The organism is Ruegeria sp. SCP11 (genome assembly GCF_040329455.1).
GTDB classification, from domain to species: domain Bacteria; phylum Pseudomonadota; class Alphaproteobacteria; order Rhodobacterales; family Rhodobacteraceae; genus Ruegeria; species Ruegeria atlantica_E.
The window spans coordinates 1-348462 of sequence record NZ_JBDZYG010000004.1 but is presented as its reverse complement, the minus strand read 5'-3'; the positions used below and the strand labels follow the sequence as shown (position 1 = coordinate 348462).

General features: G+C 57.2%; 332 protein-coding genes, 6 tRNA genes, 2 pseudogenes and 1 riboswitch. Of the genes and pseudogenes, 171 read left to right on the top strand and 169 right to left on the bottom strand.

Going from position 1 to position 348462, the window contains the following annotated elements; all coding sequences use genetic code 11:
* Position 1: 1 nt before the first annotated feature.
* Positions 2-78: transfer RNA gene (locus tag ABLN94_RS08855), tRNA-Asp, on the bottom strand.
* Positions 79-626: 548 nt separating this feature from the next.
* On the opposite strand from ABLN94_RS08855, the gene ABLN94_RS08850 reads away from it, so the two are divergent.
* Positions 627-701, top strand: a tRNA-Val gene (locus tag ABLN94_RS08850).
* Between the two features lie 202 nt (positions 702-903).
* Here the strand turns inward: ABLN94_RS08850 and lon are convergent.
* Positions 904-3312: an endopeptidase La gene (gene lon, locus ABLN94_RS08845; RefSeq protein WP_352991654.1), complete on the bottom strand. Its 2409-nt coding sequence runs from the start codon at positions 3310-3312 to the stop codon at positions 904-906.
* Positions 3313-3652: 340 nt separating this feature from the next.
* Here lon and ABLN94_RS08840 point away from each other — a divergent pair, with 340 nt between their 5' ends.
* Positions 3653-4519, top strand: coding sequence for a hypothetical protein (locus ABLN94_RS08840; protein WP_352991653.1), 867 nt, complete (start codon positions 3653-3655; stop codon positions 4517-4519).
* On the opposite strand, the gene tgt is transcribed toward ABLN94_RS08840, so the two are convergent.
* A complete protein-coding gene (tgt, locus tag ABLN94_RS08835) occupies positions 4516-5646 on the bottom strand; it encodes a tRNA guanosine(34) transglycosylase Tgt (protein WP_352991651.1) in 1131 nt (376 codons plus the stop codon). The genes ABLN94_RS08840 and tgt overlap by 4 nt on opposite strands.
* Before the next feature lie 64 nt (positions 5647-5710).
* Positions 5711-6622: a nucleoside hydrolase gene (locus tag ABLN94_RS08830; RefSeq protein ID WP_352991649.1), complete on the bottom strand. Its 912-nt coding sequence runs from the start codon at positions 6620-6622 to the stop codon at positions 5711-5713.
* Between the two features lie 175 nt (positions 6623-6797).
* On the opposite strand from ABLN94_RS08830, the gene ABLN94_RS08825 reads away from it, so the two are divergent.
* The 3 genes from ABLN94_RS08825 (at position 6798) to ABLN94_RS08815 (ending at position 8424) form a co-directional block, all read left to right on the top strand.
* Positions 6798-7688, top strand: a complete 891-nt coding sequence (locus ABLN94_RS08825; protein WP_352991647.1) for an SPFH domain-containing protein — start codon at positions 6798-6800, stop codon at positions 7686-7688.
* Complete coding sequence (locus tag ABLN94_RS08820; protein WP_170487415.1) at positions 7688-7966, top strand: NfeD family protein; 279 nt, start codon at positions 7688-7690, stop codon at positions 7964-7966. The genes ABLN94_RS08825 and ABLN94_RS08820 overlap by 1 nt, the downstream gene beginning before the upstream one ends.
* Positions 7967-8061: 95 nt before the next feature.
* Complete coding sequence (locus ABLN94_RS08815; RefSeq protein ID WP_170487414.1) at positions 8062-8424, top strand: SUF system Fe-S cluster assembly protein; 363 nt, start codon at positions 8062-8064, stop codon at positions 8422-8424.
* A gap of 227 nt (positions 8425-8651) precedes the next feature.
* Here ABLN94_RS08815 and ABLN94_RS08810 read toward each other — a convergent pair whose 3' ends face one another.
* Entirely contained in the window at positions 8652-8987 is a 336-nt protein-coding gene (locus tag ABLN94_RS08810) for a hypothetical protein (RefSeq protein ID WP_352991646.1), read from the bottom strand.
* A gap of 177 nt (positions 8988-9164) precedes the next feature.
* On the opposite strand from ABLN94_RS08810, the gene ABLN94_RS08805 reads away from it, so the two are divergent.
* Positions 9165-9530 carry a HesB/IscA family protein gene (locus tag ABLN94_RS08805; RefSeq protein WP_352991644.1) on the top strand — a complete coding sequence of 122 codons (366 nt, stop codon included), beginning with the start codon at positions 9165-9167 and terminating at the stop codon, positions 9528-9530.
* Here ABLN94_RS08805 and ABLN94_RS08800 read toward each other — a convergent pair.
* The gene (locus ABLN94_RS08800; RefSeq protein WP_352991642.1) at positions 9527-10438 is read right to left on the bottom strand and encodes an isopenicillin N synthase family dioxygenase; all 912 of its coding nucleotides are present in this window, start codon (positions 10436-10438) and stop codon (positions 9527-9529) included. The genes ABLN94_RS08805 and ABLN94_RS08800 overlap by 4 nt on opposite strands.
* A 122-nt stretch (positions 10439-10560) precedes the next feature.
* Between ABLN94_RS08800 and tpiA the strand changes: the two genes are divergently transcribed.
* Complete coding sequence (gene tpiA / locus ABLN94_RS08795) at positions 10561-11310, top strand: triose-phosphate isomerase (protein ID WP_352991640.1); 750 nt, start codon at positions 10561-10563, stop codon at positions 11308-11310.
* An 8-nt stretch (positions 11311-11318) separates the two neighbouring features.
* On the opposite strand, the gene ABLN94_RS08790 is transcribed toward tpiA, so the two are convergent.
* From ABLN94_RS08790 to ABLN94_RS08765, 6 genes are all read right to left on the bottom strand, one after another.
* Entirely contained in the window at positions 11319-11630 is a 312-nt protein-coding gene (locus ABLN94_RS08790; protein ID WP_352991639.1) for a DMT family transporter, read from the bottom strand.
* A 162-nt stretch (positions 11631-11792) separates the two neighbouring features.
* Positions 11793-13169 carry a TRAP transporter large permease gene (locus tag ABLN94_RS08785; protein ID WP_170487403.1) on the bottom strand — a complete coding sequence of 459 codons (1377 nt, stop codon included), beginning with the start codon at positions 13167-13169 and terminating at the stop codon, positions 11793-11795.
* Positions 13169-13846, bottom strand: coding sequence for a TRAP transporter small permease (locus tag ABLN94_RS08780; RefSeq protein ID WP_170487401.1), 678 nt, complete (start codon positions 13844-13846; stop codon positions 13169-13171). The genes ABLN94_RS08785 and ABLN94_RS08780 overlap by 1 nt, the downstream gene beginning before the upstream one ends.
* A gap of 113 nt (positions 13847-13959) precedes the next feature.
* Positions 13960-14961 carry a DctP family TRAP transporter solute-binding subunit gene (locus ABLN94_RS08775; protein ID WP_170487399.1) on the bottom strand — a complete coding sequence of 334 codons (1002 nt, stop codon included), beginning with the start codon at positions 14959-14961 and terminating at the stop codon, positions 13960-13962.
* 372 nt (positions 14962-15333) lie between these two features.
* Positions 15334-16563, bottom strand: coding sequence for a sigma-54-dependent transcriptional regulator (locus ABLN94_RS08770; RefSeq protein WP_352991637.1), 1230 nt, complete (start codon positions 16561-16563; stop codon positions 15334-15336).
* Positions 16560-18293 carry a sensor histidine kinase gene (locus ABLN94_RS08765; protein ID WP_352991635.1) on the bottom strand — a complete coding sequence of 578 codons (1734 nt, stop codon included), beginning with the start codon at positions 18291-18293 and terminating at the stop codon, positions 16560-16562. Before ABLN94_RS08765 ends, ABLN94_RS08770 begins: the two co-directional genes overlap by 4 nt.
* Positions 18294-18340: 47 nt before the next feature.
* On the opposite strand from ABLN94_RS08765, the gene ABLN94_RS08760 reads away from it, so the two are divergent.
* On the top strand, positions 18341-19513 hold the full coding sequence (locus tag ABLN94_RS08760) for a cytochrome P450 (protein ID WP_352991679.1): 1173 nt from the start codon (positions 18341-18343) through the stop codon (positions 19511-19513).
* 6 nt (positions 19514-19519) lie between these two features.
* Here ABLN94_RS08760 and ABLN94_RS08755 read toward each other — a convergent pair whose 3' ends face one another.
* Positions 19520-19999 carry an Lrp/AsnC family transcriptional regulator gene (locus ABLN94_RS08755; RefSeq protein WP_170329947.1) on the bottom strand — a complete coding sequence of 160 codons (480 nt, stop codon included), beginning with the start codon at positions 19997-19999 and terminating at the stop codon, positions 19520-19522.
* 140 nt (positions 20000-20139) lie between these two features.
* Between ABLN94_RS08755 and cobA the strand changes: the two genes are divergently transcribed.
* The 7 genes from cobA to infC all read left to right on the top strand — a co-directional run bounded on the left by cobA (position 20140) and on the right by infC (position 25765).
* Entirely contained in the window at positions 20140-20916 is a 777-nt protein-coding gene (gene cobA / locus ABLN94_RS08750) for a uroporphyrinogen-III C-methyltransferase (protein ID WP_417750513.1), read from the top strand.
* Positions 20916-21230, top strand: coding sequence for a DUF2849 domain-containing protein (locus ABLN94_RS08745; RefSeq protein ID WP_352991633.1), 315 nt, complete (start codon positions 20916-20918; stop codon positions 21228-21230). Before cobA ends, ABLN94_RS08745 begins: the two co-directional genes overlap by 1 nt.
* 66 nt (positions 21231-21296) lie before the next feature.
* Entirely contained in the window at positions 21297-22961 is a 1665-nt protein-coding gene (locus ABLN94_RS08740; RefSeq protein ID WP_352991631.1) for a nitrite/sulfite reductase, read from the top strand.
* On the top strand, positions 22951-23712 hold the full coding sequence (locus ABLN94_RS08735; RefSeq protein ID WP_352991630.1) for a phosphoadenylyl-sulfate reductase: 762 nt from the start codon (positions 22951-22953) through the stop codon (positions 23710-23712). The genes ABLN94_RS08740 and ABLN94_RS08735 overlap by 11 nt, the downstream gene beginning before the upstream one ends.
* On the top strand, positions 23709-24116 hold the full coding sequence (locus ABLN94_RS08730) for a DUF934 domain-containing protein (RefSeq protein ID WP_352991629.1): 408 nt from the start codon (positions 23709-23711) through the stop codon (positions 24114-24116). Before ABLN94_RS08735 ends, ABLN94_RS08730 begins: the two co-directional genes overlap by 4 nt.
* 107 nt (positions 24117-24223) lie before the next feature.
* Positions 24224-25057: a ferredoxin--NADP reductase gene (locus ABLN94_RS08725; protein WP_352991628.1), complete on the top strand. Its 834-nt coding sequence runs from the start codon at positions 24224-24226 to the stop codon at positions 25055-25057.
* Between the two features lie 117 nt (positions 25058-25174).
* Positions 25175-25765, top strand: coding sequence for a translation initiation factor IF-3 (infC, locus tag ABLN94_RS08720; RefSeq protein ID WP_425328919.1), 591 nt, complete (start codon positions 25175-25177; stop codon positions 25763-25765).
* A 69-nt stretch (positions 25766-25834) separates the two neighbouring features.
* On the opposite strand, the gene ABLN94_RS08715 is transcribed toward infC, so the two are convergent.
* Both ABLN94_RS08715 and ABLN94_RS08710 read right to left on the bottom strand, forming a co-directional pair.
* Positions 25835-27151: an aspartate aminotransferase family protein gene (locus ABLN94_RS08715; RefSeq protein WP_352991626.1), complete on the bottom strand. Its 1317-nt coding sequence runs from the start codon at positions 27149-27151 to the stop codon at positions 25835-25837.
* Positions 27148-27927: a 3-keto-5-aminohexanoate cleavage protein gene (locus ABLN94_RS08710; RefSeq protein WP_352991625.1), complete on the bottom strand. Its 780-nt coding sequence runs from the start codon at positions 27925-27927 to the stop codon at positions 27148-27150. Before ABLN94_RS08710 ends, ABLN94_RS08715 begins: the two co-directional genes overlap by 4 nt.
* Positions 27928-28070: 143 nt before the next feature.
* Between ABLN94_RS08710 and ABLN94_RS08705 the strand changes: the two genes are divergently transcribed.
* Positions 28071-28916: a MurR/RpiR family transcriptional regulator gene (locus tag ABLN94_RS08705; protein ID WP_352991623.1), complete on the top strand. Its 846-nt coding sequence runs from the start codon at positions 28071-28073 to the stop codon at positions 28914-28916.
* A 41-nt stretch (positions 28917-28957) separates the two neighbouring features.
* Here the strand turns inward: ABLN94_RS08705 and ABLN94_RS08700 are convergent, their stop codons facing one another.
* The 5 genes from ABLN94_RS08700 to ABLN94_RS08680 all read right to left on the bottom strand — a co-directional run bounded on the left by ABLN94_RS08700 (position 28958) and on the right by ABLN94_RS08680 (position 34874).
* Positions 28958-29749, bottom strand: coding sequence for an FAD binding domain-containing protein (locus ABLN94_RS08700; RefSeq protein WP_352991621.1), 792 nt, complete (start codon positions 29747-29749; stop codon positions 28958-28960).
* A gap of 94 nt (positions 29750-29843) precedes the next feature.
* Entirely contained in the window at positions 29844-32204 is a 2361-nt protein-coding gene (locus ABLN94_RS08695; RefSeq protein ID WP_352991620.1) for a xanthine dehydrogenase family protein molybdopterin-binding subunit, read from the bottom strand.
* 80 nt (positions 32205-32284) lie between these two features.
* Positions 32285-32770 carry a (2Fe-2S)-binding protein gene (locus ABLN94_RS08690; RefSeq protein ID WP_352991618.1) on the bottom strand — a complete coding sequence of 162 codons (486 nt, stop codon included), beginning with the start codon at positions 32768-32770 and terminating at the stop codon, positions 32285-32287.
* A 140-nt stretch (positions 32771-32910) separates the two neighbouring features.
* Complete coding sequence (locus ABLN94_RS08685) at positions 32911-33909, bottom strand: molybdopterin-binding protein (protein ID WP_352991616.1); 999 nt, start codon at positions 33907-33909, stop codon at positions 32911-32913.
* A complete protein-coding gene (locus ABLN94_RS08680; RefSeq protein ID WP_352991614.1) occupies positions 33906-34874 on the bottom strand; it encodes an XdhC family protein in 969 nt (322 codons plus the stop codon). Before ABLN94_RS08680 ends, ABLN94_RS08685 begins: the two co-directional genes overlap by 4 nt.
* 233 nt (positions 34875-35107) lie before the next feature.
* On the opposite strand from ABLN94_RS08680, the gene ABLN94_RS08675 reads away from it, so the two are divergent.
* Entirely contained in the window at positions 35108-35608 is a 501-nt protein-coding gene (locus ABLN94_RS08675) for a hypothetical protein (protein WP_170487368.1), read from the top strand.
* Positions 35609-35611: 3 nt separating this feature from the next.
* Here ABLN94_RS08675 and ABLN94_RS08670 read toward each other — a convergent pair whose 3' ends face one another.
* Together ABLN94_RS08670 and ABLN94_RS08665 are read right to left on the bottom strand one after the other, a co-directional pair.
* A complete protein-coding gene (locus tag ABLN94_RS08670) occupies positions 35612-36868 on the bottom strand; it encodes a vWA domain-containing protein (protein ID WP_352991613.1) in 1257 nt (418 codons plus the stop codon).
* A complete protein-coding gene (locus ABLN94_RS08665) occupies positions 36868-37776 on the bottom strand; it encodes an AAA family ATPase (protein ID WP_352991612.1) in 909 nt (302 codons plus the stop codon). The genes ABLN94_RS08670 and ABLN94_RS08665 overlap by 1 nt, the downstream gene beginning before the upstream one ends.
* A 136-nt stretch (positions 37777-37912) precedes the next feature.
* Here ABLN94_RS08665 and pyrC point away from each other — a divergent pair, with 136 nt between their 5' ends.
* Positions 37913-38950 (top strand): dihydroorotase, encoded by a 1038-nt coding sequence (pyrC, locus tag ABLN94_RS08660; protein ID WP_352991611.1) that lies wholly within the window; start codon positions 37913-37915, stop codon positions 38948-38950.
* Here the strand turns inward: pyrC and ABLN94_RS08655 are convergent.
* Entirely contained in the window at positions 38947-40242 is a 1296-nt protein-coding gene (locus tag ABLN94_RS08655) for an MmgE/PrpD family protein (protein WP_352991610.1), read from the bottom strand. The genes pyrC and ABLN94_RS08655 overlap by 4 nt on opposite strands.
* A gap of 37 nt (positions 40243-40279) precedes the next feature.
* Positions 40280-40726 carry a type II toxin-antitoxin system RatA family toxin gene (locus ABLN94_RS08650; protein ID WP_352991609.1) on the bottom strand — a complete coding sequence of 149 codons (447 nt, stop codon included), beginning with the start codon at positions 40724-40726 and terminating at the stop codon, positions 40280-40282.
* Positions 40727-40798: 72 nt separating this feature from the next.
* On the opposite strand from ABLN94_RS08650, the gene hpt reads away from it, so the two are divergent.
* Entirely contained in the window at positions 40799-41341 is a 543-nt protein-coding gene (hpt, locus tag ABLN94_RS08645; RefSeq protein ID WP_170487356.1) for a hypoxanthine phosphoribosyltransferase, read from the top strand.
* On the opposite strand, the gene ABLN94_RS08640 is transcribed toward hpt, so the two are convergent.
* Both ABLN94_RS08640 and lipA read right to left on the bottom strand, forming a co-directional pair.
* Positions 41328-42485, bottom strand: a complete 1158-nt coding sequence (locus tag ABLN94_RS08640) for an amidohydrolase (RefSeq protein ID WP_352991608.1) — start codon at positions 42483-42485, stop codon at positions 41328-41330. The two genes, hpt and ABLN94_RS08640, sit on opposite strands and share 14 nt — an antisense overlap.
* Positions 42482-43432, bottom strand: coding sequence for a lipoyl synthase (lipA, locus tag ABLN94_RS08635; protein WP_170487352.1), 951 nt, complete (start codon positions 43430-43432; stop codon positions 42482-42484). The genes ABLN94_RS08640 and lipA overlap by 4 nt, the downstream gene beginning before the upstream one ends.
* A 263-nt stretch (positions 43433-43695) precedes the next feature.
* Here lipA and ABLN94_RS08630 point away from each other — a divergent pair, with 263 nt between their 5' ends.
* Positions 43696-44244, top strand: a complete 549-nt coding sequence (locus tag ABLN94_RS08630) for a peroxiredoxin (RefSeq protein WP_352991606.1) — start codon at positions 43696-43698, stop codon at positions 44242-44244.
* Between the two features lie 54 nt (positions 44245-44298).
* On the opposite strand, the gene ABLN94_RS08625 is transcribed toward ABLN94_RS08630, so the two are convergent.
* Positions 44299-45222 (bottom strand): hydrogen peroxide-inducible genes activator, encoded by a 924-nt coding sequence (locus ABLN94_RS08625; protein ID WP_352991605.1) that lies wholly within the window; start codon positions 45220-45222, stop codon positions 44299-44301.
* A gap of 44 nt (positions 45223-45266) precedes the next feature.
* Positions 45267-46376, bottom strand: coding sequence for a DUF6456 domain-containing protein (locus ABLN94_RS08620; RefSeq protein WP_352991603.1), 1110 nt, complete (start codon positions 46374-46376; stop codon positions 45267-45269).
* 241 nt (positions 46377-46617) lie between these two features.
* Between ABLN94_RS08620 and ABLN94_RS08615 the strand changes: the two genes are divergently transcribed.
* The gene (locus ABLN94_RS08615; protein WP_352991601.1) at positions 46618-46917 is read left to right on the top strand and encodes a DUF6477 family protein; all 300 of its coding nucleotides are present in this window, start codon (positions 46618-46620) and stop codon (positions 46915-46917) included.
* On the opposite strand, the gene ABLN94_RS08610 is transcribed toward ABLN94_RS08615, so the two are convergent.
* A complete protein-coding gene (locus tag ABLN94_RS08610) occupies positions 46918-48462 on the bottom strand; it encodes a trimethylamine methyltransferase family protein (RefSeq protein WP_170487342.1) in 1545 nt (514 codons plus the stop codon). It lies immediately after the preceding gene.
* 155 nt (positions 48463-48617) lie between these two features.
* On the opposite strand from ABLN94_RS08610, the gene ABLN94_RS08605 reads away from it, so the two are divergent.
* Complete coding sequence (locus tag ABLN94_RS08605) at positions 48618-49319, top strand: DUF2270 domain-containing protein (RefSeq protein WP_352991599.1); 702 nt, start codon at positions 48618-48620, stop codon at positions 49317-49319.
* An 8-nt stretch (positions 49320-49327) separates the two neighbouring features.
* Here the strand turns inward: ABLN94_RS08605 and ABLN94_RS08600 are convergent, their stop codons facing one another.
* Positions 49328-49765: a GNAT family N-acetyltransferase gene (locus ABLN94_RS08600; protein ID WP_352991597.1), complete on the bottom strand. Its 438-nt coding sequence runs from the start codon at positions 49763-49765 to the stop codon at positions 49328-49330.
* An 81-nt stretch (positions 49766-49846) separates the two neighbouring features.
* On the opposite strand from ABLN94_RS08600, the gene guaA reads away from it, so the two are divergent.
* The 9 genes from guaA to ABLN94_RS08555 all read left to right on the top strand — a co-directional run bounded on the left by guaA (position 49847) and on the right by ABLN94_RS08555 (position 59128).
* The gene (gene guaA, locus ABLN94_RS08595) at positions 49847-51406 is read left to right on the top strand and encodes a glutamine-hydrolyzing GMP synthase (protein WP_352991595.1); all 1560 of its coding nucleotides are present in this window, start codon (positions 49847-49849) and stop codon (positions 51404-51406) included.
* Positions 51407-51503: 97 nt separating this feature from the next.
* The gene (locus tag ABLN94_RS08590; protein WP_352991594.1) at positions 51504-52406 is read left to right on the top strand and encodes a DMT family transporter; all 903 of its coding nucleotides are present in this window, start codon (positions 51504-51506) and stop codon (positions 52404-52406) included.
* A 123-nt stretch (positions 52407-52529) separates the two neighbouring features.
* Positions 52530-53663: an OmpP1/FadL family transporter gene (locus ABLN94_RS08585; protein WP_352991592.1), complete on the top strand. Its 1134-nt coding sequence runs from the start codon at positions 52530-52532 to the stop codon at positions 53661-53663.
* Positions 53664-53764: 101 nt separating this feature from the next.
* Complete coding sequence (locus ABLN94_RS08580) at positions 53765-54661, top strand: DMT family transporter (RefSeq protein ID WP_352991590.1); 897 nt, start codon at positions 53765-53767, stop codon at positions 54659-54661.
* 48 nt (positions 54662-54709) lie between these two features.
* On the top strand, positions 54710-55582 hold the full coding sequence (locus ABLN94_RS08575; RefSeq protein ID WP_352991677.1) for an ATPase: 873 nt from the start codon (positions 54710-54712) through the stop codon (positions 55580-55582).
* Between the two features lie 39 nt (positions 55583-55621).
* Positions 55622-56560 (top strand): homoserine O-acetyltransferase MetA, encoded by a 939-nt coding sequence (gene metA, locus ABLN94_RS08570; RefSeq protein WP_352991588.1) that lies wholly within the window; start codon positions 55622-55624, stop codon positions 56558-56560.
* 4 nt (positions 56561-56564) lie between these two features.
* Positions 56565-57515 carry an alpha/beta fold hydrolase gene (locus ABLN94_RS08565; protein WP_352991586.1) on the top strand — a complete coding sequence of 317 codons (951 nt, stop codon included), beginning with the start codon at positions 56565-56567 and terminating at the stop codon, positions 57513-57515.
* A 49-nt stretch (positions 57516-57564) separates the two neighbouring features.
* Positions 57565-58434: a polyphosphate kinase 2 gene (ppk2, locus tag ABLN94_RS08560; protein WP_352991585.1), complete on the top strand. Its 870-nt coding sequence runs from the start codon at positions 57565-57567 to the stop codon at positions 58432-58434.
* Positions 58435-58513: 79 nt separating this feature from the next.
* Positions 58514-59128 carry a TetR/AcrR family transcriptional regulator gene (locus tag ABLN94_RS08555; protein ID WP_352991583.1) on the top strand — a complete coding sequence of 205 codons (615 nt, stop codon included), beginning with the start codon at positions 58514-58516 and terminating at the stop codon, positions 59126-59128.
* Positions 59129-59131: 3 nt separating this feature from the next.
* Here the strand turns inward: ABLN94_RS08555 and ABLN94_RS08550 are convergent, their stop codons facing one another.
* The 9 genes and pseudogenes from ABLN94_RS08550 to ABLN94_RS08510 all read right to left on the bottom strand — a co-directional run bounded on the left by ABLN94_RS08550 (position 59132) and on the right by ABLN94_RS08510 (position 69115).
* Entirely contained in the window at positions 59132-60190 is a 1059-nt protein-coding gene (locus ABLN94_RS08550; RefSeq protein WP_352991581.1) for an adenylate/guanylate cyclase domain-containing protein, read from the bottom strand.
* The gene (locus ABLN94_RS08545; protein WP_352991580.1) at positions 60187-60588 is read right to left on the bottom strand and encodes a group I truncated hemoglobin; all 402 of its coding nucleotides are present in this window, start codon (positions 60586-60588) and stop codon (positions 60187-60189) included. The genes ABLN94_RS08550 and ABLN94_RS08545 overlap by 4 nt, the downstream gene beginning before the upstream one ends.
* A gap of 285 nt (positions 60589-60873) precedes the next feature.
* Positions 60874-62094, bottom strand: coding sequence for an aminopeptidase P family protein (locus ABLN94_RS08540; RefSeq protein WP_352991578.1), 1221 nt, complete (start codon positions 62092-62094; stop codon positions 60874-60876).
* A gap of 160 nt (positions 62095-62254) precedes the next feature.
* Positions 62255-63466 (bottom strand): ABC transporter permease, encoded by a 1212-nt coding sequence (locus ABLN94_RS08535; protein ID WP_352991576.1) that lies wholly within the window; start codon positions 63464-63466, stop codon positions 62255-62257.
* A gap of 5 nt (positions 63467-63471) precedes the next feature.
* The gene (locus tag ABLN94_RS08530) at positions 63472-64749 is read right to left on the bottom strand and encodes an ABC transporter permease (RefSeq protein WP_352991574.1); all 1278 of its coding nucleotides are present in this window, start codon (positions 64747-64749) and stop codon (positions 63472-63474) included.
* Positions 64750-64819: 70 nt separating this feature from the next.
* On the bottom strand, positions 64820-65911 hold the full coding sequence (locus ABLN94_RS08525; protein WP_170487312.1) for an extracellular solute-binding protein: 1092 nt from the start codon (positions 65909-65911) through the stop codon (positions 64820-64822).
* Positions 65912-66023: 112 nt separating this feature from the next.
* A complete protein-coding gene (locus ABLN94_RS08520; protein ID WP_352991572.1) occupies positions 66024-67115 on the bottom strand; it encodes an ABC transporter ATP-binding protein in 1092 nt (363 codons plus the stop codon).
* A 149-nt stretch (positions 67116-67264) separates the two neighbouring features.
* Complete coding sequence (locus tag ABLN94_RS08515) at positions 67265-67507, bottom strand: hypothetical protein (RefSeq protein ID WP_352991569.1); 243 nt, start codon at positions 67505-67507, stop codon at positions 67265-67267.
* Positions 67508-68161: 654 nt separating this feature from the next.
* A pseudogene (locus ABLN94_RS08510) lies at positions 68162-69115 on the bottom strand (pyridoxal-phosphate dependent enzyme).
* Between the two features lie 176 nt (positions 69116-69291).
* Here ABLN94_RS08510 and ABLN94_RS08505 point away from each other — a divergent pair.
* Both ABLN94_RS08505 and argE read left to right on the top strand, forming a co-directional pair.
* Positions 69292-70476 carry a M24 family metallopeptidase gene (locus ABLN94_RS08505; protein ID WP_352991566.1) on the top strand — a complete coding sequence of 395 codons (1185 nt, stop codon included), beginning with the start codon at positions 69292-69294 and terminating at the stop codon, positions 70474-70476.
* The gene (gene argE / locus ABLN94_RS08500) at positions 70434-71630 is read left to right on the top strand and encodes an acetylornithine deacetylase (RefSeq protein ID WP_417750512.1); all 1197 of its coding nucleotides are present in this window, start codon (positions 70434-70436) and stop codon (positions 71628-71630) included. The genes ABLN94_RS08505 and argE overlap by 43 nt, the downstream gene beginning before the upstream one ends.
* Here argE and ABLN94_RS08495 read toward each other — a convergent pair.
* Together ABLN94_RS08495 and ABLN94_RS08490 are read right to left on the bottom strand one after the other, a co-directional pair.
* Entirely contained in the window at positions 71627-72493 is an 867-nt protein-coding gene (locus tag ABLN94_RS08495) for an urea carboxylase-associated family protein (protein ID WP_352991563.1), read from the bottom strand. The genes argE and ABLN94_RS08495 overlap by 4 nt on opposite strands.
* A 185-nt stretch (positions 72494-72678) precedes the next feature.
* Positions 72679-72822, bottom strand: coding sequence for a hypothetical protein (locus ABLN94_RS08490; RefSeq protein ID WP_352991561.1), 144 nt, complete (start codon positions 72820-72822; stop codon positions 72679-72681).
* A 344-nt stretch (positions 72823-73166) separates the two neighbouring features.
* Here ABLN94_RS08490 and ABLN94_RS08485 point away from each other — a divergent pair, with 344 nt between their 5' ends.
* Genes ABLN94_RS08485 through ABLN94_RS08470 form a run of 4 tightly spaced genes read left to right on the top strand, consistent with a single transcriptional unit; the run spans position 73167 to position 78213 of the window.
* Positions 73167-74417 carry a sarcosine oxidase subunit beta family protein gene (locus tag ABLN94_RS08485; RefSeq protein ID WP_352991559.1) on the top strand — a complete coding sequence of 417 codons (1251 nt, stop codon included), beginning with the start codon at positions 73167-73169 and terminating at the stop codon, positions 74415-74417.
* A 13-nt stretch (positions 74418-74430) separates the two neighbouring features.
* Entirely contained in the window at positions 74431-74718 is a 288-nt protein-coding gene (locus ABLN94_RS08480; RefSeq protein WP_352991556.1) for a sarcosine oxidase subunit delta, read from the top strand.
* Positions 74715-77660 (top strand): sarcosine oxidase subunit alpha family protein, encoded by a 2946-nt coding sequence (locus ABLN94_RS08475; protein WP_352991553.1) that lies wholly within the window; start codon positions 74715-74717, stop codon positions 77658-77660. Before ABLN94_RS08480 ends, ABLN94_RS08475 begins: the two co-directional genes overlap by 4 nt.
* Entirely contained in the window at positions 77653-78213 is a 561-nt protein-coding gene (locus tag ABLN94_RS08470) for a sarcosine oxidase subunit gamma (RefSeq protein WP_352991550.1), read from the top strand. The genes ABLN94_RS08475 and ABLN94_RS08470 overlap by 8 nt, the downstream gene beginning before the upstream one ends.
* An 8-nt stretch (positions 78214-78221) precedes the next feature.
* Here ABLN94_RS08470 and ABLN94_RS08465 read toward each other — a convergent pair whose 3' ends face one another.
* From ABLN94_RS08465 to ABLN94_RS08450, 4 genes are read right to left on the bottom strand one after another with little or no spacing between them, the layout of a single operon-like run.
* Positions 78222-79226: a GlxA family transcriptional regulator gene (locus ABLN94_RS08465; RefSeq protein WP_352991547.1), complete on the bottom strand. Its 1005-nt coding sequence runs from the start codon at positions 79224-79226 to the stop codon at positions 78222-78224.
* A 43-nt stretch (positions 79227-79269) separates the two neighbouring features.
* Positions 79270-79518, bottom strand: a complete 249-nt coding sequence (locus ABLN94_RS08460) for a hypothetical protein (protein WP_170487290.1) — start codon at positions 79516-79518, stop codon at positions 79270-79272.
* Between the two features lie 3 nt (positions 79519-79521).
* The gene (locus ABLN94_RS08455; protein WP_352991544.1) at positions 79522-80199 is read right to left on the bottom strand and encodes an alpha/beta fold hydrolase; all 678 of its coding nucleotides are present in this window, start codon (positions 80197-80199) and stop codon (positions 79522-79524) included.
* Complete coding sequence (locus ABLN94_RS08450; protein WP_352991542.1) at positions 80184-80363, bottom strand: hypothetical protein; 180 nt, start codon at positions 80361-80363, stop codon at positions 80184-80186. Before ABLN94_RS08450 ends, ABLN94_RS08455 begins: the two co-directional genes overlap by 16 nt.
* 106 nt (positions 80364-80469) lie before the next feature.
* Here ABLN94_RS08450 and ABLN94_RS08445 point away from each other — a divergent pair, with 106 nt between their 5' ends.
* Positions 80470-81339, top strand: coding sequence for a LysR family transcriptional regulator (locus ABLN94_RS08445; RefSeq protein ID WP_352991540.1), 870 nt, complete (start codon positions 80470-80472; stop codon positions 81337-81339).
* Between the two features lie 27 nt (positions 81340-81366).
* Here the strand turns inward: ABLN94_RS08445 and ABLN94_RS08440 are convergent, their stop codons facing one another.
* Positions 81367-81960, bottom strand: coding sequence for a YrbL family protein (locus tag ABLN94_RS08440; protein WP_352991537.1), 594 nt, complete (start codon positions 81958-81960; stop codon positions 81367-81369).
* Positions 81961-82579: 619 nt separating this feature from the next.
* Between ABLN94_RS08440 and ABLN94_RS08435 the strand changes: the two genes are divergently transcribed.
* Positions 82580-82798 carry a hypothetical protein gene (locus ABLN94_RS08435; protein WP_352991534.1) on the top strand — a complete coding sequence of 73 codons (219 nt, stop codon included), beginning with the start codon at positions 82580-82582 and terminating at the stop codon, positions 82796-82798.
* Positions 82799-82826: 28 nt separating this feature from the next.
* Here the strand turns inward: ABLN94_RS08435 and ABLN94_RS08430 are convergent, their stop codons facing one another.
* From ABLN94_RS08430 to ABLN94_RS08410, 5 genes are read right to left on the bottom strand one after another with little or no spacing between them, the layout of a single operon-like run.
* Positions 82827-83891 carry a ferredoxin--NADP reductase gene (locus tag ABLN94_RS08430; protein ID WP_352991531.1) on the bottom strand — a complete coding sequence of 355 codons (1065 nt, stop codon included), beginning with the start codon at positions 83889-83891 and terminating at the stop codon, positions 82827-82829.
* Positions 83892-83902: 11 nt separating this feature from the next.
* Positions 83903-84376 (bottom strand): hypothetical protein, encoded by a 474-nt coding sequence (locus ABLN94_RS08425; RefSeq protein WP_352991528.1) that lies wholly within the window; start codon positions 84374-84376, stop codon positions 83903-83905.
* Positions 84377-84394: 18 nt separating this feature from the next.
* Positions 84395-85546, bottom strand: coding sequence for an aromatic ring-hydroxylating oxygenase subunit alpha (locus ABLN94_RS08420; RefSeq protein ID WP_352991525.1), 1152 nt, complete (start codon positions 85544-85546; stop codon positions 84395-84397).
* 9 nt (positions 85547-85555) lie between these two features.
* Positions 85556-85819 (bottom strand): hypothetical protein, encoded by a 264-nt coding sequence (locus ABLN94_RS08415; RefSeq protein ID WP_352991522.1) that lies wholly within the window; start codon positions 85817-85819, stop codon positions 85556-85558.
* Positions 85816-86406: a TetR/AcrR family transcriptional regulator gene (locus ABLN94_RS08410; protein ID WP_352991519.1), complete on the bottom strand. Its 591-nt coding sequence runs from the start codon at positions 86404-86406 to the stop codon at positions 85816-85818. Before ABLN94_RS08410 ends, ABLN94_RS08415 begins: the two co-directional genes overlap by 4 nt.
* 295 nt (positions 86407-86701) lie before the next feature.
* On the opposite strand from ABLN94_RS08410, the gene aspT reads away from it, so the two are divergent.
* Positions 86702-88402 carry an aspartate-alanine antiporter gene (gene aspT / locus ABLN94_RS08405; protein WP_352991516.1) on the top strand — a complete coding sequence of 567 codons (1701 nt, stop codon included), beginning with the start codon at positions 86702-86704 and terminating at the stop codon, positions 88400-88402.
* Between the two features lies 1 nt (position 88403).
* Here aspT and ABLN94_RS08400 read toward each other — a convergent pair whose 3' ends face one another.
* The 3 genes from ABLN94_RS08400 to ABLN94_RS08390 form a co-directional block, all read right to left on the bottom strand.
* A complete protein-coding gene (locus ABLN94_RS08400; RefSeq protein ID WP_352991513.1) occupies positions 88404-90077 on the bottom strand; it encodes an aspartate:alanine exchanger family transporter in 1674 nt (557 codons plus the stop codon).
* Between the two features lie 26 nt (positions 90078-90103).
* The gene (locus ABLN94_RS08395; protein ID WP_352991510.1) at positions 90104-91735 is read right to left on the bottom strand and encodes a bifunctional aspartate transaminase/aspartate 4-decarboxylase; all 1632 of its coding nucleotides are present in this window, start codon (positions 91733-91735) and stop codon (positions 90104-90106) included.
* Positions 91736-91893: 158 nt separating this feature from the next.
* A complete protein-coding gene (locus ABLN94_RS08390; RefSeq protein WP_352991507.1) occupies positions 91894-92808 on the bottom strand; it encodes a LysR family transcriptional regulator in 915 nt (304 codons plus the stop codon).
* 119 nt (positions 92809-92927) lie between these two features.
* Between ABLN94_RS08390 and ABLN94_RS08385 the strand changes: the two genes are divergently transcribed.
* The 3 genes from ABLN94_RS08385 to ABLN94_RS08375 all read left to right on the top strand — a co-directional run bounded on the left by ABLN94_RS08385 (position 92928) and on the right by ABLN94_RS08375 (position 94582).
* On the top strand, positions 92928-93851 hold the full coding sequence (locus ABLN94_RS08385; RefSeq protein ID WP_352991504.1) for an SDR family NAD(P)-dependent oxidoreductase: 924 nt from the start codon (positions 92928-92930) through the stop codon (positions 93849-93851).
* 23 nt (positions 93852-93874) lie between these two features.
* Positions 93875-94249, top strand: coding sequence for a DUF4345 family protein (locus ABLN94_RS08380; protein ID WP_352991501.1), 375 nt, complete (start codon positions 93875-93877; stop codon positions 94247-94249).
* Positions 94250-94372: 123 nt separating this feature from the next.
* On the top strand, positions 94373-94582 hold the full coding sequence (locus ABLN94_RS08375; protein WP_352991499.1) for a hypothetical protein: 210 nt from the start codon (positions 94373-94375) through the stop codon (positions 94580-94582).
* Positions 94583-94592: 10 nt separating this feature from the next.
* Here the strand turns inward: ABLN94_RS08375 and ABLN94_RS08370 are convergent, their stop codons facing one another.
* The 11 genes from ABLN94_RS08370 to pyrH form a co-directional block, all read right to left on the bottom strand.
* A complete protein-coding gene (locus tag ABLN94_RS08370) occupies positions 94593-95534 on the bottom strand; it encodes a glutaminase (RefSeq protein WP_352991497.1) in 942 nt (313 codons plus the stop codon).
* Positions 95518-96945: an alanine/glycine:cation symporter family protein gene (locus tag ABLN94_RS08365; protein WP_352991494.1), complete on the bottom strand. Its 1428-nt coding sequence runs from the start codon at positions 96943-96945 to the stop codon at positions 95518-95520. The genes ABLN94_RS08370 and ABLN94_RS08365 overlap by 17 nt, the downstream gene beginning before the upstream one ends.
* Before the next feature lie 347 nt (positions 96946-97292).
* A tRNA-Ser gene (locus ABLN94_RS08360) sits at positions 97293-97382 on the bottom strand.
* 90 nt (positions 97383-97472) lie between these two features.
* Positions 97473-99908, bottom strand: coding sequence for a DUF3772 domain-containing protein (locus tag ABLN94_RS08355; protein WP_352991491.1), 2436 nt, complete (start codon positions 99906-99908; stop codon positions 97473-97475).
* Positions 99908-100942 (bottom strand): cysteine synthase A, encoded by a 1035-nt coding sequence (locus tag ABLN94_RS08350; RefSeq protein ID WP_170505072.1) that lies wholly within the window; start codon positions 100940-100942, stop codon positions 99908-99910. Before ABLN94_RS08350 ends, ABLN94_RS08355 begins: the two co-directional genes overlap by 1 nt.
* Before the next feature lie 69 nt (positions 100943-101011).
* On the bottom strand, positions 101012-102127 hold the full coding sequence (locus tag ABLN94_RS08345) for an NUDIX domain-containing protein (RefSeq protein WP_352991487.1): 1116 nt from the start codon (positions 102125-102127) through the stop codon (positions 101012-101014).
* A 30-nt stretch (positions 102128-102157) separates the two neighbouring features.
* Positions 102158-102598 (bottom strand): TrgA family protein, encoded by a 441-nt coding sequence (locus ABLN94_RS08340; protein WP_352991484.1) that lies wholly within the window; start codon positions 102596-102598, stop codon positions 102158-102160.
* Positions 102599-102614: 16 nt separating this feature from the next.
* Entirely contained in the window at positions 102615-103823 is a 1209-nt protein-coding gene (locus ABLN94_RS08335) for a cyclopropane-fatty-acyl-phospholipid synthase family protein (protein WP_352991481.1), read from the bottom strand.
* Between the two features lie 69 nt (positions 103824-103892).
* Positions 103893-105317 (bottom strand): cryptochrome/photolyase family protein, encoded by a 1425-nt coding sequence (locus ABLN94_RS08330; protein WP_352991478.1) that lies wholly within the window; start codon positions 105315-105317, stop codon positions 103893-103895.
* Positions 105318-105365: 48 nt separating this feature from the next.
* Complete coding sequence (locus ABLN94_RS08325; protein ID WP_352991475.1) at positions 105366-106592, bottom strand: aminotransferase class V-fold PLP-dependent enzyme; 1227 nt, start codon at positions 106590-106592, stop codon at positions 105366-105368.
* A gap of 240 nt (positions 106593-106832) precedes the next feature.
* Positions 106833-107585: a UMP kinase gene (pyrH, locus tag ABLN94_RS08320; protein WP_170487241.1), complete on the bottom strand. Its 753-nt coding sequence runs from the start codon at positions 107583-107585 to the stop codon at positions 106833-106835.
* Between the two features lie 96 nt (positions 107586-107681).
* Here pyrH and miaA point away from each other — a divergent pair, with 96 nt between their 5' ends.
* Both miaA and ABLN94_RS08310 read left to right on the top strand, forming a co-directional pair.
* On the top strand, positions 107682-108575 hold the full coding sequence (gene miaA / locus ABLN94_RS08315) for a tRNA (adenosine(37)-N6)-dimethylallyltransferase MiaA (RefSeq protein WP_352991471.1): 894 nt from the start codon (positions 107682-107684) through the stop codon (positions 108573-108575).
* A 309-nt stretch (positions 108576-108884) separates the two neighbouring features.
* On the top strand, positions 108885-110555 hold the full coding sequence (locus ABLN94_RS08310; RefSeq protein WP_352991468.1) for an ABC transporter substrate-binding protein: 1671 nt from the start codon (positions 108885-108887) through the stop codon (positions 110553-110555).
* Between the two features lie 6 nt (positions 110556-110561).
* On the opposite strand, the gene ABLN94_RS08305 is transcribed toward ABLN94_RS08310, so the two are convergent.
* A complete protein-coding gene (locus tag ABLN94_RS08305) occupies positions 110562-110693 on the bottom strand; it encodes a hypothetical protein (protein WP_352991465.1) in 132 nt (43 codons plus the stop codon).
* Between ABLN94_RS08305 and ABLN94_RS08300 the strand changes: the two genes are divergently transcribed.
* The 3 genes from ABLN94_RS08300 to ABLN94_RS08290 all read left to right on the top strand — a co-directional run bounded on the left by ABLN94_RS08300 (position 110692) and on the right by ABLN94_RS08290 (position 115395).
* Positions 110692-111738 carry an ABC transporter permease gene (locus ABLN94_RS08300; RefSeq protein WP_352991462.1) on the top strand — a complete coding sequence of 349 codons (1047 nt, stop codon included), beginning with the start codon at positions 110692-110694 and terminating at the stop codon, positions 111736-111738. The genes ABLN94_RS08305 and ABLN94_RS08300 overlap by 2 nt on opposite strands.
* A gap of 13 nt (positions 111739-111751) precedes the next feature.
* Entirely contained in the window at positions 111752-113215 is a 1464-nt protein-coding gene (locus ABLN94_RS08295; RefSeq protein WP_352991459.1) for an ABC transporter permease, read from the top strand.
* A gap of 92 nt (positions 113216-113307) precedes the next feature.
* Entirely contained in the window at positions 113308-115395 is a 2088-nt protein-coding gene (locus tag ABLN94_RS08290) for an ABC transporter ATP-binding protein (RefSeq protein WP_352991457.1), read from the top strand.
* A gap of 230 nt (positions 115396-115625) precedes the next feature.
* Here ABLN94_RS08290 and ABLN94_RS08285 read toward each other — a convergent pair whose 3' ends face one another.
* Positions 115626-116204, bottom strand: coding sequence for a lytic transglycosylase domain-containing protein (locus tag ABLN94_RS08285; RefSeq protein ID WP_352991455.1), 579 nt, complete (start codon positions 116202-116204; stop codon positions 115626-115628).
* A gap of 208 nt (positions 116205-116412) precedes the next feature.
* Here ABLN94_RS08285 and ssb point away from each other — a divergent pair, with 208 nt between their 5' ends.
* Together ssb and ABLN94_RS08275 are read left to right on the top strand one after the other, a co-directional pair.
* On the top strand, positions 116413-116916 hold the full coding sequence (ssb, locus tag ABLN94_RS08280) for a single-stranded DNA-binding protein (RefSeq protein WP_170487227.1): 504 nt from the start codon (positions 116413-116415) through the stop codon (positions 116914-116916).
* Between the two features lie 18 nt (positions 116917-116934).
* Entirely contained in the window at positions 116935-118005 is a 1071-nt protein-coding gene (locus ABLN94_RS08275) for a site-2 protease family protein (protein WP_352991452.1), read from the top strand.
* Here ABLN94_RS08275 and aroB read toward each other — a convergent pair whose 3' ends face one another.
* On the bottom strand, positions 118006-119118 hold the full coding sequence (aroB, locus tag ABLN94_RS08270; protein ID WP_352991450.1) for a 3-dehydroquinate synthase: 1113 nt from the start codon (positions 119116-119118) through the stop codon (positions 118006-118008).
* Positions 119118-119705: a shikimate kinase gene (locus ABLN94_RS08265; protein ID WP_352991448.1), complete on the bottom strand. Its 588-nt coding sequence runs from the start codon at positions 119703-119705 to the stop codon at positions 119118-119120. Before ABLN94_RS08265 ends, aroB begins: the two co-directional genes overlap by 1 nt.
* Positions 119706-119784: 79 nt before the next feature.
* Between ABLN94_RS08265 and ABLN94_RS08260 the strand changes: the two genes are divergently transcribed.
* The 4 genes from ABLN94_RS08260 (at position 119785) to ABLN94_RS08245 (ending at position 123774) form a co-directional block, all read left to right on the top strand.
* Positions 119785-119934 (top strand): hypothetical protein, encoded by a 150-nt coding sequence (locus tag ABLN94_RS08260; RefSeq protein WP_352991446.1) that lies wholly within the window; start codon positions 119785-119787, stop codon positions 119932-119934.
* Entirely contained in the window at positions 119924-121447 is a 1524-nt protein-coding gene (locus ABLN94_RS08255; protein ID WP_352991444.1) for a hypothetical protein, read from the top strand. Before ABLN94_RS08260 ends, ABLN94_RS08255 begins: the two co-directional genes overlap by 11 nt.
* 2 nt (positions 121448-121449) lie before the next feature.
* A complete protein-coding gene (locus ABLN94_RS08250; protein WP_352991441.1) occupies positions 121450-122403 on the top strand; it encodes a site-specific tyrosine recombinase XerD in 954 nt (317 codons plus the stop codon).
* 63 nt (positions 122404-122466) lie between these two features.
* The gene (locus ABLN94_RS08245; RefSeq protein ID WP_352991439.1) at positions 122467-123774 is read left to right on the top strand and encodes an HlyC/CorC family transporter; all 1308 of its coding nucleotides are present in this window, start codon (positions 122467-122469) and stop codon (positions 123772-123774) included.
* Positions 123775-123817: 43 nt separating this feature from the next.
* Here ABLN94_RS08245 and ABLN94_RS08240 read toward each other — a convergent pair whose 3' ends face one another.
* A complete protein-coding gene (locus ABLN94_RS08240; RefSeq protein ID WP_352991436.1) occupies positions 123818-125386 on the bottom strand; it encodes an ABC transporter substrate-binding protein in 1569 nt (522 codons plus the stop codon).
* Positions 125387-125581: 195 nt separating this feature from the next.
* Here ABLN94_RS08240 and ABLN94_RS08235 point away from each other — a divergent pair, with 195 nt between their 5' ends.
* The 5 genes from ABLN94_RS08235 (at position 125582) to ABLN94_RS08215 (ending at position 133043) form a co-directional block, all read left to right on the top strand.
* A complete protein-coding gene (locus ABLN94_RS08235; protein ID WP_352991434.1) occupies positions 125582-127999 on the top strand; it encodes a GcvT family protein in 2418 nt (805 codons plus the stop codon).
* 31 nt (positions 128000-128030) lie between these two features.
* Entirely contained in the window at positions 128031-128630 is a 600-nt protein-coding gene (locus ABLN94_RS08230; RefSeq protein ID WP_352991431.1) for a nucleotidyltransferase family protein, read from the top strand.
* A gap of 752 nt (positions 128631-129382) precedes the next feature.
* Positions 129383-130819, top strand: coding sequence for a DegQ family serine endoprotease (locus tag ABLN94_RS08225; protein WP_352991428.1), 1437 nt, complete (start codon positions 129383-129385; stop codon positions 130817-130819).
* A gap of 180 nt (positions 130820-130999) precedes the next feature.
* Positions 131000-131680, top strand: a complete 681-nt coding sequence (locus ABLN94_RS08220; RefSeq protein WP_170487206.1) for a response regulator transcription factor — start codon at positions 131000-131002, stop codon at positions 131678-131680.
* A complete protein-coding gene (locus ABLN94_RS08215) occupies positions 131673-133043 on the top strand; it encodes a sensor histidine kinase (protein WP_352991425.1) in 1371 nt (456 codons plus the stop codon). Before ABLN94_RS08220 ends, ABLN94_RS08215 begins: the two co-directional genes overlap by 8 nt.
* Here the strand turns inward: ABLN94_RS08215 and ABLN94_RS08210 are convergent.
* The 3 genes from ABLN94_RS08210 to ABLN94_RS08200 are packed head-to-tail and all read right to left on the bottom strand — an operon-like array spanning position 133040 to position 135780.
* Positions 133040-133507: a CYTH domain-containing protein gene (locus ABLN94_RS08210; RefSeq protein ID WP_352991422.1), complete on the bottom strand. Its 468-nt coding sequence runs from the start codon at positions 133505-133507 to the stop codon at positions 133040-133042. The genes ABLN94_RS08215 and ABLN94_RS08210 overlap by 4 nt on opposite strands.
* The gene (locus ABLN94_RS08205; RefSeq protein WP_352991419.1) at positions 133504-134259 is read right to left on the bottom strand and encodes a ParA family protein; all 756 of its coding nucleotides are present in this window, start codon (positions 134257-134259) and stop codon (positions 133504-133506) included. Before ABLN94_RS08205 ends, ABLN94_RS08210 begins: the two co-directional genes overlap by 4 nt.
* 3 nt (positions 134260-134262) lie before the next feature.
* Entirely contained in the window at positions 134263-135780 is a 1518-nt protein-coding gene (locus ABLN94_RS08200) for a CHAD domain-containing protein (RefSeq protein WP_352991673.1), read from the bottom strand.
* Positions 135781-136083: 303 nt separating this feature from the next.
* Here ABLN94_RS08200 and ABLN94_RS08195 point away from each other — a divergent pair, with 303 nt between their 5' ends.
* The gene (locus ABLN94_RS08195) at positions 136084-136431 is read left to right on the top strand and encodes a TfoX/Sxy family protein (RefSeq protein WP_352991416.1); all 348 of its coding nucleotides are present in this window, start codon (positions 136084-136086) and stop codon (positions 136429-136431) included.
* Positions 136432-136483: 52 nt separating this feature from the next.
* Here ABLN94_RS08195 and ndk read toward each other — a convergent pair whose 3' ends face one another.
* Positions 136484-136906: a nucleoside-diphosphate kinase gene (gene ndk / locus ABLN94_RS08190; protein WP_008757405.1), complete on the bottom strand. Its 423-nt coding sequence runs from the start codon at positions 136904-136906 to the stop codon at positions 136484-136486.
* A 102-nt stretch (positions 136907-137008) separates the two neighbouring features.
* Positions 137009-138211 carry a multidrug effflux MFS transporter gene (locus tag ABLN94_RS08185; RefSeq protein WP_352991413.1) on the bottom strand — a complete coding sequence of 401 codons (1203 nt, stop codon included), beginning with the start codon at positions 138209-138211 and terminating at the stop codon, positions 137009-137011.
* Positions 138212-138319: 108 nt separating this feature from the next.
* On the opposite strand from ABLN94_RS08185, the gene ABLN94_RS08180 reads away from it, so the two are divergent.
* From ABLN94_RS08180 to ABLN94_RS08155, 6 genes are all read left to right on the top strand, one after another.
* Entirely contained in the window at positions 138320-140173 is a 1854-nt protein-coding gene (locus tag ABLN94_RS08180; RefSeq protein ID WP_352991410.1) for an ABC-F family ATP-binding cassette domain-containing protein, read from the top strand.
* Complete coding sequence (locus ABLN94_RS08175) at positions 140170-140793, top strand: MarC family protein (RefSeq protein WP_170487189.1); 624 nt, start codon at positions 140170-140172, stop codon at positions 140791-140793. Before ABLN94_RS08180 ends, ABLN94_RS08175 begins: the two co-directional genes overlap by 4 nt.
* Before the next feature lie 39 nt (positions 140794-140832).
* Positions 140833-141414 (top strand): retropepsin-like aspartic protease family protein, encoded by a 582-nt coding sequence (locus ABLN94_RS08170; RefSeq protein ID WP_352991406.1) that lies wholly within the window; start codon positions 140833-140835, stop codon positions 141412-141414.
* 58 nt (positions 141415-141472) lie between these two features.
* Positions 141473-142093, top strand: a complete 621-nt coding sequence (locus ABLN94_RS08165) for an ImuA family protein (RefSeq protein ID WP_352991403.1) — start codon at positions 141473-141475, stop codon at positions 142091-142093.
* Between the two features lie 141 nt (positions 142094-142234).
* A complete protein-coding gene (locus ABLN94_RS08160; RefSeq protein WP_352991401.1) occupies positions 142235-142831 on the top strand; it encodes a YceI family protein in 597 nt (198 codons plus the stop codon).
* Between the two features lie 70 nt (positions 142832-142901).
* Positions 142902-144122, top strand: a complete 1221-nt coding sequence (locus ABLN94_RS08155) for an MFS transporter (RefSeq protein ID WP_170487181.1) — start codon at positions 142902-142904, stop codon at positions 144120-144122.
* Positions 144123-144149: 27 nt separating this feature from the next.
* Here ABLN94_RS08155 and ABLN94_RS08150 read toward each other — a convergent pair whose 3' ends face one another.
* Both ABLN94_RS08150 and ABLN94_RS08145 read right to left on the bottom strand, forming a co-directional pair.
* A complete protein-coding gene (locus ABLN94_RS08150; protein WP_352991399.1) occupies positions 144150-145823 on the bottom strand; it encodes a flotillin family protein in 1674 nt (557 codons plus the stop codon).
* Between the two features lie 33 nt (positions 145824-145856).
* On the bottom strand, positions 145857-146573 hold the full coding sequence (locus ABLN94_RS08145) for an OB-fold-containig protein (protein ID WP_352991397.1): 717 nt from the start codon (positions 146571-146573) through the stop codon (positions 145857-145859).
* A gap of 256 nt (positions 146574-146829) precedes the next feature.
* Here ABLN94_RS08145 and metG point away from each other — a divergent pair, with 256 nt between their 5' ends.
* The 3 genes from metG to ABLN94_RS08130 all read left to right on the top strand — a co-directional run bounded on the left by metG (position 146830) and on the right by ABLN94_RS08130 (position 153108).
* The gene (metG, locus tag ABLN94_RS08140) at positions 146830-148548 is read left to right on the top strand and encodes a methionine--tRNA ligase (RefSeq protein ID WP_352991394.1); all 1719 of its coding nucleotides are present in this window, start codon (positions 146830-146832) and stop codon (positions 148546-148548) included.
* Between the two features lie 252 nt (positions 148549-148800).
* The gene (locus ABLN94_RS08135) at positions 148801-149967 is read left to right on the top strand and encodes an efflux RND transporter periplasmic adaptor subunit (protein WP_352991391.1); all 1167 of its coding nucleotides are present in this window, start codon (positions 148801-148803) and stop codon (positions 149965-149967) included.
* Between the two features lie 3 nt (positions 149968-149970).
* A complete protein-coding gene (locus ABLN94_RS08130; RefSeq protein ID WP_352991388.1) occupies positions 149971-153108 on the top strand; it encodes an efflux RND transporter permease subunit in 3138 nt (1045 codons plus the stop codon).
* 34 nt (positions 153109-153142) lie between these two features.
* Here ABLN94_RS08130 and glpD read toward each other — a convergent pair whose 3' ends face one another.
* Positions 153143-154729 carry a glycerol-3-phosphate dehydrogenase gene (gene glpD, locus ABLN94_RS08125; protein WP_352991386.1) on the bottom strand — a complete coding sequence of 529 codons (1587 nt, stop codon included), beginning with the start codon at positions 154727-154729 and terminating at the stop codon, positions 153143-153145.
* Positions 154730-154916: 187 nt separating this feature from the next.
* Between glpD and ABLN94_RS08120 the strand changes: the two genes are divergently transcribed.
* The 4 genes from ABLN94_RS08120 (at position 154917) to ABLN94_RS08105 (ending at position 159102) form a co-directional block, all read left to right on the top strand.
* Positions 154917-155678, top strand: coding sequence for a DeoR/GlpR family DNA-binding transcription regulator (locus ABLN94_RS08120; RefSeq protein ID WP_352991383.1), 762 nt, complete (start codon positions 154917-154919; stop codon positions 155676-155678).
* A 320-nt stretch (positions 155679-155998) separates the two neighbouring features.
* Positions 155999-156361, top strand: a complete 363-nt coding sequence (locus ABLN94_RS08115) for a DUF3302 domain-containing protein (RefSeq protein ID WP_170487167.1) — start codon at positions 155999-156001, stop codon at positions 156359-156361.
* Between the two features lie 21 nt (positions 156362-156382).
* Positions 156383-157528 carry an HlyD family secretion protein gene (locus tag ABLN94_RS08110; RefSeq protein WP_352991381.1) on the top strand — a complete coding sequence of 382 codons (1146 nt, stop codon included), beginning with the start codon at positions 156383-156385 and terminating at the stop codon, positions 157526-157528.
* 11 nt (positions 157529-157539) lie between these two features.
* The gene (locus ABLN94_RS08105) at positions 157540-159102 is read left to right on the top strand and encodes an efflux transporter outer membrane subunit (RefSeq protein WP_352991379.1); all 1563 of its coding nucleotides are present in this window, start codon (positions 157540-157542) and stop codon (positions 159100-159102) included.
* Positions 159103-159105: 3 nt separating this feature from the next.
* On the opposite strand, the gene mprF is transcribed toward ABLN94_RS08105, so the two are convergent.
* Together mprF and ABLN94_RS08095 are read right to left on the bottom strand one after the other, a co-directional pair.
* A complete protein-coding gene (gene mprF, locus ABLN94_RS08100; RefSeq protein WP_352991376.1) occupies positions 159106-161715 on the bottom strand; it encodes a bifunctional lysylphosphatidylglycerol flippase/synthetase MprF in 2610 nt (869 codons plus the stop codon).
* A gap of 102 nt (positions 161716-161817) precedes the next feature.
* Positions 161818-162246, bottom strand: a complete 429-nt coding sequence (locus tag ABLN94_RS08095; RefSeq protein ID WP_352991375.1) for an Lrp/AsnC family transcriptional regulator — start codon at positions 162244-162246, stop codon at positions 161818-161820.
* Between the two features lie 86 nt (positions 162247-162332).
* On the opposite strand from ABLN94_RS08095, the gene rocF reads away from it, so the two are divergent.
* From rocF to ABLN94_RS08080, 3 genes are read left to right on the top strand one after another with little or no spacing between them, the layout of a single operon-like run.
* Positions 162333-163253, top strand: coding sequence for an arginase (rocF, locus tag ABLN94_RS08090; RefSeq protein ID WP_352991373.1), 921 nt, complete (start codon positions 162333-162335; stop codon positions 163251-163253).
* Complete coding sequence (ctlX, locus tag ABLN94_RS08085; protein WP_352991370.1) at positions 163253-164173, top strand: citrulline utilization hydrolase CtlX; 921 nt, start codon at positions 163253-163255, stop codon at positions 164171-164173. Before rocF ends, ctlX begins: the two co-directional genes overlap by 1 nt.
* 9 nt (positions 164174-164182) lie before the next feature.
* A complete protein-coding gene (locus ABLN94_RS08080) occupies positions 164183-165223 on the top strand; it encodes an ornithine cyclodeaminase (protein ID WP_352991367.1) in 1041 nt (346 codons plus the stop codon).
* Between the two features lie 53 nt (positions 165224-165276).
* On the opposite strand, the gene ABLN94_RS08075 is transcribed toward ABLN94_RS08080, so the two are convergent.
* The 3 genes from ABLN94_RS08075 to dctP all read right to left on the bottom strand — a co-directional run bounded on the left by ABLN94_RS08075 (position 165277) and on the right by dctP (position 168395).
* Positions 165277-166680, bottom strand: a complete 1404-nt coding sequence (locus tag ABLN94_RS08075; RefSeq protein WP_352991364.1) for a TRAP transporter large permease — start codon at positions 166678-166680, stop codon at positions 165277-165279.
* 3 nt (positions 166681-166683) lie between these two features.
* Positions 166684-167313, bottom strand: a complete 630-nt coding sequence (locus ABLN94_RS08070; protein WP_352991361.1) for a TRAP transporter small permease subunit — start codon at positions 167311-167313, stop codon at positions 166684-166686.
* A gap of 65 nt (positions 167314-167378) precedes the next feature.
* Positions 167379-168395 (bottom strand): TRAP transporter substrate-binding protein DctP, encoded by a 1017-nt coding sequence (dctP, locus tag ABLN94_RS08065; RefSeq protein WP_352991672.1) that lies wholly within the window; start codon positions 168393-168395, stop codon positions 167379-167381.
* 418 nt (positions 168396-168813) lie between these two features.
* Here dctP and acs point away from each other — a divergent pair, with 418 nt between their 5' ends.
* The 8 genes from acs (at position 168814) to ABLN94_RS08025 (ending at position 178230) form a co-directional block, all read left to right on the top strand.
* Positions 168814-170778, top strand: coding sequence for an acetate--CoA ligase (acs, locus tag ABLN94_RS08060; RefSeq protein ID WP_352991359.1), 1965 nt, complete (start codon positions 168814-168816; stop codon positions 170776-170778).
* Positions 170779-170785: 7 nt separating this feature from the next.
* Complete coding sequence (locus ABLN94_RS08055) at positions 170786-171469, top strand: adenylate kinase (RefSeq protein WP_352991671.1); 684 nt, start codon at positions 170786-170788, stop codon at positions 171467-171469.
* 186 nt (positions 171470-171655) lie between these two features.
* Positions 171656-171940: a DUF4212 domain-containing protein gene (locus tag ABLN94_RS08050; RefSeq protein ID WP_170381418.1), complete on the top strand. Its 285-nt coding sequence runs from the start codon at positions 171656-171658 to the stop codon at positions 171938-171940.
* A 5-nt stretch (positions 171941-171945) separates the two neighbouring features.
* Entirely contained in the window at positions 171946-173730 is a 1785-nt protein-coding gene (locus ABLN94_RS08045; RefSeq protein WP_352991355.1) for a sodium:solute symporter family protein, read from the top strand.
* 109 nt (positions 173731-173839) lie between these two features.
* Positions 173840-175663, top strand: coding sequence for a DUF294 nucleotidyltransferase-like domain-containing protein (locus ABLN94_RS08040; RefSeq protein WP_352991353.1), 1824 nt, complete (start codon positions 173840-173842; stop codon positions 175661-175663).
* 45 nt (positions 175664-175708) lie between these two features.
* A complete protein-coding gene (locus ABLN94_RS08035) occupies positions 175709-176227 on the top strand; it encodes a hypothetical protein (RefSeq protein WP_352991351.1) in 519 nt (172 codons plus the stop codon).
* A 1-nt stretch (position 176228) separates the two neighbouring features.
* Positions 176229-177641 carry a 3'-5' exonuclease gene (locus ABLN94_RS08030; protein ID WP_352991348.1) on the top strand — a complete coding sequence of 471 codons (1413 nt, stop codon included), beginning with the start codon at positions 176229-176231 and terminating at the stop codon, positions 177639-177641.
* 88 nt (positions 177642-177729) lie between these two features.
* Positions 177730-178230 carry a flavin reductase family protein gene (locus tag ABLN94_RS08025; protein ID WP_352991345.1) on the top strand — a complete coding sequence of 167 codons (501 nt, stop codon included), beginning with the start codon at positions 177730-177732 and terminating at the stop codon, positions 178228-178230.
* A gap of 3 nt (positions 178231-178233) precedes the next feature.
* Here the strand turns inward: ABLN94_RS08025 and ABLN94_RS08020 are convergent, their stop codons facing one another.
* From ABLN94_RS08020 to ABLN94_RS08010, 3 genes are read right to left on the bottom strand one after another with little or no spacing between them, the layout of a single operon-like run.
* Positions 178234-178713, bottom strand: coding sequence for a DUF6505 family protein (locus tag ABLN94_RS08020; protein ID WP_352991669.1), 480 nt, complete (start codon positions 178711-178713; stop codon positions 178234-178236).
* Positions 178713-179405 (bottom strand): biotin/lipoate--protein ligase family protein, encoded by a 693-nt coding sequence (locus ABLN94_RS08015; RefSeq protein WP_352991342.1) that lies wholly within the window; start codon positions 179403-179405, stop codon positions 178713-178715. Before ABLN94_RS08015 ends, ABLN94_RS08020 begins: the two co-directional genes overlap by 1 nt.
* Positions 179402-180463: an Mrp/NBP35 family ATP-binding protein gene (locus ABLN94_RS08010; RefSeq protein WP_352991340.1), complete on the bottom strand. Its 1062-nt coding sequence runs from the start codon at positions 180461-180463 to the stop codon at positions 179402-179404. The genes ABLN94_RS08015 and ABLN94_RS08010 overlap by 4 nt, the downstream gene beginning before the upstream one ends.
* 108 nt (positions 180464-180571) lie before the next feature.
* Here ABLN94_RS08010 and ABLN94_RS08005 point away from each other — a divergent pair, with 108 nt between their 5' ends.
* Positions 180572-181300, top strand: a complete 729-nt coding sequence (locus ABLN94_RS08005; RefSeq protein WP_352991337.1) for a c-type cytochrome — start codon at positions 180572-180574, stop codon at positions 181298-181300.
* On the opposite strand, the gene ABLN94_RS08000 is transcribed toward ABLN94_RS08005, so the two are convergent.
* Positions 181294-183249, bottom strand: a complete 1956-nt coding sequence (locus tag ABLN94_RS08000; protein WP_352991334.1) for a 4Fe-4S binding protein — start codon at positions 183247-183249, stop codon at positions 181294-181296. The two genes, ABLN94_RS08005 and ABLN94_RS08000, sit on opposite strands and share 7 nt — an antisense overlap.
* Before the next feature lie 248 nt (positions 183250-183497).
* Between ABLN94_RS08000 and ABLN94_RS07995 the strand changes: the two genes are divergently transcribed.
* From ABLN94_RS07995 to ABLN94_RS07950, 10 genes are all read left to right on the top strand, one after another.
* The gene (locus ABLN94_RS07995) at positions 183498-184052 is read left to right on the top strand and encodes a DUF3305 domain-containing protein (protein WP_170487123.1); all 555 of its coding nucleotides are present in this window, start codon (positions 183498-183500) and stop codon (positions 184050-184052) included.
* Positions 184049-184621: a DUF3306 domain-containing protein gene (locus ABLN94_RS07990; protein ID WP_352991331.1), complete on the top strand. Its 573-nt coding sequence runs from the start codon at positions 184049-184051 to the stop codon at positions 184619-184621. The genes ABLN94_RS07995 and ABLN94_RS07990 overlap by 4 nt, the downstream gene beginning before the upstream one ends.
* Before the next feature lie 4 nt (positions 184622-184625).
* The gene (locus tag ABLN94_RS07985) at positions 184626-185237 is read left to right on the top strand and encodes a TorD/DmsD family molecular chaperone (protein ID WP_352991329.1); all 612 of its coding nucleotides are present in this window, start codon (positions 184626-184628) and stop codon (positions 185235-185237) included.
* Between the two features lie 58 nt (positions 185238-185295).
* A complete protein-coding gene (locus ABLN94_RS07980; protein ID WP_170487117.1) occupies positions 185296-185484 on the top strand; it encodes a ubiquinol-cytochrome c reductase iron-sulfur subunit N-terminal domain-containing protein in 189 nt (62 codons plus the stop codon).
* A gap of 132 nt (positions 185485-185616) precedes the next feature.
* Positions 185617-188511, top strand: a complete 2895-nt coding sequence (locus ABLN94_RS07975; RefSeq protein ID WP_352991326.1) for a formate dehydrogenase subunit alpha — start codon at positions 185617-185619, stop codon at positions 188509-188511.
* Positions 188512-188522: 11 nt separating this feature from the next.
* A complete protein-coding gene (gene fdh3B / locus ABLN94_RS07970; RefSeq protein ID WP_170487114.1) occupies positions 188523-189116 on the top strand; it encodes a formate dehydrogenase FDH3 subunit beta in 594 nt (197 codons plus the stop codon).
* A gap of 73 nt (positions 189117-189189) precedes the next feature.
* Positions 189190-190398: a formate dehydrogenase subunit gamma gene (locus ABLN94_RS07965; protein ID WP_352991323.1), complete on the top strand. Its 1209-nt coding sequence runs from the start codon at positions 189190-189192 to the stop codon at positions 190396-190398.
* Entirely contained in the window at positions 190399-191676 is a 1278-nt protein-coding gene (locus ABLN94_RS07960) for a c-type cytochrome (RefSeq protein WP_352991321.1), read from the top strand.
* Positions 191673-191798 carry a hypothetical protein gene (locus tag ABLN94_RS07955; RefSeq protein ID WP_280636837.1) on the top strand — a complete coding sequence of 42 codons (126 nt, stop codon included), beginning with the start codon at positions 191673-191675 and terminating at the stop codon, positions 191796-191798. Before ABLN94_RS07960 ends, ABLN94_RS07955 begins: the two co-directional genes overlap by 4 nt.
* Positions 191799-192671, top strand: a complete 873-nt coding sequence (locus tag ABLN94_RS07950) for a helix-turn-helix transcriptional regulator (RefSeq protein ID WP_352991318.1) — start codon at positions 191799-191801, stop codon at positions 192669-192671.
* A gap of 4 nt (positions 192672-192675) precedes the next feature.
* Here the strand turns inward: ABLN94_RS07950 and ABLN94_RS07945 are convergent, their stop codons facing one another.
* The 9 genes from ABLN94_RS07945 to ABLN94_RS07905 all read right to left on the bottom strand — a co-directional run bounded on the left by ABLN94_RS07945 (position 192676) and on the right by ABLN94_RS07905 (position 201564).
* The gene (locus ABLN94_RS07945) at positions 192676-193491 is read right to left on the bottom strand and encodes a substrate-binding domain-containing protein (RefSeq protein WP_352991316.1); all 816 of its coding nucleotides are present in this window, start codon (positions 193489-193491) and stop codon (positions 192676-192678) included.
* An 18-nt stretch (positions 193492-193509) separates the two neighbouring features.
* Positions 193510-194244, bottom strand: a complete 735-nt coding sequence (locus ABLN94_RS07940) for an ATP-binding cassette domain-containing protein (protein ID WP_352991314.1) — start codon at positions 194242-194244, stop codon at positions 193510-193512.
* Complete coding sequence (locus ABLN94_RS07935) at positions 194237-194950, bottom strand: ABC transporter permease (RefSeq protein ID WP_352991311.1); 714 nt, start codon at positions 194948-194950, stop codon at positions 194237-194239. The genes ABLN94_RS07940 and ABLN94_RS07935 overlap by 8 nt, the downstream gene beginning before the upstream one ends.
* A gap of 153 nt (positions 194951-195103) precedes the next feature.
* Entirely contained in the window at positions 195104-196093 is a 990-nt protein-coding gene (locus tag ABLN94_RS07930) for an ABC transporter substrate-binding protein (RefSeq protein ID WP_352991309.1), read from the bottom strand.
* Between the two features lie 56 nt (positions 196094-196149).
* Complete coding sequence (locus tag ABLN94_RS07925; protein ID WP_352991306.1) at positions 196150-196995, bottom strand: ABC transporter permease; 846 nt, start codon at positions 196993-196995, stop codon at positions 196150-196152.
* Positions 196992-197921 carry an ABC transporter permease gene (locus ABLN94_RS07920; protein WP_352991303.1) on the bottom strand — a complete coding sequence of 310 codons (930 nt, stop codon included), beginning with the start codon at positions 197919-197921 and terminating at the stop codon, positions 196992-196994. The genes ABLN94_RS07925 and ABLN94_RS07920 overlap by 4 nt, the downstream gene beginning before the upstream one ends.
* On the bottom strand, positions 197914-198711 hold the full coding sequence (locus ABLN94_RS07915) for an ABC transporter ATP-binding protein (protein WP_352991300.1): 798 nt from the start codon (positions 198709-198711) through the stop codon (positions 197914-197916). Before ABLN94_RS07915 ends, ABLN94_RS07920 begins: the two co-directional genes overlap by 8 nt.
* A gap of 55 nt (positions 198712-198766) precedes the next feature.
* Positions 198767-200221: a dihydropyrimidinase gene (gene hydA, locus ABLN94_RS07910; protein WP_352991298.1), complete on the bottom strand. Its 1455-nt coding sequence runs from the start codon at positions 200219-200221 to the stop codon at positions 198767-198769.
* 92 nt (positions 200222-200313) lie between these two features.
* A complete protein-coding gene (locus tag ABLN94_RS07905) occupies positions 200314-201564 on the bottom strand; it encodes a Zn-dependent hydrolase (protein ID WP_352991295.1) in 1251 nt (416 codons plus the stop codon).
* 171 nt (positions 201565-201735) lie between these two features.
* Here ABLN94_RS07905 and ABLN94_RS07900 point away from each other — a divergent pair, with 171 nt between their 5' ends.
* Positions 201736-202344 (top strand): TetR family transcriptional regulator C-terminal domain-containing protein, encoded by a 609-nt coding sequence (locus ABLN94_RS07900; protein WP_352991292.1) that lies wholly within the window; start codon positions 201736-201738, stop codon positions 202342-202344.
* A 45-nt stretch (positions 202345-202389) separates the two neighbouring features.
* Here ABLN94_RS07900 and preA read toward each other — a convergent pair whose 3' ends face one another.
* Both preA and ABLN94_RS07890 read right to left on the bottom strand, forming a co-directional pair.
* Complete coding sequence (preA, locus tag ABLN94_RS07895) at positions 202390-203694, bottom strand: NAD-dependent dihydropyrimidine dehydrogenase subunit PreA (protein WP_352991289.1); 1305 nt, start codon at positions 203692-203694, stop codon at positions 202390-202392.
* 45 nt (positions 203695-203739) lie between these two features.
* The gene (locus ABLN94_RS07890) at positions 203740-205074 is read right to left on the bottom strand and encodes an NAD(P)-dependent oxidoreductase (protein ID WP_352991287.1); all 1335 of its coding nucleotides are present in this window, start codon (positions 205072-205074) and stop codon (positions 203740-203742) included.
* Positions 205075-205392: 318 nt separating this feature from the next.
* On the opposite strand from ABLN94_RS07890, the gene ABLN94_RS07885 reads away from it, so the two are divergent.
* From ABLN94_RS07885 to ABLN94_RS07875, 3 genes are all read left to right on the top strand, one after another.
* The gene (locus tag ABLN94_RS07885; RefSeq protein ID WP_352991284.1) at positions 205393-206388 is read left to right on the top strand and encodes a hypothetical protein; all 996 of its coding nucleotides are present in this window, start codon (positions 205393-205395) and stop codon (positions 206386-206388) included.
* Positions 206389-206460: 72 nt separating this feature from the next.
* Positions 206461-207753, top strand: coding sequence for an O-acetylhomoserine aminocarboxypropyltransferase/cysteine synthase family protein (locus ABLN94_RS07880; protein WP_352991281.1), 1293 nt, complete (start codon positions 206461-206463; stop codon positions 207751-207753).
* 3 nt (positions 207754-207756) lie between these two features.
* A complete protein-coding gene (locus tag ABLN94_RS07875) occupies positions 207757-208467 on the top strand; it encodes a GNAT family N-acetyltransferase (protein WP_352991279.1) in 711 nt (236 codons plus the stop codon).
* On the opposite strand, the gene ABLN94_RS07870 is transcribed toward ABLN94_RS07875, so the two are convergent.
* The gene (locus tag ABLN94_RS07870) at positions 208464-209159 is read right to left on the bottom strand and encodes an SIMPL domain-containing protein (RefSeq protein ID WP_352991276.1); all 696 of its coding nucleotides are present in this window, start codon (positions 209157-209159) and stop codon (positions 208464-208466) included. The two genes, ABLN94_RS07875 and ABLN94_RS07870, sit on opposite strands and share 4 nt — an antisense overlap.
* 209 nt (positions 209160-209368) lie before the next feature.
* Between ABLN94_RS07870 and ABLN94_RS07865 the strand changes: the two genes are divergently transcribed.
* The gene (locus ABLN94_RS07865) at positions 209369-211231 is read left to right on the top strand and encodes a hypothetical protein (RefSeq protein WP_352991273.1); all 1863 of its coding nucleotides are present in this window, start codon (positions 209369-209371) and stop codon (positions 211229-211231) included.
* A 44-nt stretch (positions 211232-211275) separates the two neighbouring features.
* Here ABLN94_RS07865 and hppD read toward each other — a convergent pair whose 3' ends face one another.
* On the bottom strand, positions 211276-212373 hold the full coding sequence (gene hppD / locus ABLN94_RS07860) for a 4-hydroxyphenylpyruvate dioxygenase (protein ID WP_352991271.1): 1098 nt from the start codon (positions 212371-212373) through the stop codon (positions 211276-211278).
* 145 nt (positions 212374-212518) lie between these two features.
* On the opposite strand from hppD, the gene ABLN94_RS07855 reads away from it, so the two are divergent.
* Both ABLN94_RS07855 and ABLN94_RS07850 read left to right on the top strand, forming a co-directional pair.
* Complete coding sequence (locus ABLN94_RS07855; protein ID WP_352991268.1) at positions 212519-212974, top strand: Lrp/AsnC family transcriptional regulator; 456 nt, start codon at positions 212519-212521, stop codon at positions 212972-212974.
* A 19-nt stretch (positions 212975-212993) separates the two neighbouring features.
* Entirely contained in the window at positions 212994-214874 is a 1881-nt protein-coding gene (locus ABLN94_RS07850) for a monovalent cation:proton antiporter-2 (CPA2) family protein (protein WP_352991265.1), read from the top strand.
* 28 nt (positions 214875-214902) lie between these two features.
* On the opposite strand, the gene cobT is transcribed toward ABLN94_RS07850, so the two are convergent.
* Complete coding sequence (gene cobT / locus ABLN94_RS07845) at positions 214903-215916, bottom strand: nicotinate-nucleotide--dimethylbenzimidazole phosphoribosyltransferase (RefSeq protein ID WP_352991262.1); 1014 nt, start codon at positions 215914-215916, stop codon at positions 214903-214905.
* Positions 215917-215995: 79 nt separating this feature from the next.
* On the opposite strand from cobT, the gene cobS reads away from it, so the two are divergent.
* Entirely contained in the window at positions 215996-216760 is a 765-nt protein-coding gene (gene cobS / locus ABLN94_RS07840; RefSeq protein WP_352991259.1) for an adenosylcobinamide-GDP ribazoletransferase, read from the top strand.
* Here cobS and ABLN94_RS07835 read toward each other — a convergent pair.
* The 6 genes from ABLN94_RS07835 to ABLN94_RS07810 form a co-directional block, all read right to left on the bottom strand.
* Positions 216757-217527: an ion channel gene (locus ABLN94_RS07835; RefSeq protein ID WP_352991256.1), complete on the bottom strand. Its 771-nt coding sequence runs from the start codon at positions 217525-217527 to the stop codon at positions 216757-216759. The genes cobS and ABLN94_RS07835 overlap by 4 nt on opposite strands.
* A gap of 113 nt (positions 217528-217640) precedes the next feature.
* The gene (locus ABLN94_RS07830) at positions 217641-218150 is read right to left on the bottom strand and encodes a CarD family transcriptional regulator (RefSeq protein ID WP_170487060.1); all 510 of its coding nucleotides are present in this window, start codon (positions 218148-218150) and stop codon (positions 217641-217643) included.
* Positions 218151-218433: 283 nt separating this feature from the next.
* Positions 218434-218772: a ferredoxin FdxA gene (gene fdxA, locus ABLN94_RS07825; RefSeq protein ID WP_170348381.1), complete on the bottom strand. Its 339-nt coding sequence runs from the start codon at positions 218770-218772 to the stop codon at positions 218434-218436.
* A 66-nt stretch (positions 218773-218838) separates the two neighbouring features.
* A complete protein-coding gene (locus tag ABLN94_RS07820) occupies positions 218839-219204 on the bottom strand; it encodes an RNA-binding S4 domain-containing protein (RefSeq protein ID WP_352991251.1) in 366 nt (121 codons plus the stop codon).
* A gap of 6 nt (positions 219205-219210) precedes the next feature.
* Positions 219211-222018: a helicase-related protein gene (locus ABLN94_RS07815; RefSeq protein ID WP_352991249.1), complete on the bottom strand. Its 2808-nt coding sequence runs from the start codon at positions 222016-222018 to the stop codon at positions 219211-219213.
* A 22-nt stretch (positions 222019-222040) separates the two neighbouring features.
* Positions 222041-222649 carry a tetratricopeptide repeat protein gene (locus ABLN94_RS07810; protein ID WP_352991246.1) on the bottom strand — a complete coding sequence of 203 codons (609 nt, stop codon included), beginning with the start codon at positions 222647-222649 and terminating at the stop codon, positions 222041-222043.
* A 30-nt stretch (positions 222650-222679) separates the two neighbouring features.
* Between ABLN94_RS07810 and ABLN94_RS07805 the strand changes: the two genes are divergently transcribed.
* The 3 genes from ABLN94_RS07805 (at position 222680) to ABLN94_RS07795 (ending at position 225850) form a co-directional block, all read left to right on the top strand.
* Positions 222680-222970: an SCP2 sterol-binding domain-containing protein gene (locus tag ABLN94_RS07805; RefSeq protein WP_352991243.1), complete on the top strand. Its 291-nt coding sequence runs from the start codon at positions 222680-222682 to the stop codon at positions 222968-222970.
* Positions 222970-223947 (top strand): alpha/beta hydrolase, encoded by a 978-nt coding sequence (locus ABLN94_RS07800; RefSeq protein WP_352991240.1) that lies wholly within the window; start codon positions 222970-222972, stop codon positions 223945-223947. The genes ABLN94_RS07805 and ABLN94_RS07800 overlap by 1 nt, the downstream gene beginning before the upstream one ends.
* A gap of 82 nt (positions 223948-224029) precedes the next feature.
* A complete protein-coding gene (locus tag ABLN94_RS07795; RefSeq protein ID WP_352991238.1) occupies positions 224030-225850 on the top strand; it encodes a M3 family oligoendopeptidase in 1821 nt (606 codons plus the stop codon).
* 9 nt (positions 225851-225859) lie between these two features.
* Here ABLN94_RS07795 and ABLN94_RS07790 read toward each other — a convergent pair whose 3' ends face one another.
* Genes ABLN94_RS07790 through ABLN94_RS07780 form a run of 3 tightly spaced genes read right to left on the bottom strand, consistent with a single transcriptional unit; the run spans position 225860 to position 228050 of the window.
* Complete coding sequence (locus ABLN94_RS07790; protein WP_352991236.1) at positions 225860-226735, bottom strand: DMT family transporter; 876 nt, start codon at positions 226733-226735, stop codon at positions 225860-225862.
* A gap of 13 nt (positions 226736-226748) precedes the next feature.
* Positions 226749-227018: a DksA/TraR family C4-type zinc finger protein gene (locus ABLN94_RS07785; protein ID WP_352991233.1), complete on the bottom strand. Its 270-nt coding sequence runs from the start codon at positions 227016-227018 to the stop codon at positions 226749-226751.
* Positions 227019-227075: 57 nt separating this feature from the next.
* The gene (locus tag ABLN94_RS07780) at positions 227076-228050 is read right to left on the bottom strand and encodes a Gfo/Idh/MocA family protein (protein ID WP_352991667.1); all 975 of its coding nucleotides are present in this window, start codon (positions 228048-228050) and stop codon (positions 227076-227078) included.
* A 147-nt stretch (positions 228051-228197) separates the two neighbouring features.
* On the opposite strand from ABLN94_RS07780, the gene ABLN94_RS07775 reads away from it, so the two are divergent.
* A complete protein-coding gene (locus ABLN94_RS07775) occupies positions 228198-229376 on the top strand; it encodes a dipeptidase (RefSeq protein ID WP_417750511.1) in 1179 nt (392 codons plus the stop codon).
* A 206-nt stretch (positions 229377-229582) separates the two neighbouring features.
* Complete coding sequence (locus ABLN94_RS07770; protein WP_352991227.1) at positions 229583-230662, top strand: fasciclin domain-containing protein; 1080 nt, start codon at positions 229583-229585, stop codon at positions 230660-230662.
* A gap of 54 nt (positions 230663-230716) precedes the next feature.
* Here the strand turns inward: ABLN94_RS07770 and rpoH are convergent, their stop codons facing one another.
* A complete protein-coding gene (gene rpoH / locus ABLN94_RS07765; RefSeq protein WP_170421709.1) occupies positions 230717-231613 on the bottom strand; it encodes an RNA polymerase sigma factor RpoH in 897 nt (298 codons plus the stop codon).
* A gap of 145 nt (positions 231614-231758) precedes the next feature.
* Positions 231759-232793 (bottom strand): RluA family pseudouridine synthase, encoded by a 1035-nt coding sequence (locus ABLN94_RS07760; protein WP_352991223.1) that lies wholly within the window; start codon positions 232791-232793, stop codon positions 231759-231761.
* Here ABLN94_RS07760 and ABLN94_RS07755 point away from each other — a divergent pair.
* The 3 genes from ABLN94_RS07755 (at position 232792) to ABLN94_RS07745 (ending at position 235898) form a co-directional block, all read left to right on the top strand.
* The gene (locus tag ABLN94_RS07755; RefSeq protein ID WP_352991220.1) at positions 232792-233094 is read left to right on the top strand and encodes a DUF6476 family protein; all 303 of its coding nucleotides are present in this window, start codon (positions 232792-232794) and stop codon (positions 233092-233094) included. The genes ABLN94_RS07760 and ABLN94_RS07755 overlap by 2 nt on opposite strands.
* A gap of 316 nt (positions 233095-233410) precedes the next feature.
* The gene (locus tag ABLN94_RS07750) at positions 233411-234889 is read left to right on the top strand and encodes a glycosyltransferase family 2 protein (RefSeq protein WP_352991217.1); all 1479 of its coding nucleotides are present in this window, start codon (positions 233411-233413) and stop codon (positions 234887-234889) included.
* Positions 234879-235898 (top strand): glycosyltransferase family 2 protein, encoded by a 1020-nt coding sequence (locus ABLN94_RS07745; protein WP_352991215.1) that lies wholly within the window; start codon positions 234879-234881, stop codon positions 235896-235898. The genes ABLN94_RS07750 and ABLN94_RS07745 overlap by 11 nt, the downstream gene beginning before the upstream one ends.
* A gap of 894 nt (positions 235899-236792) precedes the next feature.
* On the opposite strand, the gene ABLN94_RS07740 is transcribed toward ABLN94_RS07745, so the two are convergent.
* Positions 236793-236879: transfer RNA gene (locus ABLN94_RS07740), tRNA-Leu, on the bottom strand.
* A gap of 140 nt (positions 236880-237019) precedes the next feature.
* On the opposite strand from ABLN94_RS07740, the gene ABLN94_RS07735 reads away from it, so the two are divergent.
* Positions 237020-237679 (top strand): DsbA family oxidoreductase, encoded by a 660-nt coding sequence (locus ABLN94_RS07735; RefSeq protein ID WP_352991213.1) that lies wholly within the window; start codon positions 237020-237022, stop codon positions 237677-237679.
* Between the two features lie 39 nt (positions 237680-237718).
* Entirely contained in the window at positions 237719-238375 is a 657-nt protein-coding gene (lipB, locus tag ABLN94_RS07730) for a lipoyl(octanoyl) transferase LipB (RefSeq protein WP_352991210.1), read from the top strand.
* A 287-nt stretch (positions 238376-238662) separates the two neighbouring features.
* On the opposite strand, the gene ABLN94_RS07725 is transcribed toward lipB, so the two are convergent.
* On the bottom strand, positions 238663-239601 hold the full coding sequence (locus ABLN94_RS07725) for a cation diffusion facilitator family transporter (RefSeq protein WP_352991207.1): 939 nt from the start codon (positions 239599-239601) through the stop codon (positions 238663-238665).
* A 79-nt stretch (positions 239602-239680) separates the two neighbouring features.
* Between ABLN94_RS07725 and ABLN94_RS07720 the strand changes: the two genes are divergently transcribed.
* On the top strand, positions 239681-240106 hold the full coding sequence (locus tag ABLN94_RS07720; protein WP_352991205.1) for a MerR family transcriptional regulator: 426 nt from the start codon (positions 239681-239683) through the stop codon (positions 240104-240106).
* Here ABLN94_RS07720 and ABLN94_RS07715 read toward each other — a convergent pair whose 3' ends face one another.
* Positions 240107-240526 carry an HIT family protein gene (locus ABLN94_RS07715; protein ID WP_352991202.1) on the bottom strand — a complete coding sequence of 140 codons (420 nt, stop codon included), beginning with the start codon at positions 240524-240526 and terminating at the stop codon, positions 240107-240109.
* Between the two features lie 304 nt (positions 240527-240830).
* Here ABLN94_RS07715 and ctaD point away from each other — a divergent pair, with 304 nt between their 5' ends.
* The 3 genes from ctaD (at position 240831) to ABLN94_RS07700 (ending at position 243768) form a co-directional block, all read left to right on the top strand.
* Positions 240831-242489 carry a cytochrome c oxidase subunit I gene (gene ctaD / locus ABLN94_RS07710; RefSeq protein ID WP_352991199.1) on the top strand — a complete coding sequence of 553 codons (1659 nt, stop codon included), beginning with the start codon at positions 240831-240833 and terminating at the stop codon, positions 242487-242489.
* Between the two features lie 143 nt (positions 242490-242632).
* On the top strand, positions 242633-243232 hold the full coding sequence (locus ABLN94_RS07705) for a 2-hydroxychromene-2-carboxylate isomerase (RefSeq protein WP_352991197.1): 600 nt from the start codon (positions 242633-242635) through the stop codon (positions 243230-243232).
* A gap of 44 nt (positions 243233-243276) precedes the next feature.
* Positions 243277-243768, top strand: a complete 492-nt coding sequence (locus ABLN94_RS07700) for a DUF2244 domain-containing protein (RefSeq protein WP_352991194.1) — start codon at positions 243277-243279, stop codon at positions 243766-243768.
* A 25-nt stretch (positions 243769-243793) separates the two neighbouring features.
* On the opposite strand, the gene ABLN94_RS07695 is transcribed toward ABLN94_RS07700, so the two are convergent.
* The gene (locus ABLN94_RS07695) at positions 243794-244273 is read right to left on the bottom strand and encodes a GatB/YqeY domain-containing protein (protein WP_352991191.1); all 480 of its coding nucleotides are present in this window, start codon (positions 244271-244273) and stop codon (positions 243794-243796) included.
* A gap of 184 nt (positions 244274-244457) precedes the next feature.
* Here ABLN94_RS07695 and carA point away from each other — a divergent pair, with 184 nt between their 5' ends.
* Complete coding sequence (carA, locus tag ABLN94_RS07690; protein ID WP_352991188.1) at positions 244458-245624, top strand: glutamine-hydrolyzing carbamoyl-phosphate synthase small subunit; 1167 nt, start codon at positions 244458-244460, stop codon at positions 245622-245624.
* 84 nt (positions 245625-245708) lie between these two features.
* Complete coding sequence (locus tag ABLN94_RS07685; protein WP_352991185.1) at positions 245709-247586, top strand: glycosyltransferase; 1878 nt, start codon at positions 245709-245711, stop codon at positions 247584-247586.
* On the opposite strand, the gene ABLN94_RS07680 is transcribed toward ABLN94_RS07685, so the two are convergent.
* Positions 247587-248234: a GntR family transcriptional regulator gene (locus ABLN94_RS07680; protein WP_170487005.1), complete on the bottom strand. Its 648-nt coding sequence runs from the start codon at positions 248232-248234 to the stop codon at positions 247587-247589.
* Between the two features lie 100 nt (positions 248235-248334).
* Here ABLN94_RS07680 and ABLN94_RS07675 point away from each other — a divergent pair, with 100 nt between their 5' ends.
* The 3 genes from ABLN94_RS07675 to ABLN94_RS07665 all read left to right on the top strand — a co-directional run bounded on the left by ABLN94_RS07675 (position 248335) and on the right by ABLN94_RS07665 (position 250588).
* A complete protein-coding gene (locus ABLN94_RS07675) occupies positions 248335-248979 on the top strand; it encodes a pyrimidine 5'-nucleotidase (protein ID WP_352991182.1) in 645 nt (214 codons plus the stop codon).
* An 87-nt stretch (positions 248980-249066) separates the two neighbouring features.
* The gene (locus ABLN94_RS07670; RefSeq protein WP_352991179.1) at positions 249067-249315 is read left to right on the top strand and encodes a hypothetical protein; all 249 of its coding nucleotides are present in this window, start codon (positions 249067-249069) and stop codon (positions 249313-249315) included.
* A 76-nt stretch (positions 249316-249391) separates the two neighbouring features.
* Positions 249392-250588, top strand: a complete 1197-nt coding sequence (locus ABLN94_RS07665; RefSeq protein WP_352991177.1) for a UbiH/UbiF family hydroxylase — start codon at positions 249392-249394, stop codon at positions 250586-250588.
* A 10-nt stretch (positions 250589-250598) separates the two neighbouring features.
* Here ABLN94_RS07665 and ABLN94_RS07660 read toward each other — a convergent pair whose 3' ends face one another.
* The gene (locus tag ABLN94_RS07660; protein WP_352991174.1) at positions 250599-251726 is read right to left on the bottom strand and encodes an aminotransferase class V-fold PLP-dependent enzyme; all 1128 of its coding nucleotides are present in this window, start codon (positions 251724-251726) and stop codon (positions 250599-250601) included.
* 230 nt (positions 251727-251956) lie between these two features.
* Here ABLN94_RS07660 and ABLN94_RS07655 point away from each other — a divergent pair, with 230 nt between their 5' ends.
* Complete coding sequence (locus ABLN94_RS07655) at positions 251957-252658, top strand: GntR family transcriptional regulator (RefSeq protein ID WP_170486995.1); 702 nt, start codon at positions 251957-251959, stop codon at positions 252656-252658.
* A gap of 6 nt (positions 252659-252664) precedes the next feature.
* Here ABLN94_RS07655 and ABLN94_RS07650 read toward each other — a convergent pair whose 3' ends face one another.
* Positions 252665-253123, bottom strand: coding sequence for an Lrp/AsnC family transcriptional regulator (locus ABLN94_RS07650; protein ID WP_352991170.1), 459 nt, complete (start codon positions 253121-253123; stop codon positions 252665-252667).
* Positions 253120-253575, bottom strand: coding sequence for an Lrp/AsnC family transcriptional regulator (locus tag ABLN94_RS07645; RefSeq protein WP_170486991.1), 456 nt, complete (start codon positions 253573-253575; stop codon positions 253120-253122). Before ABLN94_RS07645 ends, ABLN94_RS07650 begins: the two co-directional genes overlap by 4 nt.
* 125 nt (positions 253576-253700) lie before the next feature.
* Here ABLN94_RS07645 and ilvC point away from each other — a divergent pair.
* Positions 253701-254729, top strand: a pseudogene (ilvC, locus tag ABLN94_RS07640) (ketol-acid reductoisomerase); the annotation flags it as partial.
* A 134-nt stretch (positions 254730-254863) separates the two neighbouring features.
* The gene (locus ABLN94_RS07635; protein WP_352991166.1) at positions 254864-255766 is read left to right on the top strand and encodes a DMT family transporter; all 903 of its coding nucleotides are present in this window, start codon (positions 254864-254866) and stop codon (positions 255764-255766) included.
* Here ABLN94_RS07635 and glmM read toward each other — a convergent pair.
* From glmM to ABLN94_RS07590, 9 genes are all read right to left on the bottom strand, one after another.
* Entirely contained in the window at positions 255763-257106 is a 1344-nt protein-coding gene (gene glmM, locus ABLN94_RS07630) for a phosphoglucosamine mutase (RefSeq protein WP_352991163.1), read from the bottom strand. The two genes, ABLN94_RS07635 and glmM, sit on opposite strands and share 4 nt — an antisense overlap.
* Before the next feature lie 35 nt (positions 257107-257141).
* Positions 257142-258140, bottom strand: a complete 999-nt coding sequence (folP, locus tag ABLN94_RS07625) for a dihydropteroate synthase (RefSeq protein WP_352991160.1) — start codon at positions 258138-258140, stop codon at positions 257142-257144.
* Complete coding sequence (locus ABLN94_RS07620) at positions 258137-259057, bottom strand: dihydroneopterin aldolase (RefSeq protein WP_352991157.1); 921 nt, start codon at positions 259055-259057, stop codon at positions 258137-258139. The genes folP and ABLN94_RS07620 overlap by 4 nt, the downstream gene beginning before the upstream one ends.
* A 101-nt stretch (positions 259058-259158) precedes the next feature.
* Positions 259159-260532, bottom strand: coding sequence for a multicopper oxidase family protein (locus tag ABLN94_RS07615; protein ID WP_352991154.1), 1374 nt, complete (start codon positions 260530-260532; stop codon positions 259159-259161).
* Between the two features lie 73 nt (positions 260533-260605).
* Positions 260606-261247, bottom strand: coding sequence for a cell wall hydrolase (locus ABLN94_RS07610; RefSeq protein WP_352991152.1), 642 nt, complete (start codon positions 261245-261247; stop codon positions 260606-260608).
* Between the two features lie 186 nt (positions 261248-261433).
* Positions 261434-263974 carry a putative PEP-binding protein gene (locus ABLN94_RS07605; RefSeq protein WP_417750510.1) on the bottom strand — a complete coding sequence of 847 codons (2541 nt, stop codon included), beginning with the start codon at positions 263972-263974 and terminating at the stop codon, positions 261434-261436.
* Between the two features lie 64 nt (positions 263975-264038).
* On the bottom strand, positions 264039-266285 hold the full coding sequence (glyS, locus tag ABLN94_RS07600; RefSeq protein ID WP_352991148.1) for a glycine--tRNA ligase subunit beta: 2247 nt from the start codon (positions 266283-266285) through the stop codon (positions 264039-264041).
* 9 nt (positions 266286-266294) lie between these two features.
* Positions 266295-267509, bottom strand: coding sequence for a sodium/glutamate symporter (gene gltS, locus ABLN94_RS07595; RefSeq protein WP_352991146.1), 1215 nt, complete (start codon positions 267507-267509; stop codon positions 266295-266297).
* A gap of 7 nt (positions 267510-267516) precedes the next feature.
* On the bottom strand, positions 267517-268038 hold the full coding sequence (locus ABLN94_RS07590) for a DUF6446 family protein (protein ID WP_352991143.1): 522 nt from the start codon (positions 268036-268038) through the stop codon (positions 267517-267519).
* 91 nt (positions 268039-268129) lie between these two features.
* Here ABLN94_RS07590 and ABLN94_RS07585 point away from each other — a divergent pair, with 91 nt between their 5' ends.
* Positions 268130-268762 carry a MarC family protein gene (locus ABLN94_RS07585; protein WP_352991141.1) on the top strand — a complete coding sequence of 211 codons (633 nt, stop codon included), beginning with the start codon at positions 268130-268132 and terminating at the stop codon, positions 268760-268762.
* An 8-nt stretch (positions 268763-268770) separates the two neighbouring features.
* Here ABLN94_RS07585 and ABLN94_RS07580 read toward each other — a convergent pair whose 3' ends face one another.
* On the bottom strand, positions 268771-269700 hold the full coding sequence (locus tag ABLN94_RS07580) for a glycine--tRNA ligase subunit alpha (protein WP_352991138.1): 930 nt from the start codon (positions 269698-269700) through the stop codon (positions 268771-268773).
* A 205-nt stretch (positions 269701-269905) separates the two neighbouring features.
* On the opposite strand from ABLN94_RS07580, the gene ABLN94_RS07575 reads away from it, so the two are divergent.
* Positions 269906-271645: a serine protease gene (locus ABLN94_RS07575; protein ID WP_352991135.1), complete on the top strand. Its 1740-nt coding sequence runs from the start codon at positions 269906-269908 to the stop codon at positions 271643-271645.
* 45 nt (positions 271646-271690) lie between these two features.
* On the opposite strand, the gene ABLN94_RS07570 is transcribed toward ABLN94_RS07575, so the two are convergent.
* Together ABLN94_RS07570 and ABLN94_RS07565 are read right to left on the bottom strand one after the other, a co-directional pair.
* On the bottom strand, positions 271691-273268 hold the full coding sequence (locus tag ABLN94_RS07570) for a thiamine pyrophosphate-binding protein (RefSeq protein WP_352991132.1): 1578 nt from the start codon (positions 273266-273268) through the stop codon (positions 271691-271693).
* Positions 273268-274716, bottom strand: coding sequence for a TrkH family potassium uptake protein (locus ABLN94_RS07565; protein WP_352991129.1), 1449 nt, complete (start codon positions 274714-274716; stop codon positions 273268-273270). The genes ABLN94_RS07570 and ABLN94_RS07565 overlap by 1 nt, the downstream gene beginning before the upstream one ends.
* A 162-nt stretch (positions 274717-274878) precedes the next feature.
* Between ABLN94_RS07565 and ABLN94_RS07560 the strand changes: the two genes are divergently transcribed.
* Positions 274879-275571, top strand: a complete 693-nt coding sequence (locus tag ABLN94_RS07560; RefSeq protein WP_352991126.1) for a hypothetical protein — start codon at positions 274879-274881, stop codon at positions 275569-275571.
* A 322-nt stretch (positions 275572-275893) separates the two neighbouring features.
* Here ABLN94_RS07560 and folE2 read toward each other — a convergent pair whose 3' ends face one another.
* Together folE2 and metZ are read right to left on the bottom strand one after the other, a co-directional pair.
* Positions 275894-276997, bottom strand: coding sequence for a GTP cyclohydrolase FolE2 (folE2, locus tag ABLN94_RS07555; protein WP_352991123.1), 1104 nt, complete (start codon positions 276995-276997; stop codon positions 275894-275896).
* 168 nt (positions 276998-277165) lie between these two features.
* Complete coding sequence (gene metZ / locus ABLN94_RS07550) at positions 277166-278356, bottom strand: O-succinylhomoserine sulfhydrylase (RefSeq protein WP_352991121.1); 1191 nt, start codon at positions 278354-278356, stop codon at positions 277166-277168.
* 65 nt (positions 278357-278421) lie between these two features.
* Positions 278422-278499, bottom strand: a riboswitch (SAM riboswitch).
* Positions 278500-278903: 404 nt separating this feature from the next.
* Between metZ and ABLN94_RS07545 the strand changes: the two genes are divergently transcribed.
* Together ABLN94_RS07545 and ABLN94_RS07540 are read left to right on the top strand one after the other, a co-directional pair.
* Positions 278904-279593 (top strand): glutathione S-transferase N-terminal domain-containing protein, encoded by a 690-nt coding sequence (locus ABLN94_RS07545; RefSeq protein ID WP_352991119.1) that lies wholly within the window; start codon positions 278904-278906, stop codon positions 279591-279593.
* Between the two features lie 54 nt (positions 279594-279647).
* Positions 279648-280316 (top strand): imm11 family protein, encoded by a 669-nt coding sequence (locus ABLN94_RS07540; protein WP_352991117.1) that lies wholly within the window; start codon positions 279648-279650, stop codon positions 280314-280316.
* A 13-nt stretch (positions 280317-280329) separates the two neighbouring features.
* Here ABLN94_RS07540 and ABLN94_RS07535 read toward each other — a convergent pair whose 3' ends face one another.
* On the bottom strand, positions 280330-280707 hold the full coding sequence (locus tag ABLN94_RS07535) for an OB-fold nucleic acid binding domain-containing protein (RefSeq protein ID WP_352991115.1): 378 nt from the start codon (positions 280705-280707) through the stop codon (positions 280330-280332).
* 127 nt (positions 280708-280834) lie between these two features.
* On the opposite strand from ABLN94_RS07535, the gene ABLN94_RS07530 reads away from it, so the two are divergent.
* The gene (locus ABLN94_RS07530) at positions 280835-281158 is read left to right on the top strand and encodes a 2Fe-2S iron-sulfur cluster-binding protein (RefSeq protein ID WP_352991113.1); all 324 of its coding nucleotides are present in this window, start codon (positions 280835-280837) and stop codon (positions 281156-281158) included.
* The gene (locus tag ABLN94_RS07525) at positions 281158-281928 is read left to right on the top strand and encodes an FG-GAP repeat domain-containing protein (protein WP_417750509.1); all 771 of its coding nucleotides are present in this window, start codon (positions 281158-281160) and stop codon (positions 281926-281928) included. The genes ABLN94_RS07530 and ABLN94_RS07525 overlap by 1 nt, the downstream gene beginning before the upstream one ends.
* Before the next feature lie 92 nt (positions 281929-282020).
* Here ABLN94_RS07525 and purD read toward each other — a convergent pair whose 3' ends face one another.
* Positions 282021-283283, bottom strand: coding sequence for a phosphoribosylamine--glycine ligase (gene purD / locus ABLN94_RS07520; protein ID WP_352991111.1), 1263 nt, complete (start codon positions 283281-283283; stop codon positions 282021-282023).
* A gap of 75 nt (positions 283284-283358) precedes the next feature.
* Between purD and xseA the strand changes: the two genes are divergently transcribed.
* Positions 283359-284852 (top strand): exodeoxyribonuclease VII large subunit, encoded by a 1494-nt coding sequence (gene xseA / locus ABLN94_RS07515; RefSeq protein WP_352991108.1) that lies wholly within the window; start codon positions 283359-283361, stop codon positions 284850-284852.
* 7 nt (positions 284853-284859) lie between these two features.
* Here xseA and ABLN94_RS07510 read toward each other — a convergent pair whose 3' ends face one another.
* Positions 284860-285255, bottom strand: coding sequence for a hypothetical protein (locus ABLN94_RS07510; RefSeq protein WP_352991105.1), 396 nt, complete (start codon positions 285253-285255; stop codon positions 284860-284862).
* Positions 285256-285381: 126 nt separating this feature from the next.
* Here ABLN94_RS07510 and ABLN94_RS07505 point away from each other — a divergent pair, with 126 nt between their 5' ends.
* The 5 genes from ABLN94_RS07505 (at position 285382) to ABLN94_RS07485 (ending at position 289676) form a co-directional block, all read left to right on the top strand.
* Complete coding sequence (locus ABLN94_RS07505) at positions 285382-286020, top strand: lysoplasmalogenase (RefSeq protein ID WP_352991102.1); 639 nt, start codon at positions 285382-285384, stop codon at positions 286018-286020.
* Positions 286021-286078: 58 nt separating this feature from the next.
* On the top strand, positions 286079-287239 hold the full coding sequence (gene ftsY, locus ABLN94_RS07500; protein WP_352991099.1) for a signal recognition particle-docking protein FtsY: 1161 nt from the start codon (positions 286079-286081) through the stop codon (positions 287237-287239).
* An 85-nt stretch (positions 287240-287324) separates the two neighbouring features.
* On the top strand, positions 287325-288227 hold the full coding sequence (locus ABLN94_RS07495; protein WP_352991096.1) for an EamA family transporter: 903 nt from the start codon (positions 287325-287327) through the stop codon (positions 288225-288227).
* A 16-nt stretch (positions 288228-288243) separates the two neighbouring features.
* Positions 288244-288849: an inner membrane-spanning protein YciB gene (locus ABLN94_RS07490; protein ID WP_352991094.1), complete on the top strand. Its 606-nt coding sequence runs from the start codon at positions 288244-288246 to the stop codon at positions 288847-288849.
* A 158-nt stretch (positions 288850-289007) separates the two neighbouring features.
* Positions 289008-289676 carry a Crp/Fnr family transcriptional regulator gene (locus tag ABLN94_RS07485; RefSeq protein WP_170486935.1) on the top strand — a complete coding sequence of 223 codons (669 nt, stop codon included), beginning with the start codon at positions 289008-289010 and terminating at the stop codon, positions 289674-289676.
* A 212-nt stretch (positions 289677-289888) separates the two neighbouring features.
* Here ABLN94_RS07485 and ABLN94_RS07480 read toward each other — a convergent pair whose 3' ends face one another.
* From ABLN94_RS07480 to rpiA, 6 genes are all read right to left on the bottom strand, one after another.
* Positions 289889-291325, bottom strand: a complete 1437-nt coding sequence (locus ABLN94_RS07480; protein WP_352991663.1) for a DegQ family serine endoprotease — start codon at positions 291323-291325, stop codon at positions 289889-289891.
* A 185-nt stretch (positions 291326-291510) separates the two neighbouring features.
* The gene (locus tag ABLN94_RS07475; RefSeq protein ID WP_352991091.1) at positions 291511-291705 is read right to left on the bottom strand and encodes a DUF2065 domain-containing protein; all 195 of its coding nucleotides are present in this window, start codon (positions 291703-291705) and stop codon (positions 291511-291513) included.
* Positions 291705-292598 (bottom strand): protease modulator HflC, encoded by an 894-nt coding sequence (hflC, locus tag ABLN94_RS07470; protein ID WP_352991089.1) that lies wholly within the window; start codon positions 292596-292598, stop codon positions 291705-291707. Before hflC ends, ABLN94_RS07475 begins: the two co-directional genes overlap by 1 nt.
* Entirely contained in the window at positions 292598-293740 is a 1143-nt protein-coding gene (gene hflK / locus ABLN94_RS07465; RefSeq protein WP_170486926.1) for an FtsH protease activity modulator HflK, read from the bottom strand. The genes hflC and hflK overlap by 1 nt, the downstream gene beginning before the upstream one ends.
* A gap of 72 nt (positions 293741-293812) precedes the next feature.
* Positions 293813-295171: a glutathione-disulfide reductase gene (gene gor, locus ABLN94_RS07460; protein ID WP_352991087.1), complete on the bottom strand. Its 1359-nt coding sequence runs from the start codon at positions 295169-295171 to the stop codon at positions 293813-293815.
* A 179-nt stretch (positions 295172-295350) separates the two neighbouring features.
* Positions 295351-296136 (bottom strand): ribose-5-phosphate isomerase RpiA, encoded by a 786-nt coding sequence (rpiA, locus tag ABLN94_RS07455; RefSeq protein ID WP_352991084.1) that lies wholly within the window; start codon positions 296134-296136, stop codon positions 295351-295353.
* 167 nt (positions 296137-296303) lie between these two features.
* Here rpiA and ABLN94_RS07450 point away from each other — a divergent pair, with 167 nt between their 5' ends.
* The 4 genes from ABLN94_RS07450 to ABLN94_RS07435 are packed head-to-tail and all read left to right on the top strand — an operon-like array spanning position 296304 to position 299767.
* Positions 296304-297005, top strand: coding sequence for a glutathione S-transferase family protein (locus ABLN94_RS07450; RefSeq protein ID WP_352991081.1), 702 nt, complete (start codon positions 296304-296306; stop codon positions 297003-297005).
* A 1-nt stretch (position 297006) separates the two neighbouring features.
* Positions 297007-298380, top strand: coding sequence for an L-serine ammonia-lyase (locus ABLN94_RS07445; RefSeq protein WP_352991079.1), 1374 nt, complete (start codon positions 297007-297009; stop codon positions 298378-298380).
* Between the two features lie 21 nt (positions 298381-298401).
* Complete coding sequence (locus tag ABLN94_RS07440) at positions 298402-298812, top strand: GFA family protein (protein ID WP_352991077.1); 411 nt, start codon at positions 298402-298404, stop codon at positions 298810-298812.
* A gap of 40 nt (positions 298813-298852) precedes the next feature.
* On the top strand, positions 298853-299767 hold the full coding sequence (locus tag ABLN94_RS07435; protein WP_352991075.1) for a DMT family transporter: 915 nt from the start codon (positions 298853-298855) through the stop codon (positions 299765-299767).
* On the opposite strand, the gene ABLN94_RS07430 is transcribed toward ABLN94_RS07435, so the two are convergent.
* Positions 299712-300419 carry a thiamine diphosphokinase gene (locus ABLN94_RS07430; RefSeq protein WP_352991072.1) on the bottom strand — a complete coding sequence of 236 codons (708 nt, stop codon included), beginning with the start codon at positions 300417-300419 and terminating at the stop codon, positions 299712-299714. The genes ABLN94_RS07435 and ABLN94_RS07430 overlap by 56 nt on opposite strands.
* 123 nt (positions 300420-300542) lie before the next feature.
* Between ABLN94_RS07430 and ABLN94_RS07425 the strand changes: the two genes are divergently transcribed.
* Together ABLN94_RS07425 and ABLN94_RS07420 are read left to right on the top strand one after the other, a co-directional pair.
* Positions 300543-302135 (top strand): hypothetical protein, encoded by a 1593-nt coding sequence (locus tag ABLN94_RS07425; protein WP_352991070.1) that lies wholly within the window; start codon positions 300543-300545, stop codon positions 302133-302135.
* Between the two features lie 185 nt (positions 302136-302320).
* Positions 302321-302881: a GNAT family N-acetyltransferase gene (locus ABLN94_RS07420; RefSeq protein ID WP_352991068.1), complete on the top strand. Its 561-nt coding sequence runs from the start codon at positions 302321-302323 to the stop codon at positions 302879-302881.
* A gap of 316 nt (positions 302882-303197) precedes the next feature.
* Here the strand turns inward: ABLN94_RS07420 and ABLN94_RS07415 are convergent, their stop codons facing one another.
* The 5 genes from ABLN94_RS07415 to nthA form a co-directional block, all read right to left on the bottom strand.
* Entirely contained in the window at positions 303198-303440 is a 243-nt protein-coding gene (locus ABLN94_RS07415) for a DUF2842 domain-containing protein (RefSeq protein ID WP_170486906.1), read from the bottom strand.
* A complete protein-coding gene (locus ABLN94_RS07410; RefSeq protein WP_352991065.1) occupies positions 303440-304735 on the bottom strand; it encodes an adenylosuccinate synthase in 1296 nt (431 codons plus the stop codon). Before ABLN94_RS07410 ends, ABLN94_RS07415 begins: the two co-directional genes overlap by 1 nt.
* A 128-nt stretch (positions 304736-304863) precedes the next feature.
* A complete protein-coding gene (locus tag ABLN94_RS07405; RefSeq protein WP_352991062.1) occupies positions 304864-305202 on the bottom strand; it encodes a nitrile hydratase accessory protein in 339 nt (112 codons plus the stop codon).
* Positions 305199-305876 (bottom strand): nitrile hydratase subunit beta, encoded by a 678-nt coding sequence (nthB, locus tag ABLN94_RS07400; protein ID WP_352991059.1) that lies wholly within the window; start codon positions 305874-305876, stop codon positions 305199-305201. The genes ABLN94_RS07405 and nthB overlap by 4 nt, the downstream gene beginning before the upstream one ends.
* A complete protein-coding gene (gene nthA / locus ABLN94_RS07395) occupies positions 305873-306487 on the bottom strand; it encodes a nitrile hydratase subunit alpha (protein WP_352991057.1) in 615 nt (204 codons plus the stop codon). Before nthA ends, nthB begins: the two co-directional genes overlap by 4 nt.
* 150 nt (positions 306488-306637) lie before the next feature.
* On the opposite strand from nthA, the gene secG reads away from it, so the two are divergent.
* From secG to ABLN94_RS07345, 10 genes are all read left to right on the top strand, one after another.
* A complete protein-coding gene (gene secG / locus ABLN94_RS07390; RefSeq protein ID WP_170487687.1) occupies positions 306638-307003 on the top strand; it encodes a preprotein translocase subunit SecG in 366 nt (121 codons plus the stop codon).
* A gap of 159 nt (positions 307004-307162) precedes the next feature.
* Positions 307163-308806, top strand: coding sequence for a CTP synthase (locus ABLN94_RS07385; RefSeq protein ID WP_170486896.1), 1644 nt, complete (start codon positions 307163-307165; stop codon positions 308804-308806).
* A 103-nt stretch (positions 308807-308909) separates the two neighbouring features.
* Positions 308910-309683, top strand: a complete 774-nt coding sequence (locus ABLN94_RS07380) for an isocitrate lyase/PEP mutase family protein (protein WP_352991054.1) — start codon at positions 308910-308912, stop codon at positions 309681-309683.
* Positions 309684-309773: 90 nt separating this feature from the next.
* Positions 309774-310223 (top strand): TerB family tellurite resistance protein, encoded by a 450-nt coding sequence (locus ABLN94_RS07375; protein WP_170486892.1) that lies wholly within the window; start codon positions 309774-309776, stop codon positions 310221-310223.
* 20 nt (positions 310224-310243) lie between these two features.
* A complete protein-coding gene (locus tag ABLN94_RS07370) occupies positions 310244-310681 on the top strand; it encodes a TerB family tellurite resistance protein (RefSeq protein WP_170486890.1) in 438 nt (145 codons plus the stop codon).
* Positions 310678-311403 (top strand): phosphate/phosphite/phosphonate ABC transporter substrate-binding protein, encoded by a 726-nt coding sequence (locus ABLN94_RS07365; protein WP_417750508.1) that lies wholly within the window; start codon positions 310678-310680, stop codon positions 311401-311403. The genes ABLN94_RS07370 and ABLN94_RS07365 overlap by 4 nt, the downstream gene beginning before the upstream one ends.
* A 150-nt stretch (positions 311404-311553) precedes the next feature.
* Positions 311554-312330, top strand: a complete 777-nt coding sequence (locus ABLN94_RS07360) for an ABC transporter ATP-binding protein (RefSeq protein WP_352991660.1) — start codon at positions 311554-311556, stop codon at positions 312328-312330.
* Positions 312331-312368: 38 nt separating this feature from the next.
* On the top strand, positions 312369-313082 hold the full coding sequence (locus tag ABLN94_RS07355; protein ID WP_170486883.1) for a transporter substrate-binding domain-containing protein: 714 nt from the start codon (positions 312369-312371) through the stop codon (positions 313080-313082).
* Between the two features lie 73 nt (positions 313083-313155).
* Entirely contained in the window at positions 313156-314043 is an 888-nt protein-coding gene (locus ABLN94_RS07350) for an ABC transporter permease (RefSeq protein ID WP_352991658.1), read from the top strand.
* Entirely contained in the window at positions 314040-314846 is an 807-nt protein-coding gene (locus ABLN94_RS07345) for an ABC transporter permease (RefSeq protein WP_352991050.1), read from the top strand. The genes ABLN94_RS07350 and ABLN94_RS07345 overlap by 4 nt, the downstream gene beginning before the upstream one ends.
* Before the next feature lie 102 nt (positions 314847-314948).
* Here the strand turns inward: ABLN94_RS07345 and ABLN94_RS07340 are convergent.
* Both ABLN94_RS07340 and ABLN94_RS07335 read right to left on the bottom strand, forming a co-directional pair.
* A tRNA-His gene (locus ABLN94_RS07340) sits at positions 314949-315025 on the bottom strand.
* Positions 315026-315072: 47 nt separating this feature from the next.
* On the bottom strand, positions 315073-315555 hold the full coding sequence (locus tag ABLN94_RS07335; RefSeq protein WP_352991047.1) for a GNAT family N-acetyltransferase: 483 nt from the start codon (positions 315553-315555) through the stop codon (positions 315073-315075).
* A gap of 77 nt (positions 315556-315632) precedes the next feature.
* On the opposite strand from ABLN94_RS07335, the gene ABLN94_RS07330 reads away from it, so the two are divergent.
* Entirely contained in the window at positions 315633-315821 is a 189-nt protein-coding gene (locus ABLN94_RS07330) for a DUF6324 family protein (protein WP_068334412.1), read from the top strand.
* Here the strand turns inward: ABLN94_RS07330 and ABLN94_RS07325 are convergent.
* The gene (locus ABLN94_RS07325) at positions 315811-316257 is read right to left on the bottom strand and encodes an MmcB family DNA repair protein (RefSeq protein ID WP_352991044.1); all 447 of its coding nucleotides are present in this window, start codon (positions 316255-316257) and stop codon (positions 315811-315813) included. The genes ABLN94_RS07330 and ABLN94_RS07325 overlap by 11 nt on opposite strands.
* 114 nt (positions 316258-316371) lie before the next feature.
* Here ABLN94_RS07325 and ABLN94_RS07320 point away from each other — a divergent pair, with 114 nt between their 5' ends.
* Positions 316372-316692, top strand: a complete 321-nt coding sequence (locus ABLN94_RS07320) for an ArsR/SmtB family transcription factor (protein ID WP_352991041.1) — start codon at positions 316372-316374, stop codon at positions 316690-316692.
* Positions 316689-317114: an SRPBCC family protein gene (locus tag ABLN94_RS07315; RefSeq protein ID WP_352991039.1), complete on the top strand. Its 426-nt coding sequence runs from the start codon at positions 316689-316691 to the stop codon at positions 317112-317114. Before ABLN94_RS07320 ends, ABLN94_RS07315 begins: the two co-directional genes overlap by 4 nt.
* A gap of 829 nt (positions 317115-317943) precedes the next feature.
* Here the strand turns inward: ABLN94_RS07315 and ABLN94_RS07310 are convergent.
* From ABLN94_RS07310 to ribB, 4 genes are read right to left on the bottom strand one after another with little or no spacing between them, the layout of a single operon-like run.
* A complete protein-coding gene (locus tag ABLN94_RS07310; protein WP_352991037.1) occupies positions 317944-318249 on the bottom strand; it encodes a hypothetical protein in 306 nt (101 codons plus the stop codon).
* 59 nt (positions 318250-318308) lie between these two features.
* Positions 318309-318791 carry a transcription antitermination factor NusB gene (gene nusB / locus ABLN94_RS07305; RefSeq protein ID WP_170486867.1) on the bottom strand — a complete coding sequence of 161 codons (483 nt, stop codon included), beginning with the start codon at positions 318789-318791 and terminating at the stop codon, positions 318309-318311.
* On the bottom strand, positions 318788-319339 hold the full coding sequence (locus tag ABLN94_RS07300) for a 6,7-dimethyl-8-ribityllumazine synthase (RefSeq protein WP_352991034.1): 552 nt from the start codon (positions 319337-319339) through the stop codon (positions 318788-318790). Before ABLN94_RS07300 ends, nusB begins: the two co-directional genes overlap by 4 nt.
* Positions 319340-319341: 2 nt before the next feature.
* On the bottom strand, positions 319342-320463 hold the full coding sequence (gene ribB / locus ABLN94_RS07295) for a 3,4-dihydroxy-2-butanone-4-phosphate synthase (protein ID WP_352991031.1): 1122 nt from the start codon (positions 320461-320463) through the stop codon (positions 319342-319344).
* 266 nt (positions 320464-320729) lie between these two features.
* Between ribB and ABLN94_RS07290 the strand changes: the two genes are divergently transcribed.
* A complete protein-coding gene (locus ABLN94_RS07290) occupies positions 320730-321842 on the top strand; it encodes a phosphatase PAP2 family protein (protein ID WP_352991028.1) in 1113 nt (370 codons plus the stop codon).
* Here the strand turns inward: ABLN94_RS07290 and ABLN94_RS07285 are convergent.
* Positions 321797-322399, bottom strand: coding sequence for a riboflavin synthase (locus ABLN94_RS07285; protein ID WP_352991025.1), 603 nt, complete (start codon positions 322397-322399; stop codon positions 321797-321799). The genes ABLN94_RS07290 and ABLN94_RS07285 overlap by 46 nt on opposite strands.
* A 138-nt stretch (positions 322400-322537) precedes the next feature.
* On the opposite strand from ABLN94_RS07285, the gene ABLN94_RS07280 reads away from it, so the two are divergent.
* The 3 genes from ABLN94_RS07280 (at position 322538) to ABLN94_RS07270 (ending at position 327056) form a co-directional block, all read left to right on the top strand.
* Positions 322538-323836, top strand: coding sequence for a capsule biosynthesis protein (locus ABLN94_RS07280; RefSeq protein WP_352991022.1), 1299 nt, complete (start codon positions 322538-322540; stop codon positions 323834-323836).
* Between the two features lie 92 nt (positions 323837-323928).
* Positions 323929-325059, top strand: a complete 1131-nt coding sequence (locus ABLN94_RS07275; protein ID WP_352991019.1) for a polysaccharide biosynthesis/export family protein — start codon at positions 323929-323931, stop codon at positions 325057-325059.
* A complete protein-coding gene (locus tag ABLN94_RS07270) occupies positions 325059-327056 on the top strand; it encodes a capsular polysaccharide biosynthesis protein (RefSeq protein ID WP_352991016.1) in 1998 nt (665 codons plus the stop codon). The genes ABLN94_RS07275 and ABLN94_RS07270 overlap by 1 nt, the downstream gene beginning before the upstream one ends.
* Here the strand turns inward: ABLN94_RS07270 and ribD are convergent.
* From ribD to ABLN94_RS07240, 6 genes are all read right to left on the bottom strand, one after another.
* Complete coding sequence (gene ribD / locus ABLN94_RS07265) at positions 327053-328153, bottom strand: bifunctional diaminohydroxyphosphoribosylaminopyrimidine deaminase/5-amino-6-(5-phosphoribosylamino)uracil reductase RibD (RefSeq protein ID WP_352991013.1); 1101 nt, start codon at positions 328151-328153, stop codon at positions 327053-327055. The two genes, ABLN94_RS07270 and ribD, sit on opposite strands and share 4 nt — an antisense overlap.
* Positions 328150-328620, bottom strand: a complete 471-nt coding sequence (gene nrdR / locus ABLN94_RS07260; RefSeq protein ID WP_170324479.1) for a transcriptional regulator NrdR — start codon at positions 328618-328620, stop codon at positions 328150-328152. The genes ribD and nrdR overlap by 4 nt, the downstream gene beginning before the upstream one ends.
* Before the next feature lie 121 nt (positions 328621-328741).
* Entirely contained in the window at positions 328742-329155 is a 414-nt protein-coding gene (locus ABLN94_RS07255; protein WP_352991010.1) for a secondary thiamine-phosphate synthase enzyme YjbQ, read from the bottom strand.
* Positions 329156-329169: 14 nt separating this feature from the next.
* Positions 329170-329559: a hypothetical protein gene (locus ABLN94_RS07250; protein WP_352991008.1), complete on the bottom strand. Its 390-nt coding sequence runs from the start codon at positions 329557-329559 to the stop codon at positions 329170-329172.
* 90 nt (positions 329560-329649) lie between these two features.
* The gene (locus ABLN94_RS07245; protein WP_352991656.1) at positions 329650-330141 is read right to left on the bottom strand and encodes a DUF4166 domain-containing protein; all 492 of its coding nucleotides are present in this window, start codon (positions 330139-330141) and stop codon (positions 329650-329652) included.
* A 57-nt stretch (positions 330142-330198) separates the two neighbouring features.
* Entirely contained in the window at positions 330199-330873 is a 675-nt protein-coding gene (locus tag ABLN94_RS07240; RefSeq protein WP_352991005.1) for a thiol-disulfide oxidoreductase DCC family protein, read from the bottom strand.
* 84 nt (positions 330874-330957) lie between these two features.
* Between ABLN94_RS07240 and ABLN94_RS07235 the strand changes: the two genes are divergently transcribed.
* Positions 330958-331977: a helix-turn-helix domain-containing protein gene (locus ABLN94_RS07235; RefSeq protein ID WP_352991002.1), complete on the top strand. Its 1020-nt coding sequence runs from the start codon at positions 330958-330960 to the stop codon at positions 331975-331977.
* A gap of 182 nt (positions 331978-332159) precedes the next feature.
* Here the strand turns inward: ABLN94_RS07235 and rpoD are convergent, their stop codons facing one another.
* From rpoD to ABLN94_RS07215, 4 genes are all read right to left on the bottom strand, one after another.
* The gene (gene rpoD, locus ABLN94_RS07230; RefSeq protein ID WP_170486845.1) at positions 332160-334148 is read right to left on the bottom strand and encodes an RNA polymerase sigma factor RpoD; all 1989 of its coding nucleotides are present in this window, start codon (positions 334146-334148) and stop codon (positions 332160-332162) included.
* Between the two features lie 114 nt (positions 334149-334262).
* A complete protein-coding gene (gene dnaG, locus ABLN94_RS07225) occupies positions 334263-336212 on the bottom strand; it encodes a DNA primase (protein WP_352990998.1) in 1950 nt (649 codons plus the stop codon).
* A gap of 80 nt (positions 336213-336292) precedes the next feature.
* A complete protein-coding gene (locus tag ABLN94_RS07220; RefSeq protein WP_170486841.1) occupies positions 336293-336589 on the bottom strand; it encodes a hypothetical protein in 297 nt (98 codons plus the stop codon).
* Positions 336590-336736: 147 nt separating this feature from the next.
* Entirely contained in the window at positions 336737-338167 is a 1431-nt protein-coding gene (locus ABLN94_RS07215; RefSeq protein ID WP_170486839.1) for a Glu/Leu/Phe/Val family dehydrogenase, read from the bottom strand.
* Between the two features lie 329 nt (positions 338168-338496).
* Here ABLN94_RS07215 and ABLN94_RS07210 point away from each other — a divergent pair, with 329 nt between their 5' ends.
* Genes ABLN94_RS07210 through ABLN94_RS07200 form a run of 3 tightly spaced genes read left to right on the top strand, consistent with a single transcriptional unit; the run spans position 338497 to position 341556 of the window.
* On the top strand, positions 338497-340392 hold the full coding sequence (locus tag ABLN94_RS07210) for a Tad domain-containing protein (RefSeq protein WP_352990995.1): 1896 nt from the start codon (positions 338497-338499) through the stop codon (positions 340390-340392).
* On the top strand, positions 340389-340922 hold the full coding sequence (locus ABLN94_RS07205; protein WP_352990992.1) for a TadE/TadG family type IV pilus assembly protein: 534 nt from the start codon (positions 340389-340391) through the stop codon (positions 340920-340922). Before ABLN94_RS07210 ends, ABLN94_RS07205 begins: the two co-directional genes overlap by 4 nt.
* Before the next feature lies 1 nt (position 340923).
* Positions 340924-341556 carry a TadE/TadG family type IV pilus assembly protein gene (locus ABLN94_RS07200; protein ID WP_352990989.1) on the top strand — a complete coding sequence of 211 codons (633 nt, stop codon included), beginning with the start codon at positions 340924-340926 and terminating at the stop codon, positions 341554-341556.
* Here the strand turns inward: ABLN94_RS07200 and ABLN94_RS07195 are convergent.
* Positions 341504-341983, bottom strand: a complete 480-nt coding sequence (locus ABLN94_RS07195; protein ID WP_352990986.1) for a hypothetical protein — start codon at positions 341981-341983, stop codon at positions 341504-341506. The two genes, ABLN94_RS07200 and ABLN94_RS07195, sit on opposite strands and share 53 nt — an antisense overlap.
* Positions 341984-342130: 147 nt before the next feature.
* Here ABLN94_RS07195 and ABLN94_RS07190 point away from each other — a divergent pair, with 147 nt between their 5' ends.
* Positions 342131-343042, top strand: a complete 912-nt coding sequence (locus tag ABLN94_RS07190) for a pirin family protein (RefSeq protein ID WP_352990983.1) — start codon at positions 342131-342133, stop codon at positions 343040-343042.
* Between the two features lie 5 nt (positions 343043-343047).
* Here ABLN94_RS07190 and ABLN94_RS07185 read toward each other — a convergent pair whose 3' ends face one another.
* Entirely contained in the window at positions 343048-343635 is a 588-nt protein-coding gene (locus ABLN94_RS07185; RefSeq protein WP_170486829.1) for a TetR/AcrR family transcriptional regulator, read from the bottom strand.
* 100 nt (positions 343636-343735) lie between these two features.
* On the opposite strand from ABLN94_RS07185, the gene ABLN94_RS07180 reads away from it, so the two are divergent.
* The 5 genes from ABLN94_RS07180 to ABLN94_RS07160 all read left to right on the top strand — a co-directional run bounded on the left by ABLN94_RS07180 (position 343736) and on the right by ABLN94_RS07160 (position 348462).
* On the top strand, positions 343736-343984 hold the full coding sequence (locus tag ABLN94_RS07180) for a hypothetical protein (protein ID WP_170486827.1): 249 nt from the start codon (positions 343736-343738) through the stop codon (positions 343982-343984).
* 128 nt (positions 343985-344112) lie between these two features.
* Positions 344113-345399, top strand: a complete 1287-nt coding sequence (locus tag ABLN94_RS07175; RefSeq protein ID WP_352990979.1) for a homoserine dehydrogenase — start codon at positions 344113-344115, stop codon at positions 345397-345399.
* A gap of 69 nt (positions 345400-345468) precedes the next feature.
* Entirely contained in the window at positions 345469-346452 is a 984-nt protein-coding gene (gene glpX, locus ABLN94_RS07170) for a class II fructose-bisphosphatase (protein ID WP_170486823.1), read from the top strand.
* Positions 346453-346546: 94 nt separating this feature from the next.
* Positions 346547-348289, top strand: coding sequence for a single-stranded-DNA-specific exonuclease RecJ (recJ, locus tag ABLN94_RS07165; RefSeq protein WP_352990975.1), 1743 nt, complete (start codon positions 346547-346549; stop codon positions 348287-348289).
* A 98-nt stretch (positions 348290-348387) separates the two neighbouring features.
* Positions 348388-348462 (top strand) — tRNA-Glu (locus ABLN94_RS07160).

Sequence of the window (348462 nt, the reverse complement as noted above, 5' to 3'; positions counted from 1 at the left end):
ATGGCGCGGTTGACGGGGCTCGAACCCGCGACCCCCGGCGTGACAGGCCGGTACTCTAACCAACTGAGCTACAACCGCCCGCTGCCCGTTCGTTGCTGAACGTTTGGGTGTATTATGGCTACGGTCGGGCAGCGTCAAGCGGCGTTTTGAAGTTTTTTCCAAGAACGCAAAAAAGTTTTTGAAACCTGATCGGTCTTAACGGTCAGAACTGCCACCTATGCACGCGTATCGTCAGGACGAACGCTTGCCGAATGTTTTGGGCACATACTTTTTGAACGGTCTGGCTCGCACGAATCCTGAGGCACAACTGCTCAAGATTGAAATATGACCCAAGCAACTTGTTTTCGCTCAGCAAGAATAACCGCGACAACATCTTGTCTCTTTCAGCTTGGCAAGAAACAGGGCCTTGGTTGAAGTATCCCGAGGCAAATTCACTTTCACGTTGCACGCAGGGACGGCGATCATAACGAATCTGACTCGTAGTGACTTCACCCAGTGCAACGCGCCCAAGTTCCTCAAGCCGTAGTGCTGGACTGCCCGTTTTTTTTCGATCTTATCGAAGTCAAAATTTTACGGCTCGAGTGCTCTTGCAAGCCCTTGGAACTCTCTGTATTACGCGTGCTCACGGGTGATTAGCTCAGTGGTAGAGCGCTTCGTTCACATCGAAGATGTCAGGAGTTCAAATCTCTTATCACCCACCATTCTCCCTCTTGCTCACATTCCGATTGCCTCAGAATAGTTCGGTGTCCGAAACACTTCGGCACAGCCGACTGCTTGAAGTTGAAAAAATGGTTGGTCATTGCTGGAATAGTAGTTCCAGAGACACTTTATCAGGACAGTCGCCACCACCCTTGTAAGTACCCCAAAAAGAAAAAGGCGGGGTCTCCCCCGCCTCTGATCTGTTCAGTGTGCTGTTGCCGATGGGCCGGCACTTTCGGCAGCCTTGGCCGCAGCGGCAGCGGCCTCTTCCGCGGCCTCATCCCATTCAACAGGCTCTGGTTCGCTGACCAGAGCGTGTTTCAGCACTTCCGAGACATGCGTGACCGGGATGATCTCCAACCCTTCCTTCACGTTGTCCGGAATCTCTGCCAGATCCTTTTCATTCTCTTCCGGGATCAGAACGGTCTTGATGCCACCGCGCAGCGCCGCCAGCAGTTTTTCCTTCAAACCACCAATGGGCATTGCGTTACCACGCAACGAGACCTCACCAGTCATGGCGATATCCTTGCGCACCGGGATACCGGTCAGCACGGACACGATCGAAGTTACCATCGCCAGACCGGCACTCGGCCCATCCTTTGGCGTAGCCCCATCCGGGACGTGGACGTGGATATCCAGCGTGTCGAATTTCGGCGGCTTCACCCCGATCTGAGGCGAGATTGACCGTACATAAGACGACGCCGCGTCGATGGATTCCTTCATCACGTCGCCCAGCTTACCGGTGGTCTTCATCCGCCCCTTGCCGGGCAGTTTCAGAGCTTCGATATGCAGCAGATCACCACCGACCGAGGTCCAGGCCAGACCGGTGACAACACCGACCTGATCGTCCTGTTCGGCCAGACCGTAACGGAACTTGGGCACACCCAGGAATTCATCCAGATTATCAGGTGTTACAGTGACGTCTTCTGCCTCTTTCTTGATGATCTTGGTCAGCGATTTCCGCGCCACCTTGGCGATTTCACGTTCGAGGTTCCGCACACCCGCCTCACGGGTGTAGGTGCGGATGATCTTCTGCAGCGCCTCATCGGTGAGTTCAAATTCCTTGGCCTTCAGACCGTGGTTCTTGACTTGCTTGCTGATCAAGTGCTGCTTGGCGATCTCGCTCTTTTCCTCTTCGGTGTAACCGGCCAGAGGGATGATCTCCATCCGGTCTAGCAGAGGCCCAGGCATGTTGTAGCTGTTGGACGTGGTCAGGAACATCACGTTCGACAGGTCATATTCCACCTCAAGATAGTGGTCCATGAACGTGTTGTTCTGTTCAGGGTCCAGCACCTCAAGCATCGCCGAGGCCGGATCACCACGGAAGTCCTGACCCATCTTGTCGATCTCGTCGAGCAAGATAAGCGGGTTCGTGGTCTTCGCCTTTTTCAGCGCCTGAATGATCTTACCCGGCATCGAGCCAATGTAAGTCCGACGGTGGCCCCTGATCTCAGATTCGTCACGCACACCACCCAGCGAGATGCGAATGAACTCGCGTCCCGTGGCTTTGGCAACAGATTTACCCAAGCTGGTCTTACCCACACCTGGAGGACCAACAAGGCACAGGATCGGGCCTTTCAGCTTTTTCGAACGCTGCTGAACCGCCAGATACTCAACGATCCGCTCCTTGACCTTTTCAAGGCCATAGTGATCGTCATCCAGAATTTCCTGCGCACGAGCCAGATCCTTTTTGACACGGGATTTGGTGCCCCACGGCAGTGACAGAATCCAGTCCAGATAGTTGCGCACAACGGTGGCCTCGGCCGACATCGGGCTCATGTTGCGCAGCTTTTTCAGCTCGCCTTCGGCCTTTTCGCGCGCCTCTTTCGACAGCTTGGTCTCGGCGATCTTGGCTTCCAGCTCGGCGACTTCGTTCGATCCGTCCTCACCATCGCCAAGCTCCTTCTGAATGGCCTTCATTTGCTCATTCAGATAGTACTCGCGCTGCGTCTTCTCCATCTGAGATTTGACGCGGGTCTTGATCTTTTTCTCAACCTGCAGAACCGACATTTCGCCCTGCATCAGGCCATAGACCTTCTCAAGCCGCTCACTGACCGAGAGCGTCTCCAGCAGTTCCTGCTTTTGTTCGACTTCGATGCCCAAATGGCCCGACACAAGGTCGGCCAGCTTGGCAGGTTCGGTGGTTTCACCAACCGCGGTCAGGGCTTCTTCGGGGATGTTCTTGCGCACCTTGGCATAGCGCTCGAATTCATCCGCAACCGTACGCAACAACGCTTCGGTCGTGGTGACGTCGCCCGGAATTTCGGTCAGATATTCGGCACGAGCTTCGAAAAACTCTTCGTTTTCGAGAAACTCGGTGATTTGCACGCGCGCCTGCCCTTCGACCAGCACCTTGACGGTGCCATCGGGCAGCTTCAGCAATTGAAGAACGTTCGCGAGTACACCGGAGCGGTAAATGCCGTCCTCAACCGGGTCATCGTCACCCGGATCAATCTGACTGGATAGAAGAATCTGCTTGTCGTCCTGCATCACTTCTTCCAGCGCGCGGACGGATTTTTCCCGACCCACGAAGAGCGGCACGATCATATGCGGAAATACCACGATATCGCGCAGCGGCAGGACGGGGTATGAGGAATTCAGAGGCTCTTGCATGCTCAATCCTTATCATTGGCAAAACGGCTCCGGTCCCTTCTTGAGGCAACTCTTGGCCGTCTCCTGTCTTGGACGATAAAGGTGGGGCCTCATCGCCCTTTTTCAACCTTACCGCCGTGTATCACGGTTCAGAATGACTGTTGTGTCCGACGAGGGCAAGGCGGCAATCAGCAAGCTTTTGCAAATTTCACGAAAATCAATTCGAGATCACTTCTCATCCCCAAAAATTTCCCTACAAATCAACAGGCTGACAAAATCTGAACACAAAACCGCCGTGCCCGATCCTCGATCAACCTTTAGTTGCCAACACTACTGACCGTACATTCAAACCGAGTTCACTATGCTAACCCGAGTAATACTCCAATACCGCCGTTTCGTTTTATGCAGCATCCTTTTTACCGTTTTCTTCTGCCTCGGCATCCTACTTGGATACGCGGAGTGGCCAGAGGACGTTCGAGGCCCTCTGGCTCCAGTTGCTTATTTAATCGCGGTGATCCTTTGTGTTGGCACTCCAATCGTTCTGTTCTCCGTCCTTGCAACCTTTATGCTTCCATTGGTGGAGATTTGGCTGGTGTCTTTGATTGTATTGATGCTGTTCTTCACCCCAATGCGCGCCCTTTTGCCAACAGACACCATTCCCGGATGGGTAGATTGCATAGCGTTGGGCGCCCTAAGCATCCTGACTTATCTCGCGGTGTACGGTTCCTGGTTCGGTGGAATTCTGAAGAAAGACATGAAAAAGCACACAAAGACTTTCTACTTAGCTGGAGACCCCGAGGACATCTGGAACGCTTTTTTCCCGAACCCCGAAAATCCAAACCGATATTATTGGCCGAACACACAGTTTCTTCCGCCACCGAATGGCAGCAAAGCCAATTTTATCATGACACTCCCTCGACGCGGTGACCTTGAGAACATGACGCAGGAAGTTTTTATCGAATACGCACAACCCTTTTCAGAGTTTCGATTCAGTACCCTCTCTCTGCCAGGCTGCTCGGATCCAAATCAGATTGTTGAGGTCAAAATCACGCCAAATGGGAAGAAGTGCCAAGTAGAATACACCCGCCAACTAGTTGACGTGCCTATTGGAAAGAGGCTTTTTCTGTATTTGACCAACGACTTTCGCGACACTGTACACAGTATGAAACGCCGCTTTGCCGGAAGGCGCGACGGCTCGCTTCAAGGGCGACAAATGTTGCGCGATTAAAGAGGCTCGATATCTCCCTGCGCCCGCAGCGCATGAAACTGCGACTGCCACGCTTCAAACGACCCAGCAGAGATTGCGTCACGCATTCCCTGCATGATTTCCTGAAAGTAATGAAGGTTGTGCCAGGTCAGCAGCATGCCCGAGATCATCTCGTTGGACCGGAACACGTGATGCAGATAAGCGCGGGAGTAATTCGAACAGGCCGGGCACGAGCATTGTTCATCCAGTGGCCGCGGATCATCAGCGTGGCGGGCATTCTTGATGTTCACAACGCCATATCGCGTGAACACTTGCCCGGTGCGCCCAGACCGTGACGGCAGCACACAATCCATCATGTCGATCCCGCGTGCTACCGCGCCAACGATGTCGTCCGGTTTGCCGACCCCCATCAGATAGCGCGGCTTGTCGGCTGGCAGAAAATCCGGCGCATAGTCGAGGCAACCAAACATGGCCTCCTGCCCCTCACCTACGGCCAGACCGCCGACGGCGTATCCTTCGAACCCGATTTGTTTGAGAGCCTCGGCGCTTTCTTCACGCAAATCCTGTTCCAGCCCGCCTTGCATGATCCCAAACAGAGCATGGCCAGGACGATCTCCGAACGCTTCACGCGACCGATCAGCCCAACGCATAGACAGGCGCATCGACTCGGCGATGCGATCCCGGTCGGCAGGCAAGGCCGGGCATTCGTCAAAACACATGACGATATCGGACCCCAGCAAACGCTGGATATCCATCGACCGTTCAGGTGTCAGTTCATGCTTAGAACCGTCGACATGGGATTTGAAGGTCACGCCCTTCTCAGTCAGCTTGCGCAGCCCTGCCAGCGACATGACCTGAAACCCGCCAGAGTCCGTCAGAATGGGACGGTCCCAATTCATGAACTTATGCAGGCCGCCCAGACGGTCGATACGCTCCGCCGTAGGGCGCAGCATCAGGTGATATGTGTTGCCCAGCAGGATATCCGCCCCGGTCGCACGCACGCTTTCGGGCATCATCGCCTTGACCGTCGCCGCGGTGCCCACGGGCATAAAGGCCGGAGTACGCACTTCGCCCCGAGGCGTATTGATCACGCCGGTTCTGGCCTTGCCATCAGTGGCTTTCAGGTCAAAGGAAAAACGCTCGGTCATGGGGTCGCCTCGGGGTCGCTGAACCGGGTGGGATGTGCCTGAACTGTCCGACCAATGCAACCCGTCAGGGCAGCGTCGCGACACGCTCGGTAAATAGATGCACGACCCCTGCACCGTCCACGTCCCGGCACACACGGACAGGCGGTCGGGAAGGAATCGGACGAGTCGCGCCGGTTTCCGGCCCTTCGGTCACAACCTGCAGACCGGTCTCTACCGTTTCGAACATGGGCTCATGCGTGCAGGCAATCACCGCAGTCGAGTCGTGAAGGCCGCAGCCCTCAAGCCCGCCGACCTCTTTGTAAAATTTCAGGTAGAACCGAGAGATATCTCTCAGAAATCCGCCCATATCTAAAGATTGATCGGCCAAGGCGTCGAAATCTGCAGTTTCGTAAAGGGTTTTGAGTGTCACGTCTAAACCTACCAGCACGGTCTCAGGTGGAGCGGCGAAGATCACATCCGCTGCTTTTGCGTCATGATAGATGTTGGCCTCCGCATGCGGCGTGATATTACCAGGGCAATAAACCGCGCCTCCCATTATCACCAAACGCTTGATATTGGTCGCAAATGCGGGGTCCAGCTGCATCGCTTGGGCAATATTGGTCAAAGGGCCGACCGCACAAACGACCAACTCTCCCTTATGCCGGCGCGCCATATCGACGAGAAATTCAGCAGCCGACTTCGGGTGATTTGCCCCAATCTCGGGAATGTCGGTTATGTCGCCGAAGCCCTCAGGGCCATGAACGTGCTCAGACGGAGCGTGAGTGTCTTGCCCAATTGCGCACGCGGCGCCTTCGGCCACCGGAGCATCCAACCCAAGCATATGCAGCAAGAACCGTGCATTGCGGCTGGACTGATGCACATGCGTGTTTCCGAACACCGTGGTCAGACCAATCAGGTCAATCTCGGGCGCTGCAGCGGCATAAGCAATTGCCATGGCATCGTCGATGCCGGGATCAGTGTCGATGATAAGTTTCATCCCAGTCCGATATCGCAAACATCGCGGGATGCAAAGCGGCCACATTCCGAATTTTCCGCCCCTCATCCAATGCATCTGAGATTTGCTTCCACGCCCAACCCCTTCATACCAGAGTTGAAAATCGAAGACTCAACTGCCACATGTATACCATAGTGCACAATAAAAGAGGACAGATATGAGCGAAGACCAGATTATTGGATTGCTGACGTCGAACATTATCTACGTGCTGGCGGCTGTTTTGATCATTACCGTCATCTTCAAGGGTATTAAAATCGTACCCCAATCCGAGAAGTATGTGGTCGAACGGTTCGGACGCTTGCACTCAGTGCTTGGCCCCGGCATTAACTTTATCGTTCCTTTTCTAGATGTTGCGCGCCACAAGATATCTATTCTAGAGCGCCAACTACCCAACGCGACCCAAGACGCGATCACCAAAGACAACGTTCTAGTGCAGATCGACACCTCGGTGTTTTATCGCATTTTGGAACCTGAAAAGACCGTGTATCGTATTCGTGACGTAGACGGAGCAATTGCGACGACTGTGGCCGGTATCGTACGCGCGGAAATCGGTAAAATGGATCTGGATGAAGTACAGTCCAACCGCGCGCAACTGATCACCCGCATTCAGGAAAGCGTGGAAACCGCCGTGGATGACTGGGGTATTGAAGTAACCCGCGCCGAGATTCTCGATGTGAACCTCGATCAGGCCACCCGTGACGCGATGCTACAACAGTTGAACGCCGAACGCGCCCGTCGTGCGCAGGTAACCGAGGCCGAGGGGCAAAAACGCGCCGTTGAACTGAACGCTGACGCTGAGCTTTATGCGGCCGAGCAAACCGCAAAAGCGCGCCGCATTCAGGCTGAGGCCGAAGCTTATGCAACCGGTGTGGTCGCCAAGGCAATTCAGGATAACGGCATTGAGGCAGCGCAATATCAGGTTGCCCTGAAACAGGTCGAAGCGCTGAATGCACTGGGTAACGGCACCGGATCGCAGACCATCGTTGTACCTGCCAACGCCCTTGAGGCATTTGGTAACGCCTTTAACATGCTGAAAGGAGGCAAATAATGGCCGACCCCTTCTGGCTAACCTGGTGGATCTGGCTTGCCGGAGCGCTTGCCCTAGGCATCCTTGAGATTGTCCTTCCCGGATTTATCTTTCTGGGCTTTGCCATCGGGGCTGCCGTCACGGGGCTGTTGTTGGTCATCCCAGGCGTCACGCCATCTCTACCGATCCTGCTGCTAATCTTCGCGGTGCTGTCACTGGTTTCCTGGCTGTTGTTGCGACGCATTTTTGCCCTACCCCATGGACAGGTCAAAACGTTTCGACATGACATAAACGACTAAACGGTTCTGGCGCCCCTTCGGGGCGTCATTGCGCCTCTGGACGCTGCCGCTGGCTTTCCCTATATAAATGCTCAGGTAACAAACCCGAGGCACGTATGACTCATCCGAGCGAACAGTTTGAAGGCTCCCCGCTGATTGCACCTTCGAGCATTGAGCATCCCCTATATGACGCTGTGGTGGACGCCTGCCGCACGGTGTTTGATCCTGAAATACCCGTGAACATCTACGATCTGGGTCTGGTGTATACGATCGACATCACCGCCGAAAACGCGGTCAAGGTTATCATGACGCTGACGGCACCGGGATGCCCCGTTGCAGGCGAAATGCCCGGCTGGATTGTCGAAGCAATCGAGCCCGTAGCTGGCGTTAAGGAAGTGGATGTAGAGCTGACTTGGGAGCCACCTTGGGGCATGGAAATGATGTCCGATGAAGCGCGCCTTGAACTGGGCTTTATGTAAAAGCCTGGAACTAAGCCACTGTCGTAAAAGATTTATTTTTCTGTCACACAAGCGTAGAAAAACCGTTACCAAGACCGAGAATAGTCCCGGCGTGCTTGCGCTTGCATCCTAGCCAGCACAGTGCGGGCTGGATAATCTCTTGTGTCCCCCAAAACATACCAGCCTGACGAACTGAATAAGAGACCGCTCTTGCCCGAGAGCGGTCTTTTTCATGCCACCGGGGTCGGTTATTGCACACCACAATTGGATTTAATTTCGGCCGCCCGCTCATCCAGGGCTTTGACGTAATCACCTGACAACATGGACAACCTTTTGTTTTCGGTGCCTGTCACCAATCCCAGCAATGCCCCGGCTGGTGTCAAGGCCGCGACACTTTCCAGCTGCTGATCCTGTGCATGTTTCTTTTCGGCCGCAATTGCCCTTAGGTCACCCTCGGCGGTGGAGCAATTGACGGGATGCCTTTTTAACGTGGCTTCAGCAGACGCCACGCCCGCCGTCATCGAAAGAACTGCAGCAACTGCCGTCAAGAATATGATTCTGCTCATAAAACTGCGCTTTTTCATCCCACCTCACCAAAAAAATCCGCCGGAATATTTGTGTGCTCAGCTAAGGTCAGCTTGTTTCAAAAGGCAAGATTTTTCGCCGAAAGCCTGAAATGTTAGGTAAGTATGCCTGCTATGTCTTGAGCCATTGCCCAGTCGGCACTAAATTAATGTCTACGCGCGAAAACGGAGATCACTATGTTCGGCATTCCCGGCAAACAAGCCGTGACCATGACGCCCAAGGCCGTGGAACAGATTGCCCGCCTCATGGAAGCTGGCGGTCACGCAGGCCTGCGGATCGGCATCAAGAAAGGTGGCTGTGCCGGCATGGAATATACCATGGACTATGTCGATCAGCCCGACGCGAATGACGAAATCGTCGAACAGGACGGCGCGCGCGTCATGATCGCGCCCATGGCCCAAATGTTCCTGTTCGGAACCGAAATTGACTATGAGGTCTCGCTACTGGAGTCCGGCTTCAAATTCCGTAATCCAAATGTCGTCGATGCGTGCGGATGTGGTGAGTCAATCAAGTTCGATGAAAGGCTATCCCCACAATCCTAAGACGCCTGCAAGTGTAGGTAAGTTTCGTTAAAGCGGCGCGTCAAATGATCGCCCGCAGTGATGGTGTGCCCTGAATTCGGGGGTGCCACGTTGGTGTCATAGGACGGGTTAAAGAAAAGCGGTACCGACACACGCTCTTGCGAACCTCCAACTACGCGGTGCAATGTGGCTTTGACCTTTCCAGCGGTCCAGAACTCAAGCATCTCACCAAAATTGATGACGAACCGGCCTGGCTCGGCGTTGACATGCGCCCAACTGCCGTCCGGCATGCGCACCTCAAGCCCCGCAGTCCCATCTGTCGCCAGCAAAGTCAGGCAGCCATAATCTGTATGAGCGCCTATCCCGAAATCATGTTCACCCGCCCAATCGGGGCGCCGCGGATAGTAGTTGCCGCGTAAAAGCGCCATCGGTGTATCGAATGCGATATCGAAACTATCGGCCTCCTGCCCAAGCGCCACTGCGATAGCGCGAAGTACTCGCATCGCCACCGCGCACGCATCTGTGTAATAGGTCTGAACGATTTCCCTGAATGCCGACGGGGTGAGCGGCCAGAGATTCGGAGCATAAACACTTAGGCCCGCATTGATATAGCGGCTGTTCGCAGGCAGCTCATATCCGCAATCGAACACTTCTTTGAAATCAGGATTTGCTCCCGGGTCGACCTGCTCGGATAGCGGTGCTCCCCATCCACGATTTGCCCCGGTTCGCGCCATGTTGACCTGTTTTTTATGTGCCTCAGGTAGACAAAAGAAATCGCGATAGACCGAGATGACTTCACGTACACGCTCTCTGCTAAGCCCCGTGTTCGACACGGTCAGGAATCCAACCTCACTTACCGCGCGCAAAAGCTTGGCCAGCTCGGCAGCGTCACGTTGGTCCAACTTCTCAAGATCAAGATCTTCGATCATGCACTCGTTCCTGTTTTCCGGCCGCCCTCAAGTTTTAAAACTTGCTCTGCAACCGCAATTGTCAGTTTCGACTGGCGGTGTTATCCGGTTCATTAAATATGAACAATCAGGGAGTTTGGAATATGCGGCGCAAGCTGGCGGCTGGTAATTGGAAGATGAACGGAACCACGGCAGCGCTGAGCGAACTAGAGGCTCTGGCCCGCGCCTATCCTACTCCATCGATTGATGTATTGATCTGCCCGCCAGCCACGTTGCTGCATCGCGCGGCGGAGGTCGTTCGCGATACCGAAGTCACCGTTGGCGGTCAGAATTGCCATGCCGCAACCGCAGGTGCGCACACGGGTGACATCAGTGCAGATATGCTGGTCGATGCCGGAGCGAGCGCCGTTATTCTGGGCCATTCCGAGCGCCGCGAAGATCACGGCGAACAGAACGAAGACGTCCGCGCCAAGGCGCGTGCGGCGATGGATGCCGGACTGAAGGCGATCATCTGCGTTGGCGAAAGCTTGGAACAGCGCGAAGCTGCCAACACGCTGGATATCATCGGCGGCCAGATGTCGGGTTCAATCCCGGATCAGTCGACCGGCGAGAATCTGATCGTCGCCTACGAACCTATTTGGGCCATTGGCACCGGCAAGGTACCTACGCTGAATGAAATCGGAGAGGTTCACGATTTCATTCGTAACCGGCTCGAACGGCGTTTTGGTGAAGGCGTCGGCCGGTCTGTGCGCCTGCTTTACGGCGGCTCGGTCAAACCGTCCAACGCTGAAGATATTTTTGGCGTCTCAAACGTCGATGGCGCGTTGGTCGGCGGCGCCAGCCTGAAGGCACAGGATTTCTCAGGCATTATAGACGCGCTGCTAAAAGCCTGAGCTAAAGCTCAGGCCAGTTTCATTGTCACCAGACCTGTAACGATCAGGACCGCCGCGATGATACGCGCGGCGTTCACCGTTTCACCCAGCAACATAGTGCCAACTAGGAATGCCCCGACTGCGCCGATGCCGGTCCAGATGACGTATGCCGTCCCTAAAGGCAGCGTGCGCATCGCCATCGCCAGCAATCCAAATGACCCGATCATGGAAACCCCCATAATCACGGTCGGCCAAAAGCGAGTGAAACCGGCAGATTGCTTCATGGCGACGGCCCAAACAATTTCCAGCAGGCCAGCGAACAGTAAGAATATCCAAGACATTAGGACACCTCGAACAAATTCGGGTCGTCCCGAATGATCACCCATTGTGGGGAGGTCGTCCTCTAGCGTCGATGTGGGAATACCAGGCACGACTTCAAGTGGCCTGCAAAGAAAAAGGCCGGGCAGATTGCACTGCCCGGCCCGAACGAAGGTTCACCCTCGCTAGTTCGTCACGATTTCCGGCCCCATGAAGGTGTTGGGCAGGAAGGTCGAGATCCACGGTATGTACGTCACCATGATCAGGAAGACGAAGAGTACCGCCAGGAACGGCAGTGCCGCCTTCACCACCTTCATCATCGGCATACCTGCCACGCCCGAAGTCACGAAGAGGTTCAGACCGACCGGAGGCGTGATCATCCCGATCTCCATATTGACCACCATAATGATGCCCAGATGGATCGGGTCGATACCCAACTCAATCGCAATTGGGAACACCAGTGGTGCCACAATCACCAGCAGGCCCGACGGCTCCATGAACTGACCGCCGATCAGCAGGATCACGTTGACCACGATCAGGAAGGTCACAGGACCAAGCCCAGCCGACAGCATTGCGTTGGCGATATGTTGCGGCACCTGCTCGTCGGTCAGTACGTGCTTCAAGATCAGCGCGTTTGCGATCACGAACAGCAGCGTCACGGTCAGCTTACCGGCTTCGAACAGAGTGTGCTTGGTATCCGAGTGAAAGAACGCTGTGATCAAAGCGTATGGCTTTTTCATCAACGGCAGGTTCTTCGTGCCCTCTTCGGTGCTGAGTGGCCCCATGTCCTTGTAGACAAAGCTGGCGATGAAGAAGGCGTAGACGGCAGCCACCGCAGCAGCCTCGGTCGGGGTGAAAATCCCGCCGTAGATACCGCCCAGGATGATGACGATCAGGAACAGACCCCAACCGGCCTCGCGCGCCGAGGTAAAGACCTCTCCCCAGCCCTTCCATTCACCTTTGGGCAGGTTCTTGACCTTGGCCATGACGTAGATGGTTACCATCAACATCAGACCAGCCATCAGGCCCGGAATGACACCTGCCAGGAACATGCGTCCGACCGAGACTTCAACGGCTGCGGCATACACCACCATCACGATTGACGGCGGGATCAGAATGCCCAGAGTACCCGCGTTACAAATCACACCGGCGGCGAATTCCTTGGAATATCCCACCTGGCGCATCCCGGCGATGACGATGGAACCGATGGCCACAACAGTTGCCGGAGACGACCCGGACAGTGCCGCAAAAAGCATACAGGCAAACACACCCGCGATCGCCAGACCACCGGGCAAATGCCCAACGCAAGCAATCGAGAACCGGATGATCCGCCGCGCCACGCCACCCGTTGTCATGAAGGACGACGCGAGGATGAAGAACGGGATTGCGAGCAAGGTAAAGTGCCCCTCGAACGCCTCGAACAAAGTGCCTGCGACCGAAGCCAGAGAACTGTCGGAATAGATCAGCAGGAACAGGGTCGAACTGAGGCCCAGAGCCACCGCAATCGGAACACCGATCAGCAGCAGGCCGATGACCATAGAGAAAAGAAGTACTACGTCCATCAGTCATGCTCCCCCTGCTGAGCGCGAACTTCTTCGATTTCGTCCTCAACCTCGTGGCTGGCGACAATGCGATCCGTCTCACCGCGCCAGATTTGAACGGCTACCTGCGCAAAGCGGATCACCAGCAGCAGCATCGACAGCGGCAGAACAAAGTAAGGGACGACCTTGGGCAATTTCTCGTATGACTCGCCATAGTTGATCATCTCTTCCAGGAAACGCAGTGGCGCCACCATGGGGATGTCGTCTACCTCGTAGAAACTCTGACTGCGGGCGTCAAAATTGAACCCTGTCGGGAACCAGCGACCGGATGTGGGTGGAAGATCGGCAAACACGGCCCAATAGTCATAGGCGCCTTTAAGCATCAGCAGCGAAAACACCAAACAGCAACCGACGGCGATCAGCGCCAGTATCCGGCGCGGCGCCGGAGCCAGCATGTTCAAAATCGCGTCGACACCCAGATGAGCGTGCTTTTTCACCGCGTAGGACGCGCCCAGCAGCACCAACCACCCGAAGGTGAACACTGTCAGTTCAAGCGCCCACAGAATGTTGGAATTAAATACGAACCGCGCAATCACGTTGGCAAAGGTCACAGCCGTCATAAGGCCTAGCAACAACGCAATCAGGGTTTCTTCGATATGGTCGACCAGCCCGCCTTGGCCGGGTTTCGCACCAGACATCTTTCTGTCCCCGCATTTTTTGTGATGAGAGAGATTAGGGGCGGGCCTTATTCAGCCCGCCCGGCCAGCACGTCGATAACTCCCCAGTCCAGGACGCGCGGCCAGCCCCGGATTTAGAACCCGGCGTTGATGGCCTGAGCGGCGTCGATCTTGTCCTGACCCACGTCACCGGCGAACTTGTCCCAAACTGGCTTCATTGCATCGACCCAGGCCTGACGCTGTTCCGGGTTCAGTTCACGAATGATGCCGCCTGCATCAGTGATCGAGGCTTTGGCCGCTTCGTTCACCGCAAAGGCTTCTTGGTTCCGGGTTGCGGTGACTTCGTCCAGAATGGTCATGAACTGATCACGCACTTCAGGATCCAGGCTGTCCAGCCAGTCGACCGATGTCACGACCAGATAGTCGATGATGCCGTGGTTCGTCTCGGTGATGCCATCCTGAACTTCGAAGAACTTCTTGCCGTAAATGTTCGACCATGTGTTTTCCTGCCCGTCCACAACGCCCTGTTGCAGCGCACCGTAGACTTCCGAGAACGCCATCTTCTGCGGGCTACCACCGATGGCTTCCATCTGCGCCACCAGCACGTCCGAAGACTGCACGCGGAACTTCAGACCTTCAGCATCCGACGGATCGACCAGCGGCTTGTTCGCCGACATCTGCTTCATACCGTTATGCCAGAAGGCCAGCCCCTGCAGGCCACGGCGCTGCATGCTGTCTTTCATCGCCTGACCATCGGCCGAGGCCTGGAACGCGTCCACTGCGTCAATATTCTTGAACATGAACGGCAGGTCGAACAGGCGGAACTGCTTGGTGAACTTTTCGAACTTCGACAGCGATGGTGCGGCCAGTTGCACGTCGCCCTGCAGCATCGCTTCCAGAACCTTATCGTCGTTATAGAGCGTGGAGTTCGGATAGACCTCCATGCACATAACGCCGTTCATCTCTTCATTCACGCGCTGTTCCAGCAGCGAGGCGGCGATGCCCTTCGGGTGCTTGTCGCTGTTCGTCACATGCGCGAACTTCACGACGATCTCGCCATCGTCACAGGCCGCCATGCCTGCGGTTGCGGTTACTGTCAGCGCCAAGGCCGTCGCGGCCGTTGTAAGGAATTTCATCTGTTTTTTCCTCCCAGACTTCCTCAATCTTCCAATCGGCACCCATTCGGCACCGTACGCCGGGAAGTGAACCGAATCGATGATCGTGGCTCAACGATTTGTTGCATCCTTAAAAGTTTTACTTTTTTCCCCATTAAAACAGCGTATTAAAATGCACCTCCAAAGGGTACGTTTCGCAACGGAGTGGCGCTTGTGCGAAAATCCGCACATACATTGCACCCGTTGTGCGGATTTCCGCACTCTTCGCGAATCATCGTCGTAGAATCAGTCCGCCACCCAAACGCACTGTACGCAGCCTGCGCCAGCAGGCTGCCCGGCCCAACGCCTTTAACCGCATGATAATGCGGTCAAAGGGGGCGGGAGAATTTGCCTTCACCTGCGATAATCCTCTGGGCGAATCTGATATCGGGCCAATTTGTCATAGAAGGTCTTGCGCGGCAGCTTCAGCGCCTTGGCGGCATCCGACGCCTTTCCGTTGTGCCTCCCCAGAGCTGCGATCAGCAGAGACCGTTCCACCCTCGCCATTTGCTCGCTCAATCCCAGATCGGTTGCCTGCGCCACCTCTTCCGGCATACCCAGAACAAACCGCATTGCCGCCGACATAAGTGAACGCGCGTTCCCTGGCCAATCACTGGCCATCAGCGATGCAAGATGTTCTGAAGAAATTTCAGGCTCGGCAATACCTGCTTGCTCTGCCGCCTGCGCGACGTAGTGCTGGAACATTACCGGAATATCTTCGGGGCGTTCGGCCAGAGATGGAATGCGCACTCGCATCACGTCTAGCCGATAAAACAGGTCCGCATTAAACCGACCTTCTTCTGACATGGTGGACAGGTCCGCCGTGGTGCCCGCGAGAATGCGTGCGCCGACACCCCGTTCGACCAACTCGAGCGCCGCATATTGTGTGGCCTCTGGCATGGCCGATATTTCGTCCAGAAACAAAGATCCTCCGGCGGCGTCTTCGCAAACCTGAACCAGAGCGTCGGGCGTCAAACCCGATGAGGGCCTTTTTACAAACGGACCTTGTGCATGAGGCGACATCAGATGCACAACTTCGGCCACTTTTGAAATCCCGCTGCCTGCAGGCCCCGTAACCAGAACCTCTGCCCCGGTAGGCGCAACCGAGCGAACTCGCTCTCGCAATGCCTCGGCCTGAGGCGACAAGCCGGAGAGCAAGCGTGCAGCCGGATCTCCGCGTTCCAACTCGTGTTTCAAAGCCCGTTGCTCCAGAACCTGCGTCCGGGCCGAAAAAGCTTTTCCCAAGACCTCAAGCAAATCCGCAGCAGCACATGGCTTCTCAAGGAAATCAAATGCACCCTGCCCCATAGCCCTCACGGCCATAGGAATGTCACCCTCCCCCGTCAACAGAATGACCGGCAGCTCTGGATCAACCTCATGCGCATAGTTGAGAAGATGAAAACCGTCTCGGCCCGGCATACGGATATCCGAGACAATCACCCCGGGAAAATCGGCGCGTATGTGATCCTTCGCAGCAACAAAAGAGCCAGCCGGGACTGGATTGTAGTCCGCCAGTTCCAGCGTTTGCGCCAGCGCCTCGCGCACGGCGGCATCATCATCGACCAAAAGAACCTTACGCGTCATACCTCTTCATCTTCCCGGTAAAATTCAAGCTCAACGGTAAACACTGCACCCGTTTGCGCGTTGGCACCACGGATATTTCCGCCGAAACTCTGGACCAACCCATATGAGATCGACAAGCCAAGCCCCATCCCCTCGGATGACCCCACCGCCTTGGTCGAATAAAAAGGCTCGAACAGCTTTTCAGTATTCTCAATGCCCGGCCCTATGTCCCGCACTGTAACCGCCAATTTTTCACCGGCTTCTATTGCAATGTGAACAAACCGGTCATCCTGCTGGCTCATCGCGTCAGCGGCGTTGTTGATCAGGTTAACAAAGACCTGCACCAAACGCACTTCTCCGCCCCATGCGAATACAGGGCTGTCGGGCGGAACCCAATCCAGCGTGACGCCCTCGGCCTTCAATCGTGACTCCGTCAGTTCGACGGCAGTGTCGATCACCTGAACCAGATCCACTTTGCCCATCGGTTCGTTTTCGTTGCGAGCAAACGAGCGCAGATTCTTGATGATACGTGCCATCCGCGCAGCCATATCCGAAATGCGTGTCAGATTCTCCGAGGCCTTTTCCGCGCGCCCCTTAGTCAGGAACGCGGCCCCGTTGTCGGCGAATTGCCGTATCGCCATAAGAGGTTGGTTCAATTCGTGACTGATACCCGCTGACATCTGACCTAACGCGCTGAGTTTTCCGGCCTGAATCAGTTCTTCCTGAGCATGTTTGAGGGCCGTCTCGGCCTCTTGCCGTTCTCGCACCTCACGGCGCAAGGCCGTGTTTGCAGCCGTCAAGTCGCGAGTACGTTGGGCAACACGGCTTTCCAAAACCGTGTTGGCCTCAGCCAAGGCACGTCTTCGTTCAGTCGCCAGATACAGCAATGCACCGAACGCCAAACAAATCGCGGCGACGGTTGCAGCTTGCAATCCGGCCAGACGTCGAGCCGGAGCAACGTCCACCAGCACTTCGGCGGTCATGTCGATCACTGGCAGATCAAGCATCAGATGTAGCGCACGGTCCGGCAGATAGCGACCCCAGTTGAGCTTCCACAATTCGTGCGGGCCAACCCAACTCGAAGCGAAGTCAACCTCTCCACCCTGTGGCGGTGTCAGCCCGCTTTGCCCTTCTGCGCGCTGCCAGAACAAAAGGTCGGACCGGTTCGAAATAAAGACAACGCCTTCTGCATCGACGAAGAAAACCGCCTCGGTACTGCCGCGCCATGTTTGCTCGACATCCTGTACGTCGGCGACAACCATCAGAGCGCCCTCTACCTGTCCCTCTTCGTTAAAAGCAGGGGCCGCATAGGAATAAATCCGATTGCCACTGACCGGCTCAACACCGTGTGCGCTACCCAACGCGCCGTGTAGAGCACGCTGAAAAGCGGGATGACCCGCAATATTGGCCTCCGTCACAGGTAGCGCGGACGCCAGCACCTGACCGGTCCGGTCCAGATACATCATGTTGACTGCCGCCGTCTTGTCCGCCATGTCCAACAGCAAGGACCGAGCAGCGCGACGCTCCTGAGGGGTATCTAGCGCGTGCAGGACAGGATGTTTGGCCATCAGTACGGCCAGTTCCTGATAGACCTGCATCTGCGTACTCAATCGGTCAGCCGCCAGCTCCAGATCCGCCTCGGCTTTTTCGCTCAGTTGAGACAGTGCCTGACGATAGCCATAAGACCAGACCCCGGCGGACAACAGCCCGACGGCACAAAGAAATCCCAAGATTACCCAAACCCTTTGCATGACATAGGATCTTGCATTCGACGCGCCGCATGGCAAGTCTGCCGCGCATGAAGACGGTGTTCCAATCCCCGGTCGAACCGGGATTCGTGCAAAATCCTTACCCGTTCTATGACAAGGCACGTGCGCACGGGGACCTTGTTTATTGGGATGATTACAAGAAAGTTGCGGCGGTTTCACACCGGGCAGTGCAAGCTCTGCTGAAAGATCGCCGCTTTGGCCGAGAGGTTCCCCCCGAACTGCAATGCCCCGGCCCTGCCCACCTGGCACCTTGGTTGAGTGTTGAAGCGCATTCTTTGCTGGACGCGGAGCCGCCCCGTCACACGCGCTTGCGGGCGCTTGTTATGCGGGCGTTTACATCGCGTGCAATAGCTGCACTGGAACCCTCTATTCTCGACCTCAGCCACGCCCTGATCGATCGGTTCCCCGATGCGCCTTTTGATCTGCTGGACTCGTTTTGCACACAGGTTCCCGTGGTCACGATCTGCCGCCTGCTTGGTGTACCAGAGGAAAGGTCACCCGATTTGCTGCGCTGGTCGCACGCTATGGTGGCGATGTATCAAGCCAGTCGCACACGCCAGACTGAGGACGCAGCCGCATCCGCTGCGAAGCAGTTCACTCGTTTTCTGAGGGGCTACATCGAACAGCGCCGGGCCGATCCACGGGACGACCTGATCACCCGCTTAATCGCCGCAGAGGAAGATGGTGAGAAGCTCTCGCACGATGAGTTGGTAGCCACCTGCATCCTGCTGTTGAACGCTGGGCACGAGGCTACAGTCCATTCGCTTGGAAACGGAGTGAAAACGTTACTGCAACTGCGACTTGATCCGCGAACGTGTGTCCCAGACGGGACGGTCGAGGAAATCCTGCGGTATGATCCGCCGCTACATATGTTCACGCGCTATGCCTATGAGGAAGTCGAGATATTCGGCCACAGTTTCAAACGCGGTGATGAAGTTGCACTTTTACTTGGGGCCGCGAACCGAGACCCGTCAGTCTGGACTGATCCGAGCCGCTTTGATCCGACCCGTCCAGTCGTCACCAATACCAGTTTCGGTGGTGGTCTTCATTTCTGCGTCGGTGCTCCGCTCGCGCGGTTGGAGATGCGTATCGCCCTAGGAGCGCTGTTCGAACGCTGCCCGAACCTGAGCCTGAATTCAGAACCGGAATTTTCCAATTCCTACCACTTTCATGGCCTAACCAAGCTGATGGTTCAGGTCTGACCTACCTTAGCTTTCGATCAGTGCGTTCAGCGGCAGCATTGTGGTGGATTTGATCTCCTCCATCGACAGCAGCGCAGTCACGTTGTGCACACGCACCTCAGAAATCAGAGTCTGGTAGAACTCGTCATAGGCGCGCGCATTCTTGACCCGGACTTTGAGAATATAATCAATGTCACCGGCCAACCGGTGCGCTTCTTGCACTTCGGGACGGTCGCGCAGCGCTTTAAGGAACCGGCGCTGCCAGTCAGCTTCATGCTCCGAGGTGCGAATCAGAACAAAGAACGTGGCTTCGAATCCCAGCGCCTCAGCGTCCAGCAAAACGGTCTGCTGACCAATAACTCCAGCGCCTTTTAGCTTGCGGATTCGATTCCAGACCGGGGTCTTGGAACTGCCAACACGGGCTGCTATTTCGTCCAGCGATTGGCTGGCGTCGCGCTGTAGCTCGACCAGAATTTTCCGATCCGTGTCATCAATCCGCACTGACATTCCAATTTTCCCTTCGTTTCGAAACCTCCGTCCCACTTGGAGGCCCTGACAGAACGTTCGTTCTTATTTATGCGCCCATATGGCGCAATACCGGGAATATTTCCTATATTGCAGGTCAAGTCAAACCAACGGAACGGAACATGCAGCTTACGCATTCATATGATGGCACAGGACACGTCGACTTTGTCGGCGCGGGTCCCGGCGATCCAGAATTGCTCACGCTCAAGGCGCTGAACGCCTTCGAGCGCGCTGACGTCGTTCTGCATGACCGCCTGATCAGCGCCGAGGTTCTGGAACTGGCCGGCAAGTCCGCTGTTCTGGTCGATGTCGGCAAGGCCGGTTTTGGCCCCTCCTGGAAGCAAGAGGACATCGACGCCCTTTTGATCGAGTACGCTCTGAAAGGTCAGCGCGTCGTTCGTCTGAAGTCCGGCGACCCCACCGTGTTTGGTCGCTTGGATGAAGAGATCGAAGCGGTCGAGGCCGCAGGCATCGCATGGCAGATCGTTCCGGGCATCACAGCGGCCTCTGCTGCCGTTGCAGGGATTGGCCAAAGCCTGACCCGCCGCGGCCGCAACTCCTCGGTCCGATTTCTGACCGGCCACGACATGAAAGGCTTTGCCGATCACGACTGGACCGCGCTGGCACGTACTGGCTCGGTTGCGGCGATCTATATGGGCAAGAAGTCCGCCCGTTTCATTCAGGGCCGCCTGATCATGCACGGCGCCGACCGTGAGACACCGGTGACTCTGGTCGAAAACGCTTCGCGCCCCGATCAACGCATTCTGGCCACCACGCTGGACCAGTTGCCCAATGACCTGACTGCCGCCGAAATGGACGGCCCCACCCTGACCTTTTACGGCCTCGCCCCGCGCCAAGCGGCCAAGGCCCTGACCGAATTCAAGAAGGAGCACGCCTGATGGCCCGCGCTTTTACCCCTAAAGTGGTCACCGCCAACGATTTGTTGGAAGGCGACGTCATCTATCTGACCGAAGACGACCGCTGGTCGCGTGAACTCTCCGAGGCCGAACTGATCACGGACGAAGCCCACGCACAGGTTCGTCTGCTGGATGCCGACCGTCAGGCTAACAAGATCGTAGGCGCCTATTTGGCCGACGCGGTCGCTGGCGACAACGGCCCCGAACCCACCCATTTCCGCGAAGAGTTCCGACGCACCGGACCTTCGAACTATGCCCACGGCAAGCAGGAAACAGCAACGCAGCCCCGGGCCTAACCCTCGGCCCTCTCTCTCCCCATAAAGGCCCCAAGGTTTCGGGGCTGCAACTAAGGACAGCTAGACATGTATCGCTACTCCGAGTTCGACACAGCATTCCTGGCAGAGCGCAACAAACAGTTCCGCGCACAGGTCGAGCGCCGTATTGACGGCTCGCTGACCGAGGATGAATTCAAGCCTCTGCGCTTGATGAATGGCCTGTATCTGCAATTGCACGCATATATGCTGCGCGTCGCCATTCCTTATGGCACGCTGTCCAGCGCACAGATGCGTCAGCTGGCGCTGCTGGCCGAGAAGTGGGACAAGGGTTATGGCCATTTCACCACCCGTCAGAACATTCAGTACAACTGGCCGAAACTGCAAGACGTGCCGGATATGCTGGACGCGCTGGCCGAAGTTGGCATGCACGCCATTCAAACCTCGGGTAACACCATCCGTAACGTAACCGCCGACCACTTCGCCGGTGCTGCCGCGGATGAGATCGCCGACCCGCGTCCCTATGCAGAACTGCTGCGCCAGTGGTCCACCGACCACCCTGAGTTCCAGTTCATGCCGCGTAAGTTCAAGATCGCCATCACCGGCTCGGAAAACGACCGCGCCGTGATCAAGGCGCATGACATCGGTCTGCAACTGGTCGAGCGTGACGGCGTTCTGGGTGCCCGCGTGATCGTTGGTGGCGGTTTGGGCCGCACCCCGATGATCGGCAAAGAACTGTCCGAATTCGTCGACTTTGACGACCTGCTGGCTTATCTGGAAGCCACCGTTTCCGTGTGGAATCAGATCGGTCGCCGCGACAACAAGTACAAGGCGCGTATCAAGATCACCGTGCACGAGAACGGCATCGACACCATCCGCGCCAAGGTAAACGAGCGCTTCCTGAAAGTCCGCCCGCAGTTCAAGGGCGCCGACATGAACCTGCTGGAAGAGATCAAGGGCCACTTTGCCGCCCCGGCCTTCCGTGAGGGTTCGGTTGCCTCGTTTGAGAGCGCCTACACCAACGATCCGGTCTTCCGTTCGTGGGTCGACACCAACATCGCGCCGCACAAGAACGCAGACCACGCAATTGTCACGATCTCGATCAAAAAGCACGGTGCGACGCCAGGTGATGCGACTGCCGAGCAGATGCGCGTGATGGCCGATCTGGCCGAAGAGTTCGCATATGACGAACTGCGCATCAGCCATGAGCAGAACGTGATCCTTCCGCATGTCCACAAGTCGGACCTGCCCGCGATCCACGCCAAGCTGAAGGAATACGAACTGGCGACCGCCAATATCGGCCTGATCAGCGATATCATCGCCTGCCCTGGCATGGACTACTGCGCGCTGGCTACGGCTCGCTCGATCCCCGTGGCTCAGGAAATCGCCACCCGTTTTGAAGACCTGAAACTTGAGCATGACATCGGTCACCTGAAGATCAAGATCTCGGGCTGCATCAATGCATGTGGTCACCACCACGTGGGCCATATCGGCATCCTGGGTCTGGATCGTGCTGGTGTCGAGAACTACCAGATCACTCTGGGTGGCGATGGCACCGAAAACGCGGCCATTGGTGACCGCACCGGTCCGGGCTTTGCCTACGACGAAATCGTGCCCGCCGTGGAGCGCATCGTGGACACATATCTGGACCAACGCGAAAGCAGCGAGGAAACATTCCTGCAGACCTATCGCCGGGTAGGCATGGCGCCGTTCAAGGCGGCGCTCTACCCCGAGGCGCAGGCCAATGCCGCTTGACCTGATCCAAACGGAACTGGGCAAAGACCGAAGCGAACTGACCGAAAGGGTCGAGGCGCTGAACGCCCAGTTCCGTCACCACAGCGCTCATGACGTAATGCATGGTGCGATCCAGGAGATCGACGAGCTTGCTCTGGTCTCAAGCTTTGGTGCAGAATCGGTTGTTTTGCTGCACATGGCAGCGGTGGTCGACAAGATGACCCCGGTGTTGTTCGTGGACACTCAGTTGCTGTTCACCGAAACGCTGGAATACCAGCAGGAGGTCAGCGAGCGTCTCGGCCTGAAGAACGTCCACGTTATCCGTGCCGAGGACGAGGACTTGCAGCGCGACGACCCCTATGGAGCGCTGCGTCTGCGAGACATGGATGCGTGCTGCAACCTGCGCAAGACCTTCCCGCTGCAGCGGGCCTTGATGGGGTATGACGGTTGGATCACCGGGCGCAAACGGTTCCAGTCGGGCAGCCGCGCCGCGCTTGACTTCTTCGAGGTCGAGGACGGCACAGGTCGGATCAAGGTCAACCCGTTGGCCCATTGGGCGCCCGAAGATGTGCGCGCCTATATGGACGAAAACAACCTGCCCCGGCATCCGCTGGTGGCGAAAGGATACCCCTCGATCGGCTGTGCGCCCTGCACCTCGCCGGTCAAAGAGGGCGAAGACCCCCGCGCCGGACGCTGGCGCGACCAGAACAAGGAAGAATGCGGCATACATTTTGTTGATGGCAAGATGGTGCGCGCCGGAGAGAAAACATGAACGTAATCGTATCTGATGAGGGGTTCGCCCCTGACGACTGGACCGACGGCTTTGTCACGCTGGAAGACGCGGCCAATGATGTGGTCGCGCTGGATGTGACATCGGACACGGACCCGGATGAACTCATTGACCGTCTGGGCAACGCTCAGATGGTGCGCGTGGACTTTCCGTCCTCGGCTGATGGGCGCGGCTTCACAATTGCTCGCGTTCTGCGCCTGAAAGGTTATACCGGCCGTCTGCGCGCCAAGGGCCACGTTCTGGCCGACCAATACGCCATGGCTCGCCGCAGTGGATTTGACGAGGTCGAGATCGACGACGAACTGGCTACCCGTCAGCCCGAAGACCAATGGTTGGCACGCGCCAACTGGAATGACCACAGCTACCAGGCCCGCCTGCGCGGCTAAAACCGCCATCGCCAGCTTGTGAAGAAACGGGGGCAATCTGTCCCCTTTTCTTGCCTTGTAACAATGTTTAAACGGAGATGCCGGTCACGCTGACCGACAGTGAAACCATGACAGAGATGAAGCCCGTGACCGAAGCAACCGCCGTGAAGGCCCCCGTCCTGCCGGACGCTCAGACCGTGACCGATGTTAAACATTGGACCGACAGCCTGTTCTCGTTCAAGGTGTCGCGCCCTGCCTCGCTGCGGTTCCGCTCTGGTGAGTTTGTGATGATCGGTCTGCTCGGCGACAACGGCAAACCGCTGCTGCGCGCCTATTCGATCGCTTCGCCTTCGTGGGACGAAGAGCTGGAGTTCTACTCGATCAAAGTGCAGGACGGCCCGCTGACCTCGAAACTGCAACACATCAAACCGGGCGATCAGATCATCCTGCGGCCCAAGCCTGTTGGCACGCTGGTGCATGACGCTCTGCTGCCCGGCAAGCGCCTGTGGTTCTTCGCCACCGGCACCGGCTTTGCGCCCTTTGCCTCACTACTTCGCGAACCTCAGACCTATGAGGACTACGACGAGATCATTATCACCCATACCTGCCGCGAAGTGGCTGAGTTGGAGTATGGTCGTCAACTGATCGAAAGCATCCGTAAGGACGAAATGCTGGCCGAGCTGATGGGCGAAGGCTTTGCCGACAAGATCCGCTACTACCCGACCACCACACGGGAAGAGAGCCCCAAGATGGGTCGCATCACCAACCTGTTGAAAGACGGCACCGTGTTTGCCGATCTGGGTATCGAAGGTGGTATCAACCCGGATACAGACCGCGCCATGGTTTGCGGTTCGCTGGCTTTCAACCTGGACATTAAGGAAATCCTAGAAGAGTTCGGCCTGCGTGAAGGCGCCAACTCTGAGCCCAAGGAATTCGTCATCGAAAAGGCCTTTGTAGGCTGATCCATCCGCGCGGGCCGCTGGAAACACCGCGGCCCGTGCAGAAACCCGCTGCAAAACCTGTGAATTTCAGTCCTTTCGACGCGGATGGCGCTTGAATCGGGGCGCGGGGCGGTCTAAATTTCGGGCTCGAAATTCTGCAATCATCAAAGGAATGAACCCATAGCTCGCAGACCACACAACGCGCCGCCGCAGAGAGATACCGGACCGCGCGTCAATGAAAAGATCCGTGCCCCCGAAATTCGCCTGATTGGCGCAGATGGTGAAAATGTCGGGGTGGTTCATCCCGCCAAAGCCATGCAACTTGCAGCTGACGCTGGCCTCGACCTGGTCGAGATTTCGCCCAATGCGAACCCTCCGGTCTGCAAGATCATGGACTTCGGTAAGTTCAAGTACGAACAGCAAAAACGCGAAAGCGAAGCCCGCAAGAAACAAAAAGTCATCGAGGTGAAGGAGGTCAAATTTCGGCCCAACACCGACACGCATGACTATGACGTCAAGATGAAGAACGTCTTCAAGTTCTTGGAAAAGGGCGACAAAGTCAAAGTCACACTGCGCTTCCGTGGCCGCGAGATGGCACACCAGAATCTGGGTCGTGAGCTGTTGGAACGTGTGGCCGAGGACATCAAGGATTTGGGCAAGGTCGAGAACATGCCCAAGATGGAAGGCCGTCAGATGATCATGATGATCGGCCCTCTGCCGCAGAAATAAATTTCTGGCCGATCAGGAACATAAAAGCCTCCTCAATTTGAGGAGGCTTTTTCATTTACGGATGGTTCGCTAGATCACCGCTGAAATCGCCTTGCTCAGCTTCCCGACCAACTCGTCAATCTGAGCGTCTTCGATGATGAAGGGCGGTGCCAGCAGAATGTGATCGCCCAACCGACCGTCGCGTGTACCGGCCATAGGGTAACAGATCAACCCTTCGGCTAACGCAGCCTTCTTGATCTTGCCAGCTACACCGAGCGCAGGGTCGAAGGGCGCTTTGCTGTCCCGATCCGCGACCAGTTCAATGCCCCGGAACAAGCCACGGCCCCGAATATCTCCGACATTCGGATGCTGTCCCAATGCGGCCTCAAGCGCCGATTGCAGCTTTTCCCCCATAACACCCGCCCGCGCGGGCAAATCACGTTCGGTCAGTTCGCGAACAACGGCCAGTGCTGCCGCCGTGGCGACCGGATGCCCGATATAGGTGTGACCATGCTGGAAGAACCCTGACCCGTCGCGGATCGCATCGTATATCTGGCCAGTACACAGCATCGCCCCGATTGGTTGATATCCGGCCCCCAAACCTTTGGCGATACACAGAATATCCGGCGCCACGCCATCATGATCGCAGGCGAACAGATGCCCTGTCCGCCCCATGCCGCACATCACCTCATCCAAAATCAACAGCACACCATAATGATCGCAGATTTCACGGATGCGCTTGAAGTACCCCTCAACCGAAGGCACCGCACCCAATGTTGCACCCACGACCGGCTCGGCGATGAAAGCCATCACGTTTTCCGGACCAAGCGCCAAAATCTCAGCCTCCAACTCATTGGCCACGAGTTGTCCGTAGTCATAGCTGCTCTCTCCGTCCGGCTTCTCGGCGTATTCATAGCAGGGCGCAATATGGGTCATGTCGATCAGCATCGGCGCGAACTGCGCGCGCCGCCACGCATTCCCACCAGCGGATAATGCACCCAAGGTATTGCCGTGGTAGCTCTGTCGCCGTGCGATCACGTGCCGACGATCCGGCTGGCCAATCTCCAGAAAATACTGTCGAGCCAGCTTGATCGCCGCCTCGGTCGCCTCGGACCCGCCCGAGACAAAATACACCCGGTCCAGATCCCCCGGCGCATGTTCGATCAACAGGTCTGCCAGTGCCTCGGCTGGTTCCGAAGTCATGAAGCCGGTATGCGCAAAGGCAATCTGCTCAACCTGCTCTTGCACAGCCTTGATCACGGCTGGATTGGAATGACCCAGGCACGACACCGCCGCGTCCCCACAATCCAGGTAACGGCGGCCCTGCGCGTCAATCAGGTAGCACCCGTCTCCGCCCGCTGCGACAGGCAGGTCGGATTTCGTGTGGCGTGGAAATACGTGACTCATTTGACTGCCCTTTCCAACATGGCAACAAGCGCCGACACCGACGCGGCATTATCTTTCCAGAGGGTCCCGCTCTCATCGGTCAGACTGTTTTCGAATCCGACCCGAACATCTCCGCCCTGTTGGGCCGCATATGTCAGGCAGGCGTGTTCCTGAGTTCCAAAGGCGCAAACCATCCACGGCGAAGCCCCAGTTGGGAACACATCTAGATCCTGGGGCGAGGATTGCTGACCTGACGTATATCGCCCCAACACCAACAGACTCTCAGTCTGCCCGCCCCGCACGATCCCGGCCTTTTGCCACTGCGCCAGCAACGCGGCGTCTTCAGTATCATACAGGATGTGCTGCACCCGCGTTCCTTGGTCAGAGCACAGACCATAGACCTTATCGGCCAACTCTGACGCACGCGCGATTTCGCGCACTGAGATGGACGCCCACTCCGGACGCACCTGTTCCAAACATGCAAACTGAGCGGGAACATCATACACGCCCGCCGCTTCGGTCGTAATTTGTAACTCCAGACCGGGTACGGCCTGCCGTAACTCCGCCAGTGTTTCCAGATATTGGCCGGAGTCGAGAGAGTGCTGCCCTTCTGGGTCACGAATATGCAAATGCAGCCCATTGGCCCCGGACTCAAAACAGGCCCGTGCGGTCTCCACGATCTGTTCCATGGAAACAGGAAGCCTCGGATGGTCCGAAGGCCCCCGCCGCGCGCCGTTCGGAGCGACCAGGATATAGGGCCACCCGGGGGTTTGGTTTTCTGATCGCGAGTCTGACATGCACATTCCTCAGGTTATTCTTGCAGCATCTAATCCGTCGCTCTGCGTTTTTTACTTGCTATCTTCAAAACATTTGTTTTTTTACAGCGATGGAAAACACGCCAAGCCAGATCACAAACCACCTGCGTCAGGATATCGGCAGGATGCCTTCAGCCCTGCAAGCGGCGGCCAAGTACATTGTCGATCATCCCGGAGATTTCGGCCTCGACCCAATCCGCACCACCGCTAACAAAATCGGGGTCAGTTCGAACGTACTGGTTCGATTGGCGCAGCGTTTAGGTTTTGACAGTTTCGAAGCTTTTCGCTCCCCCTTCCGCGACGCATTGGTGACCGACCGGGAAAGCGAACTGGGGCAGGATTGGCTGACCACCCTGCGGACCGAGGACGCCTTCAGCAATACGCAAGCCAAGCTGGCACAGAACGAACAGAACGTTGTCGCCCGATCTTTGCGCTTGATGAAACCTGAAAAAGTTCGCGAGTCTATCGCGTACATGACCCATTCCAGAAGGTGTTTTGTGACTGCGACGCGGGCCAGTTATGCGTTGGCCTACTACTTTTCGTATACAGGACGTATGGCCCATCCGGGTATCCAATTGGTGCCGCGCCACTTTGGATCTGCTACTGACGATCTGCTGGATGCCGACCATCAGGATTGTCTGCTCGCCATCACTGTTCACCCTTACTCCGCGGACACCATTCAGTCGATGCGGTTCGCAAAACAAAGAGGCTTGCGCCTTATTCTCATCTCGGACAGCGACGTTATTGCGCCCGGAGTTGAGCCTGACATTGCTTTCACTGTTAGCACGCGTGCCCTACACCCGTTTTCCTGCTTTACCGGCGCAATGGCCGTTCTCGAATGCCTGTTAGGCCACCTTTTCGACGCGGGGGGCGACGCGGCCCGACAGCGCATAGACGCCTATCAAAAAGCGAGAGAGGACACCGGAGCTTATTGGCAGCCTTCCAAGCCGCCTAGGCTTCGTCGTACGTGAAAAGCCCCGACGCGCGGCCGGGGCTTTAACTACATGGTGGCTTACATGCAGGCGGCAACAGCGCGTTTTGTCATGACCCCAACAAGATGCGCACGGTATTCTTTGCTGCCATGCAGGTCCGCGATCATGTTGGCTGGATTGATCCGAAGATTCATCAGCGCGTCCGCCCGGAACTCTTTGTTCAATGCATCTTCCGCCTCGGACCAACGGAAAACCCCGTCCTCGCTTGCGCCTGTGACGGCAACACGGACACCATCCTCAAACCGTGCCAGAAAAACCCCGACCAGCGCAAAACGCGACGCTGGCTGCAAGAACTTCTGATAGCTGGCCGCCTGTGGCACCGGGAAACGGACCGAGGTGATGATCTCTCCTTCATCGAGCGCAGTCGAGAACATACCGTCAAAGAAGTCATCCGATGCAATCTGTCGGTTGTTGGTGACGACGGTCGCGCCGGACCCCAAAACCCCCGCAGGATAGCAAGCCGCCGGATCGTTATTGGCGATCGATCCGCCAAGGGTGCCCCGGTTGCGCACCGCTGGGTCACCAATCTGCCCGGCCAACGCTGCCAGCGCCGGATAGCTACCCGCAGCCTCGGACGCGACTGTCGCATGGGTCGTGGCCCCACCAATCGACACCGAGCCATCATCATTGACGCATACGCCCTGCATCTCGGCAATCCCGCTCAGTGAGACCAATGCCGAAGGCGCCGCCAATCGCTGCTTCAGCGTCGGGATCAGCGTCTGTCCACCCCCCAATGCCTGAGCATCCTCTGCCGCCAACGCAGCAACCGCATCGGCAATGGTCGAGGGCTTCTCAAACTCGAAATTGTACATTTCGTTTTCCTTTCCGAAAGGCGCAGATCCGCCCTTCATCTGGCTGTAAATATCTTGGGGGTCCGGGAGCTGCCCCCCGGTCCGCCCTCTCCACTCAGCTATTCATCGCAGCCCAAACGCGCGACGGGCTCATCGGCATGTCGATGTGATCGACCGCCTTGCCACCCGAGTTCAGCGCATCCAACACAGCGTTTACCACAGCAGGCGGAGACCCAATTGCACCGGCCTCACCACAGCCCTTCACACCCAGAGGGTTATGCGTGCAGGGTGTCTGGCTGGAATGGTCGACCTCGTAGAACGGAACGTCATCGGCCCGCGGCATCGCGTAATCCATATAGGAGGCGCTCAGCAGCTGGCCATATTCGTCATAAGCGCAGTTCTCCAACAGAGCCTGACCGATGCCCTGACCGATCCCGCCATGCACCTGACCGTCAACGATCATCGGATTGACTATGTTGCCAAAGTCATCCGCTGCTGTGAACTTTTCGATGCTGACCTGACCAGTTTCCGGGTCCACTTCGACCTCACAGGCATAGGCTCCTGCCGGGAAGGTAAAGTTGGCCGGGTCATAAAAGGCGGTCTCTTCCAGCCCAGGTTCGACTTCCAGCGGATAATTGTGCGGGACATAAGCGGTCAAGGTCACATCGCCCCAAGCCACCGACTTGTCGGTGCCTGCCACGCTGAATTGGCCGTCCTTCAACTCAATATCCGCCTCGGACGCTTCCAAGAGGTGCGCCGCGATCCGCTTGGCCTTCTCGATCACCTTCTCGGTCGCTTTGACCATGGCCGAGCCACAAACCGCTAAAGACCGAGAGCCATAGGTGCCCATTCCGAACGGAATCTTGGATGTATCGCCATGCACGATCTCAACCATCGACTCGTCGATACCGACCATGTCGGCCACGACCTGCGGGAAGGCGGTCTCATGCCCCTGCCCGTGGCTATGCGCGCCGACCATGACACTGATCGAACCGGTGGCGTTTACCCGAACGGTTGCCGCATCGTATAGACCCGCGCGGGCCCCCAACATGCCGACGATGTTCGAAGGGGCAATACCACAAGCCTCAATATAGCAATTGATGCCCAGACCGCGCAGCTTGCCTTTGGCCTCGCTTTCGGCACGCCGCGCTGCAAAGCCTGCCAGATCGGCGGCAGCCTCCAGCTTGTCCATTGTCCCATTGTAATTTCCAGTGTCGTAAGTCAGCGCCACAGGTGTGTCATAGGGGAACTCGGTGATGAAGTTCTGACGACGCAGCGCTATGGGATCGACACCCAACTCGCGCGCGGCCTTGTCTACCACTCGCTCCAACTGGAACGTCGCCTCGGGGCGACCGGCGCCGCGATAGGCGTCCACCGGCACCGTGTTGGTGAACATCGCCTTAACGTTCACCTGAATGACCGGCGTCTTGTAGTTACCCGCCATCAGTGTGCCATGCAGCCAGGTCGGAACCGAGCTGGAGAAGGTTGAAAGATACGCGCCCAGGTTGGCGTAAGTGTTGGTGCGCAGACCGATGAAGTTGTTGTCCGCGTCCAGCGCCAGTTCGATGGTGCTGACATGGTCTCGACCATGGGCATCCGACATGAACGCCTCGGTCCGGCTAGACGACCACTTGACCGGACGGCCACAGGCCTTGGCAGCGAAGGTACAGAATGCCTCTTCCGCATAGTGAAAGATCTTAGTGCCAAATCCGCCGCCCACATCCGGAGCGACCACGCGGACTTTGTGCTCGGGCAACCCCAGCACGAACGCGCACATCAACAACCGGATCACATGCGGGTTCTGCGATGTAGTATAGAGAGTATACTCATCCGTCCCGCGCTTGTACTCGGCCACGGCGACGCGTGGTTCCATCGGGTTGGCGACCAAGCGGTTGTTTACCAGATCCAGCGTGGTCACATGAGCCGCATTGGCGAACACCTCGTTGACCTTGGCGTCGTCGGTTTCGCCCAGCTGCCAGTCATAGCAGATGTTGTTTTTTAAATCGTCATGAACCAGCGTCGCGCCATCCTGCGCAGCGGCTTTCATATCCATGACGGCAGGCAGTTCCTCAATATCGAGATCTATCGCCTCGGCAGCGTCGCGGGCCTGCTCCAAACTGTCGGCCACAACAGCTGCGATGGGATCACCCACATGGCGGACCTTGCCTTGTGCCAAAATGGGGTGCGGCGGTTCCTGCATAGGCGCACCGTGCTTGTCGGTGACTTCCCAACCGCAAGGCATCCCTCCCACGCCTTCGAAATCTTTACCGGTGAACACTTTCACCACACCAGGCATGCCTTCAGCCGCCGAAGTGTCCACGGATTTGATCCGGCCATGCGCGATGTCGGATCGCAGAAAATGCACATATGCCTGGCCATGTACGTTAATATCGTCGGTGTAATTGCCCGCTCCGGTCAGAAAGCGTACGTCTTCACGCCGCTTGGAACTGGCTCCGATGCCACTGTCTTTGGGCATTGCTTGTTCTCCTCCCATAAACGGATGCTGGTGCACCCTTTGTCATCCCACGGGCGTCTCCTCTTACGCCCGCAGTGGCATCATTCAGCAGCGATGCTACTGACGTCCTGACCGGATGCGGCCATGATCGCTTTGACAATGTTGTGATACCCGGTGCAGCGGCACAGGTTGCCTTCGAGGTACTTACGAATCTCGGCCTCGGTCGGGCGCGGATTATCCTTCAGCAGCGCTGCTGCGCTCATCACCATGCCCGGCGTGCAGAACCCGCATTGCAGACCGTGATGATCCTGAAACGCCTGCTGGATCGCGTTCAGCGAACCATCCGCGTTCGCCTGACCTTCGATCGTGCCGACCTCGGCCCCATCAGCCTCTAGCGCCAGCATGTTGCAGGATTTGACCGCCTCACCGTTCACGTGCACCACGCACGCGCCGCATTGCGCGGTATCGCAGCCCACATGGGTTCCGGTCAGTGACAGGTGATCACGCAGAAAGCTGGACAGCAGCGTCCGGCCCTCGACATCACCGCTCACGGATTTTCCGTTCACGGTCATTGAGACCTGTGTCATATGTTCCTCCCAAAATGAAACTCTCCCTGCGCAGAGTTAAACACGGGAAAATTTGTTTGAGAACAAAAATATTTAGCGAGTGAATTGGTCAGGTCACTTGGTCAGTCTTCATAGGTATAACGTTGGCTCAGGAAGGCAAATTATCGCCGCGATGCTCTGGGCTGCGGTCGGGTCGGGATTTCCTTGAGCAGCCCGCCGACGCCCATCCCGGCAATATCTGCAGCGCCGGTTCTGATCCCACACGCAACACGCGACAGCACCCAGTCTGCCCCATTCAGTGCGGGAGACCGCGCACATCCTGGCAACCCGATCACCGGTTTCTGCCCCAGCGACCCTATGAACAGCAAATTGCCCGGATCGACCGGCATGCCGAAACGGCCCACCTGTCCGCCCGCGGCACGCACCGCCTCGGGGGCGACGTCCATTTCGTCTGAAGTGGCCGAGCCAGTGAGGATCATCACTACATCCCCTTTCGTTTCGGCAACTGCGGTCGCAAGTGCTTCGGTCTGGTGAGGGACGATGCGCACGTCGGGCATCTCCATTCCCAAGGCCTCGACACGGCCACGGATTGCTGCGATGCCCTTCTCATTTGGCGGCCCGCCAGGAATATCAGTCACAACCAACCCGGCCTTGCGATAGATAGGTGTAGCTAGACGAACAGCCCCTTGCGCCAGTCGGGAGGCTTCAAGAACATCACCACCCGGAACGGCGTAGGAAATGACCTTGATCGTAGCGACCATACTACCCGCACCCATCTGCTGATATTGCGGCACGGTGGCGACGGTAATCATCGGATTGACCAGATTGAACGCCTCCAACGCGGCGACGTCCAGAACGGCGACGCCCGGCCCGTCCGCCAGCAAGTTCACACGACCGGTTACCGGCTTCGTCACCCGCAACGCAGCAGCGGAGGGATCAGGAACCAGAGCCTCGGCCAGCATCTCGGCTGCTTTGTCTTCGTGGCAATCGCCCGGCTCAAGCCGGGCAACCGTGACGGAGCTGTATCCTGCTGCGGCCAGTTGCTCCTGATGCTCGGCGGTAAGGCTGATGCCCTTGCGCAACTTTTTGTCACCGGCCTGCACAGAATGCGCGAGGATGGATCCTGCTGCCTGATCAACGGGAACCGAGCCGAACTTCACGCCTTACCTCGCAACACCGCTGTCATTTGCGCCAGAATAGCCACTGCAATTTCTGACGGGCCCGCTGCACCGATATCAAGGCCTATCGGGCCGTGGATGCGCGCGATTTGGGCCTCAGTAAAGCCTGCCTCTTTCATCCGGGCCACCCGCTTGGCATGGGTGCGCGTTGAGCCCAACGCGCCGATATAAAACACCCCGGCCTGCAAAGCGGATTGCAGTGCCGGATCATCCAGTTTGGGGTCATGGGTCAACAGAACCACGGCAGTGCGCGAATCCATTCCAAGCTTAGCCACGGCCTCGTCCGGCCAGTCGGTCAGGATCGTCTCACCGGGAAAGCGCTCGTTTGAAGCAAACGCCTCACGCGGGTCCACGATGGCAGGGTCATATCCGGCGATCCGCGCCATCGGAACCAGCGCCTGCGCGATATGCACCGCACCAACAATGATCAACCGTAGCGGAGGGTTATGGACCGCAACGAAGGTCTGGCCGTCCTCTTCGAACCCCGAACGGTCCATGCGCAGCCTCTCCGGATAGGCATTGCGGCGCAAGGCCCGGTGGCCGGTTTCGATATTCACTTCATAAGCGACAGGTTCACGCCGGGCGCGAGCTTGGACCAGTTCGCGCAACATGGGTTCAGTCAGTACCTTACCCACCGGCTCAACAAGAACACGGATCGTGCCGCCACAAGCTAAACCCACAGCAAAAGCGTCCTCGTCGCTGACGCCGAACTCCAGCAGGCGCGCTTCGCCTTCATCGATCGCCTCCAGTGCCTCGACCACGACCGCGCCCTCGACGCAACCGCCCGAGACAGAACCCTCGATGCGACCATCCCCTCCGATAACCAGCTGAGCACCAACCCGGCGTGGGGCGCTACCCCATGTCTCAACCACCGTGGCCAATGCGGTCGGTTTGCCGTCGCTATACCAACGCAGTGCTGTTTCCGGGCTGTCGTCGAATCTGTCCATGGAACCCTCCGGGCGCATTCTGCCCCAACATAAGCAGGTTTGGCGGGATGAAAAGGAACCTCTGCTCTCAACAGCTGGCGCAGGTGTGAAAAAACGATGTGTCGGCTCGATTTAGCCCGGACTTTCGCAGTTTACGCAAAGGATTGATTGTCCATGAACCTGATTCTAGCCTACATGCGCAACTGGTGCATTCTGGTATGCGCATATTACTTTTTCATAAGGGAGACAGAACTTTGAAACGCATTTTTTCACTTGGAATGGCAATCGGCCTGCTGGCATCAACGGCAGTGAGCGCGGATACGTTCTTGCGTTATGGAGAAGTCGAAGGATGGAAAGTCTTCATCGATCAGGATAAGAAATCCTGCCTGATTGAGGCTGTGGACAGCGCCGAAAATGTGGTTCAGATGGGCCTGACCGAGGATCGCGGTGTCGGCTATGTGGGCGTCTTCACCAAAGCCAAGACAGACATCAAACGCGGCGAGAAGGAAGCCGTGGCGATCCTGTTGGGCGACAACATCTATCTGGGCGAAGCCACCGGCATGAAAGGCAACATCACCAAAGGCTATTCCGGCGGGTACGTTCTGTCAGATGACCCTCAGTTCGCGGACGATATCGCCAAGCAGAAAGTTATGGTCGTGTTCCCCGAGAAGGAATTTGCCTTCACCGTCGATCTGACCGGCACCTACAAAGCCATGGAAATGGCGCGCAAATGTAATGAAGAACAGCTGAGCTAATATTCACCCCGAAAGCGCGGTCATCAGCCGCGCTTTCTCACCCACATCGTCGGGTTTCGAGATAACGGCAGCCAGATCCTCGAGAGACGCAATCGAGTGCCCCGCGCGGAAACTGTCGACATGCGGCAGCATCGCAGCAACGCCTTGCGCCTTGGGCGCGAAGCCATCCCAACGCAACAACGGGTTGAGCCAGATCAGACGGCGCGCCGACAGGCGCAGCCGCTCCATTTCTTTCCCCAGCGCCTCGGGGTCACCCCGGTCCAGCCCGTCCGAAATCAGCAGCACCACCGCTCCCTGCCCCATGACCCGGCGAGACCAGTCGCGGTTAAAAGCGTGCAGGCATTCGCCAATCCGCGTGCCACCCTCCCAGTCCTGCGCCTCGGCCCCAGCAGCGGCGAGCGCCGCGTCCACGTCGCGCTGCTGCAAGTGCCTAGTGATGTTGGTCAAGCGTGTGCCGAAGGTAAATGCATGCACCTTGGCCCAACCGGCCCCTTTGGCATTAGAAACAGTGTGCAAAAAGTGCAGAATGATCCGGCTGTACTGGCTCATTGACCCCGAGATATCGCAGAGCACCACAAGATTAGGCCAGCGCGGTCTAGGTTTGAGCCGTGCAATATCGCGCATCTCACCGCCCTGACGCATCGCGGCACGCAAGGTGCGAGCACGGTCGATCCGGTGACCCAGATGGCTGGCTTGCCCCCGGCGGGAGTCGATGGGTTTCACCGGCAGTGTCAATCGTGCCAGCGCACGCTTCGCCTGCGCGATTTCGGCTGTGCTCATCTGCTCAAAATCCAGGCTTCGCAAGCGTTCTTCGGAGGATGCCGTCTGCGAGGCATCAATCTCCAACTCTGTCTCATCTTCTTGCTCCACTGCTTCGGGTAAATCGCGCTCCACCCCGTCCAGCAAAGCCTCTGCCGCGCGTTTTTCGGCAGCATCGACTTTGCGCTCCTCCTGCACACCCCGGATTGCGGGCAGCATCATGGACATCATATGCTCGAGATACCGCGGGTCGCGCCAATAGAGACGAAAGACTTGCGCGAAAACAGTACGATGTTCCGGGCGGCTCACGAAACAGGCATGCAAGGTCCAGTAGAAATCCCGCTTTTCCGTAAACCCGGCCGCCTGTACGGCTCGGATCGCGTCAACGACCCGCACGGTTCCGATTGGAAGACCTGCCTTCCGCAATGCACGCGCAAAATGTGTGATGTTCTGCGCCAGCTTCGGGTCATCGGGGATATGCAGCGGGAGTTGTTCCGCCATCAGGCCGGTTCCAGATCCGCCTTCGCCTCGTCTAGAATCCGCTTTGCCTCGGACCCCTGAAGTTTCTGAATGTCGTCCTGGTATTTCAGGATCGCTCCCAGAGTATCTCCAATCACCTCGGGGCTGAGGTTGATCACGTCCAGCGCCAGTAGGCATTTGGCCCAGTCAATGGTCTCGGCCACGCCGGGCTTTTTGAACAGGTCCTCGGTGCGCAGGCGTTGAACGAAAGCAACCACCTCGCGGCTGAGCGCCTCGGCCGCTTCAGGGGCACGGGCGTGTAGGATTTCGATCTCGCGGTCGAAATCCGGGTAATCTACCCAGTGATACAAACAGCGGCGTTTCAGCGCGTCATGCACCTCACGCGTGCGGTTCGAGGTGACTATTACGACGGGCGGCTCGGCGGCTTGGACCGTACCCAATTCGGGGATGGTAACCTGAAAATCGCTTAAGGCTTCCAGCAGGAATGCCTCAAACGGTTCATCTGTGCGGTCCAATTCGTCGATCAGCAGAACAGGTGCACCGTTTTCGTCCGGGCGCATCGCTTGCAGCAGTGGGCGTTCGATCAGGTAATCGTCCGAGAACAGTTCATCCTGCAATGCACCTCGGTCGGCCCCGCCGGATGCTTCTGCGGTTCGGATCGCTACCATCTGCGCAGGGAAATTCCATTCATACACGGCCGATGATGCGTCCAGCCCTTCGTAGCATTGCAGCCGGATCAGGCGTCGGTTCAGCCCTGCCGCCAGTGCTTTGGCAATCTCGGTCTTGCCGACCCCGGCCTCTCCTTCCAGAAACAACGGTCGTCCCAATTTCAACGACAGGAACACGACGGTCGCCAGAGCCCGGCCGCAGACATAGCCCTGCGCGCCCAGCATTTTTTGAACGGCGTCAATAGAATCTGGCTGTGTCATGTATACCTCTCTCCCTCGCCACAACAGGTCACGGCAACGCGCGTGCGTCAAGACTGCTGTCTTTCCGGGACTTACGGCGTTCTGATCCGTTGACAAGGTCTTTCCCGCGCGCGGCCTGTGTGCTAGCGGAGGCGCCATGACCGATAGCATCACGATCCGCCGCCCCGACGACTGGCACTTGCACCTGCGCGATGGCGCGATGTTGCAAGCCGTCCTGCCCGAAACTGCGCGCCATTTCGGTCGCGCAATCATCATGCCAAACCTCGTGCCACCCGTTGTGCGCGGTGATCAGGCCGCGGCCTATCGCGACCGCATCATGGCCGCCCTGCCCAACGGTATGACGTTCGAGCCGCTGATGACGCTGTATCTGACCGAAGACACCGATGCCGAGGACGTGGCCGCCGCCCATGCCAGCGGGTTGGTCAAAGCGGTGAAGCTCTACCCCGCGGGGGCGACGACCAACTCAGCCTCGGGTGTGCAGGACTTCAACAATGTGCGCCGGGTGATGGATAAAATGGCCGAGATCGGCCTGCCTCTGTGCGTCCATGGCGAAGTCACCGACCCCGAGATCGACATCTTCGACCGTGAGGCTGTGTTCATCGACCGCGTGTTGGATCCAATCCGCAAGGCTACTCCGGGCCTGCGTGTGGTGATGGAGCATATAACGACGCGGGACGGCGTGGACTATGTAAAAGCCAACGAAACCGATCTGGGCGCGACCATCACAGCGCATCACCTGATCATCAACCGCAACCACATCCTGGTTGGCGGGATCAAACCGCACTACTACTGCCTGCCTGTCGCCAAACGCGAGGAACACCGTCTGGCGCTGCTGGCCGCTGCGACCTCGGGCGATGCGCGTTATTTCCTCGGCACAGACAGCGCGCCGCATACCGATGACAACAAGGAAATGGCCTGCGGTTGCGCCGGGTGTTTCACCGCGACGAACACTATGTCTCTGGTGGCCGAGATGTTCGACCGCGAAGGCGCCTTGGACAAGCTGGAAGGGTTCGTGTCACTGAATGGGCCGGCGTTCTATCGTCTGCCGGTGAACGAAGAAACGATCACTCTGACCAAGGGCGCCCCCGTCGAATACCCAAACAAGATTGAAACCGGCGACGGACCAGTGACGGTGTTCGAGCCCGGATTCCCGCTCCACTGGCGTGTGGTTTAGTCCGCCAGTACCTTAGCCAGATCGCGGGCGCGGCCACCGGTGCGCAGCATCGACCAGATCGCGTCCGCCTCTTCACTTCCGATCAGCTTGTTGGCCTTTCCGCGCACACGGTCCTCGCGGTCCGATAAGGTCATGGGTGCCAACAAGTCATGCGTCGCCTCTAGCCGCGCGCCGTCTCGGCGCAGCAAGGTCAGATGAGCCTGCGTTTCTGACAAAGTATCGTCAACCTCAACCGCGACTCGGTCCCGCAACGACTTCAGACGCACATCGGCGCAAACCTTTTCCGAGTAACTGTCGGGTAGCGCCGTGTCATAGCCAAGCGCCTGCATGGCGATCACAGTCCGATACGAAAACTTGGCGCCCAGCCCCGTTGTAGGAGACATCTGGTTACACACGCTCATCCAGCGAGGATTGGTTTTCACTTTGATCTCGGCCACTTCGGGTTCCGCAATATCCAGATTACGCGCCGCCTCAAGCGCGGCGTGCAGACCATGGCAACAGGCATGGAACTTGTGGCTGACGTTTTCGAACAGCCATTTCTCACCCAATCCGTCCAATGCTGTTTGAGCGTCTCCTTCACCCTTGTGGGTCGCACCAAAACCGTACTGCCCTTCCAGCGCACCTCTATTGGGCTCAAACCCTTTGGCGACCAACAAAGCGGCCTCAACACCAGCAGAGGCCGCAAGACCTGCATTATACGGTTTTCCCATCGTCCCGAACTGTGCCTTGAGCCCCGCTGCGCGGGTTGCTGTCAGACCCAGAACTTTGCACATCTGATCCGTGTCAAATCCGAGAATACGCCCCGCTGCCACTGCAGCTCCAAACGCACCAGCTGTCGCAGTTTGATGGAATCCACCTTGGTAATGGCTGCGGCCCAGCCACAGGCCGACACGGATCGAGGTCTCCATGCCCACCAGAGCTGCTTCAAGGAAATCGACCAATATGCGATCGTCCCATTCGCTCAGCGCCAAAGCAGCAGGCAGAACCGCAACCGACGGATGTCCGATATAGGCAAAATGCGTGTCGTCATAGTCCAGTGCATGAGACACCGTGCCGTTGACCAATGCCGCCCCACGCAACGGGGCAGCCCCGCCACCAAACAGATGGGCCTGCGCCGCACCGTCCTCGCTCAATACAAGGTCGCGAACAGTTTGTGAGACTGGCTCGTCAACTCCGGCCCGCCCCACGGCGATCCAATCCAGAACGGACAGAGAAGTAACGACCCGCGTTTGCAAAGTCGTCTCGACAGATCCTGCAGCGAACGCGGCCAAAGATGTGGAAAATTCGCTCATGGGCGCAGTCTAACGCCCGGCAATCACGGGTAAAGGCCTAGGTATACAATTCCTTGGCACGGGTCTCGAACGCCTGCACGATCCGGTGCATGGCCTCGTTGAAGACAACGCCGATGATGCCCTGCAGGATTGCGTTCTTGAATTCGAAGTCCACGTGGAAGGACACGTTGCAGCCTCCGTCGGGTGCGTCCTCAAAGTGCCAGTCGGATTTCATGTATTTGAACGGGCCGTCCAGATATTCGGTATCGATCTTCATTTGATCGGGGAACAATGTCACCCGGCTGCCGAATCGCTCGCGGAACACTTTGAACGATATTACCAGGTCCGCCTCCATCACCTGCGCCTCTCCTGCGGCATAGCTTCGGCGGATACGGGCCGCAGCACACCAGGGCAGAAACTCGGGGTATTTCGCCACGTCCGCAATCAGGTCGTACATCTGCTGAGCCGAATAAGGCAGGTGGCGGGTTTCCGAATGAGTAGGCATGGTGTCCGGTATTAACAGGTGACAATGGCGCGTGATTTCGTATGTTGCGCGCCAAAGATCAAGGGGGCAGCGATGAGCGAACGTGCATATGTGATAGATGAGATGATCTCGGCCAAGGCCATCGCCGCCCGGATCGAAGAGCTTTGCCGCGAGATCAGCACCGAGTTCGCTGACACCGACAAGCTGGTTGTCGTCGGCCTGCTACGCGGCAGTTTCGTGTTCATCGCCGATCTGGTGCGCGAGTTGGACTTGCCGATCGAAGTAGATTTTCTTGAGGCGTCTTCCTACGGCGACTCGATGGAAAGCAGCCGGGAAGTGCGTATTCTTAAAGACTTGCGAGGCGCGATTGAAGGGCGGGACGTTCTGGTCGTCGAGGATATCGTCGACACCGGCCACACGCTGAACCACGTGACCAAGCTGCTGCAAAGCCGCAAACCCGCGCGGCTAAAATCCATCGCCCTGCTGGACAAACCCAGCCGACGCGAGGTTGATTTCCGGTCCGACTGGATCGGGTTCGAGATTCCGGACGAGTTTGTCGTGGGCTACGGCATCGATTACGCGCAGCGTAACCGTAACCTGCCCTTTATCGGCAAAGTTCGCTTTACCGAGGAGTGAGCGGCCCCAACACCTGTTGAATGGCGGCTAGGAAAATCCCGGTACCAACCGGGATCAGCGCATCAGGGAAATCAAAGTCCGGGTTGTGCAGTTGCGGCTGATTGATGCCCGACCCAAGCCAGAACATCGCCGCTTTGGACCCTTTGCCGAACTGTCCAAAATCTTCCGAAAACTTTTGCGGGCTCGTCGTCAGTTCGCAGAGCACGCCGGTATCCGCGCAGGATCGGTTCAGAATGTCGACGGCTTCAGGCGCGTTCACGCAAGCTTCGAATACATCCTCATAGGTGATCTCGTACCCAAGTCCCTGATCGCGCGCAGCCTGCGCTACCAGCGCTTCAGCCTCGGCCATCAGATGCTGCATCCGTTCATCTGCCACCGTGCGCAAGGTCACCCATAACTCAGCGCGGCCGGGAGCCACACCAAAGGTCGGCTCTCCAAGGCTGACATGCGTTACTGTGGTTAAGGCAAATTCTGCGTTCAGGAGACCACCTTGCCCGAGCGTTGCAAAACTCGGCATCAAAGCGGACAAAGCTCCTGCCGGAGACACCCCATCCTGCGGCGCTGCCGCGTGCGAGGTCTTACCGGTCAGAACAATCTTCATCCCGCGCGAGGCGCAATTGGCAGAACCCTCGCAAAGTTGCACCTCTCCCAGCGTCAGCCCCGGCAGGTTGTGCAAGGAAAAAACATAGTCGGGGGCGATTTCCGAGAACTTTGGATCAGACCGATAGGCAACAGCGCCCTGCCCGGTTTCCTCGGCCGCTTGGAACACCAGAATAACCCGGCCCGTTTCGGGGCGATTTTGGCTGAGATGATCGGCGACACCTAAAACTGTCACCATATGCCCGTCATGCCCGCACAAATGCGCCTTGCCGGGAACGCGCGAGGCATAGGCTACATCCGACAGCTCCTGAATAGGCAGCCCGTCCAGTTCGCATCGAATGGCAACAGTCGGACCAACCCGGCCGCTGTCATATACGCCCGCCACACCATGCCCGCCAATGCCGGTCAAAACTTGATCCGCACCACGGGCACGCAATTCGCCTGCAACGCGAGCCGCTGTTTCCTTCTCTTGACCGGAGAGTTCAGGTGATTGATGCAATTCGTGACGCAGGCGCGTCAACTGAGCAACCGTCTCAGGTGTCACCCTTGCTCCAACTTTTTCTGACGAGCATCGCGCAAACGCGCAAAGTCGTCACCCGCATGGTAAGAAGACCGGGTCAGAGGCGTCGCGGACACCATCAGGAAACCTTTTCCGTAGGCGGCTTTCTCGTAGGACGCGAACTCCTCGGGCGTGACAAATCGATCAACCCCGTGGTGCTTCGGCGTCGGCTGCAGGTACTGACCGATAGTCAGGAAGTCGATATCGGCCGCGCGCATATCATCCATGACCTGACGAACTTGCTGTTCGTCTTCACCCAGACCGACCATAATGCCCGACTTGGTAAAGATTGAAGGGTCCAGTTCCTTGACCCGCTGCAACAGTCGCAGCGAGTGGAAATAGCGCGCACCGGGACGAACCTCGGGGTACAGACCGGGGACGGTTTCGAGGTTGTGGTTGAACACATCCGGCTTCGCCTCGACCACAACTTCCAGAACCGAAGGATCACATTTCAGGAAGTCTGGTGTCAGAATTTCGATCGTCGTCTTGGGCGAGCGATGACGTACCGCGCGGATGGTCTGCGCAAAATGCTCGGCGCCACCGTCTGTTAGGTCATCGCGGTCCACAGACGTAATGACCACATGGTTCAGCCCAAGCTTTTGCACTGCGTGCGCCACCCGGCCGGGTTCAAACGCGTCCAAATCATCCGGGCGACCGGTGGCGATATTGCAGAAGGTACAGCCGCGGGTACAAATCTCACCCATGATCATCATGGTGGCGTGACCCTGACTCCAGCATTCGCCGACGTTCGGGCAACCAGCTTCCTCGCAGACCGTAACCAGATTGTTCTCACGCATGATCTTGTGCGTGTCGGCATAGCCTTTGCCACCGGGCGCCTTTACGCGAATCCACTTGGGCTTTTTCGGCTGCGCATTGTCCTGGCGATGCGCCTTTTCGGGATGACGTTGCTCGGGGATCTTGAGATCACGCACAGTTTGCTTTCCTGACTTTGGGTCAATTTGCTTTGGCATAATATAATGTGCTGGGTTTAGCTACACCACCCGTGCATAGCTGCCATAACAGCGCACCATGCTTGCGCGGAAAAATGGCAAAGCCGCAAATTAAAAAACAATTAAAAACATTACGTTTTCACACTCTCAACCAAATTCGCATCTGCAGCACAAATCACGTTGAAGACATTTTAGAACTGTTTTAAATCACGCGCAGTTCAATAATGAATCACAGGAACATGATTATGAAATCCGGTACCAAACTGCCTGACGTAACCTTTCACACCCGTGTCCGTGACGAGGCTGTCGAAGGCCCCAACCCGTTCCGCTGGGAAGACAAGACAACCGCAGATTACTTTGCCGGAAAGCGCGTGATCCTGTTCTCTCTGCCCGGTGCATTCACCCCCACATGCTCGACCTATCAGCTGCCCGGCTTTGAAAATGGCTATGGCGAGTTCAAGGATAAGGGCATCGACGAGATTTACTGCATGTCGGTGAATGACAGCTTTGTCATGAACAAGTGGGCACAGGATCAGGGGCTGAAAAACGTCAAGGTTATTCCGGATGGTTCTGGCGAGTTCACCCGCAAGATGGGCATGCTGGTCGACAAAGATAATCTGGGCTTCGGCATGCGCTCGTGGCGCTATGCGGCCATCGTCAATGACGGTGTGGTTGAAGCATGGTTCGAAGAACCCGGCCTGATGGATAACTGCCCAGAAGACCCCTATGGTGTTTCTTCTCCTGAAAATCTGAAAAAGCACCTGGACGAAGCGAAAGAGCCGGCTCTGGCCTAAGCTCTTCCAAGCCTTCGAATATCAAAGACCCGCCGCTGGCGGGTCTTTTCATTTTCATGCGCGTGTTGCGGTAACTATTTCTTCTCCAACTTGGCGGATTACTTCGGCCAACCTGTCAAACCAGTCCTCGCCCCCGGTTGATACTCGCCGCACCAATCCAACCGTCCTCGCCGGTTGAGGCGTACTGAAACGCAGCAACTGCAACCGCGGAACAGCCTCGGATTCAGCGCGAGCAGCCAACTCAGGCATCAGCGTCAGACCGAAGCCTTCGGCCACAAGTCGAGAAAGGGTCGCCAGCGACGACGCCCCCATATTGATCAGCCCGCTGCTGCGGTCCTGACCGCAGACCTCAAGCGCCTGATCCGTCAAACAATGACCGTCATCCAACAACATCAACTGTGCGGTTTGCAGATCTAGCGGGCGCAGCACCTCGGGGTCGGAGGTCATGCCTTTCAGGCGGGCAGCGCTGCCAGCAAGCAGAAACCGGTCTTGAAATAGTGGAAGTTCGAGTAACTCATTGCCTCCGACCGGCAGGGCCACGACTCCGGCGTCGATTTCGCCAGCACGCAACATGGTCAATAAACGCTCTGTTCTGGCCTCTCGCACCTGCACCCGCAACGACACGTCCGAGGTTCGCAATCCAGCCAGCACACCTGGCAGCAGATAGGGCGCAATCGTAGGGATTATTCCAATCGACAGCGACCTGTGCCCGCCCGAGCGATCCCGGGCGAACTGATCCAGACGGTCCGCGGCACCCAGCACCTGGCGCGCGTGATCCAGCACATCGCGCCCGAGCGGTGTCAGCAGAATGTCTCTTGCCTGACGCTCGAACAGCGGACCGCCCAGATTTTCTTCGAGAGCCTTGATTTGAACCGACAAGGCGGGCTGAGACACGTGACATACCTGCGCAGCTCGACCAAAATTGCGCTGTTCCGCGACCGCTCTAAAATACTGAAGTTGTCTGAGGGTAAAATTCATAGCCCCTGACTATCACTTGATCACGCTTTCGCAACTAAAACATATCACCCGATCAAGCGGCTTCTTTCCGACTGGCTTTCATAGTGCCGTTTCAGCCGTTGCAGCGCGATCCTCAGCACGATCTTGCCCGAACGCGCCGACCACCCCATGCGCTTTTCAGCAAGTTCAAGCCCTTCTAGATAACAGCAACACCGCAACGTCACATCACTCAACCCCGGTCCAAGATCCGACAATGCTTGCGCAACCCGGTCACGCGCATCCGTTGAGCCTCGCCCACCATGTGCTTCGCTGCCGAAACTGCCACGCCCGCCGGCAGTCAAGAAATGGTCCCAGTTTTGCGTGACTTGTGGGCCAATCTGCGCCAACTCAAAATCCTCGCGAAGACGTTCCCCTGCCGCCACAAGCGTCTCATCCAAAAACGGCTTTCCGTCTCGGTCCCGCCTGCGCGCCAGAGCGATCAGAGGGCTTTCCGCCGCACTGTAGCGAATACGTTTTGGACGATCATTCTTGTTCGCACCGCCCTGCCCCTGAACCATCTGCGCTTGAAACGGTGTCTGCGCCTCGGCCATTCCGAATTCGTTGCGAGCCCGCGCCTTGTTTTCGGCTTCGGCAACCAAACGGCTGAGAGCGGTCCGACCGGAGGATGAAATCCGATACCGTGAAATTCGCCCCGGATTATCACAAGATATCCAATCTTTCAGGGCAAGAGCTTGGGCAATCCTGCACTCCACCACAGCAGTTCTGGTTGTTCCGCCATCGCCCGCGTCGCGCACCACAACGGCTTTGTCCATCTCTTCCGCAACTGCCAGCACCGCGCCCGTCTCACACAACCGACGCAGAATTCGCAGGGCCTCGCGGTTGAACTCTTCGTTTTTTGCAGCCGCGTTTTCTTCCTGCGTCGCGTCAAAAGTGTTTTCCGTGGCAGTCGACGGATCAGCAAAATGCGTCTCGGCCAAGGATTGCAACGCAGCATCCACCAAGGGATCGTCCCTACGCGTTTCTATCCGCCTGATTTGCCTTAGAATGCTCGAAGCATGGCATCCCGCGGATCGCGCAATATCGCGGATCGACTGCCCGGTCTCTGTGTGGGCTAGATATCTCTGCGCCCCCTCAGGTACCCAGGCCGGAATGGTGAAAGCCATGTTATTTTCCATAGTTTCTTGACCTCGTCGACAAAACAATCTGTTCCCAATCGCCCCCGATGAATTTGTTAACCAATTCTAACTAGAGTTGCTTTCGTTACTGGTTCGTTAACCTGCGAGGACAAGAACCAGATTTGATTCAAAAACATAAACACTCATGAAGCCAGAGTTCGGCGAGAACTCAATCGAGGCAACACCCGCTTAGGTTGTGCAACACATTCGGGGACATTCACTCACACAAAGGACCCCCGAAATGCAGGATCTGATGACCATGATTACAACCCTACGCCGTCCTCGCCTGCTGGCTCGGGCCGCAAAACATGGAGCGCAGGACTATGATCGGGATCGACATTTGCAGCGCATTCTAGGGTACGGATCCCTACCCTCAACGGGCGCGGCGTTGGTTCGACTGATGGAGATGGAGCGAGAGGTTAACGCGCAGCGTGTGGAAGAAGACGCTGCCTATTCACTGGTCCGTCATCTGGACCTGCTTATCGCATTGTTGGGCGAGGCGCAGCTGTTTCAGGCCAGCCGCGCCTCGCAATATCAGTGATTAGCTGAACGCATCCGGCATGGATGCTTTCTTTTTCTCAATATATTCATTGAGCGCGGCATTGATTGCCGGGTCGAGTTGCGGTTGCTGGTAGTTGGCCAGCAGATGCTCGACCCGTGCCGTTGCCAACTGACGCGTGTCGCGCCCGCCTTCGTCTTCCCATGTTTCGTAGGGCTTGTAGTCCAGCACTTCGCTTTTCCAGAACGCGTCCTTAAAGTTGGCCTGTGTATGTGCGCAGCCCAGATAGTGGCCGCCGGGGCCAACTTCGCGGATCGCATCCATGGCTTGAGCATTGTCATCATAGGCGATGCCTTTGGCCAATCCGTGCAGAACGCCCAGTTGATCGGCATCCATGACGAATTTCTCAAAGTCTGCGACCAGACCACCTTCCAGCCATCCGCAGGAATGCAGCATGAAATTCACACCGGCCATCAGTCCCATGTTCAGCGAGTTCGCGGTCTCATAAGCCGCCTGCGCATCAGGCAGTTTCGAACCGCAGAACGAGCCTGCCGAACGGAACGGAAGGTTCAAACGCCGCGCCAGCTGACCCGCGCCGTAAGTGACCATGGACGCCTCGGGCGTACCAAAGGTCGGCGCGCCAGAGTTCATGTCGATCGACGACACGAAAGCACCGAAGATAGCAGGTGCACCGGGACGAACGATCTGGCTGTAAGCAACACCGGCGAGAACTTCGGCCAGAACCTGTGTAAGTGTGCCTGCAACCGAAACCGGCGCCATCGCACCACCCACGATGAAGGGCGAGATGATGCAGGCTTGGTTATTCTTGGCATAAACTTCGAGCGACCCCATCATCACGTCGTCGAAAGTCATCGGCGAGTTGATGTTCGTCAGCGAGGTCATGACAGTGTTTTCCTGAACGAACTCTTTACCAAACAGGATTTCACACATTTCAACCGAATCTTGTGCACGGCTGGGGTCGGTGACCGAACCCATGAACGGCTTATCCGACAGGGTCATGTGAGCCATCAACATATCCAGGTGACGTTTGTTGACCGGGACATCCGTCGGTTCACACACTGTGCCGCCCGAGTGGTGCAGCCACTTGGACATATAGGCCAGTTTCACGAACTTGTTGAAATCGTCCATTGTTGCATATCGACGACCACCCTGAGCATCGCGCACGAACGGAGGGCCGTAGACCGGGGCAAGAACCAGATTGCGACCACCGATAACAACCGATTTCTCGGGGTTGCGAGCATGCTGGGTGAACTGGCTGGGCGCAGTTTTGATCAGCTCACGCGCCAAACCACGCGGAATGCGGACGCGCTCGCCATCTATGTCGGCTCCGGCGTCTTTCCAGCGTTCCAAAGCCGCAGGATTGTCAACAAAGTTGACGCCGACTTCGGCCAGAATGGTTTCCGCGTTGGTTTCGATGATTTCCAACGCCTCTTCGTTGAGAACCTCGAAGTTCGGAATATTCCGTTCGATGTATTTCGCGGTTTCGATGCGAACTGCGGTACGTTCGGCCCGGCGGGCAGCGCCACCGCCACCTCTTGCCCTGCGCCGGGTGTTTGCCTCTGCCATGAGAAAATCCCGTGTGGTTGGTTAGATTGACCATTTTGTTACAGGAGCGCCCAGGGTGTCAGCATATGGTTTACGGCGCTCTGGGGGTAAAAGCGACATGTACAAGTCAACTCTAAGACTTTGACCGTTTTGCCTTGTCCGGGCATGATAGCACAATGACGACTGAAAATCAGGCGACGCCGCGGCCCGAGTTTGAACGGAAAACCCTTGATGCGGCCGAAATAGGTGCTGTCGCACACTTGTACCGAGGTGAAGTATACCGCAGCACCATCTGGCGTACTCGGTTGGACACAACAACAAACTGGGCCGTTGTGACATTGGGCGTTGCGCTGTCGATTTCCTTCTCTTCTCCCGAAGCTTCACCTTTACCATTAGTACTTGTCGGCGTTCTGATCATCCTGTTCCTGATACTCGAGGCGCGTCGCTATAGATATTTCAACGTATGGCGCGCACGGGCCAGGTGGCTGGAAACACATTTTTATGCGCCCCTGCTGTATGACGGTGATCTTCATATGGAGGAGAACTGGCAGAAGGTACTGGCAGAAGACTATCTACATCCGCGCTACCACGTCAGTTTGATGATCGCGATCGGTCGCAGAATTCGCAGAAACTACCTATGGATTTTGCTGATTCAGAGCCTTGCTTTCGGCGTTAAGCTCTCGGTCCACCCAACGCCGGTTGAGAATTTCGCACAAGCCGTCGATCGGGCTGACGTCGGCCCCATCCCCGGTGAGGCTTTGATTGTCATCGGAGTTTTCTACATTCTGTGCTGGTCAGTGATTGCGATCTGGAGCTACCGGGCGGACGGACAGCGCGCGTCGAGCCGTGGAAGCGAAAAGTCTGAATCAATGGGGTAAATACCGGGTTATAGGTATTTGGACATGGCGACCGAATTTCCGGCGACCTCTGTTTCGCACCACCCCAGATGAGCGTAGATCGCGCGTGTGTCCTGCATCAGGCGGTGCGTCCGCAATATCAAGTGAGTACAGCCGTTCCGACGGGCTGCGTCCTCAGCGATTTTCAGTAATTTCCCTGCGATCCCCTGCCCTTGCGCTTGCTGCGCTACTGCTAGGTTGATCACTTTAAGCGCGTCGTTTGATTGAGAATAGATGATCACACCACCCAGCCCGACCTCAGTCCAGGCCAGAACCACTTGATGGTCCGCAATTTCCTGCTCAACACCCGCAGTCACGTCAGGCAGATCGGATATAGTTTCACGTGCCTTTGCATATGCCGCCGCTATACAATCGGTGATCGCCTCGACATCTTCCTGTGTCGCATTCACGAAACGAATAGCGGCCATTGATCCGATCTCCCTCTACAACTGGCTTAAAACGCCCTCATAACGCTTGCACATAGCTGCCGCGCGACCTAAGAGCCAGTCATGAGCCAGACATCCCACGACCGCCTTCTTATCATAGACTTCGGCAGCCAGGTGACGCAGCTGATCGCACGCCGCCTGCGCGAGTTGAATGTCTATTGCGAAATCCACCCCTACCAGAATGTTACGATGGACTTTGTGCGTGAGATGGCGCCCAAAGCCGTGATCTTCTCGGGCGGACCGGACAGCGTAACGCGCGAGGGATCTCCTCGCGCACCGCAAGAGATTTTCGACTATGGCGTGCCTATCTTGGGCATTTGCTACGGCCAGCAGGTAATGATGCATCAACTGGGCGGCAAAGTCGAAAGCGGCCAAGGCACCGCCGAATTCGGTCGTGCCTTTGTCACACCGAAAGGTCAGCTGGACATTCTGGGCGGCTGGTTTGCCGAGGGCGACGAGCAAGTCTGGATGAGCCATGGCGACCACGTCAGCGAAATCGCACCGGGGTTTGAGGTTTTCGGAACCTCGCCCAATGCGCCTTTCGCGATCACCGCGGACACTGACCGTCACTTCTATGCGGTCCAGTTCCACCCCGAGGTGCATCACACACCTAAGGGCGCGAAGCTGTATGAAAATTTCGTGAAACTGGCCGGGTTCAGCGGCGATTGGACCATGGGTGCCTATCGCGACGAGATGATCCGCAAGATCCGCGAACAAGTTGGCGACAAAAAAGTTATCTGCGGCTTGTCCGGCGGCGTCGACAGCTCGGTCGCGGCAATCCTGATTCACGAAGCGATTGGTGATCAGCTGACCTGTGTTTTCGTTGACCATGGCCTGTTGCGCAAGAACGAGGCCGAGGAAGTCGTCAGCATGTTCCGCGACAACTACAACATTCAACTGATCCATGCGGATGAAAGCGACCTGTTCTTGGGCGAGTTGGACGGCCAGTCCGATCCCGAGACCAAGCGCAAGATTATCGGTAAGTTGTTCATCGACGTGTTCCAGAAACATGCCGACACCATCGAAGGAGCCGAATTCCTGGCACAAGGCACGCTGTACCCTGACGTAATCGAGTCGGTTTCGTTCTCAGGCGGCCCGTCAGTGACGATCAAATCGCACCACAACGTAGGTGGCCTGCCCGAGAAGATGGGGTTGAAACTGGTCGAACCCCTGCGTGAACTGTTCAAAGACGAAGTACGCGCACTGGGCCGTGAACTGGGTCTGCCGCAAAGCTTTATCGGTCGTCACCCCTTCCCGGGACCGGGTCTGGCGATCCGCTGTCCAGGTGAGATTACCCGCGAGAAGCTGAGCATCCTGCGCGAAGCGGACGCTATCTATATCGACCAGATTCGCAAACACGGCCTCTATGATGACATTTGGCAGGCTTTTGTAGCGATTCTCCCCGTCCGCACGGTTGGCGTGATGGGCGATGGCCGCACTTACGATTACGCCTGCGCGCTTCGTGCCGTAACGTCAGTCGATGGCATGACCGCTGACTACTACCCGTTCAGCCACGAATTCCTTGGGGAAACCGCCACGAGGATCATTAACGAGGTCAAGGGTATCAACAGATGCACATACGACATCACCTCGAAACCACCGGGAACGATCGAGTGGGAATGACTTCAAAGCCGGGCTTCGCCCCGGCTTTTTTTGTTTAAGTCCTGCCAGAAACCCATAGGTTTCAAATTGGAATTCAGCGAATCCCGCAGGCAGGTGCATGGAAAGCAAAAAACCGCAGATCGGCAAGGCCGCGCTTTGGATGACGGGGGCAATCGCGTCCTTTTCGTCAATGGCCATAGCTGGTCGCGAATTGAGCGTCACGCATGATACTTTCGAAATCATGTTCTATCGCAGTCTCGTCGGCATCTGCGTCGTCGCGTTGATTCTGACGCTGACGCGAAAATGGAATCAAGTTTCAACTGACAGATTGGGTCTGCACGGCATCCGAAACCTGATGCACTTCACCGGTCAGAACCTTTGGTTTTATGCGGTCTCGGTCATTCCTCTGGCTCAGGTTTTCGCGCTGGAGTTTACGCAACCAATCTGGGTGATTCTGTTGTCTCCGCTGTTGCTGGGAGAACGGCTGACCCCTGTCCGCGTACTATCCGCCCTGATTGGATTTGCCGGTATTCTGATCGTCACCCGCCCTGGTGCCGTCCCACTGAGTGCAGGCCTACTAACCGCCGCTCTGTCTGCTGTTTTCTTTGCTCTGACAACCATTTCAACAAAGAGCCTGACGCGATTTGCCAGCATCGGCTGCATTATGTTCTGGCTGACAGTCATGCAGGCCGTCCTTGGATTGATCGCCGCCGGGATTGATGGGCAGATAACCTTACCGACGCTCAGTTCGGCACCCTTCCTCTTACTTGTGGGGTTAGCGGGTTTGCTGGCCCACTACTGCATCACGAACGCGCTTGCCATCGCCCCGGCCACTGTTGTGGTTCCGTTCGATTTTGCGCGCCTGCCAACAATCGCTGTGGTGGGAGCGATTCTGTATCACGAACCCATAGATCTCTGGACCCTTTTGGGAGCAGCTGTGATCTTCACCGGTATTTTTCTGAACGTTCAGGCAGAGAATCGTAACAGTTTGGCAACAGAATCCCGGCACTCTCGCCAGTAGTAACGCACCGTCACCAGTTGACGGTTAAACAAGGCTTAAGAAAGTATCGAGCACCACAAGGCAGGTCGATCTCCACCACTCGACAATTGGATCAGACCTGAAGAAACCTTAAGGGAGGACACAATGAAAAAAGCGCTTCTACAGGCGTGCGCGGTATGCGTTGGGGCGACAGGAGCTTATGCTGGCGGTCTTGATCGCAGCGGACAGGGCGTCAACATCCTGTTTGAAGAGGGATCAGTTGTACAATTCCGTCTCGGCTATACCAATCCGGACGTCAGCGGCAGTCAGGGCGGTGTCGATTCCGGCAATGTGGCCAAAGATTTCTTCACTCCGCATCTGGCCTATAAACATTCTTTTTCGGACAGGGTGGATTTCGCGCTGATCTATGATGAGCCGTTCGGCGCGGATATCGAGTATCCATCCAACTACCCGTTGTCGATCAACCCGGCAGCGGCGGTTGGTGGACGTACGGACGTTTTGCGTGCCGAAGCAGATGTAGACGCAATCACCGCACTAATACGCTATAAATTCGACGGCGGCTTCAGCGCAATCGGCGGTCTGCGTGGACAGCGTTTGAAAGCCAACGTGGCGGTACCCGCCGCTGCGGGCTACGAAGTCGACACAGACTCAGATATTGCATTTGGATATGTAGTCGGCGTTGCGTGGGAGAAGCCAGAAATTGCTGCACGGGTGTCTCTGACTTACAACTCAAAGATCACGCATGACATTTCCGAAACTGAATCGTTCAACTTCGTACCGCCGGTATTCCCGCCCACTGCGATACTTATCACAGATGAAACCGAAACCGAGATCGAGTCACCTCAATCCATCAACCTAGACTTCCAAACTGGTGTAGCCCCCAAAACACTGCTGTTTGGTTCAATCCGATGGGTAGACTGGCCGCAAACTGTATTTGCGCCGCCAAACTATGTCGACATTGTCGGTGATAACCTCGTCGACTACGCAGATGACACTTTTACCTATTCACTGGGTCTCGGGTATCAGTTCTCGGATCAGTTCTCTGGGGCAGTAACGGCCGGGTATGAAACCTCTACCGGCTCTGAAGTTACAAACCTGGGCCCGACAGATGGATTCTGGAGCCTTGGACTCGGCGGAACATACTCCCTGGAACGCGCACAGATTTCCGGCGGTGTCCGGTACACAGATATTGGTGATGCCACGACCACCACAGGCGGAGAATTCAGCGGCAACAGCGCGTGGAGTGTCGGATTCCAGATCACTTATTCTCTGGGCTGATCAGCGTAGGAAAAAAACGTCAAACCCCGCCCTCTCGGGCGGGGTTTTTCTTTGCGCAAGTTCCGGGTCGAAAGGAATTGTCCCTGCTGCGAAAACGAGCCATGGCAAAACAAAAACATCTATCTCCAAAAGCATGGGCCGAGCTTCTTTTGCTCGGCGTGATTTGGGGTGCTTCGTTCGTATCGATCCGGATTGCTCTGGACACAATTCCGGTTATGACCTCGGTCTTCCATCGCGTATTTTGGGCCATGCTGGCGCTTTGGTTCGTCGTTTTCTTTCGAAAGCTGCCTGTGCCACGCAGTCCCCGTGTATGGTTCGCGTTTGGTGTCATGGGCCTGCTGAATAACGCGATACCGTTTTCCTTGATGGCCTGGGGACAGCTTTACATCGAGACCGGCCTGACCTCGATCCTGAATGCGATGACGGCCATTTTCGGCGTCGTTACCGCCGCACTCTTTTTCCGGGATGAGCGTTTGACCCGCTCAAGGGTAGTAGGAGTCGGGCTTGGTTTTCTAGGTGTCTCGATTGCAATTGGGATTCGGAACTTCGCCAGTTTCGACCTTCAGAGCGCGGCGCAACTGGCCATTATCGCCGGAACAATTTCATACGCTTTGGCCGGTGCCTGGGCGCGCGTGACACTGTCGGATCTGTCTCCAGTCGTTGCGGCGGCTGGTATGCTAACTGGTTCGACCGTATTGATCCTGCCCGTCACCCTGATGGTCGACGGTGTGCCCCGCCTGGACCTGCCCCTGATTACATGGACTGCGATCGGCTATTATGCGCTGATCGCAACGACTGGGGCATATCTTCTGTATTACCGGGTTCTTGCCATGGCCGGAGCGGGAAACCTGATGCTTGTCACGCTGATCATCCCTCCTGTCGCTATCGCTTTGGGTGCCGTCCTGAGGGATGAGGCCCTACCCCCTCAAGCCTTTCTGGGCTTCGCAATCCTCGCGCTGGGGCTGCTGATCCTTAACCGCTCGGGCACGCGCGATTGACGCCGCGCGCCACCCGTTTTAGCTAGGTCGGAAAAAGGGATGGCGGACATGATCTACAGCTCGGCAAAAGACTGGCGCGATGCGCCGCGAAAGAAGGTGCTGTTTTTCGGCATGTCTGGGTTGGGCAAGACCTTTGTCTCGAACGTGCTGCGGGATTCCGGCGATTGGTTCCACTACTCGATCGATTACCGCATCGGCACCCGGTATATGGGCGAATACATCGCAGACAACGCCAAGGCCGAGGCGATGAAGGTCCCTTTTCTGCGCGAGCTGCTGTTGTCGGATTCGATCTTTATCGGGTCGAACATCTCATTCGAAAACCTGACCCCTGTTGCCGCCTATCTGGGCAAACCGGGAAACCCCGAACTGGGTGGTCTGGATCTGCCCGAGTACCGCCGCAGGCAAGAGCAATTCCGTCAGGCTGAAATCTATGCACTGCTCGACACTGAGTATTTTATCGACCGCGCTCAGCGTCTGTATCAATACCCGCATTTCATCTGCGACACCGGCGGGTCGATCTGCGAATGGGTCGATCCGAACGACCCCACCGATCACGTGCTGTCCGAACTATCCAGTCGGACGCTGATGATCTGGATCAAAGGGGATGAGGATCACACTGCCGAACTGGTCCGCCGTTTCGACAAGGCGCCCAAGCCGATGTCCTATCAGCCAGAATTCCTGATCCGTGTTTGGGATGAATATCTGAAACAGCGTGACTGCCGCGCCGAAGATGTAGACCCCAACGCCTTTATCCGCTGGACCTATGCCCAGGCGCTGGCCCATCGCCAGCCACGCTATCAGGCGATGGCCGACAATTGGGGTGTCACGGTCACTGCGGACGACATGCACAAGATTCGTGACGCCAGTGATTTCGATGAGTTGATCGAACGTACCCTTGAGACCCGCGCCAACCGCGCTTAATTACCGCCTCTACACAGTAACTCCAAAGGCTTGCACCTAATGCCGATCAAGATCCCCTCCGACCTGCCCGCATTTGACGTCCTCACGAAAGAGGGCGTCTCGGTCATGGCCGAGGATCAGGCAATGCGTCAGGACATCCGTCCACTGCGGATAGGGTTGCTGAATCTCATGCCCAAGAAGATTCAAACTGAGAACCAGTTTGCGCGTCTCATCGGCGCGACTCCGTTGCAGATCGACCTCTCTCTCATCCGCATGACCGAGCATCGCACCAAAAACACGGCCGCCGAGCATATGGCTGAGTTCTACCGCCCTTTCCAGGAAGTACGGGACGAGAAATTCGACGGTCTGATCGTAACTGGAGCTCCGATCGAGCATCTGGACTTTGATGACGTCACCTACTGGGACGAGCTTCGCGAAGTGTTCGAATGGACCCAGACCAACGTGCATTCCACCTTTGGCGTCTGCTGGGGTGGCATGGCGATGATCAACCACTTCCACGGCGTCAAAAAGTACATGCTGGACGCCAAGGCATTTGGCTGCTTCCGTCACGCGAACCTAGACCCGGCCTCGCCATTCCTGCGCGGGTTTTCGGATGATTGCGTGATCCCCGTTAGTCGCTGGACCGAGATGAAGCAGGATGAGATTGACGCTGCCGTTGGGTTGAAGACTTTGTTGGGCAGCGAAGATGTCGGCCCCTGCCTGGTGGAAGATCCAGAGCACAGGGCGCTCTATATCTTCAATCATTTCGAGTATGACAGCGATACGCTGAAGCAGGAATACGACCGTGACGTAGCGAACGGCACCCCGATCAACGTACCGATAAACTACTATCCCGATAACGACCCGAGCCAGACACCGCAAAACCGTTGGCGCAGCCATGCGCATCTGCTCTATGGCAACTGGATCAGTGAAATTTACGGGACCACGCCCTATGACATATGCCGGATCGGTGTGGATCAAACCGATCTGAGGGCCTGACTGGATGATGCGCGTCGGCATCATGGCCCTGACCCTACTGGTCATGCTGTGGGCCGTGGCCATCTGGCGCGCCGCTCGGAACGAAGCCCGCGCCGAGGCTGCCTATCCACCCGAAGGCCAGATCGTAGACGTTGACGGGATCCCTGTTCATGCCGTGGTGATGGGCGAAGGTCCGGACGTTGTGCTTATCCACGGTTCCAGCGGCAACACGCGTGATATGACCTTTGCGCTGGCACCGATCCTGGCCGCTAACTATCGTGTTATCGTGTTCGACCGGCCTGGGCTGGGTTATAGCGCCAGCTTCAACCCCGATGGGGAAACGATTGAAGAGCAAGCAGATATCCTGCAAAAAGCCGCAGCTTTGCTAGGGGCGGAAAAGCCCATAGTTGCCGGGCAAAGCTATGGCGGGTCTGTGTCGCTTGCCTGGGCCGTGACGCGGCCGGACAACATCTCCGGCCTAGTCCTAATCGCACCCGCTGCCATCCCGTGGGAGACGCCCTTAGACGGGTTCAACAAACTAGCAGCCACCCCCACCGGGAACGCAACTGCCCTGCCCCTGATCACCGCATTTGTGCCGGAATGGTACGTTGAAAAGGCGCTGGATCGGGTGTTTGCGCCACAAACGGCGCCCGAAGGCTATGCAGATCACTTTGGGCCCGGGCTCACCATGCGCCGCTCCTCAATGCACGCCAACGCCAAACAGCGCGCTAACCTGCTGGAAGAGGTCCGCGCCTTGCAACCCCGGTACGGTGAGATCGATGTTCCGACCGAGATCGTGCACGGTACGGCTGATGACACTGTTGGGCTGGGGTGGCATTCACACAAGTTGGTTGAACAAATCCCAGGGGCGGAACTGATAGAATTGCCTGGGGTCGGGCATATGCCGCAAGTTGTCTCCGCCCCCGAGGTTGCCGCAGCCATCGACCGCGCCGCACAACGTGCGGGTTTGCGTTAAACACCTAGCTAAGACATAGTAAGTTATGAATTTTATGGCGAGGTAACCCATGACCCGTTCCGAAAAAGGTTCCATCGAAAAGTATTTCAAAAAAGACGCCCCGAAAGAGGTGCGCTCGGCCATCGAGAAGTCGGGCAAGGACGATATTCTGAACCCAACCTACCCTTACGAAGAGCGGATGAAGCGTAAGGATTATGAAAAAGAAATAGAAAGGCTGCAAATCGAATTGGTCAAGATGCAGTCCTGGGTCAAGGAAACTGATCAGCGGGTGGCCCTTATTTTCGAAGGTCGGGATGCGGCGGGAAAAGGCGGTACGATCAAGCGATTCCGGGAGAATCTGAACCCACGCGGTGCGCGGAACGTGGCGCTCAGCAAACCATCGGATACGGAAAGCAGCCAGTGGTACTTTCAACGCTATATAACCCATTTACCTGCCGCTGGCGAAATCGTGTTTTTTGACCGCAGCTGGTACAATCGCGGCGTTGTAGAGAACGTTTTCGGCTTTTGCACAACGGAGGAACGTGAGCGGTTTTTCCGTCAGGTTCTACCGCTGGAAACCGGTCTTGTGAATGACGGCATCAACCTGTTCAAGTTTTGGCTGAATGTCGGCCGGGCCGAACAGCTAAACCGCTTTCTGGCACGTGAAACTGATCCGCTAAAGCAATGGAAACTCAGCCCAATTGACGTGGCTGGGCTGAACAAATGGGATGAGTACAGCCAGTCGATCGCGGAAACACTGACGCGTAGCCATTCCGATCACTGTCCGTGGACCATTGTGCGGTCTGACGACAAGAAACGCGCGCGGTTGGCTGCCATTCGTACGGTACTGCACGCGCTGGATTATGACGAAAAGGATGAAGACGCCATCGGCCCGAACGATCCGAAAATCTGCGGGGGGCCGGAAATATGGGATGCATGACTGACAGTGGACGAAGACCAAGGTGCAGATTATGTCATGACTCTCCAATGCTTAAACGATAAAGGCACCTGAAACAGGGATGACAAAACGCGGGTATCACCACGGAAACCTGAAACAGGCCCTGATCGAGGCAGCCCTGTCGCTGATCGAAGAAAAAGGCCCGACCGGCTTCACCCTGTCTGAGGCAGCGAAAACCGCTGGCGTCACTCCTGCCGCGGTCTACCGGCATTTCCAGGGGCGTGAGGATTTGATCGCTGAGGCAGCCCGGCAGGGCTTTGAGATGTTCGCTGACCTGATGCAGTATGCCTATGACAAAGGGCAACCCTCGGCGTTGGCTGCATTTGAGGCAACGGGCCGGGCCTATCTGGCTTTTGCCCGTAAACACCCAGGCCACTACATCGCCATGTTCGAAAGTGGGATATCCATCAACCGGACTCCCGAATTGGCTCTGGCAGCGAACCGAGCGAAGGGTGTGCTAGAGAAAGCCGCAGCCGACCTATCGCAACACATCCCCCCCGAGAAACGCCCACCCGCATCTATGTTCAGTGCTCATATCTGGGCCATGAGTCACGGTGTCGTTGAACTGTTCGCCCGCAACACCGGTGCGAGTTCACCTTTCCCACCTGAGGATTTGCTGGAAACCGGTATCGGTATCTATCTGCGTGGATTGGGGTTGGTTCCTCAGGACGATTGATACTTAGAACCTAGAGACCGGCTGCGGCGCGCTGAGGCCAGAAGTGACATTGATTAGCTCCATCTCCCCCATGCCCTTTATATCAACGGGGCCAAGATCCGAGACCTGAAATTCGTCGATCAAAGCAAACTTCATCTCTTCGGGAGCAACGATTTTCATCGGGTTTGCAAACACTTGCAGGCGTGACGCGATGTTCACTGCGGGACCAAAGACATCATAGACGTACTTTTGTATTCCCACTACAGACCCAACTGCAGCCCCGGTCCCTAACCCGATCCGGGCTTGCCATTTATGCGGATGGCTTTCGTTGCGTCGTTCCAGATACCGCAGAAATCGCACCGCACAATGGGCTACAGCCGTCGCGTGATCCGGTGTAGGATCCGGCATGCCGGACACCGCCAAATAGGCGTCGCCGATGGTTTTGATCCGCTCGCATCCGAACTGTTCAACGATGCGGTCAAATGCGGTAAAGATGTCGTTCAACTCGCTCAACGTGACCGTTGGGTCGGTCTTTGCCGCGAAGTCCGTGAATCCTACGAAGTCCAACATTACAACAGACACCTGATCGTACAGTTGCGGCGTAACTACCCCGAAGGATTTAAACTCTTCGTACACAGCCCGCGGCATCAGGTTTAACAACAGCCGCTCTACCCGCTCTTTCTCACGTTCCAATTCACGAGTGTTGCGCTCGACCATGGTCGAGTAGCTGTCAATCATACTTTCAAGCTCTCGAATCCGCGTGATGTTCTGGCATTCAACGACCAAAACCTGCTCGGTCAGCCCGTTTGCCAGTGACACAGCCGTAGCGAATATCAGCGTTCGGCGTTTTGGCTTAATCTGCAATTCAACGGAATACCGAAGACCAGATTGCTTGACGTCGTCCAACTCACGTTGATCCAGTGAGGGCAAAATATCCAGCAAAGTCTGCCCCTCGGTCGGAGCACCGAACCATTCGGCAAAAGGCCCATTGTGAAACACAAATGTCAGGTCCGAAGCCCGCACGACTGCCACACCTACGCCAATTGCGCGCAGCAATTGTTCATTTATAGCAAGAATGCTCATGCCGCATCCCGAGCAACAATGATAGCACGTTTTGATTCAATGGCTTGTAAGACGATCTTGATATGACTGTCTTCCATTCCGTGCATTGAAAGCGCCTCGGCAAACAGCTCGGCCATCTCATCGAAATCCGCATGAGAGATGTTCAGATGCCGATGCACAGCCTCAATCCTTTCATCACTGAAGGACGCTGGCCCACCAACCATGGAAGAGACAAATTTCGTCTGATGGTCGATCAGGCGGGGCATGTCTATGTCTTCGAAGTGACTTCCGATTTGATCAGAGTCCAAGGCCATTTCATAGAATGTCATCACGATCCGACTGATCGTTTTGAACCCGCCATATCTCTCGTAGATAGTCTGACCCACACCGCACACCAAAGCGTCAACCACAAACAACACTGCAAGCTTATATCAAAATGACAATTTTGTTAACGCTTATGCGTGGTTCATGGATTTAGTGACCGCAGGCACCCATAAAACAACCGATGACGCGCCTCATACAATCAGGTTGCACGCGCGTGAGATAATGCCCGCGAACCCGCCCTCTGCCAGCGACCGGCTCTGCCCGTCTGCGCGCCAGAATATATAGCGGCGAACTGACAGCACCGAACGCCAGATACGGACCTCTTTTCCACCATTGAGGTATGTCGCAGGAAGGACCGAAGGCCCTTCCTGCTGATCAGATCAGACGCTGATCGTGTTGTGTTCGGGCCCGTATGGGAAGCCGGTGATGTTTTCGGCGCCGGTTTCTTCGACGACCAAAATATCATGCTCGCGATAGCCGCCCGCACCTTTCTGGCCTTCGGGAATCCACAGCATCGGTTCGATCGAAACAACCATGCCCGGCTCAAGAACAGTGTCGATGTCTTCGCGCAGTTCCAGACCGGCTTCGCGGCCATAGTAGTGGCTGAGAATACCAAAAGAATGGCCGTACCCGAACGAACGGTACTGCAGCAGATCTTCATCCGCAAAGAAACGGTTGATCTCTTCACAAATGCCCGAACATGTCGCGCCGGGTTTGATCAGGCTCAGCCCCAATTCGTGCGCGGCTACGTTGGCTTTCCAGATACGCAGGCTCTCCGCATCGGGTTCCCCCAGGAACAAGGTGCGCTCCAGCGCAGTGTAGTAGCCTGAGATCATCGGGAAGGTGTTCAACGACAGGATATCGCCCTTCTGCAGCGCCCGCTTGGTAACCGGGTTATGTGCGCCGTCGGTGTTCAGGCCAGACTGGAACCAGACCCACGTGTCGCGATATTCGGCGTCTGGGTAGGCACGCGCAATCTCGGCCTCCATCGCATCACGTCCGGCCATGGCAATCTCGATCTCGGTCGCGCCTTCGCGGATAGCCGCATGAATGGCTGCGCCGCCCACGTCTGCAGTGCGCGCGCCGCCTTTGATCAGCTCGATCTCTTCGGCGGATTTCACCATACGCGCGGCCATCGTATCCGGTGCGATATCCACCAGCTCCGGCCCGCCCAACATGTCAAGCGCGGTGTCGCGCATCGCCAGCGTCATGTGATCGCCTTCGATCCCGATCCGACGGGCCGAGCCGATTAGGCTTGCAACCGCGCGCCAATAATTGTTCCGCTTCCAATCGGTGTAGATCACGTTCTCTTCGACCGAGCGTCGCCACGGCTGACCAGCGTCGATGTTGGCCGAAACCGTGGTGCATGCGTCCTGCGTTACAACACATCCATATGGGCGGCCAAATGAGCAGTACAGAAAGCCCGAGTAGTAGGCGATGTTGTGCATCGACGTCAGTAGCACCGCCGGGATGTCCCGCGCTGCCATCGTCGCGCGCAAACCAGCTAAGCGACGATCGTATTCCGCCTTGCTAAACGGCAACGGAGCCTTGTCGCCATTGTGGCAGGTAAAGAACTCGGGGCGATTGTTTAGGTCAGTCATTTGGTCTCTCCTCAATGCCGGACAGGCAACGCCCGGCCACAAGTCCCGGCGTTCAGGACGAGCGGCCTCGGGAACCGAGAGCCATGCACCCCGCGTTGCGTCACGACGCCATCGTGACCGGGGTGCATGGTGAAATCGCTAAATCAGGTTTCGAGTCGCGTCAAGCCGGGCTGAGACCCCGCAGGCGTTCCGAACGCCGCCGCAGTAGTTCAACCGTAGTCAGCAGCGCAATCGACACCACTACGAGAATGGTAGCAACCGCCAGAATGGTCGGGCTGATCTGTTCGCGCAGACCCGTGAACATTTGCCACGGCAGAGTCTTCTGGCTTGCCGAACCGACGAACAAAACCACCACAACTTCGTCAAACGAGGTGATGAAGGCGAACAGCCCGCCCGAGATCACGCCAGGCAAGATCAGAGGCATCTGAATCTTGAAGAAGGTCCGCACCGGCCCTGCGCCCATATTCGCCGCAGCCCGAGTCAGCGACTGGTCAAACCCAACCAGGGTTGCCGTCACCGTGATGATCACGAAGGGAATCCCCAAAACCGCGTGAGCGAGGATGACTTTGACATAGCCGACAAAGTTCTTGTCCATACCCAGCGTTCCTTCAAGGAAGCGACCGATGTCACTGTAGAAAAAGAACATACCTGTGGCCGAGATGATCAGGGGCACGATCATCGGTGAGATCAGGATGCCCATGATTGCCCGACGCCCCGGCACATGGCTCTGGCTGAGGCCAATTGCCGCCAGCGTACCCAGTGAGACCGAGATGATGGTCGCAATCGGTGCGATAATCAGCGAGTTTTTGAAGCTTCGCTGCCATTCATTGTTGGTAAAGAAGTCGCGGTAGTGCTTTAGCGAGTATCCTTCGGGATCCAGTCGCAGCATCTCAGGCGTAAAGGTAAAGAAATCCTGAGCGTTAAACGACAATGGCAGGACCACAAGGATCGGCGTGATTAGGAACACGAAGATTGCGCCGCATATCACGCGGAACAAATAGTGTTCGAATACCTGCCGACCCGTCAGGTACGGAAGTAGCCTCTGCCTGTAACGCCCTTCGTATAGCCAGAAGATGAAGAAGGCAAAGAACCAACCGACAAGCAGGCCGACGATAAGCCCTGGGAACCGGGCGAAGAAGAACCCAACTGCCGCCAACCCAATGATCGTGATCCAGCGGGCGACACGTTCATTGTCGAGTACACTTATATAGAGCCACGCCAGACCAGCCATCAGCGCTGCACCGATCAGGATACCCAAGAGGACATTGTTCTGCCCTGCCCCGACGAACATGCCGACGAAGCCCCCGGCAATGGCGACGGTCGGCAGAACCATCGACAACGGTTTACGGGATATAGGTGTAAGTGCTGCCATGATCTTTATCCCAGTTTGACGTTATCGATGCCCACGATCTTGTCGTAGCACCAGTAGAGCAACAGAACGACCGCAAGCAGGATCGTCCCCAGCGCCGCTGCTAGCCCCCAGTTCAGCGAGGATGAAATGTGATACGCGATCCGGTTCGAAATAAAGACACCCTTGGTCCCGCCCACGATTTCAGGCGTGATGTAGTAACCAATGGCCAGAATGAACACGAGGATCGATCCCGCCCCAATCCCGGGAATGGATTGCGGGAAATAGATTCTCCAGAATGTCGTCCAGTTCGTGGCCCCCATCGACTTGGCCGCGCGGGTATAAGACGCTGGGATCGTTTGCATCACCGAATACATCGGCAGGATCATGAACGGCAGCAGAATATGCGTCATTGCAATAATCGTGCCAAACTGATTGTTGATGATCACAAGCCGCGCGTCATCCGCGACTAGCCCCAGCCAGACAAGCGTTTCATTGATCACACCCTGCTGCTGCAACATCACCTTCCATGCAGATGTTCGCACCAGAAGCGACGTCCAGAACGGCAAGAGCACAAGAATCATCAACAAGTTCGAAACACGCATTGGTAGGGTCGCCAACAGATAGGAGACCGGATAAGCCAGCAGAATACAGGCCCCGGTGATAACCAGTGACATGAACAATGTGCGGCCGAACAGCTTGATGAGAATCTGTTTGTCCTCGGGTTGCGATTGTGCCCCTTCGGGCGTGCGGCGCATGTCGACCGCGTTCAGAAAATAGCCGTTGGTGACTGCTGGCGAGTGAGTTTTGATCACCGCCCATGTATTAGGTTCACCCCAGCCATCGTGAATCTCTATCACTTGGTCCTTGAACGGCCCGTCGGTTTCGGGGTCCATCTTGCCAAGTTTCCGTCCCGAGCGGCGGAACATCGAAGACATGCCGGTTTCTTCGTAGTTCAGACGCGAGCCCAGTCGGGTGTGTGTCTTGTTGTCCACTGCCACGACCATGTCTCGAACAAAGGCGTCATAGACGGCCTCATCAGGCAGTTCCCCACTGTTCTCATCCCAGCTTTGCAACGCCTCGACTGTCAGGGGCAGAGTCTCTTGCACGATGCTGTTTTCCACAGACCGGAACAACATCGAGGCAATCGGGATGATGAATGAAAACAGAACGAAGAGCAGCAACGGTGCTACCAGCAAAAGAGCCCTCAGTTTTTGTCGTCGCAACGAACGGGCCAGGGATTGCTTTAGCGGCGTTCCATCAGCGGCCAACATCGGACCGGTATTTTGTTGGGTGGCGTCAGTCATCAGTGCCCCTTGGGTACTCTTTGGGTCGAGGGCGATGAGCCGCCCCCGACAGTCCTATGAAAGCAAACGCTTATTGCGCCAGCCATGCCTGGAACTTGGCATCGATATCGTCGCGGTAGTCAGCCCAGAACTCGTAGTTGTACAGGAACGTGTTCTTGGCGTTTTCCGGATCGGTGGGCATGTGCGGTGCCATGTCGATACCCAATTCGGCATGCTGTCCCACAAGCGGTGCTGAAGAAGCACGAGCAGGGCCGTACGAGATATACTTGGCTTGATCCGCCAGGCGCTGCGTGTCGGTCGCGAACATGATGTAGTCCAGCGCACGCTGCTGACGTTCTTCGCTCAGGCCTGCGGGAATGATCCAGCCATCCAGATCAAAAACCTGTGCGTCCCAAAGCATGGCAACCGGCTGGTTCTGCTCTTCGATCACACTGAACAAACGGCCGTTATAGGTCGAGCCCATAACAACTTCGCCATCAGCCAACAGTTGCGGCGTGTCGGCACCGGCGGACCACCAGACAACGCTGTCCTTGATGGTGTCCAGCTTGGCCAGAGCCTGATCCTGCCCTTCCGGGGTTGCCAGCACGTCATAGACGTCGTCTTTGGCAACGCCGTCGCACAACAGAGCCCATTCCATGTTGTTGATCGGACGTTTCTCAAGCGAACGCTTACCCGGATAGGTTTCTAAGTCGAACACCGCGCAGATCTCGGTCGGAGGGTTGTCTCCGACCAGGTCGGTGCGATAGCCGAAAGTGGTCGAATACACGATTTGCGGGATAAAGCAGTCGCTGACCAGCAGATCGCCGAAATCCTCGGATGCAGGTGTGCCATCAGGTGCAGGAGCCAGCTGGCTGTCAAAGTCGATTTCCAATGCCAGACCTTCGTCGCACAGACGAATCGCATCCGAAGCCACAACGTCTACAACATCCCAAGTGATGTTGCCGGCTTCATTCATCGCACGCAGCTTAGCAACAGCTTCGTTAGAGCTGTCATCGTTCAGGATGGTGATCCCTGTCTTTTCCGAATAGGGCTCGTGATACGCTTTCAGCTGCGATTTGGAGTATGCGCCGCCCCAAGAGACGATCGTCATTTCTTCGGCCATAGCACCGCCAGCAATTGCGGTAACTGCAGTGGCCAGCAGAGTGGATTTGGTAACTTTCATAGTTAACTCCCTGTTTTACCCGTTATTTTTAAATTTGAAGACCGGATCACGGGGCAACCCGATCATCTGAGTGTCCCGCGTGCCCGGGCGGACCGCACGGGAAATTTTCGTCTCAGGCGTCCAGCGCCCGGCAATCCTGAGCCAGCCAGCCGATCTCGACTTCCTGGCCTGGATGCAGTTTCACCGCATCCGGCGCGTTCCGGGTTTTGATGATGAAGTCATCATTCCCCGCCACAGACAGACGGAACCGGAACACATCACCCATATAGATAAACTCTTTCACCGTTGCCTTCAGAGTGTGCGCATCGGCATGCAGGCGGTCTTTGTTGAACTCAACCCGTTCAGGGCGGATCGATACCTTGGTGCGTTCACCTGCATTTTGAACGTTGACCGGCTTGGCGTCGATCTCAGACCCATCGTCCAGCGCCACGACACATGAATCGCCGTCAATAGATTTAACAACACCTTCCAACGTATTGTTTTCACCGATAAACTGCGCGACAAAGCTGTTTTCTGGTTCCTCGTACAGAAGATCTGGCGGTGCCAATTGCTGAATACGCCCGTCATCGAACACGGCAACTCGGTCCGACATAGTCAGCGCTTCGGTCTGGTCGTGCGTCACGTAAACGGTGGTAATCCCCAACTCATGGGCCAAGCGGGTGATTTCGAATTGCATATGTTCGCGCAACTGCTTGTCCAGTGCGCCCAATGGTTCGTCCATCAAAACCAACTCGGGTTCGAACACCAACGCCCGCGCCAAAGCAATCCGCTGTTGTTGGCCGCCCGAAAGCTGAGCCGGACGGCGGCTGCCAAAGGCCCCCATCTGAACCATGTCCAACGCTCGTTTGACCTTCTCTTCGCGTTGGTCCTTGCCCATCTTCCGTACTTCCAGAGGAAAGGACAAGTTCTCGGCAACGGTCATATGGGGAAACAGGGCGTAGTTTTGAAACACCATCCCGATTCCGCGCTTATGCGGCGGGATATTGTTGATCGGACGCCCGTCCAACATGATCTCACCGTGCGTGGCGGTTTCAAACCCGGCCAACATCATCAAGCAAGTTGTCTTACCGGACCCTGATGGGCCCAGCATTGTCAGAAACTCACCTTTTGGCAATGAGAGGTTTAGATCTTTTACAACGAGTACTTCGCCATCATAGGACTTCTGGACACGCTGAAACTCGACGAACGCTGCGTCATTGGACATATACCGACTTGGCTCCCTGTGCGGCCTGTTGTTTGCCCGGTTTATCCGGATCTCAACGACCTATTGACGCCATTTAAGGACACGCGAGGCGCAGCGCGCAACCAAAATGTGTCGGTAGGATGACAATTTTTGAATCAAGCATCCCACCTCTAAGCAGAATTCAACCTCCTCATGTGCCAAGCAAGGCTTTGATTACTTGATAAAACAGGCTGGTTTAGGCGATCTTCGAGACCGGGGACTACGTCAAAAGTTATTATATTTGTGCAGTTTACAAAAACAGCTTCAACTAATGGATTAGCCCCTAGCTTAAGCGCTGCATCAATGATCGAGCTCCGTGAAATGCGCGCCACTTTCGATTCTTTCGCCTCTAAGAACGGGTCAAAAACGTCCATTGAAACCCCGTTTTCAGCAAAAGCCTGCGTAACGGCTCGTTCACTTCTTCGATATACGGTGACAACAGTGCAGATTTCTAAGTTCCCAGATGCACCGCGCAAGCCGAGGCAGTACGCAGAGGGTTTGTGACCACAGCGGCGTTCCAGGTGTTTTTTTGGGGTCATACGCTCGATGTGCGCTGAACCGCTAACCGAACTGGCCGAAGTGCGTCCACAACCAACAACCTTCTACGAGCGGATTTTGGGTATAATATCTGCGGCCGCGGGCAGCGCCTTTTCCATTTCCGCCAGTGTATCAACGGTCACTTTGGCCCCGCTAGCAATAGGCAAAACATAAATCTGACAGGGCCGGTCGGCGAAATACGCGTTGAACTCAGGTTCAATTGTTTCGTCGGTCTGAAGCACTATCAGTCCATTGGCGAAGTCATAGGGTCAACCCCATCTAGCGTATACGAAAGATAGGTCATATCCGAGGTAACTCCGTTCTGGTTCGACGGCTGATGAGACGCGGCTCCTCTTCGCTGATAGCGATGTTTCCTTGGTGAAGGAACGAACCTCCGGCTCATTGGTCAGCAACAGCGTCGATGGGACTGACTGTTCCATCAGGCGCCGCGCGGTCTATCTGCGACTGGAACTCAAAAGGTTCAAAGTCATTCATTCCGCGATTTCTGAGACAATGCACAGCACCCGGGCGTTGGGACCTATGCCCAACCCCTTGCGAACATCGGCGTTCATGGCAGCGGCAACACCCGCCCCACCCGACGCAGTAGTGGCGATTCCAACGTCGGCCATGGCTGGAAGATTCTCGGTCACTTGTTCATCGCTCAGCGCCAGGAAGCTATCGGCATCCCGAGCCACTCCATTTAGGGCAATTAACGACGGCTCCTTGCAATCCAGACGTCCCATAACGCTGTCTGGGCCATCGGAAAACCCGCAGGCGCCCACCTCGACACTGGCCTGTAAGGCCGGTGCTGCGTCAGATTCAACTACGATGATCCGTGGCTCTTGCCCCCAAACCGTCCTTATATAGGCCGCGGCCGCTCCGGCCAATCCACCGACACCAGCCTGCAGTATGATATGGGTCGGCACCTGCGAACATTGACGCACTGCTTCGGCGGCCATCTGTAGATACCCTTCCATCAAAGTATGCGGCAGATCGTAGTACCCATCCTAAGAACTGTCCGATAGCAATATCCATCCGTTGTCCTGCGCTACTTTGTTGGCGGCTTCCATGCTGGCGGCATAGTCCACGCCCTCGCGAACAACAGCCGCACCCTGCTCGCGCAGACGCTCGACAAAGCTCTCAGGTACGGTATCTGCGATATAGATGACGGCCTCGGCACCGAACCGTCGCGCGCCCGACGCAACGCTCATCCCGTGGTTACCCGCACTGGCTGTAACGTAGGTGCGACCTGCCAGTATCGAGGCATCCGGGTCTTCCGCGATATCCGCCGCATGGCGCGCTATGACAGTGGCCGCACCCAGGGCTTTGAACGACCCCAAGCCTATCCGGTCGCGCTCATCCTTCACCCACAGGTTTGCAACGTCTGCCAACCCTTTCGCTTCGGTCCGAGGTGTTTCTTTGTCCGACAGGTAGCGGGCGATCAATTCTGATGCACGCGCGACATTGATCGACGGGAACGGTGCGGCCTCGATCAGTCTCTGGCCGCCACGATGGGGGTTGGATGTGATTTTTAAGTGAGCGTCTTTCCTGAGTTGCCCATTGACGTGACCGCATTCGTCCAGTTCTGTCAACAAAACGCGATCACCGAAGGGAGCCCCACATGGCCCACGCCAACCCGGCCTTCAGCCAGGCTGAATATGACCGTCGGCTGTCAAAGACGCGCACCGCCATGGCCTCTTCCGGGCTGGATGCTCTGTTCGTTGAAGATCCGTCGAACATGGCATGGCTGACGGGGTACGAAGGCTGGTCCTTCTATGTCCATCAGGGCGTGCTGGTGTTGCATGATCAGGACCCCATCTGGTGGGGGCGCAATCAGGACGCGAACGGCGCGCGGCGAACTGTGTGGATGCCAGATGAACGAATCCACGGCTATGCGGACCACTACGTACAATCCACCATCCGCCACCCGATGCAGGACCTCGCGACCCTGATCCGGGATTGCGGGCTGGCTTCTGGACGGATCGGCGTTGAACTGGACAATTACTATTACTCGGCCAAAGCGCATCTGACATTGCTGGCAGAGTTACCCGAGGCTGAACTGGTTGACGCGAACGCACTGGTGAACTGGCAGCGTGCGGTGAAATCCGACGAGGAAATCGCCCTGATGCGCAAAGCTGCCCGAATCTCGGAGCATGTGACCGACGGCGTGTTGGAGCGAGTTGAACCCGGCCTACGCAAAAACGAACTGGTCGCCCAAATCTATCACGACGCGATAGCCGGCTTAGGCGACGACTGGGGCGATTACGCTGCCATCGTTCCACTCTTACCCTCAGGCCCCGATGCGGCCGCGCCGCATCTGACATGGGATGGCGCGCCCTTCAAATCGGGTGAGTGCACATTCTTTGAGCTGTCCGGCTGCTACCGCCGCTACCATACGCCTTTCTGTCGGTCCGTTTTTCTGGGCCAACCCCCGGATCATATGCTGCGGGCTGAGGCGGCTCTGGTCGAGGGTCTCGAAGCCGGTCTCGACGCCGCCCGTGCCGGCAATCAAGCGCGCGACATTGCGCTTGCTCTGGCGGCACCGCTTGAACGTGCCGGAATCGAACGCGGCGCGCGCTGCGGCTATCCGGTGGGTCTCAGCTATCCACCGGATTGGGGGGAGCGCACGATTTCCCTGAGACCTGAAGATGAGACCGTTCTTAAACCCGGCATGACCTTCCATTTCATGCCCGGCCTCTGGATGGACGACTGGGGTCTTGAAATCACCGAGTCGATCCTGATCACCGAAACCGGCCCTGCAGAATGTTTTTGCAACCGGCCGCGCAAACTGTTCGTAAAACCATGACTCTGCAAAGCACCAAAGAAATCCTAGGGGACCTGATTGCCTTTGAAACGGTGTCCGCCGACAGCAACCTTGAGATCATCCGCTATCTGACCAAACGGCTTGAGGCGTTGGGCGCGCGGTGTATCGAGACACGGGATGAAACCGGAGCCAAGGCCAATGTCTTCGCAACATTGGGACCGGACATGCAAGGCGGCATCCTTCTGTCCGGCCACACAGACGTGGTGCCAGTGGCCGATCAGGACTGGACCACAGACCCATTTCAGATGACCGAGAAGGATGGCAAGCTCTTTGGGCGCGGCACCTGCGACATGAAGGGGTTCATCGCTGCGGCACTGGCCTTTGCCGAAACGCTGGACACCAGCAAACTGACCCAACCGCTGCACTTCGCCTTTACATATGACGAGGAAACCGGCTGTTTGGGCGCGCAAAACCTCGTCAACGATCTGTCCGAGCGCGGTATAGTCCCGGATATCGCCATCATCGGCGAACCGACTGAGATGCGGGTGATCGAGGGGCACAAGGGATGCTTTGAATACACCACCAGTTTTGTAGGGCTCGAAGGACACAGCTCGGCCCCGGACGATGGTGTAAACGCGGCGGAATACGCGGCGCGTTATATCGGCAAGTTGCTGGAATTGCGCCACATTCTGAAATCCCGCGCACCAAATGGCAGCCCGTTTGAGCCACCCTGGACCACGGTCAATGTCGGACGCATTTCAGGTGGAGTCGCCCATAACGTGATCGCCAGCAAGGCCGAGGTCGCGTGGGAAATGCGCCCGGTGCAGTCCAGCGATGCCGATCTGGTGCGCAAGACATTGTCGGACTACGTGCAGCACACCCTGTTGCCCGAAATGCAGGCCGTTCACCCCGAGGCCAGCATCACACAAGAAGCCGTGGCCGAAGTCGAAGGGCTTGAACCCATGGATGAAAATGCCGCCCGCGAGCTTGTGGCCGAATTGACTGGGGCCAATGGCACCGGCGTCGTCGCCTTCGCCACAGAGGCCGGGCTATTCCAGCAGTTGGGCGTACACGCAATTGTCTGCGGACCGGGCTCTATCACGCAGGCGCACAAGGCGGACGAATACGTCGAGATTGAACAGCTCGACCTGTGTTGCCGGATGCTAAACCGTCTTGGGCGCCGCCTGATCGCTTAACCAAGGCCGTGCGTTCGGTCATAGGCCGAGCGTGCGGGTTGTACATGCGCGGCACGCGCTTCCTCACCCGGATCATAGACCTCCATCACCAGAGGGTAACAGGCGGCAACGTCCGATGAATGCTCGGACGAACAATCGCCTCCGGGACAGGCAGAAAGGCCAACGATCAGATCGATCTCGGCATAGAATTCGAGATAGTCCCCGGGGCGTACCGGACTGGCTTTCATGAAATACTGCCCCGTATCACGGGTGAAGCCAGTACACATAAAGACGTTCAGCACGTCATGCACCAACATCTCGGCGTCATGCAGCGGCAAGTCGCAATGGCTGGCCAGTGCGCGGGTCAGGTTGGAGTGGCAGCAATAGTGGTAATCGTCACCGGACAACAGCCGTCCGGTATAGGGATCGCAGCGCGTACCGATCACGTCATGGACCGAACCGCCAAACGCATCGAACCCGTACCAATCCAACGTGTCATCAACGACGGTCGCCATCGGGCGCATGTTCGGAAAACTCGACCACATACGGTCTCCGGTCGACAGATGGGTGCCATGCAGCGCGCGGGTCTTGCCCGAATAGAACCTTTCAGTCAGGTCATGCTTGTTCCACATATTCAGGTCTCCGACCTGTGGACCCTCGACCGAAAGCACCCGAACAAAAGCTCCGGCGGGCACGTCGATACATGCAGCATCCCTTGGGGCTGCTGTGACCTCCGCGGTCTTTTTAGACTGCCGTCGTAGCTTGGCCAGCGCAGTCAGCTCAGGTTGCTGCAGCGTCTCGGGCGGGTAGCAAATCACTGGTGAAATGGCTTTTCGCTTATCCGCATCCGCCGGTGCCGCGAAATTCGGGTTCTCCAGTTTCATCAATGCACTCCCCTTTTTTAAGCAGGCTTAGCGCATTACGAACGGGTTCGCCATCGGCTCTTTCTAAGAGCAGATCCAGTTGGTGTGGTTCGGGAGCAATCCGGGATTGGCGCTTCCCCACCCCGAGTCTATAGCGTTATTGATTAAACCTGTGGAACGGCGCGCTTGAAGTGATCGAGCGATAATCACTCGGCAATTCCCCGATCTGATCCGTTTCGATACCCGATGCGCCCGTACCATAACCGCGTGGCGCGCGCCCTCTGACCGTTCGAATACGCATCCAGGGCAGCAACGCTTTTGAAGTCTTGGTTCACCTGAAATGGGAACATGCAACGCAATCCGTGCACCCATCGAATGCCCATAGGGACAATAGGTTCTGTAAAGTTGCCAGAACCGGAAATGGGGACCGTCCTCGTGACTGTACTGATCGCAAAGCATGCTCTGACTACCGGTCGGGTCACAGGTGCCATCGTAGCCACCTCCGCAGAATCTGAGGGATGCTTTTCTTACAGGTCAACGCTGTTCGCCCGAAGTAAATGCCCTTTTGAATTGGTTTACCGAAAAACCGGGTGCCAATAGGCCTGCCTAAAGTCTGATTCAGACAAGTCGATGTCGCATCTGAGGATATCCAAGCACCTCAAATTAGTGAATTCTGGCGAAAAAGGTCCGATTCATGAGATACTCCGGCTTCCGAGTCATCAAAGAGGCGCTAACCGGCCACAAAGGGTGGAAACCGGTATGGCGAGAGCCTGAACCCAAGGCGCATTACGACATTGTCGTGATCGGCGGCGGCGGCCACGGGCTGGCTACGGCGCATTACTTGTCTAAAGTCTACGGTCAGCGAAACGTGGCCGTCGTCGAAAAGGGTTGGATCGGCGGCGGAAATGTGGGGCGGAACACGACGATTGTCCGCTCGAATTATCTGCTGGATGGGAATGAACCGTTCTATGAGTTCTCCATGAAGCTGTGGGAAGGGCTGGAACAGGACCTGAACTACAACGCCATGATGAGCCAGCGCGGGATTCTCAATCTGTTCCATACGGATAGCCAGCGCGATGCCGCCATACGACGGGGCAACGCAATGATCCTGAACGGTGCGGATGCCGAGCTACTCGATGCTGAGCAAGTGCGCAAAGAACATCCCTATCTGAATTTCGACGATGCCCGGTTCCCGATCAAGGGCGGCCTTGCCCAACGGCGCGCCGGAACCGCACGGCATGACGCGGTGGCCTGGGGCTTTGCCCGTTCAGCGGACACGCACGGTGTCGATATCATTCAGAACTGCGAAGTCACCGGTCTGCGGATCGAGAATGGCAAATGTCTGGGCGTCGAGACGACCAAGGGCTTTATCGGCGCAAACAAGGTAGGTTGCGCAGTTGCGGGCAGTTCTGGACGCGTGATGGGAATGGCCGGGATGCGACTACCCATCGAAAGCCACGTGTTGCAGGCGTTTGTGTCGGAGGGACTTAAGCCTGTACTGCCTGGCGTCATCACCTTTGGCGCAGGGCACTTTTATGTCAGCCAATCCGACAAGGGCGGTCTGGTTTTCGGCGGTGATATCGACGGCTATAATACTTACGCTCAACGCGGCAACCTGCCTGTGGTCGAGGATGTTTGCGAAGGCGGCGTTGCCCTGATGCCAATGATCGGACGCGCCCGTCTGCTGCGGATGTGGGGAGGTGTGATGGACATGTCGATGGACGGCTCACCCATCATCGACCGCACACCGGTCGAGGGACTCTATTTCAACGGCGGCTGGTGTTACGGTGGGTTCAAGGCCACCCCGGCCTCGGGCCATTGCTTTGCGCATCTGCTGGCGAAGGGCGAACCGCACCCGGTCGCCACAGCCTATCGCCTCGACCGGTTCCAGACGGGCCGGATGATCGACGAAAAAGGCGTGGGCAACCAGCCCAATCTGCACTGAGGGGAACCGCTTCATGATTATCAACCATCCCCTTCTGGGCCCGCGCGATGCCTCGGAGTTCACCTATCTCGGTGACGCGACCCTGATCGACCGTCCCGATTGGCAGGCTGAGAACGCGTCAGAGGCATTCCATGAATACGGCTACGTGCGCGACAATCCCGCCGGTGAGCATCAGGAGCTCTGGTATCACGAAGCCGGGGACCGTTCCTGGCTGGTCGTTACGCGCAACACGCTGACGCATGAGATTTCAAAAGTAGAACTGGCCCGCGATGTGGCCCGCGCACGGGGGCGATCCAAATGACGCAGAGCAACAGGCTTAATGGCGGCCAGATCGACCGCAACACCTCTTTGTCCTTCAGATTTGACGGGCGCAGCTATACCGCGCATCCCGGCGATACTTTGGCCTCGGCCCTGCTGGCCAATGACGTGCGACTGATCGGGCGGTCGTTTAAATACCACCGACCACGCGGGTTGCTGACCGCCGGATCCGAAGAGCCCAACGGCATAGTCGAATTGCGCACCGGCGCGCGGAAAGAACCCAACACCCGCGCCACGACAATCGAGATGTTCGACGGGCTGGAAGCGCATTCTCAGAACCGCTGGCCCAACCTGAAATTCGATGCCTTGGCAGTGAACGACCTGTTCTCGAACTTCCTGTCGGCGGGGTTCTACTACAAGACCTTCATGTGGCCCGCTGCGTTCTGGGAAAAGCTCTACGAGCCGATGATCCGCCGCGCCGCCGGTCTGGGGTCCCTGTCGATGGAGGCTGACCCCGACGAATATGACAAGGGTTTCCGTCATTGCGATCTTCTGATCATCGGTGCCGGGCCTGCTGGTCTGATGGCGGCCCTTACCGCAGGGCGCGCCGGTGCCGACGTCATTCTGGCCGATGAGGATTTCACCCTCGGCGGTCGCCTAAACAGCGAGACTATGGCGCTGGGCGACCAGAATGCCTCGGACTGGGCGGCACGAGCCGTGGCAGAACTATCGTCTCTGCCCAACGTCCGGCTTATGCCGCGCACCACTGTGATCGGTGCGTTTGATCACGGCATCTACGGCGCGGTGGAACGGACCGGAGATCATCTGGCCACCCTGCCCGCGGGCAAGCCTCGTCAGATTCTGTGGCGTATCTATACGCAAAAAGCACTGCTTTGCGCTGGGGCTACCGAACGCCCAATTGCGTTCGAAAACAATGACCGCCCCGGCATCATGATGGCCAGCGCCCTTCGGACCTATGCCAACAGGTTTGCGGTCACGGCGTCTCAGCGTGTGGCGATCTTCACCAACAACGATGACGGCCACCGCACTGCCGCCGATCTGCACGCAAAGGGCGTCAAGATCGCCGCCGTGGTGGATGTGCGCGAGGACGCCCCCACCAGCTATGACTACGAAGTGCTGAAAGGCACTCAGGTCACGAATACCAAAGGCCGCCATGGGTTGAGCTTTGTCGAAGTCTCCTTGCCCGATGGTTCAACCCGGACCTTGGATTGCGGTGCACTGGGTGTGTCCGGGGGCTGGAACCCGAATGTCCATCTGACCTGCCACCAGCGTGGTCGCCCGGTCTGGAACGAAGCGCTGGCGGCTTTTGTTCCCGGTGGCGAACTGCCGGTGGGCATGTCCGTGGCAGGCGCGGCAAACGGAATCATGTCGACCTATGGCGCCCTGCAATCCGGCGCAGAGGGCGCGGCCAAGGCGCTGGATCTGACCAGTGCTCTACCCGACCTGCCCGTGTCCGAAGACGCACCGGTCACGCAGAAACCGTTCTGGTACGTTCAAGGCTGCAAACGCGCCTGGGTGGACCAGCAGAACGACGTGACCGTCAAGGATGTGAAGCTCAGCTATCAGGAGGGTTTCCGCTCGGTCGAGCACCTGAAACGCTATACCACGCTGGGCATGGCGACCGATCAAGGCAAGACCTCGAATATTGCAGGGCTGGCGATCATGGCCGAGGTGGCTGGCAAGTCGATCCCCGAGGTTGGCACCACCATCTTCCGCCCGCCCTATACCCCTGTCCCGATTGCAACCTTCGCAGGCCGTATGAAGGGACAAGAATTCCACCCCACTCGTCTAACTCCCTCGCATTACTGGGCCAAAGAGCGCGGCGCAGTGTTTGTCGAAGTCGGCAACTGGCTGCGTGCTCAGTGGTTCCCCCTGCCCGGTGAGACGCACTGGCGGCAATCGGTCGACCGCGAGGTGCGCCAGACCCGCGCCTCGGTCGGGGTGTGCGATTGTACGACGCTGGGCAAGATCGATGTTCAGGGTACGGATGCAGCCGAGTTCCTGAACCGCATCTACGCCAACGGCTTTGCCAAACTTGCCGTGGGTAAAACCCGCTACGGCCTGATGCTGCGCGAAGACGGGATGGTCATGGATGACGGTACCGCCGCACGGCTGGCCGAGGATCACTTCGTCGTCACCACGACTACGGCCAACGCGGTAAGTGTCTATCGCCACATGGAATTCGTGCGTCAGTGCCTTTTCCCGGACATGGACGTTCAACTGATCTCAACCACTGAGGCTTGGGCGCAATATGCGGTAGCAGGACCGAACTCGCGCAAACTGCTGCAAAAGATCGTAGACCCGGAATTCGACCTGTCGAACGAGGCGTTTCCTTTCATGGCCTGCGGCAACGTCACCGTTTGCGGCGGTCTGCGCGCTCGACTGTTCCGGATCTCGTTCTCCGGCGAACTGGCCTATGAAATCGCTGTTCCGTCCCGCTATGGTGACGCGCTGATGCGACGTCTGATGACCGAAGGCGAAGAATTTGACGTTATCCCATACGGCACCGAAGCACTGGGCGTGATGCGGGTCGAAAAGGGTCATGCGGCAGGCAACGAGCTGAACGGTACCACTACGGCGCTGAACCTTGGATTGGGCAAGATGGTGTCTAAGAAGAAGGACAGCATCGGCTCGGTCCTGTCCGAACGCGAGGCGCTGGTCGAACCGGATGTTCTGCGGTTGGTAGGTATCAAACCGCTACAGCCCGAGGACAAGATTACCGCAGGCGGTCATCTGATGAACACTGACGGCCCTGTGGATGCCGCGCACGATCAGGGCTACGTCACTTCGGCCGTCTATTCGCCAATCCTCAACAGCAATATCGGTCTGGGCCTCGTGAAAAACGGTGCCGAAAGGTTGGGCGAGAAGATGCGCCTGGTCTCGCCACTCACCGACCTGACCGTCGATGTCGAACTTGTTTCGGCCCATTTCGTCGACCCTGAAGGAGAACGTCTGCGTGCATGATCTTGTTGCAATAACCGCCCTGGGCGGACCTGAACCGCGCGTGGATACAATCGGCGGCGTCACTTGCACCGAAGTACCGGACATTGCTCTGGCCTCAGTCGCGGCGCGGATGGGGAAAGAAAGCAAATCCACCAAAACCCTGGCGAAGTTGATTGATGCGCCCACACCCGAAATTGGCCGCTGGACTGGCGCTACGGTCAGCGCGTTCTGGGCTGGGTCAGATCAGTGGATGGTTGAGGCACCATTTGACACCCACGAGGACTTGGCTGCACAGGTCGAGGCCGCGATGGGTGATGCTGCGTCGGTCACGGAACAGACTGACGGCTGGGTTCGGTTCGATCTGAACGGAGACAATATTCCGGCTGTTCTGGAACTGCTATGCCAACTCGATCTGCGCAAGGTGAGCGAGGGCAGCGCCGCGCGCTGCTCGATCCATCACATTGGGTGTTTCGTACTGTGCCGGACGGCCGAGAATTACAGTATATACGGCCCACGATCCTCAGCCGGGTCGCTACATCATGCCATTGTAACTGCAATGCGTTCAGCTCTGTAGAACGCCGGTCAGACCGATGGTAACGGCGCATTATCTTCGACTCGGAAACGGTTGATTCTGCGCCGATCTTCGCTGGGACTCAGACCAAAAGCGGCGCGGTAATGCGTGACCAGAGGCGCCACTGAACCATAGCCTACGGCCAGAGCGATCTCGGGTATCGGATCCTTGGTGTAAACCACCATCTGCCGCGCCGCCTTCATGCGCATTGAACGGTAATAGTGACTGGGGCTCTGGCCCGTGGCCTGCTTGAACGCACGCTCGATCTGGCGAGGTGTTACCTTCATGTTCTGCGCCACCTCTGCGATCGAAATCGGCTGACTTAGACGCCCTGCAAACAACTCCACGCATCGCGACACCAGCGGCGGCAGACTGTCGCCCGTACCCGGCGCGTTGGAACTGGGCACCTGCTGACGCACCCCTGCCCCGCGCATCATCGGATGTTGGAACCAACAGGCGACCTCGTGCGCGACATCACCCCCCAGCCTGTCCTGAATCAAGTGCAAAGCCAGATCGAACCCCGCCGCCGCACCGGAAACAGTTGTTCGGCTGGCGGTCCGGACGATCACTTCGCTGCGAGCATCCATATCGGGAAATTCAGCTTTGAACGCGGCCTCATAGCACCAGTGAACCGAGACCGGATGACCTTGCATGACGCCCGACCGAACCAAGGGGAATACACCTGCGCTGATCCCGCCCAGAACCGCGCCGTGTCGACCCAAGCTCCGCAACACACCGTTTCCGAAACTTGGGTCATCAAAGACCGAGGTTGGGCTGCTGAGCAAAAACAATATGCCAATGTCCTTGCACTCGGCCAGTGACCGCTCGGCCTCGAACCCAACACCCGCACTGGATTGAACTTTTTGCCCCTTCTCTGAGACCAAGCTCCAGCAGAACGCCTCTTGCCCGGCGATTTCGTTGGCCGCCCGTAACGGCTCGATCACCGAAGTCAGGCAAGCCATCGGAAAACCGTCAAACAGCAGAAAGCCAATCTCGATTCTGTTTTCAGTGCGCATGGGGCCGTCCTAACAGGAAAACTGCATCAACCCTATGCGAAGTTTACGCCCAACGGATCAGCCCAATGACGGCAGAAGTTGCATAAAACCCTTGCAGCAACAAAAAGGTCCAGCGGCGGTCAATGACAGCCCAAGCGGCAAACAGGCCGGACGACAAAAGCAGGAGTGTAAAACCCAGTAGCTCCGCCCCGATGTTCGAGGCGATCAGCAACGCATAAGCCATCGCCAGCACTGACCCAGTGATTTCAAAAACCGTCGTCAAACCACGGCGCGAGTTTTCAGCTATAGCCATGCCTCACCCCTTCCGCTTGAGAAAATCGATCAGCAGAGCTGAGATGCGTTCGGGCTGATCCTCCATCGCGAAGTGACCGCAATTGTCCAAAATGTGCAGCTCGGACCCTGGAATAGTGCCGTGCAGCTTGTGTGCCCAATCCACAACCTGCCACGCATCATCTGCGCCCCAGATCAATTGCACCGGCAATGCGCCCAGCTTTTCATAGGCGATCGTATTCGTGTGCCTGGGATCGTAGTGACCAACCTGATGTTGGAACAGGCTACCTTGCCCAATGGGGCCACTTATGAAGTCGAGATACGTGTCCAATGACGTCTGAACCAAGCGCTCTTTGTTCTGCACGGCCGAAAGCAGCCATTGCTGGAAGTGCGTCCTGTGATCTGCGTCCGGCGCATCAACCAACGGCTGCAAGCCTGCTTGCATCTGCTCTTTGGTACGCTTGGACGGCCAGCTATCAAAGCTGACGACGTCGATCAGGGTCAAAGAACGGACCCGCTCCGCCGACTGAACTGCAAACCGCGGGGCCACGGCGCCACCTATGTCGTGGGCAATGACATGCAGGTCATCCAGCCCCCATAGGTCCAGCAGACCCTCAAGGATCGGCACCTGCCCGGTGACTGAGGTATCAACCGACGAATCCCATGGCCGTTCGGACATACCAAACCCTAACAGGTCATACACATGAACTTGTAGCCCGCGTTCACCAATTCCGGCAGCACATCGCGCCAAATGAAAGAGGAGGATGGCGTACCGTGGATCAGCACAACAGGTTCCCCCGCACCATATGTGCCGTGCGCAATGCGGTTGTTGTTGATCAGAGCGTGATCGGTGACGAGGTGTGACATGGTTGGTCTCCGAGGTTTTGTCTTTCCTTGTGACTAGACCAACGCTAGGATGTGACTCAAATGAATGATTGTCATCTATCAATCTTGTTTTGTCATGGCGATGTAAATGAACGAACGGTTGGAAATAGACGCTCTGCGCGCTTTACTGGCTATCTCCGTACATGGTGGAGTGACCCGTGCGGCAGAGCATCTGGCCCTGTCGCAATCGGCCGTTAGCCATAAGATTCGGCGGTTGGAGCAGGCGTTGAATTGCGACCTGCTGGCTCGTCGCGCCGGAGGCCCGTTGTTTACCGATGCCGGCCAGCGGCTATGCGATTATGCCCGCCGGATCACGGAACTGCATGACGAAGCGCTGGCTTCTTTGGGTAAGAAACCTCTGACCGGTGCAATCCGATTGGGCATGACCGAAGACACCACCACCAGCGGTATTGCAAGAATACTGGGTCGTTTCACACGTTTATACCCAGACGTTCAGGTCCGCACGCGGACCAGTCAAAGTCTGAACGTACAAGCTTGGCTAAAAGCTGGAGAACTGGACGTGGCGGTGATGCAGATCTTTCGACGGGACGTATTGCCCGATGATCTAGTCCTGTTTGAAGACAGTCTGCACTGGGTCAAGTCGCCCGGTTTTCGCGTGGATGTATCGGCCCCCGTACCTTTTCTGTCTTTCGACAGCCAGTGCTTTTACAGGCAATGGGGCATCGGTAACGGGCCGCATCGCTTCGACAGCGTATTGGAATGCCCCAGCGCTGCGGGCATCCAATCCGCCGTGCGCTCTGGACTTGGCGTTGCGCTGCTGAATGGCTTGCACATCACCCCGGATATGGAGGTTATAGACGGCCTTTTCCCAGATCCACCCGGCATTGCGTTCGTCGCCCGCACGTCTCTGAAACGACGAAACCCGGCAGCGATGGCATTGATTGAGGAAATCCGCAAAGAAGTCGAAGCAGCCATCCCCCTGCGGGTTGCGGGCTAAACAACGGCGTCAGAACTCCAACTGCTTTTACGACTTGAACAAACGTTGCCGGCGGCGTTCGATAGACTTTCGGAAAGCCAAGTCACTGAACAAGGTCAGCGGGAGCAAAACCCGTTCACCCAAGCCGTCAATTATGACCAACTTACCACCACGCTCCTGCGCGCGAACGATGTTTTCCAAGCCCATATCACCAACAATGATCCGCCCACGCTCAAGGTCGTCCAGCAACTCCAAGAATTCCTCACGCAGTTTTTTGCGAGCCTCGGAGCCCCTTGCCAATGCATCCCTCTCGGACTTTAGGGTCGGCGCAAGATCGCCATTCGGTCCGGTCAGTTTTTCAACTACCAGAGCTGGCCCCTCAGAAGTCGGCGCATACCCCATGAATCGGGCTAAACGTTCGATTTCAGGACAGCCGCGGTTCAGGGCAGCAAGGTATTCATTCGCCTCACGATTCCACTGCCGAAGGTTACCGTACCGCCGCGCCGCATAGCGTAGCCAAACATGGTTTGGCGCGGGTTCATCCACCCGGACTTTCAGCAATGCACCCTCAAGTTCAGGGTGCTGAAAGATCTTATAGTTGTTACTGTCGCGCAGAGGAGTGTGGCCACTAAGGTCAATCATGTCTTTCAGGTCCAATTCATGAAAAATCCGCTTCCATAACAACGTCAGAAGCTGAATTCTGTGCCTTGTCTTAAAGGGTTCCTAAAACCGTTACAATTGGCCTTAAGGTCATGCATCAACTACAGCAAAGCACCGCCGTCACTGGCAAAAACCTAAGAACCTAAACCGAATATTCAGCTACCGTAACTGATCTCGACACTGGCATTGGTGCCATACCCTTGGCCAAAACATACGAATGTACCGCGTTCAACTCGACTTCTATCACGGGGATAGCGAACCACTCCTATGCAGGCAATGAAACAGGTTTTGCTGAAACACCGACCCAACTGCCAAATCGCAAGAACATATGACGCTTCGGCCGCGAAATTCGAGTTTCGGTCGGGATGGTCACTTAACGGTTACTTGGCGCTTGGGCTTCAACGGATCAACTCACTCGAAACGCGGTGCGTAACCACCATTTGGAATAGACAGGCGTATGAAATCATCACGCCCTAGTCCGCATAGAACGAAAAGAGATCCTGTCTATTTGAGCAAAGCCACCTAGGCGCATACCGTCGATCAGGTCGCCAGGAAGGCCGACCTATCAATTAGCCTGAAGCGCGCCAATCTTGAAAAGTTCATGACCGGTGAACGCAAACTGACCTATATTTCGGACGATGACACTGTGCAGTCCGAGGGCGCTGGCGTGCAGGATCTGGTAACGCTCGCCAATGACTTTGTTCAACCAGCGTTGGTAAGCTCAACCAGCGGTGAAACGATGGAAACATCTCGGTGCGCCACTTGCCCCATGGTTTCACTTCTATGTACCTTGTCGGTTCGTGGCCCCCAAGGCCCGTAGCAGACAACGCGCGAAGGACTTAGTTTGGCTACGACCGGTTCTCAAACTTCACAGTCAGGCTTTTTTCCGTCGCCACACTTTGACAGCACAGGATGAGGCCGTTGGAGATGTCATCATCTTCCAGCGCCATACGTTTTCTCATATGCACGGCTCCTTCTGTCAGGCGGGCCATACAGGCGCCACAGACACCGGACTGGCAGCTAAATGGCGGGTTTAATCCGGCAGATATGGCCGCATCAAGTATTGTTTGTCCGGCAGCTATGGGAACCTCAGATATTGTGCCGTCCAACGAGATTTGAGCGACCGCGTCAATTCCTTCTACGCTCAGGTCGCTTTCCAGATCACCACCAAAGCTCTCCGTGTGGATGCGGTCATCCGGAACGTCCAGACCGAGCAAAATTGCACGAACGTCCGCGTTCATACTGCCGGGACCGCACACCCAATATTGGGCGTCCTGTGCAACAGGTGGAGCCTCGGATAGAACTGCTTTGATTGCGTTTGCATCCAAGTGCCCGTTGCGCCAAGGCGTAAACCAACTCAGCAGTGAGGGTCGGGACAGGATGTGGCGAACAGTTAAACGCTGTGGGTATCGGCTTTGCAACTGTTCCAATTCCTCCCGGAAAATGATGCTGTCAGCGTTTGTGTTGGCATAGACTAAGTGCGCCGTGGAGTGCGGCTCGTCTTCCAAAACGGAGTTGATCATCGCAAAAAGAGGCGTGATACCGCTCCCTGCCCCAAAAAAATAATGAGTGCGGCGTTTCAGAGCGCCGGGCAGCAGGGAAAATTGACCGAAGGGGGGCATCACGTCAACGCTGTCGCCTTTTGCCAGCGTGTCACCTATGTGATTGGAAACAACGCCGTCCTTCACGCGTTTGACCGTGATGCGCAACTCCGCGCCCGGAGGGTTCGAAATCGTATAACTACGTCTGTATTTCTCTCCACCAATTGTGAATCTGACGGTCAGGTGTTGCCCCGCCGTCCATTGATATTGTTCCGTCAGGGCAGTCGGGACAGCGAATGTGACACTGGTGGCTGCGCCACCGATCTCTTTTCGTATCTCCGACACGACAAGGGCATGAAAATCATTTGGCATGGCGTGTTTCTTCAGCGGTAATCATAGGTCGTGGTCAACGAGCGGATGGCCGTCCCGCCAAGATATGGCTCAAATACGAACTCATCCGTTTGTAGCATCCTGCCTTGGTACCCCTTCCAATTGTAATCGACGTGGGTCACGGCAGTGACATGCGAAATGCCCTGCTCTATGCGCGACGCAATCTCGGGCTCGGTTCGCTTGGTTTCCGTGTATCCCTGCAACGCCTCCGCAAGTTCGGACTCCTCCGAACCCGTATCGTCTGCAACACGGTACGAGAAGACATCGTCTTTTTGGCCAAACCCGTATTTTATGATGATCCGGTGTTCGGCATCGGGGTGCCAATCGGTCCAAGTTGCTAACAAGCTTTGTTCGTCCTGAGCCTGCACGATCCGCGCGGCAACGTCTTCCGGAGCATCTGCGTGCGCCGTCAGCACCAGGACAGACGCAAGCAGTACGCCGGCAAAGGTGGCTTGTACTGGTTTCATGACTTTTCTCCGCGGATCTCAATTATCTTGCAAAAATTCCAACACCGCTTTTTGGTGCTGTGTGATCGGGCTTTCACCAACCCCGGCAGGGCCAATTTCAAAATAAGGGCTATTCAGGGATTTCTGCTGCTGTTCGCAGGCATAGATATCTTCGGCCGTAAAATCACCGGACGCCATCGGATCGTCTTCACTGGTGACGTCGTCCCCTTGATATTTCGCACCGCTGAAATCCTTCCAGAAACTCCAGCTTTTCCACTGTTGTTTCTGAAATGCCCACTCCGATGCATTGGCGAGTTTTGTGCGGTTCTCAACCCGCGTCAGATCAGGTGCCAACGGGGTAATGATGAACAGGTTCCAGCTTTCCTCGCTGGCCCCGATGCCAATACCGGGAAACAGCATCGGAACCCATGCACCGACGTGAGGTTCGGGGATCGTGCGCGGCATCGGAAGGTTGGCTTCATGATCCTTCGCATAAGCTGCGGAAGGGGGTTCCCAGAAATGATAATGAGGGCCTTTCCACCCGTATTCAGCCTTTGCATGGTCATACATGTGCAGCGTGTTCGAATGCAGGTGGCTCAGGTGATAGACGTCGATGTAGTTTTCAACGACGATCTTCCAGTTGACTTTGATCTCGTAGCTATTGCGACCTTCGGGATATTCGACCAGTTCCTCGGGCTTATGAGGACCCAAGAACGGATCAACTTCTCCGAACCATTCAGCAAGGGACGGCGCGTCCGGGGCTGGGTGAACGAATAGCATCCCGCGCCAGACATCCACGCTGGCTGGTTTTAGGCCAAGGCAAGATTTGTCGACGCCGCCGGGGAATTCGGTGGCTTCGTCGGGAACCGAAATCAGGTTGCCTTCCAGATCATAAGTCCAGTCGTGATATGGGCAGGTCAGCGCCTTTTGCGTCTTGCCAACTGCTCGTATCAACTGGGTGCCTCGGTGGCGGCAGATATTGTGAAACGCGCGCAGCCGATGGTCACGCCCCATGACAATGAAAAGATTGTTCAGCCCTGCCTGTACCGACAGGTAATGCCCAGGACCCGGAATGTCTTCGACCAGCCCGGCAAAGCGCCATGTGCGCGAAAAGATGAGGCGTTGCTCTCGGTCAAACCAGTCTTTTGAAGTGTAGGCCTCAACAGGAAGATGGTGGTACATTTTGGACATCAAGGCACCTCAGGCAAGCAGATGAGCGTATTGGGGGAACAGGCTGGCGGCGATCATCATCAGACCCAGCACGGCCCATAGGCCGACAATGGCCCAGTAGAGAACCGGATCGTCCTCACGGTTGATTTCGAACACAAGAAAAGCCTGTCCATTCATAACCGTCGGAACGATCCACCAGACGAAAAGCACCCCCCAGACCCAATAGAGCCCAAGTATGGTCGCGACCAACAGGATAGGCAGAGCGATATAGTTTGCGGTTCTGGCCAAGTTCATTTTTTTGCCTCTAGAGCAGTTGCCAGCATCGAGGCCGCCAGTTTCAGTTCCGCGCGCCAGGCTTGAGGTGGGTCCAGAGGGGACAAGGCATCCATACTGACAAATATCGCGGAAATCCCCTGCGTCGCGGCACGGATGTTTGCGTCCGAAGCGGATTTGGCCGCGCGCCGGAGGATCGCCTCAACAACGTCCAAAAACTCTGTGAGACTTTCCATCAGACCTTGCCGCAAGTCCGGTCGTTCTGGCACCGCAGTCACCAGTGCCTGATAAGCCAGCATCAACCGAGGATCGGTCCCGCTGTCCTCCGAAAACAACAACTCCACAAGGTCCGATGGCAATGCATCTTCGGGCAGAGCTTGGCACAACCCTTCCAAAGAATCTGCAAAACCAGCAATCACATATTCTGCAAGCGCAGTGATCATTTCATCCTTGTTCCCAAGGTAGTGACGCAACAACGGCCGCTTAACACTGGCCTCTTCCGCAATCCGCTCTTGCGTTGCGCCGTCGAGTCCGAACCGCGCCACACACGTCAAATAGGCGTCGAGTATCTCGTGAGATCTTTGGTCTTTCAGCGAAGGTCGTGGCATCTGCACCCCTTTTATTGTCACTGATGACAATTAATGTAAGAAAATATTTTGTCAATGGTGACAATAAAAATTGGGAAGCAAACGGCGAGAGCTTAACCGTTGATCAACGCTCAGCATTCCCGAGCCCATTGGGTTTGAAAGGAACACATTCTTTTCTTCTGATCCTTCTAAGTTTGACAGAATCCGTTCTTGGTGCTTACCTGACACCAGCACGTCGACAGAAACCAAAATTTTCTTTCTTATCAGCACACTAAGGCGTCGAACCAACCAGTGTATAAACTCTGGAGAATTCACTATGGAATTGATCACTGAACAGCTCCGCACCTTTCCAATTATGGCACTCTTTTTGTGTCTGGGTCTTGGGTACGGCGTCGGCAAATTTCGGGTCGGCAAGTTTGAACTTGGCGGCATTGCCGGCACCTTGCTGGTGGCAGTGTTCGTGGGGCAGATCGGAGGCATCAACCTCAGCACGGACGTCCAGAACGTGTTTTTCTCGTTGTTCATTTTCATGGTCGGCTACAACGGCGGTCCGCAGTTTTTTGCCGCACTGAACCGAACGGCACTGACCAAACTTCTCGCCGCCTTCATGATGACCCTGTGGGGTTTGTTCTTTGTTATCGTGGTCGCCAGACTAGCCGGATTGGACAAAGGGCTGGCCGCAGGGTTGGCGGCAGGCGGGTTGACGCAATCGGCCATCATCGGCACCGCTGGCAACGCCATCGATTTGCTCGGTCTCGCTGCGGATGAGGCCGAGAAGCTCAAAACCAATATCGCTGTAGGCTATTCGGTCACCTATATCTTTGGCTCTATCGGCCCCATTCTGGCGGTCAGTGTCATTCCGATCATCCTTCGCGTCGACCTGCGGCAAGAGGCGATCAAGCTGGCCCAGAAACTCAGCGGCGGAGGTCGCAAGTTAGAGGAAGGCGAATTCCTTCCGATGAACCGCTTCGATGCACGCGCCTATCAGGTGAATGCCGAAGCCTCGATTACGGGCCAAACGGTGAAAGCCATCGAAGGTGGATACGACGGCGATCTGATTGTCGAAAAATTGTTGCAAAACGGCACCCCGGTTGACCCGACTCCTGAAACTGTCGTCAACGCGGGTGACGTGATCGTCGTATCGGCGCTGGTTTCGAGCCTGACACAGTTCGAGGGCACCGCAAGTGGTGAGATCGGAGAATACCCGCCCGAACTGACGGTTGTTGAAGAACGCCGCAACGTCGTGATCACCAACCGCAAGCTGGCAGGCAAAACCCTGTCGGAGCTACGTGAAGCACTGACTGCTGATCAGAGGCGCGGCGTACATATCTCAAAGATCACGCGCATGGGGCATGACGTGCCCGTCCTGCACAACACCGAAATCCACGCGGGCGACGAGGTTTCAATCGTCGGACACAAGGATGACCTGAACCGGGTGTCGAAAGTGGCGGGCTATGTGCCGCCTTCGGCCTCGGTCACGAATTTCATCGCTTTGGGGATCGGTGTGGCCATCGGCTATCTGATCGGTGAGATCAGCTTTGTCATCGCGGGCACGAAAGTGGCGCTGGGATCCGGCCTTGGTTGCCTCGTGACCGGTTTGATCATCGGTTACCTGCGTATCCGGCGGCCCAAGATCGGCGGCATCAACCGAGGCGCCGCAAATTTTCTACAGAGTTTTGGTCTGGCAGTGTTTGTCGGCGTTGTTGGCCTGAATGCAGGGAAGCCTGCGCTGGACGCCATTCAGGAATATGGCATTACCTTGCTGTTGCTGGGTGTCGTCGTAACGCTGATGCCGATGATCGTGCAATTCCCAATAAATTATTTCGTGCTGCGGATCAAAAACCCGGTCGAGGCGTGCGCGGTGGTCACCGGGTCTCGTTCGGGCAATCCCGGCTTTGCGACTTTGCTGGAAAAGGCCGGGAACTCGACCCCGACGCCTGCGTTCACCATGACCTACGCGGTGGCGAACATTTTCCTAACTCTCTGGGGGCCGCTGGTCGTCGCCTTCGTGCCGTAAGCTACATAAGCAGGATCACGATGACGGAGCCCCACAGGGCCAGAAGCACGTTACCCACGGCGTAGCCAAGTCCATAACCCAGCGTGGGAACCTGGCTCTGCGCCGCTTCTTGAACAGCGGCCAGACCGGGGGCCGAGGTCCCTGCCCCGCAGCAGGTGCCCGCCAATATACCCTCATTGATATCAAAGACCTTGCGGCCCACGACAACCGCTGTTCCGTGGGCCAGCAATACAATTGCTACTGACCCAAAGATCAGTGACGGCCCGCTTTCCAACACTCCGGTCACAAAGCTGGTCCCGGACGTGATCCCCACGCAGGCTACAAACACACACAAACCCAGCGAGTCGAAAATCCACAGCGTCGCCTCGGGCACAAAGCCAAACGTCCTGTGCATAGACCTCAGCCACCCCGCCACCAGACCACCCAGCAGCACCCCGACCGAGGTGCCCAGCCCCAACTCAATCGCCCCATATTTCAGTGCAGGAATTCCTATTAGCCCACCCAGTAGGATAAAAAAGGCAACAAAAATCATGTCCGTCTTGCTGGTTTCGCGGTCCAGATAACCCAAGCGAGCGGCGGCATCTTCGATATGGCTGCGGGTGCCCGACACGGTCAGCACGTCACCCTTGTGCAAAGTCACGCCGCGAAAGATGGGCAGCCGCTCTCCGCTGCGCATGATCCCACGCAAATAGATAGTTCGCGCCTCTGGGCGGCCTGACAACTCGGCCAGAGTTTTGTTGACCACGGCGGTGTTGGTCACAACGATATCGTTGGTCTGAACTGGAAGATCGAGAAGCTCCGGGTCTTCAACCTCTTCCCCCAGCATGGTGGTGTGGTCGATCAAGTAAGACCTGACTCCGGCGATGGCCGCAATATCACCCTCTTGCAGCACCATATCACGCGAGGTGGGCAGGATTTTGCCCCCGCGTCGAACCCGGTCAAAAAAGGCACGGACATGCTCGGGAACACGAGCCTCAAGCTCAGCTACGGTGTGGCCCGCGAGTTCGGGATTGATGCGATAGGCACGGGCCTCGAAATCGCGATGTTCAGACACCATAGGCGCGTCGTTGTTGTCGAGCTTCGCCTCGTACTCCGCACATGCTTCTTTGAGTGACCGGCCATAAAAGCGGGGCGCTAGTTGCGTATGGAAAAAGATCGTTGCAATGACACCGACGAAATAAGCAACGGCGAACCCGGTGGCTATTTCACTGTCAAAGATCTGTTGCGCCGCCTCCTCAGCCCCGGTTTTGGCAAAGGTGTCTATCGCCACCCCCAGTGTTGCGCTTTCGGTGACACCGCCGGCCAGAAGCCCGGCAGCAATCCCCGCGGACAAGCCCAACAAAGGCGCCAGCAGAGCCGCAACCGCCAGCGCCACAACGCAGAGCAAAACCGTAATAGCGATTTGCGGCAACGCGTGGAGGTTCATTGACCGAAAAAACTGCGGTCCGGTCCGGTATCCGATGGAAAACAGAAACAACATGAAGAACGCCTGTTTTAAGTCATCCGACACGACCACCCCGGTTTGACCGACCAGAACCCCGGCCAAAAGGCAACCCGCCACCGAACCAACGGTAAACGAGCCGATGGTGATCTGACCCAGCGCATACCCAAGGGCGAGGCTGCAAAACAGGGCCAGAGCGGGATGGTGCCCAAAGATCGACCCGATCAGTTCCATTGCAAGCTCCCCTCCCCCGCACGCACTTAGCCGTGCAGCGGCAGCCCCTTCGAGGCGCGATAGGCCTGCACATAGCCCACAGCAACTGCCCGCACCGCGCGGCCGATCTGACGATAGGCACTGTCATCCAAATTGGCGAAGGACACCCGCGCCGACCAGTTCGGCGCATCAAATCCCGACCCGTTCAACAGCACGATCCCGTGGTCCTGAGCGAGTTTGAACGAAATATCGAGCGGGTGAACGTTCTCCTTGATCCACTCTACGACTTCGTCCCCCACGTATTTGCGCAACCAGAACTCGAAATCGATGATGCCATAATACTTGTCGAATAGCGGGTTGTCAGGCACTTCGATGCCCATCCCCTCGACCAACTCGTCGAAGCGATGCTGTAAGATACCCCAACAGAACTTCTGATATGCTTTGTCCTCATCCATCAGTTCGACCAGTGAAAACAGCGTCATCATCACCTGCTGAGGCAGCGACAGTCCCGCCGTGTGGTTCAACGCGACATCGCGGCTGTCCGCCACGATCCGGTCGATGAACTTGAAAGAGGACGGATCAGGCGTCAGTGTCTCATACCGCGCGTTAACGACCGCCTTGGTCTCGGTCGGGGCCTCGGCAATCATCTTGTCGAAGATATTGTTCTCGGCCACCAGAATGGCCCCGAGACGCCAACCGGTGCATCCGAAATATTTGGAGTAGGAATAAACCCCTATCGTGTTCTCGGGCAGATGCCCCATCACTGACTGAAAGTTCGGAATGAAGGTGCCGTAGACGTCATCCGTCAGGATGATCAGGTCAGGACGGCGAGTTTTGACGAAATTGACCAAGCGGGTCATAACCTCGGGGCTGATCGCGACCGAGGACGGGTTGCCCGGATTGACCAGAAACAGCGCCTTGACCTTGGGGTCAGCCAACTGTTCGAGATCGTCATCGGTCAGCTGGAAATGATCTTCCTCCTCCGAGGACACATCCACCACGTTCAGCCCGTAGTCTTCCAGCACCGGCATTTCCAGATAAGGCGTAAATATAGGCGTGCCCAAAGCAATCGTATCGCCCGCATTCAACAGCCGCTGGTTCTTGAGTGCCTTGAAGATATAGCACATCGCAGCGGTGCCGCCTTCAACCGTATAAATGTCGAACTTCGCTTTGGGACGGTGCCCGGAACACATCGCCCACATAACATATTCATGAACGATAGCCTCATTGTGCTGCATACAACGGTCGGGCGTCGGATAGTGGTCACCGACCATACCGTCGGTCAGTTCCAGCACGAAACCGTCCGGAGTGAAGTCGAATTTTTCGATCGCAAAGTCCACAACTGCGACCAGCGTATCCGCGCCAGGAGGGCCGTTCTTTTCAACAGAGTTTTCGCAATACGCTTTGAGCCGTTCATAACAACCCGGCCCCTGCGGCATCCCGGCCAGCCCGACTTGCGGTTCATTGCGATGACGCTGCGCTTCGGTCATCGCGAACTGGCCCAGCAGGAAGAACGCCTCACGCGCTTTGGTGGCAATCCAGTTGGGATTGCCGCGCCCAGCATTCAGGTAAGGCAGAGCCATCTGGCGCGACTCTTTCTGAGCAAGCTTGATTAGTTCGTCTTTGATCTGGAAAGGACTTAGGTTCTCAAACTTATGAAGGTTCAGTGTATCAGACATGGTGTTAAACCCTTGCGTTCAAACGATCGGAAAAATTCACCCGGATCGTACGCAAGGAAATATGTCTGTGTAAACAACAGTGTGAGAAGTCGTAGGCGGCTCCAGAAAATTGACCAGCGAAGCTCAACCTACTAAGCGAATGGAACAGGTCTGTTTCTTTAGGGGTCAGTACCCGCCACCCAGAACTCATTTTTTCTAGACGTGATCCGCTCGGCCAGAAAATCCACGAAAAGACGAACACGGGCTGTGTTGCGCAGATCGCGGTGCAGCAGCAGCCACAGGCTTCGGTATGGCAACGGTTTCTGAAACGGCGCGCGGATCAGGTCCGGATGGCGGTCGCCGATGTTACAGGCCAGATAGGCCATACCTAACCCTGCAGCAGCCAGCGTTATCATCGGCACCAGTTCCGAGACACGGTGTTTCAACTGAGCCTTGGGATAGCAACTGTCGCGTATCCATTTCGCGGTGGTGGCCCCTTCCGGCTCGTGCCAGCCAATGAAGTGCAAGCCTTCTCCACCATTGTCACTGATCCCGTCGGCATAGGAGCGTGTGCAGTAGGCCGCCTGCGACATCTGAACAAGTTTACGGCCGACCACGTCATCCGTTACTTCGTGTGCCACCCTCAAGGATACATCCGCTTCGCGGCGGGTCAGATCTGCCACATCATTGGTGAACGTCAAGTTTAGCGAGATATCGGGATAGCGCGCAGCAAAGGCTGACAGGTCATCCATGACCGAGGTCATTGCCAACCCGTGTGGCAGGGTGACAAAGACAGTGCCGGAAGGTTCGGCATCTCGCCCAACGATAATCCGGGATGCGGTGGCCATCTCTTCCTCGACCCTCTCGGCATAGGGCAGTAGGTCTTCGCCAAGTTGGGTCAGAACCAGCCCCTGTTTCGAGCGGTCGAACAACCGGCTGCCAATACGTTCCTCCATGACGGACAAACGCCGCGCCAAGGTTGTGTGGTTGACCTGAATACTGTCGGCTCCACCGCGTATGGTTCCGCTGCGGGATACGGCAAGAAAGAACTTTAGATCGTCCCAGTTCAGGCTATGGCTTTCCTGTATGTTCATAGGGCCTCAATATTGTAGGTTCATATTTGAAGCATCATGTCCACTTTTACCCAGATACACGTCAAAATTCAAACACGCTAGGTTAAGTCGTCGAACCAAAATGGAATGGACCCAAAGCGATGACCCCTATCCAATCTGTTCTCATCACCGGCGCGAATGCCGGTTTGGGCCGAGAAGCGGCCCGGCAACTGGCTTTGCGCGATGACATCAGCAAAATCTATCTCGCCTGCCGAAACCAAGCTAAAGCAGAGGCAGCAAAAACAGAGTTGCAGACCGAAACCGGGCGCAACATTTTCGAGATTACCCTGATTAATGTCGCGGACCCGGCCTCGGTCCGGGCCGCGGTCGGGCAGATGACCTCTCCGGTAGATGCGGTCGTTCTGAACGCAGGCGGCACAATCGGTAGCAACCGGAATGACCTGACCCCCGACGGTGTGACCAACATGTTTGCCGCCAACATGCTGGGCCATGTTGTATTGGTCGATGAATTGCTGCAGCGCCAGTTGGTGACCTCGACGGTCCTGTATGCCGGATCAGAAGCGGCGCGTGGTATTCCCAAGATGGGGATCGAGCGCCCAAAGATGGCAAGCTATTCGGTTGAGGAGTTCACATCTATCGCCAATGGCACGAAGTTCGGCCCCAAGGCTGATCCTCTTGAAGTCTACGCCAACATTAAACTCGTCGGTGCACACTGGATGGCTTCGATGGCACGGCAACATCCGCATATCCGTTTTGTCACTATGAGCCCTGGGGGCACGACCGGCACCAACGGCATGGATGAGCTGCCCTTCCTAAAGCGGCTGTTCTTCAAACACATTGGCGGCAGGCTGATGCCCCTTTTCGGCATGATGCACAGTATCGACAAGGGAGCCAGCCGCTATGTCGAGGGGCTGCTCAACCCGAAATTCGAAAGCGGTCGGTTCTATGCCAGCGGACCAGACTACCCGACTGGGCCGGTTGTGGATCAGTCGAGCATCGATCCCGACCTGTCGAACCCCGCCTATCAGGACAACGCAAACCAGGCCGTTCACCAGTTCGCCTGACCCCGCGCAAAAGGAGATACCGTATGGAACTTACCCTTCAAATCCTCGTCGGCCTCGCAACCCTGATGCTGGCGGGCCTTGGCCTCATGTCCATGTTCGCGCCGCGGCGCATGCTGGCGAATTTCGCGGTCGAACCGAATGGTGTCCCCGGCCTCAGCACCATTCGCTCGGTCATTGGCGGGCTGTTTCTAGCCAGTGTGGCAATGCTGCTGATCGGGCTAACAACCGGACAGACCCTCGGCTTTGTAGCTGTTGCTATCCTTATGGGGATTGTCGCCTTTGGCCGCATTGTCGGGATTGTTGTTGATGGGTTCGACAAGGCCGTGCTGCCTCCCCTAGTTGTCGAGTTGATCATCATTGCGGTTTTGATGTCCGCCTATACCCAGCTGTCGTCTTGACGTTCTTGCGACCTTCGAAATCTTGAGGCGACGAACCCCTGAATTGGCGCCGTCGCCTCGCTCCGAGGAATGTGATTGGCAAACCGAAACCTGAAGATGGAGAATGACGACAGGAGGACCGACATGCAAAACCCCGAAAGTTTCGAAAAGTTCTACTATGCCAAGGTTGGAATGGGTGAAGCCTGTGGCTGTGCCGAACGGGTAATTGATGTTTTTGAATTCAACAGAAAAAGCGGCCTGCGGCCAAAGCATGCGCTCAAGAAAGACAGGAGCAAACCCCTGTCCCTCCGGGGATGGGCGATCAAATACGGCCTTCTAAGCCGCAAGCGTTAAGCCATAAGGTTCAAAAGACAGACCAATCCAACCCGTGCGCCAGCTCTTCGATTGCTCTGAGAGCCAAAACAGAGTTTCCTTTTTCGTCCAGCCCGGGGCTCCATGCAACGATCGAACCAATGCCGGGGACGATGGCGACGACACCTCCTCCGACGCCGCTTTTGCAGGGCAACCCGATCCGAAAAGCAACCTCACCCGAGGCGTCGTAACAGCCGCAGGTCATCATCAGGGCATTGATGCGTCGAACACGCTCAGAGGTAACAGCAGCGATTTTAGCATCCTGCCCCTCGCCCCCTGCTGCAAGGAAACGTGTTGCTTTTGCAAGCTGACGGCAGCTCATCGCAATACTACATTGCCGAAAATAACTTTCGGTCACTGCACGCACGTCGCCTTTGATGTTTCCTTCAGCCAACATGAAATAGCCAAGCGCCCTGTTCCGGTCGCCCGTTGCAACTTCGGACGCAAAAACGTCTTCATCCACCGGAATCTCCGGCGCATCTGCCAGTCGTCGGCAGAGGTCCAGAACCGGGTGGGTATCTGAACCGTCTGGCTGATGTTCCAGTACTATGTCGGACACAACAATCGCCCCCGGATTGATAAAGGGGTTGCGAGGCTTGCCGCGTTCGAATTCAAGCTGAACAATGGAATTGAACGGGTCACCCGACGGCTCGCGCCCAACACGCCGCCAGAGCGTTGCTCCGACATGTTCCAAAGCAATAACCAGACCGAAGACTTTCGAAATGCTTTGAATCGAAAACGGAACGTCGCCATTCCCTGCGACCAAGGGCGGCCCCTCAAGCGGTGCAACCGCAATCCCGAACTGATTCAGCGAGACATCGGCCAATTCGGGGATATAGTCGGCCACCTCTCCGCGATTGACCTCTCCGGCCATGCGCTGTGCAATCTCGTTGAGAGTTGCCTGCGTTCGTTCAGGATCAAGAGGTTTGCGCATCTTCGCTCCAGATCTTTGGTGAAACACCTTCCGTCGCACCTTCGAAATCCTCAAGCACAAAGGTTGGCTCCTGACCGGCCTTTCTCTGGCCGAAGTAATCCTTTGTCAGTCGGTAGACCGTACCGGACAAGAGAAGGATCGCCGTCAGGTTGATAACCGCCATCAACCCCATCGCAGCGTCAGCAAAGTTAAAGACGGTTGTCACTGTTTGAAGTGCCCCCCATACCACCATCGCAAGACAAGCTGCCCTCAGCGCTGTCATCGCGACTTTGCCTTCCAGCCCAAGAAACGCCATGGCGTTCTCGGCGTAAGAGTAGTTGCCGAGGATTGACGTGAAAGCAAAGAAAATGATTGCGATCGCAATGAAGTAGGTGCCAAACGGCCCCAGATGAACGTCCAATGCGTTCTGTGTCAGCTGCATACCGGTAATGCCATCGCCCCCCAACACCCCGGACAACAGGATCAAAAGTGCGGTCGCAGTGCACACAAGGATCGTATCGACAAAACAGCCAAACGCCTGCACCAGCCCCTGACTGGAAGGATGATGCGGTGATGGCGTTGCAACGGCAGCAATATTCGGGGCGGATCCCATTCCGGCTTCGTTCGAAAACAAACCACGTTTAATGCCGTTCAACATGGCCGCCATGACGCCGCCCGCAACACCACCGGCGGCCTCTTGTAGGCCCAACGCGCTGGAAACAATCAGCCACAACAAGCCCGGAACCTCGGTGATGTTCAGAGCCATCACGACGATAGCGATCAGAAGGTATCCACCGGCCATGAATGGAACCAGAATCTCCGCGACACGGGCAATGGCTTTGATGCCCCCGAAAATAACTACCGCAGCGGCGGCAGCCACAGCAACGCCAACCCAAATCTTCTCTACGCCAAAGGCTCCGTTCAGGGCCTCGGCGATTGAATTGGACTGAACCGCGACAAAGATCAGTCCAAAGCTTAGGATCAGACAGAACGAAAACAACACGCCTGCCCAAGGGGCATTCAAACCCTTGGAAATATAAAATGCAGGTCCACCGCGATAGTCACCTGATTTGGTCGTGACTTTGTACAGCTGTGCGAGCGTGCTTTCTGAATAGGCCGTCGCCATTCCGACCAAGGCCACCATCCACATCCAGAAAATAGCGCCGGGACCACCCAGGGTCAACGCGACGGCTACACCGGCAAGATTGCCGGTGCCTACCCGGGATGCCAGGCTGACGGTCAGCGCCTGAAACGGTGTGATACCGCGTCTATCCGTGCCGGGGGCCGAAGTGATGACTCGCAGCATTTCACCAAAATGAAGAAACTGCGGCGCGCCAAGCCGGATCGTGAAATAAAAGCCGGCCCCTAAGAGCCCGTAGACAAGAACATAGTTCCAGAGAATGCCATTAAGTCCATCAACAATAAAATTCACCACGTCCCCCAACCGATCAATTTTCGAATTCAAAGTGCGCAAAGAAACTTAATTACCAATGCACCTTAGCACTTCATCAATCCATGCGGGGCTTTTTTGAACGGACCTATTGCAACGCCCCAAAGGTTGTGGCGGTGATGCTGGTTCCCTGCCAATTCTTTTCCAACGTTGAAGCGATCAATGTGAAAACACGAGCCTTCACCAACCAATCTGGCAAGCGGAGTTTCAACTGCTAGCATAGATGTGGGCAGAAATATGATACGAATTTACACCAGCAATCGGTACATCGAATGCGAAGTGACTACTGAAAGTGTCATACTTTCACCAACGTTGACTTTGTAAGTGAATGGCGGAGAGACAGGGATTCGAACCCTGGAGACGGTTTCCCGCCTACACACTTTCCAGGCGTGCGCCTTCGACCACTCGGCCACCTCTCCGTGGGCGCGATATTTGGACCATCATCGGGGGATTTGCAAGGGGCGAATACGGCGAAAATTCAACCTTCTGCTGTTCCGCCACAAACCAGCTTATACCTCATCCCCATCACCGTCGGTCAAGTCGGCCTCGGTCATGTCCACTGGCGCCGACGAAGACTGTCTGGCTGGCTTTTTTTCAACTTCGGGCTCAGGCTTCTGCGTGGCTGGCTGCCCCTGCAATGCCTCGGGGTTGCGCAACCAAACATCGCGCTGCGCGAACGGAATCTCGATCCCCTCTTCGACAAAGCGGCGGTTAATCTCGTGGTTCATGTCAGATTTCACCGACAATACCCAGTTCACGTCGCGCAGAATGGCCCGAATTTCGAAATCCAGAGAGTCAGCGCCAAAGCCTTGGAACACCACACTGGGGGCCGGGTGCGCCAATACCATGGGATGCGCGTTTGCGATCTCACCCAGAATCTTCTCAACCACACGGGTATCGGTTCCATAAGCTACACCCACCGGAACAATAACCCGACCGATTGTATTTCCGCGTGTGTAGTTCGTCACCACACCACTGATCAGGTCCGAGTTGGGAACGATCACATCGGTCCGGTCAAACGTTTCGATCCGCGTGGACCGAACCGAGATGTCGCGCACATAGCCCATCATCCCGTTCACATCGATCCAGTCCCCCTTCGAGATTGGGCGTTCGACCAGAAGAATTATGCCTGAGACGAAATTTGAAACGATGGTCTGCAGTCCGAAACCGATACCGACCGACAATGCACCTGCGACGATCGCAAGCGACGACAGGTCAAATCCAGCGATCATGATCGCAACCAGCGCCGCTAGGAATATCCCGACATAGCCGGTGCCTGCCGCGATGGCGTTCTGGCCGCCCGGATCAATGTTGGTTTTGGGCAGCAGCGAGTTCCGTAACCCGCTCTGCAACAACCGTGTCAGCGCGTAGCCGATGATAAAGACGACAACGAAGGTAAAGAAATTGCTTGGTGAAATTCTGACGCCGCCAATGTCGAACCCCAGAAGCAGGCGCGACCAGACCTCAAGCAGATCTGTTTGCCGCGCGCCCCAGTACAGCGCCAGAATCGGCAGAGACAAGATCGCGATGACAAACCCGGTCAGCACCGAGAACAACGAGTCCCGCGCGGCTTCACCTTGCCCGCTGATCCAGCCGTAGACAGAGGTCAAGAAGCGGTGGAGAATCGCCAGCGCAGCCAAAAGAACCAGCGTTTTGACCGTCGGGAATACAATCGCCTCGGCCGCGTTGGTATAGCCGATTGCTGCCAGAATCGGGCTGGCGATGCCCAAAAGGAACAACGCGCGACGCACGAACTCCACTATCTGGGTCAGACCGGCGCTGCGCGGCGTTTCGCTTTCCTGTCCCTCAACAGATTCCGGTTTGACCGAGCGAATACGGCGGATACGCAGCAGGACCAGTGCCGATCCGACAACCACCGGAAAACTGATGACCGCCCGGGTCGCATCCGTGATGTTCTCGATCTGGTCGAACAACAGCCCGAATTCATACACGATCAGGAAAATCGCCAGAATATCAAGGTACACTCGCAATTGAGTGACGCTCTTTCGGGAAAAGCGATTGAAATTCTGAGCAACCTGCGAGACGTAAACCTGACGGCCAATCCAATCGTAATAAAAGATAAGGGCCGCCCAATAAGGAACGTTTTGAATCAACAATGTGCCACGCAACCCTACCAGGCCAGTCATGACAATCGCCTGCACCAAAAGCCAGACCCCCATCCATGGAAGCAGGATACGCAGCAGTGACACCAAGAAGGTCCAGACGCCACTGCCCTGCCCGCCTAATTGCCGCATGTACTCGCCCGCGGCCTCTGACCAGTATCGGCCATAGTACAGCAACACTCCCGCGGCCATGATCAGGAAAAAGATACCCAGCCCGCGGTCTTTCAGACGGTCCTCGACGTAGCCTGATTTCAGGTTCAGAGCAGTTTCATGGATCAGGCGGCGCACGGAATCGACAATATCGACCCAGGCAGGCCCCCAATACACCGGGTTGAGTGGGGATACTCCGCGCTCAAGCAGCTCTCGTGTTTGCCGTTCGCGCAGCAGTCTGTCGATCTCACTGATCAGCCCGTTTGCCCGGCTGAACGCTTCTTCCGAGATTATCTGCGGAACCTGAAGGCTGGTTAGTTGATCTTCCAGATGCGCCCTCAGCTTGGCGATTTCTTCGGGCTCAGTCGCATCCCCTTCTGGCGCAGGTCCAAGCGCCTTGATCTGCGCATCCAGTGTTTGGATACGGTCTGTATTGGCGCTGCGCGCGGTGTTGAAATCTTCACGATAGTTGTGGATTTCAGACCGAAGGTTCTCGAGCGCCGCATTCGACGTTCGGTCAGCCTTAATTTCAACCTCAGCCCGGTCCGCTGTTTCGATCCATTTCTGGTAGTACTCGCTTTGCTGATCGGTCAACTCGGCGGCAACGGGGCCGCCCAGCATGGCAAAGCAAACCAGAAAGAGGGCTAGAAACAGGCGGACCTGCCGCAGCATCATACGTCCTCAAACACGCCGGGAATGCTGCGTGGCGCTTCGGTCATCCAATCCGGTACCGGCAATTCCTTTTCGCGCAAGAATTCAGGGTTGAACAGCTTGGACTGATAGCGCGTGCCATAGTCGCACAGGATCGTCACGATAGTATGGCCCGGTCCCAGATCCTTGGCCAGACGCACTGCGCCTGCCATGTTGATCGCGGTCGACCCCCCCATGACCAGACCCTCTTCGCGCAGCAGGTCAAAGATATACGGCAGCGCCTCGTTGTCGGTCATCTGGTAGGAAAAGTCCGGCTTGAACCCTTCGAGGTTCTTGGTAATCCGCACCTGACCGATGCCTTCGGCGATCGAGCTGCCCTCCATCGCGATTTCACCGGTGGTGTAGTAGGAATAGAGCCCTGCCCCCATCGGATCGACCAGCGCGATCTTTACCCCTTTTGGCTGCAGCGCGTCAGCTACCCCGGCCAGCGTGCCGCCCGAGCCCACGGCGCTGACAAAGCCATCAACCTTGCCGCCGGTTTGCTCCCAGATTTCCGGGCCCGTGGTTTCCACATGCGCCTGACGGTTCGCAACGTTGTCGAACTGGTTCGCCCAAATGGCGCCATTGGGTTCGGTTTGCGCCAGTTCCTCGGCCAGACGCCGAGAGTAATGCACGAAGTTGTTGGGGTTGCGATAAGGCGCGGCCGGAACCTGCACCAACTGCGCGCCCGCCAAACGCAGCATGTCTTTCTTTTCTTCAGATTGGGTTTCCGGGATCACGATCACCGTCTTGAAACCCATCGACGCGCCGACCAGCGCCAGACCGATACCGGTGTTACCTGCGGTGCCCTCGACAATGGTACCGCCAGGCTTCAGCTCACCGCGCGCGATGGCGTCTTTGATAATATAAAGCGCCGCCCGGTCCTTTACGGACTGGCCAGGGTTCATGAACTCGGCCTTACCGAGAATCTCGCACCCGGTCTCTTCACTGATGCGCTTCAACCGGATCAGCGGTGTTTTCCCGACTGCGTCGGCAAGGTCTCGTGCAATGCGCATGGCGCCCTCATTTCATTACGTATCATCGAAGATTTACAGATGCCGTGCGTCAACCACAAGCGGCGATCCTTAACCGCGCAAACGATCCCGATGTCGGGTCAACCAGTTGGCTAGACAAAGCAGCGGCAAATCTTTGAATTCGTTGGCGTCCACCATTTGCATGAAGGTGTCATACGGCAGGATTTGCGTTCGAATATCCTCCCCCTCTGAGGCTAACCCGCCATTGTCGATCGTCCGGGTAAGATCGCCCAGACCGACATAGAGGTACACGTATTCGGTGGACGACCCGCTAGAAGAATAAGCCCCACCTGCATATTCCAAAGCGTCCAGCTTTACTTGCGCCTCTTCTTGCGCTTCGCGATAGGCAGTCTGTTCCGGCGTCTCGCCAGGGTCGACCATACCCGCCACAGGCTCCCACATCCATGGCTCGGGATCATCAATCAGAAAAACCGGCGCGCGGAATTGTTCGACCAGCAGCACCGTATCGCGCACCGGGTCGTAGGGCAGAACAACGGCCGCAGCTCCTTGCATCAAACCACTGCGTTTCAGAACCGGCCCCATTGTCCCGTCATGCTGACGATGCTGAACCTCAAGCTCTTCTACGCCGAAATAATTGACATGCGCGTGCCTGTGACTTTGGACGATAACATCTCTTGCCGTGTCACGCGGGTCACCGGTCCTGCGTTTTCGCGCTGCCAGTTTAGCCCAAGCCCGAGTTCGGATAGGCGCGAAGTTACGGGCGATCGTACTGGCGTCGACTTTACCGTAGTACGCCATCTCCTCCTGTGCGGCGAGCACGACCACTTCAGCCCATTCATCGACCCAATCCTGCAAGGACCACAGTTTATCAGGTGTCCAAAGACCGGGTTCTGGGAAAAACACGTTGACCTTAGCCCTTGATCCATCGCGCAGATTCACCTGATGAGGGCTAAGATCGTAGTCAAACCCGCCCTCGTAATAGGCCAGCCGTTTCAGGTCATCGGCGTTGAAATCCTTCACAATCAGGCCTTCGGCCCTGCTGCCCTTTTCCGGAACAATCATCGGAAAAGCCTGCCCTGCCACGCCATAAACCGCATGATCCGGAAAACTGGCCTCGGAAATTGTCAGTTGCGATGACGGGCGACCAAGCACACATTCCAGCAACGGTAAATGCCGGAGCGTGCCGTAAAAGAACAAATCGGACACTAGAGTGAAGCTCGTTTTAAATCAGATGGTTTACCGCCAGCGGCGGCCAGCCTCTTCGGCTGCAAGACCTGCGATAAGAGCTCCGATTGCCAAAGTCCACAGGATTTCCGGCGTCAGCAAGAGTTTGCTGTATTCGACACTGATTTCGAAAATTGAAATAAGAGCTTCAAACGGGCCGTCATAGCGGTGGCGCATGGCCAGCCGAAACATTTCATTGCAGCCTTGCGCGAACAGGCACCAGAACACAGTAGCCGCCATGCCGGTCAAACCGTTATTGACCGCAGAAGTCCAGCCGCGGCCTACGCGTTTACCCATTACTTTCCAGCCAACTAGGAAACCGATCAGCATGTTGGCGTAGGTGAACCAGCCGTAATCCTTCCCTTCTTCGCCGTTGTTGATGATCATGCTTGAGACCAGAAAGGCCACCACCAACAAACAAAGAGCAGAAACGAGACGCGGAGCACTTGGCATTCGGGATTTCCGTTTTTTAACTGGGTTTTGCTATAGTAATCTGTGTCACATCGCAGTTGCCGGTGTCAAAGGCTGCTCCGCACGCGGTCAAATAATAGTTCCACATGCGGCGAAAACGCTCATCAAATCCCATTTCGGAAATTTCGTCCCATTTGTCGTTGAACGTATCATACCAACGACGCAGGGTCAGATCGTAGCTTTTGCCGAATTCCCGTGATTTAACCACGTTCAATCCCGCGTTGGTCACCTGTTGTCTCAGCACTGAAGGCGCCGGAAGCATTCCGCCTGGAAAGATATATTTCTGAATAAAATCAACGCCATTCTTGTAAATTTCCCAACGATGGTCCGCGACAGTGATGATTTGCAAAGTGGCCTGTGCGCCGGGTTTTAAACGTTCGCGCACAGTTTCGAAGTAGATGGGCCAATACTTTTGTCCGACCGCCTCGAACATCTCAATCGAAGCGATCCCGTCATACTGGCCCTGTTCATCGCGATAGTCCTGCAATTTGAACTCCACCAGGCCGGAAAGCCCAGCATTTTCAACTCTTTGCTTCGCAAACCTCAACTGTTCTTGACTGATGGTCAGACCTGTGACCCGAAGGCCACGCTCTTTTGCGGCATATTCAGCGAAACCGCCCCAGCCACAGCCGATCTCAAGTATATGATCTCCGGGCTTTGCGCCCATCTCGTCCACAAGACTTGCGTATTTCGCGGTTTGTGCTTTTTCCAAGCTTTCCTGCCCCGTCTCGAACAGAGCGCTGGAATAGGTCATGGTATCGTCCAGCCACAAGCTGTAGAAGTCATTCCCCAAATCGTAGTGGTACGAGATATTCTTCTTGGCCTGACGCCGGTGGTTGCGGTGCAGCCAAAACCGCAAGCGCTCGTAGGCCTGAATCAGAAACTTTCCAGTGAAGTCATCATAGACGGTTTCGGTGCCCAGATGCACAAGATCCATGAAAGAGCGCAGGTCGGGCGTACTCCAATCACCTTCCAGATACGCATCCGAAAAGCCCAGTTCACCTTCGCGTACCAAACGCGCAAAAACGTCAGGATCGTGAATATCGACCCGCGCCACCGGTCCGGGCTTGGCACCCTCAGAGCGGAACACACGGCCATCCGGCAAGGCTATGTCCATCCGACCGGACTCCATCCGGTTCAGCATCTTGAACACTTGAGCAAAGTATCTGGGCAGGTCTTTTTGCCCTTCGGTTGTCGTCAGGATCATCCGCTCTCCCCTGTGCGGCCTCAGTTTAAAGCTAGGCCGAGTTTGTGTTTCTGGCAAGTTTTCAGTTCCTTACCCGGTTTTTCGACCTTCATAAGCCGCCAAGGCACGCGCGCGGCCGGAGGCCAATTCGACCACGGGTTCGGGATATGAAGCTTCTGGATCAAGCGCCCATGATCGCGGGGCGGCCCGGAAATACGCCAGCGCCGTTTCGGGCGGGGCTTCCTGCCCTTCGGCAATCCACCGTTTCAAGTAATTGGCATCAGGGTCGAATTTCTCGCGCTGCGTTTCTGGGTTGAAGATGCGAAAGAACGGCGCGGCGTCGGGGCCTGATCCAGCCACCCACTGCCACCCCATCGCATTTGCAGCCGGATCCCAATCGACCAGACACTCCGCAAACCAGTCCATTCCGATTTTCCAGTGTGTCATCAGATGCTTGGTCAAGTAGCTGGCCACGATCATTCGGGCGCGGTTGTGCATCCGACCTGTCACATACATCTCACGCAGCCCAGAATCTACGGCTGGAATGCCAGTGCGGGCGCGGTGCCACGCAACCACCTCGGGTTGGCGGGCATCTGTGTTCCACGGAAAGGCGTCCCACTCGGGTTTCCAGTTGCCACTCAACAGGTGGGGTGAGTGGTACATCAGGTGGTATGCAAACTCGCGCCAGACCAGTTGGCGCAAGTAGGCATCAGTACCATGAACTCCATTCATCGCTGCACTCTGAACCGCGTGCCAGATGCTGCGAGGACCAATTTCACCCAAGGACAGGTATTCCGACAGCTTCGATGTGCCCTCTAGGTCCAAACGATCACGATCGGCGGAATAGGTTGAGATTCGGTCCAAAAACAGGTGCAGAGCGTCGAACGCCGCCTGTTCGCCCGGACGCACAAATGGGGCGACGACCTTCGCCCCCCGGTTCATTGCAGCTCCCATTTTCCAATCGGCCAAGTTGTCAGAAACAGGCCATTGGCGGGGCGCAGCTATTGCTGGTGGAGCGCCCTCGGGCGATGGTACACCCCGCCCCTGCACCGCCCGCCACATCGGAGTGAATACCCGAAACGGCTGGCCTGTCTTGGTGGCCACGGTCCAGGGTTCAAATAGCAAGTGGCCCGCGAAGGATTTTGACTCAATTCCCTGTTTTGTCAGAGTGGACTTGATGCGCTTGTCACGATTGATGGTTTCAGGATTATAGGCGCGTGACCAATAAACGGTCGTAGCACCAGTTTCCGAGATCAATTTTCGCAGGACGGTCAGAGCCTCCCCGCGTCGCAGGATCAACCGGCCGCCTGCCTGCTCGAATGATTTTGCGAACGCCTCAAGCCCTAGCCCAAGCCGCCATTTCGGCGCAGCTCCAAGCGATTGCGCGAGGTCGTCTAGTATGAAAACGGGCAGAATAGGACGGCCCGTTCGGGCCGCCGCGCTTAATGCAGGATGGTCCGACAGGCGCAGGTCTCGTCGGAACCATAAAATGATTGGTGATTGATTGTTTTCCATGATCGCCCGGCTTCTTTCTTCGTGTTACGAAGCCGAGCGGAAACCGGATTACAAAACGGCGTCAAGACCGCTCAATAACTGATCAATTTCCGGTTGGGACGTATAGTGCGTAAAGCTGACCCGCAACACACCTTTCTCCGGATCGACCCCCATCGCCTGCAGCGGTCGCACGGCATAGAAGTCGCCTCCGCCCGCCATAATACCTTGCGCGACCAGATCGGCTGCAACTGCTTCGGCGTTCCGGTTCAGGGACAAAGCCACGGTCGGCGCGCGGCGCGCGGCATCAGAGGTACCGATCAGACGGACAGCGTTGCGATCCTTGACCGCATCCAGCACCGGCTGCAACAGAGCGACCTCCTGCCCACGCATCAGGTCATGCACAAAGGCCCCGCGCTTGGTCGCATCGCCTTCGGGTCCGTTATGGTGGTCGCACAGGAGATCGACGTAGTCCGCCATGCCAGCACTGGCCGCGATTTGCGCATGGTCCGGTCCGGCGGGGGTAAAGCGTTTGTACAACACGTCACCGTTAAAAAAGTGCGCCTGGTTTGGCAGGAGTTCGCCCAAGGTACGCCGTATAACCATGCAGCCCTGATGGGGACCATAGGTTTTGTAGGCCGAGAACAGGTAAATATCGGGCCCCAGATGCCCGACATTCGGGAAACCGTGCGGAGCATATGAGACGCCATCGACACAAACAAACGCCCCAGCCGCATGGGCAATAGCGGTGATTTCAGTGACGGGATTGATCTCTCCGATCACGTTCGAACAGTGCGGGAAGCAGACCAGACGGACCTTTTCATCCAGCAGGTTCTCAAGGTCCTGCGGGTTAAGTGATCCGGTTTCCGGGTCGATCTGCCATTCACGGATCTCGATGCCACCCTCAGCCAGACGCCGCCATGGGCCAGAGTTTGCCTCGTGGTCCTGATTGGTGACGACGATCGCCTCGCCAGGCGTCATCCACTGACGAAACGCTTGCGCCAGAACATAGGTGTTCTGCGTGGTCGAGGGACCAAAGCTCAGCTCATCGGTATCGACGCCTAAAATCGCGGCCATGCGAGCGCGGGCCTCGTCCATCTCTTCACCCGCAAGACGGCTGGCATCATAGGGGCCATAGGGCTGAACCTTGCGCTGAGTGTAATAGCGGGTCAGCCGGTCAAGCACCGGCTTACAAGTGTATGATCCACCAGCATTTTCAAAAAATGCTTGCCCCTGCAGGCTGGGTTCGGAAAAGGCCGGAAACTGCGACCGAACGAAATTGATATCCAGAGTGCTCATGGCACGTGCCTCCTTGATCATGCTCGTAAATCCAAGAGGTGCCCGAGCATGATTTCGGAACCCTCAGAAATCATGGCAGGTCTTCCAGCCCAGCCGACACCCGCGGGTGTCCGCAGCCCCACGTTGCGCAGGAACGGCGTCAAATTGCCCAGAGACCGTAGCTTCGTCAAGAACGCAACACGACCGAACAAAAGAAAAAGCCGAGCGCAAAGGCCCGGCTTTGTAAAAATGATTGGAATCTTAGCCCTGAACTTTGGTGTAGGTACCCTCACCCGCCAGAATACCGCGGAATCCGCCGGGTTCGTCCAGACCGAAGACGATCAGCGGCAGGTTATTGTCGCGGGCCAATGCGATGGCCGAGGCATCCATGACGCGCAGCCGCTTGGCCAACACGTCGTCATAGGTGACCGTGTCATAACGCACTGCGTCCGCGTGCGCCTTGGGGTCCTTGTCATAGATGCCGTCTACACCGTTCTTGCCCATGAAAATCGCTTCACAGGCCATTTCGTTGGCGCGCAAAGTCGCGGCGGTGTCGGTGGTGAAATACGGGTTGCCGGTCCCGGCGGCAAAGATACAGACCCGCTTTTTTTCCAGGTGCCGGACGGCACGGCGGCGGATGTAGGGCTCACAGACTTCATCCATGCGGATGGCCGAGATAACACGTGTGAAAACACCGATCTCTTCCAACGCGGATTGCATTCCCAGCGCGTTCATCACCGTGGCCAGCATGCCCATATAGTCGGCTGTTGTCCGCTCCATCCCTTGCGCCGAACCGCTGAGGCCGCGGAAAATGTTGCCGCCACCGATGACCATACAGATTTCAACACCCAGATCGTGCACCGATTTGACCTCTTGCGCGATGCGCTGAACGGTCGGCGGGTGAAGGCCAAACCCCTGATCCCCCATCAGCGCTTCGCCGGAGATTTTGAGCATCACGCGGCTGTACTTGGTCTTTGGGATATCGGTTGCTTCGATAGTTGGGGAAAGGCTCATGTTGCGCTCCGGGCTGGCACGGGTTTATTTTCCGGCGCAAAATGAAGCAAAAGCTCCGCGGGTTCAATGCGGTTGGTGAGGATTGGGGCAGCCCAGATGGCTAACAAAGACAGTTTGCAAGTTTGGGATCGCCTGCCACCCCTCGCCAACAATAAACCCGTGTTGATTGCCGGGCCGACGGCTTCGGGTAAATCGGCACTGGCTTTGCAGATCGCCGAGACCTTCGGCGGCGTGATCGTCAATGCGGATGCCAGTCAGGTTTATGATTGCTGGCGGGTTATTTCTGCCCGGCCTTCAGCCGAGGAAGAAGCCCGTGCGCCGCATCTGTTGTATGGCCATGTCTCCTATGATCAGGGCTATTCCACCGGTCATTGGGTGCGCGAAGTGACGCCTCTTTTGTTGGGAAATCAGCGCCCGATCATCGTAGGTGGCACCGGCCTGTATTTCTCAGCCCTGACCGAAGGCATGGCCGAAATCCCTGCCACCCCGCCTGAAATCCGGACCGAGGCAGACCAATTGGACCTGCCCACCCTGATCGCCGGTGTTGATGAAGAGACCCTGAATCGGATCGACATTCAGAACCGTGCCCGCGTTCAGCGCGCGTGGGAGGTTCAGAGGGCCACCGGACGCAGCCTGCGCGACTGGCAAGCCGATACGCCCCCCCCGGCTCTGGATATTGCGGACACCGTACCGATCGTTTTTGACGTGGACAAACAATGGCTTCTGAACCGTATCACTCTCCGGTTTGATCAGATGCTGGAGACCGGCGCTCTGCAAGAAGTCGAGGCAATGCGTGACCTGTATGACCCCACACTACCTGCGTTCAAAGCCATCGGTGTGCCCGAGTTGATGGCTTATCTAGACGGCCGAATGACGCTGGACGCAGCCAGAGAGCGCGCGACGATATCCACCCGCCAATTTGCCAAGCGACAACGCACTTGGTTCCGAGCACGAATGCAGAAATGGAATCGCATAGACTTCTCAAAATGATACGTTGCAACGTTAAGTTTTTTTCTTAACGATTCTCAATTCAGTACGCTTTCGACGGTTTACGACAGTATACATCATGGAATTCCAACGGGGCCGCCCATGCCAGAGCGGTAAACTCACCCTGAGCATGTCGTTTTTGTCCCACTTATGACGATTTCGAACGTTGACCTCATCCGAATTCTGGGGCCGAATAGCGACATGGGGATGTTTAGAATCCAACACAACTTCCGAGAACCTGCCGACCGGTGCCAATCGGTCTGAGCGGTTCCATACCTCTTCAAAAAAAATGTGTCACAGGGAGAGACATTCATGAAACATAAAACATTCACCGGAGGACCGGTTCACTGGGCGGCGGAAATGCATGCTCAGGAGTATCGGGACGGCAAACTAAGTCGGCGAGAATTCCTGACCCGTGCCACAGGTTTGGGTGTCACCGCCGTAGCTGCGTACGGAATGATCGGATTGGCAGCTCCTGCTCGCGCCGAAGGCGAAGACGTCAAACAAGAAGGCGGCACCTTGCGTGTGCAAATGAGCGTCCGTGCCTTGAAAGACCCGCGCACATATGACTGGTCGGAAATGGGCAACCAGACCCGCGGCACGCTGGAGTATCTGGTCGAATACAACTCGGACGGTACTTTCCGTGGCATGTTGTTGGAAGGTTGGGAAATCAACGACGACGCCACCGTTTATACGCTGAAAGTCCGCCCTGGCGTAAAATGGAACAATGGTGACGACTTCACTGCCGATGACGTCGCACGAAATATTGCGCGTTGGTGTGACAAGAGTTCGGAAACCAACTCGATGGCCGGCCGCTTCACGACGTTGATCGATGCGGATACAGGTCAAGCCATTGAAGGCGGGATCGAAGTTGTAGATCCGACAACTGTCAAGCTGAACCTACCCACTTCAGACATCTCTTTGATTGCCGGTATGTCGGACTATCCTGCCGCAATCGTCCATAGCTCATTCAACGAAAATGACCTGACCAACAATGTGGGGACCGGCCCCTATCTGATTGAAGAGTTGGAAGTCGGCGTAAAATGTTCGTTGGCGCGCAATGCGGACCACACCTGGTGGGGTGATGAAGTCTTTGGTCGTCCAGCACTGGATCGCATCGAGTATACCGACTATGGCACCGATCCCTCGGCTTGGCTGGCCGCGCTTGAATCGGACGAAGTCGACATGCTGCACGAATCCGTGGGTGAATTCATCGACGTGATGGACGGCCTTGGTTACGAAAAATCCGAAGTGGTCACCATGGCCACCATTGTGATCCGCCCGAACCAGCTGGCTGAGGTTGACGGCAAACAAATCTACGCTGACAAACGCGTGCGTCAAGCATTGCAAATGGCGGTAGACAACGACGTTCTACTGGAACTGGGTTATGGCGGGCGCGGCGCTCCGGCTGAAAACCACCATGTCGGACCAATCCACCCGGACTATGCCGAGCTGCCCAAGCAGACAACCGATCCGGCGGCAGCGAAAAAGCTCATGGAAGAAGCCGGTATGGCCGATTTCGAGCATGAGTTGATTTCGATTGACGACGACTGGCGCCGAAATACGAACGACGCCGTTGCCGCGCAGCTGCGCGACGCGGGGATCAAGGTCAAGCGTACGGTTTTGCCAGGCAATACTTTCTGGAATGACTGGACCAAGTACCCCTATAGCTCGACCAACTGGAACCACCGTCCGCTTGGTGTTCAGATCTGGGCATTGGCTTATAAGTCCGGCGAAGCGTGGAACGAGTTCGGTTGGGCTAACCCCGAGTTTGACGCCATCCTGACAGAAGCCCTTGCCATTGCGGACGCCGACAAACGGCGGGAAGTGGTCGCCAAGGGCGAGGCCTTGATCCAGGAAGAAGGTGTGACCATTCAACCGTATTGGCGAGCACTGTACCGCCACATGAAAGATGGTCTGGTCGGAACTGATATGCATATCTCGTTCGAGCACCACCACTACAAGTGGGGTTGGGCAGCTTAAAAACTGTCAGTCAATCAGCGGGGGCGCCTGATACAGGCGCCCCTTTACAGCCGCAGACAAGCCGACGCCGGGTCGGATGTCCGAGGCCAGACAATGGTCCAATGATCTGCGGAACACCCGAATAACAGGGGCCATCATGGGACTATTCATCCTCCGACGGTTTGGCGTCATGCTGCTGACAGCATTGTGCCTGACTTTCGTGGTCTTCTTTCTGACCAATCTATATCCGAACCTTGAAAAGCTGGCCAAAACGCAGGGCAACCAGCGGATGACCGACGAACAGGTCGAGGCGTGGCTTGGAAACCGCGGCTATCTACAACCTACGCTGATCAAATATGGCCAGTGGCTGGGCGTGGCACCTGGCTTTACCAAAACCCTGGACGACGGCACGTTCGTGGGCACCTGTACCCGTCCCGGACTGACCGAGGAAACAACTCCTCGATATTGCGGAATTCTTCAGGGTGACTGGGGCTACTCCACGGTTTTCAAAGACGAAGTCGGCACTATCGTCGGCAAGCGGCTGGGGAATACCGGTTATCTGATGATGTGGGTTCTGATCCTGATGGTCCCTTCTGCCCTACTCGTGGGCGTATTGGCCGGAATGCGTGAAGGTTCGGCGTTGGATCGGTCTCTATCGACATTCTCCATCGTCACTACTGCAACACCGGAATATGTGTCGGGCGTTATCTTCATCGCGATCTTCACCTCGTCCACTGTAGGCTTGAAATGGTTCAAGGGTACCGCGACGCAGGCTATGGAAAACCCGACTTTCGAAAACTTCTTCCTGCCGGTGCTGACCATCGCGCTTTATGGCATGGGATATATCGCCCGGATGACTCGGGCGTCGATGACCGAAGTGATGACGGCCCAATATATCCGGACTGCGCGCCTGAAAGGTGTCTCTTTCTCGAACATCGTCATGAAACACGCGCTGCGCAATGCGCTGATCGCGCCCTTTACCGTCATCATGCTGCAGTTCCCATGGCTGCTGAACGGTGTGGTCATCGTCGAAACCTTGTTCAACTACAAAGGCTTTGGCTGGGCACTGGTTCAGGCGGCTGGCAACAACGACATCCAGCTATTGCTGGCAGTTTCGGTCGTGTCGGTTTTTGTGGTGCTGGTGACACAGCTGATCTCGGATATCGGCTATGTCTACCTCAACCCGCGCATCCGCATTTCGTAAGGAGGGATAGATTATGGAACCACTTACCTGGACCGGCTCTATCGCCTTCCTGAACCCGCTACTGATGATCGCAATCGCAGCCCTGTTAGTATCCATTGTGATCTGGATTGTTGGCAGCATTGTGTTGTCGGAAACACCGATGAGCGTAAATCTGGACGGAACACTCAGCTCGGGCACAGGTCTGCGCGGTCTGACGCAAAAAGCGCTGCGCTACAGCTTTGTTGCCTGTGTTGCCCTTGCGCTGGCCTACATCATTCTTGGCATCGTAATGGGCACCGGCGCCGGGATCATCGGCGCAATCTCGCAGCAGTTTCTGCCTGTCTGGCTTTCGTTGATCATCCTTTATGCCATGTCTATCGCTTTCAAGCGACGCCTGGGTCTTTATGGCAAATTGTTCGACAGCCCTATTGGCATGATTGGCTTTGGCCTTGTGATGTTCTGGGTGTTCACCGGCATCTTTGGTGCGCTGGACCTGATCGTCACCCATGATCCGCTGGCGCAGGTTTCTGGTATGAAAAACAAGGTGCCCGGAACACCCCTGCCCAGCCCTGAAGAAGGAGAATATACTTGGTATCTGCTGGGCGGCGACAACCTTGCTCGCGACGTTTTCAGCCGCATGGTAAAAGGTGCCTGGATCGTGGTGCAGATCGCACCGCTGGCCACGTTGTTCGCCTTTATGGTCGGCATCACTCTTGGCTTGCCTGCCGGGTACTATGGCGGTCGTCTCGACACGTTCCTGTCTTTCCTGGCCAACCTGATCCTGGCCTTTCCGGTGATCCTGCTCTTCTATCTGCTGGTCACGCCGGAAATCGTGGCGACGGGTGTGCCGAACTATATGGCGGCCGTGTTGTTCATCTTCCCGATCCTGTTCATCGGGGTTCTGCTGAATTCACGCTACTACACTCGGCCGAAATTCCGCACACCGTTACTGATCGGGGTTCTGGGTGTTGCGATCTGGCTGTACCTGTCGTTGATCTCGACTGGCGGCTACATCATCAATACCGACAGCTATCGTATCTGGGGTCTGCCCACCTATCTGGATCTGTTCAACATCCCCGGTGGTATCCTCGTTGTGTTCGTCTCGGTGGTCTTTGTGAACTCACCCACCGTGTTCCGCATTGTGCGGGGGCTGGCGCTGGACATCAAAACCCGTGACTACGTGGCTGCCGCGCAGACCCGAGGTGAAGGCCCCTGGTACATCATGCTGTGGGAGATCCTGCCCAACGCGCGCGGTCCGCTGATCGTCGATTTCTGTCTGCGCATCGGCTATACCACCATCCTTCTGGGGACATTGGGTTTCTTCGGGCTGGGTCTTCCACCGGAAAGCCCGGACTGGGGTTCGACAATCAACGAAGGGCGCAAGCTCTTGTCGATCTACCTGCACCCCGCCCTTCCACCTGCGTTGGCCCTGTTGTCACTGGTTCTTGGTCTGAACCTGCTGGCAGACGGTCTGCGCGAGGAAAGCTTGAAGGATTGATGTGAGCGTGGCCGGGGGCTCTGCCCCCGGACCCCCGGGATTTTTTCAGCCAGATGAAGGGGATCCCCTGACTCTCGCGAGGAGCAAATAAGATGAACAAACTGGCGGATTATGACGGCCCGATCCTGGAGATCGACAAGCTATCGATTTCTTTCTTCACCCGCCTGCGGGAAATTCCCGCTGTCATGGATTTTTCGGTCAGCGTACAGCCCGGTGAAGCCGTAGGGCTCGTGGGTGAATCCGGCTGCGGCAAGTCCACCGTTGCGCTGGGGGTCATGCAGGATCTTGGCAAAAATGGCCGGATCGTTGGCGGCACGATCAAGTTCAAGGGCCGCGATCTGTCCGAGATGACCTCGGACGAGTTGCGCGACATTCGCGGCAACGAAATCGCGATGATCTATCAGGAGCCGATGGCCTCGCTGAACCCGGCAATGAAGATCGGCAAGCAACTGATGGAAGTACCGATGATCCACGAAGGTGTCGGTGCTGAGGAAGCTTACGCGCGTGCTCTTGAAGTGGTCACCGATGTGCGACTGCCCGACCCCGAGCGGATGTTGAACTCCTTCCCGCATCAGTTATCAGGTGGTCAGCAGCAGCGGATCGTGATCGCCATGGCGTTGATGTCCAAACCAGCTTTGCTGATCCTGGATGAGCCCACGACTGCTCTGGACGTGACCGTCGAGGCCGCGGTTGTCGAACTGGTCAAAGATCTGGGCAAAAAATACGGCACTTCGATGCTGTTCATCTCGCACAACCTTGGTCTGGTTTTGGAGACCTGCGACCGGCTCTGCGTGATGTATTCGGGTGAGGCGGTTGAGCGCGGCTCGATTAAGGATGTATTCGACGAGATGCAGCATCCTTACACGCAGGCTCTGTTCCGTTCGATTCCTCTGCCGGGAGCCGACAAGAACGCGCGGCCGCTGGTTGCCATTCCGGGGAACTTCCCACTGCCCCATGAGCGCCCGCCGGGCTGTAACTTTGGCCCGCGCTGCGACTATTTCGAGGAAGGCCGCTGTGACGCTCAGAACATTCTGATGGAACCGGTGCCAGGCAATGACCGTCATCACACGCGCTGTCTGAAATTCCAGGAGATCGACTGGAATGCACCGATCACTGTAGGCGAGCAGAAGGAAAAAGCCGAGATCGGTCGCACCGTTCTGAAGATGGACAACCTCAAGAAATACTATGAGGTGGCCGCGAATGCTTTGTTCGGTGGCGGTGAGAAAAAAGTGGTGAAAGCCAACGAAACGCTCAGCTTCGAAGCGCATGAGTCCGAGACACTGGCCATTGTGGGCGAGTCCGGCTGTGGCAAATCCACCTTTGCCAAGGTTCTGATGGGGCTGGAGACTGCGACGGACGGTCAGATCCTGCTGGACAACCGCAATATCGAAGCTGTGCCCATCGAAGAGCGCGATGCCAAGACAGTGGGCGAAGTTCAGATGGTCTTCCAGAATCCGTTTGATACTCTGAACCCGTCGATGACCGTGGGCCGTCAGATCATACGCGCGTTGGAGATTTTCGGAGTTGGTAATTCCGAAGCCGAGCGCAAGAAACGCATGTTAGAATTGCTCGATCTGGTGAAGCTGCCCCGCGCCTTTGCGGATCGGATGCCAAGGCAACTGTCTGGTGGACAGAAGCAACGTGTCGGTATCGCCCGCGCCTTTGCCGGCGATGCACGAATCGTGGTCGCGGACGAGCCTGTTTCGGCGCTCGACGTATCCGTGCAGGCGGCGGTGACCGATCTGCTGATGGAAATTCAGCGCGAACATAAAACGACTCTACTGTTCATCAGCCACGACCTGTCCATCGTCCGCTATCTCAGCGACCGGGTGATGGTGATGTATTTGGGTCATGTGGTCGAGCTAGGCACCACCGATCAGGTATTTGCCCCACCCTACCACCCCTATACCGAAGCGTTGCTGAGTGCCGTACCGATTGCGGACACATCAATTGAAAAACAGCATATCGTCCTTGAGGGAGATATCCCGTCGGCGATGAGCCCGCCCCCAGGCTGCCCGTTCCAGACAAGATGCCGCTGGAAATCCGAGGTTCCGGGTGGATTGTGCGAAAGCGATGTGCCGCCGGTAAAAACTCTGGCGGATGGACATCAGGTGAAATGCCACTTGGCCGAAGACATTCTGGCCCGCATGGAACCAGTGATAAAAATCGCGGCAGAATAAGCACGCAGACCACGAACGAGTGGCGCTGGCATCTGGCCGGTGTCCCTTGTTGTTTTTCTATTCGGTTAGCCGATTGACGCTCGGGCTCTGCCGATTCCTAATTCACGAACACGATTTTTAAACGAGCACGTTGTGACACTTTTTACCGATGCTCTATGCGCGCTATTCTGTTGACCTCAGCCGATTGCGGCAGCGCGATCTGCGTAGTGCAACATATGAGTGAATGCGAATTATCCGCCCCAGATCACCTTCACGTAGTTTTGGGTTTCCTTATAGGGTGGTACGCCACCGTGTTTTTCGACGGCTTCAGGGCCAGCATTGTAGGCCGCGAGAGCCAAACGCCAGCTTTTGAACTTGCGATACTGCCAAGACAGATACCGCGCGCCACCTTCCAAGTTCTGTTTAGGATCATGTGGGTTAACACCCAGAAGCTGTGCCGTGCCAGGCATCAACTGCGCCAAACCCAACGCACCCTTGTGCGATTTCGCCTGCGGGTTCCAGCCGCTTTCCTGCTGCACCAACCGCAAAAACAAATCTTCCGGAATATTATGCTTACGCGCCGCTTGACGCGCCAGTGTCATGTACTCACCACGGTATTTTCCGGTGTAACGTTTGTTGAACTGAGGTTGAGCGGTCTTTGGTTTCAGCCGTTCGGAATCCCGATACTGGGTTGCAGCACGACTATCTAAGACCTTGGATTGTTTTAAGAATATGTCTTTCCGACTCTTTGTCGACAACGTCTGCGCTGCGACCGGAACCGAAACCAGCGCAAAGAAACAGACCGTAAAACAACCAACCAGAAAACGCATCAACGCCGCTCTCGCTCGTTCAGGAACCTTACCGAGTATAGATATTTCAGTTTATAATGAAAGCTTGGTAAAGAGGCGCTTAGTAATTTCTTGCTCAGTGTTGCAGCCATCAATCTGTGTTTCAACCAAGACGCAGGCCGTATAGGGTCGCTTGGAAACACCGCGCCAGATTCGGGCGCGCTCACGTCAATTAAGAACGGGGAAATACATGGCGGGTTCAGTCAACAAGGTCATTCTGGTCGGAAATCTTGGTGCCGACCCCGAAGTCCGGTCTTTTCAGAATGGCGGCAAGGTTTGCAACTTGCGCCTTGCAACTTCGGAAACATGGAAGGACCGCAATACCGGCGAACGGCGTGATCGGACTCAATGGCATTCGGTCGCGATTTTCTCGGAACCGTTGGCACGGATTGCGGAACAATATCTGCGCAAGGGCAGCAAGGTTTATATTGAAGGCCAGCTGGAAACCCGCAAATGGCAAGATCAATCCGGCCAAGATCGCTATACGACCGAGGTTGTACTGCGCCCATATCGCGGTGAGCTAACCCTTCTGGATTCGCGGGGAGAAGGCGGTGGCGGTGGCTACGGCGGTGGTCAATCGGGCGGTTATGGCGGTGGTCAGGCCGGTGGCGGATACGGCGATCCCTATGGTGGCCAATCCAGCGCCCCTGCCCCTGCATCCGGCGGAATCGACGACGACGAGATTCCGTTCTAAACGCAACGGAGACAAGTCATGACATGGTCCTTCTCACTCGGCCGGGTTCTTGGGTCGGAACTGAGGGTCCATGTCACCTTTTTCCTGCTGTTGGCCTGGGTTGGGTTTGCAGCCTATTCCAGCGGCGGTTTGCCCGCTGCCATCGAAAACCTGATCTTCGTTCTCGCGTTGTTTGCCTGTGTCGTTGCGCATGAATTCGGCCACGCCCTGATGGCACGGCGATACGGGATCAAAACCCCCGACATCACTCTGCTGCCGATCGGAGGCCTGGCCCGGCTGGAACGGATGCCGGATCAACCGATGCAAGAGGTCTGGGTGGCGCTCGCCGGGCCCGCCGTGAACATCGTAATCTGGGTCGTACTGGTGGCGTTTGGCGCAGGAATGCCTATCGAGGCAATGACGCAGATCGACACGACCGGCCCGAGTTTGCTGAACCGATTGGCCTACGTGAACCTCCTGCTGGCGGCCTTCAATATGATCCCAGCCTTTCCGATGGATGGCGGGCGTGTTTTCCGCGCCTTGCTATGCTTGAAGATGGACAGGGTCAAAGCCACAAAAGTTGCCGCCTCGGGCGGACAAATCGTTGCCGTGGCCTTTGGCTTTTGGGGTTTGAGCACTGGCAACCCAATATTGGTGCTTATCGCAATTTTTGTCTTTGTCGCCGCCACTTCCGAAAGCCAGGATGTCGCCATGCGTTCGGTCGTGCGCCGGGTTCAGGCACGTGATGCGATGATTACGGAATTCCACGCCCTGTCTCCATCCGACACACTGGCAACGGCGGCGCAGGCGGTCATTCACACCACGCAACACGAATTCCCGGTTCTGGATGCCGAAGGCGCTTTGCTGGGATTCTTGACCCGCAACCGCCTGTTTGCGGCGCTGGCTGGGGACAATCCACGCTCGAATCCGGTCACATCTATCATGGAAACGGATATCCCGCAGATACAGTTGACAAGCGGGCTCGAGACGGTGCTGGAGAAACTACACGAGGGCGCCCCGGCCATCGCTGTCTGCACGCAGGCCGGGAATATGATTGGCTATATAACCCGCGAGAACATCGGTGAGTTGATGGTGATCCGCGGCCGCTAATCAGGCTGTGGCCAATGCGTCTTCCAGTACGGAAACCACGGCCTCGCGCGGGACGTCCGAGGTCACGAATGCTTCACCGATTCCGCGTGCCAGAATGAACCGCAGTTGGCCGTCTATGACCTTTTTGTCCTGCGCCATCAAATCCACTAAAGCTTCAGCTCCCGGTAAATCGCCAGGGATATCGGCCAAATCTGTTTTCATCCCCATCGCACGCAGGTGCGCGCGGACCCGACTTGGATCTTCCTGCGAACACAGGCCAAGTCGCGAGGACAACTCAAACGCCAGCGCACAACCGATGGCCACGCCTTCACCATGCAAAAGACGGTCCGAATACCCGGTCGCGGCCTCAAGCGCATGACAGAAAGTGTGGCCGAGGTTCAGCAGCGCACGGTCACCCTGCTCGGTCTCATCCCGAGCTACGATATCGGCCTTCATCTGCACCGATCGAGTCACGGCGCGCACCCGCGCATCCATGTCTCCGCCGGAAACATCTGTCCCGTTTGCCTCAAGCCATTCAAAGAACGCCGCGTCACCCAGCAGACCGTATTTCACAACTTCGCCGTAACCGGAGAGGAAGTCCCTCTGGGTCATGGTGCCAAGCACCGAGGTATCTGCCAGCACCAGTGATGGCTGATGAAACGCTCCGATCAGGTTCTTGCCTTGCGGTGCGTTGATCCCGGTCTTGCCGCCCACCGAACTGTCGACCTGCGCCAGCAGAGAAGTCGGGATTTGTACAAACCGCACACCCCGGCGCAGGACAGCGGCAGCAAAGCCAACCAGATCTCCGATCACACCGCCGCCCAGAGCAACAACCACGTCGCGGCGCTCGATTTTCTCGGCCAGCAACCATTCGACCGTGCGTTCAAAATGCGACCAGCTTTTTGTGCTCTCCCCCGCAGGCAAAGTCAGCGAGGACATTTTGATCCCTGCAGAGGCCAACCCGTCACGCAGAGCGTCCAGATGCAGCGCTGCTACATTCTCATCAGTCACAACTGCAACCTTTGGACGCTGCAACAACGGCGCAATCCGGGTGCCCGCCTGTGCGAGCAAGTCCGGACCGATTTCTACGTCGTACGAGCGTTCGCCCAGTTCTACATGTACGGTTTGGTGCATTACTTCCGTTCCAAAACATCGGGGCGGGTTGCCAAAGCGTCCAACACCCGGTTCACCATATTTTCAATCGAGGTCTCACCATCCGACTCAGCGATCAGGTCCGCCTGCGCATAAACTGGCACTCGAGCCTCATACAAGCCGCGCAACGTCGCATAGGGGTCAGCCGTGCGCAGCAATGGGCGCGTGTCCTTGTGTTTGACCCGGTTCCACAGAACCTCAAGGTCGGCTCGCAACCAGACAGAAACACCACGCTCGGTGATCATTGAGCGGTTCTGTTCCGCAAGAAAAGCGCCGCCCCCGGTCGACAGAATGCCTTTTTCCTCATCCAACAAACGTCCGATGACCTGCGATTCCTTGGCGCGGAAAAACGGTTCTCCGTCGCGTTCGAAAATCTCGGGGATGGTCATATTGGCCGCCGATTCGATTTCGGCATCGCTGTCGAGGAAGGGAACACCCAGTCGCGCGGCCAGCGCGCGACCCACGGCAGTCTTTCCTGCCCCCATCATACCTACAAGAACCACTGTTTTGTGCAGTGCAAAACCCGCATCCGGGTCTGAGATGGAGGTGTTATGCTTAATTTCGCTCATTTCACCGTGAATGACGTGATCTTAAGAAAAATGCTAGCTATAACTATGACAAAAGAGAAAATTGAGGCAGCGTTGAGCAATGGGCCGTCTGATCAAGTTCCTGTTATATCTGATTTGCCTGTGTTTTATCGGGCTGGTGGCATACGCCTATCTAGGTCCGTTTTTCGGCGTAGATTTCTCGGCGCCACAAGACGAGATACGAGAACCGGTAATCCTGAATGTCGAATAAGGCCGCAGTGTTCGCGCTGTTTCTGGCCGGATCGGCGCAGGCGCAGCAAGAACCTCTTTCTGTCATTGAATGGCTGAGCAATCCCCCAGAGAACCTGCCGGGGACCGTTCTGCTTGAACCTCCGGTGACAGAAACCGGCCTGCAACCGGATGTCGTGGTCACACCGCTGGAGGCACTGTCACCGCCGCTTGGCTTGGTGTCTTCTTCAGTGACCGGCCTGCCTGTCGGCATTTGGCAGAACAGCGATCCGGACCGACTGGCACAGTTGATCGCTCGCGTGCCAGTCAAGTACAACCCCGCGATGCAGCGCCTTTTGTTCACCCTGCTTCTGTCCGAGGCGAGAGCACCTGCAGGGCAGAATGCTAAGGAAGTACTGTTGCTGGCCCGCCTTGACCGACTAATGCAACTGGGTGCCGCAGACCCTGTGCAGTCTTTGGTACAACTAGCCGGACCCACTGACAGCCGCGAACGGTTTCAGCGTTGGTTCGACGCAACCCTTCTAACCGGGGATGAAGATCGCAGTTGTACCGCTCTGATTGCGCAACCGCATCTGTCGCAAGACTACGCGGCGCAAATTTTTTGCAAGGCTCGCCGGGGCGACTGGGCGTCTGCCGCCCTAACGCTTGAGGCCGCCCATGCATTACAGATCCTGCCGCCCGAAGATCTGGACGTTCTGGATCGCTTCCTCAGCCCCGAATTGTTTGAGGATGCCGAGTATCTGCCGCAACCAGACAAACCCGACCCGCTGACGTTTCGATTGTTCGAAGCTATCGGTGAACGCCTGCCCTCCGCCCCGCTGCCACGTGCTTTTGCCAACGCGGACCTGCGTGATGTGGCCGGATGGAAAGCACAGATCGAGGCGGCTGAGCGGCTGACCCGGATCGGTGCGCTGACACCCAACCAACTGCTAGGGCTCTATACCGAGCGTGATCCCGCAGCCTCGGGCGCTGTCTGGGACAGGGTTGCGGCCATTCAGAAATTCGAAAGCGCACTTGAATCCGGCGAGCCTGAATCGATTGTCACCACCCTGCCAGCTGTCTGGCGTCAAATGCGCAGCGTTGGCCTTGAGGTTCCCTTTGCCGAATTGTTCGCCGAACGTCTGGCGCAGTTTTCGCTGCCGGACGCTAAAGCCGAGGACCTGCGGTGGCGTATCCTTCTGCTATCCGAACTCTATGAAAGCGCCGCCCTGTCACCGCCGGACCAGTCTGAGGAAACGCTGTTTCTGGCAGCTCTGGCGCAGGGCGATCCAGGCCGCGCGCGTACACCATCGCCGCAGGCCGATGCGGTGGCTCAAGGATTTGCTTGGGCCGCGCCAATCCCTTCGGATATTGAAGCGATGCTGAATAATGACCAGCTGGGTGAGGCCATTCTTGAAACTATGGAGTTGTTCGCGCATGGCGCGCGCGGCAACCTTGTCGATCTGACCGCCGCCATAGCAACGCTGCGCCGGGTGGGTCTAGAGGACACTGCCCGCCGAGCGGCCCTGAACCTTCTGATTCTGCAGGGCACCTGATCATGCCATCACCAACAACTGCGGACCTTTGGATTTCCACATTCCTGCAAGCGCAAGCCGCCGAGCTTGGTGCGGCCAACAACACTCTGTTGGCTTATGGCCGTGACCTGAAGGACTTTGCCGCCTGGTTGGAGCGTCGCAAAACCGGGTTTGCCGAAGCCGATCGGGATCGGATCGAGGCTTATCTGATCGACTGTGACGCACAGGGACTGGCGCAATCTACCCGTGCGCGACGGCTGTCGGCGATCAAACAGATCTACCGCTTTGCTTTCGAGGAAGGTTGGCGAGACGCCAACCCCGCCATTCAGATCAAAGGACCCGGACGACAGAAGCGCCTGCCCAAAACGCTGGATGTGCCCGAGGTCGACCGGTTGCTGCATGCCGCCCGTCAGACTGGGCGCACCGAGGGGGACCGAGTGCGCAACACCTGCCTGATGGAGGTTCTCTATGCCACCGGCATGCGTGTGACCGAGTTGGTTTCGCTGCCGGTTTCTTCCGCCCGGGGCGACCCACGCATGCTGCTGGTGCTTGGCAAAGGCGGCAAGGAACGGATGGTGCCTTTGTCCCCTCCTGCCCGAGAAGCTTTGGCGGTATGGCTCATGGTCCGTGATGAGGCCGAGGATCAGCTCGTATCCGATGGCGGCCAGAGGTCCAAATTCCTGTTCCCTTCGCGCGGTAAGTCCGGGCACCTGACGCGACACATGTTCTTCCTGCTGGTCAAAGAACTGGCTGTTCAGGGCGGCGTGCCACCGGAAAAGGTCACCCCGCACACACTTCGCCATGCCTTTGCAACGCATCTGCTGGCCAACGGCGCCGACTTGCGGTCAATCCAAACCCTGCTAGGTCATGCCGACGTGGCGACCACGGAGATCTACACCCATGTTCTGGACGAACGTCTGGCCGAGCTGGTGTTGGAGCATCACCCGCTGGCGAAAGACCCGGAAGACAATGGCTAACCCCTTGATCCGCAGGGGTCGCGCCCCCATAACGGATGCAGTAACACCAATAACTAAGGACCGATGGAACCCTCTTCTTCTCTGATCGACGGCGCATTTTGGTTTACCACAGGCGCTATTCTGCTTTTGCTTGTCCTGTCGGGCTTTTTCTCGGGTTCTGAAACGGCTTTGACCGCCTCGTCACGCGGCAAGTTGCGGGCGCAAGCCGACAAGGGTTCGCGCGGCGCACAAAAAGCGCTGGATATCACAGATGATAATGAACGGCTGATCGGATCGGTCCTGCTGGGCAACAACCTGGTCAACATCCTCGCGGCGTCGCTGGCGACAGCACTGTTCACGCGACTGTTCGGTGAAAGCGGAGTGGCTCTGGCTACTCTGGTGATGACCTTGCTGGTGCTGATCTTTGCCGAGGTACTGCCCAAGACCTACGCGATTACCAACGCCGAAAAAGCCGCTTCGCTCGTGGCACCGATCATCAGCGTCGTCGTTAAGGTTTTTTCACCCATCGTTGCTGCGGTGCGCCTGCTGGTGCGCGGCGTCCTGCGCCTGTTTGGCGTGCAAATCGACCCGGATAGCAACATCCTCGCAGTCCGTGAGGAAATCGCCGGGGCTTTGCAGCTGGGCCACTCTGAAGGCGTGGTCGAGAAAGAAGACCGTGACCGTATCCTCGGTGCGCTGGATCTGGGTGATCGCGCGGTGGAAGAGATCATGCTCCACCGCTCGAATATCGAGATGATAGATGCCGACGACGCGCCCGAAGCAATTCTGCAGCAATGTTTGAAGAGCCCACATACCCGTCTGCCCGTGTTTCGGGATGAGCAGGAGAATATCGTAGGCGTCGTCCACGCCAAGGATCTGTTTCGTGCCATGTATGCCCATGCTGGGGGCACCGAAGGCGACTCCAATCGCTTGAAGGAATTCGACATCTCGAAAGTGGCGAATGACCCCTATTTCGTGCCGGAAACCACCACTCTGGACGACCAGATGCGTGAGTTCCTGCGGATGCACAGCCACTTTGCACTGGTGGTTGACGAGTATGGTTCATTACGGGGTTTGATCACGTTGGAGGATATCCTCGAAGAAATCGTGGGTGAGATTGCCGACGAGTTCGATATCGAGGAAGACGTTCCCGTGACACGCACCGAGGACGGTCAGTTTCTGGTCGAAGGCGCGATGACGATCCGCGATGCCAACCGGGCGATGGACTGGACACTGCCCGATGACGAGGCGAACACTGTAGCCGGGCTTGTCATTCACGAGGCTCAGATGATCCCGGTGGTAGGTCAGGTGTTCTCGTTCCACGGGTTCAGGTTCGAAGTCACCGCGAAGGAAGGCAACCGGGTAACCGAACTCAAAATCCGACCACTGTAAAGAAAACCGGCGCCCAACATTGGGCGCCGGTTCTGTTTAGGGGTTACGCGAACCAGGTACGGCTGGCGACGTAACCGTCCATTAGGTCACCGTTCGCATGCGCGGTCCAACCGGTCACCTTGTCCGAGTAGCCGTCGATGAACTGGTTGAACATCGGGTTGATCAGACCACCCTCTTCCCAAACAATCCGCGCCATCTGAGCGTAGATGTCTTTACGTTTGGCAGTATCCAATTCAGCCCGCGCTTTCAGCAACAGGGCGTCGAACTCTTCGTTCTTGAAACGGGTGTCATTCCAGTCAGCAGTCGAGAGATAGCCAACCGACCACATCTGATCCTGCACCGGACGGCCACCCCAGTAAGAGGCACAGAACGGTTTGTTGTTCCAGACTTCCGACCAGTAGCCATCTGCCGGTTCACGCTGGATTTCCAGCGGGATACCCACTGCCTGCGCTGACAGTTGGAACAGCTGCGCAGCGTCGATCGCACCGGCAAAGGCGGCGTCCGAAACGTGCAGCACGATGGGAGAGCCGTCATGACCCGAGGCCTTGTAGTGCTCTGCCGCCTTGGCCAGATCGAACTGGCGTTGCTCCATCGTGTCATCAAACAACGGATAGGCTTCGTTGATCGGAATATCGTTACCGATCGAACCAAAGCCACGCAGGACCTTGTCGACCAGTTCCTCGCGGTTGATGGCATATTTCAGAGCCAGACGCAGGTCTTTGTTGTCGAAAGGCGCGGTGTCAGTGTGCATGACAAAGATGTAGTGCCCTCGGCCCGAAGTCGCGTTAAGTGTAACTCCCGGAGCGCGGCCAAACAGCTTGGCGGTGCGCGGCGGCACGATGTTGATGGCGTGCACCTGCCCCGCCTGCAGCGCCGCCGAACGAGCGGTGTCGTCGTTCAGAACAAGGATTTCGTGGCTGTCATAGTGGCCGACAGTCTCATCCCAATGGTTGGCGAATTTCTCGAACGCGTAACGCACGCCTGGTTCGTCCGCGATAACCTTATACGCACCGGTCGAAATCCCTTCGGCAGGATTATCAATGCCACCGCCCGGCTGGATCACCAAGTGATAGTCCGACACCAGATACGGCAGGTCAGCGTTGGGTGTTGTCAGCGTGATCACCACATAGTCGCCATCAACCCGCACATCCTCGACCCCGCGCATGATGCCCAGAGCACCCGATTGCGATTCTTCGTTCGAATGGCGCGCCAGCGTTTGCTGCACATCCTCGGGGGTCAGGGTCTTGCCGTTGTGGAATTCAACACCCTTGCGGATCAAGAAGGTCCAGACCTTGCCATCCTCAGTCGCTTCCCAGCTTTCCGCGAGGCTCGGCTCGATACCGCCATCGGCTGTGACTACGGTCAGCGTGTTACCATAGGCCCGCAGCGCCTTGGCCGTCACGTGCGATGCCGACAGGGCCGGATCCAGTGTGTTGGTGCTTTCGCCCCCCTTCAGCCCCAGTACGAAATGGCCACCCTTGTTGGGTGTGTCGGCCAGACCGGCCTCAGCCCAGATCAGGTTCGCGGCTGTAGCGCTAAGGCCAAGTGCAGCGGCTTTTGCCAAAAATTCACGGCGGCTCAGCGCTTGGGGTTGGGGATCAAACTTGTTCATTTCTAGTCCTTGTAGAGTGGTTTACGCGGCATCCAATTCGGGCGCCTCGTAGTTCGATTCTGTAACAGAACCGTGACCGTTTCTTATTTCCTCTGCACCGTTGTGCAAATTGCTGAAACGACATGTTGTGTCGCATTCTGTGTTGCATCGACGACCTCGCTGATCAGACTGGGAAAAACACTGACGGAGGCGTTCATGAAACTTCAAACCCGCGTGGCGGTGATTGGCGGCGGCGTCGTCGGTTGCTCCGTGTTGTACCACCTGACCAAACTGGGCTGGTCGGATGTCATGCTTCTGGAGCGGTCGGAACTCACCAGCGGTTCGACCTGGCACGCGGCGGGTGGGTTTCACACCCTGAACGGTGACACCAATATGGCCGCGCTACAGGGGTATACGATCCGGCTATATAAAGAGCTGGAAGAGATTACCGGCATGTCCTGCGGCCTTCACCATGTTGGTGGAGTGACTCTGGCCGACAATCAAGACCGGTTCGACATGCTGCTGGCCGAGCGCGCTAAGCACCGCTTCATGGGATTGGAGACCGAAATCGTCGGGCCGGAAGAGATCAAGAAAATCGCGCCAATCACCAATACCGACGGGATTATCGGCGCGCTCTACGATCCGTTGGATGGGCATTTGGACCCATCCGGCACAACCCATGCATATGCCAAAGCAGCGCGCATGGGTGGCGCCACAATCGAAACCCATTGCATGGTGCGCGAAACCAACCAGCGGCCCGATGGAAGCTGGGATGTGGTGACCGACAAGGGCACCATCCATGCCGAGCACATCGTCAACGCCGGTGGCTTGTGGGCACGAGAAGTCGGCGCGATGGCCGGTGTCTATTTCCCGCTTCACCCAATGGAGCATCAGTATCTGGTGACGGATTCCATCCCTGACATCGAGGCGATCATCGACGCCGGCGGCGAACACCCGCATGTCATGGACCCCGCCGGAGAAAGCTATCTCCGGCAAGAAGGTCGGGGTCTGTGCATCGGATTCTACGAACAACCCTGCAAACCCTGGGCAGTCGATGGAACGCCTTGGGAATTCGGCCACGAGTTGCTGCCCGACGATTATGACAAGATCACCGATAGTATCGAGTTCGCCTATAAACGCTTCCCGGTTCTGGCCGAAGCCGGGGTTAAATCGGTGATCCACGGGCCATTCACTTTTGCACCGGACGGGAACCCTTTGGTCGGGCCGGTGCCGGGGATGCGCAACTACTGGTCAGCCTGCGGAGTAATGGCCGGATTCAGCCAAGGCGGCGGAGTTGGTCTGACGCTGGCGCAATGGATGATTGAGGGTGAACCCGAGCGCGATGTGTTCGCGATGGATGTTGCGCGTTTCGGCGACTGGATCAGCCCCGGCTATACCCGCCCGAAAGTCATCGAAAACTATCAGAAACGGTTCAGCGTTGCCTATCCGAACGAAGAACTGCCTGCCGCGCGGCCGAACCGTACAACGCCGATGTACGATATCTTCAGCGATCTTGGCGCGGTTTGGGGTCAGCAATACGGGTTGGAAGTTCCGAACTACTTCGCCCAGGGCGATGAGCCGGGTTACGAGACCCCTTCCTTTCGCCGCTCGGATGCGTTTGACGCAACAGGCCGCGAGGTGCGCGCAGTCCGCAACGCTGTCGGCATCAATGAAGTCCACAATTTCGGCAAGTACCGCATCACTGGCCCCTCGGCGCGTGACTGGTTGGACTGGATCATGGCGGGACGGATTCCCCAAACGGGTCGACTGTCGCTGACTCCAATGTTGTCGCCAAAGGGCAAGCTGATTGGGGATTTCACCGTTTCCTGTCTGAATGAAGGTGAATTCCATCTGACAGCTTCCTATGGCAGCCAAGCGTTTCATATGCGTTGGTTCCTGCAGCACCAGCAGGACGGCGTGCGAATTGAGAACATCAGTGATCAATTGAACGGGTTCCAGATCGCAGGCCCCAAGGCCGCAGAAGTTCTGGCGGACTGTACCCGAGAGGAAATCTCGAACCTGCGGTTCCTGGATGTTCGCCGCATGACAATCGGCATGACAGACTGCATCGTCCAGAGGGTCAGCTATACCGGTGACCTGGGGTACGAGATTTATTGCGATCCGATGGCGCAACGACAGCTCTGGTGGACATTGTGGCAAGCGGGGCAACCACATGGCATCGTGCCCTTTGGCATGCGCGCGATGATGAGCCTGCGCCTGGACAAGTTTTTTGGTTCCTGGATGCGGGAATTCTCGCCTGACTATACCGCAGCTGAAACAGGTCTGGACCGGTTTATCGCGTTTTCGAAAGACGCAGAATTTATCGGTCGGGCTCCAGCCGAACAAGAGAGAGCGCAAGGACCAACGCGCAAACTGGTTGCGTTCGAGGTAGACGCGGATGATGCCGATGTGAACGCATACGAGCCCATCTGGTTGGAAAACAGGGTCGTTGGCTTCTGCACGTCGGGTGGGTTTTCCCACTACGCTCAAAAGTCGGTCGCGTTGGGCTTCCTACCGACAAGCCGGGTGGCAGATGGGTTACAAGTTGAAATTGAAGTCCTGGGCCAATTGCGTAAGGCCAAAGTAATTTCGGAGCCGCTATTTGATGCCGATGGTGCCCGCATGCGGGGATGACACCACACAGCTGCAACGTCATGATCAAGGCATGACACCGATACCCATCATCCTTCTGGCGGCCGGACAATCCAGCCGCATGGGCAACGAAGACAAGTTGTTGCAAGTCGTCGACGGTCAACCTTTGCTGCGCCGCGCGGCCCAGATTGCACAACGGGCAGCTCCGGTTATCGTCGCGCTGCCCCCCTCCCCACATCCACGATATGAGACCCTAGACGGTTTAGACTTGTGCAAAGCTGAAATTCAGGACGCCAAGGAAGGAATGAACGCTAGCCTCCGTGGTGCACTGGCTCATGTATCGCCCGGTGCTCCAGCTGCGATGGTATTGCTTGCCGATCTGCCCGACATCACATCAGAGGATTTGAAAGCCGTTTTGTCATCTGTTCAATCCCACCCGGATAAGCTGATTTGGCGCGGTGCTACGGAAACCGGTAAACCTGGACACCCAGTAGTGTTTAACCGTAGCCTATTCGGACAACTTGAACGCTTGTCGGGAGACCAAGGCGCACAATCAGTGGTTCGCGCTTGTTCAGACAAAATACATCTGCAACCACTACCCGGCCTGAACGCCTTACTGGATCTAGACACGCCAGAGGAGTGGGCCGCATGGCGTGCAAAACGCGCTATCTGAAACTAACACGGCCCGGTCGTTAAAGACCGGGCCGGTACCCAAAACAGGACTACCACTTTTCATCAATCCTAGAAACGCTGCCAATAGTGCCTAAAGGCATTTTGGCTATTCCGCCGCCGAACCTAAACAAGACCCCCTCGTTAACATGCCGCTCAGCGTTTCCAGTGACTGCGTCAAGCCTCTGACACCCCCTAGTGCCTTTGGCTCCCCCTCGCTTGGGCAATATCATCGTCACCCATCCCAAGGTTTCAAACAACGTAAAATTAGAAGTAGCGGTTAATTTTGCAGATTTCAGAATGGTTTTTTCGCAACATTCTCTCAACGCGATTCAACCCTAAGAAGAGCTCAACAACACAGAGATTGTAGCCGCCACACAATTAAGCACACACCTAATAAGGTATCGAGCAATTAAGCTATATATTGTTGTTGGTAACCTCGCTGCTATAGGAACAACCCCACAACTAAAAGGGGAGCCACCAGAAAACCGAGGATTCAGCATCTCATTTGTTAACTAATTTTATTCAATTCAACTCTTTTCGCGTATTGAGGTCGATATCGGCAACAATCCACCGATTCGCGTCTAGTGATTCGCACTGCCGAACACTCACCGCCCCAGGCCCGACGGCATAGAACCGACAATTTGTGGCCAAATTAAGATTTCTTAACATTTTGCTCAGGAAAGAAACAGACTGTGGGGGCATTTGCTGTTTCAACGCGCGGCCGCAACCGCGTGATATAAACAGGAGACAAAAATGAGCATCCGCAAAACCTCTCTTCTTTTGCCACGGACATCCGGATGGGTTGGTGCAGGAGCACTGAGCGTCGCTATGCTGGCAACCACTGCCCTACCCTCGATGGCTGATGAGGCTTTGGCCGACCTGGTGGAAACCGTTTCCCCGTCGGTCGTGACCATCATTGCCGAGCAAAACGCTGCGCCGATGCCTGCACAGGGACGGAATTTCGAATTTGATCAGCACCCTTTTGGTGAGTTCTTCAAACGCTTTGGCGCACCAGAAGGGTTCAACGCGCCGCAGCGCGGGCCAGCTCAAGGGCTTGGATCAGGCTTTGTCCTGAACAAGGACGGATACATCGTCACCAATCATCACGTCGTTGACAACGCGTCGTCGGTCACCGTCCGTCTTTCGGACGACCGCACATTCGAAGCTGAAGTCATCGGCACCGACCCGTTGACCGATATTGCTGTGCTGAAGATCGAAGCGGGCGAAGATTTGCAAGCCGTGCAACTGGGCGACAGCGACGTAATCCGCGTGGGCGAAGACGTTGTTGCTATCGGAAACCCGTTCGGGCTGCATTCGACTGTGACCACCGGGATCGTGTCAGCGAAAGGTCGCAATATCTCGGAAGGGCCTTATGCCGAATTCATTCAGACAGACGCGGCTATCAACAAAGGCAACTCAGGCGGTCCGCTGTTCAACATGGACGGCGAAGTGGTCGGCGTTAACTCGGCCATCTACTCTCCCACCGGTGGGTCCGTGGGTCTGGGCTTTGCAGTAACGTCGAACATTGTTGAACATATCGCCGCTGACCTGCGCGATGACGGTCAGGTAAGCCGCGGTTGGCTGGGTGTTTCAATCCAAAACGTCAGCCCTGAACTTGCTGCGGCCATGGGCATCGACAGCTACACCGGCGCACTTGTGTCAGATGTTGTCAAAGACAGCCCGGCCGAAGGTGTGCTGCAACAAGGCGATGTCATCCTCACCTTCAATGATGAGATCGTGGACTCCAGCAGCGACCTTCCGATCCTTGTCGGCACAACCAAAGTGGGCACCGACAGCATTCTGACCGTCCTGCGTGATGGCAAAGAACAACAGTTGGAGTTGACCATTGGCCAACACCAAAGCGCCTCGGCCCAGATCGACAAGTCGGTCGACGAAACCGTCTCGGGTACTGCTCTGGGTGTGACTGTCGCGCCGCTGACCGACACAACTCGCGCCGAAATGGGAGTTGGCGAAAATGTCGACGGCGTGATCGTCACCGACCTGAAACCCGATAGCCCGGCTGCCAAGGCTGGTCTGCAACGAGGCGATGTCATCGTAAAGCTGGGCGGCCAGGAAACCGCGACACCGGACGCACTAAAAGCTGCGCTGGACAGCGAAAAAACCGACCCCGCGCTTGTTCTGATCAATCGCGGTGGAAACCAGATCTTCGTTGCGGTGGAAATCGCCTGATCTGACACAAGCGCGCGCCACGTGATGGGGAAATCTGGCGGGCGCCTCCTCGACGGTTTGATTGTCCGCAAACCGCCGGGACTGCCGGGTGCGCAACTCCGCACCCGGCAGATTGTTTAGCCATACCATGTGCTTTGTCCCGATTTTGTGTTTAAATCCCGGTAGAAAGGAACTCGGATCATGAGCCGTCGCCTGCTAATCGTCGAAGATGACGAAGACACACGGGAATTCATCGCCAAGGGTTTTGGCGAAGAAGGCTATGTCGTCGAGCAGGCCGAGGATGGCCGCGAGGGCCTATACCATGCCACCGACGGCGGGTTCGATGCAGTCGTTCTCGACCGGATGCTGCCGGGCCTGGACGGCCTTTCACTGATCAAGTCGATGCGCGCGGCGGGTGTGAAGACCCCAGTACTGATGCTGACCGCGATGAGCGCCGTCGACGAACGTGTCAAAGGTTTGCGCGCTGGGGCGGACGACTATCTTGTCAAACCGTTTTCTTTTCAGGAACTACACGCGCGGATCGAAGCCCTGCTGCGCCGTCCGCAAGAGGCCGAAGAAAGCCCGACCTTGACCTGCCGTGACCTCGAGATGGATTTGCTGACCCGCAAAGTCACCCGGAACGGGCGAGAGATCACCCTCACCCCGCGCGAGTTCCAGATCCTCGAATTCTTCCTGCGTCGGAAAAACCGCGTTGTGTCGCGCACCATGTTGCTTGAGGGCGTCTGGGATTACCATTTCGACCCAAACACCAACGTGGTCGACGTCCATATCTCCAAGCTGCGACGCCAACTGGACGAAGGTGGCGAGCCACCGTTGATTGAAACCGTCCGGGGTGCCGGCTACATGATATCTGATGGATAACATTCGGCTTTCCTTCAACAATTCGCGAACACGCCTCGTACTGGCCAGCATGGTTCTCAGCACGTTGCTGACGGCCACTGTGCTGGCACTGGTTTATGTGACGGCGAACCGCAGTATTGAAGGCGAGACCCGCTCGGTCGTATCAGCCGAACTGACCGGACTTGCAGACGAATACGAACGTCGTGGCCTGCTGGGATTGATGCGCGCAATTGAACGACGCATCCCCACCGCCTCGGAGAGGGACGCCCTATATCTGTTGACCGACCGGTTTGGGGTCAAACTGGCCGGGAACCTCAAGCAGTGGCCCGAACACATCGCGGCTGGCAGCGGTTGGGTCGATCTTGAGCTACGCCGGGCCGACAATGACCAGCTTGTACCAATCTCAGCAGCCTCGGTCCGCCTGCCCGGTGGCGAACGCCTACTGGTCGGTCGTGACGCGCTGGCGCGGCAGCAGTTTGACCGGGTTTTGTTGCGTTCTGTCGGCATCGCGCTTGGGATTGCTTTGGCGCTGAGTATTTTGACCAGTTGGTTGTTCTCCCGGCTGGTTTTTTCCCGTCTGTCCGACATTGCCAGTACCGCCGAAAACATTGTCTCGGGCGATCTGTCCCGGCGTATGCCCCTGCGCGGCACCGGGGATGAGTTTGATCAGGTGTCAGGGACTCTGAACACCATGTTGGATCGTATCGAGGAACTGGTCAGCAACCTGCGTACCACGTCGAATTCCATCGCGCATGATTTGCGTTCGCCCCTGTCACGCCTGAAACAAAGGGTTGAAACCCTATCCGATCCTTCGAAAACAGATCAGGAACGCGAGATTGATGTCGCGCGGGCCAGTGTGGAAATCGATAACGTACTGCGCGTACTGGGGCAGCTGACCGAAATTTCACGTGCCGAGGCAGGCGTAGGACGGGATCAATTCGAACCGGTGGACCTGCAACAACTGGTGGCGGACGTGGTCGAGCTTTATGATCCGGTAGCCGTTGATCAGGGTGTCCGGCTTGAGGTTACGGGAGCGGCCTCGCCCATCCCGGGGCACCGTCCGTTGCTATCTCAAGCCCTTTCGAATTTGCTGGAAAACGCGATGCGCTACGCGCCGCAAGATACAACCGTCACGATCAGCTTGTCCGAAGACGGCCCCTATACCAGCCTCAGCGTCCGCGACCAAGGTCCGGGAGTGCCGCAAGAGGACTTGTCACGACTGCAAATGCCGTTTGTAACGCTTGACCCGGCCCGAACCGAGCGCAATGCCGGGCTTGGTCTGGCACTTGTAGCCGCAATCTCGCATATGCACGGGGGTGCATTTGAGGCTCGCAATTGCGATCCAGGCCTCGAAGCGGTGATCAAACTGGCGCGGAAGCCCTAAGCAGGCACACCATTGATTGCCATAGTCTTGTTTTTATAACGCTTATCGGCGGTTACATCGGCACCGAACCAAGCAGGCGGCGTATAGGCCTGCGCCTCGGCTTCACTCTGAAACTCCACCTCGACCAATAGTAATGGGCTCAGATCACCCGAAAACACGTCCAACTCAAACACACGCCCATCCGGCAATTGCCCGGTATAACGTTCTTTTTCCACGCGGCGCCCGTCCGTCTCGGGCCAGAAAGTTTCGAATTGCTCTGCAGTAATCTCGGCCTCGCGTTCAATCCGCACCATTGCTCCGCTGCCCTTGAGGGTCAGGAAGAATTTGTCGTTTTTCTGACGCAAACGCAATTCGGTGGAGTCATCAGGTGCCGTCAAATAACCCTGACGCACGACGGCCTTTTCCGCGCCACTCAGGTCCGGCAACTCCGCTACCAGAAACTTGCGTTCAATTTCGGTGCTCATTTGGTTGAAACCACTCCATTTTCCAATTCATCGAACAGCGCCTGATAGGCAGCGCTTGCCGCACTGCGGCCAGCATATATGCTGACCGGGGCGCGGTTTTGACCCATGCGTTCAATATCCGCGGCAAACGGAATTTCACTGTTCAGGAACCGCTTCTTGTATGCTTTTCGCATTTTCTCCATCGTCTCAAGATGCAAGGTCTTGCGCCGCTGAACCATCGAGAAGAACGCCTTGATCTTTTTCTTTGGCAGCTTCTGCTTTTCGAAAAAACTGACCAACTGTTCCAGTGTCCGCTCGGACAGGGTGGTCGGAATAACCGGCACGAGAATTTGATCGGCGGCTTTGAAGATATTCTCGGACAGGGTCGAAAAATTCGGAGGGCAGTCCAAGATGATCACGTCGTAATCACTGCCCGCCGTCACCAGCGCTTTTTTCAACCGAGATCGTTTGTTCCGCATCCGCGAGAGAAAAACATCGAAATCGCGGAAGGTCAGGTTAGCGGGCAACACGTCCAGCCCCTCAAAATCACTGGCGCGGATCGACTTGGTGAACCGCGCGACGTCCTCGAAGAACCGCGCGTCGGTTAGTTTTTTCGACGGCTTCACACGGAAATAGAACCCCGATGCGCCCTGCGGATCGAGATCACACAACAGCACCGTGCTTCCCGCCCGCGCACAGGCGTAGGCCAGGTTCACTGAGGTCGCGGTTTTACCCACCCCGCCCTTGTTGCTGTAGCAGGCAATGATCTTCACTCCTCAGTCCTCCTTGTGGTGAAACAGGGTTCGGAACAGGTGCTGAATATCCGCGCTGTCGAAATGCTGGAAATTGGCGATAACACGGTCGCGCTCAGCTTTTTGGCGTTGATCAAGCACAGCGATTAACCCTCCAATCGACATCGCAAGTTGAGCGTTCGCCTGGCCTTGGGTATTGCTTTGGGTCGCAACGAATTCAAACAACGCCTCTTGCTGGACCGAATAGTCGTTGAACAGACCAAGGTTATCCTGCAGCTTTTTCAACGGCTTTATAAGCTTTTTGAAATCAGACTTGTCGAAAAGAGGAGCAAAAAACTCCATCAGATAGCGCAGTTTCTTACAATCAATCCGCAGGTCATGCACGACCTCGTCCGGAGTGTCCGGGGTAATACCGCGCGCCAGCTTGCACACCTTACGATAGCGCTTCCAGATCAGTGCACAGGCATAGTCGTATGCACCGCGATCTGCTTTTGGGCCAGGCTCCAGGCCTTTTGTATCTGCAAACAGCGCAAATAGGTCATTCATTTTCTGGTCGTAAGCAGCACTGCGAAACCGTCGGGACAGCCCAGCTAATGCACGGGTCCGTTCCTTGGCAAACTGTGCGAACATGGCCTCGACCCCCTGATGAAGGTTGGCCGGTATCAAATTAAAATAAATGTCTTTTTCCAGAAGATAGACATCCAGATCCCGCACCCGCCCTGTAGGCGCCATCAAGTCCGAGAACTCACGTTTCAGCGCGTCCGTCTGCTCAGGGGAAAACACACCTTTGAACAGGCTCAGCACCGACCGAACGCGGCGCAGCGAAACCCGGTAATCGTGTAGAAACTCTGTGTCGATATCGGCGATTATCCCCGCCTCATTCCGGCGCGCGACAACCAGAAAGGTGCGAATGATATCGGCTGCCACTTCGATCGAAGGCTCCTGCATACCCAATTTGACTTCGGGCTTAGCGTTGTAGGGAGTCGCATCAGAATACAGGCTATGAAATACCGCCTCAATGCCCCCGGTCCGATCCGCCATGCTTTCAAAAGTTGAACAAACCGACTGATAGGCACGGTCGTAGCCGCGCATGGGATGAACCGTCACAAGGGCCACCTGTCCGTCATTCGCAGTCAAAGACAGCACACTTCCCCGAACTTGGGTCTTTTGCAAATCATCCAGCACAGCAAAATTAGCGGTTTCAACTGTGCCCGACCCGATGCTCATCAGGGCACGCAATTTGGGAAACCCTGCCAGCGCTGAACGAAACGGCCCATCCGGCATATCCTGAACAAATGTTCCTTTGCCTTTGCACCTTTGGACGGCCACGTCCCCTTGGCCTTGCAGCAGACGCAAGGTGCCACCAGATGCAATCAAAAGCCGACCCTCTGCACGCAGCGATTGATCATGGCAATCCAGCAGATCAAAGGGGCGAGCGGCTTCTGGCGCTTCAAAGACAGGCGTCAGCCCCCTAAGCGCATCCGAGAGCCCAGCCGGATCGAATTTACCCGGAATGACAAAGAAGCTGCTAGTTTGCCCCATCAAGACAGACCCTCTTTCGGTGTCTCAAGATAGTCGTTACCAGAGTCTCAATAATCTTCTGGACGCTGGTTCTCCCTTTGATTGCGCGAATTTTTAAAGCCTTCAACGTCTTGCCGTCCAACCTCAGCGACGTGTTCTTTTTGCTCTTGCCGGATATTTCACCGGGTTCCTTGCTCAGGGACATCGGCAACCTCGTGACAGCATGTGGTCATGAAATTGCATACCTTGTAATGTGGCAAGGCAAATCTCAAGCTGACCCTGCGTCAGGTCGACAGTCCCGCAACACAAGGCTAAAGGTTGCGCATGTCAGATCCCATCTCTTCGATCCGCAATCTTGGCCCAGCGTTTGAGCAAGCCTGTGCACGTGCAGACATTCACTCCGCCCAGCAACTGCGTGAGATCGGTCCGGATGAGGCCTATGCCCGTGTTGTGCAGGCCGGAACTCGTCCACATTTCATCGGCTACTACGTGCTGGTCATGGGACTGCAGGGCCGCCCTTGGAACGACTGCAAGGGCGAGGAGAAAAAGGCGTTACGCCAACGGTTTGACGCAATAAAAGCACGTGTCAGCACAGCGCCCGAACATAAAATGATCTCGGATCTGGACGCAATTGGCGTGCGCGTGTCGGCCGACGATCTCAAATCGGAATAAAAAAGGCCGCCCCCGACGCCGGGAGCGGCCCAATAATCCAATCTGTGGTGGATTAGCCGACCAGTTCGATGCCCGAGAAGAAGTAGGCGATCTCAACAGCTGCAGTTTCCGGAGCGTCCGAACCGTGGACCGAGTTTTCGCCAACCGATTCAGCGAACTCGGCGCGGATGGTGCCGGGGGCTGCGTCTGCGGGGTTGGTTGCGCCCATGACTTCGCGGTTCTTTGCAATGGCGCCTTCGCCTTCCAGAACCTGAACAACAACCGGAGCCGACGACATGAATTCGCACAATTCGTCATAGAACGGACGCTCGGCGTGCACGTCATAGAACTTGCCAGCCTGAGCTTTGGTCATGTGGATGCGCTTTTGCGCGACGATGCGCAGACCAGCTTCTTCGAACTTGGCGTTGATCTTGCCAGTCAGGTTGCGGCGGGTTGCATCGGGTTTGATGATCGAGAATGTGCGTTCCAGTGCCATGTCGGCCTCTCCTTAACATAAGGCGCGGGGTCGCGCCGAAATCCATCGCGCGCCGCCTAGCATGGTCTGTCTGATATGAAAAGCACTATGATGTGCTTGGGCTCAGATCGCTTCCGGCAGTGGGTCCTGCCGGTCGACCCAGCGCACGTAAAGTACAGCCAGAAGACCGGTGAAACTACACGCCCACATCATGCCCAAAACCAGAAACGGACCGTTCTCGGGGCTGACCCAGAGACCGGTGAGCGATGTCAGAACGGCGCCCAACGCCACGACCATAGCGCCAGATAGGCCTGCTGCGCTGCCTGCCAGTTTAGGGCGAACAGACATCAAACCTGCGGTCGCATTCGCATTGGTCAGGCCGTTACCGAACCCAACAAATATGGCAGACCCGAAGAACATCCAGACCGAACCAAGATCAGCAAGGAACAGCAACAAACCGATCAGTGGCCCCGTCGATGCGACGACGCGCCCAATCAGGATCATTGTGGTCAACCTTGTGCGCCCTGCGATCCGCCCAGTGATATAGTTCCCCACCATGAAACCGCCAGTGATGATGCCAATCCCCAGCCCCAGCATCTCGGGACTCAGATCGAACCACGCCGCTGCCACCAGGGGCGCACCGGTGATGAAGCTGTAAAACCCGCCGATCGAAAATGCGGCACACAGGGCGTAGCCCCAGAACCGGCGGGCGCGAAACAGGTGCGGGTATTCTTTTAGCTGTGCCGAGAAGGTCGAGGAGCGGTTGGTGTTGGTCTCCCCCATATCCACCCAGAGTAACAACAGCACCCCTGCCCCAAGTATGGAATACAAGACAAAGCCCGCGCGCCAGCCAAACAGGCTGTCCAGCGCACCACCTAGCATCGGCCCGAGCATCGGGGCCAACGCCATAGCCATCGTGACATAGCCCAATTTACTGGCGGCCTCATTCGGTGGGTACATATCGCGGATAGCGGCACTGGACAAAACCGGCCCCGCCACCACCGCGGCCTGTAGCAAGCGAAAACCCAGGAAGGCCCAGATCGACTCGGCCAGAACGCATCCGATGGAGGCTGCGACAAAGATCGACATACAGATTAACAGTATGGGCCTGCGCCCGAACCGATCAGACAACGGTCCCATGATCAGTTGCAACACCGCAGACACCGCCAGATACCCGGCCACCGAAAGGTTCACCAGCGCGTAATCGACCTGAAAATCACCGGCCATCCGCGCCAGTGACGGCAGGAACATGTTCAGCGTCAGCACGGACAGCGCCGTGGCGAACACCAGAGTGACCAGAGAAGGAGGCGAAGACGCCGCGCGCATAATGAATTCCGTCAGGATCAGACAACCGGACCAGCGCTAGCACATAGACCGCGTTATGAACATGCCAAGCCGCTGGCGGCGTCTGAAATGCTCTGTTATGAGCGGCTCATGTTACGGATCGAAGACATCACCTACGCGGTCGAGGGCCGCCCTCTGTTTGATGGCGCAAGCGCTACTATTCCTGACGGCCACAAGGTCGGTCTGGTGGGGCGCAATGGCACCGGCAAGACGACTCTGTTCCGTCTGATCCGGGGCGAACTGGCACTAGAATCGGGCAACATATCCCTGCCAAAACGGGCGCGGATTGGCGGGGTGGCACAGGAGGTGCCCTCGTCCGATGTCTCGCTGATCAACACGGTGCTGGCTGCCGATACAGAGCGTAGCGCGCTGATGGCTGAAGCCGACAGCGCTGAAGACCCTGCACGCATTGCCGATATTCAGACCCGTCTGGCCGATATCGACGCCTGGTCGGCCGAAGCTCGGGCAGCCTCGATCCTCAAAGGACTTGGGTTTGATGACGAAGATCAACTGCGCCCCTGTTCCGACTTCTCGGGCGGCTGGCGGATGCGTGTCGCTCTGGCAGCAGTGCTGTTTTCGCAACCCGACCTGCTTCTGCTGGACGAACCGACGAACTATCTGGATCTTGAAGGCGCCCTGTGGCTGGAAAGCTATCTGGCGAAATATCCGCATACGGTCATTATCATCAGCCACGACCGAGGGCTGTTGAACCGGGCAGTTGGCTCGATCCTGCATCTGGAGGACCGCAAGCTAACGTATTATGCGGTGCCATACGACAAATTCGCCGAGCGCCGCGCTGAACGTCTGGCGCAGGCCGAATCCGAGAACGCCAAGGCCAAGGCCCGTATCGCGCATCTGCAAAGCTTTGTGGACCGCTTCCGCTATAAGGCGTCCAAGGCGGTGCAAGCCCAATCGCGCCTGAAAATGATCGAGCGCATCCAACTGGTCTCGACGCCGCAAGAGGCTGCCCTGCGCGCGTTCTCTTTCCCCGAGCCCGAAGAGCTGTCTCCGCCGATCATTCAAATCGAGGGCGGCGTCACTGGTTATGGCGAGACCGAGGTTCTGCGCCGCCTGAACCTGCGCATTGATCAGGACGACCGGATAGCTCTGCTGGGCAAGAACGGTCAGGGCAAGTCGACCCTGTCCAAGCTGCTGTCGGACCGCCTGCCCCTGATGGCGGGCAAGATGACCCGCAGCAACAAGCTGCGCATCGGCTATTTCGCACAACATCAGGTGGATGAGTTGCATGTGGACGAATCACCCTTGGACCACCTGCGCCGCCTGCGCCCGGATGAAGCACCGGGCAAGTGGCGATCGCGCCTGGCCGGATTCGGACTGAACGCGGATCAGGCGGAAACCCTGGTCGGACGCCTGTCGGGGGGCCAGAAAGCCCGCCTGTCTCTGCTGATCGCTACGATCGAAGCGCCGCATATGCTGATCCTCGACGAACCGACCAACCACCTGGATATAGAAAGCCGCGAGGCGCTGGTCGAAGCGCTGACTGCCTATTCCGGTGCCGTAGTTCTGGTCAGCCACGACATGCACCTGCTGTCGCTGGTCGCGGACAGGCTGTGGCTGGTTTCGGACGGCACGGTCAAACCGTTCGACGGCGATCTTGAAGCTTACCGCGCCATGCTGCTGGCCCGCGACAAACCGGTCAAAGTGAAACCGCAGACGGCGAAGCCGAAGCGCCCCTCGCGTGAGGCGGTGCTTGCGCTGCGTGCAGACCTGCGCAAATGCGAGGACCGGATCGAGAAACTGACAGACATGCATGAGAAGTTGTCGGCCAAGCTGGCAGACCCGGCGCTGTACGAGGACGACAAGATCAACGACCTGCAGACTTGGAACCGCAAATTCGCCGAGGTCGTCGAGGCCATGCAAAAGGCCGAGACCCTATGGGTCGCCGCCGCTGAACGTCTTGAAAACGCCGAGAATGCAGCATGATGGATCTGGCCTTTTTTATTACTGCTTTCACCACCTTGTTCGTGGTGATCGATCCCTTTGGCACGACCCCGATCTTCGTGGCGCTGACACAGGGCATGGACTCCCGCGCCCGCCGTAAGGTCGCGTTGCGCACCTGTGCGACAGCCTCGGGCATTCTGATCGCCTTTGCGGCCTTTGGCGAGGCAGTGTTGGGCTTTGTCGGCATCTCAATGGAGGCATTCAAAGTCGCCGGTGGTGCGTTGCTGTTTCTGACAGCGCTCGATATGTTGTTCGAACGCCGCACCAAACGCCGCGAAGATCGTGTCGAAGAGGAAGAAGAACACCCTGACCCGTCCGTATTCCCTCTGGCCATTCCACTGGTGGCCGGACCGGGCTCGATTGCGACGATCATCCTGCTGGCCGGTCAGCACCCGGGCATTCTGGGCATAGCCGAGGCCATTCTGGTGATGCTGGCGGTGATGGCCGTGGTTCTGACCTTCTTCCTGTCGGGAGGCCTGATCGCGCGCATTCTGGGCAAGACGGGCCTGAACGTGCTGACTCGGTTGCTGGGGATGTTGCTGGCGGCATTGTCAGTTCAGTTCATATTGGACGGCCTCAAGGCCTTTGGTTTCGCGTCGTAAACCCCATATACCTTATAACGAGTTGGTAAGGGTAAAGGTATGGTCGGCGACGATTTTGGACGTTTGGTATATCTGGTCGTGCTTGGCGCGGCGGTGGTGTTTTGGTTTGTCTCGCAAAACCGCCAATCTCTGAACAAAACCATGCAGCAGGCGATGGCTTGGGTGTTCATTTTCGTTGGCGCCATTGCCGTTGTCGGGCTGTGGGATGATATTCGGTCAACCGTTGGCCCAACCGCGCAAATGACGGTTACCGGCGAAACGATCGAGGTGCCGCGCTCTTATGACGGCCACTATTACTTGCCCGTTCTGGTAAACGGAGAGCCGATCACCTTCCTTGTCGACACCGGCGCCAGCCAGATCGTACTTAGCGAACAAGACGCCGAACGTATTGGCATCGACCCCGACCAATTGAACTATTTCGGCCGCGCGGCTACTGCGAATGGTGAGGTCCGGACGGCGCCCGTTCGGCTGGACAGTCTTGAGCTTGGCCCGATCACTGATCGCGGTGTCGCGGCTTGGGTCAACGAGGGCGATTTACGCCAGTCTCTGCTGGGCATGGATTATCTGCACCGGTTCTCGAATATTCAATTCACGGATGGCCGTCTGATCTTGTCTCGCTAAGGGCCAGTGACCACACTTCGGAATTGAGAACAAAGTGAGAACATGCTAGTCTTGCGGCATGTCTACCAACCTTCTTGGCCGCAAACCTGCACGTGAAACACCGGGACTGGCTTTGCACCCTCAGATCACCCTGCAACTGGGCCGCGTGCACGAGGCTTGCGGCCCCGCCCGACGCAGCTTTGCCATGTGGCTGGCAGGTCAGGCGCAGGGACCGGTGCTGTGGATTTCGCCCGCATGGGAGGCCGGCCAGCTAAACCCCGACGGCATGATGCCCTTTGCCGACCCGGCGCGGTTTATCTTTGTCCGCCCCACCCGCGCCGAGGATCTGCTTTGGTGTATGGAGGAAGCACTGCGTAGCGGGGCCATCCCGCTGATCATCGGCGATCTGCCCGGCGCGCCGGGGCTGACGCCAGTGCGGCGCATGCATCTGGCTGCGGAACAGGGCGGCGCGATGGGACGGGCTCCGCTGGGTCTGCTGCTGACGCCCGGCGATGGTGGCGCGCAGGGCGTTGAGACGCGCTGGCACATGGCCGCCAACCATCAAGGCGAGACCCGCCGCTGGACCCTGACCCGCCGCCGCGCCCGCGCCCTGCCCCCGGTCAGCTGGCAGGCCACCCAGACCAAATCGCGCGCCGGATTGAACCTGACCCGGATCGAAGCCAAAGATGCTTTGGTGTGACACCTCACAGAGTTAAGAAAACTTGTGACTGGCAAAAGTCCAAACCCCGCCCTAGCCTTTCAGTATGAGCAGCCGATCCACGGCAGCCGACACTCTTAGTTTCGCCTACCGATCGCGCCCCCGTAAACAGGAGGCCTTTGCATGAACCGAATGACTCGCCGCGCACTGCTGGCCGGTCTGGTAGCCTTGCCCCTGACACGCCCAGCCCATGCTGCAACGGCCCCTTACGAACTGGTGCCTCAAGGCACGTCCGTCGACTTTACATTTGACCTGTCGGGGCTCGCCCAATCCGGCACAATGCCGGTCCAAGCTGCGAATATCCAGATTAACCTAAGTGACCTGACCAAAAGTCGCGTGGTCGTCACCCTGAATGCGGCCGAAGCCCGAACCAAACTGCCATTTGCCCGGAGCGCGATGTTGGGCGCAGAAGTTTTGGATATCGCGAGCTTTCCGACGATTCACTTCGTGTCAACCAAAGTGGAACTCGGCGATGGTGGGCGAATCTCACGCGGCGCGAAAATCACCGGAGACCTGACCCTACGCGGCGTAACACGCCCCATCACCCTTCAGGCCGATCTCTTTCGCCCCCACGGCAGCGCTGCCGACAACTTGGATATGCTCTCGATCCGCCTGACCGGAGCTCTGAACCGCCACGATTTCGGCGCGTCCGGCTACGCCGATCTGGTGCAAGATACTGTGGGGCTGGATATCCAAGCGGAAATCAAACGGGTCAAATAGACAAAAAACGACGGTTCAGAGTCGATTAGGTGCGCGCATTCCTGCTTTATTGGGGCAAGGTGGCGTCATCATGCGCACGATCATTTCTTTTGCCGCCCTATTTCTTTCGGTCATTCTGCTGCAGCTTTCCACGGGCGGCGTCGGGCCGCTTGACGCCATTTCGGGTTTGACACTGGACTTCACGACCGAACAGATCGGTCTGCTGGGTTCGGCGCATTTCATCGGGTTTTTCGTCGGGTGCTGGTGGTCGCCGCGCCTGATGGGCAGCGTTGGCCATTCTCGGGCCTTTGCGGTCTGCACCGCATTGGGTGCGATGGGGCTGATCGGGCACACACTGACCGATAACCCGTATGTGTGGGCCGCCCTTAGGATCGCATCGGGCACTTGTGTGGCGGGATGTTACACGGTGATCGAGGCCTGGCTGAACGCCAAAGTCAACAATGAAACCCGCGGGCGCGCAATGGGCACCTATCGGTTCGTCGACATGGGCGCATCTTTGTGTGCGCAGCTGATCATCGCTGTACTCCCCCCGGCGTCGTATGTGTCCTATAACCTGCTGGCCATATTGTGTTGCGCCGCGTTGCTCCCGCTGACGTTGACCAAGGCCTCACAACCAAAAACCCCGGACGCCCCGCGGCTAAGGCCTAAACTAGCCTGGCGCAGTTCACCTCTGGCGGTGGCAGGCGTGATCGTCGCGGCGCTGAGTTCCGCGTCCTTCCGGATGGTCGGTCCGGTATACGGCCAAGAGGTCGGCTTGGGGGTGGATCAGATCGCGTTCTTCCTAGCCTCGTTTGTCTTGGGCGGGGCGTTGGCTCAATACCCGCTGGGTTGGCTCGCCGACAAATATGACCGGCGCTGGGTTCTGATCTGGCTATCCGCCGCGGCCGTCCTGAGCTGCGGCGTAACAATGGCAGCAAGCGGCACAGGCACATTGGGTGTCATGCTCGCCGCCGGCGTCTTTGGTCTGACAACTTTTCCGATCTTTTCCGTATCATCGGCCCACGCCAACGACTTTGCCACCACCGAGGAACGGGTCGAGCTGTCTGCGGCCTTGATGTTTTGGTACGCGCTGGGGGCCATTGCCTCGCCCTACATCTCTTCCACGTTGATCGAAGAATTCGGTCCCGGTGCCCTGTTTGCATTTGTGGCGGTTGGACATCTTGTGCTGATCGTTTTTGGTATGGCCCGGATGCGTTCGCGCCCGACACCGGAAGAACGCACCAACTATGTCTACGCACCGCGAACGTCGTTCACAATTGGGCGATTGCTGAAACGGTCGCGGGAGGAATAAAGGGCCGGGAAAACCCGGCCCCTTGTTTTATTGTTGGGTCGGCGGAGTTTCGTCTTCCACCACTTCAGCCACAGTGCCAGGTTCAACCGTTTGCTCCAGCGCACCGTTCACGACGCCACCGACACCCTGCTCCATCGACAAACCAAGCTCTTCGCCCAGTTTCTTGAGCGCGGGCATCTGCACCGCCATGCCCATGATCGAGTCCAGTGCCTGATTGACCACCGGCTTGTCGCTGTTGGCCGCGCCACCAGCAGGACCTGCGCCAATCCCACCAACCTGATGGATCTTGATCGAGTCGATCTTCTCGGCCGGCTTGACCATTTCCGCGATGATCGACGGCATCGCCTCGATCCGGGTCAGGTCCACCTTCATGCGAATCTGTTCCGGCGACAGCGCGTTGTCAGCCTCGACAATCGCGCGCTTACCTTCCGCTTCAGCCAGCATGTCGTTCTTCTTGGCCTCGGCGCGGATATTCAGAGCGTCCGCTTCGGCCTGTGCTTCTTCGCGACGGGCTTCGGCACGGTCGGCGGCGGCCTCTTTCTCGGCCTGCGCGGCCAGACGGATCGCCGTTGCCTGACGTTCAGCTTCACGGGTGGCTTCAATCAGCGCGATCTGCTTCTGACGCTCAGCCTCAGCCACTTCACGGGCGGTTGCCACGGCTTCGGTTGCCTTGGTCGCTTCGGCACGGGCCAGGTCAGCCGATGCACGCGCGCGGCTTTCCTCTTCGGACTTCTGCGCAATGATGATCTGGCGTTCTTGCTCTGCCACTTCCAACTCACGCTCTTTGGCGATCTCAGCATCGCGGATCTTGCGCTCACGCTCGATCTCGGCGGCTCGGATGGCTTCTTCACGCGCAATCCGGGCGCGTTCGGTTTCACGAACCGAGTCCTCGGTCCGCGCGGCGATCTCGGCCTCTTGCGCCACGCGCAGGGTTTCCACTTTTTGAGTCTGCTCGATGCGTGCCTGCGCCTCATCCTGCTCGATCAGCAGTTTCTGGCGCTCCGCTTCCATCGCAGCGCGGCGCACTTCAACTTCAGCCTCGGCATCAATCTGCGCGCGCTCTTTCTTGGAGACGGCGATCACCTCGGCCAGCTTCCGCATACCCACAGCATTAAAGGCGTTGTTTTCGTCCAGCGCTTCAAACGGCGTCTGGTCCAGCGCGGTCAGAGAGACGGATTCCAAAGACAGACCGTTTTTCAGCAAGTCTTCGGAGACGGCGTTCTGCACCTCTTGGACAAAGTCGGCACGGTTTTCGTGCAGACCGTCCATGGTCATCTGGGCGGCCACAGCTCGCAGGCCGTCGATCAGCTTGCCCTCGATCATTTCGCGCAGTTGCTCAACGTCAAAGGTACGATCCCCCAGCGTCTGCGCGGCACGTGCGATGCCCTCTTCGGTCGCCATGACCGAGACGTAAAACTCGACGCCCACATCGACGCGCATACGGTCCTTGGTGATCAGAGCAGCCTCACCGCTGCGCTGCACCTCAAGGCGCAGGGTCTTCATGTTGACGGGGCTGACTTCGTGCAGCAGGGGCACGATGATAACGCCGCCATCCATGATGACCTTTTTGCCACCTGCGCCCGTTTTCACCAGGCTGACCTCTCGGGTCGCGCGGCGATAGAGACGGCCAAGTACAAGGCCGATAAACAAAACTACCGCTAATAAAGTCACAACTGTGACGGCCAGGAATGTAAGTTCCATGCAAAATCCTCCTAGTTGGGGTTTGAAATTTCGTTAGTCTGACAAGCCGACCAGAACGAACCGGTCGCGCCGTCGATCACGCAGCACCAGAACCTCGGTGCCTTGTTTCAGCGTGTCCTTGTCCTGCAGCGGTTCGGCCCGCAGGTAATGAGAATTTCCATAGCGGTCGGTCACGCGTACTTCGGCGGGACGTCCGCGGGTTGCGGTTCCTTGCGTAACCACGCCACGCCGACGGGCCAGCAGGCGCTCGGACATTGCCTGGGTCTCTGTTTTCGGCAGCAGTCGAGCGAAAACACCGCCGACCCCTCGCGCAAACCACACACCAAATACTCCGGCGGGAATTGCTGCTATCCAGCCTGGCAGATCAAAGCCTAGCAGATCACGCATCGCCAGCTGCAGGCCCATTCCGGACAGTCCGAACCCGGCCAGCAGAACCGCAACCCAGATCATGAAGGGTATCTTGCCAATCCCCAACCAACTCAGCGGGCCTGCCGCTGTCGCGGTTGGAACCTCGGCCTCAACCTCAGCCAGTTCGAAATCACCCAGATCGACATCCGCATCGATATCCAGATCAAAGTCGCCAATATCCATGTCCGGGGCATCGACCATGTCCAGATCGGCTTCGGCCTCACCCGCCATCAGACTTCCACCCAGAACCAGCGCAATCAGTTCAAGGCCCAGAAGACCGAACAGAAGCACAAGCGCCAAGGTAAAGGGCGCAAACGCACCCTCTAGTAGAAAGTCAAGCATCAGCAGGTTGCCCTCGTTATTGTATACTTTGGTATACGTAATAGATGGGTATACATCCCGAAAATTCAAGAGGTTGTGATTCTGATTTACAACCTATGGGTAATGCGTCGCTTGAACCAAGTGCAATCCGCGTTCAGGTTTTGGCCGGATTCTCGCGGACATAAGTGTCTAAAATGACATCCCTGCGAAACCCGGGCTTTTGCTGGCCGGTGACATAAGGTAGACGGGCGCCCAGACAGTTACGCGGATACGGAACATGGCTCGAATTCTCATCACCTCGGCGATCCCCTACATCAACGGGATCAAGCACCTCGGCAACCTGATCGGCTCGCAATTGCCCGCTGACCTGTACGCACGCTATCAGCGTGGCCGTGGGAACGAGGTTATGTTCCTTTGCGCCACGGATGAGCATGGTACTCCGGCGGAATTGGCCGCAGCAAAAGCTGACAAACCCGTGGCCGAATACTGTGCCGATATGTATGCGGTTCAGGCCGATATCGCCAAACGTTTTGGGCTCAGCTTCGATCACTTTGGCCGCTCCTCCAGCGAACAGAACAAACGCCTGACTCAGCATTTCGCAGGCAAACTGGATGAGGCTGGGCTGATCCGAGAAGTCAGCGAGAAGCAGGTTTATTCCAATGCCGACGGCCGCTTTCTGCCCGACCGTTATATCGAGGGCACCTGCCCCAATTGCGGGTACGAACGCGCGCGAGGAGACCAGTGTGAAAACTGCACCAAGCAACTGGATCCGACCGACCTGATCGAGCCTCGCTCGGCCATTTCCGGCTCGACCGATCTCGAAGTGCGCGAGACCAAGCACCTGTATCTGCGCCAGTCGGCAATGAAGGATGAGTTGGATGCCTGGATCGACAGCAAGACCGACTGGCCGATCCTGACCACATCCATCGCCAAGAAATGGTTGCATGACGGCGACGGCCTACAAGACCGCGGGATTACTCGCGATCTGGACTGGGGTGTACCGGTCAAGAAAGGCGACCAAGACTGGCCCGGCATGGAAGGCAAGGTTTTCTACGTCTGGTTCGACGCGCCGATCGAATACATCGCCTGCGCCAAGGAATGGGCGGATGCCAACGGCAAATCTGATGCCGATTGGGAACGCTGGTGGCGCACCGACAAAGGTGCAGACGACGTGCGCTACGTGCAGTTTATGGGCAAGGACAATGTGCCCTTCCATACCCTGTCCTTCCCGGCCACCATTCTGGGTTCGGGCGAACCGTGGAAAATGGTCGACCACCTGAAATCCTTCAACTACCTGAACTATGACGGCGGTCAGTTCTCGACCTCTCAAGGTCGTGGCGTGTTCATGGATCAGGCGCTGGAGATTTTGCCCGCTGATTACTGGCGCTGGTGGCTGCTGAGCCATGCACCGGAAAGCAGCGACAGTGAGTTCACCTGGGAGAACTTCCAGCAATCGGTGAACAAAGACCTTGCGGATGTACTCGGCAACTTCGTCAGCCGGATCACAAAATTCTGCCGCTCGAAATTCGGAGAAGCCGTTCCGGAAGGCGGGAGCTATGGTGAGCGTGAGCTGACCCTGATCGAAGAACTCACCAAACGTGTCCGCGCCTATGAAGGGCATATGGAGGCGATGGAGGTTCGCAAATCGGCTCAGGAGTTGCGGGCAATCTGGGTTGCGGGCAACGAATACCTGCAAGCCGCCGCCCCATGGTCGACTTTCAAGGAAGACCCGGAACAGGCCGCAGCACAGGTACGTCTGGGCTTGAACCTGATCCGTCTGTACGCGGTCCTCAGTGCGCCGTTCATCCCGGAAACCTCGGCGAAGATGTTGAGCGCAATGAACACGCTGGACACCAACTGGCCCGACGATGTCGCTGCCGCGCTGGAAGCACTGCCCGCCGCGCATGAGTTTACTGTGCCCGACGTGTTGTTCGCAAAAGTCACCGACGAACAACGCGAGGATTGGCAGACAAGGTTCGCTGGCACGCGCGCTTGATCCGCCAGAAATCTAGAATTGGGAATCGTGGGCCATTTGGCCCACGATTCATTTGTCACCCCTAAAACGTTGACACATAGACCTAAGTCTTCTCAGAGACGGAAAAAATTCCGTGGTTCTCGGCAATCTATTGCGTTCAATAAGCTTGAGATCATGTCTCAAAACGGCCATCCTGACCTGAAATTCAATCGACTCGTCGAGGCGATCAGCGCGCTCTCACGAGAAATCCTTAGAATTAACGAGGCGCCCGCCATGTCCCTTGCATTGAAGAACACTCTATTCCGCTTTGGCGGACCATCCCCAGCCCTTGCCGGTTTGGTCTGCCTGAGCTTGGCGCATGCGGCCGCAGCGCAAGATCAAAGTGAAGCCCCGCCCCCAAAAGTGTCGATTGCGGCAGCCTATACTGAGGAAATCACCGAAGAAGCTGTCTTTATCGGGCGGGCTGAGGCACTGGACAAGGCCGATATCGTTGCGCGCGTCAGCGGGTTTCTGGAAAGCCAGAACGTAGAAGATGGTGCCTTGGTCAAACGGGGTGACGTGCTGTTCACCATCGAACCTGACCTTTACGAGGCGACACTGCAATCCCGAAACGCCGATCTGGACAGGGCCGAAGCCAACCTGGAACTGGCAAAGGTCGATCTGGCTCGTAAAGAGGAGCTGTACAGACGCGACGCTACACCGGAATCCGAGCGCGATATCGCCCGGGCTAACGAATTAGTAGCCGAGGCTGAGGTAAAAGCCGCCAAAGCTGCGATTCAGCAGGCGGAGCTTGACCTAAGCTATACAAAAATCCACGCGCCCTTTGATGGTCGCATCGGTCGGGTTGCGATCAGTGTCGGTGACGTTGTCGGTCCGACCAACCCTCCGCTGGTCAATATCGTCAGCGAAGCTCCTATCTACGTCAATTTTTCCATCAATGAAAAGCAGTTCACCACGGTTCTTGAGGCTGTAGGAGAGAACGCTTCGTCCCTGGCGGAAAGCAACAAAAGCCCGAACGTGCACGTAACATTGCCGAACGGATCGGAACTGGATGAAACCGGTAAAATTGTGTTCGTCGACAACCGGATCGACCCTCTGACCGGTGCTATCAGGATGCGCGCCGAATTCCCCAACGAAAACCGGCTCATCATCGACGGTGCGTTTCTAAGCGTGCAAATCGAAGCGCTGGAACCCACACTTGAGGTCCTGGTTCCACAAGCCGCGCTGCAACGCGACCAACGAGGCGAATTTGTGCTGGTCGTCAACGACCAGCAGATGGTCGAGCAGCGCTATATCACCACCGGAGACAACGAAGGAACGGCGGTGATCGTCAAGGACGGTCTACGTGAAGGGGAAAGCGTCATCGTCGAGGGCCTTCAAAGGGTCCGCCCAGGCGTCGCTGTAGATGCCGTCGTGGCATCTGAGCAGCCGGGAGAGTAACCGATGTTCTCAGCCCTGTTCATTAGCCGGCCTAAGCTGGCGCTTGTTATTTCACTCGTCCTGACCATCATGGGTGGGATTGGCTATCTGGTTCTGCCGGTGGCCCAGTTCCCCGACATTACACCGCCTGTGGTCAGTGTAACGACCACTTACACCGGTGCGAACGCTGAAACGGTGGAAAACACCGTCGCCGCCCCTATCGAGGCGCAGGTGAATGGCGTGGACGACATGATCTATATGACGTCTACCTCATCGGACAACGGTTCGTATTCGTTGAATATTACCTTCGAGGTCGGCACCGACCCCGACATTGCCTCGGTGAACGTGCAGAACCGGGTGGCGCAGGCCATGTCCTCGCTGCCCTCCGAAGTGACATCATCGGGCGTGGTCACGCAAAAGGCGTCGACCAACATGCTTCTGTTGGTAACGCTGACTTCGCCGAACGGCACCTATGACAGTGTGTTTCTGTCGAACTACGCCTCTATTAACTTGAAAGACGCATTGGCGCGGGTTCAAGGCGTGGGTAAGGCCGACGTTCTGACCAATCTGGAATACGCCATGCGGATCTGGATGGACCCAGACAAGATGGCGGCCTTGTCCATCACTCCGGGCGATGTGATCAGCGCCATTCGTGAGCAGAACGTCGAAGTCTCAGCTGGCTCGATCGGTGCTCCCCCTGTGCCTGAGGGGCAAACCTTTCAGTACACGATCAAGACCAAAGGCCGCCTGACTTCGGCCGACGAGTTCGGAGAAATTGTTATTCGCACTGGTGATGCTGGTTCGATCGTGCGGGTCAAGGACATCGCACGGGTAGAACTGGGCGCACAATACTACGCGGCATCGGGCTATTTCGACAGCGTACCGGCAACCGTCATCGGCATCTATCAAGCACCCGGTGCTAACGCGCTGGCAGTGTCTGAACGGGTCGAGGCCGAGTTGGAACGCCTGTCACGCACCTTCCCGACCGACGTTGAATATGACGTTCCCTTCAACACCACCGACTTTGTTGAACAGTCCCTGAATGATGTGGTCACTACCCTGATCATGACATTCACGCTGGTGATCACTGTCGTTTTCATCTTTCTGGGCAGTTGGCGCGCGACGATCATTCCGGCGGTTGCGATCCCGGTCTCTCTGATCGGCACCTTTGCCTTCCTGTTATTGTTCGGCATGTCGCTAAACACGATCTCGCTGTTTGCGCTGGTTCTGGCGATCGGGATCGTGGTGGACGACGCGATTGTTGTTGTCGAAAACGTGGAAAGGATCATCGCGGAAGAAGGTCTGCCTCCGGCAGAGGCCACCCGCAAAGCTATGGGGCAGATCACCGGCCCGGTGATTGCAACCACTCTGGTTCTGCTCGCCGTGTTCGTGCCGGTAACCTTCATGCCCGGCATCTCGGGACGGCTTTATTCGCAATTCGCTGTGACAATCTCGACCGCTGTTGTGATCTCGTCGATCAACGCTCTGACCCTGTCACCGGCCTTGTGCGGGCTTGTTCTGCAAGCACGGTCAGGTCCTCCCAAGGGCCTTCTGGCGGTGTTCGAGCGGTTTATTGGAAGCGTTCGCAATGGCTATGTAGCCATCGTACGTAAGCTGCTGATCCTGCCGGTGATTGGCCTTGGCATCATCGTTGCGCTGGCGATGGGTGCAGGCACAATCATGTCGAACACATCCAGCGGGTTCTTGCCGCTTGAGGACAACGGTTACTTGTTCGTCGACATTCAACTACCCGATGCGGCAACGCTGGAACGGACCGAGGTCGTCTCGGCACGTGTCGACGATCAAATTCAGCAAATCCCGGGCGTGTCGAGCACCGTTTTGATCAACGGCTTCTCGATCCTGAATGGCACCACGACGAACGGCGCGGCAATCTTCGTGAACCTCGAAAACTGGGATGAACGTCAAGATGATGACTTAAGTGCGGACGCAATTCTCCAGAAGGTTCTTGCGATTGCTTATGGCGAGTCCGCGGCCTCAATCGTGGCCTTCAACCCACCGCCGATTCAGGGCCTCGGTAACTCAGCCGGTGTCGAGATGGAGGTACAGCAGACCGGTGGCGGTTCACCACAGGATCTGGCCTCGGCCGTGGGTTCGTTTGTCTACGCCGCGAACCAGCGACCCGAGATCGGGCAGGCCTATACCACCTTCCGTGCGAACGTTCCGCAGTTGTTCGTCGATCTGGACCGCGAGAAAGCCAAGACGCTGAACGTGTCCGTGGCCGAAGTATTCCAGACCATGCAGGCGCAGTTGGGATCGTTCTACGTGAACGACTTCAACCTGTTCGGACGGGTCTATCGCGTGATGATTCAGGCCGACGGAAGCTATCGCGACAATGTCGAAGATATCTCGAACCTCTATGTCCGGTCGCAAGAGGGAGAGATGGTGCCGCTGGGCACACTGATCGACGTTGAAAACGTGCTGGGTCCGGTTTTGTTGAAGCGGCACAACCTGTTCCGATCGGCAACAGTAACCGCAGTACCTGCGCCGGGCCTTTCAACCGGTGACGCGATCACCGTGATGACCGAGGAATCGGCAACCGCCCTACCGCCCGGCTACGCTTTTGAGTGGACAGGGACGGCACAACAGCAATTGGCCACGGGTGGCCTTGTGATCGTGATCCTGGGTCTGGCGATCATGTTCGGTTATTTGTTCCTTGTCGGGCAATACGAGAGTTGGACGATGCCGGTATCCATCCTGCTCTCGGTGATCGTCGCCCTGTTCGGTGCGGTGGCCGCCGTGGCCATCGTGGGCAGTGACATCAACCTGTATACGCAGATCGGGATGATCATGCTTGTGGGGCTGGCGTCAAAGAACGGCATTCTGATCGTCGAATTTGCGATGGAACAGAGGGCCAATGGACTATCAATCAAGGATGCCGCCGCCGAGGCCGCCTTCCAGCGTTTTCGTGCGGTAATGATGACTGCCCTGTCCTTCCTGCTGGGTGTTGTGCCTCTGCTGGCCGCCAGCGGTGCAGGCGCGGCCAGCCAGAAGGCCATCGGTGTAGCAGTCTTTGGCGGGATGCTGGCAGCGACACTGGTCGGTGTCATTCTTGTGCCCGTACTATATGCCCTGATGCAAAGCCTCAGGGAGTGGATCAAGGGCACCAAGAACGATCCCGGTCCTTCGGAAGAAGCGGCTTAAAACAAAAGCCCCGCCGATTTGGCGGGGCTTTTTCTTAGGCAGCGGCTTGCGCGCTGCGTTGATCCATCCAGTCCTGGATCCGAGCAATCTGCTCGGCACTTAACCGCAAACCCAACTTGTTTCTTCGCCAGACCACATCCTCGGCCGTACGCGCATATTCCTTGTCCATCAGCCACTCCAATTCCCGTGCGGTTAGAGTGGCTCCGAAGTCCTCGCCCAATTCTTCGGCAGTTGCCACCTGCCCCAGAATTGCACGCGCCTCAGTTCCATACGCACGCACGAGGCGTTTGGCCCAAGCTTGATCCAGAAAGACATAGTCAGATTCCAACCCGGCGACCAGATCCTGCACCCCATCGACCGGGAAGTCACCGCCGGGCAAAGCAACGCCGGCCGTCCACGATCCGGGCAGATCTGGGAAATGCTCGGCCACCTTTTCAAGGGCACTTTCTGCAAGCCTACGGTACGTTGTGATCTTTCCTCCAAAGACGTTCAAAACCGGCGCTCCGCCCTGCGCGTCCACTTTCAAAGTGTAATCCCTTGTCGCAGCGGTCGCGCTGCTGGCACCGTCGTCATACAGGGGGCGGACACCGGAATAGGCCCAGACGATGTCGTCACGCGTCACCGGCGACTTGAAGTACTTGGTGGCAAAGGCGCACAGATAGTCCTGTTCCGCTTCAGTACATACCGGAGTTTCGGATGGATTCGGATGATCCTGATCCGTCGTGCCAATCAGGGTAAAGTCGCGCTCATAGGGAATAGCAAAGATAATACGGCCATCCTCGCCTTGGAAGAAATAGCACTTGTCGTGATCGAACAGCTTGCGGGTCACGATATGGCTGCCACGCACCAGCCGGACACCCTCTCGCGAGTTCACGCGGATTTTCGATTGGATGATGTCCCCCACCCACGGACCGCCAGCGTTGACCAGCATTCTGGCTTTGATCACGCGAATGTCGCCGCTACCGCTGTCTCGGACCTTTACTGCCCACAGATCGCCGACGCGTTCGGCCGATAAAACCTCGGTGCGAACCAAAATTTCCGCGCCACGCGCCTCAGCGTCTCGCGCATTAAGAACAACCAAGCGCGAATCCTCAATCCAGCAGTCGGAATATTCATATGCAGTTTCGAACTTGTCCTTTAGAGGTCGCCCCTCGGGCGCCGTCTTCAGGTCCAACGAGGCTGTACCCGGCAGGATTTTACGCCCGCCCAGATGGTCGTACATAAATAGTCCCAGCCGGATCAGCCAAGTTGGTCTTCGCCCTTTCATCCAGGGCATGACGGTGCTCAACAAGCGCGAAGTCGGCGTTTCAGAGTCAAACCTCATATCCGCGTGGTAAGGCAGCACAAAGCGCATGGGCCAGCTGATATGCGGCATCGCCCGCAAAAGGGTTTCGCGTTCAATCAGAGCCTCTCGGACAAGCCGAAACTCGAAATACTCCAGATAGCGTAGTCCCCCGTGGAACAGTTTGGTCGAGGCCGATGATGTTGCCGAAGCCAGATCGTTCATCTCGGCCAATGTCACCGAAAGCCCCCGGCCCGCGGCATCCCGCGCGATGCCGCATCCATTGATGCCACCACCGATGATGAAAAGGTCCGACACCTGTTCGTTTGTCTGTTCCATATCCGGATGATTCCCCAAGGTGGAAAACGTGCGCTTATTAATCGCGGGAACACTCGTATCGTCAACGTTGTTTTTCGCTTATGTTCGTTTTGCCGCACGGTAAACAGAATTTGAGCAAAAAACGAACGATCAGTTGCAATTGGTCTAAAATAGAACAAAACCGAACATATCCTTATTGGAGCAAGCCGTGTCCCTTTCCTTTCGTCAGTCCGACATTCTGAACATTGCCAAACTGGACGGCCGCGTGACGGTGGAAGAGCTGGCCGAGCGGTTTGACGTGACTGTCCAAACCATCCGCCGCGACCTCTCGGAACTGGCCGACATGGGCAAGTTGGATCGCGTACATGGCGGCGCAGTCTTGCGCTCGGGCGTGTCCAATATTGGCTATGAGGATCGCCGCGCTATGAACGCGGACGCCAAAGCACGCATCGCGCAAAGATGCGCGCAATGTATTCCTGACGGTGCGTCAGTATTCCTGAACATTGGCACCTCAACCGAGGCCGTCGCCCGGCAGTTGCTGGGCCATAGGGATCTGATGGTGGTGACGAACAATATGAACGTCGCCAATATTCTGGTCGACAACCCCAATTGTCAGATCGTCGTGGCAGGTGGCGTGTTGCGCCGTTCCGACGGTGGATTGGTCGGAAACCTCACAATCTCGACCATCGAGCAATTTAAGTTCGATTTTGCCATCATTGGATGTTCGGCGATGGATGCCGAAGGAGACTTGCTGGATTTCGATTTTCAGGAAGTGCGCGTCAGCCAGACTATCATTGCGCAGTCTCGCCAGACTTTTCTGGTCGCCGACCAATCCAAGTTCCAGCGCACCGCCCCGGCGCGGATCGCGTCGCTGTCCGATGTGGACGTATTCTACACTGATCACGCCCTGCCCACAGAACTGGCTCGGAAATGCGTCGAGTGGAAAACTCAAGTAAACCTGTGCGCCTGACACCAAGTAACTCGCATTAAACGAAAATCCTGAATTCAGGTTCTTGCCAGATTTTAATTCGCCTGACACACTCACCCTAAAGTTACCGTCGCGCACACAGAGAGATCAGGGCAGTGTTGGCGCTCAAATGCGCGCTAATATTTGCCATAACAGCACCTGAACTCTTTCCATTCGACGACCATTGCCGAAAATCGGCTAATATTCACGCCCGCCTTGTTGTCGGCGAAAATTCAAGAAACCGGCTGACGACCATAAATTGATTGACGAACTGGGCACCAACAACTGAGGATGGAGTAACCTTCCCAAAAGGAGGCACGAGCATGGGACTACTAGGGCAGCCACTGGGCGTCTACGACTACCTGACATTCGTGGCACTGATTTTACTGCTGGCAGCAGTGATGGGGCTATTTCTGTTCATCATGGGATTGCCGGGACGTATCGCGATCAAGCGTAATCATCCGCACGCAGAGTCCGTCAAAATTATGGGCTGGATGGGGTTTTTGGCCATTGTTCCGTGGGTCCACGCCTTTATCTGGGCGTTCCACGATAGCGCCACCGTGGATATCCGCCGTATGCCGGATGATGAGCGCGACGCGGTCCGCAAGGAAATCAAACGGTTGGGCGGCACGCTGAACGAAGAGTACCGTGACCCGCTTGATCCCGACGAGACGCAGAAAAGCTAAGGCCAAAGGAAGTCACAAAATATGTTTGTCGCCCTCGGCATTACGCTGTTCTACATCATTTTTGTCTGGTTCATTTTCTTCAAAGCGAAGTGGCTGAAATTCAATATTACCTGGGGGATTGTCACCTTTTGGGTCGGCGCGCATCTGCTCCTGGTTTTCCTCGTTGCTTTGCGGTTCTTTCAACCGTTTTCCCTCGACAGCCATGTGGTCCGCTCGACCATTCAGATCGTGCCTCGGTTAACCCAGCCCACCCTCCTGACCGAGGTTCTGGTCGAACCCAATACCGAGGTCAAAAAAGGCGATCCTCTTTATCGCTTTGACGACACCGTTTTCGCGCTGGAGGTTGAAGAGGCCACCGCACAATTGGTTGCCGCCGAGCAGAATGCCAAAATCCTTGAACAGGATGTGATTGTCGCCGCCGAAAATGTCGAGCGCGCGAATGCGCAACTGGCTTATGCGCTGACGCAACAAGCGCGCTATGAAAATCTCGTGCCCGCCGGTGGCGCGCGTCAGGATGAGTTGGACCGCTGGAACGAGCAGGTCACCGAGGATCAGGCCCAGATCAAAGAGGCCGAGGCCAATCTGGAAAAGGCGCAACTGGCGTTGGATTCGCAGATCGACGGGGTGAACACAGGCATCCTTCAGGCGCAGGCGCAACTGGAGAAAGCCCAGTACTTTCTTAACAATACAACAATTTACGCGCCCGAAGACGGCATGATTGTCTCGCAGCAGGCCCGTCCCGGGCTGGTTGTGGGTGAAATCCGGCTTGGCGCGATTGCGAGCTTCGTAACGAAGGATAACCCTTACATCCTTGCCACCTATCGCCAGCAGAACCTTAAGTTCGTCGAACCCGGACAAGAGGTTGAGGTGGCGTTGGACCTTTATCCCGGCGAGATTCTGACCGGCAAGGTCGAGGCGATCTGGTGGGCCACCCGTCAGGGTCAGTACCTGCCATCGGGTCGCCTGCCCGGGTTTGAATTGCCGAAACTCCCGGGGCGCATCGCAGTGCAAATCTCGGTCGATATCCCCGATGGTCACACCTTCCCTGCTGGTGGCCACGCCGCCGTGGCGATCTACACCGGGCAAGGCAAGAGCTTCGAGTTTCTGCGCCGCATCAATATCCGCCTTTATTCCTTCGCCAACTTCATCCGACCACTGGATATCTGAGGACACATGACATGACCCGGGCCAGACTTCACAGCAAACTGATTGGCACCGCCCTTTGCGCTGCGCTGCTGGTCGGCTGTACACCGGTTGGTCCGGACTTCGTGCGCCCGAACTCGCCGGTCGTAAAAGAATGGATCGAGGTCAACAGCCCCAACACCGGCCCCAGCGGCCTGACTTCGCGCAGTGCGCCGGTGGTCAAATGGTGGGAGACATTTAATGACCCTACTCTGAACAAACTGGTCGCAGAGGCCTATGCCCAGAACCTTGACTTGCAGGTTGCTGGTGCCCGCGTTCTGCAGGCCCGCGCTCAGTTGGGGATTGCATTCGGGGAACTGTACCCACAATCGCAGGCCATCGGCGGATCGATCGAGCGGCGTCAGGTCAGTGACAATCTCGGGCCGATTTCAGATATCCGGCGGATCATCCCATTGGATACCGAGTTTTCGACTTCGCAGGTCGGGTTCGATGCCCAATGGGAATTGGATGTCTGGGGCCAGCAACGGCGTGGCGTTCAAGCGGCGCGGTCCAATCTTGCGCTGCAAGTGGCCAACTATGACGACGCGTTGGTGACTCTGACCGGGGATGTGGCGGCATTGTATGTGAACATCCGCGCGCTTCAGGAATCTTTGGCCATTGCGCGCGAGAACATTCAACTGCAACAGGAATCCGCTGACCTGACAGAGCTACGGTTTAACAACGGCGTGACGACTGAGTTGGACGTGCAGGAATCCACCGCTTTGCTGAACAACACCAAAGCTCTGGTGCCCGAAATTGAGAGTGACATTCAGCAAACCAAGAATGCTCTGGCCGTTTTGCTGGGAACAACACCGTCGCGGATGACCAGCCTGCTGGGCAGTTCCGGACGCATCCCTTCGGCCCGGTCCAATGTGGCCGTTGGTGTCCCGGCGGAACTGCTGCGACGCCGCCCCGATGTGCGGGCGGCCGAGTTGGCAGCCGCCACCCAATCGGCGCAAGTCGGGATTGCGATGGCGGACCTCTATCCGCAATTCATTCTGTCGGGCTCTATCGGCCTGCAGGCCTCGGGCGGCCGAGATTTGTTTACCTCGGCCAGTTCCACCGGATTGGCCAATGCTGGTGTAGTCTGGAATGTGCTGAATTACGGCCGGATCAAGAACAACGTCCGCGCGCAGGACGCAGCTTATCAGGCGCTGATCGCCAATTACCAGAACACCGTGCTGACGGCCTATTCCGAAGTGGAAAGCGCGATGGTCGCTTATGCCCAGTCGCGGAAGCAGGTGGGGTTTTATGAAAATAGCGTCGCCGCATCGCGCAAGGCGGCTGAGATCGCCGTGGATCAGTATCGCGACGGCATCGCCGACTATTCCCGAATCCTGAATACGCAGACTGCTCTGCTGAACTCTCAGGCCAATCTGATAGAGGCGCGCCAACAAGTGTCCAGCAATCTGGTCGCGGTTTACAAGGGGCTTGGGGGCGGCTGGCAGATTCGTCAGAATCAGGAGTTCCTGCCCGAAACCGTTCTGGCTGAGATGGCATATCGGACCGACTGGGGAGATCTGCTGCAGGAGACCCCTACCCGTGCCAGCCTGAACTAATCACTATTTCGTAAGACCGCGCAAGCCGCCGGACACCAGCACATTCACCTCGTACAAAATCCGGGGCGCTGCCAACCCACCGGGGCTGGCCAGATAGTTCGGGCTCCATTCCGGATCGAACTTCTGCTTGAAGGACCGCAACCCTTCGAAGTGATAGAACTGTTCGCCGTGTTCATAGACAAAGCCACCGACACGGTTCCAGAATGAGGCCAACTGCCGGTTCTCGATCCCAGAAAACGGCGCCGCCCCCAGTGAAAACCAGTGGAACCCCTGCTCTGCCCCCCAAGACATCATCTCGGCAAACAGCGCATCCATAATAAAATTCGAACCGTCCGGTTCGTATCGCATCAGGTCCAGCGACAACTCGGATTTATGGCCGCCCTGAAACAGGTTGGCAAAGGCGACGATCTGACCGGTGTCTCCCCTCCGCAGCACGGCATGGTCGAAGTAGGACAGGTATTTTTCGTCAAATCCACCCAGTGCAAAGCCTTTCTCTTCACCCGCTTTTTGGTTAAGCCAATCATCCGAAATCTTTCGCAATTCGGGCAGCACCGGAGCGAGGTCCTCTTTCGGGATGACCTCGAACACATAACCTTCACGCTCCGCTCGATGCTTTGCCTGCCGGAAGCGTTTGCGCGATTTGCCATCCAGCGAGAAGTCCTTTAGCGGCACCCGCGCAACCTCACCAATTTTCAGGATGGACAACCCCAGATCCAGAAAGGTCGGCAGGTACTTGGTCGACACACTGTAGAAAGCGCATAGCTTGCCCTCACGATCCGCCATCTCACGCAGTTGCCAGATCAATTGTTGTCCGGCCTTTTCGTCACCCACCGGCTCACCCTTTGTGATCAGTGCGTTGCCTGTATCGGCATAGGCCAGAAACGCACTTTCGTCCGGCGCGATCAGGAATTGCTTGTCGCCGGTCAGGGAAATCTGCGCCTCGGTATCTTCGCTTTCCAGCGCCAAACGCTCAACAGCTGGAGGGATTTCGGTGCGTACGGGCTCAGGTATTTCCCGCCCAAAGAGCGAGTTCACAGCCACCACGCCCAGGATGACCGCCACCACAAGGCTGGACCGCAAGAAACGCGATGCGTCGCCGTTCCAAGCGAAATCCCACCACAGCGCGTTCTGGTATTCGACGTGAGAATAGGCGAACAGCCCGATCCAGAAGATCACCGCCAGCAAGGCGATAACACTGACCAGCCATGGAATGTTCAGCCGAAAGATCGAAGCGCCACTGACGCGGTAGAACGCATCACGGAACGTGGCCAGCAAGGCAATCGAGGCCAACATGCCGATCGCCTCATGCGTATCCAGCCCCTTTGTCAGCGAGGCGACAAACCCCGCCACCATCAGCAACATCGCCACGATCCACGCACGGTATAGTTTTCGAAACAGCCCGCGCGAAACGAGGATCAACAGTACGCCGACAGCGCTGCCCGCCAAATGTGACGCCTCGACAAAGGACAGTGGCAGGAAATCCCGCAACATGCCGAGACTATGGCTGCTGGACGGCAGCGCGCCGGAGACCAGCAAAATGATCCCCGCAACTGCAGTCACACCTGCAGCGACCATCGGAACAATTGGACGGATCGCGCGATAAACCCACGTGGCGGCTCCGCTGATATGGTGGCGATGCGTCAGGGCCGAGGCGACGGCAATCGACAAGGTGGCAATGGCAAACGGCAGGAAAGTGTAAACCAACCGGTATAGCAGCAAAGCCGCAATCACGTCTGACCGGCCAGAGGCACCCAGACCAGCAATCAACGTCGCCTCAAACGCGCCGATCCCGCCCGGCGCATGGCTGAGGATGCCGATCGCAATCGCTCCGATATAGATGGTGAAGAAATAGGGATAACCGACCGCGAGATCGGAGGGCATCAGGGTATAGAGCACCATCGAAGCACCGAACAGGTCTCCGATCGCAGCTAGCGTCAGCAAGCCAGCCAGCTTGCCGCCCGGCAGGTTGAAGCCAAACCCGCCGTAGGCCAGTTTGCGCCCGCCCCTGGCCAGCCAGATGAACAATGTCACCAGACCGGCAAGCAGGCACAGCCCGATCACTGTTTCGGTGGTATCACTGATCGGCAGAATCTTTGAAATCCCATCCGGGTGCAGCGTAAACAAAACGCCCAGCAGAAACACGAGCCCGGACCAAAACGCGATCCACGACGTTGCAATAACCCCAGCGACCCTGCTCAGGTCCAACCCGAGCGAAGCGTAGATGCGATAACGGATCGCCGTCCCAGTGATGTAGGAAAACCCAAGGCAGTTCGACACGGCATAGCCGCTGGCCCCGGCCATGCCTGCGACGGGTAAGGGCACCTCACCCTTCGCTACGCTTTGCACGGCGAACACATCGTACATAGAGAGGGACAGAAAGCTGAAGCAGGTCCAGCAAAAGGCGAAGAACATGAGCTTCCAGGACATGTTCGCCACATCGGTCTGAACATCCGCCCATTTCACATGTTGAGACAGTTCGTGCAGCACAACCAATGCGATCAGCGTAACCAGAATTGGTACAGCAATCCGGACAGCGGGCTTTTCAAGAAATCCGGTTACCCGCTCGGCAAGACGCACCGCCCAGAGTTCCTTGTCAGTCTCCTGCGTGGTCATGGTTTCCCCCTGCTCTGAGGCACTGCAACGATCCCGCGCGCGGATGGGCGACGCAGGGCAACCTTGGCACAATTTCCTTGAACCTCAAAGCGCTACGAGGGATTAGACACGCCCTTTGCGTGTAGAGAGCAATAGATTGGTCTCGGACCGAGTGATCCCCTCCATCCGACGTATCTGGAATAGGACCTCGTCGAGTTCCGCAAGGGTTTCGGTGCCGATCTCGGCAATCAGATCCCAGCTTCCGTTGGTCGTATGCACACTTCGCACCTGTCGCAGAGCGGCAATTCTAGCCATCGTTCTCTCAGTCCCGCGGCCTTCGATTTCCAACATCATCAGGCCGCGCACCGGGCTTTCTGCAACGTCCAGCCGTGTGAGAACGGTAAAGCCCACAATCTCACCAGATTGCTTCAATCGCTGCAATCGACTGCGCACGGTGGTGCGAGTCACCCCCAGCGTTTCAGCTAGCTCGGACAGCGAGGCCCGCGCGTCCCGATGCAGGGCATTCAGCAACCTGTTATCCAATTCGTCCATTTATTTTTCTCAGTTTGAACCCTAGGGTTCCATTTTGAGCATTTTGATCTCTTTTCGCAAGCCATCACGAAGATCTAAAAGTACATATGGATAACAAACACGTTATATTGGTCGGCGTCCCATTGGATTCGGGCAAACGCCGACAGGGCTGCCGGATGGGTCCCGACGCCTATCGGGTCGCTGGTCTGGATCAGGCTTTGACAGACCTAGGGCACCGGGTCAGCGACCTTGGCGACATTCATCCGGACGACACGGATGTGCCCCCGCACGAACACCTGTACGCCCTGCCCGAGTGCGTTGGGTGGACCAGCGCACTTAGCCGAACCGCGCAGGAAACTGCCCCACAAGGGTTGCCGATCTTTATGGGTGGCGATCATGCACTTTCGATGGGCACTGTTGCAGGCATGGCCGCCCATGCCGACCAGACCGGACGCCCCTTATTTGTACTCTGGCTGGACGCCCATAGCGACTTTCACACACCCGACAGCACCAACAGCGGAAACTTGCACGGTACACCCGTTGCGTATTTCACAGGCCAGCCCGGCTTTGACGCTTTTCCACCGGTGCCTGCGACTGTTCCGACGGACCGAGTGGGTATGATCGGTCTTCGCTCCGTCGATCCGGCGGAACGCGCGCGGCTAGAGCAAGACCACGCCATGCTGGCTGATATGCGCAGTATTGACGAGCATGGGATCAAGGCACCCCTCATCGCGTTTCTGGAACGCGTTCGGGCCTCGAACGGCATTCTGCACGTCTCATTGGATGTCGACTTCCTTGACCCTTCGATTGCCCCGGCCGTCGGCACAACTGTCCCCGGTGGCGCGACCGAACGCGAAGCACATCTGGTGATGGAACTACTGCATGAAAGTGGGCTCGTCTGCTCACTGGATCTGGTCGAGTTGAACCCATTTCTGGACGAACGCGGACGCACCGCAAAGCTGATGGTCGATCTGGCAGCCTCACTTCTAGGCCGCCGCATCTTTGACCGCCCAACCCGGAGTTTCTAATGCAGTCCTTGCAAGCCCCCTCGGCCGTTGTAATGATCCGGCCACACGCGTTTGCTTCGAACCCTGAGACGCGCGACGACAATGCGTTTCAAACACTGGCCAATCGCTCGGCAGCGGCCACGTCTCTTGACGCACGCGACGAACATGACAAGGCGGTTGCGCAACTGCGCGACGCTGGCGTAAAAGTCCATGTTTTTGACGACCACGGTGAACACGACACGCCGGACAGTGTCTTCCCGAACAATTGGTTCTCGACCCATCCCGGCGGCCATGTGGCAATCTATCCGATGTTTGTTCCGTCACGCAGACGCGAACGCCGCGCGGATGTCCTCGAGCTGTTGAAACAGGAGTATCGTGTTCAGGACGTGATCGACTATTCCGGGCTGGAACAGGACAAGCTGGCGTTGGAAGGTACCGGTGCGATGGTGCTGGATCACGTTGGCCGCGTGGCGTACACGGTTAAATCCAATCGCGCCGACCCGGTTTTACTGGAGCGTTTCTGCACCCATTTCAATTATGAACCCATCGTGTTCGAGGCACAGGATGCCGAAGGGCGCGACGTTTATCACACTAACGTTCTGATGGGCATCGGAACCGAATACGCGCTGATTTGTCTGGACATGATCACCAACCCCGAACGGCGCGCGACGGTCAAGGCACGACTCGAAGAATCCGGTCGCACGGTTATAGACCTAACCCACGAGCAGATCGCCGAGTTCGCAGGAAACGCCATCGAACTCAGCGGTCGCGATGGTCTGGTGCTGGCGCTGTCCAGTCGGGCGCTTGCCGCATTAACCCCTGAACAAATCACTATAATCGAAGCCAGCGCGACACCGCTGCCGCTCTCGATTCCCACAATTGAAACTGCCGGTGGATCCGTGCGCTGCATGATTGCAGGCATCCACCTGTCCCGCCGATAGGAGACCCCGATGCAACCTTCTGACAAGGCGCTTGTGCCTTTCGTATCCGTCGACAACATGATGCGTTTGGTGCATCACATCGGGGTCGAGCGAATGATCACTCAGATCGCGGCCCAAATCGAAGCCGATTTCAAACGCTGGGAGAGTTTCGACAAAACCCCACGTATCCCGGCCCATTCTCCGCACGGAGTGATCGAACTGATGCCCACCTCGGACGGTGAGGCCTACGGGTTTAAATACGTGAACGGCCACCCAAAGAATACATCCGAAGGGTTGCAGACCGTTACCGCCTTTGGTTTGTTGGCGGATGTCTATACCGGGTACCCGACACTGCTGACCGAGATGACAATGCTGACCGCGCTACGGACAGCCGCAACGTCAGCTTTGGTGGGTAGCTATCTTGCACCGAAATCATCCTCGGTCATGGCTATGATCGGCAATGGCGCTCAGTCGGAATTCCAATGTTTGGCGTTCAAGGCAATGTGCGGGATCAACACCGTGCGCTTGTACGACACTGACAGTGAAGCGACCAAGAAATGCGCAGCTAACCTTCAGGGAACCGGCTTAACCGTCGTATCGTGCTCAACACCCGAAGAAGCCATCGAAGGCGCACACATTATCACAACCTGCACGGCTGATAAGAAATACGCCACGATCCTGACCGACAACATGGTTGGCCCTGGTGTTCACATCAATGCCATCGGCGGTGACTGCCCCGGTAAGACGGAACTGCACCGTGATATCCTTCTGCGCTCGGACATTTTTGTCGAATACCCTGAACAAACTCGGATTGAGGGCGAGATTCAGGCTCTGGACGATGACCACCCGGTTACTGAGATGTGGCAGGTCATGGCTGGTGAAGCAGAGGGGCGACGTGACGATCGTCAGATCACTCTGTTCGACAGCGTTGGCTTCGCAATCGAGGATTTCTCGGCTCTGCGTTTCATCAAGTCCGCAATCGAAGGCACTGACTTCTTTGAACCTTTGGATATGTTAGCCGATCCGGATGATCCGCGAGATCTGTATGGGATGCTGATGCGGGCAAGCTAAAGAACCCGCCAATAGCAGCACTTCGCTCCCGGCTCAGCACCGGGGGCTTTTTTCTACCCGGCCAGAGACGGCAAATAAAGTACGATAGCGGGGAAAGCCACCAGCAGCGCGATAGTGACTGCGTCTGCAATGAAGAACGGCGTCACGCCTTTAAAGACGTCCTGAACGCTCAGATCAGGGCGCACACCAGCAACCACAAAGCAGTTCAGACCGATGGGGGGCGTGATCAGGCAGAACTCGGCCATCTTAACGACTAGAATACCGAACCAGATCGCGCACATAGGGCCAGACATTCCGAAAGCACTGTCAGCTGCGCTGACCGTCTCGCCGCCGTTCAGAGCCATGACAGCCGGGTACACAACCGGCAATGTCAGCAGCAGCATGCCGATAGCATCCATGAACATGCCTAGCACCGCATAAGCCAGCAGAATGCAGATCAGGATCAGCATCGGCGACATTTCCAGCGAGGTGATCCAGTCGGAAAACGCGCCAGGCAGGTCTGCGAAGCCCAGGAAACGTACGTAGATCAGCACACCCCAAATGATCGTAAAGATCATAGCTGTCAGCTTGGCGGTTTCCAGCAGCGCAGATTTCAGTTCGGTCCAGCGCATCCCGTGGAAAAGGGCAAAGCAGAAGACGATGAATGCCCCGATTGCACCGCCCTCGGTTGGGGTCCCCCAGGCCTTTTCACCAAAAGGGTTATAGACAAAGCAGATGATAATCAGGATCACGGCCACAATTGGGATTGCCCCGGGCAACGCGGCAAAGCGCTGTTTCCAAGTAAAGCCAGTAACCGGAGGGCCGACGGTTTTGAAGAAGACAGCGATCCCCACGATGAGCAACCCATAGACAACTGCAGAAAATGCGCCCGGAATGAAGCCGGCTAGCAGTAGCTTACCCACGTCCTGCTCAACGATGATTGCGTATATCACCAGAATGGCCGATGGCGGGATCAGCGACGCCAGCGTCCCCCCGGCGGCAACGACTCCGGCGGCGAATTGCTTGTTGTAGCCGACCTTCAGCATCTCTGGGATAGCTATGCGGGCGAAAACGGCAGACGTCGCAACCGACGCCCCGGACACAGCCGCAAATCCGGCTGTTGCGAACACGGTCGACACAGCCAGTCCACCCGGCACCCAGGCAACCCAGCGTTTGGCCGCTTCAAATAGCGCGCGGGTGAGACCCGCGTAGTAGGCAAGATACCCAATCAGGATAAAGGTCGGGATTAGGCTGAGCGTGTGGGCAGCCACTTTCGAATGAGGAACCTGCCCCGCTGTCTTAACGGCAACTGTTAGGGCTTTTCCGAACCGGTCGGGATCGTACCCGAACTTGGCCCAGAAAATCCATACAAGCCCAACCAACCCTGCAAGGCCCGCCGCAAAAGCCACGCGCATGCCTGTGACTACCAGAACCAGCAGACCGCCTGTGACCCACAGGCCAATGTCTATCGTGTCCATGCGCTAGTCCTGCCCTTCGAATTGGTCGGCCTCAGCGGCAGCCTGTGCCGCGGCGTCCTGGATCAGTGGCACGGCCACAGGGTGTTCAAGCCCCAGCGCAAAGGCGTGACCGTAGCCCCAGATCTGCAGCACAAGCCGCACGCACAGAACTGAAAACGCCACCGGGGCCAACAGTTTGGCTGGCCAGAGCGGGATGCCGATGTCGATTGAACTGTCACGGCTCCACAGCGGCGCGCCAAAATCGAAGGACCGGTCGAAATGAGACCAACTGCCCCAGACCAAAGCCAGCATCAGCACAAGGATCAGGATCACCGAGATCAACTCGAACAACCAAAGCGCCCGCCCGTGCAGGCGCGCGATTACGATGTCCATCCGGATGTGACCACCACTGCGCTGTACGTAGGAAATGCCTAAGAAGGCAATCAAGGGCATGGCCTGTTCGATCCAGTCCACATAACCCGGCAGAGGCGCATTGATTGCGTTGCGCCCGCTAACCGAGACGACAGCCAGCACCATCAGGCCAAAAACGGCCAGTCCGCTGATCAAGGCCAAAAACTGCTCTAACTTCAATAGGTGACGATCCAGCCGACTGAGGCGGCTGCCATCCTCAAGCACCGTGGCCTGTCCTGCCATTCCGGTGATCCCCTGTATCTTAGGATTGTTATCCGGGTGCCCAGTCAGGCACCCGGATCAGGTGATCAGTTTCCGCCGCGCTGCTGTTTCAGCGTGGTCTGGACCAGATCATAGAGGTCCTGCGCAGGCAAGCCCTGAGCGGTCATGTCCGCAATCCATTGCTCGCGGATCGGGTCTGCTGCCTTGGTTCGGAATTCCTCGATCACGGCTTCGTCGATCTCAACCTTTTGAACACCCTTCTCGCTTAGAACGCTGTCCCATTGCTCCAGCAGCCCACCATAGTTGGCGAGGTAGTGGTCGATTGCTTCGTCGATAGAGGTGTTCAGCGCTTCGCGGTGTTCGGCAGGCAGAGCCTCGTAAGCCTCGATGTTCACCACCACCGGGCAATTAACTGTGCCGGGATTCAGGTTGGCGGTCCACCAGTCGGCCTCATTTATGGTGCCAAAGGACAAGTGCGCGTGCTGAGCAAAGGCAACCGTGTCGACGACACCCGACTCCATCGCGTTGAACGCCTCGGTGGCGGGAACCGAGGTCGGCACACCGCCGACCGCTTCAAAGGCCTGCCCCAGCCCACCGGTAGCGCGGACGCGCATTCCGTCAAAATCGGCCAGTTCATCGCGCGGCTCACCTGTGCCAACGATATTATACTGTGGCATGGGCGAGGTCATGATGATGCGCGCGTTCCACTGCGCCATCTCATCCTTCACTGCAGGATGATCATACACCGCATGGCTGACGGCCACCTCTTCCTCAAGCGTGTTCACGCCAAGGAACGGCAGTTCCAGTACTGTAATCGCGCGGTTCTTGTCGCGGTGATAACCCGCGCAGAACTGGGCCATCTCGAAGGCACCGATCTCAATCCCATCAAGGTTCTCGCGCGGCTTGGACAGACCGCCGTAGCTGACATTAATAGTGAAATCACCGTTGGTTTTTTCGCTTACCAGCTCTGCCAGTTTCTCAACATGTTCGGTAAAAGCCCGACGCTTACCCCAAACCGAGGCATTCCATTCAGTGGCTGCAGCCTCAGTGACGAATGCAACACTCAAGGCGGCGACAGCAGCGCCGCTCAACATCTTTTTCATCATGATTTCTCCCTTTGTTGCGCTTCTTGTTCAAGCGCTTGCGGTCAAAGCTAGCGCCAACATGTGAATGTGCCAACCCCCGGGCGGGCCGGGCACCCAGCAGATGCCAGCGCTAACAACTTAATGGTGATTCAGAGATGCGAGATTTTTCAGGGGACATTCGTAGAGGTTGAAAAAATTTCCGTGACAGCCTAGGCATTGTTTTTATTTATTTTTCACTACTAAAAAGCATACTAATTTACAAATACAACTCATCAGGTAAAATTTGTTTACAAACAAATGATGAGATTTCGGTAATTTATTTCATTGTTTTCAAATCCGCTTAATACTTCTCTCGGGGAGGAAACGGGTCGACATCGCCCGTTCCGCGGGCAAGATTCGGCCCAGTGAAATGAAGTCCAGAGGGAGGAGCCTCAGTATGACAACCGCTGCCCAGGCAGATGCCAACGTATATCCGCCGTCCGCCGAAACCGTTGCACGCGCCCATGTCGATGCCGACAAGTACAACGAAATGTACAAGGCCTCGATCGAAGACCCCGTCGCGTTCTGGGATGAACAAGGCAAGCGGGTCGACTGGATCAAACCTTATTCTCAGGTCAAGGATGTCAGCTATGATTTCGGTTCGGTCGGAATTAACTGGTACGCGGACGGCACATTAAACGTATCCGCCAACTGCCTGGACCGTCACCTGAAAACACGCGGCGACCAGACTGCCATCATCTGGGAGCCGGACGACCCAAACGACGAAGCGCAGCACATTACCTATGCCGAGCTGCACCGCCGCACCTGCCGGATGGCCAACATTCTGGAGTCGCTGGGCGTGCGCAAAGGCGACCGCGTTGTCATCTACCTGCCGATGATCCCCGAGGCGGCTTACGCCATGCTGGCCTGCGCGCGGATCGGCGCGATCCATTCAATCGTATTCGCAGGTTTCTCGCCCGATGCTTTGGCGGCCCGGATCAATGGTTGCGATGCGAAGGTTGTCATTACGGCTGACGAAGCACCACGTGGAGGCCGCAAGACTCCGCTGAAATCCAATGCAGACGCAGCCCTGCTGCACTGCAAGGACACTGTAAAATGTCTGGTGGTCAAGCGCACCGGTGGTCAGACCACATGGGTCGACGGGCGCGATTATGACTACAACGAAATGGCGCTGGAGGCAGATGACTATTGCGCGCCCGCTGAGATGAGTGCCGAGGACCCGCTGTTCATCCTCTATACCTCTGGGTCGACCGGTCAGCCCAAGGGCGTTGTGCACACCACCGGCGGCTATCTGGTATACGCCGCGATGACGCATGAGATCACTTTCGACTACCATGAGGGCGATGTGTACTGGTGTACCGCCGACGTGGGCTGGGTCACCGGCCACAGCTATATCGTCTACGGCCCCCTGGCCAACGGCGCGACCACGCTGATGTTTGAAGGCGTGCCGACCTACCCCGACGCCTCTCGCTTCTGGCAGGTCTGTGAAAAGCACAAGGTGAACCAGTTCTACACAGCTCCGACTGCGATCCGGGCACTGATGGGTCAAGGCAATGAGTTCGTTGAGAAATGCGACCTAAGTGACCTGCGGACACTGGGTACCGTGGGTGAGCCTATCAACCCCGAGGCCTGGAACTGGTACAACGACGTTGTCGGCAAGGGTAAATGCCCCATCGTGGACACGTGGTGGCAAACCGAAACTGGCGGTCATCTGATGACCCCCCTGCCCGGCGCACACGCGATGAAACCCGGTTCGGCGATGAAGCCATTCTTCGGCATCCAGCCTGTCGTTCTGGACCCTCAGTCCGGTGTTGAGATCGAAGGCAACGGTGTTGAAGGTGTTCTCTGCATCAAGGATAGCTGGCCCGGTCAAATGCGCACCGTTTGGGGCGATCATGAGCGGTTCGAGAAGACGTATTTCTCAGATTACAAAGGCTACTACTTCACCGGTGACGGCTGTCGTCGTGATGAAGATGGTGACTACTGGATCACTGGCCGCGTTGATGACGTGATCAACGTTTCGGGTCACCGTATGGGCACCGCCGAAGTCGAAAGCGCTCTGGTTGCGCACGCTGCCGTGGCCGAGGCCGCCGTGGTTGGCTATCCCCATGAAATCAAAGGACAAGGCATCTATTGCTATGTCACTCTGATGAACGATCGTGAGCCTTCGGATGATCTGCTGAAAGAACTGCGCACCTGGGTCCGGACCGAGATCGGCCCGATCGCCTCGCCAGACGTGATCCAGTGGGCTCCCGGCCTGCCCAAGACCCGCTCGGGCAAGATCATGCGCCGTATCCTGCGCAAGATTGCTGAAAACGACTTCGGCTCGCTGGGTGACACGTCGACTCTTGCCGATCCTTCGGTGGTCGAAGACCTGATCGAAAACCGCGCGAACAAGTGAGGACATGATGGACGCTTCCACGACCGTAACTCCCGCTGTTCTGATCCTTCTCGGCCCTCCAGGCGCCGGGAAGGGCACACAAGCGCGGATGCTGGAAGACACGTTCGGGCTGGTTCAGCTCAGCACCGGTGACCTGCTGCGCGAAGCCGTTGCTGTCGGCACCGAAGCGGGCCAAGCCGCCAAGGCCGTGATGGAGGCCGGTGATCTTGTCAGCGACGAGATCGTCATCGCCATCCTTCGCGACCGCATGGCACAGCCGGATTGTTCAAAAGGCGTTATCCTCGACGGTTTTCCGCGCACCACGGTTCAGGCCGAGGCGCTGGACGATCTGCTGGCCTCGGCCGGGCAAAAGATCAACGCCGCAATCAGCCTTGAGGTTGAGGACGAGGAAATGGTGATCCGCATCTCGGGCCGCTACACCTGTGCCGGTTGCGGTGAAGGCTACCACGACACGTTCAAAAAGCCTGTGAAAGAAGGCGAGTGCGACAAGTGCGGCCACACCGAATTCAAGCGCCGCGCGGATGACAATGCGGAAACCGTAGCTTCGCGTTTGACCGCGTATCACGCGCAGACCGCGCCGCTGATTGACTACTACCAGACCCAGGGTGTGCTGAAAGGCATCAATGCCATGGGGCAGATCGATGACATCGCCCGCGCCCTGCAAGGGGTTGTGAGCGACGTGATGGAGTAAGGGGAGGAGATAAGCCCCTCTAAAGGGCTTTGATCCTAAATCAGAATACTTTGATGGACCCGCCTTGGCGGACCGGAGGAGTTTTGCCTGACGCCGCCCCGGTGTTGGGCACAAAGTAAAGCGGCCCGACGCACTGGAGGAGTTGGGCAAAGGGCCGCCCAACGAGGAAGCGAAGGAGGAACCCGCATGGCGGATCAATCTACAAACTCCGCGCAGACTGCCGAAGCCGACAAGGGCTATTGGCAGGCCAACCTGCGTCTCATCTACATCAGCCTCGCGATATGGGCGCTGGTGTCTTTTGGATTCGGCATTCTGCTGCGTCCGTTGCTGTCGGGGATCGCCGTTGGCGGCACCGACCTGGGCTTTTGGTTTGCTCAGCAGGGATCAATCCTGGTCTTTCTGGTGCTGATCTTCAACTACGCCTGGCGCATGAACAAGCTGGACGCCGAACACGGCGTGGATGAGGAGTAAACCCAATGGACCAGTTTACCATCAACCTGCTGTTTGTTGGCGCGTCCTTTGCGCTCTACATCGGCATCGCGATCTGGGCCCGAGCGGGTTCCACGTCGGAATTCTACGCCGCCGGTCGCGGCGTTCACCCGGTCACCAACGGTATGGCGACAGCGGCGGACTGGATGTCCGCGGCCTCGTTCATCTCGATGGCGGGCCTGATTGCCTTCACCGGCTATGACAACTCGACCTTCCTGATGGGTTGGACCGGTGGCTACGTGCTGCTGGCTCTGCTGCTTGCGCCCTACCTGCGTAAGTTCGGCAAATACACCGTATCGGAATTCATCGGCGACCGCTTCTACAGCCAGACCGCACGTATCGTTGCGGTGATCTGTCTGATCGTTGCTTCGGTGACCTACGTGATCGGTCAGATGACCGGCGTTGGTGTGGCCTTCGGCCGCTTCCTCGAGGTCTCGAACACCTCCGGTCTGCTGATCGGTGCTTGTGTGGTGTTTGCCTACGCGGTGTTCGGTGGGATGAAAGGCGTGACCTATACTCAGGTCGCTCAGTACTGCGTGCTGATCACTGCCTACACCATCCCGGCGATCTTCATCTCGCTGCAGCTGACCGGCACGCCGGTCCCGGCACTGGGTCTGTTCAGCGATACCGCCAGCGGTGAGCCGCTGCTGACCAAGCTGGACGCCATCGTGACCGAGCTGGGTTTTGCTGACTACACGGCGCACCACTCGAACACGCTGAACATGGTTCTGTTCACGCTGTCGCTGATGATCGGTACGGCCGGTCTGCCGCACGTGATCATGCGCTTCTTCACCGTGCCGAAAGTGTCTGACGCTCGCTGGTCCGCTGGCTGGACGCTGGTCTTCATCGCGCTGCTGTACCTGACCGCCCCTGCGGTTGGCGCAATGGCCCGTCTGAACATCACCGACATGATGTGGCCCAATGGTGGTATCGCCGGTGGTGCTGTCTCGGTCGAAGAGATTGACACCGATCCGCGTTATGACTGGATGAAAACGTGGCAGAAAACCGGTCTGCTGGACTGGGAAGACAAGAACGGCGACGGCAAAATCCAGTACTACAACGACCAGAACGCCGACATGCAGGCTCTGGCAGAAGAAAAAGGCTGGGTTGGTAACGAGTTGACCAAGTTCAACCGCGACATCCTGGTTCTGGCCAACCCCGAGATTGCCAACCTGCCGGGTTGGGTGATCGGTCTGGTCGCTGCCGGTGGTCTTGCGGCTGCTCTGTCGACCGCTGCGGGTCTGTTGCTGGCGATCTCGTCGGCTGTGTCCCACGACCTTGTCAAAGGTGCGATCAACCCGTCGATCTCTGAAAAGGGAGAACTGATGGCGGCGCGGATTGCAATGGCCGTAGCCATCGTCATCGCAACCTATCTGGGTCTGAACCCACCGGGCTTTGCGGCGCAGACAGTGGCCTTGGCCTTCGGTCTGGCGGCAGCCTCGATCTTCCCGGCGCTGATGATGGGGATCTTCTCGACCCGCATCAACAACACCGGCGCGGTCTGCGGTATGCTGGCAGGTCTGACCGTAACACTAGTCTACATCTTCCTGCACAAGGGCTGGCTGTTCATTCCGGGCACCAACTCGTTCACCGATGCTGACCCGCTGCTGGGTCCGATCAAGTCGACCTCGTTCGGTGCCATCGGTGCAATGATCAACTTTGCAGTCGCATTTGTTGTCGCCGGTATGACCAAAGAGACTCCGAAGGAGATCGTGGAATTGGTCGAAAGCGTTCGCATTCCCCGTGGCGCGGGCGCAGCTCAGAACAAATGAGCATGATGCGGCATATGGTTAACTTCCATGTGCCGCGTTTTTCGATCTACTGTTCCCGTCCGGCACATCACCGGGCGGGATTTTTCAACCAGAAACACAGGACTGTCTGATGCCCCTGTCCCATGACCAGATCACCCGGTTTCTGAAATCCGTACACCCTTATGACGCCCTTCCGTCTGAAACGCTGGACGAACTGGCAAAGCAGATCGAGGTGTGGGAAGTCGCCGAAGGATCCTCTGTTTACGAACTGGGCAACACCCTGCCCGGCGTCTTCGTGATCTACGAAGGACAGGTTGAGATCACAGATGAAAACGGCGCTGTCGTCTCGCATCTAGGCTTGCGCAACTCTTTTGGTGAGCGCGGCTTGTTGAAAGACGGCAAAGCCGCGACCCATGCACATGCACACACGCCGTCTGTTCTAATGGTTCTCCCACCGAATGTGGTGCGCGAGTTGATCGACGATCACGACGTAGTTGCCAAATTCTTCAACCGAACACGAGGAGAGCGCACAGGCCCGCAAAGCCTCGCCACCAGTTCGATTGACACGCTTATGGCTCGCAACCCAGCCGTCTGCCCGCCTTCGATGCCGGTGCGCGAAGCGGCACAGGTGATGCGAGACCGTCATATCTCGTCGCTCTGCGTCAGCGAGGGTGACAATTTTCTAGGCATCGCCACATTGAGGGATATTTCCGGAAAATACGTAGCGGACGGAATGCCCGAAAGCACCCCTGTTTCTGCGATCATGACCCCTGATCCGATCACCTTATCTCCCTCCGATATTGGCTCAGACGTATTGCACGTGATGATGGAACGCGGGATCGGGCATATCCCGATTTCCGAAGGCGGCAAGCTGGTCGGAATCGTCACTCAAACCGACCTGACTCATTACCAGGCAGTCAACTCTGCCGAATTGGTTCGACGGATCGCCCATGCGGGCTCTTCCACCGAGATGGCACTGGTGACAGCTGAAATTCCCCAGTTACTGGTGCAGCTGGTCGCCGGGGGGAATCGGCACGAAATTGTCACCCGTCTTATTACCGACATTTCCGACACGGCCACCCGCCGTCTACTATCACTTGCTGAGAAGAAGCTGGGACCGCCGCCAGTGCCCTATCTATGGCTGGCCTGCGGCTCTCAGGGGCGCCAGGAGCAGACCGGCGTGTCGGACCAGGACAATTGCCTGATGCTGGACGACAGCGTGACCGACGACGACATGACCTATTTTTCCGAATTGGCGAAATATGTCTCGGACGGGCTCGACACCTGCGGGTATTTCTATTGCCCTGGCGACATGATGGCGACCAATCCCCGTTGGTGTCAGCCAGTGCGCGTTTGGCGAGACTATTTCAACGGCTGGATCGCGAAACCCAACCCCGAGGCGCAGATGCTGGCCTCGGTCATGTTCGACCTGCGCCCTATCGGTGGCGCGTTCAATCTTTTTGCTGATCTACAAGCCGACACGCTGGCGGCCGCGAATGCGAACTCGATCTTCGTGGCACACATGATTTCAAACTCACTGAAACACACGCCGCCGTTGGGCCTGTTGCGTGGCTTTGCTACCATTCGCTCGGGCGAGCATCGCAACACGCTGGACTTGAAGCACAATGGCGTCGTGCCCGTGGTTGATCTGGCCCGTGTCTACAGCCTGCAAGGTCAGTTGACCGAGGCCAATACACGCGCGCGTTTAAAGGCGGCCGAGGCCGCAAATGTACTCAGCCCTTCAGGGGCACAGGATTTATTGGACGCCTATGACCTGATCGCGGAAACGCGGCTGGAACATCAGGTAAGGCTGGTCAAATCCGAAGAAAAGCCCGACAACTACCTTCCACCGTCCACCTTGTCGGACTTTGAGCGAAGCCATCTGCGCGATGCTTTTGTCGTTGTAAAAACAATGCAGTCGGCGGTGGGGCATGGCAAAGGTATGCTGGGCTAGGCAAAAAATTGAACGGGCGCGAACGTCCGAGACGCGGAGAGATATATGTTTCTGGAACTGATCGGCACAATTTTTGCAGGCTTTGCATTCGCTGGCGTGGTGATGGTGCTGAACAAATTGACCGGTGGTCGCCTGCCCCGCTGGGCGGCTCCGGTGGCCGCTGGTTTGGGTATGATAGGGATGACCATCGCCAGCGAGTATTCCTGGTACGACCGCACGGTTGAAACACTTCCCGAAGGGATGGAAATCGTGCAGGAAGTTGAAAGCAAAGCCTTCTATCGCCCGTGGACCTATGCAGTACCGTTCGTGAACCGGTTTGCCGCCTTAGATACAGCCTCGGTCCGCACCAACGAACAGGTACCGGAACAACGGCTTGCTGACATGTACTTCTATGGCCGTTGGTCGCCAATCTCGAAACTCCCGATAGCCGTCGACTGCGCCGCCAACAGCCGCGCCAGTTTGGCCGACGGGGTCGAGTTCGGGGACGATGGCCGCTTGCTAAACGCCGACTGGCTCAAAGTCAGCGCCGGCGACCCAATCATCGAGGCCACCTGCGGAGTGTAACATGCTGACCCGGCTAAGCCTGCGCGTTCGTATATTTCTGTTCTTCTGCCTGCTGGCAGTAGGTGCGCTGGCGGTCAGTTCAGTAGCGCTTTGGATCAGTTATCTGCGTGTCGCCGATCCTAGCCTTGTGAACGCTTTCATCTTGGCTGAAATCATCATGGGTTTTGGGTTTATCGCCCTGATTATCGCGATCTGGTTGATGTTTGACGACAACGTCGCCAAGCCCATAGAACGCTTATCGGCTCAACTGCGCGCCCGCGCCCATGCGGGTGTTAGCACGGATGTTGACATGCAGGCCGCACGGTATCTTGGTGATCTTGCCCCTGCGGCCGCCGGGCTGGCAGAGCAGCTATCGGACAAGACCATGGACGTAGCCGAGGCCGTAGCCGCCGAAACAGCCCATCTGTCTGCAGAAAAGCAAAGGCTGACCGCGTTGCTGACCGAAATACCGGTAGCAATGGTGCTGGCCAGTCCAACCCATAAAATCGTGCTCTATGACGGGCAGGCAGCAGGAGTTCTGGCACAGATTGCCCATCCCCGCTTGAACGCCTCGCTTTTCGAATATCTGCAACCCAACGCCTTGCAACACGCTTATGAAAAACTGTCGAAATCCGGCCTTGAGGTCGACTGCACATTGACCAGCATCGATGGCGCGCAGACGTACACTGCCCGGATGAAACCTCTGGGTGATGCGCCCGGATACCTGCTGATCTTCGACGAAAGCGCGGCCAATATCTCACCAGAAGCTTCACGGCCTTTGGTCTACGATTTCGACCTGCTGAACAGTGCGGCCGGAGGTCAGTTCGAAACCCTTGCTCTAAACGAGCTGTGCTTTGTCGTGTTTGACACCGAAACCACAGGGTTGCTGCCACACAAGGACGAAGTCGTCCAGATTGGAGCGGTTCGGGTCGTGAACGGGCGTATCGTCGAGGGTGAGCGGCTCAACATGCTGGTCAATCCCGGCATACCGATCCCGCCAGCCTCGACCAAGGTACACAAGATCAGTGATCACATGGTTCAGGGCGCGCCGGATATTGGCGAGGCCGGGCGCACTTTTCACCAATTCGCCCGGGACGCGGTGATCGTGGCCCATAACGCGCCGTTCGACATGGCCTTTTTGCGGCGCCACGCGAAGCGTATGAGTGTCGACTGGGATCATCCAATTCTGGACACGGTTCTGCTGTCCGCGGTCCTGTTCGGAGCCAGCGACAAACACACACTGGACGCCCTGTGCGACAGGCTGGAAATCACCATTCCACACGAGTTACGCCATACCGCCTTGGGTGACGCAGTTGCCACGGCGCAGGCGCTGGTCAAGATGCTGCCTATGCTGCGAGCCCGCGGCATGGCAACTTTTGGTGCTGTCATCGAGGCCACTCGCCAGCACGGCCGCCTTTTGGAAGATCTGAATTAAGCGTCAAATTGTTCATGCAAGACTCAGCTTTTCATGGACAATTCCTGCGGGCCGTGGCACCTGATGCAGGCCACTGCACGAGCGGACGATGACAGAGAAAACCTTCACCCCGACCCCAGACCAAAGCATCGCTTTTCGCGAGGCATTGGGATGCTTTGGCACCGGCGTTACTGTGATCACGACGAACACCGAGAACGGACCGCGCGCGATCACCGTGAACTCGTTTTCGTCGGTGTCTCTGGACCCACCATTGGTACTGTGGTGCTTGGCCAAGGATTCGCATCGTTTCAACTCTTTCAACACCTGCAAGCACTACTCAATCCACGTGATGGCAGAGGAACAGCAGGAGCAAGCTTTGAAATTCGCTCGCAACGGATTGGATTTCTCGCATGCAAACTGGGACCCGGACCACAAAGGCCGTCCGCAACTGGTCGACTGTCTTGCCCGGTTTGACTGTCAGTTGCACGCCAAACACGAAGCCGGGGATCACCTGATCCTTGTTGGCGAGGTTGAACAGGTGATGTATCGCACCGGTAACGGCCTGATCTTCAAACGCGGTCAGTTCGGCGGGTTCGCGGACCTGCTTTAAAACTCATTCGTCAAGTGAACCGTGAACGGCCAATGCCTCAAGCTGGGTCTCTTGCGGGGTGATGATGCGGAACGCTTCGTGCACGCCAGTTTCGGACAATTCGCGGGCGACCGTGAGCAAGGTGTTGGTGGCATGTTCCTCGCAAAGCTCGGACATGTGCTGAATCTCAGCCTGAGCGACCCCTAGTGCAGCTTCAACCGATGGCGCGCCATAGAATTGCACGAAATGCACGGCCAGGTTTTGTGCGATCTGGTCCAGTTCGGCCTGTTCAACCTTTGTGACCGCCACAAAGGTTACACGTCCGAAGGTCTCAACCCCCAGCCAGCCGTTTGAAAACGCCTGCCGCGCCTTACCTTCCAGATCGGCCTGCCCCCAATTCGAAAATTCGAATCCGCCCGAGATGCACCATTCTCCGGTCCGGGCTGGCGAGTGGAACACGTTCATGTCGCTTTCGTCGAAATGGATCGCGCGAGCCAGTTTCATCATCCGTTCTCCAACAATTCCGTCATGGGGCGCAACCGGGTTTCCGAGCCGTCCCGGATCAACATGCCAAACCGCTCGTCCGTGCCCAAAAATATGCCCGTCTCGCAGGGTTCGCCGACACCCCGCAGTAAGCCCATCCATTCATCATGCAGAGGGGCATTGCCATCCTCCTGCCAACGGTTGAGCCAGGTGAGCATGTGCCGCGACCAGCTTTCGACCAGTTGTGCGGCCGAGACGTCGGCACAGCCTTCATCATAGAGCGCCGTGACATCCGGCGTTTTCCCCGGATCTTCTCCGGTCTGAAGCAACGCCAATTCCCAGCCAATCACCAGCCAGTCTGGTTCGGTCTCGGGATCACCAGTAGAAGCTACGCAATGGAACATCCCGCATTTCGCGCCGTTCACGCAGATCAGACCATCCCAACCCAGATGAACAGCGACTTCTGGCGGGGCCAGTGCGCCCAGCGCGTTTTGAAATCCGACAGCGCAAAGAGGCAACATCGCCATGGCGTCTTTCAATGGCACCTCAGGCGCAAAGACGATGGCCACGCGCAGGCGGTCGGCCTGAATGTTGTACACGACCGTCCCTGCATCACACCCAAGCGCGGCCATGGCCTGAGCGCGCTCAAACGGGTTTTCCCCACCCTGCACCGGATGCCCCACTAGCAAGGGGGGGAAGACCGGCTCGCTCATGCGTAGCCCTTGGCGATCATGTCGCGGGCGATCTTACGGAATGCATCGGCCTGCGCGCTTTCGGGCTTGCTGACCACGATGGGCGCACCTCCGTCAGCCGCGACCCGGATGTCCAGATGCAGCGGGATTTCCCCCAACAACGGAACGCCCAGCGCCTCGGCCTCGGACGCAACACCGCCATGACCGAACACGTGCTCCTCATGCCCGCAGTTCGAGCAGATATGAGTCGACATATTCTCGATCATCCCGACGATCGGCGTCTTTAGCTGATTGAACATGTCGATCCCCTTGCGGGCGTCGATCAGGGCGACGTCCTGCGGGGTAGAGACAACGATGGCACCGTCAACCTTGAACTTCTGGCTCAGCGTAAGTTGTACGTCGCCGGTGCCGGGCGGCAAGTCGACGATCAGCACGTCGAGCGCGCCCCATTGCACCTGATTCATCATCTGTTGCAGCGCCCCCATCAGCATGGGGCCACGCCAGACGACCGCCTGCCCTTCATTGGTCATCAAGCCCATCGACATCATGGTGACACCGTGATTACGCAACGGCAGGATGGTCTTTCCGTCGGGGCTGGCCGGACGACCAGAGACACCCAGCATCCGAGGTTGCGACGGCCCATAGACGTCGGCGTCCAACAGACCAACGCGACGGCCTTCAGCGGCCAACGCACAGGCGAGGTTGGCGGAAACAGTGGATTTGCCGACGCCGCCTTTGCCCGAAGCCACGGCGATAATCCGGTCCACTCCCGGAACGGCCTGCGGCCCGGTTTGCGAAGGTTTTGGTTTGGGCTTTAGATCCGGCGGCGCCTTGTCGGAATGCGCGGTCATCATAGCCGAGACCTTGTCGATCCCTTCGACCATCTGTGCGGCCTGTTCGGCGGCGGCGCGAACGGGTTCCATCTTCTCAGCCTGCTTGGGATCAATTTCCAGCACGAAACGAACTGTGTCGCCTTCGACATTCAGCGCGCGGACGACGCCTGCACTTACGATATCCTGACCGGACACAGGGTCGGTGATCTTTTTCAGGTTCGCCAGAACCGCGTCACGAACACTCATGCCTTTTCTCCTTTGGGGTGCCCAACCATGTGGTTGAATTTCATTGCATGTGTCTCCGTCTCATTCAGTTTATTTGACGCATTTGGGGCCGGGCCGTTAGGTTGAGCCATGCGCTTTGTCCTTTTGTGCCTGAGCCTGACGCTCTCTACCAGCCCCTCTTGGTCGCAAGAGGCATTGGGGCTCGCCGCCCCGGCCGAGGTAAAAGACTCTGGTCTGTTGCAACATATTCTTCCACGCTTCTCGCTCAAGACCGGGATACGCGTTATTCCCGACGATGCGGGCGTTTTAGTGCTGGAAACTGCTGCGCCTGGCGACCCGGTCTTTGCGCGCGACGGGGTAACCTATCACCTGCGTATCGAAGATGACGCCAAACACGAACGATTCCGCGACTGGCTGCTGTCCGATATCGGCAAGAACACAGTCGAAAGCTTTACGCCGGAACAGGGTGCGCCCTTCTCAGCCAGTTTCGAAGTCGCATCCACACAAGAAGACATAGTGATCGAAGGGGACGCCGCGCGGGGTAAGGAGCTGTCTATGACTCATTGCGGACGCTGCCATGTGATCGGACCACAGAACCGGATGAACGGTCTGGGCTCGACGCCCTCTTTCGCGGTGCTGCGCGCCATGCCGGACTGGTCGGAACGGTTCGAGGCCTTCTTTGCGCTGAACCCCCACCCCGCCTTTACACAGATCGACGGGGTTACTCTGCCTTTCGCCCCAGAACGCCCATCGCCCATTCACCCGGTCGAGATGACTCTGGACGAACTGGACGCGATTCTAGCCTTCGTCTCGGCCATCAAAGCCGCCGATCTGGGCGCTCCTTTACAGCTTCAATGATCCTTTCGTTGTGAGAAATAGTCTTCGGTCGTAACGACCTTGGGTTTCGGTTTCGACTGAAACGGATTGTCCTGTTGCTGGAACTGCGCGTTGACGCGGCAGTTGTCGCACATCTGGATCATCCGCGCTTTGTCCGAGGTGGCAAACATCGGATGCGTACCCGAGAGCTTCTCCATAATCCGTTCGACAGTGGACTTCACGCCAAACAATGCGCCGCATTCGACACATGCAAAGGGCTCCTCCTCATTCAGCACCTGCTGAGACAAGGCCGCGTCGCTGAGGTCCAGTTGCGGGACAAGAGTAATCGCGTCCTCTGGGCAGATGCCCTTGCACAGACCACATTGCAGACAAGCGTCCTGCTGAAAGTTCAGTTGCGGTTTATCCGGGTTGTCGATCAATGCACCGGACGGACACAGCGACACGCAGCTCAGACACAGCGTACAGGCATCCGTATTCACGGCAACGGCCCCATAGGGCGCGTTCTCTGGCAGCGGCAGAGGCGCCTCGGCCTGCGGGTTCAACGCCTGTGCCGACAGCCGCGCAATTTGCCTTCGGTTGCCCAGCGGCAGAACCGGGTCGGCAAGAGGTTGTGGTACGTCCTGCTCATAGAGCAGGTCTGTCATTGCATCCGGGTCGGCCTCATCGATCAACCCCACCCCGTCCCGCCCAGCAATCGCCTGGGCCAACGCCAGTTCTCGGTTCAAAGCATCACGTTCTGTAGTCGGGGCCAGTAAAACATCGACCCGAGCGAAACCATGCGCCAGAGCAGCCAGCATCTCGGCATGGCCAAAGCCCGAGATCACGTTCAGCTCAAGTGGGATGACATCCGCAGGCAAACCGCGCCCAAAACGAGCAGCCAGCCGGATCATCTCGGCCCCATGCGCGTCATGGACCAAAAGTCGGGGGACCTCACCCCCTGCCCGGCGATAGGTACGCGCAAGAATATGCATACGCGACAACAGGGCTGACACCGGTGGATCCTCGTAGGTGATCGCGGTCGAAGGACATACCGCTGCGCATTCCCCGCATCCGGCGCATACCATTGGGTCGATAGAGACATGCTCGCCCGCTGGTGTGATTGCACCCGTTGGGCAGATATCCAGACAGTTGGTACAGGCGACCTGCTCGGCGCGAGAATGGGCGCAGAGCGTCTCTTCTATCCGCACATAGAGCGGCTTTTCAAACGTGCCGACCAGTAGGGCAGCCTCGAAGGCCAGGCGTTCTACGGCAACCGTATCTTTGGGATCGGCCCGCAAATACCCTTCGCGCTTGGCGGGAGCTTGAACGAAGGGGGTGCCTCCGGACAAATCAATGACAATGTCACAGGTCGAACGCGCACCGTCGCGAGGCTGGGACCAAGCAAAGGCCCCACGGCCACCCGGCTCAAGTTGCTGGAGGCTGTTCAATTGCAAAGAGAACCCGCCCAATGCGCCGTTCAGCGACCTAAGCTGTCCGCGCACCACGTCAAACGCTCGCGACATTGGCTGCCCGTCATCAGTCAGCAAAACAGTCACTGCCAAAACCGAAGACAGCCGCTCGGCCAGTTCAAAGGCAACCTCACCGGGCCCGATAATGAAACAGGTGCCTTCACTATAGACGTCCACGCTGGGCGTGATTGGTTGCGGCAGCAGCGACTCGGCGGCCAAAGCGGCCATCTTGGGCGTTGCGTCACTGCCCCGCTCAGACCACCCGGCGCGGTCGCGCAGGTCCACAAATCCCGGCGCTTCGACATCCAATTCATCAGCAAGGGCTCGAAACACGTCTTGCTCCTGCCCGCAGGCAATCACAACCTGCTCGCCCTCTTTCAATAACTCTGCCGCCGCGCTCAATTCATCTGTGCAAAGCGCCGTATGTGTTTTGGAGCAGTCAACTTGGCACGCCACACCAATACTGTCGCCGTCAACAGTTTGGCTGCCGACGCAATTGCAAAGCAAAAGTTTGGTACTCATATCCTCCCCCGGACATATTCCCTTCGCTAAGCACAGTAGACCGTATTCCCAGACAAGCAATCCGGCGGTTGGTAACACCTGATGAAATCGTGAAACAAATTGGGATACCCGATTAATAAGCTAAGATAACGCCCAATAAAATAACGGTGATCGCTAAATCGTCAGACATTTCATACTTGGCACAAAGGCGATTTGTGTACCATAGTAGACCCATGGAAGGCAGGGGAGAGCCTTTCGGGGAGGAGTCAGTGGCCAAGGCCGCAAGCCAGATTGAAATGCCAATCGGCGTCGTCGTTCGCAAAACACCCGGTGTTACTCGCTGGGCGAAATGGAACTGGCGCGCCGTCGCAGTGCTGCCCGGTGCTGGGCCTGCCGACTGGCAGGAGTTGCGCCGCGAAGGTGAAGCTGTTGAATATCACGCCGCTACCCTTCCCCTAACCCTCTGGGCTGACGAGACCGAGGCCTACATGGTCAACCTGTCGGATGGGCAACCCTCGATCTACCTTGTTCTACGCGATGCGCTGGATGACGAACGCCCGATGGACGCAGTGCTTGTCACGGCATCCCCATTCGAAGGGCAAGACTATGCGGATACCGGGGAAGAGATCGTTGAGAAGATTCCGATGTCCGAAGGGCTGATCGCTTGGGTTCGGGATTTCGCGCTGGAACATCACCGTGATGAGGTCTTCGTCAAACGCCGCCGCGACAAGAAACGGACAGACTTAGTAGAAGACGGCAAGGGTGATGCGCGTATCCGCCAAGACTCAGACGTCTACCGCGCGCCGCGGAGGATCGTGCAATGACGCAGGCCCGCGATTTCTGGTCTCGCCGCAAGGCCGCTGTTCAGGCCGAAGCCGAAGCTGAGGTTATCGCGGCCGAAGAACAAGCTATCGCCGCTCAGCAGGCCGAGCTGGGAGAAAAGAGCGACGCCGAGATACTGGCCGAGTTCAATTTGCCCGATCCCGATCAATTGCAGGCCGGAGAGGATGTCTCAGGTTTCATGGCCAAGGCAATACCCGACCGCCTGCGCCGTCGCGCCCTGCGTCGGTTGTGGCGGCTGAACCCGGTGCTGGCCAACGTGGATGGGCTGGTTGATTACGGCGAGGACTATACCGACGCCGCCTGCGTGATCGAGAATATTCCAACAGCCTATCAGGTCGGCAAAGGCATGCTGGCCCATATAGAGGCCTTGGCTGCCGAGGCTGAAGAGCCCCGTTCAGAAGACGAACCCGAAGTGCCGGAACCCGATTTGGAGCCCGACTTGGAGGAAGACCCGGCACCCCAACCAGTTTTGGTTGCTGAAGCGGACGAGCCAGAAAAGGTCGAACTGCCCCCTGCCCCACGTCGCATGAAATTTGAATTTGAAGGATAACCGAATGACCGCAGACAACGCGCACAATCTGGATATCTCAGCAGAGGATCGCCTGCGCGCGGATTTCTACAATTTCCTCGGTCTGCTGCTGGCAGCGCCCCCCGATCAGTTGCTTTTGAACCAGATGTCGGGCCTGACGGGCGACGAGACCGAACTCGGCCAAGCCATTCAGGCCATGGCCCGTGTTGCCAAAGTAACAAAGCCTGCCGCCGCGGAACGCGAGTTCAACGCTCTGTTTATCGGGTTAGGCCGGGGAGAGTTGCTGCCCTATGCCAGCTTCTACCTCACAGGTTTCCTGAACGAGAAACCTCTGGCGCAGCTGCGCAACGACATGGCCGCGCGCGGCATCACGCGAGCACAAAACGTGTTTGAACCCGAGGACAACATCGCCTCGTTGATGGAGATGATGGCGGGCATGATTGTTGGTCGCTTTGGCGCGCCTGCGTCTCTGGAGGATCAAAAGGCGTTCTGGAGCAAGCATGTCGGCCCCTGGGCCACGCATTTCTATTCGGATTTGGAAGCTGCCGAAAACTCGGTTCTCTATGCGTCCGTCGGCACCGCCGGTCGGGTGTTCATGGAGATTGAGCGGGAGGCGTTCCGAATGACGGCGGCATAGCCCGCCACTCGCCAGCGCCCGAATTGGCGCTAGATCGCAAATGGGAAAGGAGGAGCCCATGAGCAAGACCAAGGAAGAAGGCGCCACACGCCGCGACTTCCTAAAACTGGCCGGAACCGCAGCACCCGCTGCCGTTGCCGCAGCCACCCTAAGCGGAAAAGCCGAAGCAGCCGAGCTGCCAACGGACGAAACCCGCATGCAGGACACAGCGCACACCCGCGCTTACCTGGACAGCGCGCGCTTCTGAGCCGCCTCGACTGCGCCCGGTTTCCAGACCGGACGATGTCACCAACCGACTGACGGTTGCGATTGGCCCTGACGTCGGTATCAGCAGTACCAAGCCAGCCGTGGCTGACACGGCGCGCAAGGGAGGAAACCAATGCTAAGGAAAAAGACCAACGGGGTTGCGAGACGCCCCCAGCGGACAAGTATCCTGTCCCAGATCGGCGAGAAAACCGTCGATCGCCGCGCATTCCTGCGTGGCTCGGGCCTGACGATCGGCGGCCTCGCCGCGATCAGCGCCACGGGTGGAACCGTGACGCCAGCCAGCGCCCAAACAGCGGCCAACACCGCCGTCGAAAACATCAAATCCGTATGCACCCACTGTTCGGTCGGCTGTACCGTTGTCGCCGAAGTGCAGAACGGCGTCTGGATCGGGCAGGAACCCGGTTGGGACAGCCCGTTCAATCTGGGTGCACACTGCGCCAAGGGGGCCTCGGTTCGCGAGCACGCCCATGGCGAACGCCGCCTCAAGTATCCGATGAAAAAGGAAGGTGGCGAGTGGAAGCGCATCAGCTGGGAAGAGGCGATCAACGAGATCGGCGACGGCATGATGAGCATCCGCGAGGAATCCGGGCCAGACAGCGTGTACTGGCTGGGCTCGGCGAAGCACAATAACGAACAGGCCTATCTGTTCCGCAAGTTCGCCGCCTACTGGGGTACGAACAACGTGGACCATCAGGCCCGTATCTGCCACTCAACCACTGTTGCGGGTGTTGCGAATACATGGGGCTACGGCGCCATGACCAATTCGTACAACGACATCCATAACTCTCGGGCCATCTTCATCATCGGCGGCAACCCGGCCGAGGCGCACCCCGTCTCGTTGTTGCACGTTCTGCGCGCGAAAGAGCAGAACAACGCCCCATTGATCGTCTGCGACCCGCGCTTTACGCGTACCGCGGCGCATGCGGATGAATATGTCCGGTTCCGTCCAGGTACAGACGTTGCGCTTGTCTGGGGTATTCTGTGGCACATCTTCGACAACGGTTGGGAGGACAAAGAGTTCATCCGCACCCGCGTCTGGGGTATGGACCAGATTCGGGATGAAGTCCGGAAATGGAACCCTGATGAGGTTGAACGCGTCACCGGCACGCCCGGATCGCAACTGCGCCGCGTTGCGCGGACCATGGCCAACAACCGTCCTGGTACGGTGATCTGGTGTATGGGCGGCACACAGCACACCAATGGTAACAACAACACCCGTGCTTACTGCGTGCTTCAGCTTGCCTTGGGCAACATGGGCACCTCGGGTGGAGGCACCAACATCTTCCGCGGCCATGACAACGTGCAGGGCGCGACGGACCTTGGTGTTCTGTCCCACACCCTGCCCGGCTACTATGGCCTGTCCAAAGGGGCATGGGGCCACTGGGGCCGTGTCTGGGGCGAAGATTCCGAATGGCTCGCAGGCCAGTTCGCCACGATCAAGGACAAGGACGGCAAGGACAAGTCGCTGCAGAACGAGCGGGGCATCCCGGTCTCGCGCTGGATCGACGGTGTTTTGGAAGACCCGGCCAACATGGATCAGGACAACAACGTCCGCGCCATGGTTCTGTGGGGTCACGCTCCGAACTCGCAAACGCGGGGACCGGAGATGAAGACGGCGATGGAAAAGCTGGACATGCTGGTCGTGATCGACCCGTATCCCACCGTTTCCGCCGTTCTGCATGACCGCACTGATGGCGTCTACTTGTTGCCCGCCTGTACGCAGTTCGAAACCCGTGGCTCGGTCACGGCATCGAACCGGTCGCTACAGTGGCGTGACAAAGTGGTTGAGCCGCTGTTCGAAAGCTTGCCGGACGAGGTCATCATGGCCAAGTTCGCCAACAAGTTCGGCTGGGCGGATCGGTTCTTCCGCAATATCGAAATGGAAGATCCCGAAACCCCGAATGTTGAAAGCATCACACGTGAGTTCAACAGAGGGCTCTGGACCATCGGGTATACCGGGCAATCGCCCGAGCGCCTTAAGAGTCATATGGCCAATCAGCACACGTTCGACAGAACCACGTTGCAAGCCATTGGTGGACCGAACGACGGCGAGTACTATGGTTTGCCGTGGCCCTGCTGGGGAACGCCGGAGATGGGTCATACGGGGACGCCAAACCTTTATGACATGTCCAAACCGGTGGCCGAAGGCGGCCTGACCTTCCGCGCCCGTTTCGGTGTTGAACGCGATGGCGACAACCTGCTGGCTGAAGGAGTCTATAGCGCTGGATCGGAAATTCAGGATGGATATCCTGAATTCACGATGCAGATGCTGATGGACCTTGGCTGGGATGGTGACCTGACGCCCGAGGAACGCGCGGCTATCGACGCCGTTGCGGGTCCAAAGACCAACTGGAAAACCGACCTTTCGGGCGGCATCCAGCGAGTCGCGATCGAGCATGGGTGTGCGCCCTTCGGGAACGCCAAAGCCCGCGCGGTCGTCTGGACCTTCCCGGATCCGATCCCACTGCACCGCGAGCCGCTCTATACGAACCGACGCGATCTGGTGGAGGACTATCCGACTTACGAAGACCGTCAGGCCTATCGCCTGCCCACCCTTTATGCTTCGATCCAGAAGAACGACTTTTCAAAGGATTACCCGATAATCCTCACGTCGGGTCGTCTGGTCGAATATGAAGGCGGCGGCGAGGAAACCCGGTCGAACCCGTGGCTAGCCGAGCTGCAACAGGACATGTTCGTCGAGATCAACCCACGCGATGCCAACAACCTTGGTATTCGCGACGGGCAACAGGTCTGGGTCGAAGGTCCAGAAGGCGGCAAGGTCAAGGTGATGGCGATGCTGACCAACAGGGTCGGTGCCGGCGTGGCCTTCATGCCATTCCACTTCGGCGGCCATTACCAAGGGAAGGATTTGCGGGACAAATACCCCGCAGGTGCTGATCCCTATGTGCTGGGTGAAAGTTCCAACACCGCCCAGACCTATGGCTACGATTCAGTGACCCAGATGCAGGAGACCAAAGCGACTCTCTGCAAGATCTCGGCAGCGTAAGGAGGACGATAATGGCTAGAGCAAAGTTTCTCTGCGACGCTGAACGCTGCATCGAGTGCAACGCCTGCGTCACCGCGTGCAAGAACGAGCACGAGGTACCATGGGGCATCAACCGCCGTAGGGTGGTGACGATCAATGATGGGGACCCGGGTGAACGCTCGATCTCGGTGGCCTGTATGCATTGCTCTGATGCGCCCTGCATGGCGGTGTGCCCGGTCGACTGCTTCTATCAAAACGAAGAAGGGGTTGTCCTGCACTCTAAAGACCTGTGCATCGGGTGCGGCTATTGCTTCTACGCGTGCCCCTTCGGCGCGCCGCAATACCCGCAGGCCGGCAACTTCGGATCACGCGGCAAGATGGACAAGTGTACTTTCTGCGCTGGTGGTCCCGAAGAAACGCACTCGACCGCAGAGTTCGCCAAATATGGTCGCAACCGGATCGCCGAGGGCAAATTACCCCTCTGCGCCGAGATGTGCTCCACCAAGGCCCTACTTGCCGGAGACGGCGACGTGGTCTCGGCCATTTACCGCGAGCGCGTCGTCGCGCGCGGATTTGGCTCGGGCGCATGGGGTTGGGGCACGGCCTACGACCAGAAAGACGGCTAAGACCGCTTTCATGAACCAAACAGGCGACCCGCATCCGTGGGTCGCCTGATCAGGGATTTTGACCGAGGTTCAGATGTTCCGCTTATTCATTGCATTTCTGTTCGCCTTAGGTTTGGCCAACGCTGTCGCAGCCCAGACAAACGACGCCGAACCTGCACCTACGACCGATGAACGCGCTCAAACAGGAGGAGCGACGACGCTTGAGGACATTCTCGCCCGGCAACGCGGGGAAAAGGTGGACAACAGCTATCGCTCGGAAAACACCGGACAGGGCAACGCCGAAGGTCTTCTGGGCCAGTTAGGGACGCGCGGTGTTGCCTCTGACAGCGATGTTTATCGCGCCATTAGATACGGTTCGGCAAACACGACCGTTTCAGCCAAAGGACCAGCCGCGGGTGTTTTGATCCAAGATGGTGGCATGTGGTGGCTGAACTTCCGCACAGGGCCGCTGCGCGAATACGGCACGTATATCTTGGGCGGGATGACTGCCATCATCGTCCTGTTTTTCCTGATCCGCGGAAAAATCCGCATCGACGGAGAGAAAACCGGTCGAACCGTGACCAGATTTAACGGCTTCGAGCGCTTCGGCCATTGGCTTTTCGCAGGCTCCTTCCTCGTGCTCGGGATAACGGGGCTGCTAACTCTTTATGGCCGTGATTTCCTGATCCCGGTTTTCGGAAAAGAGGGCTTTGCGACCATCGCACAGGGGTGCAAATGGCTGCATAACAACCTCGCATGGTCCTTCATGCTGGGGCTGATCATCGTCACTGTGAACTGGATTGCTCACAATATCCCCAACCGCACCGACCTGAAATGGCTGGCCGCCGGAGGAGGTTTGTTCACCAAGGGCAGCCACCCGCCCGCCAAGAAGTTCAACGCGGGCCAAAAAGTTATCTTCTGGGCCTGCATCCTGCTAGGCGTTTCGATCAGCCTGTCGGGCCTGTCTTTGCTGTTCCCTTTCGAACTACCGATGTTCGCCAAAACGTTCGAGGTCGCCAATTCCACAGGCATTCCTCAGATGCTGGGCCTGAACTTGCCAACGCAGATGTCTCCGCAAGAAGAGATGCAATACGCACAAGTCTGGCACGTGATGGTCGCCTATGTGTTTATCGCCATCATCATCGCGCATATCTACCTCGGCTCGGTCGGAATGGAAGGCGCCTTCGATGCGATGGGCACCGGCGAGGTCGAAGAGCAATGGGCGCGTGAGCATCACTCGCTATGGCTTGAAGAAGTTCAGGAAAAAGAGGCCGAAAAGGCAGCGGCCTCCCCTGCGGAATAGATGCGGGGGCTGGTCCTGGCCCTGGCGTTGGTTCCCCTACCCGCCATGGCCGAGTTCTTCACGCTTAAGGGTCACGGTGGGCCGATCATGGGGATCGCCACTTCGCCGGACGGGCGGATCGCCACGGCCAGTTTCGACAATTCAGTCGGCCTGTGGTCGGACCGCAGGCCAGAGTGGCTCGAAGGGCACGAAGCCGCCGTTAATTCCGTAGCATTCAACGGCCGCGCGATTTATTCGGCCGGAGATGATTTCACTTTGCGCCGCTGGCCAGGAGGAGAAATCGTCGGCCAGCATAAAGGAAAGATTGTGGGGCTGGCGGCCTCGAAAACCCATGTAGCGACCGCCAGTTGGGACGGCACTATCGGGATTTGGCCCGAAGATGGTTCGGATCCGCGAACGCTGACTGTGGGCAGCGGTGTGAATGCCGTTACATTTTCACCGGATGGCTCAAAGCTTTATTCCGCTGGAATGGACGGAACGCTGCGGGTGTGGGATGTGGCCAGTGGACAGGAAACCCAGCGTCTGATCGAGCATGGGTTCGGGATCAACGAGCTTGTTCTAAACACCCAAGACAACTGGATTGCCTATGGTGCGGTAGATGGAGTGACGCGCATTCTGGACTTGAGTACCGGCGAGGAACGCGACTTCACCCTCGACCGCCGTCCTATTCTGGCGCTGGCACTAAGCCCGGACCGCAGCATTTTGGCGGTCGGCGATGGTGAGGGCTACATCATGATCGTCGATACGCAGGAATGGCGTATAGCGCAGGATTTCCGTGCCACTTTGCGCGGGCCGGTCTGGGCGCTGGCCTTTTCAACGGACGGCCAGAACCTCCATGCGGGCGGCATTGACGAGGCGATGTACAGTTGGCCTATCTCGGCTCTCGGCGATCAGGAACAGATGGCCGCAGCTGAACCCAGCTTTCTGAAGAACCCAGACGACATGAGCAACGGCGAACGCCAATTTGCCCGCAAATGCTCGATCTGTCACAGCCTGACACCTGATGGGGAAAGGCGTGCGGGGCCAACCTTGCATGGAGTCTTTGGCCGCAAAGCTGGAACGCTGCCGGGATATTTCTACTCGGATACACTGCAAGACTCTGATATCATTTGGAATGACGAAACGATAAATGCCCTTTTCGACGAGGGGCCAGACCACTACATTCCGGGATCAAAGATGCCGATGCAGCGGATTACACAGACGCAGGACCGTGACGATTTGATCGCCTTTCTGCGCCGCGCAACAGCACCTGGGAACGCAACCGGAGGAGACCAATGAAAGCCTTTCTAGCCGCTGTGGCCGCAATGGTCGTGATTACTGTCGCAGCCCCCTTTGCGTTGCAACAGATCGGGTTCAGCGCGGCTGATGCAGGGTCCGGTTCAGCGGTACGCCTAGACTGAATGTCCGAATACCTGACCACCAAAGAGCTGGCCGACCTGCTGCGCATTGGCGAGCGGAAAGCCTATGACCTAGCCTCATCTGGTGAAGTCCCATGCGTGCGCGCCATGGGAAAGCTTCTGTTTCCCCGTGCCGAAGTTATCGCTTGGCTCAATGCCTCACGCTCGGGGCCGCAGGTCGCCGAACCACCCCTACCCCCAATCGTTGCCGGCAGCCACGACCCTTTGCTGGACTGGGCGCTGCGCGAAAGTGGTTCGGGATTGGCAACTTATTATGACGGCTCATTTGACGGGCTGAACCGTCTGAAAGATCGCAGTGCTCAGGCCGCCGCCCTGCACATTCACGAAGAAGACGGTTTCAACGTGCGCGCCTTGCACGACCACTTAGGCGAGGCCCCGGTGGTCCTGTACGAGATCGCGCAAAGGCAACGCGGGCTGCTACTGGCACCCGAAACTACTGGCATCGCAGGATTTTCCGACCTGAAAGGACGGCGCGTCATTCTGCGTCAGGACAGCGCTGCTAGCCAACGCCTGTTCGATACTCAGCTAGAAGCCCACGGTTTGACACGCGACGATCTGGATACCCTGCCCACCTGCGCCCGCACCGAAGAGGAACTGGCCATTGCTCTGCACGACAGCAAAGCCGAGGCCGGGTTCGGGCTGGGCGCCTTGGCTGGGCTATACGATCTGGGGTTTGCTCCAACCCATTCCGAACGTCTGGATCTTGCCATCTGGCGCCGTGCCTATTTCGATGACCCCATGCTGAAACTGCTCAGCTTTGTGCAATCAGAGCGTTTCAGCACCCGCGCCACCGAATTTGGTGGTTATGACCTGTCCGGTCTGGGCACAATCCACCATAATGGCGCGAGTGGTTGACACGTTATTTGGCGTTCGGAAAGAACAATTGCTGACCATCCAGCTTGTAGGACGCAATCGCCGCCTGCCCGTCAGGACCTGTGAGCCAATCGATGAACCTCTGCCCGGCAGCGGCACGCACACGTGGATGTTTCTCAGGGTTAACTAGAATAACACCGTACTGGTTGAACAAACGCGGATCACCTTCGACCAAAACCTCCAGGTTTCCTTTATTCCCAAAGGACTGCCACGTAGCACGATCCGTTAGCGCATAGGCTCCCATCCCGCTGGCAACATTCAGCGTTGCCCCCATGCCCGAGCCGGTTTCGCGATACCAGGTCCCCGATGCCCCGGTCGGATCAGTATCCGCCGCAACCCACAAGCGCAGTTCTGCTTTGTGAGTACCACTGTCATCTCCGCGCGAGGCAAAGGGGGCCTCTGCCTCGGCTACAGCAGCTAGAGCCACCACCACATCTAGGCCACCCTTGACCTTTGCCGGATCGGATTTTGGCCCGACCAACACAAAATCATTGTACATGACGTCAAGCCGCTCAATGCCCCAACCGTCGGCCACGAATTGCTCCTCGGCCGGTTTGGCGTGTACCAGCAGCACGTCTCCATCCCCGTTAATCGCGTTTCGGATTGCCTGCCCTGTACCAACGGCGACCACGCGCACGTCAATACCTGTTTCGGCCTCAAACCAGGGTAAAATGTAATCCAGCAGTCCCGAATTCTGGGTCGAAGTCGTCGACTGCACCACGATGAATGATTCTTCGGCATTGGCCGCCCCTGCCGACAGACCAACAGCTATCAAGGCTGCCCGAACGATATTCCGGATCATTTAGATCTCCATTTTTGATTAAGTGACCAGCCCACCTGCCAGATATCGGCGCGCGGCGTCGCTTTCAGGGGCATCCAGTACCTGTTTGGCGGCCCCGTGTTCAACCACATGACCGCCCTGCATCATCACGATATCGGCGGCCAACCGCCGAGCCTGTCCGATGTCATGTGTCACCATGACGATACGCACACTTCGGCTCGAGGCGCGCAGGATCATCCGTTCGATCATCTGTGTGGCGCTGGGATCCAGCGCGCTGGTAGGCTCGTCCAGAAACAGCGTCTCGGGATCCAGTGCGAGGGCGCGCAGGATAGCTAACCGTTGCGCTTCACCCCCTGACAGCGAGCGTGCTGACTGTCGGGCTTTGCCATCCAGCCCACCCTCAGCCAGCAACTCGTCGATGCGGGATTTCCGTAGACTTCGGGAAAGACCTTGTCGCTTCAGGACGAAGTCCAAATTGGCCGCAACTGACCGGCGTAACAGCACGGGTTGTTGAAACACCATCCCTTGCCGCGCCTTGTGGTCGGCATTCAGAACCACGCCATCCTGCCTGACTTGACCACGATCCGGCACAATCAGCCCATGCAAGCAGCGCAACAGCAGGCTTTTACCCGAACCGTTCGGCCCAAGGATCAAGGTTGGCCCGAGCCCGTCTAGCGAAAGTTGCGGCACATCCAGCAATACCTTGCCCTTGCGGGAGATCCGCACCCCATCCACCGACAGGCAACTCGCCATTTCCGAGACCAGGTCACGCATGGCGCAGCCCCTCCTGCTCGGCGCGCAAGCTGAGTGTGCTGACCATAGCGTTGACGGCCACCGCGATGCCGATCAGGATTGCCCCAAGCGCCAGGGCCAACGCCAGATTACCCTTGGAAGTCTCAAGCGCGATGGTCGTTGTCATCACCCGCGTTACATGGTTGATGTTACCGCCCACGATGATGACCGCCCCTACTTCGGCAATGGCACGTCCAAACCCGGCCAGCAGCGCGGTCACCAGCGCCAGCCTTGCATCCCATAACAACACCGGCACCGAGGCCAGTCGCGACACGCCCAGAGAGCGGAGCTGCTCTGAGTATTCCTCAGCCAACATCTCGACCACTTGCCGTGTCAGAGCCGCAACTATGGGTGTAACCAGAACCACTTGCGCGATGATCATGGCGGTCGGCGTGTAGAGCAATTCCAGAACGCCCAGAGGCCCTGAACGCGACAACATCAGGTAGACCAACAAGCCAACTACAACTGGAGGCAACCCCATCAAGGCGTTCATCAAAACGATCAGCACCCGCCGTCCCAGAAAGCGGGCAACGGCCAAAGCGGCTCCAACCGGCATCCCGATCAGCGCAGAGATCAACACGGCAAAGACAGAAACTTTCAGGGATAACAGCACAATCGCCCACAGCTCTGCATCCCCATTCAGGATGAGAGAAAGTGCGGAACTGAATTCTGATGCAAATCCCTGCATTTTGTTCCATTATTTCTGCATGTCGTATGAAATGCGTCTAATTTCATAATAATACTAGAACATCTGAGCACCAAGTACAGACACGTTTCCGACATCTCCAAAAGAAAACGCGGCCCCGAATGGGACCGCGTTCAATCTCAGCTTGGAATGGGATCAGTTCAGGGCTGCATCCGTGATCTGATGGGTCCAAGCACCCTCAGGCTGCTTGGTGATCACCGGATCGGAGCCACCGGCCAGCAGTGTGCCTACAGTGCGCTCGAAATCCGCGGGATCCAGCGCGCCGTTCGAGCCGGCGGTCAGCTTGGCGATCTCACCCATCATGCGTTTCTGATGCTCTTCGGTCTGGGCACCGGTCGCATCGTTTTCCAGAACGATCTCGGCTGCTTCGTCCGGGTTTTCCTCGGCGTATTTCCAACCCTTCATCGAAGCACGGACGAACCGTTCCATCTTGTCGGCGAAGGCCGCATCGCTCAGATTCTCTTCCAGAACGTACAGACCGTCTTCCAGAGTGGCGACGCCCTGATCTTCGTACTTAAAGGTCACCAATTCATCGGGGCTGACGCCTGCATCAATGACCTGCCAGTATTCGTTATAGGTCATGGTGCTGATGCAATCGGCCTGACGCTGCAGCAGTGGGTCGACGTTAAAGCCCTGCTTCAACACCTCTACGCCACTTTCACTTTTGCCACCCGTGTCGATGCCCAGCTGGCTCATCCAGCTCATGAACGGGAATTCATTGCCGAAGAACCAGACACCCAGAGTGCGATTTTTCAGATCTTCAGGCGAAGAGATCCCGGCATCTTTCCAGCAGGTCAGCATCATGCCCGAGCTTTTGAACGGCTGCGCAATGTTTACCAGCGGCAGTCCCTTTTCACGCGCGGCCAATGCGGCGGGCATCCACTCAACCGTAACATCAGCACCACCACCTGCAATAACTTGCGTCGGCGCGATGTCCGGACCACCGGGCAGAATGGTTACGTCAAGCCCCTCTTCTTCGTAGAACCCTTTATCTTTGGCCACGTAGTAGCCTGCGAACTGCGCTTGCGTGACCCATTTCAACTGCAGTGTCACCTCGTCCGCCGCCAATGCAGCACTGGCTGCCAGACTAAAGGCGGCTATCGCCCCGCTTAGTAGCTTGTTCATCTTCATGTCTCCTAGTTGCTGTTATCGCCCCGTTTTCGAGGTCTGTTGAAGTCTTGTTATCCGCGTTGCGACGGGTGCCAGAAGGTCACCGCCTTTTCGATCATGGCGACCAGCCCGTAGAATGCCGTCCCGGCCAGTGCAGCTACGACGATCTCGGCCCAGACCATATCCAGCGAGAGTTGCCCGACGCTGGTCGAGATCCGGAACCCCATACCCAGGGTTGGCGAACCAAAGAACTCGGCCACGATAGCGCCGATCAGTGCCAGAGTGGTAGAAATCTTTAGCCCATTGAAAATAAACGGCATCGCGGCAGGCAGGCGCAGTTTCAGGAAGCTCTGCCAATAGGTCGCTGCATAGGTCTCCATCAGGTCGCGCTGCATGGCCGTGGCCTCTCGCAACCCAGCCACGGTGTTCACCAACATGGGAAAGAACACCATCACCACGACCACTGCCGCCTTGGAATGCCAGTCGAACCCGAACCACATTACCAGAATGGGGGCTGTACCCACGATTGGCAGTGCTGCGACGAAGTTTCCAACCGGCAGCAGGCCGAGGCGAAGGAAATCCCACCGGTCTACTGCAATTGCCATCAGAAAAGCTGACCCGCACCCGATGATATAGCCGCTCAGCGCCCCTTTGATGATGGTCTGCACGAAATCTGCCCACAAGACTGGCAGGCTATCGGCAAAACGCACCGCAATCACCGAAGGCGCAGGTAGAATGACCAGTGGGACATCAAGCCCCCGCACCACCAGTTCCCATATACCGATCACAGTCAGGCCAAAGATCAACGGCGCCAGCAACCGAACCATTCGCGTATCTGCATAGGGGCCACTGGCCAGGCGACTATTCAACCACCACCCCAATAGCCAAACGCCGATTGCACCGAGAACAGGAATCATAGCGCCATCCCCATCCGATTGAGAACCGTTCGCTCGATCAGCCCCAGCAGACCGACCAGGCAAGCTGCCAGAATGGCAGCCGCAAACAGGGCGGACCAGATTTGCACGGTCTGCCCATAGTAGCTGCCCGCCAGCAATCGCGCCCCCAAACCGGCGACAGCCCCGGTCGGCAATTCACCGACAATTGCTCCGACCAGCGAGGCTGCAATGCCGATCTTCAATGAGGTGAAAAGGTACGGCATAGACGCCGGCAGACGCAGCTTCCAGAACCCCTGAGACCGGCTGGCATTGTAGGTGCGCAGCAGGTCTAGCTGCATCGTGTCGGGGCTGCGCAACCCTTTGACCATGCCGACAACGACCGGGAAGAAACTCAGATAGGCCGAGATGATCGCCTTGGGAATGATCCCCTGAATGCCCACCGAATACAGCACCACGATAATCATCGGCGCCAGCGCAATGATCGGAATGGTCTGGCTAACGATGGCCCAAGGCATCACCGAAAGGTCCATAACCCTGCTATGTACGATCCCGACAGCCAGCAAAATTCCCAGCCCCGTACCAATCACAAAACCCAGCATCGTCGCACTCAGCGTCACCCAGCCATGATAAATCAGCGACCGTTTCGAGGTGATCTTCTTCTGAACCGTCGTCTCCCACATTTCGATGGCCACTTGATGCGGAGCTGGCAGACGGGGGCGATCCTGCTCCCACGTGGCCGGAATGGCGAAACTGTTGTTCAGCGCCAGCCCGAACTCGGACATTTCCCGCCGATCTTTGGCTGACGGAGGCTGCACCTCGGCACCTGCCCGTTCCTGTTCGGTTAAAACGCCTTTGATGTTCATTGGAACACATGCCGCGTACCAAAACGCAACAATGACCGCGAGAACGGCCAGAACGGCCCAAAATGCTTTAAGACTGTCATTCATCGTCCGCATGCCCCGCCCGCAGGCCTTCACGCACGCGATGGGCGACCTCAATGAATTCCGGCGTGTCGCGGATATCCAAGGGACGCTCCTTCGGCAGAGGACTATCAATCACATCCGTAATCCGCCCAGGTCGCGGGCTCATTACTACGATCTTAGTGCTGAGGTAGACCGCCTCGGGAATCGAGTGCGTCACGAAACCGATGGTTTTTTCCGTCCGTGCCCAAAGGGCCAGAAGTTGCTCGTTCAGGTGATCACGCACGATCTCATCCAAGGCACCAAAAGGTTCGTCCATCAGCAGAATGTCGGCATCGAATGCCAACGCCCGCGCGATGCTGGCCCGCTGCTGCATCCCGCCGGAGAGTTGCCATGGGAACTTCCCGCCAAACCCTTCAAGATCAACAAGTTCCAGAACCTTGTTCACCCGATCTTCCTGTTCGGCGGCCGAGTAGCCCATGATCTCTAGCGGCAATTTGATGTTCTTGGAAATTGTCCGCCACGGATACAGACCTGCTGCCTGAAACACATACCCATAAGCCCGGTTCCGCCGCGCCTCATCCGGGGTCATGCCGTTGACAGTCAATGCGCCGCCGGTCGGTGTTTCCAGTGCTGCGATACAACGCAGAAACGTCGTCTTGCCGCAGCCCGAGGGGCCAATGAAACTGACGAAATCGCCTTTGTTGATCGTCAGATTTACGTCTTTGAGGGCATGAACTGGCCCGTCATTGGTCTGGAAGGTGAGGTCGAGGTGCTTTGCCTCGACAACGGGCTGGGTCGTGCTTTCAGTATTCATTCCATTGCCTTGAAGAGATTTGGCTTTGGGCTGCCTTTTCGACAGCCCTCGCACATCAAACACCCGTCGCCGGGATCCCCGTCCGCTCAACCGGTCGCGGTGCTGTCAACTCCTTCCAGGTGCTCAGTGCTCGGTTCACGTGCCCATTCGGCTCACGCGCCACAAACTCGCCATGCCCTTCCTGAGTGCGAACCTCGCCGTCATGCACGGCCACATGTCCACGGGTCAGAGTAAAGCGCGGCAAGCCCTTTACCTCTTTGCCCTCGAACACATTGTAGTCGATCGCGGATTGCTGTGTATCTGCGCTGATCGTCTTGGTCTTTTCGGGATCCCAGACCACCAAATCGGCATCCGCGCCCACAAGTACCGCGCCCTTTTTTGGATAACAATTCAAAATCTTAGCGATATTAGTTGAAGTTACCGCAATGAACTCATTCATCGTCAAACGCCCTGTGTTCACCCCATGTGTCCACAGCATCGGCATCCGGTCTTCAAGCCCGCCGGTCCCGTTGGGAATTTTCGTAAAATCCCCCACGCCGTAACGTTTCTGCTCAGTCGTGAAGGCACAATGGTCGGTCGCCACAACACTCAGCGTGCCGGAATGCAGGCCGTTCCACAGGCTGTCCTGATGCTGCTTGTTCCGGAACGGAGGACTCATGACCCGACGCGCCGCGTGATCCCAATCCTTATGGAAATATTCGCTTTCATCCAACGTCAGGTGTTGGATCAAAGGTTCCCCCCACACCCGTTTGCCGTTCATCTTGGCCCGGCGAATGGCCTCATGCGCCTCTTCGCAGGACGTGTGCACCACATAAAGCGGCACACCGGCCATATCGGCGATCATGATGGCGCGATTAGTGGCCTCACCTTCCACCTGCGGCGGGCGCGAATAGGCATGCGCTTCGGGGCCTGTGTTGCCTTCGGCCATAAGCTTGGCCTGTAACTCGGCTACGACATCGCCGTTCTCTGCATGCACCATCGCGATGCCACCTAATTCGGCAAGACGCTTGAACGAGGCATACAGTTCATCGTCGTTCACCATCAGCGCGCCTTTGTAGGCCATGAAGTGCTTGAACGTGTTGATGCCGCGCGTTTCGATCACCGTCTTGATGTCGTCGAACACCTGCTCGCCCCACCATGTCACGGCCATATGGAACGAGTAGTCGCAATTCGCGCGGGTCGACTTGTTATCCCAGCGTTTCAGCGCATCCAGCAGGCCCTCGCCGGGGTTCGGCAGCGCAAAATCCACCACCATCGTGGTGCCACCTGCCAAGGCCGCCCGCGTCCCGCTTTCGAAATCATCACTGGAGTAGGTTCCCATGAACGGCATCTCCAGATGCGTATGCGGGTCGATCCCGCCCGGCATGACATAACAACCGGTTGCGTCCAGTTCCTTGTCACCTTTCAGGTCTATCCCGATTTCGGTGATCACGCCACCTTCAACCAACACATCCGCCTTATAGGAAAGATCGGCGGTCACGACGGTTCCGTTCTTGATAACAGTGCTCATTTTAATCTCCCTGATGCGGTCTGCGCCGCTTGCTTCATCTGGCTAAAAATATCCCGGGGGAGTCACCCTGTGGGCGACGGGGGCAGAGCCCCCTACTCAACGATCTCAGCCGTCTCGACGACCGCATGAAACAGAACATCCGCCCCGGCCGCAGCCCAATCCTTGCTGATCTCTTCTGCCTCGTTGTGGCTGAGCCCGTCCACACATGGACACATCACCATCGCGGTCGGTGCCACACGGTTGATCCAGCACGCGTCATGCCCCGCCCCTGAGATGATATCCCTGTGCGAATAACCCAACCGTTCGGCTGCATCGCGCACAGCCGCCACACAACCCGCGTCGAATTCTACCGGGTCAAAGCCGCCGACCTTCTCGAATTCAATCTGCAGACCCATCTCTTCGACGATGCTTTCAGCGGCCACGCGCAGGCGGTTCTCCATATCCGTGATCACATCCAAATCAGGTGAGCGGAAATCGACCGTGAACACCACCTTGCCCGGGATCACGTTGCGCGAGTTCGGATATACGTCGATGTGCCCTGCTGCTCCTACAGCATGCGGCGCGTGCGACCACGCGATCTCATCCACTTTCTCGAGAATGCGCGCCATCGCCAGACCAGCATTCTTGCGCATTGGCATCGGAGTCGACCCGGTATGCGCGTCCTTTCCGGTCACCGTGATTTGCGTCCAGCTCAGCCCCTGCCCGTGGGTGACCACGCCGATGTCCTTGCCCTCGGCCTCCAGGATCGGCCCTTGTTCGATATGCAATTCAAAGAAGGCATGCATCTTGCGGGCACCGACCTCTTCGTCGCCCCGCCAGCCGATACGTTGCAACTCGTCTCCGAACTTCTTTCCTTCGGCATCCTCACGATCGTAGGCCCAGTCCTGCGTGTGCATCCCCGCAAACACGCCCGAAGACAACATCGCCGGGGCGTAGCGTGTCCCCTCTTCATTGGTCCAGTTGGTCGCGACAATGGGGTGCTTGGTCTTGATCCCCAAATCGTTCAGGGTGCGGATAATTTCCAATCCTCCCAAAACGCCCAACACGCCATCATATTTGCCACCCGTAGGCTGCGTATCCAGATGAGACCCCACATAAACAGGCAGCGCCTCGGGGTCAGTGCCGTCGCGACGGGCAAACATATTGCCCATCTGGTCCAGCCCCATGGTGCAACCCGCGTCTTCACACCAATTTTGGAACAGTGCGCGCCCTTCAGCATCCTCATTCGTCAGCGTCTGCCGGTTGTTACCACCCGCGACGCCGGGGCCAATCTTGGCCATCTCCATCAGGCTGTCCCACAACCTGTCGCTGTTGACCCTGAGATTCTGCGCCGGAGCTGCCATCTTATTCTTCCCTATTGCTTGCGATTTGGCTCGCTTTTGGTGTCTTGATTTGACCATCTGGTCAAACTCACGCTATCACGGGTTCGACATCAGTCAAGAAATTGCATGGTGCCGCCGGATATTTCGGCATAATTGGCTCCCGCACGGCAAAAAAAGAGACACGCTGGAAACATGCCCAAGGACCGCGCTCCGACTCGAATTCAGAAAAAGAACCGTGCTGCGATTCTCGAAGCTGCGCTGAACGTGTTTTCCGCCCATGGTTTTCGCGGCGCAACTGTCGACCAAATCGCAACCGAAGCTGGGCTGAGCAAACCGAACTTGCTGTATTATTTCCCCTCGAAGGAAGCGATCCACGCTGCCCTTCTGTCTGGCTTGCTGGAGACATGGCTGGCCCCCTTGCACGATCTGGATGCCGATGGAGATCCGATGGAGGAAATTCTCTCCTACATCCGCCGAAAACTGCAAATGAGCCGGGAATTGCCCCGTGAAAGCCGATTGTTCGCCAATGAACTTGTTCAGGGGGCGCCCCGCATTCACGAGGCATTGTCGAATGACCTGAAGGCCCTGGTAGACGAAAAGTCGGTAATCCTGACCGAATGGATGGATCAGGGTAAAATTGCCCGGCTGCACCCGTCCCACCTGATCTTTTCGATATGGGCGCTGACACAACACTACGCCGACTTTGATGTTCAGGTTCGTGCAATACTGGGCGATGAAGACCCATTTGAAGGTGCGGAACCGTTTATCGACACGCTCTATCGCAAACTACTGACGCCATGAAAAAGGGGCCGTCCACCGGCCCCCCCCTGTTTTATTCCAGTCGATTTACTCGGCGGCTTTTGCCATCGGATTGTTCGGATGCGTTGTCCAGTTGGCATAATCGGGCTGCACTTCCAATCCGGTGCGCGGGTCAACCTCTCCGGCCGCCATCGGCACCATCGAGATGCATCCATCGACCGGGCAGACATCCACGCAAAGGTTACAGGCGACGCACTCGTCATCCATGACCTCGAACACCCGATCCTCGGACATCGAGATCGCCTGATGGCTGGTGTCCTCGCAGGCGGCATAGCAGCGGCCGCATTTGATGCACTGGTCCTGATCGATCTTAGCTTTAGCTACGTAGTTCAGGTTCAGATACTGCCAATCGGTCACATTCGGCACAGCAAGACCAACAATTTCTGAGACGTCCTTGTATCCTTTTTCATCCATCCATTTGGACAGACCGGCGGTCAGTTCATCGATGATTTTGAACCCATATGTCATGGCTGCCGTGCAGACCTGAACGGTACCACAGCCCAAAGCTATGAATTCTGCTGCATCCCGCCATGTTGTTACACCGCCGATACCCGAGATCGGCAGTCCATGCGTCGCTTGGGCCCGCGAAATCTCAGACACCATCGACAGCGCAATCGGCTTCACCGCGGGACCGCAATAGCCGCCATGGCTGCCCTTGCCGTCAATCGAGGGTTCAGGGCTGAACGTATCCAGGTCGACGCTTGTGATCGAGTTGATCGTGTTGATCAGCGACACCGCATCCGCGCCACCATTCTTCGCAGCCTCAGCAGGCTTGCGGATATCGGTGATGTTCGGCGTTAGCTTCACTATGACCGGGCGGTCATAGTATTGCTTGCACCAGCGGGTCACCATCTCGATATATTCCGGCACCTGCCCTACGGCCGATCCCATACCGCGTTCGCTCATCCCGTGCGGACAGCCAAAGTTCAGCTCGATCCCGTCCGCTCCAGTCTCGGCCACACGCGGCAAGATGGCTTTCCACGCCTCTTCCTCACAAGGGACCATGATCGAGGCGATCAGCGCCCGGTCCGGGTAGTCGGACTTGACCCGCGCCATCTCCTCGAGGTTCACCTCTAGCGGACGGTCGGTGATCAGTTCGATGTTATTCAGGCCCAGCAACCGACGATCCGCGCCGTAGATTGCGCCATACCGGGGGCCGTTCACGTTAACGACCGGAGGACCTTCGGCCCCCAGCGTTTTCCAGACGACACCGCCCCATCCGGCCTCAAAGGCGCGGCGGACGTTATATTCCTTGTCAGTCGGTGGCGCGGAGGCCAGCCAATACGGGTTCGGGCTTTCTATTCCAAGAAAGTTTGTCTTTAAATCAGCCATTTATCCGGCCTCCCTGATGCAATTCAGCATCCTTATCTGTTGGTTTCACGCGGTCAGGCTTGCGTGGATATCCATCGCGGCATCGCGACCCTCGGCCACGGCGGTCACGGTCAGATCTTCTCCGCCTGTCGCGCAGTCACCGCCAGCCCAGACACCGGCCATCGAAGTGCGCCCGGCTTCGGTCACGGCAATCTTGTTGCCGTCCAACTCCAGCCCTTCCGGCGCACCGTCAAGTTTCTGACCAATCGCCTTGAGAACCTGATCCGCGGCCAAACGGACCGTTTCACCGGTTCCGGATAGCTGACCGTCATGGCTGGAAGTATACTCCAATTCAATCTCAGCCGCCGCCCCATTTCCATGAATGGCGACAGGCTGCACATTGGTCATGATCTTGACGCCGTGCGAGGCTGCCAAATCCTGTTCGTATCGGCTGGCACCCATGGCGTCACGGTCGCGACGGTAGGCGATGGTAACATGCTCGGCACCCAGCAGCTTTGATTTCACCGCCGCGTCCACAGCGGTCATGCCACCTCCGATGACCACGACGTTGCGGCCGACCGGGAGGTTCGCCAAGTCAGAGGCTTGTCGCACATCCGAGATGAAATTGACGGCGAAGCGAACACCCTCCTTCTCAGCCCCATCTGCCCGCAGGGCGTTTACCCCAGTAAGACCGATGGACAGGAAAACGGCGTCGTAATTCTCCACCAGACCGTCCAGCGTGATGCTCTCGCCCAGTACCGATCCTGTCTCGATGGTGATACCGCCGATCTTCATAAGCCAGTCAACCTCAGCCTGCGCAAAATCGTTGGTCGATTTATATGCCGCGATCCCATATTCGTTCAGACCGCCGGGCTTAGGCTTGCTTTCGTGGATCACAACGTCATGACCCAGCATCGCAAGTCGATGCGCGCAGGCCAGACCTGCTGGCCCTGCCCCGACCACGGCAACGGTCTTACCCGTCGGTGCGGCGCGCTCAAACGGATGATCTCCGGACACCATTACGCTGTCGGTTGCATAGCGCTGCAGGCGGCCAATCTCGACCGGAGCACCTTCAGCCGCCTCGCGCACACATGCCTCTTCGCACAATGTCTCGGTCGGGCAAACGCGGGCACACATGCCGCCAAGAATGTTCTGGGCCAAAATGGTCTCGCCCGCCGCTTCGGGTTGCCCTGCCTGAATCTGGCGCATGAACAACGGAATATCGATGTCCGTCGGACAGGCCGTCACGCATGGCGCATCATAGCAAAAATAGCACCGATCCGCCGCCACAGCCGCCTCATGCGCGGCCAATGGCGGATGCAGATCCGTGAAATTCGAGGTCAGCTCATCGCTGGAAAGCCGCCCGGAGACAATGCCGGGGGCCATCTGGCCCTGTGCCATCGCTCTCTCCCTGTGGTTATGTTCGTTATGACCTCAGCTTGCCACAATCTTATTTTTTATCAATTGGTAAAATTTATAAAGTCGGCAAAAAACTGAAAAACTGCGCATTTTCCCTCGAATTTCAGCGAAAACCGTCTTTTTTTTCGGCATCTGACGAAGTCGCAACATCTGAGCAGTGTTGGCGCGCATCAAATCTGCACTCATTTCCAAGGATTCAAAAATTTCCCAGTATCTGGTTTTGACGGCCCCAACTGCGTGCTGTAGTTCAAACGCAACCCGAGAAGCGCCGACAGTGGCCGTAAATCCGAAAGTCATCCGATGCAGGCCAGCCCTTCGAAGTTCAACATCGTCATCATCGGGCAAAACAACCGACTACAATACGAAGCACTTCTGTTTGCGGCATCTCTGCGCCACAGCTCTCCGAATTTCACTGGTCGGTTGTTTGTGGCGGTCCCTCGGCCGGGCCCGCGTTGGCAACAGGACCCTAGCATTCAGAACGAGGATGTGTTGAAGGCGCTGCGGCAGCTGGACGCCGAAATCCTGCCGTTTGACAACCATGTTTTTGGGCAAAGCTATCCTTACGGCAACAAGATTGAGGCCCTGCTGGCCTTACCCGAAGGCAAACCGTTTGTGTTCTTCGACAGCGATACTCTAATTTCGGGAGATCTGACCTCTGTCCCCTTCGATTTCGACAAACCGGGGGCGTCGCAAAAAGTCGAAGGCACATGGCCAAAGCCAACTCTCTATGGCCCCGGTTTCGATGGTATCTGGAGCGCCCTTTACCGCCGGTTTGAGCTGGATTTCAAAAGTTCTTTGGATACCAGCCAACCCGTGGATTACTGGCGAAGGTATCTGTATTTCAACGCCGGCTATTTTTTCCACGCCTGCCCGCAGAAGTTCGGACGGCGGTTTCTGGAGTATGCCCGCACGATCCGGGATGAAGAGATTCCAGAACTGGCTGGCCAGAACCTTGATCCGTGGCTGGATCAGGCGGCACTGCCGTTGGTCATTCACTCCTTCGGCGGAGGGCGCGATGTGTTGCCTCCGGGTCTGCTGGACGGCTCTGTCAGTTGTCACTACCGACTGTTTCCCCTGCTTTATGCCCGTGAAAGCGACCATGTGGTCGAGGTGCTGGAAACCGTGGCGGCGCCCAACCGGGTCAAGAAAGTGCTCAAGGGTTATGACCCAATCAAGAAACTGGTCCTGCAACGCAAGGGGCACAAGATCCGCGATCTGTTCGATCGCGAAAACCTGCCGCAGCGCGAGCAGGCCATTCGCAACACGATCAGGAACAACGGCCTGTGGATGCGCTGATTGGGTTGTTGTGTGAAGGCCGTCAATCGCCTAGAGATTCTGCAACACACATTCCAACAGGAGATTTTTACGATGTCAGACGGCCCGACTTACGGTTTTGACACTCTGCAGATTCACGCGGGCGCACGGCCTGATCCCGCAACAGGGGCGCGTCAGACTCCGATCTATCAAACAACAGCTTATGTCTTTCGCGATGCCGATCACGCGGCTGCCCTGTTCAACCTGCAAGAGGTTGGATTCATTTATTCCCGCCTGACCAACCCCACCGTTGCCGTTCTGCAAGAACGTATCGCCACTTTGGAAGGCGGCGTTGGCGCGGTTTGCTGTTCATCGGGTCACGCGGCGCAGATCATGGCGCTGTTCCCGCTGATGGGGCCGGGCTGCAACGTGGTGGCCTCGACACGTTTGTACGGTGGCACGGTCACGCAGTTCAGCCAGACCATCAAACGCTTCGGCTGGTCGGCCAAGTTCGTCGACACCGATGATCTGGACGCCGTGAATGACGCCATCGACGAAAACACCCGCGCGGTGTTCTGTGAATCCATCGCCAACCCCGGCGGTTATGTCACTGACATTCGCGCACTGGCGGATATAGCTGATGCAGCGGGCATTCCGCTGGTTGTCGACAACACCTCAGCTACACCATACCTGTGCCGCCCGATCGAACATGGCGCGACTCTTGTGGTGCATTCGACCACAAAATACCTGACGGGCAATGGCACAGTCACAGGCGGCTGCATCGTGGATTCGGGTGAGTTTGACTGGTCGGCAAATGACAAATTCCCATCGCTCAGCGAACCGGAACCCGCCTATCACGGGTTGAAATTCCACGAAACCTTCGGCCCTCTGGCCTTCACCTTCCACGGTATCGCCATTGGCCTGCGTGATCTGGGAATGACCATGAACCCACAGGCCGCGCATTACACGCTGCTGGGAATCGAGACCCTGTCCTTGCGGATGGATCGTCATGTAGAGAACGCGCAAAAGATCGCCGCCTGGCTCGAAGCGGACGAACGAATTGAATATGTCACCTACGCAGGTCTGCCCTCTTCGCCGTATCATGATCGGGTCCAGGCGCAGTACACAAAGGGTGCTGGTGCGCTGTTCACCTTTGCAGTCAAAGGTGGATATGACGCCTGCATCAAGCTGGTCAACGCGTTGGAAATCTTTAGCCATGTCGCCAACCTGGGCGATGCGCGGTCGCTGATCATCCATTCGGCCTCAACCACACACCGCCAACTGACGCCAGAACAGCAAGAGGCCGCAGGTGCTGGCCCCGGTGTGGTTCGTGTGTCCATCGGGATCGAAGACGCCGACGACCTGATCGCCGATCTGGATCAGGCGCTGGCCAAAGCCTCGGCCTGAGGCATGAGCGGGCACGACACAAACGATCTGGGCCAACCCATCGGCCTGCCGGTTTCGGGCGAATTCCCTCGCCCGACGCCGCCGTATACGCCGATGGAGGGCCAATACTGTTCTGTCGTGCCGCTGGACGTGAACCGGCATGCGCCCGGACTGTTCCGGGCCTTTGCCAACGACGCCGACGGTCGCAACTGGACCTACCTGCCTTATGGGCCGTTCGACAGTGAACAGGAGTTCGAGGACTGGACCCGCGCGAACTGTATGGACGCCGACCCGATGTTCCACACGGTTCTGGACAGAAACGAAACTCCGGTCGGTATGGCCTCATTCCTGCGAATCCAACCTGCGGCGGGGGTGATTGAAGTGGGCCACATCCACTTCTCTCCGCTGTTGCAGCGCAGCCCGCAATCGACCGAGACCATGTATCTAATGATGCGCCGCGTGTTCGACGAGTTGGGGTATCGCAGATACGAATGGAAATGCGATGCCCTGAATGCCCCATCCTGCCGCGCGGCCGAGCGGTTAGGCTTTACGTTTGAGGGCATCTTTCGACAAGCCACCCATTACAAGGGTCGTAACCGGGATACGGCATGGTATTCGATCCTCGACAGTGAGTGGCCGCGCATTCGTTCGGCGTTCGAAGCCTGGCTTTCTGCGGACAATTTCGATCAAACGGGCCAGCAACGAGAACCGCTGATGGCCCGTTCCGAGGGTTAATCGGAAATACCGAATTCCATCGACACGCTGACAGACACCGCGATCTCACCGCTTGCGACCGGCACCCCGCCCGCCTCGGACATAGCCATCGCGCGCATCTGGGGCGCAGGGCGGATGCCGCCAATCTGCTCGCTGATCTGCCGGACCTTGCCCAAAGTCACATTGGCCGCCTGCGCCAGCTGTTCAGCTTTCGCGGTCGCCTCGGCCACGGCCTTGGCACGTGCCTGCGCCTGTAGCGGCGCGGGGTCCTGCACGCCAAAGCTCAGCCCGCCAAAATTGTTGGCCCCGTTCTGAATGACTGCATCCATGATCGTTCCAAGCTGTGTCAGATCGCGAACACGAACCTGAACATTGTTAGAGGCGACAAAGCCGGAAATCTCAGGTCGCTCACCGCTCGAATTATTGCGCCCGGACCAGACTGGCGACAACGAAAGATCGCGGGTTTGAACATCGCGAGTCTCGATCCCCATATCGTCCAGCCGCTTCAGAATCTGTGCCACAGCATCGGATGTAGCCTGCATCGCGTTAGAAGCCTGCGGATCTTCGTTGGTCACCCCCAAGGTGATGGTTGCCATATCGGGTTCGGCCTCAACGGTGCCGACCGCATCCACCGTGATGCGACGTTCTTCCGCATGTGCCATACCTGCGGCGGTAACGGCCAGCATCGCAGCCAAAAAAGCAATTTTCTTCAAGGTCTTCCCTCCAATTTCTTCACTATCAACATGGGGCCGCCGAGTGCCGCCGAACAAGGGGAAGTTCCGGCTTTTTCTTTCCCTCGGCGGGATCCTGCTTTAATGTCTGCCTGCGGACGGAAACCCGTTTGCATTGATGCTGACAATTATGGTTCCTCGGGAATATGAAACCCGCCTTTGCGCTGTCTTTTTCTTCAACCGGAATAACTGTGCACCACCAATCGGATGACGATTGGGTCTGCATTGGTGAGGTTGCTCTGGACGCGCCAGACCTGAACGCGCAGTTAAGCGCGTTGCGGGACAAAGCCTTTGCTTTGGAAAACAACCTGAGCTGCAAAGTTGTGATCCCTGCCGATCAGGTTCGTTTCATGTCGGCAGAAACAGAGGGGCAGCCCGCCGAGGAAAGCGCGCAGCAGGTGCAATCTGCATTGGCCGAGGCCACCCCCTATTCGATCGAAGAACTGGTCTTTGATTCTGCAACCGTAGGCTCCACCACCTATGTGGCCGCCGTCACGATGCAGACATTGGACGAAGCCCGAAATTTTGCAACGGAACACGGATTTGTTCCCGTCCAGTTCACGGTAAAAGCTAATCCTAGCGTTTTCCCGACCGAACCGCAGTTTCTGACGCCTGAAACTCCGGCCACTGTGATCAAGCCTACCGCCGAAAACGCAAGGAAAGCAGCGGACGTTCCGCCCCCGACGGCCCACCCCATTGCGGATGTAACGCCTTCGGAGGTTTTCCGATCGGCACCAGATTCGGGCGCACAATCCAGTGCCGTCACAAAACCAGTCACCAAACGTTACGCAATTCCGGCAGTCGCTGCTTTGGCTATTGTGGCAGTGCTGGGTGTATGGGCGCTGTCCGGGTCGGAAAAAGCTGAGCCACCTGCCCCGCAAACGGCCCAAACCGAAGATGCACCAACGGCATCGGAAGTTCAGCCGGACGTCATTACCGAAATTTTACCAGAAATCGAAACGGCTCCCCTTGAAGCAACTGAATTGCCCTCGGAAGTCGCTTTACCCGAACCAAGCCAGCCGGATTCGACCGACGCGTCCCTGCCCGATTTATCGCCAACGGATGCCGCAATCCTCGAAGCGCTAAACATCGCGCCAACAGTGGTCGACGAGGTCCCCCGCGACCCCGAACCGCAAGTGTTGCCCCCTCAATCCGCCGTTTCCATTTCGGTACCCGGCCTTTTGGCGGTGCCTGCTATTGCCCCTGAAGAAGAACCATTTCTGACATCCATTGATAACTCCGACCTTTCCAACGACGCGATTGCCCTCCCACCGAGTGAGAGTTTCGCCACCGACGCCCCGTTTGAGCAGGTCGCGTTGCCCGGCATCGCCGGCACCCGGTTCGAACTGGATGAGCGCGGTCTGGTTACGCCCAGCGTCGAAGGCACGCTCAATCCGGCTGGGGTCGCCGTCTACCTGGGGCGTCCGTCGAAAGTACCTCCAGAACCACCCGTGCGGTTCGAAGAGGAGCCAGCGCTTGATGATAAATCGGATAGGCTGGCCGAGTTGCGCCCCAAACTGCGCCCCCGAGACCTGATTGAGCGGTTCGAGCGGCAGCAACTGGGTGGCCGCACGCGGGAAGAACTTGCAGTGCTGCGCCCCAAGCTGCGCCCCGCGTCGCTGCAACAAAAGGAAATCGACTACACCCCGACCGCTCTCGCCGTCGTCCGTGTCCCGCGCCCAAAGTCGCGCCCTGCGGGATTGGCACCATCTTCAGTCACGCAAACCGCCAACCTGGGTTCGACGGCCGCAATTGCTCAGGATGAGGCCGGGTCGTTCCAGCCAAGGGCCGTTGCCCCTAAAATCCCGTCATCCGCATCCGTCGCAAGGCAAGCGACGATCGACAATGCGCTGAACCTGCGCAAGTTGAACCTGATCGGGGTTTACGGCACACCGGCCAACCGCCGCGCCTTGGTGCGTTTGCCGAGTGGTCGTTACAAAAAGCTGAAAGTTGGAGACAGGCTGGATGGCGGTAGAGTCATCGCTATTGGCGATACCGAGCTACGCTATCAGAAAAAAGGTAGGAACGTGACGCTGAAAATGCCACGTGGATAAGCGCACGGGCGGGTTGCCCGCCCATGCTGCATCAAGCCCGGCATTCAAGCCGCTGTAATCTCTCCGCTTTCGATCTGTTCACGCTCGATGGATTCGAACAGCGCCTGAAAGTTCCCCTCACCGAACCCATCGTCGCCTTTGCGCTGGATGAACTCGAAAAAGATCGGCCCGATCACGGTTTTCGAGAAGATTTGCAGCAAAATTCTGGTCTCACCGCCGTCCAGAACCCCCTCGCCATCAATCAGAATACCGTGCTTCATCATCCGGTCCAGCGGTTCTTCGTGATCTGCGACGCGATCTTTGGACATGTCATAGTAGGCTTGGTTTGGACCAGGCATGAATTTCAGCCCCTTCTCAGCAATCGCGTCTGTTGAAGCGTAGATATCTTCACTCCCCACCGCGATATGCTGAATCCCCTCACCCTTGTATTTCTTGAGGTACGATACGATCTGCCCGGTCTCGCCCCGATCTTCGTTGATCGGAATACGAATGCGCCCGCACGGCGACGTCAGAGCACGGCTGAAAAGACCGGTATACTTGCCCTGAATGTCAAAAAACCGGATTTCGCGAAAGTTGAACAGGCTCTCGTAGAACTTGAACCATTTGTCCATATTTCCGCGATAGACGTTATGCGTCAGGTGATCGAGGTAATAGAACCCATCACCGCGCGGCTTGGATTTGGTGGTCCATGTGAACTCATGATTATAGGGCGAAGTGTCATGGTACTGGTCGATGAAGTAGATCAGAGAGCCGCCAATCCCCTTGATCGCCGGTACATTCATCGTCTTGTCCGCCGCATCATAAGGCTCTGCGCCTTTGGCTACCGCATGCTCATACGCTTTCTGGGCATCCACCACACGCCAGCCCATCGCTGGGGCGCATGGGCCATGTTCTTGGACAAAACGCGCGGCAAAGCTTTCGGGATCAGCGTTGAGAATATAGGTCACGTCGCCTTGCTGCCAAAGTTCGACTGCGGGCTTATCCGTGTGGTGAGCAACCTTTTCGAAACCCATTTTGGAAAACAGGTCGCGCAGTTCCTGTGGATCGGGGTGGGCAAATTCCACGAATTCAAACCCGTCAGTGCCGACCGGATTTTCTTTGCTAATGGTGGATTTCGGGGCGTTATGAGGGAAAGGACCCATAGTGCGTCTCCTTAAAACAGGAATTTCTTTGCTGATTCCAAAATACGCCTTATTCCGCGCTGTTTCTGCGCATAGTTTTCGTGTAAACTAAGTTTGAGTGCGCAGAACACGCATTAATTGGTAAAATTTTGGAGAAATTCCGCATATGCTGGATTCCACCGATATGCGTTTGCTGTCCGCCCTACAGGTGGACGCCCACTTGACCGCCCATCAGCTTGGCGAATTGCTGAACCTGTCACCCAGTCAGGCCGGGCGGCGACGGCAACGGCTTGAGGCCGAGGGCTACATCACCGGCTATGCCGCACGGTTGGACCCGCTGAAACTCGGGCTACATGTTCAGGGATTTGTTCAAGTGCATCTGGGCACCCACGGCCCCGAGCAATCCGAGAGTTTTGCACGGATGGTAAACACCCGACCTGAGATCACCAGCGCCTGGACGATGACCGGAGAAGCAGACTATCTGCTGCATGTCTATTGTGACGATCTAGCCGCGCTCAATCGCTTGCTTCATCAGGTGATACTGCCGCATCCTGCGGTGGCACGAGTCCAAAGCCAGATCGTGATGGACCAACTGAAACGCGACGCCCCTTTGCCCACCTGACCTGACCGAAAGGACCAACATGGACGATTTCCTCTACCAGGCTTCGATCTATCTGGCTGCTGCCGTGATCGCCGTGCCGTTATCGGCGCGTCTGGGGCTGGGGTCCGTGCTGGGATATCTGGCCGCCGGGATCGTTATCGGTCCCGTGTTTGGCCTTGTAGGAGCCGAAACCGAAAGCCTGCAGCACGTGGCCGAGTTTGGCGTGGTCATGATGCTGTTCCTCATCGGTTTGGAACTGGAGCCGCGCGCTTTGTGGGATATGCGTGACAGGCTATTGGGACTGGGCGGATTGCAAGTAGGGCTTTCGACCGCAGCTATTGCCACGGTGGCAATTTACGCGAACCACCCATGGTCTGTCGCTCTGGCCGTCGGGTTAACGCTTTCGCTGTCTTCGACCGCGATCGTGCTGCAAACCCTGTCGGAAAAAGGACTAATGCAGACAAACGGGGGCCGCGCCACATTTTCCGTGCTGCTGACGCAAGACATTGCAGTCATCCCCATTCTGGCCCTGTTGCCACTGCTGGCGCTACCAGCCATGCCGCATCTCGAAAGCGACGGCTCCATAGACCGCGGGGTGAAAGACCTGCACGATGCCGCCCATCACAGCCTTTCTCTAGTCGATGGTTTACCAGGGTGGGCTGTAACGCTGGTTACCATTGGCGCGATCGCATTTGTTATCCTTGCCGGTGTTTACCTGACGCGCCCCCTGTTCCGCTTTATTCACGCGACTCGCCTGCGAGAGATGTATACCGCATTAGCCCTGATGATCGTGGTCGGCATTTCCTTCCTGATGACCCTAGTTGGCCTTTCCCCCGCTCTGGGTGCGTTCCTGGCGGGCGTTGTTCTGGCCAGCTCGGAATTCCGGCATGAGATGGAAAGCGACCTTGAGCCCTTCAAGGGCCTGTTCCTCGGCCTGTTCTTTATCACCGTCGGTGCCGGAATTGATGTCGCCTACTTCTTCAACGATCCGCTAGAGCTAATCGGGTTGGCTCTTCTGGTTATCCTGACCAAGGGCATCATACTGTTTCTCGTCGGGCGCGCTTTCAGGTTGCGGGGTCGGGATCACTGGCTATTCACACTTGGTCTGGCACAAGCAGGAGAGTTCGGCTTCGTTCTGCTGGCCTTTTCAACTCAGCAGAACGTCATTCCGCCCGATCTGTCCCAGAAACTGCTCATGATCATCGCACTGACCATGCTGATCACGCCGCTGCTGTTCATCATCTACGATCTTTTGTCCCGCCGAATCCGAGACAGTGGTCCACAGCCGGAACCAGATGAAATCGACGAGCAAGGCCCAGTAATCATCGCCGGTATCGGCCGATTTGGTCAGATCGTAAATCGTCTGGTTCGCGCCAGCGGGTTCAAAACGATCGTTCTGGATCACGATATTGAAACCGTTCAGCTGATGCGCCGCTTTGGTGTGAAGGGTTTTTTGGGCGATCCCACTCGTCCTGAATTGCTCCGCGCGGCGGGGCTGGAAAAAGCAACGGTACTGGTCGCCGCGATGGACGACCCAAAGAACGTAACGCGTCTGGTCAGTTACGCCAGGCGTCAACGCCCGGACCTGCACATCATCGCCCGCGCTCATGACCGAACCCATGTGTATGAGCTGTATCAGGCTGGTGCCAACGACATCGTACGCGAGATGTTCGACAGCTCCCTACGGGCCGGTCGCTACGTGCTTGAAAATATCGGCCTCAGCGAATATGAGGCCGCGCAAGCCGAGCAGACGTTTTACCACCACGACCGAGATTCGATCCGCGATCTGGCCGAGCTTTGGATTCCCGGAATGCCCACAGCGGAAAACAAGAAATACATCGAACGAGCTCAGCAATTCGAGAAAGATCTGGAAACCGAGCTTTTGGAGTTGGCTGAAAAACACGCGAAGAAATCGGCCTGATCCGGCTCTTCGGATCAGACCTGTAATGTTAACCGTCTGATACTCCGGCCTCAGCAAAGGTCGCCATGCCTGAATGGCAGGCTACCGCGCTTTTCAGGATATTGATGGCCAGCGCCGCACCCGAACCTTCGCCAAGCCTGAGACCGAGATTCAGCAACGGGGCTTTGCCAAGCTTTTCGAGTACGGCCCCATGCGCACCTTCTGCGCTCTGGTGCCCTGCCACGGCATGGTCCAATGCACCGGCGGAAACATCTGCCAGACAGGCCGCCGCGGCAGAGCAGATGAATCCGTCAAGAATAACTGGAATACGCAATACGCGAGCGGCTGCAATAGCTCCGGCCATGGCCGCGATCTCACGCCCACCGAGGCAACGCAGGATGTTCAGCCCGTCTCCGACCTCTGCGTGCAGCGCCACACCTTCCGCCACCACACGGGTCTTGTTGATCAGCCCGGCATCGTCAACACCTGTGCCGCGTCCGGTCCAGTCCGCAGCGTCTCCACCAAACAGAGCGCAGGCAATTGCAGCAGCCGGGGTGGTATTCCCGATTCCCATTTCTCCAACCACCAGCAGATCGGCATTGGGGTCAACGGCGGTCCAACCGGTGCGCAGGGCTTGCAGCAACTCATCTTCGGACATGGCCGGTCCTGCAGTGAAATCCGCAGTTGGCTGGTCCAACTCCAACGCATGCACATCCATCGTCGCACCAGCGGCTTTGGCGAGTTGATTGATCGCTGCGCCACCGTGTTCAAAATTCATCACCATCTGCACGGTCACTTCAGGTGGAAAGGCCGATACGCCCTGCGCGGTTACGCCGTGGTTCCCCGCAAACACGATGACCTGCGGCGCGGCGATCTGTGGGCGAGCGTCTGCGCGCCAACCAGCATACCAGATCGCCAAGTCCTCAAGCCGCCCCAAAGCACCCGGCGGTTTGGTCAACTGCCTGTTGCGGTCAGTCGCTCCTTGCAGTGCGCTATCATCCGGGCCGGGCGCCTGTTTGAGGGCGTCGCGGAAGGTTGTCAGATCAATAAGTTCGGGCAGCATCTAAAGCCTCGTTGCATCAGAGTGGTCCTGCGTGTTTAACCGAAGCGTCCAATCCAACAAGACCCCGAAAGGCGCGGGAGTGCATAAAAACGACACCAACCTGTTTTCCTCGTGGGATATTCCACTTGCGCTGGTCCTGCTGTCCCGCTTGCCCCTGCCGCATTTGCCGGAAAACGTCTTTTCGCGCCAGGCCAACGCCGCTTGGGCCTTCCCCTTGGTCGGGTTAGTCGTGGGTCTGCTGGCCTGCGCAGTCGGTTGGGTTGCAATCGTGTTAAACCTGCCCACAACGGTCGGGGCCGTTCTCCTGGTTGCGGTTCTGGTCATGACCACGGGTGCGATGCATGAAGACGGTTTGGCCGATACTGTCGATGGATTGTGGGGCGGCTTCAACCGAGAGCGCCGGTTGGAGATCATGAAAGACAGTCACATCGGCACTTATGGTGTTCTGGCGCTGATATTCTCGCAGCTTGCACGCGTTGCACTGATCGCGACGCTACTAATGGCCGGTGCTTTTGCCACAATCCTCGCAGCCTGCATCATGTCCCGCGCATTCATGCCGGTTCTGATGACCACACTGCCGAATGCACGCAACAGTGGCCTGAGCCACTCTGTCGGAGGGCCACAGGCTGTGACAACCATAACAGGTCTGGTGCTGGCCCTGATTTGCGCCGTGCTTCTAATGGGTGCCGGCGCTGTTTGGGCCACGGCCATTGCTGCGCTAGTCACTGCCGGGCTCGCCGCGACAGCACGAGCCAAGATTGGTGGTCAAACGGGTGACATTCTGGGAGCAACGCAGCAGCTGGCAGAGCTTGCATTTCTAACAGCAGCCGCAGCCGCGCTTTAAGAGGTTCCGCCTGTTTCGATCCTCAGTCTCTCACCGCAGTGCTTGCAGTGCACCGCGTCTGGGTCGTGGCGATAGAGGCCACAACTTGGGCATTTGTGACGCACTTTCTGCGGCATGAAAATCGCCTGCGCCAAACGCACGAAAAGGGCCACGCCAACCACCATGATGAACACCGAAAACAGCTTGCCGCCCGGTGTTGCCAGAGTGATGTCACCAAACCCGGTCGTGGTGAGCGTTGCCATAGTGAAATACAGCGCATCGATATACGCGTTCGGGCTGTTAGCCGGGATAAAAAAAACCAGAACAGCCGTTGACGTGGCAAATACAAACACCAGCAGATTTATGGCCGCAATGACTGCGTCCTCATGTGTACGAAAGAATTGGCTGTCACGCCGAAGATCCCTAAGCAAATGGTAGGAGTGGATCAGACGTAAGGCGCGTAAAATTCGTACGAAGGCCAGATTTCCAGGCAAAAACGGCTCGAGCAGTAGAGAAGCAATCACAACGATATCAGCCAGCGTGTAGATCTTGCGGAGCAGCTTCCACCGGTCCTTCGCGATCCAGAGCCGAGCTAGAAAATCCAGAAGAATAACAAACCCAACGCCCAAGCTGGCTAGGGTAATACCCGGCCCGTGCGGTACATTCGCCGTGGCCACGAAAAAAATGATCGACGCGGCATCAAAAAGGATCAGGCAGTAGCGGAACCAGATCGAAATCGGCTCATGCGCAATATACAAAAACTTAATGGTTTGCTTTATCCTGACCATGTATCCGCCTCTGCCTGTTGGAAAATTAGCGGCAAAGGTAAAATTCACCAAGAGCTGGCATGAAAAAGGCCGCCCCCAAGCAGGAGCGGCCTAGAAATGAGTCTTTTCTGCAATCAGGCTGCGCGGGAGGTCAGAACCTCGTCCACCTGCTTGGCGGCAGATACCTCACCTGCACCGGACACAGCGGCGACTTCGCGGGTCAAACGCTCCAGCGCGGCTTCGTACAGCTGACGCTCGGAATAGCTCTGTTCGCGCTGATCGTCGGTGCGATGCAGGTCACGGACCACTTCGGCAATCGAGATCAGATCACCCGAGTTGATCTTTTGTTCGTATTCCTGCGCACGGCGTGACCACATGGCGCGTTTTACCTTGGCCTTGCCTTTCAGCGTTTTCATCGCCTGGCTGATGACATCGGGCGAGCTCAACGACCGCAAACCGGATTCGGTAATCTTGTTGGTTGGCACCCGCAGGGTCATCTTGTCTTTTTCAAAGGAGATGACGAACAGCTCAAGCGAAAATCCCGCGACTTCCTGTTCTTCGATCGAGATGATCTGACCTACGCCATGCGCAGGATATACAACATAGTCATTCGGGCGGAACTCAAGCTTTTTCGACTTAGACATTCAGGTTCATCCTTGGTTACAGAGCGAGACACGGACGACAAAAACCACTAGCCGGAGCATCTTTCGGCTCCGTCAGGCGGTTATTTTGTCATAAAATCAGAACTCCAAAGCAATCATACTTACGGAGCACATCCCCATCTCATTCATCATTCAGCTTCAGAGTATATCACAAATTTACGACGCCCGAAAGGTCACGCCCGAATCCGGAGGTGAAACCCTATATTTTTCAAAGTGCTGAAACCTGTTTCTATACCTGAACCGACAAGTTCAGTGGGCGAATCGCTTAGCCCCCTTCGCCGGGTGCTTCGGAGAAATACTTCTCCATTTTGCCCTCTTCGCCGTCGCGTTCCTCGGCCTCGGGCAGCGGATCTTTCTTGGTGACGATCACCGGCCATTGTTCAGAGTATTTGCGGTTGAACTCGACCCACTGGTCCATACCCGGCTCGGTGTCGGGGCGGATGGCGTCGGCGGGGCATTCCGGTTCACACACACCGCAGTCGATGCATTCGTCAGGGTGAATGACCAACGTGTTCTCACCTTCGTAGAAGCAGTCCACCGGGCATACTTCGACGCAGTCGGTGTATTTGCAGCCAATGCAGTTTTCGGTGACAACATAGGTCATAGTCGGAATCCCATATACGGTTTGGGCGTCTAGCTAATCCAGTATTATACCGTCTTCAAGGGCGGATCAGCCCTCTTTGGTGCGAGAAAGATCAAGCGCGCGTCGATCTTTCTTAGTCGGACGACCTTTTCCCTCAAAACTAGGGTTTTTAGGAGGCGTGTCCTTCTTTTCCGTCATATCGAAATACAACGCCTGCGCCTCTGTGGCCGGACCACGGCGTTCCCCCAGCTTTTCGATCCGGACAACACGCACAATGCGTCCCTGCGGGAAGGTCAGAACATCGCCGGGTGCTACGGCCTGCGCAGGTTTAAGCACCCGGTTTCCGTTCAGCCGCACATGGCCGCCGCTGACCTGTTTGGCGGCCAGGCTGCGGGTCTTGAAGAACCGCGCCTGCCACAGCCATTTGTCGATCCGCAGCTTGGCCTCAGCCATCAGCGGTTAATTACCGTCTTTCAAACCCATCAGCGCTGCTGCAAACGGGTTATCGGGATCGATCGCCTTTTCCTTCTTGGGCGGGCGGGAAGAGAAGGTCTTGGCGCCCTGCGGCTTGCCACCCTTCTTGCCTTGCGGCTTACCGCGACCGTCTTGAGGTTTACCACGCGGCTTGCCCTTGCCCTGCCCCTGCCGCTGTTCACGGCGCGGGCCACGGTTTTGCTGACGCTGACGACCCCAGGTAAAGGTGTAGAAGACCTCAACTTCGGGTTCTTCCGCTCCCGGAGCCTCGGCTGCTGCCTCGGTGCTTTCGGTGGCCTCGGCTGGCGCCTCGGCGGGTGTAGCGACCTCTTCGATCGCCGCCTCAGGCGTTGGGGTCTCTTCCGCCGCCGGTTGCTCGGTCGCTTCGGCGGTGGGTTGTTCTGCCGGGGCAGGTTTCACCTTTTCACGCTCGCCGCGTTCAGCTTTGTAACCCAGGCCCTGCATCAGGTCGGCGAACTGCTCCAACGTCATGCCGGTGATCGACAGCATATCGGGCTTGGCTTCGAACCCGCCACGGCTGTCTTCCGCGCGCAGCATATCCGCCAGACGCTCCAGCATGTCTATCCGGATCGAGCGTTCGCCCGCATCGCGGTAGCCGCACATGGTGTCGTAGCCCTCGGGCGCGTCCTTGGCGACCGGAACGGTGACCAGACCCGGAGGCGGCGCTTCTGGGAATTCCTGAAGGCCATTGGCCAGCGCCCACAGAACCAGACGCAGGCGCGTTGGCGCGGGTTTGAGCAGCAGCGGCATGAAGATCGTGAACTGTCCGAATCGGATGCCGTGCTTGCGCAGCGCGCCACGGGCGTCCTGATCCAGATCCTTGACCTCTTGCGCAACGCCCGCACGGGGCAGCACGCCCAGCGCCTCGACCATGCGGAAGGCGAACCCCTTGGCCAGACCGCTGAGCTCTTCGTCGCGCTGCAAATTCAGCAGCGGTTCGAACAGTGCAGCAACCTTGCGGTCGATGAAGTGCTGCAAACGGCGCTGCACTTTCTGTTCGACGTCCGGGCCTGCGGCCTCATCCACAAAAACTTCGACCATCGGCTTGAGTGGCTCTGCCCCGGCAACCAGTTTGCCAACGGCATATTCGCCCCACATCAGGCCACCCTGATCGGTGAAATCAATTTCGGTATCGGGCGCATTGTAGAAGCGATCAGCACGCAGATGGAATTGCGGTGCGAGTGCTTGCAGGGACGCCGATTTCAAAGCTTTCGCCTCGGTTCCTTGCGCGCTTTTGTCCGGGCTAAACCGGAACCCTTCCAGACGACCGACGAATTCTCCTTCGACGGTCACTTCACCCTTGTCATTTACTTCGGCCAAAAGGGCCTCCTTCTGTTTGAGCCGGCGCAACAACACAGACGTGCGCCGGTCCACAAATCTCTGAGTCAAACGGTCATGCAGAGCGTCTGACAGCCTGTCTTCTACAGTGCGCGTTTCCTCACGCCAATGCGATTCGTCACGGACCCAGCCGTTTCGTTGCGCAACATATGTCCAAGTGCGAATATATGCCAACCTTTTGGACAACGCATCAATATCCCCGTCGGTACGGTCGATCCGACGTATTTGCCGCGCCATGAAGTCATCTGGTATCGAACCACGCTCATGCAAGTGGCCGTAGATAACTTCGAGCAAGCTGGCGTGTTCAGCATGGCTGATGCCGCGAAAATCGGGGATTCGGCACACATCCCACAGCAAACGGATGGATTGCGGATCGCTGGCGCGGGCTGCGACCTCGGTTACTTGCGACAGCGACTTGAGCACGTTCAGATCGTCTGCGGGCCGCGCTTTGATCAGATGTTCGTCGTTCGGGCTGATCTCAAGCGAGTCGATCAGCGCATCAACCGATCCGAACCGCAAGGCAGCATTCCGCCAGTTCAGTTTTTTCATCGGCGTGAAACGGCTGTCCATGATCGCCTGCGCCACACCTTCGTCCAGCGGCGGAGCCTCTCCGGTCACCCCGAAGGTGCCGTCCGACATCCCTCTTCCCGCACGCCCAGCGATTTGGGCCAGTTCATTGGGGGCCAGCGGGCGCATCCGACGGCCGTCGAACTTGCTTAGAGAGGAGAACGCGACGTGGTTTACGTCCAGATTAAGCCCCATCCCGATGGCGTCGGTAGCGACGAGATAGTCGACCTCACCATTCTGATATAGTTCGACCTGCGCATTCCGCGTGCGCGGGCTGAGAGCCCCCATGACCACGGCCGCCCCGCCTTTTTGTCGGCGCAGCAGCTCGGCGATGGCATAAACGCTATCGACCGAAAACCCAACGATGGCGCTGCGCGGAGGCATCCGGCTGATCTTTTTTGATCCCGCGTAAACCAGTTGGGACATGCGTTCGCGTCGGACGAACTGAGCCTCGGGGACCAAAGCCGCGATGGGACCGCGCATCGTGTCCGCGCCGAGGAACAGTGTCTCACTCGTACCGCGCGCCCGCAGCAGACGGTCAGTAAAGACATGGCCGCGTTCGGGATCGGTACAGAGTTGGATCTCATCGATCGCAACGAAATCCGCCCCCATACCTTCCGGCATCGCTTCAACCGTGCAAACCCAATACTGGGTGCGCGGCGGCACAATGCGTTCCTCTCCCGTGACCAATGCCACGACAGAGGGACCACGAATGGCGACGATCTTGTCATAGACCTCGCGCGCCAGCAGACGCAGCGGAAGACCGATCACACCTGTCCGGTACCCGAGCATCCGCTCGATCGCGTAATGAGTTTTACCTGTGTTTGTCGGGCCAAGTACGGCCACGATTCGGGATGACCCGCTCACCTTTGCCCCCTGCCCCGGTTCTTTAGAGGGCCGAGCCCTCGACCTGAGGCTTCAGTCGATTCACCGCATTGGTTACTTCTTCGTGATGAGGATGTATAGCCAGCGCGCGCTCATAGGCCTCGAGCGCTTTATCGGGCTGTTCGATGATCTCAAAAATCAGGCCCAACCCAAAAATGGCTTCGTAATTGTTAGGGTTGAGTGTTATCGCATGCTCAAGATCGGCCGCGGCCATGCCAAAGCGATCCATACCAAAAAATGCAGACGCTCGCAGATGCCAGCCTTCGGCAAACCCCGGTGCGTGATCGGTCAGTGCCGTCAGGTGTTCTATGGCCGCCACTGTATCTCCGTCGTCCAATGCCTCGCGCCCACGTTCCAGTAGAAGATCAGCCGAAGCAGAGCCCGATTGCGACCACAAAGCCTTAAGCTGACGGTCGATGCCAACAGCCTGTTCCGGCGTGGATTGCACCAGTTGCTGCAATAGCTCGGCCTCATCCCGCGAGTCCGCCTGCTGCGCCAGCGAACTGGTGGAAAAAATGACCGTGACAAAAAGTGCCGCGACGGTACGTTTGAGATTGATGATTGCAATGCCCATAACAATGTTCAGTGTAGCGTTGCGACCGGGGATGTCCATTCACGGCGCAGAAACAATATGAGGAACACCATGAGCGACATTCTTGAAAAAGCCGCAGCGGCGCTGAACGAAAAGCTGTCCGGCGGCGATTTCGACGCATCGGCCAAGTTTGCCATCTCGGATCTGGGAGCCATCGTGCTGGATGCAGACGGCGCACGCGTCAGCGATGACGAAGCAGACGTTACCCTGACCGCGGATGCGGATACGTTCGAACAGATCCTGAGCGGCGACCTGAACCCCACCGGTGCGTTCATGTCCGGCAAGCTGAGCGTGGACGGCGATATGGGTATCGCCATGAAACTCGCTTCGGTGCTGGCCTGATGGAGTGCTCGCCGGCCCCTTTCTATGAAGACGTGGCCGGCGGACCCGCCGGTGGTGCGGCCCATTGGCTGACAACTGCGGACAACACCCGTATCCGCGTCGGGCACTGGCGTGCCAAGAGCGAGACGAACGGCACGGTGATGATGTTCCCCGGTCGGACGGAATATATCGAGAAATACGGCAACGCGGCGACTGAATTTGTCGGTCGGGGTTTTGCGTTCCTGGCTGTCGATTGGCGCGGTCAGGGGCTAGCGGACCGCCTGTTGGATGACCCGCGTGTCGGGCATGTCGATCAGTTCACCGACTATCAGCAGGATGTGCATGTCACTTTGGGCCTCGCCGCCAAGCTTGGCTTGCCCAAACCTTGGTACGTAATCGGTCACTCGATGGGTGGGGCCATCGGCCTGCGTGCGGTTCTGGAGCGCGACTGCTTTGCCGCCTGCGCCTTTACCGGCCCGATGTGGGGTATCTTCTTCACGCCCATCATGAAGCCGCTGAGCCGGTTGACCGCCTATTGGGGACCACGGATTGGGCTTGGGGAAAAGACCCCTCCGACCACATCTCTGGAAAGTTATGTTGCGTCCCAACCTTTTGACGGAAACATGCTGACGCGCGATCCGGTGATGTACCAAATGATGAAAGACCAACTGGCAGCATACCCGGAACTGGCGCTTGGGGCACCCTCGACCATTTGGCTGCGCGAGGCATTGGACGAATGTACGTGGTTGATGGAGCAAACTGCGCCCGCAACGCCCGGCCTGACCTTTCTGGGAAGTCATGAGCAAATCGTGGACCGCAAGGCGATCCGCGCACGAATGGCAAATTGGCCCAGCGGCGTTCTGGTCGAAATCCCAGACGGCGAACACGAAGTGCTGATGGAAGCTCCCGATGTGCGTGGGCCGGTCTTCGATCAACTATCTGCTCATTTTCTGGCCACACAATCGGGGTCGCCCGCCGCGACAGCACAATCCGGCTAAAGAAAACCTCACGCAAAGGCGGCTTGTGATCCAGGCCGCCCAAGCCTAGATGTTTGCCAAAGCAGATATTCCGAGGTGATCCATGCGCGACCTTCCCTTTCCCGTCCGTGACGCAAACGCAGCCGGAGGAGCCGGCGATCTTGGCAACTTGCCGGAATGGGACCTGACCGATCTTTACAGCTCGGAAGAAGCGCCGGAATTGGACCGTGATCTGGAATGGCTTGAGGGAGAATGCGCCGCCTTTGCCTCCGATTACGAAGGCAAGCTGGCCGATCTGGATGCCGAAGGCCTTCTGACCTGCGTTCAGCGCAACGAAAAGATCAACTCGATTGCCGGTCGCATTATGTCTTTCGCCGGACTGCGCTATTACCAGCTGACCACCGACGCAGAGCGCGCCAAATTCCTGTCAGACATGCAGGAAAAGATCACAATCTTCACCACTCCACTGGTGTTCTTCACGTTGGAAATCAACCGCATCGACGATGACGCGTTGAAGGCGCATTTCGATGCAAACGCCGATCTGGCTCGTTACGAACCCGTCTTCCGCCGTATCCGCGCGATGAAACCGTACCAGCTGTCGGACGAGCTTGAGAAATTCCTGCACGATCTGGGTGTGGTCGGCGATGCTTGGGAACGCCTGTTCGACGAAACCATCGCTGGTCTTACCTTCACCGTCGACGAAGATGAGCTGAATATCGAAGGCACTCTGAACCTGTTGACGGAACAAGACCGCAGCAAACGCGAAGCTGCTGCGCGCGAACTGGCCCGAGTATTCCAAGAAAACGTCAAAACCTTCGCCCGCGTTCACAACACGCAGGCCAAGGAGAAGGAAATCATCGACCGCTGGCGCAACATGCCGACTGCTCAGACAGGGCGCCACTTGTCGAACGACGTCGAGCCCGAGGTCGTCGAGGCACTGCGTGAGGCGGTTGTCGCCGCCTACCCCAAACTGAGCCACCGCTACTATGAGCTGAAACGTAAATGGCTGGGTCTGGACGTCATGCAAGTCTGGGATCGCAACGCGCCCCTACCGATGGAAGACACCCGCATTGTCGGTTGGGACGAGGCCGAGAAAACGGTGATGGATGCCTACAACGCGTTTGATCCGCGTATGGGAGAAATCGCCACGCCTTTCTTCTCGAAAGGTTGGATCGACGCGGCGGTAAAACCCGGCAAAGCCCCTGGTGCGTTTGCACACCCCACAGTGACTGACGTTCACCCCTATGTGATGCTCAACTACCTCGGCAAACCGCGCGATGTGATGACGCTGGCGCACGAGCTGGGCCATGGTGTCCATCAAGTGCTGGCCGCCGATCAGGGTGAAATGCTGTCGTCCACCCCGCTGACATTAGCTGAGACGGCATCGGTTTTTGGTGAGATGCTAACCTTCCGCAAGATGCTGGATCAGGCGGAAACACCTGAACAGCGCAAGGTGCTGCTGGCCGGTAAGGTCGAGGATATGATCAACACGGTAGTCCGCCAGATCGCCTTCTACGACTTTGAGTGTAAGCTGCACGCCGCCCGCCGCGAAGGCGAGTTGACCCCTGACGATATCAACGCCCTATGGATGAGCGTTCAGGCCGAAAGCCTTGGATCTGCGTTTGAATTCATGGAAGGGTACGAGACCTTCTGGGCCTACATCCCGCACTTCGTCCACTCACCCTTCTATGTCTATGCCTATGCCTTCGGCGATGGATTGGTAAACGCCCTCTATTCCGTTTACGAAAGTGGTTCAGAAGGGTTCGAGGACAAATATTTCGAGATGCTGCGCGCCGGTGGTTCCAAACACCACAAGGAACTGCTGGCACCGTTCGGACTGGATGCGAGCGATCCGAAATTCTGGGACAAGGGGCTGTCGATGATCTCGGGCTTCATCGACGAACTGGAGGCCATGGAGGACTAACCCCAGAACTCACTTCTGGCTTTTGGTTGTCAGGAACACGGCGACCACGATCAACACACCACCAAGGGCCGCGATCGGTGTGATTGCGGCCCCCAAGAACAGGGCTGAGTTGATGAACGTGAACACCACGGATGCTGCAAACATTAGGGTCGCAGTCAACGTCGACACTCGGGCCGCAGCCTCATACCAAAGGTAATATGCCAAGGCGGTTGGTAGAACGCCCAGCAAGATTAAGAACACCACGTCATTGGCAGTGGGAACTTGCAACGAGAACGCAGCCAAGGGCACCAGCAGAACGCCTGAACACAGGAAGATTCCAAAGAGGAAATTCAATCGCTCGCCGGTCGATTCCGAATTCCGCATCGCGCGACTGCTGCTAATCAAGAACACGGCCCAGCTAAGGCCCGCGCCTATCTCAAGCAGGTCGCCAAACAAAGGTTCTCCACCACCCTGAAAATCGCGGTAAACGGTAAGAAATACGCCCAAAATTGCCAGCATTGTGGCCAGAACATCGGTGCGTGTAACAGGCGTGTCGGCAAAGAAATACAAAAACACCAGAACGAAGAACGGAGCGGTGTTTTCCAGCACCATCGCATTCGCAGCACCGGTATGTTCCAACCCGATATGAAAGAGGATATAGTTGACCACCGTGGACAGAACCGCCAGCCTAAAGTTCCAGTCCCCCAGTTGGATCGACACTTCAACCCGCATCACCCTCAGTATGCAATAGATGGCGAGTGCAGCGATAAACAGGCGTGTCACAGCAATCTGCAATCCGCCCAGATCACTGGTGAGGTAGCGCACTATGACGCTGTGCGTGCCCCAAAGGAAGGCCGCCAAAAAACCCAGAACCAGACCGTTTTGCATCAGTTTGCGGCCGGGCATCCCTTAGCCCCGTTTACTTCAACTGACTGTCTTTGGAGCCGCGTCGGTTGATCCCCGCGCGCGCCTTGAAAGCTCCGTCCCGCTCTTGCTGGCAATCCAGGCATAGCTTGACGCCCGGCAAAGCCAAACGTCGTTTCTCAGGGATGGGCTCCTCACATTCGGCGCAATGCGTCAGGCTTTCGCCCACAGGGCGTTTTTTCGCCTGCATCCGGGCGAGTTCGTCCGAAATGGACGCTTCGATCTGTTCACTCACCGCGCCGTCACGCGCCCAGCCGCCTGCCATGGTCTTCTCCTGATCAGGTGCCCGCCAGATTAGACCGGCTACGCGCGACGTGGCAAGTCAGAGGGAGATGGCTGCTTCCAGAACTCGGTCAATCATCTCTTGGGTTCCGCGCGAAAATTCCAGCGGGCACGGATAGTCCTCCCCTTCTCGCACTGATCGGCAAAATGCCTCGACCTGCAGTTTGTAGTGGTCGTCGCCAGGGAACCTTGTGACCTGTAGCTCCAAGCCCGGGCGGTGCAGTTCGACCCGCGCCTCGCCAAAAACCCGCGCGTTGAACGGGGCGGTCAGGCGGATAACACCGCCCTCACCGTGGAACACCATTTCCTGATGCGGGTGCATACGAATCGAGACATAGCTGGAATATGTAAAGTCCGGGAATTGCGCCCGAATTTCAGTGAAGGCATCGATCCCGTCTTCCCAACGGATTGCTGATTGTACTTCAACAGGCTCTTGCCCTGTCGCGAACCGCGCACCTCCGATGACATAGACACCGATATCGCGAAGCCCTCCGCCACCTGTTTCAGCCCGGTTGCGGATGTTCTCAGTGTCCGCACGATTGTCAAAACTGAACGCGCCTGTCACATGGACCGGTTTGCCGATAGCCCCATCGACGATCAGCTTGCGCACCAACTGCCACTGCGGGTGATGAACGATCATATAGGCCTCGGCCGCCAGCACCCCCGTCTGATCGCGTTTCCGGATCAATGCTTCAAACTCGGCTGCGGTCATGGCCATCGGCTTTTCACACAGCACGTGCTTGCCAGCGTCCAGCGCTTTGAGACTCCACTCCACATGCAGATGGTTGGGCAGTGGGATGTAGACCGCTTCAATCTGGGGGTCCGCCAGCAGCGCCTCATAGCTTTCATAGACCGTTATATCAGGGCAAAAGGCCTGAAACGGTTCAGCCTTTTTTGCGCTTGAGGTCGCCAACCCCGCAAGTTGCGCACCGTTGGCGGCGTGAATTGCGGGTGCCATGTACTGACGCGCGAATTTGGCAGCGCCCAAAATGCCCCACTGAACGGGTTTTTGCATATAGTTCTCTGACATCTGTGACTCCGCGACGAATCTTGCAGTTATCGCTAACATCGCATTTCTATCAAGCAAACGACGTTAAGTCAGGCTTTTCTCTTCATTGATCCCCCGTAATCTGCGTCCACAAACAAAACAGGGGGGGCGAAGATGCGGAGGTTTATGAAATGGATAGGAGGGCTCACCCTTCTAGCGCTCATCGCAGGTGCAGTCGTGTTTTTTGGATTTCTGCCGCTTTATATCGAGGCGGGACGCAACAACGTGATTGACCACGATCCGTACGACGTATCTGGCGAAGCGGACGCCCTGCACGAGACGCTGATAGTCGGCGACTTGCACGCAGACCCCCTGCTCTGGAGCCGCGACCTGACCGAGCGCAGCACACGCGGACAGGTCGACATCCCACGCCTAATTGAAGGCAATGTGGCGCTACAGGTGTTCACAGCAGTCACCAAATCACCCGCCGGGCAAAACTACGAGGGGAACTCGGCAGAGGTCTTTGACAACATTACCCTTTTGGCCATTGGTCAGCTCTGGCCGCTGCGCACTTGGGACAGCCTGAAAGAACGGGCCGTCTATCAGGCCGAAAAGCTGCACCAGTTTGAGTCTGCCTCCGATGGTCGCCTCAAAGTCATCAAAACCCGCGCTGATTTGGATGGCATGCTTGCAGCTCGTGCAGCCGGACAGCCTGTCGTCGGCGGTATCCTCGGCATTGAGGGTGCTCACGCTTTGGAAGGCGATCTAAGCAACTTGGACACTCTGTTCGACGCGGGGCACCGAGTCTTTGGGCTGCATCATTTCTTCGACAATGAATTGGGCGGGTCGTTACACGGCTTCGGCGACACAGGTTTGACCGAGTTCGGCCGTCAGGTTGTGGTCGAACTGGAGCAACGACCCGTGGTCATCGACCTAGCGCATTCCAGCCCCCAGGTGGCGAGAGAAGTTATCGAGATGACCAATGTACCCCTGATCGTCAGCCATGGTGGGCTACACGGATTCTGCCCGGTGAAACGCAATTACCCGGATGACTTGATGCAGGCCATCGCGTCAACGGGCGGCGTTGTCGGCATGGGTTATTGGGCGGATGTGACCTGCGGAGATATAACGCCAGCGGGTATCGCCAAGATGATCAAAGCGGCGGTTGAAACAGTCGGCGAGGATCACGTCTCCTTGGGATCGGACTATGACGGTTCGGTCGAAACCGCGTTTGATACATCGGAGTTGGCCGCGTTGACCTCAGCCTTGCTGGATCAAGGATTGAGCGAAAAGCAAGTTCGCAAGGTCATGGGCGAGAACATGGTTCGCGTTTTCCGACAACAGCTGGACTAGCTGAAGAAACAGCTGCACATCCTTGAATTTACAATAGAACCCGGCCCTCTCGCGCTACCAAGACCGCCGGCTCCACATCATGAAATTCGAATTTCGTGATCCGACTACGCACGCCCTCCGTAGAAGTTTTATCGCCGAAGGAGAGATGTGATGCGACGTTTGCCTCTCCCGGATTAGGCGCCAACCAGGGTGGGAGAGTAACAGATATGCCTGACACTTCAGAACCTCAGACGATTACCGATACCGTTGTAGACGCAAGCGGTGCTCCGGGAACATTTGATTCAGACGGCAGCGATTTTGACATTTTGCGCGAGGCTGTCCTCGCCGCTGGTCTTGACGCTGCTTTAGCAGATCCCCACGCGCATCTAACCGTATTTGCACCTGAGGATTCTGCATTCATTGGCCTCGCCCAGAATTTGGGGTTCGAAGGGTCAGACGAAGCCGGAGCACTTAATCACATCGTAAAAGCCCTGACTTTGCTGGGCGGCGGGGACCCCATACCCTTGCTGACCGAAATTTTGACCTATCACGTCGTTGATGGGTCTTTCACTAAGGAGCAGGTTGTAGGTCTTGGCGATGGCGCAGAGATTGAAACATTGCAAGGCGGCGACGTGGAACTGAACTTGTCCAGTATGCCACCGAGTCTGGGAGACGAAGATCCCGGTCTCGATGATCCCGGACTGATCGGTTTTGACGTGCCTGCGTCAAATGGGATCATTCACATTCTGGACGGAGTTCTGTTGCCCGTATCAGTGACAGGTATTCTAGGCAAAAAGAACACCGATTTCATCTTGGGCGACGACTCGGATGAATTTCATTTTACTGGTCGCGGAGATGACTTCGTCCATGGTGGAGGTGGCAATGACGTCATCGGTACCGGGCGCGGCAACGATGTAGCCCTGGGCGGAGATGGTGACGACACCATTTTTGGAGGCCGCGGCAAAGACATCCTGCGCGGCGACGCCGGCCAAGACAATATCTTCGGAGGCCGCGGCAAGGATATTATCGACGGAGGTGCCGACGATGACTTCCTATTCGGCGGTCGAGGCCGCGACACCTTTGTCATTGAAGACGGTGACGGACACGACACTATCGCCGACTTCAGGGTCGGAAGGGATAAAATCGACCTAAGCGGTTATGAGGGCATTGAAAGCTTCGAAGACATCGAAGACCACATCTCTAGCGGCTTCTTCCGGACTGAGATTGAGTTGGGTGATGGCGATAGCATCGACCTCCTGGGTGTTAACGCTAACCGTCTCTCGGAAAGCGACTTCATTTTCGCCTAAAAGCAAAAAAAGCCCGCCACATCCGGCGGGCTTTTAGATTTTCTCAGGCAATCTTTAGACCGTGCCAAGCATGCCCTTTTCCCGAGCGAGTTCGCGCATCTTCTTCTGCAGCTTTTCAAAAGCACGTACCTCGATCTGGCGAATGCGCTCGCGGCTAACATTGTACTGCGTGCTCAGTTCTTCCAGCGTGACGGGTTGATCCATCAGGCGGCGCTGAGTAAGGATGTCCTTTTCCCGATCATTCAGGACGTCCAGAGCAGCCGCCAGAAGCTCGCGACGCGCGTCCAACTCGTCGCGGGCTTCGTAGTCCCCCGCCTGATCGGCGTCTTCGTCCTCAAGCCAGTCCTGCCACTGCATGGTGCCTTCGCCCTCGGACCCGACGGTCGCGTTCAGCGAGGCATCCCCACCGGACATGCGGCGGTTCATGCTGATGACTTCCTCTTCGGTCACGCCCAGATCATTGGCGATCTGCTTGACGTTCTCTGGACGCAGGTCGCCCTCTTCCAGCGCACCGATGCGGGCCTTAGCCTTGCGCAGGTTGAAGAACAGCTTTTTCTGCGCCGAGGTCGTGCCCAGTTTCACTAGCGACCACGACCGCAGGATGTATTCCTGGATCGAGGCGCGGATCCACCACATCGCATAAGTCGCCAGACGGAAGCCCTTTTCAGGATCGAACCGTTTGACTGCCTGCATCAGGCCTACATTGGCCTCGGAAATCACCTCAGCTTGCGGCAAGCCATAGCCGCGATAGCCCATAGCGATCTTTGCCGCCAGTCGCAGATGCGAGGTGACCATTTTATGAGCCGCTTCAGTATCTTGCTCTTCTACCCAACGCTTGGCGAGCATGTACTCTTCTTCCGGTTCCAGCAGTGGAAATTTGCGAATTTCCTGCATATAGCGGTTCAGTCCGCCTTCCGGCGTCGGCGCGGGGAGATTTGCGTAATTTGCCATGTTTCATGTCCCTCCGACAAATGTTTAAGTCGTTAACATGGATATGGGAAGCCGTCCCAATCCGTTCAAGAGGTACCGTTAACAGTTTGGAATTAACGACAGATAAAGGAAACCTAAGAAATTCTTATTCACGTAACTTTGCGCATTATGTCAGCGGCGTGCGCAGCTGTTCAATGAGATTTTCCATGTCTTCCGGCAATTCGGCCTCAAACCGCAGATTTTCGCCAGTAACCGGGTGTTCAAATCCCAAAACAGCGGCGTGAAGCGCCTGCCGCGGAAAGGCGCGCACGGCCTCGGCCGTAGTCGCGGTGAACGCCTTGGTAGCCAGTTTGCGTTTACCTCCGTAGACCGGATCACCCACCAACCCGTGCCCGGCATGGGCCATATGGACGCGAATCTGGTGTGTACGACCAGTTTCCAGCCAACATTCGACCAACGCCAACCCTGCCGGAGCGCCAAAGGTCTCAACTACACGAGCGCGTGTCACGGCATGGCGCCCGCCATGAAACAGTACTGCCTGCCGTTGCCGGTCGGTCTTGTGCCGAGCCAGTTGCGTGGTCAACCGCATGATGTTTCCGGGTTCAAAACTGACGCCTTTAACCCCGCGCAGACGCGGATCATTCGCATCCGGCACGCCGTAGCAGATCGCACGGTAGTACCGCTCAACCGTGTGCGCCTCGAACTGAGCGGCGAGACCGTGATGCGCTGCGTCCGATTTCGCGACAACCAGAAGACCGCTGGTTTCTTTGTCGATGCGGTGCACGATACCGGGGCGTTTCACCCCACCTACCCCAGACAGGTCGTCCCCGCAGTGATGCAGCAGCGCATTCACCAAAGTCCCACTCGGCGACCCCGGAGCAGGATGCACCACCATGCCCGCAGGTTTGTTAATGACGATCAGGTCGTCATCCTCAAATACCACCTCCAGGGGGATATCCTCGGGGCCGATATGGCTGTCCTCGGCCTCGGCCACGGTGATCGCCACGGATGCACCCTCGGCCACCTTGGCCTTGGGGTCGCGGGCCTCGGAGCCGTCGATCAGAACGGCGCCTTCGTCGATCAGCTTGGCCAACCGTGTCCGAGAAAGGTTTTCCTCGGCTGGCACATCCCGCGAAAGCGCCTTATCAAGGCGTGGCGGCGGATCGGCCGCGATCTGAAATTCAATCTGGCGGGTGCCCATGACTGTCCCTTCCGAACCCCAAGAACCGCAGGAATCGCCACAGCTTCGCCTGCTGCGGAGAATGGTCATGCTGCTGACCGCGGTGATGATTGGCGGGGTTCTAGTGACATTCGCACTGATTGTCATCCGGCTATCGGACAGAACCCCCACCCTGCCCGATCAGATCGAGCTGCCAGACGGAGCCAAGGCTCAGGCTCTGACGATCGGCAACAACTGGTACGCGGTAGTGACCGATGACAACCGCATTTTAATCTTTGACAAAACGACGGGCAAACTGCGCAGTGAGGTTCAAGTCGAGTAGCTCTGTTGAGAGCCCAATTGTGTTTAGTTTGGTTCCTGTTTCGATAGATTGATCATGGTACACAATCCCATTGAAAATGTTCTGTAGCTTCAATCTCACAAGCGCCCCTTCGAGACCCAAAAGTTTTATTCCAAACTGATTGCGGAATATAACCCGTTCATTGGGTTTGCTACAGAATGTTTGTGAACTTCAGAACGCGCGAGAAAAGAATGCATCAAGCCTCCTTGATTGCGAAAAAACCTCGTAAGAACTATTAGTCGCTGGATCCTTTAGGCGTGGAGAACTAATGCCCAAGCACCGTTTCACGATAATGTCGATGATGAAGGACGAAGGTCATTCATTGGTGGAATGGGTCGCTTACCACAAACATATAGGTTTCGATAATATCGTCGTTTACACAAACGACTGCACCGACGGCACCGACGACATGCTGATCCGCCTGGAAGAGTTGGGCTGGGTGCAACACTTCCGTAACGACGTTTCAGAAGGACGAAAGCCGCAGCCAAACGCCCTCGCGCTTGGAACCAGGAATCCGGAAGTTACCGACAGCGAATGGATTCTCACAATGGATGCGGATGAATTCCTATCCATCAAAGTTGGTCGTGGTTGGATTACAGACCTCGTCGACAATATGGACCCAAAAGCAGACGGCATTGCAATCACCTGGCGTTTTTTCGGATCAAACAACGTGACTAGATGGGACCCCGGGTTGGCAATCGAGTCTTATACACGATCCGCACCTGACAAATTTCCGAAAGGCTGGGGAGTAAAAACCCTTTTCAAACCGTATCGGGACATGAAACTCGGGATACATCGTCCGCACATAAAGAAAGCCAAAAAAGTCCCTGCCAACGCCAAACTGCTATTGGACCAATTTTGGCTGAACGGTTCAGGGGATCCCATGCCTCACGAGTTTTCGTTGTCAGGCTGGCGGTCCACGAAACCGACTTTGGGATACGACTTGGTCGAGATGAACCACTATGCCGTCAAGTCCTACGAGTCATATTTGCTCAGGCGCATTCGCGGCAACGTGAACAACAAACCTGACAAATATAATGCCGCATACTTCGCGCTTTTTGACCGAAACGAGTTGGAATGCACAAACGTGCAACGTCATGTTCGTGCCACCAAGCGTAAAATTGAAGCTATTTTGGCCGACCCTATAATGCGAGAGTTGCAGCAAAAGGCGATATTGCACCACCAAAACCGCGTCCAACAACTACGCGAGACCGAAGAATACGAAGGATGGTTGGACGAGTTGAAAAAAGCGGGCCAAGTTCCGCTGGATAAACTCGATGAAGTTCTCTTCATTCAACACTTGCCGAAAGAATGGCAGTTGAAGGTCAAAGAACTTCAGGCACAAGGTGTACCTGACGGCAACATAGCCAAAATGATAGCTCAGACCCAAACGGCGAAGAAGGGTCAAACTCGCCGAGAGTTGCTCGAACTATCAGGTAAGGCCACGGCAAACCAAGCTGAAGGCGACAAACCAGACGCGAGCAGACAAACAGATGTCCAAAACGAATTGGAAAACCCATTTATGAATACCGAGGCAGCGGCAGGTTTGGGAGTGCCATTGTCGAAAGACCGTACCCTCAAAATGGCTCTGGCGGCCCAAGCCGTAGATCAGGCCGACGAAAGCGTCGCGGACGTGGTAGGAAAAGCCCGAACCATAAAAGAAGCGGTGAGTAGAAACCGCGCCAAAAGTCTTAGCTCTCGGGGAATTGTAGACAGTAAGACGGATTCTGAAGCCTCCATTAAGCGACCGACGCACGGGGGCGAGGATGAAAACTGAAGGCATTCCCCCGAACGCGGGCCGGAAACTTTTAGTATCTACGGTCAAAAACGAAGGGATTTATCTGCTGGAATGGTTGGCCTATCACAAATCAATAGGCATCGATGATTTCTGCATATTTTCCAATGACTGCAGCGATGGCACGAATTTGATGCTCAACCGCCTCGATCAGTTGGGCGTAGTCCGACACTTCGACAACCCTCTTGGCCCTAGAATGGACCCGCAGCGCGCCGCATACTCCAGAGCAAACCGAATGGACTGGGTAAGGGATGCGGACTGGGTACTAATCGTTGACGCAGACGAATTCCTGAACATCCACGTAGGCGATCGCAGCATAGATGCTTTGATCGAAAACTGTGGCGCACCGGACGCGATATCAATCAATTGGCGCCTCATGGGGTCGTGTGGATTGGAGCACTGGGACCCAGAAGCATTGGTGACTGAACGCTTCACCCGCGGTTCTACTTTCGACGCCCCGGAAAATGGTTTGGTCTGGGGATTCAAAACGCTATTTCGCCCGGCATCATTCGACTATTTTGGGGTGCATCGTCCGCGCTTTTTCAAACACCGAGAGATCGAGCCTGACATGGCGCGCTGGACCAACGCTGACGGGAAACTGATGGGGGGGAAAATTCTCCAAAAAGGATGGCGCGGAAGCAAAGACAATGTCACGGGCAAAAGTGCACAAGTGAACCACTACGCCGTAAAGAGCCGGGAAGAGTTTTTGCTCAAGCGGTTGCGTGGAACTGCAAACTCAAAAAACAGAGACCGCATCGACATGGGGTATTTTGACAAATACGACATCAACACCAACCATGACGATTCAATCGATACTCTCGCCATTCGCTCTATCATATCTGATTGGTTAACTGATGATGATTTAGCCGCTCTGGTTCGCGCCTGTCGAGACTGCGCGCGCCGCGTTCTGGACTACCAATTAGAAGCACCTGAGTTTCGACAATTTGTTGACACCGGGGACTACCCTGCCCCAGTTGACGCCGAAAGCTAGCGCAGGCATTTGCGTTCGTTTTCGGCAGCCAACCACTGGACTAGATTGTTGCGGTTTCACTTTTCTTGCAGGAGCTTGGCTTTCAAGTGCTTGCACTGGTCTATGAATATCTCGCCCATTATGTTCGCGGCGTCTGACAAACATTTGGGAAAAACACAAGTCAAAGGTTAGAACATACACGTGCGGATTACCTCAATCACTCCAATGAAAAACGAAGCGCCATTCTTGTTGGAATAGGTCGCCCATCACCGCTTGATTGGCGTAAATGACATCGTTGTATTTTCCAACCATTGTAATGACATCGTTGTATTTTCCAACCATTGTACAGACGGAACCAATCTGATGCTTGACTCACCGTTCATCAGAGCCCAGAGAATGGCATAATCATTCTCCTATTTTCACACGAGACAAGACACATTTAGTACACCCTGTGAACGGTAGTGGGGAACCAATCTGTGGGGTGGACCTAACGAAAGATATTAAAAGCTTAACTTCACCAAATTATGGATTTGGCCTTGTCCAGCTAAATCACTATGCAATTCGGTCGGCGGAAGCTTTCTTACTTAATGCAAATCATTGCCGCACCCTTGGTCGTTAGATCGAGATGAACTCGACGGCCAATTCGATTTTCCAGTCAAAGAAGCCATCGAGATTTGCAACCACTACTTTCAATGGAGGTTATTCAACCTTATCGAGACAGAAGAGTAGTGTGTTTGCCCGCGACAGGCGACAGGCGACAGGCGACAGGCGACAGGCGACAGGCGACAGGCGACAGGCGACAGGCGACAGGCGACAGGCGACAGGCGACAGGCGACAGGCGACAGGCGACAGGGTGGATAGCCGACATGATCAGCCGATCAAGTACTTGTTTTCAATTTATATTTTTAGAAGTTTTGGTGCGGTCGAGAAGACTCGAACTTCCACGGGTGTTACCCCACAGCGACCTCAACGCTGCGCGTCTACCAATTCCGCCACGACCGCACTGCCAATGACTTGGTAGAGGGGCGTATAGACGCAGAAGATCGGGATGTGAAGAGGCAAAAATCACACTGGTTTGAATTCCCTGCCGACACCCATATCTATATCACCACAACATTTCCCACCCCGTCAGGAGCCAACGCATGTCACCGTCCGATCCTCGCCCCATCGTCCAGATCGACATCGTCTCGGACGTGGTTTGCCCGTGGTGCATCGTTGGATTTCGGCAACTTGATGCGGCCCTGCAGCAAAGCAACGTACTGGCACGCCTCAGGTGGCATCCATTCGAGTTGAACCCCACCATGCCGCCCGAAGGTCAGAACTTGCGCGAGCATATCATGCAGAAATACGGCTCGACCCCCGAGCAAAGCCAACAGGCGCGAGACCAACTTACGCGGATCGGGGCGGAATTGGGGTTTACCTTTAATTTCAGCGAAGACAGCAAAATCGTGAATACCTTTGCCGCGCATCAGTTGCTGGACTGGGCCGAATCTGAGGGCCGCCAGCATCCATTGAAAATGGCTCTGTTTGAGACCTTTTTCACGCGCCAGCAAGACGTCTCAGAAATCGCGGTGCTGCTGGATGCGGTTCAGACCGCTGGGCTGGACCCGGATGCCGCCCGATCAGCACTTGAATCCGGCGCGCATGCTGCACCAGTACGGGAGAAACAGGAGTTCTGGGCAAGCCGTGGGATTTCGGGTGTGCCCTCCATGGTGTTCGGTGGCAAATACCTTCTGACAGGGGCGCAGGGCACCGAAACCTATGCCCAGGTTCTGCAACGTTGCCTGGCCGAGGCCGCCTGACCCCTTCCCCTTGGCACAGCTGCGCGATATGGAACCACCATGGAATGGAAGATCACCGACGGGTTAACCGATTACACCGAAGCCGTTGCCTTTATGGAGGCACGCGTCGCCGCCATTGCCGCGGGCGAAGCAGATGAGTGCGTGTGGTTGCTTGAACACCCAGCTCTCTACACGGCGGGCACGTCGGCTCGGATTGAGGATTTGACCGACCCAGATAGGTTTCCCGTCTACGAGGCCAAACGTGGTGGCGAATACACCTATCACGGACCCGGCCAGCGCGTGGCTTACGTGATGTTAGACCTCAACAAGCGCGGTAAGGACGTGCGCGGCTTTGTCAAAAGGCTCGAAACCTGGGTGATTGCTGCGCTGGCGGAATTCAACGTCACAGGTGAAATCCGCGACGGGCGCGTGGGTGTCTGGGTGCGAAGGAATGACAAACCCCTGACGGCGACAGGTCAACCTGCTGAGGACAAGATTGCCGCTATCGGATTGCGTCTGCGCAAGTGGGTCAGCTTCCACGGGATCTCGATCAATGTTGAGCCTGACCTTGAACATTTCTCCGGCATCGTACCTTGTGGCATCACCGAACACGGTGTGACCTCGCTGGTCGATTTAGGACTGCCGGTGGCAATGGCGGATGTGGACGCAGCCTTGCAAAAAACCTTTGCTGATTGCTTTCAGACGGTCGAGTCCTGACAACGTAGCGAATCGACCCGCGCCCGACCTCAGATAGACAATCCCCACCCGAAGATATCCTTTGTTTCCGGGGGTGAATGCAATCCGCCATATTGCTCATTAATTTTGTGTTTAATTCCGATAAATCCCAATCTGATGAATACAAAACGCCAGATAAGAGTTACTCTAATCTTACCGTTCTAGAGTGAGTGGTGTGTTAACCGGTGAACCCGGGTGCCCTGGGTATCGGAAAAGTGTTTGGTTACGAGTCTGCCGTTCCGACCCCAAATCGGAACGGCAATTCCTTTTCAGGCTTCGACAGAACCCTCGTGACCGAACCGAGGCGATTTCACAGGCAACAGGTCGGTCTGCTCCAACTCCAATGTCACGTGACCGATGCCAAAACCGGATTGCAAGGCTTCCTTGACCGCCAACCTTATGGTTTCTGCATCTGCCCAGTTCCGGGCCGCGATTTCGAGATGCGCCGTCAATGCCGGTTCTCGCTCCTGCATACTCCAGAGATGGATGTGATGTACCCCCGCCACACCGTCTGTGGTTTCGATTGCGGTTGCCACATCTTCGGGGTTCAAATCTGGTGGTGCGCCAAGCATCAAGACGCGGATGGTGTCGCCAATCTCGGATTTTACATGCCACAGGATGTAAACCGAAATCAAGATTGTGACGGCAGGATCTACCCACGTCCAACCAAAAAGGATCACAGCCGTACCGGCGAGAATGACGGCAATCGACCCAAGCGCATCGGCAACGTTGTGAATGAATGCCGCTCGGATGTTCATGCTGTCCTTTGACATTGTGTAAGTAAGTGCAGCAGTGATGAGGTCGACAATCAACGCCAGCGCTGCGATCCAGACCACCATCCATCCGTTGACGGGCTCGGGCTGAAGGAACCGCATCACGCCTTCGTACAGCAGGTACAATGACAGCACGATCAGCGTAGTGTAGTTGATCAAGGCTGCGACCACCTCGGCGCGCCCATAGCCAAAGCTCATGCGTGGATCGGCGGGGCGCCGCGCGACCTTGCGCGCGAAAAAGGCGATGATTAGCGCGATGGCATCTGAAAAATTGTGCAACGCGTCGGCAATCAGCGCCAGAGACCCTGACAGAATGCCCCCAATGACCTGCGCCAAGGTCAACAGCATGTTTACCCCGATTGCCCCTGCGACACGCATATCGCCCGCACCGGGGTCGATATGGTTATGACTGTGTCCCTTGTGATCGTGCGCCATGGTGCCAGTATTCCTTTTTTGGCTGCACAACTTATGTAATTCCTCTAGTCACTAGAGGTTCAAGGGGCAAAAGTCGAAAATGTACTCAATCGGAGAATTATCACGTCGAACCGGAGTTAAGGTGCCAACAATCCGGTTCTACGAAGACAAAGGGTTGTTGCCGCAACCGGAAAGAACAGCGGGAAACCAGCGCCGGTATGACGATGACGCGTTGAGCCGATTGCACTTCATTCGCCACGGTCGGGACCTTGGCCTGACTTTGGCTGACGTCGAGGCTTTGTTGTCGTTAGACGGGGCAAGTGGTGCCGATCTTGATCGGGCGCACGACATTGCCGAACGCCAATTGGTCGACATACGGCAACGTATTGATCAACTTCGCAGTCTCGAAGCAGAACTTGCCCGCATCACTGCTGCATGCGACGGGCGGCATGACCATGTATGCGCGGTGCTCCATGCTTTTGGCGACCACAGCGCGTGTCTGGGGCCGCACAACCTAACCAAATGATCAGGCCAGCGCAGCTTTGACCTTCTCGGCATGCTTGGCGATTAAATCAAAGTCGCCCATGTTACCCGGCGGGCGCATAGCGACACCTTCTTGACGAGGCAGGATATGGAAATGCAGGTGGAATACCTCCTGCCCGCCTGCCGCCTCGTTGAATTGCTGAACCGTGACACCATCCGCGTCAAACGCCTGAACCACAGCTTTTGCCAACTTCTGCACTGTCGACATGACGGCGGTCAGTTGCTCAGGCGAGGCATCCAAAAGGTTTCTGCAGGGCGTTTTGGGAATCACCAGTAGATGCCCATCTGTTCGCGGCATGATATCCATGAAGGCCAGCGTTTCGTCATCCTCGTACACACTGGTCGAGGGGATTTCTCCTCGAAGAATCTTGGCGAAGATGTTGTCAGGATCGTATTCGGACATGTCTGGTCTCCGGTTTCGGGTGTTGCTGACAGTACTGCGGCCCTCATTGCCGGTGGTCAAGGCGGAACTCCGCCACATCACAAGAGAGAGCGCTTGGCGTCCCTTGAAATCCGGAAGGTAATCGCCAGATAGACCTCATCCAAGGCCGAGAAATCGCGGGTTTCCCTCCTGCCCGCGACAATTAATCTTGATCCAGATCAAACTCGACCATTGAAGGTGCCCCCTTCGCATTCTAAAACCAGCAGGAATCCCGCGCGTTGGAGAGGTCCAACAGCGCGGTGCAGTTGCAACAGGAGGCACCTAAATGGCAGACGCAGCCATTCATGGTCACGATCATGAAGACCAGCGCGGCTTTTTCACTCGCTGGTTCATGTCGACCAACCACAAGGACATCGGGATTCTCTACCTGATCTTCGCGGCCATCGCCGGGTTTATCTCGGTAGCGATGACCGTCTACATGCGGCTCGAGCTGATGCACCCTGGTGTTCAGTACATGTGCCTCGAAGGATTCATGGCTGACCCGTGTACGCCGAACGGACATCTGTGGAACGTCATGATCACCTACCACGGTGTTCTGATGATGTTCTTCGTTGTCATCCCCGCCCTATTCGGCGGATTTGGCAACTATTTCATGCCGTTGCAGATTGGTGCGCCGGATATGGCGTTCCCGCGGATGAATAACCTGTCCTTGTGGCTGTACGTTGCTGGTACCTCGCTGGGTGTCGCCTCGCTGCTGAGCCCCGGTGGTAACGACCAACTCGGGTCGGGCGTGGGTTGGGTCCTGTACCCGCCGCTGTCCACGACCGAGGGCGGCATGTCCATGGACCTTGCGATCTTTGCCGTACACGTATCGGGCGCCTCCTCGATCCTCGGTGCGATCAATATGATCACCACCTTCCTGAACATGCGTGCCCCGGGCATGACCCTGTTCAAGGTGCCGCTGTTCAGCTGGTCGATCTTCGTCACCTCCTGGCTGATTCTACTGTCGCTGCCGGTTCTGGCGGGCGCGATCACCATGCTGCTGATGGACCGCAACTTTGGTTTCACCTTCTTTGACCCGGCCGGTGGTGGTGACCCGATCCTGTATCAGCACATCCTGTGGTTCTTCGGCCACCCGGAAGTGTACATCGTGATCCTGCCCGGTTTCGGCATCATCAGCCACGTGATCGCCACCTTCTCGCGCAAGCCAATCTTCGGCTATCTGCCGATGGTCTGGGCGATCATCGCGATCGGTGTTCTGGGCTTTGTCGTGTGGGCGCACCACATGTACACCGTTGGTATGTCGCTGCGTCAGCAGGCCTACTTCATGCTGGCCACGATGGTTATCGCGGTTCCGACGGGCGTTAAGGTCTTCTCGTGGATCGCGACCATGTGGGGCGGCTCGATCGAGTTCAAGACGCCGATGCTGTTTGCCTTCGGCTTCCTGTTCCTGTTCACCGTTGGCGGTGTAACCGGCGTTGTGCTGTCGCAGGCGGGTATCGACCGCGCCTATCACGACACCTACTACGTGGTTGCACACTTCCACTACGTGATGTCACTGGGTGCTGTCTTTGCCATCTTCGCGGGAGTGTATTTCTACTTCTCGAAGATGACGGGCCGTCAGTACTCCGAGTTCTGGGGCAAGGTTCACTTCTGGCTGTTCTTCATCGGCGCCAACCTGACTTTCTTCCCGCAGCACTTCCTGGGCCGTCAGGGCATGCCGCGCCGTTACATCGACTACCCCGAAGCGTTCGCTCAGTGGAACTTCGTGTCGTCGATTGGTGCGTTCATTTCGTTCGCATCGTTCCTGCTGTTCTTCGGCATCGTGATCTACGCCCTGCTGCGTGGCGCGAAAGAGACGCGTCCGAACCCGTGGAACGAATACGCGGACACGCTGGAATGGACCCTGCCCTCGCCGCCGCCCGAGCACACGTTCGAGCAGCTGCCCAAGCAGGAAGACTGGGACAAAGGCCACGCGCACTGACCCCAATCAAATCCAAAGAAAACCCCGCCTGAATGGCGGGGTTTTTTTCTTTCTGGCAGTGGGTTGCGGCGGAAAAGTCGCCAGACCAGCGAAAATCGGTTATCCTATCAGGGATTACACATCCGGCAACCCGGGGGTATCACATGCCTGACATAGATTTTTGGTATTCCATTGGCAGCACCTACAGCTTCCTGACAGTCATGCGCCTGGATGATTGGTGCGCTGAGCATGATGCCTCGGTGAGATGGCGACCGTTCAACGTGCGCAGTGTAATGTCTGATCAGAACAACATTCCGTTTGCAGGCAAACCAGTAAAATCTGCATATATGTGGCGAGATATCGAGCGCCGGGCCGCGAAGTATCATATCCACGCCCGGCTCCCTGCCCCCTACCCGATTTCGGATCTGGCACTGGCCAATCAGGTCGCTCTGCTGGGCATGGGTGACGGCTGGGGCAAGAACTTTACTCAGACGCTGTATCGCATCTGGTTTGAAGAAAACATCGAAGCGGGCAGTGAGACCGCTATCACCGAAGCCCTGCATAGATGCCAGCAGGACCCGCGCCTGACACTGGCCCGCGCCCGCAGCCCTGACACTGTCGCGGCGCTTGAGGTCGAAACCGAACAGGCCACAAAACTGGGAGTTTTTGGTGCGCCTAGCCTTGTTGTTCGAGGTGAAGTTTTTTGGGGAGATGACAGGCTGGACGATGCGCTGTCCTGGGCCCGTGTCGGCCACGTCGCCTGATCATTTCGCTTCGACACACGCCGGCACTACGCTAGATTCCAACTATGCCCTACCAATGGAAACATACCTCTGAGACGGAACAGGAACTGCGCCTTTGGCCGCATAATTCACTGCCTCCGCGCGGAGCGATGATCGTAATCTTTTCGGTGTTCTTGTTCGGTCTGATCCCATTGCTGGCGATGCTGGGGTCAGTCATCCTTTGGGGGCTGTTGCCCTTCTTGCTGATTACCGTTTTGGGATTATGGCTGGCCATCCAGTCCAACTATCGCGCACGCAGTGTCTTCGAGGTTCTGACACTCAGTGGAACGCAGGCCCGGTTGATCCACCACACACCGGGAAAGAAACAGCAGGAATGGTCGTGCAATCGCTTTTGGGCACGCCCGGAAATGCATGAAAAAGATGGACCTGTACCGCACTATGTCACCTTGATCGGTGACGGGCGTGAAGTTGAGATCGGAGCATTTCTTTCCGAGGAAGAGCGCATCGCGTTATACGGCGACTTGATGCAAAAACTGCGCGAACCTGCCGCGCAGTGAATTGCGTATTACAAAGTGAGTCGGCTTAGCCGTTCGATGCGGCGCAGAGGTGGTCTTTGACCATCGGTCCAACCTTGCCGAAGTCCATTTGGCCAGTATAGCGGGTCTTCAATTCACCCATTACCTTGCCCATGTCACGGATTGAACCTGCGCCTGTAGCAGTGATCGCCGACTGAATGGCTTTCGAGACCTCTTCATCATCCAGCTGCTTGGGCAGGAATTCTTCGATTACCGAAACTTCACGCAGTTCGCGTTCAGCCAAATCCAGACGTCCACCCTCTTCATAGGCGCGCGCGCTTTCCTTGCGCTGTTTGGTCATTTTGCCAAGGATTTCAAGCACCTCAGCGTCACCACAACCCTTGGCCTCTTCACTGTCGGACCCGCGCGTTGCGATATCGCGGTCCTTGATCGCAGCGTTAATCAACCGCAGCGTCGACAGGCGCTCAGCGTCCTTGTCTTTCATTGCTTGCTTCAGGGCAGAGTTCACCCTTGATCGCATATCCATATGATCTGTCCATCCCCATGGAAAAGGAACCCTGAACATATCGAAACAAAAAGCGCGATACAACAGGGGGGTGAATATACCTAAGTTATTGATTTCAATCAATAGCCCAAAATTTGAACAGACTTGACCCAGCGCTCTAACCCCCTTAGGTATGCGCCGATTTACCCAGCAGGAGAGTCGTCCGATGGCCCAGAACGCCCCGTCCAAGCCCACCGCATGTCTGGCATTGGCCGACGGAACATTGTTCTACGGGACGGGCTTCGGCGCCACCGGTCAGACCGTGGCCGAGTTGTGCTTTAACACCGCCATGACCGGTTATCAGGAGATCATGACCGATCCCTCCTATGCCGGGCAGATCGTGACCTTCACCTTCCCTCATATCGGCAATGTCGGTGTGAACCCAGAGGATGACGAAACCGGTGATCCTGTCGCTGCCGGGATGGTGGTCAAATGGGACCCAACCGAGCCCTCGAACTGGCGCTCAGCGGAAGAACTGAAAACGTGGCTCGAACGCCGTGGTCGTATCGCCATCGGGGGTGTCGACACACGCCGCCTGACTCGCGCCATCCGTCAGCAAGGCGCGCCGCACGTCGCGTTGGCCCATGATCCCGAAGGCAACTTCGATATTGAAGCTCTGGTCGCCGCTGCGCGTGACTTTGCCGGGCTTGAAGGTATGGACCTTGCTAAAGAAGTCACCTGCGCCCAAAGCTATCGCTGGGATGAAATGCGGTGGGCCTGGCCTGACGGCTACACCCGTCAGGAAGCCCCCGCGCACAAGGTTGTTGCCGTGGATTTCGGCGCCAAGCGCAACATCCTGCGCTGCTTGGCCTCGGCCGGTTGCGATGTGACCGTGCTGCCCGCGACCGCCACGGCAGCCGAAGTGCTGGCACACAATCCAGACGGTGTGTTCCTGTCCAATGGGCCCGGAGACCCGGCGGCTACCGGTGAATATGCCGTTCCGATGATCAAAGAAGTTCTGGACACCACCGACCTGCCCGTTTTTGGCATCTGCCTCGGCCACCAGATGTTGGCACTGGCCTTAGGCGGTCAGACTGTCAAGATGAACCACGGCCACCACGGCGCGAACCACCCGGTCAAAGACATGGAGACCGGTAAGGTCGAGATCACCTCGATGAACCACGGCTTTGCGGTGGATGCGCAATCTCTGCCCGAGGGTGTCGTCGAGACGCACCGCTCGCTGTTTGACGGCTCTAACTGCGGCATCCGCATGTCCGATCGCCCGGTCTACTCGGTTCAGTACCACCCCGAAGCCTCGCCTGGCCCGCAGGACAGCTTCTATTTGTTCGAACGCTTTGCTGATGCAATGGCAAACCAGAAAGCACAGGCATAAGTGCCGATTCGAACATAGTTAACTGCCTGTTAACCTAAATTTGACAACCCTGACCCGCAGTCACCGCGTCAGGGTTGTTTCTTTATGGTCGAGCTGAACCTGCAGCACTTCGCACACGCTGCGCCAATCCCTGCACAGGGAAGTAAGCCACTAGGCGCTTACTTAATTGACAGCCGACTGATCACCCAGTCGCAGCTTGACGAGGCTTTGCTTCTGCAAGCCTGGCAGCAGGCTCCGCTGGGTGAAATTCTCGTCTCCGAAGGTTGGGTCACTCGTCAGGATGTGCAAGGTGCGTTGTCTGAGCAAAGTGGTCTGCAAATTGCCGATCTGGAGTGTCTGCCTCCAAATCCTGATTTGTGTCAGATTAAACCCGTCGATTTCTGGCTGAACCACAATGTCATTCCATGGAAGCGAGTTGGCCCTATTCTACTGGTCGCCACGGCGCGCCCAGACCGCTTTCCGATTGTGCGCGAGGAATTGAAGGATTGCGGCCACACGATTATTCCCGTGCTTGCGGGAAACGATCAGATTGATGACACAATTGCTCGCGTGTTTTCCGCTCCACTTGCCGAAGCAGCCGAAACTCGAGTGGAACCTGAGCAAAGCTGCCGATCCTGGTCTCTGCGATCCCCAGCCTGGCCAGTGGTTATTCTTGTAGGTGTGGCAACCCTATTTATCGCCAATCCCTTGGTTGGGCTTTCTTTTCTAGTCGCTGCAGCGGTTCTCAGCTTGTGCCTATTCATGTGCCTGCGCATCTCTGGTTTTCTTGCTTTTATTTGGCATCGTTGCGCTCAAAAGGCCGAAACAGCAGTCCCCGGTCCTCCTCAATCGCTGCCCTGCGTATCAGTCATGGTTCCGTTGTACAAAGAACGAGAGATCGCCGATGCCTTGATTCTGCGGCTGCGGCGTCTGACCTACCCCAAGGCGCTGTTGGACATCATTCTGGTGCTTGAGGAAACCGACGAGGTCACAAGATCTACTTTGGCCAAAGTTGATCTGCCCAGCTGGATCAGAACCATCGAGGTGCCGGAGCTTAATGGCTTGACCACGAAACCCCGTGCGATGAACTATGCGTTGGACTTCTGCCGCGGCGATATTTTGGGTGTTTGGGATGCAGAAGATGCGCCACAACCCGACCAGATCGAGCGGGTTGTTCGGCGCTTTGCAAGTGTCAAAGAAGATGTCGTCTGCCTGCAGGGTGTTCTCGACTACTACAACCCGCGCACCAATTGGCGATCACGGTGCTTTACCATCGAATACAATAGCTGGTTCCGAGTCGTCCTCCAGGGCATCGCTCGGCTAGGACTTGTTGTTCCCCTGGGCGGGACCACATTTTTTTTCCGCCGCGACAAGCTGTTGGAACTGGGCAGATGGGATGCCCATAACGTCACCGAAGACGCCGATCTGGGCGTGCGCCTTGCGCGAGCGGGGTACCGCACTGAAATGGTCGATACCGCGACTTTTGAAGAAGCTAATTTTCGTGCCTGGCCCTGGGTGCGGCAGCGCTCTCGCTGGCTCAAAGGGTTTATGGTTACCTACCTTGTTCACATGCGGGCCCCACTGCGCTTGCTGAAAGATCTGGGCCTCCTACGGTTTCTTGGCGTTCAGGCCTTCTTTCTGGGAACCGTCGGGCAATTCCTTTTGGCGCCTGTCCTTTGGCTATTCTGGCTGAAATGTCTCGGACTGCCCAGCCCGCTGGACGCTATCCTCCCGGTCAACGCGATGGCCGTTCTGATCGGGCTGTTTCTGGCTGCCGAGGTCACAAATGCCACAATCGGAATCGTCGCTGTATGGGCCCGGGAACGGCGCTTTCTTGTGCCGTGGGTCCTTGCAATGCCGCTGTACTTCCCGCTTGGCGTTCTAGCGGCGTACAAAGCCCTTTGGGAACTGGTGCTGAACCCGTTCTTCTGGGACAAAACCCAACATGGACAGGCCAGTGAAGAAGGACCGCCTCCCGCGTGATCAGCTCTCGCGCAGGACCGCATCCTGTTTCAAACGGGTCATGAACGCGACCGAGATATGTTCTTTGAGCGCACGCTCGGCGGCCTCTTCGTCCCGCGCTGCGATAGCTTCGACAATGCCCTTGTGTTCGCTCTGCGCGATCTCACCGCGCCCCTGTACCGCCAGAGACGTGGTAGCCATCAGAGCCATTGTACGGTGCACAAGGTCCAATTGTTGCACCAGATAGCGGTTGTGCGAAGCTAGGTGAATCTGCTCGTGAAACCGACGGTTCGCCCGCGACAGGGCCGAAGGATCGTCGACCAGCGCGTCATCCTCGGCAACCATCTCCTGCAGCACCTTGATCTCTTCTTCGGTGGCGTGCTTGGCGGCTAACTTGGCGGCCAACCCTTCCAGCTCGCGCCGCACCACATAGAGTTCGGCCATCTGGTTGTGATCCAGCGAAGCAACGATCAGCGACCGCCCGTCACGTTCCAGTAGCGATTGCGTTTCCAACCGTTGCAAGGCTTCACGGATCGGCGTGCGCGAAACCCCGAACCGTTCAGCCAGTTCGCTTTCGACCAGACGGTCTCCGGGCTTGTAAACACCCACGTCAATCGCTTCGAGAATAAGGCTGTAGGCGTCTTTGTTGGACTGTTTGGATTGGGGCATAGGGTGGTTTGTCTCCTCGTTCGGACATGTCTATCCGTCACTTGCCCCTAGGATCAAGAGCGGCATTGAAAACCGTCCCTCCGCGCCCTAAACCCAAAGCATGGTCAAACCTGCCTTTAATCACGTCACCCAATGGGTGTTCGACCTCGACAACACGCTATACCCGCCTCATATGCGCCTGTTCGACCAGATCGAGGTGCTGATGACGGATTACGTGGTGCAAGCCATCGGCGTGGACCGGGCTGAAGCGGATCGTCTGCGCTCCCACTATTGGAGGGAATACGGGACGACGCTAGCCGGGTTAATGGCCGAGCATGATCTGGACCCCGACCCTTATCTGCACGCAGTTCATCAGGTGGACATGAGCCACATGGACGCCGACGCCGAACTAGCCGACCATATTCGTTCCCTGCCCGGTCGTCGCATCGTTTACACCAACGGCAGCGCGCCCTATGCCGAGCGGGTTCTTGAAGCGCGAGGCCTCAGTGGTTTGTTCGATGCGATATATGGCGTCGAACACGCAGGGTATCGTCCTAAACCCGAAAAAGCGGCGTTTGAGGCGATCTTTGCGCAGGATGGAATCGACGCGGCGAAGGCTGCGATGTTCGAAGACGATCCGCGCAATCTCGCTGCTCCGCACGCGATGGGAATGCGCACCGTCCATGTAGCGCCCGAGCCGCATAAGGCCGACCATATTCATCACCATACGGATGATTTAACCGCATTTCTGGCCCGACTGCGGTAGGCTGTCACACTGCGACGATCTGCACATTCTGCAGGTGCAGCATCGCCCCTATATGCGCCTCAGCGACGAACAGAATCGGAGAACCCCATGAGCGCGATCGAGATACCTCGGCGCCTGCCCATTTGGCAGCGCCTGTTGTTTGCAATCCCCGTATTTGGCTGGCTGGCCCGCGATGCCGCCAACGGCGAAGCCGAGGATTGGTATTACACGGCCGCCGCAATCTTCAGCATGTGGGGATGCTCGGCCTTACTGTTTGGTCTGCCAGGACTATACATCCCGGCCGTCATGATGGTGCCGATGATGTTCATCATCCTCCTCCTTATTTCGCGCGGCTGACATACGAGACAGGATGTCACTTGGCACCGGCCTTGGAACCGAACTAGGTTCTGCCCAACACTCGGAGACCAAGGCCATGACTGACAGCTGTGACATCCTGATTTCCGGCGGAGGAATCGCCGGACTGACCGCCGCGGCGGCCTTTGGAACTGCTGGGTTCGACGTGGTTTGCGTCGATCCCACCCCACCGATCACAGAACGCGACGTGGACGGATCGGACCTGCGAACCACGGCGTTTCTGCAACCGGCGCATGGGCTGCTGGAGCAATGCGGACTGTGGGCACGGCTGGATGAACATGCCGCTCCCTTGCAAATCATGCGGATCGTGGATGCGGGCGGTGATGTGCCCGAACCCCGCGTAGTGCGCGACTTCAACGCCGCCGACATCTCGGATCAACCCTTTGGCTGGAACCTTCCCAACTGGCTGCTGAGGCGAGAGATGGTGGCCCGGCTGGCCGAGTTACCCAATGTCGATTTTCGCCCCGGCACCGGCACTGTCAGCCTATTTACACGCACCGCCGAAGCCCGCGTCGGTTTAAGCGACGGTGGCCGTATTCGCTGCAAGCTGGTTGTTGCAGCAGACGGGCGAAATTCGCCCATGCGTGAGGCGGCTGGGGTCAACGTTCACACTACGCGCTATGGTCAGAAGGCGCTGGCCTTTGCCGTCACCCATCCGATTCCGCATGACAATGTCTCAACCGAGATCCATCGCTCGGGCGGGCCATTTACTCTGGTCCCCCTGCCCAACTGGCAAGGACAGCCCTCGTCGGCGATTGTCTGGATGGAACGCGGACCCCGAGCGGTCGAACTGCTGAATACCGAACCCGAGGCCTTTGAAACATTGATGACCGAACGCTCTTGCGGTCTGTTTGGGCCGCTAAAATTGGCCTCGCGTCGGACGATCTGGCCGATCATCAGCCAGTCGGCAGAACGTCTATCGGGTGAGCGGATCGCCCTGATGGCCGAAGCCGCCCATGTGGTGCCACCCATTGGCGCGCAGGGGCTGAATATGTCTCTGGGCGATCTGCGCAGCCTGCTGGATCTGGCGCAAGCACGGCCCGAAGGTCTGGGCGATGCGCAGATGCTGGACGCCTATCACAAGGCCCGCCACACCGAGATCGAAATGCGCGTCAAAGGTATCGACCTTCTAAACCGCGCTTCGATGATCGAAGCACGGCCCTTGCGGGATGTGCGGGCGATGGGGTTGAACGCGCTCTATTCCCTGCCGCCCGTACGTAAGACTTTGATGCAGATGGGCCTCGGCGTACGCTGAGGCCCAACGATCAGAGAACCTGATCCAGCACGCGCTTGAGTCGCCCAATCGTGCCATCCACGTCATAAAGCTTGTCCAATCCAAACAAACCCAGACGGAAGGTGCTGAACCCCTCGGGCTCATCACATTGCAGTGGCACACCGGCGGCGATCTGCATGCCCAAGGCAGCAAATTTCTTGCCGTTCTGTATCTCAGGGTCCGATGTATAGCTGACCACCACACCCGGTGCACCGAACCCTTCGGCCGCAACCGAGACCACGCCTTTATCCTTCAGCATCGCCCGAACACCGTTGCCTAAGGCCCATTGTGCGTCCCGCAGCTTTTCGAAGCCGTATTCGCGGGTCTCGACCATCGTATCCCGGAACGCCTGCAAAGCATCCGTTGGCATGGTGGCGTGATAGGCATGCCCGCCGTTTTCATAGGCCTGCATGATATGCCGCCACTTCTTCAGGTCTACCGCGAAACTATCAGACGTTGTCTCCTCAAGGCGTGCTTCAGCCCTCTCCGACAGCATAACCAACCCAGCGCAGGGCGAAGCGCTCCACCCTTTCTGAGGAGCGGAGATCAGGACATCAACGCCGGTTGCCTTCATGTCGATCCAGGCGCAGCCGGATGCGATGCAGTCTAGCACCATCAGTGCCCCAACCTCATGCGCTGCATCGGCCATGGCCGTGATGTAGTCATCCGGCAGAATCAGACCCGCCGCAGTCTCAACATGTGGCGCGAATACAATATCCGGGCGCTGTTCACGAATTGTCGACACGACCTCTTCGATCGGGGCTGGAGCAAACGGGGACGGGCTGGAATTGCCGATCTGCCGCGCTTTGAGCACCGTAGCCGACGCGGTCAGCGCTGCGGATTCAATAATCTGGCTCCACCGATAGGAAAACCATCCATTGCGAACGACCAGAATATTGGCGTTGCGCGCAAACTGGCGGGCTACAGCCTCCATCCCATAGGTACCGCCGCCTGGGATCACGGCAACACCTTCTGCCTTGTAAACATCCCTCAGCATGGCGGAAATATCACGCATGACGGTCTGAAAGCGCGCCGACATGTGGTTCAAGGATCGATCCGTGAACACAACCGAAAACTCTTCGAGCCCGTTCGGATCGATGCTATCCAATAGCGCTGGCATGATATGTCCTTTCCTAGCGTGTTCAGGATTTCTGGAAACTTTACCGGGAATCGTAAAGCACCATTTGACTGCAACAATTGACCCAACGGAACCCAAAATCCTAACGAAAAACCGACTTTTATATGTGTAAATTGCGCCATTCGTGACGCCAAACAGTATCAGCCCCCTTTACACCCTGACGTGTTTCTGAACAGATACATTCACTTTGTAGAAGAAAGGTATTTTCACCAGTGACTGCGCATAAGCGGATCAGTTTTCAAGTCGTTCGTGACGAAGTTAAACGGCGGATTGAAAGCCGGATCTGGCCTCAGGGTTCTCTGTTGCCAACGGAGACGCAACTGGCCGAAGAATTTAATTGTGCCCGAGCAACTGTAAACCGCGCACTTAGGGAACTTGCCGAACAGGGCTTTGTCGAACGGAAGCGTAAGAGCGGCACGCGGGTAAAAAAAGAACCCAGCAAGCACGCCAAACTGGAATTTTCGCTTACTCGTCAGGCGGTTGAGAACCAAAACTCGACCTATCGTTATGCCCTGGTTGAGCGCAGTATCGTGCCCAGCCCCGGCTGGCTGGCGTCGCAGCTCAGTGTTTCACCGCAAGCGCGCGTATTGCATGTGATCTGTATGCATTATGCGGATAACCGCCCCTTTCAGTTGGAGGAGCGTTGGATCAACATCGAAACCGTACCCGAAGTAGAACATGCCGACCTGAATGCGCACGGCCCGCATGAGTGGCTTTTGAACGCCGCCCCCTTTACAGAGGCCGAGATCGCCTTTTGCGCAGTTTCAGCCGACGGTCGATTGGCGGAGTTTATGGGGACCACTGCCGGAACGTCCATGATTCAACTTGAACGTACGACTTGGAAAGACGGTGAGCCGATGGCGTTCGCCCGGATGACACATCACCCAGGCTATTGCATCCGCACCAAATACTGACCTCGCTTATCCGATCGGGCCGTGCAATCGTTCTTCGCTCAGCAGCACGTTTGCTTCCACGTCTCCCGCCCCCGGCAGAGTCATGATCCGCCGTCGTAGCACCCGTTCGAAATCGGACAGATCGCGCGCGACGACCCGCAGACGGTAGTCGTAAAGGCCTAGCACATGCTCGACAGTCTGCACCTCGGGGATGGCGCTGACAGCACGTTCGAAATCCTCGAGGCTGACCTGCCCCTTGCGCGCCAGCTTTACCCCCAGAAACACGGTCACACCAAATCCCAACGCCTCGGCATTCAGGCGCAGGCGCCGCCCCTTGATGACGCCCGCTGTTTCCAGCCTGCGGATACGCCGCCACGTTGCCGGTTGAGACAAGCCGAGTTTACGCCCCAGCGCCCCCGCACTTTGCGCAGCGTCCTGCACCAAGGCACGCAGAATGTTCCGGTCGATTTCGTCCAGTTCGATCATACCGGCAGCACCACGTCGCTTTTGACCCGTGCGATATGCATCAACGCTTCGATATCAGCGATATGTGGCAAGGTAAGAATGCGGTCGCGGTAGAGTTGCTGATAATGGGTCATATCGCGCGCCAGCACAGACAGACGAACATCTACCCGACCCAGGAAAGTTTGAATTTCGATAACTTCCGCCACTTGCCGCGCAGCCGCAGTGAACTCATCAAATGCGCGCGGCTGGGTCTTATCGAGTGTCACGCGCAAGGACACTTCGACCGCATATCCCAATGCAGACCAATCGATCACAACCTCCTGCCCCTCGATGATACCAGCTTCTTGCATTTTCTCGATCCGACGCCAGCAAAGGCTTGCGCTAATGCGCGCACGCTCAGCCAGTTCGGCAGTTGAAAGGCTGGGGTCGGCCTGAAAGTGGCGCAGGAGTCGCCGATCAATATCGTCCAGCATGATTTTTTCCATATTTTTCTTTTTCGCGAATAATTTCTCACCGCAGAAATCAAAATTCAAGAAAAACACCATCGCATTCCCGGGATTGAACCAGTAGAACCACCCGCAACCGAAACAGAAAGGACCGAGACATGCGCGTTTATTATGATCGCGATTGCGACATCAACCTGATCAAAGACAAAAAAGTGGCCATCCTGGGCTATGGCTCGCAAGGTCACGCCCATGCGCTGAACCTGCGCGACTCGGGTGCCAAGAACCTCGTCATTGCCCTGCGCGAAGGTTCGCCTTCGGCCAAAAAAGCCGAAGCAGAAGGCCTGCAGGTCATGGGTATCGCCGAAGCGGCCGCATGGTGCGACGTCATCATGTTCACCATGCCCGACGAACTGCAGGCAGAGACCTACAAGAAATACGTGCATGATAACATCAAGCCCGGCTCGGCCATTGCCTTCGCCCACGGCCTGAACGTCCACTTTGGCCTGATCGAGCCGAAAGAAGGCGTTGACGTCATCATGATGGCCCCCAAAGGCCCTGGCCACACCGTGCGTGGCGAATACGTCAAGGGCGGCGGCGTACCCTGCCTGGTCGCCGTGCACAACGACGCAACCGGCAAAGCGCTGGAAATCGGTTTGTCCTACTGCTCGGCCATCGGCGGCGGTCGCTCGGGCATCATCGAAACCAACTTCCGTGAGGAATGCGAAACCGACCTGTTCGGCGAACAAGCCGTTCTGTGTGGCGGTCTGGTCGAACTGATCCGCTGCGGCTTTGAAACACTGGTCGAAGCCGGTTACGCGCCCGAGATGGCCTACTTCGAGTGTCTGCACGAAGTGAAGCTGATCGTTGACCTGATCTATGAAGGCGGCATCGCCAACATGGACTACTCGATCTCGAACACCGCCGAGTACGGCCAGTACGTCACCGGCCCGCGCATCCTGAAATACGACGAAACCAAAGCCCGCATGAAAGCGGTTCTGGATGACATCCAGCAAGGCAAGTTCGTCCGTGACTTCATGCTGGAAAACGCTGTTGGCCAACCGACCATCAAAGCGTCGCGCCGTGCCAATGATGAGCACATGATCGAGGAAACCGGCGCCAAGCTGCGCGCCATGATGCCCTGGATCTCGGCCGGCAAGATGGTCGACAAGGAAAAGAACTAAGCCTGACTTTCGTCAGCGACAGGGCGGCCCCAGTGGCCGCCCTTATTCGTTATCCCCTCAATCAACCTGTTGAAGTTGTTCGCGCTTCACGCAATCAATCACCGCATTGAGTTTCGAGGTCAGGTTTCAACTACATGATCGATCAACCCACATCGCGCGACTGGGGCGGCGTCATCGCCCTCGGCCTCATCTGGGGCGGCACGTTTATGGTCGTTGCTCTGGCACTTGAGGGGTATGGGCCAGTTACCGTTGCCACTGCACGCACCACGCTGGGTGCGCTGACGTTGTTGACGATGATGGTACTAACCGGGCGCAAGTTACCAACGGGCAATCCGAAACTCTGGGGATACATCGCTGTCATCGGTGTGCTGTCGACCGCCCTGCCGTTCATGTTGCTCAGTTGGGGGCAACAATACGTCGCCTCGGCCTTTGCCGGTCTGTCTATGGCCGCCATCCCCTTAATGGTGCTACCTCTCGCACATTTCTTTTCCGATGAACCGCTGAACACCCGGAGGCTCATCGGCGTCTCGCTGGGGTTTTCCGGGGCATTGGTTTTGATTGGGCCGGGACTGGCACAGATCGGACAAGGGGCAGAGCCTTTTGCGCAACTTGCCTGCATCAGCGCTGCGCTCTGCTATTCCTGCGCGTCGATCTTCACGCGGCGTTGCCCGCCAATTGATCCGGTCGTCCTCTCAGCTCTATCGCTGGTCGTTGGCGCAGCGCTCTTGCTGCCGATCATGCTCGTGACTGAAGGTCTTCCTAGCTGGGAGGGCACGCGCCCCGGTCTGGCCATCATCGCGCTGGGTCTGATTCCCACTGCTTTTGCCACCTTGCTGCGCGTCTCGATCATTCGCAGCGCAGGGTCCGTCTTCCTGACGCTGGTCAATTACCAGGTCCCCATCTGGTCGATGGTTTTCGGCGCATGGATTCTGTCCGAGGCCCTGCCCCTGCGGTTTTATATCGCTCTGGCGATGATCCTGACCGGGCTTGCCATCAGCCAGTGGTTCAGTTTACGCAAGATGCTGATAGGGCGTTAACTGGCGACCGCTTCGACCTCGGCCACGATGCCATCGACGACCTGCGTCAACAAAGCATCATCCTCGCACTCGGCCATAACCCGGATCAGAGGTTCGGTCCCCGACTTGCGGATCAGTAGACGCCCCTGCCCGTTCAGACGTGCCTCGGCATCTGCAATCGCGGCCTGCACGCTGGCGGTTTCCAGCGGCGCTTGACCCTCGCCATAGCGCACATTCTTCAGCAGTTGCGGAACGGTTTCAAACTGAACCGACAACTCGGATGCCTTGCGACCTGAATGCACCATTTCAGCCAGGAAATGCAGTCCTGCCATCAGACCATCGCCTGTAGTGGCGTAATCGCTCATGACGATGTGGCCTGATTGTTCGCCACCCAGATTGAACCCGCCTTCACGCATCCGCTCGACAACATAACGGTCGCCAACAGCAGTGCGTTCCAGTCGCAATCCCCGTGCGGCGAGGTGCCGTTCCAATCCAAGGTTGGACATGACAGTCGCAACCAACGCACCACCTTTGAGACGATCGGCCTGAGCCCAGCTGGTCGCCAGCAGCGCCATCAACTGGTCACCATCAGCCACCTGACCGAGCTCGTCAACCATTACAACACGGTCAGCATCGCCATCCAGACAAATGCCCACATCCGCTCCATGAGCCACGACTGTTTCGGCCGCCAGCTGTGGGTTGGTCGAACCGCAATTCTGGTTGATATTCTTACCGTTCGGCGCGATCCCAACCGGGATAACCTCGGCCCCCAACTCCCACAACACCTCGGGTGCTGTACGGTGAGCGGCACCGTTGGCACAGTCGACCACCACTTTCAGCCCATCCAAACGCAAATCGCGGGACAGCGATGACTTCACCCGTTCACCATACCGAAATCGCGCATCATCCACCCGGCGAGCACGGCCAATGTTCTGTGCCTGTGCCGGTTTCACGCCTTCTTCGATCAGGCGTTCGATCTCGAGTTCTGCCTGATCGGACAGCTTGTACCCGTCCGGGCCAAAAAACTTGATGCCGTTATCGTCGGCCGGGTTGTGGCTGGCCGAGATCATCACGCCCAGATCCGCCCGCATCGAGCGGGTCATCAACCCTACCGCAGGCGTCGGCACCGGCCCTAGCAGCAGCACGTTCATGCCCGTGGAGGTCAGCCCCGCCGTCAAAGCGTTTTCCAGCATGTACCCCGACAGACGCGTGTCTTTGCCGATAACCACCCGGTGCGCGCCTGACTGGTCACGTCGGAAATACCGCCCCACGGCTGCGCCTATACGCAAGGCCATCTCGGCCGTAATCGGATGAGTGTTGGCGGTGCCCCGCACCCCGTCGGTCCCGAACAGCTTGCGCATGGTGGTACTCCGTTAATTTCTTGCCTGCGACCGGATTACCGGACGGCGGCCCACAGACGCAAGGCCTGAGCGGTTTCAGCCACGTCATGAACCCTTACGATTTGCACGCCATGAGACAATCCGGCCAGAGCCACAGCAATTGATCCCGGCGCGCGCGCATCCTTGCGCGGCTCCTGTCCAATTTCCCCGATGAAGCCCTTGCGGGACACGCCCAGCAGGATTGGGCAGCCTAACCCATGAAACAGGCTGAGGTTTTGCAGAAGCGTCAGATTATGCTCCTGCGTCTTTCCGAACCCGATGCCCGGATCAATAACAATCCGATCGCGGTTCAGACCCAACTGTTCCAGTTTTACCACCTGTCCTTCCAGAAAATCATATACGTCCAGAAGAACATCATCATACTGCGGATTGTCCTGCATTATGGACGGATCGCCCTGCATGTGCATGACGCAGACAGGCGCATCGGTCTCGGCGCAAAATGGCGCGAGTTGCGGGTCGAAGGTAAAACCCGAAACATCATTGATCAGACCCGCCCCCGCTTTCCACGCTGCGCGGGCAACAATGGCTTTCCGGGTGTCGATAGAAATCAACGCCTGTGTTTCGGCGCGGATCGCCTCGATCAGTGGTTGCGTGCGGGTAATTTCCTCATCCTCGGGAACGTAAGCGGCACCCGGGCGCGTCGACTCACCGCCGATGTCCAGAATGGTGGCACCATGCGTAACCATTTGTTTAGCGGCGGACACTGCGGCCTCGACTGTGTTATGCACCCCTCCATCGGAAAAACTGTCCGGAGTTGCGTTGAGGATGCCCATGATCTGCGGCCGGTCCATTGGCAGCCCGGCGAGTTCAGTTCGCGCGCGGGTCAGCCGGTCCAGCACATCGACCGGAATATCCTGCGCGGCAACAATCGCGGGAGCTTTCGTACGGGAAAGTCGTTCGGCATGGGTGAACCACAGCCCCTGCCCCGCAAGAGATACCGCCCCGTCTGAACGTGCGGACCCGTGCTGTACCAGCGGTCGGAAGTACTCGGTCACAGTTGCGCCTGATCCACGGGAATTGCGCGCAAAGGTGTTTTCGGAGCCGTTGGCAAGGCACCACCAATCACCATCATCTCGCTGGCCTCAAAAGTGGCGGCAAACCAAGCCGCCAAAGCGACGGCATCCGACGGTGCAGCAGACGGGCCGTCAACAGCATCCAAGACGATCTTGGACGGGGCCCAGACGCAGATCTGACTATTCTTCATCGCCCAGTCCAGCTCTGTCCGAGTGGACACGACCACGCAGCGGTGGTCCCGCGCCGCCAGAACCCAAGCGTTTTGTTCAATCGCCAGCAGGTCGATCCGGCGCTGTGTCATCGCGTGACCAGTCTGCGGTACAGCCATATCCGACGCACCTACGCATAGGATCAGCGGTCGCTGACGGTTTTCGAGTTGATCAATCCAGCCAGTCAGATTGGGCGACGCGATGGCTTCGTTAGATAGAAAAACCAGACGCGGATGCGGGCGCTCTTCCTCGACCACGTCATGATGGATTTTGTCCTTGCCACGTACAATTTCAACGCCCAGAGCACCGGGGCCACGATCAAGTTTTTCAATGCGAACAAAGGCCCTTACGGATTGAGGCTCAAGTAAAATACGCTCCGCCACTCGATCCGCCAAAGTCTCAAGCAGGTTCAGACGCTCCGCAGCCAGTTCGTGAGCAATCGCCTCGGTCACGCGGTCGTAGGACAGAATGCGATCAACGTCGTCGTCAATCGGATCGGTCAGCGGTCTCACTTCGACGACGATGTTGAAGCAGATGCGCTGGGTCGTGCCGCGTTCGGCCTGAAAGGCACCAATCTCAACTTCGACGATATGGTCCCTGAGCGAGATGCGATCCAGCGGACCGCGCGTGGCAGTCGCTTCGGACCGCTCGGACGGGTGCGCAAAGGCAAGACGGATTTCAGAGCTCATACGACGAACCTTTTCGGGCTTTTGGACTGATCTGCCCAAATTATACGATGCGGGGGCGTATAGCACCGCAGCAAGCGCCATTCTAGTCGTCGATTGCGGCGTCAGGTTACGCGAAACCAGCTCATCATCCCGGATGCGGCGTGACCAAGCATATGACAATGGAGCAACCAGTCACCCGGATTGTCTGCCACAAGTGCGATCTGACGGGTTTGTCCGCGTTCGACCAGCACTGTATCTCGCCAAGGACCAAGGCTGCCGTCGGATAGGATCAGTCGAAAATGATGCCCGTGCAGGTGCATAGCATGTGGAAAAGCGGTTTCATTGACAAACTCGATCCGGTGAGCACTTCCCTGCTGAGCATCAAGAAACGGTTCGCTCGGGCGTTCGGCATGGCCGTTCAATGCCCAGAACCGGCCCAATTGCGCCAACTCGCGCCCTGACAGCTCTGTTTTGCCCAACTGGGCGGATTCAAGCCAGCGCATCGCGCCGCCTTGCAGTGTCATCCGATACAGCGGCGCATCATCAAGGACCATCTGAGGCAACGGATTCGGCGGCAACGGTATTATTCCTGACCGACTTGCCTTTGCGGTCCTTCCGGACACCGTAAACCGAACTAATCCAAAGCCCCCTTCCCGCTCTCGACTGACCAGATTGGCGATCGCACCGGACTCGGCCTGCACGTCCACAATCAAATCCGCACGTTGGGCCGGGGCCAGCGGGAAACTTTCCCCAACTGCCATAGGGGTGTCCAGCGGCATACCATCCAAAGCCACAATCCAGCCCGTCAACCCATCCAATGCCAGATCATAGATCCGAGCGTTCGAAGCGTTGATCAGTCGCAAACGCAAACGGTCCCTGCTTTGCACAGGATAAGACGGATCAAAGCGACCATTGACCGAGACAAGATTACCAAACCGCCCAGCGTGGCTCTGATCATGGCCATTGTCGAAATCATCAACGATATGGGCCGTTTCCGGGTCTAGCCGCCAGTCATCCAGCATCAGGGTGAGATCGTGATCGACATCCGACGCGTCAGCCTCTTCTACGATCAGAGGGCCGTAAAGGCCCCGCGCCACTTGCTCGACCGAGCGGTTGTGCGCGTGATACCAATAGGTTCCCGCATCGGGAACCACAAAGTCATACGTAAAATCCTCACCGGGCGCGACAACGTCTTGTGTCAGACCGGGTACGCCGTCCATCGCGTTGTCAATCCGGATGCCATGCCAATGCACCGTCGTTGACTGAGGCAAGTTGTTCACAAGCCTGCGCTGAAGTCGTGCGCCCTGCGGCAACCGAATTTCAGAGCCCGGGACAGCACCGCCATAAGACCAGACTGGGGTTTCAGGATAGCCATCCGGGGCAATCTGCTGCATCGCCGTCTGCGCAACCAAATCCCGGCCAGAAGCCCACGCGACCTTGGGCAACACCGCCAGCGCGGCCGCAGATTGCAGGAATAGTCTACGTGAAAATGACATTGCGGGCCTCCTGGCGCGCAACATAGGTCATAAAACGCCCCGCGCCATCAGGGTTCCAGCGCGGGTGCGTCAATCAGTTGCTCGCTGTCCGGTAGTTGTGGCGATAGAAAATATGCACACCAATGCGCGCAGTTTCCTTGTAAACACGCGACCAAGATGGGCGAACCGCCGTGGTGTGGTAATGTGTGGCCCCTTCGGTCAGTTCCTTGGCAACACCGTCGATCGCGGCGCGCGCGACTTTGGATACCCGCTCATAGGCTTTTTTCTCGCGGATCACTTCTTTGTGGCCGTCACAGGTGTAGGTGAACTGGCACTGGTACTTTTTGCCTGTTCCCTGCTTGATAACACCGCACAGAGTGTTCGGAAAACGGCTACTGTCCACTCGGTTCAGGATGACCTCGGCAACAGCGAACTGACCGCGCACGCTTTCACCGCGCGCTTCAAAGTACAGCGCTTCGGCCAGACACTTAAAGTGTTCGTCCCCAGTGGCTTTCGGCTGTTGATCCAGCCAATCCTTTGAGTAAGAAACCTTTACAGGCTCAGGCTCCTTACGGGGTTTGAACAAGTTCAGATAATCGCGAAAGTTTTGACCGGGCACTTCGGTCCGGGTGACAAGTTCGCGTTCGGCAGTATCGGTGGCTTCCCTTTCAGCGAAAGACACACTCGGCAGCACGGTTGCTGCCATTGTGGCAACAGCCAGTATGTATCGTAGCATCAGATAACCTCGCACAGGCACATATCGCGCCGTACCCTCCCCCGGCGGGCGCGACGAGGCATCTAACGCAGTCTGGTCGAGACGTCCAGTTCTGATGAAAACGCAAGTGGAAAATTGCCCGTGGAGAAATTTAATTCTGCCACAAGGTTGCAATAAAACCACTAATCCTAGGGTAACCGACTTGTGTCAACCCCCAAGTCTGGACGAAATTGCCAGTTGAGCGGAAGCCAGCCGAGCGACAGGCACTCGGAACGGAGAGCATGACACATAGTCAAACCCCAGATCGCGGCAAATGGCGATTGATTCGGGATTCCCGCCATGTTCACCGCATACTGACAGAGTAACATCCGGCTGGGCCTGCCGTCCACGTTCAGCCCCAAGTTTCAGCAATTCCCCGACCCCGTCCGGATCAAGTACATGAAACGGGTCCTCAGCGAACACACCCTGACGCACATAGGCTGACATGAACCGGCCCGCATCATCGCGAGACAGGCCGTAGGTCATTTGGGTCAGGTCATTGGTGCCGAAACTCAGGAAGGAAGTCTGGGGAGCGATCTCATCCGCTCGCAAGCAGGCGCGCGGCGTTTCAACCATAACGCCAAGACGGTATTCAAATTCCTGCCCCCGCTCGCTCGCAACCGCTGCCGCGACGGAGTCGATGCGGGACTTCACCAGTTCAACCTCACGCTTAGCCGAAACCAACGGGATCATCACTTCAGGCACAACCGGAGCACCGTCCTTGCTGGCTTCAAGCGTAGCCTCAAAGATTGCGCGTGCCTGCATGTCATAAATTTCAGGCACGGTCACACCAAGGCGGACTCCGCGCATCCCCAGCATCGGATTGTATTCGGTCATCGCAACCACACGCCGCTCGACATCGGAAACCGGCAGGTCCAGCGCCTCGGCCAATTCGCGCTGCCCACTTCGCGTCGTCGGCAAGAACTCATGCAAAGGCGGATCGAACAGGCGGATACAGACAGGTTGCCCCTCCATAATCCGGAACAACTGCGCAAAATCCTCACGCTGCATCGGCAACAGGCGTTCCAGAACCGCAGCGCGGCCGGATGAGGTTTGCGCAAAGATCATCTCGCGCATCACGGTCAGGCGGCCGGGATCAAAGAACATGTGTTCCGTGCGGCACAGACCAATCCCTTCGGCCATGAAGTTGCGTGCAGTCTGCGCATCAGCGGGCGTATCGGCATTGGCTCGGATGGCGATGTCACGCTCTTCATCGGCCCACCCCATAAGTGTCTGAAAACAGTCGTCCAGCGCAGCTTCCAGCATCGCCGGCTGCCCCGCCAGAACCTGCCCCGAGGTTCCGTCGATCGTTAGGATGTCACCAGTCTTGAACACGCGCCCGTTTGGTGCGGTGAGCAGCTTCTTCTTGGTCTGAAACCGCATCTCGGACGCGCCGACGATACATGGCAGGCCCAGACCACGCCCGATCACCGCGGCATGGCTGGTCATGCCGCCTTTTTCCGTCAGAACGGCCACGGCGGCGTGCATCCCCCGCACATCCTCGGGTGAGGTTTCGCGGCGCACCAGTATACAGGGCTCCCCGCGCGCGGCGCTGGCTTGTGCCTCGGCGGCAGTAAATACGATCTTGCCGGTCGCGGCACCCGGACTGGCGGCAATCCCGGTGGTCAGAACGTCGCGCTTGGCATCTGGATGTACCTGACGGTGCAGCAGTTCGTTGACTGAGTGCGGATCGATCCGCATCACTGCCTCTTGTGGCGGGATGATCTCGTCCTCGGCCAACCGCACCGCGATCCGCATCCCCGCACGCGAGCTGCGCTGGACTCGAACACCATCAAGAATGTGGACCTTGCCATTCTGAACGACGAACTCGACTTGCATTTCCTCGCGCAGCTTTTCCCGCATCAACGCCGCATGGGCCTTGAGATCAGCGAAGGCCTCGGGTGCAACATCCTCAAGCGACGGCCCGCGCTCATCTTTTTCCAGGTAGAGGGCCGAGACCCCCTCCCCCAGCGCATCGCGCCCCTGGCTTTGGCTCAGATAGCGACCGGTGATCTGCGGCATCCCCGTCGTCGAGTCCACAAGTTGCAGAACGCCCGAGCCGCACTCACCCTGCCCAACGCCCGGGATCATTTCCTGAATGACCAAACCAAGGCCCGCATCCGCCGGGGCCCCTTTGGCCTGCCGCAACAGTCGCGCCGACGTCCCATCCCACGCCCGCGCCATTGAGCGTAAAACGGCAGAGAGTTGCTCCTTCCGATCCTGAGGAAAGGTTTCTTCGGTCTCATCCTCATAGGCGCGCAATGTATCGCGCAATCCGGCTTGACCGTCGCTGTCAATATCGTCGAATACGTCCGCATCCAGACGGGCCACATGGATCGCGTAGCTTTGCACAAAGCGCAGGTACAGTGCCGCAGCGGCCTCGGTCCCCATCTTTTCAGACAGCTCCTCGTACCGGGCCTCGTTCATCCCGATATTCAATATGGCCCCCGGCCCGCCCCAATCGGGGTCTTCGGAACTGGGTCGAACACACAGCAGCGCAGCCTCGTCGAACTGTTCGAGAATGGCGGTGATATCCAGCACCTCGCCCTCGGCAATGCGATGCACGGCATCAAAGGACAACGCCACTGTCCGTGGTACCGGCATATCCAGCCGTACCAGACGTTGCAGGCATTTCGCCCGCCCGCCATGCGTGTTGGCGTTCACGGGCGCTTCGGACGTGATCAGAGTGGTATGCGGATTATTCTGCACTGCAGCACCTTTTCGTTTCACTGCAGCATAAGCCCTTGCACCAATGGCGCAAGGGCGTTCTGGCTTAGCCTTCGATCTTGCTCAGGTCAGCCACGCTGGAGCAGACCTGCCGGATTTGGCTCAGCAGGTTCAAACGGTTGCGGCGCAGAATGTCATTGTCGGTGTTCACCTGAACCTCGTCGAAGAACGCATCGACCGGACCACGCAGGCCTGCCATCGTGGCCATCGCTTTGGGGAAATCCTCGGCCTTCAGCGCCGGTTCGATCTCACCCTGCGCCTGCTCCAACGCAGCAAACAATGCGCGCTCGCTGTCGGTCTCAGCGAATTTTACGTCCGCACCATAGGAGTATTCGACACCGTCCTTCTCTTCGGCCTGAGTCAGGATGTTGTTGGCGCGTTTGAAGCCCTGCACGAGGTTTTCGCCATCCTCGGTCGCGATCACCGCGTTCAGTGCACGGGCGCGTTTGACCAGCAGGTTGAGGTCGTCATTGCCGTCCATCGCGATACAAGCGTCGATGATGTCGTGGCGGATGCCCTCGTCGCGAAGGAAGACTTTGAGGCGGTCGTGGAAGAAGGAGAGGAGGTCTAGCGCTCGCTCCTTTTCCCATTCTTGCGGAGGCACGCCGTTTCCAAATCCTGTGTCCATCAAGTCTGCTGCCTCGCGAGACGTCGCAACCAACTCCGAAAGAACGTTTTCGTCAGAGAGTATTCCCATCGCTTCCAAGGTTGGTAGGTTCAACGAAGTCTCCAGCGACTTTGACGCAACTTTCAACATGTCTGCCATGGCCCGCCGACCACCAACGACGAAACCAGTAGCCCAAGGTGCCCTCAGGTCGTTCTCCAAAACCAACCGAATAACTCCCAACGCTGCACGACGCAGCGCAAACGGGTCTTTCGAACCGGTTGGCTTCTCATCAATCGCCCAGAACCCGGTCAGCGTGTCCAGCTTGTCGGCCAGCGCCACAGTCACCGACAACGGCGCGGTGGGCACGTCATCGGACGGACCCAGCGGCGAGTAATGCTCCTGGGCCACGGCAGCTACGGCAGTGTCTTCGCCCGCGGCTTCGATGTAGTAGCGGCCCATAAGTCCCTGAAGTTCAGGGAATTCATAGACCATCTCGGAACTCAGATCCGCCTTGGCCAGGCGTGCGGCTTTCTCGGCCTGATCGGCATCCGCTCCGGTCACTGGGGCCAGTTCGCGGGCAAGAGCGGCGATGCGGTCTATGCGCTCGGCCTGTGTGCCCAGCTTGTTGTGGAAAGTCACATTCTCCAGCGCGCGGGTCCATTGGGCGATATCCGATTTGGCAACGCGCAGATCGTTCTCCCAAAAGAACTTCGCATCGGCCAGACGCGCCGACAGCACCTTTTGGTTCCCCGCCAGAATGGTCGCGCCATTGTCGGTGGTTTCGCGGTTGGCGACGGTGATAAAGCGTTCGATGCGGCCGGTCTTGGGATTGCGTACAGAGAAGAACTTCTGATGCTCTTTCATCGAGGTTTGCAGCACCTCGGGCGGCAGCTCAAGGAACTCTTCGTCGATCTGCCCCATCAGTACCACGGGCCATTCGACCAATCCGGCGACCTCGGCCAGCAGGCCCTTGTCCTCAACCACTTCGAGACCGGCGGCAAAAGCCATGTTCTGGGCGTCGTTCCAGATGTGCTCGGCGCGGTCGGCCGGGTTCAACACCACAAAGGCGCGTTTCAGCTTCGCAGCGTAGTCGTCGAAGGACGTGACCGAAAACCGATCCGGCGCCATGAAACGGTGACCAGCGGTCGTGTCTCCGGCCTTGATCCCCTCGACCTCCAGCGGAACGACCTGCGCGCCCGCCTCGTCGGACAGGATACACAGGATCGAGTGCAACGGACGCACCCAGCGCATCAAACCACTGCCCCAACGCATCGACTTGGGCCAGGGAAAGTTGCGGATGGTCGCCTCAAGCACTTCGGCCACGATCTCAGCCGCCGGACGCCCTGCTTTCTCGATAGTGGCAAAATACACCGCGCCTTTGGGGGTATCGCGTTCCTCCAACTGTTCGCGGGTCAGGCCCGCACCGCGCAGGAAGCCTTCGATGGCCTTGTCCGGCGCACCAACCTTGGGCCCCTTGCGCTCCTCGCGGATCGTGGGGCTTTCGGCCAGCAGTCCTTCGATGGCCAGCGTCAGGCGGCGCGGCGTGGTCAGGGCCGCGGCCCCGGCATAGGTCAGACCGGCCTCGACCAAACCATCGGTGATCCGCTTTTTCAGGTCCTCACCCGCGCGGGTCTGCATGCGGGCGGGGATTTCCTCGGAAAACAGTTCGATCAGCAGGTCGGGCATTTTCGGTCCTTAGAAATTGACGATCGTCTGGATGACGATGGCATTGGCGATGTCCACAAAGAAGGCGGATACAAGGGGCAGCACGATAAAGGCAATAGGCGACGGGCCATATCGCTTGGTAACTGCGGTCATATTGGCGATAGCGGTGGGGGTGGCACCCAAGGCGAAGCCGCCAAACCCTGCAGACAGAACAGCAGCGCGGTAGTTGCTGCCCATCACCGGGAACAGCACCCAAATCACGAAAGCCACGGCAAACAGGGTTTGCGCCCCCATAATGACAACAATGGCAAGACCCAGCTCGGCAATGGTCCAGAGTTGCAGGCTCATCAGCGACATGGCCAGAAACGCACCCAGCGAAAACTCGGAGATCAGCGCCAGCGAGGGAGTCCGGGACACCGGCGGCGCTTTGGGCACGACCGCCGCGCGAATGTTGGCAATGACGATCCCCATGATCAGGCAGGGCACGAACAAGGGCAGCTTCAACCCGGTGGCCGCGATTGCCTCGCTTAGAAAATAGCCGAAGATGATCGCCAGGTTCAGATAGAGCAACACGCGCATGATGGTCAGGTGGTCGATTCTGGTCTCGGCCTCGGTGGCGCCATCCGGCAGCCCAACCGTGTGTTCTTCGTCCGGGCGCTCCGGGGTCAATTTCTTGCCTTCGACCAATAGGCGGGCAATCGGTCCGCCCACCAGCGCAGCCAGCACAAGGCCAAGCGTCGCCACGGCCACGCCGAGTTCGGTCGCGCCCTCAAGCCCGGTGACAGCGCCAACCTCGGGGGCCCATGCGATGGCTGTACCATGCCCGCCAATCAGCGACGCAGAACCAAAAAGAACCCCAGCCTGGGCCGGGTAGCCAAAGGCAACCGCTCCGGCGGCACCGACGGCATTCTGGGCAACGATAGTCACCAACGTCAGAATGAGAAGCAGGAACAATGGCTTGCCGCCGGAAATCAAGTCGGCCAGCCGCGCATTCAAACCAATCCCGGCAAAGAACACGATCAGCAGGAAATCCCGCGAGGCAAGGTCGAACGTCAGCTCAAGCCCGGCCACGAGATACAGAAACAGCAATACAAGAGACGCCAGCAAACCACCTGTGACCGGCTCGGGGATATTGAATTGACGCAGCAGCGCGACCCGAGCGTTGATCTCGGCGCCAATCAGATAGACCGCGATGCCAAGCGTGGCGGTCAGAAAATTAGGAATATGGATCGCGGCGTCTGTCATGTTCCCCTCAGTTCTCCGGTCGGGGCGGGCATTCCTCGCCCACAACCGTTCCGTCATAGGCTTTTTCACCGCAATTGTTCAGCGCGTGCCAGACATAACCCTTGCCGTTTGCGGTCACCGCGACGATGCGGTCGACACCATAATGGATGTTTTTGGCCCCCATGAATGCCTGTGCCTGTCCAGATTTCAGCGCCTCGGCGATGGCCACCGCATCGTAGCAGTCAAACCATCCCGGCGCAGTCAGAGGTTCCGGGTTTTCGACCGGCTGATAAGCGGCGAGGTCTTCGACTGTAAGCTCAGTTTCAAAACAAGCCCGGTAACGGATCGGAGAACTGTCGGCATCAATCGCCTGAAACGCCGAATACGCGATGGGTTCTGGGATTTCAGAGCCTTTGGACAGAAGCACCACATCCTCACCGGGCCGGGCAGCGACGTCATAGTAAAACCCGTAGACCTGAAGGTAATACATGCCCGCTCCGGCCAGCGCCGCCGACGCAAGAAGAATAATTGCTAGCAGTTTTCCCGTCATCTTTCGAGCATCCTAATCACGCGGTCTCTTTCAACTTCATAGGAAATAGGCCAGTTTCCAAACCGATACAGGTCGAAACGAGGCTTTTGGAATGGACATGACCCTTGCCGTTGGGTTCTTCGGCGCGTTGTTTGCGATCATGAACCCTATCACCAACCTGCCCGTTTTCCTGAGTGTCACCGACGGCCTGACGCCGGCTGACCAACGCAAGGTTGCAGCGAAAACGGCGACCTATTGTCTGATCCTCGGCGGCGCGTTTGCAGCCATCGGCAACCAAACACTGGGCCTGTTCGGGATCAGCGTGGACGACCTGCGTGTTGCGGGTGGTCTGGTCGTTCTGATGATCGGTCTGAACATGCTGAACGGTAACGAAAGCACCTCGCACCACGGAACCGAGGGGGAAAAGCAAGCCTATCCCGAACCTGCAACGGTGGCCTTCTACCCGTTGGCCTTTCCCATTCTGGTTGGCCCGGGTACGATCACGACGCTGATCCTTTATGCGCACCATATCTCCAAGCCCGCGGACACCATCATCTATGCGGGCGTGTTTCTGGCCGTTCTGTTCCTGCTGTTTGTCACCTTCTGGAACGCTTCGGCTTTGTCCAAACGCCTGTCTGAAAACGCTCGCGTGATCATGAGCCGCTTTATGGGCATGATCCTGTCGGCCATCGCAATCGGGATGATCGCAGACGGCCTGAAAGTGCTGCTGCCGGGATTGGCCTGAGCGCCCCATCAGGCCTCGAACCCGGCAGCCTCAGTCAAAAGAAACGCATCGGCGCATTGTTTGGCGAGCGCCCGAACCCGGCCGATATAGGCCTGCCGTTCTGTCACCGAGATCACGCCCCGCGCGTCCAGCAGGTTGAAGACATGGCTGGCCTTGATGCATTGATCATAGGCCGGGTGTGCCATGATGATGCGCTTACCGGTTTTTGGATCGTCATGTTCCTGCGTCAGAATGGCGGCGCACTCAGCCTCGGCCTCTTCGAAGTGACGCAGCAGAACCTCGGTGTTGGCCACGTCGAAGTTCCAGCGGGCGTATTCTTCCTCGGTCTGTTTGAAGACGTCGCCATAGGTCAGTGGGCTGGGTGACTGAGGGTCATTAAAGGGCATGTCCATCACGTGATCGATGCCCAGAACGTACATGGCCAGACGCTCCAGACCATAGGTCAACTCACCCGACACCGGCGCACAGTCATGACCGCCAACCTGCTGGAAATAGGTGAACTGGCTGACTTCCATCCCGTCGCACCAGACTTCCCAGCCCAGACCCCAGGCCCCCAGCGTCGGGCTTTCCCAGTCGTCCTCGACGAACCGGATGTCGTGCAGGTTCATGTCGATGCCGATGGCCTCAAGACTGCCAAGATAAAGTTCTTGCAAATCCGGCGGACTGGGTTTGATCAGTACCTGATATTGATAGTAGTGCTGCAACCGGTTCGGGTTCTCGCCGTAGCGCCCGTCGGTGGGGCGACGTGACGGCTGCACATAAGCTGCAGCCCAGACTTTGGACCCAAGCGCACGCAGAGTTGTGGCCGGGTGAAAGGTGCCCGCGCCCACCTCCATATCATAGGGCTGCAGGATGGCGCAGCCTTTCGACGCCCAATAAGTCTGAAGCCGCAGGATAATTTCCTGAAAAGAACGAGGTGCATTGGACGGTTCGGTCATGACATTCCCTTTGGGCACATCTGCGCCCGGTTCCGGTCGGTTTTGCCCTTCCTATGCAAGGGGCCAAGGGGCGTCAACGGGCCAATGGGTCCCCGCTGTCACTGCGCCGCCACACTGGAAATTCCCCGTATTCCAAGCATGGCGTTCCCGACCCCAAATCGCGTAACCTGCGACAAAGTTAAAACACTGCGAACACGGGCAGACAATGACACGAATATTCACTGCAATTTTGTTTCTATTTCTCTTCGGCGTGCGCGCCGTATTTGCGCAGCAGGACGCAGGGGTCTGGGTGCAGGTCGAGGCACAACCCTCGTTGCGCGAAGCACAAGAGCGCGCGCAAGTCTATGCAAACGCCCTGCCTGACGTGAACGGTTTTCGCCTGAACTCTGGATGGTATGCCATTGTTATTGGGCCCTATTTACGCAGCGATGCCGAACAGGTTTTGCGTGTCTACCGGGCCGAGGGACAGATCCCGGCCGATAGCTACATCGCGTTCTCAAGCTCGCTGGGTCAGCAATTCTGGCCAGTCGGCGCAAACATCTTAAACCGGGGAGTGGTGACACCACCCGTCGAAAACACACCGCAACCTGAACCAAGTATTTCTGGGCTAACACCGGAACCTTCTGATGAAACCCGGTCTCAGGCTCTGCAATCCGAACGGCTGCTGACCGCGCAAGAGCGCCGGGATTTGCAGACAGCCCTTCAGGCTGCAGGGTTTTACAATGCAACAATTGACGGCGCTTTCGGTCAGGGAACGCGCCGCTCGATGGGCGACTGGCAGCGGTTCAACGGCTTTGATGCCACAGGTGTTCTGACCACGGCGCAGCGTAAAGCGTTGATGGAAGACTATAACGCACCGCTGATCAGCGTTGGCATGGAGCGCTATTCGGACCCGCAAGCCGGAATTGATCTGGACCTGCCGCTGGGTGTTGTCGGCTTCGACCGCTATGAAGCCCCCTTCGCGCATTTCAATAGCACCAACGATCTGAACGCCCAAGTACTGCTGATCAGTCAAGAAGGCGACAAGGCCACACTTCGCGCGCTGTACGAGGTGATGCAATCACTGGAGATCGTTCCTCTGGGAGGCCCACGAGAACTGCGCGGCGACCGCTTTACGCTAGAAGGGCGCGGCAACGGGATCGTGTCCTACACAGAAGCTGCGTTGAGCGATGGTCGGATCAAGGGCTTTACGCTCGTCTGGCCCGAAGGCGATGAGGCGCGCCGGGCACGGGTTCTGGCGGCGATCAAGGCCAGCTTCAGGACAAATGATGCCGTTCTGGACGCAGGCGCAGGTGCCGATGCGGAACAAGGGATCGACCTCGTCTCGGGTCTGCAGGTGCGCAAGCCCCGCCTGTCCCGGTCCGGCTTCTTCACGGATGCGAACGGCACAGTCCTAACGGTATCAGAAGCCGCCAACAGCTGCTCTCGGATCACGCTGGACGGTGATCAGGAACTTCAGGTCGCCTGGTCGGACGCCGATCTTGGCGTAGCCGTTCTGCGCCCCAGCCGCAGCCTTGCCCCAATCAGCATCGCTGAATTCAGCGCGGACAACCCTCGGATCCAGTCCGAAGTCGCGGTGTCGGGTTTCTCATATCAGGGTGCGTTGGGCGCGCCGACGCTGACCTTCGGTCAAATCTCAGACGTGCGCGGGTTGAACGGCGAAGACGGTGTGAAACGCCTGGCTCTGGCGGCCCAGCCGGGCGACGCGGGCGGTCCTGTGTTTGATGACGCCGGTCAGGTCGTCGGCATGCTGCTGCCCGCTCCGTCCGACGGACGCACCCTGCCTGCTTCGGTCAGCCTGGCTGCCACGGTGGAGCGGCTGAATACGGTTCTGGAAAAGGCGGGCGTGTCCGGTCAGTCCAGTCAGTCGACCGCTGAAATCTCGCCCAATGAACTCAGCCGCAGGGCCAACGGGATGACCGTGCTGGTGCACTGCTGGGATTGAACCGGTCCGGAAAATAAAAACGCCGCCTCATTGGGCGGCGTTTTTTTAATAGACGATGTTCGGCGTCACTCGGATAAGGGTTGGAACCGGTGCATCAAAGGCGGAACGCACGGTGGCCTGCATTTCCTCAATGTTGGATGGCGCAGCGGACAAAGCCCCAAAGGCCTCGGCCAGTTTGCAGAAATCGGGGTTGCGAGCAACGACCGCGTTGGGGGCGATCTGACCTCGAACCATGCTATCCTCGATCTCTTTCAGCTTGCCGTTGTCCCACAGGATGATGGGCAAGGACAGGCCCAGCTCTACCGCAACGCCCAATTCCATCATTGTGTAGTGGAATCCGTAGTCCCCCGCGATCACCGCAGTGGGCTTACCTCGACGGGCAACTGCACCACCAATACCGGCTGGCAGGCCATAACCCAAGGTGCCAAATCCGGTCGGATGGTGCCAATGATAAGGATAGGCCATGTCCCAAGCCTCTTTCGCCACATAGGCAATTTGGGTCATGTCGGAGTAGATCATTGTGTCAGCAGGCATTGCATCGCGCAGAGCATCCAGAACCGGCAGGATTCCCGGACGTTCGGTGTCCAATTCCGCGCGCCAGCGGCTGCGCGTTTCGGCGATTTCTTCTGCGGCCCATCCGGTGGCTGGTTTCACGTGGTCAATCGCAGCCCAAAGCGCCTTTGCAAAGCTCTCACCATCCGCTTGCAACTTGATCCCAGCGCGGTGATGGTCGGACAGAACCTTAGGATCAAGATCAACCCTCACCAGATGGACGGATTGCCCCAGCGTGTCGCGCCAGAGGTCGACTTCACCCAACTCTGCGCCTACCGCAACCACAAGGTCAGCGGAACCGATCAGCTCGGCACTGTCGGGGCGCGACAGCGTGGCGCCAAAGTCGAGCGCATAGCCTAACCCCGCCATTCCGCGCCCTGCGTAAGTCGTAAAACACGCAGCACCAAGCTGAGTCAAAATCTGCCGCCACAAATTCGAGCGGGCACCTCCCCCCAGAATAAACAGCGGTCTGCGCGCGATATTGAGCAGCGACAGCACCGGAGCAACATCCGGTGGTAAGGCTCTGGTCCGCAGGCCCGGCTGATTGGGAAACGGCGCGGGATCGGCATCAGCCTCAAGCTGCGCAATCGGCACTTGAATGTGTTTCGGGCGCGGACGCGACAATTCAAATTCTTCGAAAGCCCGTTCGACCAGCCCATAGGCCGCCTGCGCGGTGTTCGCCTGATGCGACCAGTCGGTTACAGTCTCGGCAGCCCCGCGCTGATCCTTCATTTGGTGCAACTGCCCGCGAACTGCCTGCGATTCATCCAAGCAAGACGACATCACCAGCATCGGCACCGAGTCTGAATAAGCCTGCCCCATCGGTGTCATGATGTTGCACAGCCCAGGCCCGGTGATCACATAGGCCACTCCGGGCTTGCCAGTCGCGCGGGCATAGCCATCAGCCATGAACCCTGCCCCCTGTTCGTGCCGGGCCAAAACATGTGTGATGCCCGCCTCTTCTATGCCACGGTACATTTCCTGATTATGCACGCCGGGGATACCGAAAATCACGTCGACACTGCGATCCTTCAGCATGTGCGAAATCTGAGCACCCAGAGGTCTTCTCATCAGTTTCTCCAGAATTGGACGGTAAACAGAGCGTAGACGGCCAGCAGTTCAAGCCGCCCGACCAGCATGCCGATGGACAGCAACCATTTGGCCGTATCGTTAAGCCCAGCGAAATTGCCCGATGGTCCGATCTGCCCCCCCAACCCTGGCCCCACGTTGGCCAGTGCGGTGGCGGCCCCCGAGACCGAGGTGATAAAGTCCAGCCCCGTCAGCGCGAGCGCCCAAGCCAACACACCCAGCGACAGCACGAAGAACATGAAAAAACTCATCACCGAGGTTAAAACATCCGTCCCGATCGTGCGCCCTCCGTATTGCGGGGTAAAGACGCCATGCGGCGAGCGGATGCGTCGGATCTGGGTTTTGATCGAAGCGAACAGCAATTGATAACGGAAAATCTTGATCGAACAGGCGGTCGAGCCCGCGCAACCTCCGATCAGGCCGATCAGAAAGAACAGCATGACCGGAAAACTGCCCCAAGTCATATAGTCGACACTGGCATATCCTGTACCGGAAATGATCGACGTGATGTTGAACAGGGATTCTCGGAAGGCCTGTTCCCAGTGGTGCGGAAAGACCGAGATCAGGAACACAGCCATGACCGCGACCAATACCAGAATTGTTGCCAGAAAGGTCTTAATCTGGCTGTCCTGCCACAAAGAGTTGGTATTGCCATTGGCGAACTGAACGTAACGTACGAAGGGCAGCGCCGCGAGGATCATGAAGACCGCGGCTGCGTACTCGGTCGGTCCCGAAAACTGCGCGAAAGAGGAATCGTAGTTGGCGAATCCACCTGTCGCGATGGTGGTCATCGCGTGCACCACAGCGTCGAAAAAGCTCATCCCGAGACCGGCATAAACCAGTGCGCAAACGAAGGTAAGAAAGACGTAGATCAGGGAAATCTGGCCCGCGATCTCCTGCGCGCGTGGCAGGATTTTTCCCATGGTTTCAAACCCTTCCGAGCGGAAGATTTGCATCCCCCCGACCCGCAGCTCGGGAAGGAAAACCATGGCTACAACGATGATACCGATGCCGCCCAGCCATTGCAGCAGTCCGCGCCACAACAGCAACCCCTGGGGTAAATCATCGAGGCCGGAAATCACCGTCGAGCCGGTGGTGGTCAGCCCCGACATCGCCTCGAAATATGCATCGACAAAGCGCAGTTCGGTTTCACCAATCAGAAACGGGATCGCGCCGAAGAATGGCAGCGCGACCCAGACGCCAGTGGTCAGCAAGAAGGTCTGGCGGATCGTCAGACCTTCGCCCACCCCGTTGGAGCAGCTGATGGATAGGACCACTCCGGTCAGAATGGTGATAATGCCGCTTTCCAGGAATACATGCCACTCGCCCCGACCTTCGATGAGATCCGCAAGCATAGGCAGCATCATGGTCGCCCCTAGAATGGCGACCAACAGGCCAATCACATATCCAACCGGGCGCATGTCCGTCATGAGGCGCAGCGTTGGCGCGCCTGCACGACTGTGTCAAGCGGATGTCCCGTTTACTTGTCCGTTTTGCTGACAGGTGTGGGCATTGCGGGCGGTTTCGACGGCGTGCGTGTCCGGCGTTGTGGGGCCGCAGCCTGAGCGGGTTCTACCTTGGGTGTAGCAGGTTTGGCAGGAACCTTGGGCGCAGCGGGCTTTGCTGCCGCCGGATTCGGTGCCACAGGTTTCGCTGGCTCAGTTTTGGGAGTCACAGACGAGGTGGCTGCCTTGGGCGCTGCAGGCTTCGCCGGTGCATTTGCTGCTGCGGTTTTTTCGTTAGGTTTGGTCGCTGGCTTTGCCGATGCCTTGGGGGCAACAGGTTTAGGCGCTGCAACTTTCGTCGGAGCCTTGGGTGCTGCAGGTTTAGCAGCTGGCTTTGCCGCGGTGGGTTTAACCGTTTGCGCCTTGGGCGCGGGTTTGACTGCTGCAGTTGACTGGCGGGCTCGAACCGCTGGCTTTGCGGGCGCTGCTGCCGGTTTCACTTCCTGCGGAGTTGCCGTGTTTACAGGCTTTGCCGCCGTCGGAGAAGCTGGTGCCTTCGCCGGAGTGGCTACAGACTTGACGGTGACAGGCTTCGGTGATTCGGCCATGGGTTTGGTTGCCACTTTGGCCCGGACCGCTGGTTTGGCTTTCGGCTTTGGCCCTGCTTTGGCTTTGGCCGCGGGCTTGGCGGCGGCCGCTTTAGACTTGAATTCCGGCTTTGGTGTTACCGGTGCGGGAACCGAAGAGGACACGTGCAGTGCGTGTACCGGTACGAACGGCAGCTCCATAGCCGAGGTGGCAAAAATTTGCATGATCTTCAGTTGGTTGCTAACCGCGTAGCCGGCCATACGAATAGCCGCCGCCTGGAATTCCAGCGGTTGGGTAATCGGATTCATTCGTCATTTCTCCTGTGAAAGCGATACAGCCGCCAAAGGAAAGATCGTCCGCACTCCGTCCGGATTTCTCGGACGGGCTAACTAGGCCTGAAATCCCGGGGCGTCGCACGTCTCGGCTTCCTTTCAGAGTGGCATGATCGCGCACACCACGGCTGCATACCCCGCTATTTTAGCGCGAAACACAGTGCGTACGCAGCATTATTTGCTGCGATGCGGCAAAAATTCGCCGATAGTCTAATTTTGAGACTTGCAGGCGCGCTGTTCAGTCACCCAACATGGAACAGAGTCGAGAACAGACGCGGATCAAGGCTGGAGGAAACAAAGGTCGGACCTTCGGTCAGAACAGATACTGCATCGTGGCTGTGCAGGCTTTCCTGATGACTGGCCACCACGCGGAAATCGCCGACATGGTGATCGGCCAGAAGTTCGGCACAGAACAGGCGCGCAGCGTCTTCGACGAAGATCGGGTTGGCAGCGTTCAGTTCGGCAAAGGCTTGTTCGTCCTCGCGTTTGACCATCACCTGCGTTTCGGTCGGCACCGCACGGCGGCAGAGCGCGATCAAATCCTCAAACCACAGGCAGTCTGCAGCGCAATCCACAACAACCGAAATCCGTGCGACAGAACGCTGCGAGTGCGGCGTTGCAAGCTGACCACGCTGAGAACGTGCGTGTTCGCTGAGTTCCAGAGAACATGGGCAGGTCGACGAATAGACATAGTCCAGATGCATAATCTTCTGACGCACGCCGTTCTGCTCAACCAATTCCAGCGCAATGTCGTAATACTGGTACCCTTCCAGCCCCGAACGAAGGCTTTGGACTCGATCCGGATAGGAAAAGCGCATCTGGATACGCGCATCAAAGCTGTCCAGATCGGTCATGTAATCGTTCAGCGCGGCTTCCATCACTTCAAAGCTGAACGTACGCTCGGCGTGTTTGTAGAACGAGCGCATGATCCGGGACATGTTGATGCCCTTTTTCTCGGCCTCAAGGCTGACCGTCCCGGTGACCGAGGTCTCAAGCGTCAGGTCTTCGCCATGCTTGCGATGAAAGCGGATCGGCAGGCGGAAATTCGAGATGCCTACATGCTGAATCTGCTGTTTGGCCCCGCGGATCAGGCTGGACGGGCCGTTCTGAAGATCCGGCAGCGATGCACGATAGGCCGCGTCGACCTCAAACGCCTCGGGGTAGTCGCGCGATAAGGTCGGATAGTTCACCGGCACCAGCCCAGGGACAAGACGTGCCACGGCCGGGTCGAGCTGACTGATTTCAGCTTCGGTCGCTGTTTCGACCCACTTGCGCAGAGTTTTCAGCGCGGCAGCGGCCTCTTTACTGTCTGGCGCATCATCAATGTCACGGGGGTGCACATTCATTGATAGGGGCTCCTCGGTTGGTCGCCGGACTATATACAGCTTCGACGGATTTTCCAGTTTAACCGTATACGCGTCAAAGCACAGCCCGGATGAATTTCAGCACGGAATTCGGAACTTGCGCCCCTATCATGCAGTTTCATCGCGGGCATAGCAGAATATAGATTGATTTCAGCGCTGAGAAACGTCCAATGCTCGCTTAATATCGGCAAGCAAGTCGCCAGCGTCTTCCAGACCGATGGACAGGCGGATCAGGCCGGGGGTGATACCCAACTCGTCTTTCTGCTCATCGCTCAGCCGCTGATGCGTCGTGGTCGCCGGGTGCGTTGCAATCGACTTGGCGTCGCCAAGGTTGTTCGAGATCACCGGGATCGTCATCGCATTGAGGAACGCAAACGCGGCCTCTTTCCCACCCTTGATGTCCAGTGACAGAACCGTTCCGCCCTTACCACCTAGCTGCGACTGCACCAAATCGTTTTGAGCGTGTGTCTTCAAACCCGGATACAGCGTCCGCTCCAACGCTGCGTGACCTTCCAGCGCCTCTGCCACATTCTGAGCGGTCTCGGCCTGCGCATTCACTCGCAGCGCCATGGTCTCCAAACCTTTCAGCATGATCCAGGCGTTAAACGGGCTGAGCGCACCTCCGGTATGCTTTAAATAAGGCTCAACCGTGCCACGGATAAAGTCCTTGGTGCCGATGATGACACCGCCCAGCGCACGGCCCTGCCCGTCGATATGCTTAGTTGCAGAGTAGATGACCACATCGGCACCTTGCTCGATCGCGCGCGAGAAGACCGGCGTCGAGAAGACGTTATCTACAATCACCAGCGCGCCAACCGCGTGGGCCAGTTCGGCGACGGAGGCAATGTCGATCACTTCAAGCGTCGGGTTCGACATGGATTCAAAGAACACCGCCTTGGTGTCGGGCCGGATAGCCGCTTTCCATTGTTCCAGGTCCGTGCCGTCAACAAATGTCACATCGACACCGAAACGGGTCAGAATGTTCTCGACGATATACAGGCACGAGCCGAACAGTGCCTTGGCTGAGACGATATGGTCGCCAGCTTTCAGCATTGAAGTTAGCGCACCGTTCACAGCGGCCATACCGGACGCCGTTGCAAACGCGTCCTCAGCGCCTTCCAGCGCTGCAATCCGTTGCTCAAACATCGACACGGTGGGATTGCCATATCGAGCATAAATGAACTCATCCGGACCGGTCTCGATAAACCGCGCCTCGGCCTGTTCGGCGTTCTCATAGACGAAGCCCTGCGTCAGAAAGATCGCCTCGCTGACCTCGTTATATTGGCTGCGACGGATGCCGCCGTGGACGGCTTGGGTGCGTTTGTTCCAGCTCTCGCTCATGTCATTCCTCTCGACCCTTGTCTGGCAAGGGCATCAAAAAAACCCCAGACGCGGTCAAGCGAAAGGGGCCTTTCATCCTGACCTTTTAGCGGTTTGGTTTAGCGTGGCCCGCAATCCGGTAACAAATCGCCACGTAGTGTTGTTGCCCTTACGCCGCACTTGCGGACTCGTCAACCCTGCCAAAGGCATCATCACGGTTCTGCAACCGTCCTTTGATCAGAGCGTCATAGCGCCATGACACATCAGCACCACAACACCTTGTGTAAGTCGGAGCAGATGCCAGTAACCAGGATAAATGCTATCGATGACACATTCGCCCTGCATGGAAACCAACAACGCCGGATTTGCCATTGGTCCAGCCCGGCGTTCTGCACATCTATAATGCCCTACTGCGAAATGAGAACTGGCTGAGCTTACCACCGATACTGCAGGGCCTGCCCAGATGGTCCACCCGCCGCTGGTCACGGCTCTTTGCCCCGTGCCGCCCAAAAGGGCTCTTGCCGTTTGTACAGAAAGCCTCATGATCGCCTCAACCTGAGGAGAAATCATGATTGACTTGTATTTCTGGCCCACGCCGAATGGCTGGAAAGTGTCCATCGCTTTGGAAGAGATGGAGCTGCCCTACACCACGCATCTGATCAATATCGGCAAGGGTGATCAGTTCGACCCTGAGTTCCTGAAGATTTCCCCCAACAACCGGATGCCTGCCATCGTCGATCCCGATGGTCCGGACGGTGAGCCGGTTTCCGTGTTCGAAAGCGGCGCGATCCTGATGTATCTGGCCCGCAAGACCGGGAAATTCTATGGCGAAACCGAACGCGACCGGATCGCGGTCGAAGAATGGCTGATGTGGCAAATGGGAGGCGTCGGTCCGATGGCCGGTCAGGCCCACCACTTTCTGAAATACGCGCCTAATTTGGAGCCTCCGCAAGATCTCCCCTATCCCAAAGACCGCTACCGCACCGAGGTTGGTCGGTTGTATGGAGTGCTCGACCGGCGATTGGCCGAGAACGAATACGTCGCGGGCGATTTCTATTCCATCGCCGACATGTCGATCTGGGGTTGGGCCAGCCTGTGGGAAGGTCAGCAGCAAGTTTTAGAGGACAAGCCACATTTCACTCGATGGCTTGAAACGGTGAGCGCCCGCCCGGGGGTTCAAGCAGGACGCGCGTTACATGCCGAGCTGCGCGGAGATCACCGGGACAAGCAGGCGCAGAGGAACTTGTTTAAGCGGTGAAGCTCAATTCACTCCTGAAACACAACAAAACACTGTGCCATCGCTGGCATTGCAATGGCGCGACACATATTTGATTTAAAGCACATTTTCAGGCGAGAAATTCAAATGGCATATGTTTGTTACTACCCTGCAACCGGTCGTTACCTTAAAGGTTTCGACTTACCGGGTTGGGGCGAAAGATATGACGCAGGAAGAATCCCAAAGGATGTCCCGAGCGTTTTTCATACAGGACAACGCCGATTGGAATTAAGCGAAGCACCGGAAAAAGTGCTGTTAAAAAAACAGGCGGCGAGTCTCCCAGATATCTTTTCTGCGAGAAGTGGTGTTCGGATCATCTCTGAACGCGTGCGTCAGATTTTGGAAGCATTCGATCCGGGTGTGCACCAAATCCTTCCGATCGAAGCCTTCTACAGGGATGGCTCAAAGCCCGATACAGCATACTTTTTCTTGAACGTGACCAAGCACCTCGACACAGTTATCGATGAGGCCTCCAGTGTTAAGATGGCCTTTCAGATCGTCGGCGAAAAGTCACGAGATCAAATGGAGTTAGATCCGCCCACGGCACGGAACCTTGTTATCCGCAAGGACAGGGCTGCAGAGCACAATCTTTGGCGTGAAAAACGATATCCATATCTGCCACTGCTAATGTCCGACGAAATGCATGCCGAGTTCAAAGCTCAAAAGATCAAAGCCTACCATTTTTGGCGCGCAGAAGAGCGATAGTTTCAGGCTAGGGTCAGCCCAACTGCTCCCCCCGCACCAGCACATCCAGCATCCCCGAGATATCCTCGATCTCTTCCGCGATCACATGGGTCACCGAATGCGCCCGCTGCATCCGGCCGGTGACCTTCAGCAACCGCCCCGATATCACCGCACGCCGGAATTGCTCATAAATTTTGCGCCAGACCACAACGTTCACAATCCCGGTCTCATCCTCAAGCGTGACAAAGATCACCCCCTTGGCCGTCCCTGGCCTCTGCCGCAGGATCACCAGCCCGGCCACAGCGACTCGCACGCCCTCGGGCGGATCGTCCAGCCGGTTTGCGGGCAGACAGGCAGGCGGGCGCGGCCAGTCGCTGTTTTGCGAAATGGAACGTAGAGGGGCAACAAGCATGAGAACAAAAATAGAACAAACATCAGGAAAGTCCAGACGCGGCGTGCCGAGTCGCAAATGAGGCTGGAAAGACCTAGATGCCTTGACTAAGGAAGGTTTCGAACATCGCAAAAGGAAGACGCACGCAATGGCAAAGATCACCTATGTCGAGCATGGCGGTACCGAACACACAGTCGAGGTCGCCAACGGACTGACCGTCATGGAAGGGGCCCGTGACAACAACATTCCCGGCATCGAGGCCGATTGCGGCGGTGCCTGCGCCTGTTCGACCTGCCATGTGTACCTCCACCCCGACTGGGTCGAGAAAGTTCCGGCCAAGGACGACATGGAAGAGGACATGCTGGACTTTGCCTTTGAGCCCGACCCGACCCGCTCGCGCCTGACCTGCCAGATCAAGGTCACGGATGAGCTGGATGGTCTGGTCGTGCAAATGCCCGAAAAACAGATCTGATGCCATCCAAAGCGCCGCGTCGGTCCGATCGCCTGTGGCAAGGTCGGACACGCGGCGCCCTGTTGGCAATGAGCCTGTGGCTGATAGGGGCAAGCCCCGGCACGGCAGCGGATTTCATAACCGAAGCCCGCTTCACCGAACCGACCACTCGCTACCCCCACGGTGTCTTGGGTGACAGCATCGAATACGGTGCTTTGGAACTTACCGTCAAAAGTGCCGACGCCGAGCGCAGACGCAGAACCGTGATGATCCGCCTTCCCGAGGATCGCGTTTTCGAAGACCTTTCACCTCGGCTCGTTGATATCGACTCCGATAGCACACCCGAGGTCGTCGTCGTCGAATCCCAAGATCAGCTTGGTGCGCAACTCGCAATCTACAATGCTCGCGGAGAAAAAATCGCCGCAACGCCTCATATCGGTACCCGGTTTCGATGGCTGGCACCGATTGGCGCTGCAGATCTGGACGGCGACGGCTATGTGGAAATCGCCTACATCGACCGCCCGCATCTGGCCAAGACCCTACGCATCTGGCGTTTCAAGGATGATGACCTGACTGAAATCGCCACCCTATCCGGACTGACCAATCACCGCATCGGCGAAGACTTCATCACCGGCGGTGTCAGAGATTGCGGCAACGGTCCCGAACTGATCGTCGCCAGCGCCGATTGGCAGCAGATCGTCAGTGCCCACTACGATCATAACTGGAAAACGCAGGAACTGGCCGCTTTCACCCAAGCGGCGATGAAACAAACCCTGATCTGCGCCCAATAAGCCCGATAGCAGCCCGCGTAAGCGGGCTGCCCGGCCCAAGGCCTTTGGCGTCGCATCTCTGATGCGGCGTCAGGGCGCGGGAGCCCTATCGCTCATAGCGCCCGCCAACCGATGTCGCGGCGGAAGAAGCCGTCCGGCCAATCAATTCCATCCACTGCCGCATACGCCCGGTTCCGTGCCTCTTGCAGCGTGCCACCGCGGGCCGTGACGTTTAGCACCCGCCCGCCGGCAGCCTGCACCTGCCCCTCAACGGCCTTGGTTCCCGCATGAAACACCATGTTGCTGCTATCTTCCGTCAGAGCCTCCAACCCGTTGATGACGCTTCCCTTCTCATAAGCGCCCGGATACCCCTTCGCCGCCATCACCACGGTCATCGCGTGATCATCGGCCCAATTCACCTGTGCCTCGCCCAGTCGACCTTCGGCGGCAGCATGCATCAGGTCCAACGCCTGCGCACCAAGCCGCATCATCAGCACCTGACATTCGGGGTCGCCGAACCGGACGTTGTATTCAACCAGCCTCGGCTGCCCGTCCTTGATCATCAGACCGGCGTAGAGAACCCCCTGAAACGGTGTACCCCGACGCTTCATCTCGGCAATGGTCGGACGCACGATCTTATCCATTGCCCGGGCCTCAACCTCATCACTCAAAACCGGCGCGGGTGAATAGGCACCCATCCCGCCGGTATTCAACCCGGTATCACCTTCGCCAACCCGTTTGTGGTCCTGCGCAGTGCCGACAGAGAGGATATCCTCGCCATCGCATAGCACGAACAGGGACGCCTCTTCCCCGTCCATGAACTCCTCGATGACAACCTCGGCCCCTGCTCCACCAAAAGCACCGCCGAACATGTCATCAATTGCATCCAGCGCGGTCTTTTCATCCATCGCAACGATCACACCCTTGCCGGCAGCCAAACCATCGGCCTTGACCACAATAGGCGCGCCCTGTTCGCGGATATACGCCTTCGCAGGCTCCGCTTCGGTAAAACGTGCATAAGCCGCCGTCGGTGCTCCGGACGCATCACAGATTTCCTTGGTAAAGCTTTTTGAAGCTTCCAGCCGCGCAGCCTCGGCCGATGGGCCAAAGACCAGAACGCCTGCCTCACGCAAACGATCTGCCACGCCCGCGGCCAGCGGGGCCTCGGGGCCGACAATCACGAAATCGATCGCATATTCCTCTGCAAAGCTGACCACCGCGCCGCCATTCTCGATGTCAAAAGACGCACATTCCGCTATCTGAGCGATGCCGGCATTGCCCGGAGCGACAATCAAACGGTCACATTTGGGGTTCTGCATCACTGCCCAGGCCAGGCTGTGTTCCCGCCCACCACTGCCGAGAATGAGGATATTCATGAATGCACTCCGATCTGCTTGGCCTCGCTTGCGGGGCGTTCTAAGCTGGCCGGGCATTTGACACAAGGCGCTGAAATGTCCGACCTGCTTGATGACCCCATTCCCGGTCAAAACACCCCTGAATACACTGTTTCCGATATCTCGGGCGAGGTGAAACGCACTCTTGAAGGAACGTTTGGACGAATCCGTGTGCGGGGCGAGGTTGGACGGGTGTTCAAGGCGCGCTCTGGGCATCTGTATTACGACATCAAGGATGACCGGAACGTGCTGGCCTGCACAACGTGGAAGGGTCAGATCTCTGGCCTGTCCGTTGTGCCGGAAGAAGGGTTAGAGGTTGTCGTTACCGGCCGCCTGACCGCCTTTGGAGCGCAGTCGAAGTATAATCTGAACGTCGATGAGGTCGCTGTCGCCGGGCAAGGCGCGCTGATGGCGCTGTTGGAAAAGCGCAAGAAGCAACTTGAAGCCGAAGGGCTGTTCGCACCTGAACGCAAAAAGCCTCTGCCCTACTTGCCGCAGATCATCGGCGTCGTAACCTCTCCTTCGGGTGCTGTGATCCGTGACATCCTGCATCGCCTGCGAGACCGCTTTCCGCGCAAGGTTCTGATCTGGCCTGTTGCCGTTCAAGGGGCAAACTGTGCCCCCGAGGTCGCGAACGCGATCAAAGGCTTCAATCAGTTGTCACCCGGCGGTTCCCTGCCTCGCCCCGACCTGATCATCGTTGCGCGCGGGGGCGGGTCCATCGAAGACCTCTGGAGCTTCAACGAAGAGATCGTAGCCCGCGCTGCCGCGGCCTCGGACATTCCGCTGATTTCAGCCGTTGGGCACGAAACCGACACGACGCTGATCGACTATGTGTCCGACCGCCGCGCACCCACCCCGACCGCCGCCGCCGAACTGGCCGTGCCCGTGCGAATGGAACTGCTGGCCTGGACCGGTGAGCAAGGCGCGCGCTTGTCCCGCGCCGCAACCGATGCAGTTCAACGACGATCACAACGTCTGCGAGATCTGTCCCGCGCTTTGCCACGCCCAGAGAGTTTGTTGAACACCCCGCGACAACGACTTGATTTAATTGCAGATCGCTTGACCCCGGCGCTGGAACGCGGCGTCCAAAACCGTCATCTACAAGTGGTGAAGCTGTCTGCCCACCTGCGCCCTTCGACCCTGCGCAACCTCGTTACAAGCCGTCAGGAAGCCGTGCGGAACCTGTCCTCGCGCCTTTCGCTGCGCCCGATTCAGCGAGAGATCGAAGTGCAGCGCCAGACCGTCACCCGGCTGGCAGAGCGAATGAACGCCGCGCAAGCAACACGGCTGGACCGGATGCGGCAACAACTTAGCTCAACGGACCGCCTGCGCGAAACGCTCAGCTACAAGGCCACGTTGCAGCGGGGTTACGCCGTTGTACGTGCCGACGATCAGGTTGTGACAACGAAAGAACAGGCCGCAAAACACAGCGCGCTGCAGATCGAGTTTGCTGACGGTATCCTGACTACTGGTCAAGCCACTGCTGCGCGGTCAGCCCCTAAGAAAGCCCCCCAAAAGGACGCGCCAGATCAGGGCTCATTATTCTGAGAGGGCCTTAGACGCCGATATCCGGCCCGTAGCACACCATCTCTTCGTCAATATCTTCGGCTTCGTAGAGTTCCGTCTGGGCCGGATCACCCTCGAATTGTGCGATCAGGCCACTCCCTGACCGAGTGAAAACCCAGCATTGCGGGTCCAGTCGATCTTCGTAGATGAAACAGATCTGCCCATCCTGTTCGTACCAGACACCTTCCTTGCAATCGCCATCCAGAAAGGACCAGATGACGCGGCGATTTGGCAAGTACTTCTCGACCCCATAGACCTGCCCCTGAAAGCCGTAGAACAGCGTTTTGCCTCGCGTATATTCATCGAAGTCAGCCGCAGACAACGTAGATTGCGCCGATGCTGAAACAGCAGGCAAAACCATAAGAATCGCTAAACATCTGAGCATGGCAACATTCTGCCAGACGTGATCACTCAGTACCAAGCACCATTTCCGCAGAACCACCTGCCTCAACGTCACCGGTTGAGAAAAAGCGGCCACCCGGCACAAGTTACTGAAAACCGGGAGGTATCCATGACAACTGCTCTAATCTGGCCTGCCGCCGCCTGTGCTTTGGCCTACCTGCCCCTGTCACCGTGCTCAGCCAGCACGATGAGGTCATTGCTAAAAACTGCGGCAGTTGCTTTGCTGGCCGCGACCGCTTTGCTAGCTTCAGCCCCGCTTCTTCTGGTGGTTGCGCTTGCCCTTTGTGCGATTGGTGATGCGCTGTTGTCGTTCGAAACCGACGAAACGTTTATGGCCGGAATCGGCGCGTTCGCCGCCGGGCATATCGCGTATATCGCCCTGTTCCTGTCCCATCCCAGCAGCGACCTCACGTTGATTTTTGACAAACCTGGTTACTTTTGGTCCCTCATCATTCTTGGTCTCGTCGCTGCAACCCTGTTGGCACCGCGGGCTGGGGACCTAAAAGGTCCGGTGCTGGGCTACATTCCGATCATCCTCGGCATGGGCGTGACCGTTCTCGCCGTACCCGAAACCGGAGCGCTGCGGTGGGCTCTGCCCGCTGCTCTGGCCTTCATTGCGTCTGACCTGATTCTAGCAACCGAGAAATTCCTGCTGCCCCCAGACCACCCAGCCCTGAGGATAACACCTTATATGGTCTGGCCACTCTATTGGGGCGCACAGGTCGGTTTGCTGTTCGCCTTTCTCTGACCCTTTGCAACTGCCGCAAATCCGCATTAGGTGAAGGGAACACCTGCGGAGACCAAAAATGGCGTTTTTCTCAAAGCTCAAGGACAAGCTGTTCAAATCCTCGTCCCGCCTCGAACAGGGGCTTGAGGCCATCGTTGAAGATGGCGGAGAGGAAACAAGCGCCCCGGACCCGATCATCCCGGAGCCTGAGCCGCAGCCCGAACCTGTGCCGGAGGTCCCGCAGCCGGTCCCGGAAGTGCCAGAGCCCACTCCAGCCCCCCAACCGGTCGAAGTGCCTGAGCCCGCGCCTAGTGATCCGACACCTGCGCCCCCACCTCCCGAGGATAAGCCTTCCAAAGGGATGCTGGGCCGCTTGTTCGGTCGCAATGAAACCAAATCCGCCGTCCGCCGCACGCTGGATGACGACATGCTGGAACAGCTCGAAGAGCTTCTGATCGCGTCTGACATGGGCGTCGACACCGCCCTGCGCGTGACTGCCAACATGGCCGAGGGGCGTTATGGCCGCAAACTATCGACGCAGGAAATCAAACAGCTACTGGCGCAGGAAGTCGCCCGTGTTATGGAACCAGTCGCCAAACCCTTGCCGATCTACCCCAAGCGCCCACAAGTCGTGTTGGTCGTGGGTGTGAACGGATCTGGTAAGACCACCACGATCGGCAAGCTGGCCAGCCAGTTCAAAGCGGCTGGCAAAAAAGTCGTCATTGCCGCCGGAGACACCTTTCGCGCCGCCGCCGTCGAGCAGCTGCAAGTCTGGGGCGAACGCGCAGACGTCCCGGTTCTGACCGCTCCCGAAGGGTCTGACCCCGCCAGCCTCGCCTTCGACGCCCTGACCAAAGCACAGGAAGACGGCGCAGACCTTCTGATGATCGACACCGCAGGCCGACTGCAAAACCGCGCTGACCTAATGGAGGAACTGGCAAAAATCGTTCGTGTCATACGCAAGAAAGACGACACCGCGCCGCATAACACCCTGCTGGTGCTGGACGCTACCACTGGCCAAAACGCGCTGAGCCAGGTGGAGACCTTCCGCAACCTAGCCGACGTCTCGGGCTTGGTGATGACCAAGCTCGACGGCACAGCCAAAGGCGGTGTTCTGGTTGCGCTGGCCGACAAGTTTGGCCTGCCGATCCACGCCATCGGTGTCGGAGAGCAAATCGACGACCTCGCCCCCTTCGACCCCGAAGAATTCGCCGCCGCCTTGACCGGCCTCGAAACCTAATCCGCATTTCATCTGGCCCCATTTATTCTCAGGGACCTGGCGGCAGCAGCCCCCGGCCTCTCCCCTCAGCAAAAAGACCTGATACTTGAGCGACTGGCTGATCTCACTCGAAGGCACGGATGCAGGCCATCAACTAGCCCTCGGGCTCGCCCTGATGGCCGCCTTCCTGCACGCGGTCTTCGGAGCTCTTCAGAAGGGGCGCCACGACCCGTGGCTGTCGCGCGGGGCCATCGACGCCAGCTATTGCCTGATGGCCGCCCCGTTTGCGTTTTTTGTGGTGCCCTGGCCTGAACCCTATATGTGGCCGATCTTTGCCACCGTCTGGTTGATCCACGTCGCCTACAAGGTCCTGCAAGCGATGGCGTATACCAAGGGCTCTTACACCGTCGTCTACCCGGTTGTCCGCGGCACCGGTCCGCTGTTCACCGTCATCGGAGCCTATCTGCTGTTCGGAGAGATCTTTACCGGCACCCAATGGTTCGGCGTGGCCGTCCTGCTGGCCGGTATCTTTGGATTAGCCGCCTATAACTTTCGGTTTCTCGAGACCAACCGTGAAACTCTGGGCATTGCGCTGGTACTGGCCGTTGCGACCGGCCTATTCGTAGCTCTCTACACCACCTACGACGCCTATGGCATCCGCGCCACCGCCGATCCGTTCACCTTTCTGGCCTGGTTCTTCATGATCGACGGTGCCGCCATGCCCTTCTACGCCTTTCTCAGATGGCGGGCCATGATCAACCGCCCAGCCATCGGACCTTTGATGCTGCGCGGCCTTGCCGGCGGCATAATCGCCCCCATGTCTTTCGGAGCGATCATGCTGGCCACAAGGCTCGATAAAGTTGGCGAAGCCGCAGTTCTGCGGGAAACCTCAACCGTCTTTGCAGCCCTCATTGGATGGTTGGTGTTGAAGGAAACCGTAGGGCCGCGGCGGATTGCGTTGATGGCATTGATTGCATTGGGCGCCGTAATAGTTGAAATGGGCGGGTAAGCAGCAGGAAGAACCGATGACAGGCAAAAAAGAAATCAATCCATTTCTGAAACAGGTGCTGGAGCTTGGCCCCCCACTGGCCTTTTTCTTCATCTACCTGCGCCTGCGCGACGATAGCTTTCAGATCGGCGGCATCGAGTATTCCGGCTTTATCGTTGCCACCATCCTCTTCGTACCCTTGATGCTGGCCGCAATGGGCATCCTCTGGTATCTGACGGGCAAGCTTAGCCGGATACAAATTTTCACCGCAATCATGGTGATCTTCTTCGGCGGCTTGACCGCTTGGTTCAATGATGAGCGGTTTTTCAAAATGAAGACCACACTGGTCTACGGCTTTTTCTCGATCATGCTGGGCATCGGCCTGCTGCAAGGTAAATCCTACCTCGCCTATATTCTGGATGAGATGCTGCCCATGCGCCACGAGGGTTGGATGATCCTGACCCGCCGCCTGTGTGGATGCTTCGCGGTTCTGGCTATTGCCAATGAATTCGTCTGGCGGACGATGTCGACCGACCTTTGGGTCAAAATCGAAACCTTTGCGTTCCCCATAGCCTTGATGGCGTTTCTGATGCTGCAATTCAGCTTGCTGCAGAGCTACATGGACGATCCAGACAGTCAGTAAGAATATCCAGATTTCAAACCTATTCCCTGAGTTTAGGAGGTTTTGCACCTTTTCCCGGCCAGATTGCGCTAGAAGTCAGACAAAAACCTTGGCTAAACGCCAAAGCTGTGGAAAGTTGTGTCACCACCCACCACTCACAGCCGGAGAACCCGAAATCCATGACGGCTTTCCCAGACAGCGGCTTTCTGTCCGAAGCGTCCGACGGATTGAAGGCTATGCTTTCCGCTCAGGCGACCGAGATTTCTTTGGAGCGCGGGGAGGTTCTGTTTGAACAAGGCGACGAAGGCGATGCTCTGTTTGCCATCCTTGAAGGCACGCTTGAGGTGTCCTTTCTGGCCATGAGCGGCCGCAAACTGTCTTTGACACTTATGCGGCCCGGAGAAGTCTTTGGCGAAATCGCCCTGTTTGACAGCGGCCCCCGCACCGCCACCATCGCTGCAGCCGAGCCGTCCCGCGTATTGCGCGTGCGGCAAGGCGACGTAATGGAGCAGATCCGCGAGCATCCCGAACTGGCCGTTGACCTGATCCGGTTGGCAGGATTGCGCATGCGGTGGATGGGATCGCAGTTGAACGAGCAGGTGTTCCTGCCGATGCCGATCCGGCTGGCGCGCAAGCTGTTGCACCTGTCCGGGCTACAGGACGACCCCTCTAACCGGATCACCCTGTCGCAAAGCGAACTGGCCGAATTTGTTGGGGCCACGCGCGAAGCGGTGTCCAAGACCATCTCTACGTGGAAGCGCGACAACGTTGTCGAGGCCTCCCGCGGTGGGATAATGATTCAAGATTTCGAGGCCCTCAAGGCGCTGGCCGACTCGGACCTTATCTAATCCCTGTGACCTGCTTCACAGACCACGGATCACGTTAAGACTATCTTCAAGACTGTTACCGTAGGAGGTCAGAGAATCATCCCCGATATCTGTCCACTGACCTCTCCCTGTATCAGAGCCACGCGCCTCCCCGGCGTGTGGCTCACTTCCTCGCAGCACAAAAAAAAGGCCGGAGCGGGTTCCCCGGCCTTTTGATTTGTTCCGGTAGTGAGTTATTCGTCCAGGCTCAACGCCACAAAGCGGGGTTCGCCACCACGACGTACCAGCAGCAACAGCGACTTGCGTCCCGCTTCTCGCGCTTCTTCCATCCGCGCCTCAAGGTCTTCAATCGAACTGACCTTTTGCTGTCCAGCCTCCGTAATCAGGTCACCGGCACGCAGACCTTTTGAGAAAGCCTCGGACGCTTCGTCGACTTCAGTCACAACCAAACCTTCGGCGTCCGCATCCAGACCAAGGTCCGATCGCAACGTGTCAGTCAAAGGCGAAATCGTCAGACCCAGAATATCTGCGTTTTCTTCAGTGGGCGCTTCAGGTGTATCCTCTTCACCGTCTTCGGCACGCTCTGCATCCTCACGACGCCCCAAAGTCACCAGTACAGTCTGGGTGCCGCCATCCCGGTGCACCACGACCCGGACCGATTTGCCAACCGTAGTCTCACCCACTTGGCGCACCAGACCGCGTGTATCTTCGACCTCGACGCCGTCAAAGCTTAAGATCACGTCCCCGGCCAGCAGCCCCGCATCCTTGGCAGGGCCTTCCGGAACGTCACTGATCAGCGCACCGCCCGGCTTGTCCAGACCCATCGCCTCAGCCATATCTTCGGTCACATCTTGAATGCGAACGCCCAGCCAACCACGGCGTGTTTCCCCGAACTCGCGCAATTGATCGACAACCTTGACCACAACATTTGAGGCCATCGAGAACCCGATCCCGATCGAACCGCCATTGGGTGACAGGATCGCGGTGTTAACACCGATCACCTCACCATTCATGTTGAACAGCGGCCCGCCCGAGTTCCCCCGATTGATCGCCGCGTCAGTCTGGATGTAATCGTCGTAGGACCCGCTCAGCGCCCGATTCCGGGCCGAAACAATACCTGCCGAGACCGAGAACCCCTGCCCCAGCGGGTTGCCCATGGCGATCACCCAATCGCCCACACGGGCAATGTCGCTGTCACCGAATTTCACGTATTGCAGCGGACCCGAAGCCTCGACCTTGAGCAACGCAATATCTGTTTTCTCATCGGTGCCAATCACCTTGGCAGGAAGTTCCTTCTTGGGCTGCCCATCGCCAGGGAAAAATTCCACAAGAATTTCATCCGCTTCCGCGATGACGTGATTGTTGGTGACGATATAACCGTCCTCAGAAATCACGAAACCGGACCCCAGAGCACTGCTGCGACGCGGGCGGTCGCCATCTTCACCGTTGCGATCTTGGAACTCGCGAAAGAAGTCTTCGAACGGAGAACCCTCAGGCACGATCCCCTGTGGGCCGGTCTGCCCTTCGATAAGGGTCGATGTAGTAATGTTAACCACTGCCGGGCTGATCTTTTCGGCCAGCGGCGCCAGACTTTCACCCCGCGCCTGCACGGCGACGGTCTGAGCCAGTACAAGGAGCATTCCCGCAAAGGCCATCCACATCAGCCGCATGAAACCAAGACCATCATCCCGCGGGACAGAAATACTGCGTGCTTGTGCCTGCACTTGGGAACTCCTTGTCGACATCTATCGTGCGGTCGCCCCTCAGCGACCTTTCTTAGCAACCAATGTAGTCAGTTTGTTCAAGCCCGCAACTCGGGATCGCGGGGAATTCACTGGCAATTGAAATCATCGCTCTAAAACCCGAGCTGATATGCGCCCCAAAGCAGCACCAGACCGCTGACCACACACAGCAGACCGGCCAGCCGCCGCGCCTGTTCAGGAAGGGATCGCAACGCCTCGAGCATACGCTCAATAAGCGAAGGGGCCAGCGCATAGGCCAGCCCCTCGACAATCAATACCAGCCCTAGGGCCAGAAGGATCAAGCCCATTACTGAGGGGCCGCAGCTGGTGCCTGCCGTCCGGTTGGCGAGGCGAGATAGTTGAAGAACTCCGAATCCGGGCTCAGGATCAACGAACTGTTGCTACCCTGAAGTGCGTTCTCGTATGCGCTCAGCGAGCGGTAGAATTCAAAGAACTCAGGGTCCGCGCCATAGGCTTCAGCAAAGATCGCGTTGCGCTCGGCGTCCGCCTCACCGCGAATGATCTCGGCTTCACGGTTGGCATCCGAGACCAGTTCAACCACAGTCCGGTCGGCCTGTGCGCGGACGCGCTGCGCGGCCTCGTTACCACGGGCGCGTTCGTCCGTCGCTTCACGCTCCCGTTCGGCTTTCATCCGGTCGAACGTGGCTTCGAGGTTGGCCTGCGGGAGGTCGGTCGCCTTCAAACGTACGTCGATCACGTTGACGCCCAGCGCCTGTGCTTCGGCAATCGCGCTGTTGCGGATACGCAGCATCAGCGCCGCACGGTCGGAACTCAGGATATCGCGGGACGAAACCGAACCCAGCACTTCACGCGTTTCAGCGCGCAGGATGCGGTCCAGACGATCCTCGGCCACCGGAATGCCGCCAACACCAACGGCTTGGCGGAATCTGTTCAGATCGGAAATCCGGTAACGCGCGAATGCATCAACCACCAGACGACGATCATCCAGCGGAGTCACCTCAAGCGGCTGAACGTCGATCGAAAGGATACGGTCGTCATAGCGAACGACTTCCTGAATGATCGGAATCTTGAACGCCAGACCGGGTTCTTCCTTTACCGCAACAACGCGGCCAAATTGTAGAACCAACGCGCGCTCACGCTCGTCCACGATGAAGATTGAGGACAGACCGACAACGCCTAGAATCACAACGACAATGAGAAGAATGGGTGATTTACGCATCAGTTGCTCTCCTCGGCCTGATTGCGGCGCAGCTCGTTCAGCGGCAGATAAGGCACGACGCCCTGCCCTTGGCCAGTAGAATTCTCGTCCAGAATGATCTTGTCCACATCACCCAGAACCTGCTCCATCCGTTCAAGATAGAGACGCTTGCGGGTCACGTCCGGCGCTTTGCTGTATTCTTCGAGAACTGCACTGAAACGGCTGGCCTCACCCTGGGCGCTGTTGATCTGCTGAGCGCGATAGGCTTCGGCTTCTTCCAGAACCTGCGCGGCTTCACCACGCGCTTCCGCCAACACACGGTTGGCATAGGCGTCGGCCACGTTTTGCAGACGGTCACGCTCCTGCGCGGCGGCCTGAACGTCGCGGAACGCGGCAATCACGTCCTGCGGTGGGTCGGCCTTGTCAAAGTTCACGCGTACGATGTTGATTCCGGAATCGTAGCTATCCATTGTGGACTGGATCAATTCCTGAAGACGATCCGCGATAATTCCGCGATCTCGGTTCAGGATCGGTGCCAGTTCGCTTTGCGCGATGATTTCACGCATCGCTGATTCCGACACAGCACGGATTGTCTGGCGTGGATCACGCAGGTTGAACAGAAACTTGGCCGGGTCGTTGATGTTCCAAACGACCTGATAATCGATATCGACCACGTTTTCGTCACCAGTCAGCATCAAGCCGTCGTCACTACCACGCGTGCCGCCCATATCCTCGGTCTGTTCGCGGGTAACCGGGATGACCTCAGCGGTCACGAAAGGCCACGGGGCGAAGTTCAGACCCGGATTGCCAACGGCTGAGAACTCACCCAGGAACAGCTCAACCGACTGTTCTTCGGGCTTTACAGTATAAAAGCTGGCCGCGCCCCAAAGAACGGCGGCAACGACAACACCGATCAATACGGTACCTTTGGTAAAGATGGGACCACCCCCACCAGCACCTTGTCCACCGCCGCGACCAGAACCGCCGCGTCCGCCCATCAGGACGCGCAGCTGTTCCTGTCCTTTCTTCATCAGCTCGTCGATCTCGGGAATCTGCGGGCTGTCGCCTTCGGGGGGCTTGCGCCCGTCCCCGTTGTTACCCCTATTTCCTCCACCACCTGAGGAGCCTCCGCCCCCCCAGGGGCCACCGCTGTTGCCCGCCATATGTATCTATTCCTTCGTGTTGGACCGTGTGATCACGGGTTCCCTTGTAACTTGTGTGCGCGCGGTTGCAAATCAAGCAGTGCGCACAGGTTGCCGCATTGTAACCAGTTCCTCGGCCATGACCGGATGAACGGCGACGGTACGGTCGAAATCTTCCTTGGTCGCGCCCATCTTTACGGCAATTCCGGCCAGTTGGATCATCTCACCCGCCCCCGGCGCAACGATGTGGCAGCCCAACACCTTGCGAGTCGCCTGCGACACGATCAGCTTCATCAACACGCGCTGCGTGCCGCCGGCAAACGACTTCTGCATCGGTTTGAACGAGGTTGCGTAAACTTCAATCGGTTCCTGTGCCGCAGCGTCTTCTTCACTGAGGCCCACGGTACCAAACTCCGGCTGAGTGAAGATCGCAGTCGGAATCAGTTCGTGATCGACCGGGGTCGGGTTGCCTTTGAAGACGGTCTCGACAAAGGCCATGCCTTCGCGGATCGCAACAGGGGTCAGGTTCACGCGGTCGGTCACATCCCCGATCGCGTAGATCGAAGGCACACCAGTCTGGCTGTATTCGTCCACGATGATCTCACCCTTGCGGCCACGTTCGACACCGACGGCCTCGAGCCCCAAATTGTCGGCGTTCGGCGCGCGTCCGGTGGCATACATGACCACGTCAAACAGCTGTTCAGACCCGTTGGTTGCCTTGACCCAGATCTTTTCACCCTGCTTTTTCATCTCAAGCACATTGGTGCCCAAATGCAGATCAATGCCGTTCTGGCACATCTCTTCGCTGATCAGCCCGCGCGCCTCTTCGTCGAAACCGCGCAGGATTTGCGCACCGCGATAGAACTGGGTGGTCTTCACACCCATCCCGTTCATAATTCCAGCAAATTCGCTGGCGATATAGCCGCCACCAACGATCAGAATACTTTCGGGCAGTTCCTCTAAGTGAAAGATCTCGTTCGAGGTAATCGCCAGTTCCGAACCCGGAAACTCGGGCACAACCGGGCGGCCACCCGTGGCGATCAGAATATGTTTGGCCGTCTTACGCGTACCATCGGCCAGCTCAACCGTATGTGCATCAACGACATGCGCACGCTGGTCGAAGCCTTCGACACCGTTATTCTTCAGGATGTTGCGATAGATTCCTTCCAATCGGTCCAATTCCGCCACCAACTTTCCGTGGAACGTGTTCCAGTTCAAAGCACCCGGCTGAATGTCCCATCCGTAAGCCTGCGCATCACCGACCATGCCCGAGAACTCGCTGGCAAAGACCATTAGCTTTTTCGGCACACAGCCACGAATGACGCAGGTGCCGCCATAACGGTCCTCTTCGGCCAGCGCCACCTTGGCACCGTTCTCACCAGCAGCCACGCGCGCCGCGCGAACGCCGCCCGAGCCGCCTCCGATGACGAACAGATCATAGTCAAAGCTCATAGTATTTCCCGTCATTGTTCTGATTGGGGTGAAATTCAGCAACCCTCAGATATGGTTTACTTCCAAAGTTGCAATTCATTCTGGGTCAAAGAGTAGGCCGATACTGAAAGCGGGCGTTTGGTCCACGATTTCCGGTTTACGTTTATTTGACATTCGGCGCTTGGCACCCGGAACGCTCCTTAATCCGCCAGATCCGAGAACAGGTTGTCACCGCCCTCGACCAATTGGTCCAGTTCGGTGGTGCCATCATTGAGATCTCGCAGTTCAACCCGGCCATCACCATGACCGATTACGACTGTGTCACAGATGTCGATAAACAGTCCATTTTCGACTACACCCGGCACCTGATTGAGCACCAGAGCCAGTTGCCGCGCATTGCCGATGCGCTGCAGATGCAGGTCAAGGATGTGGTTCCCCTCATCCGTCACAAATGGCGCTTCGCCATTCATCCGCAGCATCGTCGAGGTGCCCAGGACATCCATTGTGTCTAGCGCTTCTTCGATCAGGGTGCGCGTGGTTTGCCAGCCAAAGGGGATCACTTCGACCGGCAGCGGGAACGCCCCCAGCGTTTCAACTTCTTTCCCGGCATCCGCGATGACGACCATCTGGTCGCTGGCTGTGGCGACGATCTTTTCCTGTAGATGCGCACCGCCGCCGCCCTTGATCAGGTTCAGCTCTCCGTCGAACTCATCCGCGCCGTCGATGGTCAGGTCCAGCCAACCGGCCTGATCCAGCGAAACGACCTCGATCCCGACTTCGCGGGCCAGTTGCGCGGTGCGGGTCGAAGTTGGCACCCCCTTGACCCGCAGCCCCTCGTTCCGAACCCGTTCGCCGATACGGCGCACCATCCAGGCCGCAGTTGATCCAGTCCCCAAACCAACGCGCATTCCATCTTGAACCATGTCCGCCGCACGGCGCGCGGCAGCAAATTTGGCCTTTTCGATGGGCGACAGATCTCGGGTCATGGCAGCGTTTCCCTGTATTGCTGTGGGACTTATACGAAATGCACCCACCAACTGCGAGTGCCAATTCAGCCCCCTACATCGCAAACATGTGACTAAAATACGCGTTTCCAATTGGAAACGTCGCAATCAAGACTTTCGCCCCCAACGCCCCAATATACATTCAAGACATGACTGCGCCCTATCGCTTGCACTATGCCCCCGACAACGCCTCTCTGGTGATCAGATTGGCGCTGGAAGAGATGGGCCTCCCTTATGAAACCGTTCTGGTGGATCGTCGCCGGAACGAACAGGATAGTGCGGCTTACAGGGCGCTGAACCCGAACGGTTTGATCCCGGTGTTGGAAACTCCACAGGGACCGATCTTTGAAACGGCGGCCATTCTGCTGTGGTTGGCAGACACGCATGAGAAATTGGCGCCTGCCCCAGACAGCCCGGATCGGGCGGCATTTCTGAAATGGCTATTCTTTGCGTCGAATACGTTGCACGCCGATCTGCGCATTCTGTTCTATGCCGAGAAATACATAGACCCCAGGCAGGCCGAAGCCCTGCGCACCGGCATCCGCCCGCGTCTGCGCCAACACCTGCGCGTGTTGGACGCCGAAGCGCAGCAGGTGCCGGTCTGGCTGAACGCTGATCAGCCGTCTGTTTTGACCTATTATTTGGCCTGCCAGATGCGCTGGATGGCCCTGTATCCTGCCAAGTCTGACCGCAGTTGGTTCCAACTGGCGGACACGCCCCATCTACAAATGATCCTGACCCGGCTGGAATCCCGGCCCGCGACCCAAGCCGCCATCTTCGCCGAGGGCTTGGGGGTTTCGCCGTTCACGTCTCCGAGTTACGCTACACCTGAAGAAGGCTCAGCTACCTGATATGTTTCTATCTGTCTTCGATATGTTCAAAGTGGGCATCGGCCCGTCATCGTCTCACACAATGGGGCCAATGGTTGCAGCCGCGCGGTTCCTTGACATGATGCGCGCGTCGCCGTTCGAATTCGCCGGACTACGCGGATCGCTACACGGATCATTGGCCTTTACTGGTGTCGGCCACGCGACCGACCGGGCCACGATCCTCGGGCTGGCTGGGTTCGTGCCCGATACATACGACAACGACAAAGCCGAAGCCGCGCTGGCCGAAATCACTGCCACGCATACCGTGTCGCCCGAAGGCCTGCCGACGCTTCAGTTCGACCCAAAGACCGACCTGATCTTTGACTACGAAAACAATCTGCCGGGCCACGCTAACGGCATGATCCTGATGGCCACTGACGCACAAGGCGATGTTATCCTGCGGCAGGTTTACTACTCGGTTGGCGGCGGCTTTGTCCTCACCGAAGAGGAACTGGCCGAGGGCAAAGACACTAATGACGGTCCGCCCGTCCCCTACCCGTTCCATTCGGCCGCCGAGATGCTGGAGATGGCCAGAGACAGCGGCAAGACCATCGCTCAGATGAAGCGCGAGAACGAAATCGCGCGCGGTTGCGCCAACAGTTTCGCCAAGGGAACAGCGCGCCTGTGGGAGGTCATGAACAACTGTATCGAACGTGGCCTGAAGACTGATGGCATCCTGCCCGGAGGTCTGAATGTACGCCGCCGCGCCAAGGGCATTCACGAAGCACTGCTGGCCGAGCGTGGAATGAACCTAAACGCACCACACACCATCAACGACTGGATGAGCGTTTATGCCATGGCGGTAAACGAGGAAAACGCCGCCGGTGGGCAGGTGGTCACTGCGCCGACCAATGGCGCTGCAGGCACGATGCCGGCTGTGCTGCGTTATTACCTCGACCACGTGCCTGGTTCTTCGGAAAGCCACGTCGAGGATTTCTTGCTGACAGCCGCCGCTATTGGCGGTCTGGTGAAATATAACGCTTCGATCTCAGGGGCTGAAGCAGGTTGTCAGGCCGAGGTCGGAAGTGCATCCGCAATGGCAGCAGCAGGTCTGTGCGCCGTCATGGGCGGCACACCCGAACAGGTGGAAAACGCCGCTGAGATCGCGCTTGAACACCATCTGGGCATGACCTGTGACCCGGTTGCCGGGCTGGTGCAAGTGCCGTGCATCGAACGAAATGGACTGGCGGCGATCAAAGCCGTTTCAGCGGCATCGCTGGCTTTGCGAGGTGACGGGAAACACTTTGTACCGCTGGATTCCGTAATCGAAACCATGCGTCAGACCGGTCACGATATGCACGAGAAATACAAGGAAACGTCTTTGGGCGGGTTGGCGGTAAACATACCCAACTGCTGACGCCACAACAGGAGGGAGACCATGCGTGGACATTGTCTGTGCGGCAAAGTCCGTTACGAAGTTAACCCTCCTGCCCTATCCTGCGTCACCTGCCACTGCGATAGCTGCAGACGGCAATGCGCCGCGCCGATGACAACTTATTTCGGAGTGCGTGACGGTCAGTGGCGCTGGACCGGGAAGCTTCCGAAAACCTTCAACTCGTCCCCCGGAGTTGAGCGTAGCTTTTGCCCTGACTGTGGAACGCCGATCTCGTTTCGATCGCAATCCATGTCGGACGTTCTGCATCTGTACGTAGCGACTTTGGAGGACCCGAACCAATTGGTACCTACCCTGCACGTAGCACATGAGGAAAAGCTTGACTGGATAAAGTTGGGTGACGATCTGCCCACCTGCAATGGGCCGGATTATACCAAGGTCCAACCCCTGCCCTAAATGCTTTTCATCGGGCAACAATCCCCGTAGCGTCGCGGGTATGACACAGGATCGCCCGGTCTTTGGCATCGCCCTTATGCTCGGCTTTTGTATCATCGCGCCGATGGGCGACGCGGTGGCGAAGCTGTTGAGCGAAACCACTCCAATTGGCATGCTTGTCTTTGTCCGCTTTGCCGTTCAGGCGCTGGTGCTGATCCCGCTGGCCCTGCTGACAGGCCGAACACTGCGCATGCGTGGCCGCATTCTACGGCTTACCTTCATTCGCACGGTTCTGCATATCCTCGCACTCTCGGCCATGTTCAGTTCACTGCTTTTCCTGCCGCTGGCCGATGCGATCGCCATCATCTTTGTAATGCCGTTCATCATGTTGATTCTGGGCAAATACGTCTTGGGAGAAACCGTCGGCCCGCGCCGCCTGATTGCCTGCGCCGTTGGCTTTGTCGGTACATTGCTGGTCATCCAGCCCAGCTTTGTACAGGTGGGCGCTGCGGCCCTGTTGCCACTTGTAGTAGCGCTGCTTTTTTCTCTGTTCATGCTGGTGACCCGCCAGATCGCCAAGGAGACCGACCCAATCGCCTTGCAAGCCGTTTCGGGCCTGATGGCCACCATCTTTTTGATACCAGTCCTGTTGGCTGGATCAATCGGTGGCACCTGGGCCGTGACGCTGATCATACCGCACCCGGACATTTACCTATTGCTGGTGGCCATCGGGTTGCTGGGCACCGTGGCGCATCTGTTGATGACATGGTCGCTGCGCTTCGCACCCTCGGCAACGCTGGCGCCGATGCAGTATCTGGAAATTCCGATGGCCACCCTATTCGGTTGGCTCATCTTTCATGATCTTCCCAACGGAATTGCAGCTATCGGGATTGCGATCACCATTGCTGCGGGCCTTTATGTCATTCTGCATGAGCGGGCCAGCGCCCGGTCTTCTCCGACAGAAACGCCTGCATAACCTGCTCCAACGCCGCGCGCGGCACCATCACCAATAGGCCCGGCCCATCCACCGACAACTCTACGTCTGCCAATGCGCGATTGGAGGTCCCGACGCGTCCATTCGATTCTAGTACCAGGTTATCGATCGGCCACTCCAACCCTCGACTTTTGCCGGTCACTCGCTCGAATGGAAACAATGAGACTACATCACCGGGCGTCAGGCTAAGCGTGATTCTGGGGGGCGCGAGGAACACGACCTCTCGCTCTCCCAGCAGCAGGCAGGGACGATCTCGCAACCGCACCAGTGTATTGAGCACCGCCAGCTGGTGATCCAACCTCCCCCCCAAAAAACCAACCCCCAGCACCAAGGGGGCCTCTACGCTGCGCAGCGCCTTGTCGAAGTCCGTGCTGTCTTGTTCGCGGATCGGGAACAATCGCTCTTCCGGGATTTGATCGCGATAGCTGCTGCCCAGCGAATCAAAATCTCCTATCACCGCATCCGGCATATGCCCCATGTCCATTAGTGGCACCGCTCCACCATCTGCGGCCACAACCAAATTGACGCGAATCAGCACCAGCTTTAGATCGTCAGGCCCGACCTGACCGCCGCCGACCAACGCAATTGGTCTCTCAGATCGCACAATTGCTGTACTTTTTTGAGGATTGATCATTTTTTCCCGGTTTTGGTCACATTGAGACCACAAAATGGTAAGTTGATGCAGAGAGTTCCGAGCCACAGGTGTGTCTGTCGCAGTGTTGAGTGGCTCTCGTAGTTTGTAGAGGACGTGCGTCTGATGGTACAGAATAACAAGGTATTGACCGTTTCTTACGGAACCTTCTCATGCACTTTAGAAGGATTTGACGACTCCTTTGAGACGATGAAAGCGATTGCCGAGTACTTTCGGGACCTCGCTGCCGATGATCGCTACTTTGGTTCTGAGCCTCCGCAACCCGATACAGAAATGCTAACACGGATCGCTCAGCGGGACGCTTCGCGCAGAGTTGAGGCCAGCCAGAACGAGGCTGGATTGCTGATCCGCGCCACTGAAAATGCCGCAGCGCCATCACAACCCGCCGCCAGCGCATCGGACCTGAACACCATCAATACACCTCCCCCCTCGCCCCCCACGCAACCGTTTTTTCCAGAGGCTGAAACCGTCGAAGATGCCCCGGCGCCTGCTGCTGACAGCATAGCGGCCAAGCTGCAACGCATCCGGGCTGTTGTCTCTCATTCCGAGGAAAACTCGGTCATTTATACAGAAGACGAAGACACGGCCCTGATGAAAAGTGCCACTCCTTCCGATGCGGTCGCTGCAGCTTTTGCCGCCGGCTCGTTGGATCCTGCGGATTTGAATGACACCGCGGAGCCCAACGCACATGTTGAAACACCCGCCGAAGCTGAGGAAGCAGCAGAGCCCGAGGCGGAGTTTATCGCTGAAACCGAAGAGGTAGAACTTTCAGAATTTGAAAGCGAACCAGAAGCTCTGGAAACAGAAGCGGAACCCGAAGATCAGTTCGAGGAAGACAATGCCCTGCCGGACACTTGGTTCACTGATCTCGAAGAAGAGGAAGAAGTGGCCAACATCCTCAGCGACGCCGCTGACGATGAAATCGATACCGAGACCGAAGAAGGCGTCCTGACCGAGGATGACGAGATTAACCTGCTGGACGAGATTTCCAGCGTGGAATCCATTCTGGCAAGCCGTGCAGCCCAGGCGGACACTGAAAATCTTGAAATGGATCAAGATGTTTCACGCCTAATGGATAAAGCTGGCGAGCATTTGAATGACCCGAACACCAGCAACCAACGCGAAGCGTACACACATCTGCGTGCTGCCGTTGCTGCGACCGAAGCCGAACGCAGTGACAAGGGGACCGTGAAGAAAGACGGTGATGAGCATGGCTATCGCGGTGATCTGTCCTCGGTTGTCAGCCCCCGCCGCCCTGAAGTAGAAGTTACCACTGCGCGCCCCAGAAGCGAGGCCTCCGCGCCGCTTAAACTAGTGGCAGAACAACGTATCGACAATCAAGACGCTGACGCGGGACCGATCTCTCCACGCCGAGTTACGAGCGAGTCCGATGACGAAACGCCTGAGGAAGGTGGCTTTGCCCAGTTCGCCGAAGAACAAGGTGCGCAATCCCTGTCGGACTTGTTGGAGGCCGCCGCTGCGTATCTTTCTTTCATCGAGGGCCAAGAACAGTTCTCGCGGCCTCAGTTGATGAACAAGATTCGCTCGCTCAAGCAGGACGATTTCAATCGAGAGGAAAGCCTGCGTTCATTTGGTCAGCTTTTGCGGGACGGAAAGATTGAAAAGGCAGGTGGAGGACGTTTCTCAGCCTCGACCCAAATCGGCTTCCGCCCTGACGACGAGCGAGCTGCAGGTTAACAGCCACGTCAATCAATACACGATGGGCCAGAGGTTTCTCTGGCCCATTTTTCTTGCAAAGACGAATTGAATTTCGCCATTTAAGCGCATTTGCACGGCGCAAAGCTGTGCTGCAACGCAGAAACGTGGTACAACACGACGCAAGATGACACCTTTACAAGAGCTGTTCAAACAAGGGTCGCGCCATGTATGAACTTCCAATTCGACGTCTCAGAATTTACGACAAACCAAAAATAATAAGTCACTTCAACAGCCTGGACAGCGAAGCTCTGACATCTCGGTTCGGAGCTTCGATCAGTACCGCATGCATTCAAAGCTATCTTTCTGGTATATTCGACAATGCGGCGCTGGTGTTTGGGGCCTTTCCGGATTCCTGCCTGCGCGGTGTGGGTGAACTGCGCATTTTGCCAGACAACAGAGCCCATGTGGCCGAGGCCGCATTTACCGTCGAAACCGAATGGCAAGACCGCGGTATCGGAGATGCCCTGCTGTCTCGGATCATCACTGCGGCCCGCAATCGCGGCATTCGAGAAGTTCACATGCTCTGCCTTGCGACCAACCAGAAAATGCGGCGCCTCGCGGCCAAGCATGACGCTGAACTAAGTTTGCTTACCGGCCAGGTCGAGGCAACTTTGACCGCGCCTTGGCCCACCCCGCTCAGCATTGCCGAAGAGATTTCCGGAGAATACCACGCCATGGCCCGCGCTATCCTAAGCTGGCCTTCAATGAACCAACGGACGGGCTAATTTTAGAACGCAAAATCCAGCGCCCTTTGCGCGCTTCTCCGGCAATCAGGAACAGACCGTCCAGAATGTTGAAGATGGATTCATTACCGTCGACCGGAGGGTTTGGCCCGATATCACGCGAGGTTCGGAACTCAGAACCCTAGAGATATGGGACCACCGTATAGTCCCGGTCATTGGCCTGCGCAGAAACAGCTGACGCCAGCACCAGCAACGCGCCAAAACACGTTTTCTTCATCACTGCCTCCGCCTCTTCGCCAGGATAAACCCTACTCCTGACTAGGTTGGCATGCAGATCAGAGCCCGGCAACGCCAGCGACTATTCCGAGTTTTGATCCGGGTCTTCTTTGCCAACCCCTTTGAATACAAACTTGAATGGCAATGCCCACACAATACCCAGCCCGACGTAGACCAGCAGTTCCAGCCAGATTGGCGGACGGTCGAGCCAGTTCACCACCGTCACAACCGCCACGATATAAATCGGCAACCCGATCAGCAGCAGCACCAGCGACCAGCGCCGCCGGGCTTTGTAACTGAGGCCGGGCTTCTCTTCGCTGCTCATCAGTCAGCAAACGGGTCGGTCACCAGAATGGTGTCATCCCGCTCCGGGCTAGTGGACAGAAGTGCTACGGGGCACTCGATCAGCTCTTCAACGCGGCGCACGTATTTGATCGCGTTTGCAGGCAGGTCCGCCCAGCTGCGCGCTCCTTCCGTAGATTCGCTCCAACCGGGCATTTCTTCGTAGATCGGCGTGCAGCGGGCCTGCTGATCGGTCGCAGTGGGCAGATAATCCAGACGCTCACCATCCAGTTCGTAGCCCACGCAAATTTTCAGCGTCTCGAACCCGTCCAGAACGTCCAGTTTGGTCAGTGAGATGCCGTTCACGCCGCTGGTTGCACAGGTCTGGCGAACCAAGCAGGCGTCGAACCAGCCACAGCGGCGCTTGCGTCCGGTGGTGGTGCCGAATTCGTGTCCACGTTCACCTAGGCGCTGGCCATCAGCGTCGTCCAACTCAGTTGGGAACGGGCCTTCGCCCACGCGGGTGGTATAGGCTTTGACGATGCCCAACACGAAATCAATCGACCCTGGGCCGATGCCGACACCAGTCGCCGCCTGACCGGCGATCACGTTGGACGAGGTCACAAATGGGTAGGTTCCGAAATCAATATCCAGTAGCGCGCCTTGTGCCCCTTCAAACAGGATGCGCTTACCGGCTTTGCGCTTTTCGTTCAGCACCTTCCAGACAGGTGCGGCGAAGGGCAAGATTTCCGATGCGATCTCTTTCAGCTGCGCAATCAGCGCGTCGCGATCAACCGGCTCAATTCCCAGACCTTTGCGCAGCGGGTCATGGTGCTGCAACGCGCGGTCCACACGGGCCTCCAGCGTCGCTTCATCTGCCAGATCTGCAACGCGGACAGAGCGACGACCAACTTTGTCTTCGTAAGCCGGACCGATGCCGCGACCGGTGGTTCCGATCTTGGTGCCCTTGCTGGCGGCTTCCTCGCGCGCGCGATCCAGTTCACCGTGGATCGGCAGGATCAGAGGTGTATTCTCGGCAATCATCAGTGTTTCGGGCGAGATATCGACACCCTGCGCCCGGATGGTTCCGATTTCCTTGATCAGGTGCCAGGGGTCCAGAACGACACCGTTGCCGATGACACTCAGCTTGCCGCCGCGCACAACACCCGAAGGCAGCGCATGCAGTTTGTAGATTTCGCCGTCAATGACCAGTGTATGGCCGGCGTTATGCCCGCCCTGAAAACGCGCGATCACATCTGCCCGCTCGCTGAGCCAGTCGACGATCTTGCCTTTTCCTTCGTCACCCCACTGGGCGCCGACAACAACCACATTGGCCATATCCGGTCCTTTTGCGCTGAATTATCAAACTCGGCTCGTATAACGAGGACAAAGCGGCAGGGAAACCGGTAATTCGCCGCAGTTGGGAGCTGCGCAGCTCAGGCTGCTTCAGACATGAGCGGCGTTCTCTACCCGGTCTCGGCCAAATGTACCGGATGTCCGTGAGGCGTCGTCAGATAAGCGTCTTCCCAAGCCTGCCTGATGCTTTCGACATCCCCCGGCAACGCTGCGCCCTGCTCGGCCAAAAACTGCTCTAGGGTTTCAAGCCATGCAAGGAAGTAGTCGTCGCCGCCGTCCAAGTCTCGGTTCAGCCCATTGTGTTTCAAGGTCTGCGAAAAGCGGGCGGCCCAATCAGGCCAGTCGAATCGCCCTGCTTCGTTCAAGGCCACGGTCATGGCAAAGACGTGTGCGTGCCAAGGTTCGGCAAACACAGGTTCAGGCGCGGTGTGAGTGGCGCAGGTGGTCATAACGGCTCCAGATAACTTTGCCACAGATCCAAGACCACCTCGTCCTGCGGGTGTTCCGAGTCAGCCCAAAGTTCCGATGCGGCGAAGACCACTGCGTAGAGTGGCTCCGGCGCCTCGCCCAAACCATGAGCATTAGAGTCCGGCAGCACATGGGTGCCATGCAGCCGCAAAATCCGTCCTTTTGCTCCGGCCGCGTAGATCGGAAGGCGCGTATGGCCGCCATCTACCAGTCGATTTGCTGCCGGATGTAGCGTGCGGACGCTTTGACCAACCTCAAACAATACCGGTTCGTTTGATGGACGGTCAGCAGGCCCACCTTTCGCCAGCGCAGCTGAAACACTTTCGGCCTTTAATACTCGTGACGCGAGTGGATGCGGATCGTTCGCACCTTGGCCAGAAAAGTCCTCGGCGGTCAGTACGCCTTTTTCAACAAGCAGGTCGGCAAGGCCAGAAATCCACTTCTCGTAATAGGAAAAACGCGCGTAATCCTTTGGTGAAAGTTTTTCCCGTGCGTGGCGTGAGACGTCGATGTTCCATTGCCCCAGAAACCCTGCGGCCAACGTGACAGCAAGGGCTCGCCCATGCCAATCTTCGGCAAACACCGGAGCCTCTTCGCCCTCGGGCGTAACCCGACCGTCACCGAACCGCCCACCCATATCGTGCACACGAGTCATGACGGCACCTTGGGAAGACCAGTGCCGATCATACTGTCGCGCGTCACAAGGGCGGCCAGATCATCTTCACTCATCCCTTCGGTACCTTCAGGGCGCATGGGCAGGACGAGGTAGCGGATTTCGGCCGTCGAATCCCACACCCGCACGCTTGTATCGGGTGGCAATGTCACTCCGAACTCTGTCAGAACTTTGCGCGGCTCTCGCACGGCGCGGGCGCGGTAGGCGTCTGATTTATACCAACCCGGCGGAATGCCGAGCAGAGGCCACGGGTAACAGCTGCACAAGGTGCAAACGACCATATTGTGCTGCTCGGGCGTATTTTCCACGACCACCATATGCTCACCCTGGCGGCCATAATACCCAAGGTCAGCCATGACCGCGGTCGCGTCCTGAAGAAGCGTCTGCTTGAACTCGGGATCCGTCCAAGCCTTGGCCACGACCCGTGCGCCGTTCTGAGGACCGATCTTGTTCTGATAGGTGTCGATGATTTCGTCCAACGCAGCGGGGTCGATCAACCCTTTTTGCGTCAGAATCGTTTCCAGAGCCTTCACGCGAAGAGCTGGTTCCGGGGGCAAAAGGGCATGCGGGTGGTCGTGATCAACATGTGGCATATGTCGCAGCCTGCTTCACTGTCAGCACCCTGTCCAGTCTCGTTCGTGTGATACGGATAATCACCGGTCGCGATGGCAACTCATCCCTTGCCCCCGATGGCAAACTTGCATAAGTACCACGCGATACACGCCACGCTGTACAGGACCACCATGGAAAACGTCGTTCTCATCATCCATCTTCTTCTGGCTCTGGGCCTGATCGCCGTTGTTCTGATGCAACGGTCCGAAGGCGGTGGCCTAGGTATGGGCGGTGGCGGCGGTGGCGCCATGACGGGCCGCGCGGCGGCAACTGCATTAGGTAAAGTTACCTGGATTCTGGCAGCCTGCTTCATCGTCACATCGATCACGTTGACCATTCTGGCAGCTCAGAAGTCCTCGGGCAGCTCGGTGATCGATCGCTTGGGCGTTCCAGCCCCGGCACCAACTGAAGAAAGCACTCCGGAAGTTCCGGCGGCCAACGACCTTCTGCCTCCGGCACAGGGCGACAACGCGCCGCTGATTCCACAGGCCGACTGATCCACAAAACCTAGAAACTCGGAGGAGAACTGCAACAGCATCTTGCGGTTCTCTTGCGCTATTGGCGCGAATCCTTTATATGTGAAGTCCCGTGATGCAGCGGTTTTTCGGAGCCGCCGGGCAGCTGATAATGACGTCTCACGGGAGCAGCCGAAAAACATGGCGCGTTTTATTTTCATCACTGGTGGTGTGGTTTCGTCCTTGGGCAAGGGACTGGCTTCGGCGGCTCTGGGCGCGCTGTTGCAGGCTCGGGGATACTCGGTTCGTTTGCGCAAGCTGGACCCGTACCTGAACGTCGATCCGGGCACGATGTCGCCGTTTGAACATGGGGAAGTGTTCGTGACCGATGACGGGGCCGAGACGGATCTGGACTTGGGTCACTATGAGCGTTTTACCGGTGTGGCCGCCCGCAAAACCGACTCGGTCAGCTCGGGGCGGATTTACTCGAACGTGCTCGAAAAAGAGCGTCGCGGCGATTATCTCGGCAAGACCATTCAGGTGATCCCGCACGTCACCAACGAGATCAAGGATTTCATCGCAATCGGTGAGGATGAGGTCGATTTCATGCTGTGTGAGATCGGCGGCACCGTTGGCGACATTGAAGGCCTCCCCTTCTTCGAAGCCATCCGCCAGTTCAGCCAGGACAAACCGCGCGGTCAATGCCTGTTTATGCACCTGACGCTGCTGCCGTACATCAAGGCGTCCGGCGAATTGAAAACCAAGCCGACCCAGCACTCGGTGAAAGAACTGCGCTCGATCGGTCTGGCCCCCGACATTCTGGTCTGCCGCTCCGAAGGTCCGATCCCGACCAAGGAACGCGAAAAACTTGCACTGTTCTGTAACGTCCGCCCCGATAGCGTGATTGCGGCGCAGGACCTGTCCACAATCTATGACGCTCCGCTGGCCTATCACAAAGAAGGTCTGGACCAGGCCGTTTTGGACGCGTTCCAGATCAGCCCGGCGCCCAAGCCCGATCTTGCCAAGTGGGAAGACGTCAGTGATCGCATCCACAACGCCGAAGGTGAAGTGAAGGTCGCCATCGTCGGCAAATACACTCAGTTGGAAGACGCCTATAAGTCGATCGCCGAGGCCTTGACTCATGGCGGCATGGCCAATCGGGTCAAAGTCAAGGTCGAGTGGGTCGATGCCGAGGTGTTCGACACTGAAGATGCAGCCCCCCATTTGGAAGGCTTCCACGCGATCCTCGTCCCCGGCGGTTTTGGTGAGCGTGGCACCGAAGGCAAGATCAAGGCCGCGCAATATGCGCGCGAACACAAAGTGCCCTATCTGGGCATCTGTCTGGGCATGCAGATGGCGGTGATCGAAGCTGCCCGTAATGCGGCAGGAATTGCCGAAGCAGGTTCCGAGGAATTCGACCACGAAGCCGGGAAAAAGCGTTTTGAACCTGTGGTTTACCACCTCAAGGAGTGGGTGCAGGGTAACCACAAGGTCGAACGCAAAGTGGGCGATGACAAAGGCGGCACCATGCGTCTGGGCGCATACGACGCTGTACTGGCCGAAGGCTCTAAAGTAGCCGAAGTCTATGGCGGCACCAATATCGAGGAACGTCACCGCCACCGGTACGAAGTGGACATCAAGTATCGGGATAAGCTGGAAAAAGCTGGCCTGAACTTCTCGGGCATGTCGCCGGATGGACGTCTGCCTGAAATCGTCGAATGGTCGGACCACCCGTGGTTCATCGGTGTGCAATACCACCCCGAGCTCAAATCCAAACCGTTTGATCCACACCCTCTGTTCCGCGATTTCGTTCGCGCCGCGAAGGACAGCTCGCGTCTGGTCTGATCGCGAACCAGTCACCGCATTGTGACGGCGGGCGTAAAAAAACCTATACGCGCCCGCCATTTCCACGGTTAACTGTCCTAAACCCAGCGACAGGAGACCGGCTATGACCAATCAGATCACCCAAGCGGAAGATTTCGCTGCCCTGCACAAAAAGGGTGAACCGGTCATCCTCTACAACATCTGGGATGCGGGCAGCGCCAAGGCTGTTAGCGATGCGGGGGCGAAGGCGATCGCAACCGGCAGTGCTCCGGTCGCTATGGCCCAAGGGTATGCGGACGGCCAGAACATCCCCATGGACGCGGCATTGGACAACGCTCGCCGGATTGTCGCGGCTGTTGAAATTCCGGTGACGCTGGACTTCGAAGGGGCCTATGCCGAGGACGTTCTCGGCGTTGCCGCCAATGTTCAACGCGCGCTGGAAACCGGAGTTATCGGATTCAATTTCGAAGATCAGATCGTCGGCACCAGTGACCTCTATGACATTGAAACTCAGGAAGCGCGTGTCCGGGCCATGCGTGAGGGCTGCGATGCGGCCGGTATCCCCGCCTTTATCAATGCTCGAACGGACATCTTTCTGAAAGCCAAACCAGACACGCATGACGATGCAATGCTGGATGAGGCCATCGCTCGCGCCAAGGCCTATGCCGACGCAGGGGCAAGTGGATTCTTCGCTCCGGGGCTGAAGGATGAGGGCATGATCGCCCGGCTATGCGATTCGACCGTCTTGCCGGTCAATATCATTGCCCTGCCCGGCACACCCGGTACAGCCTCGCTGGCCAAGCTGGGTGTAGCCCGGATCAGCTATGGCCCTGTACCATACCGGAAAATGCTGGGTTGGCTGACGGAACAGGCACAACAAGCGCTCCAAGAAGGCTGATTCAACCTGCACCGGCAATCTTGTGAGCATCATGCCTATGACGGGTAGTCTGCGCTTGGCGGGCTACAAAATATGGAATAACCTGACGGCATGTTGAAAAAGCTCTTTCAGGCCTTTCGCCCGCCGCAACACGACAATCTGCCCGATCCGGATGCCGAACTGGCCCTGGGTGCGCTGATGGTGCGTGTGGCGCAGGCAGATCGCGACTATAAGCTTGAAGAAATCAGGCTGATAGACCGGATTCTAGCGCGGCTCTATCAGCACAACGCGATCGAAGCCGCCAAAGTTCGCGCCACTTGCGAAAAGTTGCATGCCGCCGCCCCCGATACCGATACGTTCGGCAAGCTGATCCGCGAAACCACCGACCTGCAAGAACGTCTCGCCGCGATGGACGCTCTGTGGGAGGTCGTTCTGGCCGATGGCAATTCGGACGAGGGCGAGATGAACATCGTGGAAGAGGCACGCATTGCCATGGGTCTCAGCTACAACGACAGCCAGACCGCCCGCGAGCGGGTGCAAAGGCGCTTGGAAGAGCGTTAAGCCGCATCTATATCTAAGCCATGTTTAGTGATTTTCTCTCCCGGCTGACACAGCCAGCCCCCGACCCGCTTGCCGAAGATGATGCCCGCTTGGCCCTGACGGCCTTGCTGGTGCGTATCGCCCGGTCCGACAATGACTATGCCGATACTGAAATGGCGCGAATCGACAAGATTTCGGCCGAACGCTATGGCCTGTCTCCGTTCGAGGCTGCGGCCCTGCGCGCCCGGGCCGAGGATCTGGAAGCCGAAGCTCCGGATACCGTCCGTTTTACCCGCGCGATCAAAGAGGCCATTGCCTATGACGACCGGCTTGCGGTGGTACAGGCGATGTGGTCGGTCGCTCTGGCCGACGGGCAACGGACGGGTGAAGAAGATTCCTTGCTGCGGCTGGTGGTCAGCCTGCTGGGCGTCAGCGACGTCGATTCCGCATTGGCCCGTCAGAAGGCTGCCAAATCGTGATTGCGATGCTGGGCATGTATGACATGCCCGCGCTACAGCACGCGAATGATCGTTTTTGGACGTTGATTCGTGAGCACTTGGGTTACGGCCCCGATCACTTGACACGAGATGCTGACTTCTGGGAGGTCTGGCTGAACCCGAACCTGACCTTCGCCCAGACTTGTGGCATGCCCTACCGGACACACCTACACGACAAAGTGCAACTGGTCGGCACACCGGATTACGGGTTGGAGGGCTGCCCACCCGGCTACTACCGCTCAATCTTTGTCGCTCGCAAGAATGACTCTCGCAATCTGGACCAGCTTTCATCCGGCACATTTGCGTTTAATGAGGCTCTGTCACAATCCGGCTGGGCCGCGCCAATGGTCCATCTGGACGCACGCGGCCAACGCCCCAATGCCATGCTTGAAACCGGCGGCCATGCGCTTTCTGCGGATGCGGTGGCCAACGGTCGGGCCGACTTTGCTGCGCTGGACGCACTTTCTTGGTCATTGCTCCAGTCGCATTCCGATTTTGGCACGACCTTACGCGTAGTTGAGGCAACGTCTCCGACACCTGCACTGCCCTATATCACTGCTAAAGGCCAGGACGCGGGCGCTATTGCCCACGCCATTCGGGCCGCGATCCATGATCTGGAATCGAACGACCGCGATTTGCTGCACTTGCGGGGCTTGATCGACATTCCTGAAGAGGACTATCTCTCTGTCCCCAACCCCGCTTGAAATTGGGCCGACAGCTCAATCGCTAACCAAATTGGCCAATACGTATGGTCAATTTGACGGTTTCAGCACCCGATCATGTCAATTGCGCATTGCATTGCCCCGATTTTTGCGCCCTATTACCGCACCAACACCACAACACATGGGCCACCCGTGACAGATTCCACTCCCGTTATCGAAATCAAAGACCTCCACAAGAGCTTCGGCCAACTTGAAGTGCTGAAGGGGGTCGATATTACGGCCAGACGCGGGGATGTGGTTTCGCTGATCGGTTCCTCGGGTTCGGGCAAATCCACTCTTTTGCGCTGCTGTAACCTTCTGGAAGACAGCCAGCAGGGTGAAATTCTGTTCAAGGGTGAACCCGTCCGCTGGGCCGGCGACCTGCATCACCGTCGTCCTGCCGACCCCAAACAGGTCATGCGCATCCGAACCAACCTGTCGATGGTATTCCAACAGTTCAATCTGTGGGCCCATATGACAATCCTGCAAAATGTGATGGAGGCCCCAGTCACCGTTCTGGGCCGCGACCCGAAAGAGGTCGAGGACAGCGCACGTATGTATCTAGAGAAGGTCGGCATCGGTGACAAATGCGACGTCTACCCTGCCCAGTTGTCAGGTGGTCAGCAACAGCGCGCAGCCATCGCCCGTGGTCTGTGCATGGAGCCTGAAGCGCTGTTGTTCGACGAACCCACCTCGGCGCTGGACCCGGAATTGGAACAAGAGGTTATCAAGGTCATCAAGGATCTGGCCGCTGAGGGCCGCACCATGATCATTGTGACCCACGACATGAAAATGGCTGCGGATATCTCCAGCCACGTCGTATTCCTGCACCAAGGCCTGATCGAAGAAGAAGGCCTGCCGGAAGATATCTTTACGTCCCCCGAATCCGAACGGCTTCGGGGCTTTCTCTCCGCCACCAAGGCGGCTTAAATTAACTTCAGGACAGAAAACAAACTGGGGAGTATCCAATGAAAAAACTGATTCTGACCACAGCGGCACTGGCGCTTGGCGCCGGTATGGCCATGGCGGACACCATCCGTCTGGGCACCGAAGGTGCTTATGCGCCATGGAACTTCGTCAACGACGCGGGCGAGATCGACGGGTTCGAGCGTGAACTGGGTGATGAACTCTGCAAGCGCGCCGACCTGCAATGCGAATGGGTCAAGAACGACTGGGACTCGATCATTCCAAACCTGGTATCGGGCAACTACGATGCGATCATCGCGGGCATGTCGATCACCGACGAGCGTGACGAAGTCATCGACTTCACCCAGAACTACACGCCGCCGGATCCGTCCGCTTATGTTGCCATGTCCGATGGCGTTGACCTGGCGGGTGGCGTGATCGCTGCTCAAACCGGCACCATTCAGGCGGGTTATGTCGCCGAGTCTGGTGCAACTCTGGTTGAATACGCGAACCCTGAGGAAACCCTCGCAGCCGTACGCAACGGTGAAGCAGATGCGGTTCTGGCCGACAAATCCTTCCTGGTGCCCTTCACCGAAGATGGTTCGGGTCTGCTCTTCGTTGGCGACGAGGTCCCACTGGGCGGTGGAGTCGGCATGGGCATTCGCGAATCCGACGGTGACCTGAAAGAGAAGTTCAACGCAGCCATCCAGTCCATGAAGGACGACGGCAGCCTGAACGAGCTGATCACCAAGTGGGAAGTGTCCTCGACCTTCTAATCTTGCACTCTGCGGCGCGCCTACCCCCTAGGGCGCGCCGCCTCTGAGCCCTTGCCAGTCAAAGAGGCCCGTCATTTTCTCGTTCTGCACTGATCCCGATACACTCGGCACCTTCCGTTGGTTCTCATGTTATCTGACCAACGGTGTGCATTGGGTGTTCTACCTGTCCTTCTTCAAGGTTCTCTTGCTGCTTGCGATCACCGCACCGGTGGCTCTGGGCTTCGGCTTTTTGGGCGCCATGGCGGCCCGGTCGCATTTCCTGCCGCTCAGCCTGCTGGGCAAGGGCTATATCGCTGTCGTGCGCGGTGTGCCGGATATCGCCTTCTTTATGTTCTTCGTAATCGCGCTGGATCAGGCATTCGAATGGACCCGTCACAAGATCCTGTGCCCCGAATGGACTGACCCGATCCGGCAAGGCAATGACTTCATCGTCTGCCAGGCGGCCAAACTGCCATTGGGCAGCGCCCCAGAATGGGTTCATGAAACCTACGGCTTCTTTCTGGCCGTCATCACATTCTCCATCGTTTTCGGAGCTTTTGCAGCCAACGTCCTGTTCGGCGGTATGCGCGCCGTGCCGCATGCTCAGCTGGAAACGGCCGAGGCGTATGGCATGACCCGCCGCCAGACCTTCTGGCGCATTCTGGTGCCGCAAATGTGGGTATACGCCCTGCCCGGCCTGTCGAACCTTTGGATGGTTTTGATCAAGGCCACGCCGCTGCTGTTTCTGCTGGGCATCGAAGACATCGTCTATTGGGCGCGCGAACTAGGCGGTTATAAAAACCCGAAATTCACCCAATATCCACATGGCGACTGGCGCATGTGGTACTTCCTCGCTCTGCTGGTGTTCTATCTCGGCATGACCCGCGTCTCAGAGATCGGTCTTGAACGGCTGATGCGCCGCCTGTCTCACGGTCAGGCGACCTCGGGTGGAGAGCTGCTGCGCAAGGAGACCACGGCATGAGCTGCATCCAGACCATCCAGGATTACGGCCTGCGCTCGATCGGTATTGGTGAGCGTCTTCTGCCCCGCAACGATTTCACCCTCTGTGAGCAATTCACTCTGATCGGCTCGGGTATGATCTGGAATATCTATTTCGGGATCATGGCGCTGGCGACCGGCTTCTTTCTGGCAACGGCGCTGGCGTTGGGCAAAGCGTCCACGAACAAATGGCTGCGCAAACCATCAGAATGGTTCATCTTCCTGTTCCGAGGCTCACCGCTGTTTATTCAGTTCTTCTTCGCCTACTTCTTCTTCCTGTCGCTAAAGCAAAGCTATCCATTCCTTGACGCGCTGACGTCCGCCTGGCTGGGCGCGCTGATCGTGCTGTTCTCTAACACAGCGGCTTATTCCGGCGAAATCTTCTATGGCGCGCTGCGGTCGATCCCCAAGGGCGATATCGAAGCTGCAGACGCGTATGGAATGACCGGTTGGGCGCGCTTTCGTCGCATCATTTGGCCAACCATGCTGCGACTGGCGTGGCCCGCCTACACGAACGAGGCGATCTTCCTTTTCCACGCAACGACGCTGGTGTTTTTCTCGGCCTTCCCGGTCTGGCAGCAACGAGGTGACGCGCTGTATTACGCAGGCTATTTCGCGGACAAGACGTTCAACCCGTTCATCCCTTACCCGATTCTGGCCTTCTACTTCATCCTGCTGACGCTGGTGGTTATTTGGGGCTTTGGCATGGTCAACAAACGGCTGAACCGGCACCTGCCCGTCGCCAAGCGCAGCAAAATGAAGCTGAAACTGAACCTGGCGCGCTAAACGAAGGCGCGCCAGCCGTTCTTTGTAGGAAATATCTGAAAGCAAAACACCGAACCAAGCCGCGCGTTTCGAGCACTGCATGCGGTGTAGTTTTGGAGGAGATGGTACCGCCTCCCTGGCTTGAACAGGGGACCTCTGGATCCACAATCCAGCGCTCTAACCAACTGAGCTAAGGCGGCACTCGTGAGGGGCGATGTACCGAACGCGCCGGGGGAATGCAAGAGGATTAAAGCCGAAATTTCCAGCTTTGTTCGACAAGTTCGACCCCGAAAGAATGCACTGGTTTGCTGTCCAGTAGTTGCCAGCCATTACGTCGATACAGCGCACAAGCCGCGCGGTGGCTTTCATGGGTCCAGAGCCGCATTTCCGTGAACCCTACTCCACGCGCGAAGTCCGTGCAGGTATCCAGCATTTGCTGTCCTAAACCTCTCCCCCTAACTTCTGGCACCAATAGAAAAAGGCGTAGCTTAGCGGTTCTTTCATCCAACGCGACACAAAAGATACTGCCTAGCCTTTGTCCAGCGCGTTCCGCGATCCAACCACGTTCACGCGCCGGATCATGTTCGGCGACAAAATCCTCCAGTATTTGCTCAACCAAAGCTCCAAACGAGTCGTCAAACCCTTCATCACGCGCGTAGAATTTGCCGTGTTGTTCCACCAACCAGGGTGCATCCACGGCGCAGAAGGGTCTGATCTGAATACTTTCCATACCGCACCAAACCGCAAAGGCAGCTTGATTCTCAAGCCTTTGCGCGCTAGCACGAACGCTCAGTCCCGGAGGCGAACATGGGCATCAACACCGAACGCGACATTCAGGCGAATCTACAAATCGGCCCCACCGATCAAGGCATGATACGGCTGTTCATCGAGGCCGATGGCATTGAGATTCCTATGGACTTCGATCCTGAAGAAGCCGAGGAAATCGCGGATGAAATCCGCGCCGCCGCTCAAGCTGCCCGCGCCGTCAAGGGCTGAGCGTGCAGATCCGAGGGTCGCGCAACGCCTGCAATCTGCGAGCCGCGTCAGTCGCGAACTTTTGGATCATCTTCTTACGGCGTGCTGGAGCGAGTTTGTCTTCCGGTGCCATACGTACAATCTCGGCGTCATAGGCATCTGCTATGATCAATCCTGTTTCTTCGGGCAGTAGATCGGTTGGAAAATCGGTATCGACGGCCCAAAAGAACCTGTCGCACCACTCCAGATATCCCTGCCATTTTGAATCCGACTGATAGTCGGCCCGGCCGGATTTACATTCGATTACCCACAGCTCTCCGTTCGGACCCAGCCCCATTACATCCACGCGCAGCCCTCGGGCTGGCACAAACTCCTCAACGGAAACAAAGCCATGCGCCCATAGATGGCGAGACACGCCTCTGGCCAATTTTTGTCCGGGTTGCAAATCGAGTGTCATGCAAAAAATGTGAACAATTCATGAACATAAATCAAGCATCACTTCACCCTTGACGTAATACCTTTCGGTATCATATTAAAGCGATACCAAATGGTATCTCTTCTGGTAAACCACATGCAGCACCAAACTCAAAATGCGTTTCGCGCGTTGGCCGACCCGACCCGGCGCGACATTGTGCAGATGCTCGCCACGCGGGACATGACCATCGCCGAACTGACCGAGCAGTTCGACATGACTCGCGCGGCCGTCAAGAAGCACCTGACCGTGTTGTCGGATGGTGGTCTTATTACTGTCGAGTCACGCGGTCGGGAACGCATCAACCGGCTGGAACCCCAGGGGATGGTCCCTATTCTCGATTGGCTCAGCTTTTTCGACCAGTTCTGGGACGACCGCCTGAACAATCTAAAAGAAGCTATTGAAAGGAAAGATAGATGACACATGCCGTTCTGCAAAAAACGATCTTTCTGCGGGCCACCCCCGAGACGGTTTGGGACTATTTGACGGAACCAGACCGGCTAGCCGAATGGTTCCACAAACCCGAACGCCCTTTGGTCGCGGGTCAAAAGCTTGAGATGTTCGGTACGACCAGCGGCGATCTGCTAATCTGGGGCGAAGTGCGCGTTGCCCGACCGCCGGAGTATCTGGAGTACACTTTCATGATTAAACCCATGGGTGACGCTGTCAGCGTGGTCAAGTGGACGCTGGAACCTGTTCCCGGCGGTACGAAGCTAGGGCTGTTGCACGAAGGCTTGCCACAGAACGCTGACGCCTTTGGTCTGATCCTCTCGCTAGACAGCGGCTGGGACGAGCATTTCGGTCAGATGCGCACCGCCCTGCATGAAACTGTTGACGCCTGACCCCTTGTGCAATCCCGCCGCACGCCCTACTTAAGCGCGTGGCGGGTTCTGCCCTTCTTGTGATTGGTAGCATTCTGGTGGCCTTAAGCAATTCCGAGGGGGCTGGCTCTGTTCAGGTCCTGGCCTGATTACCTGGCGCCCACCTGTACATACAGGTCCTCGGGAATCACACCGCACGGTTGACTGGTGGTCCCGCCACATTTCCACCTTAGCTTTCCATCTCAGAAGTATCCATTGCGACAAAAGCCCCTTCTTTGAAGGCGAGAAGTCATATATCCTGCGGCCATTCCATTGCGGCATGTATTCATCGAAAAAGCTGATCTTTGGCTCGGGCCATGACGGCACTGTCAGGTCAAGTTCCCGCACTTCTTCAATATCGTCTGACAGGTACAGATTAACGCGTATGTGAATCCTGTTTTGGAACCACCAGAAGACAGTAGGAACGTAAATTTCAAAGGGTGGCCAAAAGGTTCACAGGTGTAATCTGAAACATGCGCGCCGCTTGGACTCCATCGCAGGTTCTAGATCGCCCAAATGAACATCCTGTTACATATGGCCATAGCAAACGATTCTGTCGATAGCGGCCGGCTCACCAGCCTAGGTTAGGCTATTTGCAATGGCGTGATTTAGGTCTTCAAGGACTTCGCGAAAAGCCTGAGGCACAGATACGCATTCCTAGAAGAGAGTACTTAAAGAGACTGCTCCTTTCATACCGGTCGTTCTGTTTAACCGGCATCAGATGGCAAGGAGATTCAACTCTCATATGGCAGGTGTCGCAAAAAACAATTCTAGGTGTTTTTGCGACCACGACACTTATCCCTAACGTTTTCTATATGTTTCTGGTCTCTTCAACCTTGACTGTTGCTGGCTTGAAGCTGACAGCCACGGGGGTACCGCGGCGCGGCCCTTGAGGTTTTTCGGCCATGCTCATGATCGCGTAGGCGAACTGAACTCCGGCAAATACTATACCGTTCATAAACCAGATCATGAGTAGCGCGATAAGGCCAATATCTGATCCGGTGATCAAGCTGCGCAGATTGGCAACATTCAGCGCCAGCAAGACCCCGACGAAGATCGCCGAAATGACAAATCCCCAAGCAACCTGCGTGATATACAGACGGATCAGTTTCGGCATCGCGAACCTCCTTGCGCTCTGACATTCAGGTTAGCGCATATCAGACCGCAGTAAAGGCGTCAGAACGCCTCGGGCTGGGCTTCGCGCGCCATGTGATCGAGAACAGCGTTGACGAATTTCGGCTCCTTACCTTCCGGGAAAAAGGCGCGGGCTACGTCGACGAATTCCGTGATGACCACTTTGGGCGGTGTGTCGCTTTGCGTCAGCTCGGCCCCGGCGGCCCGGAAAGCGGCGCGCAGGGTCGGGTCGATGCGCGCGATAGGCCATTTGGCCACCAGAGCGCGATCTGTCATCTGGTCAATCGGCGCCTGATAATTCACGGCGTCCTCGACCAGCTTGCGGAAGACGCTAATATCGCCGTCCAGCATCTCTTCGCCCTCGTAGACAGCGCCAAAACGGTGATCCAGAAACTCGTTCACAACCTGTTCGGTCGTCTGCCCCGACTGTTCCATCTGGAACAGCGCTTGCACGGCATAGAGCCGGGCAGCCGATTTCATCAAGCGTTTCTGGTTGGCCGGTTTTGGCGCGTCTGTCTGGGTCATACCGTCGTGGATCCGTTGCTGTCGCCCGCCACAAGGATGGACTCGGACGGGGGCTTGAAGCCAACGCCCTTTTTGGAAGAGCCCCACTTACGGCTGAGCGCGATCAGATGCAAGGCCGCAGCGGCTGCTCCGCCGCCTTTATTCATCTTTTCGGGATTTGCGCGAACTTCGGCCTGTTCGTCATTCTCGACCGTCAGGATACCGTTGCCGATCAGCAGGCCCTGCAGGCCCATCAGTTGGATGGCGCGGCTCGAGTCGTTGCAGACAGTTTCATAATGCGTCGTCTCGCCGCGAATGACACAGCCCAGCGCGACATAGCCGTCATAGTTGCACTGGCGGTCGGCCATGGCGATTGTGGTCGGGATTTCCAGCGCGCCGGGCACTTCGACCACGTCGCAGGTTCCGCCTGCGGCCTCGATCTCGGCCTTGGCACCAGCGACCATGTTGTCGGCGATGGCGCGATAGAATGGTGCCACCACCAACAGCAGTTTCACCGGCTTGTCGAAGCTGGGGGTCGGCAGGACGCCATGTTTGTCTTGTTCGGCCATAATCAGTCTTCCTTGAGGATCGAGCGGGTGCCGACGATGGACAGGCCAAATGCGTCGAGCCCCAGATATACGGTTTCCGGAGAGTCCGTCAGCAGCACCAGTTCCTGAACTCCCATTTTGGACAGTATCTGCGCGCCCAGACCAGTTTGCTTGATGGTTCGCGGACCTTCGTCTTCGGCCGCATAGAGAGAGTTGTGTGGTTGGCGGAAAAGGCAGACCACGCCACGGCCCTCTTCAGCAATCTTCTCCATTGCGCGCGGCAACTCGCGGGAAGATTTCGGACCAAGACCCAGAATATCCGGCGCTTCATGCAGGGCGTGGGTGCGAGTCAGCACCGGCTCGGGCGTGTTGATGTCGCCTTTGATCATGACCACATGTTCGATCCCGTGAGTCTGGTCGGTGAATAGGCGCATTTCCCATTCGCCACCATATTCCGAGGTCACCGTCTCGCGAGAGGTCTCGACCACAAGATTGTCATTGCGCGAGCGGTAGGCGATCAGATCGCTGATCGTGCCGATCTTCATGTCATGCTCTTTTGCAAACGCCACCAGATCGGGCAGACGCGCCATGGTGCCGTCGGGCTTCATGATTTCACAGATAACGCCCGAGGGGTTCAGACCCGCCAGTCGCGAGATGTCCACCGCGGCCTCGGTATGCCCCGCGCGCACCAGCACCCCACCCCGCTTTGCACGCAGGGGAAAGATGTGACCGGGGGTAGCGATATGCGCCATCGTATTTTGTTCATTGATCGCTGTCGCCACGGTCAGCGCACGGTCAGCGGCTGAGATACCGGTGGACACACCCTCACGCGCTTCAATGGACACGGTGAACGCGGTTTCATGGCGGGAGGAGTTATTCACCGCCATCATCGGCAACCCCAGAGCCTCCACCCGCTCGGCGGTCATTGGCAAGCAGATCAACCCACGCCCGTGGGTTGCCATGAAGTTGATCGCCTCAGCGTCCGCAAACTCGGCAGCAATCACCAGATCACCTTCATTCTCGCGATCCTCATGATCGACCAGAATATACATCCGGCCCTTTCGGGCCTCTTCAATGATGTCTTCAATTGGGCTGATCGCGTCGCGCAGTTGGGCTTCGACGGGTCCGGGGGTTTCAAAGCTCATGAAACAGCCTTTCGCAGAGCAAGTTTGATCGGGTGGATAGACCAACCGGATAGTAAATGCCAGACCGCAAACGACTGCGAGACGCTGCCAGACGATCCGCCCATTGATATCTGAGACCTGAAAAATTTGACCCCAAATTGAAGCCAATAACGCCAAACCACGACCATTGGACCCTAAACGGCCACAAAAAAGCCCAGATACCGTCTATCGCGCGCCAAAATATGTTAGGAGTTTTACGTGGAATTTAGCCAAACGGATTTCAGTGAATGGCACACATAAATAGCAGGGCCATTTTTGCCGGTCTCACCGCCGCGGGTCACACACTCAGTTCGGCGCTTTGGCGCAATCGGCTATTTCTTTCTATCGTTCTGTTGCACATGTTCGCCGGTGCAGTGTTTAGTGCACTCAACGGTCTTCCGTATTGGGAACTGCTTTTGAGTAGTCTGAGAGCTATTCTTTGGAAAATCTTCAAATACACCAATGTGTTTGCCGCCTTTTTTCTTTTCTGGCGATTTATTTACGCCGCATTTTGGGTGAAACCCGCTAAGCCAATTCACTGGATGATCTCCGACACCCGACAATACCTGTCTAAATACGTGAGGGTTGTTGATGGCACATTGTGCTTTGTCTTTGTCGCGGTACTTGCGAACACATTCACCTGCCTCAAGAACATGATCCCGGTTTTTGTACCCTTTTCATGGGATCCAATGTTCGCGGAACTGGATAGAATGCTGCACGGCGGGTTCGACGTGTGGACACTGCTTTGGCCCGTATTCGGATACCCCTTTGTGACAACCGTGATTAACCTCGCGTACCATGTTTGGTTTGTACTGCTCTACGTGCTGGTTTTTGTTGCGGCGTATGACCGGCGTGAGCCCGAAAGAGGCATGGTCTACCTAGTGGCCTTTGCTCTTACATTCATTATAGGCGGCAATGTTCTGGCAACTCTGTTTTCTTCAGTTGGCCCAGTCTATTACCAAGAATTCGGATTTGGCGACACGTATGTACAGCAACTGCGCAATCTGGAAATGCTAAATGAGATCAGCCCCGTCTGGGCCCTCAACGTGCAAGAAATGCTCTTGAACAACTACTACAACGACGGCTGGGTCCGTGGCATTTCCGCGATGCCCAGCATGCATGTCGCAAGCAGCGCCCTTATGGCACTCTATGCGTTCCGCTTCTCGCGCTGGCTTGGCTGGGCGTTCACCATTTTCGCGGTAGTGATCCAAATCGGTTCGGTGCACCTTGCATGGCACTATGCGATTGACGGCTACCTCGGAACCCTCGTCGCTCTGGTCTGCTGGTATCTGGCCCAAGTTTTGACCAGGGTATTCTATTCAGGTTCTGCCGGGTTCCAGTCAGCAAGCCTGGCTACATAGCGAGCCAATGTGTCGATCTCAAGGTTCACGCGGTCGCCGACGGATACATCACCCCAAGTTGTCACCTCTTTGGTGTGTGGGATGAAATTGATGCCAAAGTCGCACCCGTTTACATCATTGACAGTCAGAGAGGTTCCGTTCAGCGCGACGGAACCTTTCGGCGCGACAAAACGAGCCAGTTCTTTGGGCGCGCGCAAAGTGACACGGGTGCTGTCGCCTTCGTCCTGAATAGCGACCACCTCAGCCACACCATCCACGTGACCCGAGACAATATGCCCGCCCAACTCATCCCCGACCTTCAGGGCGCGTTCCAGATTAACACGTTTGCCCACCTGCCAACCGTCCAGATTGGTTTTTGACACCGTCTCAGCGCTGATTTGCACGTCATACCAGTCATCGCCCAGCGCGATTACAGTCAAGCAGACACCATCGCTGGCGATCGAGGCGCCGATATCGATTCCCGCCGTGTCATATTCGGTTTTGATCCGGGCCCGCAGATCGCCTTGCTGATCCAGTTCGGTGACAGTTCCGATATCGGTGACGATCCCTGTAAACATTCCGCTAACCCTTAGTTCATAACTTGATCCAGTTCTCCAAGCCGAGGTAAGCCCAAGTGGCGTGGCGGACAAGCCCCACCTTGCCGCTGAAGGCCCAAACAGGCATAATTTACGGAACAAAGGGCAAGAGCAGTATTGATGTCACCTGACGCCGAAGGCCTGAGTCGCCGTGTCTTCCTGTTTCTACAGGGACCACATGGTCCGTTCTTCAATGGGCTCGGCCGAATGCTGCGGGACTCTGGGGCCGAGGTCTGGCGTGTCGGGTTCAACGCCGGCGATCAGGCGTTCTGGTTCGACAAGGCCTCATACATCCCGTTCCTGGATACACTTGAGCAATGGCCAGAGGCGCTGTGTGGTGTGATCGACAGCAAGGATGTTACCGATATCGTGCTGTACGGCGACACCCGCCCGGTTCACGCCCGCGCCGTAGAGCTTGCGAAAAACAAGGGTATCACCGTACATGTGTTCGAGGAGGGCTATCTACGCCCGTGGTGGGTCACGTATGAACGGTTCGGTTCTAACGGAAACTCGCGCCTGATGTCGTTGAACGTCGGGCAGATGCAGCAGGCACTTGATCAATCCGCCGCTCCAAGCCCGCCCCCACCGTCACACTGGGGAGATATGCGGCAGCACATCTTCTATGGAGCGCTTTATCATTGGTTCGTGATGTTCCGAAACCGGCGCTATCAAAACTTTCGACGGCACCGCGATCTACCGGTATCAAAAGAATTCCGATTATATTTTAAACGCCTTGCACTGATGCCGTTTCACAGGGTTCAACGCCATTGGGCTACGGCACGTGTGCGTTGGGGGGGGCACCCCTATCATCTGGCCTTGCTGCAACTTGGACACGACACCTCGGTGCAGTCCCATTCGGATTATTCCTGCATGTCCGACTTTCTCGCGGACGTAATCAAAGGGTTCGCAGAGGGTGCGCCCACACATCACCGGCTGGTTGTCAAAGAGCACCCGCTTGAAAACCACCGGGAACCCCTGCACCGCCGTGTACGTCAGATTGCACGGACCCATGGGATTGCTGATCGGGTGCATTATGTCCCCGGGGGCAAGCTTGCTGGGTTGCTGGACGAAGCAAACTCGGCCGTCACGATCAACTCCACCGCCGGGCAACAGGTATTGTGGCGCGGCATCCCCCTGCGGATTTTTGGCAGATCGGTCTACGACAAACCCGAATTCGTGTCGCAACAGCCGTTGCCCTCATTCTTTGCAATGCCGATGCCTCCAGATCAGGATGCCTATCGCAGCTACCGCCAGTTTCTGCTGAAAACGAGCCAGATTCCGGGAGGTTTTTATTCCCGCCGGGGCCGCCGACAGTTGCTCCGCGGCGTGGCAGACATGATATTGAACGCCAACGATCCCTACCAATCCGTGCTGAGCCGCAAAGAGGCGCAGACGCCACAGTTAAGGTTGGTCGAGTAACTCAGGATGCTTAGAGCTAGATGTTGTCTTACGAACCGGGTAGCCTGCGCCAAACAAAAAAACCACTCAAAGAAGACTGAGGATATCCGGCAGTGAAGCGCTTTCCAATCCGATGGATCCGGGGGATCTCTTTCGTGGCAGCAATGGGCCTCGTGGCTGCATGTCAACTGCCCAAATCGGGTCCGAACAAGAGTGAAATTCTGTCGGGCTCGACAGCGCAAGGCGGCAACGCATTCGTGGTCGAGGTTGATGATCGCGTTACGAAAGCCACTTCCGTCATTCCTCAATACGGTTTTTCTTCGGCCTTCCGATCCGCACCAAATCTGGCTGCAGATACCGTACGCGCCGGTGACGTTCTCGGCCTAACGATTTGGGAAAATGTGGATGACGGCCTGCTGTCCGGTGAATTGAGCAGTGCCACCCCCCTTGAGCAGATGCAGGTCGACAGCGACGGGTTCATTTTTGTTCCCTATGCAGGGCGCATAAGGGCAGCTGGCAACACGCCTGAGCAATTGCGCCAATTGATTACCAGCAAGTTGCAAGACCAAACTCCTGACCCTCAGGTTGAAGTGCGGCGCACCGCGGGCAACGGGTCGACCGTGTCGTTGTCAGGAGAGATCGGCGCACCGGGCGTCTACCCGATTGAGCGGCCCAGCAGAACCCTGCTGGGAATGCTGTCACAGGCGGGCGGCGTCGCCGTGGGTTCAGACATTGCGCTGGTGACATTGATCCGGGGCAATGAGCGAGGAACAGTCTGGTACGACGATCTGTTTCAGAATCCCAAACTGGACGTCGCATTGAGGGGGGGGGACCGCATCCTCGTCGAAGCGGATAGCCGATCCTACATTGCGCTGGGCGCGACAGGGCAATCGCGCGTGGCGTTCGACACGCAAGACCTGTCCGCGCTTGAGGCCTTGGCTCAAGTTGGTGGTCTGCAATCCTTGTCTTCAGACCCGACCGGGATTTTCGTTCTACGCAAGGAACGGCAGGACATTGCCCGCAACGTGATGGGACGTTCTGACCTGCAGGGAGATCAGCGTATGATCTACCTGCTAAACCTGACCGCCCCCAATGGCCTGTTTATCGCGCGCGATTTCGTCATTCGTGACGATGACACGATTTTTGTAACCGAAGCCCCGTATGCACAGTGGAGTAAGTCGATCTCACTTATCGCTGGTGGTCTGACGCCATTTGCAAACGTTGCCACACTGACGGGTGGCTGATGCAGGGTGAGCCGACAGCCGGGGCACAGCGTACCCGGCTGCTTGTCTATAACGGCGGCTTCCTAACGCAGCGCCGTATTCGGCGCATTCTTCACCTCAAAGGCTATGACATCCGCTTGGGCTTGCCCGGGGACGGCGACGTCGTTGGCATTTGGGGCAACAGCCCTACCGCGCATCGCGGACTGACCATAGCTGCCCGCCACAACGCGCCGGTCTTGCGAGTCGAAGACGCCTTTCTGCGTTCCCTGCATCCAGGGCGCATGGGCGAACCTCCTTTGGGTCTTTTGCTCGACCGATCCGGGGTTCATTTCGATCCCGCCCAGCCGTCTGACCTTGAAACCCTGCTGGCCACGCATCCGCTGGACGATACCGCTTTGTTGAACCGCGCTCGGTACGGAGCCGACAGGGTGCGCGAACTGCACCTTAGCAAATACTCTGCCGTCGATCCGACGGTCCCGCCCCCGAAACCCGGTTATGTATTGGTGGTCGATCAGGCACGGGGCGACGCCTCGGCCCGCGCCAGTGGAGGAGACGATGCCAGGTTCCGTGAGATGCTGGTCATGGCACAAGAGGAAAACCCCGGCGCCCGCGTTCTGATCAAGACACACCCGGAAACCGTTGCCGGGCACCGCAGCGGATATTTCTCGGAACAGGACGAGACCGACAGGGTTTCACTATTAGATGACCCAATCAACCCGTGGCCTCTGCTGGAAGGCGCAATAGGTGTTTACACCTTATCCTCACAGCTAGGGTTCGAAGCGATCATGGCCGGACACAAGCCCCGTGTCTTTGGTCAACCCTTCTATGCCGGCTGGGGGCTGACTCTGGATGAGGTCTACCTCCCACGCCGCCAGCGTAGTCTGACCCGCGCCCAATTGTTTGCGGCGGCAATGATCCTCTACCCAACATGGTACGACCCCTACCGGGACCAATTGTGCGAACTGGAAATCGTTCTCGACACGTTAGAGGCACAGACACGCGCTTGGCGACAAGATCACAAGGGCTGGACCGCGTCTGGCATGCGGTTGTGGAAACGCAAGCACCTGCAACAAATGTTCGGTCGCGAAAAGAAAATCCGGTTTGTTGAAACTCCGCCAAAGGCGTCAGACCGCCCCCATATGGTCTGGGCCAAACACGCTCGCGGGGTGGGAAACGCGGTCAGGATCGAAGACGGTTTTCTACGGTCCAGAGGGCTTGGCGCCCGTCTGGTCCCGCCGATTTCATTGGCTACGGACGATCTGGGTATCTATTACGACCCGACGCACCCGAGCCGGCTGGAAGAACTGATCTCCACCCGTGAGACCCTGCGCCCGGACCAAGACTTGCGAGCCGAACGGCTGGTCGCGCAGATCATCTCGGGTCAGCTCAGCAAGTACAACACTGGCGGTGACGCCCCAGCGCTGCCTGAAGGGCATCGCATCTTGGTTCCGGGCCAGGTCGAGGACGATGCCTCGATCCTGCTGGGCGCTTCTGACGTGCGCACCAATCGCGACCTTCTACGCGCCACACGTGAGGCCAACCCAAACGCGATCCTGATCTACAAGCCCCATCCCGATGTCGAAGCCGGGCTGCGTGAAGGAGCGATAGAAGACGAAGGCCTTGCCGATGTGATCGCGTCCAACACCAATCCGGCCGCTTTGCTTTCACAAGTGCAAGAGGTCTGGACCATGACCTCTCTGCTTGGGTTCGAGGCGTTGCTGCGTGGGGTCAGCGTCACAACACTCGGAGCGCCCTTCTACGCCGGATGGGGGCTAACAACCGATCTGGGAACAGTGCCTGCCCGTCGAGGGGCACGGCCATCTGTGTTGGGATTAGTGCATGCTGCGCTGATTGATTACCCGCGGTATCTGGATCCGGTCACCGGGCAACCCTGCCCCGTCGAGGTCGCATTGCAACGCCTGATCGACGGGAATACCCGCAACGGTAGCCCGTCTCTCCGCCTGCTGTCCAAACTGCAAGGCGCGTTTGCCACGCACGCGCATCTGTGGAGACGTTAACGCAACGCTCGCGCCCAACGATGCAAAATGTCCGGCCCTATGGCCCGTGTTTCGATCAATTCGAATCGAGGGGCTGCGTCCAAACTTTCCAATCCAAGCGACCCTATGGCCGGTAAACCCTCGGCACCTATTGTCAGACCGGCGCTGAAGCCGACCAGCTCATCCACAAGGTCTTCCTCCAACAGGGACGCCGCAAGCGCCGACCCGCCTTCGCAGAACACTCGTGTCAGCCCCGCCTGCCCAAGTTGTTGCAACAGATCGGTGGCGTCTATGTGGTGGTCACGCAAGGCACAGGGGATCAGTCGCGCGCCCAGCCCCTCCCACGCGCGGGCGCGTTCGGCATCCGGGGACGGGCCGTGGCACAGCCAAACTGGTATTTCGGACGCTGTGCGTGCCAGTTGGCTCATTAGAGGAATATCCAGATGCCGAGAGATGACGACCCTGACCGGCTGCGCCGCAATACCCAAATCGCGAACTGTCAGCGACGGATCATCGGCCCGTGCCGTCCCGGCCCCAACCATCACCGCATCATGGCGTGCGCGCATCGCATGGACGGCCCGCCGCGCCTTTGGTCCTGTAATCCACTGGCTGTGGCCACTGGAAGTGGCAATTCGACCGTCGAAACTGCTGGCCAATTTGAGCGTCACAAACGGACGCCCTTGTTCCGTTTTCAGAAAGAAACCCGCGTGATCGCGCGCGGCTTGTTCAGCCAGAACACCGGTGGTTACCTCAATCCCGGCCTCGCGCAGCATGGCAAAGCCCTGCCCCGCCACGCGCGGATCGCTATCCTCAATCGCAGAGACTACTCGGGCCACACCTGCCTTGATCAACGCCTCAGCACAGGGCGGCGTTTTTCCATAATGCGAGCAAGGCTCTAAAGAGACATAGGCCGTCGCCCCACGCGCGACCTCTCCGGCTTGCGCCAATGCCAGTGGTTCTGCATGCGGACGACCACCAGGCTGAGTCCAGCCGCGCCCAACAATCCGACCATCGCGCACGATAACGCACCCCACAGCCGGGTTGGGCCAACACGTACCTTGCCCGCGCTGACCCAATGACAAGGCCAGCGCCATATATCGCTTATCTGTTTCGCTCACTCGTCCGTCGAAGGCTGCGGCGGGCGCAGTTCGTGGACAAACTCCTCGAAATCATCGGCCGCCTGGAAATTCTTGTACACACTTGCAAAGCGAACATAAGCCACGGTGTCGATCCGTGCCAGAGCTTCCATGACGATCTCACCGATTTTGCTGGACGGGATATCTGTTTCGCCCATGCTTTCCAGACGACGAACAATGCCGGAAATCATCTGGTCGATCCGATCCGGCTCAATGGGCCGTTTCTGCATCGAAATGCGGATCGAGCGTTCCAGCTTGTCGCGATCGAAATCCTCGCGCTTCCCATTGGTTTTGATCACCACGAGATCACGCAATTGAACGCGTTCATAGGTGGTGAAGCGCCCCCCACAAGCGGGACAAAACCGGCGCCTGCGGATCGCGACGTGATCCTCTGCCGGGCGTGAATCTTTCACCTGAGTGTCGATATTTCCGCAAAACGGGCAGCGCATCCGCCGTCTCCTCGTCCCTGGTTCGGCCTCTTTTTGTAAGCGCTTCGGCTTACTTATCCACAACTATAGGGCAGCCGCTAGGATTTGGGTAGTCGGAATTTTTAACCGCTATATAAAGGGGTCACGTGAAATGTGCGGCCACCTTTCGTTGATGCGGCGCAGCGCGATGCTCGAACAGATAAACGCCCTGCCACGTACCCAAAACCGGATGTCCAGAGGACACAGGAATCGAAAGCGACACGGGCAATAGCGCGGCTTTGATATGTGCAGGCATATCATCCGGGCCTTCGTAGGTGTGCCGCAGATAAGACATGGATGGATGATCCGACGGCGGCACCATCCGGTCAAAGAAAGCGCGCAAATCCGTCTGAACTTCGGGGTCGGCATTTTCCTGAATGACCAGCGAACAAGAAGTGTGCCGTACAAACAGGGTCAGCAATCCATCGCTCCCGGCCGGGTTTAACCAGTGTCGCAGGTCCGAGGTGAATTCGTAAAGCCCCGGACCCTGAGTTGAAATTATGAACTCGGTCTGCATCCTTTGCTCAATCTTTAGTCGATGAAAGGTCGCGTGTTGCATCGGCCGTTGGCAGCCGAAACGGACATGCTGAAACCGGGTTGAAATCCTGCCGAGAAGACACCGCTGCTTTGCTGCGGAACACCATCAGGTGGCGTGAGAGAAAACTGAACCGCAGTTCTGCGACCTGTCGCCTCGCTTGGTCCGTATCCCCGCTTGACGTAAATCCGCTGTTGCCAACTGGCGCCCAACGTTCTGCGGGCAAAGTCAGATGCCGCACACCAATACCCATCCACATCGGTACGGCCGCGCGGGATTACCTCAAAGACCGAGTTGTTCAGAGCAACCGTCTGGTAGCCAAACCGAGCGAACGACGCTGACGCTGAAGTGGTTAGCATGAGGGCTGCAAAAAATGCGTAAGTCATAACCTTTTTCATAATCATACTCTTTCCTGTTTCGAGGTAAGCATTGAACTAGTTTACTTGGAAATCCAACAAAGGCAGATCACGATCTATTCAGTCAGGACACGTCTGGGCGCGAACAGGTGCGAGCCAACCACGATATCGGATCAATGGCCCAAGCCCCGGCATATCAGCCGATACGTCAAAGCAAAAATGCCCTGTTTCTCCTTGCCATTCTACTGTTGAAGAACGTGGCAGCAGAATATCAGGGCAACGAACTCCCAGTATACTCAGTCGTCGAATGTGGATAAAAAGGCGCCCCGCGTTGATCTCGGGCGTCAACCAAAGGGTCAGAACGCCCAGCCGTTCACAAACGCAGTCAGCGTCGTGATCAAACGTCAACTGTGATCTGGTGGAGTGCCCTTTGAAGTCCCGCACCCAATGCCACACATTCCCGGAACGGTTTATCCTGATCCGCACGGGAATGTCGTCGGCAGCCGGAGGAAATCCTCCAAACCGCAAGGCAAGCGCGGTCAGACGCCCCCGCCCCCTGATAACACTGCATCGCCCTGCATAATCGCCGGATAGGCTGTGCAGCTGACGCACTGCCGGCGGTACATCTGCCTCAGCAGATAGGGATTGAAGAAAGGGGTCGGGTTGCACTCAAAACCCCTCAGGCAAAAACCTGGATCTCAACGCCTGGTCCGGGATCAAACAGGTCTGAGAGCGTCCGAAGACTTTGTACCGATTCTGCGCAATGACGTAGTACAGCGGGTCCTTAGCCCAGACAGGAAGGAACCTGCACACCGACAAGACTGGCCAAATTCCTGGCAAGGCTCTCATCGCGGCCGCAAACGCATCTAGACCCTGATGGACCTTGCCATTCACAATGACGAGATTGGTCTCAAAATCGCGCGTTGGCAGGCCAAGTTCTCGATACCACTTTTGCCCCAGCGGTGATTGCGCTGTTGCAAATTTAAAGCGCTGCGAATTGTCTCGCGCGACTATAAACCGAAAGAAACCAGAGCACAGAACACATTCACCATCAAAAACAATGGCATCCTGGATGTCCGCCAGTTCCGTTAAGATAACGTTTTGCTTGTATGCTTGATTGGATAGATCCATCAAACCAAGTCTTCCACTCTGACCAGCGCCCGGCAATGCGACAAGAGGCCATTCAGACCCGTCTAAGTGAAGTACAAAATATGCCGGGGAGCCACCGGAATTGGTGATTTCTTTCGGGGCTCTGACCCTATCCTCTAAAAGGTGCTGACCCGACAACGACCGAAGGCTAAAGTATGTCAGCTCTTGGGTCTTGTTTTCATCCGCCAAAACCATTCGAATTCCAGTCAGGTGACAATACAGGCATCCTAAGACCACCGAAGAAGCACGGAATTCATCTAAAATACGTTGGAGAAATCCATGGAAGTCGATATCGCTCGCATCCAGCTATTGACCAAAGCGCTTGATCAACAAACGAATTGTTTCGAGGCATCTGATCGGATCCTGCAGATGTGCGATCTGACCCGTGACGCTATCGCCCCACCAGCCACGACATGCAGTTCGCACCAGGAAGCCCTGTTTGTACGCTATGCCTGCGATGCGGTAGGTGATATCACGTTTGCCGCTCAAACCGGGATGCAGTTTTCGTCGACCTCCAGTCTGACCGCGTATATCAGCAAGTACTCGCGCGACCTGCGGCAGGTGATCGAGAATACCTCGCGCTTTCACAAGATCATCGACCCTGCCATCGTTTTCACCCTGCGCCTTGCCGGAAATTTCGCCACCATCGAAGCCGAATGGAAAGACGCCAGCTTTGCTCGCTATCACAGAAGAACCGAGTTTTTGATATTCGCCGGGCTCGCCCGGATGCGGACGCTGACGCAGTTGAACTTCTATCCGATCGAGATACGGTTTCAGCACGAGGTAGGAAAAAACAGTGTTAAATTTCAAAAGATTGCAGGTTTTCCGGTTGCCTTTGGCGCTGAAAGGATGGAGATTGTGCTTGCCTTATCGGCGTTGGATTTGCCGATACCGACATACGACTCGAACCTACGCGAACATCTTTTGGAATACGGAGAGCGTGTTCTAGCCGAGAGACGCTCACCCAAGCAAAAACTGCGTGCGCAGGTCGAAGGGCTTATCACTCGGTCGATGCCTGGGACGATCATCCATGCCGACGAAGCCGCCGCCAATCTGGGAATGAGTTCCCGCACCTTTGCCCGGCGGCTCAAAGATGAGGGGGTCAGTTACCGTGATATCGTCGACGACCTCAGATGTGATTTGGCGCAAACCTTTATCACCAACGGGATGCCCCTATCCGAAATTGCCTACTCACTGGGGTATGCCGACCAGCCCGCCTTTTCTACGGCCTTCAAACGCTGGACTGGCCAGGCCCCAAGCACATTTCGCAGCCGTCTGGATATACCGGAAAGATCCTGAACTGGGTGGCCGGGGGTCATCAGCGGCACCGTCTCGCCCCGGCCTGTCCCATGAGTGGACACCAAGGATATAAAGAGCCGCAAGGTCTGCGCCTTGTGAGTTGCCGCCAATTTGATTGTTGGAACGGTCAACGTGAAATCACGTGAAGGAAAAAAGGCGCCTCACTTGAGGCGCCTTTGTCTTTACTGATCCAGGAAGGACCGCAACTTGCGTGATCGGCTCGGGTGCTTCAGCTTGCGCAGCGCCTTTGCTTCGATCTGACGAATCCGTTCGCGGGTAACACTGAACTGTTGACCGACTTCTTCCAGCGTATGGTCGGTGTTCATGCCGATGCCAAAGCGCATCCGCAGAACCCGCTCCTCACGCGGCGTGAGTGAGGCCAGAACCCGAGTGGTCGTTTCCTTGAGGTTTTCCTGAATGGCGCTGTCCAGCGGCAGCACGGCATTTTTGTCCTCGATGAAGTCGCCCAGCTGGCTGTCTTCCTCGTCGCCAATCGGCGTCTCGAGAGAGATCGGCTCCTTGGCAATTTTCATCACCTTGCGCACCTTCTCCAGCGGCATCTGCAGCTTTTCAGCCAGTTCTTCCGGCGTCGGCTCACGACCGATCTCGTGCAGCATCTGACGACCGGTCCGAACCAGTTTGTTGATCGTTTCGATCATGTGGACCGGAATACGGATCGTACGCGCCTGATCCGCGATCGAGCGTGTGATCGCCTGACGAATCCACCAAGTCGCGTAGGTCGAGAACTTGTAGCCGCGGCGGTATTCGAACTTGTCCACCGCCTTCATCAGGCCAATGTTGCCTTCCTGAATAAGATCAAGGAATTGCAGACCACGGTTCGTGTACTTTTTGGCAATCGAGATCACCAGACGCAGGTTGGCCTCGACCATTTCCTTCTTGGCTTGACGCGCCTCTTTCTCGCCCTTTTGAACCTGCTGCACGATGCGGCGGAATTCTGGGATATCAAGGCCGACATACTGACCGACCTGAGCCATGTCGTTGCGCAACTCCTCGACCTTTGCGGTCGAGCGTTCGATGAACATCTGCCAGCCCCGGCCCGGCTTTTCGGCCATCTCGGCCAGCCAGTTCGGATCCAGTTCGCGGCCACGATAAGCGTCAATGAATTCGCGACGGTTGATACGGGCCTGGTCGGCCAGTTTCACCATCGCACTGTCCAGAGACATGACGCGGCGGTTGATACCGTAGAGCTGGTCGATCAGTGCTTCGATCCGGTTGTTATGCAGGTGAAGACCATTCACCAGTTCGACAATCTCGGCGCGCAGCTTCTGGTAAGTCTCTTCGTCTTGCTCGCTGAAGGTGCCATCTTCGTTCAGCGTTGCGGAAATCCGGCTGTCCTGCATTTCGCTGAGTTGCGCGAAGTCGGTCGAGATGCGCTCCAACGTGGTCAGAACCTGATCCTTCAGCGCGGCTTCCATCGCGGCCAGCGACATGTTGGCCTGATCGTCGTCATCGTCATCGTCGTCGTTGTTCAGCGGATTGCCGTCAGCATCCAGCTCGGGGCCGGTGTCCTTGGCAGGCTTGGCCGCCTGCACTGCCGAAGTGTCGACAACGGGCTCTTCGACATCTCCGTCTTCGTCCATCTGGTTGCCGAAGGTCGCCTCCAGATCAATAACGTCGCGCAACAGAATGTCTTCTGACAACAATTCGTCATGCCAGATGGTGATCGCCTGGAAGGTCAGCGGGCTTTCGCACAGACCGGCGATCATGGTGTTGCGACCGGCCTCAATCCGCTTGGCAATGGCAATCTCACCTTCGCGGCTCAGCAACTCAACCGACCCCATCTCGCGCAGATACATGCGCACTGGATCATCGGTGCGGTCCAGCTTTTCTGTTGCAGCGCCAGCCAGTGCAACCTCACGGTTGCTTTCGGTGGTCGTCAGCTCAGTCGAGCCTTTGTTCTCTTCTTCTTCGGCTTCTTCATCTTCGATGATGTTGATGCCCATTTCGGACAGCATCGACATAACGTCTTCGATCTGTTCCGAGCTGACCTGATCCGGCGGCAGAACCTGATTGAGCTGGTCGTAGGTGATGTAGCCTTTCTCGCGGGCCTCGGCGATCATCTTCTTGACCTGGGCCTGGCTCATATCCAGCGAGATTTCCTGTTCCTGCTCGTCGGATTTGCGATCTTCGGTCGTGTCTTTGGCGGCCATTCAATGCTCCTGCAGGGATGGGTGATTCGTTTGTACCGAATCATTAGCGCGTAGAAGTGATTCGGCCACCCGTTTACCTGTTTTTCTTTTCCAGTGCCTTACGAAAACACCAGTTTAGCGGCGTTTTCGTTCGAAATTGATCCCGGACATGATTGCCTTGAACGCGTCTTTCTCGTCGCGGTTGATTCGCGCCCCGTTGTCGGCGACGTCAAACACGGCCCTGTCTTCATTTTGGCTGCGACTTGTCCGATTGCGCTCTTCGGCGGCTTGCGCCAACCGGTATGTAAGCGCCTCATCAGCCAGATCAGACAGTTCCTCCGCCGCTTCGGCAATCTCAGCATCCAACCCCCGGAGCGCTTTGATCTTTGCGAGTTCCTCGGCCAGTGTCATCTCGGCCTTTTCAACGTCGCCCGGTTTGTACACACAGGGGATAACTGCGACATGGCGAAGGGCCAGCAGGTTTTCAAGAGCATCCGGCCCCAAAGTTTCGGCAATGTGGTCTTTCAAGTTGTCCGGATCGTCAATTGCGTGGCGCAGAATGGCATGACGCAGCGCAGCGTGATCCGGATCACGGCATTCCATCTCTTCCAATTGGTGCTCGAACTGAATGACCACTTGCGGGTTCAACGCAGCGATAGCGAGGATAGCGGATTCGCGTAGTTGGATCTCGGCATTTTCTGACGAAGCAAGGAAAGATGCGCGCGCTCCGGGCGATGCAGGCTGCTTCTGTGGTTGCCACTTACCACGTGGCTGCCACTGACGGTTTTGAGGCTGGCGTTGAGGACGGAAAAGCTGCCAGCGCAGGTCCTTAATCTCCTGCCCGTAGTGCGACCGGATCGACGGATCGCGGATCAGCTTGATCTTGTCGCGCAGGGTCTTGTCCAAGGCCGCCTTACGCTCGGGGCTATCAAAAACCTTGCCTTCGGTTTCGCGCTGCCACAATAGTTTGACCATCGGGATCGCCCCATCCAGCACAGCCTGCACTGCCCCGGCACCTTCGCTCCGCAGCAGGTCATCCGGGTCCTTGCCTTCGGGCATCAAGGCAAACCGCAGGGATTTTCCGGCCTCCAACAGCGGAAGGGCCAGATCAACCGCACGCATTGCGGCCCGCAGCCCCGCCGTATCACCATCCAGCGCAATGATCGGTTCGTCCGAAATGCGCCATAGCAATTGCAACTGATGTTCGGTGATCGCAGTGCCCAACGGGGCCACCGACGCACCAAACCCCGCTTCGGACAACGCGATCACGTCCATATACCCTTCGGCAACGATCAAAGGCTTACCCTTCCCTGCCGCCTGCCGCGCGGGACCGTGGTTATAGAGGCTACGGCCCTTGTCGAACAGTTCGGTTTCGGGCGAGTTCAGGTACTTGGCGTTGTCGTTCGGATCCATCGCCCGACCGCCAAACGCAATACAGCGACCGCGCGGATCGCGGATTGGGAACATGATCCTATTGCGGAAAGTGTCATAGGGCTTTTTGCCCTTGTTCGAAGGCTTCGCCAACCCTGCGGCAAGGATCAGATCTTCCTCTACGTTTTTGCCACGCAGATGATCCCAAAGCGCCTGCCAACCATCTGGCGCGAACCCGATCTCCCACCGCTCCAAAGCCTGCGCGTCCAAGCCCCGTCGGTTGAGGTAGTCGCGGGCAGCGCCCCCTGCCCCGGTTTTCAATTGCAGGCGGAAGAATTGAACCGCCTGCTCCATCACCTCGGCCAGTTGCGATCGGCGGTCCTGTTTCTCTTGCGCTCTTGGATCGCGCTCTGGCATAGGCATCCCAGCCTCGCGCGCCAGAATCTCGACCGCTTCGATGAACGAGACGTTCTCGGTCTCTTTCACAAAGCTGATCGCGTCGCCTTTGGCGTGGCACCCAAAGCAATAATAAAACCCCTTCTGGTCATCGACGTGGAAAGAGGCCGTCTTTTCGTGGTGGAACGGGCACGGCGCCCACATGTCGCCTTTGCCTTGGTTGGATTTGCGCGCATCCCACGTGACTTTACGCCCAACGACCTGAGACAGGCTCAGACGGGTGCGAAGTTCATCTAGAAATCCGGGGGGCAAAGACATTCGTCAAACCTGCCAGAAATGAAAACGCGCGCCAAGGGGATGGCGCGCGGTTGTCCACAGAGAAATCGCAACCCTGTGGATTATTGCTGCAAGCACAGTTCAAGCCAAGCCGCACCAAGATCCTTTTTACGCACGTCGCGCATCTTTTGTTCGTACACCCAAGGCGTGATCAGGGGGATTGCGGCATTGTAATTTTCCGGCCACGTTGGAGACGAATCCGCGACGGCTTGGGGCACATCGCGTTCCTTGACCTTATCCAAACGAGCCTGCTGGATCGCCGCAACGACATCGGCCTGATACTGGCAGCTTTGTTCTTTGGTTTCTTCGGCGGCCAGCGGTGTGGCCAGCAGAAGGGCCGCAAAAGCGGTACGCAACATGGGGGTCTCCCGGAATCGTTTCGTTCGCGGCAGTTTACTTGCCCAACGCACCGACTGCTATTACCCTTTTTACCGCGCACCTCCTACAAGGGCCTAGCGGCAACAGGGGCAATCAAGTCGAAACCGGATTGCCCCATGAGCCACGGATCAGAGACCCTTGGCCCGGTAGCTTTTCGAGACGCGGTCAATGGCTACGATATAGGCCGCAGTCCGCAAATCCTCGACATCGTCGCGGCTATGCCAGACCTCGCGCATAGACTGGTAGGCGATGCGCATCGTGTCATCCAGACCCGAACGCACGAGTTCCAGTTCATCCGCGCCCCTGAGATACTTGGTCTTGAAATCCGGGGTCATCGACCATGCGTCACCCAGATAGCGGTCCAACCGCTCTAACTCGCTGACGATCAGTTCGTGGCGCGCCTCTTCCTGTCGACGCTGCATTCGGCCAAAGCGGATGTGGCTGAGGTTCTTGACCCACTCGAAGTAAGACACCGTCACACCACCGGCATTTGCATACATGTCGGGAATGATGACCGTGCCCTTCTTACGCAGGATTTCATCTGCACCCGCCGTCACAGGACCATTGGCCGCCTCGATGATCAGAGGTGCCTTTATCCGCTCTGCATTGGACAGGTTGATTACACCCTCAAGCGCCGCCGGGATGAGGATATCGCATTCTGCTTCAAGAACCGCGCCTCCCTCGGCCGAATGCGTCGCATCCGGATAATTGCTGACCCCACCGTGCTTCACAATCCACTGACGCACGGATTCAACGTCGATCCCGTCGGGGTTATACAGAGCGCCGTCCCATTCGATGATGCCGACGATCCGCGAACCGTCCTCTTCGCTCAGGAACTTGGCCGCGTGGTAGCCCACGTTGCCCAGCCCCTGCACGATGATGCGTTTGCCGTCCAGCTTGCCTGACAGGCCCGCCTTCTGCACATCCTCGGGGTGGCGGAAGAATTCGCGCAGCGCGTATTGAATGCCCCGTCCGGTCGCCTCGACACGCCCCGAGATACCACCTGCATTCAGCGGCTTGCCCGTCACACAGGCGCGCGAGTTGATATCCGTCGTGTTCATCCGCGCATACTGGTCAGCGATCCAAGCCATCTCACGCTCACCCGTGCCCATATCCGGTGCGGGCACGTTCTGAGAAGGGTTGATCAGATCACGCTTGGCCAACTCGTAGGCGAAACGACGGGTGATCTGCTCCAGCTCATGCTCTTCATATTGGCGGGGATCAATGCACAATCCGCCCTTCGAGCCGCCAAACGGCGTTTCAACCAGAGCGCATTTGTAAGTCATCAGCGCCGCCAGCGCTTCGACCTCGTCCTGGTTCACCGCCAAAGCGTAACGTATACCGCCCTTGACCGGCTCCATATGCTCAGAATGGACCGAACGATAGCCGGTAAAGGTGTGAATCTCCCCTCGCAGTCGCACACCAAACCGTACGGTGTAGGTGGCGTTGCAGACCCGGATCTTTTCTTCCAGCCCCGGAGGCAGGTCCATCAGGGAAGCCGCCCTGTTGAACATGAGGTCTACACTCTCGCGAAAGCTGGGTTCTTTAATGGCCGTCATTTAATCCTCCGTGCCAGCGAACGACTTACGTTCTGACGATTTGTCGCACCCTATGCGTAAACGATCAATATTTAAGCAGAAATAAAACCCGAAAAAGATGACGAACATTCCCGGACCAACGCTGAGTCGAAACTCTCGGCCCACACCGCCGGAATTGTCGACCATTCGATAACAGAACCACCTGAGGCCCCAAATTATCCAGCTTTTACCCGCAAACCAGTCAATTCAGTGGCTTTTTCGCCCAAATCCCGCCACGTTTCGACGTTAATTTTCGGTTAAAATTTCCTTGGCAGTTTGGATGTCTGCTCAGCGAGGTCGTCAATATGATAATGCGCGTATTTAAGTGCAGCACTAAGAAATTTGAGCAAGCAGCCTCATCGGCTCATCGTTTCTCGCAAAACGAAGATGGTGGGTCGTTCACGATCTTTGTGGTACTCGGTTTTGTCCTCATACTTGCGACCGCCGGTATCGGCGTGGACATAATGAACTTTGAGCGCGACAGAGCAAGCCTCCAGGGTACGCTGGACCGTGCAGTTCTTGCAGCGGCAAACGTCAAACAGGAACTCCCCCCGAAGGAGGTCGTCATATCCTATATCGAGAAGTCCAACGTCCGGGGCAAGCTTGTGGGAGAACCTGACGTTGACGACAATCCTGACATTGGATCAAGAAAAGTTACCGCACATGCTGAAGTCGACGTCAAAACGCACTTCATGCATTTTTTTGGGTATCCGACGCTGAAGGCTTCGGTCACAAGCGTTGCAGAAGAAGCCATCGGGTCTGTCGAAATCTCTCTGGTTCTGGACATCTCCGGTTCTATGAGACATGCGTCCGCAACGACATTGAAAGACGACGCTGGAAATCTTATCGACTTAAATGGGAATGAAATTCCGGAGGGCGGCAATCCCGTCTACCTGACGAAGCTTGCAGCGCTTCAAGACGCAGCCACAAAATTTGTGGCTGCGATGTACGAAAAAGAGAACCCCGAAAAGATCTCAATCTCAATCATACCCTATTCACACCAGGTGAATGCAGGAGCAAATCTTCTAAGCAATATGACAGGGGTAACGACAGAGCACACTTACTCGCACTGCGTGGATTTTGAGGAAGCTGACTTTAATGAACATTATATCGACCCGGCGCGAACGCTCAACCGCTCTGCGCATTTTGACTTCGACAACTATGGCGACAGTTACACATCTGAATCCTCCGATCCTTATAACTGTCTAACCCGAGCGGGCAGTTCCATCACCCCGCTTACAAATGTCATCGACGACCTGAACAAGCATATTGCAGCGCTGACTCATGGAGGAAACACCTCAATTGATACCGGTGTCAAATGGGGTGCCGCGTTACTGGATCCCCAGTTTAAGCCAGTGATTACCAAACTGTCGCAGCAGAACGCTGATCCAAATGTGCAGCTCGACGAAGACGGTTACGTCAAAGGGACGGACAAACAATTACCCAAGAAAGTCGTTCCGCCGGAATTCAGCGACCGGCCAAAGGCCTATGAATCCAATGTCAAAAAAGTCTTGATTGTCATGACCGACGGCCAAAACACTTCGAGTTGGGAGATCAATGACGACTATCGCAGCGGTTACTCGGATGTTTGGTACAACCCCAACTCAGAACATACAAAGCGGCACTGCAAGTACTATTGGAGCAGGAGACAGCAAAGATACGTTGAATACGACTGCCAAAACACAACTGCTTCCGGCGAATACAGCGTTCGTATTTCGGAAAATCCGCCTGAATATTTTTATACCCGGCAGGGGACTAGAGGACACACCACACCCTTTGAAGAAGAAGGCACCCCTGAAGGAGAAGGCAACTCCGTTCGCCTGACTTATCCGGAATTGTGGAATCAGGTAAACCTCGACTGGAATGCCAGGTGGAACTACGGTCAATGGTACGGGATATCTCAAAGCTCAACGAAATGGCACTCCAACGCCTACAGCACGATCAGCTCAACCACTAAAGACACTCGAACGAACAATATCTGCGCCGCCCTCAAGACAAAGGACGTCGATATCTATGGCATTGCCTTCGAAGCACCAGAGGCTGGCGCTACAGTAATCAAAAATTGCTCCAGCGGCGAAGGCTTCTTTTTCAAAGTCAAAGATGGCGGCTCTCTAGATGACGGCACTGAAGAAGGCGATAATCTTTCGCTGGCACAGGTGTTTCAAACCATCGCTGCGTCCATTAAACAACTGAGGCTGACGCAATGATGCGTAACGTGCTGAAAAATGTGGTGCGGTTGAAACGGACTGAAGACGGATCGATGACCGTTGAGTTCGCCATATGGTTCCCGCTGTACATGTTTTTTATTCTGGGCGTCATCGAATACTCGCTGGTCACAATTCAGCAGTCGATGCTGGATCGCTCCATGGATTTGGTCGTGCGCAATATTCGCCTTGGGATCAACCTGGAAGACACAAAACATGATACCATCAAGGATGCCATCTGCGACAAGATGATCGTGATGCAGAAGTGTTCTGACAATTTGTTGCTGGAGATGATTGTTCAGGATCCATTTAACGGCGTGAATCTTCCTGTCGCCCCGACTTGCGTTGACAGAGAGGAAGAGGTTCAGCCTGTCACCGAATTCCAACCCGGTGGATCGAACGCACTGATGATTTTACGCGCTTGCGCAAAGATCGACCCTGTTTTCCCGACGACAGCAATGGGGCGCGCTGTGTCAGGCGATGACGGTTTGGTCACGCTTACGTCGACGACCACCTTTGTTCAGGAGCCTTGAAATGACGCGTCACTCTTCTGGCATCCGACGCCTATTTGGCGGATTTACAGGCCGAGAAAACGGTAGCCTGACCACGGAGTCGGTTATTGTATTCCCCATTTTCGTGTGGGCCATCACGCTTACATATACCTATTTCGACGGTTTTCGCGAAAGCACCGCCAACCTGAAAGCCGCATACACGGTAAGTGATTTGATTTCGCGTGAGGGGGAGGTCGAACTCACCGACGCCTACGCGTTGTCCATGTATTCGGTATTCAATCGAATGGTGAGAGACAATTCTGCCCTGAAAATGCGCTTGTCATATATCAGGTTCGTTGAGGGAGCGGAGGGTGAAGAGGATACCCATTCCGTCCTTTGGACGACGCGTTGCGGATATAACACTGCCTGGACCGACGACAACGTAAATAAATTGGCGGCCCATCTTCCAGAGATGGCGGACTTGGACACTTTGATCGTTGTGGAAACGTCGAAAGACTATGTTCCGCTCCTCACGACGGGTTGGCTGAATAGAGACCACAAATTCAATAACCTGATTTTCACGCGGCCGCGTTTTGCTCCTAAGATTGAGAGCGACTTTTCTCCTACGTTCTGTCCGCAGGATTTAGCATCAGAGAATGCAGCAACTGGAGCATAAATTTGGCTTCGGCGGCGGTTGTCATTCCGCCGACGCCGACTCGTCGACCCAGCCGCCACCATAACCCCGGTGCCCAACTGTTTTCAGCGCTCTCCTTGGTTTTTAAAAGAAATCCATTTGAAGGCTTGAACGCAAACACACCTTGATCGATGGCCTCTATATCCTCGACCTTCGCTATCAAGCGCCCTGTCCCGGTTCTGAGCTCGGTCTGAGTCAGTTCTATCGAGTCATTCGTCGCCTTCCACATTCGCTGCGCCAGCCAGAAGGCCGCGCCACCGACGGCCAGCAAGAAAACCTGCCACACAGGCTCCGGAGGTTGCGCGAGGGCGACATACAAAACCAGCACACCAACGGTGCTGAGCATCCCCACACCTAACCAACGTCTGGCGGATGAAGGCCGAATTGTTGCCAGTACGTCTTGTTGCATGTGAACCCCAGCTGTTTTTCCTAGGGTGTAGCGGCTTTGATCCCGAAATGACAGAGGGGCATATTTTCGCACATTTAGCGTTCTTTTCTGCTGATTGACGCAAGTTTTAGCAAGCATACATGCTGCGCGTAGCTTCAGGAGATCAACATGTCTTTGAGACCGACTTTAGAGACCCGAAAAGCCATGCCTACAATGGAGGGCGCAGGCGTCAAACTGCATCGCGCTTTTGGGTTTCAAGACCCATCGGAACTCGACCCGTTCTTGTTGTTTGACGATTTTCGCAATGATCGCCCGCAGGATTACCAGGCCGGCTTCCCCTGGCACCCCCATCGCGGGATCGAAACGATCACCTATGTCTTGGCCGGTTCGGTCGAACACTCGGATTCGTTGGGCAACAGTGGAACGCTGGGTGCCGGTGATGTTCAGTGGATGACGGCGGGATCAGGCATTTTGCATCAGGAGATGCCGACAGGAAACCAATCCGGTCAGATGCACGGATTCCAATTGTGGGGCAACCTGCCCTCAGCGCAAAAGATGACATCTCCGCGCTATCAGGATGTGCAGAGCAAGGACATCCCGGAAATCATTGATGACGATGGCACAACAGCTCGTGTGATTGTAGGAGAGTTCTGGGGCAAGACCGGGCCAGTGGACGGAATTGCCGCTGACCCACAATACCTGGACATTCGAGTTCCTGCGGGGGTTCGAAAGACCTTTCGGATCGACACCTACCGTCGCGCCTTTGCCTATGTATTTGAAGGTGAGGCTGCATTTGCAGACGCTTCGAAACCTGCTGGCGCTCTTCTGGAAAAAGAAGTCGCGGGCCAAGAGGTGAATATCCGTGACATGTCCGGTGACCGGACGCTTGTTCGTTTCGGCACGGGTGATGAGATCACGGTACAGGCTGGCCCTGAGGGCGTGCGCTTCCTTCTGATCTCAGGTGCGCCGATTGCCGAGCCTGTGGCCTGGCATGGGCCGATCGTGATGAACACTCGGACGGAGTTGGAGCAAGCCTTTCGAGAACTGCGCAACGGTACATTCATTCGCCCTGCGCACTAAACCTTTCAGGTCGAGACAGATCGGCGGACCATGTCCCAGTAGACCTGCTCGACCTCATCCAGTGAAAGGCGACCACCTGCGCGATACCAGGTCATTACCCCGTTCAGCATGGCAATTACCGCGAGGGTGGCGATCTTGGTATCCGCGGTATCGAAGACCCCAGCACCCTGCCCCTTACGTAGGATGGCCTCAAGTGCGTCTTCGTAACTGCGACGCAAGGCTTCGATTTCCGAAAAATTCTCGGGTGTCAGGTTGCGCAACTCCATGTATGCGATGAAGACTTCGTCCGGACGCTGCATGTGAAAGCGGATGTGAAACCCGACAAACTGGCGCAGCGCTTCGGAAGCATCGGCAGGCTGGTCCAATTGGTCATAGGCCGACAACAAATCCTGCATATGCTCGTGCATCAAACGGTACAGTAGGCTCTGCTTATCCGGCGTGTAGTTGTATAACGCTCCCGCTTGCACACCTACTTCTGCCGCGATCTGGCGCATGGACACCGCAGCATAGCCATGGCGAGCGAACAGCCCAAGGGCCGCCTTGCGGATGCGCGGGCCGGTGATATCGGAATGTGAACCTTGCGTACGTGCCATCGGGCCACAATATCTGAACGTATGTTCAAATAGAACCCCGCTTGAACCAACACTGTAAAAGGTGCATCACAGGTGCACTCGTACCTTGAAAGGGTTCTGCATGAAGCCTCTGCCTTTTCTGATCCTGTCCCTCGTCTGCGCTGGATGCGCCGACTTTCCGGAATTGGAGGGGCGCGAGCTACCGGAACTCCAATCAGCCCGTTACCCGGCGCTTATTCCCCTGCAGGAAAATCTGGGGCCTCCGGTTGATCCGGTGAACGAAGCCGCCGAAGTCGAAGAAGACTTGACCGCGCGGCGCGAAGCGCTTGAGAAAAAGTCACAAGAGCTCCAGAACGCGGAAATCAACTGACCGAATCTAATTCCGGGCCCGCCCGGGACCGCGACGCATTGCACCCTAGCGCCGAACCCGTTAAGGCAGCGCTGAACGGGCGACAGGCCCGATACCACGGAAATTTCGAGCGGAAAGGAACCCACGGGATGACACAGGCGCTGCGGCTGGGAATTGCGGGCTTGGGAACGGTTGGCGTGGGTGTCGTGAAGATCATCCGGCGCCATGCGGACCTATTGCAGGCACGTACGGGTCGATCGGTCGAGATCATCGCCGTATCAGCACGCGATGCGAACAAAGACCGTGGTGTGAACCTGTCGGACTATGCATGGGAAACCGACCCCGTGGCTCTGGCCAAACGCGACGATATCGACGTGTTTGTCGAGTTGATCGGCGGTGACAATGGCCCGGCGAAAGCCTCGGTCGAGGCGGCGCTTGCCACCGGCAAGGACGTCGTCACAGCGAACAAGGCTCTGCTGGCAATCCACGGTCAAGAACTGGCCGAAAAGGCTGAGGCCGCAGGACGTGTGATCCGATTCGAGGCGGCGGTTGCTGGCGGTATTCCGGTCATCAAATCCTTGACTGAAGGGCTGGCCGGGAACGAGATCACCCGCGTAATGGGCGTGATGAACGGTACTTGCAACTATATCCTGACTCGGATGCAGTCGCAGGAGTTGGGCTACAACGCTCTGTTCGAAGAATGTGCCCAGCTCGGGTATCTTGAGGCCGACCCGAATCTGGATGTGGGCGGCATCGACGCAGCGCATAAACTGGCGCTGCTGTCCTCAATCGCCTTTGGCACCAAACCGAATTTCGACGGCATCCAGATCGAAGGTATCCAGCAGATTACCTTGGAAGACATTCATCAGGCCGACGACATGGGCTATCGCATTAAGCTACTGGGCGTTGCACAACGTTCGGCCCGCGGGCTAGAGCAGCGCATGCAACCGTGCCTGGTGCCCAGTAGTTCGCCTCTGGGTCAGCTGGAAGGTGGCACCAACATGGTGGTTATTGAAGGCGACGCGGTCGAGCAGGTTGTCCTGCGCGGTCCCGGTGCAGGCGAAGGCCCCACTGCCAGCGCAGTGATGGGCGACGTCTGCGATCTAGCGCGTGGTCTGCAAATCCCAACCTTTGGACGGCCCGCGACTTCGTTGAAAGACGCGAAGCCTGCCGTAACCGGGTTGCCTGCGCCCTACTACCTGCGTCTTGCCCTGTTCGACAAACCCGGCGCGCTGGCCAAAGTGGCCGCCATTCTTGGCGATGCGGGCGTTTCGATTGACCGGATGCGTCAGTACGGGCATTCCGAAAGCACCGCACCGGTTCTGATCGTCACTCACAAAACCACACGCGCTTCGCTTGACGTGGCCCTTGACGGGTTGCGTGAAACCGATGTTGTGGCCGGAGAACCCGTCGCATTGCGAATTGAAGAGGTTTGACCCTTGCGGCCTGCATGAAACGCAGGCTATGCCGGACAAAACGCCTTTACTGACCTGAGGATACCAAACATGAGTGCTGCCAAAGTAGATTTCAACGACCGACTGCTGTCGCTGGGCCTTGCACGTGTCGCAGAACAGGCCGCGCTGGCTTCGGCCTCTCTGGTCGGTCGCGGTGATGAAAAAGCCGCCGATCAGGCAGCCGTGAACGCGATGCGCGAGCAGCTAAACTTGCTGGATATCGCAGGCGTCGTGGTCATCGGTGAAGGCGAGCGCGACGAAGCACCCATGCTATACATCGGCGAAGAGGTTGGCACCGGGCAAGGTCCTGGTGTGGATATCGCTCTGGACCCGCTGGAAGGCACCACCCTGACCGCGAAGGACATGCCCAACGCGCTTACCGTTATCGCTATGGGACCGCGCGGTTCGATGCTGCATGCACCGGACGTGTACATGGACAAGCTGGCCATCGGTCCGGGCTTTGCCGAGGGTGTTGTCAATTTGGATATGACGCCGCGTGAACGGGTTGAAGCGCTGGCCAAAGCCAAGGACTGTGAACCCGCCGACATCACCGTTTGCATTCTGGAACGCCCACGTCACGAAGCGATGATTGCAGAAGTGCGAGAAACCGGAGCTTCGATCCGTCTGATCACTGACGGCGACGTGGCTGGTGTCATGCACTGCGCCGAAAGCGAAGAGACCGGCATCGACATGTATATGGGCCAAGGTGGCGCGCCCGAGGGCGTTCTGGCCGCAGCTGCGCTGAAATGCATGGGTGGTCAGATTTTCGGCCGCCTGATGTTCCGCAACGATGACGAACGCGGCCGCGCTGCCAAAGCAGGCATCACCGATCTGGACCGTGTGTATTCTCGGGATGAGATGGTGACAGCCGATGTGATCTTTGCCGCGACTGGCGTAACCGGCGGATCGCTGCTGCCACGCATTAAGCGCGAGCCCGGTTGGGTTGAGACCACCACGCTGCTGATGCGCTCGAAAACCGGCTCGGTTCGCCGTATGTCGTACCGCACGCCGATGTGGCCGCACACTGAAGCATAAGCGGCTTGCGCCGCTGCTTACGGCTAGAGTATTTGTAAATTGAAAATGAGGCCGGGTCCGCAAGGGTCCGGCCTTGGTGCATGAGAGGCAGGCCATGAGCTTTCTTGGGGTAGAGCAATCCTTGAACGGGCGGCGTTGGGTGGGACCGTCAGCTGAGACCGAACGGGCCACTGAGATGTTGGTCCAACAGGCTGGCCTGCCCCGTGCAGTGTGTCAGGTTCTGGCGCGACGTGGGATTCCGGCAATGGAGGCTCCGGGTTTTCTGGAACCCAAACTGAAAGAACTGCTGCCCGACCCCCGATCTATGAAGGATATGGAAAAGGCCGCGACGCGATTCCTGTCTGCGGCTCGGAACAAACAACGGATTGCGGTTTTCGCGGATTACGACGTGGACGGCGGCAGCTCGGCGGCCCTATTGCTGGTTTGGCTGCGGCAGATGGGATTGCGGGCAACCCTGTATGTGCCCGACAGAATCGACGAGGGCTACGGTCCTAACGTTCCAGCCATGAAGGAATTGGCCACCACACATGACCTGATCATCTGTGTCGACTGCGGCACACTCAGCCACGAACCGATAGCGGCTGCAAACGACACCGATGTGATCGTGCTGGATCACCATTTGGGCGGCGAAACCCTGCCCGACTGTGCCGCTGTCGTGAATCCGAACCGGCAGGATGAAAGCGGCGATCTGGGGTATCTCTGCGCTGCCGGAGTTGTTTTTCTGATGCTGGTCGAGGCCGGGCGTCAACTCCGTGAGGCTGGGGTCAAGGGCCCGGACCTGATAGGCCTGCTGGACCTAGTGGCGTTGGCGACCGTAGCGGATGTGGCGCCCCTGGTCGGTGCGAACCGGGCGTTGGTGCGTCAAGGGCTTAAAGTCATGGCCCAACGACAAAGGCCGGGTTTGGTGGCGCTGTCGGATGTGGCGCGCATGGATTCGGCACCCAACAGCTATCACCTCGGGTTCCTGCTTGGCCCACGTGTGAATGCAGGTGGGCGAATTGGTCAGGCCGATCTGGGCGCGCGACTACTGAGCACAGATTCGATGACCGAGGCCGAGGCGTTGTCTCAACGGCTAGATGAGTTGAACACCGAACGCCGCGATATCGAGAATGCCGTTCGCGCCGCTGCTCTGGAACAGGCCGAAGAACGCGGTCTGGACGCGCCCTTGGTCTGGGCCGCAGGAGACGGCTGGCATCCCGGCGTGGTCGGCATCGTAGCCTCGCGCCTGAAAGAAGCCGCGAACCGGCCTGCAATTGTTATCGGCTTTGACGGGGATGAAGGCAAAGGTTCAGGCCGGTCGGTCTCGGGCGTTGATCTAGGCGCGTCGATCCAGCGGCTGGCTGCCGAAGGTCTGCTGGTCAAAGGTGGCGGCCACAAGATGGCCGCCGGGTTGACCGTGATGCGCGATCAGCTAGAGCCCGCGATGGAACGACTCCGCGAATTGTTGTCCAAACAGGGCGCGGGCGAAGGTGGCCCGGCCGATCTGAAACTGGACGGAACTCTGATGCCCAGTGCAGCCACAGTTGACCTGATCGAACAGATCGAAAAGGCCGGTCCGTTCGGCGCCAGCGCCCCTGCCCCACGCTATGCTCTGCCTGACCTTCAGGTCCGCTTTGCAAAACGTGTCGGTGAATCTCATCTGAAACTATCCCTATCAGACGGAGTCGGTGCTGGATTGGACGCCATCGCCTTTGGCGCGTTTGACGGACCGATGGGTGAAAAGCTGTCCAATCACGGCGGCGCGCGCTTTCATTTCGCCGGGCGGCTAGAGGTCAACACTTGGGGCGGGCGGCAAAGTGTGCAACTGAGGCTCGAGGACGCGGCGGAGGCAATTTAGCCCCAAATTCCGGCCTGATAAAAAACTTTCACATCCCTGCATTTTTCGGCTTGCGGGGGGGGGAGGTAAACCGTAAAAGGCCCTCCACAAGCCAGCGTGGCCCGTTCGTCTATCGGTTAGGACGCCAGGTTTTCAACCTGGAAAGAGGGGTTCGATTCCCCTACGGGCTGCCA

Coding starts and splice junctions, on each gene's coding strand:
- ABLN94_RS08240 (WP_352991436.1), bottom strand. CDS start 125,386: ATGAACAAGTTTGATCCCCAACCCCAAGCGCTGAGCCGCCGTGAATTT.
- ABLN94_RS07935 (WP_352991311.1), bottom strand. CDS start 194,950: ATGCAGGGATTTGCATCAGAATTCAGTTCCGCACTTTCTCTCATCCTG.
- rpiA (WP_352991084.1), bottom strand. CDS start 296,136: ATGACCCGAGATCTGTCGCCCATCGAAAAGGCCAAATTTGCTGCCGCG.
- metG (WP_352991394.1), top strand. CDS start 146,830: ATGGCTCGAATTCTCATCACCTCGGCGATCCCCTACATCAACGGGATC.
- ABLN94_RS08780 (WP_170487401.1), bottom strand. CDS start 13,846: ATGTCTGGTGCGAAACCCGGCCAAGGCGGGCTGGTCGACCATATCGAA.
- ABLN94_RS07570 (WP_352991132.1), bottom strand. CDS start 273,268: ATGAGAAGACCTCTGGGTGCTCAGATTTCGCACATGCTGAAGGATCGC.
- ABLN94_RS08590 (WP_352991594.1), top strand. CDS start 51,504: ATGGAAAGCAAAAAACCGCAGATCGGCAAGGCCGCGCTTTGGATGACG.
- ABLN94_RS08420 (WP_352991525.1), bottom strand. CDS start 85,546: ATGTCCAAAATGTACCACCATCTTCCTGTTGAGGCCTACACTTCAAAA.
- ABLN94_RS07320 (WP_352991041.1), top strand. CDS start 316,372: ATGCAGCACCAAACTCAAAATGCGTTTCGCGCGTTGGCCGACCCGACC.
- ABLN94_RS07535 (WP_352991115.1), bottom strand. CDS start 280,707: ATGCTTGTTGCCCCTCTACGTTCCATTTCGCAAAACAGCGACTGGCCG.
- ABLN94_RS07805 (WP_352991243.1), top strand. CDS start 222,680: ATGAGCGACATTCTTGAAAAAGCCGCAGCGGCGCTGAACGAAAAGCTG.
- ABLN94_RS08070 (WP_352991361.1), bottom strand. CDS start 167,313: ATGGCAGGACAGGCCACGGTGCTTGAGGATGGCAGCCGCCTCAGTCGG.
- ABLN94_RS07310 (WP_352991037.1), bottom strand. CDS start 318,249: ATGCCGAAACTGATCCGTCTGTATATCACGCAGGTTGCTTGGGGATTT.
- ABLN94_RS07590 (WP_352991143.1), bottom strand. CDS start 268,038: ATGACGGGAAAACTGCTAGCAATTATTCTTCTTGCGTCGGCGGCGCTG.
- ABLN94_RS07785 (WP_352991233.1), bottom strand. CDS start 227,018: ATGGCAGGCGGCTGGGCGCGTGACGGCGCGGTGAGTGAACAGATCGAA.
- fdh3B (WP_170487114.1), top strand. CDS start 188,523: ATGGCTAGAGCAAAGTTTCTCTGCGACGCTGAACGCTGCATCGAGTGC.
- cobT (WP_352991262.1), bottom strand. CDS start 215,916: ATGCTGCCCGAACTTATTGATCTGACAACCTTCCGCGACGCCCTCAAA.
- glmM (WP_352991163.1), bottom strand. CDS start 257,106: ATGCGCAAGCTGTTCGGGACCGACGGGGTGCGGGGCACCGCCAACACT.
- carA (WP_352991188.1), top strand. CDS start 244,458: ATGGCCCAGAACGCCCCGTCCAAGCCCACCGCATGTCTGGCATTGGCC.
- ABLN94_RS07965 (WP_352991323.1), top strand. CDS start 189,190: ATGTTCCGCTTATTCATTGCATTTCTGTTCGCCTTAGGTTTGGCCAAC.
- ABLN94_RS07565 (WP_352991129.1), bottom strand. CDS start 274,716: ATGACGGACATGCGCCCGGTTGGATATGTGATTGGCCTGTTGGTCGCC.
- ABLN94_RS08220 (WP_170487206.1), top strand. CDS start 131,000: ATGAGCCGTCGCCTGCTAATCGTCGAAGATGACGAAGACACACGGGAA.
- ABLN94_RS08700 (WP_352991621.1), bottom strand. CDS start 29,749: ATGTACAATTTCGAGTTTGAGAAGCCCTCGACCATTGCCGATGCGGTT.
- ABLN94_RS08670 (WP_352991613.1), bottom strand. CDS start 36,868: ATGGCGGAACAACTCCCGCTGCATATCCCCGATGACCCGAAGCTGGCG.
- ABLN94_RS07435 (WP_352991075.1), top strand. CDS start 298,853: ATGACACAGGATCGCCCGGTCTTTGGCATCGCCCTTATGCTCGGCTTT.
- ABLN94_RS07855 (WP_352991268.1), top strand. CDS start 212,519: ATGCTGGATTCCACCGATATGCGTTTGCTGTCCGCCCTACAGGTGGAC.
- ABLN94_RS07255 (WP_352991010.1), bottom strand. CDS start 329,155: ATGCAGACCGAGTTCATAATTTCAACTCAGGGTCCGGGGCTTTACGAA.
- ABLN94_RS08540 (WP_352991578.1), bottom strand. CDS start 62,094: ATGACTGACCTAAACAATCGCCCCGAGTTCTTTACCTGCCACAATGGC.
- ABLN94_RS08715 (WP_352991626.1), bottom strand. CDS start 27,151: ATGAGTCACGTATTTCCACGCCACACGAAATCCGACCTGCCTGTCGCA.
- ABLN94_RS08235 (WP_352991434.1), top strand. CDS start 125,582: ATGAAACTTCAAACCCGCGTGGCGGTGATTGGCGGCGGCGTCGTCGGT.
- ABLN94_RS08535 (WP_352991576.1), bottom strand. CDS start 63,466: ATGGCAGCACTTACACCTATATCCCGTAAACCGTTGTCGATGGTTCTG.
- ABLN94_RS08555 (WP_352991583.1), top strand. CDS start 58,514: ATGACAAAACGCGGGTATCACCACGGAAACCTGAAACAGGCCCTGATC.
- ABLN94_RS08800 (WP_352991642.1), bottom strand. CDS start 10,438: ATGATCGAAGATCTTGATCTTGAGAAGTTGGACCAACGTGACGCTGCC.
- ABLN94_RS08585 (WP_352991592.1), top strand. CDS start 52,530: ATGAAAAAAGCGCTTCTACAGGCGTGCGCGGTATGCGTTGGGGCGACA.
- ABLN94_RS08650 (WP_352991609.1), bottom strand. CDS start 40,726: ATGCCTACTCATTCGGAAACCCGCCACCTGCCTTATTCGGCTCAGCAG.
- nthA (WP_352991057.1), bottom strand. CDS start 306,487: ATGCCACATGTTGATCACGACCACCCGCATGCCCTTTTGCCCCCGGAA.
- ABLN94_RS07770 (WP_352991227.1), top strand. CDS start 229,583: ATGCCTGACACTTCAGAACCTCAGACGATTACCGATACCGTTGTAGAC.
- ABLN94_RS08435 (WP_352991534.1), top strand. CDS start 82,580: ATGACCGGTGAACGCAAACTGACCTATATTTCGGACGATGACACTGTG.
- dctP (WP_352991672.1), bottom strand. CDS start 168,395: ATGAAAAAGATGTTGAGCGGCGCTGCTGTCGCCGCCTTGAGTGTTGCA.
- ABLN94_RS08175 (WP_170487189.1), top strand. CDS start 140,170: ATGATGGATCTGGCCTTTTTTATTACTGCTTTCACCACCTTGTTCGTG.
- ABLN94_RS07235 (WP_352991002.1), top strand. CDS start 330,958: ATGGAAGTCGATATCGCTCGCATCCAGCTATTGACCAAAGCGCTTGAT.
- ABLN94_RS08355 (WP_352991491.1), bottom strand. CDS start 99,908: ATGCTGCGGCAGGTCCGCCTGTTTCTAGCCCTCTTTCTGGTTTGCTTT.
- ABLN94_RS07610 (WP_352991152.1), bottom strand. CDS start 261,247: ATGCTACGATACATACTGGCTGTTGCCACAATGGCAGCAACCGTGCTG.
- ABLN94_RS08690 (WP_352991618.1), bottom strand. CDS start 32,770: ATGACACAGGTCTCAATGACCGTGAACGGAAAATCCGTGAGCGGTGAT.
- lipB (WP_352991210.1), top strand. CDS start 237,719: ATGGAATGGAAGATCACCGACGGGTTAACCGATTACACCGAAGCCGTT.
- ABLN94_RS08300 (WP_352991462.1), top strand. CDS start 110,692: ATGGGACTATTCATCCTCCGACGGTTTGGCGTCATGCTGCTGACAGCA.
- ABLN94_RS08135 (WP_352991391.1), top strand. CDS start 148,801: ATGTCCCTTGCATTGAAGAACACTCTATTCCGCTTTGGCGGACCATCC.
- rpoH (WP_170421709.1), bottom strand. CDS start 231,613: ATGGCAAATTACGCAAATCTCCCCGCGCCGACGCCGGAAGGCGGACTG.
- ABLN94_RS07795 (WP_352991238.1), top strand. CDS start 224,030: ATGCGCGACCTTCCCTTTCCCGTCCGTGACGCAAACGCAGCCGGAGGA.
- ABLN94_RS08770 (WP_352991637.1), bottom strand. CDS start 16,563: ATGACGCGTAAGGTTCTTTTGGTCGATGATGATGCCGCCGTGCGCGAG.
- ABLN94_RS07325 (WP_352991044.1), bottom strand. CDS start 316,257: ATGACACTCGATTTGCAACCCGGACAAAAATTGGCCAGAGGCGTGTCT.
- ABLN94_RS07355 (WP_170486883.1), top strand. CDS start 312,369: ATGAAAAAACTGATTCTGACCACAGCGGCACTGGCGCTTGGCGCCGGT.
- ABLN94_RS07185 (WP_170486829.1), bottom strand. CDS start 343,635: ATGGCACGTACGCAAGGTTCACATTCCGATATCACCGGCCCGCGCATC.
- ABLN94_RS08290 (WP_352991457.1), top strand. CDS start 113,308: ATGAACAAACTGGCGGATTATGACGGCCCGATCCTGGAGATCGACAAG.
- ABLN94_RS07200 (WP_352990989.1), top strand. CDS start 340,924: ATGACGCGTCACTCTTCTGGCATCCGACGCCTATTTGGCGGATTTACA.
- ABLN94_RS07425 (WP_352991070.1), top strand. CDS start 300,543: ATGGTACAGAATAACAAGGTATTGACCGTTTCTTACGGAACCTTCTCA.
- ABLN94_RS08350 (WP_170505072.1), bottom strand. CDS start 100,942: ATGCGCATTGCACGAGACCTTGCCGACGCAGTCGGGAAAACACCGCTG.
- ABLN94_RS08210 (WP_352991422.1), bottom strand. CDS start 133,507: ATGAGCACCGAAATTGAACGCAAGTTTCTGGTAGCGGAGTTGCCGGAC.
- ABLN94_RS08375 (WP_352991499.1), top strand. CDS start 94,373: ATGCAAAACCCCGAAAGTTTCGAAAAGTTCTACTATGCCAAGGTTGGA.
- ABLN94_RS08180 (WP_352991410.1), top strand. CDS start 138,320: ATGTTACGGATCGAAGACATCACCTACGCGGTCGAGGGCCGCCCTCTG.
- ABLN94_RS07670 (WP_352991179.1), top strand. CDS start 249,067: ATGAGCGCGATCGAGATACCTCGGCGCCTGCCCATTTGGCAGCGCCTG.
- fdxA (WP_170348381.1), bottom strand. CDS start 218,772: ATGACCTATGTTGTCACCGAAAACTGCATTGGCTGCAAATACACCGAC.
- ABLN94_RS07990 (WP_352991331.1), top strand. CDS start 184,049: ATGACGCAGGCCCGCGATTTCTGGTCTCGCCGCAAGGCCGCTGTTCAG.
- ABLN94_RS07330 (WP_068334412.1), top strand. CDS start 315,633: ATGGGCATCAACACCGAACGCGACATTCAGGCGAATCTACAAATCGGC.
- ABLN94_RS07920 (WP_352991303.1), bottom strand. CDS start 197,921: ATGAATGACAGTCTTAAAGCATTTTGGGCCGTTCTGGCCGTTCTCGCG.
- ABLN94_RS08460 (WP_170487290.1), bottom strand. CDS start 79,518: ATGGCTATAGCTGAAAACTCGCGCCGTGGTTTGACGACGGTTTTTGAA.
- ABLN94_RS07900 (WP_352991292.1), top strand. CDS start 201,736: ATGCCCAAGGACCGCGCTCCGACTCGAATTCAGAAAAAGAACCGTGCT.
- ABLN94_RS07635 (WP_352991166.1), top strand. CDS start 254,864: ATGATCGATCAACCCACATCGCGCGACTGGGGCGGCGTCATCGCCCTC.
- aroB (WP_352991450.1), bottom strand. CDS start 119,118: ATGCACCAAACCGTACATGTAGAACTGGGCGAACGCTCGTACGACGTA.
- ABLN94_RS08425 (WP_352991528.1), bottom strand. CDS start 84,376: ATGAAACCAGTACAAGCCACCTTTGCCGGCGTACTGCTTGCGTCTGTC.
- mprF (WP_352991376.1), bottom strand. CDS start 161,715: ATGACCACGCAGGAGACTGACAAGGAACTCTGGGCGGTGCGTCTTGCC.
- ABLN94_RS08225 (WP_352991428.1), top strand. CDS start 129,383: ATGAGCATCCGCAAAACCTCTCTTCTTTTGCCACGGACATCCGGATGG.
- ABLN94_RS08600 (WP_352991597.1), bottom strand. CDS start 49,765: ATGGCCGCTATTCGTTTCGTGAATGCGACACAGGAAGATGTCGAGGCG.
- metA (WP_352991588.1), top strand. CDS start 55,622: ATGCCGATCAAGATCCCCTCCGACCTGCCCGCATTTGACGTCCTCACG.
- ABLN94_RS07480 (WP_352991663.1), bottom strand. CDS start 291,325: ATGCGGCTGATGTGGATGGCCTTTGCGGGAATGCTCCTTGTACTGGCT.
- ABLN94_RS07485 (WP_170486935.1), top strand. CDS start 289,008: ATGACGGCTTTCCCAGACAGCGGCTTTCTGTCCGAAGCGTCCGACGGA.
- folE2 (WP_352991123.1), bottom strand. CDS start 276,997: ATGAATGTGCACCCCCGTGACATTGATGATGCGCCAGACAGTAAAGAG.
- hflC (WP_352991089.1), bottom strand. CDS start 292,598: ATGCGTAAATCACCCATTCTTCTCATTGTCGTTGTGATTCTAGGCGTT.
- ABLN94_RS07750 (WP_352991217.1), top strand. CDS start 233,411: ATGATGAAGGACGAAGGTCATTCATTGGTGGAATGGGTCGCTTACCAC.
- ABLN94_RS08230 (WP_352991431.1), top strand. CDS start 128,031: ATGACACCGATACCCATCATCCTTCTGGCGGCCGGACAATCCAGCCGC.
- ABLN94_RS07475 (WP_352991091.1), bottom strand. CDS start 291,705: ATGGGCTTGATCCTTCTGGCCCTAGGGCTGGTATTGATTGTCGAGGGG.
- gor (WP_352991087.1), bottom strand. CDS start 295,171: ATGAGCTTTGACTATGATCTGTTCGTCATCGGAGGCGGCTCGGGCGGC.
- ABLN94_RS08550 (WP_352991581.1), bottom strand. CDS start 60,190: ATGAGCATTCTTGCTATAAATGAACAATTGCTGCGCGCAATTGGCGTA.
- ABLN94_RS08330 (WP_352991478.1), bottom strand. CDS start 105,317: ATGGAAAACAATCAATCACCAATCATTTTATGGTTCCGACGAGACCTG.
- ABLN94_RS07800 (WP_352991240.1), top strand. CDS start 222,970: ATGGAGTGCTCGCCGGCCCCTTTCTATGAAGACGTGGCCGGCGGACCC.
- ABLN94_RS07720 (WP_352991205.1), top strand. CDS start 239,681: ATGTACTCAATCGGAGAATTATCACGTCGAACCGGAGTTAAGGTGCCA.
- ABLN94_RS08295 (WP_352991459.1), top strand. CDS start 111,752: ATGGAACCACTTACCTGGACCGGCTCTATCGCCTTCCTGAACCCGCTA.
- ABLN94_RS08760 (WP_352991679.1), top strand. CDS start 18,341: ATGAAGACGGTGTTCCAATCCCCGGTCGAACCGGGATTCGTGCAAAAT.
- ABLN94_RS07430 (WP_352991072.1), bottom strand. CDS start 300,419: ATGATCAATCCTCAAAAAAGTACAGCAATTGTGCGATCTGAGAGACCA.
- ABLN94_RS07190 (WP_352990983.1), top strand. CDS start 342,131: ATGTCTTTGAGACCGACTTTAGAGACCCGAAAAGCCATGCCTACAATG.
- pyrH (WP_170487241.1), bottom strand. CDS start 107,585: ATGAGCCTTTCCCCAACTATCGAAGCAACCGATATCCCAAAGACCAAG.
- ABLN94_RS08730 (WP_352991629.1), top strand. CDS start 23,709: ATGAACGTAATCGTATCTGATGAGGGGTTCGCCCCTGACGACTGGACC.
- ABLN94_RS07680 (WP_170487005.1), bottom strand. CDS start 248,234: ATGCCCCAATCCAAACAGTCCAACAAAGACGCCTACAGCCTTATTCTC.
- ABLN94_RS08695 (WP_352991620.1), bottom strand. CDS start 32,204: ATGCCCAAAGACAGTGGCATCGGAGCCAGTTCCAAGCGGCGTGAAGAC.
- ABLN94_RS07545 (WP_352991119.1), top strand. CDS start 278,904: ATGATTGACTTGTATTTCTGGCCCACGCCGAATGGCTGGAAAGTGTCC.
- ABLN94_RS08705 (WP_352991623.1), top strand. CDS start 28,071: ATGCCTTCAGCCCTGCAAGCGGCGGCCAAGTACATTGTCGATCATCCC.
- ABLN94_RS08390 (WP_352991507.1), bottom strand. CDS start 92,808: ATGAACATACAGGAAAGCCATAGCCTGAACTGGGACGATCTAAAGTTC.
- nthB (WP_352991059.1), bottom strand. CDS start 305,876: ATGACTCGTGTGCACGATATGGGTGGGCGGTTCGGTGACGGTCGGGTT.
- ABLN94_RS08215 (WP_352991425.1), top strand. CDS start 131,673: ATGGATAACATTCGGCTTTCCTTCAACAATTCGCGAACACGCCTCGTA.
- ABLN94_RS08410 (WP_352991519.1), bottom strand. CDS start 86,406: ATGCCACGACCTTCGCTGAAAGACCAAAGATCTCACGAGATACTCGAC.
- ABLN94_RS08615 (WP_352991601.1), top strand. CDS start 46,618: ATGCAGGATCTGATGACCATGATTACAACCCTACGCCGTCCTCGCCTG.
- ABLN94_RS08260 (WP_352991446.1), top strand. CDS start 119,785: ATGGGCCGTCTGATCAAGTTCCTGTTATATCTGATTTGCCTGTGTTTT.
- ABLN94_RS07220 (WP_170486841.1), bottom strand. CDS start 336,589: ATGTTGCGTACCGCTTTTGCGGCCCTTCTGCTGGCCACACCGCTGGCC.
- xseA (WP_352991108.1), top strand. CDS start 283,359: ATGTCCGACCTGCTTGATGACCCCATTCCCGGTCAAAACACCCCTGAA.
- ABLN94_RS07715 (WP_352991202.1), bottom strand. CDS start 240,526: ATGTCCGAATACGATCCTGACAACATCTTCGCCAAGATTCTTCGAGGA.
- ABLN94_RS08250 (WP_352991441.1), top strand. CDS start 121,450: ATGCCATCACCAACAACTGCGGACCTTTGGATTTCCACATTCCTGCAA.
- ABLN94_RS08025 (WP_352991345.1), top strand. CDS start 177,730: ATGACAGAGAAAACCTTCACCCCGACCCCAGACCAAAGCATCGCTTTT.
- ABLN94_RS07405 (WP_352991062.1), bottom strand. CDS start 305,202: ATGACCACCTGCGCCACTCACACCGCGCCTGAACCTGTGTTTGCCGAA.
- ABLN94_RS07240 (WP_352991005.1), bottom strand. CDS start 330,873: ATGGTTTTGGCGGATGAAAACAAGACCCAAGAGCTGACATACTTTAGC.
- ABLN94_RS08620 (WP_352991603.1), bottom strand. CDS start 46,376: ATGGAAAATAACATGGCTTTCACCATTCCGGCCTGGGTACCTGAGGGG.
- ABLN94_RS07980 (WP_170487117.1), top strand. CDS start 185,296: ATGAGCAAGACCAAGGAAGAAGGCGCCACACGCCGCGACTTCCTAAAA.
- ABLN94_RS08465 (WP_352991547.1), bottom strand. CDS start 79,226: ATGCGCACTGAAAACAGAATCGAGATTGGCTTTCTGCTGTTTGACGGT.
- ABLN94_RS07830 (WP_170487060.1), bottom strand. CDS start 218,150: ATGTCTAAGTCGAAAAAGCTTGAGTTCCGCCCGAATGACTATGTTGTA.
- ABLN94_RS07880 (WP_352991281.1), top strand. CDS start 206,461: ATGTCAGACGGCCCGACTTACGGTTTTGACACTCTGCAGATTCACGCG.
- ABLN94_RS08005 (WP_352991337.1), top strand. CDS start 180,572: ATGCGCTTTGTCCTTTTGTGCCTGAGCCTGACGCTCTCTACCAGCCCC.
- ABLN94_RS07685 (WP_352991185.1), top strand. CDS start 245,709: ATGGTCGAGCTGAACCTGCAGCACTTCGCACACGCTGCGCCAATCCCT.
- ABLN94_RS07955 (WP_280636837.1), top strand. CDS start 191,673: ATGAAAGCCTTTCTAGCCGCTGTGGCCGCAATGGTCGTGATTACTGTC.
- ABLN94_RS07415 (WP_170486906.1), bottom strand. CDS start 303,440: ATGAGCAGCGAAGAGAAGCCCGGCCTCAGTTACAAAGCCCGGCGGCGC.
- ABLN94_RS07450 (WP_352991081.1), top strand. CDS start 296,304: ATGACTGCGCCCTATCGCTTGCACTATGCCCCCGACAACGCCTCTCTG.
- ABLN94_RS07510 (WP_352991105.1), bottom strand. CDS start 285,255: ATGCTCAGATGTTTAGCGATTCTTATGGTTTTGCCTGCTGTTTCAGCA.
- ABLN94_RS07835 (WP_352991256.1), bottom strand. CDS start 217,527: ATGGTCAGGATAAAGCAAACCATTAAGTTTTTGTATATTGCGCATGAG.
- ABLN94_RS08130 (WP_352991388.1), top strand. CDS start 149,971: ATGTTCTCAGCCCTGTTCATTAGCCGGCCTAAGCTGGCGCTTGTTATT.
- ABLN94_RS07945 (WP_352991316.1), bottom strand. CDS start 193,491: ATGATCCGGAATATCGTTCGGGCAGCCTTGATAGCTGTTGGTCTGTCG.
- ABLN94_RS07780 (WP_352991667.1), bottom strand. CDS start 228,050: ATGCAAAAACCCGTTCAGTGGGGCATTTTGGGCGCTGCCAAATTCGCG.
- ABLN94_RS07960 (WP_352991321.1), top strand. CDS start 190,399: ATGCGGGGGCTGGTCCTGGCCCTGGCGTTGGTTCCCCTACCCGCCATG.
- dnaG (WP_352990998.1), bottom strand. CDS start 336,212: ATGTCTTTGCCCCCCGGATTTCTAGATGAACTTCGCACCCGTCTGAGC.
- ABLN94_RS08745 (WP_352991633.1), top strand. CDS start 20,916: ATGGCCCGCGCTTTTACCCCTAAAGTGGTCACCGCCAACGATTTGTTG.
- ABLN94_RS08340 (WP_352991484.1), bottom strand. CDS start 102,598: ATGCCAAGTGCTCCGCGTCTCGTTTCTGCTCTTTGTTTGTTGGTGGTG.
- hydA (WP_352991298.1), bottom strand. CDS start 200,221: ATGAGCACTGTTATCAAGAACGGAACCGTCGTGACCGCCGATCTTTCC.
- ABLN94_RS07215 (WP_170486839.1), bottom strand. CDS start 338,167: ATGACGGCCATTAAAGAACCCAGCTTTCGCGAGAGTGTAGACCTCATG.
- ABLN94_RS07615 (WP_352991154.1), bottom strand. CDS start 260,532: ATGTCATTTTCACGTAGACTATTCCTGCAATCTGCGGCCGCGCTGGCG.
- cobA (WP_417750513.1), top strand. CDS start 20,140: ATGCAGCTTACGCATTCATATGATGGCACAGGACACGTCGACTTTGTC.
- ABLN94_RS08015 (WP_352991342.1), bottom strand. CDS start 179,405: ATGAGCGAGCCGGTCTTCCCCCCCTTGCTAGTGGGGCATCCGGTGCAG.
- ABLN94_RS08385 (WP_352991504.1), top strand. CDS start 92,928: ATGACCCCTATCCAATCTGTTCTCATCACCGGCGCGAATGCCGGTTTG.
- metZ (WP_352991121.1), bottom strand. CDS start 278,356: ATGAGCGAGAGCTGGAACAAACGCACCCAAGCCGTCCACGGCGGCATC.
- ABLN94_RS07810 (WP_352991246.1), bottom strand. CDS start 222,649: ATGGACATCCCCGGTCGCAACGCTACACTGAACATTGTTATGGGCATT.
- ABLN94_RS08055 (WP_352991671.1), top strand. CDS start 170,786: ATGGACGCTTCCACGACCGTAACTCCCGCTGTTCTGATCCTTCTCGGC.
- tpiA (WP_352991640.1), top strand. CDS start 10,561: ATGCGGCGCAAGCTGGCGGCTGGTAATTGGAAGATGAACGGAACCACG.
- ABLN94_RS08565 (WP_352991586.1), top strand. CDS start 56,565: ATGATGCGCGTCGGCATCATGGCCCTGACCCTACTGGTCATGCTGTGG.
- ABLN94_RS08680 (WP_352991614.1), bottom strand. CDS start 34,874: ATGGACAGATTCGACGACAGCCCGGAAACAGCACTGCGTTGGTATAGC.
- nrdR (WP_170324479.1), bottom strand. CDS start 328,620: ATGCGCTGCCCGTTTTGCGGAAATATCGACACTCAGGTGAAAGATTCA.
- aspT (WP_352991516.1), top strand. CDS start 86,702: ATGGAATTGATCACTGAACAGCTCCGCACCTTTCCAATTATGGCACTC.
- ABLN94_RS08475 (WP_352991553.1), top strand. CDS start 74,715: ATGACGCAGAGCAACAGGCTTAATGGCGGCCAGATCGACCGCAACACC.
- ABLN94_RS08380 (WP_352991501.1), top strand. CDS start 93,875: ATGGAACTTACCCTTCAAATCCTCGTCGGCCTCGCAACCCTGATGCTG.
- argE (WP_417750512.1), top strand. CDS start 70,434: ATGTTTTTGCAACCGGCCGCGCAAACTGTTCGTAAAACCATGACTCTG.
- ABLN94_RS07660 (WP_352991174.1), bottom strand. CDS start 251,726: ATGCCAGCGCTATTGGATAGCATCGATCCGAACGGGCTCGAAGAGTTT.
- ABLN94_RS08580 (WP_352991590.1), top strand. CDS start 53,765: ATGGCAAAACAAAAACATCTATCTCCAAAAGCATGGGCCGAGCTTCTT.
- ABLN94_RS08485 (WP_352991559.1), top strand. CDS start 73,167: ATGAGATACTCCGGCTTCCGAGTCATCAAAGAGGCGCTAACCGGCCAC.
- tgt (WP_352991651.1), bottom strand. CDS start 5,646: ATGACCGAGCGTTTTTCCTTTGACCTGAAAGCCACTGATGGCAAGGCC.
- ABLN94_RS08765 (WP_352991635.1), bottom strand. CDS start 18,293: ATGCAAAGGGTTTGGGTAATCTTGGGATTTCTTTGTGCCGTCGGGCTG.
- ABLN94_RS07210 (WP_352990995.1), top strand. CDS start 338,497: ATGCGCGTATTTAAGTGCAGCACTAAGAAATTTGAGCAAGCAGCCTCA.
- ABLN94_RS07420 (WP_352991068.1), top strand. CDS start 302,321: ATGTATGAACTTCCAATTCGACGTCTCAGAATTTACGACAAACCAAAA.
- rpoD (WP_170486845.1), bottom strand. CDS start 334,148: ATGGCCGCCAAAGACACGACCGAAGATCGCAAATCCGACGAGCAGGAA.
- ABLN94_RS07280 (WP_352991022.1), top strand. CDS start 322,538: ATGTCACCTGACGCCGAAGGCCTGAGTCGCCGTGTCTTCCTGTTTCTA.
- ABLN94_RS08200 (WP_352991673.1), bottom strand. CDS start 135,780: ATGGGGCAAACTAGCAGCTTCTTTGTCATTCCGGGTAAATTCGATCCG.
- ABLN94_RS07290 (WP_352991028.1), top strand. CDS start 320,730: ATGGCACACATAAATAGCAGGGCCATTTTTGCCGGTCTCACCGCCGCG.
- ABLN94_RS08505 (WP_352991566.1), top strand. CDS start 69,292: ATGGCCCACGCCAACCCGGCCTTCAGCCAGGCTGAATATGACCGTCGG.
- ABLN94_RS08790 (WP_352991639.1), bottom strand. CDS start 11,630: ATGTCTTGGATATTCTTACTGTTCGCTGGCCTGCTGGAAATTGTTTGG.
- hpt (WP_170487356.1), top strand. CDS start 40,799: ATGAGCGAACGTGCATATGTGATAGATGAGATGATCTCGGCCAAGGCC.
- ABLN94_RS07885 (WP_352991284.1), top strand. CDS start 205,393: ATGCAGGCCAGCCCTTCGAAGTTCAACATCGTCATCATCGGGCAAAAC.
- ABLN94_RS07975 (WP_352991326.1), top strand. CDS start 185,617: ATGCTAAGGAAAAAGACCAACGGGGTTGCGAGACGCCCCCAGCGGACA.
- ABLN94_RS07345 (WP_352991050.1), top strand. CDS start 314,040: ATGAGCTGCATCCAGACCATCCAGGATTACGGCCTGCGCTCGATCGGT.
- ABLN94_RS07195 (WP_352990986.1), bottom strand. CDS start 341,983: ATGCAACAAGACGTACTGGCAACAATTCGGCCTTCATCCGCCAGACGT.
- ABLN94_RS08160 (WP_352991401.1), top strand. CDS start 142,235: ATGAACCGAATGACTCGCCGCGCACTGCTGGCCGGTCTGGTAGCCTTG.
- ABLN94_RS08285 (WP_352991455.1), bottom strand. CDS start 116,204: ATGCGTTTTCTGGTTGGTTGTTTTACGGTCTGTTTCTTTGCGCTGGTT.
- ABLN94_RS07735 (WP_352991213.1), top strand. CDS start 237,020: ATGTCACCGTCCGATCCTCGCCCCATCGTCCAGATCGACATCGTCTCG.
- ABLN94_RS08665 (WP_352991612.1), bottom strand. CDS start 37,776: ATGACACAGCCAGATTCTATTGACGCCGTTCAAAAAATGCTGGGCGCG.
- ABLN94_RS07410 (WP_352991065.1), bottom strand. CDS start 304,735: ATGGCCAATGTGGTTGTTGTCGGCGCCCAGTGGGGTGACGAAGGAAAA.
- ABLN94_RS07820 (WP_352991251.1), bottom strand. CDS start 219,204: ATGGCTGAGGCCAAGCTGCGGATCGACAAATGGCTGTGGCAGGCGCGG.
- recJ (WP_352990975.1), top strand. CDS start 346,547: ATGAGCTTTCTTGGGGTAGAGCAATCCTTGAACGGGCGGCGTTGGGTG.
- ABLN94_RS08575 (WP_352991677.1), top strand. CDS start 54,710: ATGATCTACAGCTCGGCAAAAGACTGGCGCGATGCGCCGCGAAAGAAG.
- lon (WP_352991654.1), bottom strand. CDS start 3,312: ATGCAAGAGCCTCTGAATTCCTCATACCCCGTCCTGCCGCTGCGCGAT.
- ABLN94_RS07300 (WP_352991034.1), bottom strand. CDS start 319,339: ATGGCCGAACAAGACAAACATGGCGTCCTGCCGACCCCCAGCTTCGAC.
- ABLN94_RS08030 (WP_352991348.1), top strand. CDS start 176,229: ATGCTGACCCGGCTAAGCCTGCGCGTTCGTATATTTCTGTTCTTCTGC.
- nusB (WP_170486867.1), bottom strand. CDS start 318,791: ATGACCCAGACAGACGCGCCAAAACCGGCCAACCAGAAACGCTTGATG.
- glpX (WP_170486823.1), top strand. CDS start 345,469: ATGAGTGCTGCCAAAGTAGATTTCAACGACCGACTGCTGTCGCTGGGC.
- ABLN94_RS08735 (WP_352991630.1), top strand. CDS start 22,951: ATGCCGCTTGACCTGATCCAAACGGAACTGGGCAAAGACCGAAGCGAA.
- ABLN94_RS08050 (WP_170381418.1), top strand. CDS start 171,656: ATGGCGGATCAATCTACAAACTCCGCGCAGACTGCCGAAGCCGACAAG.
- ABLN94_RS07695 (WP_352991191.1), bottom strand. CDS start 244,273: ATGGATATGCGATCAAGGGTGAACTCTGCCCTGAAGCAAGCAATGAAA.
- ABLN94_RS07385 (WP_170486896.1), top strand. CDS start 307,163: ATGGCGCGTTTTATTTTCATCACTGGTGGTGTGGTTTCGTCCTTGGGC.
- ABLN94_RS08395 (WP_352991510.1), bottom strand. CDS start 91,735: ATGTCTGATACACTGAACCTTCATAAGTTTGAGAACCTAAGTCCTTTC.
- ctlX (WP_352991370.1), top strand. CDS start 163,253: ATGCAGTCCTTGCAAGCCCCCTCGGCCGTTGTAATGATCCGGCCACAC.
- ABLN94_RS08095 (WP_352991375.1), bottom strand. CDS start 162,246: ATGGACGAATTGGATAACAGGTTGCTGAATGCCCTGCATCGGGACGCG.
- ABLN94_RS07650 (WP_352991170.1), bottom strand. CDS start 253,123: ATGATCGAACTGGACGAAATCGACCGGAACATTCTGCGTGCCTTGGTG.
- ABLN94_RS07665 (WP_352991177.1), top strand. CDS start 249,392: ATGACTGACAGCTGTGACATCCTGATTTCCGGCGGAGGAATCGCCGGA.
- ABLN94_RS07375 (WP_170486892.1), top strand. CDS start 309,774: ATGTTGAAAAAGCTCTTTCAGGCCTTTCGCCCGCCGCAACACGACAAT.
- ABLN94_RS07930 (WP_352991309.1), bottom strand. CDS start 196,093: ATGAACAAGCTACTAAGCGGGGCGATAGCCGCCTTTAGTCTGGCAGCC.
- ABLN94_RS07890 (WP_352991287.1), bottom strand. CDS start 205,074: ATGGCACAGGGCCAGATGGCCCCCGGCATTGTCTCCGGGCGGCTTTCC.
- ABLN94_RS08815 (WP_170487414.1), top strand. CDS start 8,062: ATGACTCATCCGAGCGAACAGTTTGAAGGCTCCCCGCTGATTGCACCT.
- ABLN94_RS07950 (WP_352991318.1), top strand. CDS start 191,799: ATGTCCGAATACCTGACCACCAAAGAGCTGGCCGACCTGCTGCGCATT.
- ABLN94_RS08305 (WP_352991465.1), bottom strand. CDS start 110,693: ATGATGGCCCCTGTTATTCGGGTGTTCCGCAGATCATTGGACCATTGT.
- ABLN94_RS08400 (WP_352991513.1), bottom strand. CDS start 90,077: ATGGAACTGATCGGGTCGATCTTTGGGCACCATCCCGCTCTGGCCCTG.
- ABLN94_RS07440 (WP_352991077.1), top strand. CDS start 298,402: ATGCGTGGACATTGTCTGTGCGGCAAAGTCCGTTACGAAGTTAACCCT.
- ABLN94_RS07250 (WP_352991008.1), bottom strand. CDS start 329,559: ATGACTTACGCATTTTTTGCAGCCCTCATGCTAACCACTTCAGCGTCA.
- ABLN94_RS07755 (WP_352991220.1), top strand. CDS start 232,792: ATGACTGTCCCTTCCGAACCCCAAGAACCGCAGGAATCGCCACAGCTT.
- ABLN94_RS07205 (WP_352990992.1), top strand. CDS start 340,389: ATGATGCGTAACGTGCTGAAAAATGTGGTGCGGTTGAAACGGACTGAA.
- ABLN94_RS07985 (WP_352991329.1), top strand. CDS start 184,626: ATGACCGCAGACAACGCGCACAATCTGGATATCTCAGCAGAGGATCGC.
- ABLN94_RS07380 (WP_352991054.1), top strand. CDS start 308,910: ATGACCAATCAGATCACCCAAGCGGAAGATTTCGCTGCCCTGCACAAA.
- ABLN94_RS08840 (WP_352991653.1), top strand. CDS start 3,653: ATGCTAACCCGAGTAATACTCCAATACCGCCGTTTCGTTTTATGCAGC.
- ABLN94_RS08010 (WP_352991340.1), bottom strand. CDS start 180,463: ATGAGTGTTCGTGACGCGGTTCTGGCGAACCTGAAAAAGATCACCGAC.
- secG (WP_170487687.1), top strand. CDS start 306,638: ATGGAAAACGTCGTTCTCATCATCCATCTTCTTCTGGCTCTGGGCCTG.
- ABLN94_RS08655 (WP_352991610.1), bottom strand. CDS start 40,242: ATGAGCGAATTTTCCACATCTTTGGCCGCGTTCGCTGCAGGATCTGTC.
- ABLN94_RS08275 (WP_352991452.1), top strand. CDS start 116,935: ATGACATGGTCCTTCTCACTCGGCCGGGTTCTTGGGTCGGAACTGAGG.
- ABLN94_RS07925 (WP_352991306.1), bottom strand. CDS start 196,995: ATGATTCCTGTTCTCGGTGCAATCGGCGTTTGGCTATTGGGGTGGTGG.
- ABLN94_RS08155 (WP_170487181.1), top strand. CDS start 142,902: ATGCGCACGATCATTTCTTTTGCCGCCCTATTTCTTTCGGTCATTCTG.
- glpD (WP_352991386.1), bottom strand. CDS start 154,729: ATGGAACAGACAAACGAACAGGTGTCGGACCTTTTCATCATCGGTGGT.
- ABLN94_RS07745 (WP_352991215.1), top strand. CDS start 234,879: ATGAAAACTGAAGGCATTCCCCCGAACGCGGGCCGGAAACTTTTAGTA.
- ABLN94_RS08825 (WP_352991647.1), top strand. CDS start 6,798: ATGAGCGAAGACCAGATTATTGGATTGCTGACGTCGAACATTATCTAC.
- ABLN94_RS08725 (WP_352991628.1), top strand. CDS start 24,224: ATGACAGAGATGAAGCCCGTGACCGAAGCAACCGCCGTGAAGGCCCCC.
- ABLN94_RS08325 (WP_352991475.1), bottom strand. CDS start 106,592: ATGAGCACTCTGGATATCAATTTCGTTCGGTCGCAGTTTCCGGCCTTT.
- ABLN94_RS08335 (WP_352991481.1), bottom strand. CDS start 103,823: ATGATCCTGACGACAACCGAAGGGCAAAAAGACCTGCCCAGATACTTT.
- ABLN94_RS08490 (WP_352991561.1), bottom strand. CDS start 72,822: ATGTTCCCATTTCAGGTGAACCAAGACTTCAAAAGCGTTGCTGCCCTG.
- ABLN94_RS08495 (WP_352991563.1), bottom strand. CDS start 72,493: ATGAAACTGGAGAACCCGAATTTCGCGGCACCGGCGGATGCGGATAAG.
- ABLN94_RS08115 (WP_170487167.1), top strand. CDS start 155,999: ATGGGACTACTAGGGCAGCCACTGGGCGTCTACGACTACCTGACATTC.
- preA (WP_352991289.1), bottom strand. CDS start 203,694: ATGGCTGATTTAAAGACAAACTTTCTTGGAATAGAAAGCCCGAACCCG.
- ABLN94_RS07580 (WP_352991138.1), bottom strand. CDS start 269,700: ATGACCGAACCGTCCAATGCACCTCGTTCTTTTCAGGAAATTATCCTG.
- ABLN94_RS07620 (WP_352991157.1), bottom strand. CDS start 259,057: ATGAGCTCTGAAATCCGTCTTGCCTTTGCGCACCCGTCCGAGCGGTCC.
- hflK (WP_170486926.1), bottom strand. CDS start 293,740: ATGGCGGGCAACAGCGGTGGCCCCTGGGGGGGCGGAGGCTCCTCAGGT.
- ABLN94_RS07525 (WP_417750509.1), top strand. CDS start 281,158: ATGCCATCCAAAGCGCCGCGTCGGTCCGATCGCCTGTGGCAAGGTCGG.
- ABLN94_RS07940 (WP_352991314.1), bottom strand. CDS start 194,244: ATGCGTGACCTGGTCTCGGAAATGGCGAGTTGCCTGTCGGTGGATGGG.
- gltS (WP_352991146.1), bottom strand. CDS start 267,509: ATGACAGACGCCGCGATCCATATTCCTAATTTTCTGACCGCCACGCTT.
- ABLN94_RS08630 (WP_352991606.1), top strand. CDS start 43,696: ATGAAATCCGGTACCAAACTGCCTGACGTAACCTTTCACACCCGTGTC.
- ABLN94_RS08785 (WP_170487403.1), bottom strand. CDS start 13,169: ATGGACGTAGTACTTCTTTTCTCTATGGTCATCGGCCTGCTGCTGATC.
- ABLN94_RS07540 (WP_352991117.1), top strand. CDS start 279,648: ATGGCGCGACACATATTTGATTTAAAGCACATTTTCAGGCGAGAAATT.
- ABLN94_RS08450 (WP_352991542.1), bottom strand. CDS start 80,363: ATGTCACACCTCGTCACCGATCACGCTCTGATCAACAACAACCGCATT.
- ABLN94_RS08150 (WP_352991399.1), bottom strand. CDS start 145,823: ATGGAACTTACATTCCTGGCCGTCACAGTTGTGACTTTATTAGCGGTA.
- ABLN94_RS07575 (WP_352991135.1), top strand. CDS start 269,906: ATGACACGAATATTCACTGCAATTTTGTTTCTATTTCTCTTCGGCGTG.
- ABLN94_RS08710 (WP_352991625.1), bottom strand. CDS start 27,927: ATGTCAGACTCGCGATCAGAAAACCAAACCCCCGGGTGGCCCTATATC.
- ABLN94_RS08515 (WP_352991569.1), bottom strand. CDS start 67,507: ATGGACGTTTTTGACCCGTTCTTAGAGGCGAAAGAATCGAAAGTGGCG.
- ABLN94_RS07585 (WP_352991141.1), top strand. CDS start 268,130: ATGGACATGACCCTTGCCGTTGGGTTCTTCGGCGCGTTGTTTGCGATC.
- ftsY (WP_352991099.1), top strand. CDS start 286,079: ATGGCGTTTTTCTCAAAGCTCAAGGACAAGCTGTTCAAATCCTCGTCC.
- ABLN94_RS08145 (WP_352991397.1), bottom strand. CDS start 146,573: ATGCTTGACTTTCTACTAGAGGGTGCGTTTGCGCCCTTTACCTTGGCG.
- ABLN94_RS08820 (WP_170487415.1), top strand. CDS start 7,688: ATGGCCGACCCCTTCTGGCTAACCTGGTGGATCTGGCTTGCCGGAGCG.
- ABLN94_RS07645 (WP_170486991.1), bottom strand. CDS start 253,575: ATGCTGGACGATATTGATCGGCGACTCCTGCGCCACTTTCAGGCCGAC.
- ABLN94_RS07875 (WP_352991279.1), top strand. CDS start 207,757: ATGAGCGGGCACGACACAAACGATCTGGGCCAACCCATCGGCCTGCCG.
- ABLN94_RS08310 (WP_352991468.1), top strand. CDS start 108,885: ATGAAACATAAAACATTCACCGGAGGACCGGTTCACTGGGCGGCGGAA.
- ABLN94_RS08265 (WP_352991448.1), bottom strand. CDS start 119,705: ATGAGCGAAATTAAGCATAACACCTCCATCTCAGACCCGGATGCGGGT.
- ABLN94_RS07705 (WP_352991197.1), top strand. CDS start 242,633: ATGCCTGACATAGATTTTTGGTATTCCATTGGCAGCACCTACAGCTTC.
- ABLN94_RS07335 (WP_352991047.1), bottom strand. CDS start 315,555: ATGGAAAGTATTCAGATCAGACCCTTCTGCGCCGTGGATGCACCCTGG.
- ABLN94_RS08110 (WP_352991381.1), top strand. CDS start 156,383: ATGTTTGTCGCCCTCGGCATTACGCTGTTCTACATCATTTTTGTCTGG.
- ABLN94_RS08445 (WP_352991540.1), top strand. CDS start 80,470: ATGAACGAACGGTTGGAAATAGACGCTCTGCGCGCTTTACTGGCTATC.
- ABLN94_RS07760 (WP_352991223.1), bottom strand. CDS start 232,793: ATGGGCACCCGCCAGATTGAATTTCAGATCGCGGCCGATCCGCCGCCA.
- acs (WP_352991359.1), top strand. CDS start 168,814: ATGACAACCGCTGCCCAGGCAGATGCCAACGTATATCCGCCGTCCGCC.
- ABLN94_RS08440 (WP_352991537.1), bottom strand. CDS start 81,960: ATGATTGACCTTAGTGGCCACACTCCTCTGCGCGACAGTAACAACTAT.
- ABLN94_RS07490 (WP_352991094.1), top strand. CDS start 288,244: ATGACAGGCAAAAAAGAAATCAATCCATTTCTGAAACAGGTGCTGGAG.
- ABLN94_RS08000 (WP_352991334.1), bottom strand. CDS start 183,249: ATGAGTACCAAACTTTTGCTTTGCAATTGCGTCGGCAGCCAAACTGTT.
- ABLN94_RS07915 (WP_352991300.1), bottom strand. CDS start 198,711: ATGAATACTGAAAGCACGACCCAGCCCGTTGTCGAGGCAAAGCACCTC.
- ABLN94_RS08075 (WP_352991364.1), bottom strand. CDS start 166,680: ATGGACACGATAGACATTGGCCTGTGGGTCACAGGCGGTCTGCTGGTT.
- ABLN94_RS07445 (WP_352991079.1), top strand. CDS start 297,007: ATGTTTCTATCTGTCTTCGATATGTTCAAAGTGGGCATCGGCCCGTCA.
- ABLN94_RS08625 (WP_352991605.1), bottom strand. CDS start 45,222: ATGAATTTTACCCTCAGACAACTTCAGTATTTTAGAGCGGTCGCGGAA.
- ndk (WP_008757405.1), bottom strand. CDS start 136,906: ATGGCACTGGAACGCACATTCTCGATCATCAAACCCGATGCAACCCGC.
- ribB (WP_352991031.1), bottom strand. CDS start 320,463: ATGAGCTTTGAAACCCCCGGACCCGTCGAAGCCCAACTGCGCGACGCG.
- ABLN94_RS08740 (WP_352991631.1), top strand. CDS start 21,297: ATGTATCGCTACTCCGAGTTCGACACAGCATTCCTGGCAGAGCGCAAC.
- glyS (WP_352991148.1), bottom strand. CDS start 266,285: ATGCCCGACCTGCTGATCGAACTGTTTTCCGAGGAAATCCCCGCCCGC.
- ABLN94_RS08045 (WP_352991355.1), top strand. CDS start 171,946: ATGGACCAGTTTACCATCAACCTGCTGTTTGTTGGCGCGTCCTTTGCG.
- ABLN94_RS08480 (WP_352991556.1), top strand. CDS start 74,431: ATGATTATCAACCATCCCCTTCTGGGCCCGCGCGATGCCTCGGAGTTC.
- ABLN94_RS07775 (WP_417750511.1), top strand. CDS start 228,198: ATGCGGAGGTTTATGAAATGGATAGGAGGGCTCACCCTTCTAGCGCTC.
- ABLN94_RS08035 (WP_352991351.1), top strand. CDS start 175,709: ATGTTTCTGGAACTGATCGGCACAATTTTTGCAGGCTTTGCATTCGCT.
- ABLN94_RS08255 (WP_352991444.1), top strand. CDS start 119,924: ATGTCGAATAAGGCCGCAGTGTTCGCGCTGTTTCTGGCCGGATCGGCG.
- ABLN94_RS08830 (WP_352991649.1), bottom strand. CDS start 6,622: ATGAAACTTATCATCGACACTGATCCCGGCATCGACGATGCCATGGCA.
- ABLN94_RS08755 (WP_170329947.1), bottom strand. CDS start 19,999: ATGTCAGTGCGGATTGATGACACGGATCGGAAAATTCTGGTCGAGCTA.
- ABLN94_RS08610 (WP_170487342.1), bottom strand. CDS start 48,462: ATGGCAGAGGCAAACACCCGGCGCAGGGCAAGAGGTGGCGGTGGCGCT.
- ABLN94_RS08430 (WP_352991531.1), bottom strand. CDS start 83,891: ATGCCAAATGATTTTCATGCCCTTGTCGTGTCGGAGATACGAAAAGAG.
- ppk2 (WP_352991585.1), top strand. CDS start 57,565: ATGACCCGTTCCGAAAAAGGTTCCATCGAAAAGTATTTCAAAAAAGAC.
- ssb (WP_170487227.1), top strand. CDS start 116,413: ATGGCGGGTTCAGTCAACAAGGTCATTCTGGTCGGAAATCTTGGTGCC.
- ABLN94_RS07270 (WP_352991016.1), top strand. CDS start 325,059: ATGCAGGGTGAGCCGACAGCCGGGGCACAGCGTACCCGGCTGCTTGTC.
- ABLN94_RS08245 (WP_352991439.1), top strand. CDS start 122,467: ATGGAACCCTCTTCTTCTCTGATCGACGGCGCATTTTGGTTTACCACA.
- ABLN94_RS07905 (WP_352991295.1), bottom strand. CDS start 201,564: ATGGCAGCTCCGGCGCAGAATCTCAGGGTCAACAGCGACAGGTTGTGG.
- ABLN94_RS08520 (WP_352991572.1), bottom strand. CDS start 67,115: ATGTCCAATGACGCAGCGTTCGTCGAGTTTCAGCGTGTCCAGAAGTCC.
- ABLN94_RS07790 (WP_352991236.1), bottom strand. CDS start 226,735: ATGCCCGGCCGCAAACTGATGCAAAACGGTCTGGTTCTGGGTTTTTTG.
- ABLN94_RS07505 (WP_352991102.1), top strand. CDS start 285,382: ATGACAACTGCTCTAATCTGGCCTGCCGCCGCCTGTGCTTTGGCCTAC.
- ABLN94_RS08810 (WP_352991646.1), bottom strand. CDS start 8,987: ATGAAAAAGCGCAGTTTTATGAGCAGAATCATATTCTTGACGGCAGTT.
- ABLN94_RS08080 (WP_352991367.1), top strand. CDS start 164,183: ATGCAACCTTCTGACAAGGCGCTTGTGCCTTTCGTATCCGTCGACAAC.
- ABLN94_RS07850 (WP_352991265.1), top strand. CDS start 212,994: ATGGACGATTTCCTCTACCAGGCTTCGATCTATCTGGCTGCTGCCGTG.
- miaA (WP_352991471.1), top strand. CDS start 107,682: ATGGCTAACAAAGACAGTTTGCAAGTTTGGGATCGCCTGCCACCCCTC.
- ABLN94_RS08020 (WP_352991669.1), bottom strand. CDS start 178,713: ATGAAACTGGCTCGCGCGATCCATTTCGACGAAAGCGACATGAACGTG.
- ABLN94_RS07700 (WP_352991194.1), top strand. CDS start 243,277: ATGCCCTACCAATGGAAACATACCTCTGAGACGGAACAGGAACTGCGC.
- ctaD (WP_352991199.1), top strand. CDS start 240,831: ATGGCAGACGCAGCCATTCATGGTCACGATCATGAAGACCAGCGCGGC.
- purD (WP_352991111.1), bottom strand. CDS start 283,283: ATGAATATCCTCATTCTCGGCAGTGGTGGGCGGGAACACAGCCTGGCC.
- ABLN94_RS08040 (WP_352991353.1), top strand. CDS start 173,840: ATGCCCCTGTCCCATGACCAGATCACCCGGTTTCTGAAATCCGTACAC.
- ABLN94_RS08185 (WP_352991413.1), bottom strand. CDS start 138,211: ATGCGCGCGGCGTCTTCGCCTCCTTCTCTGGTCACTCTGGTGTTCGCC.
- ABLN94_RS07725 (WP_352991207.1), bottom strand. CDS start 239,601: ATGGCGCACGATCACAAGGGACACAGTCATAACCATATCGACCCCGGT.
- ABLN94_RS08775 (WP_170487399.1), bottom strand. CDS start 14,961: ATGAAATTCCTTACAACGGCCGCGACGGCCTTGGCGCTGACAGTAACC.
- hppD (WP_352991271.1), bottom strand. CDS start 212,373: ATGGGTCCTTTCCCTCATAACGCCCCGAAATCCACCATTAGCAAAGAA.
- ABLN94_RS07675 (WP_352991182.1), top strand. CDS start 248,335: ATGGTCAAACCTGCCTTTAATCACGTCACCCAATGGGTGTTCGACCTC.
- ABLN94_RS08195 (WP_352991416.1), top strand. CDS start 136,084: ATGTCAGATCCCATCTCTTCGATCCGCAATCTTGGCCCAGCGTTTGAG.
- rocF (WP_352991373.1), top strand. CDS start 162,333: ATGGATAACAAACACGTTATATTGGTCGGCGTCCCATTGGATTCGGGC.
- ABLN94_RS08415 (WP_352991522.1), bottom strand. CDS start 85,819: ATGAACTTGGCCAGAACCGCAAACTATATCGCTCTGCCTATCCTGTTG.
- ABLN94_RS07315 (WP_352991039.1), top strand. CDS start 316,689: ATGACACATGCCGTTCTGCAAAAAACGATCTTTCTGCGGGCCACCCCC.
- ABLN94_RS08105 (WP_352991379.1), top strand. CDS start 157,540: ATGACCCGGGCCAGACTTCACAGCAAACTGATTGGCACCGCCCTTTGC.
- ABLN94_RS07530 (WP_352991113.1), top strand. CDS start 280,835: ATGGCAAAGATCACCTATGTCGAGCATGGCGGTACCGAACACACAGTC.
- ABLN94_RS08530 (WP_352991574.1), bottom strand. CDS start 64,749: ATGACTGACGCCACCCAACAAAATACCGGTCCGATGTTGGCCGCTGAT.
- ABLN94_RS07285 (WP_352991025.1), bottom strand. CDS start 322,399: ATGTTTACAGGGATCGTCACCGATATCGGAACTGTCACCGAACTGGAT.
- ABLN94_RS07180 (WP_170486827.1), top strand. CDS start 343,736: ATGAAGCCTCTGCCTTTTCTGATCCTGTCCCTCGTCTGCGCTGGATGC.
- ABLN94_RS08370 (WP_352991497.1), bottom strand. CDS start 95,534: ATGCGCAAACCTCTTGATCCTGAACGAACGCAGGCAACTCTCAACGAG.
- guaA (WP_352991595.1), top strand. CDS start 49,847: ATGAGCCAGACATCCCACGACCGCCTTCTTATCATAGACTTCGGCAGC.
- ABLN94_RS08805 (WP_352991644.1), top strand. CDS start 9,165: ATGTTCGGCATTCCCGGCAAACAAGCCGTGACCATGACGCCCAAGGCC.
- ABLN94_RS08605 (WP_352991599.1), top strand. CDS start 48,618: ATGACGACTGAAAATCAGGCGACGCCGCGGCCCGAGTTTGAACGGAAA.
- ABLN94_RS07175 (WP_352990979.1), top strand. CDS start 344,113: ATGACACAGGCGCTGCGGCTGGGAATTGCGGGCTTGGGAACGGTTGGC.
- ABLN94_RS08525 (WP_170487312.1), bottom strand. CDS start 65,911: ATGAAAGTTACCAAATCCACTCTGCTGGCCACTGCAGTTACCGCAATT.
- ABLN94_RS08170 (WP_352991406.1), top strand. CDS start 140,833: ATGGTCGGCGACGATTTTGGACGTTTGGTATATCTGGTCGTGCTTGGC.
- ABLN94_RS07370 (WP_170486890.1), top strand. CDS start 310,244: ATGTTTAGTGATTTTCTCTCCCGGCTGACACAGCCAGCCCCCGACCCG.
- ABLN94_RS08165 (WP_352991403.1), top strand. CDS start 141,473: ATGTCTACCAACCTTCTTGGCCGCAAACCTGCACGTGAAACACCGGGA.
- pyrC (WP_352991611.1), top strand. CDS start 37,913: ATGACCGATAGCATCACGATCCGCCGCCCCGACGACTGGCACTTGCAC.